General features: G+C 69.3%; 327 protein-coding genes and 4 tRNA genes (1 of these 331 running past the window's edge). 193 read left to right on the forward strand and 138 right to left on the reverse strand.

From position 1 onward, the window contains the following. Positions 1 to 551 carry the start of a bifunctional NAD(P)/FAD-dependent oxidoreductase/class I SAM-dependent methyltransferase gene (locus WBG06_RS15065; RefSeq protein WP_336737657.1) on the reverse strand. 1,018 nt of this gene lie to the left of the window's left edge, so 551 of the gene's 1,569 nt are visible here — the first part of the coding sequence; the start codon lies at positions 549 to 551; its stop codon lies beyond the left edge, outside the window. A 73-nt stretch (positions 552 to 624) separates the two neighbouring features. Between WBG06_RS15065 and WBG06_RS15070 the strand changes: the two genes are divergently transcribed. From WBG06_RS15070 to ykgO, 6 genes are all read left to right on the forward strand, one after another. Next, positions 625 to 1,182, forward strand: a complete 558-nt coding sequence (locus tag WBG06_RS15070) for a helix-turn-helix domain-containing protein (protein ID WP_336737658.1) — start codon at positions 625 to 627, stop codon at positions 1,180 to 1,182. Between the two features lie 78 nt (positions 1,183 to 1,260). Next, complete coding sequence (locus WBG06_RS15075) at positions 1,261 to 1,524, forward strand: type B 50S ribosomal protein L31 (RefSeq protein WP_336737659.1); 264 nt, start codon at positions 1,261 to 1,263, stop codon at positions 1,522 to 1,524. Continuing rightward, a complete protein-coding gene (locus WBG06_RS15080; RefSeq protein ID WP_336737660.1) occupies positions 1,521 to 2,618 on the forward strand; it encodes a GTP-binding protein in 1,098 nt (365 codons plus the stop codon). Before WBG06_RS15075 ends, WBG06_RS15080 begins: the two co-directional genes overlap by 4 nt. Positions 2,619 to 2,651: 33 nt before the next feature. Beyond that, a complete protein-coding gene (gene rpmF / locus WBG06_RS15085; RefSeq protein ID WP_336737661.1) occupies positions 2,652 to 2,828 on the forward strand; it encodes a 50S ribosomal protein L32 in 177 nt (58 codons plus the stop codon). A gap of 28 nt (positions 2,829 to 2,856) precedes the next feature. Beyond that, positions 2,857 to 3,093, forward strand: coding sequence for a 30S ribosomal protein S18 (gene rpsR / locus WBG06_RS15090; protein WP_336737662.1), 237 nt, complete (start codon positions 2,857 to 2,859; stop codon positions 3,091 to 3,093). Positions 3,094 to 3,099: 6 nt separating this feature from the next. After that, positions 3,100 to 3,222 carry a type B 50S ribosomal protein L36 gene (ykgO, locus tag WBG06_RS15095; protein ID WP_045547214.1) on the forward strand — a complete coding sequence of 41 codons (123 nt, stop codon included), beginning with the start codon at positions 3,100 to 3,102 and terminating at the stop codon, positions 3,220 to 3,222. A 96-nt stretch (positions 3,223 to 3,318) separates the two neighbouring features. Here ykgO and rpmG read toward each other — a convergent pair whose 3' ends face one another. From rpmG to WBG06_RS15115, 4 genes are all read right to left on the reverse strand, one after another. Next, positions 3,319 to 3,489, reverse strand: coding sequence for a 50S ribosomal protein L33 (gene rpmG, locus WBG06_RS15100; RefSeq protein WP_141793232.1), 171 nt, complete (start codon positions 3,487 to 3,489; stop codon positions 3,319 to 3,321). A gap of 123 nt (positions 3,490 to 3,612) precedes the next feature. Beyond that, positions 3,613 to 3,924, reverse strand: a complete 312-nt coding sequence (locus tag WBG06_RS15105; protein WP_442945473.1) for an HU family DNA-binding protein — start codon at positions 3,922 to 3,924, stop codon at positions 3,613 to 3,615. Between the two features lie 50 nt (positions 3,925 to 3,974). Beyond that, positions 3,975 to 5,669, reverse strand: a complete 1,695-nt coding sequence (locus WBG06_RS15110; protein ID WP_336737663.1) for an ABC transporter ATP-binding protein — start codon at positions 5,667 to 5,669, stop codon at positions 3,975 to 3,977. Further along, positions 5,666 to 7,354 (reverse strand): ABC transporter ATP-binding protein/permease, encoded by a 1,689-nt coding sequence (locus WBG06_RS15115; RefSeq protein ID WP_336737664.1) that lies wholly within the window; start codon positions 7,352 to 7,354, stop codon positions 5,666 to 5,668. Before WBG06_RS15115 ends, WBG06_RS15110 begins: the two co-directional genes overlap by 4 nt. A 102-nt stretch (positions 7,355 to 7,456) precedes the next feature. On the opposite strand from WBG06_RS15115, the gene WBG06_RS15120 reads away from it, so the two are divergent. Genes WBG06_RS15120 through WBG06_RS15130 form a run of 3 tightly spaced genes read left to right on the forward strand, consistent with a single transcriptional unit; the run spans position 7,457 to position 10,388 of the window. Then, positions 7,457 to 8,590: a FecCD family ABC transporter permease gene (locus tag WBG06_RS15120; protein WP_336737665.1), complete on the forward strand. Its 1,134-nt coding sequence runs from the start codon at positions 7,457 to 7,459 to the stop codon at positions 8,588 to 8,590. Continuing rightward, positions 8,587 to 9,378, forward strand: a complete 792-nt coding sequence (locus WBG06_RS15125; RefSeq protein WP_336737666.1) for an ABC transporter ATP-binding protein — start codon at positions 8,587 to 8,589, stop codon at positions 9,376 to 9,378. Before WBG06_RS15120 ends, WBG06_RS15125 begins: the two co-directional genes overlap by 4 nt. Next, entirely contained in the window at positions 9,375 to 10,388 is a 1,014-nt protein-coding gene (locus WBG06_RS15130) for an ABC transporter substrate-binding protein (RefSeq protein ID WP_336737667.1), read from the forward strand. The genes WBG06_RS15125 and WBG06_RS15130 overlap by 4 nt, the downstream gene beginning before the upstream one ends. Before the next feature lie 51 nt (positions 10,389 to 10,439). Here the strand turns inward: WBG06_RS15130 and WBG06_RS15135 are convergent, their stop codons facing one another. The 4 genes from WBG06_RS15135 to WBG06_RS15150 form a co-directional block, all read right to left on the reverse strand. Next, the gene (locus tag WBG06_RS15135; protein WP_336737668.1) at positions 10,440 to 12,182 is read right to left on the reverse strand and encodes an ABC transporter ATP-binding protein; all 1,743 of its coding nucleotides are present in this window, start codon (positions 12,180 to 12,182) and stop codon (positions 10,440 to 10,442) included. Positions 12,183 to 12,258: 76 nt separating this feature from the next. Beyond that, positions 12,259 to 14,028 carry an ABC transporter ATP-binding protein gene (locus WBG06_RS15140; protein ID WP_336737669.1) on the reverse strand — a complete coding sequence of 590 codons (1,770 nt, stop codon included), beginning with the start codon at positions 14,026 to 14,028 and terminating at the stop codon, positions 12,259 to 12,261. A 48-nt stretch (positions 14,029 to 14,076) separates the two neighbouring features. After that, entirely contained in the window at positions 14,077 to 14,748 is a 672-nt protein-coding gene (locus WBG06_RS15145) for a potassium channel family protein (RefSeq protein WP_336737670.1), read from the reverse strand. A 2-nt stretch (positions 14,749 to 14,750) separates the two neighbouring features. After that, entirely contained in the window at positions 14,751 to 15,413 is a 663-nt protein-coding gene (locus WBG06_RS15150; protein WP_336737671.1) for a potassium channel family protein, read from the reverse strand. Positions 15,414 to 15,439: 26 nt separating this feature from the next. On the opposite strand from WBG06_RS15150, the gene WBG06_RS15155 reads away from it, so the two are divergent. Both WBG06_RS15155 and WBG06_RS15160 read left to right on the forward strand, forming a co-directional pair. Continuing rightward, positions 15,440 to 17,455, forward strand: a complete 2,016-nt coding sequence (locus tag WBG06_RS15155) for an APC family permease (protein WP_336737672.1) — start codon at positions 15,440 to 15,442, stop codon at positions 17,453 to 17,455. Then, entirely contained in the window at positions 17,452 to 18,687 is a 1,236-nt protein-coding gene (locus tag WBG06_RS15160) for a class I SAM-dependent RNA methyltransferase (protein WP_336737673.1), read from the forward strand. Before WBG06_RS15155 ends, WBG06_RS15160 begins: the two co-directional genes overlap by 4 nt. Here WBG06_RS15160 and WBG06_RS15165 read toward each other — a convergent pair. The 7 genes from WBG06_RS15165 to WBG06_RS15195 form a co-directional block, all read right to left on the reverse strand. Next, complete coding sequence (locus WBG06_RS15165) at positions 18,638 to 19,426, reverse strand: SDR family oxidoreductase (protein WP_336737674.1); 789 nt, start codon at positions 19,424 to 19,426, stop codon at positions 18,638 to 18,640. The genes WBG06_RS15160 and WBG06_RS15165 overlap by 50 nt on opposite strands. Positions 19,427 to 19,428: 2 nt before the next feature. Next, positions 19,429 to 20,355, reverse strand: coding sequence for a dihydrodipicolinate synthase family protein (locus WBG06_RS15170; RefSeq protein WP_336737675.1), 927 nt, complete (start codon positions 20,353 to 20,355; stop codon positions 19,429 to 19,431). After that, complete coding sequence (gene lhgO, locus WBG06_RS15175; RefSeq protein WP_336737676.1) at positions 20,352 to 21,566, reverse strand: L-2-hydroxyglutarate oxidase; 1,215 nt, start codon at positions 21,564 to 21,566, stop codon at positions 20,352 to 20,354. Before lhgO ends, WBG06_RS15170 begins: the two co-directional genes overlap by 4 nt. Continuing rightward, a complete protein-coding gene (locus tag WBG06_RS15180) occupies positions 21,563 to 22,735 on the reverse strand; it encodes a CaiB/BaiF CoA transferase family protein (RefSeq protein WP_336737677.1) in 1,173 nt (390 codons plus the stop codon). The genes lhgO and WBG06_RS15180 overlap by 4 nt, the downstream gene beginning before the upstream one ends. Continuing rightward, entirely contained in the window at positions 22,732 to 23,910 is a 1,179-nt protein-coding gene (locus tag WBG06_RS15185) for an acyl-CoA dehydrogenase family protein (protein ID WP_336737678.1), read from the reverse strand. The genes WBG06_RS15180 and WBG06_RS15185 overlap by 4 nt, the downstream gene beginning before the upstream one ends. Before the next feature lie 106 nt (positions 23,911 to 24,016). Beyond that, the gene (locus tag WBG06_RS15190) at positions 24,017 to 25,006 is read right to left on the reverse strand and encodes a TAXI family TRAP transporter solute-binding subunit (RefSeq protein WP_336737679.1); all 990 of its coding nucleotides are present in this window, start codon (positions 25,004 to 25,006) and stop codon (positions 24,017 to 24,019) included. 26 nt (positions 25,007 to 25,032) lie between these two features. Beyond that, positions 25,033 to 27,168: a TRAP transporter permease gene (locus WBG06_RS15195; RefSeq protein ID WP_336737680.1), complete on the reverse strand. Its 2,136-nt coding sequence runs from the start codon at positions 27,166 to 27,168 to the stop codon at positions 25,033 to 25,035. A gap of 117 nt (positions 27,169 to 27,285) precedes the next feature. On the opposite strand from WBG06_RS15195, the gene WBG06_RS15200 reads away from it, so the two are divergent. Together WBG06_RS15200 and WBG06_RS15205 are read left to right on the forward strand one after the other, a co-directional pair. Continuing rightward, entirely contained in the window at positions 27,286 to 27,945 is a 660-nt protein-coding gene (locus WBG06_RS15200) for a response regulator transcription factor (RefSeq protein WP_336737681.1), read from the forward strand. A 3-nt stretch (positions 27,946 to 27,948) separates the two neighbouring features. Beyond that, on the forward strand, positions 27,949 to 29,361 hold the full coding sequence (locus tag WBG06_RS15205) for a HAMP domain-containing sensor histidine kinase (protein WP_336737682.1): 1,413 nt from the start codon (positions 27,949 to 27,951) through the stop codon (positions 29,359 to 29,361). On the opposite strand, the gene WBG06_RS15210 is transcribed toward WBG06_RS15205, so the two are convergent. Then, on the reverse strand, positions 29,300 to 30,265 hold the full coding sequence (locus WBG06_RS15210) for a TAXI family TRAP transporter solute-binding subunit (protein ID WP_336737683.1): 966 nt from the start codon (positions 30,263 to 30,265) through the stop codon (positions 29,300 to 29,302). The genes WBG06_RS15205 and WBG06_RS15210 overlap by 62 nt on opposite strands. Positions 30,266 to 30,363: 98 nt before the next feature. Here WBG06_RS15210 and WBG06_RS15215 point away from each other — a divergent pair, with 98 nt between their 5' ends. After that, a complete protein-coding gene (locus tag WBG06_RS15215) occupies positions 30,364 to 31,182 on the forward strand; it encodes an arylamine N-acetyltransferase family protein (RefSeq protein ID WP_336737684.1) in 819 nt (272 codons plus the stop codon). Here WBG06_RS15215 and WBG06_RS15220 read toward each other — a convergent pair. Both WBG06_RS15220 and WBG06_RS15225 read right to left on the reverse strand, forming a co-directional pair. Beyond that, positions 31,179 to 31,592, reverse strand: a complete 414-nt coding sequence (locus WBG06_RS15220) for a hypothetical protein (protein ID WP_336737685.1) — start codon at positions 31,590 to 31,592, stop codon at positions 31,179 to 31,181. The genes WBG06_RS15215 and WBG06_RS15220 overlap by 4 nt on opposite strands. After that, positions 31,579 to 31,950, reverse strand: coding sequence for a hypothetical protein (locus WBG06_RS15225; protein WP_336737686.1), 372 nt, complete (start codon positions 31,948 to 31,950; stop codon positions 31,579 to 31,581). Before WBG06_RS15225 ends, WBG06_RS15220 begins: the two co-directional genes overlap by 14 nt. Positions 31,951 to 32,233: 283 nt before the next feature. On the opposite strand from WBG06_RS15225, the gene acnA reads away from it, so the two are divergent. Beyond that, positions 32,234 to 34,924: an aconitate hydratase AcnA gene (gene acnA, locus WBG06_RS15230; RefSeq protein WP_336737687.1), complete on the forward strand. Its 2,691-nt coding sequence runs from the start codon at positions 32,234 to 32,236 to the stop codon at positions 34,922 to 34,924. 74 nt (positions 34,925 to 34,998) lie between these two features. On the opposite strand, the gene WBG06_RS15235 is transcribed toward acnA, so the two are convergent. The 3 genes from WBG06_RS15235 to WBG06_RS15245 form a co-directional block, all read right to left on the reverse strand. Beyond that, positions 34,999 to 35,805, reverse strand: a complete 807-nt coding sequence (locus tag WBG06_RS15235) for an endonuclease/exonuclease/phosphatase family protein (RefSeq protein ID WP_336737688.1) — start codon at positions 35,803 to 35,805, stop codon at positions 34,999 to 35,001. 114 nt (positions 35,806 to 35,919) lie between these two features. Beyond that, on the reverse strand, positions 35,920 to 36,606 hold the full coding sequence (locus WBG06_RS15240; RefSeq protein WP_336737689.1) for a hypothetical protein: 687 nt from the start codon (positions 36,604 to 36,606) through the stop codon (positions 35,920 to 35,922). Further along, positions 36,603 to 36,830: a hypothetical protein gene (locus tag WBG06_RS15245; protein WP_336737690.1), complete on the reverse strand. Its 228-nt coding sequence runs from the start codon at positions 36,828 to 36,830 to the stop codon at positions 36,603 to 36,605. The genes WBG06_RS15240 and WBG06_RS15245 overlap by 4 nt, the downstream gene beginning before the upstream one ends. A 99-nt stretch (positions 36,831 to 36,929) precedes the next feature. Here WBG06_RS15245 and WBG06_RS15250 point away from each other — a divergent pair, with 99 nt between their 5' ends. Continuing rightward, entirely contained in the window at positions 36,930 to 37,235 is a 306-nt protein-coding gene (locus WBG06_RS15250) for a thiamine-binding protein (protein ID WP_336737691.1), read from the forward strand. 13 nt (positions 37,236 to 37,248) lie between these two features. On the opposite strand, the gene WBG06_RS15255 is transcribed toward WBG06_RS15250, so the two are convergent. The 5 genes from WBG06_RS15255 to WBG06_RS15275 form a co-directional block, all read right to left on the reverse strand. After that, complete coding sequence (locus WBG06_RS15255; protein WP_336737692.1) at positions 37,249 to 37,740, reverse strand: (2Fe-2S)-binding protein; 492 nt, start codon at positions 37,738 to 37,740, stop codon at positions 37,249 to 37,251. A 9-nt stretch (positions 37,741 to 37,749) separates the two neighbouring features. Then, a complete protein-coding gene (locus WBG06_RS15260; RefSeq protein WP_336737694.1) occupies positions 37,750 to 40,071 on the reverse strand; it encodes a molybdopterin cofactor-binding domain-containing protein in 2,322 nt (773 codons plus the stop codon). Positions 40,072 to 40,249: 178 nt separating this feature from the next. Then, positions 40,250 to 40,459: a hypothetical protein gene (locus WBG06_RS15265; RefSeq protein ID WP_336737695.1), complete on the reverse strand. Its 210-nt coding sequence runs from the start codon at positions 40,457 to 40,459 to the stop codon at positions 40,250 to 40,252. A gap of 47 nt (positions 40,460 to 40,506) precedes the next feature. After that, positions 40,507 to 41,193: a phosphonatase-like hydrolase gene (locus tag WBG06_RS15270; protein ID WP_336737696.1), complete on the reverse strand. Its 687-nt coding sequence runs from the start codon at positions 41,191 to 41,193 to the stop codon at positions 40,507 to 40,509. Continuing rightward, entirely contained in the window at positions 41,190 to 41,948 is a 759-nt protein-coding gene (locus WBG06_RS15275) for a GntR family transcriptional regulator (protein ID WP_336737698.1), read from the reverse strand. Before WBG06_RS15275 ends, WBG06_RS15270 begins: the two co-directional genes overlap by 4 nt. A 168-nt stretch (positions 41,949 to 42,116) precedes the next feature. On the opposite strand from WBG06_RS15275, the gene WBG06_RS15280 reads away from it, so the two are divergent. From WBG06_RS15280 to WBG06_RS15330, 11 genes are all read left to right on the forward strand, one after another. Next, on the forward strand, positions 42,117 to 43,274 hold the full coding sequence (locus WBG06_RS15280) for a TIGR03364 family FAD-dependent oxidoreductase (RefSeq protein ID WP_336737699.1): 1,158 nt from the start codon (positions 42,117 to 42,119) through the stop codon (positions 43,272 to 43,274). A 17-nt stretch (positions 43,275 to 43,291) separates the two neighbouring features. Further along, positions 43,292 to 44,233, forward strand: coding sequence for a phosphate/phosphite/phosphonate ABC transporter substrate-binding protein (locus WBG06_RS15285; protein ID WP_336737700.1), 942 nt, complete (start codon positions 43,292 to 43,294; stop codon positions 44,231 to 44,233). Beyond that, the gene (locus WBG06_RS15290) at positions 44,230 to 45,060 is read left to right on the forward strand and encodes a phosphonate ABC transporter ATP-binding protein (protein ID WP_336737701.1); all 831 of its coding nucleotides are present in this window, start codon (positions 44,230 to 44,232) and stop codon (positions 45,058 to 45,060) included. The genes WBG06_RS15285 and WBG06_RS15290 overlap by 4 nt, the downstream gene beginning before the upstream one ends. Further along, entirely contained in the window at positions 45,057 to 45,932 is an 876-nt protein-coding gene (phnE, locus tag WBG06_RS15295; RefSeq protein ID WP_336737702.1) for a phosphonate ABC transporter, permease protein PhnE, read from the forward strand. The genes WBG06_RS15290 and phnE overlap by 4 nt, the downstream gene beginning before the upstream one ends. Beyond that, positions 45,932 to 46,948 carry a zinc-binding dehydrogenase gene (locus tag WBG06_RS15300; protein ID WP_336737703.1) on the forward strand — a complete coding sequence of 339 codons (1,017 nt, stop codon included), beginning with the start codon at positions 45,932 to 45,934 and terminating at the stop codon, positions 46,946 to 46,948. Before phnE ends, WBG06_RS15300 begins: the two co-directional genes overlap by 1 nt. Positions 46,949 to 46,959: 11 nt before the next feature. Continuing rightward, positions 46,960 to 47,412, forward strand: coding sequence for an NUDIX hydrolase (locus WBG06_RS15305; RefSeq protein ID WP_336737704.1), 453 nt, complete (start codon positions 46,960 to 46,962; stop codon positions 47,410 to 47,412). An 11-nt stretch (positions 47,413 to 47,423) separates the two neighbouring features. Next, positions 47,424 to 49,349, forward strand: coding sequence for a 1-deoxy-D-xylulose-5-phosphate synthase (dxs, locus tag WBG06_RS15310; protein ID WP_336737705.1), 1,926 nt, complete (start codon positions 47,424 to 47,426; stop codon positions 49,347 to 49,349). Positions 49,350 to 49,384: 35 nt separating this feature from the next. Continuing rightward, a complete protein-coding gene (locus WBG06_RS15315) occupies positions 49,385 to 50,473 on the forward strand; it encodes a sugar diacid recognition domain-containing protein (protein WP_336738070.1) in 1,089 nt (362 codons plus the stop codon). A gap of 122 nt (positions 50,474 to 50,595) precedes the next feature. Continuing rightward, the gene (locus WBG06_RS15320; protein ID WP_336737706.1) at positions 50,596 to 51,969 is read left to right on the forward strand and encodes a GntP family permease; all 1,374 of its coding nucleotides are present in this window, start codon (positions 50,596 to 50,598) and stop codon (positions 51,967 to 51,969) included. A 3-nt stretch (positions 51,970 to 51,972) separates the two neighbouring features. Continuing rightward, on the forward strand, positions 51,973 to 53,136 hold the full coding sequence (locus WBG06_RS15325; RefSeq protein ID WP_336737707.1) for a glycerate kinase family protein: 1,164 nt from the start codon (positions 51,973 to 51,975) through the stop codon (positions 53,134 to 53,136). A 167-nt stretch (positions 53,137 to 53,303) separates the two neighbouring features. Next, complete coding sequence (locus WBG06_RS15330) at positions 53,304 to 53,552, forward strand: hypothetical protein (RefSeq protein WP_336737708.1); 249 nt, start codon at positions 53,304 to 53,306, stop codon at positions 53,550 to 53,552. Between the two features lie 83 nt (positions 53,553 to 53,635). Here the strand turns inward: WBG06_RS15330 and WBG06_RS15335 are convergent, their stop codons facing one another. After that, positions 53,636 to 55,729, reverse strand: coding sequence for a 3-hydroxyacyl-CoA dehydrogenase NAD-binding domain-containing protein (locus tag WBG06_RS15335; protein ID WP_336737709.1), 2,094 nt, complete (start codon positions 55,727 to 55,729; stop codon positions 53,636 to 53,638). Next, entirely contained in the window at positions 55,726 to 56,925 is a 1,200-nt protein-coding gene (locus WBG06_RS15340; RefSeq protein ID WP_336737710.1) for a thiolase family protein, read from the reverse strand. The genes WBG06_RS15335 and WBG06_RS15340 overlap by 4 nt, the downstream gene beginning before the upstream one ends. Positions 56,926 to 57,248: 323 nt before the next feature. On the opposite strand from WBG06_RS15340, the gene WBG06_RS15345 reads away from it, so the two are divergent. The 3 genes from WBG06_RS15345 to WBG06_RS15355 all read left to right on the forward strand — a co-directional run bounded on the left by WBG06_RS15345 (position 57,249) and on the right by WBG06_RS15355 (position 59,592). Then, on the forward strand, positions 57,249 to 58,208 hold the full coding sequence (locus WBG06_RS15345; protein ID WP_336737711.1) for a proteasome assembly chaperone family protein: 960 nt from the start codon (positions 57,249 to 57,251) through the stop codon (positions 58,206 to 58,208). Between the two features lie 15 nt (positions 58,209 to 58,223). Continuing rightward, positions 58,224 to 59,102, forward strand: a complete 879-nt coding sequence (locus WBG06_RS15350) for an acyl-CoA thioesterase (protein WP_336737712.1) — start codon at positions 58,224 to 58,226, stop codon at positions 59,100 to 59,102. A 139-nt stretch (positions 59,103 to 59,241) separates the two neighbouring features. Beyond that, complete coding sequence (locus WBG06_RS15355; protein ID WP_336737713.1) at positions 59,242 to 59,592, forward strand: arsenate reductase family protein; 351 nt, start codon at positions 59,242 to 59,244, stop codon at positions 59,590 to 59,592. Here WBG06_RS15355 and WBG06_RS15360 read toward each other — a convergent pair. The 6 genes from WBG06_RS15360 to WBG06_RS15385 form a co-directional block, all read right to left on the reverse strand. Then, positions 59,534 to 60,928: a hypothetical protein gene (locus WBG06_RS15360; RefSeq protein WP_336737714.1), complete on the reverse strand. Its 1,395-nt coding sequence runs from the start codon at positions 60,926 to 60,928 to the stop codon at positions 59,534 to 59,536. The genes WBG06_RS15355 and WBG06_RS15360 overlap by 59 nt on opposite strands. Further along, entirely contained in the window at positions 60,921 to 61,334 is a 414-nt protein-coding gene (locus tag WBG06_RS15365; RefSeq protein ID WP_336737715.1) for a PIN domain-containing protein, read from the reverse strand. The genes WBG06_RS15360 and WBG06_RS15365 overlap by 8 nt, the downstream gene beginning before the upstream one ends. Beyond that, the gene (vapB, locus tag WBG06_RS15370; protein ID WP_336737717.1) at positions 61,325 to 61,543 is read right to left on the reverse strand and encodes a type II toxin-antitoxin system VapB family antitoxin; all 219 of its coding nucleotides are present in this window, start codon (positions 61,541 to 61,543) and stop codon (positions 61,325 to 61,327) included. Before vapB ends, WBG06_RS15365 begins: the two co-directional genes overlap by 10 nt. Positions 61,544 to 61,599: 56 nt before the next feature. Beyond that, a complete protein-coding gene (locus tag WBG06_RS15375; RefSeq protein ID WP_336737718.1) occupies positions 61,600 to 62,514 on the reverse strand; it encodes a GNAT family N-acetyltransferase in 915 nt (304 codons plus the stop codon). 65 nt (positions 62,515 to 62,579) lie between these two features. Then, complete coding sequence (locus tag WBG06_RS15380; protein ID WP_336737719.1) at positions 62,580 to 63,461, reverse strand: MaoC/PaaZ C-terminal domain-containing protein; 882 nt, start codon at positions 63,459 to 63,461, stop codon at positions 62,580 to 62,582. Beyond that, positions 63,461 to 64,783 carry a 3-oxoacyl-ACP reductase gene (locus WBG06_RS15385; RefSeq protein ID WP_336737720.1) on the reverse strand — a complete coding sequence of 441 codons (1,323 nt, stop codon included), beginning with the start codon at positions 64,781 to 64,783 and terminating at the stop codon, positions 63,461 to 63,463. Before WBG06_RS15385 ends, WBG06_RS15380 begins: the two co-directional genes overlap by 1 nt. A 151-nt stretch (positions 64,784 to 64,934) precedes the next feature. On the opposite strand from WBG06_RS15385, the gene WBG06_RS15390 reads away from it, so the two are divergent. Beyond that, a complete protein-coding gene (locus tag WBG06_RS15390) occupies positions 64,935 to 66,215 on the forward strand; it encodes an acetyl-CoA C-acetyltransferase (RefSeq protein ID WP_336737721.1) in 1,281 nt (426 codons plus the stop codon). Between the two features lie 548 nt (positions 66,216 to 66,763). Here the strand turns inward: WBG06_RS15390 and WBG06_RS15395 are convergent. The 4 genes from WBG06_RS15395 to WBG06_RS15410 are packed head-to-tail and all read right to left on the reverse strand — an operon-like array spanning position 66,764 to position 71,164. Next, on the reverse strand, positions 66,764 to 67,453 hold the full coding sequence (locus tag WBG06_RS15395; protein WP_336737722.1) for a TetR/AcrR family transcriptional regulator: 690 nt from the start codon (positions 67,451 to 67,453) through the stop codon (positions 66,764 to 66,766). 58 nt (positions 67,454 to 67,511) lie between these two features. Then, positions 67,512 to 68,972 carry a glycerophosphodiester phosphodiesterase gene (locus WBG06_RS15400; RefSeq protein ID WP_336737724.1) on the reverse strand — a complete coding sequence of 487 codons (1,461 nt, stop codon included), beginning with the start codon at positions 68,970 to 68,972 and terminating at the stop codon, positions 67,512 to 67,514. Positions 68,973 to 69,028: 56 nt separating this feature from the next. Continuing rightward, on the reverse strand, positions 69,029 to 70,552 hold the full coding sequence (locus WBG06_RS15405) for an ATP-dependent DNA ligase (protein WP_442945464.1): 1,524 nt from the start codon (positions 70,550 to 70,552) through the stop codon (positions 69,029 to 69,031). A 27-nt stretch (positions 70,553 to 70,579) separates the two neighbouring features. Further along, positions 70,580 to 71,164, reverse strand: coding sequence for a TIGR03086 family metal-binding protein (locus WBG06_RS15410; protein ID WP_336737725.1), 585 nt, complete (start codon positions 71,162 to 71,164; stop codon positions 70,580 to 70,582). 53 nt (positions 71,165 to 71,217) lie between these two features. On the opposite strand from WBG06_RS15410, the gene WBG06_RS15415 reads away from it, so the two are divergent. Genes WBG06_RS15415 through WBG06_RS15425 form a run of 3 tightly spaced genes read left to right on the forward strand, consistent with a single transcriptional unit; the run spans position 71,218 to position 73,936 of the window. Then, entirely contained in the window at positions 71,218 to 71,631 is a 414-nt protein-coding gene (locus tag WBG06_RS15415; RefSeq protein WP_336737726.1) for a MarR family winged helix-turn-helix transcriptional regulator, read from the forward strand. Further along, positions 71,628 to 73,034, forward strand: coding sequence for a serine hydrolase domain-containing protein (locus WBG06_RS15420; protein ID WP_336737727.1), 1,407 nt, complete (start codon positions 71,628 to 71,630; stop codon positions 73,032 to 73,034). The genes WBG06_RS15415 and WBG06_RS15420 overlap by 4 nt, the downstream gene beginning before the upstream one ends. Beyond that, entirely contained in the window at positions 73,031 to 73,936 is a 906-nt protein-coding gene (locus WBG06_RS15425; protein ID WP_336737729.1) for a DNA-3-methyladenine glycosylase family protein, read from the forward strand. The genes WBG06_RS15420 and WBG06_RS15425 overlap by 4 nt, the downstream gene beginning before the upstream one ends. A gap of 30 nt (positions 73,937 to 73,966) precedes the next feature. On the opposite strand, the gene WBG06_RS15430 is transcribed toward WBG06_RS15425, so the two are convergent. After that, positions 73,967 to 75,217 (reverse strand): phospholipase D-like domain-containing protein, encoded by a 1,251-nt coding sequence (locus tag WBG06_RS15430; protein ID WP_336737730.1) that lies wholly within the window; start codon positions 75,215 to 75,217, stop codon positions 73,967 to 73,969. A 331-nt stretch (positions 75,218 to 75,548) separates the two neighbouring features. Between WBG06_RS15430 and WBG06_RS15435 the strand changes: the two genes are divergently transcribed. The 16 genes from WBG06_RS15435 (at position 75,549) to WBG06_RS15510 (ending at position 90,528) form a co-directional block, all read left to right on the forward strand. Then, positions 75,549 to 76,322, forward strand: a complete 774-nt coding sequence (locus tag WBG06_RS15435) for an MlaE family ABC transporter permease (RefSeq protein ID WP_442945465.1) — start codon at positions 75,549 to 75,551, stop codon at positions 76,320 to 76,322. 40 nt (positions 76,323 to 76,362) lie between these two features. Continuing rightward, positions 76,363 to 77,172, forward strand: coding sequence for an MlaE family ABC transporter permease (locus WBG06_RS15440; RefSeq protein WP_336738073.1), 810 nt, complete (start codon positions 76,363 to 76,365; stop codon positions 77,170 to 77,172). 16 nt (positions 77,173 to 77,188) lie between these two features. Beyond that, positions 77,189 to 78,331, forward strand: coding sequence for an MCE family protein (locus WBG06_RS15445; protein ID WP_336737731.1), 1,143 nt, complete (start codon positions 77,189 to 77,191; stop codon positions 78,329 to 78,331). Then, positions 78,328 to 79,428: an MlaD family protein gene (locus WBG06_RS15450; protein WP_336737733.1), complete on the forward strand. Its 1,101-nt coding sequence runs from the start codon at positions 78,328 to 78,330 to the stop codon at positions 79,426 to 79,428. Before WBG06_RS15445 ends, WBG06_RS15450 begins: the two co-directional genes overlap by 4 nt. A gap of 40 nt (positions 79,429 to 79,468) precedes the next feature. Then, positions 79,469 to 80,458 carry an MCE family protein gene (locus WBG06_RS15455; RefSeq protein WP_336737734.1) on the forward strand — a complete coding sequence of 330 codons (990 nt, stop codon included), beginning with the start codon at positions 79,469 to 79,471 and terminating at the stop codon, positions 80,456 to 80,458. Beyond that, the gene (locus tag WBG06_RS15460) at positions 80,455 to 81,813 is read left to right on the forward strand and encodes an MCE family protein (protein WP_336737735.1); all 1,359 of its coding nucleotides are present in this window, start codon (positions 80,455 to 80,457) and stop codon (positions 81,811 to 81,813) included. Before WBG06_RS15455 ends, WBG06_RS15460 begins: the two co-directional genes overlap by 4 nt. Then, positions 81,810 to 83,168, forward strand: a complete 1,359-nt coding sequence (locus WBG06_RS15465) for an MCE family protein (RefSeq protein ID WP_336737736.1) — start codon at positions 81,810 to 81,812, stop codon at positions 83,166 to 83,168. Before WBG06_RS15460 ends, WBG06_RS15465 begins: the two co-directional genes overlap by 4 nt. Beyond that, positions 83,165 to 84,442 (forward strand): MlaD family protein, encoded by a 1,278-nt coding sequence (locus WBG06_RS15470; protein ID WP_336737737.1) that lies wholly within the window; start codon positions 83,165 to 83,167, stop codon positions 84,440 to 84,442. The genes WBG06_RS15465 and WBG06_RS15470 overlap by 4 nt, the downstream gene beginning before the upstream one ends. Before the next feature lie 5 nt (positions 84,443 to 84,447). After that, positions 84,448 to 85,035 carry a hypothetical protein gene (locus WBG06_RS15475; protein ID WP_336737738.1) on the forward strand — a complete coding sequence of 196 codons (588 nt, stop codon included), beginning with the start codon at positions 84,448 to 84,450 and terminating at the stop codon, positions 85,033 to 85,035. Next, positions 85,035 to 85,889, forward strand: coding sequence for a hypothetical protein (locus WBG06_RS15480; protein ID WP_336737739.1), 855 nt, complete (start codon positions 85,035 to 85,037; stop codon positions 85,887 to 85,889). The genes WBG06_RS15475 and WBG06_RS15480 overlap by 1 nt, the downstream gene beginning before the upstream one ends. 80 nt (positions 85,890 to 85,969) lie before the next feature. Continuing rightward, the gene (locus WBG06_RS15485) at positions 85,970 to 86,446 is read left to right on the forward strand and encodes a pyridoxamine 5'-phosphate oxidase family protein (protein ID WP_336737740.1); all 477 of its coding nucleotides are present in this window, start codon (positions 85,970 to 85,972) and stop codon (positions 86,444 to 86,446) included. Positions 86,447 to 86,463: 17 nt separating this feature from the next. Further along, positions 86,464 to 86,658 (forward strand): ferredoxin, encoded by a 195-nt coding sequence (locus WBG06_RS15490; protein ID WP_336737741.1) that lies wholly within the window; start codon positions 86,464 to 86,466, stop codon positions 86,656 to 86,658. 89 nt (positions 86,659 to 86,747) lie between these two features. Beyond that, the gene (locus WBG06_RS15495) at positions 86,748 to 87,623 is read left to right on the forward strand and encodes an SDR family NAD(P)-dependent oxidoreductase (protein WP_336737742.1); all 876 of its coding nucleotides are present in this window, start codon (positions 86,748 to 86,750) and stop codon (positions 87,621 to 87,623) included. Positions 87,624 to 87,633: 10 nt separating this feature from the next. Beyond that, on the forward strand, positions 87,634 to 88,392 hold the full coding sequence (locus tag WBG06_RS15500) for a glucose 1-dehydrogenase (RefSeq protein ID WP_336737743.1): 759 nt from the start codon (positions 87,634 to 87,636) through the stop codon (positions 88,390 to 88,392). Between the two features lie 167 nt (positions 88,393 to 88,559). Further along, a complete protein-coding gene (locus WBG06_RS15505; RefSeq protein WP_336737744.1) occupies positions 88,560 to 89,708 on the forward strand; it encodes a hypothetical protein in 1,149 nt (382 codons plus the stop codon). A 1-nt stretch (position 89,709) separates the two neighbouring features. Next, on the forward strand, positions 89,710 to 90,528 hold the full coding sequence (locus WBG06_RS15510; protein ID WP_336737745.1) for a hypothetical protein: 819 nt from the start codon (positions 89,710 to 89,712) through the stop codon (positions 90,526 to 90,528). A gap of 12 nt (positions 90,529 to 90,540) precedes the next feature. Here WBG06_RS15510 and WBG06_RS15515 read toward each other — a convergent pair whose 3' ends face one another. After that, positions 90,541 to 91,176: a TetR family transcriptional regulator gene (locus WBG06_RS15515; RefSeq protein WP_336737746.1), complete on the reverse strand. Its 636-nt coding sequence runs from the start codon at positions 91,174 to 91,176 to the stop codon at positions 90,541 to 90,543. 165 nt (positions 91,177 to 91,341) lie between these two features. Between WBG06_RS15515 and WBG06_RS15520 the strand changes: the two genes are divergently transcribed. After that, positions 91,342 to 93,495, forward strand: coding sequence for an acyl-CoA dehydrogenase (locus WBG06_RS15520; protein WP_336737747.1), 2,154 nt, complete (start codon positions 91,342 to 91,344; stop codon positions 93,493 to 93,495). 23 nt (positions 93,496 to 93,518) lie between these two features. Here WBG06_RS15520 and WBG06_RS15525 read toward each other — a convergent pair whose 3' ends face one another. Beyond that, on the reverse strand, positions 93,519 to 94,742 hold the full coding sequence (locus tag WBG06_RS15525; RefSeq protein ID WP_336737748.1) for an alpha/beta hydrolase: 1,224 nt from the start codon (positions 94,740 to 94,742) through the stop codon (positions 93,519 to 93,521). Between the two features lie 232 nt (positions 94,743 to 94,974). On the opposite strand from WBG06_RS15525, the gene WBG06_RS15530 reads away from it, so the two are divergent. From WBG06_RS15530 to pulA, 7 genes are all read left to right on the forward strand, one after another. Next, complete coding sequence (locus WBG06_RS15530; protein WP_336737749.1) at positions 94,975 to 97,149, forward strand: acyl-CoA dehydrogenase; 2,175 nt, start codon at positions 94,975 to 94,977, stop codon at positions 97,147 to 97,149. Then, a complete protein-coding gene (locus WBG06_RS15535; RefSeq protein ID WP_336737751.1) occupies positions 97,146 to 97,667 on the forward strand; it encodes an FAS1-like dehydratase domain-containing protein in 522 nt (173 codons plus the stop codon). Before WBG06_RS15530 ends, WBG06_RS15535 begins: the two co-directional genes overlap by 4 nt. Next, positions 97,664 to 98,068, forward strand: a complete 405-nt coding sequence (locus tag WBG06_RS15540; RefSeq protein WP_336737753.1) for a Zn-ribbon domain-containing OB-fold protein — start codon at positions 97,664 to 97,666, stop codon at positions 98,066 to 98,068. The genes WBG06_RS15535 and WBG06_RS15540 overlap by 4 nt, the downstream gene beginning before the upstream one ends. Then, positions 98,065 to 98,448 (forward strand): MaoC family dehydratase, encoded by a 384-nt coding sequence (locus WBG06_RS15545; protein ID WP_336737755.1) that lies wholly within the window; start codon positions 98,065 to 98,067, stop codon positions 98,446 to 98,448. Before WBG06_RS15540 ends, WBG06_RS15545 begins: the two co-directional genes overlap by 4 nt. A gap of 100 nt (positions 98,449 to 98,548) precedes the next feature. Beyond that, positions 98,549 to 99,718: a lipid-transfer protein gene (locus WBG06_RS15550; RefSeq protein WP_336737757.1), complete on the forward strand. Its 1,170-nt coding sequence runs from the start codon at positions 98,549 to 98,551 to the stop codon at positions 99,716 to 99,718. Positions 99,719 to 99,887: 169 nt separating this feature from the next. Next, entirely contained in the window at positions 99,888 to 101,258 is a 1,371-nt protein-coding gene (locus tag WBG06_RS15555) for an alpha-amylase (protein WP_336737759.1), read from the forward strand. Between the two features lie 75 nt (positions 101,259 to 101,333). Then, the gene (gene pulA, locus WBG06_RS15560; protein ID WP_336737761.1) at positions 101,334 to 106,613 is read left to right on the forward strand and encodes a pullulanase-type alpha-1,6-glucosidase; all 5,280 of its coding nucleotides are present in this window, start codon (positions 101,334 to 101,336) and stop codon (positions 106,611 to 106,613) included. Positions 106,614 to 107,015: 402 nt separating this feature from the next. Here pulA and WBG06_RS15565 read toward each other — a convergent pair whose 3' ends face one another. From WBG06_RS15565 to kstD, 3 genes are all read right to left on the reverse strand, one after another. Beyond that, on the reverse strand, positions 107,016 to 108,572 hold the full coding sequence (locus WBG06_RS15565) for an FAD-binding protein (protein WP_336737762.1): 1,557 nt from the start codon (positions 108,570 to 108,572) through the stop codon (positions 107,016 to 107,018). Between the two features lie 124 nt (positions 108,573 to 108,696). Next, positions 108,697 to 109,602, reverse strand: coding sequence for a MaoC/PaaZ C-terminal domain-containing protein (locus WBG06_RS15570; RefSeq protein WP_336737763.1), 906 nt, complete (start codon positions 109,600 to 109,602; stop codon positions 108,697 to 108,699). Beyond that, entirely contained in the window at positions 109,602 to 111,314 is a 1,713-nt protein-coding gene (gene kstD, locus WBG06_RS15575; protein WP_336737764.1) for a 3-oxosteroid 1-dehydrogenase, read from the reverse strand. The genes WBG06_RS15570 and kstD overlap by 1 nt, the downstream gene beginning before the upstream one ends. Positions 111,315 to 111,491: 177 nt before the next feature. Here kstD and hsaA point away from each other — a divergent pair, with 177 nt between their 5' ends. Genes hsaA through WBG06_RS15610 form a run of 7 tightly spaced genes read left to right on the forward strand, consistent with a single transcriptional unit; the run spans position 111,492 to position 117,151 of the window. Then, positions 111,492 to 112,685: a 3-hydroxy-9,10-secoandrosta-1,3,5(10)-triene-9,17-dione monooxygenase oxygenase subunit gene (gene hsaA, locus WBG06_RS15580; protein ID WP_336737765.1), complete on the forward strand. Its 1,194-nt coding sequence runs from the start codon at positions 111,492 to 111,494 to the stop codon at positions 112,683 to 112,685. Then, a complete protein-coding gene (gene hsaD / locus WBG06_RS15585; protein WP_336737766.1) occupies positions 112,685 to 113,617 on the forward strand; it encodes a 4,5:9,10-diseco-3-hydroxy-5,9,17-trioxoandrosta-1(10),2-diene-4-oate hydrolase in 933 nt (310 codons plus the stop codon). The genes hsaA and hsaD overlap by 1 nt, the downstream gene beginning before the upstream one ends. Then, positions 113,614 to 114,513: an iron-dependent extradiol dioxygenase HsaC gene (gene hsaC / locus WBG06_RS15590; RefSeq protein ID WP_336737767.1), complete on the forward strand. Its 900-nt coding sequence runs from the start codon at positions 113,614 to 113,616 to the stop codon at positions 114,511 to 114,513. The genes hsaD and hsaC overlap by 4 nt, the downstream gene beginning before the upstream one ends. A gap of 30 nt (positions 114,514 to 114,543) precedes the next feature. Further along, entirely contained in the window at positions 114,544 to 115,125 is a 582-nt protein-coding gene (locus WBG06_RS15595; RefSeq protein ID WP_336737768.1) for a flavin reductase family protein, read from the forward strand. Between the two features lie 57 nt (positions 115,126 to 115,182). After that, the gene (locus WBG06_RS15600; protein ID WP_336737769.1) at positions 115,183 to 115,518 is read left to right on the forward strand and encodes an ArsR/SmtB family transcription factor; all 336 of its coding nucleotides are present in this window, start codon (positions 115,183 to 115,185) and stop codon (positions 115,516 to 115,518) included. After that, complete coding sequence (locus WBG06_RS15605) at positions 115,518 to 116,435, forward strand: cation diffusion facilitator family transporter (protein WP_336737770.1); 918 nt, start codon at positions 115,518 to 115,520, stop codon at positions 116,433 to 116,435. The genes WBG06_RS15600 and WBG06_RS15605 overlap by 1 nt, the downstream gene beginning before the upstream one ends. After that, positions 116,432 to 117,151 (forward strand): cation transporter, encoded by a 720-nt coding sequence (locus WBG06_RS15610; protein WP_336737771.1) that lies wholly within the window; start codon positions 116,432 to 116,434, stop codon positions 117,149 to 117,151. The genes WBG06_RS15605 and WBG06_RS15610 overlap by 4 nt, the downstream gene beginning before the upstream one ends. Positions 117,152 to 117,184: 33 nt before the next feature. Here WBG06_RS15610 and WBG06_RS15615 read toward each other — a convergent pair whose 3' ends face one another. Together WBG06_RS15615 and WBG06_RS15620 are read right to left on the reverse strand one after the other, a co-directional pair. Next, the gene (locus WBG06_RS15615) at positions 117,185 to 117,595 is read right to left on the reverse strand and encodes an RpiB/LacA/LacB family sugar-phosphate isomerase (RefSeq protein WP_336737772.1); all 411 of its coding nucleotides are present in this window, start codon (positions 117,593 to 117,595) and stop codon (positions 117,185 to 117,187) included. Positions 117,596 to 117,617: 22 nt separating this feature from the next. After that, positions 117,618 to 118,070: a nuclear transport factor 2 family protein gene (locus tag WBG06_RS15620; RefSeq protein WP_336737773.1), complete on the reverse strand. Its 453-nt coding sequence runs from the start codon at positions 118,068 to 118,070 to the stop codon at positions 117,618 to 117,620. A 77-nt stretch (positions 118,071 to 118,147) separates the two neighbouring features. Between WBG06_RS15620 and WBG06_RS15625 the strand changes: the two genes are divergently transcribed. After that, positions 118,148 to 119,032 (forward strand): alpha/beta hydrolase, encoded by an 885-nt coding sequence (locus tag WBG06_RS15625; RefSeq protein ID WP_336737774.1) that lies wholly within the window; start codon positions 118,148 to 118,150, stop codon positions 119,030 to 119,032. Positions 119,033 to 119,219: 187 nt separating this feature from the next. Here the strand turns inward: WBG06_RS15625 and WBG06_RS15630 are convergent, their stop codons facing one another. Next, the gene (locus WBG06_RS15630) at positions 119,220 to 120,059 is read right to left on the reverse strand and encodes an LLM class F420-dependent oxidoreductase (RefSeq protein ID WP_336737775.1); all 840 of its coding nucleotides are present in this window, start codon (positions 120,057 to 120,059) and stop codon (positions 119,220 to 119,222) included. A 62-nt stretch (positions 120,060 to 120,121) separates the two neighbouring features. Here WBG06_RS15630 and WBG06_RS15635 point away from each other — a divergent pair, with 62 nt between their 5' ends. Both WBG06_RS15635 and WBG06_RS15640 read left to right on the forward strand, forming a co-directional pair. Continuing rightward, on the forward strand, positions 120,122 to 121,729 hold the full coding sequence (locus WBG06_RS15635; RefSeq protein WP_336737776.1) for a GMC family oxidoreductase: 1,608 nt from the start codon (positions 120,122 to 120,124) through the stop codon (positions 121,727 to 121,729). Continuing rightward, entirely contained in the window at positions 121,729 to 122,517 is a 789-nt protein-coding gene (locus WBG06_RS15640) for an enoyl-CoA hydratase-related protein (RefSeq protein ID WP_336737777.1), read from the forward strand. The genes WBG06_RS15635 and WBG06_RS15640 overlap by 1 nt, the downstream gene beginning before the upstream one ends. 6 nt (positions 122,518 to 122,523) lie before the next feature. Here the strand turns inward: WBG06_RS15640 and WBG06_RS15645 are convergent, their stop codons facing one another. Genes WBG06_RS15645 through WBG06_RS15655 form a run of 3 tightly spaced genes read right to left on the reverse strand, consistent with a single transcriptional unit; the run spans position 122,524 to position 124,122 of the window. Next, positions 122,524 to 122,787 (reverse strand): BON domain-containing protein, encoded by a 264-nt coding sequence (locus WBG06_RS15645; protein WP_336737778.1) that lies wholly within the window; start codon positions 122,785 to 122,787, stop codon positions 122,524 to 122,526. Next, positions 122,784 to 123,536, reverse strand: a complete 753-nt coding sequence (locus tag WBG06_RS15650; RefSeq protein ID WP_336737779.1) for a metallophosphoesterase family protein — start codon at positions 123,534 to 123,536, stop codon at positions 122,784 to 122,786. The genes WBG06_RS15645 and WBG06_RS15650 overlap by 4 nt, the downstream gene beginning before the upstream one ends. Beyond that, positions 123,529 to 124,122: a nucleotidyltransferase family protein gene (locus WBG06_RS15655; RefSeq protein ID WP_336737780.1), complete on the reverse strand. Its 594-nt coding sequence runs from the start codon at positions 124,120 to 124,122 to the stop codon at positions 123,529 to 123,531. Before WBG06_RS15655 ends, WBG06_RS15650 begins: the two co-directional genes overlap by 8 nt. Positions 124,123 to 124,192: 70 nt before the next feature. On the opposite strand from WBG06_RS15655, the gene WBG06_RS15660 reads away from it, so the two are divergent. The 11 genes from WBG06_RS15660 (at position 124,193) to WBG06_RS15710 (ending at position 134,806) form a co-directional block, all read left to right on the forward strand. Next, a complete protein-coding gene (locus WBG06_RS15660; protein WP_336737781.1) occupies positions 124,193 to 124,789 on the forward strand; it encodes a TetR/AcrR family transcriptional regulator in 597 nt (198 codons plus the stop codon). Between the two features lies 1 nt (position 124,790). Beyond that, complete coding sequence (locus tag WBG06_RS15665; RefSeq protein ID WP_336737782.1) at positions 124,791 to 126,014, forward strand: cytochrome P450; 1,224 nt, start codon at positions 124,791 to 124,793, stop codon at positions 126,012 to 126,014. Between the two features lie 112 nt (positions 126,015 to 126,126). Continuing rightward, a complete protein-coding gene (locus tag WBG06_RS15670) occupies positions 126,127 to 126,903 on the forward strand; it encodes an SDR family oxidoreductase (RefSeq protein ID WP_336737783.1) in 777 nt (258 codons plus the stop codon). Beyond that, positions 126,900 to 128,342, forward strand: coding sequence for a cytochrome P450 (locus WBG06_RS15675; RefSeq protein ID WP_336737784.1), 1,443 nt, complete (start codon positions 126,900 to 126,902; stop codon positions 128,340 to 128,342). Before WBG06_RS15670 ends, WBG06_RS15675 begins: the two co-directional genes overlap by 4 nt. After that, complete coding sequence (locus WBG06_RS15680; RefSeq protein WP_336737785.1) at positions 128,339 to 128,533, forward strand: ferredoxin; 195 nt, start codon at positions 128,339 to 128,341, stop codon at positions 128,531 to 128,533. The genes WBG06_RS15675 and WBG06_RS15680 overlap by 4 nt, the downstream gene beginning before the upstream one ends. A 1-nt stretch (position 128,534) precedes the next feature. After that, positions 128,535 to 129,134: a hypothetical protein gene (locus WBG06_RS15685; RefSeq protein ID WP_336737786.1), complete on the forward strand. Its 600-nt coding sequence runs from the start codon at positions 128,535 to 128,537 to the stop codon at positions 129,132 to 129,134. Then, positions 129,131 to 130,615: an aldehyde dehydrogenase gene (locus tag WBG06_RS15690; RefSeq protein ID WP_336737788.1), complete on the forward strand. Its 1,485-nt coding sequence runs from the start codon at positions 129,131 to 129,133 to the stop codon at positions 130,613 to 130,615. The genes WBG06_RS15685 and WBG06_RS15690 overlap by 4 nt, the downstream gene beginning before the upstream one ends. Further along, positions 130,612 to 131,382: an SDR family oxidoreductase gene (locus tag WBG06_RS15695; protein ID WP_336737789.1), complete on the forward strand. Its 771-nt coding sequence runs from the start codon at positions 130,612 to 130,614 to the stop codon at positions 131,380 to 131,382. Before WBG06_RS15690 ends, WBG06_RS15695 begins: the two co-directional genes overlap by 4 nt. After that, a complete protein-coding gene (locus tag WBG06_RS15700; RefSeq protein ID WP_336737790.1) occupies positions 131,379 to 132,671 on the forward strand; it encodes an NAD(P)-binding domain-containing protein in 1,293 nt (430 codons plus the stop codon). The genes WBG06_RS15695 and WBG06_RS15700 overlap by 4 nt, the downstream gene beginning before the upstream one ends. Then, positions 132,668 to 134,281, forward strand: a complete 1,614-nt coding sequence (locus WBG06_RS15705; RefSeq protein ID WP_336737791.1) for an FAD-dependent oxidoreductase — start codon at positions 132,668 to 132,670, stop codon at positions 134,279 to 134,281. The genes WBG06_RS15700 and WBG06_RS15705 overlap by 4 nt, the downstream gene beginning before the upstream one ends. A gap of 99 nt (positions 134,282 to 134,380) precedes the next feature. Then, on the forward strand, positions 134,381 to 134,806 hold the full coding sequence (locus tag WBG06_RS15710) for a nitroreductase/quinone reductase family protein (RefSeq protein ID WP_336737792.1): 426 nt from the start codon (positions 134,381 to 134,383) through the stop codon (positions 134,804 to 134,806). Between the two features lie 13 nt (positions 134,807 to 134,819). Here the strand turns inward: WBG06_RS15710 and WBG06_RS15715 are convergent, their stop codons facing one another. From WBG06_RS15715 to WBG06_RS15730, 4 genes are read right to left on the reverse strand one after another with little or no spacing between them, the layout of a single operon-like run. After that, positions 134,820 to 136,064: a hypothetical protein gene (locus tag WBG06_RS15715; protein WP_336737793.1), complete on the reverse strand. Its 1,245-nt coding sequence runs from the start codon at positions 136,062 to 136,064 to the stop codon at positions 134,820 to 134,822. Beyond that, positions 136,061 to 137,644 (reverse strand): succinic semialdehyde dehydrogenase, encoded by a 1,584-nt coding sequence (locus WBG06_RS15720; protein ID WP_336737794.1) that lies wholly within the window; start codon positions 137,642 to 137,644, stop codon positions 136,061 to 136,063. The genes WBG06_RS15715 and WBG06_RS15720 overlap by 4 nt, the downstream gene beginning before the upstream one ends. A gap of 34 nt (positions 137,645 to 137,678) precedes the next feature. Next, positions 137,679 to 139,301 (reverse strand): GMC family oxidoreductase, encoded by a 1,623-nt coding sequence (locus WBG06_RS15725; RefSeq protein WP_336737795.1) that lies wholly within the window; start codon positions 139,299 to 139,301, stop codon positions 137,679 to 137,681. A 1-nt stretch (position 139,302) separates the two neighbouring features. Then, positions 139,303 to 140,466 carry a steroid 3-ketoacyl-CoA thiolase gene (locus WBG06_RS15730; RefSeq protein WP_336737796.1) on the reverse strand — a complete coding sequence of 388 codons (1,164 nt, stop codon included), beginning with the start codon at positions 140,464 to 140,466 and terminating at the stop codon, positions 139,303 to 139,305. Positions 140,467 to 140,619: 153 nt separating this feature from the next. Between WBG06_RS15730 and WBG06_RS15735 the strand changes: the two genes are divergently transcribed. Continuing rightward, positions 140,620 to 141,843, forward strand: a complete 1,224-nt coding sequence (locus tag WBG06_RS15735; RefSeq protein WP_336737798.1) for a cytochrome P450 — start codon at positions 140,620 to 140,622, stop codon at positions 141,841 to 141,843. Here WBG06_RS15735 and WBG06_RS15740 read toward each other — a convergent pair. The 6 genes from WBG06_RS15740 to WBG06_RS15765 all read right to left on the reverse strand — a co-directional run bounded on the left by WBG06_RS15740 (position 141,834) and on the right by WBG06_RS15765 (position 147,546). Next, positions 141,834 to 142,340, reverse strand: coding sequence for a GNAT family N-acetyltransferase (locus WBG06_RS15740; RefSeq protein WP_336737799.1), 507 nt, complete (start codon positions 142,338 to 142,340; stop codon positions 141,834 to 141,836). The two genes, WBG06_RS15735 and WBG06_RS15740, sit on opposite strands and share 10 nt — an antisense overlap. Before the next feature lie 102 nt (positions 142,341 to 142,442). After that, entirely contained in the window at positions 142,443 to 143,411 is a 969-nt protein-coding gene (locus WBG06_RS15745) for an NAD(P)-dependent alcohol dehydrogenase (protein ID WP_336737800.1), read from the reverse strand. 65 nt (positions 143,412 to 143,476) lie between these two features. Then, complete coding sequence (locus WBG06_RS15750; RefSeq protein WP_336737801.1) at positions 143,477 to 144,283, reverse strand: enoyl-CoA hydratase; 807 nt, start codon at positions 144,281 to 144,283, stop codon at positions 143,477 to 143,479. A gap of 59 nt (positions 144,284 to 144,342) precedes the next feature. Next, on the reverse strand, positions 144,343 to 145,506 hold the full coding sequence (locus WBG06_RS15755) for a thiolase domain-containing protein (protein WP_336737802.1): 1,164 nt from the start codon (positions 145,504 to 145,506) through the stop codon (positions 144,343 to 144,345). Then, entirely contained in the window at positions 145,503 to 146,573 is a 1,071-nt protein-coding gene (locus tag WBG06_RS15760; protein ID WP_336737804.1) for a thiolase domain-containing protein, read from the reverse strand. The genes WBG06_RS15755 and WBG06_RS15760 overlap by 4 nt, the downstream gene beginning before the upstream one ends. Positions 146,574 to 146,583: 10 nt before the next feature. Continuing rightward, positions 146,584 to 147,546: a Zn-ribbon domain-containing OB-fold protein gene (locus WBG06_RS15765; protein ID WP_336737805.1), complete on the reverse strand. Its 963-nt coding sequence runs from the start codon at positions 147,544 to 147,546 to the stop codon at positions 146,584 to 146,586. A gap of 150 nt (positions 147,547 to 147,696) precedes the next feature. Between WBG06_RS15765 and WBG06_RS15770 the strand changes: the two genes are divergently transcribed. From WBG06_RS15770 to fadD8, 5 genes are all read left to right on the forward strand, one after another. After that, positions 147,697 to 148,740, forward strand: coding sequence for an LLM class F420-dependent oxidoreductase (locus WBG06_RS15770; protein ID WP_336737806.1), 1,044 nt, complete (start codon positions 147,697 to 147,699; stop codon positions 148,738 to 148,740). A gap of 31 nt (positions 148,741 to 148,771) precedes the next feature. After that, a complete protein-coding gene (locus WBG06_RS15775) occupies positions 148,772 to 149,629 on the forward strand; it encodes an SDR family oxidoreductase (protein ID WP_336737807.1) in 858 nt (285 codons plus the stop codon). After that, entirely contained in the window at positions 149,626 to 150,852 is a 1,227-nt protein-coding gene (locus tag WBG06_RS15780; protein ID WP_336737808.1) for an NADH:flavin oxidoreductase, read from the forward strand. The genes WBG06_RS15775 and WBG06_RS15780 overlap by 4 nt, the downstream gene beginning before the upstream one ends. Positions 150,853 to 150,879: 27 nt before the next feature. Further along, a complete protein-coding gene (locus tag WBG06_RS15785) occupies positions 150,880 to 151,596 on the forward strand; it encodes a PaaI family thioesterase (protein ID WP_336737809.1) in 717 nt (238 codons plus the stop codon). Positions 151,597 to 151,663: 67 nt separating this feature from the next. Then, entirely contained in the window at positions 151,664 to 153,247 is a 1,584-nt protein-coding gene (gene fadD8 / locus WBG06_RS15790) for a fatty-acid--CoA ligase FadD8 (protein ID WP_336737810.1), read from the forward strand. Here fadD8 and WBG06_RS15795 read toward each other — a convergent pair. After that, positions 153,238 to 153,825, reverse strand: a complete 588-nt coding sequence (locus WBG06_RS15795) for a dihydrofolate reductase family protein (RefSeq protein ID WP_336737811.1) — start codon at positions 153,823 to 153,825, stop codon at positions 153,238 to 153,240. The genes fadD8 and WBG06_RS15795 overlap by 10 nt on opposite strands. A 138-nt stretch (positions 153,826 to 153,963) precedes the next feature. On the opposite strand from WBG06_RS15795, the gene WBG06_RS15800 reads away from it, so the two are divergent. Next, on the forward strand, positions 153,964 to 154,581 hold the full coding sequence (locus WBG06_RS15800) for a cytochrome b (protein WP_336737812.1): 618 nt from the start codon (positions 153,964 to 153,966) through the stop codon (positions 154,579 to 154,581). Here WBG06_RS15800 and WBG06_RS15805 read toward each other — a convergent pair. After that, entirely contained in the window at positions 154,568 to 155,383 is an 816-nt protein-coding gene (locus WBG06_RS15805) for a crotonase/enoyl-CoA hydratase family protein (RefSeq protein WP_336737813.1), read from the reverse strand. The two genes, WBG06_RS15800 and WBG06_RS15805, sit on opposite strands and share 14 nt — an antisense overlap. A gap of 48 nt (positions 155,384 to 155,431) precedes the next feature. Here WBG06_RS15805 and WBG06_RS15810 point away from each other — a divergent pair, with 48 nt between their 5' ends. The 3 genes from WBG06_RS15810 (at position 155,432) to WBG06_RS15820 (ending at position 159,202) form a co-directional block, all read left to right on the forward strand. Then, complete coding sequence (locus WBG06_RS15810) at positions 155,432 to 157,081, forward strand: acyl-CoA synthetase (RefSeq protein ID WP_336737814.1); 1,650 nt, start codon at positions 155,432 to 155,434, stop codon at positions 157,079 to 157,081. Continuing rightward, entirely contained in the window at positions 157,078 to 158,202 is a 1,125-nt protein-coding gene (locus WBG06_RS15815) for an NAD(P)H-dependent flavin oxidoreductase (protein ID WP_336737815.1), read from the forward strand. The genes WBG06_RS15810 and WBG06_RS15815 overlap by 4 nt, the downstream gene beginning before the upstream one ends. Before the next feature lie 172 nt (positions 158,203 to 158,374). Further along, on the forward strand, positions 158,375 to 159,202 hold the full coding sequence (locus WBG06_RS15820) for an alpha/beta fold hydrolase (protein WP_336737817.1): 828 nt from the start codon (positions 158,375 to 158,377) through the stop codon (positions 159,200 to 159,202). Between the two features lie 69 nt (positions 159,203 to 159,271). On the opposite strand, the gene WBG06_RS15825 is transcribed toward WBG06_RS15820, so the two are convergent. Together WBG06_RS15825 and WBG06_RS15830 are read right to left on the reverse strand one after the other, a co-directional pair. Next, positions 159,272 to 159,772: a hypothetical protein gene (locus WBG06_RS15825; RefSeq protein ID WP_336737819.1), complete on the reverse strand. Its 501-nt coding sequence runs from the start codon at positions 159,770 to 159,772 to the stop codon at positions 159,272 to 159,274. A gap of 33 nt (positions 159,773 to 159,805) precedes the next feature. Continuing rightward, positions 159,806 to 160,528: a hypothetical protein gene (locus tag WBG06_RS15830; protein ID WP_336737820.1), complete on the reverse strand. Its 723-nt coding sequence runs from the start codon at positions 160,526 to 160,528 to the stop codon at positions 159,806 to 159,808. Between the two features lie 1,615 nt (positions 160,529 to 162,143). On the opposite strand from WBG06_RS15830, the gene WBG06_RS15835 reads away from it, so the two are divergent. Then, positions 162,144 to 162,551 carry a hypothetical protein gene (locus WBG06_RS15835; RefSeq protein ID WP_336737822.1) on the forward strand — a complete coding sequence of 136 codons (408 nt, stop codon included), beginning with the start codon at positions 162,144 to 162,146 and terminating at the stop codon, positions 162,549 to 162,551. A 649-nt stretch (positions 162,552 to 163,200) separates the two neighbouring features. Here WBG06_RS15835 and WBG06_RS15840 read toward each other — a convergent pair. Further along, positions 163,201 to 164,277 carry an acyl-CoA dehydrogenase family protein gene (locus tag WBG06_RS15840; RefSeq protein ID WP_336737824.1) on the reverse strand — a complete coding sequence of 359 codons (1,077 nt, stop codon included), beginning with the start codon at positions 164,275 to 164,277 and terminating at the stop codon, positions 163,201 to 163,203. 23 nt (positions 164,278 to 164,300) lie between these two features. After that, positions 164,301 to 165,503: an acyl-CoA dehydrogenase family protein gene (locus WBG06_RS15845; protein WP_336737825.1), complete on the reverse strand. Its 1,203-nt coding sequence runs from the start codon at positions 165,501 to 165,503 to the stop codon at positions 164,301 to 164,303. 87 nt (positions 165,504 to 165,590) lie between these two features. Here WBG06_RS15845 and WBG06_RS15850 point away from each other — a divergent pair, with 87 nt between their 5' ends. From WBG06_RS15850 to WBG06_RS15875, 6 genes are all read left to right on the forward strand, one after another. Beyond that, a complete protein-coding gene (locus WBG06_RS15850) occupies positions 165,591 to 166,775 on the forward strand; it encodes a Rieske 2Fe-2S domain-containing protein (RefSeq protein ID WP_336737826.1) in 1,185 nt (394 codons plus the stop codon). After that, a complete protein-coding gene (locus tag WBG06_RS15855) occupies positions 166,775 to 167,080 on the forward strand; it encodes a hypothetical protein (RefSeq protein WP_336737827.1) in 306 nt (101 codons plus the stop codon). Before WBG06_RS15850 ends, WBG06_RS15855 begins: the two co-directional genes overlap by 1 nt. Next, positions 167,070 to 168,119: a ferredoxin--NADP reductase gene (locus WBG06_RS15860; protein ID WP_336737828.1), complete on the forward strand. Its 1,050-nt coding sequence runs from the start codon at positions 167,070 to 167,072 to the stop codon at positions 168,117 to 168,119. The genes WBG06_RS15855 and WBG06_RS15860 overlap by 11 nt, the downstream gene beginning before the upstream one ends. A 150-nt stretch (positions 168,120 to 168,269) precedes the next feature. Beyond that, complete coding sequence (locus tag WBG06_RS15865) at positions 168,270 to 168,851, forward strand: hypothetical protein (protein ID WP_336737829.1); 582 nt, start codon at positions 168,270 to 168,272, stop codon at positions 168,849 to 168,851. An 89-nt stretch (positions 168,852 to 168,940) separates the two neighbouring features. Continuing rightward, entirely contained in the window at positions 168,941 to 169,669 is a 729-nt protein-coding gene (locus WBG06_RS15870; protein WP_336737830.1) for a class I SAM-dependent methyltransferase, read from the forward strand. A 55-nt stretch (positions 169,670 to 169,724) separates the two neighbouring features. Continuing rightward, complete coding sequence (locus WBG06_RS15875) at positions 169,725 to 170,240, forward strand: hypothetical protein (protein ID WP_336737831.1); 516 nt, start codon at positions 169,725 to 169,727, stop codon at positions 170,238 to 170,240. A 24-nt stretch (positions 170,241 to 170,264) separates the two neighbouring features. On the opposite strand, the gene WBG06_RS15880 is transcribed toward WBG06_RS15875, so the two are convergent. Continuing rightward, a complete protein-coding gene (locus WBG06_RS15880) occupies positions 170,265 to 170,690 on the reverse strand; it encodes a nuclear transport factor 2 family protein (protein ID WP_336737832.1) in 426 nt (141 codons plus the stop codon). Between the two features lie 11 nt (positions 170,691 to 170,701). After that, a complete protein-coding gene (locus WBG06_RS15885; protein ID WP_336737833.1) occupies positions 170,702 to 171,190 on the reverse strand; it encodes a nitroreductase/quinone reductase family protein in 489 nt (162 codons plus the stop codon). A gap of 46 nt (positions 171,191 to 171,236) precedes the next feature. On the opposite strand from WBG06_RS15885, the gene WBG06_RS15890 reads away from it, so the two are divergent. From WBG06_RS15890 to uvrB, 6 genes are all read left to right on the forward strand, one after another. Next, positions 171,237 to 172,121 carry a TIGR03619 family F420-dependent LLM class oxidoreductase gene (locus tag WBG06_RS15890; protein ID WP_336737834.1) on the forward strand — a complete coding sequence of 295 codons (885 nt, stop codon included), beginning with the start codon at positions 171,237 to 171,239 and terminating at the stop codon, positions 172,119 to 172,121. Next, a complete protein-coding gene (locus tag WBG06_RS15895; protein ID WP_336737835.1) occupies positions 172,118 to 173,275 on the forward strand; it encodes a hypothetical protein in 1,158 nt (385 codons plus the stop codon). The genes WBG06_RS15890 and WBG06_RS15895 overlap by 4 nt, the downstream gene beginning before the upstream one ends. A gap of 78 nt (positions 173,276 to 173,353) precedes the next feature. After that, positions 173,354 to 175,726, forward strand: a complete 2,373-nt coding sequence (locus WBG06_RS15900) for a serine/threonine protein kinase (protein WP_336737836.1) — start codon at positions 173,354 to 173,356, stop codon at positions 175,724 to 175,726. An 81-nt stretch (positions 175,727 to 175,807) separates the two neighbouring features. Continuing rightward, entirely contained in the window at positions 175,808 to 176,602 is a 795-nt protein-coding gene (locus WBG06_RS15905; RefSeq protein ID WP_336737837.1) for an SDR family oxidoreductase, read from the forward strand. Then, positions 176,595 to 177,764, forward strand: coding sequence for a sulfotransferase family protein (locus tag WBG06_RS15910; protein ID WP_336737838.1), 1,170 nt, complete (start codon positions 176,595 to 176,597; stop codon positions 177,762 to 177,764). The genes WBG06_RS15905 and WBG06_RS15910 overlap by 8 nt, the downstream gene beginning before the upstream one ends. Before the next feature lie 119 nt (positions 177,765 to 177,883). Next, positions 177,884 to 180,010: an excinuclease ABC subunit UvrB gene (gene uvrB / locus WBG06_RS15915; RefSeq protein ID WP_336737839.1), complete on the forward strand. Its 2,127-nt coding sequence runs from the start codon at positions 177,884 to 177,886 to the stop codon at positions 180,008 to 180,010. Positions 180,011 to 180,186: 176 nt separating this feature from the next. Here uvrB and WBG06_RS15920 read toward each other — a convergent pair whose 3' ends face one another. Further along, complete coding sequence (locus tag WBG06_RS15920) at positions 180,187 to 181,377, reverse strand: macrolide family glycosyltransferase (RefSeq protein ID WP_336737840.1); 1,191 nt, start codon at positions 181,375 to 181,377, stop codon at positions 180,187 to 180,189. A gap of 144 nt (positions 181,378 to 181,521) precedes the next feature. Between WBG06_RS15920 and WBG06_RS15925 the strand changes: the two genes are divergently transcribed. The 3 genes from WBG06_RS15925 to WBG06_RS15935 all read left to right on the forward strand — a co-directional run bounded on the left by WBG06_RS15925 (position 181,522) and on the right by WBG06_RS15935 (position 186,218). Beyond that, positions 181,522 to 183,186 (forward strand): ArnT family glycosyltransferase, encoded by a 1,665-nt coding sequence (locus WBG06_RS15925; RefSeq protein ID WP_336737841.1) that lies wholly within the window; start codon positions 181,522 to 181,524, stop codon positions 183,184 to 183,186. A 9-nt stretch (positions 183,187 to 183,195) separates the two neighbouring features. After that, positions 183,196 to 184,494 (forward strand): MFS transporter, encoded by a 1,299-nt coding sequence (locus WBG06_RS15930; protein WP_336737842.1) that lies wholly within the window; start codon positions 183,196 to 183,198, stop codon positions 184,492 to 184,494. A gap of 98 nt (positions 184,495 to 184,592) precedes the next feature. Further along, on the forward strand, positions 184,593 to 186,218 hold the full coding sequence (locus WBG06_RS15935; protein WP_336737843.1) for an ArnT family glycosyltransferase: 1,626 nt from the start codon (positions 184,593 to 184,595) through the stop codon (positions 186,216 to 186,218). Here WBG06_RS15935 and WBG06_RS15940 read toward each other — a convergent pair. Then, positions 186,182 to 186,745: a DUF1707 SHOCT-like domain-containing protein gene (locus WBG06_RS15940; protein WP_336737844.1), complete on the reverse strand. Its 564-nt coding sequence runs from the start codon at positions 186,743 to 186,745 to the stop codon at positions 186,182 to 186,184. The genes WBG06_RS15935 and WBG06_RS15940 overlap by 37 nt on opposite strands. Positions 186,746 to 186,931: 186 nt before the next feature. Here WBG06_RS15940 and WBG06_RS15945 point away from each other — a divergent pair, with 186 nt between their 5' ends. From WBG06_RS15945 to WBG06_RS15955, 3 genes are read left to right on the forward strand one after another with little or no spacing between them, the layout of a single operon-like run. Continuing rightward, positions 186,932 to 188,188, forward strand: a complete 1,257-nt coding sequence (locus WBG06_RS15945) for a glycosyltransferase family 4 protein (RefSeq protein ID WP_336737845.1) — start codon at positions 186,932 to 186,934, stop codon at positions 188,186 to 188,188. A 3-nt stretch (positions 188,189 to 188,191) separates the two neighbouring features. After that, positions 188,192 to 188,959 carry a class I SAM-dependent methyltransferase gene (locus WBG06_RS15950; protein ID WP_336737846.1) on the forward strand — a complete coding sequence of 256 codons (768 nt, stop codon included), beginning with the start codon at positions 188,192 to 188,194 and terminating at the stop codon, positions 188,957 to 188,959. A 7-nt stretch (positions 188,960 to 188,966) separates the two neighbouring features. Continuing rightward, the gene (locus WBG06_RS15955) at positions 188,967 to 190,073 is read left to right on the forward strand and encodes a prenyltransferase (protein WP_336737847.1); all 1,107 of its coding nucleotides are present in this window, start codon (positions 188,967 to 188,969) and stop codon (positions 190,071 to 190,073) included. On the opposite strand, the gene WBG06_RS15960 is transcribed toward WBG06_RS15955, so the two are convergent. Continuing rightward, on the reverse strand, positions 190,050 to 190,685 hold the full coding sequence (locus WBG06_RS15960) for a class I SAM-dependent methyltransferase (RefSeq protein ID WP_336737848.1): 636 nt from the start codon (positions 190,683 to 190,685) through the stop codon (positions 190,050 to 190,052). The two genes, WBG06_RS15955 and WBG06_RS15960, sit on opposite strands and share 24 nt — an antisense overlap. Before the next feature lie 134 nt (positions 190,686 to 190,819). On the opposite strand from WBG06_RS15960, the gene WBG06_RS15965 reads away from it, so the two are divergent. After that, a complete protein-coding gene (locus tag WBG06_RS15965; RefSeq protein WP_336737849.1) occupies positions 190,820 to 191,368 on the forward strand; it encodes a 2'-5' RNA ligase family protein in 549 nt (182 codons plus the stop codon). Between the two features lie 7 nt (positions 191,369 to 191,375). Here WBG06_RS15965 and WBG06_RS15970 read toward each other — a convergent pair whose 3' ends face one another. The 3 genes from WBG06_RS15970 to WBG06_RS15980 all read right to left on the reverse strand — a co-directional run bounded on the left by WBG06_RS15970 (position 191,376) and on the right by WBG06_RS15980 (position 193,662). Next, on the reverse strand, positions 191,376 to 192,266 hold the full coding sequence (locus tag WBG06_RS15970; RefSeq protein WP_336737850.1) for a DnaJ domain-containing protein: 891 nt from the start codon (positions 192,264 to 192,266) through the stop codon (positions 191,376 to 191,378). A gap of 168 nt (positions 192,267 to 192,434) precedes the next feature. Beyond that, a tRNA-Gly gene (locus tag WBG06_RS15975) sits at positions 192,435 to 192,510 on the reverse strand. Between the two features lie 57 nt (positions 192,511 to 192,567). Beyond that, positions 192,568 to 193,662 carry a hypothetical protein gene (locus WBG06_RS15980; RefSeq protein WP_336737851.1) on the reverse strand — a complete coding sequence of 365 codons (1,095 nt, stop codon included), beginning with the start codon at positions 193,660 to 193,662 and terminating at the stop codon, positions 192,568 to 192,570. Between the two features lie 102 nt (positions 193,663 to 193,764). Here WBG06_RS15980 and WBG06_RS15985 point away from each other — a divergent pair, with 102 nt between their 5' ends. After that, positions 193,765 to 194,727: a tyrosine-type recombinase/integrase gene (locus tag WBG06_RS15985; RefSeq protein ID WP_336737852.1), complete on the forward strand. Its 963-nt coding sequence runs from the start codon at positions 193,765 to 193,767 to the stop codon at positions 194,725 to 194,727. A 181-nt stretch (positions 194,728 to 194,908) separates the two neighbouring features. After that, positions 194,909 to 196,492: a GMC family oxidoreductase gene (locus WBG06_RS15990; RefSeq protein ID WP_336737854.1), complete on the forward strand. Its 1,584-nt coding sequence runs from the start codon at positions 194,909 to 194,911 to the stop codon at positions 196,490 to 196,492. An 11-nt stretch (positions 196,493 to 196,503) separates the two neighbouring features. On the opposite strand, the gene WBG06_RS15995 is transcribed toward WBG06_RS15990, so the two are convergent. Genes WBG06_RS15995 through WBG06_RS16005 form a run of 3 tightly spaced genes read right to left on the reverse strand, consistent with a single transcriptional unit; the run spans position 196,504 to position 198,483 of the window. Further along, positions 196,504 to 197,271 (reverse strand): anti-sigma factor family protein, encoded by a 768-nt coding sequence (locus WBG06_RS15995; RefSeq protein WP_336737855.1) that lies wholly within the window; start codon positions 197,269 to 197,271, stop codon positions 196,504 to 196,506. Beyond that, positions 197,268 to 197,846, reverse strand: a complete 579-nt coding sequence (locus WBG06_RS16000; RefSeq protein ID WP_336737856.1) for a sigma-70 family RNA polymerase sigma factor — start codon at positions 197,844 to 197,846, stop codon at positions 197,268 to 197,270. The genes WBG06_RS15995 and WBG06_RS16000 overlap by 4 nt, the downstream gene beginning before the upstream one ends. Beyond that, entirely contained in the window at positions 197,812 to 198,483 is a 672-nt protein-coding gene (locus WBG06_RS16005) for a YceI family protein (RefSeq protein ID WP_336737857.1), read from the reverse strand. Before WBG06_RS16005 ends, WBG06_RS16000 begins: the two co-directional genes overlap by 35 nt. Positions 198,484 to 198,777: 294 nt before the next feature. Here WBG06_RS16005 and WBG06_RS16010 point away from each other — a divergent pair, with 294 nt between their 5' ends. The 4 genes from WBG06_RS16010 (at position 198,778) to WBG06_RS16025 (ending at position 203,393) form a co-directional block, all read left to right on the forward strand. Next, positions 198,778 to 200,436: a glycosyl hydrolase family 28-related protein gene (locus WBG06_RS16010; RefSeq protein ID WP_336737858.1), complete on the forward strand. Its 1,659-nt coding sequence runs from the start codon at positions 198,778 to 198,780 to the stop codon at positions 200,434 to 200,436. An 84-nt stretch (positions 200,437 to 200,520) separates the two neighbouring features. Further along, positions 200,521 to 201,705 (forward strand): acyl-CoA dehydrogenase family protein, encoded by a 1,185-nt coding sequence (locus tag WBG06_RS16015; protein ID WP_336737859.1) that lies wholly within the window; start codon positions 200,521 to 200,523, stop codon positions 201,703 to 201,705. Positions 201,706 to 201,778: 73 nt separating this feature from the next. Next, a complete protein-coding gene (locus WBG06_RS16020) occupies positions 201,779 to 202,771 on the forward strand; it encodes a DUF389 domain-containing protein (protein WP_336737860.1) in 993 nt (330 codons plus the stop codon). A gap of 43 nt (positions 202,772 to 202,814) precedes the next feature. Beyond that, positions 202,815 to 203,393: a TetR/AcrR family transcriptional regulator gene (locus WBG06_RS16025; protein WP_336737861.1), complete on the forward strand. Its 579-nt coding sequence runs from the start codon at positions 202,815 to 202,817 to the stop codon at positions 203,391 to 203,393. A 3-nt stretch (positions 203,394 to 203,396) separates the two neighbouring features. Here WBG06_RS16025 and WBG06_RS16030 read toward each other — a convergent pair whose 3' ends face one another. Next, complete coding sequence (locus WBG06_RS16030) at positions 203,397 to 204,284, reverse strand: AurF N-oxygenase family protein (RefSeq protein WP_336737862.1); 888 nt, start codon at positions 204,282 to 204,284, stop codon at positions 203,397 to 203,399. 83 nt (positions 204,285 to 204,367) lie between these two features. Between WBG06_RS16030 and WBG06_RS16035 the strand changes: the two genes are divergently transcribed. Both WBG06_RS16035 and WBG06_RS16040 read left to right on the forward strand, forming a co-directional pair. Further along, the gene (locus tag WBG06_RS16035) at positions 204,368 to 205,045 is read left to right on the forward strand and encodes a TetR/AcrR family transcriptional regulator (RefSeq protein WP_336737863.1); all 678 of its coding nucleotides are present in this window, start codon (positions 204,368 to 204,370) and stop codon (positions 205,043 to 205,045) included. Next, positions 205,045 to 205,320: a DUF4873 domain-containing protein gene (locus tag WBG06_RS16040; RefSeq protein ID WP_336737864.1), complete on the forward strand. Its 276-nt coding sequence runs from the start codon at positions 205,045 to 205,047 to the stop codon at positions 205,318 to 205,320. Before WBG06_RS16035 ends, WBG06_RS16040 begins: the two co-directional genes overlap by 1 nt. 17 nt (positions 205,321 to 205,337) lie before the next feature. Here the strand turns inward: WBG06_RS16040 and WBG06_RS16045 are convergent, their stop codons facing one another. Together WBG06_RS16045 and WBG06_RS16050 are read right to left on the reverse strand one after the other, a co-directional pair. Then, complete coding sequence (locus WBG06_RS16045; protein WP_336737865.1) at positions 205,338 to 206,099, reverse strand: sulfite exporter TauE/SafE family protein; 762 nt, start codon at positions 206,097 to 206,099, stop codon at positions 205,338 to 205,340. Further along, a complete protein-coding gene (locus WBG06_RS16050; RefSeq protein ID WP_336737866.1) occupies positions 206,096 to 206,797 on the reverse strand; it encodes a FadR/GntR family transcriptional regulator in 702 nt (233 codons plus the stop codon). The genes WBG06_RS16045 and WBG06_RS16050 overlap by 4 nt, the downstream gene beginning before the upstream one ends. 116 nt (positions 206,798 to 206,913) lie before the next feature. Between WBG06_RS16050 and WBG06_RS16055 the strand changes: the two genes are divergently transcribed. From WBG06_RS16055 to WBG06_RS16070, 4 genes are read left to right on the forward strand one after another with little or no spacing between them, the layout of a single operon-like run. After that, positions 206,914 to 208,242, forward strand: coding sequence for an SLC13 family permease (locus tag WBG06_RS16055; protein WP_336737867.1), 1,329 nt, complete (start codon positions 206,914 to 206,916; stop codon positions 208,240 to 208,242). A gap of 5 nt (positions 208,243 to 208,247) precedes the next feature. Further along, positions 208,248 to 209,414 carry a CaiB/BaiF CoA transferase family protein gene (locus WBG06_RS16060; RefSeq protein WP_336737868.1) on the forward strand — a complete coding sequence of 389 codons (1,167 nt, stop codon included), beginning with the start codon at positions 208,248 to 208,250 and terminating at the stop codon, positions 209,412 to 209,414. 59 nt (positions 209,415 to 209,473) lie between these two features. Beyond that, on the forward strand, positions 209,474 to 210,976 hold the full coding sequence (locus WBG06_RS16065) for an MFS transporter (protein ID WP_336737869.1): 1,503 nt from the start codon (positions 209,474 to 209,476) through the stop codon (positions 210,974 to 210,976). 20 nt (positions 210,977 to 210,996) lie between these two features. After that, on the forward strand, positions 210,997 to 212,595 hold the full coding sequence (locus WBG06_RS16070) for a glycoside hydrolase family 13 protein (RefSeq protein WP_442945466.1): 1,599 nt from the start codon (positions 210,997 to 210,999) through the stop codon (positions 212,593 to 212,595). Positions 212,596 to 212,602: 7 nt separating this feature from the next. Here WBG06_RS16070 and WBG06_RS16075 read toward each other — a convergent pair whose 3' ends face one another. Continuing rightward, positions 212,603 to 214,264: an alpha-glucosidase gene (locus tag WBG06_RS16075; protein ID WP_336737871.1), complete on the reverse strand. Its 1,662-nt coding sequence runs from the start codon at positions 214,262 to 214,264 to the stop codon at positions 212,603 to 212,605. Between the two features lie 60 nt (positions 214,265 to 214,324). Between WBG06_RS16075 and WBG06_RS16080 the strand changes: the two genes are divergently transcribed. Together WBG06_RS16080 and WBG06_RS16085 are read left to right on the forward strand one after the other, a co-directional pair. After that, entirely contained in the window at positions 214,325 to 214,804 is a 480-nt protein-coding gene (locus WBG06_RS16080) for an OsmC family protein (RefSeq protein ID WP_336737872.1), read from the forward strand. 52 nt (positions 214,805 to 214,856) lie between these two features. Next, positions 214,857 to 216,560: an AMP-binding protein gene (locus WBG06_RS16085; protein ID WP_336737873.1), complete on the forward strand. Its 1,704-nt coding sequence runs from the start codon at positions 214,857 to 214,859 to the stop codon at positions 216,558 to 216,560. On the opposite strand, the gene WBG06_RS16090 is transcribed toward WBG06_RS16085, so the two are convergent. Beyond that, positions 216,557 to 217,129: a TetR/AcrR family transcriptional regulator gene (locus tag WBG06_RS16090; protein ID WP_336737874.1), complete on the reverse strand. Its 573-nt coding sequence runs from the start codon at positions 217,127 to 217,129 to the stop codon at positions 216,557 to 216,559. The two genes, WBG06_RS16085 and WBG06_RS16090, sit on opposite strands and share 4 nt — an antisense overlap. 99 nt (positions 217,130 to 217,228) lie before the next feature. On the opposite strand from WBG06_RS16090, the gene WBG06_RS16095 reads away from it, so the two are divergent. After that, positions 217,229 to 218,668 (forward strand): MFS transporter, encoded by a 1,440-nt coding sequence (locus WBG06_RS16095; RefSeq protein ID WP_336737875.1) that lies wholly within the window; start codon positions 217,229 to 217,231, stop codon positions 218,666 to 218,668. A 7-nt stretch (positions 218,669 to 218,675) separates the two neighbouring features. On the opposite strand, the gene WBG06_RS16100 is transcribed toward WBG06_RS16095, so the two are convergent. The 3 genes from WBG06_RS16100 to WBG06_RS16110 all read right to left on the reverse strand — a co-directional run bounded on the left by WBG06_RS16100 (position 218,676) and on the right by WBG06_RS16110 (position 222,452). After that, the gene (locus WBG06_RS16100; RefSeq protein WP_336737876.1) at positions 218,676 to 219,443 is read right to left on the reverse strand and encodes a thioesterase family protein; all 768 of its coding nucleotides are present in this window, start codon (positions 219,441 to 219,443) and stop codon (positions 218,676 to 218,678) included. Continuing rightward, positions 219,443 to 221,071: an AMP-binding protein gene (locus WBG06_RS16105; RefSeq protein ID WP_336737877.1), complete on the reverse strand. Its 1,629-nt coding sequence runs from the start codon at positions 221,069 to 221,071 to the stop codon at positions 219,443 to 219,445. Before WBG06_RS16105 ends, WBG06_RS16100 begins: the two co-directional genes overlap by 1 nt. A gap of 64 nt (positions 221,072 to 221,135) precedes the next feature. Beyond that, positions 221,136 to 222,452: an MFS transporter gene (locus tag WBG06_RS16110; RefSeq protein WP_336737878.1), complete on the reverse strand. Its 1,317-nt coding sequence runs from the start codon at positions 222,450 to 222,452 to the stop codon at positions 221,136 to 221,138. A gap of 135 nt (positions 222,453 to 222,587) precedes the next feature. On the opposite strand from WBG06_RS16110, the gene WBG06_RS16115 reads away from it, so the two are divergent. Continuing rightward, positions 222,588 to 223,475 carry a helix-turn-helix transcriptional regulator gene (locus tag WBG06_RS16115; RefSeq protein WP_336737879.1) on the forward strand — a complete coding sequence of 296 codons (888 nt, stop codon included), beginning with the start codon at positions 222,588 to 222,590 and terminating at the stop codon, positions 223,473 to 223,475. A gap of 10 nt (positions 223,476 to 223,485) precedes the next feature. On the opposite strand, the gene WBG06_RS16120 is transcribed toward WBG06_RS16115, so the two are convergent. The 4 genes from WBG06_RS16120 to WBG06_RS16135 form a co-directional block, all read right to left on the reverse strand. Beyond that, a complete protein-coding gene (locus WBG06_RS16120) occupies positions 223,486 to 224,385 on the reverse strand; it encodes a haloacid dehalogenase-like hydrolase (protein ID WP_336737880.1) in 900 nt (299 codons plus the stop codon). Next, complete coding sequence (locus tag WBG06_RS16125; protein WP_336737881.1) at positions 224,382 to 225,326, reverse strand: formylglycine-generating enzyme family protein; 945 nt, start codon at positions 225,324 to 225,326, stop codon at positions 224,382 to 224,384. Before WBG06_RS16125 ends, WBG06_RS16120 begins: the two co-directional genes overlap by 4 nt. Before the next feature lies 1 nt (position 225,327). Beyond that, complete coding sequence (locus tag WBG06_RS16130) at positions 225,328 to 226,827, reverse strand: arylsulfatase (protein ID WP_336737882.1); 1,500 nt, start codon at positions 226,825 to 226,827, stop codon at positions 225,328 to 225,330. An 82-nt stretch (positions 226,828 to 226,909) separates the two neighbouring features. Beyond that, positions 226,910 to 227,110: a hypothetical protein gene (locus WBG06_RS16135; protein WP_336737883.1), complete on the reverse strand. Its 201-nt coding sequence runs from the start codon at positions 227,108 to 227,110 to the stop codon at positions 226,910 to 226,912. A 138-nt stretch (positions 227,111 to 227,248) separates the two neighbouring features. Here WBG06_RS16135 and WBG06_RS16140 point away from each other — a divergent pair, with 138 nt between their 5' ends. The 4 genes from WBG06_RS16140 to WBG06_RS16155 all read left to right on the forward strand — a co-directional run bounded on the left by WBG06_RS16140 (position 227,249) and on the right by WBG06_RS16155 (position 230,002). Further along, a complete protein-coding gene (locus tag WBG06_RS16140; protein ID WP_336737885.1) occupies positions 227,249 to 227,734 on the forward strand; it encodes a DUF1269 domain-containing protein in 486 nt (161 codons plus the stop codon). Positions 227,735 to 227,738: 4 nt separating this feature from the next. Beyond that, positions 227,739 to 228,254: a DUF1269 domain-containing protein gene (locus WBG06_RS16145; protein ID WP_336737886.1), complete on the forward strand. Its 516-nt coding sequence runs from the start codon at positions 227,739 to 227,741 to the stop codon at positions 228,252 to 228,254. Between the two features lie 2 nt (positions 228,255 to 228,256). Next, on the forward strand, positions 228,257 to 228,757 hold the full coding sequence (locus WBG06_RS16150) for a DUF6069 family protein (protein WP_336737887.1): 501 nt from the start codon (positions 228,257 to 228,259) through the stop codon (positions 228,755 to 228,757). 120 nt (positions 228,758 to 228,877) lie between these two features. Continuing rightward, entirely contained in the window at positions 228,878 to 230,002 is a 1,125-nt protein-coding gene (locus WBG06_RS16155) for an AI-2E family transporter (RefSeq protein ID WP_336737889.1), read from the forward strand. On the opposite strand, the gene WBG06_RS16160 is transcribed toward WBG06_RS16155, so the two are convergent. Then, a complete protein-coding gene (locus WBG06_RS16160; RefSeq protein WP_336737890.1) occupies positions 229,949 to 230,146 on the reverse strand; it encodes a hypothetical protein in 198 nt (65 codons plus the stop codon). The two genes, WBG06_RS16155 and WBG06_RS16160, sit on opposite strands and share 54 nt — an antisense overlap. A gap of 149 nt (positions 230,147 to 230,295) precedes the next feature. Between WBG06_RS16160 and WBG06_RS16165 the strand changes: the two genes are divergently transcribed. Genes WBG06_RS16165 through cls form a run of 3 tightly spaced genes read left to right on the forward strand, consistent with a single transcriptional unit; the run spans position 230,296 to position 233,316 of the window. Continuing rightward, positions 230,296 to 231,135: a YhjD/YihY/BrkB family envelope integrity protein gene (locus WBG06_RS16165; RefSeq protein WP_336737891.1), complete on the forward strand. Its 840-nt coding sequence runs from the start codon at positions 230,296 to 230,298 to the stop codon at positions 231,133 to 231,135. Between the two features lie 34 nt (positions 231,136 to 231,169). After that, a complete protein-coding gene (locus WBG06_RS16170; protein ID WP_336737892.1) occupies positions 231,170 to 231,838 on the forward strand; it encodes a GAP family protein in 669 nt (222 codons plus the stop codon). Further along, positions 231,838 to 233,316: a cardiolipin synthase gene (gene cls, locus WBG06_RS16175; protein ID WP_336737893.1), complete on the forward strand. Its 1,479-nt coding sequence runs from the start codon at positions 231,838 to 231,840 to the stop codon at positions 233,314 to 233,316. Before WBG06_RS16170 ends, cls begins: the two co-directional genes overlap by 1 nt. Here the strand turns inward: cls and WBG06_RS16180 are convergent. Continuing rightward, positions 233,288 to 235,024, reverse strand: a complete 1,737-nt coding sequence (locus WBG06_RS16180) for a SulP family inorganic anion transporter (RefSeq protein WP_336737894.1) — start codon at positions 235,022 to 235,024, stop codon at positions 233,288 to 233,290. The two genes, cls and WBG06_RS16180, sit on opposite strands and share 29 nt — an antisense overlap. 165 nt (positions 235,025 to 235,189) lie before the next feature. Between WBG06_RS16180 and WBG06_RS16185 the strand changes: the two genes are divergently transcribed. The 5 genes from WBG06_RS16185 (at position 235,190) to WBG06_RS16205 (ending at position 239,163) form a co-directional block, all read left to right on the forward strand. Next, complete coding sequence (locus tag WBG06_RS16185; RefSeq protein ID WP_336737895.1) at positions 235,190 to 236,986, forward strand: SulP family inorganic anion transporter; 1,797 nt, start codon at positions 235,190 to 235,192, stop codon at positions 236,984 to 236,986. 123 nt (positions 236,987 to 237,109) lie between these two features. Continuing rightward, positions 237,110 to 237,529: a DUF6325 family protein gene (locus WBG06_RS16190; RefSeq protein WP_336737896.1), complete on the forward strand. Its 420-nt coding sequence runs from the start codon at positions 237,110 to 237,112 to the stop codon at positions 237,527 to 237,529. A 13-nt stretch (positions 237,530 to 237,542) separates the two neighbouring features. Next, positions 237,543 to 237,950 carry an SHOCT domain-containing protein gene (locus WBG06_RS16195; RefSeq protein ID WP_336737897.1) on the forward strand — a complete coding sequence of 136 codons (408 nt, stop codon included), beginning with the start codon at positions 237,543 to 237,545 and terminating at the stop codon, positions 237,948 to 237,950. A gap of 156 nt (positions 237,951 to 238,106) precedes the next feature. Further along, a complete protein-coding gene (locus tag WBG06_RS16200) occupies positions 238,107 to 238,532 on the forward strand; it encodes a DUF7144 family membrane protein (protein WP_336737898.1) in 426 nt (141 codons plus the stop codon). Beyond that, positions 238,519 to 239,163, forward strand: a complete 645-nt coding sequence (locus WBG06_RS16205) for an HdeD family acid-resistance protein (protein ID WP_336737899.1) — start codon at positions 238,519 to 238,521, stop codon at positions 239,161 to 239,163. The genes WBG06_RS16200 and WBG06_RS16205 overlap by 14 nt, the downstream gene beginning before the upstream one ends. A 61-nt stretch (positions 239,164 to 239,224) precedes the next feature. Here the strand turns inward: WBG06_RS16205 and WBG06_RS16210 are convergent, their stop codons facing one another. From WBG06_RS16210 to WBG06_RS16220, 3 genes are all read right to left on the reverse strand, one after another. Further along, entirely contained in the window at positions 239,225 to 241,867 is a 2,643-nt protein-coding gene (locus tag WBG06_RS16210; RefSeq protein WP_336737900.1) for a LuxR C-terminal-related transcriptional regulator, read from the reverse strand. A gap of 179 nt (positions 241,868 to 242,046) precedes the next feature. Then, positions 242,047 to 242,688: a hypothetical protein gene (locus WBG06_RS16215; protein ID WP_336737901.1), complete on the reverse strand. Its 642-nt coding sequence runs from the start codon at positions 242,686 to 242,688 to the stop codon at positions 242,047 to 242,049. 61 nt (positions 242,689 to 242,749) lie between these two features. Next, positions 242,750 to 244,522 carry a SulP family inorganic anion transporter gene (locus WBG06_RS16220; RefSeq protein ID WP_336737902.1) on the reverse strand — a complete coding sequence of 591 codons (1,773 nt, stop codon included), beginning with the start codon at positions 244,520 to 244,522 and terminating at the stop codon, positions 242,750 to 242,752. 256 nt (positions 244,523 to 244,778) lie between these two features. Here WBG06_RS16220 and WBG06_RS16225 point away from each other — a divergent pair, with 256 nt between their 5' ends. Further along, complete coding sequence (locus WBG06_RS16225; protein WP_336737903.1) at positions 244,779 to 246,068, forward strand: hypothetical protein; 1,290 nt, start codon at positions 244,779 to 244,781, stop codon at positions 246,066 to 246,068. A 44-nt stretch (positions 246,069 to 246,112) separates the two neighbouring features. Here the strand turns inward: WBG06_RS16225 and WBG06_RS16230 are convergent, their stop codons facing one another. Further along, entirely contained in the window at positions 246,113 to 246,691 is a 579-nt protein-coding gene (locus tag WBG06_RS16230; RefSeq protein ID WP_336737904.1) for an RNA 2'-phosphotransferase, read from the reverse strand. A gap of 206 nt (positions 246,692 to 246,897) precedes the next feature. On the opposite strand from WBG06_RS16230, the gene WBG06_RS16235 reads away from it, so the two are divergent. Together WBG06_RS16235 and WBG06_RS16240 are read left to right on the forward strand one after the other, a co-directional pair. Further along, complete coding sequence (locus WBG06_RS16235; protein ID WP_336737906.1) at positions 246,898 to 247,455, forward strand: NADAR family protein; 558 nt, start codon at positions 246,898 to 246,900, stop codon at positions 247,453 to 247,455. Positions 247,456 to 248,167: 712 nt separating this feature from the next. Continuing rightward, entirely contained in the window at positions 248,168 to 248,671 is a 504-nt protein-coding gene (locus tag WBG06_RS16240) for a hypothetical protein (protein WP_336737907.1), read from the forward strand. Between the two features lie 119 nt (positions 248,672 to 248,790). Here the strand turns inward: WBG06_RS16240 and WBG06_RS16245 are convergent, their stop codons facing one another. The 4 genes from WBG06_RS16245 to WBG06_RS16260 form a co-directional block, all read right to left on the reverse strand. Further along, complete coding sequence (locus tag WBG06_RS16245; RefSeq protein WP_336737908.1) at positions 248,791 to 249,252, reverse strand: hypothetical protein; 462 nt, start codon at positions 249,250 to 249,252, stop codon at positions 248,791 to 248,793. Between the two features lie 318 nt (positions 249,253 to 249,570). Then, a tRNA-Val gene (locus WBG06_RS16250) sits at positions 249,571 to 249,645 on the reverse strand. Positions 249,646 to 249,693: 48 nt separating this feature from the next. Beyond that, a tRNA-Cys gene (locus WBG06_RS16255) sits at positions 249,694 to 249,764 on the reverse strand. A 34-nt stretch (positions 249,765 to 249,798) separates the two neighbouring features. Beyond that, a tRNA-Gly gene (locus tag WBG06_RS16260) sits at positions 249,799 to 249,871 on the reverse strand. 168 nt (positions 249,872 to 250,039) lie between these two features. On the opposite strand from WBG06_RS16260, the gene WBG06_RS16265 reads away from it, so the two are divergent. Further along, positions 250,040 to 250,861: an aminotransferase class IV gene (locus tag WBG06_RS16265; RefSeq protein ID WP_336737909.1), complete on the forward strand. Its 822-nt coding sequence runs from the start codon at positions 250,040 to 250,042 to the stop codon at positions 250,859 to 250,861. A 2-nt stretch (positions 250,862 to 250,863) separates the two neighbouring features. Here the strand turns inward: WBG06_RS16265 and WBG06_RS26525 are convergent, their stop codons facing one another. The 8 genes from WBG06_RS26525 to WBG06_RS16300 form a co-directional block, all read right to left on the reverse strand. Beyond that, complete coding sequence (locus WBG06_RS26525; protein WP_442945467.1) at positions 250,864 to 250,965, reverse strand: MFS transporter small subunit; 102 nt, start codon at positions 250,963 to 250,965, stop codon at positions 250,864 to 250,866. After that, positions 250,962 to 252,359 (reverse strand): OFA family MFS transporter, encoded by a 1,398-nt coding sequence (locus WBG06_RS16270; RefSeq protein WP_336737910.1) that lies wholly within the window; start codon positions 252,357 to 252,359, stop codon positions 250,962 to 250,964. Before WBG06_RS16270 ends, WBG06_RS26525 begins: the two co-directional genes overlap by 4 nt. A gap of 156 nt (positions 252,360 to 252,515) precedes the next feature. Continuing rightward, a complete protein-coding gene (locus tag WBG06_RS16275; RefSeq protein ID WP_336737911.1) occupies positions 252,516 to 252,953 on the reverse strand; it encodes an SsgA family sporulation/cell division regulator in 438 nt (145 codons plus the stop codon). Positions 252,954 to 253,054: 101 nt separating this feature from the next. Then, complete coding sequence (locus WBG06_RS16280) at positions 253,055 to 253,963, reverse strand: 5'-3' exonuclease (RefSeq protein WP_336738074.1); 909 nt, start codon at positions 253,961 to 253,963, stop codon at positions 253,055 to 253,057. A gap of 50 nt (positions 253,964 to 254,013) precedes the next feature. Continuing rightward, positions 254,014 to 254,826, reverse strand: coding sequence for an ABC transporter permease (locus WBG06_RS16285; protein ID WP_336737912.1), 813 nt, complete (start codon positions 254,824 to 254,826; stop codon positions 254,014 to 254,016). Further along, positions 254,823 to 255,683: an ABC transporter permease gene (locus WBG06_RS16290; protein ID WP_336737913.1), complete on the reverse strand. Its 861-nt coding sequence runs from the start codon at positions 255,681 to 255,683 to the stop codon at positions 254,823 to 254,825. Before WBG06_RS16290 ends, WBG06_RS16285 begins: the two co-directional genes overlap by 4 nt. Beyond that, a complete protein-coding gene (locus tag WBG06_RS16295; RefSeq protein ID WP_336737914.1) occupies positions 255,680 to 256,867 on the reverse strand; it encodes an ABC transporter substrate-binding protein in 1,188 nt (395 codons plus the stop codon). Before WBG06_RS16295 ends, WBG06_RS16290 begins: the two co-directional genes overlap by 4 nt. A 27-nt stretch (positions 256,868 to 256,894) precedes the next feature. Further along, positions 256,895 to 257,965, reverse strand: coding sequence for an ABC transporter ATP-binding protein (locus tag WBG06_RS16300; RefSeq protein WP_336737915.1), 1,071 nt, complete (start codon positions 257,963 to 257,965; stop codon positions 256,895 to 256,897). A gap of 88 nt (positions 257,966 to 258,053) precedes the next feature. Here WBG06_RS16300 and WBG06_RS16305 point away from each other — a divergent pair, with 88 nt between their 5' ends. From WBG06_RS16305 to WBG06_RS16315, 3 genes are all read left to right on the forward strand, one after another. Beyond that, entirely contained in the window at positions 258,054 to 258,794 is a 741-nt protein-coding gene (locus tag WBG06_RS16305; RefSeq protein WP_336737916.1) for a FadR/GntR family transcriptional regulator, read from the forward strand. Then, positions 258,791 to 259,492 carry a cache domain-containing protein gene (locus tag WBG06_RS16310; RefSeq protein ID WP_336737917.1) on the forward strand — a complete coding sequence of 234 codons (702 nt, stop codon included), beginning with the start codon at positions 258,791 to 258,793 and terminating at the stop codon, positions 259,490 to 259,492. The genes WBG06_RS16305 and WBG06_RS16310 overlap by 4 nt, the downstream gene beginning before the upstream one ends. Before the next feature lie 98 nt (positions 259,493 to 259,590). After that, the gene (locus WBG06_RS16315; RefSeq protein ID WP_442945468.1) at positions 259,591 to 260,049 is read left to right on the forward strand and encodes an Lrp/AsnC family transcriptional regulator; all 459 of its coding nucleotides are present in this window, start codon (positions 259,591 to 259,593) and stop codon (positions 260,047 to 260,049) included. 55 nt (positions 260,050 to 260,104) lie between these two features. Here the strand turns inward: WBG06_RS16315 and WBG06_RS16320 are convergent, their stop codons facing one another. Continuing rightward, positions 260,105 to 261,484, reverse strand: a complete 1,380-nt coding sequence (locus WBG06_RS16320; RefSeq protein ID WP_336737918.1) for a KamA family radical SAM protein — start codon at positions 261,482 to 261,484, stop codon at positions 260,105 to 260,107. 109 nt (positions 261,485 to 261,593) lie between these two features. On the opposite strand from WBG06_RS16320, the gene WBG06_RS16325 reads away from it, so the two are divergent. The 7 genes from WBG06_RS16325 to WBG06_RS16355 all read left to right on the forward strand — a co-directional run bounded on the left by WBG06_RS16325 (position 261,594) and on the right by WBG06_RS16355 (position 268,842). Then, positions 261,594 to 262,682, forward strand: coding sequence for an L-erythro-3,5-diaminohexanoate dehydrogenase (locus WBG06_RS16325; RefSeq protein WP_336737919.1), 1,089 nt, complete (start codon positions 261,594 to 261,596; stop codon positions 262,680 to 262,682). Then, a complete protein-coding gene (locus WBG06_RS16330; RefSeq protein ID WP_336737920.1) occupies positions 262,679 to 264,217 on the forward strand; it encodes an amidohydrolase in 1,539 nt (512 codons plus the stop codon). The genes WBG06_RS16325 and WBG06_RS16330 overlap by 4 nt, the downstream gene beginning before the upstream one ends. Continuing rightward, positions 264,214 to 265,770 carry a lysine 5,6-aminomutase subunit alpha gene (locus tag WBG06_RS16335; RefSeq protein WP_336737921.1) on the forward strand — a complete coding sequence of 519 codons (1,557 nt, stop codon included), beginning with the start codon at positions 264,214 to 264,216 and terminating at the stop codon, positions 265,768 to 265,770. The genes WBG06_RS16330 and WBG06_RS16335 overlap by 4 nt, the downstream gene beginning before the upstream one ends. Beyond that, a complete protein-coding gene (locus tag WBG06_RS16340; RefSeq protein WP_336737922.1) occupies positions 265,767 to 266,507 on the forward strand; it encodes an OAM dimerization domain-containing protein in 741 nt (246 codons plus the stop codon). Before WBG06_RS16335 ends, WBG06_RS16340 begins: the two co-directional genes overlap by 4 nt. Further along, complete coding sequence (locus tag WBG06_RS16345; RefSeq protein ID WP_336737924.1) at positions 266,504 to 266,902, forward strand: hotdog domain-containing protein; 399 nt, start codon at positions 266,504 to 266,506, stop codon at positions 266,900 to 266,902. The genes WBG06_RS16340 and WBG06_RS16345 overlap by 4 nt, the downstream gene beginning before the upstream one ends. 708 nt (positions 266,903 to 267,610) lie before the next feature. Further along, a complete protein-coding gene (locus WBG06_RS16350) occupies positions 267,611 to 268,363 on the forward strand; it encodes a polyprenol monophosphomannose synthase (protein WP_442945474.1) in 753 nt (250 codons plus the stop codon). Further along, the gene (locus tag WBG06_RS16355) at positions 268,360 to 268,842 is read left to right on the forward strand and encodes an FxsA family protein (RefSeq protein ID WP_336737926.1); all 483 of its coding nucleotides are present in this window, start codon (positions 268,360 to 268,362) and stop codon (positions 268,840 to 268,842) included. Before WBG06_RS16350 ends, WBG06_RS16355 begins: the two co-directional genes overlap by 4 nt. Positions 268,843 to 268,906: 64 nt before the next feature. Here the strand turns inward: WBG06_RS16355 and WBG06_RS16360 are convergent, their stop codons facing one another. The 4 genes from WBG06_RS16360 to WBG06_RS16375 all read right to left on the reverse strand — a co-directional run bounded on the left by WBG06_RS16360 (position 268,907) and on the right by WBG06_RS16375 (position 273,349). Beyond that, entirely contained in the window at positions 268,907 to 269,296 is a 390-nt protein-coding gene (locus WBG06_RS16360) for an RNA polymerase-binding protein RbpA (RefSeq protein WP_336737928.1), read from the reverse strand. Positions 269,297 to 269,573: 277 nt separating this feature from the next. After that, positions 269,574 to 270,926 (reverse strand): MFS transporter, encoded by a 1,353-nt coding sequence (locus tag WBG06_RS16365; protein ID WP_336737929.1) that lies wholly within the window; start codon positions 270,924 to 270,926, stop codon positions 269,574 to 269,576. After that, complete coding sequence (locus WBG06_RS16370; RefSeq protein WP_336737930.1) at positions 270,923 to 271,762, reverse strand: glycerophosphodiester phosphodiesterase; 840 nt, start codon at positions 271,760 to 271,762, stop codon at positions 270,923 to 270,925. The genes WBG06_RS16365 and WBG06_RS16370 overlap by 4 nt, the downstream gene beginning before the upstream one ends. A 60-nt stretch (positions 271,763 to 271,822) precedes the next feature. Next, the gene (locus tag WBG06_RS16375) at positions 271,823 to 273,349 is read right to left on the reverse strand and encodes a UDP-N-acetylglucosamine 1-carboxyvinyltransferase (RefSeq protein ID WP_336737931.1); all 1,527 of its coding nucleotides are present in this window, start codon (positions 273,347 to 273,349) and stop codon (positions 271,823 to 271,825) included. A gap of 136 nt (positions 273,350 to 273,485) precedes the next feature. Between WBG06_RS16375 and WBG06_RS16380 the strand changes: the two genes are divergently transcribed. The 3 genes from WBG06_RS16380 to WBG06_RS16390 all read left to right on the forward strand — a co-directional run bounded on the left by WBG06_RS16380 (position 273,486) and on the right by WBG06_RS16390 (position 277,285). Further along, positions 273,486 to 274,514 (forward strand): zinc-dependent alcohol dehydrogenase family protein, encoded by a 1,029-nt coding sequence (locus WBG06_RS16380; RefSeq protein WP_336737933.1) that lies wholly within the window; start codon positions 273,486 to 273,488, stop codon positions 274,512 to 274,514. A 47-nt stretch (positions 274,515 to 274,561) separates the two neighbouring features. Beyond that, a complete protein-coding gene (locus WBG06_RS16385; RefSeq protein ID WP_336737934.1) occupies positions 274,562 to 275,065 on the forward strand; it encodes a GNAT family N-acetyltransferase in 504 nt (167 codons plus the stop codon). A 102-nt stretch (positions 275,066 to 275,167) separates the two neighbouring features. Then, positions 275,168 to 277,285 (forward strand): phosphocholine-specific phospholipase C, encoded by a 2,118-nt coding sequence (locus tag WBG06_RS16390; RefSeq protein ID WP_336737935.1) that lies wholly within the window; start codon positions 275,168 to 275,170, stop codon positions 277,283 to 277,285. A 12-nt stretch (positions 277,286 to 277,297) separates the two neighbouring features. Here the strand turns inward: WBG06_RS16390 and WBG06_RS16395 are convergent, their stop codons facing one another. Together WBG06_RS16395 and WBG06_RS16400 are read right to left on the reverse strand one after the other, a co-directional pair. Beyond that, on the reverse strand, positions 277,298 to 278,206 hold the full coding sequence (locus WBG06_RS16395; RefSeq protein WP_336737936.1) for a lytic transglycosylase domain-containing protein: 909 nt from the start codon (positions 278,204 to 278,206) through the stop codon (positions 277,298 to 277,300). Positions 278,207 to 278,216: 10 nt separating this feature from the next. Further along, a complete protein-coding gene (locus tag WBG06_RS16400) occupies positions 278,217 to 278,915 on the reverse strand; it encodes an alpha/beta fold hydrolase (RefSeq protein ID WP_336737937.1) in 699 nt (232 codons plus the stop codon). A 758-nt stretch (positions 278,916 to 279,673) separates the two neighbouring features. Between WBG06_RS16400 and WBG06_RS16405 the strand changes: the two genes are divergently transcribed. From WBG06_RS16405 to WBG06_RS16420, 4 genes are all read left to right on the forward strand, one after another. Next, positions 279,674 to 280,678, forward strand: coding sequence for an LLM class flavin-dependent oxidoreductase (locus WBG06_RS16405; protein WP_336737938.1), 1,005 nt, complete (start codon positions 279,674 to 279,676; stop codon positions 280,676 to 280,678). 119 nt (positions 280,679 to 280,797) lie between these two features. Next, positions 280,798 to 281,295 (forward strand): DUF4919 domain-containing protein, encoded by a 498-nt coding sequence (locus tag WBG06_RS16410; protein ID WP_336737940.1) that lies wholly within the window; start codon positions 280,798 to 280,800, stop codon positions 281,293 to 281,295. Positions 281,296 to 281,395: 100 nt separating this feature from the next. After that, positions 281,396 to 281,695 carry a hypothetical protein gene (locus WBG06_RS16415; RefSeq protein ID WP_336737941.1) on the forward strand — a complete coding sequence of 100 codons (300 nt, stop codon included), beginning with the start codon at positions 281,396 to 281,398 and terminating at the stop codon, positions 281,693 to 281,695. An 86-nt stretch (positions 281,696 to 281,781) separates the two neighbouring features. Further along, a complete protein-coding gene (locus WBG06_RS16420) occupies positions 281,782 to 282,573 on the forward strand; it encodes a class I SAM-dependent methyltransferase (protein WP_336737942.1) in 792 nt (263 codons plus the stop codon). A 21-nt stretch (positions 282,574 to 282,594) separates the two neighbouring features. Here WBG06_RS16420 and WBG06_RS16425 read toward each other — a convergent pair whose 3' ends face one another. The 5 genes from WBG06_RS16425 to WBG06_RS16445 all read right to left on the reverse strand — a co-directional run bounded on the left by WBG06_RS16425 (position 282,595) and on the right by WBG06_RS16445 (position 287,198). Next, complete coding sequence (locus tag WBG06_RS16425) at positions 282,595 to 283,269, reverse strand: methionine ABC transporter permease (RefSeq protein WP_336737943.1); 675 nt, start codon at positions 283,267 to 283,269, stop codon at positions 282,595 to 282,597. After that, a complete protein-coding gene (locus tag WBG06_RS16430; protein ID WP_336737944.1) occupies positions 283,269 to 284,315 on the reverse strand; it encodes a methionine ABC transporter ATP-binding protein in 1,047 nt (348 codons plus the stop codon). Before WBG06_RS16430 ends, WBG06_RS16425 begins: the two co-directional genes overlap by 1 nt. Beyond that, positions 284,312 to 285,250: a MetQ/NlpA family ABC transporter substrate-binding protein gene (locus tag WBG06_RS16435; RefSeq protein ID WP_336737946.1), complete on the reverse strand. Its 939-nt coding sequence runs from the start codon at positions 285,248 to 285,250 to the stop codon at positions 284,312 to 284,314. The genes WBG06_RS16430 and WBG06_RS16435 overlap by 4 nt, the downstream gene beginning before the upstream one ends. A gap of 173 nt (positions 285,251 to 285,423) precedes the next feature. Further along, positions 285,424 to 286,284 carry an ABC transporter permease gene (locus tag WBG06_RS16440; protein ID WP_336737947.1) on the reverse strand — a complete coding sequence of 287 codons (861 nt, stop codon included), beginning with the start codon at positions 286,282 to 286,284 and terminating at the stop codon, positions 285,424 to 285,426. Next, on the reverse strand, positions 286,281 to 287,198 hold the full coding sequence (locus WBG06_RS16445; protein WP_336737948.1) for an ABC transporter ATP-binding protein: 918 nt from the start codon (positions 287,196 to 287,198) through the stop codon (positions 286,281 to 286,283). Before WBG06_RS16445 ends, WBG06_RS16440 begins: the two co-directional genes overlap by 4 nt. A 131-nt stretch (positions 287,199 to 287,329) precedes the next feature. Between WBG06_RS16445 and WBG06_RS16450 the strand changes: the two genes are divergently transcribed. After that, positions 287,330 to 288,562 (forward strand): sensor histidine kinase, encoded by a 1,233-nt coding sequence (locus WBG06_RS16450; protein WP_336737949.1) that lies wholly within the window; start codon positions 287,330 to 287,332, stop codon positions 288,560 to 288,562. Beyond that, entirely contained in the window at positions 288,559 to 289,230 is a 672-nt protein-coding gene (locus tag WBG06_RS16455) for a response regulator transcription factor (RefSeq protein ID WP_336737950.1), read from the forward strand. The genes WBG06_RS16450 and WBG06_RS16455 overlap by 4 nt, the downstream gene beginning before the upstream one ends. Positions 289,231 to 289,252: 22 nt before the next feature. Here WBG06_RS16455 and WBG06_RS16460 read toward each other — a convergent pair whose 3' ends face one another. Beyond that, the gene (locus WBG06_RS16460; RefSeq protein ID WP_336737951.1) at positions 289,253 to 289,423 is read right to left on the reverse strand and encodes a hypothetical protein; all 171 of its coding nucleotides are present in this window, start codon (positions 289,421 to 289,423) and stop codon (positions 289,253 to 289,255) included. A 129-nt stretch (positions 289,424 to 289,552) separates the two neighbouring features. Here WBG06_RS16460 and WBG06_RS16465 point away from each other — a divergent pair, with 129 nt between their 5' ends. The 6 genes from WBG06_RS16465 (at position 289,553) to WBG06_RS16490 (ending at position 294,204) form a co-directional block, all read left to right on the forward strand. Next, positions 289,553 to 290,002, forward strand: a complete 450-nt coding sequence (locus tag WBG06_RS16465) for a helix-turn-helix transcriptional regulator (protein ID WP_336737952.1) — start codon at positions 289,553 to 289,555, stop codon at positions 290,000 to 290,002. 5 nt (positions 290,003 to 290,007) lie between these two features. Continuing rightward, positions 290,008 to 290,430 (forward strand): VOC family protein, encoded by a 423-nt coding sequence (locus tag WBG06_RS16470; RefSeq protein WP_336737953.1) that lies wholly within the window; start codon positions 290,008 to 290,010, stop codon positions 290,428 to 290,430. A gap of 52 nt (positions 290,431 to 290,482) precedes the next feature. Further along, entirely contained in the window at positions 290,483 to 292,843 is a 2,361-nt protein-coding gene (locus WBG06_RS16475; RefSeq protein WP_336737954.1) for an excinuclease ABC subunit UvrA, read from the forward strand. 115 nt (positions 292,844 to 292,958) lie between these two features. Further along, positions 292,959 to 293,441, forward strand: a complete 483-nt coding sequence (locus WBG06_RS16480; RefSeq protein WP_336737955.1) for a DUF6069 family protein — start codon at positions 292,959 to 292,961, stop codon at positions 293,439 to 293,441. Between the two features lie 39 nt (positions 293,442 to 293,480). Further along, positions 293,481 to 293,966 carry a VOC family protein gene (locus WBG06_RS16485; RefSeq protein ID WP_336737956.1) on the forward strand — a complete coding sequence of 162 codons (486 nt, stop codon included), beginning with the start codon at positions 293,481 to 293,483 and terminating at the stop codon, positions 293,964 to 293,966. Positions 293,967 to 293,988: 22 nt separating this feature from the next. Next, positions 293,989 to 294,204, forward strand: a complete 216-nt coding sequence (locus tag WBG06_RS16490; RefSeq protein ID WP_336738076.1) for a GNAT family N-acetyltransferase — start codon at positions 293,989 to 293,991, stop codon at positions 294,202 to 294,204. On the opposite strand, the gene WBG06_RS16495 is transcribed toward WBG06_RS16490, so the two are convergent. Next, complete coding sequence (locus WBG06_RS16495) at positions 294,201 to 294,833, reverse strand: class I SAM-dependent methyltransferase (RefSeq protein ID WP_336737957.1); 633 nt, start codon at positions 294,831 to 294,833, stop codon at positions 294,201 to 294,203. The genes WBG06_RS16490 and WBG06_RS16495 overlap by 4 nt on opposite strands. Positions 294,834 to 294,893: 60 nt before the next feature. On the opposite strand from WBG06_RS16495, the gene WBG06_RS16500 reads away from it, so the two are divergent. From WBG06_RS16500 to ddaH, 3 genes are read left to right on the forward strand one after another with little or no spacing between them, the layout of a single operon-like run. Beyond that, a complete protein-coding gene (locus WBG06_RS16500) occupies positions 294,894 to 295,124 on the forward strand; it encodes a DUF433 domain-containing protein (RefSeq protein ID WP_336737958.1) in 231 nt (76 codons plus the stop codon). Further along, positions 295,121 to 295,489 carry a DUF5615 family PIN-like protein gene (locus WBG06_RS16505; protein ID WP_336737959.1) on the forward strand — a complete coding sequence of 123 codons (369 nt, stop codon included), beginning with the start codon at positions 295,121 to 295,123 and terminating at the stop codon, positions 295,487 to 295,489. The genes WBG06_RS16500 and WBG06_RS16505 overlap by 4 nt, the downstream gene beginning before the upstream one ends. 25 nt (positions 295,490 to 295,514) lie before the next feature. Beyond that, positions 295,515 to 296,285 (forward strand): dimethylargininase, encoded by a 771-nt coding sequence (gene ddaH, locus WBG06_RS16510; RefSeq protein WP_336737960.1) that lies wholly within the window; start codon positions 295,515 to 295,517, stop codon positions 296,283 to 296,285. On the opposite strand, the gene WBG06_RS16515 is transcribed toward ddaH, so the two are convergent. Beyond that, positions 296,276 to 297,625 (reverse strand): lipase family protein, encoded by a 1,350-nt coding sequence (locus WBG06_RS16515; protein WP_336737961.1) that lies wholly within the window; start codon positions 297,623 to 297,625, stop codon positions 296,276 to 296,278. The genes ddaH and WBG06_RS16515 overlap by 10 nt on opposite strands. A 109-nt stretch (positions 297,626 to 297,734) precedes the next feature. Further along, entirely contained in the window at positions 297,735 to 298,352 is a 618-nt protein-coding gene (locus WBG06_RS16520) for a GyrI-like domain-containing protein (RefSeq protein ID WP_336737962.1), read from the reverse strand. A gap of 24 nt (positions 298,353 to 298,376) precedes the next feature. Between WBG06_RS16520 and WBG06_RS16525 the strand changes: the two genes are divergently transcribed. Genes WBG06_RS16525 through WBG06_RS16540 form a run of 4 tightly spaced genes read left to right on the forward strand, consistent with a single transcriptional unit; the run spans position 298,377 to position 299,821 of the window. After that, the gene (locus tag WBG06_RS16525; protein ID WP_336737963.1) at positions 298,377 to 298,757 is read left to right on the forward strand and encodes an MmcQ/YjbR family DNA-binding protein; all 381 of its coding nucleotides are present in this window, start codon (positions 298,377 to 298,379) and stop codon (positions 298,755 to 298,757) included. Further along, on the forward strand, positions 298,754 to 299,098 hold the full coding sequence (locus WBG06_RS16530) for a TraR/DksA family transcriptional regulator (protein WP_336737964.1): 345 nt from the start codon (positions 298,754 to 298,756) through the stop codon (positions 299,096 to 299,098). Before WBG06_RS16525 ends, WBG06_RS16530 begins: the two co-directional genes overlap by 4 nt. Before the next feature lie 18 nt (positions 299,099 to 299,116). Next, the gene (locus tag WBG06_RS16535; protein WP_336737965.1) at positions 299,117 to 299,413 is read left to right on the forward strand and encodes a hypothetical protein; all 297 of its coding nucleotides are present in this window, start codon (positions 299,117 to 299,119) and stop codon (positions 299,411 to 299,413) included. An 18-nt stretch (positions 299,414 to 299,431) separates the two neighbouring features. Continuing rightward, a complete protein-coding gene (locus WBG06_RS16540) occupies positions 299,432 to 299,821 on the forward strand; it encodes a DUF1304 domain-containing protein (RefSeq protein WP_336737967.1) in 390 nt (129 codons plus the stop codon). A 12-nt stretch (positions 299,822 to 299,833) separates the two neighbouring features. Here the strand turns inward: WBG06_RS16540 and WBG06_RS16545 are convergent, their stop codons facing one another. The 3 genes from WBG06_RS16545 to WBG06_RS16555 all read right to left on the reverse strand — a co-directional run bounded on the left by WBG06_RS16545 (position 299,834) and on the right by WBG06_RS16555 (position 301,653). Further along, complete coding sequence (locus WBG06_RS16545) at positions 299,834 to 300,343, reverse strand: anthrone oxygenase family protein (RefSeq protein ID WP_336737968.1); 510 nt, start codon at positions 300,341 to 300,343, stop codon at positions 299,834 to 299,836. A gap of 41 nt (positions 300,344 to 300,384) precedes the next feature. Further along, positions 300,385 to 300,567: a hypothetical protein gene (locus WBG06_RS16550; protein ID WP_336737969.1), complete on the reverse strand. Its 183-nt coding sequence runs from the start codon at positions 300,565 to 300,567 to the stop codon at positions 300,385 to 300,387. 78 nt (positions 300,568 to 300,645) lie between these two features. Beyond that, positions 300,646 to 301,653 carry an alpha/beta fold hydrolase gene (locus tag WBG06_RS16555; protein WP_336737970.1) on the reverse strand — a complete coding sequence of 336 codons (1,008 nt, stop codon included), beginning with the start codon at positions 301,651 to 301,653 and terminating at the stop codon, positions 300,646 to 300,648. Between the two features lie 84 nt (positions 301,654 to 301,737). On the opposite strand from WBG06_RS16555, the gene WBG06_RS16560 reads away from it, so the two are divergent. Beyond that, complete coding sequence (locus WBG06_RS16560) at positions 301,738 to 302,766, forward strand: tyrosine-type recombinase/integrase (RefSeq protein ID WP_336737971.1); 1,029 nt, start codon at positions 301,738 to 301,740, stop codon at positions 302,764 to 302,766. Here the strand turns inward: WBG06_RS16560 and WBG06_RS16565 are convergent. Next, positions 302,763 to 303,539 carry a class I SAM-dependent methyltransferase gene (locus WBG06_RS16565; RefSeq protein WP_336737973.1) on the reverse strand — a complete coding sequence of 259 codons (777 nt, stop codon included), beginning with the start codon at positions 303,537 to 303,539 and terminating at the stop codon, positions 302,763 to 302,765. The genes WBG06_RS16560 and WBG06_RS16565 overlap by 4 nt on opposite strands. 40 nt (positions 303,540 to 303,579) lie before the next feature. Here WBG06_RS16565 and WBG06_RS16570 point away from each other — a divergent pair, with 40 nt between their 5' ends. Both WBG06_RS16570 and WBG06_RS16575 read left to right on the forward strand, forming a co-directional pair. Further along, a complete protein-coding gene (locus tag WBG06_RS16570) occupies positions 303,580 to 303,954 on the forward strand; it encodes a hypothetical protein (RefSeq protein WP_336737974.1) in 375 nt (124 codons plus the stop codon). A 264-nt stretch (positions 303,955 to 304,218) separates the two neighbouring features. Further along, complete coding sequence (locus WBG06_RS16575) at positions 304,219 to 304,578, forward strand: hypothetical protein (protein WP_336737975.1); 360 nt, start codon at positions 304,219 to 304,221, stop codon at positions 304,576 to 304,578. Positions 304,579 to 304,693: 115 nt separating this feature from the next. On the opposite strand, the gene WBG06_RS16580 is transcribed toward WBG06_RS16575, so the two are convergent. Beyond that, positions 304,694 to 305,380, reverse strand: a complete 687-nt coding sequence (locus WBG06_RS16580; RefSeq protein WP_336737976.1) for a winged helix-turn-helix transcriptional regulator — start codon at positions 305,378 to 305,380, stop codon at positions 304,694 to 304,696. 108 nt (positions 305,381 to 305,488) lie between these two features. Here WBG06_RS16580 and WBG06_RS16585 point away from each other — a divergent pair, with 108 nt between their 5' ends. Further along, positions 305,489 to 306,850, forward strand: coding sequence for an FAD-binding oxidoreductase (locus WBG06_RS16585; protein WP_336737977.1), 1,362 nt, complete (start codon positions 305,489 to 305,491; stop codon positions 306,848 to 306,850). On the opposite strand, the gene WBG06_RS16590 is transcribed toward WBG06_RS16585, so the two are convergent. After that, positions 306,847 to 307,227, reverse strand: a complete 381-nt coding sequence (locus WBG06_RS16590) for a hypothetical protein (protein WP_336737978.1) — start codon at positions 307,225 to 307,227, stop codon at positions 306,847 to 306,849. The two genes, WBG06_RS16585 and WBG06_RS16590, sit on opposite strands and share 4 nt — an antisense overlap. Before the next feature lie 60 nt (positions 307,228 to 307,287). Between WBG06_RS16590 and WBG06_RS16595 the strand changes: the two genes are divergently transcribed. Next, positions 307,288 to 308,493 (forward strand): M20 metallopeptidase family protein, encoded by a 1,206-nt coding sequence (locus WBG06_RS16595; protein WP_336737979.1) that lies wholly within the window; start codon positions 307,288 to 307,290, stop codon positions 308,491 to 308,493. A gap of 64 nt (positions 308,494 to 308,557) precedes the next feature. On the opposite strand, the gene WBG06_RS16600 is transcribed toward WBG06_RS16595, so the two are convergent. Next, positions 308,558 to 309,877 carry an MFS transporter gene (locus WBG06_RS16600; RefSeq protein WP_336737980.1) on the reverse strand — a complete coding sequence of 440 codons (1,320 nt, stop codon included), beginning with the start codon at positions 309,875 to 309,877 and terminating at the stop codon, positions 308,558 to 308,560. A gap of 101 nt (positions 309,878 to 309,978) precedes the next feature. Continuing rightward, a complete protein-coding gene (locus WBG06_RS16605; RefSeq protein WP_336737981.1) occupies positions 309,979 to 310,584 on the reverse strand; it encodes a TetR/AcrR family transcriptional regulator in 606 nt (201 codons plus the stop codon). 110 nt (positions 310,585 to 310,694) lie between these two features. Between WBG06_RS16605 and WBG06_RS16610 the strand changes: the two genes are divergently transcribed. From WBG06_RS16610 to WBG06_RS16625, 4 genes are read left to right on the forward strand one after another with little or no spacing between them, the layout of a single operon-like run. Continuing rightward, positions 310,695 to 312,260: a class I adenylate-forming enzyme family protein gene (locus WBG06_RS16610; RefSeq protein ID WP_336737982.1), complete on the forward strand. Its 1,566-nt coding sequence runs from the start codon at positions 310,695 to 310,697 to the stop codon at positions 312,258 to 312,260. A 1-nt stretch (position 312,261) separates the two neighbouring features. After that, positions 312,262 to 313,446: an acyl-CoA dehydrogenase family protein gene (locus WBG06_RS16615; protein ID WP_336737983.1), complete on the forward strand. Its 1,185-nt coding sequence runs from the start codon at positions 312,262 to 312,264 to the stop codon at positions 313,444 to 313,446. Next, positions 313,443 to 315,293 (forward strand): alkyl/aryl-sulfatase, encoded by a 1,851-nt coding sequence (locus WBG06_RS16620; RefSeq protein ID WP_336737984.1) that lies wholly within the window; start codon positions 313,443 to 313,445, stop codon positions 315,291 to 315,293. The genes WBG06_RS16615 and WBG06_RS16620 overlap by 4 nt, the downstream gene beginning before the upstream one ends. 31 nt (positions 315,294 to 315,324) lie before the next feature. Further along, positions 315,325 to 316,821 (forward strand): acyl-CoA carboxylase subunit beta, encoded by a 1,497-nt coding sequence (locus tag WBG06_RS16625; RefSeq protein WP_336737985.1) that lies wholly within the window; start codon positions 315,325 to 315,327, stop codon positions 316,819 to 316,821. Here the strand turns inward: WBG06_RS16625 and WBG06_RS16630 are convergent. The 3 genes from WBG06_RS16630 to WBG06_RS16640 all read right to left on the reverse strand — a co-directional run bounded on the left by WBG06_RS16630 (position 316,818) and on the right by WBG06_RS16640 (position 318,684). Further along, positions 316,818 to 317,321, reverse strand: coding sequence for a DUF5994 family protein (locus WBG06_RS16630; protein WP_336737986.1), 504 nt, complete (start codon positions 317,319 to 317,321; stop codon positions 316,818 to 316,820). The genes WBG06_RS16625 and WBG06_RS16630 overlap by 4 nt on opposite strands. Positions 317,322 to 317,417: 96 nt before the next feature. Next, positions 317,418 to 318,296, reverse strand: coding sequence for an LLM class F420-dependent oxidoreductase (locus tag WBG06_RS16635; protein WP_336737987.1), 879 nt, complete (start codon positions 318,294 to 318,296; stop codon positions 317,418 to 317,420). Between the two features lie 43 nt (positions 318,297 to 318,339). Next, positions 318,340 to 318,684: a winged helix-turn-helix transcriptional regulator gene (locus tag WBG06_RS16640; protein WP_336737988.1), complete on the reverse strand. Its 345-nt coding sequence runs from the start codon at positions 318,682 to 318,684 to the stop codon at positions 318,340 to 318,342. A 128-nt stretch (positions 318,685 to 318,812) separates the two neighbouring features. On the opposite strand from WBG06_RS16640, the gene WBG06_RS16645 reads away from it, so the two are divergent. Further along, a complete protein-coding gene (locus WBG06_RS16645) occupies positions 318,813 to 319,163 on the forward strand; it encodes a DoxX family protein (RefSeq protein ID WP_336737989.1) in 351 nt (116 codons plus the stop codon). A gap of 69 nt (positions 319,164 to 319,232) precedes the next feature. Here the strand turns inward: WBG06_RS16645 and WBG06_RS16650 are convergent, their stop codons facing one another. Then, complete coding sequence (locus WBG06_RS16650; RefSeq protein WP_336737990.1) at positions 319,233 to 320,651, reverse strand: S28 family serine protease; 1,419 nt, start codon at positions 320,649 to 320,651, stop codon at positions 319,233 to 319,235. A 152-nt stretch (positions 320,652 to 320,803) separates the two neighbouring features. Here WBG06_RS16650 and WBG06_RS16655 point away from each other — a divergent pair, with 152 nt between their 5' ends. From WBG06_RS16655 to WBG06_RS16685, 7 genes are all read left to right on the forward strand, one after another. Next, positions 320,804 to 321,226: a PPOX class F420-dependent oxidoreductase gene (locus WBG06_RS16655; protein WP_336737991.1), complete on the forward strand. Its 423-nt coding sequence runs from the start codon at positions 320,804 to 320,806 to the stop codon at positions 321,224 to 321,226. Positions 321,227 to 321,286: 60 nt separating this feature from the next. After that, complete coding sequence (locus WBG06_RS16660) at positions 321,287 to 321,652, forward strand: MmcQ/YjbR family DNA-binding protein (protein WP_336737992.1); 366 nt, start codon at positions 321,287 to 321,289, stop codon at positions 321,650 to 321,652. Between the two features lie 95 nt (positions 321,653 to 321,747). Next, a complete protein-coding gene (locus WBG06_RS16665; RefSeq protein ID WP_336737993.1) occupies positions 321,748 to 322,023 on the forward strand; it encodes a Fe-S cluster assembly protein HesB in 276 nt (91 codons plus the stop codon). 96 nt (positions 322,024 to 322,119) lie between these two features. Further along, positions 322,120 to 322,869, forward strand: a complete 750-nt coding sequence (locus WBG06_RS16670; RefSeq protein WP_336737994.1) for a VOC family protein — start codon at positions 322,120 to 322,122, stop codon at positions 322,867 to 322,869. A 139-nt stretch (positions 322,870 to 323,008) separates the two neighbouring features. After that, positions 323,009 to 324,295 carry a CehA/McbA family metallohydrolase gene (locus tag WBG06_RS16675; RefSeq protein WP_336737995.1) on the forward strand — a complete coding sequence of 429 codons (1,287 nt, stop codon included), beginning with the start codon at positions 323,009 to 323,011 and terminating at the stop codon, positions 324,293 to 324,295. A 97-nt stretch (positions 324,296 to 324,392) separates the two neighbouring features. Beyond that, positions 324,393 to 324,584 carry a hypothetical protein gene (locus tag WBG06_RS16680; protein ID WP_336737996.1) on the forward strand — a complete coding sequence of 64 codons (192 nt, stop codon included), beginning with the start codon at positions 324,393 to 324,395 and terminating at the stop codon, positions 324,582 to 324,584. Further along, positions 324,581 to 325,123, forward strand: a complete 543-nt coding sequence (locus tag WBG06_RS16685) for a MauE/DoxX family redox-associated membrane protein (protein WP_336737997.1) — start codon at positions 324,581 to 324,583, stop codon at positions 325,121 to 325,123. The genes WBG06_RS16680 and WBG06_RS16685 overlap by 4 nt, the downstream gene beginning before the upstream one ends. On the opposite strand, the gene WBG06_RS16690 is transcribed toward WBG06_RS16685, so the two are convergent. Further along, a complete protein-coding gene (locus WBG06_RS16690) occupies positions 325,078 to 325,548 on the reverse strand; it encodes a GNAT family N-acetyltransferase (RefSeq protein WP_336737998.1) in 471 nt (156 codons plus the stop codon). The two genes, WBG06_RS16685 and WBG06_RS16690, sit on opposite strands and share 46 nt — an antisense overlap. A gap of 186 nt (positions 325,549 to 325,734) precedes the next feature. Between WBG06_RS16690 and WBG06_RS16695 the strand changes: the two genes are divergently transcribed. Further along, positions 325,735 to 326,472 carry a peptidylprolyl isomerase gene (locus WBG06_RS16695; protein WP_336737999.1) on the forward strand — a complete coding sequence of 246 codons (738 nt, stop codon included), beginning with the start codon at positions 325,735 to 325,737 and terminating at the stop codon, positions 326,470 to 326,472. 58 nt (positions 326,473 to 326,530) lie between these two features. Here the strand turns inward: WBG06_RS16695 and soxR are convergent, their stop codons facing one another. Then, positions 326,531 to 327,004, reverse strand: coding sequence for a redox-sensitive transcriptional activator SoxR (soxR, locus tag WBG06_RS16700; RefSeq protein WP_336738000.1), 474 nt, complete (start codon positions 327,002 to 327,004; stop codon positions 326,531 to 326,533). A 70-nt stretch (positions 327,005 to 327,074) separates the two neighbouring features. Here soxR and WBG06_RS16705 point away from each other — a divergent pair, with 70 nt between their 5' ends. Continuing rightward, complete coding sequence (locus WBG06_RS16705) at positions 327,075 to 327,773, forward strand: SDR family NAD(P)-dependent oxidoreductase (protein ID WP_336738002.1); 699 nt, start codon at positions 327,075 to 327,077, stop codon at positions 327,771 to 327,773. Further along, positions 327,770 to 328,831, forward strand: a complete 1,062-nt coding sequence (locus WBG06_RS16710; RefSeq protein WP_336738003.1) for an S-adenosylmethionine:tRNA ribosyltransferase-isomerase — start codon at positions 327,770 to 327,772, stop codon at positions 328,829 to 328,831. Before WBG06_RS16705 ends, WBG06_RS16710 begins: the two co-directional genes overlap by 4 nt. Positions 328,832 to 328,923: the final 92 nt, after the last annotated feature.

The following is a 328,923-nucleotide window of genomic DNA, read 5'->3' on the forward strand; positions in this document are numbered from 1 at the left end:
GCTTCCTGCATCGGGCCGAGCCCGGCGGTGAAGACGACGACGTCGTCGCTCCACTGGCGGATCAGCTGTGCCTGGTGCATCGAGAGCGGTGAGGTGGTCAGCACCCCGATCCGGCGGTCGCGCACCTCCCAGCCGTGGCAGTAGGGGCAGTGCAGGACGGTGGCGCCCCAGCGCTCGGCCAGGCCGGGGATGTCGGGGAGCTCGTCGGTGACGCCGGTCGCGACGATCGCGATCCGCGCGGTGAGCCGCTCGCCGTCCTCGAGAAGGACGCTCACGCCGTGGTCGGTCTCGTCGAGGCGGGCGACACGACCGGGGCGGATCCCGACGTCGTACGTCGCCAGCTCGTCGCGCCCCTTGCGGAGCAGGTCGGCCGGGTCCAGGCCCTCGTGGCCGAGGACGCCGTGCATGTGCGCTGCGAAGCGGTTGCGCGGGAGGCCGGAGTCGATCACGAGGGTCCGGCGGCGGGAGCGGCCCAGCATGAGGGCGGCGGAGAGTCCGGCGGCACCGCCGCCGATGACGATCACGTCAAGGTGTTCTGTGTGTGTGTTCATGTCATCCAGTTCAGTGGCACAATGTAAGAACGGCAAGGGTTCTTGCTGAAATGGCAAATGGGAGATGGAGCACATGATCGACGAGCTCAAGCAGGTCGGTCCGAGGATCCGGGCGATCCGGCACAGCAAGGGGTGGACCCTGGAGCAGCTGGCCGCGATGGCGGAGATGTCGCCGAGCACGCTGTCCCGGCTCGAGTCGGGCAAGCGGCAGGCGAGCCTGGAGCTGCTGATCCCGCTGACCCGTCACCTCGGCGTGGGTCTCGACAGCCTGGTGACTCCGTCGGTGCCGGACCCGCGGGTTCGGCGACCGGTGGTCCGCCGCGACGGCATGGAGATCGCGCCGCTGACTCCCGAGGGCTCACCGGTGAGCACCTACAAGATCACCTACCAGCCGACGACCGAGGTGCCGGAGCCGCGGGTGCACGACGGCTACGAGTGGCTCTACGTCATCTCCGGAAAGCTCCGGCTGCTGCTGGGGGATCGCGACCTGATCCTGACCCGGGGCGAGGCGGCTGAGTTCGACACCCGGGTGCCGCACGCGATCTTCGCGACCGGTTCGCGTCCTGCGCAGGTGCTGAGCATCTTCAACAGCGAGGGCGTACGCATGCACACCCACACCACGGACGGGTGATCATCGGCTCGATGTGAACGGCGACCACCCCTTGTGTAAGATGAGAATCGTTATCATTAGTCACAGCGGGAGGTCCCCATGAAGCAAGGCATCCACCCCGTCTCCGGACAGGTCGTCTTCCGCGACCGCTCGGCGGACAAGCTCTTCCTGATGCAGTCGACGATCTTCGAGCGGCTGGCGGACGACCACGAGCGGGTCACCTGGGAGAACGGTGAGACCTACCCGGTCGTCGACGTCGACGTCTCGAGCGCCAGCCACCCGTTCTGGACCGGCCGCGGCCGCGTCGTCGACACCGAGGGACGGGTCGAACGGTTCAAGCGCCGCTACGGGCGAGACCGATGAGCAAGGACCTGTCCCGTCCCAAGGTGCCCGTGATCCTGGTGAGCGGGGTCGAGGAGGGCGCGATGCTCTCGGCGACCATCTCGCTGCAGTTCGGCCTTCCCGACGCGGTCACGGTCCGCCATGTCATCGATCCCGAGCGCCAGCTCCTCACTCGCGTCGTCAGCGACGTCACCGGTGTGATCGAGCACGAGGAGATCAACCTCGCCCACGCCTGTGTCGCCTGTGCGATCCGCGAGGACATCGTGCCGACGCTCGAGCGCCTCGCGGCCCAGGGCCGCTGGGGCAGCATCGTGGCCTGCCTCCCGGTCGCCGCCGAGGCGGTCCAGGTGTGCCGGGTGCTGGCCTGGTCGCCGAGGATGGCGCCGCACATCGGCATCTCAGCCGTCGTCGCGGCGCTCGAGGGCACGACGGTGGCCGAGGACCTGCTCGGGCCCGACCTCCTCGACGAGCGCGGGCTGGCGACCTCCGAGGACGACCGCCGCGGCGTCGCCGAGGTCGCCAGCGCGATCGTCGAGTACGCCGACGTCGTCTGCATCACCGAGACCCCCGAGCCCGAGGAGGAGTCGTTGGTGGCGACCCTCGCCCGGCCGCGTACGCCGGTGGTGACCGACCCCTCCCTCCTCGATGCCGCCGGCCTGGTCGCCGGTGTGCACCGCCACCACGCCGTGGAGGCCTGGGTCGCCGAGGTGCGCCGCAACCCGCTGCCGCCGCTGCCCGAGGGCGGTGCGTGGCGGCTCGACCTGCGCTCGGAGCGCCCGATCCACCCGGTCCGGTTCCAGGAGGAGCTGGAGATCCTCGGTGGCGGCCCGCGCCGGTCGCGGGGCTGCTTCTGGGTGCCGACCCGCCCCGACGACATCTGTGTCTGGGACGGGGCCGGGGGCCAGGCGAGCGTGGGGTCGACCCAGAAGTGGGGACGCACCGAACGGCTCACCCGGATCGTCGTGGTCGGCCTCGACGACGACTCCGCGCAGATCCCGCGGGCGTTCCAGCGCGCGCTGCTCACCGACCAGGAGATCGCCCAGCGCGGCCAGATCTGGGAGGAGACCTGGGACGGGCTCGAGGACTGGCTCGGCCCGATCGGCCGCGCCGCCTGACCCGGACCGTCAACCACCACGAAGGAGGCCGACATGGCCGTACCCAAGCGCAAGATGTCGCGCAGCAACACCCGCCACCGACGCTCGAGCTGGAAGGCGACCCCGGTCGCGCTCGTGCCCGTCACCGTCGACGGCCGGACCTATGAGGTTCCCCGCCGCCTGGTCCGCGCGGTCGAGCGCGGCTACGTCGACCCCGCCCGCCTCCGCTGAAAGGCTCTACCGAAAGGAATCCGGCCCCATGCCCAAACGCCCACCGTCCACCGTCCGCAAGCGGCGAAAGCCGCTGCTGGCACCGGACGTGACCTATGTCGACTACAAGGACGTGCAGCTGCTGCGTACGTTCATCTCCGACCGCGGCAAGATCCGCTCCCGGCGCGTCACCGGGCTCACCCCGCAGCAGCAGCGGGCCGTGACCAAGGCGATCAAGAACGCCCGCGAGGTCGCGCTGCTGCCCTACACGAGCACGAAGGGATAGATCCTCGTGAAGGTCGTCAACTCCATCCGGTCGCTGAAGAACCAGCCCGGATCCCAGGTCGTACGCCGCCGCGGCCGGGTCTACGTCATCAACAAGCTGAACCCACGGCTGAAGGCCCGGCAGGGCTGATCAAACGCGCCGACGGCGCCGAGCCCCTTGTCGGGACTCGGCGCCGTCGTGCGTCGGACCATGATCACCGGCCGGCATCAGGGAGTGCCGCTGGTGTCAGCGTTCCTCGCGGAACTCGACGTGGCGCCGCACCACCGGGTCGTACTTGCGGAGCACGATCCGGTCGGGAGTGTTTCGGCGGTTCTTCATGCTGATGTAGGTGTAGCCCGTGCCTGCGGTGGAACGGAGCTTGATCTTGGGGCGTACGTCCGATGACCTGCTTGCCATGCTCAACCTCTAGCTCTAATGAGAACGGTTATCATTCATATGATAGCGCCGGAGGCAAGAGCAGAGATCGCGAGAAGGGCCTGATCGAAGATCGATCAGGCCCTTCTCGGTTGGTCCAGGGACTCAGCCCTTGGCGACCCGCTCCTTGAACGCGGAGCCGGCCTTGAACGCCGGGCCCTTCGAGGCCGGAATCTTGATCTCGGCGCCGGTCTGCGGGTTGCGGCCGGTGCGAGCCGAGCGCTCGCGCGACTCGAACGTACCGAAACCGGGCAGCGTGACCTTGTCGCCGCCAGCAACGGCCGCGCTGATCGCCTCGATGGCGGCACCCAGGGCGGCCGAGGCCTGCGTCTGGGTGATCTCGGCCTGCTTGGCGATTTCGCTCACCAGGTCGGTGCGGTTCATGCGATCTCCTTTAATCGTTGATCCGAGCCGCACAGGTTGACGAGATGCGGCTCGTCGCCAGCGTAGGCCAGAGGCGCGGATCTTCAACGTTCTCGCACCGCGTGTCCCGCGTGGTTGCGCGCTCTGGCGGCGTTTTCGGGGCCTTCGGAGCCTGTGCTCGACGTGACATCGACGACCCGGTCCAGCGCGGCGAGTGTCCGCTGGCGATGGGAGACCACCAGCATCGTGGACGGAAGGGTGGCGAGCAGGTCGGTGACCTGACGGGCGGTGGTCTCGTCGAGGTCGGCGGTCGGTTCGTCCAGGATGAGGATCCGTGGTCGTTGCAGGACCGCCCGGGCCAGTCGCAGTCGGGCGCGCTGTCCACCACTGAGGCGAAGGCCGCCCTCGCCGATGTGGCTGGCCGGGGTGATCACCTCTGCGAGGCCGAGCCGGGCGAGCAGGTCCTCGATCTCTGCGTCAGTGGTAGAGGTGTGTGCGACCGCTTCCCGCACGGTGCCGGAGAAGAGAGCGCCGTCCTGCTCGACGGTGGCCAGCGCGGCCCGCAGTGCGCCGTCGTCGACCGCTGAGATCGGTACGCTGCCGGCTCCCGGGCCGACCAGCTCGACCGTGCCGGTGTCGGGGTCCCAGAGCCGGCTGGCGAGCGCGACCACGGTGGACTTGCCCGCACCCGAGGGTCCGCGGAGGCCGACGTGCTCGCCGGGTGCGACGGTCAGGTCGAAGCCGTCGAGCACGCGGCGCTCGTCGTATCCGAAGCCGACTGCGCGCATCCTCAGGCCCAGCGGTCCCTCGGGCAGGGGCGCCAGCGGGGTGTCGCGGGTGAGCGCGGGTGGTCGGGTGAGCTCTTCGCCGACGCGGGCGGCGGCTGCGCGGAGGACGGGCAGTCGGGCGCAGGTGGCGGCGGCGTCGGCGGCCGGTGCGACGGTCGCGAGCGCGAGGACGACCAGAGCAGCGACGTGCTCGGCGGCGACGCCGCGGCCGATGACGCCGACCAGCACGCCCGCGCCGACGAGCGTCACCGCCGCCTCGCGCGCGCCGGCGAGGAGGCGATGGGTGGTCTCGAGCCTTCCCGCTGCCCTGGCGGCCTCGGCGCCGGTCTCCCTGAGCTGACGGCGGATCGGTTCGTGGAGGCCGTAGCCCAGCACCTCGCGAAGGCCACCGAGCACGTCGACGACGCGGTCGGAGAGGGCACTGGTCGCGCCGACCAGCTCGCCTCCGAGGGCCTCGAGACGGCGCCGGCCGAGCGGAACGGTCGTCAGCACGAGCGCGAGCCCGGTGAGGGTGACCAGTGCGAGCAGCGGCTCCACGACCGCGAGGAGGATCAGGCCGAGGAGCGCGTTGACCGCCGCTGCGACGAGCTGAGCCACCGTGTGGGCGTAGAAGAACTCCAGGCGCTCGGTGTCGGTCATCGCGGTCGACGCGGCCCGGCCGACATTCTCGCGATGCCTGCTCGGCAGTGCGACCGCGTAGCGGTCGAAGAGCGTCATCCGGAGCCGGGCGAGCACCCGGAACGCGAGCGCGTGCGACGCGTCCATCTCGCCCCATGTCAACAGTGCTCGCAGCACCACGAGGCTTCCCAGCACGGCCCAGAACCAGCCCGGGGGCGCGTTGCGGAGCACGACGGCGTTCCCGACGGCGGCGGCCAGCAGCACCGAGATGGCCCCCAGGCACACCTGGCTGACGGTCACGAGCACGATGGTCGCGGCGATGGCACGGCGCTCGCCGCCCAGGTGGCCGAGCAGGCCGGTGAGAGGGCGCGCGGAGGCGGTCGTGTCGGTCATACCTGGCTCCTGTCGAGCAGCGGGGCCAGCCTGCCGTCGGCGAGCTCGAGGATGCGCTCGACCCCGTCGAGCGACTCCTCGCGGTGGGCGACCACGACCACGATGCGGTCCGCGGAGAGTCGCCCGAGCGTGGCCGTGACCGTGCGTGCTGCAGCGGGGTCGAGGGCGCTGGTCGGCTCGTCGGCGAGCAGGACCGGCCGGTCGGAGAGGACGGCCCGGGCCAGCGCGATGCGCTGGCGCTGGCCGCCGGACAGGCTCGCTCCGGCGGTGGCGATCACGGTGTCGAGGCCGGCGGGGAGGCGACGTACCTCCTCCTCGATGCCGGCCGCGGCGCACGCCGACCACAGATCCGCCTCGCCCGCGTCGGGGCGGGAGACGCGGAGGTTCTCGCGGACGGTTCCCTCGAAGAGCACCGGGCGCTGGGAGACCACCGCGATGTCGGACGTACGCACCGGCCGGCCGTCGAGGAGTACTCGGCCGCCAGTGGGGGAGAGGTGGGTGAGGACCACGTCCAGGAGGGTGGTCTTCCCGGCCCCGCTCGGGCCGACGACGGCGGTGACGGCGCCAGGCTCGAACGTCGCCCGGACACCGTCGAGGACGGCCGGCCCGTCGCGGTAGGCGAACGAGACGTCGTCGAGGACGAGCGCGGCCCCAGGCGACGTCTCGCGGTCGTCGGCAGTGGTGCCGTCGATCGTGGTGCCGTCGATCGTGGTGCCGTCGATCGTGGTGCCGTGGTCGCTGCCGACGCCGAGTCGTCGCAGTGCCGGGACGGCGGAGGTGCCGAGATAGCCCGCGTGCCAGGCGCCGGCGAGGTCGCGGATGGGCCGGAACACCTCGCTGACCAGCATGAGCGCCAGATAGAGCTCGGCAGGCGGTACCCCGCTGCCGTGGACGCTCGCGACCAGCGCGATCCCGGTGGCTGCGACCGTGCCGCCCTGGACGGCGAGGTCGATGAGCGCGGTGTCGAGCAGCGACGTACGCATCACCCGCACCGTCGCGCGGTGCAGGTCCTCGCTTCTCCGGGCGAGCCGAGCGCGGGCCGAGCCGACCCGGCCCAGCAGGCGCAGTGTCGCCATCCCGCGCAGGGCCTCGAGCAGGTCTGAGCCGAGTCCCTCGTAGGTGTCCCAGTGATGGTCCGAGCGCCGGCGCATGAGCCGCTTCCACAGCAGCGGAGCCAGCAGTGCGGCGGCTGCGGCCAGCCCGGCGGCGAGGCCGGTGAGCGGGTGCACGAGGACCAGCAGGACGGTCACGAGCGGGATCAGCAGGAGCGCCTGGGCGAGCGCAGGAAGGTAGCGGGTGACGTACGCATCGACCCCGTCGACCCCGTCGACGAGCGCCGTCCGCAGAGCGCCGTCACGGCGTCCGGGGTCGTGCAGTGCCTCCGGCACGAGCACGCCGCTCAACGCCTCGTCCCGCACCCCGAGGCGTACGTCCTCTCCCAGCCTCGCCGCGGCGCGCGCCTGCCCCCAGGACAGCAACCAGCGAGCCACCACGATCCCGGCGATCCACAGTGCCGCGGTCGCCACCAGGGCCTCGTCGCCGTCGACCACGGCGAAGAGGCCCTGGGCCAGCACGTAGGCCTGCGGGAGGTAGGTGGCGCTCGTCAGGACCTGCAACCCGACCGTGGCCGCGGCCGGACCGGGATGTCCCAGTGCGGTGCGCAGCAGCAAGGTGTCGATCATCATCCGACGGCTCCGTTCTCGAGGAAAGCCAGCCGCGGAAACATACATGATAATCATTCCCGATACTAGTAAGGTGCTTTCAGCTCACGACCCCACAGGAGTGTGATGACCCCCACCGACATCTCCGTACCGACGGACGAGGCGGCGACGCCCCGGCGCGACCGTGGGACGCTGGTGCCCAGCGCCATCGCTCGGCGCAGATGGCGAGCCCGGTTGCTGAGCCTCGGCCTCGTGGCCGCCCTGATCGTCGTCATCGCGCTGTCTGCGTCGTCGGGCACCGTCGACCTCACCGCGCTCGATACCGCCAAGCTCGTCACCGGCCACCTGCTGCCCGGGATGCCCTGGATGAGCGACGGCACCTACACCGCGCTCCAGGACCAGGTGGTGTGGCAGTTCCGGCTGCCGCGCGCCCTGCTCGCCGCGCTGGCCGGGGCGGCGCTGAGCCTGGCCGGGGTCTTCATCCAGGCGGTCGTACGCAACCCGCTGGCCGAGCCGGCGATCATCGGCGTCTCCTCCGGTGCGGGCGTGGGTGCGGTCTCCGTGGTGGTGCTCGGCGCCGCGGCCGTCGGGGCCTGGATCGGCACGGCGGCGTTCCTGGGTGCCGCGGTCGCGACGGCGGCGGTGTTCGCGGTGGCCTACAAGAACGGCAGCATCGCCCCGCAGCGGCTGGTGCTGACCGGGGTGGCGCTGGGCACCTTCTTCAGCGCGATCACGAGCTATCTCACCCTCACCACCGAGGCGCAGAACGTGTTCAGCGTGATGTTCTTCCTGCTCGGCTCGGTCTCCGCCGCCACGATGACCGACCTGATCGGGCCGCTGGTGGCGCTGGCGGTCGCGATCGGGGTCTCGCTCAGCGCCGGACGCGCGGTCAACGCGCTGCAGGTCGGCGACGAGACCGCCACCGCGCTGGGCGTCCGGGTCAACCGGCTGCGGTCGGTGCTGCTGCTCGCCGCCGCCTTGCTCACCGGCACCGTGGTCTCGGTCGCCGGTGGGATCGGCTTCGTCGGTCTGGTGGTTCCGCACATCGCTCGGGTGCTGGTCGGCTCCGACCATCGGCGCATCGTCCCGGTGGCGGTCTTCGGTGGCGCCCTGTTCCTGTGCGGAGCGGATCTGATCGCCCGCACGGTCTCGGCTCCCGCCGAGGTGCCGCTGGGCATCGTCACCGCGCTGATCGGGGTGCCGTTCTTCCTCTGGCTGATGCGCGGCCGGGCCGCCGATGAGCAGGGGATGGCGCGATGAGGCTCGAGACGCTGGACCTCACCCTGAACCGGGGGAGCCGGGAGGTCGTGACGGCGGCCTCGGTCGTGGTCGAACCGGGCGAGGTCCTCGGCCTGCTGGGCGCGAACGGCAGCGGCAAGTCGACGCTCCTGAGGGCGTGCTTCGGCGCGCTGCGGCCGGTTGCGGGCCACGTCCACCTCGACGGCACAGACGTGGCCACGATGAGCCGCCGCGACATCGCGCGCCAGGTCGCGGTGATGGCCCAGGAGCCGCCGGACGAGTTCGGGCTCACCGTCGCGGAGAGCGTGCTGTTGGGACGTACGCCGCACCGCGGACCGCTGGGGCGCGACAGCGCCGCGGACTGGCTGGTGGTCGACCGGGCGATGGCACTGGCGGGCGTGTCCGCGCTCGCCGACCGGCCGGTTCACCGGCTCTCGGGCGGCGAGCGGCAGCGTACGTTGCTCGCCCGGGCGATCGCGCAGGAGGCCGAGCTCCTGCTGCTCGACGAACCCACCAACCATCTCGACGTCTCCTACCGGTTCGAGCTGATGCACACGGTCGCGGAGCTCGGGATCACCACCGTGGTCGCGCTGCACGAGCTCGATCTCGCGCTGGCCTACTGCGACCGCGTCGCGGTGCTCGATCGCGGGCGCGTCGTCGCGCTGGGCGAGCCAGCCGACATCCTCACGCCGGATCTGGTGCGTGAGGTCTTCGGTGTCGAGGCCAGCCGGATCACCGATCCGGAGGCCGGCACGCCCCACCTGCTCCTGCGCGGAACGTCCGCGCGGACCCGAGAGAGGAACACATGAACACCACCCCACTGCTGCGTGCCGTCCCGGTGGCAGCGCTCACGCTGCTGGCCGCGACCGGATGCGGTGGCACCGGCGTCACGAACGAGGCCGCGGCGAAAGGTGAGGCCGCCGAGGGCTACCCGGTGACCGTGGAGAACTGCGGTCGCCAGGTCACGGTCGAGTCCGCGCCGGAGCGCATCGTCGGGCTCAGCCCGGCCCAGACCGAGCTGCTCGTCCGCCTCGGCCTCGCCGACCGGCTCGTCGGCCAGGCGCAGACCGCCATGCACGAGCTGCCCGAGGACGTCGCCGAGAAGGCGAGCGAGGTGCCCGAGCTGAGCACCGACGCGCCGCCGGCCCGGGAGCAGCTCCTCGACGTACAGCCCGACGCGGTCGTCGCGCCGACCGAATACGAGTTCACTGCCGAGCAGGGTTTCGCCACCATCGACCAGCTCACCGACGCCGGCGTGACGACGTACGTCGCCGCGGGCGGCTGCCCCGAGCGACGCGCCACCGGCGAGGTCACCGACCTGTTCACCGACCTGGAGGCGCTCGGGAGCATCTTCGGGGTCCCGGCTGCGGCCGACGAGCTGGTCACCGAGACCCGGGGTGACCTCGAGGCGGTCGAGAAGGCGGTGGCGGACCGGCCACGACCCACCGTCGCGCAGCTCTTCGTCGAGGGCAAGACGCTCTCCGCGATCGGTGCCGGGGTGGAGTACGACATGATCGAGCGCGCGGGCGGCGAGAACGTCTTCAACCCGGACGAGAAGCTCTTCGAGCAGTTCTTCTCCGCGGTCGTCTCGCCGGAGGAGATCGCCGCGCGCAACCCGGACGCCATCGTCTTCGCCGTGCGCGAGCAGGCCGAGGCCGAGCGGGTCGAGACGTACCTGCGCCAGACCTTCCCCGACGTCACCGCCGTCAAGGAGGACCGCTTCATCGCACTGCGCACCCCGGACACGTTCCCGGGCACCCTCGGCAACGTCGCCGCGGTGCGGACGATCGCGGAAGGCCTGCACCCCGACGCCTTCTGAGCCCGATCCGTGCCGGTCGGGCGGTCCAGGGACTGCTCGACCGGCTCGCGTCTACTCTCCGGCGAGGAGCCGCCAGCCTTCGGCCTGCGTACGCTCGCGCCAGAAGTCGAGGTAGCGGCCGCCGTGTGCGAGGAGCTCGGCGTGAGAACCGCGCTCGACGATCCGGCCGCCGTCGAGGACGACGATCTGGTCGGCGGCGACGACGGTCTGCAGGCGGTGGGCGATGACGATCACCGTACGGTCGGCGGAGAGCGCGGTGAGCGCCTCCTGGACAGCTGCCTCGTTCTCGGCGTCGAGAGCGGCGGTCGCCTCGTCCAGGAGCACGACGGGGGCGTCCTTCAGCAACGCCCGGGCGATCGAGACCCGCTGCTTCTCCCCACCGGAGAGTGTGGAGCCGGCCTCGCCGATCCGGGTCTGCCAGCCGTGGGGGAGCCGCTCGACGATGTCGTCGACGCGCGCCAGCCGGGCGGCCTCGCGCAGCTCATCCTCGGTGGCGTCGGGCCGCGACATCATCACGTTGTCGCGCAGCGTGCCCTCGAAGAGGTAGACGTCCTGGAAGACGATCGAGACGCGTTGCATCAGCGCCTCGGTCCCGAGATCACGTACGTCGACCCCGCCCAGCCTCACCGAGCCCGCCGACACGTCGTGGAAGCGGGCGACGAGGCGCAGCAGGGTGCTCTTCCCGGAGCCGGACGGCCCGACCACGGCCGTCAGCGAGCGTGGCGGAGCGGTGAGCGAGACGCCGTCGAGCACCCGGGAGGTGCCGTCGTAGGAGAAGGCCACCTCGCGCAGCTCGATGCCGCTGTCGGCCGGCTCGCCGGGCACGGCCGGTTCGGGGAGCGGCTCGATCCGGAGGACGTCGAGGACACGTCGCAACGACCCTTCGGCGATCCGCAGCGCGCTGGAGAGCTCGCCGTAGTCGATCAGCGACTCCACGAACCGCACGGTGAGGACGAGGAGCCCGATCGCCGTGGCCGGGGCGAGGGTGCCGCCCAGGCTGAGGTGGACGGCGAGGGCGATCACCAGGGTGAGCAGCGCCTGGATGGAGAGCAGCTGGATCCCGAGACCGCCGAACCCGGTGACCAGCAGCCGTCGCGACGCCCGCTTCTGCTCCCGCAGCGCGGTCTCGACCAGCTCGTTGCCGTGGACGGTGCGCCCGAAGACGCGCAGTGCGGGCTGGTTGAGCGCGAACTCGACCACCCGTGCGGAACCCTCCGCCATGGCGGCGTCGTAGGCACCCTCGCCGCGACCGACGATCGCCGCCAGCAGCCGGGTGGTGGCCAGCACCGCGGCGACGCCCACGAGGAGCGCGAGCGCCAGGCGCCACTCCCAGAACGCCATCGCGACGACCACGGTGATGGGGCTGACGACGGCGGCGATCAGCGGCCGCAGCAGATGCCCCGGCACCGAGGCGATGTCGGTCGCGCCCTTGGAGGCCATCCGGGAGAGCTGCCCGGTGCGGTCCTGGTCATACCAGCCCAGCGGCAACCGCACGGTGTGGTCGCCGAGCCGGGCCAGAGTGATGTCGAGCAGGTCGCAGGCCAGGTCGTAGCCGTCCAGGTTGCCCACTGTCAGCGCGACGTGATGGGCCACGAAGAGGCCGGCGAGCACGGTCAGCCAGGTGGTCGCCGCGTCCCAGTCCTGGCGCAGCGCGGCGTCCAGGACCGCCACGACACAGGCGAAGGCGAGACCCTGGAGCACCCCGGTGGCGACGAACATCGCGACAACCCGGGCGAGCTGGCGCCGATGAGCGGGATCGAGGAGGTCGGAGAGCAGACGGATGATGGTGATCATGCCACCGCCTCCGTAGCGCAAGCGCGAGAGTACGGAAGCGGCGGCCTGATGCCTACTGTCGCTCGCTGACGCTCGCTCATGCCGACTCCTCCCGGGCCCAGCCGTCGGCCGGGTGGGCGCGCTGGTCCGCGGCCCAGAGCCGGGCGTAGCGCCCGCCGCGGGCGAGCAGCTCCTCATGGGTGCCGCGCTCGGCGATCCGGCCGCCGTCGAGGACGACGATCTGGTCGGCCGCGGTGATCGTGGAGAGACGATGGGCGATCACCAGCAGCGTACGTCCGGCGACGAGGCGCGACAGCGCCCGCTGGACGAGCGCCTCCGACTCGGGGTCCGCGGCGGCGGTGGCCTCGTCGAGCACCAGGATCGGGGTGTCGGAGAGGAGGGCTCGGGCGATCGCGACCCGCTGCCGCTCGCCGCCGGAGAGCTGGCCGTCCTCACCGACCACCGAGTCGTAGCCCCGCGGGAGCTCGTCGATGCGGCCGGCGATCTGAGCGGCCTCGGCGGCGCGGCGTACGTCCTCGTCGGGGGCGTCGGGGTGGGCGAGCCGGATGTTGTCCCGGATCGAGGTACGCAGCAGCCCGGTGTCCTGGAAGACGAAGGAGACCTGCTCGTAGAGCTGAGCGCTCGTCATCTCCCGCAGGTCCACGCCGTCGATGGTGATCCGTCCCGAGGCGGGGTCGGCGAAGCGGGGCAGGAGCTTGGCCAGCGTCGACTTGCCGGAGCCGGAGTGGCCGACGAGCGCGGTCACGGTGCCGGGTTCGAGGACCAGGTCGATGTCGTGGAGCACCGGTGACGCACCGGGGGAGTAGGCGAACGACACGGCGTCGAGCTCGACCCGGGCGGACGTCGGTGCGGCGGCAGGGGCGGCCGGCTCGGGGAGCTCCGGCTCGGCCAGCAGCCGCTGGATGCGCCGGGCGGCCTCGGTGGCCTCGCGCAGCTCGCGGGCGGCGTAGCCGGCGACGGTGACCGGTGCGGTCATCGCCAGCCCGAGGACGAGGAACGGCACCAGGTCGGGACCGGTGATCCACGACGCGCGCAGCATCCAGACCCCGGCTCCGAGCACGAGCACCAGGGTCAGCGCCGGCGTCAGGGCGAGCTCCATCAGCAGCATCCCGAGAGCCGAGTGCCGCATCCAGGCCCGGTTGAACCCACCGAACCGGGTCGCCACCTCGGCCAGGCGCCGGTGAGCCTGCCCGGTGGCCCCGAACGTCTTGATCTCCGCGATCCCGCCGGTGTTCTCGACCGTCGCCGCGGCGAGCTCGGCCAGCCCGGCGTCGTAGTCGCGGTAGAGGGCGCCCGCGCCCCGCATCGAGATCCGGAACCCGACCAGCCCGAGCAGGAGCGGGACGAGTGTCACCAGCGCGAGCGGCGGGGAGACCACGACGAGGTAGACGGCGACCACCGTCGGCAGCGTGATGGCCGCGGTCAGCTCCATGACCGAGTGGGCCACCAGATGGTGCAGCGCGGCGACGTCGTCCTGCACCGCCTTCTTGACCGTGCCGGAGCTGCGCTCGGTGAACCACGCCAGCGGCACCCGGCCGAGGCGCGCGACCAGCAGCCGGCGCAGATGGATGGAGAGGTCGAGGTCGGCGACGTGGGAGAGCCAGGACGAGCCGAGCACCGTCGCCAGCCGCGCCAGCAGCGCCGCCACGCTCACCCAGACCACGAACCAGGCACGGTCGCCATCGACATCGGCGCCGGACGCCGCGGGCAGCAGGATCCGGGCCAGCTCGACGATCCCGACCAGCGGCACCAGCCCGGCGACGGTCGAGACGACCATCAGCAGCAGGCTGGCGGCCAGCCTTCCCCGGACAGGACGAAGCGTCTGGAGGAGGGGAGAACGAGGCAACTGTTGTCCTGCCGAGATCGAGGGATTGCTGCGTACGGGATCCGGAGATCAGCCGCCGTGACCGGTCGGGGCGAGGAGCCGCTCGAGCTCGTCCTCCTTCTCGGTCGGCACGACGAAGAGGAGCTCGTCGCCCTGCTCGAGAGGCTGCTCCGGAGTGGGCACGTAGACCTGACCGTCACGCAGCAGCGTGACCAGCGCGCAGTTCTCCGGGAACGGCACCAGGCCGGTGGGCTTGCCGACGTAGGGCGAGTCGGCGGGCAGGGTGATCTCGACCAGGTTGGCCTGCCCCTGCCGGAAGGTGAACAGGCGCACCAGGTCGCCGACGGTGACAGCCTCCTCGACCAGCGCCGACATGATCCGTGGCGTCGAGACGTTGACATCGACGCCCCAGGCCTCGGTGAAGAGCCACTCGTTGTTGGGGTGGTTGACCCGGCCGACGGTGCGCGGCACGCCGAACTCGGTCTTGGCCAGCAGCGAGCAGACCAGGTTGGCCTTGTCGTCGCCGGTGGCGGCGATGACCACGTCGCAGCTGTCGAGCCTGGCCTCCTCGAGGGAGGAGAGCTCACAGGCGTCGGCGAGCAGCCACTCCGCGTCGGCCACCCGCTCGGGCTTGATCGAGCCCGGGTTCTTGTCGATGAGGAGGACCTCGTGGCCGTTGGTGATCAGCTCGCGGGCGATGGACCTGCCCACGGCTCCGGCTCCGGCGATAGCAACTCTCATCGTCAGTCTTCCTCGGGGCCGTTCTTGATGGTCTTGTACGCCTGCGCGGTGTTTTCCTCGCGCATCACGATGTGGAGCACATCGCCCTCCTGGATCACGCTCTCGCGGACCGGGATGATCCCCTCGCCGAGCCGGTCGATCCACGCGATCCGCGCACCGGACTGGCGCTGGAACTTGATGGTCCGCTCGCCGACCCAGGACTCGGGCATGACCACCTGGTCGATGCGGATGTTGCCGGACATGTCGCGGAAGTCGGGCTCGGCGCCGGCCGGGAGCAGCCGGCGGAGCACCTGGTCGGCGGTCCACTTCACGGTCGCGACGGTGCTGATCCCGAGGCGCTGGTAGACCTCGGCGCGGCCCGGGTCGTAGATGCGTGCCACGACCTGCTGGATGCCGAACTCCTCGCGCGCGACCCGCGCGGAGATGATGTTGGAGTTGTCACCGCTGGAGACCGCTGCGAACGCCTCGGCCCGCTTGATGCCGGCCTTGAGCAGGACCTCGCGGTCGAAGCCCATCCCGGCGACCTTGTCGCCGTTGAAACCCGGCCCCAGCCGCCGGAAAGCGTCCGAGTTCTGGTCGATGACCGAGACCGTGTGGTTGCGGTCCTCGAGGCTTCTGGCCAGGGTCGAGCCGACGCGGCCACAGCCCATGATCACTACATGCACTCCGCCACCGTATAGCCTCACCACCTGTGGGTGTAGGCGACGTCTCCAAGAGGATCCTGATCGGCCGCAAGCTCCGTAGCTCGCAGCTGGGCGAGACGTTGCTGCCGAAGCGCATCGCGCTGCCGGTCTTCGCCAGCGACGCGCTCTCCTCGGTGGCCTATGCGCCCGACGAGATCTTCATCATGCTGGCGGTGGCAGGCGCCTCCGCGTACGCCTGGTCCTGGAAGATCGGCCTGGTCGTCGCGCTGGTGATGCTGACCGTGGTCGCCTCCTACCGGCAGACGGTCCACGCCTACCCCAGCGGCGGCGGCGACTACGAGGTGGCGACCGTCAACCTCGGGCGCAACGCGGGTGTGACGGTCGCGAGCGCGCTGCTGGTCGACTACGTGCTGACCGTGGCGGTCTCGATCTCGAACGCCGCTCAGTACGCCGCCAGCGCGATCCCCAGCCTGATCGGCAACGAGGTGCTGGTCGCCACGATCGCGGTGGTGCTGCTCACCGCGATGAACCTGCGTGGCGTACGCGAGTCCGGCACCTTCTTCGCGGTGCCGACCTATCTGTTCATGTTCGCCATCCTCGGGATGGGTCTCTACGGGCTGCTGCTGCTGGTGAACGGCAATCTGCCCGAAGCCGAGAGCGCCCAGCTCCAGATCGTTCCGGAGCCGGGCTGGGAGGGCACGCTCAACCAGATCGCGTTGGTCTTCCTGCTCGCTCGCGCGTTCTCGTCCGGCTGTGCGGCGCTGACCGGTGTGGAGGCGATCTCCAACGGCGTACCCGCCTTCCAACGGCCGAAGAGCAAGAACGCCGCCACGACCCTGCTGCTGCTCGGCCTGATCGCGGTCTCGATGATGATGAGCATCATCGTGCTGGCCAAGCAGATGAGCATCCGCTACGTCGACCCGCACAAGCTGGACCAGCTGCGCACCGCCGCCGGCAACGCCGTACCGGACGGCTACGAGCAGCATCCGGTGATCTCCCAGCTCGCGGCCGGGATCTTCAACGACTTCCCGCCGGGCTTCTACTTCGTCATCACCGTCACCGGCGTCATCCTGGTGCTGGCCGCCAACACCGCCTTCAACGGCTTCCCGGTGCTCGGCTCGATCCTGGCCAAGGACGGCTATGCGCCGCGGTCCCTGGGGGCGCGCGGTGACCGGCTCGCCTACAGCAACGGCATCATCTTCCTGGCCGTGCTGGCGATCGCGCTGATCGTCATCTTCGAGGCGCAGACCACCAAGCTGATCCAGCTCTACATCGTCGGTGTCTTCGTCTCCTTCAACCTGAGCCAACTGGGCATGATCCGCCACTGGACCCGCCATCTGGCCACCGAGCGCGACCCGAGCGAGCGGCGAAGGATGCAGCGCTCGCGGGCGATCAACGCCTTCGGTCTCGGCATGACCGCGGTCGTGCTGGTGATCGTGCTGATCACCAAGTTCCTCGCCGGTGCCTGGATCACGATCCTGGCGATGGGCTTCTTCTACATGGTCATGCTGGGCATCCGGCGCCACTACGACAACGTGGCCCGCGAGCTGGCCGCCGACGAGCAGGACAAGGTCATGCCGACGCGGGTCCATGCGATCGTCCTGGTCTCCAAGCTCCACAAGCCGACCCTGCGCGCGCTGGCCTTCGCCCAGGCGACCCGGCCCAACGCGCTCGAGGCCGTGACCGTCTCGACCAGCGACTCCGACACCGCCGAGCTGCTGCGGCAGTGGGACGAGCGCAACCTGCCGATGCCGCTCAAGGTGCTCCACTCGCCCTACCGCGAGCTGATCCGCCCGGTCGTCGAGTACGCCTCGGCGATCCGCAACGCCAACCCGCGCGGCGTCGTGGCGGTCTACATCCCCGAATACGTCGTCGGCCGGTGGTGGGAGCAGTTCCTCCACAACCAGACCGCGCTGCGGCTCAAGGGCCGGCTGCTGTTCACGCCTGGTGTCATGGTCATCTCGGTGCCCTACCAGCTGGCCTCCGGCAAGGAGCGCGCCGAGGAGATGCGCGAGGAATACTGGCTCGCACCCGGCCTGCGCCGCGGAAGCGGCCGGCGATGAGCCGCCCACGGCGGTCCGCGCCGTCCCGTGGTCGTCGGCCCCGCCCGAAGGCGTCGAAGGGCGAGTCGTACGTCGGTCGGCGGTTCGAGGTCGAGGTCGGCCCGGTCGCGCACGGCGGACACTTCGTCGCCCGGGTGCCGGTAGGTGAGGACTCCCGCGTCGTCTTCGTACGCCACGCCCTGCCCGGCGAGCAGGTGGTCGTCGAGATCACCGACGGATCCGCCGGTGACCGGTTCTGGCGCGGCGACGCCGTCTCCGTGCTCTCGGCTGCACCGGAACGGGTCGTTCCGCCGTGCCCCTACGCCGGGCCCGGCCTCTGCGGCGGCTGCGACTTCCAGCACGTCTCCCTGCCCGCCCAGCGTGAGCTGAAGGCGACGGTGCTGCGCGAGCAGCTGGTCCGGCTGGGCGGCCTGTCCGCCGCCGACCCGCTCGTCGCCGACCTGGTCGTCGAGGCCGTCCCCGGCGACGTCGACGGGCTTCGGTGGCGCACCCGTCAGCGCTACGCCACCGCCCCCGGGGGTGGCCGCGGCATGCGCCGCTTCCGCTCGCACGACGTGATCCCCGTCGACGACTGCCTGATCGCCACGGACGACGCCCGCGAGCCTGGCGCCGGGACCGTCGCCGAGACCGTCGAGGTCGACGGTGTCGAGCATTCCTTCGAGGTCGCCGCCGACGGCTTCTGGCAGGTCCACCCAGGGGCACCTGCGGCACTGGTGTCCGCAGTGATGTCGGCGCTCGCGCCGGCACCGGGCGAGTCCGTCCTGGACCTCTACGCCGGTGTCGGCCTCTTCTCCGCGTTCCTCGGCGACGCCGTCGGCCCGTCCGGACGTGTCGTCGCGGTCGAGGGCGACCCGACCGCCTCCGCGCTCTCGGTCGGCAACGTTCCCTCGGCCGAGGTCATCGCGGGCGACGTGGGCACCGTGCTGGGTCGCCTCGAGGACGGCCCTTTCGACCTCGTCGTCCTCGACCCGCCCCGCGAGGGAGCGCGCCGGGCCGTCGTCGAAGCCGTCGTCGCGCGCTCGCCGCACAAGGTCGCCTATGTCGCCTGCGACCCCGCCGCCCTCGCCCGCGACGTCGCGATCTTCGCCGAGCACGGCTACCGGCTGCGTACGCTGCGCGCCTTCGACCTGTTCCCGATGACCCACCACGTCGAGGCCGTCGCCCTGCTCGCGAAGACCGACGTCAGAACGACCGCACCAGACCGCCGTCGACCCGAAGCTGCTCCCCGGTGATGTAGGACGCGGCCGTCGAGGCGAGGAACACCACGGCGGCGGCGAACTCCTCGGGCGTGCCGTACCGGCCCGCCGGGATGCTGGCCTGGGCCTTGCGCCGCACCTCGCTCGTGCTCGCCCCCATCTTGTCGGCGCGAGCCTGGTCGAGCCGGTCGGCCCGGTCCGTGGCGATCCGGCCAGGCAGGACCATGTTGACCGTGACGCCGCTGCTCGCCACTTCACCGGCCAGCGTCTTCAGGTAGGCCGCCAACGCGGCGCGACCGGTGTTGGACAGCGCCAGGTTGTCGATGGGCTGCTGGATGCCGCTCGACCCGATCGCCACGATCCGGCCCCAGGCCCGCTGCCGCATCCCGGGCAGCACGGCACGTACGAGCCGGATCTGTTGCTGGACGAGCGTCAGCATCGCCGACTCCACCGCTTCCGGAGTGGTGTCGAGCGCCGAGCCGGCCGGCGGGCCGCCACCGTTGAGCACGAGCACCTCGATCGGCCCGAAGGCGTCGATGGTCTGCTCGACCAGCTGCTCCGCAGAACCGGTGACGGTGAGGTCGCACTCGATGCCGACTGCCGACCCGGGCGACACGGACGTGAGTGCGTGGGCCTCCTCCGCCGCCAGCTCTGCCCGGCGCCCGGAGATGACGACGTTGGCGCCCTCGGCCGCGAAGGCACGGGCGCTGGCGAGACCCAGACCTGAGGTGGATCCCGGCACCAGCACGGTGCGTCCGGTGAGTCCGGTGTCCATGGTCAGCTCCGCTCTCGTGTCGTGCTTGTCCCGGCGAGCAGGTCTCGCGCAGCCGCCAGGTGGTCGGCCGCCAGGCGTAGGAGCTCGTCGGGTGCGGTGGGACTCGGCGGCCGGACCATGGCCTCGGAGATGATCCCACGCCTGGCCAGGATCTCCTTTCGCAAGGAGAGCCCGATGCCCGGCTGCGCTTCGTAGTTGACCAGCGGCAGCCAGGGCGCGAAGGCGGCCCGGGCGGCGTCGTACCCACCCTCCTGCCAGGCGTCGAGGGCTGCTCGCAGTCCCTCCGGATGCGAGAACCCCGTCATCACGCCGGCGGCCCCGGCAGCGAGCTCGTCGATCAGCCCCACGCCGCCGAGACCGCCGAAGACCGGGATGTCGGTGTGGGCGCTCAGCCGCGCGATCGCGAGTGCCGTGGGCGGTGCCTCGGACTTGACCGCCACCACGAACGGGCACGCCCTCACGGTCTCGAGGACCTGCGCATCGCTCATCCGGACCCCGGATGCCACCGGGTAGTCCTGCAGGACGATGCCGACGCCGACCTCGTCGTGGATCGTCCTCAGGTGACGGGCCAGCGTCGCCGGGTCGGGCGTGTTCGCCTGCACCATCACCGCGGCCAGTGCAGGCCCCGCGGCGGCTGCGGCAGTGCGCGCCTGCTCCACTGCCACGGCAGTCGTCCGCGCGGACAGTCCGACCGTCAGTGGGAGGCCGGGCGCCTGCTCGGCAACGGCGGAGACGACCGCGGCCTGCTCGGCGGAGTCGAGGGAGTTCCCCTCGCCGAAGACGCCGAGGGCGACCAGGCCCTCGGCAGGGATGCGGAGGTAGAGGTCCACCTCGGCGCGCAGCGAGGCGAGGTCGACCATGAGCCGATCGCCGTGGAACGGCGTGGCCAGGATGCCCCAGAGGCCAGGGGAGAGGGCTGGGGGAGTCATCGGGATGTCCTTCCGTTACGGCGTTGCAGCGCCTCGGCGGCCACGTGCTCAGCGACGGCGAGGGCGGAGGTTGCTCCGGGAGATGGTGCGTTGCGGACCAGCACCACCCGGTTGGTGCCGGTGATCACGAAGTCGTCGACGAGGTGCCCGGCGTCGTCCATCGCCTGGGCACGGACCCCACGACCACCGCGCCGCACACCGGCGAGGTCGAGGTCGGGCACGTACCTGCGGGCCTCCTCGATGAACCTGCGGGAGCTCAGCGCGGTGCGGGACTCGCGGATCGCCGCCGCCACGTTCTGTGAGGCGAAGCGCCAGAAACCGGGGAAGCCGAGGGCCTCCCGTACGTCACGCGGGACGATCTTGCCCCGGTCGTAGGACTCTCGCCCGAGCGACAGGAACGCGTTGGGGCCGAGCGTCAGCGTCCCGTCGATCTTCGGAGTGACGTGGACGCCGAGGAACGGGTAGCGCGGATCCGGCACCGGATAGATCATCCCGTGCACCAGCGAGCGCTGAGTGGCGTCGGTGACGAAGTAGTCGCCGTAGAACGGGACGATCCGAGGCTCACGACGCTCGCCGACCAGGGCAGCGAGCCGGTCGCTCTGCAACCCGCCGCAGACGACGACCAGGTCGTAGTCGCCGTCCTCCTTCGTCGTCTGGACGCGTACGCCGTCGGTGCGCTCCGTCATCGCGGTCACCTCGTGACCGAGAAGCACCGATCCGCCGGCGTCGAGGAGGTCGGCGGCGAGCGCCTCGGTCACCGCGGGGAAGTCGATGATCGCGGTCTGCGGCGAGTGGATCGCGCGCACCCCGGCGGCGTTCGGCTCGATGGCTCGCAGCTCATCGGCCTCGACGACACGGACGCCCGGCACCCCGTTCGCGACCGCGCGCCGGTGGAGTGCGTCGAGCCGTCCGGCCTCGTTCTCCGACAGCGCCACCACGACCTTGCCGCACTCGTCATAGGCGATCGCGTGCTCGGTGACGAACTCCTGGAGCAGCCCGACACCTCGGCGGCACAGCATCGCCTTGAGGCTTCCCGGTTCGTAGTAGAGACCCGCGTGGACGACACCGCTGTTGTGGCCGGTCTGATGCGTGGCCAGGCGAGTCTCCTTCTCGAGCAGGGTGACGGCCGCGTCGTGGCGACGGGCCAGGTGCCGCGCGACCGCCGTGCCGATGATGCCGCCGCCGACCACGGCGACCCGGAGGGTCGTCATGAGGCTTCCTCAGCAGCGACCGAGCCGCTCGTCAGGTCTCCCACGGGCGGCGTACGAGCGGGGAGGCGTGGGGGTGTGCTCCGATAGGTCGCCGGTGTGGCCGACAGCGTGATCGGGTGCGCGACGGTCGGGACCGGGTCCCGATCCTCCCCAGGGACCTCGGCGACCGGTGCCAGGCCGAGCCGATCTGCGAGGGCGAACGCCTGGCCCAGGTCGTTGATCGGGCCGCACGGCACCCCCAGTGCCGACAGCTTGGTGAACCAGTGGTCGGCAGGCTGCTCCTTCAAGACATCTTCGAGCTCGGCCACCAGCACTGCACGGTGGGCCACCCGATCGGCGTTGGTCGCGAAGCGCGGGTCGTCGGCCAGGCCCGGCCGGCCTAGGCCTCCGGCAAGCAGGGCGAAGAGCTTGTCGTTCGCCGCGGCGACAGCCAGCGGCCGGTCCGCGGTGGCGAGCAGCTCGTACGGCGCGATGCTCGGGTGTACGTTGCCGAGCGCCTGAGGCACCTCGCCGGTCGTGACGTAGGTGGATGCCTGGTTCGACAGCGCGGAGAGGAGCGAGGACAGCAGGTTGACCTCGACCCGCTGCCCTTGCCCGGTGCGCTCCTTGTGGCGCAGGGCGGCGAGGATCCCGACGGTTGCGTGCAGTCCGGTGATCACGTCGACCAGCGCGACGCCGGCCTTCACCGGCCCGGACTCCGGGGTGCCGGTCACCGACATCAGCCCCCCGACGGCCTGGGCCACCAGGTCGTAACCGGGGAGGGATGCGCCATCGCGCGAGCCGAAGCCGGTGATCGAGCAGTAGACCAGCCCCGGATGCTTCTCGGACAGGGCGGCGTACCCCAGGCCGAGTCGTTCCATCGTGCCGTGGCGGAAGTTCTCGACGAGGACGTCGCATCCAGCGACGAGGTCCTGGGCCTCGCGCCGACCTTCGTCTGAGCGCAGGTCGATCGCGCGCGACTCCTTGTTGCGGTTCACCGAGAGGAAGTACGTCGACTCGCCGTCGTCGGACCATGGCGGACCCCACGAGCGGGTCTCGTCCCCGGTGTCCGGTCGCTCGACCTTGACCACCTCGGCACCGAGATCGGCCAGCAGCATCGTGGCGTACGGAGCTGCCAGCACCCGGCTGAAGTCGGCGATGCGTACGCCGGCGAGTGCTCCTGGGGTCACCGGAACGCCGCCTCTCCGGTCAGAGCGCGGCCGATGACGAGCTGGTGGACCTCGCTCGTGCCCTCGTAGGTGAGCACGGACTCCAGGTTGTTGGCGTGGCGCAGGACAGGATGCTCGAGCGTGATACCGGCAGCACCGAGGATGGTGCGGCACTCGCGGGCGATGGCGATCGACTCGCGGACGTTGTTGAGCTTGCCGAGCGAGACCTGCTCGGGACGTAGCGAGCCGGCGTCTTTGAGGCGGCCCAGGTGCAGCGCGAGCAGCATGCCCTTGCCGAGCTCCAGCGACATGTCGGCGAGCTTCGCCTGGGTCAGCTGGTAGGCCGCCAGCGGCTTGTCGAAGATGTCGCGGTCCTTGGCGTAGGCGATCGCCGTCTCGAGGCTGTCGCGGGCGGCGCCGAGCGCGCCGAAGACGATCCCGTAGCGGGCCTCGTTGAGGCACGAGAGAGGCCCCGACAGGCCGGTTGCCCCGGGGAGCACCGCGTCGGCGGGGAGCCGGACGTCGTCGAGCACGAGCTCGGAGGTGACCGAGGCGCGCAGCGACATCTTCTTCTTGATCTCGGGTGCCATGAAACCCGGCGTATCTGTAGGCACGACGAAACCGCGGATCCCATCGTCCGTCTGCGCCCACACCACCGCCACATCGGCCACCGAGCCGTTGGTGATCCACATCTTGTTGCCGGTCAGCCGCCAGTCCGACCCGTCCCGGACCGCACGTGTCCGCATGCCGGCGGGGTTGGAGCCGAAGTCGGGTTCGGTCAGGCCGAAGCAGCCGATCGCCTCGCCGGCGGCCATCGGGGGCAACCACTCCTGCTTCTGCTCGTCGCTGCCGTGCCTCCAGATCGCGAACATCGCCAGCGAGCCCTGGACGCTGACGAGCGAGCGGAGCCCCGAATCGCCGGCCTCCAGCTCCAGGCAGGCCAGGCCGTATGCCGTGGCGCTGGTGCCGGCGCAGCCGTAGCCGTCCAGGTGCATGCCGAGCACGCCGAGCGCGCCGAGCTCCTTGGCCAGGTCCCGGGCCGGGATCGAGCCCGACTCGTACCAGTCGGCGATCTCCGGCTTGATCCGGTCCTCGACGAATCTCCGTACGGTGTCGCGGATCGCCCGCTCCTCCTCGCCGATCAGCGAGTCGGTGTCGAACAGCTGGAATGGGGTCTGGGTGGTGCGGGCGGTCACGGGGCGGTCTCTCCTCGAGATGTGGTGGGGCAGGTTTCGGTGAGGTGGGTCGGGAGGAAGGGTGGGGCGCCACAGTGCGTGCTGTGCCGCCCCACCCAGCGAGCGGTCAGCCGAGGTCTTCCAGTGCGCGCTCGGAACCCGGGTGCAGCGGGATCGGCCCCGTCTCGGCCATGGTGGCGGGGTCGATCTCATTGGCAGCCGGGTGGACCTGGACGAGCTTGTCCTTCTGCTCGACCAGCATCGTGGTGAGAGCACAGGCCACGTTGTCGGGCATGTCGTTCTTCACGACGAGGACGTTGGGCACGACGATGGTCGGGATGTCCTCGGCCAGCTCGTAGGTGTCGCCCGGGATGGAGGTCTCCTCGTAGACCTCGTTGACCTCCTGCATCTTCGGCAGCAGCGGGGTGATGTCGATGAACTCGACCTTGTCGCCCATCGTGGTGAAGAGGTCGGTGATCGCGGGGGTGGGCAGGCCGCCGGACCACACGAGCGCGTCGATGGAGCCGTCCTTCATGCCGTCGACGGTCTTGGTCAGGTCGAGGCGCTGGCGCTTCACGTCCGACAGCTCGAGGCCCGCGGACTCGATCAGCCGGTTGGCGATGACCTCGGTGCCCGACTCGGGGGACCCGGTCGAGACGGCCTTGCCGGCGAAATCCTCGACCGAGTCGATGCCGGCGTCCTTGCGGACCACCACGTGGGTGTAGTTGGAGTAGATGCGGCCCAGGGTCGAGACATCCTGCGACTTCTCGAAGTCGGCCTCACCGTTGACCGCGTCGGCGGCGGAGTCTGCGAGCGAGAAGCCGATGTCGTAGTTTCCGGCCACGACCTGCTCGATGTTCTGCACCGAGGCACCGGTCTCCGCGGCGGTGGCCTTCAGGTCCGTCTCGTCGTTGATCACCTTGGCCATGCCGCCACCGACGACGTAGTAGACGCCGGTGGAGTTTCCGGTCGCGATCGCGATACGGCCGGTGCCGGCGTCGCAGCTGCTCTCGTCTGCGCCGGCACCCGCCTCCTGCCGGCTCTGCTGGCCGCCGCAGGAGGTCAGTACGAGGGCCGCGGCGACCGCGATCCCGGCGAGCGGGGTGATGCGTTTCATGGTGGTGCCTTTCTTGACGGTTGGGATCATGCGTGCGTCGGGTCGGGGGTCGGGTGGTCTGGCTCGCCCGTCGTTCCGGTCGCCTTGCGACGTACGACATGGAGCACCAGCGCGACGGCGAGCAGGGCGAAGCCCAGCGCGATGGAGGTCGGGACCAGGTAGAGGAGCAGCAGCGCCGCGGGCAGGCACAGGACGCGCTCGAGAAGGTTGGTCGGGCCGAGGATCCATCCGGTCGTGCAGATGGCGAGAGCGCCGACCGCGCATCCGGCGACCAGGAAGGTCCAGACGATGTCGATGAAGTCACCGCGGGCGAGGAGGTGCGCGCCGTTGTCGGTGACAACGAAGGCGATCGGGGCCAGGAAGGCGGGCAGGGTGTACTTGCAGGCCTGCATCATCGTCGGGATGATCTTGCCGCCGGTGATGGCGGCCGACGCCACCGCGGCGAGCGCGGTCGGCGGGGAGACCTCCGAGAGCACCGCGTAGTAGAAGATGAACATCGCCACCTGCGGGGCGTCCACGCCGAGCGAGATCAGTGCCGGGCCGATGATGACCCAGCTGAGGATGAACGAGGCCGTCACGGGCACCGCAAGGCCCAACAGCAGGATCGCGAGCGCGGAGAACAGCGCCGTGAGCACCAGCAGCGACGCCTCGTTGAAGGACAGTAGCGAGGCCAGGTCGACCAGGACGTCGGAGAGGACCTGACCCAGGCCGGTCTTGGCGATGACCGAGGTGATCACGCCCGCGGCGGCGCACACCGCGATGACGGGCAGGGCAGAGCGGATACCGGAGCTCAGGGCGCCGTACATCCGGCGGGCATAGTCCTTGAGCGACTCCCCGAGCTCCATCCGCTCCTGCTCGACGCCATGGTCGTCGAAGCCGCTGACCACGGGGCGCCGCGACAGCACCGCCTCGAGGAGTCCGAACAGCGCGGCGACGCCGGTGGCGTAGACGACGGCGCGGAACGGCGGGATGTCGATGGCGAGGAAGAACACGATCACGCCGAGGCTGATGAAGTGGTATCCGGAGCGGGCCAGCAGCCGCAGCGCGTTGCCGATGGCGAGGTCGACGCGGTGCGCCCCGAACCGGCGGGCATCGATCTCGACGGCGAGGAAGATGCCCAGGTAGTAGAGGAGCGTCGGGACGATCGCCCAGACCAGCACCGACACGTAGGAGACCCCGAGGTACTCGGCGATGATGAACGCCGCTGCTCCCATGGTCGGCGGCGACAGGATGGCGCCGATGCCGGACGCCGCCAGCATGCCTCCTGCCGCCTCCTTCGGGTAGCCGGCCCGGTTGAGGATCGGCCAGGCGAACGAGCCGAGGGTGACCGCGGTCGCCGTGCCCGAGCCGGAGACGGTGCCGAGCAGAAATCCGGAGGTCGCCACGGTGCGACCAGGGGCTGACCCGGACTTGCGGAACAGAGAGAAGCTGAACTCCACGAAGAACCGGCCGGCCCCCATGCGGTCGAGCACCGCACCGTAGATCGTGAACAGCACGATGTAGGTCGCCGCGACGTCGAGGGGCACCCCGAAGAAGCCGGAGGCCTCGTTGTAGAGGGCGTTGATGATCTGGTCGAGGTTGAGCCCGATGTGGCTGATGCTCCAGCCGATGGGCAGGTAGCCGCCGAAGTAGGCGTAGACGAAGAAGACGGCGCAGACTGCCGGCAGGACCAGTCCGGTCGTCCGACGGGTGGCCTCGAGCACCAGCACCAACAGCACGGTCCCCGCCACCACGTCGAGCGGGAGCAGCGAGCCCTGGCGGTCGAGGAACTCGCCGAACCCGCCGAGCCCGATGTCGGTCAGCGGCAACGGGAGGACCGGGTAGAGGCTCACGACCAGGGCGGTGGCGGCGAGCAGCCAGTCGACCACCCCGGGGTTGTCGGCCCGACCTACCGCATCGCGACGTCCCCGCATCCGGTAGGTCAGGAAGACCATCGGCAGCGTCATGCCGAGGAAGAGGATCAGGTAGTACTGGCTGCCCTGATCGAGCGGGTCGAAGACCTGACGGAGCACGAAGAGGGAGACCAGGAAGCACCACAGCCCGACGACGAGCTCCAGGCGCGGCGACAGGTTCCGGGACGGCTTCTCCTCGTCGTAGTCCGCGACGAGGCTGTCGACGTCGACCTGGGAGCCCGGTTGGGGAGTGGAGGTGTGGACTGGCATGCTGCGTAACCTAGAAGTGTCGTGCGTCACACCTTTCGGTTCGGCCGCGAGACTTTACAGACTTCTAACGTTGGCCGATCGAGCTCCCCGGCGCGTGCGTCGGGCAAGTGAGGTGAAATGCGAGTCCTTCTCGTCGAGGACGACGACCGTGTGGTGGCGGCGCTGATGCCTGCCCTGCAACGCATCCACCTCCACGTGCGCCGGGCCGGCACCGCAGCCGAAGCTCTGCAGCTCGTCGGGGGTGTGGACCTGATCCTGCTCGACATGGGGCTGCCCGATCAGGACGGCCTGGCCCTGTGCCGCCAGCTCCGGACCCGGGTGGACGTGCCGATCATCGCGGTGACGGCACGGAGGGACGAGCACACCGTCGTCTCCGCGCTTCGCTCGGGCGTGGACGACTACGTCACCAAGCCCTACCGGCTCGCCGAGCTCCTCGCCCGGATCGATGCCGTCATGCGACGTGTGGGGCAGCGGTCGACAGAGCTCGTCGAGCACGTGGGCGACGTTCACCTGGACCATGGGTCCCGGCGGGTCACGGTGGCGGGCGAAGAGGTCGCGTTGACCCGCAAGGAGTTCGATCTGCTCTCCATGCTCGTGCAGGCCGCCGGAGACACGGTCTCCCGGGAGACTCTGATGGAGGGGATCTGGGAAACGGCCTGGGTCGGTGCCTCGCGAACCCTCGACGTCCACGTGTCGGCGCTGCGCTCCAAGCTCGGTCGGCCGGGGTTGGTGGCAACGGTCCGTGGCGTGGGCTACCGGGTCACCATGCAGGAGTGACACGTGCGCCGACGTCTGCTCCTCGTGTCCCTGTCGCTGGTCGGGTTGTTGCTTCTCGCGCTCATGGTGCCGCTGGTCGCGACGTACGCCTCCGACCGCACCCAGGCCATGTTCGTGAGCCGGCTCGGCGACGTCACCCGGTTCGCGGTGGTGGCCGAGGATGCCCTCGAGTCGGGGCTCGCCGAGGAGCTGAGCGTCGACCTGGAGCGTTACGTGGACGTCTACGGCGGGTCGGTGCTGGTCACCGACGCGGATCGTCGAGTTGTCGCGCAAGCGGGTGCGGAGGCGACTGGAGACGATCCCGAGGTGCAGGAGACCATCGAGAGGGCGCTCTCGGGTGCTGGCTCCCAACCACCCGCCACGGTCTGGCCGTGGAGCGGCGACGACGTTGTGATCGGGTCGCCGGTCGGTAGGGACGCCCAGGTGCTCGGAGCGGTCGTCGTCGTCGCACCGACGAGTGCCGTCAAGGACAGCATCGCGCGCGGGCTCGCCTGGCTGGTGGCGGCCGGGCTCGTGGTCGTGCTGGTGATGGTCTTCGGTGCCGTGGTGCCGTTCGTGGGCTGGATCCTCCGACCGGTGGACGATCTCGAGCATGCGGCGAAGGACCTTGCCGACGGGGACCTGTCGTCCCGTGCCCACGAGCTCGGACCACCCGAGCTGCGACATCTCGCCCGGTCCTTCAATGCGATGGTCGACAACGTCGAGATGTCCCAGCGCCAGCAGCGGGAGCTGGTCGCCGACGCTGCCCACCAGCTCGGCAACCCGCTGACCGCGTTGCGGCTGCGGGTCGAGAACCTGGCGGCGACGGGGTCGCCCGTCGCCGCGGTCGAACCCGTCCTGGAGGAGACGGACCGGCTCAGCAGCATCGTCGATTCGCTGTTGAGGCTGAGCCAGGTCGGTGCGCATCGTGTCGCGCCGGTGGAGGTCGACGTGGCCGAGATAGTGCGCGAACGGTGTGAGATGTGGGAACCCGTCTTCACCCGGCTCCGTGTCGACCTACCCGAGAAGGCCCTCGCGCTGACCTTGCCGGACGTCGTCGAGGTCGTCCTGGACTCGCTCCTGGACAACGCCGCCAAGTTCGCCCCGGACTCGCCGGTCGAGGTCACGGTGACGGGCGGTGATGTCCCGGCGGAGAAGATCGAGGTGCGGGTCCGAGATCACGGGCAGGGCCTCCATCCCGACGACGTCGCCAAGGTCGGTGCGCGATTCTTCCGGGGCAGGCAGCACCAGAACGTCCCCGGCACCGGTCTCGGTCTGGCGATCGTACGTGCCCGCGTCGACGACCTGGGTGGGTCGATGGTCGTCTCGACGCCGAGCGACGGTGGCCTCGAGGTGGCGGTGGTGCTGCCGGCCGCTACAGCCGACGCTCTCGGTAATAGCGCTCTGCCCCCGGATGAAGGGGCAGGGGCGAGGTGAAGATCGCGGCTCCCAGGTTGGGTTGTCGCACCTCGGGCGATATCCGGTCGACCCGGTCCTGCGACTCGAACATCACCCGCGTCACGGCGTAGGCGACGTCCTCGTCGAGATCAGGGTGGACCACGAGGTGGTTCTTCACACTCACGGTGTCGACCGCACGGGGGAGGCCGTAGCTCGAGGTCGGGACCGGGCCCACGGTGTATTCGGGGCCGTAAGCCTTCGTCAGCTCGGGGACCGACGCTCCCAGGTCGACCAGCCGGATGGGCACGCTCTCGGAGAGCTTGGCCACTGCGCTATTGGGAATTCCGCTCACGAAGAAGAACGCATCCAGTCGTCCGTGACGGAGCCCGTCTGCCGACTGCTCCAGATTGTCATCGGTGCCGGTGACCTCGTCCGGCGCGATACCGGCGGTGGTGAGGATGCGACCGACGATCTGCCTCGTCCCCGATCCCTGGCTGCCCAGCCCGACGCGACGCCCGCGGAGATCGGCCACGTCCTCGACGGGCGAGTCGGCCGCCACCACGAGGTGCACGAAGCTGTCGTAGGTCCGGGTCAAGGCGGCCAGGTCGACCGGAGCGGCGAACGGCCCGGTGCCCCGGATCGCGTCCGCCGCCGCGTCGCCGAGGGCGAAGCCGATGTCGCTTCTGCCGTGGGCCACCTCGCGCAGGTTGATCAGGGAGGCGTTGGTGTTGTGAGCGGTGACGGTGACGCCCTCGAGGCGCTCCTCCAGGACAGCGGCCAGCGCTTTGCCGTAGCGGTCGAAGACACCACCTCGGTTGCCGGTGGCGATCGACAGACTCGTCTCGGGCAGCTCGCTCCACGTCCGCCCGACGCACCCCCCGAGCGCCATGGCGAGCGGACCACCGACGGCACCGACGAGCAGTGTCCGGCGCGAGGTGATCACGCCCTCAGCATTTCACATCGAGCTCTACCGGCGCCCGTGGCGAGCCAGGTCGGCCGATATCGGTTGCATGCCTCGCCGATCGGCGTTGTGATGCTGCTGTGAGCGATGACCTGTGGGGCACCGACCGACTCGACCTGACGGCTTACCTGGAGCGGATCGGGGTGAGCGAGCCGCCGGGTCCGTCACGGGCGGCGCTGGAGGAGATCTACGACGCGCACGTGCGCACCTTCACCTTCGACAACATCGATGTGCTGCTGGAGCAGCATCCGGGCGTCGACCTGGCGGACGTGCAGGAGAAGTTCGTCGGCCGGGGGAGAGGTGGCTACTGCTTCGAGCACGGGACCCTGCTCGCGGCGGCGCTGGACCGACTGGGCTTCGCCGTCGAGCGGCGACTGGCTCGGGTGGGCGCCGACCCGACCGCTGCGGGACGTACGCATCTGGTGGTTGTCGTCGAGATGGACGGAGAGCGGCTGCTGGCTGATCCCGGGTTCGGGCTGAGCGTGTGGCGGCCGATCCCGCTGGCCGACGGTGCGGTGGACGAGTTCCATGGCATCACCCACCGGGTCCGGTGGGGTGAGCACGGCTGGACGCTGGAGCGGGCGAAGGATGGCGGCTGGGAGCCGATGCACACCCATGACGAGGCGCTGGTCGTGCCCAGCGACGTCGCGATCGGCCACCACTTCACCAGCACCCACCCGTCGGTGCACTTCCGCCACCGGCTCATCGTGACCAAGCTTCTCGAGGACAGGCACATCAGTCTCACCAACACCACCGTCACCATCCGCCGCGAGGGTGAGGAGACCGAGCACCGGGAGATCGGGCTCGACGAGGTGATGGGGTACGTCGAGGAGATGGACGTGCCGCTCACCGATGACGAGAGGACCCGTCTCCGCGCGCGGGTCGCGACTGGCGGCTAGCTGTCATCGGCGACGATCCGCATCGCCATGGTGGGCTCGTCGGAGAGGTCGGTGATCAGCTGCCGGCGCTCCAGGACGGCCTCGTCCAGCTGCGGGCCCAGGGTGCCCAGCAGCTCGCGGGTCGTCGCGGCCGGTAGCGTGCTGAGGACGTGAGTCCGACGCCGGCCCGAATAGGGGACCACCCGGGCCAGCGCTCCGGCTACCGAGCGAGTCGTCTCGGCGAAGTGGTCCGTGATCGGACCGAGCCAGTCCGCGGCGCGCTCCGCCTCGGCGCGTGAGGTGCGGGTTCTCAGGTCCCCGAGGCGTACGTCGTCCAGGGCCTGTTCCAGGCGACGCTGTTCTGCGAAGGCCAGGCCGACGACGGCGGCCGAGCCGAGCGCGCCGAGCAGCGCGAGGCTAGCGACCAGCATGGACCTTGACCTCCGCCACGACGCCCTCCTCGGCGAGCCGCTCGCGCAGCGACTCGGCGGCCTGGTCGTAGACCATCTTGGAGAGCAGCGCGGGACGCACCTTGTGCAGCATGGTGGCGGCCTTCGTCTGGGCCGAGGCCAGCTCGAGCGGGTTGAGGATGCGGATGCTCAGCAGGCGGTCCTCGGGCGGAAGGTCGGCGTAGGCGGCGCGCGGCGCCGTGAGGTCGGCCTGCTCGAGTCGCCACAGCAGGCCGATGGTCTCGGCTCGCAGCGCCTTGTTGGCCTGACGCAATCGCCAGGCGACGGCTGCGGCGGCCACGGCGATCACCAGCGCCACGACGGCGATCAGGGTGCTCAAGGCTCTCCTCGCATCACGTTGTGCCCGTCGAGCGGCGGTCCGACGGGTGGCCCGGTCGGGCCCATCATGGAGCATCCGAGGATGGCTGTCAGCGGCGGTCGTCACAACACGGCACGCCGGGTGATTCGAATTGTGGTTCGACATCATGTATCTTGATATCAAGAGATCGACGGCACGTCCGTCGCAAAAGGTTAGGTGAGCCTTTGTTTTCCCGGCGTAGGTGGCCGGGGCAGGATGGGCCTCAAAGACTTGAATTCGTACGTCTGTGGACGCGAGCAAGGAGATGAACGCGTTGGCCAGCAAGGACAGCTTCGGTGCCAAGAGCACCCTGGACGTGGACGGTAAGTCCTACGAGATCTTCCGCCTGGATGCGGTCAAGGGTGAGGGCCTCGACGTTGCGTCGCTGCCCTTCTCGCTGAAGGTGCTGCTGGAGAACCTCCTGCGCACCGAGGACGGCGCGAACATCACCGCCGATGACATCAAGGCCCTCGCGGGCTGGGACGAGACCGCGGAGCCCGACAAGGAGATCCAGTACACGCCGGCGCGCGTGATCATGCAGGACTTCACCGGCGTGCCGTGCATCGTCGACCTGGCGACCCTGCGCGAGGCCGCGGCCGAGCTCGGTGGCGACCCGACGAAGATCAACCCGCTCTCGCCTGCCGAGATGGTCATCGACCACTCCGTGATCGCCGAGGTCTTCGGCACTCCGGAGGCCTTCGAGCGCAACGTCGAGATCGAATACGAGCGCAACCGCGAGCGCTACCAGTTCCTGCGCTGGGGCCAGACCGCCTTCGAGGACTTCAAGGTCGTCCCGCCGGGCACCGGCATCGTCCACCAGGTCAACATCGAGCACCTGGCCCGCACCGTCTTCACCCGTGAGGTGGATGGCGAGCTGCAGGCCTACCCCGACACCTGCGTCGGCACCGACTCCCACACCACCATGGTCAACGGCCTGGGCGTCCTCGGCTTCGGCGTCGGCGGCATCGAGGCCGAGGCGGCGCTGCTCGGCCAGCCGGTCTCCATGCTGATCCCGCGCGTGGTCGGCTTCAAGCTCAACGGCGACCTGCCCGAGGGCTCGACCGCCACCGACCTGGTGCTCACCATCACCGAGATGCTGCGCAAGCACGGCGTTGTCGGCAAGTTCGTCGAGTTCTACGGCGACGGCGTCACCGCGCTGCCGCTGGCCAACCGCGCCACCATCGGCAACATGAGCCCCGAGTTCGGCTCCACCATCGCGATCTTCCCGGTCGACGAGGAGACCATCAACTACCTCAAGCTCACCGGTCGCTCCGAGGAGCAGCTGGCGCTGGTGGAGAAGTACGCCAAGGAGCAGGGCCTCTGGCACGACCCGGCCGCCGAGCCGCGCTTCTCGGAGAAGCTCGAGCTCGACCTCGCCACGGTCGTCCCCTCGATCGCCGGCCCGAAGCGCCCGCAGGACCGCGTCTCGCTCACCGACGCCAAGACCTCCTTCGAGGGTCACCTGCCGACGTACACCTCCAAGGCGACCGACGCGAAGATCCCGGTCACCCTGGCCGACGGTCAGCAGTTCGAGCTGGAGAACGGTGCGGTCACGATCGCCTCGATCACCTCCTGCACCAACACCTCCAACCCGTCGGTCATGATCGGCGCGGCGCTGCTGGCCAAGAAGGCCGTCGAGAAGGGCCTGACCCGCAAGCCGTGGGTCAAGACCACCCTCGCGCCGGGCTCGAAGGTCGTCACCGACTACTACGACAAGTCGGGCCTCACGCCCTACCTGGAGAAGGTCGGCTTCAACCTGGTCGGCTACGGCTGCGTGACCTGCATCGGCAACTCGGGCCCGATCATCCCCGAGGTCTCCGCCGCGGTGAACGAGCACGACCTCGCCGTCGTCTCGGTGCTCTCCGGCAACCGCAACTTCGAGGGTCGGATCAACCCCGACGTGAAGATGAACTACCTCGCGTCGCCGCCGCTGGTCATCGCCTACGCCCTGGCCGGCAACATGAACGTGAACCTGTTCGAGGACCCGCTGGGCCAGGACCAGGACGGCAACGACGTCTTCCTCAAGGACATCTGGCCGACCCCCGCCGAGGTCGAGGAGACCATCGCCACCGCGATCTCCTCCGACATGTTCACCAAGGACTACGCCGACGTCTTCGCGGGCGACGAGCGCTGGCAGAACCTGCCGACCCCGACCGGTGACACCTTCACCTGGGACGAGGAGTCGACCTACGTCCGCAAGGCTCCCTACTTCGAGGGCATGGCCAAGACCCCGGCGCCGGTGACCGACATCGAGGGCGCCCGGGTGCTGCTGAAGCTGGGCGACTCGGTCACCACCGACCACATCAGCCCCGCGGGCAACATCAAGAAGGACTCGCCCGCCGGCAAGTACCTCATCGAGCACGGTGTCGAGCAGCGTGACTTCAACTCCTACGGCTCGCGCCGAGGCAACCACGAGATCATGATCCGCGGCACCTTCGCCAACATCCGGATCAAGAACCAGGTCGCCCCGGGCACCGAGGGTGGTTACACCCGCGACTTCACCCAGCCCGACGCTCCGGTCAGCTTCATCTACGACGCCGCGCAGAACTACGCGAAGGCCGGCACCCCGCTGGTCGTCCTCGGCGGCAAGGAGTACGGCTCCGGCTCCTCGCGCGACTGGGCCGCCAAGGGCACCTCGCTGCTGGGCGTCAAGGCGGTCATCACCGAGTCGTTCGAGCGCATCCACCGCTCCAACCTCATCGGCATGGGCGTCATCCCGCTGCAGTTCCCCAAGGGCGAGAACGCCGACAGCCTCGGCCTGACCGGTGAGGAGACCTTCTCGATCTCCGGCATCACCGCGCTCAACGAGGGTGTCACCCCGAAGACGGTCAAGGTCACCACCGACACGGGCGTCGAGTTCGACGCGGTCGTCCGCATCGACACCCCCGGTGAGGCCAACTACTACCGCAACGGCGGCATCCTGCAGTACGTCCTGCGTAGCCTGGTCAACGCCTGAGTCTGACCTGACGAACGGCCCGTCACCCCGACTGGGGTGGCGGGCCGTTTCGCGTCGAGCGCTCCGGACGGATCTCAGGGCTTGGGGATGACGGTGCGAGCGATCATGACGTCGTGGTCGGTGTAGGTCGCGCCCTCGATCTCGAGGGTCGGCTCGCCGATGTTCCCGTAGATGTGCTGGATACCGGGCAGCTGGGCGGCATCGTCGTCCGTCAGCGTCCAGAAGCCCTCGGGGGCGCAAGAGGCCTGCCGGTTCATGTCACCGCCGAAGAGGGTCGGGTTGGTGCGCGACTCGAGGACCGCGCGGAGCTCGCCGCACTGGAGGTTGTTGGCGGAGGCCGGGTCCGCCTCGCCGTCGGTGGACAGGTGGGTGGTGCACACGTCCACTCCGCGAGCCGTGGTCACACAGAGCCAGCGGCGCTGCTCGGAGCCGTTCCAGCGGGAGTACGCCGCGTCCTGGGAGGTCATGATGGCCTCCTTGGTCAGCACGGCGTTGCCGAAGACGCCGCGTCCGCCGGGAGTCTTGCACTGGTAGGGATCCGTCGGATAGAGGACGGTCGCGAACCGCATGTGGTAGCCCGTGCGTCCGGCGATCTTCTCCACGTCGCCGCTGCACGCCTCGTTGAAGGTCACCGCGTTGACGTCGTTCTCCTGGATCCGCTCGACGGCCTCGTCGAGGATCTTCGGGTATTCGGTGTCGGGATAGCAGCGGGCACCGCCGCTGAGGCAGAGGTTCATCTGCATGAGGGAGTACGGCGCGCCGACCTGAGCCGGCCTCTCGGGCGTCGCAGCCCATGCGGGGGCGGCCGTCGAGAACGCGGACAGCACGATGAGGCCCAGCGCGGTGAGGGCGCGGACGGCAACCAGGCGTGGAGTGTTCACGGGGCGACGAAACCAGCCCTCCGCCTGCGCGTAAAGGCTACCCGAGAGTCGTTCAGCCAACGCTCACGTGTGCGAACCCCGGCATCCGCCGTGAGGTCACCGAACGCCGGTGTCTCAGGTCAAGGAGGCGATCCTGGCGCGGCTGTCCTCGTGGAGCGCGGCGAGGAGGGCATCGGCGGCCTCGCCGTGCTCGGCCGTGGCCGCAGCGATCTCCGCAACGGTCTCGTCGGAGAGTCCGGCGAGGATCGGGTCGACCACGGAAGGCTCGTCGATGAAGAGCGCGAGCTCGAGGATCTCGGCGCCCGACGCGCCGTCGACGACCTCGAGCGACGTCTCGGGGCGTACGACACCGGTGAACCTGGCCAGGGTGAGCAGGTGTCCATCGGTGAGCAGGCGGCGGCCGACCTCGACGACGAGCGCGCCGTCGAGCTTGGCGATGATGCCCTCGACCCGGGTCGGGTCGAGGTGGACGGAGAGGTCGGCGAGGAACTCCGGCTTCAGGTGGCCGGCGAGCTTCGCGGCATCGGCAGGATCCATGACCGCCGCGACCCGGGCGCTGAGCATCGGTCCCATCGCGATCTCGGCGATCTTCGCGGTGATCGCCGCCGGCAGCTTCTTGCTGACCGCGGCCAGGCCCTTCACCCGGGACTCGTGACGGCTGAACATCGCGTGCGAGACGATCCCGCGAAGATCGCGGAGGTCACCGGGCGAGGTGGTGGCGAGGAAGGCCAGCTCGCTCGGGTCCACCTGCATCTCGTGGGCGAGCTTGGTGATCTCCAGGTCGCTGGTCAGGGCGGTCATCGGGCACCTCCGAGCATCTTCTGGACGACCCCGCGCAGCATCTTCGGGACCAGCTTCAGCGCCTCGTCGAGCGAGGCCTCGAAGGCCTTGTCCTCTGCGGTCATCGCGTCCCGAACCAGGCCGTCGAACCGGTCCAGCTGCTGGTCGTCGTACGCCGCCAGCGGCGCGAGCCGTGTGGCCGGCACGCCCAGGGTGGCAGCGAGCCGGTCGAGTCCCTCACTCATCGGTACCTTCCCGCCGGTCGTGGCACGTTCGGCCCCCGGCGGCGCCACTATATGCAGTCGGCGGAGGCGGTCGGGGAGACCGTTGGATAGTGTCGCGTCATGCTCGTCGCCTTCTCGATCGCTCCGACGACCACCGACGACCCCGACGGGTCGGTGGCCGCGTCCGTCGCGGAGGCGATCCGCATCGTCCGCGAGTCCGGACTGCCCAACGAGACCAACGCCATGTTCACCAACCTGGAAGGCGAGTGGGACGAGGTGATGGGGGTCATCAAGCAGTGCGTCGACGCGGTCGCCGCCGTCTCCCCGAGGGTCGGGCTGGTGCTCAAGGCCGACATCCGACCCGGCTACACCGGCCAGCTCACCGCGAAGGTCGAGCGGATCGAGCAGGAGCTCTCCGGGGACTGACCCCGGAGAGCCCTCAGAGCCCGCGGGCCATCGCGTCCTGACCGGTCTTGATGGCCTCCCGGATGCGGGAGTAGGTGCCGCAGCGGCAGACGTTGCGGATGGAGTCGAGGTCGCCCTCGGTGATCGCTCGTCCCTCCTCGCGGACCTTGTTCACCAGAGCGACGGCCGCCATGATCTGGCCGGGCTGGCAGTAGCCGCACTGGGCGACGTCGTGCTCGAGCCAGGCCTCCTGCATCGGGTGCAGCCCGTCGCCGGGGGCGGTGTCGGCGAGGCCCTCGATGGTGGTGATCTCGTCGTCGGCCCCGATGTCGGCGACCCGGACCGAGCACGGGTTGAAGGCCTTGCCGTTGATGTGCGACGTGCAGGCCTTGCAGACGTTGATGCCGCAGCCGTACTTCGGGCCGGTGACGCCGAGGACGTCGCGCAGCACCCACAGGATGCGTACGTCGTCCTCGACGTCGACGGTGACGGTCTCGCCGTTGAGCTGGAAGGTGTGTTTAGGCATCGAGAGACCTCAGAACGTGTGGGCGAGGCCGTCGGTCGGCGACTCGGGGACGGACGGGATGAAGGGCTTGGGCTCGAAGTGGAGCGGATCGTGGAAGTTGATCGGGAACTCCGTCGGCATCTTGCCGGTGGCGCGGGCGTAGGCACAGGCGACGGCCGCCATCGAGGCGGCCACACCGGCCTCGCCGACACCGCCCGGCTGGCTGCCGTGCGACTCGATCACCTCGCACTCGAACTCGAACGGCGTGTTCCACTGCCGGGTGTAGGCCGAGTTGTCCCAGCTGGCCTCCAGGAACTGACCCTCGACCAGGTGGTTGCTGTAGGTCAGCGCCTGGCACATGCCGTCGGAGAAGCCACCCATCATCTGGGCCTTCACGCCGGCCGGGTTGATCACCAGGCCGACGTCGGCGACCACGACGGCCTTGGTGACCCGAGGGCCGGTGACCCCGTCGCGTACCTTCCGGTTGACGGTCTCCGGGCGGCAGTCGATCTCGACGAGGACGGCAGTGGCGCCCTTGTACTCCTTGTGGATGGCGATGCCCTGCGCCGTTCCTGCCGGCATCGAGCGCCCCCAGTCGCCGAGCTCGGCGGCACGGTTCAGGACCCGCTTGACGGTGGCACTCTTGAGGTAGCTGCGCCGGAAGGCCACCGGATCCTGCTTCAGCTTCTTGGCGAGCTGGTCGACCATGAGCTCGCTGGCGGTGGCGACGTCGGGGGAGTAGATGTTGCGCACGGAGCTGGTGTTGAACCGGTCGACCGCGGGCTTCGGCTCGTTGAGCAGCTGGGTGATGACACCGAAGTTGTAGGGCAGCTCCTGGCTGAGCAGGAAGATCGACTCCGAGAAGCTCAGGTTCGACAGACCGGTCGGCAACGCCGCGACCTCGGCGGTCAGTCGCTCCCCGAGACCGTGCGTGAAGTCGGTGGCCACGCTGGCATGGCGCTGCTCGAACGTGAGGACGCTGCCGGCCAGCACCGTCGCCCGGATCCGGGAGACGGCCATCGGGTGCACCCTGCCCTGACGCGGCTCGTCGGCGCGGTGCCACATCAGCTTGACGGGCGCCCCGAACGCCTTGGAGGCGTGCGCGGCCTCGACCGCGGCGTCGCTGAAGAGCTTGCGCCCGAAGGACCCGCCGCCCTGGACCACGTTGACCGTCACCTTGGTCTGCGGGAGACCGAGCGCCTTGGCGATCCTGCCCTGCGCGTCGATCGGTGACTTCAGACCGCCCCAGACGGTGGCCTCGCCGTCGCGTACGTCGGCGACCGCGCAGTTGGGCTCGAGCGCCGAGCCGCTGCGGAAGTGGAAGGTGAACTCGCCGTCGACCGAGGTCGCCCCGATCTTCGGCACCGCGAGCGGGATCTGACCGGCCTTGAGCTCGGCCTTGATGTCCTTGGCCGACTTCGTGGTCACGGTGCCGGAGTTCCAGGTGACGTCCAGTGCGCGGATGGCGTCGATGCACTGACCGAAGGTCTTCGCCCGCACCGCGACACCGGTCGGGATGATCGCCACGTGCGTGACGCCGGGCATCGTCTCGACATCGCTCTGGTTCCGGATCGCCTCCGGCGTGCCGTTGAGCTCGGGGGCCCGGCAGACCATCGTGGGCAGCGCGCCGGGGATGTCGAGGTCCATGGCGAACTGCTTCTTGCCGGTGACGGCGTCGCGCGCGTCGACGCGCCGATGGGGCTTGCCGACGATGGAGTGCTCCGACGTCTTCTTCAGCTCGACCTCGACCTTCTCGGTCGTCGGCTTCGCCGCCTTGGCGGCGGCCTCGCCGTAGGTCACCGACGATCCGCCCGGGAGGCTGATCACCCCACCCTTGGAGACCAGCTGAGTCACCGCGCCACCGAGCATGATCGCGGCCGCCTCGAGCAACGCCTTGCGGGCGATGGCAGCGGCGACGCGCACCGGGGTGTACATCGACACGATGGTGTTGGAGCCACCGGTCAGCTGGTTGAAGAGCAGCTCGGGGCGTGCCGGGGCCAGCGTGACGTGCACGTGGTCGACCGGAAGATCGAGCTCGTCGGCGATGAGCATCGCGACGGCCGTCGTGATCCCCTGGCCGACCTCCATCCGGGGCAGCGCGAAGTGGGCGTGCCCCTTCTCGTCGACCTCGATCGCGATCAGGTTCGAGGTCGGCATCGCGCAGTGGGTCAGGAAGTCGTTGAGGTCGTAGACCTCGGCGACCTGTGGCGCTGACGGCACCGGCAGGGCGTTGGCGGCCGGCGGTGCAAGCCCGAGCTCTGCGGCGGTGATGAGCGTCGCGCCGCCGACGACGTATCCGACGAACGAGCGTCGGGAGACCCGAGCAGGGCCGTCCGAGTTAAGCGTCCCCATGTGTGTTCACTCCTGGCGTGGGCAGGGTCCGAGAATTGTGACCCCTGACACATAGCACCCTTCACCGGCAAAGCCGCGTTTGAGAAGGGTGCGTCGGGAAATTTGTGCCCGGGCACGAACACCCTTGGCGCCGCTGCATGACGATGCAGCGTGAACCGCGGAGAGCGCAGAGAGTGAGCTAGACGGCCGTCGGCTTGCGACCGTAGAACCAGTAGACCGCTGCGCCGAGCAGGTTGGTGCTGCCCCACAGCCGCCACAGGGTCCGGGGTCCACGGATCTCGTCGTCGGATCGCTGCTGCAGGTCCCGCAGGATCACCGGGGCGACCGCTGCCTGGGCCACGAGCGCGCCGGTGGTCAACATCGCCTTCTGCTTCTTGGTCAGTGCCATACCGCCAGTCTTTGCCTTGGCTTGCGTCCAGTCAAGGTTCGTACGTCTCACAGGAGTGTCGGCAGGTCGGCGGTCGAGGCGAGGAGGTGGGTGTGGGGCTCGGTGGCGAGCTGGTCATGGGTGAAGGACCCGGTGGCGACGCCGACGACGAACCCGGCCCCGGCGTTGGCGCCGGCACCGAGGTCGTTGGGCGTGTCGCCGGCGACCAGCACGCGGCGTACGTCGCTGACGCCGGTGGCCTCCATGCAGCGGAAGACGAGGTAGGGAGCCGGGCGGCTGGCGGCGACGAGGTCGGAGGTGACGACGGCGTCGACGGTGTCCTCGGGAGCGGGCCCGACGGTCCAGTCGAGGCCGTCGAGGATGGCGGCGGCGATCTCGGCGGAGTAGCCGGTCTGCAATGCCACCTTCACGCCGCGCGAGCGCAGCGTCTGGAACATCTCCGGAACTCCGGGGAACGGCTGAGGCGGGGTCTCGCGGTAGGCGGTGATCAGGCGCTCGCCGAAGCCGTCGAAGATCTTGTCGACCTGGGCGGTGCTCGGGTCCTGGCCGAGCCCGCGCAGCAGTCCGTGGATCGCCTCCCACTTCGAGGTGCCCTTCCATCGCAGCAGCAGGTCGTGGGGGACCGGCTCGCCGGCGGCGTCGGCGACGGTCGACTCGAGCACGTCGTAGACCAGCCCGCCCTCGTCGACGGTGGTGCCGGCCATGTCGAGGGCGGCGAGCTGGAAGGCAGTCACGAGATCTCCTTGAGGATGCGTACGTCGGTGCGGATCCCGGCCGCGGACGGCCGGGCGTTGTCGATGGTGAAGGTGACCCGGTCGGGGCGGTAGCGGTCGTCGGCGTACTCCAGCGGCGTGCCGTCCGGCGAGGTCGCCCGGCGGCGTTCGCGCAGCAGCGGGCTGCCGACGGAGATGTCGAGCAGATCGGCGTCGGTCTCGTCGGCCGCGACCGCGTCCATGGTGTGACGCGCCGCGTGCAGGTCGACGCCGGCTGCGGTCAGGTAGCCGTAGAGCGAGCCGGAGTCGGGGTCGAAGTCGAACAGGAGCCGGCCGACCCTCTCGACGAACGTGCTGCGCTCGAGCATCGCCGGCTGCCCGTCGAGCAGACGCAGGCGCAGCACGTCCACGACCGGGTCGCCCTCGTCGATGGCGAGCGCCTCGGCGGCCGCGGCGGTGGCGCCGCGCCGCGCGACCTCGATGGTGCGCTGGCCCGGGGTGCGGCCGATCTGCTGCACCCAGGCGCTGAAGGAGATCAGCTGCTCGAAGGGCTGGCCGAGAGCGGTGTCGCGCACGGTCGGGGGGCGCCCCTGTCCGCCACTGAGCAGTCCTTCGCGTCGCAGGCTCGCCAGTGCCGTGCGGATCGTGCCGCGGGAGGCTCCGAACTGCTCGCACAGCTGTGCCTCCGACGGGATCGGCGCGCCGGTCGGCAGCTCGCCGGCGATGATCCGGGCACGGATGGCCTCGGCGACCTGGACATGCAGCGGGCTCCTCATGGGAAGCAGGCTACAACTTGATCAGACAAGATGGCGGAAGCACTTCGTGAACGGCTGGAAAACGCCCAGAGCTGCTGATAGGACGCAGGAGAACGGCCGGTTAACTTGTCTGTACATGTTGTTCGGAACTGTTGACCAGGCCCACCGGGAGACAGAAGTGTTCGGGCCGTGCCAACTCATACGACCACCCCCGCCGACGCCGCCGACCTCGTGGTCGTCGGCGCCGGGATCGTCGGCCTCGCGCATGCCGTCGATGGGCTCGAGCGCGGTCTGAAGGTCCATGTCATCGAGCGGGACGAGCGCGCCGTCGGCGCCTCGGTCCGCAACTTCGGGCACATCTGCACCACGGTGCAGTCGGGCCAGGCACTGGCCTACGCCCTCCCTGCCCGCGAGCGCTGGCTCGCTCTCGCCGCCAAGGCGAGCTTCGGGGTCCAGGAGACGGGCACCGTCGCCGTGGCTCGCAGCGAGGCCGAGATGGCCGTGCTCGAGGAGTTCGCCGCGTCCCGGGGCACCGAGCACGCCCGGCTGCTCGACGCCGAGGCCACCGGTGCGCTGTTCCCGCCGGCCACCTCCGAGGTCCTCGGCGGTGCCCATCTTCCGCTCGACCTCCGCGTCGATCCGCGGGAGGCACTGCCTGCGATCGCACGCTGGCTCGAGACCCAAGGCGTCCGGTTCAGCTGGGGGACCCACGTCGGCGCCGTGGAACCGGTCGCCGACGGGGTCGCCGTCCGCACCAGCCGCGGAACAATACGTTCCGCACGCGTCGTCCACGCCGCCGGTCACGACGTCGACCGGCTCTTCCCCCAGGTCGCCGAGGAGGCGGACGTACGCCGCTGTCGGCTGCAGATGCTCGAGGTCGCACCTCCGGGCGACGTCGAGATCGGCCCGGCGGTGCTGACCGGGCTCTCGATGCTGCGCTACGGCGGGTTCGCCGAGACCACGGCGGCCGCTGACGTACGCACGGAGCTCGAGGCCACCGCACCCGAGCTCCTCGACGTCGTCATGAACCTCATGCTCACCCAGCGACCCGGCGCCGGCGGCCGACCCGGCTCGATCGTCCTGGGCGACACCCACCACTACGACCGTACGCACCAGCCCTTCGACGACGAGCACGTCGCCGACCTGGTGCTGCGCGAAGGAGCGCGGCTGCTCGGGGCTCCGCTCACCGTCCGACGTCGCTGGCGAGGGGTCTACGCGGACTCCCCGCGCACCGACTTCCTCGTCGACGAGCCGTTCCCGGGCCTCCGGGTCGTCTCGGTGACGTCGGGCATCGGCATGACCACCGCACTGGGCCTCGCGCCCACCGTCCTCGACCAGCTGCTCTGATCACAGGAGAAACCGACATGTCCAAGCTGCGCTCCCTCACCGCGCTCGCGGGTGCTGCGACCCTGACCTTCGCCCTGGCCGCCTGCGGCGGCGGGGCCACGCCCGAGAAGGCCGCCGCGGGCGGCGAGGTCGGCCCCGACCAGATCTGCCCCGACGGCACGCTGACGATGGGCGTCGAGCCCTTCGAGGACCCCAAGAACCTGATCCCCGTCTACGAGACCCTGGGCAAGGCGCTCGGGGAAGAGCTCGGCTGCGAGGTCGACGTGCAGATCTCCGACACGTACGTCGCCGAGATCCTCGCCATGCAGAACGGCAAGCTCGACATCGGCCAGTTCGGACCGCTGGGCTACGTCTTCGCCCAGAAGCAGGCCGGCGCCACGCCGCTGGCGTCGTTCGCCGGCGAGGACGGCAAGGTCTCCTCCTACACCGGTGGCATCTGGGTCCCCGAGGACTCGCCCATCAAGACCGTCGAGGACCTGAAGGGCACCACCCTGGCGCTGTCCGAGTCCGGCTCCACCTCCGGCGACGCCGTGCCGCGCAAGGCGCTCATCGACGCCGGGATCGAGAAGGACGTCAAGACGGAGTACGCCGGTGGCCACACCGAGGCGCTGCTCGCCCTGGTCAACGGGAAGGTCGATGCCGCCGAGATCAACAGCCAGACCCTGGCCTCGGCGACGGCCGAGGGCCAGTTCGACGAGTCGGCCTTCCGGCAGGTCTGGGAGTCCGAGCCGATCCTCAACGACCCGATCGCCGCGGGTCCGAACATGACCCCCGAGGTGTCCCAGGCCGTCCAGGACGCGCTGCTGAACCTCCCGGCGGAGTCCGTCGCGGAGATCGGCGAGTACCTCGACTTCACCCCGCCCGCCGGCAAGCCGGCGCTGGTCGCGGTGACCGACGAGGACTACCAGCCCGTCACGGACCTGGCCGAGGCCCTCGACCTGACCACGGACGACCTGTGAGCGAGCGAGCCATCGGCGTGATGAGTGCCGAGCAGCGTTCTGGGACGGCGCTGCTGCGTATCGAAGGCCTCCGGAAGGCCTTCGGGCAGAAGACGGTCCTGGCCGGCCTCTCTCTCGAGGTCTCCTCCGGGGAGGTGGTGAGCCTCCTGGGGGCCAACGGGTCCGGCAAGTCCACCGCGCTGCGATGCGTCGTCGGGCTGGAGCGGCCGGACGGCGGCACGATCACCGTCGACGGAGTAACCGCCCGAAGGGCGGAGCCGATGCCGACGGTCGCGATGGTCTTCCAGAAGATCCACCTGGTGCCCCGCCGCAGCGTCCTCGACAACGTCTGTGCGGGGGCACTCGGGCGGCTGAGCCTGAGCAGGTCGTGGTCGGTGCTGGCCTTCCCGCGGGAGGTGCAGGCGGAGGCGATGGCCTGTCTGGACCGGGTCGGTCTCGCCGACCGGGCCCGGGAGAGGGCGGGGCGGCTCTCCGGCGGCCAGCAGCAGCGGGTCGCGGTGGCCCGTGCCCTGTGCCAGCGTGCCAGGGTGCTGCTCGCCGACGAGCCGGTCTCCGCGCTCGACCCGGCAGCCTCCGAGCAGGTGATGAACCTGCTCCGTTCGCTGGCCGACGACGACGGACTGGCCGTAGCTGCGGTGCTCCACCAGCCCGACCTGGCGCGCCGCTACTCCGACCGGATCCTGGGGCTGGCCGGTGGACGCCTCGCCTTCGACAGCAGCGCCAGCGAGGTGACGGACGAGACCGTGGCGAATCTCTATCGGCCGGCCGTCGAGGCGCTGGAGGCGGCGGAGCGCAGGCCGGCCGCTGAGATGAGGGAGCTCGTATGACCAGCCTGACCAAGATGGCAGGCCCCGCCCTGACCATCCCGCCTCGCTTCCGGCCCGCGGGTGTCGCCGCCGGGATCGCCATCACGATAGTCCTGGTGCTTCTGCACTGGTATGCCGCGGTGCAGACCAACACCTCGCCCCAGGATCTTCTCGAGGGCTGGCGCGGTCTGTGGAACTTCCTGTTCGGCGTCGACCGCACCTACCCGAACGGCAAGACGGTCCACCAGGACGGTGCCTTCCCGCTCGACCTGCGCTGGGCGGAGACGATCCGGCCCGGGCTGGAGTACTGCCTGCTGACGATCTGGATCGGTCTGCTCGGCACGACTCTCTCGATCCCGGTGGCGCTGTTCTTCGCGGTCATCTCCTCACGCACGACCAACCGGTTCGTGCCGCTGTGGCTGGTGGGCCGGGGAGTGATGTCGGTGCTGCGCGCCGTCCCCGAGACCGTGTACGCCCTGATGTTCATCGCCGCGGTCGGATTCGGTGCCTTCCCGGGCGTGATCGCCCTGGCGATCCACAACGTGGCGGTCATGGGCAAGCTCTGGTCCGAGTCGATGGACGAGGTGGACCAGGGGCCTGTCGAGGCGCTGCGCGTGGCCGGAGCCTCGCCCACGCAGTCGGCGGTGCACGCCGTGCTGCCCGCGGTGATGCCGTCGCTGCTCGGTCTGCTGCTCTACCGGTTCGACACCAACGTACGCAGCTCGGTGATCCTCGGCACCGTCGGCGCCGGCGGCATCGGGTTCTTCATCAAGACCGAGGTGGACAGCTTCCACTTCGACACGATGATGACCTACGTCTGCATGGTGGTCGTCCTGATCATCGTCATCGACCTGTTCAGCGCCTGGCTGCGACGGAAGGTCGGGACGGTCTGATGACGGCGACGGCGACGGCGACCTCGACGGCGCAGGTCGCGGTGTGGCGCGGGGGCGGCGAGGTGACCCTGGAGACCGTCGCCCTCCCGGACCCCGGCCCGGGGGAGCGGCTGGTCGAGATCGACCTCGCCACGGTGTGCGGCTCCGACCATCACACCGTCTCCGGCCGACGTCCCGGCGCCTGCCCGAGCGTGCTCGGCCACGAGGGCGTCGGCCGGGTCGTAGGCACGGGCGAGCGCGTGGTGTGGGGCGTCACCGTCTCCTGCGGGACCTGCGACCGCTGCGACCGCGGTCTCTCCGCGAAGTGTCGGTCGGTGCGCAAGCTCGGGCACGAGACGTACGAGCCGGCGTGGCCGCTGTCGGGCACCTACGCCACCCACGTGCTCCTCCCCGCCGGCACCGCGGTCGTGCCCGTCCCGGACGCGCTGGCCGACGAGGTCGCCGCGCCGGCCGGGTGTGCGACCGCCACGGTGATGGCTGCGCTGGAGCGCGCCGGCACGCTGCGCGACCGCCGGATGCTGGTGGTCGGCGCCGGGATGCTCGGGCTCACCGCGATCGCCGCTGCGGCCGACGCCGGTGCGGCCGAGGTGGTCGTGTGCGACGTCGACCCCGCCCGTCTGGAGCTCGCCGCCGCCTTCGGGGCCACCACGACGGTCCTGGCGGGCGAGGCGTTTCCGACGGTCGACGTCGCGATGGACTTCTCCGGCGCCGCGCCCGCGGTCGAGGCCGCTCTCGGTGCCCTCGACGTCGGCGGGTCGCTCGTCCTGGTGGGTTCGGTCTCGCCGGGCCCGGCGATCCGGGTCGACCCGGAGGCGGTCGTCCGGGGATGGCGCTCGGTCAGCGGCGTACACAACTACGAGCCGCGCCACCTCCAGCAGGCGGTCGACTTCCTGGCCGCCTCCGACCGCCCGTGGGGCGAGCTGGTCGCGGAGCCCGTCGGGCTGAACCGGCTGAGCAGCGTACTGACGAGCGCGCTGGCGAGGCCGCGCGCCTCGGTGTGCCCGACCGCCAACTAGGCTCGCTCTTCATGACCGAGTTCGCCGCAGTGATCCTTGTCGACCGTCGTGGCTGGGTGCTGCTCCAGGAACGAGACGAGCACCCGCGGATCGCGCCCGAGAAGTGGTCCTTCTGCGGCGGCCACCTGGAGCCGGGGGAGTCACCGCTCACCGGTGCGGTGCGCGAGCTCGAGGAGGAGACCGAGGTAAGCCTCGCTCCCGACGCCCTCCACCTGGTCGGTGCCTTCGACGTCCACCACCCCGAGACCGGCACCGACGACAAGATCCACCTCTACGCCGCCGGCGTGGATCTCACCGACGACGACATCGTGTGCCACGAGGGTCGCCAGATCGTCTTCGTCGACCCGGCGAGGACGGCTGACCTGGACCTCAGTGACTCGGCGCGAATCGGGCTGGGGCCGTTCCTCGGATCCCGCCAGCATGCGGCCCTATCCGAGTCGGCGGCCCTCAGGGCAGCGCCGTAGAATCCTCTCCCATGGGTCTCCTCGAACGCATCGCCGCGCCGCAGGATCTTCGTGATCTCTCCGACGACCAACTGGAGCTCCTCGCGAGCGAGATCCGGGACCTGATGATCCGGACCGTGGCCACCAACACCGGCCACCTCGGTCCCAACCTCGGCGTGGTCGAGCTGACCCTGGCCATGCACCGGGTCTTCGACAGCCCGCGCGACAAGATCGTCTTCGACACCGGCCACCAGTCCTACGTCCACAAGCTCGTCACCGGCAGGGCCGGCGATTTCGGCACGCTGCGCCGCGAGGGGGGGATGAGCGGCTACCCGAGCCAGGCCGAGTCCGACCACGACGTGGTCGAGAACTCCCACGCCTCCACCGCGCTCTCCTACGCCGACGGGCTGGCCAAGGCCTACACGATCCGAGGCGAGGACCGCCACGTGGTCGCTGTGATCGGCGACGGCGCGCTGACCGGCGGGATGGCCTGGGAGGCCCTCAACAACATCGCGATCCAGCACGACTCGAAGCTGGTCATCGTGGTCAACGACAACGGCCGCTCCTACACCCCGACGATCGGCGGCCTGGCCACGGCGCTGACCTCGCTGCGCACGAACCCTCGCTACGAGCTGCTCCTCGACATGGTCAAGCGCCGGCTCAACGCGGTGCCGGGGATCGGCGCGGTGGCCTATGACGCGCTGCACGCGGTGAAGAAGGGGCTCAAGGACGCGGTCGCCCCGCAGGGTCTCTTCGAGGACCTCGGGCTGAAGTACGTCGGACCCGTCGACGGCCACGACCGGCACGCGGTCGAGCAGGCGCTGACCAGCGCCAAGAAGTTCGGGGGCCCGGTGATCGTGCACGCGATCACCCGCAAGGGCTACGGCTACGACCCGGCCGAGCGCCACGAGGCCGACCAGTTCCACTCGCCCGGTCCGTTCGACGTGCAGACGGGGGCCGAGAAGCCCAAGGGCCGGATCTGGACCGACCACTTCTCCGACGCGATGGTGCGGCTGGGGGAGAGCCGCCAGGACATCGTCGCGATCACCGCGGCGATGATGCACCCGGTCGGGCTCGATGCGTTCCAGGCCCGGTTCCCCGAGCGCACCTTCGACGTCGGCATCGCCGAGCAGCACGCCGCCACCTCGGCAGCAGGGTTGGCGCTGGGTGGTCTGCACCCGGTGTTCGCGGTCTACGCGACCTTCCTCAACCGCGCCTTCGACCAGGTGCTGATGGACTGTGCGCTCCACCGCGCCGGCGTGACGTTCGTGCTCGACCGCTCCGGCGTGACCGGTGACGACGGCGCCTCCCACAACGGCATGTGGGACATGTCTCTGCTCCAGGTCGTCCCCGGCCTGCGCCTGGCCGCACCGCGCGACATCACCCGGCTCAACGAGCTGCTCGACGAGGCCGTCGAGGTCGACGACGCCCCCACCGTCGTACGTTTCCCGAAGGGCCCGCCGCCCGAGGACATCCCCACCGTCGCCAAGCTCGGCGATGCCGACGTCCTCGTCCGTAACGGCACCAAGGACGTCCTGGTCCTCGGCGTCGGCTCGATGGCCGAGGTCGCCGTCGGGGTCGCGGAGCGGCTCACCGCCCAGGGGATCGGTGTCACCGTCGTCGACCCGCGCTGGGTCAAGCCGATCGATCCGGCTCTCATCGAGGCGGCCGCTGAGCACCGGCTCGTCGTCACCATCGAGGACAACGGCGTCGCAGGTGGCGTCGGGGCCACCTTCCTGCAGGCGCTGACCGCCGCGGACGTACGCACCCCGGTGAAGATCCACGGCATCCCGCAGGAGTTCCTCGACCACGCCAAGCGCCCCAAGATCCTGGAGACGATCGGCCTGACCCCGCAGGCGATCGCCTTGGACACCATCTCGGCGCTCGAGGGATCCCTGCGCAGCGACAACACCCTGTCTGTCGACGACGAGCACCTCTCGCACCAGGAGCAGTTCTGACCGCTGCGGCGGGTGCCGCACATCTGACCCCGGAGCTGGCGCGACAGGTCGTCGAGCGGACCATGAGCGTGATCGGGCACAACGTCAACGTGATGGGCCCGGACGGCGTCATCCTGGCCTCGGGCCAGGACGACCGGATCGGCACCGTGCACGAAGGTGCTCTCCTGGCTGCCCAGCAGGACCGCGTGGTGGAGATCGCGCACTCCGACGCGCTGGCGCTGCGCGGCGTCCAGCCCGGGATCAACCTGCCGCTGCGCTGCCACGGTCAGCTGGTCGGGGTCGTCGGCATCACCGGCGACCCGGTGCAGGTGCGAGTGCTCGGAGACCTGATCCGGGTGACGGCCGAGCTGATGGTGGACCAGGCCCAGGCGGCGGAGTCCCGCCAGTGGCGATACCGGGAGCGTGAGGAGTTCGTCGGCCATGCCGCCGCCGGCCGGCTCGCCCCGCGCGAGCTCACCGAGTGGGCGGCCGGCCTGGGCATCGACCTCGAGGTTCCTCGCCGGGCGACCGTGGTCGCACCGGCGGCCCGCACCTCGGAGCATGCCGAGGCTCTCCGGGCGCTGCAGCGGGATCTGGTGCAGGTGCGCGGCGTGCTGGTCGGGCGGGTGGAGCCGCAGGAGCTCGTCGTCTTCACCCCCACGGGACGCTCTCGTGGAGCCCACGAGGATCTGACCGCGCTGCTGCGCGGCGCCGAAGGCCGGCTCCGCCATGCCACCGGTCGGGCGTTCTCCGGCCGCACGGCCTTCGAGCATGCGTACCTGACGGCTCGCGACACCCTGGCGGTCTCAGGCCTCGTCGGCGCCGACGGTGGCGCGTACGACTTCGACGACGTGCCCCTGCTCGCCCTGGCCAGGGGCATGGGCGAGGGATGGCGAGGTGACCTGCTCGCGGAGCCGTGGCGGCGGCTGGTCGCGGCAGACCGGTCCGGCGAGCTGGTGGCCACCTTCGGCGCCTACATCCAGCACCATGCCAGCGCGACCGCAGCGGCCGGCGCGCTGCACGTCCACCGCAACACCATCCGCTACCGCCTCGCTCGGATCGGCGAGATCACCGGACTGCGGATGGACCACCTGCCGGACGTGCTGATGCTCTACCTCGGCCCGGTGCTCGGCTCCGACCACTAGCTCACCGATCTTGTGCAGATGCACAAGATCTGGCTCGGCGGTCTTGGCCACCTGCCTGTGGACGTCGTCACATGCCGCCACGGATGCTGTGCTCCGTACTTCTTTGACGACTAAGGACTTCGATGACCGACCTGTTGATTCTGCTGGCACTGGTGGTCGGGCTGATCCTGCTCACCGCGTGGGCACGGATGCACCCGTTCCTGGCACTCCTGCTGACCGCGCTGGTGGGTGGCCTGGCCTTCGGACTGCCGCCCCTGACCGACGGGGACACCCCGGGCGTCGTCGCCATCGCGACCGGAGGATTCGGCAGCACGCTCGGCGGCATCGGGATCGTCATCATCCTCGGCACCATCATCGGGGTCTTCCTCGACCGCTCCGGCGCCGCGATCACCATGGCCGACGCGATCGTGAAGGTGCTCGGTCGCCGGTTCCCGACGCTCACCATGAGCATCATCGGGTACGTCGTGTCGATCCCGGTCTTCTGCGACTCGGGCTACGTCATCCTCAACTCGCTCAAGGAGTCGATGGCCGCCCGGACGCGGACGAGCCCGGTCGCGATGTCCGTCGCCCTGGCCACCGGTCTCTACGCCACTCACACCCTCGTCCCGCCGACTCCCGGCCCGATCGCCGCGGCCGGCAACCTCGGCCTCGACGCCAAGCTCGGTCTGGTGATGGCCATGGGGCTCGTGGTCGGGCTCGTCTCCGCCGGTGCGGGGACGCTGTGGGCGCTCCGCTTCCGCGACGTACAGCCCGACGGTGCCTCGGACGCCGAGGTCGACCGTCGCATCGCCGAGTTCGAGAAGCTCGCCAACACCGTCCAGCGCCCGGGCGCCGCCATGGCGTTCGCCCCGATCGTGGTCCCGATCGTGCTGATCATGCTCGGCTCGGCGATGTCCCTCCCGTTCCTGCCCGGCACCGAGACGACGTTCGCCGACGTGCTCCGCTTCCTCGGCCAGCCGGTCATCGCACTGCTGATCGGTCTGGGCATCGCGGTCGCCGGCCTCCGCCCGACCAACCACGAGAAGACCGTGACCGACCGCATCGCCGAAGGCATCGTCGACTCTGCGCCGATCCTGCTGATCACCGGGGCCGGCGGCGCGTTCGGTGCCGTCATCCAGGCCACCGACATCGGCACCTTCCTCGGCACCGAGCTGTCCGCGCTCGGTATCGGGATCATGGTGCCGTTCCTGATCGCGGCCGCGCTGAAGACCGCCCAGGGCTCCTCGACGGTGTCCATGGTGACCACGTCCGCCCTGGTCGCGCCCCTGGTCGCCGACCTGGGGCTCGGCAGCGACATGGGACGTACGCTGGTCGTGCTCGCGATCGGCCTGGGTGCGATGACGGTCTCGCACGCCAACGACAGCTACTTCTGGGTGGTCAGCCAGTTCAGCCGGATGAGCGTGTCGCAGGCCTACCGTGCCCAGACGATGGCCACCCTGGTCCAGGGGATCGCGGGCATGCTCGTGGTCCTGCCGCTCTCCTTGCTGATCGCCTGAGCCGTGCGCGTCGTCATCGCTCCGGACTCGTTCAAGGGCAGCTGCGAGAGCCCCGCGGCAGCGGCCGCCATCGCCGCCGGGTGGCAGCGCGGCGCCCCCGGGTGGGAGACCGTCTGCCTGCCCGTCGCCGACGGGGGAGAAGGGACGCTGCACGCACTGGTCGGCGCCCTCGGCGGCCGGATCGTACGCCACACCGTCACCGGCCCGCTCGGGCAGCCGGTCGGCGCCGAGCTCGGACTGATCCCCGCCGTGGAACCGGGTGGCCGGGTGACCGGCGTGGTCGAGATGGCCTCTGCCTCGGGGCTGCACCTGGTCGACCCCACGCCCGCGAGCGCCGCGGCCGCCACCTCCTACGGCACCGGTGAGCTCATCAGGGCAGCACTGGACGCCGGGGCCGAGCGGATCCTGCTGACCCTGGGCGGCAGCGCGACCACCGACGGCGGCGTCGGGATGGCCCAGGCGCTGGGCGTACGCTTCAGCTCCTCCTCGGGCGCGCTGATCGCGCCTGGCGGGGCAGGTCTGCACGACGTCGCGGCGGTCGATCTCAGCGCGGCGCACCCCGGTCTGGCGCGCTGTGAGGTGATCGCCGCCTGCGACGTCGACAACCCGCTGCACGGGCCGCGAGGTGCCGCACACGTCTTCGGGCCGCAGAAGGGAGCCGACGAGGCGACCGTCCGGACGCTCGACGACGGTCTGCGCCGGCTCGCCGAGGCCTGCGGCTCGCTCGCGGACCCGGCGACCCCCGGGGCCGGTGCGGCGGGCGGACTCGGGTACGCGGCGCTCGCGTTCCTGGGTGCTGACCTGCGCTCCGGCTTCGACCTCGTCGCGGACGCGGTCGGTCTCGCCTCGGCGATCGCCGGCGCCGACCTCGTCATCACCGGCGAGGGCAGGCTCGACACCCAGTCCCTCGGCGGCAAGACGCCGGTCGGTGTGATGAGGCTGGCCCGGGCACAGAACGTCCCGGTCGTCGTGATCGCCGGTGACGTGTCGCAGGGCGCGGACGACGCGATCGCGGCCGGGATGACGGCGGTCTTCTCGACCGCCCCCGGCCCCGGCTCGCTGCAGGAGGCCCTGGGCCGCGTGGAGGAGGATCTCGCGCGCACAGCGGAGTCGATCGCGCGCCTCTGGAGTGCAGCAACCCCGACCCCCCGAGACGTCAGTTCCTGACGCCGAGAGGTCGAAATCTGGCGTCGAGGAGTCGGAATTCGACGCCGAGAGGTCGATCTCTCTGGTCGAGCCCCTGGCCAAGTCCGGCTGGTCTGGGCTTAGAGTGGGGTCGGTCGGGGGCGACGAGGGCCCTCGGCATCGTCACCCACACAGCACTCGGGGGTTCAATGCTCTATGACGAAATCGTGGCCGAGTTCCGCTGGTCACCTGAGCAGATGTCCGCGCCGTTCGACCTCAGGGCGGCGGATGAGATGATCCGCAAGAGGATCGAAGCCCGGCGAGGATCGCCGCAGGCCTCCGGTCGTCAGCAGGCATCCCGAGCACGGCAGACCGCCGGCGCCGCTGAAACGGTCGCCCCAACGCGGTCGCCACGGACCAGTCCCGGCGCGTCCGCGGACGTGCCCGTCAAGAACTGACTACTCGCCGTCGATCTTCGACGTCTCGGCGGGATGGACGAACGCCCCCGACCACTGTCGTGGTCGGGGGCGTTGGTCGACGGTCAGTGGAACTTCTTGCCGGTGACCGTCTGTGAGATGCCCTCGCGGTCGAGGAGCTGGGTGATGCCGCCGTTCCAGAACTGGAAGCCGGCACCGGTGATCATCCCGAGGTCGATGTCCTCGGCGGCCTGGGCGACACCCTCGTCGAGCATCCGGCGGATCTCGTCGGCGATCGCCTCGAGGGTCTGCTGGCGCACCTGCTCGGCGGTCTTGACGACGTCACCGACGGTGAGGAGCGCCTCGATCTCCGGGTCCAGCGTACGGCCGTCGGGGCCGAAGAACGATGCCTTCTTGGCCTCGACCACCTTGTGGAGGTTCTCGGAGAGGTAGAACCGCTCCGGGAAGGCCTTCGCCAGGGTCTCGTTGTTGTGATAGGCGATCGCCGGACCGACCAGCCCGATGAGCTGGTAGGGCGACATCGGCGTGACGCCCGCGAAGGCGGACTCGACGACGTCGATGGGGGTGCCCTCGTCGGCGATCTTCGCGATCTCGCCCATGAAGCGGCCCAGGAGCCGGTTCACGATGAAGGACGGGCTGTCCTTGACCAGGATCGAGGTCTTCTTGAGTGCCTTGGAGGTCGCGAAGGCGGTGGCCAGCGCCTCGTCGGAGGTCTTCTCGCCCTTGATGATCTCGAGGAGCGGCATGACCGCGACCGGGTTGAAGAAGTGGAAGCCCACGACCCGCTCGGGGTTCTTCAGGTCGGCCGCCATCTCCGTGATGGAGAGCGAGGACGTGTTCGTGGCGAAGACCGCGGTCTCCGGCGCGACCGCCTCGGCGTTGGCGAAGACGGTCTTCTTGACGCCCATCTCCTCGAAGACGGCCTCGATGATGAAGTCGGCGTCGGAGAAGGCCTCCGTGTAGTCGACCGAGGAGGTGACCAGCGCCTTGAGGCGGTTGGTCGCGTCCTGGCTGGCCTTGCCCTTGGCCAGGCGCTTGTCGAGCTCGGCGTGGACGTACGCCACACCCTTGTCGGCGCGCTCCTGGTCGAGGTCGACCATGACGACCGGCACCTTGAGGCGCTGGACGAAGAGCAGCGCGAACTGGCTGGCCATGAGCCCGGCGCCGATGATGCCGACCTTGGTGACCTTCTGTGCGAGCGCCTTGTCGGGCGCCCCGGCGGGACGCTTGGCGCGCTTCTGCACCAGGTCGAAGGAGTAGAGCGAGGCGAGCAGCTGCGGTGTCTCGGACATCGCCACGAGGGCGTCGTCCTCGGCCGCGAAGCCCTCGTCGCGGGTTGCGGTCTTGGCCAGCGTGAGCAGCTCGACGGCCTTCTTGGCGGCCGGGGAGGCGTCGCCGGTCTTGGCCCAGGCGAAGAAGCCGGCGTTCTTGACGGCCTCGTCCCACGCCTCGCCCCGGTCGACCTCCGCACGCGTCACCTCGAGGTCGCCGGCGAGGACCTTGTCGGCCCACAGCAGCGACTGCTCGAGGTAGTCGGCGCCGCCGAACATCGCGTCCGCGATGCCGAGGTCGAAGGCCTCGGTGCCCTTGAGCACCTTGCCGTTGTTGAGCGGGTTCTCGATGAAGACCTTCGCGGCCTTGGCCGGACCGATCAGGTTCGGCAGCAGGTAGCCGCCGCCCCAGCCCGGGATCAGGCCGAGCATGACCTCGGGCAGGCCGACGGCCGGCACCGAGTCCTGGATGGTGCGGTAGTCGGCGTGCAGAGCCACCTCGAGGCCGCCGCCGAGGGCGAGCCCGTTGATGAAACCGAACGACGGCTTCTTGGTGCCGTCGTGACCGTCGCCCAGCTTGCGGAAGACCGCGTGACCGAGCTCGGCGATCGTACGGATCCCGTCGGCGCCCCCGGCCTGCAGCGAGGTCAGGTCGGCACCGGCCGCCAGGATGAACGGCTTGCCGGTCACCGCGACGGCGTCGATCTCCGCGTCGGCCAGGGCTGCGTCGTAGGCGGTGTTGAGCTCGACCAGCGACTTCGGCCCGAACGTGTTCGGGCGGGTGTGGTCGTGGCCGTTGTCGAGGGTGACCAGGCCGAGGACCTTGCCGGAAGGCAGGGTGACCTTCTGCAGCAGCGCCTTGGTGACGACCTCGTCGTCGGAGAAGAGCTTCTCGACGTCCGCGAGAAGAGTGTTGATGTCGGTCACTTCGACTCTCCAGTCCAGTTCGGGTTCTCCCAGATGACCGTGCCGCCCATACCCAGGCCGATGCACATGGTGGTGAGGCCGTAACGGACCTCGGGGCGCTCCTCGAACTGACGGGCCAGCTGGATCATCAGCCGCACGCCGGAGGAGGCCAGCGGGTGACCGAACGCGATCGCGCCACCGTAGGGGTTCACGCGGTCGTCGTTCTGGTCGATGCCGAAGTGGTCCAGGAACGCGAGCACCTGGATCGCGAAGGCCTCGTTGATCTCGAAGGCTTCGATGTCGTCGATCGTGAGCCCGGCCTTGGCCAGCGCCTTCTCGGTCGACGGGATCGGGCCGACGGCCATGACCTCGGGGGCGACGCCGGCGAAGGCGTACGACACCAGCCGCATCTTGATCGGCAGGCCGAGCTCCTTGGCGACCTCCTCGGAGGCCAGCAGCGAGGCGGTCGCACCGTCGTTGATGCCCGCCGCGTTGCCCGCGGTCACCCGACCGTGGGGGCGGAACGGGGTCTTCAGCTTGGCCAGGTCCTCGGTGGTGGTGCCGGGACGCATCGGCTCATCGGTGGTGGCCAGGCCCCAGCCGTTCTCCGCGCTCCGCGTGGCGACGGGGACCAGGTCGGGCTGGATCTTGCCGTCGGCGTACGCCTTGGCCGCCAGCTCCTGGGAGCGGACCGCGAACGCGTCGGTGCGCTCCTTGGTGATCGCCGGGTAGCGGTCGTGCACGTTCTCGGCGGTGTTGCCCATGACGAGCGCGCTCGGGTCGACCAGCTTCTCGGAGATGATCCGCGGGTTCGGGTCGACGCCCTCGCCCATCGGGTGGCGGCCCATGTGCTCGACGCCACCGGCGATGGCGACGTCGTAGGCGCCGAAGGCGATGCCGCCGGCGGTCGTGGTGACCGCGGTCATCGCGCCGGCACACATCCGGTCGATGGCGTAGCCCGGCACGGACTGCGGGAGCCCGGCGAGCAGGCCCGCGGTGCGGCCGATGGTGAGACCCTGGTCACCGATCTGCGTGGTCGCGGCGATGGCGACCTCGTCGATCCGCTCCGGGGGAAGGTCGGGGTTGCGGCGCGTGAGCTCACGGATGAGCTTGACGACCAGGTCGTCCGCGCGGGTCTCGGCGTACTGGCCCTTGGCCTTGCCGAAAGGTGTGCGTACGCCGTCGACGAAGACGACTTCTCGCAGCTGTCGGGTCACCGTGTCACTCCATGTGGGTTGCCGGGTGGTTGCCCGGTCGGTTGCCGCTGAACGGCGCTGTTGATGCGGGCACGAGGTGGTGCCCGGCGCCTACATTACCCGCAAGTAACAACGCGTGCATCGAGGGGGAGGTCACACCGGAGATCGCGAGGAGGTCTCGCGACCTGCGCGCGTCGGCTTGGGAATATCGTGGGCGTCCAGGATGCTCCCCTGTCGTCATGTGGAAGCGTGTATCGAGAAGGTTGAGTCCCAGGGCCGAGACCCCGGGCCAGGCAGACGACGGCGAGGCCCGCGCGGGCCGTACGCAACGGGAGGAGGGACCGATGACCGGATCACGACTGGTGCACGTCGTGGACGACCTGCCCGAGGAGATCCTCCTCGCCGGTGGTGACCGACTGCCGCTGGTGGTCGTCCTGGACGGATTCCTCGATGCGGGCAAGGCCGCCGAGCGGGCCGCGGCCCACCTGATCCAGACCTCGAAGCGCGCGCCCGTGGTGGCGACCTTCGACGTCGACGAGCTCCACGACTACCGGGCACGCCGTCCGGCGATCTCGTTCGTCAGCGACCACTACGAATCCTTCGACGCGCCGCGGCTGGTCGTCCGGCTGCTCAAGGACACCGGCGACACGCCCTATCTGCTGATGCACGGCCCGGAGCCGGACAACCGGTGGGAGGCGTTCGCCGGCGCCGTACGCGACGTGGTCGAGCGTCTCGGTGTCACCGAGGTGATCTCGCTCAGCTCGGTGCCCATGGCTGTTCCGCACACTCGGCCGCTGACCACGACCAGGCATGCCAACGACCCCGCGCAGGAGCTCACCGCCCAGGTCTGGGAGAGCCAGTGGAAGGGCGAGATCCGGATCCCGTCCTCGGCTCAAGCCCTGGTGGAGGTGCGTCTGGGGGAGTGGGGCCACCCGGCGGGCGGCTTCGTGGTGCACATGCCGCACTACCTGGCGCAGAGCGACTTCCCCGCCGCGGCCGTCGTGCTCGTCGAGGAGCTCGAGCGTGCCGCCCGGCTGACGATCCCCGTCTCCGACCTGGAGGCCGAGGCGCAGCGCCGCGAGGAGGAGATCGCCTCCTACATCGAGGACAATGCCGAGGTGCGGGAGGTCGTGGCCGCTCTCGAGCAGCAGTACGACACCTTCCAGCGTGGGGAGGAGTCCGGGCGCTCGCTGCTGGCACCCGACGAGCCGCTGCCGACCGGTGACGAGCTCGGCGAGCAGTTCGAGCAGTTCCTCGCCGGGCTGAACGGCCCGGACCCCGATGACGACTCTGAGAAGGATTGAGAGACACTCACTCCCATGACGACCGACGCCGTTGCGGCGGACCAGGCAGTGGCCGAGCTGGTAGGCGTGCTCGATCTGGTCGAGATCGACAAGGACCTGTTCCACGGCGCCACCACGACGCGTAACTCGCGCGGACGTGCCTACGGCGGCCAGGTGGCCGCCCAGGCGCTGATGGCCGCGATACGTTCGGCCGATCCGGCGTTCACGGTGCACTCGATGCACTCCTACTTCCTGCTGCCGGGCGACCCGTCCTATCCGATCGTCTACGACGTGGAGCGGATCCGCGACGGGCGCTCCTTCGAGACCAGGCGGGTCCGGGCGCGGCAGAAGGGCCGCGACATCTACTACCTCACCGCCAACTTCCAGCGTGAGGAGACCGGGTTCGAGCACCAGGACGCGATGCCGTCGGTCCCGCCGCCGGAGAAGTGCATCGACTTCCTGAAGATGATGGCCGACTCGGGGTCGCCCGAGGCCGTGTCGCTGGCCCGCGAGTGGGAGGCGGTCGAGGTGCGCGCGGTCGGCAACTCGCTGCTCGGCATCGAGCCCGACCCGGCACGACCGGCGCAGCAGCGCCTGTGGATCCGGCTGGGTGCCGCGCTGCCCGATGACCCCGACATCCAGCGTGGTGCCTTCACCTGGGCCTCCGACATCTCTCTGCTCGGCGCCTCTCTGGCCGCTCACTCACTGGACCACAAGGGCATCCAGATGGCCTCCCTGGACCACACCATCTGGTTCCACCGCCCCTTCCGCGCCGACGAGTGGTGGCTCTACGACCAGGAGAGTCCCTCGGCCTACGGCGGTCGGGGCCTCTCCATCGGCCGGGTCTTCACCGCCGACGGCACGCTGGCCGCCACCGTCGCCCAAGAGGGCCTCATCCGACCGCCTCGCAGCTGAGGCTCGCTGCCTCGGCAAGGTCTCTCCTGTCGCTGCTTCTGGGGATACTTCGGCGCACTATCGCACATCCAGGTCGCCTGTCGCGCTACTGCACAGGCCCGGAGCGCCAGGGGAGCCGCGCGGTCTCTACAGTGGCCACGTGGACCAGATCACCGTGTACGAGAAGCCGACCTGCACGACGTGTCGGAACCTGTTCGTCCTCCTGAAGGAGGAGGGCATCGACTTCGAGAAGGTCGACTACCACGTGCTCGGCCTGCGGGCCGAGGAGGTCAAGGACATCCTCGCCAAGACCGGGCTGAGTGCTCGCGAGGTGCTGCGCAAGCGCGAGCCGGTCTACAAGGAGCTGGACCTTGCCAACCGCGACCTCTCCGAGGACGAGCTGGTCGCGCTGATGGTCGAGCACCCTGCCCTGCTGCAGCGCCCGATCGTGCTCAAGGGCGACCGCGGCGTGCTCGCCCGGCCGATCGAGAAGGTGCGCGAGCTGTTCTGAGCCGACTCGCGACGGCGTTCGCGAAGCTCGCGATCCCGGCGCGGTGGTCCCAGGCCATCGTGCCGAGCGACCAGAGACTGAAGGCGAGCACGGCCGCACCGGCGACGCTGAGCACGCCCGGGCCGGCCGCGGCCCAGCGCAGCTGAGTCACCAGGAGCACCGCCGCTCCTACGGCGCCGGCGAGGCCGAGCAGCCGGTTGACCAAGCCGCGTACGCCGCGCTCGCCGCTGCCCGTGACCACATCGACGACTCCGGTGACGATGGTGAGTGGGAGGAAGATCCAGCCGACGCCCCGAGCGAGCCGGGTGCCGAGCAGGAACCGCAGCGCCCCGCCGTTGGCGCTGCCTCGGGCGAACTGGCGCAGCGCCCGGTTGGTGGTGCCGACGCTGCGAAAGACCGTCTGCGACCGGGTGAGCCCCACCAGCGACGTACGCAGGAAGCGGAGGTAGGCGCTACCCTTCCCGACCACGCTGCCGGCGCTCTTGGCGACCTTTCCCGCCGAGAGCGCGCCAGCGCCCTCCTCGCCCAGCGAGGCGACCACCTGCCGGGTCACGACGACCCGTTCCACGTAGGCGGCTATCCGGGAGCCCAGGCTCTCGGGGAAGCTGATGGCCGTCAACGCGTCGGCGGTCGAGGCGTCGGTGCGGACGACGCGGTCGAGAGCAGCGGCGATCCTGGCCGTGTGTGATTCCGCTCCCTCGGGCAGTCGTGGTGCCGGGATCCTGACACCGTCCGGCTCGGTGACGGTTGCGTCCTCCAGGATGGCGAATCCGGCAGTCGCCGCTCGGGCAGTCGCGTCGGTGAGCTCGGCGAGGGCAGCGTCCAGGTCGACCGAGCCCTCGTGCATCGCCCACCGCGCGTGTCGCAACGCGGTGAGGAGCAGTCGGCCGCTGCGTACCTCCTCGTCGATCTGTGCCGGCGCCGCTTCGCGCAGGGCGGCGGGAACCTCACGCAGATGTGCGTCGACGATCTCGGCGGCCTCGTGGACGCGCCGGGCCGCCTCCCGAAGGGCCGAGGTCGACCAACCGCCGACCAGAGCGAGGCCGGGTGGGTCTGCAGGCGGGACGTAGTCCTCCCCCCTCGCCGAGAGCCGGAGGTCGAAGGCGCCGGCAGGCAGGTCCTCGCTCAGCGTCCCGAGGGCAGCGAGACCGTCGGCGTACGAGCGCACCGCAGCGGCCAGCCGGGTCGAGAGCCACAGCGTCGCCTGTGCGGTCCGGGAACCCGCCAGGCCACCGAGGACCGGCTCCATCGGACCGGTGATGTCGATCGCGCCTAGGGCGGTGACGACGGTTGCCAGGTCGATTCCCCGCAACCGCGTCGCAGGAGAGTCAGGCACGAAGCCGTTCGACCGGCTGCCCGGTGGTGCGGGTGATGAGATCGACGTCGTTGTCGGCGTGGAGCACGGTGAGGTCGGCCTCCTCCGCGACCGCTGCCACGAGCAGGTCGGGCACGGACGGTGCGCGGTGACGGCCGTCGCGCAGCACGATCCGCTGGATCTCCAGCGCCCGTGCCTCGGTGCGCGGCGTGAGGGTCGCGAGCGGCATGTGAATGATCGGCACGTCCTCGACGAGGTCGGACCATTCGCGTTCGGACCGGGCCAGGTGGCCGATCTCCAGCAGTGTGGTGGTGGTGATGCGTACTTGTCCCAGCTCGATGAGGCGGGACCACTTCTCAGCGTCGGGGCTGGTGGACATCCGGGCGAGCGCCGACCGGTGCATCAGCCAGGGTCGCCTCACGACCATGCGTCACGCAGCAGACCCCGGTCGGCGAGCGGGGCGAACTTCGCGAAGTCGCCGCCGGCCACCGGGCGAGCCGGTGGCAGTGGGCGCAGCGCGTCGGGTGTGAACCACCGGCGGAGATATTCGTTGCGGGTGAGCCCGAGCCGCGTCGCCTCGGTGTCGATGCGCGCGAGCTCGTCATCCGAGAGACCTCGGATCAGTACGTCGGACATGTCTGTCCACCTCCTGGACGCAAGATGCTAGCGGAGCGCAGGCGGAGACGGTGGGATCAGGGGCGGACCGCGCGGTGGATCCAGGTGGCTTCGACCTGCATACCCACGTGGAGATAGAGGTCGAGCGCGCCTGTGCGCGAGTCCGTCGACAGCGTCGCGCGCGGGGCACCATGGGCACGGGCGACGCCGAACGCGTCGGCCAGGAGCGCCTGCGCCAAGCCGCGGTTGCGCTGGTCCTTGCGGGTGGCCAGCTTGCTGACGTACCCCTCCCTGCCGTCCTCGGTCATCACCAGCACCGCGGCGGCGACCACGACGCCCTCCGGGTCGGTGACCACACGGATGTTCCACGGCTCCGCGCCCGGACGCTCGACGACCGTGGCGAGCCAGTCGGCGTAGGGCTCCCGCTCGCGCTCGGACCACTCCAGGAAGGCATCCTCGACCACGTTCCACACCTGCTCGTGGTCGTGCGGGGTGGCAGCCCTGATGGCGTACGCCGCGGGCAGCTCACGCCTGGGGATCGCCGCGTCCTCCGGCAGCACCAGCACCCATGACTCCCAGCGGGTGAACCAGCCCAGCGACTCCAGCAGGCGGTCGCCCGGCGAGCCCTGGGGGACCGGCATGCCGATGACCGGCTCGCCGAGCTCGGCCGCACGGGCGCCGATCCAGCCGGCCAGCGCGGTGCCGATCCCGCGACCCCAGTGATCGGGATGGACGGCGGCGTCGGCGCGCGCGCCGCCGGAGCACTCCGCATAACCCACCAGCTCACCGGTGGGCGCGAGCACGCCGACCGTTGCCGGGCCGACCTCGAAGGAGGGCCGCTGCCATTCGGCGACGATGTCTGCCTCCTCGATGTGGACCTCACCCAGGGTGGCGAGCTCGTTCGCTGCCATCACGCGGGTCACGGCGCCGGCATCGGCGAGGGTCAAAGGGCGCTCGGCATAACCCGAAGGGAGCTGGAGTGCGGCAGGCATGCGAGCACGCTCTCACCTGGGCGAGGTCGGCCGCCACGGGTTAAATCGTGGCGGCCTCCCGTCGATCACAGAGCGGTGGTGCGTCCCACCAGGTGCAGCGTGTCGGAGCCGCTCTTGTGCGCTGCCGACTTCCGGAGAGAGAAGTCGTAGCCGTCCAGGTGCTTGAGCGCCCCGAAGGCGACCGAGGAGGGCAGGAAGACCGGCTTCTTGAACGCCACGTCCACGCGCACCGCGCCCGGGAGCCGGTTCTCGAGTGCTGCGATGCAGCGTGCCTTGGTCCACATCCCGTGCGCGATCTGCCGCTGGAAGCCGAGCGCCTTGGCGGTCAGCGGGTAGAGGTGGATCGGGTTGTAGTCCCCGGCGACCTTGGCGTAGCGCCGCCCGAGGTCGGCCTTGAGCGGGAAGACCGGGCCCGATGCCTCCACCTCGGCGAGATCGGAGGGCCAGGAGACGTCGGGGTTGCGCTTCCCCCGGACCAGGTAGGTCGAGGTGGACTCCCACACGACCTCACCCTCGACGGTGGCGACCGTCAGGAACCTGTAGGCCTTCCCGACCGGGTGCGGCTCGGGCTGTCCCACGGTCGCGGTGACCGCGACCGCCTCGCCGACCGCGATCGGGCGGTAGCCGCTGATCGAGTTCTCGATGTGGACCATGCCCATCGCGGGCGAGGGGAAGTCGGGGGAGGACATCAGCGCCATGTGCAGCGGGAAGGCCAGCATGTGCGGGTAGGGGAGAGGAGCGGTGTCCTTGAGCGGGAAGCCGCAGAGCTCGGCGTAGGCGTCGACGGCTCCGCGCTCGAGGACCACGGGCTCACGCGCGAGGCTCAGCTCCTCGTAGGACACCCCGGTCTTCTTGATCCCCGGGAGCGCGTTGATGCCCGGGATGGCCGGCAGCGCGGCCCGCACGAGCAGGCCGGGACCGGACCTGCCGGTGAACGTGTCGCTCATCAGGCCCCCAGCATCATCTGGCCGCACACCCGGACGACGTTGCCGTTGACCGCGGTCGACGCCGGCGAGGCGTACCAGGCGATGGTCTCGGCGACGTCGACCGGCAGACCGCCCTGTGCCATCGCGTTGAGACGCTGGCCGACCTCACGCGTCGCGAACGGGACCGCGGCGGTCATCTGGGTGATGATGAAGCCCGGGGCGACGGCGTTGATCGTGATGCCGTCCGAGAGCTCCTCGGCCAGTGAGTCGACGAAGCCGATGACGGCGGCCTTCGAGGCACCGTAGGACGTCTGGCCGACGTTGCCCGCGATGCCGGCGATCGAGGACACGCCGATGATGCGGCCGTTGGGGCGGATGAGCTTCTGCTCGAGCAGCTCGGCGGTGATCCGCTCGGGGGCGCTGATGTTGATCTCCAGCACCGTGCCGAAGCGATCGGCCTTCTGGTTGGCGAGCTTCTTGTCCAGGGTGACGCCGGCGTTGTGGACGACGATGTCGACGCCGCCGAACTTCTCCTGGAGGTAGGAGGCGATCGTGGTGGGGGCGTCCTCGGTGGTGATGTCGGCGGTGATGTAGTCGGGGGTGACCTTCTTCAGGTCGCCCTCGGACGGCGGGATGTCGAGGCCGACCACGGTCGCACCGTCGCGCTGCAGGACCTTGGCGATCTCCTCGCCGATGCCGCGGGCGGCGCCGGTGACGAGGGCGACCTTGCCGGTCAGAGGCTTCTTCGGGTCGACCTGCTCGGCGGCGGGGGAGGCGTTCTTGGTGCCGATCCGCACCACCTGGCCGGAGACGTAGGCGCTCTTCGGGGAGAGCAGGAAGGCCAACGTCGAGAGCAGCGAGCCCTCGAATCCCTCGGCGACGTAGACGAGCTGCACGGTGCCGCCCTTGCCGATCTCCTTGCCGAGGCTCCGGGTGAAGCCCTCCAGGGCGCGCTGGGCGATGCGCTCGCCGCCTTCGAGCTGCTCGGGCGGGGTGCCGATCACGACGACGCGCGGGTTGTTCTCCAGGCTGCGCAGCACCGGGGTGAAGAACTCCTGCAGCGCGACCAGGTCGGTCGTCGAGGTGAGACCGGTGGCGTCGAAGACCAGGCCCTTGAAGCGGGCGCCGGGGGCAGCGGTGTCGGTCGAGGCGACGTCCAGCTCACCGAGGAGCCCGCTCAGCGACTCGGCCAGACGACCACGGCCGCCGGTCAGGATCGTGCCCTTCACGAGCGGGGCGCCGGCTGCGTACCGCTCGAGCTTGGCGGGGCTCGGCAGCCCGAGGTTCTTGACGAGGACCTTGCCGATCGCCGACTGGGTGAAGCTCTGGTACTTGTCGCTCATGGTCTGCTCTGATCCTTCTGGACGTGGTCTCTGAGGCGTACGTTGGTATGTTACTGGCCAGTTGTAACTAGAGGTGTAACTCGGTGTCCACTTTTCGTGATCTCCCTGACATACCCTTCTCCAAAGCGTGTCATCAGACAAGGATGAACCCATGACCACCACTCGCCGTGTCGCCATTCTGGGCGGCAACCGCATTCCTTTCGCCCGTTCCAACGGCGCGTACGCGACTGCGTCGAACCAGGACATGTTCACCGCCGTGCTCGACGGCCTCGCCGCTCGCTTCGGTCTCGAGGGCGAGCGCATCGGGGAGGTCGCCTCCGGTGCGGTGCTCAAGCACTCGCGCGACTTCAACCTGACCCGCGAGTCGGTGCTCGGCTCGAAGCTGGCCCCTGAGACGGCCGCCGTCGACCTGCAGCAGGCCTGTGGCACCGGTCTCCAGGCCGCCACCTACATCGCCAACAAGATCGCGCTCGGCCAGATCGACTCCGGCATCGCCGGTGGCACCGACACGACCTCCGACGCGCCGATCGCGCTGGGCGAGAAGCTCCGCAAGATCCTGCTCGAGGCCAACCGTGCCAAGACCAACGTCGACCGCGTCAAGGCCTTCGCCAAGCTGCGTCCCGCCGACGTCATCCCCAACATCCCGGCCAACGTCGAGCCGCGCACCAAGCTCTCCATGGGAGAGCACGCCGCGCTCACCGCGCAGGAGTGGGGCATCACCCGCGAGGCCCAGGACGAGCTCGCCGCCGCGTCTCACCAGAACCTGGCAGCTGCCTACGACGCCGGCTGGTTCGCGGACCAGATCACCCCCTTCCGGGGCCTGGAGAAGGACAACAACCTTCGTCCGGGGTCGACCGTCGAGAAGCTCGCGACCCTCAAGCCCGTCTTCGGGGTCAAGGGCGAGAACCCGACCATGACGGCCGGCAACTCGACGCCACTGACCGATGGTGCCTCGGCCGTGCTCTTCGCGAGCGAGGAGTGGGCGCTGGCCAAGAACCTGCGGGTCCTGGCCTACTTCGTCGACGCCGAGGTCGCCGCCGTCGACTACGTCGCCGGCGGCGAGGGTCTCCTGATGGCCCCCGCCTACGCCGTTCCGCGTCTGTTGGCGCGCAACGGCCTGACCTTCGATGACTTCGACTTCTTCGAGATCCACGAGGCCTTCGCCTCCCAGGTCCTCTCCACCCTCGCCGCCTGGGAGTCGCCGGACTTCTGCAAGGACAAGCTCGGCCTGGACGCGCCCCTGGGCTCGATCCCGCGCGAGAAGCTCAACGTCAAGGGCTCGAGCCTCGCCGCCGGTCACCCCTTCGCCGCCACCGGCGGCCGGATCATCAACAACCTGGCCAAGCTGCTCGACGAGAAGGGGTCGGGCCGAGGCCTGATCTCCATCTGCGCCGCCGGTGGCCAGGGCGTCGTCGCCATCCTGGAGAAGTAGGCCCCGCGCCGAGGCGTCGCTCCCGTCGGTCGAGTCGGCACTTGGTTGCCGACTCGGCCGACGTACGTGACGCTTCGCCGGAGTGGTCCCTTTGTTGTGTCGAGGCGTCACTCCGGTCGGCCGAGGCGTCACTCCCGTCGGTCGAGTTGGCACCTGGTTGCCGACCCAGCCGACGTACGTGGACGCTTCGGTCGGCGTGTGACGCTTCGACCGGTGTAAGTGGCGCTTCGCCGGAGTGGTCTCTTTGGTATGTCGAGGCGTCACTCCGGTCGGTCGAGGCGTCACTCCCGTTGGTCGAGTTGGCACTTGGTTGCCGCTTCGGCCGACGCACGTGACGCTTCGGCCGACGCACGTGACGCTTCGGCCGGTGTACGTGACGCTTCGACCGGTGTACGTGACGCTTCGCCCGAGTGGTCTCTTTGGTGTGTCGAGATGTCACTCCGGTCGGTCGAGGCGTCACTCCCGTCGGTCGACTTGGCACCTGGTTGCCAACTCGACCGACGTACGTGACGCTTCGGCCGACCTGCCTGACGCTTCGGCGGTGGGGGCTACTTGGCGGTGAGGGCCAGGGCGGAGGTGACCAGGAAGTCGCGGACCTGGTCGGGGGAGACGGAGCCGACGGTGGGTACGCCGGGGGCTGACTCGGAGACCAGGATGCCGACGCGGGCGAGCTGGAGTGCGCCCAGACCGGAGGCGTAGAGCGTGTTGGCGAGCAGGTTGGCGTCCTCGACGTGGAGTTCGCCGGTGGCGGCGCCGTCCTCGAAGACCTTGGTGAGGATGGTGAGGCAGCCGTTCATGGCGCGGCCGAGGCGGAACAGGGCGCTCTCGGAGAGCTCGTCGAGCAGGTCCGAGCCGCTGCGGCGCATCAGGGTCTGGGCGCAGTCGACGAAGGCGGGGTATTCGATCCCGTAGTCGACGAAGGTGCCGACGACGTCACGTACGACCTCGGTCGGGGAGCTGTCGCCCTCGGTCGCGGTCAGCATCCGCTCGCGGAGCTCGTCGAGGTAGCCGACCAGGGTCAGGGCGAAGATCTCGTCCTTCCCGGTGAAGTGCCGGTAGACGATCGCCCGGTTGATGCCGACAGCCCTGGCGATGTCTTCGATCTGGGCGTCGCTCACGCCGCGCTCGTCGAAGAGCGTGCGGGTGGCCGCGACGATGTCTGCCTCACGGGCGCGGCGCCGAGCCGCGGCGGCCGAGCGGCGGCCGTCGGCCTCGGATCCGGATGGTCGGGTGCTCACAGACACACTGTACGCGGTGTGCAACTCGGAGTTGCATCCACGTGGGCGGCCTCACATGTCACTCCTGGAGCAGCGCCCTTCGCGCTCCCGCGACGTCATCGGTGGTGACGTAGTCGACCCCGGCGACCGCCGCGCGGAGAACGGCGGCGGTGTTGACGGCCGGCCAGGTGCCGACCGCGGCTCCCTGGCGGTGGTAACGGTCGACGAGGCCGGCGTCGAGCAGCCGGGTGTGGAGGTGCACCTGCGCGAAGGGCCCACTGTGGACGTCCGCCGGATCGGGCTCGTCCTTGACGGCGACCCTCTCCATCCCGGTCCGCTCGGCGCCGGGGAAGTCGAAGTGGCTCGCCTCGAAGCTCATGAAGATCGCCTTGTCGTCATGGCGTGTCCGGGAGACCCAGCCGGGCCGCAGCGAGACGACCTTGCGGTAGAGCGCGCGCATCTCGCTCGGGCTCTCGCCCTTGAGCTCGACCACGAGGCGCACCCGGTGCCCATGGAGCCGCTCGGCCACGTCGATGGCGTCGAAAGCCTCCTCGATGGTCGGCACCCGGACGCCCCGGAACCGGGGCGCCATCCACGAGCCTGCGTCGAGCGACTGCACCTCGGCGAGGGTGAACTCGCGTGGGCTCGCGGTCCGGCGCTCGGGGAAGCGGGCCTCGACGTCGGTCGTACGCCGGAAGTCGTCGTCGTGCAACAGCACCCACTCACCGTCGGCCGTCGGCTGGAAGTCCATCTCGATGAAGTCGGCCCGCTGCCGCACCGCGCTGCGAAACGCGTCCAGGGTGTTCTCCGGATAGCCGAGCGAGTCACCACGCCAAGCCATCACCCCGACCGGCCTGCTCCCGATGGCGTAGACGGCGGCCGCCGGCCCAGCGAATGCAGGCGCTCCGTGGTGGTCTCGGGCGACCGTCCGGAACCGGGTCTTCGCGACCTCCCGGGTCCGGAAGACGTACGTGGCATGGCCGGTCTCGTCGGCGCGCAGGGAGGCGACGGTCGTCCATCCTCGGCCGCTGTCGCGCTGGAGGGTGAGCACCCGGCCGGGCCGAGGAGGAGCTGCGAAGAGGGTGAGGCGCACCGCGTGTCCGGCGCGCACCGACCGCGCCACACTGGTCGTGACCGCCTGCGGCCGCCCGAAGAGCGTGCGCGGCGCCGTGACCCGCTCCTCCCAGTTCCGGCCGTCCCGTTCGATGCGGTCGGCGAGGACCCGCCACCGCGTACGCACCGAGGCGGGCTGGGTCACGGTGAAGGAGTAGTCGCCCGAGCTCGCGACGGCCTGCCGCTGCACGACCTCCCAGGCGCCGCCGTGGTAGGTCTGCAGCTGCACGACCCGCCGTACGCTGGCGCCCAGCGACCCGCTCAGCGTGAACCGCTCGTTCGGGATCGGCCGCGCGACGCTCGGGGTCGGAGCGGCCACGGTGGAGGCCGGATCGTCGTCGGTCGCGGCAGCCGGGCTCGATGCGGCGGGCCAGAGGATCATCGTCAGCGTCACGAAGAGCGCGGCGACTCGGGCGTGTGGGGGCACGCGCAGTGAGGCTAGGTGATCGGTCGGAGTCACCTCGAACCGGTATCCCGATCAGGTCAATGTAGATACATCCTCACCGTATCGATCGTGTCTGCCTCTGCGGCCGTCTTGTCGTCGCGGTAGCGGACGACCCTGGCGAACCGCAGCGCGACCCCGCCCGGGTAGCGGGTCGAGCGCTGCACCCCGTCGAAAGCGATCTCGACCACCTGCTCGGGCCTGACCTCGACCGCCCAGTCGCTGTGCGGGTCGGCGACGGCGAGCTCGGTGAACCGTTCGGTCTGCCAGGCCAGCATCTGATCGGTCATGCCCTTGAAGGTCTTGCCGATCATCACGAACCCCTCTGGTCCGCGCGCACCGAGATGGATGTTGGAGAGCCAGCCCTTGCGGCGCCCCGAGCCCCATTCGACGCCGAGCACGACGAGATCGAGGGTGTGGACCGGCTTGACCTTGATCCAGCCCGATCCCCGCCGTCCGGCCTCCCAGGGCAGGCCGACCCCTTTGACGACGACCCCTTCCTGGCCGGCGGCGACCGCCTCGGTGGCGAACCGTTCGGCTTCCTCGGCGTCGACGGTGACCAGACGCGGAGCGCGGTGCTGCTCGGGGACGATCCGGTCGAGCTCGGTGAGGCGTTGATCGAGCGCGTGGTCGAGGAGATCGCGACCGTCGACGTGGAGGATGTCGAAGAAGTAGGGAGCCACGGCCGTCCCCGGCGACGATCGGGTGGCGGTGCGTGAGGCGGTCTCCTGGAACGGCCGCGGCCGGCCGTCCGGGCCGAGGGTCATGGCCTCGCCGTCCAGGACCAGGGTGTGGGCCGGGAGGGAGGCCACGATCTCGGCCACCTCGGGGAGCCGCGAGGTGATGTCCTCCAGGGTGCGGGTCGCGATGCGCACCTCCGAACCCGACTTGTGGGCCTGGATCCGGATGCCGTCGAGCTTGGTGTCGACCACGACCGGCTCGCCCAGCTTGGCCATGGCCTCGGTCACCGATCCGGCGGACGAGGCGAGCATCGGCAGCACCGGCCGCCCGACGACCAGGCCGACCTCGGCCAGTGCGTCCTCGCCGTCGAAGGCGAGCCCTGCGACGATCACCGTCGACCCGGCGAGCATCGCGGCCCGGCGTACGGCCGGCAACGGCACCTCGGCGGCCACCGCGAGCGCCTCCTGCACCAGGGAGTCGAGAGCGCCCTGGCGGACCTCGCCGGTCACCACGCCCCGCAACCACGCCTGCTCGCTCTCGGTCGCCGCACCGAACAGCGCGTCGGACTCGCGAGCCCGCTCGCCTTGCGAGCCTGCCCCCGCCACACGTGAGATCCGCTCGAACGCCTCGTGCACGTCCTCGACCGTCAACGACGGCTCGGCGGCCGGGGAGGGGAGCGAGGTGAGCGAGCGCCAGCCCAGACCCGTACGCCGCTGCAGCAGCGTGCCGGAGAGGTAGGCCGTCACCACAGGGAGCTCGTTGCGAGAGGAGGCGGCGAGGCACTCCGCCAGCGCAGCGACCTTCGCCTTCCGTGACCGGGTCGCGGCGACGGCGTTCGAGGTGGACACGATGTCGGCGAGCAGCATGACTCCAGTGAACCTCACACCACCGACATTCGGCCCAGACATGCCCTACGCCCTGACGGGCCGCTCCGGGTCGCGACCGAGGAGCCGCAGCGCATCGCTCCACGGTGCGATCCCGACCTCGTCGAGCGGCGCGGCAAAGACCGGCGTTCCGCCGGGCGTCGCGGCGATCTGCCGAGCCAGATCGAGGACGAACGCGACGGTGGCGTCCGACGGCTGATAGGTGCGACCGAGGGACGTCGCGACGTCCCAGGCGTGGACGGCGGCGTCGAGCAGCTGCATGCTCAGTGCGACCGCGACGGTCGGCGTGAAGCCGAACTCGGCGAGGTGGACGGTCGCCTCGGGGTCGGCGGCGCCGAACGCGTCACGAGCCCGGCGGGCCGATTCGTCCCACCGGTCGGCGACATCGTCCGCGGTGACGGGCACGCGCTCGTACGCAGCGACCGGCGCGTCGCCGTCGGTGACCGCGGCGGCGAAGCCGAGGTTCTGTCCGACCATGTGGCCGAACAGGTCTGCGAGGTCCCAGCCGGCGCACGGGGTGGGAACCTTCAGATCGTCGGCCTCGGACGCAAGTGCGGTGGTGTCATGGAGGACGCGGCCGTAGGCTGCGAGCATCTGAGCGAAAGTAAGCATGAGTAGATCGTAATCGGCGGTAGATGAATGTGTCGAACGGTTAGGATCCTCCGGTGGATCGACCCGAGCTCGGCTTCCTGCTGTCCCGTCTGACGCGTGAGGTGATGGCTCGCGAGAAGCCGATCCTCGACGCTGCCGGTCTGGAGATGTGGGACTACGCGGTGCTGACCGCGCTGGCCGAGTCGGCCGTGCCGACCCAGGCCCAGCTCGCCGTCGCGACGGGCCGCGACAAGACCCGGCTGATCGGCAACCTGGACCGGCTCGAGGCCGCCGGCATGGTCGCCCGCGAGCCCGATCCGGCCGACCGGCGCAACCGGATCGTGTCGTTGACCGACACGGGCTCGCAGGTTCTGCAGAGCTGTCGCGCGGCCATCGCTGCCATGGAAGCGGAGCTGCTGGAAGATCTCGACCCGGCCGACCGGACCGCGTTCGAGCGCGCGCTGACCATGCTCGCTGGAGCACGATGAGCGCGGCCGATCCTCTGTCCCTCGCCGACGCCCATGCCTGGCTCCAGGACGAGCTGCCGGGCCTGCTGACGAGTCATCGGGTGCCCGCTGCGGCCGTCGGAGTCCTCCGGGACGGCCAGGTGATCGACCACGCGAGTGGAATCCTCAACCTCGACACCGGCGTCGAGGCGACCACCGACTCGCTGTTCCAGGTCGGCTCGATCACCAAGCTGTGGACCACCGACCTGGTGATGCAGCTCGTCGACGAGGGCAGGATCGGCCTCGATGACGAGATCTGCCGCCACCTGCCGACCTTCCGGGTCGCCGACGAGGAGGCGACCCGGACGATCACCGTCCGTCAGCTGCTCTCCCACACTGCCGGCTTCGAGGGCGACATCTTCACCGACCACGGACCGGGCGACGACGCCGTCGAACGGTTCGTCGACTCGATGGGCGACCTGCCACAGATCTTCGCCCCGGGGCAGCGCTTCTCCTACAACAACGCCGGGTTCGCCGTGCTGGGACGGCTCGTCGAGGTCGTACGCGGCACCACCTGGGACCGAGCGCTCCAGGAGCGGCTCGCGGCGCCGCTGGGTCTGACTCACGTCGCCACCACTGCCTACGACGCGATCCGGTTCCGCACCGCGATGGGGCACATCGACCCCGCTCCCGACCATGTCCTGCGCCCGGGCCCGTCCTGGGGGATGGCGCGCGCCAGCGGACCGGTCGGCGCGATGCTCTCGATGCGCGTACGCGACCTGCTCGGCTTCGCCGCCATGCATCTCGCCGACGGGACGGCGCCCGACGGTGCCCAGGTCGTCTCGGCCGCCTCCTGCGCCGAGATGCTCACGAGACAGGTCGATCACCCGGCCTCCACCCGGACCGAGGCGCGCGGCCTGGGCTGGTCGCTCGACGACACCAGCCAGGGGATCGTCGGCCACGACGGCCAGACGATCGGGCAGTCGGCGTTCTTCCGGATGGTTCCCGACCACGGGCTGGCGGTCGCGCTGCTCACCAACGGTGGCGACACCTACGGGCTCTACCACGACGTCGTCGGCCGGCTCCTCGACGACCTCGCCGGCGTCCGGATCGCACCCGACCCGGTGGCACCGCCGCAACCTCCCGACGGGTTCGATGCCGCCCGCCTGCTCGGCACCTACAGCGCCCGGATCGTCGACTGGACGCTGCGTCAGGACGCGGCCGGACGGCTCTGGGTCGAGGAGCTGCCTGGCCCCGAGGCCGCCGCGGCCGGCGATGAGCCGGAGACGTACGAGGTCCTTCCGTACGCCGTCGACCAGGTCGTCACCGCCACCGCCCTGCACGGCGCGCACCATGTGTTCGGGTTCACCGGCCGCGATACCGCCGGCCGGGCGACCCATCTGACCACCAGCCGGGTCCTCCCGCGGGCTAGCCTCGAAGGATGAGCGCGCAGCGTACGGTCCGCCCGGGCTATGCCGTCGGCCTCGCCTCGATGCTGCGGCCGCTGCGCCGCGGCCCCGGTGACCCGACCTACAAGATCCTCGGTGACGACCACTGGCGAGCGATCCGTACGCCGCAGGGTCCCGCCACGCTCAGGCTGCGTCAGCGCGGCGCGGAGGTGGAGTCCGAGGCGTGGGGCGAGGGTGCCGAGTGGGCGCTGGAGAGCCTTCCCGGGCTCCTCGGCGCCGATGACGAGCCGGGGGAGTTCCACACCGACGACCCGCTGATCAGCACGCTGCTCGAGCGTTTCGAGGTGCCGCGCTTCGGCCGGACCGGGCTGGTGATGGAGGCGTTGGTGCCCGCGATCATCGAGCAGAAGGTGACCAGCACGGAGGCGTTCCGCGGCTTCGGCAACCTGGTCCGACGCTTCGGCGAGGTCGCTCCCGGCCCTGGTGCCGACCACGGTCTGCGCCTGCAACCGTCTCCGCAGACGCTGCGCACCGTCCCCAGCTGGGACTGGCTGCGTCTGCCGGTGGACCCGGCCCGTTCCAAGGCCGTCCTGCAGGCGGCCCGGGTCGCTGCCGCCGTCGAACGCACTGCCGGGCTTCCCGGCGAGGAGGTCGAGCGGCGGCTCACCACCATCCCGGGCATCGGCGAGTGGACCGTCGCCGAGGTGCGCCAGCGCGCCCTCGGCGATCCGGACGCGGTCAGCTTCGGTGACTACCACATCGCCAAGGACATGGGCTGGGCGCTGGCCGACCAGGCCTGGACCGACGATCAGCTGCGGGAATACCTGGAGCAGTTCCGGCCGCATCGGGCGCGAGTGGTCGCGCTGGTCTACCGGGTGGCTGGGAAACGGCCTCGGCGCGGACCACGGATGTCGCCGCGTATGCATCTGCCCACTTGACCAGCGATTTCACTGCCGCGGGCCCGTGGGTCAGAGCAGCGGGCGAAGGGGGGTCAGGACTAGCTCGGTGAACTTGCGGTGGATGTCGCGGGCGGCCCACTCGTCGGCGGTCAGCTCGAGCGCGTTGGACTCGTCGCGGGAGAAGATCTCCTCCATCTGCTTGGCGACGTCGCGGTCGAAGATCTCCAGGTTGATCTCGTAGTTGCCGGTCAGGGAGAGCCGGTCGATGTTGGCGGTGCCGACGGTCGACCAGAAGCCGTCGACGGTGGCCGTCTTGGCGTGGATCATCGCGTCCTTGAACCGCAGGATCCGCACGCCCGAGCCGAGCAGCTGGGAGAAGTAGCCGCGGGAGATCCAGTCGACGACGATGTGGTTCGACTTCAACGGCAGCAGGATGCGTACGTCGACCCCGCGCCGTGCCGCGGCCTTGAGCGCGTCCACGAAGTCCTCGTCGGGGACGAAGTAGGCGGTGGTCAGGTAGATGTTGCGAGAGGCCCGGTTGATCGCCTCCAGATACATGGAGCGGATCGGGAACATCCACAGCCGGGGCACGTTGCGGTGGAACCGAAGGTCGGGGTCCCATGACGGAGCGGTCTCGATGAGCAGCGGGCCCTCGCCGCCGGTCCGGTGGGTCAGCGGGTGCGGCCGCCGCCGGTTGAGGTTCCAGAAGTCGGCGAACGCACGCCGCAGGTCCCACACGCCGGGGCCGGTGATCCGGACGTGCGTGTCGCGCCACTCGGTGGCGTAGGCCGCCCCGATGTTGTAGCCGCCCACGAACCCGACCGTGTCGTCGACGACCAGGATCTTGCGGTGATCACGGCCGTAGCGGGAGAGGTCGAAGAACCGCCAGCCCGCGGCGTAGGTCGGGTAGCGCAGCACGTGCATCCCCGCCGGGAAGCGCTTGAAGCGGGCCGGGACGACGAGGTTGGCCAGCTCGTCGTAGATGCAGTAGACCTCGACACCTCGTGCGGTGGCGGCGGCGAGCGCCTGCTTGAACCGCTGGCCGACGTCGTCGCCCTTCCAGATGTAGGTCTCCAGGAAGATCTGCTTCTTCGCGCCGTCGATGGCCGCGATCATGTCCTCATAGAGGTCGTTGCCGAAGGTGTAGGTGGTCACGGTGCCGTCGCCGACGCTGTTGGTGCGCGGTGGGGTCACCGGGAACGGCTTGGCCCGGCGGCCGTGCTTGCCCCGGCTGCGATAGGCGTCGATGAGGCTCATCGCGACGGCGAGCGCGATCGGTACGCCGAAGACGACCAGGAGCAGCCGGCGTAGGAACCTCATGACGCCCCCCGGCGACAGTCTCATCACAGTCCCCAATCTAACCGGCTCCCCGCACCGTGCCACACCGGCGCGGACTTCTAACCTATGCCGATGGTCCCAGCCGGTCCGAGCGCCCGGGACCAACATGCGAGAACGACCTTCACGGATCCCGCCGCCCGGGTGGAGGATCCTGTGACTCCCGTCACCTACCGGCGGGTAAGTCGTTGAGAACAGATACCTCCCACCCTGTTCCCGGACATCCCAGGGCCGGGTCGTTGCCCTCAGAACTGAAACGTGTTCTACTACAGGCTCGAACGTGAGCCGAGTCACAAGACCTCGCGGAAGGTAAAGGATGGCAGTGCAGTTCGCCTCGCTGGTCCGAGGCGTCGGCGGGATGGGACTGATGACCGGAGAGGTCGTCAAGGGAACTTTCACGACCAAGTTCCAGGTCCGGGAGTTCCTCGAGCAGGCCTGGTTCATCACCAGCGTGACGATGTTGCCGGCGGTGCTGGTCTCGATCCCGTTCGGAGCCGTCATCTCGCTGCAGGTCGGCAACCTCGCCGGACAGCTCGGAGCCCAGTCGTTCGCGGGCGCGACCGCAGTGCTCGCGGTGGTCAGGGAGGCGGCGCCGATGGCGGCCGCGCTGATCATCGCCGGTGCTGCCGGGTCGGCGATCTGCTCCGACATGGGATCGCGCAAGATCCGTGAGGAGATCGATGCCATGGAGGTGCTGGGCATCGACCCGGTGGTCCGGCTGGTGATCCCGCGCGTGCTCGCGTGCCTGTTCGTCTCGGTGATGATCAACGGGATCGTCATCGCGACCGGGATCGGCGGCGGCTACTTCTTCACCGTGATCATCCAGGGCGGCTCGGCGGGAGCGTTCCTGTCGAGCTTCACCGCACTGGCGAGCCTCCCTGACCTCTACATCTCGATGGTCAAGGCAGCGCTGTTCGGCTTCCTGGCCGCGATCATCGGCGCCTACAACGGCCTCAACGCCCAGGGTGGTCCCAGCGGCGTCGGTCGAGCGGTCAACGAGGCCGTGATCATCGCGTTCATGATGCTGTTCGTCCTGAACTCCATCATGACCGCGGTCTACTTCCAGATCGTTCCTCAGGACGGGTTGTGATCCCCCGGTGTCCAACACGCTCGCCCAAGTGGGCAACCAGATGGTCAAGGAGCAGCGCCAGGCCGTGGAGGGCTATGGCGACCAGCTGCTCTTCTATGTCAAGGCGCTCGCGTGGGCGCCGCGCACCGTGCGCCGCTACAAGCGGGAGGTGCTCAACATCCTCGCCGAGGTCGCCTTCGGCGCAGGTGGCCTGACGATGATCGCCGGCACCGTCGGCGTGATCGCGTTCATGGCCTTCTTCGCCGGCTCCGAGGTCGGCATCCAGGGCTACGCCAGCCTGAGCCAGATCGGTGTCGCGAAGTTCTCCGCGTTCATCTCGGCGTTCTTCAACACCCGCGAGGTCGCCCCGCTGATCTCCTCGATCGCGCTGGCCGCGACCGTCGGCTGCGGCTACACGGCGCGACTGGGCGCGATGCGGATCTCGGAGGAGATCGACGCCCTCGAGGCGATGGGCGTTCCGAGCCTTCCCTACCTGGTCACGACCCGGATGATCGCCGGGTTCCTGGCTGTCATCCCGCTCTACGTCGTCGCGCTGTGCGCCTCCTACCTCAGCCCCCGGCTGATCACGACGCTGATGTACGGGCAGTCCGGCGGCACCTACGACCACTACTTCCTGGCGTTCCTGCCGCCGATCGACATCCTCTACAGCTTCCTCAAGCTGATCATCCTCGCGGTCGCGATCATCCTGATCCACTGCTACTACGGCTACACCGCCTCCGGCGGCCCGGCCGGGGTCGGCATCGCGGTCGGCAAGGCGATCCGCACCTCGATCGTCACCGTCGTCGTCGCGGACTTCTTCCTGAGCTTCGCGATCTGGGGTTCGACCACCACCGTGCGGATCACAGGATGAGGGCGGTGGCGACCAGATGTTGATGGGAATCCAGCGTGACACCCGCGCCGAGCACAGCAAGCTCTTCGTCTCCGGGATCGCCTTCGCGGTGGCCCTCGCCCTGCTGATCACGCTGTGCATCGCGATCTACCAGAAGGCGTTCGTGCAGTTCACCACGGTCAGCGTCGAAGCCGACCGGGCCGGGCTGCAGCTGCCGCGCTACGGCGACGTACGCATGCACGGGGTCATCGTCGGGCAGGTGCGCGAGATCCACCAGGACGGCAAGAAGGCCGTCATCGAGCTCGGTCTGGAGCCGGAGCAGGCCGAGCAGATCCCCGCCAACGTCAGCGTCGCGATCAAGCCGACGACGCTGTTCGGGCAGAAGTACGTCGAGTTCATCGACCCCGAGGGAGAGCGGACCGGCGCGCTGAGCGACGGCACCGTGATCCCCGCCGACCGGGTCCGCACCAGCGTCGAGCTCGACGTGATCCTGGCCCGGCTCTTCCCGCTGCTGAAGTCCATCCGGCCCCAGGACCTCAACAGCACCCTGCACGCCCTCGCCACCGCGCTCTCCGGCAACGGGGAGAAGCTCGGCGAGACGATGGTCCAGCTCAACGACTACCTCGAGAAGATGAACGTTCACCTCCCCACACTCGAACGTGACCTCGAGGACATGGCCGACGTCGCGGAGACCTACTCCATGGCTGCTCCCGATCTGGTCAAGGTCCTCGAGAACACCACGACCACCGCCAACACCGTGACCGAGCAGCGAGCCCGCCTCGGCGGACTGCTCACCTCGGTCACCGGGGTCGCCGACACCTCCAAGAACCTGCTCGCCGAGAACGAGAAGGCGATCCGCTACGAGACCGAGCTGGCGGTCCCGCTCCTCAAGCTGCTCGCCGACTACTCCCCGGAATACACCTGCCTGCTGCGCGGACTCGACGACTACACCGAGCTGCTGGCGACCGTCTTCCAGCAGAACCGCGTACGTCAGACGATGGTCCTCGACGGCACCCAGAAGCCGGCCTACGGCCGGGCCGACCGGCCCGAGTGGGGCGAGATCGGTCACGGACCCTGGTGTGCCGGGCTGCCGACCCCGAAGGTGCCTGCCGAGCCCAACGAGCTCGAGAACGGCACCGAGGACGTGCCGTGGGCGCCGGGGAACGGGGGCCTGCAGTGAACAAGCGCGATCTGAAGACCGCGGTGGCCGGCACCAAGCTGGTCATCTTCACCGTCCTCTCCATCCTCGTCACCGGCACGCTGGCCTCGATCATGGGAAACGTCGGCTTCGGCGACCGCGTGCCCTACCGCGCCGAGTTCACCACCGCCTCGGGCCTGAGCGAAGGTGACGACGTACGCGTCGCCGGCATCACCGTGGGAGAGGTGCTCGCCGTCGAGATCGAGGACGGTGACCACGCCATGGTGACCTTCCGGGTCGACGAGACGGTGCCGCTGACGACGGCCAGCGGCGCCCAGGTCCGCTACCTGAACCTCGTCGGCGACCGCTACCTCGCCCTGACCCAGGACGCCGGCGCACAGGATTCCGGGGGAGAGGCGACGCCGTTGCGCGAAGGCCAGGCGATCGCGATGGCCAACACCACGCCGGCCCTCGACCTGACCGAGCTCTTCAACGGTTTCCAGCCGCTCTTCCAGGCGCTGCAGCCGAAGGACGTCAACAAGCTCTCGCTCAACCTGATCCGAGTGCTGCAGGGGGAGGGTGGCACGGTCGCGAGCCTGCTCTCGGAGACGGCGGAGCTGACCAGCGCCCTGGCTGAGCGCGACCAGCTGATCGGCGACGTGATCACCAACCTGTCCAAGACCCTCAACACCGTCAACGAGCACCACACCGAGCTGGCCGAGCTGATCCAGCAGCTCAGCGGCTGGATGAAGGACCTGGCCCGCGACAAGGAGGCGATCGGCGACTCGATCTCCTCGATCGGCGATCTGACCGACGAGCTGGCCGGGTTGCTCACCGACGTACGCCCGTTCCTCAAGGAGGACATCAAGCAGCTCAAGCGCGTGGTGGACATCCTCAACAAGCCGGGCAACCAGAAGCTTCTCGACAAGACCCTCGAACGGCTCCCGGAGACGCTGGAGTCGCAGGCGCGGATCGGCAGCTACGGCTCCTGGTACAACTACTACCTCTGCGACCTCGACTTCTCGATCAAGCTGCCCTCGCTCGGTGAGCTGCTCGACAACTCACCAGCCGTCAAGGCGATCCAGAAACAGCTCGACAACGTGGCGTTCTACAGCCGGGCGGAGAGGTGCAAGCTATGAGTGAGCGCCAGCGAACGACCTCGACGGAGGTGCCGGCCTGATGGCACATCATTCCGACACCCAGCTCAAGCGCACCGGCGTGATCACGATCGTGGCGATCGCGCTGATGCTGACCGCAGCGTTCAACCTGCGCAAGCTGCCGTGGTTCGCCGGCACCACCTACCAGGCCGAGTTCTCCGACACCAGCGGGCTGCACGTCGGCAACCGGGTGGAGATCGCCGGGATCCGGGTCGGCCGGGTCAGCGACATCGAGATCGACGGGGCGAAGGTGGTGGTCTCGTTCTCCGTCGAGGGCACCGAGATCGGCCACCGCAGCGAGGCGAAGATCGGGGTGCTCAACCTGCTGGGCGAGAAATACCTCGACATCACCCCGCAGGGCGGCCGGACGCTCGACGCCGGCTCGACGATCCCGTTGGCCCGCACCAGCGCCGGCAGCGACATCGTGGGCACCTTCGGTGACCTCGCCGAGACCACGGAGGCGATCGACACCCAGCAGCTGGCCAAGGCGCTGACCACGATGTCGGGCACGCTCGACAAGGCCGGCCCCGAGGTGCAGGGCGCCTTCCAGGGCATCGCCGCGCTCTCCCAGACCATCGCCGCGCGCGGCGACGAGCTGGAGTCGCTGCTGCAGGACGCGGAGAAGGTCGTCCAGCTCGTCAACCAGCGCAAGCAGGACATCGTCAGCGTGATGGAGAACGGCGACCAGGTCTTCGCCGAGCTCATCTCGCGCCGCCAGGCCATCCACCAGCTGCTGGTCAACGCCACCGCCCTGGCCGAGCAGCTGCAGGCACTGGTGAAGGAGAACCAGAAGCAGATCGGTCCCGCGCTGGACGCGCTAAACCAGGCGCTGAAGTTCCTCAACGCCCGCGACGAGGACCTGACCAAGACCATCCAGAACTACGGGCCGTACGCGTCGATCCTAATCAACATCATCGGCACCGGCCCGTGGTTCGACGCCTATCTCGCCAACCTGACAGGCATCGTGAGCGGCGAGTTCGTGCCCGGACGACGACCAGGGATCGTGGAATGACGAACATGATCGGACGACTCATCGAGGTGCCGCGCGGCAAGGGCCGCAGACGTACGCCGGCCCCGGCCGCCGTGGCCGGCACGGAGCGGCCGTCGAGTCCCAGCCTGAGGTCCAAGTGGGCCGCGCTCCCGGTCGCGCTCGTGGTGATGTGCGGGCTGCTGCTGGTCTCCGAGGTGGCTGCGCCCGACACCAAGATGGTGACCGCCAGCTTCCCGCAGGCGGTGAGCATCTACGAGGGCTCCGACGTGGTCATCATGGGCGTCAAGGTCGGCAGGGTCGCCTCGCTCGAGACGAAGGGCGACCACGTGGACGCGGTGATCGAGTACGAGAGCGACTACAAGCTGCCCCAGGACGTGAAGGCCGCCATCGTCACCCCGACCCTGGTCGCGGACAGGTTCATCCAGCTGACGCCGGCCTACACCGGCGGGCCGACCCTGGCCGACGGCGGCGAGATCCCGATCGAGCGCACCGCGGTCCCGGTCGAGCTCGACCGGATCTATGCCAGCCTCTCCGAGCTGACCACGGCACTGGGCCCGAACGGCGCCAACAAGAACGGCGCGCTCAGCGACGTCCTGCGCGAAGGCGCGGACGCGCTGGAGGGCAACGGCAAGATCGGCAACCAGGCGATCGCCGACATGTCCGAGGCAGCCCAGGTGCTCGGCGGCAACTCCGAGCAGCTCTTCAGCACCCTCTCTCAGCTCTCCGAGGTCACCAGGACGCTGGCGAAGAACGACGAGACGACCGAGAAGTTCTTGACCGACCTCTCCGACGTCTCCACCCAGCTGGCCGGGGAGAGCGACGAGCTCGACCAGGCGCTCGTCGCGATCGCGCAGGCGGTCAAGGTGACGAAGTCCTTCGTGGAGAACAACTCCGACGCCCTGGTCGGTGACGTCAAGGAGCTCAACAAGACGCTCAACATCCTGGCCAAGGAGAAGGAGACCCTCGGGACGGTCATCGACCTGGCGCCGCTCGGGATCGGCAACCTGGCCGAGGCCTTCGACCCGGCTTCCGGCTCGGTCGGATTCCGGCTCCAGGTCGGGCCGATCGGGTCGGACCTGTCCAACATCCTCTGCATGGTCGTCGAGAACGACAAGATCCCCGGGGCCAAGGAGATCTGCGCGCTGTTCAAGGCCCTGTTGCCCACCGGCGCGACCGCTCCGGTGGGGAAGGCGCTGACGGACGCCGCCGCGCCCACCGACCGCGACACGCCCACCGGGCTGCCGATCGGGACCCCGGGTGGCACCGGTGGCACCAAGGCCAAGCAGCCGGAGGTGGAGCCCGAGGTCGTGACCCAGGGCGGCATCACCGAGCTCAGCACCTCGCTCCAGGATCTGATGGCAGGAGGCAGGAAATGAAGCTGAGAGCCTTCCTGGCGATGCTCGGCATCGCCGCCATGACGAGCGGGTGCGGCGTACAGGCCTATGACCTGCCGCTTCCCGGCAACGAGGTCGCAGAGGGCGACGGCTACGTCGTCACTGCCGAGTTCAACGACGTGGTCGACGTGGTCCCGCGCACCAAGGTGATGGCCAACGACGTCCCGGTCGGCCAGGTCGACAAGATCGAGCGGGAGGGCTGGCACGCGAAGGTCACCATGACCATCCGCAAGAACATCGAGCTGCCGGCCGACGCGCTGGCCAACGTACGCCAGACCAGCCTGCTCGGCGAGAAGTACATCGCTCTGGTGGCCCCCGAGGGGTCCACCGTCGCCAGCGCGGGCAAGCTGGGCGACGGCGCCACCATCGGCCTCGACCGCACCAACCGCAACCCCGAGGTCGAGGAGGTGCTCGGCGCGCTCTCCTTCCTGCTGGCGGGCGGTGGCGTCGGCCAGCTGAAGACGATCAGCGACGAGCTCAACACCATGATGGACGGGCGCACCGGAGACATGCGGTCGTTGCTGGGCAACCTGGAGACCACGGTGGCCTCGCTCAACCAGCAGAAGGGCTCCATCATCAAGGCGATGGAGCAGGTCGACAGGCTGACCCGCACCCTCAACAAGGAGTCGAAGTCGATCGAGGCGGCCATCGACTCCTTCGGGCCGGCGCTCGAGGTGCTGCGACAGCAGCACGCCGACCTGATGAAGATGATGAAGGCGCTCGACCGGCTCGGTGTGGTCGCGACCCGGGTGATCAACCAGAGCGGCGACAACCTCACCACGGCGCTGGACGAGCTGGCCCCGACGCTGCGCGAGCTCGCCGACGCCGGTGACTCGCTTCCGCGAGGGTTGATGATGGCGGCGAGCTTCCCGTTCCCGGAGAACGCGGCCGGGCTGGCGATGGGCGACTACTCCAACGCGCTGTTCCACATGGATCTCGACCTCGGCAAGCTGGTCGGCAGCCTCACCAACGGCAAGTCGCCGGGCCTGCTGCCGCAGGTCTTCCAGATCTGCCTGTCCTACTCCAAGGGCTGCGAGGCCATCCAGCCGCTGGCGAAGTCACTGTGCGACCTGACCAACATGCAGATCGTGTGCTCGGTGGTCGGCAAGGAGGACACGGCGGCCAAACCGGGGGAGAAGATCCCGAAGCTGCCTGACATGTCCGACCTGCTGCCCAAGAGCTCCACATCGACCAAGACGCCGGGACTCAGCGGTCTGGTCCCGGAGATCACCGAAGGTCTCTCCGCGCCCTCGTCGGCCGAGTCACCCACGGCCGAGCCGACGACCGGTGGTCTGACCGGGCTCCTCGAGGGCCTCCTGGGAGGGGGAACCAAATGACGCGCAGCGTACGCAACAAGCTGGTCATCTTCCTGATCCTTGCCGCCGTCGGGATCTTCTACGTCTCGGCGGCCTACCTCGGCATCGTCGACCGCGTCCTGGGGCGCCACGTCAACGTGTCGGTCGACCTTCCGGCCTCCGGTGGTCTCTACGAGGGCAGCGAGGTCAACTACCGCGGCATCGGCATCGGCCGGGTGGCCTCGATGACCGTCACCGACGAGGGCGTACGCGCCGGGCTGGAGCTCGACCCCGGCACCGAGGTGCCCAAGGACGCCAAGATCGAGGTCCACAACCTCTCGGCGGTGGGGGAGCAATACATCAACTTCATCCCGGACTCGGCCGCCGGGCCCTATCTCGCCGAGGATGACGTCGTGACCGCCGGGCCCGAGTCGATGCCCGGTTCCACCGACGAGCTGCTGACCCAGCTGAACAGCTTCACCACGTCGATCAACGGCGAGGACCTGAGCACCGTCGTCGCCGAGCTCGGCACGCTGTTCCGTGGCAACGCCGAGAACCTGCGTACGCTGCTGGACTCGGGTTCCACGCTGGTCGACCAGGCCTCCGCTCACCGATCAGAGACCGTGCGGCTGCTCAACACCAGCCAGACCGTGCTGCAGACGCAGAAGGAGCACAGCGGCGACATCCGCGAGTTCGCCGACGGGCTCGAGCAGGTCACCGCGACCCTGGACAAGCGTGACCCCGAGCTGCGGGAGATCCTCCAGGGTGGCGAGGCGACCGCGGTCCAGGTGCAGTCGCTGCTCGACGGGTTGCAGCCGCTGCTGCCGGTCTTCCTGGCCAACCTCAGCACCGTGAACGAGGTGCTGACCGCTCGCCTGCCCGCGATCGAGCAGACCCTGGTGACCTTCCCGCAGGTCGTGGCGACCGGGTGGACCGGCTCACCGGGCGACGGCTACGGTCACCTCTCGATGGGCTTCGTCTACACCACACCGCCGTGCCAGGAGGGCTACAAGCCCGCCGACCAGTGGATCCCCGGCACCGTGATGGAGGACCAACCGCTCTATCCGGCCAAGTGCACCGACAAGCGTGCTCAGCCCGGCTACGAGGGCAACAACCCGATCATGCAGCGCGGTGTCAACATGGTGCCGAAGCCCGAGGGAGTCGGAAAGTACGTGACCAGCTACGACCCGAAGACCGGGCGCACCAAGCTGCCCGATGGAAAGACGGTCACGATGTCGACCCCGAACGATGACGGAGGCCTCGTCTCCGCCCTGTCCGACGACTCCTGGCGATCGATGATCCTGGGAGAGGAGTGAGTTCCGTGCCTGAATCTGGCGAAGCCGCCCACAACCCCCTCGAGGTCAAGCTCGCGGTGGCGAGACTCGGGCGGGTCAACACCGTGCTCGCGGCGGTGGTGGTGATCCTGGTCGTGCTCGCGGCGGCCGTCTTCATCGGTGGCGCCCGGGTGCTGCCGTGGACCACGCCCGCCGAGGCCGCGGCCGCCGACTACGACGAGGTGAAGTCCGTCGCCGAGGACGGCGTGATCGCCTTCCTCGATGTCGACTACCGGGACATGGATCCGCGGATCCAGGCGGTCAAGGAGATCTCCACCGGCACCTTCGGCAAGGAATACACGGCCATCGCCGAGCAGATTCGGCAGGCCGCGATCCCCGCCCAGACCGTCTCCAAGGGCAAGGTCAAGCAGGTCGGGATCCGGACGATCGGTTCGAAGAAGGCGGTCGTGATGGTCGCGGTGGACTCGGTCGTGACCAGCAGCCAGACAGCCGAGCTGAAGAAGAGCGACACCTGTCCCTACGACGGTGCGCGGTGCTCGAAGTACCGCTTCAAGGTCTCGCTCGACAAGACGAAGGACGGATGGCGTATGTCCGACCTGGCAGGAGTCAACTGATGACAGGCGTAGGAGCGAACCGGACCGTCACGACCGGTCAGAAGGAGTGCCCCTTCTGCGCGGAGACGATCAAGGCCGCCGCGATCAAGTGCCGCTACTGCGGATCCGACCTCCTGCCCCCGACGGACGAGCCCGAGAGCCAGGACGTACGTGACGGGGCGGCCGCTGCGGAGGACGCGGAGGCCGGCACCGACCCTCAGGCTGAGGATGAGGGTGAGGCTGGGGACGCGGCTGGGGACGCGACTCGCGAGGAGCGCGCCGGCTTCGCCGAGCGGTGGCTGGGCGACGGCAGCCGGGTGCTGACGGCCGTTCTCGGCGTACTCGTCCTGGTGGCCGGCGGCCTGCTCTGGTTGGCCGTCGACATGGCGTCGAAGGACGAGGTGGCCCCAGACGGCGAGCTGACCGCGGCAGGATCCCGGGCGGCGATCATGGAGCATTCGGTCGGGCTGGCCCAGACGGTGATGTCGTACAAGGCGGCCAGTGCCGAGAAGGACATCGCGGCGGCGAAGAAGCTGATGACGCCGCAGATGCAGAAGGACTACGAGAAGACGCTTCCCGGCGAGGACAAGCGCAAGGAGCAGGCCGACCTCGGCATCGAGGTCAAGGCCGAGGTGGCGCCGCTCTCCGAGGAGGGCGCGAAGGCGGCCCAGGAGGGCAAGGCCTGTGTCGACGAGGACTGTGCCGCCTCCATCATCTCCGCGACCGAGGACTCCGCCGAGGTGCTGCTCTTCGTCAACCAGAGCGCGACCGCGCCGAAGACGAAGAACACCGTGGTCAGCCCGACCTGGGAGGTGCTGACGCTGGTCAAGGACGACGGCGGCTGGCTGATCTCCGAGATGAAGGCCGCCTCCTAGATCAGCAGGTGTCCCTTCGCGGGCGCTTTCCGTCTTGCTATGGTAGAACGTGTTCTAGTTTAGGCGCTCGAGGAGGGCACATGGCCGGCACCCGCCAGTCCGTACAGCTGACCGAGGACGAGATCGAGGACTTCCTCGGCTCGCAGATGAAGGTGCAGGTCGCGACCGTCGGTGTCGACGGTGCCCCCCACCTGACCACGCTGTTCTACGTGCTCGACGAGGGCCGGATCGTGTTCTGGACCTACGGGTCCTCGCAGAAGGTCCGCAACCTGCGGCGCGACCCGCGGGTCACCTGCTTGGTGGAGGACGGCGAGGACTACTTCGAGCTGCGCGGGGTGAGCATCACCGGCAAGGCACGGCTCGTCGAGGACTACGCGGAGATCAAGGCCATCGGCCTGCGCGTCATGACCCGCATGGCCGCGGGAGCCGATCTGGGCGAGCTCGGTGAGGACCTCGTCTCGAAGCAGGCCCACAAGCGGGTCGGCATCGTCATCGAGCCCGACAAGGTCGCAAGCTGGGACCACCGCAAGCTGGGTGCCCTGCCCGGCCAAGGATGAGAGTGAAGGAGACGGACATGGCAAAGGTGATCGCGGACTTCGACCTGTGCGAGTCGAACGGGCTGTGCGAGTCGTTCGCTCCCGACGTGTTCGAGATCGATGACGACGACTACCTGCAGATCGGCGACCCGACGGTGACTGCCGAGAACCGGGATCGCATCGAGCAGGCGGTGGCCGGCTGCCCCAAGGCGGCCCTGAGGATCGAGGAGTAGCAGCGCGTGAGCGAGCGTCAGCGAGTGAACCGAAGAATCATCACGCCGCCGCGTCCGTATTCCGGCGCTTGCGCAACGGGGGTGGCGGTGTGAGTGTCGATCTGAACGGCAAGGTGGCGATCGTCACCGGATCCGGAGCGGGTCTGGGGCGCGCGGAGGCGGTGGCGCTGGCGCGGGCGGGTGCCCGGGTCGTGCTCAACGATCTGCCGGGCGCTGCTGAGGAAGCGGCCGAGGAGATCCGCGGCTTCGGCGGTGAGGCGGTGATCGCGGCCGGCGACGTGAGCGAGCGGACCACCGCCGACGCGATGATGGCCGCGGCCGTCGATGGGCTCGGTGGCCTCGACATCGTGGTCAACAACGCGGGCATCACCCGCGACAAGATGCTCTTCAACATGTCTGACGAGGAGTTCGACCTCGTCGTACGCGTCCATCTGCGCGGCCACTTCCTGCTGACCCGCAACGCCTCGGCCCATTGGCGCTCGATGGCCAAGTCGACCGGCGCGCCGGTCGACGCCGCGGTGGTCAACACCTCCTCGGAGGCGTTCCTCTCGGGCCCGCCGGGACAGGCCAACTACGGCGCTGCCAAGGCCGGGATCACCGCGCTGACGATGTCGACGGCGCGCTCGATGGGACGCTCCGGCGTACGCGCCAACGCGATCTGCCCCCGGGCCGCGACCGCGATGACCGAGGGCGTGCTCTCGGGTGACTCCTACGGCGCTGAGCACGTGGCGCCGCTGGTGACCTACCTGGCCTCCCCGGCCGCTGCCGCCATCACCGGACAGGTCTTCGTCGTCTACGGCGGGATGATCGCCGTCCTGGCGCCGCCGACGGTGGCCGAGCGGTTCGACAACGCCGCCTGGGACCTGGACTCGATCGACAAGCAGGTCGGCGGCTGGTTCGCCGACCGTGACCCCGAGGCCGGCTTCTCTGCCGACTCGATCATGCAGCTCAAGCTGAAGAACTGAAGGAGCAGTGATGGCACGTCTCGAGGGCAAGACTGCGATCGTCACCGGTGGTGCGCAGGGACAGGGAGCCGCCATCGCGCGCGCCTTCGTCTCCGAGGGCGCGAAGGTGGTGATCGCCGACGTGGCCGACGAGCCCGGCAAGCTGCTCGCCGACTCGCTGGGGGAGTCCGCGCTCTTCGTCCACCATGACGTCAACTCGGAGGAGTCCTGGACCGCGCTGGTGGCGCAGACCGCTGAGACGTACGGACCGGTCAACGTGCTCGCCAACAACGCCGGCATCCTGCGGTTCGGCGAGATCCTGACCCAGCCGGTGGAGGAGTTCGAGCTGCTGTGGCGGGTCAACACCCTCGGCTGCTTCCTCGGGATGCGCTCGGTGATCTCCACGATGAAGGAGAACGGCGGCGGCTCGATCATCAACGCCTCCTCGATCGAGGGACTGGCCGGGATGGCGTTCGTCGCCGGCTACACCTCCACCAAGTTCGCCATCCGTGGCATGACCAAGGCCGCCGCCCTCGAGCTCGGCCCCAGCGGCATCCGGGTCAACTCCGTACACCCCGGCATGATCGACACCTCCATGACCCGCGGCGTCGGCGCCGATGACGCCGCCATGGAGTTCGGTGCCTCCAAGGTCGCCCTCAAGCGCGTCGGCCACCCGGCGGACATCGCGCCCCTCTACGTTTACCTGGCCTCGGACGAGTCCGGCTTCGTCACCGGCGCCGAGATCGCGATCGACGGCGGCGCCACCGCCACCCACGCCTTCGGCGGCTGAGCCCCCAGGCCGAGGCGTCAGCTACGTCGGCCGAGAGGTCACGCTGGTGACCTCTCGGCCGACGGGGGTGACGCCTCGACGTGGTTGTGCCGCACGGCGGGGCAGACTGCGGCATACTTCGGCCGGAAGGTTTCAGTCAGCGGGGACGAACCGAAGGCCAACAGAACATGTCTCGACGGCGCAGTGCATTCATCGCTGCTGTGGCGCTCGGGGTCTTCGCGTTCCTCTACAGCCTCGTCCTCGCGATCCCGGTGTACATCGGCGACATCCGGGAGCTGTGGACCTCGCGTGGCCACGCCGGGTTCGGGGAGCTGCTGGGCAGGCTGGTCGACGGGTTCTCGTTCCTGTGGGGGTCGGCGGTCACGAGCGAGGGCTACCCTGTCGCGCCGGCGTCGGGGTGGCCGACGGTCGTGTTCGTCGTCCTGCTCGTGGGACTCGTCTACGCGAGTGCGCGCACTGCTTCGGAGAGTCCGTACTTCGTAGCCGGCCGCGTGCTGTGCGTGGGCCTTCTCGTCGGTGGTCTGACGAACCTCTTCGTCGTCGTCCAGACGGTCCTGGGAATCCGCGGCGGGTTGGCGTCGATGCCGACGATTATCTGGGCGGTTCCTGACGACGGGATCTGGCTCGGCCTGGTCGTGGGCGTGCTCGGTGGCTATGTTGCGCTCGCGGCCGCGGCATTCGCGCAGTTCGCAGCCGCCGCGCTGCGGGGTGGCGGAACGGTTGCTTCCGCCGGACCGGAAGCACCGGTGGATCGCGGATGGGCTCGGGCCGCGCGCATCGCTACCTGGGGTGCGCTGCCGATGCTCGTCCTGGCGCTGGTCGGAGGCTTCGTCTGGGACTACGATCCCGAAGCCGATCCCTACGGCGCGGACATCGAGCCACGCGAGGCATGGGTCCGCCTGATCTGGTTCGCTCATGCCCGCCTGTCCGGACCGCACAACCCGCACTCGCTCAGCGGCGAGTTCGCCACGACCGACTGGCTGCCGCGTACGTTGAGCTCGGCCGTTCTGGTTGTGCTGGTGTGGCTGGCGATGCTGCTGATCGTGGCCCGTTGGCAGCGGGTGGGTGCGCCGGGCGCCGTCTCCGCCGTCCTGCAGCTCTGGGCCGTGACGACGGTGGCCGCTGCGGTCGTCGGGCTGGCCGAGGGTGCGCTCGTGCCCGAGGAGGAATTCGCGATGAGCGCCCGCCTGTGGGCGCTCGAGGTCGCCGGCCAGGCGGTCCGGTTCGCGGCCTGCTTCGGCTGGCTGAGCGGTGTCGCAGCGGTCCTCGCTCATCGACTCTCGAGAGGAGCCCAGACGGATGTCGGAGAAGCCTGAGGTGACGGATGAGCAACCGCGGGCGAAGCAGGGGCACGTCGCGTCGCTCGTGAAGAAGCCGGCCACCTGGGTGATCGGCGTGGTCCTGGTCGCATTGACCGCCACCTTCAGCTCGGGCCTGCAGGACCTGTTCACCGGTCTGCTACCGGACGGCTGGAACGAGCCGGGCAGCGGCATCGAGCTGGTGGACGTACGTCGCCAGCCGATGAGCGGACGGGTGCTCGTCCCACAGCCCGAGTCGGCGCGTTTCGACGACCTGTCCGACGCGCTGACGAAGGTCAACGATCCGGAGTGGGAGGCAGCGAACGAGTCGTACGCGGTCAACCGCGTGACCTGGGAGGTGACCCTCGTCGGCCGTCATCGCGACCCGGTGGTGATCACCGACCTGCGCCCGGTGCGCACCGGTCCCTGCACCGAGACGCTGCAGCACGGCGTACTGGTGGAGGACATCCCCCAGGGCGAGGGGACGAAGACGGAGCTGAAGACGGAGATCGACGCGAAGGTGCCGCGGCTGACCGTGGCCGAGGACGGGTCGGCGTACTTCGACGGCGGGACCATCACCCTCGCCAAGGGCGAGACCGTGATCCTCTCGATCGAGGCGACCAGTGCGGGCCCGACCTGCCGGTGGACGCTCGAGGCGGACTACGTCGACAACGGCAAGCGCGAGGCGATGACGATCACGGCGCCGGGCGGTCGACCGTTCGCGATCACCGGCGACACCGAGAAGCCCTATGACCTCACCTGGAGCGTGCTGTGCCCGCGGCGCGGGTTGAAGCCCACGGAGGTCTCGATGCTGAGCGCGCCGCCCGACTGTCTCTAGACCATCCCGGGCTCAGCGCAGCAGGAGGCGCACGGCAACGTCGATCGACTTCTCCACGTCCTGCTCGTCCATTCGACCGGTGACCCAGGAGATGAGGGCGGAGAGCCAGACGTCGGAGATGATCCGGATGATGGCGGCCTCCTCCTCGGTGACCTCGCCGAGGGTGGGGGTGCCGTGCATCGCGCGGGCGATGACGGTGGTCAGGCTGGTGCCGACCTCGTGGATCTCACCTGTCACCGACTGGTCGGCGAACATGAAGGCGCGCACCAGGGCTTCGGTCAGCTTGGGCTGCTTCTGCAGGGCGCGGGTGCGGCGGTTGAGGACGTACATGATCCGCTCGTGGGCCGTGTCGCCAGGTGTCGCCCGGACGGCGGAGCGGTCGACGTCCTTGGTGAACTCGCGCGCGAGCGCGGAGACCAGCAGGTGGATCTTCGAGGGGAAGTAGCGGTAGAGGGTGCCGAGCGCCACCTCGGCCTGCTCGGCGACCGCACGCATCTGCACGGCGTCGAAGCCACCCTCGGCAGCGAGCGTGATCGTGGCGTCGAGGATGCGCCGGCGGCGCTCTCGCTGGGCGGCCGACCCACCGGTGGGCGGGGTGGCCGGGCTGGGACCGTCGGTGTTGCGCGGCTCCGTGCTGACGGACGTCACTGGTTGTCCCCCCTAGGACTATGACCGGATCTCGGTCGATTGATCTCAGGCTAACCGCATCGGCGCCTGGGAATGAAACACGTTCTTCCGTGAGTCTAGACTTGTAACACGTTCTACATCAGTCTCTATTCCGGACGAAGGCTCTGGAAATAGTAGGAGGTCCCTGTGCCGATCGGCATCACCGAGGAACATCGCGCCCTCAGCGAGAGTCTGCGCGACTGGGCGAAGGGGCTCGGCGGCATCGCGCTCGCCCGTGCCGCCGAGGGCACGGCTGCCGCGGACTTCAGCGAGGTGTGGCGAGGCGTCGACGAGTACGGAGTCGCCGGCATCGCAGCGCCCGAGCCGCACGGTGGCGGCGGCACGCTGCTGGATGCGGCCGTCGCTCTCGAGTCCTGCGCCCATGAGCTGCTTCCGGGCCCGCTTCTCGGGAGCGCGGTGGCTGCCCACCTCGCGGGTGCCGCCGGGCTCGACGACATCGTCGGTGCCGTCAGCGCCGGAGGCTGCGGGATCGCGCTCGAACCCGCCCTCGAGCTCGGAGCGCGTCTGGAGGGCACCGTGCTCGCCTACGACGGTGGCGGAGCGGCGTGGCTCCTGCTCGGTGCCCGCGGCGCCACCGGGGAGGAACGTTGGTTCTTCCTGACCGCGGAACAGGTCGAGGTACGTCCCCAGGTCGGGCCCGACCTGACGCGACGGGTCGCCGAGGTGCGGGTGGACATCGAGGCCGCCGAGGCGGTCGAGGTCCCCGAACTGCGGGGCGAGTCGGTGCGGCGTACGGCCCTCACGCTCGCGGCCGCGGAGGCCTCCGGGATCGCGCAGTGGTGCCTGTCGACAGCAGTGGAGTACGCGAAGGTGCGCGAGCAGTTCGGCGCGCCGATCGGGTCGTTCCAGGCGATCAAGCACCTGTGCGCGCAGATGCTCGAGACGACCGAGGCGGTGGCCGCGACTGCCTGGGATGCGGCCGCCTCGGCCGAGACCGCGCTGTCCGGGGGAGAGGCCGGTCAGTGGGCCTTCGCGGCCGAGGTCGCAGGTGTCACCGCGCTCGACGGAGCGGTCCGGGTGGCCCAGGACTGCATCCAGGTCCTCGGCGGGATCGGATTCACCTTCGAGCACGATGCCCACCTCTACCTGCGCCGAGCGGTCGCCCTGCGCAGCCTCCTCGGTGGCGGCGACGCCCACGCGGTCACCCTGGCCGGGTACGCCGCAGCCGGGGTCCGCCGCGCGGTGCGGGTCGACCTCGAGGGCAAGGACGACGCGATCCGTCCGCGGGTGCGCGAGACGGTCGCGGCGATCGCCGCACGCCCAGAGGCTGAGCGCCGGGATGCGCTCGTCGACGCGGCCTATCTCGCGCCGCACTGGCCCGCCCCGTACGGCCTCGGATCCGGACCGGTCGAACAGCTCGTGATCGACGAGGAGCTCGCCGCAGCGGGGGTGCAGCGCCCGGACATCAAGATCGCCGGGTGGGCGGTGCCGACGATCCTGAAGCACGGCACCGACGCTCAGCGGGAGCGGTTCGTCGACGCCTCGCTGCGCGGCGAGATCGTCTGGTGCCAGCTCTTCAGCGAGCCCGGCGCCGGCTCCGACCTGGCCTCGCTGGCCACCCGTGCCGAGCGGGTCGAGGGCGGCTGGAGGCTGACCGGCCAGAAGGTGTGGACCTCCCTCGCCGCCGACGCCGACTGGGGGATCTGCCTGGCGCGCACCACCGCCCTGGAGGAGGCCAAGCGCCAGGGCGCCAAACAGCACGGCATCACCTACTTCCTGGTGGACATGCGCAGTGCGGGGATCGACGTCCGGCCGCTGCGCGAGCTGACCGGGGACGCGCTGTTCAACGAGGTCTTCCTCGACGGCGTCTTCGTGCCCGACGAGCTCGTCGTCGGCGATGTCGACGGCGGCTGGCGCCTGGCTCGTACGACGCTCGCCAACGAGCGGGTGGCGATGGCCTCGACCAACCTCGGTGGCAGCGTCGAGCGCGCGGTGGCGCTGGCGGCGGGACGGGGCGAAGCCGATCTGGCCCGGGTCGGGCACGCGGTCGCGCTCTCCACGGTCTGTGCGCTGCTCGGTGTCCGCTCCACGCTCAAGGCGCTCGCCGGCCAAGGGCCGGGCGCGGAGTCATCGGTGGCCAAGCTGCTGACGGTGCGCAACCGGCAGGATGCCTCCGAGCTCGTCGTCGACCTCCTCGGCCCGCTCGCCCTCACCGACGACCCGCAGGTGCGCGAGGATCTGCACCAGTCCCAGCTGACCCGGTGCCTCTCCATCGCCGGCGGCACGACCCAGGTGCTCCGCAACGTGGCGGCCGAGCATCTGCTCGGCCTCCCGCGCTGAGCCGCTGAGCCGCTGAACCGCGGTCAGCCGAGTCGGGCGCTGGAACGTTCGCGGTGCCACAGCAGCCAGCGCTCGACGGCCGCCACGGCGTGGTGGGCGCGGATGCCGCCGAAGACGTCGAAGGCGTGCTGGGCGCCCGGCATCTCGACGTACGTCACCGTCGACCGGGACACCTCGCGCAGCCGCGCGACGAAGGAGAGGGCCTGGCGCTTGGAGACCAGCGTGTCCAGCGCTCCGTGGAGCACGAAGAAGTCGGGGGCGTCCGCGGTGACGTGGTTGATCGGTGAGGCCTGGCGGAAGTCCTCGATGGTGGCGCCCTCGGGCATGATCTTGTGGGTCCACAGACCGTCGCGCACCCGGGCGGTGTAGCGGTCCCCGTCCTCGCCGGCCACGTCGTAGACGCCGTAGAACGGTACGCAGGCGGCGACGCGTGTGTCCGCGTCCTCGAATCCGGGCTGGAACGGCGCGAAACCGGGCGTGAGGGCGGCGAGCGCGGCGAGGTGACCGCCCGCCGAGCCGCCGGTGGCGACTACGTAGTCAGGGTCGCCGCCATAGTCGGCGATGTGCTCGTGCACCCACGCCAGGGCGCGTTTCACGTCGACGATCTGCGCCGGCCAGCGGTGCTTGGGCGCGAGCCGGTAGTTGATCGTCACGCAGACCCAGCCGTTGGCGGCGGCCATCCGGTTCATCAGCAGCTGTCCCTGCTGCTCCTTGGAGCCCAGGGTCCAGGCGCCCCCGTGCACGTGGAAGAGCACCGGCGCCGTGCTGACCTCGACGCCGGCCGGGCGGTAGATGTCGAGCCTGGCCCGGCTGCTGTCGCTGTCGGCGTAGGCGATGTCACGGATCACCTCGACGGCCGGGTTCTTCATCCGGAACGGCCGGGCGAGCTGGGCCAGGTCGAGGGGCGTCCGTTCGCCCGGGGGCGCTCCCAGGGTCTCGGTGAGCGCCTCCTCGAGGATGCCGCGAGCGGAGCCCGCACGGTAGGCATTGAGTGCGAACCCGGCCGCGGCAGCGCCCGCGAGCGTCAGACCCAGCGGCGAGACCTTGCGCCTGGCGGCCGAGACGGCGGTGTCTGCGACGCCGAGCGCCAGCAGCTGCGGAGCCAGGTCGCCGGCGAGCCAGCCGGCGGCGAAGGACCCGATCGCGCCGCGCGGCCCGGTCCGGTCGACGGGTGGCCACAGGGCGTTGGCGGCGAGCGCGGCGAGGGCGGCCTGGCGGAGTGTGTGAGCACGGGGGAGTCGGGCCATGAGGCGAGGCTAGTGGCGCGTCCCAGAATTTCCTGGGCGCTTCGCGCCGCCATGGCACGCACCTGGCTGCGTTGGCGCCGCTCGGAAGACGCCGGTATGACTTCGCGACGCCGCCTTGCCATGCACACACCCTGACGACGCCAAACGTTCAGGAACTTCCGCGACACACCACTAGCCGGTCGCCGAGGGCACGTTGCTGACACAGAAACTAGAACACGTTACAGTTCTGTCCATGGGAGACGAGACACTCGATGCGGTACGCAGTGTGGTGGCCGAGGTGCTCGCCCGCGACTCCGACCGCGGCGACTGGTCGGCATGGGCGAACGCCGGGCTGACCGCGCTGCCGGTGCCGGAGACGCACGGCGGTGAGGGCTTCGGGCTCGGCGAGATCGCGGTGCTGCTGCGCGAGAGCGGGCGTCAGGCGGTGCGCGTGCCGGTGTGGGAGACCCTGGCGGTCGGCGCGCTGACCCTGGCCGGCCACGGCACCGCCGAGCAGCAGCGCACGATCCTCCCCGGCGTCGCCTCCGGTCAGACGGTGCTCACCCCGGCCTGGCTCGAGCGTGGCCGGCCCGGCACCCCGACGACCAGCTTCCGGGACGGCGTGGTCTCCGGGCGCAAGACCGCGGTGACCTATGCCGAGGAAGCCTCGTTCCTCCTCGTCACCGCGACAGCCGGTGACCGCCCGGTCGTGGTGCTCGTCGACGCGTCCGCCGACGGGGTGACCCTGCTCCCGGCGAGCACGTCCGGCTCCGTCCCGCAGCACACCCTCGTCCTCGAGAACGTCCCGGCCGAGGTGCTCGACGAGGGCGCCTACGAGGCTCTGACCGGGCTCGCCACTGCCGGCCTGGCGGTGACCTGCGCCGGGGTGCTGGCCGGAGCGCGCGACCTGACCGCGGCGTACGTCTCCGGGCGGCGGCAGTTCGGACGCGCGCTGGCCGAGTTCCAGGCGGTAGCGCTGCAGATGGCCGACGTCTACGTCGCCTCCCGCACGCTCGACCTCGCCGCCGACAACGTCGTGGATGCGATCGCGCACCGGCGCCCGGCCGCCGACGATCTGGCGGTGGCCGCCTACTGGGCCAGCCAGGTCGCACCGTCCGCCTTCCGCACCTGCCACCACCTCCACGGCGGCATGGGCGTGGACGTCACCTACCCGCTGCTCGGGTTCACCACCTGGGGCACCGACATCGCCCACCTGCTCGACACCCCGGCCGAGCGGGTCCCGGTCGAGACCGCCGAGGCCAAGAACCACGAGCTCACCGAGGCACAGCGCTCGTTGAAGGTCGAGGTGAGACGCTACTTCGCAGGTCTCTCCCATGACGGCGAACCGGGCGACCCGGGCCCCGAGGGCTCCTGGGACCGACACGGCCCGACCTACCAGAAGCTCATCAAGCAGCTCGGCGACGACGGCTGGATGGGCGTCGGCTGGCCGAAGGAGTACGGGGGCCACGGCCTCGGCGAGGTCGAGCAGACGATCTTCGCGAACGAGGCTCAGTACGCCGACGTGCACCTGCCGGCGGTGACCCTGCAGACGGTCGGCCCGACCCTGATCCGCTACGGCACGGACAAGCAGAAGGAGATGTTCCTCAACCGGATCCTGGCCGGCGAGGTGCACTTCGCGATCGGCTACTCCGAGCCCGAGGCCGGCACCGACCTGGCCTCGCTCCGTACGACGGCACGGCGCGATGGCGACCACTACGTCGTCAACGGCCAGAAGCTGTGGACCACCGGCGGTCACGCCGCCGACTACATCTGGCTCGCCGTGCGCACCGATCCGGACGCTCCCAAGCACAAGGGCATCTCGATCCTGATCGTCGACACCACCGACCCGGGCTTCTCCTGGACCCCGATCATCACCGCCGACGGCTCCCACCACGTCAACGCGACGTACTTCAACGACGTCCGGGTCCCCGCCGACATGCTGGTGGGGGAGGAGAACCAGGGCTGGAAGCTGATCACGACCCAGCTCAACCACGAGCGCGTCATGCTCGGGCCCGCCGGGCGGATCGAGGGTCTGCGCGACCGGGTGCTGCGCTGGGCCACCGCCCAGGGCGTCGCCGACAGTCCCGACGTACGCGCGCTGATGGGTCAGACCACGGCGGTCTTCCGGGTCAACGAGCTGCTCAACTGGTCGGTCGCCCAGGCCGCCGAAGCCGGCGAGATCGAGGTCGCCGACGCGTCCTCGTCCAAGGTCTTCGCCGCCGACCAGGTCCAGCACCTGCTCGCCGACCTGATCACACTGGTCCACCGCCACGGCGATCCCGGAGACCCGGCGACGAAGAGCCTGATCGACTATCTCGACGCCCAGGCGAAGCGGAACCTGGTCCTCACCTTCGGTGGCGGCGTCCAGGAGGTCCAGCGCGAGCTGATCGCGATGTTCGGGCTGGGAATGCCGAGGGTGCCGCGATGAGCGGGCAGGAGAAGCAGACGCTGGTGGACGAGGCCGTCCACGAGAAGATCATGGCCGCCGCCGAGGAGATCAAGGCCTGGGGCGAGGCAGCCGAGCGCGACGCCCGCGACCTGGTCAACCAGCCCACGATCAACAACTGGCTCGAGGCGATGGGGCTGGAGTCCGAGCGCTTCCATCAGGGCGAGGCGCCGCCGTCGATGGCCCAGGTGTGGACGATGTACGGCCAGGGCGGCCGTCATCCCGACCGCGACCCGCTGCACGCGATGATGAACGTGCTCACCGATGCCGGCTTCCACGGCGTCCTCGGCACCAACTCCGAGCAGAGCTACGACCGCTACCTCCGGGTCGGCGAGCAGGTCCGCGTCACCACCGCGCTCGACTCCGTCGTCGGGCCGAAGAGCACCGGCATGGGTGTCGGCTACTTCGTGACGTCGAGAAGCACCTGGTATGTCGGCGAGGAGCGGGTCGCGACCATGCTGTTCCGCGTCCTCAAGTTCATCCCCAAGGGGCAGGCATGAGCGGCCCCGTCCGCCCGGTGATCGGCCGGGACAACGCGTACTTCTTCGAAGGCACCGCCAAGCAGGAGCTGCGGATCCAGAGCTGCAACGCCTGCGGTGCCCTGCGGCACCCGCCGGGTCCGGCATGCCTGAGCTGCGACGCGTACGACCGCGGTCATGCCGTCGCCCGGGGTGAGGGCACGGTCTACTCGTTCACCGTGATCCACGCGCCGAAGCTGCCCGGCAAGGAGCTCCCGCTGGTCGTGGCGCTGCTGGACCTGCCCGAGGGCGTACGCATGGTGGCCGAGGTGACCGGCGTGCCACCCGAGGGCGAGGACGCCCTGCAGATCGGCGAACGACTGGTCGTCGACTGGAACCCGATTGACGAGGAGCTGACGCTCCCGATCTGGAGGCGGCCATGAAGTTTCAGACCGGGGAGAAGATCCCGACGTGGGAGCTCCCGATCACCCCGACGCTGGTGGTCTCGACCGCGCTCGCGACGCGGGACTTCCAGGACGTGCACCACGACCGCGACCGGGCCCAGGCGGCCGGCTCGAAGGACATCTTCATGAACATCCTGACCTCGACGGCGCTGTGCGAGCGCTACGTCACCGACTGGGCGGGCACGGACGTGCAGATCACAGGCATCTCGATCCGGCTGGGCGCTCCGGCCTACCCCTACGACACGCTGTCGTTCTCCGGCGAGGTCACCGAGGTGGCGGGCGGCGTCGCCACCATCCAGGTCATCGGCGCGGTGTCCCTGGGAGCGCACGTGACCGGAACCGTGAGGGTCGCCGCATGATGGCCGACGGCGGGGTAGTCCGGGAGCGAACTGCCCAAATACTCGCCGGTAATAGGCGGTTCGCTCCCGGACTACCTCGACCGCGACCTCTGGAGCACGCATGACGACCCTCAGCAACAGTGCCTCGATCGTCGGGATCGGTGCCACCGAGTTCTCCAAGGAGTCCGGGCGCTCCGAGCTCCAGCTGAGCGTGGAGGCGACCAGGGCCGCGCTCGCGGACGCCGGCCTGACGCCGGCAGACGTCGACGGGCTGACCACTTTCACCATGGACACCAGCTCCGAGATCGCCCTGGCCCGCGAGCTCGGCCTCGGTGATCTGAGGTTCTTCTCCCGGATCAACTACGGCGGCGGCGCGGCCTGCGCGACGATCCAGCAGGCCGCGATGGCGGTGGCCACCGGTGTCGCGGACGTCGTGGTCGCCTACCGCGGCTTCAACGAGCGCTCGGGTCAGCGCTTCGGGCAGGTGCAGCCCTGGGCCGCCCAGCAGGTCAACACCAACGGCATCGACAACTCCTGGACCTACCCGCTCGGGCTATCCACCCCCGCGGCCACCGTGGCGATGCAGGCGCGCCGCTACATGCACGACTACGGGGTGACCAGCGAAGACTTCGGTGCCGTCGCCGTCGCCGACCGTCGCCACGCGGCGACCAATCCGGCCGCGTTCTTCTACGGCAAGCCGATCACGCTGGAGGACCATCAGGCCTCCCGGATGATCGCCGACCCGCTCCACCTGCTCGACTGCTGTCAGGAGTCCGACGGCGCCGTCGCGATCGTGGTCACCAGCCCGGAGCGAGCCCGCGACCTGGCCCAGCAGCCGGTCCACATCGCCGCGGCCGCCCAGGGCAGCGCCGCCGACCAGTACGTGATGACCTCCTACTACCGTGACGAGATCGGCATCCCCGAGATGGGCGTGGTCGCCAAGGACCTGTGGCGCCAGTCCGGTCTCACCCCGGCCGACATCGACACCGCCGTCCTCTACGACCACTTCACCCCTTACGTGCTCATGCAGCTCGAGGAGCTCGGCTTCTGTGGCAGGGGAGAGGCGAAGGACTTCGTACGCGACGGGGCCATCGAGCTCGGCGGGCGGTTGCCGATCAACACCCATGGCGGTCAGGTCGGCGAGGCCTACCTGCACGGCATGAACGGCATCGCCGAAGGCGTACGCCAGGTGCGCGGCACCTCGGTGAACCAGGTCGCCGGCGCGGCGAACGTCCTCGTCACCGCCGGCACCGGCGTGCCGACCAGCGGATTGGTCCTCACCTCCGGCTGACCGCGCTGAAATTTTGCGCAAGCATTTGCAGCACAGCCTGTCGACTGTGCTGCTTGTTTGCTGTGCCTGCACGTGAGCCTTGACGTGTGATCGGGATCACCCTACGGTCTGTCTGCAAGATCTTGCAGCAAGATTCACTCTCGGCGTAGGAGGATCCATGATCAGGTCCATGGCTGTCGTGCTTGCCCTAGCGGCGGGAGCGGCTCTCACGCTCTCGGTCCCGGCCACCCCGGCACAGGCAGCGCCGCCAGGGGACAAGGACGTCACCGCCGTGATGTTCGAGTGGAGCTTCGCCTCGGTGGCCAAGGAGTGCACCAGCACCCTGGGTCCCGCCGGCTACGGCTACGTCCAGGTGTCTCCGCCGCAGGAGCACGTCCAGGGCCCACAATGGTGGACGTCCTACCAGCCCGTCAGCTATAAGATCGCGGGCCGCCTCGGCGACCGCACCGCCTTCAAGAACATGGTCGACACCTGTCATGCCGCCGGCGTGAAGGTCGTCGCCGACGCCGTCATCAACCACCTGTCAGCGGGCTCCGGGACCGGCACCGGCGGGTCGTCCTACAGCAAGTACGCCTACCCCGGCCTCTACTCGAGCTACGACCTGGACAACTGCACGGCCACGATCAGCAACTACCAGGACCGCACGAACGTCCAGGAGTGCGAGCTGGTCGGTCTCGCCGACCTCGACACCGGCGAGGACTACGTACGCGGCAGGATCGCCGGCTACCTCAACGACCTGCTCTCGCTCGGCGTCGACGGGTTCCGGATCGACGCCGCCAAGCACATGGCCGCCGCCGACCTGGCCAACATCAAGTCGCGCCTGAGCAACCCCGACGTCTACTGGAAGCAGGAGGCGATCTTCGGCGCGGGGGAGGCCGTCTCGCCGAGTGAGTACCTCGGCAACGGCGACGTCCAGGAGTTCCGCTACGCCCGTGACCTGAAGCGGGTCTTCAACAACGAGAACCTCGCCTACCTGAAGAATTACGGGGAGGGCTGGGGCTACATGTCCTCGGGCAGCTCGGGCGTCTTCGTCGACAACCACGACACCGAGCGCGGCGGCGACACCCTCAACTACAAGGACGGCGCCAGCTACACCTTGGCCAACGTGTTCATGCTGGCGTGGCCCTACGGCTCGCCCGACATCAACTCCGGCTACGAGTGGAGCGACAAGGATGCCGGCCCGCCCAACGGCGGCGCGGTGACTGCCTGCTGGCAGGACGGCTGGAAGTGTCAGCACGCCTGGCCGGAGATCAAGAAGATGGTCGCTTTCCGCAACACCGCCCGCGGCCAGGCCGTCACCGACTGGTGGGACAACGGCTATGACGCCATCGCCTTCGGACGAGGCAGCAAGGCGTACGTCGCGATCAACCACGAGTCCTTCACGCTGACCCGCACCTTCCAGACGTCGCTGGCGGCCGGCACCTACTGCGACGTACAGAGCGGCAGGAGCGTCACCGTCAACGGCTCCGGCCAGTTCACCGCCACCCTCGGCGCCGACACGGCCCTCGCGCTCCATGTCGGCGCGATGACCTGCAGCTGATCCCGCACATCCAGAGAGGCCCTCACAGTGAATCGAAGAAGCCGCGCACACGGCGCGCCCAGGATCGCAGCGACAGTGCTCGCGACCGTGCTGCTCGCCACGGCGCTGCCGGCCATGGCGGGGTCGGCGACCGCCGCCTCCCCGAAGCCGCCCTCGGACGCCAAGCTGGCCGCCGAGCCGGCCCGTCACGACGCGACGAAGGAGCAGTTCTACTTCGTGCTGCCCGACCGGTTCGCCAACGGCGACGCCTCCAACGACAAGGGCGGCCTGACCGGCTCGCGGATGTCGACCGGGTTCGACCCGTCCGACAAGGGCTTCTACCAAGGCGGTGACCTCCAGGGTCTGACCGACCGGCTGGACTACATCAAGGGCCTCGGCACCACCGCGATCTGGATGGCGCCGATCTTCAAGAACAAGCCGGTCCAGGGTGAGGGCGCGAACGCCTCGGCCGGCTACCACGGGTACTGGATCACCGACTTCACCCAGGTCGACCCGCACTTCGGGACCAACGAGGACCTCGAGGTCCTCATCGACAAGGCCCATGCCAAGGGCATGAAGGTCTTCTTCGACGTCATCACCAACCACACCGCCGACACCGTGGACTACGCGGAGAAGAAGTACGGCTACCGCCCCAAGGGCGCCTTCCCCTACCTGGATGCCGCGGGCCGTCCCTTCGACGACGCCGAGCCGGAGTCCGACAGCAGGAAGGTCGACGAGGACTCGTTCCCCTACACGCCGAAGAACACCGGCGAGATGGTGCCGTCCTGGCTCAACGACCCGACGCTCTATCACAACCGTGGCGACTCCACCTGGGAGGGCGAATCGACCACGTACGGGGACTTCAGTGGCCTGGACGACCTGTGGACCGAGCGTCCCGAGGTCGTCGAGGGGATGACGAAGATCTACCAGCGGTGGGTCCGCGACTTCGACATCGACGGCTTCCGGATCGACACCGTCAAGCACGTCGACCTGGACTTCTGGACCGAGTGGGCGACAGCCCTGGACGCCTACGCGGCCAAGCAAGGTCGCGAGGACTTCTTCATGTTCGGCGAGGTCTTCTCCGCCGACACCGACGTGACCTCGCCGTACGTCACCCGAGGCCGCCTCGACTCGACCCTGGACTTCCCGTTCCAGGACGCCGCCCGTGCCTTCGCTTCGCTCGGAGCGCCGGCGGACCGGCTCGCCGGAGTCTTCGCCGACGACTACAAGTACGCCTCCGACAAGGCCAACGCCTATGGCCAGGTCACCTTCCTCGGCAACCACGACATGGGCCGGATCGGCAGCTTCATCAAGGGCGACCATCCCGGGGCGAGCGACGCCGAGCTCGTCCAGCGGGCCCGGCTCGCCAACGAGCTGATGTTCCTCTCCCGCGGCAACCCGGTCGTCTACTACGGCGACGAGCAGGGCTTCACCGGCGCCGGCGGCGACAAGGATGCCCGCCAGACGCTCTTCGCGTCCACCACGGCCGACTACCTCGACGACGACCAGCTCGGCACCGACCGCACCCATGCTGCCGACGCGTACGACACGAGCCACCCGCTCTACACCGCGATCGCCGCGCTGGCCGAGCTCCGCATGGAGCACCCCGCGCTGACCGACGGGATCCAACAGGAGCTCTACGCGGCCGACTCCGTCTACGCCTTCTCCCGCACCGGCGACAACCGCGAGTACGTCGTCGCGGTCAACAACGCCAACGAGCCGAAGACCGTCAGCCTGCCCGTGGAGTCGGCAGGCTTCGAGACGATCTACGGCGGCGACGCCCGCGCGACGGCTGCCGACGGCAAGGTCACCGTGACCGTCCCGGCGCTGTCCTCGATCGTGCTGCGCGCCGAGGCCGAGCTCCCGAAGGCCGGCGGGAAGCCCACGCTGACGCTGACCGCTCCCGAGGCCGGTGCCACCGGCACCGTCACGCTCTCCGCGGACCCGGGGGAGACCGACGGCGCCCGCGTCGTCTTCGCGGCTCAGGTCGGCAACGGGAAGTGGCGCACCCTCGGCTCCGTCGACCACGCCCCCTACAAGATCACCCAGTACGTCCCCGCGACCGTCGCGGAAGGCACCGTTCTGCGCTACAAGGCCGTGGTCGTCGACCGCGACGGACGCACCGCGAGCGATCTCGCCGAGACCACGGCCGGCCGGGCCCCTGCGGCGGAGACGCCCAGCGCCGTCGACCGGGACTACGCGGTCGTGCACTACCGGCGCACCGACGGCGACTACACCGGCTGGAGGCTGCGGACCGGCGACCAGAGCGGCGAGTTCAGCGGCCGCGACGCCTACGGCGCCTTCGCCTGGATCAAGCTCCCCGACGGCGCGTCCTCGATGACGTACACGATCGAGAAAGACGGCTCCACGGACGGCGCCGAGCGGACGATCGAGCTCGCCGAGACCGGCGAGGTCTGGGTCGAGGCCGGCCGCGACGGCCAGCAGACCACCAGGCCGGAGGGCGTCTACCCGGCGCCCGACACCTCGAAGGCCGTGATCCACTTCCACCGCCCCGACGGCGACTACGACGGCTGGGGGCTGCACACCTGGACCGGCGCCGCGAACCCGACCGAGTGGTCCAAGCCGCTGCAGCCCACCGGCAAGGACGCCTACGGCGTCACCTTCGAGGTGCCGCTCGTCGACGGCGCCACCTCGCTCAACTACATCGTCCACAAGGGCGACGAGAAGGACATCCCGAACGACCGCTCGCTCGACCTGACCACGTACGGTCACGAGGTGTGGCTCAGCTCCGGCGACACCGGCTACCTGCTGCCGTCGGTCGGCTCGGCCCCCGAGCTCGACCTGACCAAGGCGCACGCGCAGTGGATCGACGAGACGACCGTCGTGCTGCCGAAGGAGAAGGCGAGCGGCTCGGCGCTGTCCACGCAGCTGGTCTACGACCGCGACGGCGGCATCACCGTCAAGGACGGTGCGCTCAGCAGCGAGGGCCGCTGGCTGCGGCTGCAGCCCGCGTCGCTGAGCGACGAGCAGAAGACGCGGTTCCCGCACCTGAATGAGTACGCCGCCTTCACCGTCGACGCCCGCGACCGCGACCGGATCCGTGAGGCACTGACCGGCCAGGTCGTGCTCACCCAGCGTCTCGGCAACGGCGCCCTGGTCACCGGCACCGGCGTCCAGATGCAGGGGATCCTCGACGACCTCTACGCCGGGAAGGCGACGAAGGCGTCGCTCGGCCCGGTGTTCCGGGGCAACAAGGTCACGCTGTCGGTGTGGGCGCCGACCGCTCAGGAGGTGCGGCTCGAGCTCGGCACGAAGAAGTCGGTGCCGATGCGCCGCGACGACGCCAGCGGTGTCTGGTCGGTGACCGGTCCGGCAGGGGCGTGGCGGGGCAAGGAGTACCGCTTCGCCGTGAAGGTGTGGGCGCCGAGCGTGCAGAAGCTCGTCACCAACCAGGTCACCGACCCCTATGCGGTCGCGCTCACGACCGACTCCGAGCGCAGTCTCGTCGTCGACCTCGGCGACAGGTCCCTCGCCCCGAAGGGCTGGTCGACGCTGAAGAAGCCCGAGGCCGTCGCCCTGAAGGACGCCCAGATCCAGGAGCTTCACATCCGCGACTTCTCCGTCGAGGACGAGACCAGCGACCACCCCGGCCGTTACCTCGCCTTCGCCGACAAGGACAGCGACGGGTCGAAGCATCTGCGCGACCTGGCCGAGTCCGGCACGTCGTACGTCCACCTGCTGCCGGCCTTCGACATCGCCACCATCCCGGAGAGGACGTCCGATCAGACCGCCCCCGACTGCGACCTCGAGTCGTATGCGGCCGACAGCGAGAAGCAGCAGGAGTGCGTCGCCGCGGCGGCAGCGAAGGACGCGTACAACTGGGGCTACGACCCCTACCACTACACGGTCCCGGAGGGCTCCTACGCCAGCGATCCGGACGGCACCGACCGGACCGTCGAGTTCCGGCAGATGGTGAAGGCGCTCAACGAGGACGGCCTGCGGGTCGTGATGGACGTGGTCTACAACCACACCACCAGCAGCGGCCAGGCGAAGACGTCCGTGCTGGACCGGATCGTGCCCGGCTACTACCAGCGGCTGCTGGCCGACGGCTCGGTCGCCACGTCCACCTGCTGCGCCAACACCGCGCCGGAGAACGCGATGATGGGCAAGCTGGTCGTCGACTCGATCGTGACCTGGGCCAAGGACTACAAGGTCGACGGGTTCCGCTTCGACCTCATGGGCCACCACCCCAAGGCCAACATGCTCGAGGTCCGCAAGGCGCTCGACGCCCTCACGCTGGCGAAGGACGGCGTCGACGGGAAGAGCATCATCCTCTACGGCGAGGGCTGGAACTTCGGTGAGATCGCCGACGACGCCCGCTTCGTGCAGGCCACCCAGAAGAACATGGCCGGCACCGGCATCGCGACCTTCAGCGACCGGGCCCGAGACGCCGTACGCGGCGGTGGACCGTTCGACGCCGACCCGGGTGTCCAGGGCTTCGCCAGCGGCCTCTACACCGACCCGAACTCCTCGAAGGCCAACGGCACCGAGGTCGAGCAGCGGGCGCGGCTGCTGCACTACCAGGACCTGATCAAGGTCGGGCTCTCCGGCAACCTCGCCGACTACTCCTTCACCGACACCGACGGGCGCCGGGTCACGGGGGCCGAGGTCGACTACAACGGCTCACCGGCCGGCTATGCGGCCGCGCCCGGGGACGCCCTGGCCTACGCCGACGCCCACGACAACGAGTCCCTCTTCGACGCGCTCGCGTTCAAGCTGCCCGCCTCGACGAGCAGTGCGGACCGTGCCCGGATGCAGGTGCTCGCGATGGCGACGGCCACGCTCTCCCAGGGGCCGGCGCTCTCCCAGGCCGGAACCGACCTGCTGCGCTCGAAGTCGCTGGACCGCAACTCCTACGACTCCGGTGACTGGTTCAACGCCATCCAGTGGGACTGCGAGGACGGCAACGGGTTCGGGCGAGGGCTGCCCCCGGCCGCCGACAACCAGGACAAGTGGCCCTACGCCAAGCCGCTGCTGGCCTCGGGGACGGTCCCCGGCTGCGCCGACATCGAGGGCGCCTCAGCCGCCTACCGGGACCTGCTGAGGATCCGTACGGACGAGCCGGCGTTCCGGCTGGCCACGGCGGCACAGGTCCAGGAGAAGCTGTCGTTCCCGCTCTCGGGGAAGGAGGAGACGCCGGGCGTCATCACCATGCGCCTCGGTGACCTCGTGGTCGTCTTCAACGCGACCACGACGATGCAGCGGCAGACGGTGAAGGACGCCGCGGGGGCGGGCTACCGCCTGCACCCGACCCAGGCCGGCGGCTCCGACGAGGTCGTGAAGTCGTCGTCGTTCGAGGCGGGCTCCGGCACCTTCGCGGTCCCTGCCCGGACGGTGGCGGTCTTCACCCGCTGAGGGCCGGAAATGGACGCGGCCCCGGCTCATCGAGCCGGGGCCGGCGGCCTCCTCGGTGGGAAGCGCGGCGTCAGATCAGGAGGGGCTGTTGCCGGCGACAGCGCCGATCACCACGAGCGCGATGACGACCAAGGCGGCGACGACCATCAGGCCGGCCGGGCTCCGGAAGTCGAACATGGGGATTCCTTTCGGCTAGTTCGGCGACAGGCGTCGAGTGGGGACCGAGGGCCTGCGGACGCGCCGGGCGAGCCAAGCAGTGGCGATGCCCGCGGCGTCGCGTATACATAACCAGCCGAGCTCGAGACGCGCGTAGGGCACAAGGTCCCGATTTTTACCGAAGCCATTCACCTTCCGGGAAATATGTGATATGGCAACAGTTCGCTCGAGGAGCGTCTTCACACACTAGCTGGCCGCGGGCGATGTCCGGCCACCGGTCTCGCCGAGGTCGGCGAGGTTGTGATCCCCGTCACCGGGACCCCTCGGTGCAGCCCTGTCGGCGGCGCCCGCGGCGTGCCGGCCGGCACGCCGCCCGAAGTACGAGCCGTCGCCGAGCTGCATCCCGGAGGCATAGCCCTTGGCGTCCTGGGCGAGGTTGGCTGCACAGGCGCCGGCCGCGTAGAGACCTCCGATCGCGGAGCCGTCCTCCCGGCGTACCTCTCCTTCGACCGTCGTGGCGAGACCGCCCATGGTGAAGCCGGCGTACATCGCCTTGCCGAGCGAGAGGTCGTAGGCGCCCCAGGGGCCGGCGTCCTGCGGCTCGGTCCACTCGGCCGCCTTGTGGAGCTCCGGGTCCTTGCCGTCGGCCGCATGGGCGTTGTAGGCGGTCAGCGTCTCGTTCAGGGCGTCGAAGGGAACCCCGAGGCCGGCCGCCATCTCCTCGACCGTCTCCCAGCCGTCGATGAACGGGCACAGCGGCATCGTCGGGTGCTCGATGTGCGCGGAGTCGACGATCAGGAAGGCCGCCGAGTCCGGCTGCTCCATGACGAAGGCGGCCGTACGCGCGTGGTAGGAGTCCTCGGCCACGAACCGCTTGCCGTGCTTGTTGACGATGATCCCCGTCAGCAGGATCGAGGGCGGGTAGAACGGTGCGGTCTGGAAAGCCTCGTCCATGAACCGCCAGCGGCCGCCGGCAGAGGCGCCCAGCCGCAGCCCGAGCCCGTCGTCGTAGGTGGAGGCCAGCGGGAAGAGCTTCTCGCCGAGCCGGGGCGTGTGCTCGGCGACCATGTCCGCGTTCCCGACGAACCCGCCGGCAGCGAGCACGACGGCCTTGGCGCGGATCGCGCCGCGCTCCTCGAACCGGCGCCAGGCGAGGCCGACGACCCGGTCGCCCTCCATCACCAGGTTGGTCGCACCGGTCTCGTAGCGGATCACCGCGGACGTCTCGGCGAGCCGGTCGGCCATCCGGTCGACGACCAGCTTCGCGCCGCCGGTGTCGCCCGGAACCGGCACCTTGTGGCCGCGTGGCGCGGGGACGGCGAGGTCGCGGAAGGGGTGGACCTTCTCGTTGCCGGTGTACATCAGCCCCTCGGTGCCCGGCTGGATCACCGCTTTGCCTGGCCATAGCGAGCGCTCGAACTCGAAGCCCAGCCCCTCGAGCCAGTCGAAGTGCTCGACCGAGTCGTCGCAGTAGGCCCGGATCTTGTCGTCCTCGGGCTCCTTCGACACGGCGTGGATGTAGGCGAACATCTCCTCGGCCGAGTCCTCGACCCCGGTCGCCTTCTGTACCGCGGTGCCGCCGCCGAGATAGAAGTGGCCGCCTGCCATCGCCGAGGTGCCGCCAGGCTCGGCGGCACGCTCCAGGAGGATCGTGCGGGCTCCCGCCCGGGCCGCCTCCAGCGCCGCCGCCCCGCCGGCCACGCCGAAGCCGACCACGACCACGTCGGTCTCCTCCGACCAACCGCCGAAGCGCTCCTCGACGTCAGCAGGGGAGAGTACGTCGGGAAGTGCCGTGCCGCTCATGCCTGCCTCCCGTGTGACCCGCGCCGCGCGTGTAACACGTCGTTCGTAGCACTATCCGGTCGTTCTGATAGGGCGAGTAGTACTACGAACAGCGTGTTACACATCGAGTTGCACCCCGCGCGGCTCATCTCGCCTCCTCGCTTCGCTCGGTCGTCTCCAGGTAGCAGTCGGCGAGCACGGGCGCGCCGTCGCGAGCGGGGTCGTCGGATGAGATCGTCGCTCTGACCAGGATCTTCGGCGCTTGGTTCCACGCCTCGATCGAGATCGTCTCGCCGGGGAAGACGATCCCGGCGAACCTGGCGCCGAAGCCGGCGACCCGGGTCGCGTCCCCGTCCAGCAGGAGCCCGGTCGCCTCGCGTAGCACGATCCCGTAGGAGCACAGCCCGTGCAGGATCGGCTTGGGGAAACCGGCTTTCGCGGCGAAGGCGGGATCGGCGTGCAGCGGGTTGCGGTCGCCGCACAGCCGGTAGAGCAGCGCCTGCTGCTCGGTCACGTCGTAGGCAGTCACCGCATCCGGCGCGCGCTCGGGAACCGGCAGCGCGGTGGACGGGCCCCGCTCGCCCCCGAAGCCGCCCTCGCCGCGTACGAAGATCGAGCTCCGGACCGTCCAGAGCGGATCGCCGTCCGGGGTCGTGGCGACGCCCTCCTGCACGATGACGGCGGCCTTCCCCTTGTCCCAGACCTCGGCGATCCGGGTGGAGACGACGGCTTCACCGGACGTCGGGATCGGGCCGTCCACACGGATCTCCTGCGATCCGTGGAGGACCGAGGCCAGGTCGATGTCGCAGCCCGGCAGGTCGAGCGCGGGTGGCTCGGTCACGTGGAAGGTCGGTGCCACGACCCCGAAGGACGGCAGCACGGTCAGCGTGTCGGAGTCCAGCGTGTAGCGCAGCGCGGCCGGGTCGGTCGCGTCGCCGGGACGCGACCCGGCACCGATGCCGAGGTGGTAGAGCAGCACGTCGGACGAGGTCCACGAGAACGACCGGGACGGCAGCGAGGCACCGATGGCCTTGGTCGGGTCGATGGGCATCAGTAGATCTCCTTCAGGGCGCAGTCCTCGGCGGCCAGGTAGCCGAAGACCAGGGCGGGTCCGATGGTGGCGCCGGGGCCGGCGTAGGTGCGGCCCATGACGGCGGAGGACACGTTGCCGGCGGCGTACAGGCCCTCGATGACCGAACCGTCGGGCCGCAGGACGCGGGCACGCTTGTCGGTGACCAGACCGCCCTTGGTGCCCAGGTCGCCGGGGGCCATCTTGACCGCGTAGAAGGGCGCCTGGTCGATGACGTTGAGCGAGCAGTTCGGCTTGACGGTGGGGTCGGAGTAGTACTTGTCGTAGGTCGACTCGCCGCGGTGGAAGTCCTCGTCGACGCCGGACTCGGCGAAGCCGTTGAAGCGAGTCAGCGTCTCGCGCAGACTGTCGGCCGGAACTTCGATCCTGTCGGCGAGCTCCTCGACGGTGGAGGCCTTCACGACGACACCGCTCTTCAGCCACCGGCCCGGGAAGGGCTGTCCCGGTCCGAGTCCGGCGAAGATGTAGCGGTTGCGGTAGCGCTGGTCGAAGACCAGCCAGGAGGGAACGTGCGAGACCCCCGTCTCTTGGCCCTTGTAGATCTCGTGGACGGCCTCGACGTAGGGCAGCGCCTCGTTCATGAACCGCTTGCCGGCGCCGTTGACGATGATCGATCCGGGCAGGTTGCGCTCGGCGAGCGCGAACCACGGGCGGCCCGGGAACGGAATCGTCGGGCCCCACCAGGACTCGTCCATCAGGTCGGTGTCCGCGCCGGCCGCGATCCCGGCCAGGATGCCGCCGCCGGTGTTGGAGAAGGCGCCGGTGGTCCATTCGACCGAGGTCGGCGCCGGCAGGTACTTCTCCCGCATCTCCAGGTTCCGTTCGAAGCCGCCCGACCCCAGGATCACGCCGCGCCGGGCCCGGATCACGCGGGTCGGGCCGTCCTCGCCGGTGCGCACCTCGACGCCCACCACGCGGCCGTCCTCGGTGACCAGGCCGACCAGCTCGGTCTCGTACCGGATCGGGACGCCGGCATCGATGAGCCCCTTGCGCAGGCCGATCGCGAGCGCCGCGCCCATGGCGTACATCTTCTTGCCGCGCAGGCCGGCGAGGATCCGTGCGACTGCGATCTTGACCATGGTGATCGGGCCCTTGATCGTGCGCATGCCGAGGCTGATCTTGCGGAAGTCGGCCTGGGTGACGACCATGTTGGCCGGCGACTTGGTGTAGGGCGGGTGCAGGCGGTCCAGCTCCTCGCCGATCACCCGCGCGTCGAGCGGGACCGGCTCGACGGAGCGGCCCGCGCCGCGGCCGCCGGGAGCCTCGGGGTGGTAGTCGGCGTAGTCGGGCACCCAGGCGAACCGCACGGGCGTCTTCTCGCACACGAACGAGAGCACCTCGGGACCGCGACCGAGGAAGGTCTCGCGGCGCTCAGCCGGAACGACGTCGCCGACGATCGACTCGAGGTAGAGGCTCGCGGCCTCGGGGGAGTCCTTCTGGTGGGCCGCCTCGAGGGCGTGGTTGCGGGGGATCCAGACGCCGCCGCCCGAGCGGGAGGTCGACCCGCCGAAGTACGCGCTCTTCTCGATGACGACGGTCTCGAGCCCGTGGCGGCGTGCCGCTGCCAGCGCGGCGGTCATCCCGGCGCCACCGGCACCTACGACCACGACGTCGTACGTCTCGTCGTCGGCCGCCCCGGTCATCGGCTGCCCCGCATCGTCCGGCTGTTCCATGGTGCTCCCTCAACCTCGACTGTCCCAGAACTGAAACACGTTCTACCATAGACGACAGTCCGGGAAACACGCCCAGGGACTCGACAAAACTGAAACGTGTTCTAGTATTGACTCATCGGCAGCGCGCGGATCGCGCCGTCCGACGACATCTGGGACACCATGCAGGAAGGCAGAGCGGTGAGCGAACCGACACAGCGCCCCGACAAGGACGCGCAGACCGTCAAGGACGGGGTGCAGGACCTGCTGCCCACGATCAGGGAGCGAGCGGAGGAGACCGAGCGCCTGCGGGTCGTGCCCGAGTCGAGCGTGAAGGAGCTCGAGGAGGTCGGCTTCTTCAGGCTGCTGCAGCCGACCCGGTTCGGCGGGCTCGAGGCCGACCCGGTCGACTTCTACACCTGCGTACGCGACATCGCCTCCGCGTGCGGCTCGACGGGCTGGGTCTCCAGCGTCCTGGGTGTGCACCCCTGGCAGATCGCGCTCTTCGACGACGAGGCGCAGCAGGCGGTCTGGGGCGAGGATCCCGACACCCGGGTCTCCTCCTCCTACGCGCCGATGGGCAAGGCCGCGCTCACCGAGGGCGGCTTCATGCTCTCCGGGCGCTGGTCCTTCTCGTCCGGCTGCGCGCACGCCACCTGGGTGCTGCTCGGCGGTCTGGTCTTCAACGATGAGGGACAGGTGGTCGACTTCCGTACGTTCCTGGTGCCGCGCGCGAGCTATGAGATCGTCGATGTGTGGAACGTCGTCGGCCTGGCCGGCACCGGCTCCAACGACATCGTGGTCGAGGACGTCTTCATCCCGGAGACCTTCACCCTCTCCATGGCCGAGACCGGGCGGTGCAAGGGCCCCGGCCAGGCGGTCAACACCGGCGACCTCTACAAGCTGCAGTTCCACTCGCTGTTCACCACCACGATCACCACCCCGATCATCGGGATGGCCCGTGGGGCGTACGACGAGCACGTCACCATGCAGCAGAACCGGGTCCGTGCCTCCTACGGCGAGAAGGCGTCCTTGGACCCCTTCGCCGCCGTGCGTGTCGCGACAGCCTCCTCCGACATCGACGCCGCCTGGGCCCTGCTGATGAGCAACATCCGCGAGCAGCAGGCCCATGTCGCCCGCGGTGAGAAGATCCCGATCGCCCAGCGGCTGCGGGTCCGCCGTGACCAGGTCCTCGGTACGCAGCGGGCGATCGACGCGATCGACCTGCTCTTCGAGGCCTCCGGCGGCCGGGCCCTGGCCAACGGCACCCCGCTCCAGCGCGCCTGGCGCGACGCCCACGCCGGCCGTGTCCACGCCGCCAACGACCCCGAGCGGGCGCTGCAGATGTACGGCGCCTCGGAGTTCGGGCACAAGGTCGACCCGGGGATGTACTGATGACGCTCTCCAAGGACGACGTCGCGCACGACGTACGCATCAAGACCGAGGCGGCGGGGGAGATCTCGCTGCGCTACTACGACCTCGATACCCGGGACTCTTCGGTGGTCGAGCCTGTCGAGACCCCCCTCGTCATGCTGCACGGCGGCGGCCCCGGGGCCTCGTCGTGGTCCAACTTCGGCTCCGCGCTGGAGGGCTTCGCGGCCGACTTCCGCACGATCCTGGTCGACCAGCCGGGGTTCGGTGCGTCCGACAAGCCGCCGGTGGTGGGCAACTACTACCGTTTCGCCGGCGACGCGGTGATCGCGCTCCTCGACGAGCTCGGCCTGGAGAAGGTGCACCTGCTGGGCAACTCGCTCGGCGGCGGGACCGCGATGCGGATCGCGCTGACCTACCCGGACCGGGTCGGTCGGCTGGTGCTGATGGGGCCGGGAGGGCTCTCGCTCAACCTCTTCCATGCGGACCCGACCGAGGGCGTGCAGCGCCTGATGGACTTCTCCGGAAACCCCACCCGGGAGGCGCTCAGGGCGTTCATCTCGACCATGGTCGTCAACCAGAAGCTGGTCACCGACGAGCTGGTCGAGGAGCGGTTCGCCGACGCGACCGCGCCCGGCGCGCGCGAGGCGATGGCGTCGATGGGGTGGTCGTTCTACAACCCCGAGACCGCCGAGGACGGCATGCTCTGGCGCGAGGCACACCAGCTCAAGCACCACACCCTGCTCACCTGGGGGCGCGAGGACCGGGTCAACCCGCTCGATGGCGCCTTCCCGGCGCTGAAGCTCATTCCCAAGGCGCAGCTGCATGTCTTCCCGCGCTGTGGGCACTGGGCACAGATCGAGGCCGCCGACGAGTTCCGCGAGATCGCGGTCGCGTTTCTGAAACGGCACAGCGTGAAGCGTCACCGCGAACGTACTCCGGAGGAGAAGCCATGACGATCGACATCAAGTCCATGGGCTACGTACGCGTCGCCAGCACCGATCTGGAGGCGTGGCGTACGTTCGCGGAGAAGGTGCTCGGGCTGATCACGGCCAAGGGTCCGAACCCGGAACACCTCTACTACCGCATCGACGAGGTCTCGGCCCGGCTCGTGATCGAGCCGGGCACTCGGGACCAGCTCAGCTGCGTCGGCTGGGAGGTCGCCGACCACACCGCGCTGGCGCAGGCCCGCGAGCACCTGGAGAAGTCCGGTGTCGAGGTCGAGGAGGGCACGCCCGAGGAGCTCGCCGAGCGCCGGGTGCAGGAGATGCTGCGCTTCCGCGACCCCTTCGACAACGTCTTCGAGCTCTTCCACGGCATCACCTACGAGCGCCGGCCCGCGGTCTCGCCCTACGGGCACACGTTCGTGACCGGCGAGCAGGGGATGGGTCATGTGGTGATCCCGGTCTCCGACGACGTACAGGCGCTGGAGTTCTACCGCGACACGCTCGGGTTCCGGCTGCGCGACTCGATGAGCATGCCCGGCGAGTTCGCCGGCAAGGAGCCCGGCACCAAGATCTGGCTGCGCTTCCTCGGGATCAACCCGCGTCACCACTCGCTGGCGTTCCTGCCGTTCCCCAACGACTCCAAGTGCGTCCACATCATGCTCGAGGTCGACAAGCTCGACGACGTCGGCCGGGCGCTGGAGCGGGTGTCGAAGCACGGGGCCAAGCTGTCGGCGACGCTGGGCCGTCACATGAACGACGAGATGGTCTCGTTCTACGTGAAGTCGCCGGGCGGGTTCGACATCGAGTTCGGCACCGAGGGCCTGCAGGTCGACGACCAGAAGTGGGTCGCCCGGGAGTCCACGGCCGTCTCGTACTGGGGTCACGACTTCGGCGTAGGCCAGTGATCGGGTATGCGTATAGAGGTGCCTGACGGGATGTCTCCCGATGCCGCCGAGAGCTGGCCGCATCCGGAGCTGATCGAGTCCTTCCATGGTCGCTTCGACTTCGAGGCGCCACCGTCTCCTCCGGAGACCCCTGCGGACGCGGAGGCTGACGCCCGGTTCCGTACGGTGCTGGGCCGGTTCGCCTCCGGGGTCACCGTGATCACCGCACAGACCGCGGAGGGGCCGGTCGGGATGACCTGTCAGTCGTTCTCCTCGGTCTCGTTGCGGCCGCCGCTGATCCTGTTCGCGCCGACCAAGTCCTCGCGCGCCTGGGCCAGGATCCGCCGGGCCGGCCACTTCTCGGTCAACATCCTCGCCGCCGGCCAGGAGGCGGTCTCGAACCAGTTCGCCTCGCGAGCCGCCGACAAGTACGCCGACATCTCCTGGACTCCGTCGGCCCATCACGGCGACCCGCACCTGGCCGGTGCCGTCGGCTACCTCGACTGCGCCGTCCACTCGGTCCACGAGGAGGGGGACCACTACCTGGTCGTCGGCCGTGTCCTCGACCTCGAGGAGGGCGCCGCCACCGAGCCTCTGCTGTTCTTCCGCAGCAACTACCGGGAGCTCGACTGACCGGGGGCGCCTCGGTTCAGCTTTCGCTGAATACAGGTTTCGCTGTACTGTGGCGGCATGGTCACCGCCACCACCTCCTCGCTGGACGCTCTCGCCCGGTTCGGGCACGCCCTCTCCGATGCCACTCGGGCCCGGGTCCTGATGCAGCTGCGTGAGGGGCCAGCCTACCCGGCCGAGCTGTCCGAGTCGCTGGGCGTGACGCGTCAGTCCATGTCGAACCACCTGGCCTGCCTGCGCGGCTGCGGGCTGGTGGTCGCAGTCCCCGAGGGCAGGCGGACGCGCTACGAGCTCGCCGACGGCCGCATCGCGCATGCGCTGGCTGACCTGCACGACCTGATCCTGGTCACCGATCCGGAAGCGTGCCGCGACTCCGTCGAGCAGGGCTGCTGCTGATGGGTCACGGACACGGTCACGGACACGGTGCCGCTGTGGGCCACGCCGGCGGCAGGCATCGGTGGCGACTGGCCGTCACCTTCGCCATGGTGGCGGCGTTCCTCGTCGTCGAGCTCGTCGCGGGACTGTGGTCAGGGTCGTTGGCGCTGATCTCCGACGCCGGGCACATGACCGCGGACGTCGTCGCGCTGGGTGCGGCGCTGGTCGCGACCCGGATCGCCACCCGCGCCGACACCACCGGTCGCCGCACCTACGGCTCCTACCGGGTCGAGGTGTTCGCCTCCGGGCTGACCGTCCTGGTGATGCTCGGGGTCGCGGTCTACGTCGTGCTCGAGGCGATCGGCCGCATCGGGGAGGGATCCGAGGTCCAGACCGGGGCGATGCTCGTGGTCGGTGCGATCGGTCTGGCCATCAACCTGGTCTCGATGCTGCTCCTGCGCGCGGGGGCGAGCGAGTCGCTCAACCTCAAGGGCGCCTACTTCGAGGTGGTTGCCGATGCCGCCGGCAGCGTCGGTGTGATCGCGGCCGGGCTGCTCGTCGCCGCCACCGGGCAGCCGTTGTGGGACACCGTGGTCGCGGTTGCGATCGGGGTCTTCGTCGCCGTGCGCGCCATCGCCCTGGGGCGGCAGGTCCTGGCGGTCCTCGGCCAGCACGTCCCCGAAGGCATGGAGGTCGAGCAGGTCGTCGCCGACCTCGAAGCGGTCTCGGGCGTGGCCGGTGTCCATGACCTCCACCTGTGGACGTTGACCTCCGGGATGCACGTCGCGACCGCGCATCTCGTCCTGGATGCCGGCTCAGATGCCCAAGCCGTGCTGGCGGAGGCGCAGGCCGCACTCGCCACGCGGCACCGCATCGAGCACGCGACCCTCCAGACGGAGATCGCCCCGACTCGGCAGTGCCATGAGGTGACCTGGTGAGCTCCGGTCTTCCGATCCATGTCATCGGCCGAGGCGACGGTGTGGCGCCGCAGCCAGGACCCGATCCGTCCCGGAGGGCCGTGCTGGTGCGACGGGTCCGACTCCTGGTCACCTTCACCATCGCCTACAACCTGATCGAGGCGGCGGTGGCGATCGCGGCCGGAGCGGTCGCCGGCTCGGCGGCGCTGCTCGGCTTCGGCCTCGACTCGCTCATCGAGGTCACCTCCGCGATCGTCGTGGCCTGGCAGTTCGCGGGCCGCGAGCCCGAGGCCCGCGAGAAGGTCGCGCTGCGGATCATCGCGCTCTCCTTCTTCGGGCTCGCGGCCGTCGTCTCCTATGACGCCGTGACCAGCCTGATCACGGGGCACATGGCCGACCACTCCGGTCTCGGCATCGGCATCGCCGCGCTCAGCCTGCTCGTCATGCCTGCCGTCTCCTGGATCCAGCGCCGCAGCGGCAACGAGCTCGGCTCCCACTCCGCCGTGGCCGACTCGAAGCAGACGCTGCTGTGCACCTACATGTCGGCGGCGCTGCTTGTCGGGCTGCTCGCCAACAGTGCCTGGGGCTGGTGGTGGGCCGACTCGGTGGCTGCGCTCGTCATTGCCGCGCTGGCCGTGGGGGAGGGGATCAACGCCTGGTGCGGTGAGGTCTGCTGCACTCCGGCCAGTGCCCTCAGTGGCCATGATGGCTGCGACGAGGGCTGCGCCTGCTGCTGATCGTCTGCTGCTGATCTACGACTTGAGCAGCACTCACAGCTCGTCGAGGCGCTTGATCGCGGCCGCTTCCTCGGGGTCGGGATCGGCCTCGTCAAGAAAAGCCCGGGTGACCTCGACCGCGACGTCGGGAGCGAGGCGCTTGAGGCTCATCGCCAGGACGTTGGCGTCGTTCCACAGGCGTGCGCCGCGGGCGATCCAGGGCTCCCAGGCGAGCGCGGCGCGCACGCCGGGGACCTTGTTGGCGGCGATCGCCGTGCCGGTGCCGGTCCAGCACATCACCACGCCGACCTCGGCGCGCCCCTCGACCACCGCGCGGCCGACGCCGGCGCCGAGGTCGGGCCAGGAGTCGGTCTCGACGATCTCGACGTCGCCACGCTCTCGCAGCTCGGCGAGCACGGCCCGGGTCGTCTCGTTCTCGTCGTCGCTTCCGAAGGCGATCCGCATGTGCTCGAACTTACCCGCGCTCTCAGGCGTGCGTGGCCGGTCCCCCTGGTCCGGTGAACTTCGCACGGGGCTGGTCCTCGAGGCTGGTGGTGAGCTCCCAGGTGCGCTGGTAGCCGGTGTGGACGATGCGCCAGCCCTGCGGCGTACGGACGTAGCGGTCCTCGTAGAAGGCGGCGCCCTCGAGGACGAAATCGAAGGCGGGTGCGAAGACCTTGTCGTAGAGGTACCAGCGGCCGGTGGCTGCATCGCCGTCGACCGCGATCTCGGGGTGGTGGAGGTGGTGCATCGTGATGATCTCGGCGGGCAGGTTGGTGCGCATGTAGTCGACGAGCTCGCCCGGGGAGCCGAAGGAGAGGCCGGCGTAGTCGGCGGTGGCGTCGTCGCTGAAGCAGGTGGCGAACTCGTCCCACTGCTTGGTGTCGAGGAGGCGTACGTAGCGGAACTTGAGCTGCTCGATCTCCCTGATGTCACTCATGGACCGAGCATAGTAGAACGTGTTCTATAGATGGGCTGGTCGTGGGCTGATGTTCCGCCACCGGTCGGCCGGATGTCATGACGTTGACCGCGGTCGAGATGCAGGATCGCAGTGTGGACGGCATGGTCGAGCTGCGCGAGCGGCGCGCGGCTCTGTTGGCGAACCGCTGCCTGACCTGGGTCTTCGGTGCCGACGATCCGGAGGCGGTGGTGCGAGAGGTTCGGGCCGGTGAGCTCCGGCTGCGCGTGCATGCCCCGCGGGCTCCCGCGACCTCGGCTCTCGGGCGGCCCATCGTGCTGGCCTTCCATGGCGGCGGCTGGTGCTGGGGCTCGCCCGAGCAGTCCCGCTGGATGGCCGGGCGGATCGCGGCCCGCACGGGAGCCGTCGTGGTCGCCCCGGCCTACCGGCTGGCTCCGGAGCATCCCTATCCCGCGGCGGTCGAGGACTGCTGGGCGGCGCTGACGTGGGTGGCGGCACACGCCGCCGACCTGGGTGCCGACGCCGACCGGATAGCGGTGCTGGGTGACAGTGCCGGCGGCACCCTCGCGGCCGTGGTGGCCCTGCGGGCCCGTGACGAGGGCGAGCCCCGGATCCGCGGCCAGGTGCTCGTCTACCCGCTCGTGGACCTCGTCGGCCTGCGTGGGCCCGGGCTCGGTGGGATCGTGGAGCACTACCTCGGCGGTGACGAGTCGCGCGCCGAGGAGTGGGCGGTTTCGCCGCTGCGGGCGGCGTCCCACAAGAGTCTTCCGCCGGCCCTCGTCCTCACCGCGCGGTTCGACCCGCTGCGCCGACATGCCGAGCGCTACGCTGCGGCGCTGCGTACGGCCGGGGTGGAGGTCGCTGTCCATCGCCCGGCCCTGGCGACCCATGCATACCTCACCCTGCCCGGGATCTCGCCCGCGTCGCGCGCCGGCCTGGCCCGCGTGCTGACCTTCCTCAGCGACGTGCTCGCGAGCCCATGACGCTGACCCGGCGCATCTGTCCCGCGTGAGGGTGCCGAGTCGGCGCGTCTGTCTCGTGCGAGACGCCCGAGTCGGCGCAACTGCTCCATAGGTTTGGGACATTCGCGCCGAGTGGGCGCCGAAATCTGGGACATTCGCGCCGACTCGGCGATGGCTGATGGGACAGTTGCGCCGGGTCGGGCGTCGGTCAGGTCAGATCCAGGCGTCCGGCGAGCTTGTCGAGGTAGGTGAGGACGGCGGCCGGCTCGGCGTCCGGGACGCCCCAGATCAGCTCGTCGGCGACCGACCACTCGGTGAGGTCCTCCGGGGTCGGCTTCTTGGCGACGAGCACCCGCACCTCGGGCTTGCCCTCGCGTCCGGCGGACTCCCACTCGTCCTGCAGCGTCTTGACCTTGTCGCCGATCCCGGCCTCGGTGGGCGTGGACATCCAGCCCTCGGCGTTGCGAGCGATCCAGCGCAGCGTCTTGGGTCCGCCGCCGGCGCCCACGATCGTCGGGATCCGGCCCTGCGGAGGCTTCGGGTAGGCCCAGGAGGGGCCGAAGGAGACGAACTCGCCGTCGTAGGCGGCCTCCTCCTCGGTCCACAGGGCGCGCATCGCCTCGAGATACTCCTTCAGCGCGGTGCGCCGACGGTCGCCCGGGATGCCGTGGTCGGCCAGCTCGTCGGTGTTCCAGCCGAACCCGACACCCAGCGAGACTCGGCCCCCGGAGAGGTGGTCGAGGGTGGCGATCGTCTTGGCGAGCGTGATCGGGTCGGACTCGACCGGCAGTGCGACCGCGGTCGAGAGCCCTATCCGTGAGGTCACCGCGGCGCAGGTGCCGAGCGTCACCCAGGGGTCGAGGGTACGCAGGTAGCGGTCGTCGGGGAGCTCGGTGCCGCCCGTGGGGTGCAGGGCGTCGCGCCGAACCGGGATGTGGGTGTGCTCGGGCACGTAGAACGTGTCGAAACCGCGCTCCTCGGCGGCGGAGGCGAGCTCGGCGGGCGCGATGCCGCGGTCCGAGGTGAACAGGACGATGCCGTGGCGCATGACACAACAGTAGAACGTGTTCTAGTCTTTGCGGAAGGGATCACCGGGAGAGAGAAGTGAACATGGAAGCCGACTACATCGTCGTAGGAGCCGGGAGCGCGGGCTGCGCCACCGCCCGCAGGCTGGCCGAGAGCGGTGCCAGCGTGATCGTCATCGAGGCGGGCACGAAGGACACCGCCTTCGGGATCAAGAACCTCCTCGAGCTCCCCGGTGCCGTCGCCGCGATGCTCTCCACCCCGCAGTTGAAGAAGCTGGTCGACTGGGGCTACAAGTCGGTCCCGCAGAGCGCCGCCCTCGACCGGGTCATCCCGATGACCCGAGGCAAGGTGCTGGGTGGATCGTCCTCGATCAACGGCATGCTCTGGGTGCGCGGCAACCGCCAGAACTTCGACGACTGGGCGGCCGACGGCGCGACCGGCTGGTCCTACGACGACGTGCTTCCCGCGTTCAAGCGGATGGAGGACTTCGAGGGCGGCGGCGACGAGTTCCGGGGCGTGGGTGGTCCGGTGAAGGTGCGCTATCAGAAGGACCTCACCCCGGCTGCCCGGACCTGGCTCGACGAGGCGCCGAAGCGGCTCGGTGTCAGCGCGCTCGAGGACTACAACGGCAAGGTGCAGGAGGGCGTCGGTGTCGTCCAGCTGTCTGCGTCCGAGGGACGCAGATACTCCGCGTCCAAGGCCTACCTGCGCGAGAACCCCCTGGACAACCTGCTGATCCTGACCAAGGCGCAGGTCACCCGGGTGCGCATCGAGGGCTCGCGTGCGACGGGTGTCGACGTGGTCGGCGCCGACGGGGAGAAGCAGACGATCAAGGCGTCGCGCGAGGTCATCGTCGCGGCCGGCGTCTACGGCTCGCCGCACCTGCTCATGCTCTCCGGGATCGGCCATGCCGACCATCTGCGCGAGCACGGCATCGATGTCCACGCCGACCTCCCGGTGGGCGACAACTTCCACGACCACCTCTTCGTGCCGGTCTCCTTCCGGATGGACTCGGCGCTGCGGCGGCCGACGCCGGCGTACTTCGCCGCCGGTTTCGCGAAGTCGCGGCTCACCCGCAGGGGCTGGGCGGCCGGCTCGCAGTTCGAGGCCTTCGGGTTCGTACGCAGCGCCCTGGCCGGTCAGGTCCCCGACCTGCAGCTGCACGTCCTCTACTGGGTCTACCCGTTCCCGAACCAGGACGGCGAGAAGGCGATCCGGCCGCTGACGAACAAGCCCGGCCTGTGCATCCTGCCGACGCTGATCTACCCCGAGAGCCGTGGCACCGTACGCCTGGCCAGTGCCGACCCGCTCGCGCACCCGTTGCTCGACCCGGCCTATCTGCAGTCGGGCAAGGACACCGAGGTGCTCCTCGACGGGATCGCGAAGGTGCGCGAGATGATGGTCGGCCTCGGCGACAACCAGGGCGAGATCACGCCCGGCCCGGACTATGCCGGCGCCGAGGCCACCCGCGAGCTGCTGCCCAACATCGTGCACAGCGTCTACCACGGCGTCGGCACCTGCCGGATGGGCTCGGACGAGCGTGCGGTGGTCGACCCGTCCCTGCGGGTGCGGGGCATCGACGGCCTGCGGGTCGCCGACGCGAGCGTGATGCCGTCCATCACCGGCGGCAACACCAACGCGCCCTCGATCATGATCGGGGAGCGCGCCGCCGACCTGATCTTGGGGGCGTGATGTCGGACCTGTTGCTGTGCGAGGACCGCGACCGCGTCCGTACGCTGACCCTCAATCGCCCCGACCAGCTCAACGCCTTCAACCAGGCCCTCTACGTCGCCCTCGCCGAAGCACTGCGCGAGGCCGACGCGGATCCTGAGGTGGCCGTCGTGCTGCTGACCGGGACCGGGCGGGCCTTCTCGGCGGGCACCGACCTCGTCGAGATGAAGCAGACCGCGTCGGGCGCCGACGACGGTGCCTCGCACGGCTTCATCGACCTGCTCGACGCGCTGGTCGCGTTCTCGAAGCCGCTGGTGGTCGCGGTCAACGGGCTCGGGCTCGGCATCGGGGTCACCCTGCTCGGCTACGCGGACCTGGTCTTCGCCTCGACGCAAGCACGGTTCAAGACGCCGTTCACCACCCTCGGGGTTGCTCCGGAGGCGGCCTCCAGCTTCCTGTTCCCGCGCCTGATCGGGCATCAGAATGCTGCCTGGATGCTGATGTCGGGGGAGTGGTTCAGTGCCGAGGAAGCCCACGAGATGGGGTTCGTCTGGCGGGTCACCTCGCCCGACGAACTGCTCTCCACCGCCTGGGACCACGCGGCAACCCTCGCCGCGCGACCGATCAGCAGCCTGATCGCGGTCAAGGAGACGATGACGGCGTCGCTGCGTCCCGGCATCGAGGCCGCCCGCGAACTCGAGAACGCGAAGTTCGCCGAGCTCCTCGGCGGCCCCGCCAACATCGAGGCGCTCGTCGCGTTCGCCGAGGGACGCAAGCCCGACTTCACCCGGCTTCCGCCTGGGTCCTGAGTGGGCCTAGCGCCGCTGCGACGGGTCGATCTGCTCGTGGCCGGTGCCGCCCGGTCCGGGCTCGGCGCTGAGCATGATGTGGTCGACGATCTCGAGCCCGGTGTCGTGCTCGCGGACGACCTCGATGACCGTGGCCCGGCGCTCCTCGGAGGCCACTTCGCCGGAGATGACGAGGTGGTCGCCGCGCACCTGGACCCGGATGCCCAGCTCGTTGGTGCGTGGGTCGGTCGCGATGTCGCGCTCGAGATCTCGTGCCAGCTGCTCGTTCATGCCGGCCTCCTGGGGACGACGTCGTAGACCCGGAACGCTGCCTGGATCACGGGCTGGGCGACGTTGCGTACGGGCACCCCGGCCGGGGTGAGGCCCTTCTCGCGTCCTGCGTGGGCGTGGCCGTGGAGCGCCAGGTCGACGCCGGTCTCGTCGATCGCCTCGCCGAGCCGGTAGTTGCCGAGGAAGGGCCAGATCTCCTTCGGCTCCCCGACCAGCGTCTCGTCGACGGGAGCGAAGTGGGACAGGGCGACGGTCACGTCGGGCTCGTCGCCGAGATCGTCGAGGGCCTTGCGCAGCACGTCGGCGGTCTCGATGCCGTGGCTGGTGAAGGCCTTCATCTGGGGCTCTCCGAAGTCGGCCGCGGAGCGGCCGAGGAAGCCGAGGCAGAAGCCCTTGACCCCGGCGACGCCGAGCCGGCCGGCGTCGGTGTCGATGGTGGTCGAGGTGCCTTCGAGCACGGTCATCCCGCGGTCCTCCAGCAGCCGGGTGATGTCACTTTCGGCCCCGGAGTGGTAGTCGTGGTTGCCGAGCACGACGAGGACGGGCACGTCGGCGACGCCGAACTCGTCGGCGAACGCCTCGGCCTCCTCGAGCGTCCCGTGCTGGGTGAGGTCGCCGGCGACCAGCAGCGCGTCGGCCTCCGCGGAGATGCCCGCGAGCAGCGGTGCGTAGCGTCCTCGCAGGTCGTCTGCCAGGTGTACGTCGCCCACGGCTGCCACGCGGATCGGGTCGGGCCTCGAGTCAGTCATCGCCACCTCCGATACTGCTTCCTTCGATGATGTCGAGCGCATCCAGCAGGCCGAGCGCGGCCTGCGCGAACGGGCTGCGCTTCGCCTCCTGGCGCACCAGGCGCCAGTCGATCTGCTCGCGCAGCGCGCGAGCGCTGCCGAGGATGGGCGAGAGGTCGCAGGCGTGCTCGCTGAGGGCGAGCATGCGTGAGATGACCAGGTCCGTCGCGGACATCACGGGCATGGTGACTGAGTCGACCGGAAGCTCGGTGCACCGCACCAGCAGCCCCTCGTCCACCGGACCGGTCGGGAGCCGGTGGATCAGGTCGACGACCACGGTGTCGCGTCCGACCTTCACCAGCCAGTCCTCCGGGGCGGCGACGCGATCCATCCCGTTCTCGAGGAGCGCCTGCACGGCCTCCTCGACGCAGTCCTCAGGGAGCACGAAGTCGACGTCGTGGGTGCTCTCGGGCCCTCCTCGGGTCCAGACCGCGTAGCCGCCGGCCAGCGCGAACGGGATCTCGGAGGCCTTCAAGGTCGCGCCGACCCGCTTGAGCACCTCGCGTTGTCGCTGGAGCTCTGCACCCAGCACGTCTGTTCTCGCCATATCCGTGCGGTACCCGATTCCGGCACGTTCACCCCTTGCCCGAAATGAGAACGTGTTCTAGTCTGGACAGGTGTCCAGCGAAACGAGCGCCCGCCAGGCAGGGACGGCAGAGCGACTGTTCGCCGCGGGGCTGGAGGAGCTGCGCGAGGTCGGGCACGAGACGCTGACCATCCGCTCGGTCGCCGGCCGTGCGGGGGTCTCCCCAGCTACGGCCTACACCTACCTCGCCTCCAGGAACCACCTCTTCGTCGATCTCTTCTGGCGTCATCTCACCTCGGCGCCGGCGGTCGAGGAGACCGGGTCCCGCGAGGAGCGGGTGCAGGCCGCCGTACGCAGCCTGACGACCCGGATCGCGGAGGAGCCGGCACTCGCGGCAGCCGTGACGCCGGCGCTGCTCGGCAGCGACGCCGACGTCGAGGAGCTGCGGCTGCGGATCGGCGCCGAGTTCGCTGCCCGGTTCGACGCTGCGCTCGGCGACGGCGCCGAGGACGCGGTCGGTGAGGCACTGCTGCTCGCCTTCTCGGGCGCGCTGCTGCAAGCGGGCATGGGCCTGATGACCTACGACGAGATGGCCGACCGGCTCGCCCCGGTTGTCACCGTGATCGTCGGTGAGGCCCGCACCGAGCCTGTCGAGATGCGACGTACCGAGCCTGTCGAGATGGAGTGAGATGACGAGCACCGCCACCGAGATCTTCGATCCCTACGACTACGCCTTCCACGAGGACCCCTACCCGGTCTATGCCCGGCTGCGGAGCGAGGCGCCGCTCTACTACAACGCCTCCGACGGCTTCTGGGCGCTCTCTCGGCACGCCGACGTGCACGCCGCCCTCAGGAACGATGCCGCCTTCTCCAACCGGATGGGCGTCTCCCTCGACGCGAGCGCCTGGAGCAAGGACGCGCACCGGGTGATGTCGTTCCTGGCGCTGGACGGCAAGGAGCAGACCCGGCTGCGCAAGCTGGTGTCGGCTGGCTTCACCCCGCGGAGGGTGCGGGAGCTCGCCCCCGGTGTGCAGGCGCTCGCCGACCACTATCTCGACCGGCTGCGCGCCGTGGACGACGGCGACGGTGAGGCCGACTGGATCGCCGAGCTCGCCGGCAGGCTCCCGATGGACGTCATCTCCGAGATGATCGGGGTGGCCGAGGCCGATCGCGACGAGGTGCGGCGGCTGGCGGACCTGACGGTGCACCGCGAAGCCGGTGTCCGCGACGTCCCCGAGGCCGGCATGGCCGCGGCCCTGGAGCTGATCGGCTATTACGCGACGATGGTCGCCGAGCGACGGAGCCGTCCGGGCGACGACCTGACCTCGGCGCTGGTCCATGCCGAGGTCGACGGCGACCGGCTCCGGGACCACGAGATCATCGCGTTCCTGATGCTGATGGTCGTCGCCGGGAACGAGACCACGACCAAGCTGCTCGGCAACGCGCTTCTCCATCTCGGCGCCGACCCTGCGCAGGTCGAGGACGTGTTCACCCGACCCGAGCTCGTCGGCTCGTGGATCGAGGAGACGCTGCGCCACGACACCTCGACCCAGATGCTGGCCCGCTACGTCGCCGAGGACGTCGAGCTGCACGGCCAGGTCGTCCCTGCGGGCTCCAAGCTGCTCGTGCTGATCGGCTCGGCCAACCGGGACGAGCAGGTCTTCACGACGCCCACGGTCTTCGACGTCCACCGCTCGTCCGACGAGCTCGCCAAGAGCCTGAGCTTCGGCGTCGGTCGCCACTTCTGCCTCGGTGCCAACCTGGCCCGGTTGGAGGCCCGCATCGTGCTGGAAGAGCTGGTGCGGCGTACGTCCGGGTTCGAGGTCCACGCCGACCGCGCGGTCCGGGTGCACTCCACGAGCGTGCGTGGGTTCGCCCGGCTGCCCGTCTCGTTCACCTGGAGGGCGCGGTGAGCGGCGCGGATGTTCGCCGAGGCACCTCGGTGAGCGATCAGTTCCTTCGTGGAGCTCCGCGAAGGCAGTGCGCATTCGCCGAGTCATCTCGGTCGGCATCCAGGGAGGACGGATGAGCAAGTACGCACAGCCCGAGCGCCGTCCGGCGGTGATCACCGGCGCGTCGTCCGGGATCGGCGCGGAGACCGCGAAGGCGCTGGCCACGGCCGGGTTCCCGGTCGCGCTGGGTGCCCGGCGCCTCGATCGGATCGAGGAGATCGCCACCGCGATCCGCGCCGACGGGGGAGAGGCGGTCGCGCACCCGCTGGACGTGACCTCGGACGAGTCGGTGACCGAGTTCGCCGCCAAGGTGGTCGCCGACCTGGGTGATGTCGAGGTCGTGGTCAGCAACGCCGGGGTCACCCACCCGGGTGCGACCGTCGACGTCCCCACGGAGACCTTCGCGGGCCAGGTCGACATCAACCTGCTCGGTGCCCATCGTGTCCTGCGGGCCTTCGGGCCCGGGATGATCGAGCGGCAGCGCGGAGACCTGGTCTTCCTCTCCTCCGACGTGGCGCTGCGGCCGAGGCCGTTCATGGGCGCGTACGCAGCATCGAAGTGGGGCCTGGAAGGCATGGTCAACGCGCTCCAGATGGAGCTGGAGGGCACCGGTGTCCGGGCCTCCATCGTGCGCCCCGGCCCCACGCACTCCGACATCGGCAACGAGTGGCCCGCCGAGCTCGGTGGGTTCGTGCTGGAGCAGTGGGTGAAGTGGGGTCTGGCCCGGCATCCACACTTCCTCAAGGCCCGCGCGCAGGCCGACGCGATCACGACGGTCGTGACCGCGCCTCGCGGCGTCCACATCAGCACCATCGACGTCAACCCCGAAGCCCCCGTGGAGGAACGATGACGATCCCCACCGTCTCCACGGTCCTGGACGACCAGGACCCGAGCGTGCCCGAGATCATCCGCGGCACCGGGCACCTGCCCGAGATGCGGGTCGACCCGATCTCGCTGTTCACCCGCGTACGCGAGGAGTGCGGCGACCTCGGCCGCTTCCGCCTCGCCGACAAGGACGTCGTCCTGGTCACCGGGGCCGAGGCCAACGAGGCGTTCTTCCGAGCGCCCGACGAGGTGCTCGACCAGGCGGCGGCGTACCCGTTCATGACGCCGATCTTCGGCAAGGGCGTCGTCTTCGACGCCTCGCCCGAGGAGCGGCAGCAGATGCTGAAGAACCAGGCGCTGCGCGGCGACATGATGCGCGGGCACGCGCAGACGATCGAGGCCGAGATCCGCCGGATGATCGCCGGCTGGGGCGAGGAGGGCGAGATCGACCTGCTCGACTTCTTCGCCGAGCTGACCATCTACACCACCTCGGCCTGCCTGGTCGGCAAGCCGTTCCGCGAGGAGCTCGACTCGTCCTTCGCCCAGCACTACCACGAGCTGGAGCACGGCACCGACGCGATCGCGTACGTCGACGCCTACGCCGACATCGAGAGCTTCCGGATGCGCGATGCCGCCCGGGAGCGGCTGGTGGCGCTGGTCCAGGCGATCATCGACAAGCGGCTCGCCCGAGGCAAGGTCCCGCGTGAGGAACGCGACCTGCTCGACGTGCTGATCTCGATCGACATGGACACCGACACCATCACCGGGATCTTCATCTCGATGATGTTCGCCGGCCACCACACCTCCTCGGGCACGGCGTCCTGGGCGATGATCGAGCTGCTGCGGAACCCCGAGGTCATGGGCGATGTCGTCCAAGAGCTCGACGAGCTGTACGCCGACGGCAGCGAGGTATCCTTCCAGGCGCTGCGCTCGATCCCGGTGCTGGAGGCCGCGCTCAAGGAGACCCTGCGGCTGCACCCGCCGCTGATCATCCTGATGCGGCTGGTGCGCGAGGACTTCGAGCTGCTCGGTGAGACCATCCCGGCCGGCACCCTGCTCGCCGCCTCGCCGCGGGTCTCCAACCGGATCGAGGACGACTTCCCCAAGGCCGACCTGTTCGATCCGAGCCGCTACCTCGACCCGCGCCAGGAGGACATGCAGAACCGCTGGACCTGGATCCCGTTCGGTGCCGGCAAGCACCGCTGTGTCGGGAACGCGTTCGCGATGATGCAGATGAAGGCGATCTTCTCGGTCATCCTGCGCGACTACTCGTTCGAGGCCGCGCAGCCGCTGGACTCCTACGCCGACGACTTCACCAAGATGGTGATCCAGCTCCAGCAGCCCTGCCGTGTCCGCTACCGGAAGAGACGACGAAGTGAGGAGGGAACGCCGGCCGAGGAACGAGGACAAGGTGTTCCCGACGAGCGAGGAGTGCCCGAGCGTAGCGAGGGCAGGTCGTCGTGAAGCTGACTGCTGACCTGGGCCTCTGCCAAGGACATCAGGAGTGTCTCGCCGAGGCACCCGAGCTCTTCGGCTTCGACGAGGACAGCTACCAGGTCGTCGTACGCGTCCCCGAACCGTCCGCCGACCAGGTCCCCGCCGCTCGGGCCGCCGTCAAGTACTGCCCTGCTTTCGCTCTCACCCTGGAGGACTGAGATGGACCGCACCGAGATCGAGAGGTTCTGGGCCGACTGGCTCAGCCTTAACCGTCAAGCAGAGGCCGAGGGTGATTGGGCGCCGCTGGCCGACGCCTATGCCGAGGATGCGACGTACGGCTGGATGTACACCCCCGACGAGCACTTCATGGCGGTGGGCCGCGAGCAGATCCGGGAGTGGGCGCTCGGCACCGAGATGGCCGGGCTCGAGGGCTGGCACTACGACTACCAGGCCACCGTCATCGACGACGTCAACGCGATGGTGATCGGCTTCTGGCGACAGCGAGCCGGGATCGTCGACGACACGACCGGCGAGGAGTACGAGATCCTCGGCATCGGCGGCTCCTGGTTCGGGGTCGCGCCACGGCCCGACGGTGAGGGCCTGGAGTTCGCCTGGCAGCGGGACTGGTTCGATCTCGGGTCCACCGCGACCACCTTCCTCGACATCGTCAAGGCCAAGAAGGCGACCGCCGGGCTGCTGGAACGGATGTCGCTCAACGGCATCGAGCAGCCCGGTCACTACCGCCTCGCCGACCTGCCCTCGACCGTCTGGCCGCCGCCCGTGGCGGCGGGGAACTTCGTGACCCAGGAGCCCGTGTGACCACCAGAATCCCCACCAACCCGCCCGCCCAGCAGCTCGTCGACGGCAAGCTCGGCGCGGCCGCATCCGGCGAGACGTACGCGATCCTCAACCCGGCCACCGGGCAGGAGATCGGCCGCGCTCCCGACTCGACGGCCCAGGACATGGACGCCGCCATCGCCGCCGCGCGCCGGGCGTTCGACGAGACCGACTGGTCCACCGACGTGGCCTTCCGGATCCGGTGCCTGCGCCAGCTGCACCAAGCCATCCTCGACGACGCCGAGGCGCTGCGTGAGCTGACGACCGCCGAGGTCGGTGCGCCCGCCTTCCTGGTCGCCGGGCCGCAGTTCGACACCCCGGTCGACACGCTGCGGTGGACCATCGACCTGGCCGAGTCCTACGAGTGGGAGCGGGACCTCGGCGTCGGGGTGACGATGGGTATCTCCTCACGCCGCACGGTGCGCAAGGAGGCCGTCGGGGTCGTCGCGGCGATCACACCGTGGAACTTCCCCAACCAGATCAACCTGGCCAAGGTCGGTCCCGCGCTGGCCGCCGGCAACACGGTGATCCTCAAGCCCGCACCGGACACCCCGTGGCTGGCCGCGGAGCTGGGACGCCTCGTCGCCGAGCACACCGACATCCCGCCCGGCGTCTTCAACGTCGTCACCCCGCGCGACAACCGGGTCGCGGCGATGCTGGCCGAGGACCCGCGAGTCGATCTGGTCTCCTTCACCGGATCGACGGCCACCGGCCGGGCCATCATGGCGGCCGCCGCGCCGACCCTGAAGAAGGTCTTCCTCGAGCTCGGCGGCAAGTCCGCTGCGATCGTGCTGGACGACGCCGACGTCGCCTCCGCCGCGTCGATGGCGGCCTTCTCGGTGGCCGTGCACGCCGGTCAGGGCTGCGCCCTGACCACTCGGCTGCTGGTGCCTCGCGCCTCCTACGACGCCGCCGTCGAGGCAGCCGCCTCGACCATGGCCTCGCTCGGCGCGGGCGACCCGGCCGATCCCGGCACGATCTGCGGCCCGGTGATCTCGGCGGTCCAGCGTGACCGGATCCTCGGCTACCTGGCGCTCGCCGAGGAGGAGGGCGGCCGCTTCGCGACCGGCGGCACGGTGGCGGTCCAGGACGGCGACCTCGCGGGCGGCTTCTGGGTCCAGCCCACGGTCGTCGCCGGCCTCGACAACACCGCCCGCGTCGCCCGGGAGGAGATCTTCGGCCCCGTGCTCACGGTCATCCCGCACGACGGCGACGACGATGCCGTACGCATCGCCAACGACTCGCCCTACGGCCTCTCCGGGTCGGTCGAGTCCGGGTCGCTGGAGCGTGCCACGTCGGTGGCCGCCCGGATCCGCACCGGCACCATCGGCGTCAACGGCGGGCAGTGGTTCGGCCCCGACGCGCCGTTCGGCGGCTACAAGCAGTCCGGCCTCGGCCGGGAGATGGGCGTCGAGGGCTTCGAGGAGTACCTCGAGACCAAGCTGATCGCGGAGCCGGCATGAGGTCGGGAGAGGGAGAGATGGTGCGTTTCAAGGACAAGGTCGTCGTCGTCACCGGGGCGGCGCAGGGGATCGGCGAGGCGTACGCCAAGGGGCTGGCCGCCGAGGGGGCCGCCGTCGTGGTCGCCGACCTGAACGAGGAGAAGGGTGAGCGGGTCGCCAAGGAGATCGAGGCAGCCGGCGGCGCCGCCCGGTTCGTACGCTGCGACGTCGCCGACCACGCCTCGGCGACCGCGCTGGTCGCGGAGACGACCGAGGCGTACGGCGGGATCGATGGGCTGATCAACAATGCCGCGATCTACGGCGACATGGCCTTCGACCTGCTCATCACCGTCGACTGGGACTACTACGAGAAGTTCATGAGCGTGAACCTCAACGGTGCCCTGGTCATGACCCGTGCGGTCTACCCGGCGATGCAGAAGCGCGGCGGCGGCGCGATCGTGAACCAGTCCTCGACCGCCGCCTATCTCTACTCCGGCTTCTACGGCCTTGCCAAGGTCGGCGTCAACGGTCTCACCCAGCAGCTCGCCCATGAGCTCGGCGGGATGAACATCCGGGTCAACGCGATCGCGCCCGGGCCGACCGACACCGAGGCGACCCGGGTCCAGGCCGGTGACGCGGCACGAGAGATGACGAAGGGCATGGCGATCAAGCGCCTCGGCACCACCGAGGACATGGTCGGAGTCGCGAAGTTCCTCCTCTCGGAGGAATCCTCGTGGATCTCCGGCCAGATCATCGCCGTCGACGGTGGAGGGACGTTCCGGCTGTGAGCACGGTGCAGGGAACACGCGCAGGGTTCGTGGGGCTCGGCAACATCGGCAAGCCGATGGCGCTCCGGCTGGCCGGCACCGACGGGATCGAGCTGTGGGTCCACGACATCGCCGAGGAACCCGTCGCCGAGCTCGGCGCTGCCGGTGCGCAGACCGCGGCCTCGGTCGGCGAGCTGGCCGCGGCCGTGGACGTGCTCAGCGTGATGGTGCGTGATGACGACCAGGTCCGCCAGGTCCTCTCCGAGGCGATCACGGCGGACCGCTCGACCCAGACCCCGTTGACGGTCCTGGTGCACTCCACGGTCGCTCCCGATACGCCTGCGGAGCTGGCCGCCACCGCCGGGCCGCACGGTGTGCATGTGCTCGACGCCCCGGTCTCCGGCGGCCCGATGGGCGCCGCCGAGGGCACCCTGGCGATCCTCGTCGGCGGTGACCCCGAGGCGTACGCAGCCGCCGCGCCGGTCCTGGAGGCGATGGGGTCGAAGGTGGTCCATGCCGGCCCGGTCGGCGCCGGTACCCAGCTCAAGCTGGCCCGGAACCTGTTGCACTTCGCGTCCTTCACCGCTGCCACCGAGGCCGCCCGGCTGGCCGAGGGGGCGGGGCTGGACCTGAAGACGCTCGGCGAGGTCGTACGCCACACCGACGCGATCACCGGTGGCCCGGGCGCGATCATGCACCGCGAGACCACGGCGCCGATCGAGGAGACCGACTTCTGGCACGGCGTCTTCGGACATGTGGTCGCACTGGGGGAGAAGGACCTCGGCTTCGCCGTCGGGCTCGCCGACGAGCTCGGCGTCGACGTGCCGCTCGCCCGGCTTGCGCTCGAGCGGCTGGCCCTCGGCCTCGGGATGTCCTCCGGGACGTCGGGGTCGGTCGAGGAGGACAAGTTCGCCGACCTCCCCGAACAGCGGGCCGCCGGGCTGCGGAAGATGGAGGAGGTCTACGGCTTCGACATGGCCGACGGTGAGGGCGACTTCTTCCGCTACACCGCTGACCACCTCTTCGGCGACATCTGGCAGCGCCCGGGCCTGACCACGCGCGACCGCCGGCTCCTGCTCATCGGCCTGCTCGCCGGCCAGGGTGCCGCGGACGTCCTCGGGATCCAGATCCCCGCGGCGTACGCCAACGGCGAGCTCTCCGAGGACGAGCTGCGCGAGATCGTGGTTTTCCTGTGCCACTACGCCGGCTGGCCGAACGGTGCCAGGATCAACACGGTCGTAGAGGAGACCATCGGTAAGACCCAGAGGAAGGCCCAGAGGAGGGCTCAGAGGAAGGCTCAGCGCTCATGACGTACGTCATCACCCAGTCCTGCTGCAACGACGCCTCCTGCGTGGAGGTCTGCCCGGTCGACTGCATCCACCCCGCACCGGACGAGGCCGGGTTCGGTGCCGCCGAGATGCTCTACATCCACCCCGACGAGTGCATCGACTGTGGTGCCTGCGAAGACGCCTGCCCGGTCAACGCGATCTTCCCGGACTACGAGGTCCCGGACGCGTTCGCGCCCTACACCGACATCAACGCGGCGTTCTTCGAGTTCGCCGGCGACCGCTACGAGCCCGCCCCGCTGCCGCCGCCGGGGCCCAAGATCGCAGGCAACGGCCCGCTCAAGGTCGCGGTCGTCGGGGCCGGCCCGGCTGGTTGGTACGTCGCCGACGAGCTCGCCACCACCCGACGCTGCGACGTCGAGATCACGGTCATCGACCGGCTCGTCACGCCCTACGGCCTGGTCCGCTACGGCGTCGCGCCGGATCACCTGGACACCAAGGAGATCGTCTCCGGCTTTGCGAAGACGGCCCGCCACCGTCGGGTGCGGACCCGCTACAACGTCGAGATCGGACGCGACGTCACCCATGAGGAGCTTCGTGCCGCCCACCACGCGGTCGTCTACACGACCGGTGCGGGGGAGGGCCGCACCCTCGGCCTGCCCGGGGAGGAGCTGCCCGGTTCGACGTCGGCGGCCGAGTTCGTCGGCTGGTACAACGGACATCCCGACCGCGCCGCGCTGACCTTCCCGCTGAGCCACGAGCGTGCCGTCATCATCGGCAACGGCAACGTCGCCCTCGACCTGGCCCGTCTGCTGCTGGCCGACGAGGAGGCGCTGCGCGCCTCCGACCTGGCTCCCGGCGCGCTGGCGGCACTGGCTGCCAGCGGCATCCGCGAGGTCGTGGTCACCGCCCGGCGCGGTGCCGAGCACGCCGCGTTCACCAGCCCCGAGCTGCGCGCGCTGGCCGAGGACCCCCACATCGATGTCGTGGTCGACGAGGCGGACCTGGGCTCGCTGCCGACCGAGGCGGACCTGACCGAACGCGACGTGGCCAGCTTCGCGGCGCTCCAGAAGGCCGACCTGCTCCGCGACCTGGCCGGCCGGCCACGTACGGACGCCGCGAAGCGACTGGTTCTCCGCTTCGACCTGACTCCTGCCGAGGTCCTCGGTGCCGAGACCGTCACCGGGGTGCGGTTCACGGACGGTGAGGAGATCGAGACCGGACTGCTGGTGCGGGCCACCGGCTATCGTTCCGCGGGCGTCGCCGGCGTCCCGCTCGAGGACCGCACCGGCCGCTTCCCGCACGAGGCGGGCCGAGTCGTCGGTGCCGACGCGACCTACACCGCCGGATGGGCCAAGCGCGGCCCCAGCGGCGTGATCGGCACCAACCGCGCCTGCGCCGCCGAGACCGTACGCACCCTGCTCGATGACTTCGCGGCTGGCAGGCTTCCCGACCCGACCGGCGAACCACTCGACGATCTGTTGGCCGAGAGGGGCGTGACCGTGGTCGACCAGACCGGCTGGAACACCCTGGACGCCCACGAGTGTGCCTCGGGTGAGGAGACCGGTCGTCCGCGAGTGAAGGTGACCGACAAGGAGGAGCAGGTCCGCATCGCGGCTCTCGCTCGCGTCTGACTGACCCTCACCCCTCGCCGACTCGGCGGTCGGTTCGACCGGTGCGCGTTGGGATCGTCTGCAAGAGTGGGTGAAAACCGATCCTCGGGAAGGCACTCCATGTCAGGCAGCGATTACAAGGACTGGAACCAGTCGATCATCGACGAGTTCCGTGCCAACGGCGGCAACGTCACCTCGGTGCCGTTCGGGCGCGGGCTCGTGCTCGTGCATCACACCGGCGCCAAGACAGGCAAGGAACGCGTCTCCCCGGTGGCCAACCTCCACCCCGACGCCGACACCTGGCTGATCGCCGCCTCCAAGGCCGGCGCACCGGAGAACCCGGCCTGGTATCACAACCTGCTGGCCCACCCGGAGACCAAGATCGAGACCCCCGACGAGGGCGTCGTCGAGGTCGAGGTCACCGAGCTGAAGGGCGCCGAGCGCGACGCGGCCTGGGAGCAGTTCAAGGCGATGAGCCCGGGCTTCGGCGAGTACGAGGCGAAGACCGACCGGGTCATCCCGGTCCTCGCGCTCCGGCGGCGCTGATCGCTCAGACCGCTCAGACCGGGGTGATCGGCAGCGACCGGCGCGGCTCGAAGGCGAAGTCCGCGCCGGTGCTGAACCTCACCACCGCGACCTCGGAGGCCTCCGGAGCGGGCTCCGGGCGACGTACGACCTCGGCTCGCCAGCCGTCGCCGGCTGCTGTCACCACCACGTCGAGGTGAGGGTCGAGAGCCTGCACCGCCACCTGCAGCGGAACGAACCATTCCGGGCCGATCAGGGACACCCACGCGCCGTCCTCGTCGGCGGCCGAAGGCCGGACGACCAGCGCGTCTGCCTCGACCTCCATCGAGACGTACGCCGCAGGGTTGAGCATCGGGTGAAGCGCGAGCAGCCGCAGCCCGCCCATGGTGTCCGACGGCAGCGAGAGTGCCCGGGCGAGCCGGGCCCCGGCGATGCCGGCGACGCCGACGAGCTGCTTGCGGCGGATGTCGAGGAGCTGCTCGGGCGAGGTCGCCCGCGGCTCCAGGGCGAGCACGAAGCCTCGGTCGAGCAGCGCCATCTGCAGGCAGACCTCGTCGGCGATGCGCGCCAGCGCCGAACGCGAGAACGCGGCGAGGTCGAGGTCGGATACGAGCGGCCCGGCGTAGTCGGCCGCGCCGGCGTCGGCAGGGTCGATCGGCGCCAGCTCGAGCCCGGCTGCGCGGGAGCCCTCGTTGACGGCGAGCTCCGGGATGGCCTCGGCCTCCGGGTGCGCGTCGTCGATGGTCACGGTCCAGCGGCAGTGCGGCGTCCGGTCGGCCGGTGTCCGCGGCGGACGGTGGACAGGGCGGACCTGCGCGCGCGGATGGGTAGCGATCGCGGTGGCGTCGAAGGTGGGGTCCTCGATGTCGTGGCACATCCCACGGACGAACTCCTCGCCCATCGGCTCGACGTCCATCAGCGCGCCGCAGTGGTCGAGGTGGAACTCGCCGTGGCGGGCGTCGTGGACGGTGTAGCGGAAGTCCATGAACTGCGGCGGCGCGCCGATGTCGAGCTGGAGACCCTTGAAGATGGTCGGCACGTCACCCTGCCCCGGCACGGCGGGTGCATAGCCGAGGGCGGCCTGCATCCGCCGGGTGTAGATCGGCGAGGCGGCGGCCCACTCGACGATCGCGATCCGCAGCATCTCGTCACGCCCGAAGGCGGAGATGCACCACGCCATCCCGGCCCGGTCGATCAGCTGGCCGACCAGGAGGAGCTCGCGGACGACCTCGGCGAGCTCCTCCCGGGTCAGATCGGCATAGCGGGAAGACGGGCTCAACGAATGCCGAGCTTCCGCATCCACCGCAGCGACGCCTGCATCTGCTTGGCGTAGTCGTCGAAGGTCTGCTTGCCCTGCGGCCCCATGACCTGCTTCTTCAGGGTGGCGACGTTCTGGGTCTCGGTGTACTTCAGCAGCCCCTGGTCGCCGTGACGGGCGCCGACGCCGGACTGCTTCATGCCGCCCGACGGGGTCGACTTCGAGGCGTACGCGGTGGCCAGGCCGTCGTTGATGTTGACGTTGCCCGACTCGATCCGAGCCGCGACCGCCTGCGCTCGTTTGAAGTTCGTCGTCCACACCGAGGCGTTGAGCCCGTAGTCGGTGTCGTTGGCCAGCTCGATGGCCTCATCCAAGGTGGAGTAGCGGTGCAGCGAGACGACCGGACCGAACGTCTCGACGACCCCGTGGAGCATGTCCTTGGTGGTGCCCTCGAGGATCGTCGGCTCGAAGAAGGTCGGCCCGACGTCGGGGCGCGCCTTCCCGCCGGTGAGCACCGTGGCCCCCTTGGCGACCGCATCCTCGACGTGCGACTGCACCCGCGCCAGATGGTCGGGGGAGACGAGCGCGCCGAGGTCCGGCCCGAAGGCGTACGCGGCCTCGATCCGCATCCCCTCGACAGCGGCGACGAACTTGTCCCGGAACTCCTCGTACATCGCCTCCGGGATGTAGATCCGCTCGATGTGCATGCAGATCTGACCGGTGTTGCCGAACACCGCGAACATCGAGCCGGCGACGGTCTCGTCGATGTCGGCGTCGTCGAGGACGATCATCGGGTTCTTGCCGCCGAGCTCCAGGCAGGCACCGATCAGGTTCCGTCCGGCCTGCTCGCCGATGACCCGCCCGGTCGCCGTCGAGCCGGTGAACATCGCATAGTCGACGTTGTCCATCAGCGTCGGGCCGACGTCCGGGCCCTCGCCGCAGACGACCTGGAACAGCCCCTTCGGGAGTCCGGCCTCCTCGAGCAGAGAGATGCCGAACAACGGCGAGAGCGCGGTCTTGTTGTCGGGCTTGAGGAGCACCGCGTTGCCGGCCATCAGCGCCGGGATCGCGTCGGAGAGACCGGTCGCGAACGGGAAGTTCCACGGCGCGATGATCCCGATGAGGCCCCGCGGCGGGTGGCGCTCGATCGAGCTCGACAGCAGCGGCATCATGCCCGGGCGCTTCTTGTCCTTGAGCAGCTTGGGCGCTCGCTTGAGGTAGTGCGAGATCACCATCGGCGGGTCGCAGACCTCCTCGAAGGCGATCCGCCGCGCCTTGCCCGACTCGGCCTGGATCAGGTCGGCGATCTTGTGCTGGTTGCGCAGGATCAGCTCGTGGGCGCGCTTGAACACGGCGAGCCGCTCGGTGAGCGGCGTCGCCGCCCACTCCCGCTGCGCCGCGCGTCCCGCCGCGGCCGCCCGCTCCACGTCCTCCGGCGAGGACTGCGGCAGCCCCACCAGCACTTCGCCCGTGTAGACCTCGGTGAGCTTCCAGGACGCGCCCGTCGAGGACGGGACCCGGGAGACCAGCTCGCCGAGCAGCTCCTCGGTGATCCAGTCGGGGCGGCGGAGGCCTGCCGTCTTCACTGTGTCAGTGCTCATGTCTGCTTCCGATCAGCTCTCGTCGAGGATGGCTCTATACATTTTCGTCAAGGACAAAGGATGCACAGCGGTCACCGATCATGACCGCCGGAGCGTTGGTGTTGCCGCCGATGATCGACGGCATGATCGAGGCGTCGGCGACGCGGAGGCCGTCGATGCCACGTACGCGCAGCTGAGGGTCGACGACGGCGCGCTCGTCGACGCCCATCCGGCAGGAGCCGACGCCGTGGTAGATCGAGGTCGCCCGGTTGGTGACCTCGTCCTTCATCGCTTCGGCGTCGATCGCCTTGCCGGGGTGGATCTCCGACTTCACCTGGCCACCGAAAGCCGGCGAGGCCATGATCTCGCGGATCATCTCGACGCCCTCGAGCAGGACGCGCTTGTCGTCGGGCTCGGCGAGGTAGTTGAAGTCGATCAGCGGCTCGGCGGTCGGGTCGGCGTTGCGCAGCCGCAGCGTCCCGCGCGAGCGCGGGTAGATCAGGGACGACATCACGGTGAGCGCGGCCCTCGGGTCCACCTCGTGGCGGATCGGCGCGTCCTGGTTGGGAGACGGGTAGGCCCAGGGGAGGACGTGCAGCTGCAGGTCGGGTACGTCGGTGGCCAGGGAGGTGCGTACGAACCCGACGGTCTCGAAGACCGTGTGGCCGAGGATCGACTTGCCGACCGTCTGCTCCTTGAGGACCGCCTTGCCGAAGTAGGCCGCGGTGCCGTGGTGCAGCGCGGTCGGCATCTCCCAGGTGGTCGGCACGAACATGTGATCGTGCAGGTTGTCGCCGACGGGCAGCTCGTGAACGGTCTCGATGCCGTGCTCCGCCAGGTGGGCGGAATGACCGATTCCGGAGAGCATCAGCAGCTGCGCCGAGCCGAAGACACCCGCGGAGACGATGACCTCACGGGTTGCCGTGATGGTCTGCGGTCCCTGCTTGGAGAGGATCTCGACGCCCGTCGCGCGGCCGTTCTCGATGACGATCCGGGAGACGTGCACCCGGGTCAGCGTGGTCAGGCTCGGCAGCTCCTGGTCGTGGAGGTAACCACGCGAGGCCGAGTAGCGGAGCCCGTCGATCGCGCTTTGCTGGAAGGTCGAGACGCCCTCCTGCTCGGCGCCGTTGTAGTCGTCGAGCACCTTCACGTCGAGGGTCTCCGAGGCGGCCCGCTGGAAGGAGAGCGACGCCTCGGTCGGCCGCGGGTGCTTCATGACCTTGATCGGCCCACCCGTTCCGCGGTAGTCGGAGGCGCCGCCCTCGTAGTCCTCGATGCCTCGGTACGCCTCGTTGACCGCGTCCGCGTCCCAGCCGGTGTTTCCCTCGGCCGCCCAGGCGTCGTAGTTGGCCCGGTTGCCCCGGACCCACAGCAGGCCGTTGATCGAGGAGGAGCCGCCGAGCACCTTGCCGCGCGGCTGGGGAAGCTGGCGGTTACGGGCATGCTTCTGGGGGACGGTGTGATAGCCCCAGTCGACCAGCTTCTTCAGCCGTGGCTCGGCGTGAAGAGGGCCGATCATCCCCGGCTTGGTGACCAGGTAGTTGCGCTTGTCCACCTTCCCGGCCTCGAGGAGGATGACCGACTTCCCGGCCGCTGCCAGGCGGCCAGCGACCGCACAGCCGGCCGAGCCGGCACCGACGACGACGTATTCGGCCTCGGTGACCTTCTCGCGCGCCATCTCAGATCCTCTCGATGATCGTCGCGGTGGCCTGCGCGCCGCCGGCGCACATGGAGACCAGGGCGGTGCTGGCGTCGCGGCGCTCGAGCTCGTGGAGCGCGGCGGTGAGCAGGCGGGTGCCGGTGGAGCCGACCGGATGGCCGAGCGCGATCGCGCCGCCGTTGACGTTGATCTTCTCCTCCGGGACCTGGTGCACCTTGGCCCAGGACATGACGACACCGGCGAAGGCCTCGTTGACCTCGGCGATGTCGATGTCGCCGATCGTCATCCCGGTGTCCTTCAGGGCCTTCTCGGTCGCCTGGACCGGTCCGTCGAGGTGGTAGTAGGGGTCGGATCCGACGAGGTTGGACGTGACGATCCGGGCCCGGGGCTTCAGTCCCAGGGACGAGGCGACCGAGGAGTCCATCAGCAGCAGCGCGGAGGCTCCGTCGGAGATCTGCGAGGAGGTGCCGGCGGTGTGGGTGCCGCCCTCGAGCACCGGGCTGAGCCCGGCCAGCTTCTCCAGGGAGGTGTCGCGGATGCCCTGGTCCTCGGTGACCGTTCGGAGCTCCCCGGTGGGATTGCCCTCGTCGTCCAGCACGGGGGCCTCGACGGCGAAGATCTGGCTCTCGAAGCGGCCGGCGTCGCGGGCCTGGCGTGCCTTGACCTGCGACCACAGCCCGAACTCGTCGACCTCGTTGCGGGAGAAGCCGCGGTTCTTGACGATCCGGTCGGCACCCTCGAACTGGTTGGGCAGATCGATGTCCCAGTCGGCGGGTCGCGGGTCACCGGCTCCCTTGGGCACGTTGGCGCCGAGCGGGATGCGCGACATCGACTCGATGCCGCAGGCGATGCCGATCTTGATCTGGTCGGAGGCGATCATCGCGTTGATCAGGTGGGTGGCCTGCTGGGCCGAGGAGCACTGTGCGTCGATGACCGTGGAGCCGGTGTGGATCGGGAGCCCGGCGTGGAGCCAGGCACGGCGGACCATGTTGTTGGACTGCTCGCCGGCCTGGGAGACGCAGCCGCCGATGACCTGGTCCACCAGGTCAGGGTCGACTCCGGCGCGCTTGAGCACCTCCACCTGGGCGGCGCCGAGCAGCACGCCCGGGTGCAGGCCGGCGAGCCAGCCCTTGCGCTTGCCGATGGGGGTGCGGACGGCTTCGACGATGACGGGCGTGCCCATGGAACCTCGCTCTTCGGGGGTTTCGACGGCGCTGGTGCGCGATTGTCCCAAATTAGAACGTGTTCTCGTTTGATGCAACCCTTGTGTGATCCTGGGCACTGTGTGACGATAAACTAGAACGTGTTACAGAAAAGACCTCGAAGGAGCACACCCGTGACCGCTCTCCCCGTGGATTTCGATCCGACTGATCCCGTGCTCAACGAGGAGCGCGTCCCCCTCCAGGAGTTCCTCGAGCTGCGCAAGACCGCTCCGGTGTGGTGGGTCGAGCAGTCGCCGGCCGCTCGTGCGGGCTTCCTTGACACCGGTTTCTGGGCGGTGACCAAGCACGAGGACATCCTGGCAGTGTCCAAGGACAGCGAGAACTTCGGGACGAACGAGAACGGCGTGATCATCCGGTTCGCGCCCGACATGACGCGTGAGCAGGTGGAGCTCCAGCGCGCGATGCTCATCCACCACGACGCGCCCGACCACACCAAGCTGCGCCAGATCATCAGCCGTGGGTTCACCCCGCGCGCGATCAACGCCCTCAAGGAGCGTCTGGTCGAGCGGGCCAACAACATCGTCGACGACGCGCTGGCCAAGGGCGAGGGAGACTTCGTCTCGGAGGTCGCCGCCGAGCTCCCGCTCCAGGCGATCGCCGAGCTGCTCGGTGTCCCCCAGGAGGACCGCCGCAAGCTCTTCGACTGGTCCAACCAGATGCTCGCCTACGACGACCCGGACTACGACGCGGACCCCGAGGCGGCCTCGATCGAGATCCTCTCGTACGCGATGGCGTTGGCCGCCGAGCGCAAGGCCGACCCCAAGGACGACATCATCTCCAAGCTCGTCAACGCCGAGCTGGAGGGAGGCGCACTGGGCGACGACGAGTTCGGCTTCTTCGTGATCCTCCTCGCGGTCGCCGGGAACGAGACCACCCGCAACGCGATCACCCACGGCATGCAGGCCTTCTTCGACAACCCCGACCAGTGGGAGCTGTGGAAGCGCGAGCGCCCCGACACCATGGTCGACGAGGTGATCCGCTGGGCCACCCCGGTCACCGTCTTCCAGCGTACGGCCCTCAACGATGTCGAGGTCGGCGGTCAGCTGGTCAAGAAGGGCCAGCGCGTCGGCATCTTCTACGCCTCGGGCAACCACGACGAGGACGTCTTCGACGACCCCGACACCTTCGACATCACCCGCGAGCACAACCCTCACCTCGCCTTCGGCGGTCACGGCGCCCACTACTGCATCGGCGCCAACCTGGCCCGGATGGAGGTGCGGATCATGTTCGACGTGATCGCCGACCGGATGCCCGACCTGAAGCCCAACGGCACCCCGCGCCGGTTGCGCCACGCCTGGATCAACGGCATCAAGGAGATGCCGGTCACCTACGCCTGACCAGGGAGCTTCACATTGGAGAAGTGGGGCCGGCGAAATGGATAGCTCGCCGGCACCCATTTCTTCAGCGCTTCATGGACCACCTCGTAGAGGCCCTGCTCGTAGGCCTCGGTGGTCACCCACCAGCTGACGTCGACGTCGTAGGCCGCCAGCTCCTCGCTCAGCACCTGACGGACGCCCAGCGGGTAGAGATAGGCGCAGCCGACGTACCCCAGCCCGGCCGTCTCCAGGACGTAGGAGAACGACTTGTTCTCCTTCCACTCGCCCTCGTGCCAGACCAGGTCGATGTAGTCGTCCTCCTCCGACGTCGGGCCGTCCGGCCAGCCGCCACCCCGTGTCGCGTTGATCAGGTCGCGGTCGGCGTTGATGGCTCGTACGTCGTCGGCCAGGCACTCGCGCGACAGGGGTCGTGCGGTCAGGTCACCGTAGGTCAGCACCCGCGGCGCCTCGAACCCGTCCGGCACGACGAGCAGCTTGCTGAGCCCGGCAAAGGTCATCGCCCTCACCCCAGCTCGTCGACGATGGCGTAGGTCTGGCACTCCATGGCACGGCACGCTATCGGAGGCCGCGGTTCAGATCGATGGAACGGGAGTGGCGCGTCAGCGCATGATCACGACGATCTTGCCCTGGTTGTCGCCTCTCGCGAGATGTGAGTACGCCGCCACCGCCTCGCTCAGCGGGAACGTGCTGTCGATGACGGGCGTGACGACGCCGCCCGTCACCAGCTCGGTGATCGCCTCGAGGTGTGCGCGAGACTGGGGCACGACGAGTACGCCGACGTCCTTGCCGGTCCGTGCCTTGAGGAGCGGGCGGGTAGGCAGCGCGGCGAGGAGGATTCGGGTCGAGCCGCCGACCATCCGGTAGGTGCCGCCTGGGCGCAGGGCGCGGTGGACGCGGAGAGGGGAACGGTGGGCGACCAGGTCGACGATCAGGTCGTAGCGTTCGCGGTGGTCGGCGTGATCGGCCCAGTCCTCGGCCTCGAAGTCGACGGTGGTGCTCGCGCCGATCCGGCGCATGAAGTCGGCCTTGTCGGCCCGGTCGACGGCGGTGACCTCGGCGCCGCGGGCCTTGGCCAGCCCGACGACGAGCGGTCCGCCTGCACCGCCTGCGCCGTTGACCAGAACACTGTCGCCTGGATGCACCCGTCCTTCGATGGCGCTCCAGGCGATGCAACCGGCCTGCGGGATGGCGGCGGCCTCGGCGTACGTCATTCCGGCCGGCTTGCGCGCGAGCAGCCGCGGCGTCGTGGCGACATACTCGGCCAGTCCGCCGCGGTAACCGGCCAGTTCCCCGAAGACCTCGTCCCCGACGGAGAACTCGCTCACCTCCCGCCCTACCGCTGTGACCACACCCGCGATGTCGGATCCCGGCACCGGGTGTCGGGGGCTGCGCAGACCGCCGACGCGCGAGTAGAACGGTGATCCGGCGAGGTTCTCCCGGTCGGACCCGTTCAGCGAGCAGGCATGGACCTCGACCAGCACCTCGTCCGCGGTCGGCTCGGGCACCGGGAGATCAGCCATCTCGACCGCGTCGAGCCCACCGTACGCTCTCTGGGTCAGCGCCAGCATCGCTGCCTCCTGTCTCGCGGAGCAACGCTAGCGCCTGCCGTAGGCCGGCATCCGGTTTCGCCGGGTCAGTCGCGGAAGTGTGGTGAGCGCTTCTCTTTACGCGCGGCGACTGCCTCCTCGAAGTTGCCGGTGAGGAGACGGACCAGGAGCTGGCCGAGGCCCTCGCCGTGCATGTGCTGCTCGAAGCCCGCAGCGCTCTGCGCGTCGATGAGCGTACGCTTCGTGAGCTCGACGCCCGGACGGCTCCAGCGGGTGATGGCGCTCGCGGTCTCCAGGCAGCTCTCGATCAGCTCGTCGTCGGGTACGACGCGGGAGACCAGGCCGGCGAGCGCGGCCTCGTCGGCGTCGATGTCGCGTCCCGTCAGCATCCACTCCGCGGCACGGGAGGAGCCGACAGCACGGGGGAGCAGGTAGGAGAGCCCCAGCTCGCTGGCGGTGAGGCCGTTGTTGATCCCGGCCGCGCGGAAGTACGCCGACGAGGCGGCCACCCGGATGTCGCACGCCAGCGCCAGGCACAGCCCACCGCCGATCGCGGCGCCGTTGACCGCCGCGATGACCGGCTGATGCATGGTGCGGAGCGTGACGATCAGGTCCTCCAGGATCTCCATCGCCCGCAGCGCCACCGACACCGGGGTGAGCCCCTCGATCCCCGGCATCCGGCCCTTCTCGCCGCTCTGGTCCGCGCCGGAGCAGAATCCGTGGCCGGCCCCGGTGAGGATCACCGCACGCACCGAGTTGGCCGCCGAGATCTCCTTGAGCTGGGCGACCAGCGGCACGATCAGGTCGAACGCCATCGAGTTCATCCGCTCCGGGCGGTTGAGCCGCACCACCGCGACGTCCTCAGTCGGGTGCTCCATCTCGACATACGCCATCTCAGAACTCCTTCAGCACACGTCGAGCCGGCTCGTCTGGACGAGCCGGCTCGACGAGGTCAGTTGGTCGGGGGCTGTGAACCCACGACCCACATCGAGAAGAACTGCGACCCGCCGCCGTAGGCGTGCCCGAGCGCACGGCGGGCACCATCGACCTGGTGCTCGCCGGCCCGGCCCCGGACCTGCAGGGCGGCCTCGGCGAAGCGGAGCATGCCGGAGGCGCCGATGGGGTTGGAGGAGAGCACGCCGCCGCTCATGTTGATCGGCAGGCTCCCATCGAGAGCGGTCTCACCGGCCTCGGTGAGCTTCCAGCCCTCGCCCTCTGCGGCGAAGCCGAGGTTCTCGAGCCACATCGGCTCGAACCAGGCGAACGGCACGTAGATCTCGGCGCAGTCGATCTCGCGGGCCGGGTCGGTGATGCCGGTCGCCTTCCACAGCGCTGCCGCGGCGTCCCGCCCCGCCTGCGGGTTGACCTGGTCTCGCTCGGCGGCCGAGGTGGGCTCCGAGCGCATCGCCGTGCCGTGGATCCAGGCCGGGGCCTCGTACGACGTGGCGACGTCCTCGGCGGCGATCACCATCGCGCAGGCGCCGTCGGAGGAGGGGCAGGTCTCGTCGTAGTGGATCGGGTCCCAGAGCATCTGCGACGCGAGCACGGACTCGACCGTGGTGCCCTCGTTGTGGAGGTGGGCGTAGGGGTTCTTGAGCGCGTTGTTGCGGTCCTTGGCCGCGACGATCGCGCCGATGTGCGAGGGCGCCTCGGAGCGGCGGATGTAGGAGCGTACGTGGGGGGCGAAGTAGCCGCCCGCGCCGGCGTGCACCGGCATCACGAACGGGATGGGCACCGAGAGTGCCCACATCGCGTTGGACTCCGACTGCTTCTCGAAGGCGACCGTGAGCACCTTCTTGTGCACGCCCGCCTGCACCAGCGACGAGGCCACGATCGCGGTCGAGCCGCCCACCGAACCGGCGGTGTGCACCCGGAGCAGCGGCTTGCCGGCCGCTCCCAGCGCCTCGGCGAGGTAGAGCTCGGGCATCATCACGCCCTCGAACAGGTCGGGCGCCTTGCCGATGACGATCGCGTCGACCTCGTCGAGGGTCAGCCCGGCGTCCTCGAGGGCCCGGTCCATCGCCTCACGGCACAGCCCGGCCATCGAGACGTCCTCGCGCTTGGCGCGGTGGTGGGTCTGGCCGATCCCGATCACGGCCGCGGGGATCTTGCTCACTTGGCTCTCCCGTTCTGCTGGGCTTCCATCACACACACGAGGTTCTGCTGCAGCGCGGGGCCGCTGGTCGCGTGGCCGAGCACCTTCTCGGCGCTGCCGTCCCAGATCCGCTTGGCGGCCTCGCCGATCCGGATCGCTCCGGCGCTGAACATCGGGTTGGCGGCCAGCGCTCCACCCGAAGGACTGATCCGTACGTCGTCACCCAGCCCGAGCGCGGAGCGCAGGACGAGCTCCTGGTGGCTGAACGGCGCGTGCAGCTCGGCGACCTGGACGCCGGCGGTTCCGCCCACCGCGGCGGCCGCGCGCTCGGCGGACCCGGAGATGGTCAGGTCGCGGGTGCCGAGGTGGAGACCGTCGGAGCTGTGTGCGAGACCGGTGATCCAGGCCGGACGTTCCCGGGCCTCGCGGGCCCGGTCGCCGGCGGCGAGCACGATGGCGGCCGCGCCGTCGGTCACCGGCGCGCAGTCGTGCTTGCGCAGCGGGTCGGCGAACATCGGCCGGGCGAGCAGCTCATCGACCGAGGAGCCCCCGGCGCGAACGGCGTACTCGTTCTTCTCGGCATCGGTCAGCGACCGGTTGACGACCTCGGCCAGTGCGGCCTCGTCCCAGAGGCCGGCGTCGAGACCGAGGCGGGCCTGGAGCGCGGCCAGCGACACGGTGTCGGGCCACAGCGGCGTCATCGTGTAGGGGTCGAGCTGCAAGGTCAGCGTCCGGCGCAGCACGCCGGCCGACGCCTTGCCGAAGCCGAAGACCAGGGCGGTGTCGACCTCGCCGGTCTGGATCTTGACCCAGGCTTCGTAGAGCGCCCAGGCGGCGTCCATCTCGACGTGCGACTCGTTGACCGGGGGTAGCACCCCGATCGCGTCGATCGCGCTCACGAACGAGAACGACCGGCCGGCCAGGTAGTCGGAGGAGCCGGAGCACCAGAACCCGACGTCCTTCTTGGTCCAGCCGGTCTGCTCGTAGCACTCGGCCAGGATCGGCACCAGCAGCTCCGCCATGCTGGGCGATCCGTCGAAGTCCTTCATCTGTCGCTGGGCGAACCCGACGACGGCAACGTCTCTCACTGAGCGCTCCTCACAAGTGGTGCTTGTAGCTGTCGAAGTCCGCGTCCGGCTCACCGGTCGGCGCGAAGTGGCTGATGTTCTCGATGCTGGTGCCCCACTCGTCGCGTGGCTTCCACACCGCCTTGACCCGCATGCCCATCCGGACCTCCTCGGCCGGGATCTCCAGGATCAGGTGCTGCAGCGCGATGTCGGCACCGTCGAGGAGGACGTACGCGGAGACGTACGGCGGCTTGATCCGCTGGCCCAGGAACGGGACGTTGACGATGCAGAAGGTGGTCACCGTGCCGACCTGGGAGAGCTCGACCTCCTCCGCGGTCGGCACACCGTCGGTCGGGCAGGCACCGCGCGGCGGGACGTACACCTTCTGGCACTTCGGACAGCGCTGGCCGAGGATCCGGCCCTCGGCCAGGCCGCGGAAGAACGAGGACTCCTCGGGCGAGGCGGCGTAGTGGTAGTCGAGACTGACCGGGGTGACGATCCGGCCGACCTGCTCTGCGTCGCCGGCGGCCGGCGCGCTGGCGTCGCGAGTCTCCGCAACGGTGTCGTCGGGCACGAAGACCAGATCGGTGACCGACCCGGTCCGCTCCTCGGCCCACTTCGCGCGGACCTTCATGCCGGTCTCGATGTCTCCGGGGGAGTCGGCCTCGATCGCGTGCAGCCAGGGCGTGTCAGCGCCGTCGATCGTGATCAGCGCGAACGCGAAGGGGCTCTGGGACGGCTGGCCGGCGACGGGCTCGCTGACCCAGGTCCAGGAGGTGACCGTGCCGGTGTCGGGGAGCTCGACGAACTCGGTCACGGCCTGATGCCCGACCGGGTCGAACTCGGGTGGTGGGACGGCCACTCGACCGTCACTGAGGCGTCCGCCGACGATGGTGGCGTCCCTCAGTCCGGTGAGGAAGCGGCCGATGACCGGGCCTGTGGATCTGGTGTAGTCGAAGGCGACCGTCACGGGTGCCTGCAGGGTGCGACTCATGCCGCCACCTCCGTAGCGCAGGCGCCAGGATACGGAGATGGCGGCAAGAGGGCTGTGACGGTCACTCGCTGGCGCTCGTTCATGACAGAAAGTGAAACACGTTCTAGTATTGCCCACAACCCGTTCGCCGGATGAAGGAGTCGATCGCACGTGAAGCTGGGACTACAGCTGGGCTACTGGGGAGCGCAGCCGCCGACCGGAGTCGATGAGCTCGTCGCCGCTGCCGAGGAGGCCGGTTTCGACGCGATCTTCACCGCCGAAGCCTGGGGGAGCGATGCGCTCACGCCGCTGGCGTGGTGGGGCCGGGAGACGTCCCGGGTCCGCCTCGGCACCTCGATCGTGCAGATGTCGGGACGCACGCCGACCTCGATCGCCATGCACGCGCTGACCCTCGACCATCTCTCCGGTGGCCGGTTCGTCCTCGGTCTCGGGGTGAGCGGCCCGCAGGTGGTGGAGGGGTGGTACGGCCAGCCGTTCGGCAAGCCGCTGGCCCGCACCCGCGAGGTCGTCTCGATCATTCGTAAGGTGCTCGCCCGCGAGGCGCCCGTGACCAACGACGGGCCGCACTACCCGCTGCCCTTCACCGGCGAGGGCTCGGTCGGCCTCGGCAAGCCGCTCAAGCCGATCGTGCACCCGTTGCGCGCAGACATCCCGATCTGGCTCGGCGCGGAAGGCCCCAAGAACGTCGCCCAGACCGCCGAGATCGCCGATGGCTGGATCCCGATCTTCTACACGCCCCGATCCGCCCCGATGTACGCCGACTGGCTGGCGGAAGGCTTCGCCCGCCCGGGCGCGCGGCGCACCGCCGACGACTTCGAGATCGCTGCGACCTGCCACCTCCAGGTCGTCGCCGATGCGGAGGCGAAGAAGGCGGCGCTCGACGCGATGAAGCCGTTCGCGGCGCTCTACATGGGCGGGATGGGGGCCAAGGAGCAGAACTTCCACAACCAGGTCTTCGAGCGGATGGGCTACGCCGAGCTCGCCGGCCAGGTCCAGGCCCTCTACCTCACCGGTGAGAAGGAGAAGGCCACCGCACTCATCCCTGACGAGCTCGTCGACGACCTGCACATCATCGGCACCGAGGACGAGGTGCGCGACAAGGTGGCCCAGTGGGAGGAGACCGGTGTGACCACCCTGCTGCTGAGCCTCGGCTCGGCCGCCGAGGTCCGCCACATCGCCGAGGTGCTCGGATGATGGCGGCGGGCGTCTCCGGGGCGGTCTGCTGATGGCGGTCTACGCCGTCACCGGATCCGCCTCGGGGATGGGCGCTGCTGTGGTCGAACGGCTCCTCGCCGCCGGGCACCGGGTCGTGACCGTCGATCTGCGTGACGCCGATGTCGTCGCGGACCTGTCCACACCGGAGGGCCGTCGCGATGCTGTCGAGAAGGTGCTGGCAGCGGTCGGCGGCCGGCTCGACGGCGCCGTCCTGGCGGCGGGGCTCGGCCCGGCACCGGGACGCGAACGTCCGGCCCTGATCACCCGGGTGAACTACCTCGGCGTCGTCGAGCTGCTCGAGGGATGGCGCGAAGCGCTCGCCGCCACCGGAGACGCGAAGGTCGTGGTCTTCTCCAGCAACTCGACCAGCACGATGCCGCTGATCCCGGCGCGGGCGGTCAGAGCCCTGCTCGACGGCGACGTGGAGCGGGCGGTGAAGGCGTACCGGATCTTCGGGAAGGGCGCGCCGGCGATGGCCTACGGGGCCTCGAAGGTCGCGGTGACCCGGTGGGTGCGGCGCCGCGCGGTCGAGCCGGAATGGGTGCAGGCCGGGATCCGGCTCAACGCGATCGCACCCGGCGCGGTGCTCACGCCGCTCCTGGAGAAGCAGCTGGCGACGCCGGGGGAGGCGAAGGCGATCCGGTCGTTCCCGGTCCCGGCCGGGGGCTACGGTGACCCCGGGCTCCTCGCCGACTGGGTGATCCACATGCTCGGCCCGGCAGCGGACTTCATGGTCGGCAGCGTCGTCGTGGTCGACGGCGGCACCGACGCCTGGTTCCGCGCCGACGACTGGCCGCGTCCGGTGCCCGGCCGGCGGCTGCGGGGCTATCTGCGCAGGATGCGCGAGTTCAGGAGGACGCGCCGATGACCGACAGCTCGACTGACCCGCTCGCCCCGGCGAGGCTGGGCCCGGTGACGCTGCGCAACCGGGTGATCAAGGCGGCCACCTTCGAGGGCGCCTCGCCCGGGGCGCTGGTCTCCGACCGGCTGATCGACTACCACCTCGCGGTCGCCGAGGGCGGCGTCGGGATGACCACGGTCGCCTATCTCGCGGTGGCCCCGGAGGGACGTACGCATGCCGACTGCATCTATTGGCGCCCCGAAGCCCTGCCCGGCCTGACCAGGCTGACCGAGGAGATCCACCAGACCGGCGCCAAGGTCTCGGCCCAGATCGGTCATGCCGGCCCGGTGGCCAACGCGAAGTCCAACGGCGCCCCCTCGCTGGCGCCCGCGCGGTCGTTCAACGCGCTCGGGATGGCCTTCAACCGCGCTGCGACCGCCACCGACCTCGCCCGGGTGGTCGAGCAGCACGGTGCCGCGGCACGGATGGCCGTGGAGACCGGTTTCGATGCGATCGAGGTCCACCTCGGCCACAACTACCTGCCCAGCGCCTTCCTCAGCCCGCGGCTGAACTCGCGCACCGATGAGTTCGGAGGATCGCTGGCCAACCGAGCATCGTTCCCGCGCCGCATCCTCGCCGCCGTCCGAGAGGCGGTCGGCGGCCAGGTCGCCGTGCTCGCCAAGATGAACATGCGCGACGGCTACCGCGGCGGGTTCGACCTGCCCGAGTCGGTCGAGTTCGCGCGCCTGCTCGAGTCCGACGGCCACCTCGACGCGCTCGAGCTCACCGGCGGCTCCTCGTTCATGAACCCGATGTACCTCTTCCGCGGCGACGCGCCCTACCGCGAGATGGCCGCCAACATGCCGCTGCACCCGGTGATCCGGATGGGCATGCGGATGGTGGGCAAGGGCTTCTTCAAGGAGTACCCCTACAAGCCCCTCTACTTCCTCGACAACGCCCGCGAGTTCCGCCGTGCGCTGAGCATGCCGCTGGTGCTCCTCGGTGGTGTCACCGACCTGACCGGGATGCGCACCGCGATGGACGAAGGCTTCGAGTACGTCGCCATGGCCCGCGCGCTGCTCCGGGAGCCCGATCTGATCAGCCGGCTCCGGGCCGACCCGTCGACCGTGTCGGGATGCACCCACTGCAACCTGTGCATGTCGACCATCTACCCGGGGACCCACTGCCACCTCGATACCGAGCACGTCTACGGTGAAGCTCACCCCATCCTGCTTCCCCCGGCCCACTGAGCCGACCCTGAACACGAGGACCATCAGATGTCGATGCACTACGGACGCGCCCACCACCCGCAGGCTCCGGCCGGATACGTCCATGACGACATGACCGAGGCGGAGATCAAGGAGCGGGAGGCCAGCCTGGTCCCGCTGACCGACTCGGTGCGCAGGCTCGTCGACGCCGTCGTTCGCACCCAGGTCGCGGACTCGGCCCTCGACGACGTACGCAGCCGGGTCGAGGCGCTGACCGACGAGCTGCTCGCCGAGGCGTTGCCGGGCCCGCACGGTGTCCGGTTCGGGTCCGACGGCGGCTTCCGCAACTACGGCAACCCGGTGGTCGGGAAGGGCAACGCGTTCGCCCCGCCGCTGGAGGTCCAGCGCGACGGCGAGGACGTCTGGGCCGAGTTCGAGCTCGGGCCGGCCTACGAGGGCCCTCCGGGGCTCGTCCACGGCGGCGTCTCGGCACTGATCCTGGACCAGCTGCTCGGCGAGGCCGCCTCGGCGGGCGGCCGGCCCGGCATGACCGGCACCCTGACGATCGTCTACAAGCACGGTACGCCACTGGGTCCGCTGCGCGGTGAGGCGAGGATCGCGTCGACCGAGGGAGTGAAGGCGATCGTCCGCGGTCGGCTGCTCACCCGGCCGACGGACGGGTCGGAGCCGGTGCTGTGCGTCGAGGCCGAGGGGATCTTCATCCTGCCGCGATGGGCACGCGAGGCGATGGCTGCTGCTGACCGGGAGCACGTCGGAGACGCCTGATGCGGCATCGGCGACGCGGGCCGGCAGAGGGCTAGAACACGTTCTAGTTTCACGGTAGGGTGCGGACATGGATACCAGCCGCATCGGTCCCCACAACGGTCATCTGATGGTCTCGGCGCTGGAGCGCCACAAGGACCGCCCGATCATTCATCTCGGAGACGTGAGCCTGACCGGGGCGGAGGTGTCCGCGCGGATCAGTCAGTACGTCCAGGCGTTCGAGGCGCTCGGTGCCGGCACCGGCACGGCGACCGCGCTGCTCGCGCTCAACCGTCCCGAGGTGCTCTTCATCCTCGGCGCCGGCCAGACCCAGGGATTCCAGCGCACGGCGCTGCACCCGCTGGGGAGCGCCGAGGACCAGGCGTACGTCATCAACGACGCGGGGATCACCGGCATCGTCATCGATCCCTACTTCGCCGACCGTGCCGTCGAGCTCCTCGAGCTGTGCCCGGAGCTGAAGCAGGTGCTCACCATCGGGCCGGTGCCGCCTCAGCTGGCCGAGGTGGGGGTCGACCTCGTCGCGGCCGCGGCGACATACCCGGTCGAGCCGCTGACGGCGCGCCTGCTCCCGCCGGACCACGTCACCTCGATCACCTACACCGGTGGCACCACCGGGAAGCCGAAGGGCGTGATCGGGCTCGCCGGGTCGTTCGCGACGATGACGCAGGTGCAGCTCTCCGAGTGGGAGTGGCCCGAGGCGCCGCGGTTCCTGATGTGCACGCCGCTCTCGCACGCCGGCGCCGCGTTCTTCGTCCCGGTCGTGATCAAGGGCGGGACGCTGTTCGTGCTGCCGAAGTTCGACCCGGCCGAGGTGCTGGAGACCATCGAGCGGGAGCGGATCTCGTCGCTCATGGTGGTCCCGACGATGCTCTACGCGCTCCTCGACCATCCGGACTCCCGCACCCGCGACCTGTCCTCGCTGGAGACCGTCTACTACGGCGCCTCCGCGATCAACCCGGTGCGCCTGGCCGAGGCGATCGAGCGGTTCGGGCCGATCTTCGCGCAGTACTACGGCCAGTCCGAGGCGCCGATGGCGATCACCTACTTCGCCAAGGGCGACCATGTCGACGCCGACGGCAAGCCGCTCACCCACCGGCTGACCTCCTGCGGCCGCCCGTCCGCCTTGGTGCGTACCGCGCTGATCGGTCCCGACGGCGCTCCGGTCGCTCCAGGTGAGCCGGGCGAGATCTGCGTCGCCGGCCCGCTGCTCTCCGGCGGCTACTGGCAGCTGCCGGACGTCACCGCAGAGACGTTCCGGGACGGCTGGATGCACACCGGCGACGTCGCCCGCGAGGACGAGGACGGCTTCTGGTACATCGTCGACCGCACCAAGGACATGATCGTCACCGGCGGGTTCAACGTCTTCCCCCGCGAGGTCGAGGACGTCATCGCGACCCACCCCGCTGTCGCCCAGGTGGCTGTGATCGGCACCCCGCACGAGAAGTTCGGCGAGGCCGTCACCGCAGTCGTGGTCCCGCGCCCCGGGGCGGCTCTCTCCGACGAGGTCGTCGCCGAGATCCAGGCCCTGGTCAAGGAGCGAAAGGGCTCGGTCCAGGCCCCGAAGTCGGTCATCGAGATCGACGCGATCCCGATGACCGCACTCGGGAAGCCCGACAAGAAGGCACTACGAGCCCGCTACGCGGCTCAGGAGTAGCGCACCGCGTAGCGGAGGTGGGTCACCCCGCGTCCGTCGAGGCGCCGGATCAGCTCGAGCTCGATGGGCCCGACGCCCCCGTCGGGGAAGAGCCGCCGGCCCGCGCCGAGGAGCACCGGCACGAGATGGATCTCGATCTCGTCGAGCTGGGCGGCGCCGAGAAGCGCCTGAGCGAGACCGGCACCGTGAGCCATGACGACCTTGTCTCCGGCCGCCGCACGGGCCTCCTCGGCGCACCGGTCGACGTCGGTGAAGTAGCGGGCGCTTCCCGGCGGGTCGTCGTCGGGATGGTGGGTGAGCACGTGGATCGGCACGCCGTCGTGATGGTCGCCGCCCCAGCGATCGGCGAGCTCATAGGTACGCCGTCCTGAGATGAGCGCGCCCGTGGCGAGGTACTCGCGGTAGACGTCACCGTTCACCCCGGCATCGTTCCGGTCGTCGAGCCAGTCGAATATCCGGCCGCCGCCGCGCCCGAGCCCCTGGCCGTGGCGGTCGTCGGGTCCGGTGACGAACCCGTCCAGCGTCATGGACATCGAGAGCCGGATGGGCGTGCGTTGCGTGCGTGTGGGATCGGACATGGGGTCCTCCTGGTGGTGGTCGTGCGCCGGGCGGCGCTCACCAACGCCACGATCGGAGTCCCGGCGATCCGACACCAGGGGCGGGAGTTTCCCGTGATCGGCCGTCGGCCACCCGGCTGGCTCGCTACCCTGGCTGCGATGTCAGACGCGGCGGCAACGGGCTACGGGTTCGTCACCAAGACCCTGCACTGGTTGACCGTTGCCGCGTTCGTGCTGCAGTTCGTGGTCGGCTACGCGATGTCGACCGACGCCGACTGCGACCCGCCGGGGGAGGACCGTAGCGGTGGCGACACGTCCGACGCCGAGGAGGAGCGTCTGGATCGGCTCGAGGACGCCTGCGAGGCCCGGGATGCCGACCCGCTCGACGCCGCCTGGTCCGACGTGTGGGGAGGCGGTATCGGCGTCGACGGCATCAGCCTTCCTGAGCTGCACGTCCTGCTCGGTCTGGCGATCCTGCTGCTCGGCGGCCTCCGAGTCGGCTGGCGCATGATCGCCCCGCTGCCCCCGTGGTCGCCCCGCCTGTCCGGGACGGACCGCCGTGTCGCCCACGTCACCGAGCGGGCGCTGCTGACGCTGATGTTCGTCGTCCCGCTCACCGGCCTGGCGCTGGTCGCTGTCTCCGACGACCTGGTCGCGCTGCACGTGGCGGCCCACATCGCGTTCTTCGTCGCGCTCGGCGCGCACCTGCTGCTCGTGCTGGGCCGTGGGCTGCTTCCCCGGATGTTGCCGGGCTGGAGCAGCGTCAGCGCCCCTTGAACTCCGGCTTCCGCTTCTCCAGGAAGGCCTTCGGGCCCTCCTTGGCGTCCTCGGAGGCGAAGACGGCAGCGCCGACCTTGGCGTCGTCGGCCCAGCACTCGTCCTCGTGCTTGCCCTCGGACTCCCGCATCGTACGCAGGATCGCCTGGACCGCGAGCGGCCCGTTGGCCGCGATCATGTCGGCGAGCTCGTGGGCCTTCTCGAGCGCCGTGCCGTCGGGGACGACGTGGCCGATCAGGCCGAGCTCCTTGGCCTCGGGAGCCTTCAGCGTACGTCCGGTGAGCAGCAGCTCGGCGGCGACGGTGTAGGGGATCTGCCGGGGGAGGCGGACCGCGGAGCCGCCCATCGGGTAGAGCGACCACCGGGCCTCGGCGACGCCGAACTTGGCCGACTCGCCGGCGACCCGGATGTCGGTGCCCTGCAGGATCTCGGTGCCGCCGGCGATGGCGGGACCCTCGACCGCGGCGATCAGCGGCTTGGTGAGCCGGAAGCCCTTCAGGAGCCCCTTGAGCACGGTCGGGTCGAATCCCTCGTCGAAGGACTCCGAGGGCGGCTTCTCGTCGGCCGTCTTCAGGTCCATGCCGGCGCAGAAGTAGCCGCCGGCACCGGTCAGGATGCAGACCCGGATCTCCGGATCGGCGTTCACCCGGTCCCAGGCGTCCTCCATGATCCGCAGCATCTCGGAAGAGAGCGCGTTGCGGCGCTCGGGGCGGTTCATCGTGACGACGAGCTTGTGGCCGTCCTGCTCGACGATCGCGTGCGGCGCGGCGGCGGTGTCAGCAGAAGATTCTGTGATCGGCATAACACCAGACCCTAGCGGAAAACTGAAACGTGTTCTAGTCTCGCAGTCATGGCGCTGAACCTTGCTGACCTCTTCGAACACGCCGTCGACGCCGCGCCTGAGAAGGTGTCCGTCCAAGTCGGCGACCGCAAAGTGACCTACGCAGAGCTCGAGCGTGAGTCCAACAAGCTGGCCCACTATCTGGCCGGCCAAGGGATCGGGAAGGGCGATCACGTCGGTCTCTACTCCAAGAACTCCGTGGAGCACGTCGTCGCCCTGCTCGCGATCCTGAAGATCCGGGCCGTGGCGATCAACGTGAACTTCCGCTACGTCGCCGGCGAGCTGGAATACCTTTTCGGCAACGCCGACCTCAAAGCCCTGGTGCACGACCGCGTCTATGCACCCCTGGTTGCCGAGGTCGCCCCGAAGGTCGAGAGCCTGACGACGTTCGTCGCGGTCCCCAACCCGCTCGAGCCCGACGACGAATCCGACCTGAGCGCGTTCGGCGGCGTCACCCTGGAGGAGGCCCAGGCCGGGCAGTCCGACGCCCGCGACTTCGGCGAGCGCAGCCCCGACGACATCCACGTGATCTACACCGGCGGCACCACCGGTTTCCCCAAGGGCGTGATGTGGCGCCACGAGGACTTCTGGCGCGTGCTCGGCGGCGGCATCGACTTCATGACCGGTGTGCCGCTCGAGGAGTACGACCAGTCCAAGCAGGCCGCGGGCGACGGGCTCATCACGCTGCCGCTCAGCCCGCTGATGCACGGCGGTGCCCAGGCCTCGCTGCTCATGCACCTCTTCGCCGGCCAGGTGACGATCCTGGAGCCCAAGTTCGACCCGGTACGCACCTGGGAGATCGTCGACCGCGAGAAGGTCCAGATGATGTTCATGACCGGCGACGCCATGGCGGTGCCGCTCATCGACGCCTACGAGGCCGGCGGCTTCGACGGGCAGTCGCTGTTCGCCATCGCCTCCAGCGCCGCCATCTTCTCCAAGTCGGTCAAGGAGCGCTGGATGAAGGCGTTCCCGAACGCGGTCTTCACCGACTCCGTGGGGTCGACGGAGACCGGGTTCCAGGGCACGGGTCTGCAGGACGCCTCGGCGCTCTCGACCGACGGTCCGGTGGTGACCGCAGGCCCGCACACCGCCGTGATCGGTGACGACGGGCACCCCCTCGACCTCGCCAAGGACGTCGGCAAGATCGGCCGCACCGCTCGCAAGGGCCACGTGCCGGTCGGCTACTACAAGGACCCGGAGAAGTCCGCGAAGACCTTCGTCGAGATCGACGGCGAGCGCTACGCGATCCCGGGCGACAACGCTCGGATCGAGGAGGGCAACCGCCTCACGCTCCTCGGCCGGGGCTCGAACTGCATCAACACCGGTGGCGAGAAGGTCTACCCCGAGGAGGTCGAAGCCGCCATCAAGGCGCACCCCGACGTCTACGACACGCTGGTCGTCGGCATCCCGGACGAGCGCTACGGCCAGGCGGTGGCCGCCGTCGTGGAGCCGCGGCCGGGTGCGACCATCGAGCTCGAGGGGCTGCGTACGTTCCTGCGGGCGCACCTGTCCGGCTACAAGCTGCCCCGAGCGCTGACCATCGTCGACGAGGTGCCCCGCAACGCCACCGGCAAGGCCCAGTACCCGAAGGCCAAGGAGATCGCCTTGGCCAGCCAAGCGACCGCGACCGAGCAGGACTCCGAAGGAGCAACAGCATGATCCGGCGGAGCTCGATCCATACGGCACTGTGCGAGGCATTCGGAATCGATTATCCGATCTTCGCCTTCACCCCCTCCGAGCACGTGGCCGCGGAGGTCTCCAAGGCCGGCGGGCTGGGCGTGCTGGGTTGCGTACGCTTCAACGACGCCGAGGAGCTCGACCGCACCCTCACCTGGATGGACGAGAACACCGACGGCAAGCCCTACGGCGTCGACGTCGTGATGCCGATGAAGGTGCCGACCGAGGGCACCTCGACCGACCTGTCCGCCTACATCCCGGCGGAGCACACCGAGTGGGTCGACAAGACGCTGCTCTCCCTGGGCGTGCCGCCGCTGCCCGAGGGCGAGGGGCGCGAGGGCGTGCTCGGCTGGCTGCACTCGACCGCGCGCTCGCACGTCGACGTCGCGCTGCAGCACCGGCCGGTGCTGATCGCCAACGCGCTCGGCACGCCGCCCAACGACGTGATCGAGAAGGCGCACGAGCACGGGATCAAGGTGGCCGCGCTCGCGGGCGCTCCGAAGCACGCGGTCTCGCATGTCTCCAACGGTGTCGACATCATCGTCGCCCAGGGCTACGAGGCCGGTGGGCACACCGGCGAGATCGCTTCGATGGTGCTCCAGCCCGACATCGTCGACGCGGTCGGGCCGGACGTGCCGGTCCTGGGTGCGGGCGGGATCGGCTCGGGTCGCCAGATCGCCGCATCCCTCGCCCTCGGCGCGCAGGGGGTGTGGACCGGGTCCATCTGGCTCGGGACGTCGGAATACCGCAACCTCAACACCCACGCCGGCTGGGAGACCGCCTTCACTCGCGCCACCTCCGCCGACACCCGCCGGATGCGGATCTACACCGGCAAGCCCGCCCGACTGCTGAAGTCGAAGTGGACCGACGCCTGGGAGGCCGACGGGTCGCCCGCGCCGCTGCCGATGCCGTTGCAGAACCTGCTCGTCTCCGACGCCCACAACCGCATCAACGCCGCCGGCGACCCCGACGTCGTCGCGATGCCGGTCGGACAGATCGTCGGACGCATGAACGAGGTGCGTTCCGTCGCCGAGGTCATGGCGGATCTGATCGCCGAGTTCGAGGCCACGGTCAAGCGACTGGACGCCATCTCCGAGGGCTAGGCCGTAGAACCACCAGAGGCGCCGGCTCGGTCATCCGAGCCGGCGCCTCGTCGCATGTCCGCATGTGCGCCAGTCATACGTCTGCGCACTATCGCACACGCTGGTCGCCGGCGCCTCTACCGCACACCGCAACCCGGCCTCGAAGAGGAGTGCGTCCTGACAGGATGGGCGGGTGACGATCTCGAGCTACGTACGTGACGGGCTGACCTTCGACGTGATCGACTCAGGCCCCGCCGATGGCGACCCGGTCGTGCTCCTGCATGGCTTCCCGGAGCGGGCCAGCTGCTGGCGTGAGGTGTCGCCGATCCTGCACGAGGCGGGCTTCCGGACCATCGCCCCGGACCAGCGCGGGTATTCGCCGGGTGCCCGGCCGCGTACCCGTCTCGGCTACGGTGCCGGTCAGCTGGTCGAGGACGTGGTCGCGCTGATCGACGAGATCGGTCGTCCCGTCCATCTCGCCGGGCACGACTGGGGGAGCGCGGTCGGCTGGGGAGTGGCCGCCACGCGGCCCGACCTGATCCGCAGCTGGACCGCGATGTCGGTGCCGCACCCGGTCCCGTTCGCGCGGTCGATGAAAGGGCCGCAGCGTCGGAAGTCCGCCTACATGCTCTACTTCAACATCCCGCTCCTTCCTGAGCTGGTCTCGGGCCGAGACGGCCGGATGGAGCGGATGATGCGGGGGAGCGGTTGGAACGACGAAGACGTCCAGCGCTTCCGCGAGGAGATCGTCGACTACGGTGCGCTGCCGGGCGGACTGGGCTGGTATCGCGCCCTGCCCCTGGCGCCGCGCGTCGGCCCGGTCCCGGTCCCGACGACGATGCTGTGGAGCGATGGTGACGTCGCGATCGGCCGGACGGCCCTGGAGGGCAACGAGGACTTCGTCACCGGTTCCTATGAGCTCATCGAGCTGGCCGGGGTCAGCCACTGGATCCCCACCACAGCGCCGCAGGCGGCGGCCGACGCGATCCTCTCGACCATCGCCAGGTCGAGTCGGTCGTGATCCGTCGGCCGCCGCGGCGGCCGGGTCCGGCCGGCAGCGACCGTCCCCGGACTGGTGCTCAGTCCGGCGTCACGGCGCTGGGGAGGTCGATCGGGGCGTGGTGTCGCGAGCCGTGATCGCGTCGCGAACACCACGGATCGCGGTGCGGATCATGTCGCCGTACGGGCCTTCCGGCAACGCGGCCACCCGCTCTTCCGCCCTACCGATCTGCTCGGCGGCAGTCTCGAAGGAGCCCAGGCGACGCAGGTTGTCGGCGATGTTGAGGTGCAGGCTCGGATAGAACCCGGCGACGTCGAGGCCCGCATGGTGCTCGCCGGCGCGCTCGTCGGTGAGGGCGCCTGCGGCGTCGAGGGCGCGTACGTCCCAGATGAGTGCCTCCGCCGGATCGGGACACAGGTCGGCCAGGTAGTGGGCGAGCGTGCACCGGTGAAGCGGATCGCCCAGCACCCCGAGACCGTCCCAGACGGCGAGCAGGTCCTGTCGTGCTCGGGAGGTCTCGCCCTGGTGGCCAAGGGCCACGGCGGATGTGATGGCGTCCATCGTCGGGTCAGCTGCAGGTGTCACGGTCATGCGCCGATGCTGGGGCTTCGAGCGACCTGAAGGTCAAGAGTCGAGCACGCGGGTCTGCTGGCGCAGCCGGCCATCGACCCGGCGAACACCGCCGCGTGCCGAGCGAACCCTCGAAGCACGCCAGAGCGCTACGGCAAGCCACAGGGCCGCGACGGCGACGAGTACGCCCCAGACGACTCGCGCCGGCTGCGGGAGGAAGTACTGGGGGAGCATCGTGGCCAGGAGAGCGGCCAGCGGGACGGCACTCCAGCGGGGCAAGGAGCCCGAGCGCCAGACGGCGATCGAGGCGAGCACCGCGGCGACGGCGATGAGCAGTAGTCCGACAGCGAAGACGGTCATCGCGGTCGGCTCGAGGCGGAAATCGTTGCCCACGTCGGTCAGACTCGGGTCGCCGTCGGCCAGGGCGCGCTCGCCGATTGCCTTGAGACCGTAGACCTCGGCACCGTAGTAGGAGATGGTCAGACCGGAGCCGATGTAGCCGATGACGGCCGCGAGATATGCGGTCCTCTCCGGTGGCGTGCCGTCGAGGAAGCCACGGATCGCGCCGTAGCCGAGCGGGATGAGAATGAGGCCGACGATGGCGCTGAGATGGGCGATGGTCCAGCCGGCGGAGGCCCACGCCGTAGCTCCGTCGAGAGTGGTCTCGTCAGCGCGTGGGGCAACGATCTCGTAGACGGCGAAGAGGACGCCGGCGATCGCAAACGCGACGGCGCCCATCTGGGTGCGGCGGTCGGGGGAGTTGTGGGGGATGGTCACTGCGGAACTCCTCGGTAAGGGCGAGAGAGCAGTGCTCTCAATTGCGAGCGATGATGACATGCATTCACGCGTGCCGCACGTGATTTTGGTCAGCACTCGTCCAAGGCCGATCCGAACGGACCGCGTGCTCAGCGAATAGGCCGCAGCGCTATCGCACACCCTCGTTGCTTGCCGCGATACAGCACAGACGGCCGCCACAAAAAGTGGAATCGCGTTCCTGCGCGAGATCGTGCGGGACTCGATGGGCAGCATCGCCGCGCTTCATGACAGGAGCGACAGTCTTGCACCCGAGAAACTGACCAGTGAGGTTCGTGGCCAGCGCTTCATCTCCTTCCCGCGCGAGGTGCGATGCGGGGACGGCGGCGATTCGTCGCGGCTATGACAGCCTTCCGTTGCCATTCTTCGGTGACATCGAGACCCGCGGCATCAACACGAGGGACGAGGCCACGGTCTCTGCGCAACGCTTGAGTGCGTCTGGGACGACGACCACACAGCCGAGCTCGGGTAGCGCCCGCGCGATCGTCGCGCCAATTCCGCAACCGCCACAAGCACGACGGTCGCGCAATCGGCGCGATCACTTTCGCGGTCGTCGCGCGCCGCTTAATCGTGCCCTTTCGCGGCTAGCGATGTCTCGCATGCCGTGGCTTGCGTCGATGTTCGATCGGAGTTCGCCGAGCTGAGAGAAGCATTGATGGGTTGTCCGCCGGCGCGAGAATCAGGAACGTTGTGGACTGATCATCGGCCTGCTCGTGTTCAGTTCACACTGAGGTATTCTTCGCCCAGTTTGCGGACCTTGACGGGGAGGTCGAGGAACGGGGTGAACTGCTCCCAAGTCTCGCGCCAGGACCGGATCAGGGAGGGGTAGGTGTTCTCCCCTCACTCGGTGAACTCAGTGAACTCGAGCTCGGTCCAGGGACCGGGTGCGCGACCACGCCTTCGGTAGTCATCTTGTTCGCCTACGGCGAGACGACCGCGTCGTCGAACCAGGTCAGCCGGCGCTGGTGCTTGGGCACGATCTGCGGATAGCAGGTCCCTCTCGAACGTGCGCGACCTGCAGATTTACCTCGCCGACCTTCGTCCGCACCCGCTTCGGGCTTGACCCGTTCCGTCAGTTGCCGCTGTTACGCCCCGGTTGGCTCGTGCTTGGCGCAGCTGAGATGATGCGACCCCTCAGCCTCGAGCGCGGCTGGAGGACGGGCTGCGTCACCTGCGTCAGCAGAAACCGTTCCCGGTCAGGCCAGCCTCTTGTCCGACCATTCGACCAGCCAGCGTGGCCCACCCTTCGATAACTCCGCCGGGACCTCCTCATTGGCCGGGACAGGCACCAACGGGGCCTTGTCCTGCTCGGTGCGTCGACGGCCGCGACGCCGCAACGAGACTCCCCACTGTCTCGCTCCACGAGGTGGTTCTCCTTCCGATACGGACAAGATCCGTGGCATCACGCCGAGCCAGCTACACGACGTCTTCCGACAGGACCGAGAGAATGAGTATGTACCGGCTCTACCAGATGCTCATTTCCCTTCTGCCAGTGCAACGGAGGGCATCTAGTAGGGTTTCCTTCGAAGGACTCTTTGACCTCTATTTTGTAGATGTCCCAAACGGTATAGGAGTAGTGATGGAGAGGCTGTACATCTCGGTGCGGCGCTGGATTCTGGCGCTGGCAGCCGTTTTTGGGGGAATGTCACTGGTGATGATGAGCACTAGTTCGGCGAACGCAGCGGTATACAACACCTCGTCGTACCACAAGATCACTGTCGTCGGCGCAGTTGGTTACGCGTGGGAGGCTGGTGACAAGTTCAAGTTGTGCGACACGAAGGCGAACGGTCGCGCTGCAAAGATTCAGATTGAAGCGGCGGGCTCAACAACCGGCTATGTTCGTTCGGTCAGCGGTTCGGGAAACTGCATCACCTTCTACCACAACCTGCCGGAAAACCGTAGGATCCACTGGCATGTGTTCGGTTGTACCGGTACTGGCTGCCCTTCCGGTAGCGTCATCAATACCTCCTACTACAACGACCACTGAGTTCAGTTGTAGGCAAAACTAATGATCTGGCCGTCCGGTGCTTTTCTTGCCGGATGGCCAGATCTTTGCCCCTTCGAAATGATGCTACGACGGTGCGCCTCAGGCGATCCGCGACCCGTGCGGCAGGAAGTACTGCGCGAGCATGGTGACCAAGATGGCGGCAAGCGGACAGCGATCCAGCGGGGGAGGGAGCCGGAGTGCCAGACGGCGACCGCGATCAGCAGCATTCCGATGGCGAAGACGGTCATTGCAGTCGGGTCGAGGCGAACCTCGTTGCCCGCGTCGGTCAGGCTGGCGTCCCCGTCGTCGATCGCCCGTTGGCCAATGGCATGAGGACGCCGGCGATCGCTGGCGCAATGGCACCCCGGTGTTTCGGTGCTCAGGAGATGTGTGGGGCCGGTCGCTGCGGAACTCCTCGGCAGGCGCGATGAGACCTGTGGTCACGGTTGCGGCCGATGACGGCAGCCGCCCGCCTCCGCACCCGATGTTCGCTGACGTTCAACCACGACTATTCGATCGCTGCGAAGAAACTCTCCACAGATCAAAGCGCTATCGCACATCCTCGTTGTTTGCCGCGATACAGCACCAACAACGGCCACGAGAAGAGGGGCCCCAGCCTGCACCGGAGCCCCTCGAAGTCGCGCTGAGGTCAGGACGCTGCGTACGCGCGCCCGATCTTCAGCGCCTGCTCGGACGCGCCTCCGAAGACGAACTCGAAGCGCTTGGCAGTGGTGAAGTAGCGATGGGCCTCACCGTCGAGGTCGATGCCGACACCACCATGGACATGGACGGTGGTGTGGGCGAGGCGGTGGGCGGCGTCCGCGGCCCAGAGCTTGGCGACGGCGACCTGGTCGGCGGCAGGGAGCCCGGAGGAGACCCGCCAGGCGGCCTGCCAGAGGGTGAGCCTCTGGGCGAGTACGTCGATGAACCCGTCGGCCAGGCGCTGCGAGACAGCCTGGAAGGTGCCGATGGCGCGGCCGAACTGCTCGCGGGTCTTGGCGTAGGACGAGGTGAGCTCGAGGGCGCCCTCGGTGATCCCCAGCAGCTCGGCGGACGCGGCGACGGTGAGCAGGTCCCCGAGACGGGCTGCGGCAGCGGCGTCGCCGATCCGCCGGGCCGGGGCGGATGCGAACGAGACGAGGGCGGTGACGTCGCCGTCACTGGTGTGCTGGGCGTGACGGTCGACGCCCGTCGCCGAGGCATCGACCAGGTAGACCCCAGCGGTGCCGTCGGCTGACGATGCCGTGACCAGGAAGGCGTCGGCGATCATTCCGGCTCTGACCAGTGTCTTGACACCAGAGATCGCCTCGTCGGCGGCGATGACGGTGGGGGAGTCGGGCAGGTGCGAGTGTTCCTCCGCGACCGCGGCCGCAAGCACCCGGGAGCCGTCGGCGACGCCCGCCAAGGCATCAGGAGCGGCTTCGGCGAGCAGCAGCCCGCACGGTCCGTGCACCGCGAGCGGCACCGGCGCGACCCGCCGTCCGGCCTCGACCAGCACCCGGCACAGCTCGACGAGCCCGAGCCCGGCCCCGTCGTACGCCTCGGGCAGGTGAAGTCCCAGCAGCCCGGCCTCGCCGAGGGCGGACCAGAGGGCGGCATCGAACCGGCCGCGGTCGCCGGCCTCCGCCTCGACCGTACGCAGCTGATCGAGCGAGGTGGCGTCGCCGATGATCTTGGCCGCGAGCTCAGCGGCTTCGTCGGATTCAGTGGTGAAAGAGAAGTCCATGAGGTGTCCTCGGTGTCGGATGGTCAGCGCTTGGCGGCGGGGAGGCCGAGGCCCACGTAGCCGATGATGTCTCGTTGGATCTCGTTGGTGCCGCCGCCGAACGTCATCACCAGAGACGAGCGATGGAAGCGCTCGAGGCGGCCGGCCAGCACGGCGCCGGGCGAGTCGGCGGTGAGGCCCGCGTGCGGACCGACGATCTCCATGAGTGTCCGGTAGACCTCGGTGGCCAGCTCCGAGCCGTAGACCTTCGTGGCCGACGCCTCGGCGGGCGAGAGGGCGACCCCGTGGTCGGCGTCGGAGGCGAGCTTCCAGTTGACCAGCGAGAGTGCCTCGATGCGGGCGTGCGCGCGACCCAGTGCGAGCTGGACCCACTCGGCGTCGATCACCCGGCTGCCGTCGGGGACCGTGGTGGTCTGCGCCCACTCCGTCACGAGCCCGAGCGAGTGCACGAGCGGAGCCGCCGAGGTGAGCGCGACCCGCTCGTGGTTCAGCTGGTTGGTCATCAGCGCCCAGCCCCCGCCGCGCTCCGAGACGAGATTCGACGCGGGCACGCGTACGTCGGAGTAGTAGGTCGCCGAGGTGCCGACGCCGGCCACGGTCTGGACCGGGGTGTAGGAGAACCCCTCGGCAGACGTCGGCACCAGGATCATCGAGAGCCCCTTGTGCCGTGACGCTTCTGGCTCGGTCCGGCACGCGAGCCAGATCCAGTCCGCATACTGGATCAGCGAGGTCCACATCTTCTGGCCGTTGATCACCCACTCGCCGGTGCCTTCGTCGAGAACTGCACGAGTCTGCAGCGAGGCGAGGTCGGTCCCCGATCCCGGCTCGGAGTACCCGATCGAGAAGTGCAGCTCCCCGGCGAGGATCTTCGGCAGGAAGTAGTCCTTCTGCTCCGGCGTACCGAACCGCATGATCGTCGGTCCCACCGTGTTGAGCGTGAGATAGGGGATCGGCACCCCCGCTACGGCGGCGGCATCGGTGAAGATCAGCTGCTCCACCATCGAGCGGTCCTGGCCGCCGTACTCCTTCGGCCAGCCGATCCCGAGCCAGCCGTCGGCGCCGATCTGCCGGATTGTCGAGAGATAGACCTCCTTGTCGGCCTCGTCCCCGAACTCGCCCGAGGCCCGGGCGAGCGCGGCGCGGCGCTCCGGCGTGACCAACTGGGCGAAATACGAGTTGAGCTCTGAGCGAAGTTGCTCCTGGGCGGGTGTCAAGGCCACATGCATGTGATAAAACTAGAACAGGTTCTACGTTTTGAACAGGTGCAGCTCGTAGAGGCACAGCTCGGAAAGACCACAGCGGAAGGTACAACCATGGCCGACCCCACCACCCAGACCCGCACGCTCGATCACGGCTCCCAGCCGGAGCGCTTCGCGCGCGGTTGGCACTGTCTGGGCATGGCCAGCCAGTTCAAGGACGGCAAGCCCCACGCCGTCGAGGCGTTCGGCGGCAAGCTGGTCGTCTGGGAGAATTCCAAGGGCGAGCTGGGCGTGCTCGACGGTTACTGCCGCCACATGGGTGGCGACCTCACCCAGGGCACCGTGAAGGGCGACGAGGTCGGCTGCCCGTTCCACGACTGGCGCTGGGGCGCCGACGGCCGATGCAAGCAGATCCCCTACGCCCGCCGCGTCCCGCTGCGCGCCCGCACCAAGGCGTACGAGACCGTGATCCGCAACGACGCGCTGCTGATCTGGCACGACCCCGAGGGGTCGAAGCCCGACTACGACATCCTGCCGCCGGAGCTGCCCGACATCAGCAACCGTGACGTCTACACCGACTGGATCTGGAACACCGTCCCGATCAAGGGCAGTCACTGCCGCGAGCTGATCGACAACGTGGTCGACATGGCGCACTTCTACTACGTGCACTTCGCCTTCCCGACCGACTTCCGCAACGTCTTCGAGGACCACACCGCGACGCAGTACATGGCCTCCAAGGGGCGCCCCGACGTCGCCGGCGGTTATGGCGACGCCGACATGTTCCTCAAGTCCGAGGCGACCTACTACGGCCCGGCGTACATGATCAACTGGCTCGAGGTCGACTACAAGGGCTTCGTGACCGAGGTGATCCTGATCAACTCGCACATCCCGACCGGGCCTGACTCCTTCCTGCTGCAGTACGGCATCGTCGTCAAGAAGCCCGAGGGTCTCGACGACAAGACCGCCAACTTCATCGGCAAGAAGTACGCCGACATGTTCGGCGACGGCTTCCTCCAGGACGTGGCGATCTGGGAGAACAAGGCGCCGGTGCAGAACCCGCTGCTGTGCGAGGAGGACGGCCCGGTCTACCAGCTGCGCCGCTGGTACGAGCAGTTCTACGTCGACGTCGCCGACATCGAGCCCGAGATGCGGGCCCGCTTCGAGTTCGAGGTCGACACCACCAAGGCCAACGAGTTCTGGCACGAGGAGGTCGCTGAGAACCTTCGCCGGATCGAGGCCGAGAAGGCCGACGCCGAGAAGGCCGACAGCACCGAGTCGAGCGACGCAGGGGTCAGTTGATGGCCTCGTTCGTCCCGACGTCACCGGAGACCATCGAGGACCAGCGGCTCTACACCCAGGCTCGTCTGGTCGAGGTGGAGTGTCTCGACTGCCTCGCCCACGTCGGGGTGAAGAAGAACAGCGAGCACCAGACCTCGGTCCAGTGGACGGCCGAGGCGCAGGCCCAGTGCCCGGATCTCGTACGCCGCAAGGCCGCCGCCAACGGTGAGCGGCTCGCCCATGCCCGCTGCCCTCGTCTGGCCGCGTCCATCGACGCGGCCGTCGCCGACGGCCGGATCCAGATCGGAGCCGAGGATGGCTACTGACTCGTTTCTGCTTCCTGTCCTCGACGTGGTCGAGGAGACCTCGGAGGCACGCTCGATCGTCTTCGAGCTCCCCGAGGACGTGGGGCACGCGTTCCAGCCGAAGCCCGGACAGTTCCTCACCGTCGCGGTGCCGAGCGAGCGGGACGGACTCGCTGCCCGCTGCTACTCGCTCTCCAGCGCTCCGGGTGACCCGCTCACGGTGACCGTGAAGCGCACCGTGGACGGCTACGCGTCGAACTGGATCTGTGACAACCTCCGCCCCGGTGACACGCTGCGGGTGCTCCCGCCGAGCGGGATCTTCACGCCGGCCGACATCGACGCCGACTTCCTGCTCTTCGCCGGCGGTTCGGGCGTCACCCCGATCATCTCGATCGCCCGTACGGCGCTCCGCGAGGGCACCGGCCGGATCGTGGTCTTCTACGCCAACCGCGACGAGCGCTCGGTGATCTTCGCCGAGGAATGGGCGCGGCTCGCCGCGGAGCATCCCGACCGGCTCCAGGTCGTCCACTGGCTCGAGTCCGTCCAGGGCCTTCCCACGCAGGAACAGCTCAAGGCGTTCGCGGCCGACCGGCTGACGTACGACGCGTTCGTCTGTGGCCCTGCTCCGTTCATGAAGGCGACGATCTCGGCGCTCAAGGAGCTGGAGTTCCCGCGGGCACGGCGGCACCAGGAGAAGTTCGCCTCGTTGGGCGGCAACCCGTTCGGCGAGTCCGTCCCGATCAAGGATGCGCAGGCCGAGGTCGTGGAGGACGGACCCAAGCAGCCCGCCACGCTGGAGATCGAGCTCGACGGGGCCACGACGACGTACGACGACTGGGACCCGGGCACCCCGATGCTCGACTTCCTCGAGGCCAAGGGGGTCAAGGCGCCCTACTCGTGCCGGGAGGGCGAGTGCTCCGCGTGCGCGTTCCGGCTGCTCGAGGGTGAGGTGAAGATGGTGCGCAACGACGTGCTCGAGCAGGAGGACCTCGACGACGGGATCCGGTTGGGCTGCCAGTCCCTGCCCACCACCGACGTCGTCCGCGGCACCTACTCCTGAGGGACTCGCGAGAGACACAGATCACCAACCGGTTGTCAGGTCGAGGCATCTGGCGCGATAGTGTCGCGCTGCCCGAATCACATCCCACCGAGTCATCCGTAGTGAACGAGATCGGCTGATCGGTGGGCTCAAGCGAGGTTTCCCCCCACCGTGTTCAATCGCAACTTCTACGCCGCTCAGGACGACCGTCGCTTCGTCGTCGGCTATGCCCTCGACCTCGGTTTCCGGGTCTTCGACGCCTATTCGGCGCCCGGCCAGCCGTTGAGCGAGATCACCACGACGGCGTCGGCCTCGCTGCTCGCCGCGCGGCCCGCGTTCAAGCTCTACGCCCCCAACACCGGCCCCGAGCCGGTGATCACCCGGGTCGAGCTGGACGAGGCCGAGTTCGGTCCGTCGGCCTACGAGTACCAGTGCAACGGCTGGGGTCTGATCGGCCTCAACTTCGGTGGGGTCGTCGGTCTCGGCGGCCTCGGGTGGAGCACGCTGACCACGATGGCAGAGGCTCGCGCGGCCCGATGGCATGCCGTCGAGCCGATCGGCGCCGCTCCGTCGGAGTGGAACTGGCCTGCCGTCGACGATGCAGCGGTCAAGATGTTCGAGGCGATCGTCTCGATGGCCGGCTCCGCCGTCGGTGACAGCCCGATCCTGGCCGCCGCCGGTCAGCTCATCAAGGACAAGGGTCTGCTCTACGAGTCCGGTGGCGCGCTCCACGCCCGCCCGGGCCTCGGCTGAGCGACCACATGAGCGTCCTGCTCGGAGCCGTGCGTCCCAGGAGATAACGAGGTGCACGAGCTCCGGTGCCCTCGCTAGGTTCATCTGCGATGCGAGAACCCGATGCCGCGTTCGCGGACCCCAGGCAGGCGGTGCTCTACGACGTCTTCGACGACGATCGCTCCGACCTGGACGCCTATGTCGCGATCGTCCGCGAGGTCGGTGCCCGGCATGTCATCGATCTCGGCTGCGGCACCGGCTCGCTCGCCGTTCGGTTGGCCGGTGAAGGGTTGGTTGTCGTCGGTGTCGACCCGGCGGCGGCATCGCTGGACGTCGCTCGCAGCAAGCCGCACGCCGACCGTGTCACGTGGATCAACGGCGACGCGACGGCGGTTGTCGGCGGCGCGAGCGGCGCCGACCTGGTCGTGATGACGGGCAACGTCGCGCAGGTCTTCGTCGAGGACGAAGACTGGTCGGACACGCTGACCGCTGTTCATTCTGCGCTCCGCCCCGGCGGCTGGTTCGTCTTCGAGACCCGCAGGCCGGAGGTACGCGCCTGGGAGAGCTGGGATCTTCGGCCGACGACGGTCGATCTCCCCGACGGCCGCACCGCAGTCGTCACCCGCACCGTCACGACTGTCGACCTCCCGCTCGTCACCTTCGAAGGCTCGACGACGCTCGATGGCGACATCTTGACCTCGACCTCCACCCTTCGTTTCCGAGCGCGCGAAGAGATCGAGCGCGACCTGCTCGCCCACGGCTTCACCGTGCGCGACGTACGTGATGCGCCCGACCGCCCCGGCAAGGAGCATGTCTTCCTTGCTCGTGCGGACGGCTGAGGACTCGCCGTCGTCGCACCCGGCCGGGTCTCGTTCGGCGGGCTAACTTTGCCGGGTGACCAACACGAACGACCCGGCCCTCCAGCACGTGGTGGCGACGCAGGATCATCGTCTGCGTGCGACGCAGGCTGTCGGGGCGTTGATCCTGCTGGTCGTATCCCTGACGGCTCCGGTGCTGATCAGCATCGACGACTCGACGGGGCACGACCATCGGTCGGTCAAAGCGATCTGGTCCGGGCTGGCCTACGGGAAGCTGCTGGTCAGCAACCCGGACGCCGACTTCGGGAGCCACACGTCTCACGTCGTGGTGTTCGCCGGACTGATGCTCACGCTGGCCCTCTGCCTGGTGATGGTGCTGGGTGTGCTGTCGGTGCTGATCCCGCTGTCCGCGAAACCGCGACGATTCTGGACGGCGGTCTCGACGGTGACCGCGCTCGCGCCGGTGGTGACGCTGGTCGGGCTCGGCCTGTCCTCGGGAGAGTCCGAGCTGGCAGCGACCTGGACGACATTGGCGCCGACCGCGCTCGGTCTCTGGGTCCTCGCCGCGACGGTGGACCACTCGGCCTCCTGAGGACGGCTCTCGGGCCGGCGCTGGTCAGAAGCCGCGGGTCCAGAAGACCTCCTCGTGCAGGTGCCGGGAGCGCCAGCCGTCCGACGTACGGACGAAGGTGTGGCGGTAGCGGCCGCCGACCTCGACCACGCGCTCGCCGCCGGCACCGTCGGAGATGACCATCGGGTTGTCGAAGTACGCCACGACGTCGGCGCCGTCGTCGGTGAAGGTGATCCCGACCTGGCCGACGGTGTGCAGGCGCTTGCTGGAGAAGGCCGGGAGCATCTCGGCGAGCCACGCCTTGACCTCGGGAAATGCGCCGACGGTGCCGCCGGACTCCGAGTAGTCGATCGTGGCGTCGGCCGTGAAGACCGTGTCCAGGGCGTCCCAATCGCCGTCGTCGACGGCCAGGGTGTAGCGGGTCAGGGCGTCCGTGATCTCGGCGCGGTCGCTCAGCATCTGCAGGTCCACGAAGCTTCTCCTCAGGATCGGGGCGAGAGGACGATGACCGGGATCTCCCGGTCGGTCCAGGTCTGGTAGGTCTCGAAGTCCGCGTACGTCTCCAGGAGCTGCGGCCACAGCGCAGCCCGCTCTGCAGGGTCGGCGATGCGCGCCCGGACGAGACGCCGACCACGGCGGGGAAGGCGGACGGCGACGTCTGGCTGGGCACGCAGGTTGGCGACCCATTGCGGGTCCTTGGGCAGTCCGCCCTGGGAGCCGACGACCACGAGATCGTCGCCCGAGGTCATGAACAGCAGGGGAGTGGTGAAGGTGCGGCCCGACTTCCGGCCGACGTGCTCCAGGAGGAGGACGGGGGCCGGCTTGCGCCATCCGGCCATCACCCGCCAGGTGCCTCCCCGGCGGCCGTTGGTCAGCTTGAACAGAGCGGCGTTGGCGCGGGCACCGTACTTGATGATCCTCGCCGTCAGCGGCGAGTCCAGGCCCGGAGGACGGTCAGGCGAAGACGACATGGTGAACACTCTGGCAGAAACTTAGAACACGTTCTAGTGTGGGCACATGCGCTTCACCTATGCCGAGGCAATGACGCAGGCCGACTACTACGCACCGCTGGCTCAGGCGGCGGAGGCCGCCGGCTACACCAGCATGACGGTGGCCGACAGCCTGATATATCCCGAGGAGTCCGACTCCACCTATCCCTACACCGACACCGGCGACCGGGAGTTCCTGCAGGGCAAGGAGTTCATCGAGGCGTTCATCCTGTGCGCCCACCTCTTCGCGGTGACCACGACGCTGCGCCTGACGCCGTTCGTGGTGAAGCTGCCGGTTCGCCCGCCGGTGCTGGCAGCCAAGCAGGCCTCGAGCCTCGCCTTTCTCTCCGGCAACCGGCTCGGGCTCGGCGTCGGCCTGTCCCCGTGGCCAGAAGACTTCGCCGCCCTCGGTGTCGACTGGAAGCGCCGCGGCAAGCGGATGGACGAGTGCATGGACATCCTGCGCGGCCTGACCGATCCGTCCGGCGACTTCTTCGGCTACGAGGGTGAGTTCTACGAGTTCGCGCCCCTCCAGCAGCGCCCCGCGCCGACCGAGAGGATCCCGCTCCTCGTCGGTGGGCACGCCGACGCCGCCCTGCGCCGCGCGGTGCTCAAGGGCGACGGCTGGATGCACGCCGGTGGCGACGGTGAGGAGCTCGACCGTCTGCTGGTGCGCCTCGCCGAGATCCGGCGCGAGGAGGGCGACACCCGTGACGACTTCGAGGTCCACGTGATCAGCTACGACGCGTACGACCTCGACGGGATCAAGCGGCTCGAGGACAAGGGCGTCACCGACTGCATCGTCGGGTTCCGCGACCCCTACGTGAAGGGTGCCGACCCGGAGCCGCTGGAGAAGAAGATCAAGCATCTGGAGTGGTACGCGGAGAACATCATCGCCAAGGCCGACGGATGAGTGCTGCGTACGGCCTCACCGCGCCGCTCCAGCAGGCGATCGCAGAGGCGGAGGAGCTGATCGCGAACGCGCCGTTCATCCGGACCGAGCAGGACCGGCTCGAGGGCTATGAATACCTCTCCGGCCGGATCCGGATGGCGATGCAGACGGCGTTCGACTATGACCTCGAGCAGCCGCTCTTCGTGAACCCGACCCACCAGTTCTCCAAGCAGGGCCTGGACAATCCCGACGCCGTCTACCTCAACGCCTACCTCCGCGAAGGCGTCGAGTACGTCATCCGCGGTCGTCGTGGGACCAGTGCCGACCTCTCCTTCCAGGTGATGGGCGGCGCCTACACCGCGGACTCCGCGGCGACCAGCCTGATGGCCTTCGACGACCGGAAGCTGCAGCTCGACTTCGACGGTTCGTTCGAGTTCACCTATACGGCCGAACCGGGCGCGAAGACCCTGATCGTGCGTGAGGTCTTCAACGACTGGGACACCGAGACCCGGGGCACGATCACCATCGAGCGCCCCGACACCCTCGGCCGCCCGCGCCGCCCGCTGACCCAGGATCTGCTCCGGAAGAAGTACGAGGTCGCCGCCCGGTCGCTGACCGGCTCGATCCAGACCTGGTTCGCCTTCCCCCAGTTCTTCCAGTACAAGGAGCCCGTCAACACGCTCACCGTGCCGGCGCGCACACCCGGCGGTCTGGAGTCGCAGTTCTCCTCGATCGGTCACTACGAGCTGGCCGAGGACGAGGCGCTCGTGGTCGAGGTGCCACGGTGTGACGACTGCTCCTACCAGGGTTTCCAGATCGGGTCGGACTGGTATGCCTCCACCGACTACGAGACCCACCAGACCAGCCTGACGAAGGCGCAGGCGGTCACCGATCCGGACGGCATGATGCGGTTCGTGATCAGCGAGCACCCGCCGCTGGAGGGGCAGCCGATCGCCAACTGGCTCGAGTGCACCGGTCACCGCACGGGTGCGTTGATGCTGCGCTGGCAACGGCTCGAACGTGATCTCACCGCCGCCGACGGGCCGGTGGTCCACAAGGTGGCGCTGGCGGACGTACGAGACCTGCTTCCGCATACCGAGGCGTTGAGCCCGGAGGGGTACGCGGAGCGGATCACCGCACGTCAGCGCGCGGTTGCGCGCAGGATGCTCAGCTGACGCGTCGGGCCGACGCAGACCAGCGCAGCCGAAGGACGGCCGCGACGCGATGACGTCGGGCCCCTATGATTGCCGCCCATGGCCAGCCCCCACCACGAGCCGCCGTCGATCCCGGGATTCCGGCATCGCCGGTTGATCGGCGCGGGCGCATCCTCCGCGGTCTTTCTCTATCAGTGGCAGCAGGAGCAGGTCGACGTCGCCGTGAAGGTCTGGAACGACCGGCTCGACGCCGAGGCCAACGATGCGCTCGCCACGGAGACCAAAGAGGTCGCCGAGCTCGCCGCCCACCCCCACGTCCTGCCCGTGCACGCCTCTGGTGTCACCGACGACGACCGCAGCTTCGTGGTGATGGATCACCGTCCGGGCGATCTCGAGTCGCGCCGGAGGAACGAGCGCCTCGCGGTCGCGGAGGCGTTGAGCCTCACGATCAAGGTCGCCGGCGCGCTCGACGTCGCGGCTCGGCACGGCATCCTGCACGGGGATGTGAAGCCGGCGAACATCCTGCTGACGAACGGGGGAGAGCCGCAGCTGGCCGGTTTCGGCCGGCTCTCCTCGGCCGGACGTCCCAGCGGCGGCGCGACCTCGCTGCCGTGGATGGCGCCGGAGATGCTCGCGGAGCCGCCCGAGCCGAGCGCCTGGGCGGACATCTGGAGCCTGGCCGCGACCTGCTACACGGTGCTGGCGGGGCGTACGCCGTTTGCGGACGTCGGCGCGTCCGGCGGACCCGAGGCGCTGGTGGATCGGATCCGGGAGTGCGACCCGCCGGCCATCGGCCGGGCAGACGTCCCGGCGTCGTTCGAGGAGGCCCTGCGCAAGGCGATGTCCAAGCGCCGGGCCGGCCGGCACTGGAGCGCGGCCGACTTCGCCACGTCGCTCCAAGGGGTCGAGGAGGAGCTCGGACTACCCGTGACGCCGCTCGCCGGGATGGCCGAGCCCGGGGACAAACCCACGGACGCGGTGGTGGCGACTCCTGAGGTCGCCGTTCTCGCTCCGGACCCTGTCCCCGATCCGCCGCAGGTCGAGTCGCTGGAGGCGGCCGACACGGCCGAGGTGCCGATCGTCACGGGGCCGGTGCTCGAGCCTGCGGTCCAGTCCGCGGTCGCGCCCGTGAGCGAGCCGACCGCCGCACCTGGATCCAGCGACGACGTCCTCGGCCACGGGACCGATGTCGACCGGGTGGCCCGCCTGCTCGCGTCGCCGCACACCCAGCTCCCGCTCTCGGTGGCCGTGCAGGGGCTGCCGGGCAGCGGCCGGTCGAGGTTCCTGCGGAAGATCCAGGAGCGGATCGACCAGCTCACCGAGCACGAGGAGGCCTACGCCGCCGCCCGCACCAGGCACGTACGCATCGATGCACGCCGGCACTCCGAGGGGGATGTCGCCAACGGCGTGCTCGCGAGCGTGCGGGACGCGGGCAGGAGCGAGCCTCCGCCGCTGGTGGCGAAGCACCAGGCCGCGCAGCGGCGGGCCGCCGAGATGCGGGCCGCGCTGGCGGGGCTCGCCGAGGAGGACGGCCCTCGCGGCAAGCGCCGCACCCAGCAGCCGATGACGACCACCATGGCGCTCGCTGCGATGGACCGGGAGGTCGCGGCCTACGAGGCGGCGCTGCGGGCAGCCCCGCCGGGGCCGCCGCCGGCCCCGCCTGCTGGTGTGCCGGTCGCGCTGGGGAGGGTGCGGACCATCGTCTACGTCGACGATCTGGATCGATGCGACCCGGCGACGGTGTCCGGGGTGCTGCAGGCCGTCGACGAGCTCAGCTGCCAGGACGGCGTCGCGGTGGTCGTGGCAGTGGACGCGCGGACGCTGTGTCGGTCCCTCCAGGGCCGGGTGGCCGATCCGGCGGCGTACCTCGCCAGGGTCTTCGACGTGCCCTTCGCGCTGCGCGCGTTCGCGGGCGACCCGGCGGTGCGGTTCATGCGGTCGCTGATGCGGCAGGCGGTGCCGTCATGGCCTTCCGCGCTGGCCACGGGGAACGGCGATCAGGCGGGCCGCAAGGGTCACGTCACGAGCTTCGAGATGAGCCCCGGCGAGGCGCTGTTCACGAGCGAGCTGGCCAGGTTCTGCGCCACGCCCGGGGCGGCCAGGAAGCTGCTGGCCGGCTACCGGCTGGCGCGTACGGCACCGGGGGTGGACGCCGACCCGGCCGGTCATCAGGCTCTCGGGATTCTGATGGCGATCCTGGTCGGCGCCCCGACGCAGGCGTCCGAGGTGCTCGGGGCGGTGGTCGAGGCGCTGGCGGCCGGCGAGGACGGTGTGACATTCCGCGATCTGCTCGAGAAGGTCGCGCGCGAGCACACCGCGGGGTGCGGGCGAGCGACCTGCGGCCCGTGTGCCGACTGGTCCCGGGTGATCCGTGCCCACGCCGATCTGGTCCGAACCCAGACGGTGCCGCAGGAGGTCGGCGCGTACGCCGCCTGGGTCGACGAGGTCGCCAGGTTCAGCTTCCCGACCTGACCCGGAACGCCACCCTTCCAGCGGTTCTCTTCCGCAGCCGTACCCTTTCAAAAAAATGAAACACGTTCTAGTCTAGGCGCCATGACTGGACTCCTGGATGGCAAGGTCGTCGTGCTCTCGGGGGTCGGCCCCGGCCTCGGCCGCTCGCTGGGCGAGCAGGCTGCGCTGATGGGCGCCGACCTGGTGCTCGCCAGCCGCACCGAGAAGCGACTGCAGAAGATGGCCGGCGTCATCGAGGAGCACGGACGACGTGCGCTGGTGGTGCCGACCGACATCACCGACGAGGACGCGCGGCGACACCTGGTCGACGCCGCGCTGGAGGAGTTCGGGCGCGTCGACGTACTCCTCAACAACGCCTTCGGCATCCCGCCGATGGACCCGCTGACCCAGATCCCGCTCGACGCGCTCCGGCTGGCCCAGGAGTCCAACGTGTACGCGCCGTTGCGGCTCTCGGCGCTCTTCGCTGACGCGCTCGCGGCGACCCCGGACAAGCCCGGCGGCGCCATCGTGATGATCAACTCCGCGGTGCTCTACCAGAGCCAGCCGGAGTTCGCCGGTTACAAGCTCTCCAAGGGCGCCCTCGCCCACCTCGCCTCCTCGCTGGCCACCGAGCTCGGCCCGCGGGGCATCCGGGTCAACTCCGTGGCGCCGTCCTACATCTACGAGGACGTCAACAAGGCCTACTTCGACTGGATCGCCTCCGAGTCCGGCCGGACCCGTCAGGAGGTCTACGACGAGAAGGCGGCCCCGACCGACCTCAAGCGGCTCGCGACCCCCGAGGAGGTCGCCCGGGCGGCGCTGTTCCTGGGCAGCGACCTGGCCTCCGCGGTCACGGGGACCGTGCTCAACGTGGACTGCGGGGAGTTCCATGACTGAGGCGCGGCCAGCGGAGACCGCACCGCGCGAGCGGGCGGACGTGGGGACGTACGAGGACATCTGCGCCGCCGCCATCCGCACGACCGGGCTGAGCGACTTCGGTGGGACCGAGCACGAGGAGGGGCTGCGGCTCCTCGTCGAGGATCTCGCCTCGCCCGAGGCCGGGCTGACCCCGGTCGGCAACTACTTCCACCGCTCCCAGGTGAAGTCCGCCCTCGTCGGCCGGCTGATGACGCAGGCTCGGCTCGCCGAGTTCCCTCAGTACCAGGACGTACGCATCGAGCGGCCGATCTTCGTCACCGGCCTCGTCCGCACCGGCACCACCGCGCTGCACCGCCTGCTGGCCGCCGACCCGGCCCACCAGGGGCTCGAGACGTGGCTGACCGAGTTCCCCCAGCCGCGGCCACCGCGGGACACCTGGGAGGACGACCCGATCTTCAACGCGATCCAGGGCGCCTATCAGCAGCACCATGTCGCCAACCCCGAGTTCATGGGGATCCACTACATGGACGCCACCAGCGTCGAGGAGTGCTGGCGCGTGCTCCGGCAGAGCGGCAAGTCGATCTCGTTCGAGTCGCTCGCTCACGTCCCCCGCTACTCGGCCTGGCTCGCGAAGCAGGACTGGCGCGATGCGTACGAGGTCCATCGCCGTACGCTGCAGCTCATCGGGCTCAACGACGCCGACAAACGCTGGGTGCTCAAGAACCCCTCGCACCTGGTCGCGCTCGACGCGCTGATGGAGGTCTACCCGGACGCGCTCGTGGTGGTCACCCACCGTGACCCTGTCGTCTCGGTCGCGTCGGGCTGCTCGCTGTCGGCCGAGGCGACCGCCGGGATGTCGACCACCTTCGTCGGAGAGACCATCGGGGCGACGCAGCTGGAGATGCTGTCTCGTTCGTGGCGCTCCTTCGGTGAGACCCGGGCGAGGTACGACCAGGCCCAGTTCTTCGACGTCGACTACCGCGCCTTCGTCCAGGACCCCGTCGGCACGGTCGAGGGCATCTACGCCCACTTCGACATCCCGTGGAGCGACGCGGCCCGTGCCGAGGTCGAGCGGATCGATGCGGAGTCCCGGTCGGGGAGCGCTCGGCCCAAGCACGACTACCACCTAGCCGACTACGGCCTGACGGAGGACGGGGTTCGCCAGGCCTTCACCTCCTGACCCAGCGCCAGCGCTGCGCGAATTGCGAAGCAACCGCCACAGGGTGAAGCGGAGGCGCTGCGCGAATTGCGAAGCAATCGCAAACAGAACTGTCGGTGGTCCCGAGTAGCCTGGACATCATGCGTCCTGTCACCGATCTCGAGCGTCGTGTCGCCCCGTTCAAGGTGGTCTCCGACTACCAGCCCTCGGGCGACCAACCGGCGGCGATCGCGGAGATCACCAAGCGAATCCAGGACGGCGTCGAGGACGTCGTCCTGCTCGGCGCGACCGGCACCGGTAAGACGGCGACGGTCGCGTGGACGGCCGAGCAGTTGCAGCGCCCGATGCTGGTGCTCCAGCCCAACAAGACCCTCGCCGCCCAGTTCGCCAACGAGCTGCGCCAGCTCTTCCCGGACAACGCGGTCGAATACTTCGTCTCCTACTACGACTACTACCAGCCTGAGGCCTATGTCCCTCAGACCGACACCTACATCGAGAAGGACTCCTCGATCAACGAGGAGGTCGAGCGGCTGCGTCACTCGGCCACCAACTCGCTGCTGACCCGACGCGACGTGATCGTGGTGAGCACCGTGTCGTGCATCTATGGTCTCGGCACCCCGCAGGAGTACGTCGACCGGATGATCCGTCTGCGGGTGGGGGAGGAGCACGACCGTGACTCGATCCTGCGCCGGCTGGTGGAGATCCAATACACCCGCAACGACCTCTCCTTCACGCGCGGCACCTTCCGCGTGCGTGGCGACACCCTGGAGATCTTCCCGGTCTACGAGGAGCACGCGGTCCGGATCGAGTTCTTCGGCGACGAGATCGAGCGGCTGATGACGCTGCACGCGGTCACCGGCGAGGTGCTCACCGAGGACCAGGAGCTCTACGTCTTCCCGGCGACCCACTACGTCGCCGGCCCTGAGCGCATGGAGCGCGCGATCAACGGCATCGAGGCCGAGCTCGACCAGCAGCTGAGCACTTTCGAGAAGCAGGGCAAGATGCTCGAGGCGCAGCGGTTGCGGATGCGCACGACCTACGACATCGAGATGATGCGCCAGGTCGGTTCCTGCTCCGGGATCGAGAACTACTCGATGCACATCGACGGCCGTGAGCGAGGCTCGGCACCCAACTGTCTGCTCGACTATTTCCCCGAGGACTTCGTCCTCGTCGTCGACGAGTCGCACGTCGCGGTCCCGCAGATCGGCGGGATGTACGAAGGCGACATGTCCCGCAAGCGCAACCTCGTCGAGCACGGCTTCCGGCTGCCCAGCGCCCAGGACAACCGCCCGCTGAAGTGGGAGGAGTTCCTGGAGCGCATCGGACAGACGATCTACCTCTCCGCGACACCGGGCGACTACGAGCTCGACAAGGTCGGGGGCGACACGGTCGAGCAGATCATCCGCCCGACCGGCCTGATCGACCCCGAGGTGATCATCAAGCCGACCAAGGGCCAGATCGACGACCTGATCGGTGAGATCAACGACCGGGTGGCCAAGAACGAGCGCGTCCTGGTCACCACGCTGACCAAGAAGATGTCCGAGGACCTCACCGACTACCTGCTCGATGCCGGGATCCGGACCCGCTACCTCCACTCCGAGGTCGACACCCTCAAGCGGATCGAGCTGCTCCGCGACCTGCGGCTGGGAGAATACGACGTCCTCGTCGGCATCAACCTGCTCCGTGAGGGTCTCGACCTGCCCGAGGTCTCGCTGGTCTCGATCCTCGACGCCGACAAGGAGGGCTTCCTGCGCTCCGACAAGTCGCTGATCCAGACGATCGGCCGTGCGGCCCGAAATGTCTCCGGTCAGGTGCACATGTACGCGGACAAGATCACCCCGTCCATGGAGTCGGCGATCGAGGAGACCAACCGTCGTCGTGCGATCCAGGTGGCCTACAACGAGGCCAACGGCATCGACCCGCAGCCGTTGCGCAAGAAGATCGCCGACATCACCGACATGCTCGCCCGCGAGGACGAGTCCACCCAAGAGCTGCTCAACACCTGGGCCGGCACCGAGGCCAAGGGCCGTGCGGGCAAGACAGCCGCGAAGTCCCCGACCCCGATGCTCGGCGACGCCGCCCGCGAGGCCCGCGAGCGCGGCCTCGTCGGCCTCCCGTCCTCCGACCTGGCCCAGCTCATCGGTGACCTCACCGAGCAGATGAAGGGCGCCGCCGCCGAGCTCCAGTTCGAGGTCGCCGCCCGGCTCCGTGACGAGATCTCTGACCTCAAGAAGGAGCTCCGCCAGATGATGGAAGCGACGAAGTGAGGAGGGAGCGGGCGTAAGCCCTTATCGCGCCGAAGGCGCCTCCAGGGTTTACGCCCGCTCCCGACGAACGAGGAGCGGCGCGCGAGCGAAGCGAGCGCGCTGGCGACGAAGCAGTAGTCAGGCGACACAGCACGCCGCAGGGGTTCCCTCGCCACGGACCGCAACACTCACACGCGCTACAGCCCAAGCATCCCCTCGATCAGATCAGCAGCCCGCCGAGTGCCACCCTCAGCGAGCGCATCCGCCCGCAGCTGAGCCGACCGCGCGACCCGCTCAGGATCGTCGAGCAGCTCGAGCAGTGCCGTACGCAGCGCAGAGGCGGTGACGTCCTCGGCATCGATGCGCCGGGCGACACCGAGCTCGACGAGACGGTCGGCGTTCATGAACTGGTCGACCGCCTGCGGGATCGCGATCATCGGGACGCCCGCCATCAGTCCTTCGCTGCTGCCGCCCATCCCGGCGTGGGTGACGAACGCGTCCGCCTCGGCGAGGACGGCGCGCTGCGGCAGCCACCGGTGGATCTCGACGTTGCCCGGCAGGTCGCCGAGGTCGGCGGGGTCGAGGCGGGTGCCGATCGAGATCACGACATGCCAGCCGGGGAGGGCTGCGTACGCCTCGATGCAGGCGCGGAAGAAGGCCGCATCGCCGGTGTAGGCCGAACCGAGCGAGACGAGCAGGACGCGCTCGGCACCGGCGGGACGGGCCCAGGTCTCGACGGAGTCGAGCGCGAAGCACGGCCCGACGAAGGTGACGACGTCCTCGGCGACCTTGTCCGCATGCGGCTGCATCGCCCGCGGGATCAGGGCGAGCGCACGCTTCGGGGCTCCGGCGAAGCCGTCGAGGTCGCGAGTAGTGGCCCCCGACTCCTCCAACCACGCCGAGAACCGGGCGAGGTAGGCGTCGTAACCCGGGAGCTGCCGCACCTGAGCGCCGACCTCCTCCGCGTAGCCCTCCCAGGCGACGAAGGTGGGCGAGAGCTGGACGAACGGGCGCTGCTGCTTCTCGGCGAGCGCTCGAGCGGCGTACCCTCCGATGTCGTAGAGATAGAGATCGGCGGGCTCGGCGTCGTAGAACTCGTGCAGGTGCGGCAGCACCAGCATCGCATCGTCGAGGAAGATGCTCATTCCGGCGACCGGGTCCTCGGGCCACTGGCGGTCCTCGACGGGCAGCACCGTCGGCACCGGTACCAGCTCCGCCCCGGTCGGCTTGATGGCGTCGGCCATCGACTCGTGGGTGGCGTAGGTGACCCGGTGGCCGCGCGCGACCAGCTCCTTGATCAGCTCGACGCTGGGCAGGACGTGGCTGATCGCGGGAGAGGCCACCATGGCGATGTGGCGTGGCAGTGGTCGTGGCAGTGATGTAGTCATGACCCACCGGACGCTAACGGGCCTACCGGGGTCGGTGCGACCGAGTTTGCATCGGCGTTCGCTCACCCACCTGTCGCGCTCTGTTCACCGGCCGTGAGCCGAGGCCCGGGTGATCCGTCAGTTTCGCGGGCTACGGTCGCCGGCGTGTCTGTCCCTCGGACCTCGCTGTCCCAGTCCACGATCTGCGTCCTCCTGCTGGGCGTGCTCGGCTTTGCGATGAGCGCCCAGGTGGCGATCGCGATGCCGGCGCTGTTCAAGGCCGACGAGCGGGCACATGCGGCGTACGCGGTGGCGCTCTCGCAGGGCACGCTGCCGACGATCGACACCGACATCCCGGACGACCCGGCGCGTTACCCGCAGCTGGCCGAGAGCCTCTTCGGGGCCGACGAGGCCCACCGTGACATCTGGGTCGCCAACCACCCGCCGCTCTTCTACATGATGAGTCTTCCGCTGGTCTGGCTCGGCGACGCGGTCGGGTCCCCGGGTCTGACACTGCTCGGGATGCGGCTGCTCAACGCCCTTGGGTTCGCCCTGACCACCATCATGGTCGGCCTGCTGGCACGCGAGCTGGTGCCACGGCGTCCGGTGGTGCCGGTGATCGCCTCGGCGATGTGCCTCGGTTGCGGCGCGATGACCTTCGTGGGCGGCGGGATCTACAACGACGGCTGGTCCTCGGCAGCGGCGTTCCTGACGCTCCTCCTCGGGTTCCGGATGATCCGTCGGGGAGTGACCCGCGAGCGCGTGATCGCCGCGGCCGCGGTCGGTGTCGCCGCCGCCGGATTCCGTTCGACCGGCCTGGTCGCGGTCCTCTTCCTCGGCGCCTGCGTCCTGGTGGCGATGTGGCTGCGCGAGCCCTCGCTGCGTACGTTCCTGCGCAGCACCGTCTGGCGCGCTGTCGGGATCGCTGCGTGCATCGGGATGGCGCCGGTCGTGGCGTTCGGATGGTTCTACGTGCGCAACATCCAGATCTACGGCAATCCGACCGCGTCGAGCTCGCTCTTCGAGAAGTTCGGGCGCGAGCCCAACGGCACCACGCTGTTCCAGCTGGTCAACCCGGAGTTCTACGGACATCTCCTCGGCAGCCTGTGGACCGACGGCAACATCGCGAACCACTGGAGCCAGGCGGCCGCCGTCGTGCTCACGCTCACCCTGGTGGGCCTTGTGCTCGACACCGCCGCGAAGGCCAACCCGCGCAGCACGGGGGTCCTGCGGCGCATCCGGCTCGCCCCGCAGAGCACGATGCAGCATCGCCAGGACCTCGCGATCTGGGCGCTCCTGGGCGGTTACTGCCTGCTGATCCTGGTCAATGTCGCCGGGTTCATCGCAGGAGGCGGCTGGATCCACGCTCGCTACGCGGTGCCGTTCCTGCCGTTCCTCGCCGCGGGAGCCGGGATCGCCGCACTGCGCCTGGGGCGCATCGTCCCGTTCCAGAACATCCCGACGGGCCCCGGCTCGAGGGAGACCGCGCTCGACGAGGCCCGCGACCTGCGCATCGGCCTGGGTGTCTCCCTCGCGTTCATGGTCGTCGGCCTGATCTGCCACCTCGACACCGAGCAGTACGTCGACGGGCCGGTCACCAGCACCTTCGCCCTGGTCGCCCTGGTGGCCGCCGACCTGGTGATGTTCGCGTACGCGGCGTACGTCGCCACCGAGCTCCGCCGGCGGATGCAGCCGGGCACGTTCGACACCGTCCCGACTCTCACCGACCCTTCGAACGAGCCGGTGACCGGAGCTGTGACCGGACCTGTGACCGACGTCGCGCGTCCACGGGAGACCTCCGGGGCCTCGTCGGCCCGGGAGACAAAGTAGCCTCTCTATGTGAACCAGCAGGATCCCGAGGCATCAGCACGAGCATGGGTCGTCTGGGGCATCGCCCTCGCTGTCTACGGCTTGGCCGTCTTCCACCGGAGCAGCCTCGCGGTCGCTGGTCTGGTGGCCACGGAGCGGTTCGGGATCGGCGCCAGCCAGCTGGCGACCTTCGTCATGCTCCAGCTGCTCGTCTACGCGCTCATGCAGGTGCCGGTCGGGCTGCTGGTGGACCGCTTCGGGTCACGTACGATCCTCTCCGCTGGTGCGCTCATCCTGGCGTTGGCACAGATCGGGTTCGCGTTCGCGGACTCCTACGGCCTCGCCCTGCTGGCGCGTACGTTCGTGGGGATGGGCGACGCGATGACGTTCATCTGCGTCCTGCGGCTGGTGCCGTCGTGGTTCCCGCTCCGCCGCGTACCTCTGGTCAGCCAGCTGACCGGCACGGTCGGGCAGCTGGGTGCGATCGCGGCGGCCGTCCCGATGACCTGGGCGCTCGTCCAGCTGGGCTGGACCCGGGCATACCTGACCGCGGCGCTGATCGGGCCGGTGCTCCTCGTGCTGCTGCGGCTCTTCGTCCATGACGGTCCCGGCGACCGCCACCGCCGAGGCTCGGCCCTGAAGCCGCGCGACCTCAGCCGCAGCCTGCGGGCCTCGTGGTATCAGCCGGGCACCCGGCTGGGCTTCTGGATCCACTTCTCCACCCCGTTCAGCTCCCATCTGATGGGTCTGCTGTGGGGCTTCCCGTTCCTGGTCGCCTCGGAGGGCCTCTCCGACACCCTCGCCGGCACGCTGCTCTCGGTCACCGTCGTGGCGGCCCTCGCCGCGGGGCCGGTGATGGGCATCCTCGCCGGCCGATATCCCTGGCACCGGTCGACGGTCGCCCTGACGATGATCGCGGCGATGGCGTCGGTCTGGGCTCTTGTGCTCGCCTGGCCGGGCGAGGCCCCGCTGCCGATCCTGCTGCTCCTGATGTGCGTGGTCGGTGTCGGTGGCCCGACCTCGATGATCGGCTTCGACGTGGGTCGCACCAGCAACCCGCCGTCCCGGATGGCCAGCGCCAGCGGCATCATCAACCAAGGTGGCTTCGTGGCGGCACTGCTCGTGATCGTGCTGGTCGGCTGGATCCTCGACTGGCGTACGCCGGGGGCGTCGACCTCCTACACGCCGGAGGCGTTCCGCTGGGCGATGTCGGTCCAATACCTGTTCTGGGGTCTCGGCGTGGTGCAGATCTGGCGTCACCGCCGCGACGTGCGGCGCCGTACGACCCGGGAGCAGGTCGCCGCCGGATCGTCGATGGTCGCCGACTGAGCCGAGCCGCCGGCGGGTGCGCACAGTTCGCCGACTCGTCACCTGACCGCAAACCGTTGCGCCCGTCGAACGGCACCCGGGCGCTCTAGGTTGCCGAGGTGCCTACGCCCCCGCGCTCGCTGTCCCAGGTGACCGTGTGTCTGCTCCTGCTGGGGGTGCTCGGCTTCGCCATGAGCGCGCAGTACGCGATCGGGATGCCGCCGCTGCTGAAGGCCGACGAGAAGCAGCACGCGGCGTACGCCATCGTCCTGTCCCAGGGTGTCCTGCCGACGATCGACACGAACACCCCGGCCGACCCGGTGCGCTATCCGCAGTTCGCCGAGGCGCTCTTCGGGCTCGACGAGCCGCGTCGCGACATCTGGGTGGCCAACCATCCGCCGCTCTTCTACGTGATGAGCCTGCCGCTGGTCTGGCTCGGTGACGCCGTCGGCAACGTCGGCGTCACGCTCCTCGGGATGCGGCTGCTCAACGCCCTCGGCTATGCCCTGAGCATCATCCTGGTCGGGCTGCTCGCCCGTGAGCTGGTGCCCAGGCGCCGGGTGGTCGCGGTGCTCGGCGCGGCGATGGTGCTCGGCTGCGGCGCGGTGACCTACGACGGCGGCGCGATCTACAACGACGGCTGGGGCACGGTCGCGGCTTCGACGACCCTGCTGCTCGGGTTCCGCATGGTGCGCGAGGGCGTCACGCGCGACCGGCTCGTCTGGGCGACGGTCGCCGGCGTCGCCGCGGCCGGCTTCCGCTCGACCGGTCTGGTGGCGGTGCTCGTGCTCGGTGGCTGTGTGCTGGCCGCGCTGTGGCTGCGCGACCCGACCATGCGTACGTTCCGCCGGGGTGTGTTCCTGGCGATCCGGATCGGACTGGCGCCGGTGATCGTGATCGGCTGGTTCTACGTACGCAACATCGTGCTCTACGGCGACCCGACCGCCTCCGCGGCGCTCTTCGAGAAGTTCTCCCGGCAGACCCACGGCGACACGCTCTTCCAACTCGTCAACCCACAGCTCTACCTGCACCTCTACGGCTCGCTGTGGGCCGATGACGTGATCCCGAAGATCTGGATCCTGGCCGCCGTGGCGACCCTGGCCGTCACCGTGACCGGCTTGGTGCTCGACGCCAACGCGAAGGCCCGGCCACGGCCGGCCGGGGTGATGCGCCGCGTCGTGATCCCCGGTCCGGAGCCGACGCTGCTGGAACGGCGCCTGGAGCTGGCGGTGCGCGCGCTGATGGGGATCTACTGCGTGATCATCATCGTCAACCTGGCCTCGTTCCACGCCGGTGGCGGCTGGATCCACGCCCGCTACGCGGTGCCGTTCCTGCCGGCGATCGCCGCGCTGACCTCGCTCGCGATCCTGCGCGTCGGGCGACGCTGGGTGACTTGCCCCGACACAGTGCCCGACGCTGTGCCTGACGCTGTGCCCGATGAGGAGCGGGTCGACCTGGTGATCGCCTTCTATGCCTGTGCCGGGTTCATCGTCTCGGCGCTGGTCGCCCATCTCCACATCCAGCAGCGGATCGACGGGCCGGCCGACGCTGCCTGGCTCGTCGCCCTGATCGCGGCCGACGTGGTGATGCTCGCCGTCGCCGCGTACGTCACCGCGCAGCTGCGCCGCCGGCTGCGACCGGAGACGTTCGACCCGGCCCCGTGTCCGGCGGAAGCCGCAGCGCCGGTCGGCACTCTGCTGACCAGTGGTCAGAAGAGGTCGTCGCGACGGTCCTTCTCGGGCTGAGTGGTCGGCGGGCCGAGGATCGGACCGCCGACCTCGGGGGTCGATTCGATCTCGGCCTGCGCAGCCTTCTTCGCCGCCTTCTTGGCGGCCTTCTTCTCGAGCCGGTTCACCTCGCGCTGCACGATCGCCTCGCGGCGTACGCCGGTGCCGACCAGGTTCACGACCAGGAAAAGCATCGGATAGATCGGCCACGGGTGCCCGTCGGGCGCGCTGGTGAACAGCCAGATGCCCCAGGTGATGAGGCTGACCATCAGGAAGGTGGCGATCGCCTCCTGGAGCTCTTTCCGGTAGGCAGCCGCGCCCTGCTCCCGGAAGCTGAGCGTCTGGTCCGGGTTGCTCTCCGTGCCGGCCGCAGCGGGATCGACGACCACGAGGTCGTCGACCAGCCCGGGCAGCTCGCCGAGCGTACGAGCCGCGAGCAGGGTGCTGACTCGCTCCTCGTGCTCCTCACGGGTCAGCCGGCCGTCGGCGAAGGCATCGGTGAGAACGGAGCGTACGACCTCGCGATCAGCATCGGAGGCGCGCATGCGTGCGTTGTCGGACCGTCTCGGGTCGAGACGGAATCGCGTCCAGAAACCCTCCACACCACCAGCCTAGACGCCAAGCCCGACGCCGTCTGTCGAAGGGACTGCATTAGAGTGACTGGCGCTGGCTACCTGCTAGTATAGAACACGTTCTAGTTTTGCTCAGCCTGGTTTCGAGGGAGGTGGCGGATGCGGATCGCTCTGCTGTCGTATCGCAGCAAGCCGCATGTCGGCGGTCAAGGCGTCTATATCCGCCATCTGAGTCGGGAGCTGGCCAAGCTCGGGCACACGGTCGAGGTCTTCTCCGGGCAGCCCTATCCCGATCTCGACCTCGAGGGGGAGGGGGTCACCCTCACCAAGGTGCCCAGCCTGGGCCTCTTCGAGGAGCCCAACCCGTTCGGCAACCCGAAGCTCTCCGAGATCCGCGACCGGATCGATCTCGAGGAGTGGGCGCGGATGCGCACCGGCGCGTTCCCCGAGCCGCTGACGTACGCCAAGCGCGTGCTCCGAGTGCTCAGGGAGCGCACGGACGACTTCGACATCGTCCACGACAACCAGACGCTGGCCACACCGCTGCTGCGGATCGAGCCCGAGCTCGGCCTGCCCGTGGTGACCACGATCCACCACCCCATCTCGTTCGACCGTCGCATCGAGCTGAAGAGCGCCCAGGGCTGGCGGAAGAAGTTCGGCGTGTGGCGCTGGTACTCGTTCGTCGCGATGCAGGCCAAGGTCGCCTCCCAGCTCCGGCGGGTGATCACGCCCTCGGACAACTCCAAGCGCGACATCCTCACCGACTTCGGCGTCCCCTCCGAGCGGGTGCAGACGGTGCATCTCGGTGTCCCCGAGGAGTTCGTGCCGCCGACCGAGCCGCGCATCCCCGGCCGGATCCTGGCCATGGCCAGCGCCGACGCCCCGCTGAAGGGCATCGCCTTCCTGCTCGAGGCCTTCGCCAAGCTACGCACCGAACGGGACCTGGAGCTCGTCCTCGTCTCCAAGCCCAAGAAGGACGGTCCCACCGAGCAGCTCATCGAGAAGCTCGCGATCAAGGACCACGTACGTTTCGTCAACGGCATCTCCGATGCCGAGCTCGTCGAGCTGATGGGCTCCGCGGAGATCGCCTGCGTGCCCTCGCTCTACGAGGGGTTCTCGCTGCCCACGGCCGAGCTGATGGCGTGCGGCACCCCGCTCGTCGTCTCCCGCGCCGGCGCGATCCCCGAGGTCGTCGGCCCCGACGATCTGTGCGCCGCCCAGGTCACCCCCGGGGACACCGAGGAGCTCGAGCAGGCCATCGCGGCGCTGCTCGACGATCCGGAGCGTCAGGCCCGCTACTCGACCGCCGGGCGTGCCCGGGTCGAGGAGCACTTCTCCTGGCACGCCGTCGCCGAGCGGATGGCGGCGATCTATCAGCAGTCCATCGACGAGTTTTGCTCAGACGAGAGGAAGTGAGCCGTGCTCACCGTTGACTTCGACCGCCTTGGCCTGAAGGCCGGAGAGCGTGTGCTCGACATGGGTGCCGGCGGTGGCCGGCACGCCTTCGAGATGTATCGCCGCGGCGCCGACGTGATCGCGTTCGACCAGGATGCCGAAGAGCTGGCCAAGGTCAGCGAATGGTTCTTCGCGATGCGCGACGAGGTCCCCGAGGGCGCGAACGCAGAGATCAAGGAGGGCGACGCGCTCTCGCTGCCGTTCGCCGACGGCGAGTTCGACCGGATCGTCGCGGCCGAGGTGCTCGAGCACATCCACCGCGACGTCGATGCGATCAAGGAGCTCGTCCGGGTGCTGCGCCCCGGTGGCACGCTCGCCATCTCGGTCCCGCGCTGGCTTCCCGAGGTCGTCAACTGGAAGCTCTCGGCGGACTACCACAACACCCCCGGCGGCCACATCCGCATCTACACCGACCACGAGCTCATCGACAAGGTCACCAAGGCCGGCCGTCCCAACGACGGCACCCCGGGCGACGCGATGATCTTCGAGGGCAAGTCCTACGCCCACGGCCTGCACGCCCCCTACTGGTGGCTGAAGTCGGCTGTCGGCGTCGACAACGACAAGAACCCGCTGGTCAAGGCCTACCACCAGATCCTGGTCTGGGAGATCATGAAGAACCCGCTGCCGCTGCGCCTCGCGGGCAAGGTCCTCGACCCGGTGATCGGCAAGAGCATGGTCCTCTACTTCCGCAAGCCGGGCCCCGTCGCCTCCGACCCCACCACGGCCGACTGATCGCCGGATGAGAGTCGAGATCCCGTACGTCGACGGGGTGCTGACCCCTGCCCAGGTCGTCGCCACGGCCGGGTCGATCGCCCGTGCCCAGGAGCCGTCGGGTGCGATCCCGTGGGTTCTCGGCCAGCACACCGACATCTGGAACCACGTCGAGGCGGCGATGGGCCTCTTGGTCGGCGGTCTGGTGGAGGAGGCAGAGGCTGCGTACGACTGGATCCCGTCGCTGCAGAACGCCGACGGCTCCTGGCCGATGAAGATCGTCGCCGGGGTCCCGGTGGAGACGGTCGGCGAGTCCAACATGTCGGCCTACTTCGCGGTCGGGCTCTGGCACCACTGGCTGATCCGGCGGGACCGGGCGTACGTGGAGCGGCTGTGGCCGTCGGTGCGTGCCGGGCTCGACTTCGTCGTCGGCCTGCAGCTGCCGTTCGGTGGGATCGCGTGGACGCCGCGGGACCCGTTCGCGCTGCTCACCGGCTCGTCCTCGATCTACCAGGCGCTGCGCGCCGGCGTCGCGCTGGCAGATCTGATGGACGACCCGCAGCCGGAGTGGGAGATCGTCGGTGGCCGCCTCGGCCATGCGCTGCGCCACCACCGTGACTCGTTCGAGGACAAGTCGCACCACTCGATGGACTGGTACTACCCGGTCCTCGGTGGCGCCGTCGTCGGCGACGCCGGCCTCGACCTGATCGAGTCCCGCTGGGACCACTTCGTACGTCCTGGGCTCGGCGCCCTGTGCGTCGACACCAACCCGTGGGTGACCGGTGCGGAGACGTGCGAGCTGGCGATGGCGCTCGACAACCTCGGCGACCACGACCGAGCCCTGGGACTGCTGCGGGAGATGCAGCACATGCGTGCCGACGACGGCGGCTACTGGACCGGCTGGGTCTACGAGTCGCCCGACTACCCCAACCCGAACCCCAACGCCTACTGGCCCGAGGAGCACTCCACCTTCACCGCGGCCGCCGTCATCCTGGCCGCGGACGCGCTGGGGGAGCGTTACGGCGGCTCCACCCCGGGCTCCGGGATCATGCGCGGCACGTCCCTCGCCGCTCCGTTCGAGGAGCTGGCGCTGGAGTGCGGGTGCGAGATGTCAGAGGCGTCGCAGCACGCGTAGCGACCCGACCGCGTCGATCTCCTCGAACTGCTTCGAGGCGAGCGCGGGGAGGTAGATCTCCTCGTAGGGTGGCCGGCCGCCGTCCTTCGGGTCGGGGAAGACGTCGTGGACCAGCAGCAGGCCGCCAGGCATCACCTTCGGGGCCCAGCCGCGGTAGTCCAGCTGCGCGGGCTCGACACCGTGGCCGCCGTCGATGAAGAGGAACGAGACCGGCGTGGTCCACCACCGGCTCACGGTCGAGGAGGCGCCGATCACCGCGACGACCTCGTCCTCGAGGCCGGCCTGCTCGATGGTGCGCCGGAAGGTCGGCAGCGTGTCCAGGCGCCCGGTGCGCTCGTCGACCAGGGTCGTGTCGTGGTGCTCCCACCCCGCCTGGTTCTCCTCGCTGCCGTGGTGGTGGTCGACGGTGAACACCGTGCCACCGGTCAGCTTGGCGGCGGCGCCCAGGTAGACCGACGACTTCCCGCAGTAGGTCCCGATCTCGACCGCCGGTCCGTGCGGCAGCTGCTCCACGGCGTACGCGAACAGCGCCAGGCCCTCCTCGGGCGGCATGAAACCGGTGGCATCGAGAGCGTGCTCGAGCAGATCCGCGGGCATCTCAGGCGTAGACACCCCGGAACCCTAGCCGAGAGGTCAGTTTCTGGCGCCGAGAGGTCAGTTTCTGGAGGCGAAGCGTCGATTTCTGGCGCCGAGACGTCGACAGGCCGGTTGGGATCCGAGGACGTACGTGGTCGAGAATCCGACAGGTGACGACCACCACCGACGCCAGACCGAGCTCGCGCGGGCACTCGGTGCTCGTGGTCCCGGTGCCTGAGCTGGAGGCGTACGTCGTCGATCGCACGCGCCACTACGACGACTCGTTCGTCTCGGCGGATCCGGGCTTCGTGCATGCCCACATCACCGTGCTGGCGCCCTTTCTGCCTCGTCCGACGAGCAGCGACCTGGAGCGGGTCGCCAAGATCGCGCAGGCAGCGGCGCCCTGGACCTATGGTCTCGCCGACGTCGAGATGTCGGCCGGCGGCAACCTCCACCTGGCCCCCGAACCGGCCGCACCGTTCGCCGCGCTCACGGCCGAGCTGTACGCCGCGTTCCCGCAGTGCCCTCCCTACGAGGGGCGTTTCGAACCGGTGCCGCATCTGACCGTCGACCACGTCGCCGGGGGAGCGGACCTCGAGTCGACGCGTACGTCGCTCGCCCCGTTCCTGCCCGCGCGATGTCGTGCCGACCGGATCAGCCTGCAGTGGTACGCCAACCACGACTGTCACGTGATCGCCGAGTGGCCTCTGGGCGGATGAGCCGGCGTCAAGGGGTCGGAGCGGACATCGCCTGCATCACGTAGCCGATGGCGACCAGCATCGTCAGGGTGCTGATGGCGATGCCGGCGACCGCGGCCCAGCGGCCGCGACGCTTGTCGTCGGCGGTGCGGGCCAGACCGATGATGCCGAGGACGAAACCGAGCGGGCTGCACATCAGCACGCTGGCGAGCAGCGACGCGACGGAGACGCCGTCGAGCGGCACGGAGTAGAGCGACCAGGCGTTGGTCGGCTTCTCCGCTCCCGGTGCGGCCTGCTGAGAGGTCGCCGACGGCGGGTGGGGAGCCTGGGGGTTGACGGCCTGAGGGTTGCTGGCATGCGCCCGAGGTGTCTCCGCCGCAGGAGAAGGCGCCGGTGCGACTGGCGGCTGCTGACGGGAGGAGAGCGCCGGGTTCGCGGCGCGGGCCTGCCGCGCGGCCTGCCGGTTGGCCTGTCGGGTGGCTTGACGTGTGGCCTGACGCAGCCGGTTCGCCGAGGGCCGCACGCGAGCGGGCGGCGGAGGCACCGAGCCCGGGGAGCTGCTGCCCGGCGGCGGCGTGGTCCAGGGGGAGGCGGTGCCCCACTCTGCCCGCCAGCGCCGGTCACGGCTGAGCGGAGGGGAACCCGGGGCCGAAGCGCCCGGGGCGTTTCTGGTCTCCGGCGGAGTGGCTTCGCGGCGGCGACGGGCGAGCTCCTCGTCGAGCGTCGCCCGCGCGACCGGGTCGAGCAGGACGTCGCGCGCCCGGTTGATGCGCATCATCAGCTCGCCGTCGGCGGCCCGGCCACCGCGGTCGGGGTGGAACTGCTTCGCGAGCTCACGATGGCGGGCGCGCACGGCCGCATCATCCGCGTCCGGACCGATCTCGAGCACGGCGTAGGCGTCGATGAACTTCCCGCTCATTCAACGCCCCCCCACGCACAGTCCTTCGGTTGTCGGCCTTGCTCGCGGGTCACCCACACCCGGTGCCCAAGAATCCCAGAGCAGTGAAATCCTAGAGCAGTCCCGGCGAGATGCTGGTTTCGCCACGAGAAATTGATCGAGGGCCGCCCGGTGGGCGGCCCTCGATGGTGGAGCGGACGACGAGGCTCGAACTCGCGACCTCAACCTTGGCAAGGTTGCGCTCTACCAACTGAGCTACGTCCGCTTGCGAGAAGAAACAGTAGCGGATGTGCCCCGCGCACCTCCAACTGGGGTCTGCGTGTCACGCACCTTCCTCAGCGACATCCGCCGAGGAGGTGTGTCGTTCGAGCTGTTCGACCAGCTGCTCGACCTGGGCCCGATGCGCAGCCTTCAGATCCTCGAGCCGTTCGCCGGCGTGGGCACGTTCGCGCTCGAGCTCGGCGCGGGTCGCGTCGCGATCCGCCTTCGCTGCGGCCTCGCTCCCGCGGAGGTCGGCCAGCTGGTCTCGCAGGGCGTCGATCTGCCGGCTGGCGGTGTCGAGCTGCGTACGCAGCCCGGCGTGCGTCGCCTCCGCGCCGGCTGCCGCCTTCTCGGCGGCCTTCTTCTCGGCGATCAGCTGCTCCTGCAGCCGGGCCATCGCCTTCTCGGCGTGGTCGGCGCGTGCGGTCTCGCTCCGCCGGCGCTGCACGGCGGCGGCGTGCTCCGTCCTCAGCCTCTCGAGGCTCTCAGCCTGGACGGCCTGGGCGGACGTCATCTCGGCGAGCCGCTTCTCGAGCGCGGCGATCGTCTCGGTGGCGGTCTGGGCAGAGGCCGCGGCGTCTGCCTCCGCCTTCTCCAACGCCGCCTGGGCGGTCTGACGCGACTCCTCGGCCGCGGCGGTGGCCGACAGCGCCTCCCTCAGGATCTCGGCTGAACGCTCGGCCTCCTCCGACGCCTCCGCCGCTGCGGCGTCTGCCTCGTCCCGCTCGGCCTCGGCCGCACGCTGAGCCTGCTCGGCCCGGACGGCGCGAGCGCCGGCGGCGGCGATCTGCTCCTGCGCTTCGCTCTGCACGGTGGCGATCTGGGCCTCGGCCGCGGTCAGGTCGCCGAGCGTACGCAGCTCCTCCAGCGCTTTCGGGAGCTGGTCGAGAAACCTGTCGGCGAGCTGGGTCAGCTGGGTGGTGATCTCCGCGGCCCGCTGCTGGGCGGCCTGGACCGGTCGCGCGGTCTCCTCAGGCGCCCGTGTCTCGACGAGCCGCTGCAGACGTTTCCGTTCGCGCCAGGCGGCGGCTCGGTTGTGGGCGGGGTCGTCGCAGTACTCCGGCGGCCGTCCGCTGCCGCTCTCCGATGCCGCCGCGGGCAGCGGACAGCCGGGGAATCGGCAGGGCTTCTCGTCGACAGCCTGTGTTTCGATCATAACGTCAGCCTAGCGTGACGAAAGACGTAACGAATACTTAATCAGTTCCGGAATGAGATGCGAAGCAGACACACAACATAACCGGCATTATGATGTGGGATCGTGAGCGCCATCGAGTACCGCCCGCCGACCCCCACCACCGACCTCTCGGTGACGGAATCCGTCCGGGAGCTGTTCCTCGAGAACCTGCGGGACCTGCCCCAGGAGAAGAGGGCCGAAGCGCTCGCCCGGAGGTTCCTGCTCTCGTACGCAGGACACACCCGCGCCGCCTACGGGCGCGATCTCGCCGACTGGTTCGCCTGGTGCCAGGCCCTGGAGACCGATCCGCTCGCGGCCAACCGGGCGATGGTCGACGGCTATGCCCGCCACCTGGAGACACGGCGCAGCCCGGCGACGGTCGCCCGCCGGCTCTCCGCGATCGCCGGCTTCTACCGCTACGGTGTGGCGGAGGACGTCCTGAGCGCCTCGCCGGCCGAGCACATCAAACGCCCGAAGACCAGCAACGACTCCCAGACGCTGGGCATGGACAGGGGAGAGGCGCGCGCCTTCCTCGCTGCCGCGCGAGAGCACTCCAGCCGCGCGGCCGCGCTGGTGGCGCTCCTGCTCCACGACGGCCTCCGTATCTCCGAGGCGCTGGGTGCCGACGTGACCGACCTCGGCCACTCCCGAGGCCACCGCATCCTGACGATCACCCGCAAGGGCGGCGCCCGGCGAGATGTCGTGCTCAACCCGGCGACCGCGCAAGCCCTCGACAGGTATCTCGACGCCCGAGCCGACGGCCCGGTCTTCGTCACCAGCACCGGCAACCGCTGGCACCGCTCCGAGGCCTTCCGCCTGATCCGGAAACTCGGCGCCTCGGCAGGCATCGAGCACGGCGACAAGCTGTCCCCGCACAGCCTGCGCCACACCTTCGTGACCCTGGCCCGCGAGGCCGGCGTACCTCTCGAGGACGTCCAGGACGCCGCCGGCCACGCCGACCCACGCACCACCCGCCGCTACGACCGGGGCCGTCACAACCTCGACCGCCACCCCGCCTACGCCCTCGGCGCCTTCCTCGCCGACTGACCCCTCGCCGAGAGGTCAGTTATTGACCGCGAGACGTCAGAAGTACTGACCTCTCGAGGTCGAGAATCGACTCCTCGGCGTCGATAAGTGACGCCTCGGCGGGGTTGGTCAACCTCTCTCCAACCTCGGTTCTGGGACGGTAGGGTCTTGCCGCGCGTCACGTGACGAAGGAGATCCGGTTATGAGCCAGGAACTGACCAGCGACTACGTGGTGGTGGGGGCCGGATCCGCGGGGGCCGTGCTTGCGGCGCGACTCAGCGAGGACCCGACGGTCCAGGTGACCCTGCTCGAGGCCGGGCCGCGCGACAAGAGCATGAACATCCACATCCCGGCGGCGTTCTCCAAGCTCTTCCAGACCGAGCACGACTGGGACTACACGACCGAGCCCCAACCGGAGCTCGGCGGTCGGCGGATCTACTGGCCACGCGGCCGGATGCTCGGCGGCAGCTCCTCGATGAACGCGATGATGTGGGTCAAGGGACTGCCGGCCGACTACGACGAGTGGGGCGCGGCCGCCGGACCCGAGTGGGGCTGGGACACGGTCAAGAAGACCTATGCACAGCTCGAGGACGTCGAGGACGCCACCGCCCTGGACGGCACCGGTGGCCCGATTCGCGTCGAGCGGCAGCGCAGCCCGCGCCCCTGCACCGAAGCCTTCCTGCAGGCCGCCGAGCAGGCCGGATATCCGCGCGGGCGGGCCAACGGCCCCAACCCCGAGGCGTACGTCGAGACCATGGTCACGCAACGTCGCGGCGCCCGGTGGAGCACGGCCGCGGCCTACCTCAAGCCTGCCGCCAAGCGCGCCAACCTGACCGTGGTCACCGGTGCCCAGGTGTCCCGGGTGACCTTCGACGGCCGGCGTGCGACCGGGGTCGAAGCGGTCGTCGACGACCAGCGTACGAGGATCACCGCCCGACGCGAGGTGATCCTCTCCGGCGGCGCGATCAACACCCCGCAGCTGCTGATGCTCTCCGGGATCGGGCCGGGTGCCCACCTGAGAGACCTCGGCATCGAGGTCCTCCAGGATGCGAAGGAGGTGGGGGAGAACCTCAGCGACCACCTCGTCGCCGGCATCGGCTGGGAGGTCGAGCAGGGCTCGCTCGCGACCGCTGAGTCGATCCGTTCCCTGATCGACTACCTGCTGCGCAAGCGCGGGATGCTCACCTCCAACATCGGCGAGGCGTACGGCTTCCTGCGCTCTCGCCCCGACCTCGACGCGCCGGACATCGAGATGATCTTCGCGCCGGTCGGCTTCTTCGACGAGGGCCTGGTGCCGTTCGCGGGCGAGGCCGTCGTCGCCGGTCCGATCCTGGTCGACCCGGCCAGCCGCGGCCGGATCACGCTCGCCTCCGCAGACCCGGCGGCGAAGGCGATCATCGACCCGCGCTACCTCACCGACCCCGACGGCAAGGACCGGGCGGCGATGGTCGAGGGGGTCCGGGTCGCGCTGGAGATCGCCTCACAGCCCGCGCTCAAGCCCGTTCTCGGCAGGTTCCTGCGCCCCGACGTCCCGGCGGACGCCCCCGCCGCCGAGGTTGCCGATGCGCTCCTGGAACGTCACGCGCACACCCTCTACCACCCCACCGGCACCTGCCGGATGGGCACGGACGAGTCCAGCGTGGTCGACCCGGAGCTGCGCGTACGCGGCGTCGAAGGCCTCCGCGTCGCCGACGCCTCGGTGATGCCCAGGATCGTGCGCGGCCACACCAACGCACCCTCGATCCTGATCGGTGAGCGCGCCGCCGACCTCATCCGTGGCGCCTGACTCAGCCGGGCTCAGGTCAGCGTGGCCGCCGCGACCGCGGTGTCGTCGCCGTCGAGGGTGATCTCGACCCGATCGACATCGGCGATCGGCACCGCGGAGGAGGCGTCCAGCCCGAGCGTCTGACCACCCGACCAGGTCCACGACCCGGCGACGGTGCGAGACCCGTCGCGGCCGACCAGCACCAGGTCGTACGTCACCGGCTCGACCGGATAGCCGGACCGTCCTGGCGGGCTCTGCCCGGGCTCGGGCGGGTAGTGGCAGCTCCAGGTGAGCTTGGTGCCCCACGACGTCGGGGTGACGACGAGCTGGGCCCACATGTCCACGCTGCCCACGGGTCGCAGGTCGACGGTGCGTACGTCCGCCTCCGCAGATCCGGACGGTGACCCGGACGCCGAGGGCGCTGCGGCCGGCCCCTGGGACCCGTCGCGACCCAGCAGCAGGCCACCGGCCGCGGTTCCCCCGACCAGCAGCGCGACCGCGGCCGCCGCGGTGAGAGCCCGGCGACGCCGACGCGACCTGCGTACGGCTCCGGCGAGCTCGGCGAGACCGGGCGGGGTGGCCTCGGCGTCGGAGCCTGCGAGGAGCTCCTCGGCCTCCTCGCCCGAGAGCGCACCCAACAGCCCGGGCATCCCGGCGAGCTCGGCGACGGCCTCGTGGCACACGGCGCAGCCGGTCAGGTGACGCTCGTAGGCCCTCCGATCGCTCGGGCTCAGCGCACCGAGCACGTAAGAGGCGTCCCAGTCGGCGTACATCTCGTGCGCGGAACGGCGCTCACTCATGAGGTGACCCCCTTCTCTTGCAGGGCGAGGCGTAGGGCTCGCAGACCGTAGTGCAGCCGAGATTTGACCGTGCCGGGCGGGATGTCGAGCTCGCGGGCGAGCTCGGCGACCGACCGGCCGCCGTAGTAGGCCCCGACCACCACCGCACGGTGGTCGGGAGAGAGCGCGAGGAGAGCGTCGGCGACGACCCAGGAGTCGAGCACGGCCTGGGTCTCGTCGGCCCGCGTCGTCTCGGGCGGGGTCTCCGACGGATGCTCCCGCTTCCGGCGTGCGCTGCGCAGGTCGTCGATGACGAGGTTGCGGGCGGTGGTGAAGAGCCAGGCGCGTACGCCCTCGTCGGAGCGCTGCAGCACTGCCGGGTTGCGCCATGCGCGCAGCAGCGTCTCCTGCACCACGTCGCGAGCCTCCTCGGCGTCGCCGGTGCGGCGTACGACGTAGCGGTAGAGCGCATCGGAGTGGGCGTCGTGCACCGCTACCAGCAGCTCGTCCTCTGCGCCCATGTCACCTCCCCGCACCCGGCCAGCATCCCAGAGCTCCGGATCAGCCCTTGGCCAGCTCGAGCGAGAACTCGACACTGCCGGTGTCCTCGACCTTCACGAAGCCGAGGTTCGGGGCGTCGATCCCGAAGTCCGCGAAGGTGACCGGCACGCTCCCGACGACCTGGAGGGCGCCGGCACCGTCGCCGCCGACCTCGGCGTCCACGGTCACCGGCCGGGTCTCGCCGCGCACGGTCAGGTCACCGACCAGCTCGACCTCGGTCGCGCCCTCCTCGAGGGTTGCCGGCTCGGTGAGCTCGAAGGTGGCGGTGGGGAACTGCTCGGCCTGGATCGCGGTGCCGCGGAAGTAGTCGTCGCGGCGGTCGGAGTCGGTGGCGATCGTGGCGACCTTCACCTCGACGCTCGCGTCGGTGACCTGACCCTCCGCGATGGTGACCTGGCCGCTCACGTCATCGGTGCGGCCGGTGACGGTGACGTCCTCGCCCTGCAGCACCTCGTCCACGCGGTAGCCGGCGAAGGACCCGTCGGAGACGGTCCAGGTCCCGTCGCTCTCCGCGTCCTGTGCGGGAGCCGCCGACGCGCTCAGGCTGGGCTCGTCCTCGGCCGCTTCCTCGGCCCGGTCCGCGTACCAGCCGGGTCCGAAGACCGCCGCGACCCCTCCGACCACGACCAGTGCCGCGCCGACTCCGACCACTGCTTTCGTACGTGTCCGCACGCCGTCTCCTCAGGTCTGGAGGCCGACCCGATGCCGGCCTTCACCCGCTACTACGGAGTGCCACCGCGAACGGTTCAAACGAGTCACGGATTCCGAGGGGGAGCGAGCTGCACCACGGATTCTCGGGCCGGGTATCGATCCATGCCGAAGTGGAACCGATCCTCGTCAGAGCCGTGTTGAGCCCCCGCCCGCCACTCAGCGCCGTTGCGTGAGGTACGTCACACCTCTAGCCTCCGAGCGTCCGATCCCACCGCACCGGATGACCGGTGTCGATCTCCCTGAGAGGCGCCCACGATGCCCCACCTCGACCGACGCAACCTGCTCGCCCTCAGCGGACTCACCGCCGGCGCCGCACTTCTTCCGGCGACGGCAGCTGAAGCGGCGGCACGGGGTGCGACGGCGACGCCGTCGTCCGGTGCCGCCGCCCTGTGGCAGGAGTACGTCGCCGCCCCCGACACCCACCCGCAGATCCCCAACGTCTCCTACGCCGGCTACGGCCGGGGGGACCGACGGATCCCGCGACCTCGGGTGGTCGCCAACGTCCTGCGGTTCGGCGCGCGCGGCGACGGCGTGGCTGACGACACCGGTGCCCTCCGGCGGGCGATCACGGCCGCAGGTGCTGCAGGTGGGGGAGTCGTGCTGCTTCCGGCGGGGACGTATCGAACCACCGGGATGATCCCGGTGCACGATTCCGGGGTGGTCATCCGAGGGGAGAGTCCCGAGGAGACCGTCATCTACTGCGAGAACTCGCTCGACGACGGCTACATGCTGAACCGTCGCGGCTCGATCAGCCAGTGGAGCTGGATGGGCGGTCAGATCTGGTTCGTGCCACGCCGCCGGCTGGAGTCGTTGCGCGACGCGGGTTTCGTCGGCAACGAGGGCTGGATGGACAACGAGATGCTGACCGCGCTCGCGCCGGCCTCCCGCGGTGACCGCGTCCTCCAGGTCGCCGACACCACTGGGCTGCGTGCGGGCGACACCGTGCTGCTGACGCTGCGCAACCTGCCTGACAACAGCCTCCTGAAGCACCTGTGCGGTGACATCGCCGGGGCCGACGACTATCTGTGGGAGACCAAGGGTCGACGGATGCGGCCCGAGATCAGCGACTGGACCGGGGCTCCCAACTTCGAGCACTACCGCTGGCCTGTCGAGGTGGCCGCAGTCCAGGACGGCCACATCACCCTGGCGCAGCCGCTGCGTGTGGACCTGCGTCCCGAGTGGGAGCCGGCGCTGACCACGCTGGGCCCGGTGATCCGCAACGCCGGCATCGAGAACCTGACCATGCGGATGCGGGAGATCGCTACGCCCCAGCACAACGTCGAGCCCGGCTTCAACGGGCCCTGCTTCCAGGCGGCCATCGACTGCTGGGCGCGCGACGTGCACGTCGAGAACAGCGACAACGCTTTCGGTCTCGTCGCCACGAAGAACGTCTCCATCATCGGCGCCCGCGTCTCGGGGCGCCGCGGCCACCACCCCTTCGTGTGCCGCGTGCAGTCCCACGACAACCTCGTCGCCGACTTCGAGATCGCCGGACCGACCCAGCACGGGCTCAACGTCGAGGGATGGTCCTCCGGCAACGTGTGGGCCGGCGGCACGATGGCCCACGGCACCCTCGACTCGCACAAGCTCATCCCCACCGATGCGGTACGCACCGCGATCACCATCAACAACGACGGGAGCACCGGCGGTGCCGGCGACGCCGGCCCCAACTGGGGAGCCCGCTTCACCCACTGGAACATCGAGGTGACCAACGGGCGCTCGCACGGCATCCGGATCGAGGAGAACTCGCCGCACAGCGCCGTCGTCGGCGTCACCGGCACCACGGGACCGACCAACCACGCGCGCGACTTCTCCGGGCCGCTCGGCTCGGTCACCGAGTCCCTCGACGCTGCGGTGCTGCCGAAGAACCTGTATCTGGCGCAGCTCGGACACCGGCGGCGTACCGAGCGCTGACCCTGGGCGGCGAACGGGCTCGGTCGCGTTCCGGTGACGGGTGACACAATCGGCAGCGCCCGATCGAACCCAAGGAGACTCCCCATGCCCCAGACCCCGCTCGAGCTCTTCGGCACCGAGGCCCTCATCGGCGAGGAGGACCGCGCGATCCGCGACACGGTGCGATCCTTCGCTGAGAAGGAGATCAAGCCCCACCTCGCCGGGTGGTTCGAGGCCGGGGAGGTCCCGGTCCGCGAGCTGGCAACGGAGCTCGGCAGGCTGGGCGTCCTCGGGATGCACCTGGAGGGCTACGGCTGCGCAGGCACCAGCGCCACCGCCTACGGCCTGGCCTGCATGGAGCTCGAGGCGGCCGACTCGGGGATCCGGTCGCTGGTCTCGGTGCAGGGGTCGCTGGCGATGTTCGCGATCTGGAAGTGGGGGAGCGAGGAGCAGAAGCAGGAGTGGTTGCCGCGGATGGCCGCCGGTGAGGCGATCGGCTGCTTCGGCCTCACCGAGCCCGACTTCGGCTCGAACCCGGCAGGGATGCGTACGCGGGCGCGCCAGGATGCGTCGGGCGACTGGATCCTGTCCGGCACGAAGATGTGGATCACCAACGCCCCGGTCGCCGACGTCGCGGTCGTGTGGGCCCAGACCGACGAGGGTGAGAACGGCAAGGGGATCCGCGGCTTCGTGGTGCCCACCGACACCCCGGGTCTCGAGACGCCGGTGATCAAACAGAAGCTGTCGTTGCGCGCCTCGGTCACCGGAGAGATCGTCCTGGACGAGGTCCGTCTCCCGGCATCCGCGGCGTTCCCCGAGGTCAGAGGCTTGAAGGGGCCGCTGTCCTGCCTCAACGAGGCGCGCTTCGGGATCGTCTTCGGCGCCGTCGGGGCGGGCCGCGACTGCCTCGAGTCCGCCATCGCGTACGCCGCCTCCCGCGAGATCTACGACAAGCCGCTCTCCGGCTACCAGATCACCCAGACCAAGCTCGCCGACATGACCCTCGAGCTCGGCAAGGCGATGCTTCTCGCGATCCAGCTGGGACGCCTGAAGGACGAGGGCACCCTCCGCCCTGAGCAGATCTCGCTGGGCAAGCTCAACAACGTCCGCGAGGCCATCGCCATCGCCCGCGAGTGCCGCACGATCCTCGCTGCCGCCGGCGTGACCCTCGAATACCCGATCCTGCGCCACGCCAACAACCTGGAGTCGGTCCTGACCTACGAAGGCACCAGCGAGGTCCACCAGCTCATCATCGGCCAGGCGCTGACGGGGGAGTCCGCCTTCCGCTGACAGCGAGTCCTCCGGACGAAGGTCACCTGCTCCGGGGGAGCCGCGGGGGTCGTACGCACCCGATCCTTCGTGCATGACACGAGCGCTGACTGTGACCCCGGCTGACGTCACGCGGATCACCGAGCGCCTGTTCCTGACGGTGGGCGATCGAGGACGCAACCTGACCGCGTTCTGGGTGCTGCTCGTGCTCGCGGCGATCATCGCGGCCGCCGGCGTGGTCGCCGACTCCACGGCGACCGTGATCGGGGCCATGATCGTGGCTCCCCTGATGACCCCGATCCTCGGCACGGCGTTGGCGCTGGTGCTCGCGGACCGTCGCCAGCTGGCGACGAACATCGCGCTCGTGCTGGGGGCCGCGACCGCGGTCATCGTCATCGGGTACGCCATCGGGCTGACCGTGCAGATCGACGTCGTCGCGGCCACCAACAGCCAGGTCTCGGGCCGGGTCAGCCCGCGGCTGATCGACCTGCTCGCCGCCGTCGCCACGGGGATGGTCGGCGCGTTCGCGCTGGTGCGACCTGATGTCTCCGACACCCTCCCTGGCGTGGCGATCGCCATCTCGCTCGTCCCGCCGCTGGCCGTCGTCGGGCTCACTCTCGAGTCGGGCGAGGCCGGGGAGGCTGCCGGCGCGCTGCTCCTGTTCGGCACCAACGTGGCCGCGATCATCGCCACCGGCACCGCCGTGATGCTTGCGGCGCGCGTCCGGCAGGTGGCCCCGGACGCCGACATCGCCGTCGGCCGGCTCCGCGGGCGTTCCCTGGTCACCGTCGCGGCCGCTCTGGTCCTGGTCGCTGTGCCGTTGGCGGCGGGCAGCGTCCGAGTGCTCCAGGAGCAGGTGCTGGTCAGCAAAGCGGAGCCCGTCGCGAACTCCTGGGCCGCCGAGAAGGGGTGGCGAGTGACCGATGTCTTCCTCCAAGGAGGCTCCCTCCACGTGGTGGTGATCGGCACCCCGCCACAGCCCGACGGCGACGCACTGCTCGAGGCGCTCGACGCCGAGGGCCTCGCAGACGTCGATGTCGAGCTGACCACGGTCGTCGGAGGAGCCGAGACGCTCGACGGCCCCTGACCGAGCACGATGCTCGAATGCCTAGCAATGCTAGGATCCCGGCATGTCGGTACAGGAGCGCAAGCAGCGCGAGCGCGCCGAGCGCGAGCGCCTCATCGTGGCAACGGCCCGCGAGCTGGCCGAGCAGCACGGCTGGGATGCGGTCACCACGCGCCGGCTCGCCGAGCGGATCGAATACAGCCAGCCCGTCCTCTACAGCCACTTTCGTGGCAAGCGCGAGATCATCGGCGCGGTGGCACTCCAGGGCGCCTCCGAGCTGGCCGCGGCGATGCGCGCAGCCACCGCGGCCGCCGATACTCCCCGCGGGCGCGTTGCCGCTCTCGCTCACGCCTACCTCGACTTCGCCGACCGCAACCCGGCTGTCTACGACGCCTTGGTCCAGCTCGACGGCGGCCTGGCGTACGCACAGGAGGACACCCCGGAGCAGCTGAAGGACGCGTTCGCGGCGCTGATGGAGACGCTGGGCGAGGTCGCCGGGGACGGCGTCGCTCCGGGGCTGTTCACCGAGGTGTTCTGGGCGTCCCTGCACGGCGTGGTGACCCTGACGCGGTCGGAACGTCTGCTTCCGGGGGACGCCGAGCTGCGGATCGACCTGCTGGTGGACCGCCTCGCCGTGCTCTGAAGGTCAGTCGCGCGGCACCAGGAACGAGGCTCGCCAGATCTTGCGGTCCTTCTCCGAGACCATCCCGTGCTCGGTGAGGTAGGGCATCATCTTCTCGCCCATCCAGGCCAGGGTCGCGCGGTAGTGCTCGTTGCCGAGCGCCTCGCGACGGGCCGCCATCGGGTCGAGACCGACAGCCGCGTAGCAGTCCGGGTGGACCAGCGAGCGGGCCATCACGTAGGCCGAGCGGGCGGTGAGGTTCTGGTGCATCCGGAGCTGCGTACGCCCCATCTTCTGCGACATCGCCGCGGCGAGCTCCTCGCGGGCGAAGGTGACATGGCGAGCCTCCTCGGTGACATGGATGCGGGAGGCCATCCGGGTCAGCGGCTGGCAGCGCTCGTCCTTCATCAGCTCGCGCTGCCAGCGGTCCAGCGGTTCCTCGCCGACCAGGGTCGCGGAGAAGACGCTGGCGCCACGCAGCAACGGAGCGAGCTTCCCGATGCGCAGGACGGCGGGCCGGGGGCCGTACGCGGGAGCTCCCATCGCCGCGATCGCGCGGCCGAACATCACCGAGTGCCGGGTCTCGTCGCCGATCTCGGTCAGCGCGTACTGGGTCCGTGCCGTGCGCGGGTCGGCACCGTAGACCTCGCGGAGCAGGAGCTGCATCAGCAGCACCTCGAACCACAGCCCGACGCTCATGATGCTGGCCACCTCGTGCCGGGAGAGCTCGATCTGCTGCTCCTGGCTGAGCCGGTCCCACGTCGGCGTGCCGTAGAGGGAGACCCGCTCCGGCTGCATCCACCACAGACCTTCTACGGGTGCGGCGTCCCAGTCGAGGTCGACCTCCGGGTCGTAGGACTGACGCGCGGTGGAGCGCAGGAGCCGGTCGGAGGTCGGGTCGGCGATGGTCATTCTTCTCCTCTGGCTGAGCGGCTGGCTGAGCCGGCCAAACTAGGTGTTACCGAGGGTTACGGATAGTTGCTAGAGTGCAGGACATGACACCGAAGGTCAAGGACGACGGCCGGTCCTCGCGCTGGGACTCCCATCGCGAGAAGAGGCGTGCCGAGCTGGTCGGCGCCGCCGTGCGTGCCGTCGACGCGGCCGGCACCGAGGTCTCGGTCGCGGACATCGCCGCAGAGGCCGGGGTCAGCAAGCCGGTGCTCTACCGCTACTTCGCGGACAAGGCCGAGCTGCACGGCGCCGTGGGGATGTGGGCTGCCCAGCAGATCCTCGACGCGGTGGTCGAGGCGGTGCTCGCGCCCGCGCCCACCCGTCAGCGGGTCGAGGCCGGGGTCGCTGCGTACGTCGAGACCATCGCCGAGCACCCCAACGTCTACCTGCTGCTGGTGCGCCAGCACACCGGCGGCACCGACCCGCTCGCCGACGGCAAACGACTCATCGCCGCGACCTTCGCGCGCCTGCTCGGGGACACCTTCGGCCGGCTGGGTGTCGATGCCGCCGGCGCCGAGCCGTGGGCCCACAGCCTGGTCGGGATCGGAGAGTCCGCGGGCCAGTGGTGGCTCGACCGCCGCACCATGTCGAGGGCGGCCTTCAGCCGCTATCTGAGCGAGTTCGTCTGGCACGCGCTGGCCGGCACCACCGCCGCGTACGGAGTCGACCTGAGCGTCCTTGATCACCCCGAGATCGTCACCCCGCTGCGAAAGAGCCACTGATGAGCGAGCACGAGCCCCAGCACCTCTACGACGGCCCCGCCCGGCTCGAGTCCGAGCACGGCACCTGGGACGTCGACGTCGCGCTGCGCGGCGCCTTCCAGCCGATCGACGGTCGGTTCCACTGGTACGGCCGGGTCGGTTCGGCCCTCGACGACGTACGCAACGGCCAGACCGTCACCGTCCGCACCGTCCACGGGGAGGCCGAGGGCCGGCTCTCCGACCTCGATCCGTGGGGACGCTTCCGGATCTCCGGGACCGGACGGCCTCCGTTCTGACTCCGGTCTGCCCGACCTCAGCGCACCAGCATCAGTGTCGCGGCGCCGATCCCGACCACGACGATCAGCGAACGTAGGACCGTGGCCGGCAGCCGCCGCCCGATGTGGGACCCGACGTACCCACCCACGACCGAGCCTCCGGCGAGCAGGCCGATGGCCAGCCAGTCGAGGTCGGCGATCGCCAGGAAGATCACCGTGGCGACCACGTTCGAGGCCATCACCGCGAAGGTCTTGAGAGCGTTGACGGTGCGGAACTCCAGGTCCGTCCCGAGCCCGAGCACCGCCATCATCATCACCCCGGAGCCGGCGCCGAAGTAGCCGCCGTAGACCCCGGTGAGCGTCGCGAAGACTCCGGTGGCCGGCGAGACCCGCAGCCGCGCCTCGGCGTTGCCGGTGTGCTGGCGGACGAATCGGCTCAGCCGCGGCTGGACCCCTACGAGCAGGCAGGTGCCGAGGATCAGCCACGGCACGATCGCTTCGAAGACCGATCCGGGCAGCCACAGCAGGAGCAGGGAACCGGCGACGCTGCCTCCGGCTGCGGTGAACAGCACGGCGGCGGTCACGCCGGGGTGCTCGGCCAGCTCACGGCGGTAGCCGAAGGAGCCGCTGAGCCCGGCAGGCGTCATCCCGACCGTGTTGGAGGTGTTGGCCACCACCGGCGGCAGGCCGACGGCGACCAGGACCGGGAAGCTGAGCAGCGAGGCGACGCCGACGGTGGAGGTCAGGATCCCCGCACCCAGGCCCGCGAGCAGGACGGCGAGCTGGTCTGCCCAGCTCATCCTTCGCGGAGCAGCGCGACGTCGCTGACCATCATGACGTGGCCGTGCATCGCGGCAGCGGCCGCCTCGGCGTCACCCGCGGCGATCGCATCGGCGATCTTCCGGTGGCCGGCGAGGGAGGTCTTGGGGCGGTCGGGCTGGGAGAGCGACTCGATGCGGGTCTCGCGGATCAGCTCGCTGATCTCCGTCATCATCTGCTCGAGCAGAGGGGAGTGGGCGGCCTCGGTGACCGCCCGGTGGAAGAGCTCGTCGCCCTGGACGCCGCGGCCACCACCGTCGATGTCGCGCTCCATCGCGGTCAGCGCCGCCTGGATGTGGTCCAGATCCTCCCGCGTACGTCGCTGGGCAGCCAGCGCGGCGATCTTGGTCTCCAGTGCGTCGCGCGCCTCGATGACGTCGGGGATCCGTTCGGCGTGGGCGCGGATCGCATCGGTGATGCGCTCGGCCCGTGGTTTGTCGGTCAGCACCGTCCCGTCGCCGTGGCGTACCGCCACGACACCGATGACCTCGAGCGCGACCAGAGCCTGGCTGAGGGTCGCGCGGCTGACTCCCAGGCTGGTGGCGAGCTGCCGCTCCGGGGGCAGCCGGTCACCGGGTTTCAGATCGTTCTGCGAGATCCAGGCGGTGATCTGCTCGGCGACCTGCTCGTAGAGACGGGTTCGCTGCAGCGGACGAGGAAAGCGCGCTGACTCACTCATGGCTACAGGGTATTGACGTTTCCGCCATTGTCCTATTGGCTAGGCCACTGAGCCGCGGGTGATCCGGGTCACACTGCCGCGGCAGACGCTGGGGGCCGAGATGGAGGGAAAGTCCGATGGGACCGGAATGGGTGGCGATCATCGCGTTGATCGCCTTGTTCGTGGCCGGCACGTTGCTGCCGATCAACATGGGGGCGCTGGCATATGTCGCGGCCTGGTTGGTCGGGATGTTCGCGCTGAATCTCGATGAGAAGGAGATCCTGGCCGGCGTCAGCGCCGACCTGATCCTCACGCTGATAGGTGTCACCTATCTGTTTGCGATCGCGAGGAACAACGGCACGGTCGACCTGATCGTCAGCAGCGCCGTGCGAGCGGTGGGTGGCCGGGTCGCCCTCATCCCGTGGGTGATGTTCGGCGTGACCGCGCTGCTGACCGCCATGGGAGCCGCAAGCCCGGCAGCCTGCGCGATCATCGGGCCGGTGGCGCTCGGGTTCGCGGGCCGCTACAAGATCAACCCGCTGATGATGGGCATGTTCGTCGTCCACGGCGCCCAGGGCGGCGGGTTCTCCCCGATCAGCATCTACGGCACGATCACCAACTCGGTCATGGTCGACAACGGCCTGCCGGCCAGCGAGATGACGGTCTTCCTGACCAGCCTCGTGGTCAACCTGATCATGGCGACGATCCTGTTCTTCGCCCTCGGTGGACGGGCGCTGATGAGCATGCGGCTCGACCCCGACGAGGCGGCCAACGCTGCCGCCGGCATCCCGGGCGAGCTGAACGAGGGCGGCGTCACCGTCCCCGCCCGCGGCCTGGGCACCGTCGCCCCGACCGGGACGAAGCCCGGCATCCGCACCGAGCAGATCCTGACCCTGATCGCCTTCGTGATCGTCGCCGCCATCGCACTGTTCTTCGACAAGAACATCGGCTTCGCCTCGATCACCGCCGCGACCGTCCTCGCGGCGCTCTCGCCGAACCAGCACAAGGACGCGATCCGTCAGATCGCCTGGCCGACCGTCCTGCTGGTCGCCGGCGTCTCGACGTACGCCACGATCCTGAACACCGCCGGCTCGCCGGAGTTCGTGGGGAACTGGGCAGCGGGTCTGGGCGCAGCCGCCCTCGGCGCGCTCGTGCTGTGCTACGTCGGCGGCGTGGTCTCCGCGTTCGCGTCCTCGACAGCGCTGCTGCCGATCATCATCCCGATCTCGGTGCCGCTGATCGCCGAGGGCGGCATCTCGGCGGCCCTGTTCGTGTCCGCGCTGGCGATCTCCTCGACCATCGTCGACGTGAGCCCGTTCTCCACCAACGGCGCGCTGATGCTGGCCAACCGGCCCGACAGCATCACCGAGGAGCGCTACTACAAGCAGATCCTCACCTACAGCGTCATCGTGGTGCTCGTGGGTCCCCTCCTGGTCTGGGCCACCCTGGTCCTCCCGGGGTGGTGACGACCATGCGTGGACCACTCGACGACATCGTCGTCCTCGACCTCTCCCGCGCGCTGGCGGGGCCGCACGCCGCGATGATGATGGGCGACCTCGGTGCCCGCGTGATCAAGGTCGAAGCGCCCGGGCACGGCGACGACACCCGCGGCTGGGGCCCGCCGTTCGTCGGCGAGGAGGGGCAGAAAGAGGCGACGTACTTCCTCTCCGCCAACCGCAACAAGGAGTCGATCACCCTCGACCTCAAGGATCCCGACGACAAGGACGTGCTGCTGCGCTTGGTCGACCGGTCCGACGTGCTCGTCGAGAACTTCCGCACCGGCGTCCTGGACCGACTGGGGCTCGGCATCGACGAGCTCCAGGCCCGCAACCCCCGCCTGGTCGTGCTCTCGATCACCGGGTTCGGCCACGACGGCCCCGAGGGCGGACGGTCGGGTTACGACCAGATCGCCCAGGGCGAGGCCGGCCTGATGTCGATCACCGGCTCGGGCCCGAACGACCCGCAGCGGGTCGGCACGCCGATCGCCGACCTCCTGGCAGGCATGTACGGCGCCTACGGCGTGGTCGCTGCGCTCCACGAGCGGGAGCGCACCGGCCGCGGCACCGTCGTACGCACCTCGCTGCTCTCCGCCGTCGTCGGCGTGCACGGGTTCCAAGGCACCCGCTGGACCGTGGCCGGCGAGGTCGGGCGCGCTCAGGGCAATCATCACCCGAGCATCTCGCCGTACGGGCTGTTCCGCTGCGCCGACGGGAGCGTGCAGATCGCGGTCGGGAGCGAGGGACTGTGGCGGAGGTTCTGCACGGCCTTCGACATCTCGCCCGCTCTGGAGGGGATGGCGACCAACCCCGAGCGTGCCGCCAACCGCGAGAAGGTCATCGAGCTGGTCGAGGCGCTCTTCGAGCCGTGGCCGGCCGAGGACCTGCTCGCCAAGCTCGCCGAGGCCGGCGTCCCCGCCGGCAAGGTGCGCTCGCTCGACGAGGTCTACGCCTGGGAGCAGACTGCCAGCCAGGGCCTGCTGATCGACGTCGACCACTCCACCCTCGGCCACCTGACCCTTCCCGGACCGCCGCTGCGGTTCTTCACCGACGGCACCGAGGTGACCCCCACCGACCACGCCGCTCCACCGACCCTCGACCAGCACGGCCCGGGGCTGCGTACGTGGGTGGCGGACGAGTAGGCACCTGACTGGGATACTGCTCGGACCGCGTCACTGCCGCCGAGAGAAGGAGCCTGATCATGCCGGACTCTCCGAGCGATCAGGCTCCTCTCCGGCTGGGCACGGCCAGCGGCCGCTGGGTGCTGGCGACGACGGTGCTGGGGTCCGGCCTGGCCTTGCTCGACTCGACCGTCGTCAACGTCGCCCTCGGCCGGATCGGCGAGGATCTCGACGCGAGCTTCTCCGGGCTGCAGTGGACGGTCAACGCCTACACGTTGAGCCTCGCGGCGCTGATCCTCCTCGGCGGCTCCCTCGGCGACCGCTTCGGTCGTCGCCGCGTGTTTCTCATCGGCGTGGTGTGGTTCGCTCTCGCGTCGCTGCTGTGCGGGCTGGCTCCCAACATCGAGCTGCTGATCGCCGCGCGTGGGCTCCAGGGGGTCGGCGGCGCCCTGCTGACTCCGGGGAGCCTGGCGATCATCGCTGCGTCCTTCCATGTCGACGACCGGCCCGCGGCCGTGGGGGCCTGGTCGGGCTTCAGCGGCGTCGCAGCCGCGGTCGGACCGCTCGTCGGCGGTTGGCTGGTCGAGATCGACTGGCGACTGGTCTTCCTCATCAACGTCCCCGTCGCGGTGCTCATCGTCATCGTCGCCGTGCGCCACGTCCCGGAGAGCCGAGACCCGGATGCCGCCCGCGGGCTCGACCTGACCGGCACGCTGCTGGCCGCGACCGGCCTCGGCGCCCTCACCTTCGGGCTCACCCGAGCGGGCGAGGTGGGCCTCGTCGGCTCCGCGGCGGCGACCGCCGCAGTCGGAGTCGCCTGCCTGGTCGCCTTCGTGGTCGTCGAGGCCCGCTCGACCCACCCGCTCGTCCCGCTCGAGCTGTTCCGCAACCCTCAGTTCAGCGCTGCCAACGCCGTCACCCTGCTCGTGTACGCCGCGCTCGGCGTGATCTTCGTCCTGCTCGTCCTCCAGCTCCAGATCGTCAGCGGCTGGTCGCCTCTCGCCGCGGGAACGGCGCTGCTCCCGGTGACCATCGTGATGCTGCTCTTCTCGTCCCGTGCGGGCGCATTGGCACAGCGCATCGGTCCGCGCCTGCCGATGACCCTCGGGCCACTGATCGCGGCCGGTGGCGCACTCTGGATGGGGCGGATCGGCCCGGACGCGTCGTACGTTCTCGACGTCCTCGCGCCCGTCCTGCTCTTCGCCATCGGTCTCACCCTGCTGGTCTCGCCCCTGACCGCCACCGTGCTCGACGCCGCCGACGACAGGCATGCCGGCATCGCCTCGGGCGTCAACAACGCGGTGGCGCGGACCTCCGGGCTGCTGGCCGTCGCCGTCGTCCCGGCGGCGGTCGGGATCGCCGGCGCCGACTACACCGACCCGCAGACCTTCGACGAGGGCTACGGCACGGCGATGATCATCAACGCCGGCCTGCTGATCCTCGGCGCGGCGCTCGCCGCGGCATTCGTTCGGCGTCCGCTGGCCGCCGAACCCGGGCCCGACGACCACCGGGTGCACATCGAGACGTGCGCGCACTGCGGCGTGACCGGACCGCAGCTGCACCCGGCCGACCACGACCACTGAGGCGACGCGACCTGGGTGGCATGACCTCGGCGGCATCCGGTAACCGGGCTCTCGTGGATGCTCCGTGGTGGCGTGAGGCCGTGACCTACCAGATCTACCCGCGATCGTTCGCCGACGCGGACGGGGACGGAACCGGTGATCTCGCGGGCATCACCTCACGGCTGGACTACCTGGCCGATCTCGGTGTCGACGCGATCTGGCTCTCGCCGTTCTACCCGTCGCCGCAGATCGACTACGGGTACGACGTGGTCGACGCCCGCGGCGTGGACCCGGCCCTCGGAACGCTCGCCGACGCCGAGGACCTGCTCGCCAAGGCGCACGGGCTCGGGCTGAAGGTGATCATCGACCTGATCCCCAACCACACCTCCTCGGCCCACCCGTGGTTCACCGAGGCGCTCGAGGCCGGCCCCGGCTCGCCGGAGCGCGATCGCTACCTCTTCCGCGACGGTCGAGGGGTCGATGGTGACGAGCCGCCGACCAACTGGCGCTCGGTCTTCGGCGAGCCGGCCTGGACCCGGGTGGAGGACGGGCAGTGGTACCTGCACATGTTCGACAAAGAGGAGCCCGACCTGAACTGGCGTCATCCCGAGGTTGCCGAGGAGTTCCGTTCGGTGCTGAGGTGGTGGTTGGGCCTGGGAGTCGACGGATTCCGCGTCGACGTGGCCCACGGCCTGGTCAAGGCGCTGCGCGACCAGCACGTCCCGGCAGGGGAGTCGCCCAACTCCGACCCTGCGGTGATGTACGACGTCGGGGTGGAGGACGACCCGATGTGGGACCACCCCGACGTCCACGAGATCTACCGCGACTGGCACGACCTGATCTCGTCCTACCCAGGTGAACGGATGATGGTGGCCGAGGCGTGGACCCAGGGACCCGCCGACCTGCGCGGCTACCTGCGTAGCGACGAGTTCGAGCAGGCGTTCAACTTCCAGTGGCTGCAGTCGCCCTGGTCGGCGCAGCAGTTCACCGAGGCGATCATGTCCACCCTCGACGCGCTGCGGCCTTCCCGGGCCTGGCCGACGTGGGTCCTCTCCAACCACGACGCGGTACGCCACCGGACCCGTTACGGCGACGGAGCGCAGGCGCTCGCCCGCGCCCGTGCGGCGACCCTGGCGATGCTGGCGCTGCCCGGGGCGGCCTACCTCTACCAGGGGGAGGAGCTCGGGTTGCCGCACGTCCAGCTACCGCCGGAGTATCAGGAGGACCCCTGGGCCGAGGGTGGCAACGGGCGCGACGGCTGCCGGGTGCCGCTGCCGTGGAGCGGCGACGCTCCGCCCTTCGGCTTCGGGCCGGGCGACGGGCAGCCCTGGCTGCCGCAGCCGGTCCAGTGGACGGATCTGACCGTGGCCGCACAGACTGGCCGGACCGGCTCGACCCTGGAGTTCTACCGGTCGGCGCTGGCCGCCCGCCGTCGTCACGTGCGTGGCGACGAGGAGGTGAAGTTCCTGGATGCGCCCGACGACGTGATCGCGTTCCGACGCGGTCGGCTGAAGGTGTTCCTCAACTGCGGGGCGACGCCCACGCCGTTGCCTCCTGGCGAGGTCGTGATCTGCAGCGGTGAGCCGGTCGTCGCCGAGCTGCCGCCGGACACCGCGGTCTGGCTGCTCGGCGACGACTGAGCCCGGCTCATCGGCGGTAGACCCGCGCCTCCCACGGCGCCATCACCGGGCCGCTGCCGCTCCCGAGCACGAGCTCACCTCGGCACTCCTCGACGAGCGTGCCCAGATCGGCCTCCGCGCTGCTGAAGTTCGCGAGCACCACCAGCTGCCCGCTCTCGTGACGACGGCGGAAGGCGAAGAGCTGCGGATGACTGTCGGTCAGCAGGCTGAAGTCACCGTCGACGACGACAGGATCGTCGTGGCGCAGACGGATCAGCCGGCGATAGTGCGAGAGCACGGAGTCCGGATCGTCCCGCTGCGCGGCGACGTTGATCTCCGCGTGGTCGGGATTGACCGCAAGCCAGGGCGTCCCGGTCGTGAAGCCGGCACCGGGAGTGGCGTCCCACTGCATCGGCGTACGCCCGTTGTCACGACACATCGCCCGCAGCGACGCCATCACGTCCTCGGGGTCCGAGCCCGCGGCGACCGCCTCGTGGTAGTAGTTCACCGCCTCGACGTCGTCGACCTCGTCGATGCTGGCGAACGGATAGTTCGCCATCCCGATCTCGTCGCCCTGATAGACGAACGGGGTGCCCCGCTGCAGGTGCAGGACGGTCGCGAGCAGCTTGGCCGACTCGGTGCGCCAGCGGCCGTCGTCGCCGTACCTCGAGACGATCCTCGGCTGGTCGTGGTTGTCCCAGTAGAGGCTGTTCCAGCCGACGTCCGCGAGCCCGGTCTGCCAGGCGGCGAGCCGTTCGCGGAGCCGACCGAGATCGAAGGGGCGTACGTCCCACTTGAAGGTGCCGTGGTCGATCTCGACGTGCTCGTAGTGCAGGACCATGTCGAGCTCGCGGCGTGCCGGATCGGTGTACTTCCGGCCCTCCTCGACCGTCGTCTCGCCGGTCTCTCCGACCAGCAGCAGGTCGCGGTCGTAGCGGTCGAAGACCTCTCGGTGCATCTCGGCGAGGAACTCGTGCACGCGCGGCCCGTCGAGCACCGAGGCGCGCATGTTGCCGTAGCGCTGCCCCGGCATCACCGGTGCTTCCGGCAGCTCCGGGTCCTTGGAGATGAGGTTCACGACGTCCATGCGGAACCCGTCCACACCGCGGTCCAGCCACCAGCGCATGACGTCGTACACCGCATGCCTGACCTCGGGGTTCTCCCAGTTCAGGTCCGGCTGCTTCCGGGTGAACAGGTGCAGGTAGTACGCGGCCCTGCCCTCGCTGTAGGTCCAGGCCGGCCCGGAGAAGAACGACCCCCAGTTGTTGGGTTCCTCGCGCCACCAGTACCAGTCGCGCTTCGGGCTCTCCGGGCTCGAGCTCGACTCCTCGAACCAGGGATGCTCGTCGGAGGTGTGGTTGGCGACGAGGTCCATCACCAGCTTCATCCCTCGTCGGTGGACCTCGGCGATCAGCGCGTCGAGCTCGGCCAGCGTCCCGTACGTCGGGTCGACATCGTGATAGTCGCTGACGTCGTAGCCGTTGTCGGCCATCGGCGAGGGGTAGACGGGGGAGATCCACAGCACGTCGACCCCGAGCCACTCGAGATGGTCGAGACGCTCCCTGATCCCGCGCAGGTCGCCCACGCCGTCGCCGTTCCCGTCGGCGAAGCTGCGGGGATAGATCTGGTACACGACGGCGGAGCGCCACCAGCCCGGGCCGGTGCGTCCCGCGGGTTCGATGAAAGTCATGAGGTCAGCGGTAACCGGGCATCGCGCCGTGCATACACGCCCCGGCGCTACCGTGTGCGCATGGCACTGACCCACGACTACACGGTCTCGGTGGAGTGGACGGGCAACCGGGGCACCGGGACCAGCGGTCACCGCGACTACGCCCGCGACCATGTCGTACGCATCGAGGGGCTGCCCGACATCCTCGGCTCCGCCGACCCGACCTTCCGCGGCGACGCGAGCCGCCACAACCCCGAGCAGCTGCTGCTGACCTCCCTGGCGCAGTGCCACATGCTCTCCTACCTGCACCAGGCGGTGAAGGTGGGCATCGTCGTCATCGACTACCACGACGCCGCGACCGCCACCATGCAGACGCAGGGGACCGGTGGCCGGTTCACCCGCGCAGTCCTGCACCCGGTCGTCACCGTCACCGACGAGTCCATGATCGAGGCCGCCACCTCCGCCCACCACCAGGCCCACCTGGACTGCTTCATCGCCAACAGCGTGAACTTCCCGGTCGACGTCGAGCCGACCGTCATCGTCGGTGGGCTGACGCGGTAGACCCCTCTTCCGGGGGTAGGGCGGGAGTCGTCGCCGCCACGAAGATGCGGTCATGACGAGTACGACTTCGACCGATGCCCTGCTTGCTGCCCGGGACGCGCTGATCGCCCTGCGCCTCGACTACGCCGAAGCGGTCGAGACGTTCACCTGGCCCGACGTGGGGGAGACCTTCAACTTCGCTCACGACTGGTTCGACCCGATGGCCCGGGGCAACGAGGCTCCGGGGCTCGTCATCGCGGAGCCGGACGGGTCGCGCGCTGCGTACTCCTTCGACGAGCTGGCGCGGCGCTCGGACGCGACGGCGCGCTACCTCCAACGCCTCGGCGTCGGCCGGGGCGACAGCGTGATCGTGATGCTCGGCAACCAGGTCGAGCTGTGGGAGACGATGCTGGCGGCGATGAAGGTCGGTGCCGTCCTGATGCCGACGACGACGGCGGTGGGCACCGCCGAGCTGGTGGACCGGCTCGCGCGGGGTCGGGCGAAGGCGGTGGTCTGCAACGCCGAGGACACGGCGAAGTTCGACGGCGTTCCGGGCGACTACGTCCGGATCTGTGTGGGCCATCAGGAGGGCTGGCACGACTACGCCGGCGCCGCCGCGGAGAGCCAGGAGCCGCTCGACCATCCCGGCAACGCCACCGGCGACGCGCTCCTGCTCTACTTCACCAGCGGCACGACGAGCCGGCCGAAGCTGGTCGAGCACACCCACTACACCTACCCGGTCGGGCACCTGTCGACGATGTACTGGCTCGGGCTCCGCCCCGGCGACGTCCACATGAACATCTCCAGTCCCGGCTGGGCCAAGCACGCCTGGTCGAACTTCTTCGCTCCCTGGCTCGCCGGGGCGACCGTCTTCGTCCTCAACTACACGCGCTTCGAGGCCGCGTCCCTGCTGCAGCGGATCCGTGAGGAGCACGTCACCAGCCTGTGCGCCCCGCCGACCGTGTGGCGCATGCTCATCCAGGCCGACCTCAGCGGTGGTTGCGGCTCGCTGCGCGAGGCGATCAGCGCGGGGGAGCCTCTCAACCCCGAGGTGATCAGCCAGGTCCACCAGGCCTGGGGTCTGACCATCCGAGACGGTTTCGGGCAGACCGAGATGACCGCGACGATCGCCAACAGTCCGGGCCAGCCGGTGCGGCCGGGCTCGATGGGGCGGCCGCTCCCGGGGATCCCCGTCGCGCTCGTCGACCCGGTCGAGGGCACCGTGATCGAGGGGCCGGGGGAGGGCGAGCTCTGTCTCGACCTCTCCGCGCGACCGGCCACGCTGATGACCGAGTACCGCGACGACGAGAGGCGCACCGCCGACGCGATGCGCGGCGGCTTCTTCCACACCGGTGATGTCGCCAGCCGCGACGCGGACGGCTACATCACCTACGTCGGCCGCGCCGACGACGTCTTCAAGGCCTCCGACTACAAGGTCTCGCCCTTCGAGCTGGAGTCGGTCCTGATCGAGCACCCCGCCGTGGCCGAGGCGGCGGTCGTCCCCGCGCCGGACCCGGTGCGGCTCGCCGTCCCCAAGGCGTACGTCTCGCTCACTGCCGGCCACGAGCCGACCGCCGAGACCGCCCGGGCCATCCTCGAGTTCGCCCGCGACCACCTGCCGCCCTACCTGCGGGTGCGCCGCCTGGAGTTCTTCGACCTGCCCAAGACGATCTCCGGGAAGATCCGACGGGTCGAGCTCCGGGTGCGTGAGCAGGACGTCGTCGACCAGCGCCCGCCGGGCGAGCACCGCTACGACGACTTCTTCTCCCGCAGCTAGGCGACGCCCTGGTCCTGGTCCACCAGCCGCCGGACGCTCTCCACGACGATCTCCCGGCAGCGGGCATGGCTCGGCCGGCGTACGAGCGCCAGCTCCGGGGTGTGCAGGTGCCAGCTCATCGCGAGCGCGCGGACCTCGGTGAGCAGCTCGAGCGGGGTGTAGGCCGTCGTGAGCTTCCCGGCGCGTTGCGCCTCCTCGATCTTGGCGAGCTTCGCGTCGTTGGAGGCCACGATCGCCGGGAGCTTCCCGTCGGGTCGCTCGAGCTGATACCAGGTGGTCAGCCGAAGCGTCGTGGGGAAGCGCTCGTAGAGGTCGAAGGACCGTCCGGCGTAGCCGGGGAGGTCGGTGGCGTCGAACTCGACCTCGTCGACGAACGCGAGCACCCGGTGGGCGAAGACGGCGTCGAAGAGCTCGTCCTTGGTGCCGAAGTATTTGTAGATCAGCGCCTTGTTCGCCTGGGCCGCATCGGCGATCCGGTCGACGCGTGAGCCGGCGATGCCGTACGCCGCGAACTCGGCCTCGGCGGCGTCGAGGATGCGTGCGCGGGTTGCCTCGGAGTCTCTGGCCATGGAACCACCTTAAAGCAAGTAACTAGTTAGTTGTCTTTTTCGGCGATCGGTGTTTCACTGAAGAAACCAACTCGTTAGTTACTTTGGAGTGATGCATCCATGTCCCCGATATCCTCGAGCAGCGGCCGACACCGGGCGGTCGTGCTCACCGTGATCCTCGGCTGCCAGCTGATGATGACCCTCGACGCCTCGATCGTGACGACGGCGCTCACCCACATCAAGGCAGAGCTCGGGTTCACCGACTCCTCGCTGTCGTGGATCCAGAACGCGTACGTTCTCGCCTTCGGCGGCCTCCTGCTGCTCGGCGCCCGAGCCGGCGACCTGCTCGGCCGGCGTCGCGTGTTCATCGCCGGCGCGGCGGTGTTCACCGCGGCCTCGCTGCTGGCGGGGATCGCGCCCTCGGCCGGAGTCCTCATCACGGCACGTGCGCTGCAGGGCCTGGCGTCGGCCTTCGCGATCCCGTCCACGTTGGCCCTCCTGATCACCAGCTTCCCCGAGCCCGAGGAGCGCACCCGGGCGATCGCGATCTACAGCGCGGTCATCGGGGCCGGGGCGAGCGTCGGGATCATCGTCGGAGGGGTCTTCACCGAATACCTCTCCTGGCGCTGGGGCCTCCTGGTCAACGTCCCGATCGGGATCCTGATCCTCGCTCTCTCACCGCGCTACCTGCCGGAGACCGAGCGTCGGCCCGGCCGCGTCGACATGCTCGGCGCCCTGACCGTCACGGTCGGCATGTCGGCGCTGGTCTACGGGCTCGTCGAGGCCGCCGAGATCGGCTGGGCCAGCCCTCGCACCCAGCTCCCTCTGGCCGCGGCGGTGGTCCTGCTCGTCACCTTCGTGCTCGTCGAGCAGCGGGCCGCCCAGCCGATCGTCCCGATCCGGCTCTTCCGCAGCGTGCAGCGCTCGGGGGCGTACGTCGGCCGGATCCTGATCGTCGGCGCGATGTTCTCCACGTTCTACTTCCTCTCGCAGTACCTGCAGAACGTCCTCGGTCTCAGCCCGCTCGCCACCGGGTTCGTCTACATCCCGATGACCGGCATGTTCTTCGCCATGGTGTACGTCGTGCGCTGGGCAGGCCCGAGGGTCAGCAAGCCCGCGCTGCTGCTCACGTCCTTGGTCACCGCGGCGATCGGCATGGTCTGGCTCAGCCGGATCGACAGCACGACCACCGTGGCCTGGATCCTGCCGCCGCTGCTGGTGCTGGGGATCGGCCAAGGGATCGCGATCATCCTCCTCACCGACTTCGGCATGGCCGAGGTCGACCCGGGTGACGCCGGTGCGGCCTCCGGTCTGGTCAACACCGCACATCAGATCGGCGGGTCCATCGGGCTCGCGCTCCTCACCGTCGTGTACGGCGCTGCGGTCCACCACGACCCGGTCCCGGACGCGGTGACCCAGGCCGACGGCTACGCGGTGGTCTTCGATGTCGCGACCGGGTTCTACGCGCTGGCCGTGGTCGTCGCCCTGGTCATCCTCGCCGCCGACCGACGGCGGGCGAGCCGGCCGGACCCTTCGGTGCCGGTGGCGGCCGCCCGCTGAGCGGCCGTCACGGACGCACGGTCAGGCACTGCGTACTGATGCCGAAGGCGCCCCGCTCGTCGTGGAGCACGGTCGTGGTCACGCCCGCGCCCTCCGGGCCGAACGAGACCGTCGTGTCGAGCCCCAGCCAGCCGTCGAGCGGGGCACGGAACAGGTGTGCGGTCAGGTCGAGGTTCGGGAAGCTGACGTCCTTCGGGTCCACGCGGACAGCGACACCGTTGGTGATGTCGAGCAGCCCGGCGACCTGAGCGAGCCGGCTCACCTCCTCGTCGGCGACGAGGGGGTGAGGCGTACGCACCCAGGTCTGTGCCCTGCCCGGGCCGAGGTCATGGCGACGGACCTCGACCGAGGCGATGAAGCCGCCGTCCCACAGCGTGGTCATGTCCCATGCGGGCACCTCGTCAGGCGCGGGAAGCGGCGCGTGAAGGGTGCCCGAGAGCTCTGCGGTCGGGTAGCCCGCGGTGAGCCAGGCCCGCAGCAGCACGACGGGCCGGCCGCCGTGACAGGCGCGTGCCTCGACGAGCTCGATCGTCCGACCGGCCCGGAGGACGGTGACCTCGACGTCCACCGGCTCGAGCGGGATCGTGCCGAGGATGTCGTAGCTCATCCGGGTGATCTGGAGCCCGTCGTCGCGACGGGCGTCACGGTCTTGCTCGACCTCGTGCGCCAGCACGCCGAGCAGGGTGGCGATGTGCTGCGTGTCCAGGTCCCAGGCGCCACCGACGTGCTCGGTCGGTGTGAAGCTGCGGTTCCCGGTGCGGTGCCAATACGTCATCAGAGGCCGAGCCGGGCGACGCTCTGCTCGCGCATGTCGATCTTGCGGACCTTGCCGGTGACCGTCATCGGGAACTCGTCGACGATCAGCACGTAGCGCGGTGTCTTGTAGTGCGCGAGCTTGCCGCTGGCGAAAGCGCGGACGGCGTCGGCGTCCAGCGGCTCCGCACCCGGACGCATCCTGATCCACGCACAGAGCTCCTCGCCGTACCGCTCGTCGGGGACACCGACCACCTGGGCCTCGGCGATGTCGGGGTGGGTGAAGAGGAACTCCTCGATCTCGCGAGGGTAGATGTTCTCCCCGCCGCGGATCACCATGTCCTTGATCCGGCCCACGACCACGCAGTAGCCGTCCTCGCGCATGACCGCCAGATCTCCGGTGTGCATCCAGCCCTCGGCGTCGATCGCCTCGGCGGTCTTCGCGTCGTCGTCCCAGTAGCCGAGCATCACCGAATAACCACGGGTGCAGAACTCGCCGGCGGTGCCGCGGGGGACCACCTCGCCGGTGACGGGGTCGACGATCTTGATCTCGACGTGCGGGGCTGCTCGTCCGATCGTCTCGGTGCGCCGCTCGAGATCGTCGTCGGTGCGGGTCTGGCACGAGACCGGCGAGGTCTCGGTCATGCCGTACGCGATCGCGACCTCGCTCATGTGCATCTCGCTGACACACCGCTTCATGACCTCGATCGGGCACAGGGCACCGGCCATGATCCCGGTGCGCAGCGTCGAGAGGTCGTACGACGCGAACCCCGGGTCGTCCTGCATCGCGATGAACATCGTCGGCACCCCATAGAGCGCCGTGCACCTCTCGTCCTGGACCGTCTGCAGCGTCGTGGCCGGGTCGAACCCGGGACCCGGAATGATCATGGTCGCGCCATGGGTCGTGCAGCCGAGGTTCGCCATCACCATCCCGAAGCAGTGGTAGAACGGCACCGGGATGCACAGCCGGTCCTGCTCGGTGAAGTGGATCGCCTCGGTGACGAAGAAGCCGTTGTTGAGGATGTTGCGGTGCGACAGCGTCGCACCCTTCGGGAATCCGGTGGTTCCGGAGGTGTATTGGATGTTGATCGCGTCGTTCGGGTCGAGCGGGTAGTCGACGTGGTCGGCCAGCCGCTCGCCGCGGCCTGCGGCCAGCAGGGCCTCCCACTCCGGCGTACCCAGGAAGACCGTCTGCTCCAGCGCACCGCAGTCCTTCTCCACCTCGGCGACGAGGGAGACGTAGTCGCTGGTCTTGAAGCTCGTTGCGCTGATCAGCAGGCGCACCCCCGACTGGTTGAGCGCGTAGGCGAGCTCGTGGGTGCGGTAGGCCGGGTTGATGTTGACCAGGATCGCGCCGATCTTCGCGGTGGCGAACTGGACCATCGTCCACTCGGCACAGTTCGGAGCCCAGATGCCGACCCGGTCACCCTTGCCGATACCCGCCTGACGGAGACCGACCGCGAGGGCGTCGACGTCGGCGTTCAGCTCGGTGTAGGTCCAGCGACGCCCGGTGGCGATCTCGACGAGCGCCTCCCGGTCTCCGTGGCGGGCGACCGTGCGCTCGAAGTTCGCTCCGATCGTCTCCTCGAGCAGCGGAACGTCGATGTCGCCACGGGCCGACGAGGCGTTGAGGGAAGAGGTCTCGGTCATGCCGCGAGCATGACCGAGACCGTGGTGGTGGCCACACCCCCCAAAGAGGGTGAGCCGGGGCGGATCAGGCGAGCGCCGGCTCCGCGTCGAGCTCCACGCGGCTGGTCTCCTTGGCGACCAGCAGACAGACGACGCTCAGCAGGGCGAGCGCGGTGAGGAAGTACGCGATCCCGTCGGTGCCCCACCGGGCGATCAGGTCTTCGGCGATGACGAGCGGGACGGCGCCGCCGAGGATGCCCGCGATGTTGTAGCCCAGGCCGGCACCGGTGTAGCGGTACCTCGCCTGGAACATCTCGGGCAGGAAGGCCGCGATCGGACCGTAGTTGAGGCCGAGCACGCACAGGAGCAGGCTGTTGCCGAGGGCGAAGCTCGCGAAGCTGCCCGGCTCCATGACGCCGAAGGCCAGGGGACCGGCGACCACACCGAAGGCGGCCCCCAGCAGCAGGACTGTCCGGCGGCCGAGCACGTCGGAGAGCCAGGCGGAGGCGATCACCGTCGCGCTCATCGCGAACGCGGCCACGATGACCCCGAGCAGGGCCTGGGTCATGCTCAGCCCGAGCGAGCCGACCGCGTAGGCGACCATGAAGCTGGCGCCGGTGTAGAAGGCGCCGAAGACGATCGCCATGATGCCGCCGCCCAGCAGCACCTGCCGCCACTGGTCCCGGAGACAGCCGAGGAACGGCAGCGCGCTGCGGGTGCCGGCCGACTGCACCTTCTTGAACGACGGTGTCTCGGCGATGCTCAGCCGGACCCAGAGACCGACACCGATGAGGACGGCGCTGGCGAGGAACGGGATCCGCCAGCCCCACGCCGCGAACGCGGCCGGCTCCATCAGGCGGAACGTGGTCAGCATCGCGCCGGCGGCGATGATCAGGCCGAGGCTCGGTCCGAGCTGCGGGAACATGCTGTAGCGCCCACGCTTGCCGTGGGCGGCGTACTCGGTGGTGAGGAGCGCGGCACCGGCCCACTCCCCACCGAGCGCGACACCCTGGAGTGCGCGCAGCACCACCAGGATCACCACGGCGCCCCCGCCGATCGACTCCGCGCTCGGGATCAGGCCGATCGCGAACGTCGAGGTGCCCATGATCAGCAGCGTCGTGATCAGCGTGGCCTTGCGGCCGATCCGGTCGCCGTAGTGACCGAAGAGGATCGCGCCGAGCGGTCGGAAGACGAACGCGACCCCGAAGGTCGCGATCGACGCCATGGTGCCCTCGGGACCGCCCATGGACGGGAAGAAGATGGCGTTGAACACCAGGGCCGCTGCGAGGCCGTAGATGAGGAAGTCGTAGAACTCGATGGTGGTGCCGGTCAGTGACGCCGTCGCGACTCGGCGCATGGTGCGCCCGTCGACCTCGGCTCGGCTAGCCGTGATGTCGGCCATGATCGTGCCTCCTACTCGGGGTGGTGAACCGAGTGTGGGGCGGCCGCAACCTGGCCGATACCCCCAGAGGAGTGCCCTCGAAAGAGGGGGTGTGCCACTTGTTGCCTGTGATCGCCGTCACTTACTCTCAACGTCATGAGCACCACCGCGATAGCCGCTGAGGCGCCCTACGACGGGTCCCGGATCGCCCAGACGCTGGCCTCCTTCCGGACCGCGTCGGGACTGGATCTCGCCTTCGGCGGCCCGGTCCGCGGCGACGGCACGGCCATCGACATCACCGCGACCTGCGGCGCGAGGGGCGGTGCGTTGCGCGGGCTACGGGTCGTCAACGGAGAGGGCCTGGGCGGGAAGACCCTGCAGACCCGCCAGCCCGGTTCCGTCGACCACTACTACACAGCTCGCGGGATCACCCACCTCTACGACACCGCCGTCGCCCAGGAGCAGATCCAGACCGTCGCCGCCCTGCCGATCCTGGTGGACCGGACCCCACGGATGCTGATCTACCTGGCCTCCCGGTCGCGCCTGGGTCTCGGTGGCGTCTGGTTCGACGCGCTGCGACCGCTGATCCGCACCCTCGAGCGCGAGATCCTGATCGACGACGAGGTCCGCAACCGGCTCTCCCGGCTGGCCCCGGCGCCGTCACCGGCTCAGAACCCGGTCGAGAGCTCGGCACGACGCGATCTCGCCCAGCGCCGGGAGATGGCCGCCGAGCTCACCGATCTGGCCGGGCAGGTGATCGACCCGGAGGTCCGCGGTCGGCTCGAGGCCATGGTCCGACGTCTCTCCGCCGTGCCGGGGGAGAAGCCGGCCGCCCCGCTGGCCCCGGCCGTGCGCCTGGCCGCCCGTGAGCTCGACGTGCTTCGCCAGGTCGCGCTCGGGAGCAGCAACCGGGAGGCCGCCGAGGCCCTCGGGATCGTGGAGAGCACGGTGAAGTCCTACCTGAAGAGCGCCACCAGGAAGCTCAACGCCAACAACCGGGTCCATGCGGTCCGCGTCGCGCGCGAGGCCGGCCTGATCGACTGACATAGCGGGATCAGGCGAAGATCGTCTCCCAGTCCCGGGCCATGCTGATCACGGTCCACCCCAGCCGGGCACCGACATCGGTGATCGGCTCGGGCTCGGTGAAGGTCTGTGCGGTGCTGACGTAGGAGAACTCCCGCTCGGCATCGTCGTGGTTCACGAGCAGCGCGAGCGTGGGCCCCTCGCCGCCCGCGGCCCACTCGAGCATCTCCCGGTCACCGCCAGAGTTGCCGACAGCGAGGATCGGTCGACGTCCCAGCTGGGTCTGGATGTTCGACACCTTGGCCGCGCCCTCGTTGGCGGCACCGAGCACCCGGGTCGAGCGGCGTAGCTGCGGAGGGTCGGCGACGTAGTCGTACTCGATCAACGTGCCGACCACAGCCTCCGGCGGCACGCCATACAGATCCTGGCTGACCGCTCGGACGAACTCGGTCCCGCCGCCGGTCACGACGGTCACGGTGAAGTCCCGGCGCCTCAGCTCGGCGACGAGCTCGAGCATCGGGACGTAGGTGCAGCTGCGATGCGGCCTCTTGAGCGTCGCATGCTCGCGGCGCGCCATGAACTCACGGACGTGGGCGGTGAACTCCTGGGGGCTCACGCCGTCGAAGAGGCCGGTGAGAGCCATCGCGACCCGCTCCAGCCCGATGTCGCCGATCGCCCGCATGTCGCCCGAGAGCACCGCTGCGAACTCAGCCTGCTCGCCCATGGTCGGGTCGGCCTCTGCCCGGGAACGCAGCGCGTCGACGAAGAAGTCGAACTGCACGTAGGTCGGACGTTCGCACCACAGCGTGCCGTCGTTGTCGAAGCACGCCACTCGGTCGGCCGTCGGCACGGCGTCGGCGGCGTCGAGGAAGGCCAGGACGGCGTCTCGGGTCGCGCCTGGCCGCCAGGATGGCAGCAGCTGCTCGGTCACGGTGTCTCCTCCTGTTGGTCGGGTTCTGGGCGTCGTACGCAACGGAAGCCCATGTGGCTGGTGCCGGTGTCGACCATCTGCGGGCGACGTGCGGCGGGCCGGTAGCGCAGGCAGTAGGTGTCCGCGCACAGGTGCGAGCCGCCCTTGACGACCTTCCGGCCGATCCGGAACTGGGGCTGCGCCGGGTCGAGGCTCTGCTCGAGGTCACCACCGCGGGGGTTGTCGGGGACGCAGCACGGCTTGTCGACCTCGTCGGGGTGTCGATCGGTCCACCAGTCGCTGGTCCACTCCCACACGTTGCCGGCCATGTCGAAGAGCCCGAAGCCGTTGGCCGGGAAGCTGCCGACCGGCGCGGTGCGGGAGAAGCCGCTCTCGCGGGTGTGATGCCAGGGGAAGTCGGGACCGTCCCAGGTGTTGGCCATGATCCGGCCGCCGGGACGAGGCTCGTCGCCCCAGGTGAAGGCCGCGCCCTCCAGCCCGCCGCGGGCGGCGTACTCCCATTCCGCCTCGGTGGGCAGCTCGGCGCCGGCCCACGTGGCGTACGCGACCGCGTCCTCGTAGGCCACATGGACGACCGGGTGGTCGGGCCGGCGCTTGACCGAGCTTCCCGGCCCTTCCGGTGCCGACCAGCACGCCCCCGGCGTCCAGGTCCACCACTGGCTGACGTGCCGGAGGTCGACCGGGCCGGGGGTGGGGGTGAAGACGAGCGAACCTGGTTGGAGGTTCTCCGGGGGAGCGTCGGGGAAGGCGGCCGGGTCGACCGGCCGCTCCGCGACGGTGACGTAGCGCGTCTTGCGTACGAACTTCGCGAACTGTGCGTTCGTCACCTGGTGGGTGTCGATGGAGAACGCCCCGACCCGCACGCGGTGGGTCGGGGCCTCCTCCGGATAGTGGTCGTCGGAACCCATGGTGAAGACGCCACCCGGCAGGCTGATCTGCATCTCAGCTGCTCGGCATGCCGGCCTCGAGCTTCGCGAGCACCTTGTCGACGCTGAAGCTCGGCGGTTCCTGCCGTGGCGGGAACTCAGCCAAGGAGGCCGCCATCTTCGCCACGTACATCTGCGCCGGAACCGCGAGCCAGGCGTGGTCGAGGACCCAGTCGTAGTAGGTGTTGGAGGTGATGTCGGCGCGCTCGTACGGGTCCGTGCGCAGGTTGAAGAACTTCGGCACCCGCAGCTGGACATACGGTTCTGCCCACACCCGCAGCGTGCCGGTAGCGCGCTGCTCGAGGAACACCAGCTTCCAGTTGTCGAAACGCAACCCGGTCAGGTCACCGTCGTCGGACACGTAGAAGAAGTGCTGGCGCGGGCTCGTGTCGCTGGCGCCGGTGATGTAGTCGAGCTGGTTGTGCCCGTCGAGGTGCACCTTGTAGGTCGTGCCGTCGAGGTCCGTCCCCGCCTTCAGCCGGTCGGCGATGTCTGGGTCACCCGCTGCCGCCAGCAGCGTCACGAACCAGTCGTTGTGGCTGACGATGCCGTTCAGGACCGTCCCGGCCGGGATGTGCCCGGGCCAGCGGACCATCGCCGGCACGCGATAGGCACCTTCCCAGTTCGAGTTCTTCTCGTTCCGGAACGGGGTCATGCCCGCGTCCGGCCAGCTGTTCATGTGCGGCCCGTTGTCGGTGGAGTACATCACGATGGTGTTCTCGGCCAGACCGTTCTCGTCGAGGTAGTCGAGCACCGATCCGACCAGCTCGTCGTGATCGACCATCGTGTCGTGATACTCCGACTGCCAGCGGCCGGCCTTACCACGGCTGCCGTCCTTGATATGTGTGCGGAAGTGCATGTGGGTGGTGTTGAGCCACACGAAGAACGGGGTGTCGCTCGCCTGGGCATCACTCATGAACCGCAGCGCCTCGGGGAGGATCTCGTCGTCGATGGTCTTCATCCGCTCCTTGGTGAGCGGCCCGGTGTCCTCGATGCGCTGTCCGCCCTGACCGTCGGCCCAGGTGTGGATCACGCCACGAGGACCGAAGCGCTTCCGGAAGTCCGGAAACTCCTCGTCGGTCGGATAGTCCGGGAGCTCCGGCTCCTCCTCGGCGTTGAGGTGGTAGAGGTTCCCGAAGAACTCGTCGAATCCGTGCATGGTGGGCAGGAACTCGTCGCGGTCGCCGAAGTGGTTCTTGCCGAACTGCCCGGTGGCATACCCCAGCGTCTTCAGCGCGGTGGCGATGGTCGGGTCCTCCGCGCGCAGGCCGATGTCCGCACCCGGAAAGCCGACCTTGGTCAGCCCCGTGCGGTAGGGGTTCTGACCGGTGATGAACGCAGCGCGACCCGCAGTGCAGCTCTGCTCACCGTAATAGTCGGTGAAGCGGACGCCCTCAGCCGCGATCCGGTCGATGTTGGGCGTGCGGTAGCCCATCAGACCATCGCTGTAACAGCTCAGGTTGCTGATGCCGATGTCGTCACCCCAGATGATCAGGATGTTGGGCTTGTCGGTCATGAAACCTCCTCGGATTGTCCTCGAAGGCTAGGCAGGCCGTGAGGCTGACGGCCTCACCCGACAAGGGTGACCCGGTCACCCGTCAGTCGGGGATCGTGACGACCTCGACGACGTTGATGTCGAGAGCGCCCAGGGCGTGCAGGATGCCCTGCAGCGCCTCTTGGTCGGGCACCTCTCCGGTGAGGGTCGACTGCTCACGGTGTGCCTGGGCCGCCAGCTGAGGGAACGCCTTCTGAAGCTCCTTGGAGAGCTCACCGTTCACCCGGATCAGCACCCTTGTCATGGTTTGCCTCGACTGCTCACGGTTTGCACGGTACGTACCGTCCGCGACGCCTGGTTCACCGAATTCGGGTGAGGCCGCTGCCCACCTCCGCCGGAAGGGTCGACGGTGAAAGGTAGTCAACGACAGCAAGGACTCATGATGGCGACCCTGACGGTATGGAAGTACGACACGACCGACGGTGCGGACGAGGCTGTGAAGAACCTGGAGGAGCTCGTCCAGCAGGACCTCATCGTTCTCGAGGACGCGGCTACCGTGCGCTGGGAGGTCGGCAAGAAGAAGCCGAAGACCCGCCAGCTGGCCAGCACCAAGGCCCTCGGCGCGATGAGCGGCACGTTCTGGGGCATGCTCTTCGGACTCATCTTCTTCGTCCCGCTGCTGGGAGCTGCGGTCGGCGCCGCAGCAGGTGCCCTGTCCGGATCGCTGACCGACGTGGGCATCGACGACGCCTTCATCAACAAGGTCCGTGACCAGGTCACCCCGGGCACGTCGGCGCTGTTCCTGATGACCTCTGACGCGGTGATCGACAAGGTCCGCGAGGCCATGCGCGGCAACGAGGGTGAGCTGATCTTCACCAACCTCAGCAGTGAGCAGGAGGCGGCGCTGCGCGAGGTCTTCGCCGAGTGACGTCATGGCGACTCTGACTGCATGGCTCTATGACCGGATCATGGGCGCCTCGGACGCCGAGGTCTGGCTCAGAGACCTGCAGGAGCGTGATGCGCTCACCGTGCACGATGCGATCACGCTCACCTGGTTCCCGGGAGCGGAGGAGCCGCAGATCGGCCATCTCCGCCACCGCACGGCGGGCGCGGCAGCCAAGGGCTCGCTGCTCGGTGGTCTCCTCGGGATCCTCGTGCTCAACCCGGTCGCGGGCGCTGCCGTGGGGGCGGCGTCCGCGGCCGCGGTCGCACGGCTCAGGCAGACCGGCATCGGGGACGACCTGCTCCAACCGATCGTCGAGCACCTCGAGCCCGGAAAGTCCGCGCTCGTGGTCCTGAGCAGCGACGGAGACCCGGCCGCGGTAGCCGCGGCCCTGAAGCACGGAGACCCCACACTCCTGTACGCACAGCTGGATGACGACGTCGCGGACGAGCTCCGTGAGCTCCTCCGCGACGAGACCACTGAACCGACTGACGACGGAGACTGATCATGGCGATGAACCAACCACCCGCCCGACGACAGCAGCCGACGGTCAACGCCGGCAGGCTCTGGGCAGGAGGCGCCGCGGCAGCGGTCGTGGCCGCCCTGATCGCGATCACCGGGATCGTGATCGCACGCGGCATCTTCGACATACCTGTCCTCGCACCCAAGGGTGACGGGGTGTGGGGAGGCGCCTCGACGCTGTGGTACGCCATCTGGGCCGCTGTCGCCGGGCTGCTGGCCACGGCGGTCGCCCATGTGCTCCTCCTGACCACCCCGCAGCCGCGGACCTTCTTCGGCTGGATCATCGGCCTGGCCACGGTGATCGCGGCGCTGTGGCCGTTCACGTCCGACGCGGACCTCGACGCCAAGATCGTCACGATGCTGCTCAACCTGATCATCGGCGTCGCCATCGGCTCCCTGGTGTCGGCCGTCGCGCAGAGCGCCATCCGGCCCGAGCCGCTCCAGGCGCCGCACCCGCCGCAGGGACCACAGCCCCCACGGGTGTAGCCCAAGCGTGTCCACGGACCGTCCTCGAGCACATGTCGCGTGCTCGAGGACGGTCCGTATCCACGCGCTCACCCGTATCGGGCGATACACCCTTCGTCGGCTGGGATCGACCATGGATCCGTGAATCCCACGGCGCAAGGTCCGGAAGCGACGGTCACGAGCTGGCCACCACCGTTCAGAGTCCTGGCGGTCCTGCTGGGATCGGCATCGGTGGTGATCCTGGTGGCCGGGCTGCAGGCGGCCCACAACATCCTCGGCCCGATATTCCTCGCGATGGTGCTCACCATCGTGGTCCATCCGGCGCGGACCTGGCTGGCGCGACGCGTACCCGCCGGCCTCGCCACCGCCCTCTCCATCATCGTCGTCGTCGTCGGTGTCGTCGGACTCGGCGTGTGCACGGTGCTTGCGGTGGCTCGCTTCGCCACGTTGCTGGGCACCTACGCCCCCGTCGCCAAGGAGAAGGTCGATGACCTGACGGCCTGGCTCGCGAAGGTCGGCATCGGCTCGGACGAGGTCGAAGCTGTCGCCAGATCCTTCGACCTCTCGAACCTGCTGACCCTGGTCTCGGGGGCGCTCAACGGGATGTTCGGACTGCTCTCCACGCTGGTCTTCATCCTGGCGATGTGCCTGTTCATGGCCATCGACGCGACCGCCCTCCCGCGCCAGCTGACCTCGATCGGCCGCCGCCGGCCCGCCCTCGTACGAGCCCTGGCCTCGTTCGCGGTGGGGACCCGCCGCTATCTGTTGGTCTCGACCGTGTTCGGACTGATCGTGGCCGTGCTCGACACGGCAGCTCTCTACTTCCTCGGCGTGCCTGCACCGCTGGTCTGGGGGCTGCTCGCGTTCCTGACCAACTACATCCCGAACATCGGCTTCATCATCGGGCTGGTGCCGCCGGCGATCCTCGCCCTGCTCGACGGGGACTTCAAGCTGATGCTCGCGGTCATCGTCGTCTACTCCCTGCTCAACGTGATCATCCAGTCGGTGATCCAGCCGAAGGTCGTCGGGGAAGCGGTCGGTCTCTCGGTGACACTGACGTTCCTGTCCCTGATCTTCTGGTCATGGATCATGGGGCCGATCGGTGCCGTCATGGCGGTCCCGTTCACCCTGTTCGTCCGCGCGATCTTCGTCGAGGCCGACCCCGCGAAGCGCTGGCTGATGCCGCTCATCGCGGGAAGCGCTCCGGTGGAGCTACTCGGGGATGGTGACGATCTCGATGACGTCGACCCCCAGCGCGCTGAGTAGGTCCAGCACGCGCTGAAGCTCGTCGTCGGCGAGGTCGCCGACCAGGGTCGTCGTCGCCCGCTGAGTGGCGAGGTTCAGGTGGGGGAGCGTCGCGAGGTCGTCGTCGGACACCGCCGAGTCCACTCGAATGAGGATCCGCGTCATGAGGGCATCACTCCGATGAGGTGTCTGTTCATGATGGCTCCAGCGACTGACCTGGACGATGTTGTTACCAAGGTAAATCGCCCGACGCCCGCTGTGGTCACCGGAAACGGGCGAGGGTGACTGGTCGGGACAGGAGGAACACTGCTCACGTGAACGTGGCAGCTCTGCGGAGCCGGGTCGAGGAGTGGGCAAGTCACGTCCCGCTGTTGCAGCGGCTCGCCACCGAGTTCTTCCGCATCGAGTTCCTCGACCGGTGCATGCTGATCGCAGCCCAGGCCTTGCTGGCCATGGTGCCCATGCTGGTCGTCATCGCGGCGTTCCTGCCTGAGCTCACCGCGAGCGCGTTGCAGCAGATGGCCTCGGTCACCGGCGTCGGGGACGACGCGGTCCGCCAGGTGACGGGCGAGCTCGATCTGAGCCGGGTGCGCTCCGAGACCGGAGCGCTCGGTCTGGTGATCACGATCGTGTCGGCGACCTCTTTCGGTCGCGCCGTGCAGCGGGTGTTCGAGCGGGTCTGGGAGCAGAAGCACGTCGGAGGCCTGCGTGGGGGCGCACGCTGTCTCATCTGGGTGGTCGTCTTCCTGGGTTGCCTCGGGGCGGTCAACGGCGTGATCAACCTGCTCACCGATCCCGGGAACCCACTCCGGCCGGCACTCCAGATGCTGGGCTCGTGTGCCGCCTGGTGGGGGAGCGCCTGGGTGCTGCTGTTCGGACGGGTGAACCGATGGGTCCTGCTGCCGGGTGCCGTGCTGACCGGCGTCGTGCAGGTCATCTACGGCCGTGGCTCGGCGTGGGTCATGCCGACGTACGTCGAGTCGAACGCCGAGCAGTTCGGCACGCTGGGGGTGATCCTGTCGCTCTCGACGTGGCTCATCGGGTTCGCCGGCATCGTCGTCGGAGGCGCGCTGCTCGGGCGGCTGCTCGTCGAGGACCCGATCATCGCGCGGACCGTTCGACACGGGCGTGACTTTCTCACCCGGAGCAGGTGAGGACGGGGGAGCGTGGCTGCGCTGAGGTCAGGCCATGCAAGAAGCCATCGGCCAGTCCCTGCCGATCGCGGTGGGTGTGCTCGTCAGTCCCATGCCGATCGTCGCGCTCGTCCTGATGCTGGTCAGCCGGCACGCCGCCTCGAACGGGACGGCCTTCGTCCTCGGCTGGCTGGCAGGCATCTTCACCCTCGGCACGCTGGTCGCGCTGCTGGCCGGTGGCGCGACCTCGGGCAGCGAGGAGCCTCCGACCTGGGTGGCCCTGCTGAAGATCGCCCTCGGAGCCCTGCTCCTCCTGCTGGCCGTACGCAGCTGGCGGGGCCGGCCGGGTGCAGGAGAGACCGCTCCGGTCCCGAAGTGGATGGAGGCGCTCGACGAGTTCACCGCGGTCAAGGCGTTCGGCACAGGCGTGCTGCTGGGATCGGTGAACCCCAAGAACCTGCTGCTCGTGGTCTCGGCGGCCACCACGATCGCGTCCGCGACCTCGGAGACGAACGACCAGATCATCGCGATGGTCGTCTTCACCGTGGTGGCGAGCCTGGGGTTGCTCGTGCCGTTCGGTATCTACCTGGTCACCGGTGAACGGGCGGCCGAGCTGCTGGAGAGCATCAAGGGCTGGATGATCGCGAACAACGCGGCGATCATGACCGTCCTGCTGCTCGTCCTCGGAGTCAAGATGGTCGGCGACGGAATGGGGTCTTTCTGATGGACACGTCAACATGGATCGCGACGCTGGTCAGCGGTGCTCTCGTCGTCGCACACATCGCCATCTGCGTGGTGGCGCTCGGTGTGATCCCCGGCCGGCGCCGGCCGTCGACGGGGCTGGCCTGGCTGTTCCTCATCCTCGCGCTGCCGGCGTTCGGCCTGCTCGCGTTCGTGCTCTTCGGAAGCACCAACGTCGGCCGCAAGCGCCGCACCTGGCAGCGAGAGGTCAACGAGCTGATCAGCGCAGACATCAAGAACGACCCGGCGACCCTCGCCGCGCCCGAGGGCCAGTCCCGGGGAGCCGTCCGCCTGAACGAGCGCCTGGGATCGTTGCCGCTGACGGGTGACAACCGGGTCGAGGTGCACCCCGAGTACGCGAAGACCGTCGCGGCGATGGCCGACGACGTACGCCGGGCGCGCTCGTTCGTCCACGTCGAGTTCTACATCTCGGCCTGGGACGAGCTCACCGGTGACGTCTTCGACGCGCTCGTGGAGGCCGCTGGTCGCGGCGTGGAGGTCCGGTTCCTCTTCGACCACCTGGGCTCGCGAGGCATCCCGGGCTACCAGGACCTGCTCGCGAAGCTGGAGGGCACCGGCATCACGTGGGCCCCGATGCTGCCGATCCGGCCGCTGCGGGGCGAGCTCCGCCGACCGGACCTGCGCAACCACCGCAAGATCCTCGTCGTCGACGGCGCGGTCGCCTATGCGGGATCGCAGAACCTCATCGAGCCCGGCTACAACAAACCCAAGAACCACAAGGTCGGGCGCAAGTGGGTCGACCTAATGGTCCGGGTCGAGGGACCGGTGGTCCGAGACCTGGCCATCGTCTTCGCGACGGACTGGTATGCCGAGACCGGTGAGAACATCCGCGGCAAGCTCACCCAGGCCGCACCCCTCGAGGGGGAGCGGACCGGCCAAGCCGCCGAGAGCGTGGCCTGCCAGGTCGTCCCCAGTGGCCCGGGTTTCGTGACCGAGAACAACCTGCGCCTGTTCAACACCCTGATCTACGCCGCGAAGTCACGCGTCTGTCTGGTCAGCCCCTACTTCGTCCCCGACGACTCGCTGCTCTATGCCGTCACCACCGCTGCCCAGCGGGGCGTCGAGGTCGAGCTGTTCGTGAACGAGGGCGCCGACCAGTTCATGGTCTTCCACGCGCAGCGTTCCTACTACGCCGACCTCCTCGACGCCGGTGTCCGGATCCGGCTGTACCCGGCGCCGTACGTCCTGCACACCAAGTTCTTCACCGTCGACGACTCGATCGCCGTCGTCGGCTCCTCGAACATGGACTACCGGTCGTTCGCGCTCAACTACGAGGTGATCGTGCTGCTCGAGAGCGAGCAGGTCGTCGACGACCTGCAGAGCGTGCTCGACGACTACCGGGAGAAGTCGAGCGAGCTCAGCGCCGAGGAGTGGTCACGGCGTGGGCTCGGCGCCCGCTACGTCGACAACGTCATGCGCCTGACGGCGGCTCTTCAGTAGCCGCCGCCAGCGCGGCCTCGACGGTCGGGTAGACCCGCGGGCCGTCGCCCTCGGCGGCCTTCTCCAGCACGTCGCGTACCTGACCGACGTCGCCGGCGAGGGCCAGGTCGGCGCCGTCACGCTGCAGATCGCCTCGCAGCTGGGTCAGCATGGCGGTCGCGGTGACGTCGATCGACGGCGTGGCTCGGCCGTCCAGGACCACCAGCCGGAGATCGGGCACGTCGGCGGCGAGCTCGCGCACACGCTCACGGACGTAGTCGGCGTTCGCGAACAGCAACGAGGCCTCGACCCTGACCACGAGGACGCCGGGGACTCCCGCGTAGTCGGGGTTGCGCACCTGGTCGACCCAGAGCCCGGGGTGCGTGCCCGATCCGTCCACAGGGCCGCCGTCCACAGGGCTGCCGTCGACGGGAGCCAGCGGTGCGATGTGCGGCCGCGACGTGCGGGCGATGAGCAGGACGACCGAGACGCAGATGCCGATCACGAGACCGGGCAGCGTGTCGAAGAGGAGCACGCCGATCAAGGCGGCGAGGGCACCGACGAAGTCGGCACGGGCGCTGAGCTGGTAGACCTTGGTGACCTGCCCGGTGCGGACGCGCCACAGCCGGCGCAGCGCGGAGATGTCGACGAGCTCGATGACCGCCGCGATGACGATCGCGGCCAGCGTGGCCTCCGGGAGGTCGGAGAAGAGCCGGGTCATGAACAGCAGCGTCAGCAGCGTGAGCACGGCCGCGGTCACCGCCGAGAGCTGCGACTTGGCCCCGGCCGAGCCGTTGACCGCTGTCTTCGACAGGGAGCCGTTGACCACCATGCCGCTGGCCAGGCCGGATCCGAGGTTCGAGATGCCCAGGCCGAGGAGCTCACGGTTCGGGTCGATGTCGTAACCGCTCTTGGCGGCGTACGTCTTCGCGGCTCCCAGCCCCTCGGCGAACCCGACGAGCATGACGCCGACAGCAGCGGCGATCAGGTCGCGGAACTCCGGAGCCGTGACGTCCGGGAAGCCGATGGTCGGCAGGCCGGCGTCGATGTGGCCCACGATGTCGAGCCCGTGGTCGTCGAGGTTCAGCAGCGCGGTGAGCGCGATACAGACCAGCGCGACCACCAGCGACCCGGGCAGGAGGGGCATCAACCGTCGCAGCACCAGCAGCACGACGAGGCTGCTGACCCCGACGGCGATGGTCAGAGCGTCGACGTCGCCGAGGTGGAGCAGCAGGTCCCAGGCCTTCTCGAAGAAGTTGCCCGAGCCCTTCTCCACCCCCACCAGGGACGGCAGCTGTCCGATGATGATCGTCAGCGCGAGCCCGATGATGAAGCCGCGGAGCACCGGTTCGCTGATGAACGCCGCCAAGAAGCCGAGGCGCAACAGCCCGGCGATCAACGCCACGATGCCGGTCGCGACCGCCAGCCCGGCGGTCAGCGTGACGACATCCGCGCCACCGGCGGCGAAGGACGCGACGACTCCCGCCGAGAGCGCCGCGGTCGCCGACATCGGTGCGACGACAAGGTGGCGCGAGGAGCCGAACACGCTGTAGAGCACCAGCGCGGGCACGGCGGCGTAGAGACCTACCACGGGCGGTACGCCGGCGATGGTCGCATAAGCGAGCGACTCGGGCACCAGCACGGCCCACACGGTGAGCCCGGCGAGGATGTCCGGCCTGATCCACGAGGGTGAGTAGTCGCTGAACGACGGAGCGATGAGTCTGGCCACGATCGGTCAGACTGCTACGCCGCTCGCGGCCGCGTATCGCCCGGAAGGGGTGAGCATCGGGTCACCCGTCCCGGGGGAGGCGTACCGATCTCGGCCGACGACACGATGTCGTGACCGCGTGGGCCCGACGTGCGAGGCCTTCCTCGTACCCGGATTGGAGCGCTGGTGGCCAAGGGCAACACCGAACCCGACCCGGACGGTCGTACGTCGCTGCGTCGGCTGTACGCGGGGACGCTGCGCCGCACCCAGACCCGCGCCCAGCGCATCCTCCGGCGCGAGGTGGACGAGCTCACGCCGAAGAAGCGCGACTGGCGCCGCGACCTGGTCGCCGGGCTGCCCGGCGCGATCGCCAGCGTTCCCGACGGAATGGCGTCGAGCGTGCTCGCCGGGGTGAACCCCTCCCACGGCCTCTACGCCTCCTTCGCCGGCCCGATCGCCGGCGGGATGACCTCGTCGACCAAGATGATGGTCGTCGCCACGACCGGTGCCTCTGCGCTGGCAGCAGGCTCGGTCATCGCCGGTCACGACGCCGCCGACCGCTCGGACGCGATGATCCTGCTGACCCTGGTCTCCGGCGCGTTGATGCTCCTGGCCGCGCTGCTCAGGCTGAGCCGCTACATCCGGTTCGTCTCCTACTCGGTGATGCTCGGCTTCCTCACAGGCGTGTCCGTCAACATCGTGCTCGGCCAGCTCCCGGACATCGCCGGGGTGGACGCCGAGGGGCCCTTCGCGGCGGCCAAGGCCTGGGACCTGCTCACGCGGCTCGGGGAGAGCAGCCTGCCCACGGTCGCGACCGGTCTGGGAGCGTTGCTCCTGCTGCTCCTCCTGGCCCCGACCAGGCTGGCGGTGGCCTCGTCGTTGCTCGCGCTGGTGCTGCCGACCGCCGTGGTCCTGCTGACCGACGCCGACGTCCTCCGGGTCAAGGACACCGGCAAGATCCCGCAGGGGCTGCCTGCCCCGCAGCTGCCGGACCTGAGTCTGCTGGACCTGGACATGATCACCGGCGGGTTCGCGATCGCCGCGCTCGTGCTCATCCAGGGTGCCGGGGTGGCCGAGGCCGTCCCGAACCCTGACGGCAGCAGATCCTCGACGCGCCGGGACTTCACCTCTCAAGGCCTCGCCAACATCGCCTCGGGGTTCTTCGGCGGTCAGCCGGTGGGCGGGTCCGTCGGACAGACGGCCCTCAACGCCACCGCCGGCGCAGCCTCCCGGTGGGGTGCGATCTGGGCGGGCATCTGGATGGCGGTGATCCTCGTCCTGCTCTCGGGCGTCGTCGGCGAGGTCGCGATGCCGACGCTTGCGGCGGTGCTGATCTTCGCGGGCGCCGCCTCGATCCGGCCCCGCGAGGTGGTCTCCGTCGCTCGGACCGGGGTCATCCCCGCCGTCGCCATGACAGCGACCTTCGCCGCCGTGATCGTGCTGCCGGTGGCGCAGGCGGTCGGCATCGGCGTCGTCGCCTCGCTGCTGCTGCAGCTGCGGCAGGAGTCGCTGGACCTGAGGCTCATCCGCATCGAGCGGGACGAGAAGGGACGCCTCCGCGAGGCGCCGGTGCCGCGGGTGCTCACGCGCGGCGACCTGCTCGTGCTCGAGGCGTACGGCTCGCTCTTCTACGCCGGCGTGCGCACGCTGCAGCGCCGACTGCCCCTGCCCCCGGAGCAGGCCGAGCCGGACACGTCGCCGACGGCGCTCACCACCGCGGTGGTGCTGCGGCTGCGCGGCAGGACGACGCTGGGGGCCACCTTCGTCAAGGTGATGGGGGACTATGCCCGGGATCTGCACGACGCGGGCGCTCGGTTGTACCTGTCCGGGGTCGACCCCGATCTGGTCGAGAGGTGGACGGCGGACGGTACGCTCGAGAGACTCAGCGGCGTCCACATCGAGCCGGCGACGGCGATCCTGGGGGAGTCCACCCATGCGGCCGTGGTCGCAGCGGCGAGACCGCCCACCGACGAACCGGGGTGAGCCGAGATGAGCCGGGGGAGCCGGGCGAAGCTCACCCGATGCGGGTGAGCGAGACAGCTGCGAGGCGTCCTAGCGTCCGAAGTGCCCTGCCGCCCGGCAGGCTCGTGATACTTCGGAGGCATCATGGAACGCGGCCCGGTCGAGATCCTCTTCCTGTCCATGTCAGATGAGGTCGGTCTCGGCGACCTCGCGGCGGTGCTGCGCCCACCCGTCGAGAGCGGAGTCATCCGGATCATCGACTGCGTGCTGTTGTCCAGAGACGCCGACGGCAGTCTCCGCGCCCTCGACATCGAGGAAGCGGAAGGTCTGCCGGCGGAGCTCACCGGGCTCCAGATCGACGCCAACGACCTGCTGAGCGACGCTGATATCGAGTTGTTCGGCGAGTCGCTCGACCCGGGCCAGGGCGGCCTTGCGGTCGTCTACGAGCAGGTCTGGGCGCGCGAAGCCGTCAGCCGCATCCGGAGCATCGGTGCCGAGGTCGAGCTGTTCCTGCGCGTACCGCCCGAGGACGTCGACCTCGCCTTCGCGTCCGCCACCCGTTAGAGAGGAGACACCCATGCTTGCACGACGTATCGGCCGACCTGGTCTCATCGGTGCCGCCGCACGCACGGCGGTGATCGCCGGCACCGCCACCGCCACCTCGAACGCCATCAACCGACGCCAGACGGCCCGCGCCCAACAGCAGGCCGAGGCACAGGCGTACGAACAGCAGCAGTACCAGCAACAGCAGTACGAGCAGCAGCAATACGCTCAGCAGCAGTACCCAGCGGCCCCGCCGCCCGCGCCGGCCCCGCCGCCCGCGCCGGCCCCGCCGCCCGCGCCGGCCCCGGCAGCACCCGCCGCGCCGGCAGAGCCCGCAGAGGACGACCTGATCGCGCAGCTGGCCAAGCTGGGGGAGCTGCACAACCAAGGAATCCTCAGCGACTCGGAGTTCGCTGCCGCGAAGCAGCGACTGCTCGGCTGAGCGGTTGGTCGCAGGGGCCCGGCGGATCGTCCCCGGGACATCCTCGGCCCCAGGAATCGCCCGTAGCGGGTGAGTGCACCGAGGTCGAGGCCATCTAACTTCAGGCCGACATGGAAGCGGTCGATGGAACCGCTCACGACCACAGGAGCACTCATCATGAGCAGCAGCACATCAGGTCGAGGCTACGACTCTCCGGTCAAGACCGCGTTCGCGTTCTCCGGCGCGATCTTCGCCGCCACCCTTCTCACGATGGTAGGCATCTTCCAGGTTCTCGCCGGCATCGCTGCCATCGCCGAGGACAAGGTCTACGTCAGCGGAATCGAGTACGTCTACCAGTTCGACATCACCACCTGGGGCTGGATCCACCTGATCCTGGGTGTGATCGCGTTCGTCGTCGGCATCTGCATGGTGCTCGGGCAGACCTGGGCCCGGGTCGCCGGCATCGTGATCTCGATCATCGGCTCGGTCGCCGCGTTCGCCTTCATGCCCTACTACCCCTTCTGGGCCCTCGCGGTCCTGGCGCTCTACATCTTCGTCATCTGGTCGCTCTCGCAGCTGATCTCGAGCCGTGCCGAGCTCTGAGATGTCCGACGCCGACACCCCGAGCGCCGAGGCGCCTGACCTGGGTGCGAGCACGCCGTCTCGGCACCGGTCCGCCGGTTCCGGAGACGGGCTGCTCGACGGCCTCGCCGACTACTGGGGTCTGGTCCTGGCCTACGGACTGATCAGCGCAGGGCTCGGCGTCATCCTGGCGGTGTGGCCGAAGCAGACGCTCGTCGTCTGTGCGGTCATCGTCGCGATCCAGATCATCATCTCGGGCCTGCTCCGCCTGATCATGGCGATCGCCGGCAGGTCGATGGACGGCGGGCTACGAGCGGTCGTCGGCTTCTCGGGCGCGCTGGCGATCATCGTCGGCCTGCTCTTCCTGCGCGACCCGGTGCAGACCGTGCTCGTGGTCACGATCCTCCTCGGCGTCTGGTGGGTCGTGGGAGGCATCGTGGACGTTCTCGGCGCGATCCTTCGTCAGTCCTCGGGGCGACGGGGATGGGACATCTTCGCCGGCGTGATCACGGTCCTGGCCGGTCTGGTGCTTCTGATCAACCCGAAGGCGTCGTTGGGCGTGCTCGTCGTGGTGTGCTGCGTCTGGCTGATCGTGGTCGGCCTCGCCGCGATCGTGACGGCCTTCCGGCTGCGTGCCGAGTCCAAGAAGTGACGTGACCGATCTCCCTGGGGCCTCTGGCTGACGCCGGGCCGCAGGGAGATCGGTCGCGCGGTCAGATGAGGCTCAGGGAGCGTGCCACCGCCAGCGCCTGACTGCGTCGGGAGGCCCCGAGCTTCGCATACAGGCTGCTGACGTGGGTCTTCACCGTGTTCTCGGAGACGAAGAGCGCTGCGCTGATGTCGGCGTACGTGGACCCGCGGGCCAGCTCACGAAGCACATCGCGCTCGCGTGCGCTCAGGCCCGGGATCGGGCCGGCGGCCTCGTCGACCGTCTCAGACGGTCGGGGAGTCCCCTGGTCGAAGTAGGTCGCCAGGCTGGGCATCCCCTCGAAGCCGGAGGCGATCCGGCCGCCCCAGGGTTGCGAGGTGAGCGACGGGAAGCGTCCCAGCATGGTCTGGACCGGAGTGCCCTGCCGTGTCCAGCCGAAGAACGGGATCGCGTTCTGACGGACCTCGGTCTCGATCGCGGCCTGCTGGAGGTGGTCGAAGGCCGCGTCGACGTCCCCCATCTCATGGAGCAGCTCGGCACGGGCCACGAGCGCGACCGCGCGGACCATGGGCTGGCCCCAGCGCGCCTGCTGGGCGGCCGTCTCGAAGTGGTCGGCGGCGAGGCGCCGGTTTCCGTCGAGGTCCGCGTGCAGTGCCTTGGCCAGGGCCGCCTCGCCGGTCATCCCACGCTCGGTGAGCGCGGACTCGGCGGCCTTCAGGGAACGCCGGTCGGTGGCCAGCGCGGCCAGCTCGGCCTGATTGACCAGCAGAGCGACCTGGAGGTGGTCCGGCAGCGGGAAAGCCCCGGGCAGATCCAGCGGTTCGTCGAGCATCTGGCGCGCCCGCACAACCGAGTGCCCCGACATGGTGATGTGCGCCTCGCGCAGTCTCATCCAGAACCGGCTGCACAGGTCAGCGGGATGGAGCGTCGCCTCCGCGATGCACTCGATCTCGCGCCACGGGTGCCGCGCGGTGCTCGCCAGCGACGATGCCAGGGCCGTACGGGTCCGGGTGAACTCCTGACGAGGGCACCGCGATCGAGCCCGAGCGGCCCGGTCGAGCAGCGCACCGGCCTCGTCCGCGATCTCTCCGCAGGCCGCCTCCCGGCCGAGCATGTATTCGGTCATCGCCAGGTGGCTCGACGCTTCCGCGCCGACCGCCGGCATGCCCCAGCTGCGGGCGAGACCGATGGCCGCGGTGAGGCTCTGCTCCGCCGCCGACAGCTCACCGAGCCAGCCCTGGGTGATGCCGAGCTCGATCAAGAGCTGGGGCAGGATCGAGGACTCGCGGCCGGCGTGGTGGCTGCGGCGAGCCACCTCGGCCGCTGTGTCCGCCGCCGCACGCATCGACTCGAGGCCGAGCCGCGCCCGCATCAGCCCGATGCAGGCGAGCTCCTCCGCCGACATCGCGGCCGGCTCCGCCAGGCACTTGTCGAGCCAGTGCTCGGACTCCGGCACCTCGCCGTCCAGCCAGTGCTCGATCGCGAGGGCGAACCAGGTCCTCGGCGTGGTCTCGACGTGCTCGAGGAGGTTGCGCGCGAACGGGTTGAGGCGTTCACCGTCTCCGCGCATCACCATCCGGACACCGTCCTCGGCGAGAACGACCGTCATCTCCTCGTACGCACCGACCGCCTCGAGCCTGCGCAGCGCGCTCAGCGTCTCGCCCCGGGTCCGGTCGATCCGGACAGCCCGTACGACCGTCGACCGGGCTCGGACCACGTCGACGCCGCCGGCGACCAGCCGACGACGTACGACCTCGGCGAGCAGCGGGTGGATCCGGTAGGCATCCTCGGCCTCGGCGTGAGTGACGAGCGGGACAGCCCGGGTCACCAGCAGCCCGGTGCTCTCCAGATCGGCGAGCGTCTCGCCGGCGCTGGGGTCCTGGGTGAGATGGGCCGCCGTCCTGGCGGTCACAATACTCTCCGCGGAGGTGCACAGGAGCAGGTGTCTCGCCCGGGAGGACAGCGATGCGAACACCTCGCTCGCCACCCGGTCACCGAGGCCGATGGTTCCTTCTTCGAAGGCGGCCTCGTCGGCCCATCCCGGAGGACTCGCATGGACGGACCGGGCAGCGAGGACCACCGCAGCGCACCAGCCGCGCGCCTGACGGGTGATGCCGTCGATGACCTGTCGGGAACGCGTGCGGGAGTGCTCGATGATGAGCGTCTCGGCCTCGGTGTCGCTGAGGTGCAGCACATTGCCTCGCACGATCGAGAAGTTGCCGAGCAGCTCCGGGACCAGCCGGGTGAAGGGCAGGTCCCAGCGACTGATCAGCACCAGGCGCATGGAGTCGGGATCGTCGTTGAGCCGGTCGTTGAGCATCCGGTGGGTGGCGGCGGGCAGCAGGTGCGCGTCGTCGATGACGATCCGCGGGGGCACTCCGTGAGCTGTCTCGTCGAGCAGGCTGGAGAGCTGGTCGGGTCCCAGGTTGTCGTCAGCATCCACCCAGCGCTGGGGCCGTGGCGGGCCGTCGTCGTTCTGCTGTCGCAGCCACCCGGCGACCCCCAGGGTCTTGCCGGCACCGGCCGGCGCGATCAGCAGCGTGATCGCGGCATCGGCGGACCGGTCGAGGTCGGCCCACAGCGAGTGGCGTGGTAGGTAGACCTTCGGCAGTCGCGGCCAAGGCGCTGGCGCCGACGCCTCCTGGGTCCGATCGGGTGCACGTTCTACTGTCGAGTCTGTGTCGGGCGCCGACTTGCTGCGCTGCACAACCCCTCCCCTCAGTCAGGCAGTGATGCCACGGCGATGCTGTGCGCTCGTGTCGGGGGGAGTGTGCTGAGCGCACCAACCGTAGGTGAGCCAGACGAATTCGTCTGACACTCCTGCGAGGATACTCAAGGTAAACGGAGAAAAACCGAGAACGAATCACCTATTTCAGGTGACCAGCATCAGAACATCTTCGGGAAGGACATCAGCACGACCGCCAGGATCACGAATCCGACGCCTCCGATACCGAGCAGCGCCCACTGAGCACGGCGCCGGCGCATCCGCTCGGACAGGGCTGCGAAGAAGAGCACGGCGGCGAAGCCGATGGTCAGAACGGTGTAGTTGTCACCGCGCTGGTTGTTGCGGAGCGCCTGGCGGAACTTACGGTCGGCGGTCGCGTCGGCCGCGCGCGCGTCGAGGGACTCCGGGATGACGTACTGCTCCATCTCGAACGGTGTGGCCGGTGCGTCGGGATTCTTCAGCGGCCGGGATTCGAGCCAGGTCGGGAACACCGTGGCCAGCGGCTCCGGAAAGCGCGACTGGAGGAACTCGGCGAGCTCGGTGTCGTCGGCCTGGTACGCCTGGAGCCACTGGGTGAACAGGGACACCTGGACCGACAGCTTGCGGTTGGCCGTGGCTTCCATCCGTGCGGCCTCGATCCGGTTCGTCGAGGCCTGCGAGAAGGAGATCGACATCGCGCCGCTCCACTTGCTGGCCTGGAAGCCGGTCCAGGCCGTCAGGATCGCTGTCACGGACAGCAGCAGAATCGCGATCAGCTCGCGCCAGTCCGTGGGGGAGTTCTCAGAGGTCACCGAGCTCGTCACCGGCCGATCATGCGTACGCCCGGGGGTGTCCGTGATCGCCGGAAAGGGGTGAATCGAGCGGCTAGAGCGCCATCTGGTCGGGAGGCCAGTCGCCCTCGTGCGGGTCCCGGCGGGTTCGACCGGCGGAGACAGGTTCGGCACCCATGGTCTCGTCATCGTCCTGCGCAACCCACGCGACGGCGTCGTCATAGGCCTCACGGGTCGCCTCCCAGATCACGGCGCTGCCCTGGTAGACGGAGCCTGCCGCCCCGAGCGTGCCGCCGATCTGCAGCTGGCGCACGAGCCGCTCGTTGTCGGTGACGATCACCAGCTTGTTCCCGCGTTCTCCGAGTGCGGTGGCGTACGTCGCCAGCACCTCGAGCAGCGTGGCACCGGCCTCGTCGGCGCCACGGAGCCGCAGGATCACCACCGACCGTCGCGATGCGCCGGTGACGTCCGGCATCTGCGAGCTCAGCGCGGAGGCGGTGGCGAAGAAGATCGGCCCGTACGGCTGGAGCACCACCACCTCGCGCTCGCCGAGACGTCCTGGCGGGTTGGTCTCGATGACCCGATGATCGTCGCCGAACACGATCCGGCGGGTCACCAGCCGGGAGGACTGGCCGATCACGAACAGCAGCACCGACAGCCCGACACCGACCAGCACGGCGTACTGCAACGGCATCAGCAGCGTGAGCACGAAGGTCGTCAGCATCACCGTCAACGGCACCGGCCCGGTCCGGGCGACCGCGAGCAGCTTGGCCGGCTTGATCGTCCCCACGCCGACCACGATCAGCAGTCCGGCGAGCGCGGGCATCGCGACGAGCTCGACCACGCTTCCCAGGAGCACGATGACGACAGCCATCACCCCGGCCGCGACCAGGAGCGCGAACCTGTTCTGCGCGCCGGCGCTGACGACCAGCGAGGTCGCCGACATCGATCCGCCGACGGGTACGCCGCGGAACAGGCCCGAGGCGATGTTCCCGGCACCCTGGCCGATGAAGTCGCGCGAGGGGCGCGCGGGGCCGTCCGGGTTCGGGAACCCCGCCGACACCCCGGCGCCCTGGACCAGCCCGACGAAGGCGAGCGAGGCAGCCGGCAGGAGGAGGTCGAAGGTGGCCGACAGGTCGGGGAACACGGGGAGCGGCAGCGAGTTCGGTACGTCGGCGACATCGGCGACCAGCGCCACGGTGTCGTTGCCCATGGCGTTGAGCAGGGCAGCCAGCGCTGACCCGATGGCGACAGCCGCCACCAGTCCGGTCGCGCCCAGGCGGGTGCGCTGGAGGAGGAGGATTCCGGCGACGGTGGTCAGTCCGACCACCAGCGACGCGAGATCGACGCCCCGAAGGTGCACGAGCAGGTCCAGGGCCGCGGCGACGCGGTTGCTTCCCTGGGAGTCGTAGCCGGTGAAGTTGTCGAGCTGGCCGAGCACGATGCTGATCCCGACCGCCGAGATGAACCCTGTCATCACCGACTTGGACACGAACCGCAGCAGCCGCCCCAGCCTCAGCACCCCCGCGACGATCATCACCACACCGGTGAGGATCGAGAGGGTCGCGAGGGCACGCACCGGGTTCTCGTAGGCGTCGAGGTCGACGTCGGCGACGATGATCGCCATCGCCCCTGTGCCCTGGATCGCCATCGCGGCGCTCCCCGTGAACAGTGCACCGCCGGCGAGCCCGAAGAGATAGCCGTAGAGCCCGGCCACCGGGTTCACCCCCGCGAGGAGCCCGCTGGCCAGCCCGTCGGGGACCGACTCGATGCCCAGCACGACACCCGCTGCCGCGTCCCGCCGAGCCGTACGCCGGTCGAACAGTTGACGAGGCAGCGTGATCCGCTCACGAAGCCAGGTCAGCATCAGCCGCTGGGTCGACGGTCGGAGGCGTACGTGGGGCTGCTCACCCGACCATCGCAGCGCCGATCCCAGGCGGTTGCCTCACCTGAGTCGGGTGAGGTCGGCGCGTGGCACCGGCGCCCCGGCTTCACGTGTCCGCATCCCCGGGCCGTGAGCAGGTCCAGTTCACCTGCTCCGGGTGACGACCCCGGACCCACCGCCCATCGATGCTGAAGTGCCGAAGAATCGGCAGATCGGCAGGATCGGAACGAGGAGCCGCATGTCTCACACAGAAGGCGCGTCGGAATCGCCGTCGTCAGACATCCCGGAAAGCAACGCGGCGCCGCCGCGGCGGTCCTCCGTCGGCCGCTCGGTGGCGGCAGTCGTCTGCCTGGTGCTGGCCGCGTTGCTGGTGACGCCGGCCGCGGTCGCCTACTGGGGTCAGCGCACACTCAACGACGAGGTGCGCTACATCGAGACCGTGGGACCGCTGGTGGAATCACCCGAGGTCCAGGACGCCATCGCGACCAAGGTCACCGAAGCGATCCAGCAGCAGGTCGACGTCGAGGCGTTGCTCACCACGGCCTTCGCCGAGCTCGAGACCGAGGCCCCGCGCGTGGAGCTTCTGATCGGCCCGATGTCGGGTGCCGTCAACGGTCTCATCGAGCGGGAGGTGCGCAGGTTCATCGCCTCCGACGAGTTCGCAGACCTCTGGATCAGGATCAACTCCCGCGCCCAGCAAGCGCTGCACCGGATCCTGACCGGCGACAACTCCGGTGCGGTCTCGCTCCAGGGTGACCAGGTCGTGCTCGACCTGGATGACGTCATCACGCTGGTGAAGGAGCGGCTGGTCGAGCGCGGGCTCACTGTCGTCGAGAAGGTGCCGATCCCGGAGACCGAACGGCAGATCGTGCTGATGGACGCGCCGCAGCTGCGGCAGGCCCGCACGATCTACGCGTTCAGCAACCCGGTGGCCAAGTGGATGCTGCCCGTCGTGGGTGTGCTCTTCCTGGGAGCCGTACTGCTGGCTCGCCGCCGCGCGCGGATGACCGTGTGGGTCGGGGCAGTCATCGCCGCGAACGCTCTCCTGCTGGGCTGGACGCTGTCGGTAGGGCAGCAGCTGTTCGTCAATCAACTCGCAGGCACCACCTTCGGGCCGGCGAGCAAGGTGTTCTACCAGACTCTGCTCGCCTATCTGGAGCGTGCTCAGGACGCCGTGCTGCTGCTCGGCCTCATCATCGTCGTTGCGGGCCTGTTCGCCGGCGCGAACCGGTATGGCTCCGCCGTACGCAACGCGGTCTCGAGCACGCTGGTCAACGCCGGAACCAACATCCCGACGAGTCAGGTGAGCGCCGTCGGACGCTGGATCGAAGCCAACGCCGGCTGGCTGAGGGTCGCCGTGGTGGCGCTTGGTGTCGTGGTGCTGGTCTGGGGCAACCAGGTCACCACCGGCCGCGTCTGGTGGTCGCTGGCGTTGGTCCTCGTCCTGCTTGCCTGCCTCCAGGTCCTGATCGGCGCCGGCCGAGCAGACAAGCAGGCCCACTCCGAGCCTCACCCGGCCGTGGAGTAGACCGATGCTCGGCGCCCTCCCACGGGTGGGGCGCCGAGCGGAGTTCACGGTTGGGACTGCCGGTGCGGGACGGGGCGCTGCTCGGGCGCGTCCAGGTTCAGATAGCGCGGATCGACGCGATCGGTGAGCCACACGCCGTTCTCGGTGCGCCAGAATGTCTGGCCAGTGCTCGTCATCGCGGCTGAGTCGACGCCGAAAAGGACGTACGCACCTCGGCGGGCGCCGACGCGAGCAGCGGTGTCGCGGTCGGGGGAGAGATGGACGTGGTGTCTGCCTCCCTTGTTCAGGCCCGTGGCCAGGATCGAGCTGACGTTGCGATGCGCGGTCCCGTGGAACAGCACCGGTGGTGGCACTGTTGGCTCGAGAGCGAGATCGACCTCCACAGAGTGTCCTTGGCGGGCGCGGATCCGGTCGGTGGTCTCGTCGACCTCGTAGCGCTTCTTGTCGTTGTTCGCGACAACTCTTCGCAGGTCAGCACGTGTGCAGCTGATCCCGTGCTCGTCGAGCGCGGCGAGCAGCGTATGGATCGGGACCCAACCGTTGGCGTCGAGGTCGATGCCGATCGAGTCCGGGCGGTGCCTGAGCACGAGCGCGAGGCGTTTGGAGAGCTTGACATCATTCATGGTCATTTCTGGGCGTCAGCGTGACAGCCGGCGGCTCTTGACCGCATCAGGTTTTTCGGGCTGACCCGAAAAGTCCGGTTCATCTGCCGGGTTGACGCGGTACTGTCCGGCCCCGTGACGGGCGAGGCGATGATGACGGTGACGCTCTGCAGACCGACGGAGCTTGAAGAACTGGCAATGTCCGAGGTCACGGCTGAGGCGAAGGCATGAAACCCGAAGAGAGCCGATCGCGAGACGAGCTCGTGGCGGCAGTCGATGCGGGGGCGCGACCGAAGTATGTGCATTTCTGGGGACACACGCCGCGTCGCCCTGGAAAGCTGGACAAGTCGTGCTTCAGCCAGTGGTTCCCTGCACCGTTCGACGCCGATGGTGAGCGCTTCGCTACGGCCGAGCACTACATGATGTGGAGCAAGGCTGTCCTTTTCGGCGACCACAAGGTGGCCGCAGAAATTCTCGCTGCCCCGACGCCGGGCGCTGCGAAGGCGCTGGGTCGCATGGTGGCCGGATTCAGCGAGACGGCCTGGGTGTCCCGTCGCTCTGCGATCGTCATCAGCGCGTCGATCGCCAAGTTCGGATCGAACCCGATGCTGAGAGATTTCCTTCTCGCCACTGGAGACCGGGTGCTGGTCGAAGCGTCGCCTCACGATCCGATCTGGGGCATAGGGATGGCGGAATCCAACCCCGCAGCAGCTACTCCGTCCGAATGGCGCGGACTGAATCTGCTCGGCTTTGCCCTGATTGAGGCACGCACACAGCTGGCATAGCTCGTCGCCGTCAGGCACGTTGTCGGGCAACGTCACCGCGACCCCCTCAGCGACCATCGATGGCGGCTCGGTGGCCACGGCCTACACCACCGGCTCCGGCACCGGCCAGCCAAGGGCTGCATCACGGCCGCTGTCGCCGCCGCCTCGACGGTTGCACCGACCACCGCGGAGACCTTCGCCGCGGCGGACATCTACAATGTGCAGAACGCCCTGGCGCCGCGCTTCCAGGACAAGGCGAGCTGGCAGGCCCACCTGTCCATGGCCAACACCATGGGCAGCTCGAGACCGCCGGCCGTGCGCTGAAGTTCCCCGAGCTCGCCAACGACCAGTCGCTCCGCCGGCCGTTCAGCGAGAACAGCCACATGGGCGGAGTCATCAACCCCGCCGCGACCGAGACGAACTACAGCCTGGCCTACGGCGACTTCTCCAAGTTCGTCATCGTCGACCGGATCGGCACCCAGCTCGAGCTGGTCCCGAACCTCTTGGCGCCAACGGGCGACCGACCGGCCAGCGCGGTGCCTTCCTGTGGTTCCGCACCGGTCCGACCTGGTCGTGCCCGATGCGGTCAAGGTACTCAGCATCCCGACCACGGCATGGCCCGCAGAGTGGAGCCGCCCGCCCCTTCTCGGGAGCGGGCGGCTCCCGTGTTTTGGGTAGTGAGGCTCTGGCTTCAGCACGCATTGGTGCCCACGGGCGGCAAGCATGCACTGCCATGGACATCGATACGCTGCAGCGCTTGGCCCGCCTGCTTAAGTACTCCGGTTACACGCCACCCCGCGACGTCCTTTGGGCAGTCGCAAGCCTTCTCGACGTAGAGAACGCCGAGGTCGACCCGGCACTGCTGAGTTGGAAGGTCGAGAAGGACGGCACTACAACGTGGCACGTCTTCGGACTCACCCCAGATCTCATCATGACCGTGACGGCGGACGCAGACCGAGTGCCCTGGAGTTACGACTCCGAGGCGCGAAACGGCGGACACGCTCCGGCCAACTCGATGACCGCCGCTGTGCGTCGACGGGCAAGCGTGTCCCGCATCGATGTTGATGGCCTCGAAGGCATCAACAACTGGCCAGACCGAGCACCTACAGAGTGGCGCACCGCGTGGCGCATCCACTTCGACGACGGCGGAGACTTCCAATTGCCTGTGGCTGAGCAGTGGGCATTGAAGACCGACGAAGCGGCGCGCTCGCTTCTGGCGGACCTCCGCGGCAGATAGACCCCGGGGCGGGGGGCGACACATGCGCGTAATGCCTAGCCACCCCAGCCGCATCTGGTTTCTCTCTCCGGCACTTTTTCGCAAATGCCCCCCCGGGGGCGGCTCGTTTCGTTGCTCTGTCAGCGCCCGAGCGCGTGATTGTCCCTCGGTCGTGCCGCCGCTTCCTCCCGCTCTCGCTCGGCGAGCTCACGGCCGGTGTCCAGGCCCCGGTAGAACTCGGCGTCCTCGCTATCCGCGATCGCGTGGGTCGTGGTGATCGCGAACCGGCCGAGCTCGAGGAACTTGCTCGGCTTCCACGTGAGCAGCGCGTGGTCGTTTAACTCGATGAAGAGGTGACCGTTCTGGAACGCCGCGGTGAACTCGAACCGGCGACGCCTGGGCGGCTTGGGCTTCGGCGCGGGCTTGATGGTGATGGACACAGCGCACTCGTCGCACGCGTACTTGGTGCTGTCGTCCTCGGTGATGCACGGGTGCCACGCCTCGGTGCTCTTGCACGCGAAGCAGTGGTCGCCGATGAGCTCGGCTCCGGTGGGGGTGCCGGTGTTGTTGTCGGACTCTGCCGGCGTAATGGTCTTGGTCATGACTCTCGCCTCTCTGGGTTATTGCTGGTCGGGCTGCATGGCGTTGTTGTCGCCGTAGAAGACCGCGCTGGTCCTCATGATGAATCCGCCCTGACTGGCACCGCAGGAGCAGCACCAGCGGAAGCTTCGGAAGAACCGCCCGTACGGCTCGGTATGGAATACGTGAGGATTCACCGGGTCGTTGCGTTCGGGGGAGTCGCTCACTTCGTCCCTTCCTGGATAGGAGGGCCGAAGGGTGATAGCACTCAGGTAGCACTACGAGCGGGAAATGACTTCAGCCCCTGTCCTGTTTTCCCAGGTCAGGGGCTGAATCTCTTGTGGTGGACGATACTGGGTTTGAACCAGTGACCTCTTCCGTGTCAAGGAAGCGCGCTACCGCTGCGCCAATCGTCCGTGGTTATTCAGTTTGTGTCCTGCAGTTTACATCAGGGTGGTGCTTCGAGGTGGGTACGGGATTTGAACCCGTGTACACGGATTTGCAGTCCGTTGCCTCGCCTCTCGGCCAACCCACCCTGGAGGCAATGCCTCCGGTGGAGACCTACTCCGAGCGGACGACGAGGCTCGAACTCGCGACCTCAACCTTGGCAAGGTTGCGCTCTACCAACTGAGCTACGTCCGCTTGCTGCTTCGGGCCCGGTTTCCCGTGCCCTTGGCGACGAGAAGAACATTAACGGAGCCACGTGCCGGCGACAAATCGGGGGTCACCTCCGTGTCATTCGCAGGTCGTCTCGAGGGCCGCTCCGGCGCGCATTCCGGCCTCTGAGCAGGGACGACTTAAAGTGGAGGCATGCGCGCGTGGATCGATGGTCATCTTCTCGACAACCCGGCCGCCCCGGCGGTCCCCGTCCACGACCATGGGTTGGTGGTCGGTGACGGCGTCTTCGAGACGCTCAAGGTGGTCGAGGACAGACCGTTCGCGTTCGCGCTTCATCTCGACCGCCTCGAGCGCTCGGCAGCGGGTCTGGGGCTGCCTACGCCCGACCGCACGCTCATCACCAAGGGCGTCGAGGCCGTGCTCGGCGCGGGCGCGACGGCGTACGGCCGTCTGCGGATCACCGTCACGGGCGGGCCGGCGCCGTTCGGCTCCGGGCGCGCGGAGGTGCCGCCGACGATCGTCATCGGCCTCGAGGACGCGGCGCCGTTGCCGTCCGAGACGAAGATCGTGAGCGTGCCGTGGCGACGCAACGAGCACGGGGCGACAACGGGTCTGAAGACGACGTCGTACGCGGAGAACGTGATCGCGCTCGCCGAGGCCCACAAGCACGGCGCCAGCGAGGCGATCTTCGCCAACACCGTGGGCGACCTGTGCGAGGGCACGGGGAGCAACATCTTCTATGTGCTCGACGGCGTGCTCAAGACGCCGAAGCTCTCCAGCGGACCGTTGGCCGGGATCACCCGCGCCCTGGTGCTGGAGTGGTTCGGCGCCGAGGAGACCGACGAGCCGCTGGCCGAGGTCGAGGAGTACGCCACGGAGGTCTTCCTCACCTCCAGCCTGCGCGACGTGCAGGCCGTCACCGAGTGGGGCACGCGCACCCTCCCGCACGGCCCGGTGACCCAGGCGGCGCAGGAGGCGTGGCGTACGAACGAGCCGAGCCTGCTCGGCCTCTGAGATCAGCCGGTGAACAGCTGCGCCGCACGGCGCAGCGTCTCGATGATCCCGTAGGCCAGGGGGATCCCGACCAGGGCCCATGCTCCTGCGATCTTGAGCTTCATGCCGCGCTCCTCTCGCTCTCGGTGAGGTCTGCCGACGCCGGCTCGTGGAACCGCTCCGGGACCTGGCGGACCAGCAGGTTGGCGATGAAGCCCACCGCCAGTACGCCCACCATGGTCAGCAGAGCGGGGCGGTAGGCGGCCGCGGTCAGGGTGCCCGGCTCACCCTGCGCGTCGAGGAACGCGTTGATGATGAGCGGGCCGGCGATGCCGGCAGCCGACCACGCGGTCAGCAGGCGGCCGTGGATGGCGCCGACCTGGAACGTACCGAACAGGTCACGCAGATAGGCGGGTACGGTCGCGAAGCCGCCGCCGTAGAAGGACAGGATCACCACGGCGAGCAGTACGAACAGCGCCATCGAGGTGTCTCCCACGGTGGCCAGCAGGAGGTAGAGGACGAGTCCGACTCCGAGGTACATCATGTAGATCGGCTTCCTGCCGATCACGTCGGAGGTCGAGGACCAGATGAACCGGCCGCTCATGTTGGCGATGGAGAGCAGTCCGACGAACCCGCCGGCCGCGGCGGCGCTGACCGAGGAGACTCCGTCGACGCGGAAGAAGTCCTGGATCATCGGGGCGGCCTGCTCGAGGATCCCGATGCCGGCGGTGACGTTGCAGAAGAGCACGATCCACACCAGCCAGAACGCTCGGGTCCTGATCGCGCTGTTCGCGGAGACGCTTGCCGTGGTGACGAGCTTCTTCTCCTTGACGCTGGCCGGGTCCCAGCCGTCGGGAGTCCAGCCCGGGGGTGGCACTCGGACGGTGGCCGCGCCGAAGGACATGAAGATCAGGTAGACGACCCCGAGGGTGAGGAAGAGCATCATCACCGCGTGGCCGTCGGGGACGGTGGTGCCGTCTCCGGTGTAGGACGGGTCGTAGAGCGTCAGCAGCCGACCACTGAGCGGGCTGGCGATCATCGCGCCACCGCCGAAGCCCATGATCGCCATGCCGGTCGCCAGGCCCGGCCGGTCCGGGAACCACTTGATCAGCGTGGAGACGGGCGAGATGTAGCCGATCCCCAGCCCGATGCCGCCGACGACGCCGTACCCGAGGTAGAGCAGCCACAGCTGGCCGGTGCCGATGCCGAGGGCGCCGATGAAGAATCCCGAGGCCCAGAAGATCGCGGCCGCGGTCATCGCCGCCCGGGGACCGTTGCGGTCGACCCAGGTGCCCATCAGAGCGGCCGAGAGGCCGAGCATCACGATCGCGATCGAGAAGATCAGGCCGATCGCTGTCTGGCTCGAGTCGAAGTGCTCGACGAGCGCGGTCTTGTAGACGCTGGTGGCGTACACCTGGCCGATGCACAGATGAACGGCGAGAGCGGCGGGTGGGATGAGCCAACGGCTGTAGCCGGGACCGGCCACCGTTCGCTCGCGGGACAGGAAAGCTGGCAGCACAGGAACCTCCGAGGGGGACTGGTGACGCACATCACTATCACAGTTGATGTGGCAACGGCGACCACCGGCTTCCGGCCAGCAAGAACGACGCACCCTCCCGTCCCGGGCTTCCGGGAGGGGAGGGTGCGTGGACGAATGAGCAGGCGGGCGGAGTGCCTACTCGGCGTCGGAGGAGCTGCCCAGCAGGTCCGCGATCAGCGCGTCGAGGTCCAGGTGCTGGCTCTCGGCACCGACCGGGACGGCCGAGAAGGACTTGCCGAGGAACATCTGCAGCTCGCGCGAGTCGGCGGTCGCGATGAGACGGCCGTCGGGGGAGCTGAAGTCGAAGACGGCGACCGCCTTGGCGTCCTCGTCGATGCTCGGGTAGATCTTGACGTCGCCCTCACCGGCGGGCGCGGCCAGGCCCTGCAGCATCAGGGTGCGGGAGACGACCCACTCGACGTCGCCCGAACCGGAGTGGAAGGTCAGGCTCACGGCGTACGGGTCGCTCTCGCGGTAACCGAGGGTGGTGGGCACCTCCACGGTGCGGCCCCAGGGGTCGAGGCACGAGATCTTGATGTCCTGCTGCACTGCCGGGTGCTTGATGTCGCTCATTCGTCCGCTCCTTCTTGATGGTCTTGCCAAGGAGACGGAGCGGTACGCGGCTGATGATGCCGTTTCTACAAAATTTCTGAACCGAGTTGTGGAGACCCTGATCACACCCGCGCGAGCGCGGCTTCCAGACGGGCGACGGGGGAGGAGAGGTTGTAGGTCTCGGCCAGCTCGTGCAGGCGTTCCGGGTCGGCCGGAGCGCCGGGCAGCGCGGTGTGGCTGCGATCGAGCGGGAGGTCCCTGGCCACCGCCACGACCTTCGGCGCGACCGTCAGGTAGGGGACCGCGTCGATGAATTTCTGGCGCTGGGCCTTGGTGAGCGAGGTGGTCGGGTCGGCGACGGCGGCGACGATGCCTTCCAGGTCTCCGTACTGCTCGAGCAGCTTGGCGGCGGTCTTCTCGCCCACCCCCTTGACCCCGGGCAGGCCGTCGGAGGTGTCGCCGCGCATGGTGGCGAAGTCGGCGTACTGCGCGGCGGTGATGCCGTACTTGGCGAGCACCCACTTCTCGTCGACCAGGTCTGGGTCGCCCACACCCCGGGTCGGGTAGAGGATGCGTACGCCGGCAGCGTCGTCGACCAGCTGGAAGAGGTCACGGTCGCCGGTGACGACGTCGACCGGCATCCCGGCGTCGGTCGCGAGGGTGCCGATCACGTCGTCGGCCTCGTAGCCGTCGGCGCCGATGACGCAGATCCCCGCCGCCGCGAGCACCTCGCGGATGATCGGCACCTGGACCTGCAGCGGGTCGGGGACCTCCTCCACGTCGGGGGCGGTCTCGAGCTCCTCGACCACGCGGTGCGCCTTGTAGGAGGGGATCAGGTCGACCCGCCACTGCGGGCGCCAGTCGTTGTCCCAGCAGCACACCAGGTCGGTCGGGGAGTAGTCGTTGACCAGCCGAGAGATGAACTCCAGCAGGCCGCGGACGGCGTTGACCGGGGTGCCGTCCGCGGCGCGGATGTCGGGCACGCCGAAGTAGGCCCGGAAGTAGAGCGAGGCGGTGTCCAGCAGGAGCATTCGAGGTTCAGGCACGCTGTGCACAGTAACCGCTGACGACGACAGCCGTCCTAGTGAATCGCTCTTGTGGTGTCGGTCGGGTCGGAGGAGAGCCGCTGGGCGAGCCAGATCGGCGCGACCGAGACGACGATCATGACCACCGCCACCACGTTGACGATGGGCGCCTGGCCGGGGCGGAACAGGTTGGTCAGGATCCAGACCGGCAGCGTGGTCACGCCGGGGCCGGCCGCGAACGTCGTCACGATGATCTCGTCGAAGCTGAGCGCGAAGGCCAGCAGGCCACCGGCCAGCAGCGCCGAGCGCAGCTGCGGCAGGGTGACCAGCCGGAACGTCGTCCACATCCCTGCACCGAGATCGGCGGAGGCTTCCTCGAGGTTGCCACCCATCCGCCGCAGCCGGGCCTGCACGTTGTTGAAGACGGTCACGATGCAGAAGGTCGCGTGCGCCACCACCAGGGTGAAGTACCCCAGCCGGATCCCGAGGATCGACGAGAACGCGTTGGACAGCGCGATGCCGGTGACGATGCCGGGAAGGGCGATCGGGAGCACCACCAGCAGGTTGACGGTGTCCTTCCCGAAGAAGGAGTAGCGCTGCATCGCCAGGCCGAGCAGGGTGCCGAGCACGAGCGCCAGCACGGTGGCGCACGCCGCGACCGTCAGCGAGGTGAGGATCGCGTCGTGGGCTCCCGGGTTGACCGCCGCGCGCTGCCACCACTGGGTGGTGAAGCCGCTGGGCGGCCAGGTCAGCGCCTGGGAGGTGTTGAACGAGTTCACCACGACCAGCGCCAGCGGCGCGTAGAGCACCGCGAGCACCAGGCCGGTCACCACAGCGAGCAGGCGCCGGGTCGTTCTCGAGATGGTCATAGGTTCTCCAGAGCTCCGGTGCGGCGTACCAACGCCAGATAGATCATGATCACGACGATCGGGATCAGCGCGATCGCGGCGGCCAGCGGCAGGTTCGATCCCGAGTTGATGAAGACGAGGTTGCCGAGCATCTGGTTGGCGCCGCCGACGATGTTGACCGTGATGTAGTCGCCCATGGTCAGCGAGAACGAGAAGATCGACCCGGCGACCAGGCCCGGGACCACCAGCGGCAGCACCACGGTGCGGAACGTCAGCGCCGGCCGGGCGCCGAGGTCGCCGGCAGCGTCGAGCAGCGAGTCGGGGACACGTTCATAGGCTGCGTACACGGGGATGATGACGTACGGGAGCCAGATGTACGCCTGGGTGAGCACGATCGCGGTGAAGCCGAAGCCCGGCGAGCCCAGCCCGACGAGGCCGCCGGCCCAGTCCAGCAGGCCGCCGTTGGACAGCAGCGAGCGCCAGGCGAGCGCCTTGACGAGGTAGGACGCCCACAGCGGCATCAGGAACGCGATCACCAGCAGGTGGCGGGATCGCCGGGAGGCGACCTTGGCCATGTAGAAGCCGACCGGGAGCGCGATGAGGCAGTCGATCAGCGTCACCAGCAGCGCCACCCCGAGGGTGCGCAGCGTGACGGTGCGGTAGAGCGCCTCCCCCGTGATCTCGCGGACGTTGTCGAGGGTGAAGGTGCGCTCGAGCTCGTTGGTGAACGAGTCGATCGTCCAGAAGGCCGTCACCAGCAGCGCGGCGAGGGCGACGACGTACACGAGCACGAGCCAGGTCAGGGGAGCGGCCAGCAGGAGGCCGAGGCGGATCCCCGGCCTCCTGCTGAGCGTGCTGCTGATGGAGCTCAAGGTCACCCCTTGATCTCCGCCCAGGCCTTGGTCCAGTCCTGGTAGTCGGTGCACTTCACGTCGGTCCGGCCGTCCAGGCACTTCTCGATCGGCGTGTTCCAGAACCAGATCTGCTCGGCGTACTTCTCGTCGCCGGCGTGGAACGTCTCGCAGTGGCCCTCGGAGGCGAACTCGCACGCCTTGTCCGAGTTGGGGGCCTCACCGAAGTACTCCGTCGCCTGGGCGTTGGTCTCCGGGTCGGAGATGTGGTTGAGCCAGGCGTAGGCGCAGTTGGGCGACTTCGCCTTCGAGGAGATCATCCAGGTGTCGTTCCAGCCGGTCGCGCCCTCGGAGGGGAGGATCGCCTCGACCGAGGCCTTCTTCGGGTCGATCAGGTTGGCGATCACCTGCCAGGTGGTCCCGACCACGGTGTCGCCGGTCTCGAACGACGCCTGCGTCTTGGTGTAGTCGGACCAGTACTCACCGACGGAGGCCCGCTGGGTCTTGAGCAGCTCGACGGCCGCGTCCAGCTGCTTCTCGTCGAGCGAGTAGGGGTTCTCGATACCGAGGTCGGGCTGGTGTGCCATCAGGTAGACCGCGGCGTCGGCGATGTAGATCGGCGAGTCGTACGCGGTGACCTGACCCTTGTGCTTGGGCGCGTCCTCGAAGACCGCCTTCCACGAGGTCGGGGCGGGGGTGACGTCCTTGGTGTTGTACATCAGCAGGTTGGCGCCGTAGCCGTGCGGGATGCCGTAGTTCTTGCCGTCCACGGTGTTCCACTCGCGGTCCTTGAGGAAGTCGTAGATCCCCTCGTAGTTGGGGATCAGGTCGGTGTTGACCTCGGCCGCCTCACCTGCCGCGATCATCCGCAGGGTGAGGTCGCCGGAGGCGGCCACGACGTCGTACTCGCCGGTCTTGGCGAGGTTGAAGGCCTCGTCGGAGGTGCCGTAGACCTTCGCGGTGACCTGACATCCGGTCTCCTCCTCGAACCCGGAGACCCAGTCGACCTCCGGGTCGGTCGAGCCGTCCTCGACGTAGCCCGGCCAGGCGAGGATCGAGACCTCGCCCTCGTTCTCGCCGAGCTTCTCGACGGCGCCGGTCGATTCGCTCCCGCTGTCACCGCCACAGGCGGTGAGCGTGATCAGCGACAGCGCCGCGAGCGCTCCGCCGATGGTGCGGCTGGTGGCGTACCTGGTTGGGATGTTGCGCATGGTCAAACCTCTCTGGTGGGTTCTGGCTCATCGGTGTTGCACGGCACGGGACGAATCGGTGCCCAAGGGGACCAGGTCGCCCGGAGACCAGGAGGCGACCACGCGGTCGCCCCGAGACTCTGGTTCGGCGGCATCGGGGTGCAGGGCGCCGCGGCTCTGCTCGAGGGCGACCAGCCGGGTGCCGTCCTCGAGCTCGATGTGGACGCGGTGACCGGTGCCGATGTAGATCGACTCGGTGATCACCCCGGCGGCGGTCATCGCGCCGGCCGGGGCGCTCGCGCTCTCCGGGGAGAGGAGGATCTTCTCGGGTCGCAGCGCGAAGGCGCCCTCCATCTTCAGCACCCGCTTGGACACCTCCTCGTCGAAGACGTTGGAGGTGCCGACGAAGTCGGCGACATACGGGGAGGTCGGCCGCTCGTAGATCTCCTTCGGCGTGCCCAGCTGCACGATGTGGCCGCTGTCGAAGACCGCGATCCGGTCGCTGAGGGTGAGCGCCTCCTCCTGGTCGTGGGTGACGAAGACGAAGGTGATCCCCAGCTCACGCTGGATCTGCTTGAGCTCGACCTGCATCCGCTCGCGCAGCTTGAGGTCGAGCGCGCCGAGCGGCTCGTCGAGGAGCAGCACCTTGGGGCGTACGACGATCGAGCGGGCCAGCGCGACTCGCTGCCGCTGCCCGCCGGAGAGCTCGGTCGGCTTCCGGGCCGCGACGTGGTCGAGGCGGACCATCGCCAGTGCCTCTCGGGCCCGAGAGCTGCGCTCCGCCTTCGAGACGCCACGGACACGCAGGCCGTACGCGACGTTGTCGAGCACGTTGAGGTGCGGGAAGAGTGCGTAGTCCTGGAAGACGGTGGTGACGTCGCGGTCGAACGGAGCCAGGGCGGTGACGTCCTCGCCGCCGAGCCGGATCGTGCCGGAGTCGGCCCGCTCGAAGCCCGCGATCAGGCGCAGCACCGTCGTCTTGCCCGAGCCGGAGGGCCCGAGCATCGAGAAGAACTCGCCGTCGCCGATCGTCAGGTCGAGAGCGTCGACGGCCTTGACGTCGCCGTACGCCTTGGTGACGGCGTCGAGCTGGATCTGCGGAGATTCGGTCGGTCCCATTGCTGAATCATATGGAACCAGATCTTAGATTTTAAAGGGTCTCTGCGTAAGTTTCTTGGTGAACCCATTTCGAAGGAGGAGCCCGATCGTGGCCAACCCCCGCGCGACGACCTCGCGCGCCCGGTCGGCGATCTTCGCGCCGATCGGCGACGAAGGCAGAGCCGTACGTGTCGAGAACCGGCTGGCAGAGGCGATCCGCTCCGGCGTGCTCGCCGACGGCGACCGTCTCCCGAGCGAGCTCGAGCTCGCCCAGATGCTGGGGGTGGCGACGGTGACTGCCCGGGAGGCACTGGTGTCGCTGCGGGCGCAGGGCCTGGTCGTGACCACACGAGGACGGGGTGGCGGGTCCTTCGTGCGGGCCCCCGACCCCGGCGACGTCGTGAAGGGACGCCTCGCCACCATGTCCCGGGTGGAGCTGCGCGACCGCGCGAGCCTCTATCTGGTGGTGCTGACCGGCTGCGCCGAGCTCGCCGCCGAGCGGGCCGCCCCGGACGAGGTCGAGGACCTCCGCGACCTGCTGCTCCCGGCCGACGAGCAGGACGTCGGACGATGGCGCGACACGGAGAGCGAGCTCTACCTCTCCGTGGCCGCACTGACCCAGTCGGCGCGTCTGACCCGAGAGGTGGTGCGCCAGGAGGCCGACTTCGGTACGTTGCTGCGAGTGCCGCTGAGCGACTCGGACTTCCGCCAGGCGTCCGGCGAGCGGCATCGGGCGCTGGTCGCCGCGCTGGGGACCGGCGATGCGGCCGCGGCCCGGGCGAGCGTACGCGACCACGTGACCCACGCCGTTGAACGTCTGACCGAGATCCATGAGGTGGTACGACAGTGAACATCGATGTGACCGCCGACTGCGCCGTCCGGATCGAGCACCACTTCGGGTCCATCCTCGCCGAGCTGGAGCGGCTGCGCGCCGAGGTGGCGGAGCTCTTCGGCGCCGGGCCGGTCACCTCGGACCAGCTGAGCGCGCAGGTCGAGGCCGGGATGCTGGCATTCCTCCAGGACCCCAACCTGCTGGGTGGTGGCTTCGTCGCCGCCCCGGAAGCCCTCAGCGACCGGCGTCTCTACCTGGCCTGGTGGCAGGGGCCGGGACGGGACTTCCTCGGTGAGGCCGAGGTGCCCGGCACGGGGGAGACCATCGACTACACCCGTCAGCCCTGGTTCCGCATGCCGGAGCGGACCGGACAGCTGTATGTCGCCGGCCCCTACGTCGACATCGTCTGCGCCGACGAATACGTCATGACCACGACGCTGCCGGTCTACGCGGGTGGCCGGCTCGTCGGTGTCGCAGGTGCCGACACCTCGGTCGAGACCCTGGAGACGATGCTGCTCCCCGGCCTGCGGGAGGTCGGTGCGACCCTGGTCAACTCCCACGGCAGGGTGGTCGTCTCCGCCGACCCGCACCTGGCGACCGGACAGGCGACGAGGCCCAGCCCGGGTCCGGCACCCAGTGGCCGACTGCTGTCGGTGGTCCAGCTCCCTGCCGGCACGCAGGGAGTCTCGACGACGCTCGGCGGCTGGCCCGCCTGAGGCGCGATCACCCCGCCCTCACGCCGGAGATCTTTCGGCCTCAACCGCGTTTTCGGACGTTTCGGCGGAGATATTGCTGTTGTCGGTACGCTGTCGCCGTGACTGCACCTGAGATCGAGGCGACCGACCGTAAGATCCTCCAGCTTCTCGCGGAGGACGGTCGGATGTCCTACACCGACCTGGGCAGGGCCACCGGCCTGTCGACCTCGGCGGTGCACCAGCGCGTCAAGCGGCTCGAGCAGCGCGACCTCATCACCGGCTACGGCGCCACCGTCAACTACGCCGCGATCGGCGTCCCGCTGACCGCGTTCGTCGCGGTCACGCCCCTCGACCCCTCGCAGCCCGACGACTGCCCCGAGCGGGTCTCGGACCTCCACGAGGTCGAGGCCTGCTGGTCGATCGCGGGTGTGGAGTCCTACATGCTCAAGGTGCGGGTCGCCACCCCTGAAGCCCTCGAAGAGCTCCTCGGGCGGATCCGCTCGGTCGCCAACGTGTCGACCCGGACCACGATCGCGATGTACACCTACTACGAGAACCGCCCGACCCTGACCCGTTGATCCTGGGTTGACCTTGAGTCACAGGACCTGATGCACCGGGCCGGGCGGATCTGCGTCACTCGGCGTGCGTACGCCACCACTCCTGGCCCGACTCGGGCAGGGTGTGGATCGGGTCGTAGTACTCGTACGTCCGGGTGAGCGCCTCGGGGTCGGCGGCCTCGATCGAGGTGCGGTAGTTCTTCGTCCAGTAGGAGATGCCGCGCTCGGTGTCATAGTCGGCGAGCTGGTGGACCCAGCGCTTCCCGACGAACGGGACGTCGCACACGATGCGCGGGGTCGCGAACCCGGGCAGATAGCCCATGATGTCGTGCTGCAGCCGCTGCGCATCGGCGACCGAGACCCGCCAGTGCTCGCTGAACGGGATCATGTCGCACATGTAGAAGTAGTAGGGCATGATCTGCGCGCCGTCGAGCAGGCGGAAGCTCAGGTCGAGCAGGCTGTGGCTGTCGGCGTTCACGCCGGCGAGCAGCACACCCTGGTTGCGTACGTCGCGCACGCCCGCGGCCAGCAGCGCCTTCGACGCCTCGGCGACCAGCGGGGTGACCGAGTTGGCGTGGTTGGCGTGGGTGTGGATCGCCAGCGAGACGCCGCGCTCGCGGGCGATCGTGGTCACCCGGTTCATGCCCTCCAGGAGCGGCTCCTGGAGCCAGTGCTGGGGGAGGCCGACCAGACCCTTCGTGGCCAGCCGGATGTCGCGGATGTTGTCGATCGCCATCAGCTTGGTGAGGAAGTCCTCCAGCCGCGGCCAGGGCAGGTTGGCGACGTCGCCACCGGAGACGACCACGTCCCGCACCTGCGGGGTGTTGCGGAGGTAGTCGAGCATCGCCTCGTGGCGGTCGACCGGCTTGCCGGTGAGCTTGAGCTTGTCGATGACCGGGGTCGAGTTGCCGACCAGGTCCATCCGGGTGCAGTGCCCGCAGTACTGCGGGCAGGTGGAGAGCAGCTCGGCGAGCACCTTGGTCGGGTAGCGGTGGGTCAACCCCTCGGCCACCCACATGTCGTGCTCGTGCAGCGAGTCGCGGCTCGCCTGCGGGTGCGAGGGCCAGTCGGTGCGGCGGTCGGAGAAGACCGGGATCATGTAGTGCCGGATCGGGTCGGCATAGAAGGCCGCGGTGAACTCGTCACCGGCCGACGCGCCCGCGGGGACCATCGTGTTCATCATCTGCGGCGGCACCAGCATCGACATCGTCGCGCGCTCGGCCATGTCCTTCTCGAGGTCGGCGTAGAAGCGCTCCTCGAGAAGGTCGCCCATCAGGGCGCGGAGCTGGCGGACGTTCTTGATGCAGTTGACACGCTGCCACTGCACGTCGCGCCACTGCTCCTCGGTGATGTCGGCCCACCCCGGGAACCGGGTCCAGTCGGGTTCGACCAGCTCTACGCGCTGGTAGGCGTAGGGCTGTCCGTCACGGGTCTTGGGCTCGATGGTTGCCGTCATGTCCTCCACCATAGCGGGAGATCCTGCGGCGTCAGCAACCATTGGCCGCAATTTTTCCCGCACACGCTGATAGGGTCCGCGGTGTGATGGACGCAAGGAGGCGTACGCGATGACCACTTCCGACCCCACAGGCCTGCACCGGGTGCTCGACGAGCCGGTGGCCGGCTCGTTGCCGCTGCCTCAGGCGGCACGCAGACTCGACACTCGGCCGACCCTGTGGCCCGACGAGGTGCGGATCCGGGTGGAGCGACTGAACCTCGACGCCGCCTCGTTCCGACAACTGGAGTCCGCACATGACGGCGACGGAGATGCCGTACGCCGCGAGGTGCTCGACATCGTCGCCGAGCGCGGCAAGATGCAGAACCCGGTGACCGGGTCGGGCGGGATGCTCGTCGGCGTCGTCGAGGAGGTCGGCCCCGAGTCGCCGCTGGGACTCGCCGTCGGTGACCGCGTCGCCACCCTGGTCTCCCTCACGCTGACCCCGCTCGTCATCGAAGACGCCCTCGAAGGCTGGACCGGCGAGGACGAGCAGGTGCCGTGCGACGGCTACGCCATTCTGTTCGGCCGTTCGATCGCCGCCGTCCTTCCCGACGACGAGGCCCCCGAACTGGCCCTCTCGGTGATGGACGTCTGCGGCGCCCCCGCCCTGACCCGCCGCATCGTCACCACCTACGCCGAGGAGTCGAAAATTGACGGCGAGGCGTCGAAAACTGACGCCTCGGGGGTGACCGTGGCGGTCATCGGAGGCGGGGGGAAGTCGGGGTCGCTGTCGCTGGCGGCGGCCCGGGAGGCGGGTGCGGGCCACCTCATCGGTGTCGTTCCCACCGATTCCGAGGCCGAGCGTCTGCGCGCCGCCGGGCTGGCCGACGAGGTCGTGGTCGCCGACGCTCGCAACCCGGTGGCACTGCGCGACGCCATCACCAAGGCCGGCGGCCCCGCCGACGTCACCGTGGTGTGCGTGGACGTGCCCGGCTGTGAAGGAGGCGCGATCCTGGCCACCGCTGACGGCGGCACCGTCATCTTCTTCTCCATGGCGACGTCCTTCTCCGCCGCCGCGCTCGGCGCCGAAGGCCTCGCCGCGGACGTGACGATGCTCGTGGGGAACGGCTACGTGCCCGGCCACGCGGCGTACGCGCTCGATCTTCTCCGCGCGAACCCGGGCGTCCGGTCTCTCTTCGAGGGCAGACTGGCGCCGTGACCCGCATCCTTCTACGCAACGGTGTGATCCATACCGGCCGCGGCCGGGACGAGACGGTCTCGGCGATGGTCGTCGAGGACGGACGCATCGCCTGGATCGGCCACGACCCCGACGACATCGCGAGTCCCGACGAGGTGATCGACCTCGGCGGACGCCTGGTCACACCGGCCTTCGTGGACAGTCATGTCCACGTCGTCGAGACCGGCGAGCAGATCCTCGGGCTCGATCTCGTCGGCGCACCGAGCCGGGAGGTGGTGCTCGAGAAGATCGCCGCGTACGTCGTCGACCTCGGTCCCGACGACCTGGTTCTCGCCCAGGGCTGGGACGAGACGCTCTGGCCCGACCCGACGCTGCCGGTCGCGGCCGAGCTCGACCGCGCCTCGGGTGGGCGCAAGGTCTACCTCAACCGCATCGACGGGCACTCGGCCGTGGTCTCGACCGCGCTCATGGCCCAGCTGCCCGAGATCGCCGGGCTACCGGGATGGTCGGCTGACGGACGAGTCGAACGCGAGGCGATGAACGCGTTGCTCCCGCTGCTGGCCGACCTCACCCCGGCCGGCCACGCGGAACGTTGCGCGCAGGCGGCGCTGCAGCACATGGCCGCGCTGGGCATCGGCGCGTTCCACGACAACTCCGGGCCTGCGATCGGTCCTGAGTCGGATCTTCGCGCGCTGCAGACGGAGACCGCCGCCGCCGGACTGCACGGCACCTACTATTGGGGCGCCCATCTCGGCTTCGACGATCTGGACCGCTTCGAGGACATCTCCGGGCTTGCCGGCGACCTCAGCGCGGACGGCTCGATCGGGTCCCGGAGCGCCGCACTGACCCGCGACTATGCCGATCTTTCTGGCCACCGTGGCCATGCCTACCTCGACCCCGAGCAGATGGCCGAGCACATCGTCGGCTGCACGCGGCGCGGCGTTCAGGCAGGCTTCCACTGCATCGGGGACCAGGCGATCGACAACATCGCGGAGGCGTTCCGTCGAGCTGCTGACGTGCTCGGCACCGAGGCGGTGAGAGCTCGTCGCCACCGGCTCGAGCACTGCGAACTGCCCTCGCCGACCGCGATCGAGACCTTCGCCGAGCTGGGCGTGATCGCCAGCATGCAGCCGATGTTCGACGGTCTCTGGGGAGGCCCGGACCGGATGTACGCCGCGAGGCTGGGGGAGCGCTGGCAGCAGATGAACCCCTTCCGGACCCTGCTCGACGCCGGCGTACGCCTCGCCTTCGGCTCTGACTCACCGGTGACGCCGCTGGACCCGTGGGCAGCCGTCCACGCGGCCGTGCACCACCGCACCCCGGGACAGGGCATCACGCCGGCGGAGGCGTTCGCGGCCTACACCTCCGGGGGCTGGTACGCCGCCGGCGTCGACGACGCCGGCACGCTCGCGGTCGGCCAGCGCGCGACCTACGCAGTCTGGGACCGCACCGCGTTCCCCGACCTGACCTCAGCCGACGTCGCCGACGTCAGCACTCCCTGCCTGCAGACCGTCGTCGACGGCAGGACCGTATTCGAGAAGGAGGGTGTCCGGTGAGACTCGATCTGGACCCACGCACGATCGCCCGGGCCCGCGCGCTGGCAGCCAAGGTCGGCGACCCGATCGTCGAGATGGCCACGAAGCACACCACGGTCGCCGTGGAGCGCGCCACGCTGCGCCTGGCCGGGCTCGCCGGTGCCGACCCGGACGGCACACCCTGGGTGAACCACCTCGTCGACGCCGTACGTGCCGACGTCGGCCTGGAGCACGGGATCGCGCTCCCGGTGTGGCACGCCCTGGCCGCCCACGGCAACGATCTGTCCCGCCTCGCCGAGGAGGCCGCTGCCGGGCAGGTGACGTTCCACCTGCCCGAGGGCGCCGAGGCGGACCTCGCGGCGAAGCACGCCCGCGAGGCGGTCGGCGTCGGCATCGCCCGCCTCGACGCGAGCCGGGTGGCCCGGGAGCGGATGATCGCCGAGATCGGCGACGCGCCCCGCAAGCCGTGGATCTACCTCATCGTCGCGACCGGCGACATCTACGAGGACATCCCGCAGGCGCAGGCGGCCGCCCGCGAGGGCGCCGACATCATCGCGGTGATCCGCTCGACCGGCCAGTCGCTGCTCGACTACGTGCCCGAGGGCGCGACCCGGGAAGGGTTCGCCGGGACGTACGCGACGCAGGAGAACTTCCGGCTGATGCGCGCGGCCCTCGACGAGACCAGCCGCGAGCTCGGCCGCTACGTCCGGCTCACCAACTACGCGAGCGGGCTGTGCATGCCCGAGATCGCGGCGCTGGCGGGCATGGAGCGTCTCGACATGATGCTCAACGACTCGATGTACGGGATCCTGTTCCGCGACATCAACCCGGTGCGTACGTTCGTCGACCAGCGGCTCTCCCGCCAGATCCACGCACGTGCGGGGATCATCATCAACACCGGCGAGGACAACTACCTCACCACCGCCGACGCGGTCGAGGCGGCGCACACGGTCACCACGAGCCAGCTGCTCAACGAGTACTTCGCCAAGGAGGCCGGCCTCGAGGACTGGCAGCTGGGCCTGGGCCATGCGTTCGAGATCAACCCCGACGTACCGGACTCGTTCCGTCTCGAGCTCGCGCACGCGCTGCTCGCGAAGACGATCTTCCCGGACGCGCCGCTGAAGTGGATGCCGCCGACGCGGCACATGACCGGCGACATCTTCAAGGGATACCTGCTCGACGGGTTCTTCAACCTCGCCGGCGCGATGACCGACCAGGGCATCCTGCTCGTCGGGATGATGACCGAGGCGGTCGTGACGCCCTGGCTCTCCGACCGCGACCTGGCCCTGCAGAACGTCCGGTACGTCATGGACGCCGCCGGGCGGCTCGGCGAGGACTTCCACCCCGCTCCCGACGGGTTCATCGCCAACCGCGCGCGCGAGGTGCTGGGGGAGTCGATCGACCTGCTCGAGAAGATCATCGACGAGCCCAACGGGCTCCTGGACGCCATCGCCGACGGCACCTTCGGCCTGATGAAGCGCCCGGCCGACGCCGGCAAGGGCCTCGAGGGCGTCGCCCAGAAGTCTGACGTGTACTACAACCCGGCCAGCGCCATCTTGGAGGGAGACGCATGAGCATCATCAGGCCGTACGGCGACACCACCGGCGACGGGATGGTCCAGGTCTCCTTCACGTTGCCGATCAAGCACAGCAAGGTCGCCGACGGCGCCGCGCTGCAGCTGGCCAACAAGATGGGCATGGAGCCGGCGATGGTCGTCCACTCCAAGCCGATGGGCGACGACTTCACCTTCTTCGTCGTCTACGGGCAGGTCAACCACCTCGTCGACACCGACAAGGTGCAGGTCGTCGAGCGCGACTTCCCGCTGCTGAGCCCTAAGGAGGCCAACGCGGTGATCAAGGAGACGCTGCGGCGTCCCATGGTCGTTGTCGGTGCATGCATCGGCACCGACGCCCACACCGTCGGCATCGACGCGATCCTCAACATCAAGGGGTTTGCGGGGGAGAAGGGCCTGGAGTACTACAAGGAGATCGAGGTCGTGAACCTCGGCGCCCAGGTCTCCGTACCCGCCCTGGTCGATGCGGCCGTCACCCGGCGCGCCGATGCCGTGCTCGTCTCGCAGGTCGTGACCCAGCGTGACGCCCACCTGCTCAACACCCGGGAGATGTCCGCGGCGTTCCGCGAGGCCTACCCGGCCGGCGAGCGTCCTCTCCTGGTCGCCGGCGGTCCCCGTTTCGACGAGTCCGCGACCGCGGACCTGGGCGTCGACCGGATCTTCGGCCGCGGCACCACCCCGGCCGAGGTCGCCTCCTACCTCGTCCACCGGATCACCTCGAAGGAGCCCGCAGCATGACGACACCGCAGACCGGACCCGCCGTCGGCACGACGGTCGTCCACCGCCGCTACGTCCCCTACTCCCACGCCCACTACGCCGGCAACCTGGTCGACGGCGCCTACAGCCTGGGACTCTTCGGTGACGTCGCGACCGAGATGTGCATCCGCACCGACGGCGACGAGGGCCTCTTCGCCTCCTACGACGACGTGCAGTTCAAGGCGCCCGTCCGGGCCGGAGACGTCCTGGAGGTCACCTGCGAGCTGACCAAGGCCGGGCGGCGCTCCCGAACCATGGAGTTCGCCGTGTACGTGGTGGCCCGAGGAGCCGCCACCGAGGATCGTCCGGGCGCTGCTGAGATGCTCGCCGAGCCGATCCTCGCAACCTCTGCGCGGGGGACTGTCGTCGTTCCCTGAGTGCCGTAACGGGTACGCGAAGGCGACACGCCGAGGATCCTCGAGAATTCTTCACTTTTTCGCCGCCCACAGGCTGTCGCTGACCTGCGAAAACATATGTTTCCGCAGGTCAGCGTCGTGTTGACTTCCGCGGAGCCATCGGGTGATGGTGGCAACGTTCGCCCATGCAGAGTCGCGGCAGGTGGACCGGCGTTCGACGAATCGGGTCGGGGGGTGTCGAGCCAGGCATGCCTTCGATACGTTTTCGCGGGCGCGGTCTTTGACCGCGAGGGCAACGCGGGAGGGCCGAGACGCCCTTAGACAACGATCGTCCCCCTGCACCCAGCAGGGATCGGAACGGCCCGAAGAACGTCTTGATCCTCCCGCGCTCTGTGCTGTTTGCGATTGCTTCGCAATTCGCGAGCGCCTTCGCTTGATCCTCGTCTTCCTCCGCTGCGTTCGTCGCTGCGCTCCTCACTACGCTGCGTCCAGACGAGGAGCGCTACAGCGCTGTGCCTGTGGCGATTGCTTCGCAATTCGTGAGCGCCTTCGCTTGATCCTCGTCTTCCTCCGCATCGCTGCGTCCAGACGAGGAGCGCTCAGGCGCTGGGGATCTTGGGTTCGAGCGGGGGGCGGATATCCTGTGACTTCCACCCCATTCCTTTGACAAGGCCGGCGTACGTGACAAACGAGCAGCTTCCACCCTGGACCGAGATCGGTCGGGCGGTGATGGTCATCCCGACCTACAACGAGGCGGACAACCTCGTCTGGATCGTCGGACGGCTGCGCAAGGCGCAGCCGCGCGTCGACGTGCTGATCGTGGACGACGGCTCACCCGACGGCACCGGCACGATCGCCAACGAGCTGGCCGACAACGACGACCAGATCCACGTGCTGCACCGCACCGAGAAGGCCGGGCTGGGCGCTGCCTACCTGCACGGGTTCGGGTGGGCCCTCGAGCAGGGCTACGACGTGGTGGGGGAGATGGACGCCGACGGCTCCCACCAGCCCGAGGAGCTCCACCTGCTGCTCGAGGCGGTCAGCTCCGCCGATCTGGTGATCGGCGCCCGCTGGGTCCGCGGCGGCTCGGTGGTCAACTGGCCACTGTCGCGGCGGCTGCTGTCCGTGGGTGGCAACTTCTACGTCCGGCTGCTGCTCGGCATCGGCGTCCACGACGCCACCGCGGGCTACCGCCTCTTCCGGCGTACGACGCTCGAGAAGCTGCAGCTCAACAGCGTCGAGTCGACCGGCTACGTCTTCCAGACCGAGATGGTGACGCGCACGCTGCGGGCCGGCCTCACCGTCAAGGAGGTCCCGATCCAGTTCATCGAGCGGGTCCGAGGCGAGTCGAAGATGAGCCCCGCGGTCGCCGCCGAGTCGATGCGCCGGGTGACCCGCTGGGGCCTGGCCGAGCGCCGTGATCAGCTGCTCCGGGTGCTGCGCCGCTTCGGGCTCGACCGTCTTGTCGGAGGCCGCCGATGACCACGACACGCCGCCGCAGGTACTCCTGGGTGCTGGTGCTGCTCTTCCTGGTGATGCCGCTGGCCGAGCTGTTCGTGCTCATCCAGGTCGGCCAGGTCATCGGCGTGTGGTGGACGATCCTGCTGCTGATCGCCGACTCGATCTTCGGTGCCTGGCTGATGCGCCGCGAGGGCTCCCGAGCCTGGAACGCGCTGACCACGGCACTCTCCTCGGGCAAGCTGCCGTCCAACGAGATCGCCGACGGCGCGCTGATCCTGCTCGGCGGAGCGATGATGCTCAGCCCAGGGTTCGTGACCGACATCTTCGGCATCGTCCTGATCCTGCCGTTCACCCGCCCGTTCTTCCGGCGGATGCTGGCCACTCTCGTCCAGAAGCGCCTGGTGACCGCCGCGATGCCCTCGACCTTCGGCCCGGGGGCTCGCCCTCGCAACGACGACATCGTCACCGGCGAGGTCATCGACAAGGACAACATCGCCTGAGATACGCCGACGGCGGCCTTCCGAGATGGAAGGCCGCCGTCGGCGTATCTGGCTGTGTCAGAAGTCAGGCGTTGGCCTTCTTCTTGTTGCCCGGTCCCTTGCGGTGCAGGTGAGCCGGGCCGATCTCGCCGCCGCGAAGCAGGTCGAGACGCTCCTTGAGGATGTCCTCGAGCTCCTTCTCCGAGCGCCGCTCCAGGAGCATGTCCCAGTGCGTACGAGCGGGCTTCTCGGCCTTCTCCTCCGGCTTGGCACCGGAGAGGTTGAGAGCTTCCATGCCGCAGCGCGGGCACTCCCAGATGGCCGGGACCTCGGCCTCGTCCGACATCGTGATCTCGAAGTCGTGGCCCTGCGGGCAGCGGTAGGCCACCTGCTGGCGGCCCGCGAACTCGATCCCGCGTTCGTCCTCAAAACTTTGTCCGCCCAGTCGGGCGCCGCGCAACGTGCGCTCGGCCATGAAGCACCTCCTGAGTCGATCGTCCCCCGTTGAATGAGCGAAGAGCGAGCGGTCTGCGGACTCATGACGCAGGCCGGTCAGGCCTCTTCACACCGTCAACGGTACAGAGGAGGTGATGATTCCGTGAATTGTCGAGATTCTCGCCGTGTTGTTCGACACAGGACCCGCCTGACCTGCAGATCTCCCTGAGAAAGTCCTGAGCGCCGGATGTCTCGAACCCGCCAGCCGACGGTTCCTGCGTGCTCTCCGGGCGCCTTGCTCCCTCGCCCGGACAACCTCAGACCCGCGCCGGCGCCCGGTTGCCTGCCTGCTCGATGCCCTTCGTCGTGTTCACCAGCGCAAGCAGTGCGCCACCGAGGACGAAGAAGGCGATCAGTGCCAGGATCGCCGGCCGGTAGGAGTCGGTGAGCTGGTAGACGAGCCCGAAGACCAGGGTGCCGAGCCAGGAGGTGCCGCGGTCCATGGCGTGGTAGAGGCTGAAGTACTCCGCCTCCTTGCCGGCCGGGATGAACAGCGAGAAGTAGGACCGTGCCAACGCCTGGGTGCCGCCCATGACCATGCCGATCCCGACGGCCACCACGAGCAGCGGCACCAGGCTTCGTTCCGGCACGAAGTAGGCCACGATCACGATGAGCATCCAGCCGCCCAGCCCGCCGAGGATGACCCGCTTGGCACCGAAGCTCTTCGCGAGCCGGCCGAAGAACACCGCTCCGCCGACGGCGACGAACTGCACCAACAGGTAGATGCCGAGCATCGTGCCGGTCTCGAAGCCCAGCTCCTCGATGCCGTAGGTCGACGCCGAGCTGATCACCGTCTGGATGCCGTCGTTGAAGAAGAGGTACGCCAGCAGGAAGGTCAGCGCGACCGGGTACTGCGGCAGCTCCTTGAGCGTCACGAACAGCTGTCCGAAGGAGCGCGCGACCACACCGCCGGAGACGTCCTCCACGTCGGCAGGCTCGTGGCGGCGGATCCGGCGCCACGGGATGATGATGAACCCGGCCCACCACAGCCCGGCCGAGAGCATCGAGATCCGCACCGCCAGGGCGGTGCCGAGACCCAGCGGGTCGGCGAAGGTGACCAGGAGGAAGTTGACGGCGAGCAGCAGCCCACCACCTGCGTACCCATAGGCCCAGCCGATCGATGAGACCCGGTCGCGCTCCTCCTCGGTCGAGATCAGCGGCAGGATCGAGTCGCTGACCACCACTGCCGCGCCCGCGCACAGGTTCGCGATGATGAACATGATCGACCCGAACCACCAGTTGTCGCCGGTCATGAAGAACAGCAACGCCGCACAGAGCGCACCGGCCCAGGCGAAACCGGCCATCAAGTCCGGCTTGCGCGAGGTGCGGTCGGCGATCGCACCGACCAGCGGGTAGATCAGCGCGGACAGGATCGTCGAGAACGTGATCACGTACGACGGCAGCGCGCCGGGCGCGATCGAGAGCCCGAGCACGTCGATGCGGTTGTCGACGGCGGCGGCCTTCGCGATCTCGATCAGGTAGGGCGCGAACAGCACCCCGGCGACGGTCGTCTGGAAGGCGGAGACGGCCCAGTCCGCGAAGAACCAGCCCTTCTGCTCCCGCGCCCGCTCAACCGGTCTGAAGTCGCCGATGCCGGCCGGTGTGGTCACTTCTGCGGCTCCTCGCCTTGGTCGTCGTCGAACCCAGCCTCGGGCTGAGCCGGCCCAGCCTCCCACAGCCCGCGTTCCTCGAGGAACGCTTTCAGCACGTCGGTCCGGTCGGTCATCAGCCCGTCGACGTCGCGCTTGATCAGACGCTCCATCTCGGCCGGGTCGTCGATGGTCCAGACGTGGACCTCCTTGCCGGCCTTGTGGGCGCGGCGGACGAGCCCACGGGAGGCCACCCGGATCGACAGCGGCCCGCGGATGCGCTGGTGGTGCGGGATCTGGAAGGCGTCGAAATGCGCCCCGACGAGCCGCTTGGCGATCCCGGTGGTGGGCGCCAGCAGGTAGGCGAGCACCTCGCGCGGGTGCGCGGAGGTCCGCACGCGCCCCTCGGTCAACCGTCGGAACGCCTTCAGCCGGCGCACCGAGAAGGAGCCGACGATGACCTTGTCCTCGTGGTCGGTCGCGGCGAGGAGCTCGGCCACCGCGCCGACCGACCCGTCCGACTTGAGGTCGATGTTGAAGGTGACCTCGGGGAAGGCCGCGAAGAGCTCGGCCAGGGTCGGCACGCCGTGCTGGCCGCCGATCCGGGCGGCCTGCACCTCGGCGTACGTCATCTCCGCGATCAACCCGCTGACATCCGTCACCCGGTCGAGCGCCTCATCGTGGAAGGCGAGCAGGACACCGTCACGGGTGACGTGCACGTCGGTCTCGAGATGGGTGTAGCCGAGCTCCACCGCATGCCGGAACGCCTCCATGGTGTTCTCCATCCCGACCAGGTCGGGATGGAGCGCTCCACCACGGTGCGCATAGGCGCGTACGCGTCGTTGCTGCTCCCTCACGGGAAGCATCTAACCACCCGTGAGGATCCGTCCGCGTGAGCCCGGAGACTCAGTGGTGACTCAGATGTCGCGGAAGGCGGTGATGTTCGCACCGAGCTGGTTGAGCCGCTCGGCGAGGTCCTCGTAGCCGCGGGCGATGACATAGGTCGAGCGGAGCACCGAGGTGCCCTTCGAGGCGAGCATCGCGAGCAGCACGACGACCGCGGGACGCAGTGCGGGCGGGCAGACGATCTCGGTGCCGGAGAAGTGCGTCGGGCCCTCGATCATCACCCGGTGCGGGTCCATGAGCGTGACGTTGCCGCCCAGCTTGTTGAGCTCGGTCAGGTAGATCGCCCGGTTCTCGTAGACCCAGTCGTGCAGCAGCGTCTGACCCTGCGCCACCGCGGCGATCGCGGCGAAGAACGGCAGGTTGTCGATGTTGAGACCGGGGAAGGGGAGCGGGTGGATCTTGTCCAGCGGCGCGTGCAGGATCGAGTGCTTGGTGTTGATGTCGACCAGGCGGGTCTTGCCGTTGAGCGCGAGGTATTCCTCGGAGAGGGTGTAGTTGAAACCCATCTCCTCCAGGGTCGCGAGCTCGATCTCCATGAACTCGATCGGGACCCGCTTGATGGTGATCTCGGAGTCGGTCACGATCGCAGCGGTCAGCAGCGACATCGCCTCGATCGGGTCCTCGCTCGGCGCATAGTCGACGTCGACATCGATGATCTCGCGACCGGTGACACGCAGCGTCGTGGTGCCGATGCCCTCGACCTCGACGCCCAGCTTCTGCAGGTAGAAGCAGAGGTCCTGGACCATGTAGTTCGAGGAGGCGTTGCGGATCACCGTGGTGCCGGGGTGCAGCGCGGCAGCCATCAGGGCGTTCTCGGTGACGGTGTCGCCACGCTCGGTCAGCACGATCGGGCGGCCCGGCTGGATCTCCCGGTTGACGCTCGCGTGGTAGGCGCCGTCGGTCGCCTTGACCTCGAGGCCGAAGGGACGCAGCGCGGACATGTGCGGCTCGACGGTGCGGGTGCCGAGGTTGCAGCCACCGGCGTAGGGGAGCTCGAAGGTGTCGAGACGGTGCAGCAGCGGACCGAGGAACATGATCACCGAGCGCGTACGGCGCGCGGCTGCCTCGTCCACGGCGTCCAGGCGCAGCTCCTTGGGCGGCACGATCTCGAGGTCGTTGTCGTCGTTGAGCCAGCGGGTCTGCACACCGATCGAGTTGAGCACCTCGATGATCCGGTTGACCTCTTCGATGCGTGCGACCTTGCGCAGCGTCGTACGGCCTCGGTTGAGGAGCGAGCCGACCAGGAGCGCCACGCCGGCGTTCTTGGAGGTCTTGACCGTGATCTCACCGGACAGGGTCGTCGGACCGGTGACCCGCAGGTGCGTCGGCCCGGCGCCGATGTCGACGAGCGAGGAGTCGAGCGCGGCACCGACCCGGGCGATCATCTCCAGGGACAGGTTCTGTTGCCCCTGTTCGATGCGGTTGATCGCACTCTGGCTGGTGTTGAGGAGGTCAGCCAGCTGTGCCTGGGTGAGGCCCTTGTGCTTGCGCGCATCGCGAATCAGGTTCCCGATACGACCTTTGTATCCGTCGGTCATGGTGCACCACCGTAACTCATATATGAGATAAGCCTGGATTCCCCGCGAAGTGTCGGCGTTTCGTTCCAGCGCTGTTGCCCGGCTCGCTCGCGGCCACGTGCGCAACATCGTCCACGCCGGGTGACAGGATGCCACCATGCATGCGACGACGATCCACGGGGTGCGCGACATCCGCTTCACCCAGGTACCCGATCCGACCCTGGCAAAGCCCACCGACGCCATCGTCAAGGTGGTGGGCTCCTGCATCTGCGGCTCCGATCTGTGGAACTACCGCGGTGCCAACGGCGAGATCGAGGAGCCGCGCACCATCGGTCACGAGTGCATCGGCATCGTCGAGGAGATCGGCGCCGACGTACGCGACGTCAAGCCCGGCGACTTCGTCATCGTCCCCTTCGACCACTGCGACAACACCTGCCCGCACTGCTTGGCCGGGGTCCAGTCGGTCTGCGAGAACCTCGGCTTCACGGTCAGCGGCCAGAGCGAGTACGCCCTGGTCAATCAGGCCGACGGCTCACTGGTCAAGCTCGACGAGACGCCGGACCCGTCGATGTACCCCGACCTGCTCGCGCTCACCGACGTCATGGCCACCGGCTGGCACGCCGCGGTGATGTCGGGCCTCGGCTCCGGCGCCCAGGGCGGCACCGCGGTCGTCGTCGGTGACGGAGCGGTTGGCCTGTGCGGCGTCCTCGCGGCCGCCCAGCTCGGCGCCGAGCGGGTCGTCGCGATGTCGCGCCACGAGGCCCGCCAGGACATCGCCACGAGGTTCGGCGCCACCGACATCGTCGCCGCCCGCGGCAAGGAGGGCGAGGCAGCCGTACGCGAACTCACCGGCGGCATCGGCGCCGACTACGTCCTCGAGTGCGTCGGCACCGATCAGTCCTTCAAGACGGCCTCCAAGGTCGCCCGCCCGGGCGCGACCGTCGGGTTCGTGGGGGTGCCGCACGACGTCAACCTCCCGGTCAACGCGCTCTTCCGCACCAACGTCGGCCTCAAGGGCGGAATGGCACCCGTACGCCGCTACCTCCCCGACCTGCTGCGCCTCACCCTGGACGGCACGATCAACCCCGGCCTGGTCTTCGACAAGGCACTGCCCTTCGCCGAGGCCGCCGAGGGTTACCGGCTGATGGACGAGCGGCTCGCCACCAAGGTCCAGCTGACCTACTGATCCCGGGCGGGGCATCGGCCGGGCTGCTGATCTGCGAGACTCGGTCGATGCCCCGTACCGACACCATGCGCCTACGCCCGCTGTCACCGGGTGACGAACACGTCTTCGCCGGCTGGGCACACGACGAGGAGTTCCGGGTGGCCAACGGCTGGCCGGAGCGGGACCGCGACGGTCACCTCCGCCATTGGCGCCGTCTGATCGAGGCCCCGCCGCCCGAGCTGATCCGACTGGCCGTGGAGGTCGACGAAGAGGTCGTCGGCTACGCCGATCTCCACGGGCTCGCCCCCGACACCCGCGAGCTGGGCATCGCCATCGGCCCCAGCTCCCGCTGGGGCCAGGGTCTCGGCCAGCGGGCCATCAAGACCGCGCTCACCTACGGGTTCTCCGTGCTCGACCTGACCCGGATCTGGGCCGAGACCCACGAGACCAACGCCCGCGCCAAGAAGCTCTTCGACGCCACCGGCTTCATCGAGACCGGCCGCCACGGCACCGACACCTACCGCGGCGAGGAAGTCAGCCTCGTCCAGTACGCCGTCGAGCGCCCTTACTGAGCCGGCCGGTCGGACCTGACCGTCGGACCTGACAAGGGGTATCCGCGGGCTGTTCATACACGTGCGTCGTGGCGTTCAGGCGGTGATGATGGCATCTGCGGCATGACTGACTCACCCCACATGAACGACGCACCGCGTACGCCGGCCACCGCCTCTCGTCGCCAGGTGCTGCGCGGCGCCGGCATCGCCGCAGGTGCCGCGGTCGCAGGCTCGCTGCTGCCGCCGTCCGTGCACCGCGCGCTCGCGGCCGCACCCCGTCGCGGCGGCCTGGAAGCGATCGAGCACGTCATCCTGCTGATGCAGGAGAACCGCTCCTTCGACCACTACTTCGGCACCATGAAGGGTGTACGCGGCTACGGCGACCCCAACCCGCTGCGTCGCCGTGCCGGTGAGACCGTGCTCCACCAGGCCGGCGCCGAGGGCGACGTGCTTCCCTTCTCGCTCCGCGAGGCCGCAGCCGCGGCAGGCAGGGCCGCCGGTGACATCCAGTATCTGAGTGACCTCCCGCACGGGTTCGGCGACGCCACCGCTGCCTGGTCCGACGGCTGGTGCGACCGATGGGTCCCGGCGAAGGGCCGCGGCTCGATGACGTACTACGACCGCGCAGACATCCCGCTGCAGTACGAGCTCGCCGACACGTTCACGATCATGGACGCCTACCACTGCTCGGTGAACGGGAGCACCAACCCGAACCGCAACTACTTCTGGACGGGCACCACCGGGTTCGAGGCCGACGGCAGGCGTGCGGTCACGAACGCGGCCTACAGCTACGCGCACCCCGGCTATGACTGGACGACCTATCCCGAGCGGCTCGAGGCGGCCGGAGTCTCCTGGCAGATCTACCAGGAGTGGGACAACTTCACCGACAACGCGGTCGAGTACTTCAAACCGTTCAAGGCGATCGGCACGAAGATGCTCGCTCACGTGGAGGGCACCTACCGCACCACGGAGGAGTTCTACGACTCGCTGCACGGCAAGACCCCGGCCGAGCAGGACCGACTGCTCGAGCAGCTCGAGAAGGGGCGCGCATCCCTGAGCGCCGCCGAGCGGTCGCTCTTCGACAAGGCGATGTACCGGAGTCGCCCGGGCACGTTGATCGAGCGGGTCAAGGCGGACATCGCCGCTGGCACGCTGCCCCAGGTGGTCTGGCTGGTGCCGACGGCGGCGCTCTCGGAGCACCCCGGTTCCTCGACACCGGTGGGCAGCGCCAACCTCATCTACGACCTCCTCGACGTGGTCGCCTCCGATCTCGACACCTGGTCGAAGACCGCGACCTTGATCAACTTCGACGAGAACGACGGCTACTTCGACCACGTGCCACCGCCGGTCGCACCGCGCCCGCCCAGCGGCTCCGGCGACGACTGGTACAACGGCCAGCCGATCGGGTTCGGCCCGCGCGTGCCGATGACGATCGTCTCGCCGTGGACCGTCGGAGGTGTCGTCGACTCGTCCGTCGCCGACCACACCTCGACCCTCCGCCTGCTGGAGAGGATCACCGGCGTGCGGGAGCCGAACATCTCCGAGTGGCGGCGCAGCGTCGCGTCCGACCTCACCTCGGTCTTCGACTTCGACCGCAGCCGACGGCCCGAGCCGCTGACCCAGCCCGGCCCGGTGCCGGCGCCCATCCAGCGCTGGCAGCCGGTCCCGCCGGCCGTGCAGAAGCTGCCGGAGCAGGAGCCCGGTCGCAAGCCGGCCCGGCCGACCGCGTACGACTCCCAGGTGACCGTCGCCCTGCGGAAGGCGGGCCTCACGGTGTCGGTGAGCAACGAAGGATCTCGAGGGGCGGCCTACCAGGTCTATCCCTTCGGTGGCGAGCTCACCCGACCCGAGCTGCTCTGGGTCCGGTCGCAGGCCTCGGGCGAGGCGCGGTTGCCGGTCGTCGATGCGTACGACGTGACGGTGCAGGGGCCGGACCGCTACTGGCACGAGGCCACCGGCAGCCGCCTCGGTGCCGCCGCCGGCATCTCCGTCGGTCACCGCGCCGCCAGGCAAGGCCTCGAGCTGCGGTTCGCGAACTCCGGTGACCGCGCGGTTCTCCTCGCGGTCGAGGGGCCGGACGGCAAGCCGCGTACGGTCCGCGTCTCTGCCGGTGGCTCGGCGACGCTGGGCTGGCCGACCGACCGGGGCTGGTACGACGTCCAGGTCACTGCTCCCGACGACACCACCTTCCGTCGCCACATCACCGGGCGGATCCCTACCGGGTCACCGGTCACCGCCTGAGGACCCGTCGCCTCAGTCCGCGATGCGTACGGCCTCTTCGCCCGGGTATCCCTCGGGCAGGAGCATGGTGCCGTCCTGGTGACGGTAGAGGACCTGCCAGTGCCAGTAGAGGTCGTACGCAGCAGGGGATCGCCGCATCTGCTCGGCGTAGTCGCTGACGGCCGCCACGTAGCGGTCGGAGTGGTTGTAGGACCACAGGGCACCGGCCATGTCGTCGGGGGCGCCGTTGTTGGCGAGCATGCGTCCGGCGGCCATGATCGCGTCGCCGGGATCGTTGATGTCGCCGCCGGCGCCGTACTGGGCGAAGGTCGAGGGCAGGAACTGCATCGGGCCCTGGGCACCCGCCGTGCTGGTGCCTCGGATCCGGCCCATCCGGGTCTCGACCAGGTGGATGGCTGCGAGGTATTCCCACGGTGTCCCGGTCTCGCGCTGCGCCGCGCGATAGAGCGGGATCAGCTCGTCCGGCGCCGGTGGGGTCAGAATCCGCCAGTCCGGGAGCTTCGGCTGCGGATCGGTCATCACCATGAGCTCGCGCGCCGCGGCGATGTCGGCCTCGAGCTGGGCGCGCTCGGGTCTACCGAGCGCGCCCAGCACCTTCTCGGTCTGCGCCTTCGAACCACGGGCGAGGTTGCGAGCGGTCGTCTGCTCGAACAGCGCGGCCTCGCGTACGTCCTCGGCCCCCGGAGTGCCGGAGGAGACCGTCGCCAGAGCCTGGGTGAGGCGCTCAGCCAGCGGTACCGAGGCGTCGTCGAGCCGGAGCGACGTCGGCGACGAGGCCGGGGATGAAGCCGGGGATGAAGCCGGGGATGAAGCCGGGGCCGAGGCGCTCCGGGTCGGAGCCGAGGACGGCTCGCTCCCACAACCGGCGGCCAGCGCCGACAGGGCAGTGACGGCGGTCAGGGCAGCGAGCCGAGTGCGCACGCACCCGACGCTACCCGACGCCGGGAGCGATGCTCTGCCCGATGATGGCGGCGAGCTCGGCAGGCTTGGTCAGCTGCGGCCAGTGTCCGGTGGGCAGGTCGACGTAGGTGGCGTCCCGATGCTTCGGGATGGCTGCGACCGACTCGGTGCCTTCACCGACCCATTCCTTCAGGTCGGCGGCGGTGTATTCCGGGCAGACGAACACCGCCGGGACGGAGTAGCGACGCTCGTCGCCGAGCTCGAACGGCTCGGTGGTCAGGTTGGCGGGGGACGGCCGCAGCAGCGCCTCGAAGGAGGCGCGGTCCAGATCACGCACGTCGGCCTCGTCGAACTCCTCCCACGGCACCGGCGGTAGGTCGGCGCCGTCGGTCGGGAAGTTCTTGGCCGGGATCATCCCGGGCTCAGCGGGCCAGCCGCCGACGTAGACCACTGCCGCCACCTTGTCGACGCGCGCATCCAGAGCGGCGCCGGCCACCGCGCATCCCATCGAGTGTCCGACGAGGACCACGGGCCCGGCCGACTCGTCGATGGCAGCCACCACCGCGGCGACCTGGTCGGCGACGTGCACGCCGGAACGGTCCGTCTCGGCCGACTCGAGGCCGGGCAGGGTGAGCGGGCGAGGTGTGTGGCCGGCCTCGATCAGGTGGGGGACCACGAGGTCCCATGACGATGCGTCCAGCCAGAGGCCGGGTACGAGAACGATGTCCATGACGCGATCCTCGTCCCGGTTGCGGACGATCCGCTTCCGCCGCTGAGATCCGTTTGAACCTACCGGCGTCCGAACACAAGAACGGTGACCACCGCGGCTGCGGTGGTCACCGTTCTGGACGCCCGAGACAGCTGACGTCAGGTCGTTCAGCGAGCGCCGGCGACCTCCAGAAGCTCTGCGACCTCGTGGGCACGGCAGTCGCAGTCGGAGTCGCACGGCAAGAAGCGGTGACGAGCGTGGCCGCAGTCGCGGCACGGCATGTCGTGAGAAAGCGTGAAGCTCTGCACCTCAACGGTGTCCCACATAATTAATTCATCCCCCAGAGAATGTTGGTTGGTCTATTTCGGTGAAACTGCATCGGTGAAGCTGCCTGATATGTAACACGATAATCCGCGACTTCGGAAGGGCTTGGACAACACGCCGAGACATTGTTTTCCCTGGTCAGTCGACCGATATGATTATTCGGTCGACCGATAGATAAACTCATAAGGGGCAGTTGTTGATGCCGCGTAGACATCCGCTTTACATGGCATCCGAAGGCGCTCTGGCGTGTTGGCGGAATGAGAACAGAACGCAGACCTGCAGGTCACCTCCGACAAGCTGGTATCAGTCCGACCCCCGATTCCGGAGTGCAGAACAGCCAGAGGCGAAGGTCCCAGCCCGCCCTGGCCGACCCGGATGGTCGACGTCCGCGGCCGCTCCGAGGGAATCTCGCCGGTCTGTTGAGCGTTCTACTACCCGTGAAGAACATCGGATTCTTGTCTTTCGGACACTGGACGCCGTCGCCCTACTCGCAGACACGGTCGGCCCGGGACGCGCTGATCCAGGGGATCGACCTCGCGGTCGCCGCCGAGGAGCTCGGCGTCGACGGTGCCTACTTCCGGGTCCATCACTTCGCTCGCCAGTACGCCTCGCCCTTCCCGCTGCTCTCCGCGATCGGTGCCCGCACCTCGAAGATCGAGATCGGCACCGGTGTCATCGACATGCGCTACGAGAACCCGCTCTACATGGCCGAGGACTCCGCGGCCGCCGACCTGATCGCCGGTGAGCGCCTGCAGCTGGGGATCAGCCGCGGCTCACCCGAGCAGGTCATCGACGGATGGCGCTACTTCGGCTACGAGCCCGGCGAGAACGCCTCCGAGGCCGACATGGCCCGTGCGCACACCGAGACCTACCTCAAGATCATCGAGGGGACGCAGTTCGCCGAGCCCAACCCCCGGCCGATGTTCCCCAACCCGCCGGGAAAGCTCCGGGTCGAGCCCTACTCCGAGACCTTGCGCGACCGGATCTGGTGGGGTTCGAGCTCCTTGGCGACCGCACGCTGGGCCGCTGGCCTCGGCCTGAACCTGCAGAGCTCCACGCTGAAGAACGACGAGAACGGCAAGCCGTTCCACATCCAGCAGCGCGAGCAGATCGAGGCCTACCGCGACGCCTGGAAGGAGGCCGGGCACGAGCGCGAGCCCCGCGTCTCCGTGTCCCGCTCCATCTTCGCGCTCGTCAGCGACGAGGACCGCCGCTACTTCGGTCTCGATCGCCAGACCACGGACCAGATCGGCAACATCGACGACCAGACCCGCGCCATCTTCGGGCGTTCGTACGCCGCCGAGCCCGACGTGCTGGTCGAGGAGCTCGCCGCGGACGAGGCGATCCAGGCTGCCGACACGCTGCTGCTGACCGTCCCCAACCAGCTCGGCGTCGACTACAACGTGCATGCCCTGGAGAGTATTCTGACTCATGTCGCCCCCGGTCTCGGTTGGCGATAGGAAGCCACGGACCGCTCGGCGTCCGGGTCACAATAGGGCGCATAATCGTTGTCAACCGCCCCACGTAGCCGGACTATTGGCTACCGTGCAGGGCGACCGTTATTCAAAGGGGACCCCTGTTGGCTACGTACGCTGAGCTGCTCGATGTCTATCTTCGCGACCCCGGCCCGGAGTCACTGCGGGCCTTGCGGGAGGCGATCCTCGAGGCTCCGAACTTCCGGCCGGATCTCGAGATCACCGAGATGATCGCGCCGATGATGTCGGTCGGGGACTACGCCGGCGCGGTTGCGGCCGTCCATGGGTTGATGCCCGGTGCGATCTTCAGCCCCTCGGCCCACGCTGCCCTCGCCGACGCCCAGCGCGGCCTCGGCAACCCCGAGCAGGCCCAGCGCGAGTCGATCCTGGCTCAGGCGGCCCTCGACAGCATCATCAGCACCGGCGAAGGCACCGAGTCCGAGCCGTGGTCGGTGATGCGGACCAGCGACGCCTACGACGTGGTGCTGGCTTCGGGCAAGACACCGCGCTCGCAGGTCGCGGTCGGCAAGCTCGATCGGATCGTCTGCACCGACTCCACGGTCTGGTTCTTCGAGATCGCCACCGAGTTCGCCAGGACCTGACCCCCGCACGACCCGGCGGTTCTGATTGTTCACCGGCTTGTTGCCGGTAGGGACGGTGTGCGTCGAGTTCCTGAAGGGACCGGCACTCACGCTCGGAAGCATGATGAGTCGCACCTTGCGGATTCTGCTTGCCGGGATCGTCGCCGTCGTCGTCGCATCCGCGGCGCTGAGCGCGGCGAGGGCCGACGAGCCGCGGGCGTCCGATCACGGGCAGGTCGTGTTCGACCGTCGCGAGGTCGCACCCGAGGACGCGCGGCCGGGCGGAGGCGCGGCGCCGATCGAGACCGGCGTGGTGATCGTGGTCAACACGCTGCTCCTCGGTGGCCTCGTGGGCGGCGTCCTGTGGGCACGTCGCCGGCTCGGGTGTGCAGACGCCCGCCTTCCGCATCTGCCGGTCTAGCTCCCGCTCCTTGTCGCCACGCCAGTTCTGCTCAAAGCATGAGATGCTGGTCTCATATTTCGGGATTCCCTGTGTAGGTTGGGGGCATGCAGACCTACACCCATGGACATCACGAGTCGGTGCTGCGCTCACACAGGTGGCGTACGGCGGAGAACTCCGCTGCCTACCTGCTGCCGCACCTGAACGCTGAGCAGCGCCTGCTCGACGTGGGTGCCGGGCCCGGGACGATCACGCTCGACCTCGCCGGTCGAGTCGCCCAGGTGACCGCGACCGAGATCGGCGAGGCCGAGCTCGACCTTTCCCGGAAGACCGCCGAGGACGGGGGAGCGACCAATATCGACTTCCGGGTCGAGGACGTGCATGCGCTGGGCATCGAGGACGCAACGTACGACGTGGTGCATGCTCACCAGGTGGCGCAGCATGTAGCCGACCCGGTGCAGGCGCTGCGAGAGATGCGGCGGGTGACGAAGCCGGGCGGAGTCGTGGCCGTGCGGGACAGCGACTACGCGGGCTTCGTCTGGTGGCCGGAGTCGACCGAGCTGACCGACTGGCTGCGGCTCTACCGAAACGCGGCGAGAGCCAACGGCGGCGAGCCCGACGCGGGTCGACGGCTGGTCTCCTGGGCGCGTGCGGCCGGGTTCACCGACATCACCGCATCCTCGAGCACGTGGTGCTTCGCCGACCCCGAGAGCCGGGCGTGGTGGGGCGAGATGTGGGCGAATCGGTTCACCGATTCGGCGGTCGCTCGTCAGCTCGTCGACTCCGGAGACGCCACGACCGCCGACCTCGCCCGGATCTCGGACGGGTGGCGGTCGTGGGCGGCTGCCGAGGACGGTTGGTTCTCCGTCCTCCACGGCGAGATCCTGGCTCGCGCCTGAGCCTGGATCGGCATCGACGGCTCAGCGCCGCAGGATCCGTGCCGAGAGCGTGTTGCCGAGCAGCTGGACCAGCTGCACCAGCGCCACCAGGATGAGCACGCACACCCAGGTCACGGTCGGGTCGTACTGCCGGTAGCCGAAGGTCTGGGCGAAGCTGCCCAGTCCACCCCCAGCGATGAGGCCCGCGACCGCAGACATGTCGACGACCGCGACGAACGCGAAGGTGTAGCCGAGGATCACCGGTGCCATCGCCTCGGGAATGACTACCGTCGCGGCGATCCGGGCACGGGTGGCACCCATCGCCCGAGCGGCCTCGATGACGCCTGGCGGGACGGTCACGAGGTTCTGCTCGACGATCCGGGCGATGCCGAACATCGCGGCGAGGATCAGCGAGAACACCACCGCCGGCATCCCGATCCCGGTGCCGACGATCAGCCGTGCAGCCGGCTGGACGGCGGCGATGAAGATGATGAACGGGATCGGCCGGAAGAAGTTGACCAGCACGTTGAGCACGACCGAGACGGCGGCGTTCTGGTAGAGACCTCCCTTGCGGGTCAGGTAGAGACCGAGGCCGAGCAGGAGACCCAAGGTGCCGCCGATCAGCATCGTCGCCGCGACCATCAGCAGGGTCTCGCCGGTGGCCTGCCAGATGTCGGGCCACAGCTCGCCGAGACGGGTGTCGGTGGGGAGAAGCATCACAGCTCCTTGGCAGGGACGAGGGTGGCCAGCTCGCGTACGGCCTCGTCGACCGCGGTCGCAGGACCGTCGAGAGCGAGGGTCAGGTTGCCGAAGGTGGCGCCCTGGATGTCCTCGATGCCGCCGAAGACGAGCTCGAAGGCGATGCCGCGTTCGAGGAGCACAGCGAAGATGTCGGTCTGGCGAGGGCCGCCCTCGCGCAGCTCGAGCTTGACGAACCGGCCGGGATGGCGTGAGCGCAGCGCCGCCAACGCGTCCGGAGCCGGCTCGTCGTCGATGACGGTGCCGACGAAGCGCCGGGTCACCGGCTGCCGCGGGGCGGAGAAGACGTCGTAGACGGGCCCGGACTCGACGATCCGGCCGCTCTCCATGACCGCCACGTGGTCGGCGAGCTCGCGCACGACGTCCATCTCGTGGGTGATGGCCACGATCGTGGTGCCGAACTCCTCGTTGACCTGCTTCAGGAGCCGCAGCACCTCGTGGGTGGTCTCCGGGTCGAGCGCGCTGGTGGCCTCGTCGGCGAGCAGGAGGGCTGGGTTGGTGGTGAGCGCGCGGGCGATCCCGACCCGCTGCTTCTGTCCGCCCGAGAGGTTGCGCGGGTAGGTGTGGGCCTTGTCGGGGAGACCGACGAAGTGGAGCAGCTCGGAGATCCGGCGCTGCTGCTCGGCCTTGCCGACGCCGGCGATCTGCAGCGGGTAGGCCAGGTTGCCCCAGACCGTACGTGAGTCGAAGAGATTGAACTGCTGGAAGATCATCCCGATGCCCAGCCGGATCGGTCGCAGCTGGCGCTCGTGCAGGCCGACGAGCTCGGTGCCGCCGACCTTGATCGAGCCCGAGGTGGCCGGCTCGAGGCCGTTGAGGAGACGAACCAGGGTCGACTTGCCGGCGCCGGAGTAGCCGACGATCGCCTGGACGTCACCGGCGGCGATGTCCAGGTCGACGTCGGCCACGGCGTGGACCTCGGCGCGTCCCTTCGCTGCCGGGTAGGTCTTGGTGACGCCGCGGAGCCGCACCAGCGGCTCCGCGGGGGTGGCCGAGCGTGTCACTGACGCTCCCGGACCTGCTTCTCGGTGTCTTCGAGCGACTTCTGCAGGTCCTCGACCGGGATCTTGACCAGCTCGGCGGTGTTGCCGGAGGTCTCGTAGACCCCCTTCTGCACGTCCTCGTTGCTCTGGAAGATCTCGACGAGCTTCTGGTAGGTCGGGTTGTCCTTGTCCTCGGCGCGGACGGCGAAGATGTTGACGTAGGGGAGGGCCTTCGGGTCGGCGGGGTCATCGGTGGCGAGGGCGTCCTCGAACTTCAGGCCGGCGTCCTCGACGTAGTCGTTGTTGATGATCGCCGCGGCCACGTCGGGCAGCGAGGACGGGGTGATCGAAGCCTGGACGGCCTGGATCTTCACCTTGGAGGCGGCCGTGTCAACGTCCTTGATCGTGCTGAACGGGGTGCCGCCGTCGGTCAGCTCGATCAGACCCTTGGATTGGAGCAGTACCAGGCCGCGGGCCTGGTTGGTCTCGTCGTCGGGGACGATCACGGTCTCGCCGGCCTTGATGTCCTCGAGGCTGTCGTACTTGGTGGAGTAGAGGCCCAGGGGATAGGTGGCGGTCGAGCCGAGCGCGACCAGGTCGTCGTCGTTCTGGACGTTGTAGTCGGCCAGGAAGATGATGTGCTGGAACTGGTTGAGGTCCAGCTCGCCCTCGGACAGCGCCGGGTTGGGCTGGTTGTAGTCGCCGAAGTTCTTGACCTCGAGGTCGATGCCCTCCTCGCGGGCGGCGTCCTTGAAGGTCTCCCAGTAGGGGTCGTCGGCACCCACGACGCCGATGGTGACCTTCTTCAGACCGTCGGCGGAGCTGTCGTCGCGCGTCAGGAAGAACGCGAGGCCGCCGATCACGACGGCGACCGCGACGACGATGCCGATGATCAGCGGGAGCTTGGACTTGGGAGCCTCGATGAGCGGGGTGGGCTCAGGCGTGTTGGAGGACACGGGTGGGAACCTCTTCTAGACGGGTGAGTCTCGACGTTGAGTGCGTGGGGACAGCGGGTTGTTGTCCACCAAGACAGTAGACTTAACGTGGGTCACACTCGCATGGTGTGCCACACGCCGAGACGTGTCACGGACTCGTCCCGGCGTGTGTTAAATGGGTGTGTTTCGCGAGGTCAGGTGAGGTCGCGCCGCCTCATCACCACCATCGCAGCGATCGCGGCGATCACCACGTACGCAGCGACGGTGATCAGCGCCCGCTCGCCCGAGACCGCGTCGAGAACTCCCGGTGTCCCGTTGGGCCCGCCGACGATCGCCCCGGCCAACGAACCTCCGGCGGTGCCTGGGAGTGCGGCGGTGACAGCCTCGACTCCCGAGAGCAGACCGCCGACGCCCCGCAGAAGATTCTCGACCACCAGCGACCAGACCAGCCCCAGCCCGACGGCGAGAGCGGGACCCTTGGCGAGCACACCGACCAGGAAACCGAGCAGTGCCCACATCTCCAGCACCAGGAACCCGGCTCCGAAGGAGCTCGCGAGATCAGCCAGGGCAGGCATGGTGATCGTCTGTCCCTCGCTCGCGGCGATCGCGACCGAGACACCGGTGCACAGCACCAGGGTCGCCGCCATCATCGCGACGACGAAGACCGTCACCGCGGCCAGCGACCCACCGACGGCAGCGCCCCGGCTCGGACCCTGGGTGAAGACGGTCTTCCAGGTGCCCCAGCCGAACCCGTTGCCGGCGACCAGTGCGCCGATCACCATCGCCAGGGCGCCCCCGAACATCGGCAGCCCGCTGATGATGACCTCCGGGATCGCGCTCGGCATCAGCTCGGCGAGCAGCTGGGCGCTGGTCGCGCCGTCCTCGGCGAAGTTCTCGTCACCCGTCTTGTACGCGACGTAGTTGAACACGTATCCGAAGGAGAGCGTCAGCGCCTGGCCGGTGCCGATGATCACCCAGATCGCCGGCCATCTGCGCAGGCGCAGCAGCTCGGCCCGGGTGCTGTTGGTCAGTGCTCTCAAGCTCAGTGTGTTCATGACACGAGCTCCTTTCCGGTGTCGGTGCCGGTCATCTCGAAGAAGACGTCCTCGAGAGAACGTTCTGCGGCGGTGATCTCGTGGACGTCGACGGACCGAGACACCAGACGACGTACGACCTCGGGTGCTGCCGAGGACGGAAGGTCGATCTCGAGCGTCTCGTTGCCGACCCGGCGTACGCCTTCGTCACCGGCCATCTGCATGACGACCGCCAGAGCGGTGTCCTCGGGGGTCGCCCGGACCTGGAGAGTGGCCCGGCCACGCAGCTCGGCCACCGTCGACTCCCGCAGGAGCCGACCATGGTTGATGACGCCGACGCGGTCACAGATCTCCTGCACCTCGGCCAGGATGTGGCTGGAGAGGATCACGGTCTGGCCGGCCGCGGCGAGCGAGACGACCAGCGCCCGCATGTCGGCCATCCCGGCCGGGTCGAGCCCGTTGGTCGGCTCGTCGAGCACCAGCAGGTCGGGGGAGCCGAGCATCGCAGCGGCGACCCCGAGACGCTGCTTCATCCCGAGCGAGTAGCCCTTGAAGGCATCTTTCGCCCGGTCGGCGAGGTCGACCATCTCGAGGACCCGGTCGACCTCGGTGCCCGGCAGTCCCTGGTAGCGCGCCATCGTGCGCAGGTTGTCGCGACCGCTCAGGTAGGGGTAGAAACCCGGACCCTCGATCAGGGCGCCGATCCGGGCGATGACGTCGGGTCGTCCAGCAGGCCGGCCCAGGACGCTGGCCGATCCGGCGGTGGGCCGGATCAGGCCGAGCATCATGCGCAAGGTGGTGGTCTTGCCGGCCCCGTTGGGGCCGAGGAAGCCGTACACCTCGCCGCGCTTGACGGTCATGCTGACCCGGTCGACGGCAAGCCTGTCGCCGTACCGCTTGGTCAGCCCGTCGGTCTCAACCACGAGTTCTTTCATGTCTCCCACGCTCCCGTGACCACGCTGGGTTGGCGTCGGCGTAGCGGAGGCTCCGGATTACGCGGATCTGCGTAGGTGATCGAACGCTGATGTCGTACGCCTCGGGCGCTCGCGCGAACTACGGTGTGTCCATGTCCTGGTTGCGCCGCCACCCGCTGCCGTGGCTGGTCGCGGTGTTCGTGGTGGTCGGCTCGCTGGCCACCGCCTCCCGATCCGACGCCGACGGCCCGACGTTCCTGGTCGCCGTGCTCGCCCTGGCAGGGATCTTCCCCGTCCTGCTGCAGAGGCCCCCGGGATGGGCCGTCACGGTCAGCGGCCTGTGCGTCGGGGCCTACTTCATGGCGGGGTACGCTGCCGGGCCCATCTTCTTCGTGCTTCCCGCCGTCACCTTCGCGCTCGCGTTGTCACTGCCGTTGCGTCGTTGGGTCGGCTGGGCGATCGGGGGCGCGGTGCTCGGTGTCACCGGGATGATGCTGAACCCCGACCGTCCGGGACTCGGGTCCCAGGTCGGTCAGGGTCCGCCCTGGGGATCAGGAGGCCACGGGCCGAGCCTCGAGGGCAACCTGTCGGTGTGGCAGGCCATCGGCCAGGTGGCGATCATCGCGGCCTGTGGTGCCATCGCGACCGCGCTGCGCTCCCGCAACGAGGCCCGCGCCCAGCGCCAGCGCCGCGTCGTCAGCGAGGAGCGGGTGCGGATGGCCGCGGACCTGCACGACGGTGTCGGCCACGGCCTGGCGGTGATCGCGATGCAGGCCGGCGCCGCCCTGCACGTGCTCGACCGCGACCCGGAAGCAGCCCGGCGCAACCTGGAGGCGATCCGGGCAGAGAGCAAGGAGTCCCTCGACCTGCTGCGCCGCCAGCTGGCCAGGCTGACCGAGACCGAGCCGCATGCCGCGGCGCCGCGGGCTCCCGAGCACGGTCTCGCCGACCTGCCGGCCCTGGTCGAACGGGTGCGCACCGGCGGTCTGGACGTCTCGCTCCGTGTCGAGGCGGACGCGGTGCCGGCGCAGGCGGAACGGGCGGCGTACGCGGTGGTTCAGGAAGGGCTCACCAACGTGCTGCGGCATGCCGAGGCCTCCCGGGCCGACGTGGTGGTCATCTCGACAAGCTCGATACAACGCTCGACAGACTCGACCCACGAGGGAAACGCCGACGAGCTGGTGGTGACGGTGACCGACGACGGGCGGGGATCGGACATGTCGAGCGCGAAGAGAGGTCCAGGGATGGGAATTGTGGGAATGCGGTCGCGCGTCGAGGCGCTTGGGGGCACCCTGGAGGCGGGGCCGGAGGTGCGGGGCTTCCGGCTGCGGGCTTCCATCCCGCTTGCTGGGTCCTCGGCGGGTGGCGCGGAGGGGCTGGCATGAGTCACCGTGATCGCACGCCGATCAGGGTTGCTCTGGTCGATGACCAGCCCCTGGTCCGGATGGGCCTGGCGACGATGATCGGTGCCGAGCCCGATCTCGAGGTCGTCGGTGAGGCCTCGGACGGCAGTGCCGCGCTGCCGATGCTGCGTCGCACCCGTCCCGACGTCGTGCTCTGCGACATCCGGATGCCGGTGCTCGACGGTCTCGGCATGCTCGAGCAGGTGACCCTTGACGCCTCGCTGGAGGACGTGCGCGTGGTGATGCTGACGACCTTCGAGCTCGATGAGTACGTCTTCGAGGCGCTGCGTCTGGGGGCGAGCGGATTCCTGCTCAAGGACGCGGAGCCGGTGGCGCTGCTGGACGCGATCCGGGTCGTCGCCGACGGTGGCTCGTTGCTCGCCCCGACGGTGACGAAGCGGGTGATCGAGGAGTTCGGCTCCTCTCGACGGGCCGCCAATCCGCATCCACGGCTGGGGGACCTCACCGAGCGCGAAAGGGAGATGGTCGCCTGGGTGGCCACCGGCCGATCCAACGCGGAGATCGCCGCCGAGCTCGTGGTCAGCCCGGACACGGTCCGCACGCACGTCTCGCGTGCGATGGTGAAGCTGCATGCCCGCGACCGCGCCCAGCTGGTCGTCTTCGCGATCGAGTCGGGCCTGAAGATCTAGCCAGAGGATCTGGCTCGAGTATCTAGGCGGCCAGCGGGACGCTGCCCGGCATCACGACCGGCGCGCACGAGCAGGTGTCGCTGCAGGCCAGGTAGGTGTGCACTTCGTGGCCGCATCGCGGGCACGGCAGGAAGTGCGACATCGGGAAGCTGCGTACGTTGGTGTTCTCGGGGTTCTGAGCCGTGTCCCACATGACTTTCTCCTATCCTGCCGATGTTTGTCAGGCACAGCGTGCCTTCACCTACTCCACGAGTGTGCGCGCCCGAATTCGACACTTTTTCGTCGACACGCGGCAGATTCATCAAAATGGGAGGATCGGACGGTGACGACGAAGGCCGACCAGACGCAGCGACTGCGAGACCTCAAGCTGCTGCGCAAGGTCAAGGACCGCATCGACCGGGAGTACGCCCAGCCGCTCGACGTGGAGGCTCTGGCCGCCGGCGTGCACATGTCGGCAGGTCACCTGAGCAGGGAGTTCAAGAAGGCCTACGGTGAGCCGCCCTACTCCTACCTGATGACCCGCCGCGTGGAGCGGGCGATGACCCTGCTGCGGCGCGGTGACCGCAGTGTCACGGACATCTGCTTCGAGGTCGGCTTCTCGTCGCTGGGCACGTTCTCGACCCGGTTCAGCGAGCTCGTCGGGATGTCGCCGAGCGTCTACCGCGACAAGGCGACGATCGATGGGGCCGGCATCCCGCCATGCGTCTCGAAACAGGTCACCAGACCGGTCAGAAATCGAGAAGCGAAAGTGCCGGACCCCTACATAGGTTGAGGTCCATGGACATCACCATCTGCCACAGCTACCTGCCGCACACCGACCCGGAGGCCTCGTTGAGGTTCTACCGCGACCTGCTGGGATTCGAGGTGAGGAAGGACGTCGGCTACGAGGCGATGCGCTGGCTCACGGTCGGACCGCCGTCACAGCCCGAGATCAGCATCGTGCTCTACCCGCCCAACGCCGACCCGAACGTCACCGAGGAGGAGAGCAACGTCGTCCTCGAGATGATGGCCAAGGGCACGTTCGGCAGCATCATGCTCTCCTCGCCGGACATCGACGCCGCCTTCGAGGAGATCCAGGCCGGCATCGACGCCGCCGGCGGCGAGATCATGTCGGAGCCGACCGACCAGGACTGGGGTATGCGGGACTGCTCCTTCCGTGACCCCGCCGGCAACACCGTCCGCCTCCAGCAGATCAAGTGAGCCGGAGAAAATGTGCGCGCCCGGGTTCAACCCTCCGGCTAGCCTGACCGCCATGAACGATGCCAGCACGGCCGAGCACGATGCCGACACCCACGACCTGATCCGCGTCCAGGGCGCCAGGCAGAACAACCTCAAGGACATCTCGGTCGAGATCCCGAAGCGCCGCCTGTCGGTGTTCACCGGCGTTTCCGGATCCGGGAAGTCGTCGCTGGTCTTCGGCACGATCGCAGCGGAGTCGCGGCGACTGATCGACGAGACCTACTCGACGTTCATCCAGGGCTTCATGCCGAGCCTGCCGCGGCCCGAGGTCGACGCGATGGAGGGTCTGACCACCGCCATCCTGGTCGACCAGGAGCGGCTCGGCGCCAACCCGCGCTCGACGCTGGGCACGGTCACCGACGCCCACGCGATGCTGCGCTCCCTGTTCAGTCGCCTGGGCGACCCGTACATCGGCGGACCGACCGCCTTCTCCTTCAACATCCCCACCACCCGCGCGAGCGGAGTGATGACCGGCCCGAAGGGCGAGAAGACGATCGTCAAGGACGCGGTCTACCTCGGCGGCATGTGCGCCGAGTGCGAGGGCCGCGGCACGATCTCCGACCTCGACCTCTCGGTCATCATCGACGAGTCGAAGTCACTGGTCGACGGGGCGATCCTGGTGCCGGGCTACACCGCCGACGGCTGGATGGTGGCCGCGTTCAAGGTCGTCGTGCCCGAGGACGTGCCGGTCAAGGACCTCACCGAGGAACAGCGCCACGACCTGCTCTACGCCGAGCCCCGCAAGATCAAGCTCGAGGGCATCAACGCGACCTTCGAAGGCCTCATCCCGAAGATCCGCAAGTCGATGTTCAGCAAGGACGTCGAGGCGCTGCAGCCCCACATCAAGAAGTTCGTCCAGGCGGCGGCGGTCTTCAAGCCGTGCCCGGCCTGCGGCGGCACCCGCCTCAACGAGTCGGCGCTCTCCTCCAAGATCCGTGGCAAGTCGATCGCCGACGTGTGCGCGATGCAGGTCACCGACGCCGCCGAGTGGCTGCGGAGCATCGACGAGCCGGGGGTCGCACCCCTGGTGGCCGGGCTGCTGCACCTGTTCGACTCGTTCGTCGAGATCGGCCTCGGCTACCTCTCCCTCGACCGGCCCTCGGGAACCCTGAGCGGCGGAGAGGCGCAGCGTACGAAGATGGTCCGCCACCTGGGCTCTGCGCTGACCGACGTCACCTATGTCTTCGATGAGCCGACCGTCGGTCTGCACCCGCACGACATCCAGCGGATGAACAAGCTGCTGCTCGACCTGCGCGACAAGGGCAACACCGTCCTCGTCGTCGAGCACAAGCCGGAGACGATCGCTATCGCCGACCACGTGGTCGATCTCGGTCCGGGGGCGGGCAGTGACGGCGGCACGATCTGCTTCGAGGGCACCTACGAGGGACTCGCCGCGGCCGACACGCTCACCGGGCGCCACCTCGGCCACCGCGCCTCGGTGAAGGAGACGGTCCGCGAGCCGAAGGGCTATCTGGAGATCCGCGGGGCGACCTCGCACAACCTCCGCAACGTCGACGTCGACATCCCGCTCGGCGTGCTGACGGTGGTCACCGGTGTCGCCGGCTCGGGGAAGTCCTCGCTGATCCATGGCTCCATCCCCGCCAGCGCCGACGTCGAGTTCGTCGACCAGAGCGCGATCAAGGGGTCCCGGCGGAGCAACCCGGCCACCTACACGGGCCTCCTCGAGCCCATCCGCAAGGCGTTCGCGAAGGCCAACGACGTCAAGCCGGCGCTCTTCTCGGCCAACTCCGAGGGCGCATGCCCGACCTGCAAGGGCAACGGGATGATCTACACCGAGCTCGGTTTCATGGAGACCGTCGCCTCGCCCTGCGAGGACTGCGGCGGCAAGCGGTTCCAGCCGCTGGTGCTCGAGTATCGCCTCGGCGGGCTCAACATCGCCGAGGTGCTCGACCTGTCGGTCTCGAAGGCGCACGCGTTCTTCTCCGAGGACGAGTCGAAGGTGCCGGCGGCCGCCAAGATCCTGGGGCGGATGAGCGACGTCGGCCTCGGCTACCTCAAGCTCGGCCAGCCGCTCAACACCCTCTCCGGGGGCGAGCGGCAGCGGATCAAGCTGGCCATGCACCTGGGAGAGAAGGGCGGGACGTACGTTCTGGACGAGCCGACCACCGGCCTCCACCTCGCCGACGTCGACAACCTGCTCGCGCTGCTCGACCAGCTGGTCGACGCCGGCAAGTCGGTCATCGTCATCGAGCACCACCAGGCCGTCATGGCTCACGCCGACTGGATCATCGACCTCGGCCCGGGCGCGGGTCACGACGGCGGGCTGGTCGTCTTCGAAGGTACGCCCGCCGAGCTCGTCGCGAAGAGGTCGACGTTGACCGGTGAGCACCTGGCTGCGTACGTCGGGGCGTGACCCCGAGGTAGCGGGTGGCGCGAATCACGCCTGTTTGCGGGTATCTGGATGCGGTCGAGGTAGAGGGTCACGCTTAGTGTGAATTGGTTGCAGCATCAATCAAGGAGCACCCGAGTTGACCCTCTACCTTCCCGAGCACAGGCAGAGCACGGCAGTGGAGATCACGCCGGTGCGGGAACGTCCGGCGCCGGTCTGGCCGCGCGGGCTGGTCGCCACCGCCGTCGCCGCGATCGCGACGACACTGATCGCCGTGATCGCCAAGGTGGCCGGCGTCGACTTCGGCAGCAGCCTCGGTGACGTACCGATCTCCGCGTTCCCGATGCTGACCGTCTACTGCTCACTGATCGGCATCATCATCGCCGAGGTGACGATCCGGGTCGCCAAGCTGCCGCGCTCGACGTTCCAGATCACGGCCATCGTGCTCACCGGGCTCTCCCTGATTCCCGACGTGCTGCCGTTCTTCGAGTTCGACCTGGCCTTCGTCGGCGTGCTGTGCTTGACGCATGTCGTCGCCGCAGCGATCGTGGTTCCGATGATCGCCATGCGGATGGAGGAGCGGCGCGGTCTCGGACTGCGCACACCTGCCCACCGCCGATAAAGGACGGAAACTGTCCTGAATCGGTGTCAGGGTGGTGCCATGCCAACCGAAGCAAGCACCAGTCAGACCCGAACCTTCCAGGTCACCTTCGACGCGCACGACCCGCGCGCACTGTCCACCTTCTGGCGCGACATCCTCGGATACGTCCACCCCGGCCCGCCGGGAGTCGAGGTGCCCGAGGGCACCGATCCGCTGGACGCCTGGGACGCGTTCCTCGAGCAGGTCGGAGTGCCGCCGGAGGAGCGCAACAACGCCTCCGCGATCGAGGATCCCGCCGGCACCGGCCCGCGGGTCTTCTTCCAACGCGTGCCGGAGTCGAAGACGGCGAAGAACCGCGTCCATCTCGACGTCCGGGCAGCGCCCAGGTTGGTGGGGGAGGAGCGGATGGCCGCGCTGGAGGCCGCGTGCGAACGTGCCGTCGCGCTCGGCGCCACCCGCGTACGCCGCTTCGAGCCCGAACCGCCGATGAGCAACGGCTTCATCGTCATGCAGGACCCCGAAGGAAACGAGTGGTGCCTCGACTGAGGTTCTTTCCGGGCTGCCGTCGCTGGAGCTCTCCGCCCTCTTTGCCCGGGCGGAGAGCTACGGCACCGGCCTCGGTCACCGGCTGTTCGAGGCCGTGATCGGGGCGTCGGCGGCGTACCTCTGGGTTCTCGACGGCAACCAGCGCGCCACGGCGTTCTACGAACGTCAGGGCTTCCGGTTCGACGGCATGACCACGACCGAACCGGTCGGCGTCGAGCGCCGCATGGTCCGAACCTAGGGGTTCGAGGCCCGGCGGGCGAGCAGCGTCGAGTCGTCGATCTCGACCGGGATCCCGTCGCGGATCGTCAGGCGGGGGCGCTGCTCGACCACGACCGGCTCGAACCCGTCCGGCAGCCCGGGGACCAGGTCCGCGGCGAGGAACATCGCGTCGTGATGACTGTGGCGCGCAAAGACCTCCGAGGGCGCATGCCCGACGATCAGCAGATGGCCTCCGGGCGCGACCGCGGTGGCCAGGCGTCCGGCGACCTCGACCATGCTCCCGTCGGGCGTGTGCAGGAAGTGGCACGTGACCAGGTCGAACTCTCGACCACCGGCGTCGAACGTGCGGGCGTCGACCTGCCACCAGGACGTACGCTCCGCCACCCCGGCCTCCTCGGCGTGACGCTTCGCCCGGGACAGCCCGTTCGCCGAGAAGTCTGCGCCGGTGACCGTCCAGCCCTGCTGCGCCAGCCAGATGACGTCACCGCCCTCCCCGCAGCCGACGTCGAGCGCCGTCCCCGGCGCCAGCGCGGAGACCTCGGCGACGAGCTGCGGGTTCGGGTTGCCGCTCCAGACCTTCTCCTCCCCGGCGTAGCGCTCCTCCCACGACTCGGGCTCGAACATCTCGCGTCCCTCGTGCTCGCTCATGGGACCAACCTACGCACATACGTCGCGCCGAACTGGCAACTCGAGAGGTAACCTCGGACCGTGACGTTCGAACGAATTACTGTGCATCCTGATCGGATGGGTGGGGTCCCGACCATCAGGGGGATGCGCATCCCCGTAGCGACCGTCGTCGCGATGGTCGCGGACGGAATGACGATCGACGAGATCGTCGATGACCTACCTGACCTCGTCGCCGAAGATGTGTCTGAGGCCCTCCGCTATGCAGCCGAGGCTGTGCGTGAGCGCGAACTGCCGTTGCGCCCAAGCGCATGAGACTGCTTCTCGACGAGAACCTCTCCGAGAAGTTGGTTCCCCTGCTCGTAGCGGGAGGGAATGACGTCATTCATGTTCGACAACTCGGACTCGCTGGGACGTTGGATCCAGACGTACTCGAACTTGCGAAGCGCGACGAGCGCATCCTGGTCTCCGCCGACACCGATTTCGGCACGCTGCTGGCGAGGACGCATGCAACGTCCCCGTCTTTCGTCCTGATCCGGCGTTTGGTTGGCCGACGAGTCCACGAGATCGCGCGCGTGGTCATCGATAATCTTGACGATGTCGAGGAAGACCTGCTCGCCGGTGCGGTCGTCGTCATCGGCGAGGAGACGATGAGGATCAGGCGACTGCCGATCGGATGATCGCTCGTCAGCGATACTCTCACCCATGCACGCTCTCGTACGCCGCCCCTCGCCCCGCCTCGCCGACGGCCTCGTCACCCACATCGAACGGACCCCGGTCGACGTCGATCTCGCCGTCGCCCAGTGGGAGGCGTACGTCACCGCGATGCGCTCCGCGGGCTGGACCACCCACGAGGTCGATCCCGCCGACGACTGCCCGGACTCGGTCTTCGTGGAGGACACCATGGTCGTCTTCGGTGACCTGGCGGTGATCAGCCGGCCGGGCGCGCTGAAGCGGCGTCCGGAGATCGTCGCCGCCGAGGAGGCGGTCCGGGCGCGGGGTTACCGGATCGCCCACATCGAAGAGCCCGGCACGCTCGACGGCGGTGACGTGCTCAAGCACGGTGACACCGTGTGGGTGGGGGAGGGCGGGCGTACGAACGCCGAGGGGATCGCCCAGCTCCGGGCGCTGCTCGGCCCGCTGGGTGCCGAGGTCGTGGCCGTGCCGGTCTCGAAGGTCCTCCATCTGAAGTCTGCCGTCACGGCGCTGCCCGACGGCACCGTGATCGGCCATGAGCCCCTTGTCGACGACACGGACGTGTGGGGAGCCCGGTTCCTGCCGGTCCCGGAGGAATCGGGCTCCCACGTGGTCGTCCTGGACGACGACACGCTGCTGATGGCCGCCTCGGCACCGCTGAGCAGGGCGATGTTCGAGGAGCGCGGCTACACCGTCGTCGCGGTCGACATCTCCGAGTTCGAGAAGCTCGAGGGCTGCGTCACCTGCCTGTCCGTGCGGCTCCGGGAAGCTCAGGGCTGAATCGGCATCGTCGCGCAGTTCGAGATGGCGGGGAGACCGCTGACGCGGTCGGTGACCCAGTTGACGGCCGCCGTCTGGTCCACGAGGAGCGGGGAGATGTGGTTGGTGATCAGCCCGTCGCCGAGGTTGGGCATGACGACCGCCTGATAGGTCACCTTGGCTCCCCGACCGCACCAGTCGACGGCCAGCTGACGGGACTGCTCGTGCGGGACGATGTCGTCCTCGGTGCCCGTGGCCACCCGCACCGGGACCCGGGGAGCCTGGTTCCCGATCTTCTGCTCGTCGATGATCGCCCGCACCGTCGGCTCGCGCTCGATGATGTCCTCGAGGCTCTCTCCGGTCCTGGTCCAGCTGGTGCTCCGCTGGAAGGGGTAGCTGATGATGCCGTCACCGACACAGGCCGTCGACAGGTCCTCGAGCGCTGCCTGACCCTTCTCGTTGAGGTTCTCGTCCAGGATCGGCCGCAGGTCCGGGTGGGACTGGGCGAGACCGTTGATGGTCCAGCCGAGCGCAGCGACGAGCGCCGACCCGTCGATGCCTTCTGCGGTCGCCCGCAGGTCGGCCGGCGGCGCGCCGACGTAGGCACCGACCAGCCGGACGTCGGGAGCGTACGCCGGCGCAAGCTCAGCCGCCGACCCGGTGGCACCACCGCCCTGGCTGTAGCCGTAGAGCGCCACCCGTGAGGTTGCGGTCACCGACGAGTCCGGCACCGAGCGCGCTGCTCGCGCCGCGTCGAGGACGGCGTGGCCGCCGTCGACCCGGTCGACGTAGGTGTGGAGCCGGTCGGTCGCACCCAGGCCGACGTAGTCGGTCACCATCACCGCCATGCCGCGCGCCAGCATGCGGTAGATCCCGATGTCCTCATAGCCCACCGAGACGGTCTTGCCGTTGAACAGGATCGGTCGCTCGAGGCCGAGCGAGGCCGAGCACTGGTCGCCTTGACCCATCGTGCCGGGCGCGACGACCACCAGCGGCCGGTCGCCGGCGCCGAACCAGGGGGCGAACGGCTCGATATAGGCGCCGGTCACAGCTGCTGGGGCGCCGTTGTTGTCGGTCGTCTTGTACATGACCCGGGTCGCGGTGCCGGGCAGCGACCCGATGCCCGGGATCGACAGCCCGGCGCCGAGCCGCAGCGGCTCGGTGCGCACCAGCTCACCGTTCGCCTCGGGGAGGGTCGACGGCGGGTCGTAGAACGCCGGGATCTCCACGCCGCGCGAGACCGCGGTGGGGATGGTTCCGCCGGCTGCGGTGGCGGGGGAGGCCGGAGCGAGGGCGGTGACCGTCAGGGCAGTGGCCAGCACGCCGAGGGCGCAGACCGTTCTCGATGCGGGCAGAGACATGGGGGAACTCTCCTCACGTGAGCGGGACGACTCCGTCCCGGGTTACTGAAGAGTAATGTGAGGCCGCTCACGTCGACAAGAGTTTGAGTCAACATTCGTACACCGAAAATCAGGTCGGGAGGACCGGCTGGCGCAGGATCGTCTTCAGCGTGGCGGGATCGGCACGTCGCGGGTCGCTCAGATAGATCTCGTGGTGCTTCCCGGTCAGCCGCAGCCCCTGGTCGGGGACGAACCGCTGGTGCATCTCCTCGAGCACCGGGCCCTCGGCGTCGTACGGCCCGATGTGCAGCGTCTGCACGCAGGTGCCCTCATCAAGCGTCTCCCAGCGGACCTTGTCCAGGCTCGCCGGACGATCCTTCGCCGCCACGGTCGCGATCGCCTCCTCGAACAGCCGCTCGGTGATCCAGTCAGGGGTCATGATCATCGCGGTCCAGTCCCATCGGGACTTGTCGCGCGCCCGGGTGAACGCGTCCATGTCCTCGGCCCACCACAGCGCTTCCAGCGGCGGCACCACGTAGTCGCGACCGTCCTTCTTGCTGGCGAACTTGAGCGTGTACGCCACCGGGTAGAGGGCCGCGAGCGCGTCCGCGTACTCCTGAGCCGTGTTGGGATCGCCATGTCCGTCGACCATCAGGTAGGGGAGTGGCGGCATCTGCAGGACACGGAACTCACCCCGGCGCGCCCGATAGCCGTCGAGCGTCTTCTTCAGATCGGTCTTCGTCGCCATGGAGACATGATTACGCTCCAGAGCATGGCAACCGTGGAGGACGTGCGCTGGCTCGGCTCGAGCCTCGAACGCTCCTATGAGGTGTTCGTACGCGGTCGGCTGAAGTTCCGGGTCGGCTCGATCGTCTACGTCGCCTTCTCCCTGGACGAGACCGAGATGGGCTTCGGCTTCCCGAAGGAGGAGCGAGCCGGCCTGGTCGCCGGAGCGCCCGAGAAGTTCCACCTGCCCCGGGAGTCGGAGATGCGGTTCAACTGGGTGGAGTCGTCCCTGGCCGCCCTCGACCCGATCGAGGCGTGCGAGTTCGTCGTCGACGCCTGGCGGCTCTGCGTACCGAAGAAGGTCGCGGCCGCCTACGACCTCACCCATCCCGACGGCCCCGGGCCGGACCACCCGATGAACCGATGACGGACCGAGCCCGCGAACGCCTCGCGACCGAGCGCCGACAGACCCTCACCCGGCTCGCCGACCTGACCGACGACTTCGATGCCGTCGTCGCGGCCTCACGGGATACCAATGCCGACGACGAGCACGACCCCGAGGGCGCGACGATCGCCTTCGAGAGGTCCCAGGTCCAGTCGGTCGTACGCCAGGTGCGCCGGCATCTCGATGAGGTCGACGCGGCGCTGGAACGGCTGGATCAGGGAACGTATGGGACGTGCGAGAGCTGCGGCAGGCCGATCGGCGAGGGTCGCCTCGAAGCACGCCCGGCGGCACGCACCTGCATCACCTGCGCCGCCAGGCCCTGACCTCGACAAGGAGAAGATGTGTCGCATCCCGAAGAGCCGGTCCTGCTGTGCTGCCTGCTGTGGGCACACACCGGAGAGGCCGAATCACTGCACGCCTACGAGGACCGAGTCCTTCAGCTGATCCAGGAGCACGGGGGAGAGGTGGTCCAGCGAGCGCTCGCCGACACCGCTGGGCAGCCGGACGAGGTCCAGCTGTTCCGGTTCCCCGGCCAGTCCTCGCTCGACGCCTACCTGAACGACGAGCGGCGTACGTCGCTGTCCGCCGAGCGCGACGCGGCCGTCGCCCGCACGGAGCTGTTCCCGGTGCGCTTCTGAGCCGGTTACTCTCAGCCCATGATGGTTGCTGTGGCGTTGGTGTTCGCCGGCTTGGCTGCGTTGGTGCACGTCTACATCTTCGTGATGGAGTCGCTCACCTGGACGAGCGCGAAGACGCGCGCCGTCTTCGGAACGACCCTCCAGGAGGCCGAGGCAACCAAGGAGATGGCGTTCAACCAGGGCTTCTACAACCTGTTCCTGGCGATCGTCACCGCTGTGGGCATCGCGCTCCTCGCCGGCTCCGCTGATGCTGCCGGCACCGCCCTGGTGCTCGCCGGCACGGGGTCGATGGCCGCCGCCGCGATCCTCCTGTTCGTCACCTCGCCCGACAAGCGCGGCGCTGCGCTCAAGCAGGGAGTCGTTCCGCTGCTCGCGGCCGCTGCGCTCGTCATCGGCTCGCTCGCTTGATCCATGCGAGGCTCAGGCTGACAGCCGACCCTGGAGCACCAGGCTCCAGGCGAGACAGCCGAAGGCCGCAGTGGTGGCGAGGGTGCGTACGAGGTTCCAGCGGGCCCACCTCGCCTCGTCGAACGCCTCTCGGACAGCGGCGAGATCGGAGATCCGGTCCGGTGCCCCGGCGGCCTTGAGGGCGTCGTTGAGCGGGAGATGGACGGCGATGGTGAGGACGAAGGCGAGCAGGTAGAGAGCGAGCGCCACCACCACCCACACCAGCAGTCGGCGCTGACCGGCCCCGAAGGACAGTGCAGCCGCCAGGGCGGTCAACACGAGCGCGCCGAGGAATCCACTCACCATGAACCAGGGGTTGATGATCGCGCGGTCGAGTGCTTGGAACGAGCCGACGAACGTGCGGTCGTCCGTGGTGGCCAACCCCGGCATGATCGTGTGCGCGTAGAGCGCGAAGTAACCTGCCATCAGACCCATCGTCATGGTCGCGGCGAGCAGTGCCAGGGTGCGGAGATCCTCGATCACGGAAGCCAGACAATCGGGTTTCCACGGGGGAGGCCATCGAATTACGGTCGGCCGCGCCGGTGCCGGCCGCGCTGGTCACGCATCTCGACGAGATCGTCGTGGATCCTGCGTGCGCGGCGCCGTTCCAGCCTCGCCAGCAGGAACCCGGCCGCGGCTGCGAGCACCATCAGCACGAAGAGCACCACGACCGTGGCACCCACCATGTCCAGTGCAGAGCTCGCCATGGAGGGCTGGTACCCGATCCCGACTGCGCCCATGCGCAGCCGGTGCCCCGATGGTCTGCTGGTCAGCCAGTGAGCCGGTCAGCCGGTCTGGCGTGACTCGGCACGGTCGAGGAACTCCAGGAGCAGCTGGTTGGTCTCCTCGGGGCGCTCCTGCTGGACCCAGTGTCCGCACCGGGGGAGGACCACCGATCGAGTGAGCCCGGGCAGGGTCTGATCGAAGCGCTCGATCTGGCGGCGTCCGGTGATGGCGGGGCCGTCGAACTCGCCGGCGACGAAGAGCGACGGCACGCTGATCGGAACGTCGCTGAAGACCGCCAGATCCTCCCAGTCGCGATCGATGTTGCGGTAGCGCGCGAGTGGGCCGAAGAAGTCGGAGTCGGCGAACTCGCCGGCGTAGACGTCGAGGTCTTCCTCGTTCATCCATGCAGGCATCTGAGCGGGATAGCGGAACTGGTCCGAGAGCCGGTCGCCGCGCGGAACCAGCCCGAGCGCCCCGCGCGGGTCGCCGCCGGCCTCGAGCACGCCTTCGCCCGAGATCGAGTAGTAGATGCCGAGAAGCCAACGGCGTACGTCGGGAAGGATCTCCGCCTCGACGACGCCCGGAGCCTGGAAGTAGGAGATGTAGAAGTCCTCGTCGTCACCGCCCGCCTGGGCCATCGCCTCGGTCGGACGGCGGCGTCCGGAAGGACTGAACGGCACCGACAGACCGGCCACCGCGGTGAAGACGTCCGGCCGCAGCTGTGCCGAGGTCCACGCGATCGGAGCACCCCAGTCATGACCCACGATGGCGGCGGTCTCCGCGCCCAGCGTGCGCACGAGAGCGACGTTGTCACCGACGTGGCGCAGCATCCGGTAGTCCTCGATGGCCGTGGGCCGCGAGGACCCGCCGTAGCCACGTACGTCGATCGCGACCGCCCGGTAGCCGGCCTCGGCGAGCGCGGCGAGCTGATGGCGCCAGGAGTACCAGGACTCTGGGAACCCGTGCACCAGGACCACGAGCCGGCCATCGGCCGGGCCCGTCTCCGCCCAGTGCAGGTCGATTCCGTTGACGTGCTCGGTGCGGTGAGTTACAGCGGTGTCGGCCACGGCGCGAGTCTGCCACCTCGCTTGATTTCCGCGATAGTACCCCCTATCGCAGAAATGTTCGAAAAGACTGTAATATCGGGGGATGTGAGCGTACCTGACGATGCAGTGATGTTCGGTGATGTCGTCGAGGACTTCCTGACCGACCGGGCCACGCTGACCCGGCGAGGTCTCAACGACAAGTCACGCAGCGCCTACCGGCAGGACATCGCCGCCTGGGCCCGTCAGCTGCACGTCGACGCCGGTGGTGATCCCGACGCCGACGTCCTGGCATCGGTCCCGATCTCGGCGCTGACCGATCAGAACGTACGCATCGCCTACAGGTCGCTGCGCGAGAGCTCGGCTGCGGCGACCTGTCAGCGCCGGGTCGGCACGCTGCGGCTCTTCACTCACTGGCTGCAGCTCGAGGGACACCTGCTGGTGGATCCCACGTTGCGCATCGAGGCGCCCGAGCGGCCCAGCCGCCTGCCGGCCGGCTGGAGCGTCGACGAGCTCCGGCGCCTGGCGCGGGTCGCCTCGACGCCACGCGAGGGCACCGACCGGCGGCGATGGCCGGCGCGTGACCGGGCGATCTTCGCGGTGCTGGTCACCACCGGCGTACGAGCAGCGGAGCTGTGCGGGCTCACCGTCGGCTCCATCCGCCGCGAGCCCGACGGAGAGACGCTGGTGCGGGTCATCGGCAAGGGCGACAAGCAGCGCAACCTGCCGCTGCCTCCCGAGGCCGTGGACGCCGTCGACCTCTATCTGACCGAGCTCGAGTCCCGTTTCGGTGCTCGCGACGTGGCGGACCACCTGTTCGTGCTGACCTCCGGCAAGCAGCTGCGTCCCGGTGCACTCAACCATCTGGTCGAGACCTGGATCCGGCTCGCGGGCGTCCCGAAGCAGCCTGGCGAAGCCGCACACGCCTTCCGGCACAGCGCCGCCAAGGGACTGATCCGTTCCGGCGTACCGGTGCCGGCGGTCCAAGGGCTGCTCGGCCACGAGGACCTCAAGACAACAGGGATCTACGTCAAGGCGACCGCCTCGGACACCCGTGACGCCGTCCTGCTCTCGCCTGCGCGCGAGGTGCTGCGGGACACGGCGGAGGCGTTCGAGCCGCCCGGCTCAGACCACTAGGGCTTGACCGCGCGGGTTGCGATGTAACCGGGCAGATGCTGCGCCGTGACGTCGGCGTGGTGCGGAGCCTCGGTGAGATGAGTCAGGATGAAACCGGCAGCGAGCTGCCCGCCGATCTGCTCGGTCAGCGAGTGGCTGTACTCGATCGGCCCGTCACCGTAGGCGCGCAACCGGTCGTCCTCGGAGAGATCGAGCGAGCTGAAGGGCAGCCGGTGGCGCACCACCAGCTCCCGTCGGTCGAGCGCCACCTCGTCGAAGATGTAGACGTCCGGGTTCATGAACCCGGTCAGGAGCGTCCCGCCTGGACGCAGCACCCGGCGCGCTTCCGCCCAGACCGGCTTCAGGTCAGGACAGAACAGGGTCGACACCGGATTGACGATGACGTCGAAGGCAGCGTCCTCGAAGGCGCTGAGATCGCGCATGTCGCCGAGGACGGTACGCAGCACCAGACCCTCGCGAGCGGCCACCTCGTCGTCGCGCGCCAGCTGTTTGGGCGAGTTGTCGAACACGGTCACCGTGGCGCCCGCTGCGGCGAGGACCGGGCCCTGCTGACCACCGCCCGACGCCAGGCAGAGCACTCTGATGCCGGCCAGGTCGTCAGGAAACCAGGTTCGCGGCGTCGGCTCGTGGCCGATGAGAACGACAGACCAGTCGCCTTCACGTGCCCGAGCGATGATCTCCGGACCCACCGGCCGAGACCATTCGTTGTCGTTGTCGACCAGGTCGTCCCAGGCGACGCGGTTGTGTGCGACCGGGTCGAAGTCATCCGTCACAGCAGCGCACTCTAACCGCCTCTCTCGACAGCCGCTCACGATGACGGATGTCGCCGATAATGCGCATTATGTCAATCTGAACAGGAATGCCTCGGAGAATCCCTCCCCTCGACGGCTCGACCCTGCCCAGAATGAACAGGTGACGGAGCCCCATCCGGCCGCAGCTGCATTCTTCGCAGCCGTCGGCCCGCTGCGCGAAGCCGCGCCCAGACAAGCCGAGATCATCGAGTCGGTCGACTGCGGCAGCTACACACGCGACAAGATCACCTACACCGCTGGCTCCGGGGTCGACATCCCTGCGTACCTGTGTCGCCCGAAGAATCTGATCAGCCCTGCACCTGCGGTCTTCTGCCACCATCAACACGCCGGCAACTTCGCGCTGGGCAAGAGCGAGTGCGTCGGCCTCGCGGGGTGATCCGAACCTGGCCTACGCCTCAGAACTTGCCGAAGAAGGATTCGTGACGATCGCCCCGACGCGATCGGCTTCGAAGAACGGAACTGGAGCGCCGATGGCGCCCGAGACGTCTCCTGGTTCGAGCTGTCTCGCCGCCTGCTCCACGGCCGGACACTGATGGCAGACTGCCTCGACGAGATCTCAGTCGGACTCGACCTCCTCACCACGCTCGATGAAGTCGATCCGAGCCGACTCGGGTTCATCGGACATTCCTACGGTGGCCGGATGGCCCTGTTCGCGCCCGGATACGACCATCGAGTTCGCGCGACCGTGTCGAACTGTCAGTGCATCCCCTACCGTCTCACCTTCACGGAGGACACCGGATGCCAACCCGAGTTCGTCCTGCCGGGGTTCGCCGAGCAGTTCGACATCGATGACCTCTTCGCGGCGTACCCTTCGGAGACCCAGCTGCTGCTGTCTGTGGGCACCGAGGACAGATGGTCTCGGGGCTATCTCGAGGTCTTCGAACGCGCCCGTGAAGCGCTGTCCGAGCGGGCACGTCTCCGCGCGTATGACACGGGTCATGGCTTCTCCCCCTCGATGCGCCGCGCCGCGTACGACTTCCTCCACCGCGCACTGGCATGACTACGAGAGAGGGTCCGAGCTTGTGAATCTTTCACAAGCTCGGACCCTCCCTCGTAGTCAGCGTGGCGGAGCCAGCCCGAGGAACTCGCACACTCCCCCGAACGCCCCCAGCGAGCTAGCGCGTCGCGCGCTCGTGGATCGCGTCGGCGAACGGGCTCCACCGGAACCACGACGGCAGGGACCGGACGAGCCGCGGGGCGCCGGCGACGGTGATCAACCCGTCCGCCACGGACTTGTCCCAGTGACAGAAACCGTTGAACACGTCGGATAACGCGCCTGTCGTCGCCGTGACGAGCAGATCGGGCTCGAACCCCGGGTGCTGCGTACACACCGACGCCTCACCGCGGTCCAGGACGATCCAGATGGTCTCCGGCTTCGGAGCGGTGTGGTGCAACTCGATGACGGTCCGAATGGGCGGGAACCGCTCGGGCCGGATGCGCCGATGCATCCACCAGGTCAGCGTCACCGGGTCGATGTCGTGCGGACGGATGTCGTCGAACAACCATTCGATCGCCCACTTCCCCAGCGCATCCACCACCCGTTCCATGTCCTTCCCCGCCGGCGTCAGGTGGTACTCACTCCCCTTGCCCGTGGGTGACGGCCACGTCTCGACGACGCCCATACGCTCGAGGTGGCGCAGACGTTGGACCAGGAGTGATCGCGAGATGCCGGGCATCCCCCGGGCGATGTCGTTGAAACGTACGTTGCCCAGGACCAGCTCACGGATGATCAGCGGCGTCCAGCGGTCCGCGATGACTTCGCTGGCCATCGCGACCGGGCAGTAGTGGCCGTAGTCGGGCATGTTCGCATCGTCCCACCGCTGTCGGATGGCCGGAAGTACGAAATCTGTACCGGCGAGGTGGCATCTCTGGACTGGTGGCCGGCGACCGCTGCGGCTGACGCTGGCGGCATGACAACCATCAACGAGCTTCGCAAGAACGTCACCAGGGTCATCGCGCCCGAGGACCCCGACTACGACGCTGCCCGAGGCGTCTGGAACGGGATGATCGACCGTCGTCCGGCGGCCGTCGTGCAGGCCGATGACGTCGCAGACGTCATCGCCGCGGTGAACTTCGCCCGCGACACCGGCCTGCCGCTGGCCGTTCGCGGAGGCGGGCACAGTGCACCCGGCTTCGGGACGATCGACGGCGGCCTGGTCATCGACCTCTCCCCCATGAACTCCGTCCAGGTCGACGCCGACGCACGGATCGCTCGCGTCGGCGGCGGTGCCACCCTGGCCGATCTCAACGACGCCACGCATACGCACGGCCTGGCCGCGCCTGGCGGGATCGTCTCGACGACCGGTGTCGGCGGACTCACGCTCGGCGGCGGCATCGGCTACCTCACCCGCGGTTTCGGCCTCTCGATCGACAACCTCCGCTCCGCCGACGTCGTCACCGCTGACGGGCAGCTCCGGCACGCCAGTGCGTCCGAGAACCCCGATCTGTTCTGGGCGCTTCGAGGGGGTAGCGGCAACTTCGGGGTCGTCACCACGTTCGAGTTCGACCTGCACCCCGTGGACCAGGTGGTCGTCGGCCTCTTCTTCTACGAGCTGGAGCACGCCGGCGACCTGCTGCGTCTCTTCCGCGCCTGGGTCACCGAGGCGGACGAACGCTGCGGCGGCTTCCCGGCGTTCCAGGTCGCCCCTCCCCTGCCCTTCCTCCCGGAGGAGCGCCACGGCGACACGTTCTGCGCAGCCATCGTCCACTGGAGCGGCCCGGTCGAGGCGGGCGAGGCGGCGATGCGGCCGTTCCGTGACCTCGCGCCGCGGGTCGGGGAGATGGTCTCACCGATGCCGTACCCCTGGCTCAACAGCGCGTTCGACGAGCTCTTCCCTCGCGGCGTACGCAGCTACTGGAAGGGCAACTACGTCACCGAGCTGACCGACGAGGCCATCGAGGTGCACCTCGCGCACGGCCCGAAGGCGCCGAACGCGAGCTCGACGATGCACCTGTACCCCATCAACGGTGCCGCCTCCCGCGTCGGCGCGACAGACACCGCGTTCTCCTACCGTCACGCGACGTTCTCGACCGTCATCGTCTCGGCCTGGCCGGACGCTGCCGACGACGCCGCCCACATCGCCTGGGTGCGCGACTACGCCGCCGCGCTCACGCCGCACTCCGAGGCCGGCGGATACGTGAACTTCATGTCCGAGGACGACCAGGGCCGCGTCACCGACACCTACGGCAGCAACTACGCGCGGCTCAGGGAGATCAAGCGCACCTACGATCCGGGAAACCTGTTCGGCCACAACCAGAACATCGCGCCCTAGGAGTCAGCGCCGGGACGATCCTCACCCTCACGCAGCGCGAGGATCGTGCGCGCATCGGCGGCGGTCGCGACGACGAGCGCCGACGCGGCGACCTTGGGCCCGATGGAGCCCTCCTGGCGTGCGAGGTGTGCACAGTACGCCGCGATCGCCACGTTGAGCCCGGCTCGGGCCACCATCCAGGGCAGCCGGCGCCTGCCTGCCAACAATCCGGGCACCAGCGCCAGGTCTGCTGCCCCGATCACCCGCAGCGCTGTGGGATGGTCGCCGAGCTTCAGCGTCCGGCCCACCCACTCCGGCTTGAGGAGGATCGCCGCCCCGATCGGCAGCGTGGCCATTCCGACGACGGCGGCCGAGCGCCGCGCACTCTCAGAGTCCATGGATCCATCTTGTCCGACGGACGGGTGAGCAGGCCCAGCATCACCTGATATTTTCCAGACATGATGTCCAGAAACGCGGATCTCAACGCAGGAATCGTCGCCTCTGCCGACGCGCTCGCTCCCGACCTCGTCGAGCTCAGGCGGCGCATCCACGCCGAGCCCGAGCTCGGACTCCACCTGCCCGCGACGCAACGCCGGGTGATCGACGCGCTGGCCGGCCTGGACCTGGAGATCACCGTGGGGCGGTCGCTCTCGTCGGTGACCGCGGTGCTGCGCGGTGCGCGGCCGGGCCCGACCGTGCTGCTCCGTGCCGACATGGACGCTCTGCCGATCACCGAGGCGGTCGATGTCCCCTACCGCTCGACCAACGGCGCGATGCATGCCTGCGGTCATGATCTCCATGTCGCCGGTCTGGTCGGCGCCGCCAGGCTGCTCGCCGAGCACCGTGCTGAGCTTCCCGGCAGCGCGATCCTGATGTTCCAGCCCGGCGAGGAGGGGCACGGCGGAGCGAAGCTGATGCTCGAGGAGGGCGTGCTCGATGCAGCAGGGAGCCGGCCGGTGGCGGCGTACGCGATCCATGTGGGCAACGCGCCTCGTGGGATCTTTCTGACCCGTCCCGGCACCGTGACCGCGAGCTCGACACACCTGAAGATCGACCTCACCGGACGTGGCGGACACGGCTCCCGGCCCCACGAGGCGCTCGACCCGGTCCCGGTCGCGGCCGAGATCGTGCTGGCCCTGCAGACCTATACCGCGCGCCGCTTCGACTCCTTCGACCCGGTCGTCATCTCCGTGACGAACCTGACCGCCGGCAGCGGCGCCGACAACGTGATCCCGGCGTCGGTCGAGCTGACCGGCACCGTGCGGACCGTCGAACCGAACACACTGTCCAGGATCGAGCACGAACTCCCCCGACTCGTCGAAGGCATCGCCTCCGCGCACGGCCTGCAGGCGACAGTCGCGCTCGACACCGGCTACCCGAGCGTCGTCAGCGCCGAGACGGTCACCACGCGCGCGATGGAGACGCTGCGGAGCGCCTTCGGGCCGCGGGTGGTCGAGGTGCCACGGCCGACGATGGGCGCGGAGGACTTCTCCTTCATCAGCCAGCAGGTGCCGACCACGATGGTCCTGCTGGGTGCCGCTCCCCACGACGAGGCCGCCCCCAACCACTCCCCTGACGCCGTCTTCGACGACAGCGTCCTGGGTGATCAGGCGGCAGCCCTCGCATTGCTGGCGGTCGATACCTTGACGGCCGAGCAGTCGTGACGCGGTCCGGCTAGGAGGCATTCAGCGCCGGGGCACGTCCGTCGACGGCCCCGGCGCCTCCCGATCACGAAGCCGGCTGGGTGACCGCCTCCGCACCCGCGTCGATGCGAGGACGACGACCGGTCATGCCGGGGACGAGTGCGGCCGTGACGGTGAACAGGATCGTGGCGACCCAGACGACGCTCATCCAGCGCTCCCAGCCGCCGGTCGCGTCGACCACGCGCGGGGCGAAGAGGACCGTGGCCAGGATGAGGGTGCGGTTGAGCAGATGATTGAGGCCGAAGGCGCGACCCTGGATGTCGGGGTGCACCTCTTCGACGTGCTCGGAGAAGCTCGCCATCCACGGCCCGAAGATCGCCGCGAGGGCCACGCCGATGCCGATGAACAGGACGACCACCACGGCCGAGGAGGCATCGCTCCCCCGGCCCATGAGCGCCAGGAAGGCGCCGACGAAGACGGACGCGGCGAGGCCGCCGCCGACCAAGAACACCTTGCGCTTCTGCGTACGGTCCGAGAAGCGGGCGAAGACCAGGCTCAGCGCGAGGTTGCTCAACCAGAAGACCATCGTCATCGCCGAAGCAGCGCGCACCGAGACGCCGAACTGCTGGACGAGCATGGTCTGGGCGTAGGCGTTCATCGTGGCGAGCAGGACGTAGAGGAACGACATCGCCAGGACGTGGGTCCAGAAGGCGCGGCGCACGAGGAGGAAGAGCAGGCCGGTGCGGCCCTGGGGTATCTCGACGGTGTGGGACTCGTGCTCCGTGAGACGTACGGCTCGACGGACCTCGGGCGACAGGTCGCGCAGGGTGAGGGCGATGACGATGGCGCCGACCAGGGCGGCGCCGGCCATGATGAACAGCTGCGAGCGCCACTGGTTGTCGAAGACACCCAGGGTCGCCGAGGCGACGGCGGCGGCGAGGAAGTTGGCGCCCACCGATCCCCAGCTCCAGAACGCGAAGGCCTGGGCTCGTCCCATCCGCGGGGTGAAGTCACGGATCAGCGGCTGCGTCCCGGCGACGGCGACGCCTTCGACGAAGGCGAGCAGGATCCGGGCGAGCGCGAAGTGTCCGACGGAGTCGGAGGTGGCCATGAACAGGCAGGCGGCCGCGGACAGGAACATGAACGGGACCAGGATCCGCACCCGGCCGACACGGTCGGCGAGCTCGCCGCCGATGTAGCCGGCGAAGGCACCGAAGATCAGCGATGCGGCCGTGATGAGGCCGTAGGTCTTGAGTGACATCCCGAGGTCGTCGAGCAACAGCGGGAGCACAGGGGCCAGCTGGCCCTCGAAGGCCGAGATGAACAGGGCGAGCACGACGACGGCGAGCAGCACACGACGGCGCGCTCCGACTGGGTACTCGGTGAGCAGGGTGCGGTAGGACACGGGGATCCGCCCTTCAGGTGTTAGACAGAGCGTCTAGTAACAGTCATCACGTCCGACTGTAGGGTGAGTGACCCGCGCCACACAAGACACCGTGTCCATGTTCAGCGCTCGTCCGGGTCGAATCCGGTCGCCCAGAAGCGCCCGCGACGGGAGAGCTCGACGAGCGTGTCGACGACCTGGTCGGTGGCCGGCCGCGGCTCGGGCGCATCGAGCCACCACAGCAGCACCGCCATCTGCTCGCCGACCCAGGCGCGCGCCAGGACCTGGAGATCGACCCGCGGGCGCACTGCGTTGGCCTTCACGCGCGCCGAGAAGGTCTCATGGGCCGTGGTGCTCCACGCGTCCTCGAAGGCTCGCAGGCCGCGGCCGTCGCCTTCGCCCCGCAGGATCATCCGGTACGCGTCGGGCTGCTCGGTCGCATGCCGGAAGACCTCGGCCACGGGTTGTCCGGTGAACCCGGCATCCTCCGGGGCGAGCACCTCGGCCAGCCGCTCCTTCAGATCGTGGAGAACTGAGGAGACCACGTGGTCGTAGAGCGCCTCCTTGTCCTTGAAGTGCGTGTAGAACGTCGCCCGCCCGACGTCGGCGGCGGCGACGATGTCCTCCACCGTCACCGCGGCGTAGCCACGTTCGAGCACCAGGGAGACGAGCGCGTCACGGAGCGCTCCTCGCGTTCGCCGGCTGCGCCGGTCCTCAACCACCGTCATGGGCACTGTTCTAGCATTTTGCCGGACGGGTGGACTGTTTCTGGACACGCTGTCTATGATCTCGGGTGACCGCGCTCACAGCAGCGACCCCGACCACCAGGAGGGCATCCGTGAATCTCGGTAGCTATCTCACCCGCACCGCGAGCTTCACCCCCGACGCCACCGCCCTGGTCTCCGGCACCGACCGATGGACCTACCGCCAGCTCGAGGACGACACCAACCGTCTCGCCGCTGCCCTCATCGCCCGAGGTTGCGCTCCGGGCACTCCGATCGCCACGCTGGCCACGAACCGAGGCGAGCTGGTCGTCGCGGAGATGGCGATCTGCAAGGCCGGGGCGCTCCGGGTGCCGATCAGCGCCAGGCTGGCAGCTGCCGAGGTCGAGCACGTGCTGCTCGACGCGGACGTGAAGGTGATCTTCGCCGGCGGCGCGCACCTCGACCTGGTCCGCAAGATCGTCGACGCCCACCGCCTCGACTGCCTGATCGTCGATCTGGACAACAGCGCGGCCACCGGACCCGGCGTGACGGCGTACGACGCCCTCCTCGGCGAAGGCGCTCTCGACCCGGTCGCGGTCGATGTCGACGAGGACGCCCCGGCCGTCCTCAACTTCACCTCCGGCTCCACGGGCACGCTGAAGGCGGCGGTCCAGACCGTCGGCAACCGGCTGGCCAACATGCGCAAGCTCGCCATGAACCCCTATGGCTCACTCTCCGCCGAGGCTGTCTATCTCGCGCCGGGGCCGATCACCCACGCCAGCGGCATGGTGATCCTCGGTTGCTTCTTCCGCGGCGCGGCCGGGGTCGTTCTGCCTGCGTTCGATGTCGAGGCCTATCTGGACACCCTCGAGCGCGAACGGGTGACCCACACCTTCGTCGTGCCGGTCATGCTCAACCTGGTCCTCGCCTCCCCCACCCTGCGCGACCGTGATCTGTCCGCCCTGCAGAGCATCACCGTCGGCGGCGCCCCGATCAGTCCGGCGCGGCTGCGTGAGGCCGTCGAGGCGTTCGGCCCGGTCGTCAACCAGGGCTACGGGCAGGGTGAGACGACCAGTGCGATCACCTTCCTCAGCTCCGAGGACGTCGTCCGCGGCATCGAGTCCGACCCCGAGCTGCTGCTCTCCTGCGGGCGTCCGGTCTACGACACCGAGGTGATCGTGGTCGACGACGACCACAACCCGCTGCCCGCCGGCGAGATCGGTGAGATCGTCGCACGCGGCCCGGACTGCGTTCGCGAGTACTTCCACGCGCCGGAGGCGACTGCCGAGACCTTCCGCGACGGCTGGGTGCACACCGGGGACCTGGGCCGGATCCGCGAGGACGGGTTCGTCTTCATCGTGGACCGGAAGAAGGACATGATCATCTCCGGCGGTTACAACGTCTACTGCTCCGAGGTCGAGGCCGCGCTCTACGAGCACCCGGCGGTCAGCGAGGCCTGCGTCGTCGGTGTCCCGAGCGAGAAGTGGGGCGAGACCGTCAAGGCGTACGTCTGTCTGGTCGCCGGGGCAGCCGCGACCGAGGACGAGCTGCGCGACTTCTGCCGCACCCGGCTCTCCGGGGTGAAGGTGCCCCGGATCATCGAGTTCGCCGACGCGCTCCCGGTCAACCGCAACGGCAAGGTCGACCGACGCGCGCTGCGCGAACGCGACTGGGCCGGCACCGAGCGGAAGGTCGGCTGAGATGACGTTCTCCCTCACCCCGTCCTACCCCGACAACCCGCGTCTCGACGAGCTGGTCACCCGACTGCGCGACTACCTCGACGGCGAGCTCGCCGACTACGAGCGCGGCCTCGGCCTGGGCCCGGAGACTCCCCTGGACCGCTCGATGCTGGAGCCGGTCTGGCAGCGCAGCCGCGAGCTCGGCTTCTATGGCATCCATCTGCCCGAGTCGCTCGGCGGGCAGGGTCTCAGCTTCACCGAGCTGGCCGCGCTCAAGGAGGAGATCGGGGCCTCCGGGCGCCAGCTCGCCACCAGCGTGCTCGGCGACATGGGCGGCCCTCTCCGCGTCGGCGCGATCTTCGAGCACGCGACGGAGCACCAGATCGAGAAGTACCTGATGCCCGTCGTGCGCGGCGAGCGCGCCTGCTGCTTCTCGATGACCGAGGACGACGCCGGCTCCGATGTCCGCCGGATGAGGACCACCGCCACCCCGACGTCGGGCGGCTTCCTGGTCAGCGGGCACAAGGTGTTCAGCACCGGCGGCACCTTCGCCGACTTCGCGATCCTGGTGGCCCGGATGGCCGGTGAGGAGGAGTCGTACGCCGCGTTCTTCGTCGACCTCGATTCCCCCGGCTGTCGCGTGCTGCCCGGCGACCTGCCGCTGTCGGGGCAGAACATCGAGAGCGACGTCGTGCTCGAGGACTGCTTCGTGCCGCAGGAGAACCTGCTCGGCGAGGTCGGTCAGGGCCTGCGGATCGCGCTGGGCCGGGTCACCGCGAACCGGCTGCTGCACTGCCCGACGGCGCTCGGCGCGGCCCGACGGGCGCTCGCCCTGGCCCTCGACTACGCCGCCCATCGCACCGTCTTCGACGGGCTGCTGCTGGAGAAGCAGGCGATCCAGCACCGGCTCGCCGACATGGCGACCGACTACTACGCCGCCCGGTCGATGACCTACGACGCCCTGGCCGACCTGGACGCCGGCAGGCGCCCACGGATCGAGTCGTTCATGTGCAAGCTGTTCGTGGCCGAGCGGTCCTTCGAGATCGCCGACGCGGCGATGCAGTTGCACGGCAAGGCAGGCATGGTCCGGGGCGCGGAGATCGAGGTGATCTGGCGGCGGCTGCGGATGTTCCGGGTGCTGACCGGTTCCTCGGAGATCCAGCGCAACGGCGTCATCCGCGATCTCGTGAAGTCGCTGGGGGCATGATGACCGACACCCGCACCACCGACCCTGTCGGCACCGCTTCCCAGGAGGAGTTGGACGCCCGCCGCGGGTTCATCGCCGCGCTGAAGCCCGCCGTCGTGCACAAGGCCGACGGCACGGTTGCGTTCGACACCGACGCGTACGCCTTCCTCGACGCCGACGCACCGGGCACCGCCCATGCCGGGCTGTGGCACCACAGCCGGCTCACCGCACTGCCGGGCCTGTTCGAGGTCACCGAGGGCATCTACCAGGTCCGCGGCCTCGACCTGGCCAACCTCACCGTCGTCGAGGGCGAGCGCGGGATCGTCGTCATCGACACCCTCACCACCGCAGAGACGGCGGCGGCCGCCCTCGGGCTCTACCGGCAGCACCGTGGTGACCGTCCGGTCACCGGGGTGGTGCTCACCCACCCGCATGCCGACCACTTCGGTGGGATCGCTGCCGTGCTGGCGGCGGCCGCCGGCGACGTACCGGTGCTGGCTCCTGAGGGGTTCCTCGAGCACGCGGTCTCGGAGAACGTCTACGTCGGCCCGGCGATGAACCGGCGCTCGACCTACATGTACGGCAGCATGCTGCCCGTCGCACCCGACGGACACCTCGGCTGCGGCCTGGGCCCTCGGCTGGCATCAGGGTCGATCGGGCTGGCCGCGCCCACCGACTCGATCACGCACACCGGCGAGACACGCGTCATCGACGGCATCGAGATGGAGTTCCAGCTGACCCCGGGCAGCGAGGCGCCGGCGGAGATGAACCTCTACCTCCCCGGCCGGCGCGCGCTGCTCCTGGCGGAGAACGCGGTGCACTCCCTGCACAACATCATCACCCTGCGCGGAGCCGAGGTGCGCGACGCCCGGCTGTGGGCGCGCTACCTCACCGAGGCGATCGACCTGTACGCCGGGCGCTCCGACGTGGCGTTCGCTACCCATCACTGGCCGACGTGGGGTGCGGATCGGATCGGATCCTTCCTCGCCGGACAGCGTGACGTCTACGCCTACCTGCACGACCAGACCGTACGTCTCATCAACCGTGGCCTGACCCCGAAGGAGATCGCCGAAGAGCTGGTGCTGCCGCCGGTGCTCGACGCTCAGCCCTCCACCCGCGGCTACTACGGTTCGCTGAGCCACAACGTGAAGGGGATCTACCAGCGCTACCTGGGCTGGTACGACGCCAACCCGGCCCACCTGTGGGAGCTGCCGCCCACCGAAGAGGCTGTCCGGTGGGTGCGCCTGCTCGGCGGCGCCGGGGCCGCGGTGGCACGGGCTCGCGAGATCATCGCGACCGGCGAGACCGACGATCTGCGGTTCGCGGTGACGTTGCTCAACCATGTCGTCTTCGCCTATCCCGGCGAGCAGTCGGCGCGCGAGCTCCTGGCCGCGGCATACACCCGGCTCGGACACGGTGCGGAGAACTCCACCTGGCGCAACGTCTATCTCACCGGTGCCCGCGAGCTGCTCGACGGCCCGAAGGTGCCGCCACGCGGCGGCGGTCGGGGCCTGCTCGCCGCGCTCTCGGTCTCGCATCTGCTCGACTCGCTCGCCATCCGGGTTGACGGCCCACGCGCCTGGGACCTCGATCTGCGGATCGACTGGCACCTGCGCGATCACGACGAGACACCCGAGGGCGGCTGGTGGCACGCCCGGCTGCACAACGGGGTGCTCGTGTACCGGCGGGATGGTGCTCCCGACCCGGAGGCGGGCCTCACCCTGACGCTGACCCGACCCCAGCTCGCCGGCCTGCTCGGATCGCGCAGTCTGGACGGGATCGAGCATGCCGGTGACATCGGTGTGCTGCAGCGGCTGCTGGCGGTTCTGGAGGCGCCCGATCCCAGCTTCGCGATCGTTACCCCCTGATGTGCCCGAGGACCGTGGCACCATGTGGCCCGTGACCGACGACGCACCCGCCACCGGGCTCACCGAGCTGCACGCCCGCCGCTTCCTGACCACGGATGCGGCGCGACCTGACAAGGTGGCCCGTTGGCACGGCAAGGGGCGGCGCACGGCTCGGGAGAACATCGCCGATCTGGTCGACCCGGGCTCGTTCGTGGAGTACGGGAGGTTCATCACCGCGGCCCAGGAGCAGCGTCGCGACCTGGCCGATCTCGTCGTCGAGACGCCCGCCGACGGGATCATCGGCGGGACGGCGACCGTGGCCGGGAAGCCGTGTGCGGTGCTGTCCTACGACTATCTGGTGATGGCCGGCACCCAGGGCATGCGCGGACACCGGAAGTCGGACCGGCTGATCGAGATCATCGGCCGGATGCGGCTGCCGACCGTCTTCTTCACCGAGGGCGGCGGCGGTCGCCCCGGCGACACGGACATCCCGCTGGTCTCCGCGCTCGACGTCGGCTCGTTCGCACTCTGGGGTGAGCTCGAGGGCGTCGTGCCGCGGATCGCGGTCGTCTCCGGGCGTTGCTTCGCGGGCAACGCGGTCCTGGCCGGCTGTGCCGATCTCCGCATCGCCACGCCTGACGCCAACCTCGGCATGGCCGGGCCGGCGATGATCGCCGGCGGCGGGCTCGGGACCTTCGCGCCTGAGGAGATCGGGCCGGTGAAGGACCAGACGGCCAACGGCGTCATCGATCTGCTCGTCGACGACGAAGCCGCAGCCGTCGAAGCCGTACGCACCATCCTCTCCTGCCTCGACCCGAACGAGGCGAGCGGCGAGGCCGGCGACCAGGCCGACCTACGAACGCTCCTCCCCCACAACGACCGTGAGGCCTTCGACGTACGCCCTGTCGTCGAGACGCTCGCGGACCTCGACTCGGTCGTCTGGCTCCGTGAGGCGTTCGCTCCGGAGCTGGTCACCGCACTGGCCCGGATCGACGGGATCGCGGTCGGCGTCATCGCCAACCAGTCCACGCATCTGGCCGGGGCGATCACCAGCGACGCATCGGTCAAGGCCGCCGACTTCCTGGCTCTCTGCGACCGCTGGGGCCTCCCGGTGGTGTCGCTGGTCGACACCCCGGGGTTCATGGTCGGCCCCGAGGCCGAGCGCGGCGGCCTGGTCCGGCACGCCTCCCGGATGGTCGTCGCCGGCGCCCAGCTGTCCACCCCGCTGGTCGGGGTCATCCTGCGCCGCGGCTACGGCCTCGGCGCGCAGGCGATGCTCGGCGGCAGCACCCACCGCCCCCTGCTCACCGTCGCCTGGCCCGACGCCCACCTCGGCCCGATGGGGCTGGAGGGCGCCGTACGCCTCTCCCTGGCCACCGAGCTCGCATCGATGCCCGAGGCAGAGCGCGAGGAGCGGGTGGCTGCGCTGACCGAGGAGCACCGCAAGCAGGCCAGCGCCCTCAACGCCGCACGGATGTTCGAGATCGACGACGTCATCGACCCCGCCGAGACCCGCGCGGTCGTCGCCGCCACGCTGCGCCGAACCTAGGAGACTCCGCCGTCGTCGTCCCAGACCTGCTGGCCGATCCGGCTCTGGTCGGGACCGTCGAGACCGAGCAGCTGTGCTGGGCTGTCGGTGTTCCGGTCGTCGGCCGCCTGCGCCATGATCCTCTCCGCGTGCTCGGGGGCGGTGTCGTGAGGCACCACCAGCAGGCGCAACCGGTCGCCGGTGGCCATCGACAGCACGATGAGATGGGTGTCGTCGGACGGGAACGAGCCGACCTTCACGATCCCGCGGGCGGCACGGACCTTGCGGACGCTCGGCGCTCCCGCGACCGAGTCCCAGTCAGGGCGGGAGAACAGCAACCGCGAGATCCGGCCGACAGGGTGGGGAAAGTGGTCGATCAGGTCGGCGGCCTCGTCCTGGAGGTCGCGTGACTGCGGCCACCAGGCGCCATCGAGCGGTCCAGAGCTGAAGCTGTTGTCGAGGCGGAGCCGGAGCCCGACGCGATCGGCGGTCGGGAGCTCTTCTGTCGGTGACGTCGTCATGACGCCCACCTTTCGTGCTGCCCTGCGGACTCGACGAGTCCGGCCGGCAGTGTGGTTAGAACAAGTGTACGGTGCCGGCCCGCGAGACCATGCTTCCTAGATCTCCTTCAGCCGCGGCACCAGGTCGACGGCGGCGGTGGCCCAGGGAACCGGGTCGACATACGGCGTCGGCATCAGCCCGATGAGCGTGATGCCGAGGGCGGCGTACTCCTCCATCGACTTCAGGAACGCGTCGGGGTCCTCGACCGAGGGACCCTGGAAGAGCATGGTCTTCTCGATCGCGTCGTAGTCGGTGCCGAGGTCGTCGCAGTGGCCACGGAGCACGTCGAGCTTGTGCTTGACGGTCGCGACCGCCTCCGCACCGGGGCCGCCGAACAGGTTGGTGCCCTGGCCGTGCTTGGCGACCAGTCGAAGGGTCTTCTTCTCGCCTCCCCCGCCGATCAGGACCGGAACGGTGCCGTTGACGGGCTGCGGCAGCGAGATCGTCTCGGCGAGCTGGTAGTGCTTGCCCTGGTAGGCACCGTCGTTCTCCGACCACATCTGGCGGCAGATCTCGAGGGTCTCCTCCAGCCGCTCGAACCGCTCCGCGGTCGGCGGGTAGGGCACGCCGAGGCCCTGGTGCTCGCGCTCGTACCAGGCGGCGCCGATACCCAGCAGCGCGCGGCCACCGGAGAGCCGGTCGAGGGTGGTGACCGTCTTCGCGAGCAGTCCCGGGTGGCGGTAGGTCACGCCGGTGACGAGCAGGCTGAGGCGTACGTTGTCGGTGATCCCGGCCAGGTAGCCCAGCGTGGTGTAGCCCTCGAGCATCGGCTCGAAGGGGCCGCCGGCCTGCTCCATCTGGAACCAGTGGTCCATGACGGTGAGCAGGTCGACGCCACCCTGGTCGGCGATCCGGGCCGTCTCGGTCAGCTTGTCGGCGAGCGTCGTCTCCCACTCGGGGTGGGTGAAGGTGAAATAGTGGAGTCCAAGATCCATACCTCAGACGCTAGGTCTTCGAGCGCGCTCGAAGACAAGAGCTTCACGCGTTCTCGGGCGGCTCGGCGAGGTGTTTGTGTCCCCATTCGGCCAATGGCTGGAGGGCTGCGATCAGTTCGACCCCGGCAGGGGTCGGGCGGTAGAGAACCTGCACCGGCGTCGACGGGATGACCTCGCGCACGATGAACCCGTCGCGCTCGAGCTCCTTGAGGCGCAGGGCGAGCATCCGGTCGGAGATGCCCTCGACCGTGCGCCGGTATTCGCTGAAGCGACGCGCACCACCCACCGCGGCGAAGAGGACTGCCCCGGACCAGCGTTGTCCGACCCGCTCGAGCGTGCGGCGGAAGACGGCGCAGGAGCTTCCGGCGACCTGGATGTCCTGACTCACTTACTCAGAGTAAGTTGCTAATGAGCCAGTTGCAAGGCCGTCGTCCGTCCCCCCAGAATCTGCGGCTGGCGGCCGATCGGCCGCCGTGAGATCGCCCGCTGAGGCGGGCCGCCCGAAGGAGTACACGCGTGTTCATCGCGTACGTCGTCGTCTCGTCCCTGCTCGCACTCACCTGCCTGGCGTCCGGTGTGCTCAAGGTGACCAGGCAACCGGCCATGGTCGAACAGCTGGGCGGCCTCGGCGTTGCCGCGAAGTACGTGCCCGTGCTCGGGAGCCTGCTCGTTCTCGGCGCCGTCGGCCTCGTCGTGGGCAACTGGATCGCCGGCCTCGGCATTGCGACGGCCGGTGCGCTCGCGCTCTACTTCCTCGGTGCCATCCTCACCCACCTGCGTGCCGGCGACGGCAAGGGCGCGGTGCCCACGATCGTTCTCACCCTTGTCTCTGTCGCCGTGCTCGTGCTGCGGGTGCTCTCGCTCTGAGCTCCGAAGACACCGACGGCGCCATGCCCTGAGGTGATCAGGACACAGCGCCGTCGGTGTCGGAGCGGATCAGCGCAGGGTCGGCTCGCGTCGGAGGTCGCGCTTGTCGAGCTTCGCGTCGTAGGCAGCCAGCGGCTTCGCCTTCGCCGCGTCGGCCTCGACCGCGGCACTCGCGACACCGGCCCACTCCAGGATGCGGGCGGTGGCGAGCTCGCGCTCGTCGGGAACCAGACCGGCCACGTTGGCACCGTGGTTCATCCCCGGCGCGGTGAAGACGTAGGAGTCGGTGACCTTCTTGCCCAGGCGGAAAGGTTCGGCACCCCACGGGTCGGCCTCGCCGTAGACGAAGAGCATCTGGTCGGCGTGCTTGCGCACCCACGAGTCGACATCACGCATCGCCGAGGGGTCGAACCGCATGTCGATGTCGCGGGGGACGAAGCTGCGCGGCGGCTGGTAGCCGTAGCGGATCAGCTCGTCCTCGATGTGCGGGAAGCCGATCGTCGGGGCGCCCATCTCGGTGCCGGCCTGGTAGTAGTACGGCGTGTAGGGGGCCAGGCCCTGGTCGGTGTAGAAGCTGAAGCCCGAGTAGTTGTCGATCGAGTCCCAGATCGCCTGGTCGGTGGCGGTCGCCGCGTCGGCGGGGATGTTCGCGCACTGCCCGGTGCCGGCGTACTGCCAGAAGGCCCAGACGTAGTCGAGCACGACCATCTCGTAGGCGGAGTCGAGGCTGCCCACCGTGTCGAAGGTGTAGCCCTCGGCCGCGGCCAGGTCGGCGTACTTCGCCTTCAGCGCCTCACGACGCACGAGCGCCTCACGCTGCACGCCGTTGAGACGGTCGCGGCAGTCCTCGGTGCCGACGGTGGCGAAGAAGTCGTCGTAGGCGGAGTCCTCGCGGTTCACCACGTCGTTCGGCGCGACGTAGGCGACGATGCCGTCCATGTCCTGCGGGTAGAAGCGCTCGAAGTAGGTCGCGGTCATGCCGCCCTTGGAGCCGCCGGTGGCGAGCCAGTTGGCGGAGTAGATCGGCTTCAGCGCATCGAAGATGGCGTGCTGGTCGCTGGCCGCCTGCCAGATGTCGAGGTCGTCCCAGTCGGCCGGTGCGGGACGCGACGGGGTGAAGAACCGGTATTCCATCGAGACCTGGTTGCCGTCCACGATCCTGGTCGGCTCGCTGCGGCCGGGGTTGGTCGAGACGTTGTAGCCGCTGGTGTGGAACACGGTCGGGCGGGCGGTGTCCTTGTGGAGCACCGTGAACCGCTGCTGGAAGGTGTCACCATCGGGCTGCCGGTGGTCGACCGGCTGGGTGAAGTTCAGGACGAAGTAGCGGTAGCCCTGGACGGGCTTCTCCTGGATCAGGCTGACGCCGTCGATGGCGAGCAGCCGATCGAGGATGTCGTCCTCGGCGGCAGCCACGGGGCTGGCAGGGGTGACGAGGAGCAGGGATGCCAGCCCCATCGTCACCAGGATCCGGCCGATCAATGCACGCATGCTGGGGTCTCCTTCGGTGCGGGTTCTCGGCAACCTAGCCCACGCACGCCGCATACACCTCCGAATTAGGCATCCGGGAAGCAAGTCGTGTCCGGATGCCTTCTCACGGACAACGACCAGATGGGCAACGCCCGATGAGGAGGCGCTCCACCATGACGTACGACCCGCACGAACTGCTCGCCACGACCCGCCATGCGATCCTGGCCACGATCAAGGCGAACGGGCTTCCGCAGCTCTCGCCGGTGTGGCAGTTCTACGACCGTGAGCGAGGCGAGATCCTGATCTCGACCCGCGACGGGCTGGTGAAGACGAAGAACATCCGCCGCGACCCACGGGCGGCGATCGAGGTCGACGGTCCGGGCGGGCGGTCCTGGGCGACCGCCGAGGGCACCGTCACGCTCACCGGTCCCGCCACCGACCCGCACGGGCCGGAGGTCGACGCGCTCGTCGACTACTACCGTCGCGGCGCCGGCGAGCATCCCGACTGGGACGAGTACCGCGAGGTGATGGTCACCGACCGCCGTGTGCTCATCACCATCGCCGTCACGAAGGTGTACGGCGCGGACATCGGCTGATCCGCGCCTTCCATCCGATGACGGCCGTCGGTCGTGCGCCACGGTGACAGGATGGTCGCCATGGACGTCACCTCCCTGCAGGCGTACTGCCTCGCCAAGCCCGGAGCCTGGCCCGACAACCCGTGGGAGCACGAGCACCCGGTGATCAAGGTCGGGCCGGGTGAGCGCGGGAAGATCTTCGCGTTCCTCGGAGCAGCCAAGGTGGGGTTGAAGTGCGGACCGTCGCGCGAGGTGGCCGACGAGTGGCTGCTGCGTTATCCCGCCGACGCGACGGTCACCGGCTACATCGGGCGCTCGGGGTGGAACGACCTCGCATGGGGCGGGGCGATCCCGGACGAGGAGATCCTGGAGGCGGTCGACGAGTCGTACGCAGCGGTGGTCACGAAGCTGCCCAAGAGGCTCCGTCCGGAGGGCTGGGACGCGTGATCGCGGGGTGACCGCCGACTGTCGGGCTTGAACGAGGCCCATCTGTGAGGAATGGTGGAGCGGGTACTCCGTACCCAACCATGGAAGATCTCGACATGCTTCAGCTGACCGAGAACGCCACCACGATCGTCCGCTCGATCTCCGAGCAGTCCCAGGGCGCCGGCCTCCGGCTCGCCTCCAACGCAGAACCGGACGGTGCGTTGAGCGCCGCACTGGTCCCCGCCGCCGAGGCCGAGGACCAGGTCATCGAGCAGGAGGGCGCACGGGTCTTCCTCGACCAGGGCGCCGCCGCCGAGCTCGACGACAAGGTCCTCGACGCCGGGATGGATGCCTCCGGCAACGTCCAGTTCGGGATCTCCCAGCAGGGCTGATCCTGAGCTACGCCGGGGTGCGCCGCAGCTGCGGTGCGCCCCGGCGTACGTCGTTTTCGGCCCCGTCCGGCTTGCCGCCCGCGTAGGGTCACGGACATGAGCACTCCCGGCGTACCTGCCTGGTTCCATCTCTTCCTCGACGTCCCGCGGGAGCAGTGGGACGAGGCCGTCGGATTCTGGTCGGCGGCGACGGGATGGGCGCTCTCGCCGCCGCGGGGCGAAGACGGGCAGTTCGTCACGCTGGTGCCGCAGACGGGTGACGCCTGGCTGAAGATGCAGGCCGTCGACGACCGCGAGCCGCGGATCCATGTCGATCTCGACGCACCGGACCGCGAGGCTGCCGTCCAGCGGTCGACGTCTCTCGGGGCACAGGCGGCATGGACCTACGACGGGGTGCCGGTGATGCGCTCCCCCGGCGGGCTGCTCTTCTGTCACACCCTCGGCGAAGGTTCCACGCCGCGCTTCGCGCGCTCGGAGCCCGAGCGGGTCGTCGACCAGATCTGCATCGACATCCCTCGCTCCCGCTGGGACGAGGAGGTGGCCTTCTGGGCTGCGATCACCGGGCGAGCGCTCGAGCCGGCCACGACCCCCGAGTTCGTACGCCTCGCCGACCCCGACCCGCACGGCGGCCTCCGGATCCTCCTGCAACGGCTCGATGAGGACGGCGGCGAGGTCCGGGCACACCCCGACCTCGCGGTCGCCCACCGGGCCTCGGAGACCTGTCGCCACGAGGCGATCGGCGCCGAGACGGTCGGCGTCTTCGAATGGTGGACGGTGATGCGCGCTCCGTACGGGCAGGTCTACTGCCTCACCGACCGCGACCCGGTGACCGGCCGGGTGGCCTAACCGAAGCATCCGGTCGGCCGGACGTTTCGTCGACTTCACCCACCTGTGGCCCGAAAACCCTCCCGCAAGGTCCCTGGATCTGCGTCAAATAGGGGCCATGTGCCTCGGACACGGACATCAGCACGGACCGATCCGCTCGATGAGCAGGCCGCTGACGCGGCGTACGGCCCTGGGAGCGGCGGGCGCCGGGCTCCTGATGGCGTCGCTGCCGTCGTTGTCTCCGTTCACGGGTGCGGCGGCCTCGGCGGCCACCCGCTCCGGGGTCGGGGCGAGCCGGCAGTCGCGGCTGACCGCCGGCACGACGCTGGTCCACGCCGACCTCCACAACCACACGCTGATGTCCGACGGCGACGGTGACCCGGACCTCGCCTTCGACTCGATGCGGAGCGCCGGGCTGGACGTGGCGGCTCTCACCGACCATGCCACCGTCTCCGACAACATCCTCGGGAACGCTCTGGCCGGGCTGCTGCCGCCGGCCTACAAGCAGATCGGTGGCATCACCCGCTCGGACTGGGCACGGACGCGCGAGCTGGCCGATGCCGCCAACGCCGACGGCACCTTCACCGCGATCCGCGGGTTCGAGTGGTCGGAGCCGTTGTTGGGTCATATCAACGTGTGGGGAAGCGAGCACTTCACCGACATCGTCGACATCGGCGTGATGCGGCCGTTCTTCGACTGGTTGATGCGCTCCCCGGACACGCCGCTGATCGACGGCGGCTCGGACGGGATCGCCGGGTTCAACCATCCTGGGCGTGAGCCGTTCCGGTTCCAGGAGTTCCGTTTCGACGCGCGGGCGCGCGAGCGGATGGTGTCGCTGGAGATGTTCAACCGGGGAGACGACTACCTCTTCGAAGGCTTTGCCGACGGCAAGAGCTCTCCCCTGTGCCAGTGCCTCAACGCGGGCTGGCGCACCGGCATCAGCGGCGTCACCGACGAGCACGGCACCGACTGGGGCCACCCGGAGGGCAAGGGGCGCACCGGGCTGTGGGTCTCCTCGCACGACCGCGCCGGTGTCTTCGAGGCGATGCGGGCGCGACGCTTCTTCGCCACCCGGACCTCGGGGCTCCGGGTCGATGCGGTCGTCCTGCTGGACGGCGTCGAGCACCGGATGGGCGCGGTGATCCCCGGACGCGGGGGCGACATGCGCTTCACCCTCGATCTGGCTCGGGATGCCGAGTGGATCGGCCGGGAGCTCCACCTGCAGGTGCTGCGACCGGGTCCGTCGGTGCCCGTGGTCGCCGACGTCGTGTCGTTCCGCGTCGGCGACCCGGTCTCGGTCACGGTGCCGGTCTCCTACGACGACGGTGACTGGGTCCTGCTGCGGGTCAGCGACCCGGCGCAGCCCAACGCGACCCCGGGGCCGGAGGGCCATCCGTGCAACGACCTGGGCATCGCCTACACGAGCCCGTGGTGGCTGCGGCCCTGAGGTGGGTTTCCTGAGAAGGTCGCCCGCAGTCTGAAGATGCGCTGAGGGTGGGCGTCCGGGCGATGGTCGCGGGCCGTGACTGTGGCACCCTGGCGAGGTGAACGAGGTGTGGTACGTCATCGGGCTGGTCGCGGTGTCCGTGGCTGTGCTGGTGCTCGGGGTGTGGTTCGTCAGGCGTGAGATCCGGGACCAGATCTCCCCGGCGCCGCTGCTGTGGACCGGGTACGCGATCGTGGCGGCATTCGTCGTCTTCGGCGTGCTGCGCACGTCCTGGGTGGTGCTCTCATGACGACCCGTGCAGCCATCCTCAACGAATCCACCCTCGGCTGGGTCGGCCTCGCCGGCCGTCTCTACCTCGGCTTCGTGTTCCTCACCGCCGGTCTGGCCAAGCTGCCCGAGCCGGCGATCACCGAGCAGGCGGTGCGCGGCTATCAGCTGCTGCCGTGGCAGCTGGCCCCGGCGTACGCCATCGCCATGCCGATCACCGAGATCATCCTCGGGATCCTGCTCATCCTCGGCCTGTTCACGCGAACGGCGGCGGTGGCCACGGCGCTCGGCCTGTGCTCGTTCATCCTCGGGATCACCTCGGCCTGGGTCCGCGGGCTCAACATCGACTGCGGGTGCTTCGGCGGTGGCGGCGCCTCCGCCGATCCCGCCTACTTCGCGGACACCCTGCGCGACCTGGGCTGGCTCGCGATCGCGGTCTACCTGATCGTCGTACGCCGCACCAAGCTCGCTCTCGGTGACCTGCTCTTCCGGCGTGGCACTCCCCCGGTCGAGGACTACAGCGAGAGCTCGAAGAACACCGAGTTGGGATCGAGCACGTAGCTGCCGAACGGCGGGCGCTCGGTGAAGCCGTTGCCCGTGTAAAGGCGCCGGGCCGGGGCATGGAAGTCCTCGCTGCCGGTCTCGAGGAGGATCCGTCGCTCGCCCGCGTCCCGGGCCTGATCGATCAGGTGCCGGAGCAGTGCGGTCGCGACACCGCGGCCGCGGGCGTGCGTCGCGGTGCGCATCGACTTCAGCTCGACGTCACCCGCCCCCAGTGACTTCAGCGCTCCGCAGCCGACGAGCTCAGCTCCCTCCCACGCCGACCAGAATGCGATCTCGGGCGCTCTGAGAGCGTCGAGGTCGAGTGCGTGTACCGATTCGGCCGGGCTCACCGCGTACATGTCCTCCAGGTGCTCCTCGAGGAGCCGGATCACCTCGGGCCGGGTCAGGTCGTCGAGCTCGAAACGCAGCGGGAGCAGTGGCACGAGTGGAGGTTAGCGAACGCTCTCCTCGTCGTGGCGTATAGGTGAGGTGGGGCTCGTGCAGTATCGCGGCTCGCAACCAGGGTGTGCGATAGTGCATCGCATCGATGCTGTCGGACGATGCCACCTGGGCCGGCACCCGCAGGGTCGGTCGCGGGCGATTTCGGGCGGGTCCCCTAGCATCTGGGCATGCTGACTCGTACGCTCCCGGCCGCTGCCGCCGCCGCTGCCCTGCTCCTGACGCTCTCCGCCTGCGGTTCGGACTCCTCTGGCGACTCCGCCGGCTCGGGTGACGCGCAGGAGAGCAACGGCCCGAAGTCGAGCGAGTCGAGCGACTGGAAGGCGATCGTGAAGCCCGGCACGACCAGCTGCGACTACCCCGAGGACCCGATGGGCGCCTCCAAGGAGGTCGACGCACCCAACAAGACGGCGCAGTACACCGGCAAGGTCGCCGCCACCATCAACACCTCCGTCGGCCCGCTCGCGGTCACCCTCGATGCCGACAAGGCGCCCTGCACCGTCAACTCGTTCCTCTCGCTGGCCTCGCAGGACTACTACGACGGCACCAGCTGCCACCGTCTCGGCGCCAACCCGGGCTTCGAGCTGCTGCAGTGCGGCGACCCGACCGGCCAGGGCACGGGCGGCCCCGGCTACACCATCCCCGACGAGTTCAAGGACACCGACACCTTCCCCGCCGGCACCCTCGCGATGGCCAACACCGGTCAGCCCAACTCCGGCGGCAGCCAGTTCTTCATGGTCTTCGGCGACACCCAGCTCCCGCCGGCCTACACCACCTTCGGCACCCTCGACGAGGCCTCGATCAAGAAGCTCCAGGAGGTCGGCAAGGCCGGCGTCGCCGAGGCCGGCCCCGACGGCACCGGTGCTCCCAAGAAGCCTGTCGAGTTCGAGAACATCACCGTCGGCTGAACCCCTCATCTGCTGAGGCGTCACCCCCGTCGGTCGACGGGGGTGACGCCTCAGCTTGTCAGGGGCGCCGGCGGGGCGGGTCGCGGCGCAGGACCTTGGGGAGGTACGCGGCGCCGGCGCTCTGAGACGCCGCGGCGTCGTCGGGGTTGGAGATGCGGCAGCGCTGCAGGGAGAGGCAGCCGCAGCCGATGCAGGAGTCGAGGTTGTCGCGGAGCCGCTCGAGGGCGTGGATCTGCTCCTCGAGACGGCGCCGCCAGTGCTTCGACATCCGCGCCCAGTCGGCCTTCGTGGGCGTCCGGTCCCCCGGCAGGCACTCGAGCTCGGCCTTGATCTCGTCCAGCGACAGGCCCACGTTGGCGGCCGCGCGGATGAAGGCGAGGCGGCGCAGGACGCTGCGCTCGAACGTGCGCTGTCCCCCGGCCGATCGCTGGGCCTGGATCAGGCCCTGGCTCTCGTAGTAGCGCACCGCGGAGGCCGCGTAGCCGCTGCGCCGGGTCACCTCGCCCATCGTGAGCAGGTCGTGGGTGTTCATGTCGCTCCTCGCAAGATTTCTCGCCGGATCCCTTGATCTCAAGTTCACTTTAGGTTGAATCCTAGACGGCATGGACAGAACAGACAACGAAGTAGCCGTCATCACCGGCGGTTCCGCCGGGCTGGGGCAGGCCCTCGCCACGGCGCTCATCGACCGCGGCTGGACCATCGTCACCGACGCCCGCGACCCCGACCGCCTCCACTCCGCCCTGCCGAACGGCTCCCGGGTCACGACCCTGGCCGGCGACGTACGCGACCAGGACCATCTGGACGCCATCGCCGCCGCCGTGGCACGGCACGGCCGGCTCGACCTGCTCGTGCACAACGCCAGCGACCTCGGCCCGATGCTTCCCCTGGCCGAGGTCACGCACAGCGACTTCTCGCGGGTGCTCGAGACCAACCTGCTCGGCCCGCTCGCGCTCACCCAGCGGCTCCTCCCCTACCTGATCGCCTCGCGCGGCACCCTCGTGGGCATCTCCAGCGACGCCGCCGTCGAGCACTACCCGACCTGGGGAACGTACGCGGCCAGCAAGGTCGCCCTCGACCACCTCGTCCTCACTCTCGGCGAGGAGAACGGCATCCGCGCCTACGCCGTCGACCCCGGCGACATGCGCACCGCCATGCACCAGGCCGCGTTCCCCGGTGAGGACATCTCCGACCGCCCGCTCCCGGAATCAGTGGTTCCGCACCTGCTCGCCCTCCTCGCGGGCGCGGAACCGTCAGGGCGCTATCGCGCCGCCGAACTCACCCCGATCGGAGCAGCCCGATGACCATGCTCGCCGAACGACCGACCACCACGTTCCCTCTCCCCGCCGACACCACCGCTCCCGCGCCCGCCGAGTGGCGCGGGCTCGAGCGCGACGGGGTGCGCCTGCTCGTGGCCTCCCCTGGAGGCGTACGTCATGCACGGTTCCACCACCTTGCCGACCACCTCTCCCCTGGTGACCTGCTCGTCGTCAACGACTCGAGGACGGAGGCGCGGCAGCTCGATGCCGACATGGTCGGCGGCGGCCGGGTGGTGCTCCACCTCGCCCAGCGTCTCGACACCGGCTGGGCGGTGGAGCTCCGCTCGGCGCCGGACGCCTCGCGGTCCGTGCTCGATGCGGAGGCGGGCGACGTGGTCGTCACCGCAGGGCTTCGGGTCACCCTGCTCGAGCCCTACCCGGACGGCCGGCCCTCCTCTCCCACCGGCAAGGGCAACCGGCTGTGGCGCGCGAAGGTCACCGGCGACGTAGTAGCCGAGCTCGCGCACGCCGGCCGCCCGATCGCCTACGGCTATCTCGACCGGCGCTACCCGCTCGACGCCTATCAGACCGTCTTCGGGCATCGCCCCGGGAGCGCCGAGATGCCCTCGGCGGCGCGTCCGTTCACGCATCCGCTGGTCACCGACCTGGTCACCCGCGGCATCCAGATCGCACCGGTCACCCTCCACACCGGCGTCTCCTCCCAGGAGGCCGGCGAGGCGCCGGGCGCGGAGTGGTTCGAGGTCTCCGAGACCACCGCGCGGCTGGTCGAGCAGACCAGGTACGCCGGCGGCCGCATCATCGCAGCCGGCACCACCGTCACCAGAGCCCTCGAGTCCGCCGTCGTCGCGGCGACCGGAGCGGTCAGGGCGGCGAGCGGGTGGACCGACCGGGTCATCACCCCCGCCAACCCGCCGTACGTCGTCAACGGGCTCATCACCGGCTGGCACGACCCACAAGCCAGCCATCTGCTCCTCGTCGAGGCCGTCGCCGGTCCCGAGCTCACCCAGGCGGCCTACGACGCCGCTGTCGCCGAGGGTTACCTGTGGCACGAGTTCGGCGACTCGGGGTTGTTGCTGCCGTGACGGTCTGTCGGGGTAGTCCGGGGGGGACCGTCCGGGGGCGGGGCCCGGCAGGGGCAGGGGGCACGGGGGGGAGACCGGGACCGAGACGGCGA

The sequence above is a fragment of the Nocardioides sp. CCNWLW239 genome, assembly GCF_037137035.1.
Classification (GTDB): domain Bacteria; phylum Actinomycetota; class Actinomycetes; order Propionibacteriales; family Nocardioidaceae; genus Nocardioides.

Bases quoted from the DNA above. Each gene is read 5' to 3' on its own strand.
- WBG06_RS15570 (WP_336737763.1), bottom strand. From the start codon at position 109,602: ATGCCCATCGACCCGACCAAGGCCATCGGTGCCTCGCTGCCGTCCCGG.
- WBG06_RS16705 (WP_336738002.1), top strand. From the start codon at position 327,075: ATGGACAGAACAGACAACGAAGTAGCCGTCATCACCGGCGGTTCCGCC.
- dxs (WP_336737705.1), top strand. From the start codon at position 47,424: ATGGGTCTCCTCGAACGCATCGCCGCGCCGCAGGATCTTCGTGATCTC.
- WBG06_RS16505 (WP_336737959.1), top strand. From the start codon at position 295,121: ATGAGACTGCTTCTCGACGAGAACCTCTCCGAGAAGTTGGTTCCCCTG.
- WBG06_RS15750 (WP_336737801.1), bottom strand. From the start codon at position 144,283: ATGGCGTATGTCGAGATGGAGCACCCGACTGAGGACGTCGCGGTGGTG.
- WBG06_RS15465 (WP_336737736.1), top strand. From the start codon at position 81,810: ATGAAGCTGAGAGCCTTCCTGGCGATGCTCGGCATCGCCGCCATGACG.
- WBG06_RS16045 (WP_336737865.1), bottom strand. From the start codon at position 206,099: ATGAGCTGGGCAGACCAGCTCGCCGTCCTGCTCGCGGGCCTGGGTGCG.
- kstD (WP_336737764.1), bottom strand. From the start codon at position 111,314: ATGGAACAGCCGGACGATGCGGGGCAGCCGATGACCGGGGCGGCCGAC.
- WBG06_RS15530 (WP_336737749.1), top strand. From the start codon at position 94,975: ATGGGAGACGAGACACTCGATGCGGTACGCAGTGTGGTGGCCGAGGTG.
- WBG06_RS15120 (WP_336737665.1), top strand. From the start codon at position 7,457: ATGACCCCCACCGACATCTCCGTACCGACGGACGAGGCGGCGACGCCC.
- WBG06_RS16425 (WP_336737943.1), bottom strand. From the start codon at position 283,269: ATGCTTCTCCCCACCGACACCCGTCTCGGCGAGCTGTGGCCCGACATC.
- WBG06_RS15815 (WP_336737815.1), top strand. From the start codon at position 157,078: ATGATCCGGCGGAGCTCGATCCATACGGCACTGTGCGAGGCATTCGGA.
- WBG06_RS15895 (WP_336737835.1), top strand. From the start codon at position 172,118: ATGAGTGCTGCGTACGGCCTCACCGCGCCGCTCCAGCAGGCGATCGCA.
- WBG06_RS16280 (WP_336738074.1), bottom strand. From the start codon at position 253,963: ATGCTCCTGCTGGACACCGCCTCGCTCTACTTCCGGGCCTACTTCGGC.
- WBG06_RS15780 (WP_336737808.1), top strand. From the start codon at position 149,626: ATGACCGACAGCTCGACTGACCCGCTCGCCCCGGCGAGGCTGGGCCCG.
- WBG06_RS26525 (WP_442945467.1), bottom strand. From the start codon at position 250,965: ATGAAGCTCAAGATCGCAGGAGCATGGGCCCTGGTCGGGATCCCCCTG.
- WBG06_RS15200 (WP_336737681.1), top strand. From the start codon at position 27,286: ATGCGAGTCCTTCTCGTCGAGGACGACGACCGTGTGGTGGCGGCGCTG.
- WBG06_RS16620 (WP_336737984.1), top strand. From the start codon at position 313,443: ATGATGACCGACACCCGCACCACCGACCCTGTCGGCACCGCTTCCCAG.
- WBG06_RS16230 (WP_336737904.1), bottom strand. From the start codon at position 246,691: ATGAATGATGTCAAGCTCTCCAAACGCCTCGCGCTCGTGCTCAGGCAC.
- WBG06_RS16495 (WP_336737957.1), bottom strand. From the start codon at position 294,833: ATGAGCGAGCACGAGGGACGCGAGATGTTCGAGCCCGAGTCGTGGGAG.
- WBG06_RS15920 (WP_336737840.1), bottom strand. From the start codon at position 181,377: ATGACTACATCACTGCCACGACCACTGCCACGCCACATCGCCATGGTG.
- WBG06_RS16440 (WP_336737947.1), bottom strand. From the start codon at position 286,284: ATGAACACACTGAGCTTGAGAGCACTGACCAACAGCACCCGGGCCGAG.
- ddaH (WP_336737960.1), top strand. From the start codon at position 295,515: ATGCACGCTCTCGTACGCCGCCCCTCGCCCCGCCTCGCCGACGGCCTC.
- WBG06_RS15285 (WP_336737700.1), top strand. From the start codon at position 43,292: ATGTCCAAGCTGCGCTCCCTCACCGCGCTCGCGGGTGCTGCGACCCTG.
- WBG06_RS15165 (WP_336737674.1), bottom strand. From the start codon at position 19,426: ATGGACACCGGACTCACCGGACGCACCGTGCTGGTGCCGGGATCCACC.
- WBG06_RS15525 (WP_336737748.1), bottom strand. From the start codon at position 94,742: ATGGCCCGACTCCCCCGTGCTCACACACTCCGCCAGGCCGCCCTCGCC.
- rpmF (WP_336737661.1), top strand. From the start codon at position 2,652: ATGGCCGTACCCAAGCGCAAGATGTCGCGCAGCAACACCCGCCACCGA.
- WBG06_RS15160 (WP_336737673.1), top strand. From the start codon at position 17,452: ATGAGCCGCCCACGGCGGTCCGCGCCGTCCCGTGGTCGTCGGCCCCGC.
- WBG06_RS15595 (WP_336737768.1), top strand. From the start codon at position 114,544: ATGTCTCCCGATGCCGCCGAGAGCTGGCCGCATCCGGAGCTGATCGAG.
- WBG06_RS16300 (WP_336737915.1), bottom strand. From the start codon at position 257,965: ATGGGACCGACCGAATCTCCGCAGATCCAGCTCGACGCCGTCACCAAG.
- WBG06_RS16090 (WP_336737874.1), bottom strand. From the start codon at position 217,129: ATGGCCAGAGACTCCGAGGCAACCCGCGCACGCATCCTCGACGCCGCC.
- WBG06_RS16665 (WP_336737993.1), top strand. From the start codon at position 321,748: ATGCTTCAGCTGACCGAGAACGCCACCACGATCGTCCGCTCGATCTCC.
- WBG06_RS15630 (WP_336737775.1), bottom strand. From the start codon at position 120,059: ATGCGCCACGGCATCGTCCTGTTCACCTCGGACCGCGGCATCGCGCCC.
- WBG06_RS16225 (WP_336737903.1), top strand. From the start codon at position 244,779: ATGTCTCACACAGAAGGCGCGTCGGAATCGCCGTCGTCAGACATCCCG.
- WBG06_RS15605 (WP_336737770.1), top strand. From the start codon at position 115,518: ATGGGTCACGGACACGGTCACGGACACGGTGCCGCTGTGGGCCACGCC.
- WBG06_RS15945 (WP_336737845.1), top strand. From the start codon at position 186,932: ATGCGGATCGCTCTGCTGTCGTATCGCAGCAAGCCGCATGTCGGCGGT.
- WBG06_RS16540 (WP_336737967.1), top strand. From the start codon at position 299,432: ATGATGGTTGCTGTGGCGTTGGTGTTCGCCGGCTTGGCTGCGTTGGTG.
- WBG06_RS16520 (WP_336737962.1), bottom strand. From the start codon at position 298,352: ATGGCGACGAAGACCGATCTGAAGAAGACGCTCGACGGCTATCGGGCG.
- WBG06_RS15345 (WP_336737711.1), top strand. From the start codon at position 57,249: ATGACCGGATCACGACTGGTGCACGTCGTGGACGACCTGCCCGAGGAG.
- WBG06_RS15870 (WP_336737830.1), top strand. From the start codon at position 168,941: ATGCGAGAACCCGATGCCGCGTTCGCGGACCCCAGGCAGGCGGTGCTC.
- WBG06_RS15675 (WP_336737784.1), top strand. From the start codon at position 126,900: ATGACGATCCCCACCGTCTCCACGGTCCTGGACGACCAGGACCCGAGC.
- WBG06_RS16115 (WP_336737879.1), top strand. From the start codon at position 222,588: ATGAGCACCACCGCGATAGCCGCTGAGGCGCCCTACGACGGGTCCCGG.
- WBG06_RS15645 (WP_336737778.1), bottom strand. From the start codon at position 122,787: ATGAACGAGCAGCTGGCACGAGATCTCGAGCGCGACATCGCGACCGAC.
- hsaD (WP_336737766.1), top strand. From the start codon at position 112,685: ATGACGCTCTCCAAGGACGACGTCGCGCACGACGTACGCATCAAGACC.
- WBG06_RS15145 (WP_336737670.1), bottom strand. From the start codon at position 14,748: ATGAGAGTTGCTATCGCCGGAGCCGGAGCCGTGGGCAGGTCCATCGCC.
- WBG06_RS15565 (WP_336737762.1), bottom strand. From the start codon at position 108,572: ATGAGCGGCACGGCACTTCCCGACGTACTCTCCCCTGCTGACGTCGAG.
- WBG06_RS16350 (WP_442945474.1), top strand. From the start codon at position 267,611: ATGGTCATCCCGACCTACAACGAGGCGGACAACCTCGTCTGGATCGTC.
- WBG06_RS15190 (WP_336737679.1), bottom strand. From the start codon at position 25,006: ATGAAACGCATCACCCCGCTCGCCGGGATCGCGGTCGCCGCGGCCCTC.
- WBG06_RS16150 (WP_336737887.1), top strand. From the start codon at position 228,257: ATGGCGATGAACCAACCACCCGCCCGACGACAGCAGCCGACGGTCAAC.
- WBG06_RS15970 (WP_336737850.1), bottom strand. From the start codon at position 192,266: ATGAGCGGGAAGTTCATCGACGCCTACGCCGTGCTCGAGATCGGTCCG.
- WBG06_RS16455 (WP_336737950.1), top strand. From the start codon at position 288,559: ATGAGTCACCGTGATCGCACGCCGATCAGGGTTGCTCTGGTCGATGAC.
- WBG06_RS15430 (WP_336737730.1), bottom strand. From the start codon at position 75,217: ATGAGGTTCCTACGCCGGCTGCTCCTGGTCGTCTTCGGCGTACCGATC.
- WBG06_RS16220 (WP_336737902.1), bottom strand. From the start codon at position 244,522: ATGCTGACCTGGCTTCGTGAGCGGATCACGCTGCCTCGTCAACTGTTC.
- WBG06_RS16025 (WP_336737861.1), top strand. From the start codon at position 202,815: ATGTCGGTACAGGAGCGCAAGCAGCGCGAGCGCGCCGAGCGCGAGCGC.
- WBG06_RS16240 (WP_336737907.1), top strand. From the start codon at position 248,168: ATGGACATCGATACGCTGCAGCGCTTGGCCCGCCTGCTTAAGTACTCC.
- WBG06_RS16655 (WP_336737991.1), top strand. From the start codon at position 320,804: ATGACGTACGACCCGCACGAACTGCTCGCCACGACCCGCCATGCGATC.
- WBG06_RS15305 (WP_336737704.1), top strand. From the start codon at position 46,960: ATGACCGAGTTCGCCGCAGTGATCCTTGTCGACCGTCGTGGCTGGGTG.
- WBG06_RS15685 (WP_336737786.1), top strand. From the start codon at position 128,535: ATGGACCGCACCGAGATCGAGAGGTTCTGGGCCGACTGGCTCAGCCTT.
- WBG06_RS15125 (WP_336737666.1), top strand. From the start codon at position 8,587: ATGAGGCTCGAGACGCTGGACCTCACCCTGAACCGGGGGAGCCGGGAG.
- WBG06_RS15135 (WP_336737668.1), bottom strand. From the start codon at position 12,182: ATGATCACCATCATCCGTCTGCTCTCCGACCTCCTCGATCCCGCTCAT.
- WBG06_RS15240 (WP_336737689.1), bottom strand. From the start codon at position 36,606: ATGACCGCCCTGACCAGCGACCTGGAGATCACCAAGCTCGCCCACGAG.
- WBG06_RS15990 (WP_336737854.1), top strand. From the start codon at position 194,909: ATGAGCCAGGAACTGACCAGCGACTACGTGGTGGTGGGGGCCGGATCC.
- WBG06_RS15300 (WP_336737703.1), top strand. From the start codon at position 45,932: ATGACGGCGACGGCGACGGCGACCTCGACGGCGCAGGTCGCGGTGTGG.
- WBG06_RS15250 (WP_336737691.1), top strand. From the start codon at position 36,930: ATGCTCGTCGCCTTCTCGATCGCTCCGACGACCACCGACGACCCCGAC.
- WBG06_RS15900 (WP_336737836.1), top strand. From the start codon at position 173,354: ATGGCCAGCCCCCACCACGAGCCGCCGTCGATCCCGGGATTCCGGCAT.
- WBG06_RS16695 (WP_336737999.1), top strand. From the start codon at position 325,735: ATGCTGACTCGTACGCTCCCGGCCGCTGCCGCCGCCGCTGCCCTGCTC.
- WBG06_RS16095 (WP_336737875.1), top strand. From the start codon at position 217,229: ATGTCCCCGATATCCTCGAGCAGCGGCCGACACCGGGCGGTCGTGCTC.
- WBG06_RS16590 (WP_336737978.1), bottom strand. From the start codon at position 307,227: ATGGACTCTGAGAGTGCGCGGCGCTCGGCCGCCGTCGTCGGAATGGCC.
- WBG06_RS16390 (WP_336737935.1), top strand. From the start codon at position 275,168: ATGACTGACTCACCCCACATGAACGACGCACCGCGTACGCCGGCCACC.
- WBG06_RS15785 (WP_336737809.1), top strand. From the start codon at position 150,880: ATGTCGATGCACTACGGACGCGCCCACCACCCGCAGGCTCCGGCCGGA.
- WBG06_RS16375 (WP_336737931.1), bottom strand. From the start codon at position 273,349: ATGACCGACGGATACAAAGGTCGTATCGGGAACCTGATTCGCGATGCG.
- WBG06_RS15670 (WP_336737783.1), top strand. From the start codon at position 126,127: ATGAGCAAGTACGCACAGCCCGAGCGCCGTCCGGCGGTGATCACCGGC.
- WBG06_RS15625 (WP_336737774.1), top strand. From the start codon at position 118,148: ATGACGTTGACCGCGGTCGAGATGCAGGATCGCAGTGTGGACGGCATG.
- WBG06_RS16360 (WP_336737928.1), bottom strand. From the start codon at position 269,296: ATGGCCGAGCGCACGTTGCGCGGCGCCCGACTGGGCGGACAAAGTTTT.
- WBG06_RS15375 (WP_336737718.1), bottom strand. From the start codon at position 62,514: ATGCCTGCCGCACTCCAGCTCCCTTCGGGTTATGCCGAGCGCCCTTTG.
- WBG06_RS16200 (WP_336737898.1), top strand. From the start codon at position 238,107: ATGAGCAGCAGCACATCAGGTCGAGGCTACGACTCTCCGGTCAAGACC.
- WBG06_RS16065 (WP_336737869.1), top strand. From the start codon at position 209,474: ATGCCGGACTCTCCGAGCGATCAGGCTCCTCTCCGGCTGGGCACGGCC.
- WBG06_RS15955 (WP_336737847.1), top strand. From the start codon at position 188,967: ATGAGAGTCGAGATCCCGTACGTCGACGGGGTGCTGACCCCTGCCCAG.
- WBG06_RS16060 (WP_336737868.1), top strand. From the start codon at position 208,248: ATGCGTGGACCACTCGACGACATCGTCGTCCTCGACCTCTCCCGCGCG.
- WBG06_RS16070 (WP_442945466.1), top strand. From the start codon at position 210,997: ATGACCTCGGCGGCATCCGGTAACCGGGCTCTCGTGGATGCTCCGTGG.
- WBG06_RS15840 (WP_336737824.1), bottom strand. From the start codon at position 164,277: ATGGACTTCTCTTTCACCACTGAATCCGACGAAGCCGCTGAGCTCGCG.
- WBG06_RS15115 (WP_336737664.1), bottom strand. From the start codon at position 7,354: ATGATGATCGACACCTTGCTGCTGCGCACCGCACTGGGACATCCCGGT.
- WBG06_RS16615 (WP_336737983.1), top strand. From the start codon at position 312,262: ATGACGTTCTCCCTCACCCCGTCCTACCCCGACAACCCGCGTCTCGAC.
- WBG06_RS16580 (WP_336737976.1), bottom strand. From the start codon at position 305,380: ATGCCCGACTACGGCCACTACTGCCCGGTCGCGATGGCCAGCGAAGTC.
- WBG06_RS15275 (WP_336737698.1), bottom strand. From the start codon at position 41,948: ATGAGGAGCCCGCTGCATGTCCAGGTCGCCGAGGCCATCCGTGCCCGG.
- WBG06_RS15070 (WP_336737658.1), top strand. From the start codon at position 625: ATGATCGACGAGCTCAAGCAGGTCGGTCCGAGGATCCGGGCGATCCGG.
- WBG06_RS16190 (WP_336737896.1), top strand. From the start codon at position 237,110: ATGGAACGCGGCCCGGTCGAGATCCTCTTCCTGTCCATGTCAGATGAG.
- WBG06_RS15260 (WP_336737694.1), bottom strand. From the start codon at position 40,071: ATGGGGACGCTTAACTCGGACGGCCCTGCTCGGGTCTCCCGACGCTCG.
- WBG06_RS16125 (WP_336737881.1), bottom strand. From the start codon at position 225,326: ATGCAGATCAGCCTGCCGGGTGGCGTCTTCACCATGGGTTCCGACGAC.
- WBG06_RS16475 (WP_336737954.1), top strand. From the start codon at position 290,483: ATGAACGATGCCAGCACGGCCGAGCACGATGCCGACACCCACGACCTG.
- WBG06_RS16685 (WP_336737997.1), top strand. From the start codon at position 324,581: ATGACGACCCGTGCAGCCATCCTCAACGAATCCACCCTCGGCTGGGTC.
- WBG06_RS16235 (WP_336737906.1), top strand. From the start codon at position 246,898: ATGAAACCCGAAGAGAGCCGATCGCGAGACGAGCTCGTGGCGGCAGTC.
- WBG06_RS16340 (WP_336737922.1), top strand. From the start codon at position 265,767: ATGAGCATCATCAGGCCGTACGGCGACACCACCGGCGACGGGATGGTC.
- WBG06_RS15845 (WP_336737825.1), bottom strand. From the start codon at position 165,503: ATGCATGTGGCCTTGACACCCGCCCAGGAGCAACTTCGCTCAGAGCTC.
- WBG06_RS15075 (WP_336737659.1), top strand. From the start codon at position 1,261: ATGAAGCAAGGCATCCACCCCGTCTCCGGACAGGTCGTCTTCCGCGAC.
- WBG06_RS15720 (WP_336737794.1), bottom strand. From the start codon at position 137,644: ATGAGCACTGACACAGTGAAGACGGCAGGCCTCCGCCGCCCCGACTGG.
- WBG06_RS15705 (WP_336737791.1), top strand. From the start codon at position 132,668: ATGACGTACGTCATCACCCAGTCCTGCTGCAACGACGCCTCCTGCGTG.
- WBG06_RS15170 (WP_336737675.1), bottom strand. From the start codon at position 20,355: ATGACTCCCCCAGCCCTCTCCCCTGGCCTCTGGGGCATCCTGGCCACG.
- WBG06_RS15440 (WP_336738073.1), top strand. From the start codon at position 76,363: ATGGTCAAGGAGCAGCGCCAGGCCGTGGAGGGCTATGGCGACCAGCTG.
- WBG06_RS15825 (WP_336737819.1), bottom strand. From the start codon at position 159,772: ATGACCGTGACACCTGCAGCTGACCCGACGATGGACGCCATCACATCC.
- WBG06_RS15350 (WP_336737712.1), top strand. From the start codon at position 58,224: ATGACGACCGACGCCGTTGCGGCGGACCAGGCAGTGGCCGAGCTGGTA.
- WBG06_RS16050 (WP_336737866.1), bottom strand. From the start codon at position 206,797: ATGAGTGAGTCAGCGCGCTTTCCTCGTCCGCTGCAGCGAACCCGTCTC.
- WBG06_RS15940 (WP_336737844.1), bottom strand. From the start codon at position 186,745: ATGCGCGCCTCCGATGCTGATCGCGAGGTCGTACGCTCCGTTCTCACC.
- WBG06_RS16575 (WP_336737975.1), top strand. From the start codon at position 304,219: ATGGCCCTGTTCGCGCCCGGATACGACCATCGAGTTCGCGCGACCGTG.
- WBG06_RS15615 (WP_336737772.1), bottom strand. From the start codon at position 117,595: ATGCGGATCGCCTTCGGAAGCGACGACGAGAACGAGACGACCCGGGCC.
- WBG06_RS15505 (WP_336737744.1), top strand. From the start codon at position 88,560: ATGTCTCGACGGCGCAGTGCATTCATCGCTGCTGTGGCGCTCGGGGTC.
- WBG06_RS16135 (WP_336737883.1), bottom strand. From the start codon at position 227,110: ATGACAAGGGTGCTGATCCGGGTGAACGGTGAGCTCTCCAAGGAGCTT.
- WBG06_RS15665 (WP_336737782.1), top strand. From the start codon at position 124,791: ATGACGAGCACCGCCACCGAGATCTTCGATCCCTACGACTACGCCTTC.
- WBG06_RS15800 (WP_336737812.1), top strand. From the start codon at position 153,964: ATGTCAGACGCGGCGGCAACGGGCTACGGGTTCGTCACCAAGACCCTG.
- WBG06_RS15995 (WP_336737855.1), bottom strand. From the start codon at position 197,271: ATGAGTGAGCGCCGTTCCGCGCACGAGATGTACGCCGACTGGGACGCC.
- WBG06_RS16110 (WP_336737878.1), bottom strand. From the start codon at position 222,452: ATGGCCGACATCACGGCTAGCCGAGCCGAGGTCGACGGGCGCACCATG.
- WBG06_RS15425 (WP_336737729.1), top strand. From the start codon at position 73,031: ATGAGCGCGCAGCGTACGGTCCGCCCGGGCTATGCCGTCGGCCTCGCC.
- WBG06_RS15130 (WP_336737667.1), top strand. From the start codon at position 9,375: ATGAACACCACCCCACTGCTGCGTGCCGTCCCGGTGGCAGCGCTCACG.
- WBG06_RS16345 (WP_336737924.1), top strand. From the start codon at position 266,504: ATGACGACACCGCAGACCGGACCCGCCGTCGGCACGACGGTCGTCCAC.
- WBG06_RS16420 (WP_336737942.1), top strand. From the start codon at position 281,782: ATGCAGACCTACACCCATGGACATCACGAGTCGGTGCTGCGCTCACAC.
- WBG06_RS15805 (WP_336737813.1), bottom strand. From the start codon at position 155,383: ATGCCGATCACAGAATCTTCTGCTGACACCGCCGCCGCGCCGCACGCG.
- WBG06_RS16460 (WP_336737951.1), bottom strand. From the start codon at position 289,423: ATGTGGGACACGGCTCAGAACCCCGAGAACACCAACGTACGCAGCTTC.
- WBG06_RS16275 (WP_336737911.1), bottom strand. From the start codon at position 252,953: ATGAGCGACATCAAGCACCCGGCAGTGCAGCAGGACATCAAGATCTCG.
- WBG06_RS15110 (WP_336737663.1), bottom strand. From the start codon at position 5,669: ATGACCGACACGACCGCCTCCGCGCGCCCTCTCACCGGCCTGCTCGGC.
- WBG06_RS15640 (WP_336737777.1), top strand. From the start codon at position 121,729: ATGTCGGACCTGTTGCTGTGCGAGGACCGCGACCGCGTCCGTACGCTG.
- WBG06_RS16355 (WP_336737926.1), top strand. From the start codon at position 268,360: ATGACCACGACACGCCGCCGCAGGTACTCCTGGGTGCTGGTGCTGCTC.
- WBG06_RS16105 (WP_336737877.1), bottom strand. From the start codon at position 221,071: ATGACCGAGACCTCTTCCCTCAACGCCTCGTCGGCCCGTGGCGACATC.
- WBG06_RS15855 (WP_336737827.1), top strand. From the start codon at position 166,775: ATGGCCTCGTTCGTCCCGACGTCACCGGAGACCATCGAGGACCAGCGG.
- WBG06_RS16140 (WP_336737885.1), top strand. From the start codon at position 227,249: ATGGCGACCCTGACGGTATGGAAGTACGACACGACCGACGGTGCGGAC.
- WBG06_RS16285 (WP_336737912.1), bottom strand. From the start codon at position 254,826: ATGACCATCTCGAGAACGACCCGGCGCCTGCTCGCTGTGGTGACCGGC.
- WBG06_RS15080 (WP_336737660.1), top strand. From the start codon at position 1,521: ATGAGCAAGGACCTGTCCCGTCCCAAGGTGCCCGTGATCCTGGTGAGC.
- WBG06_RS16130 (WP_336737882.1), bottom strand. From the start codon at position 226,827: ATGACCGACAAGCCCAACATCCTGATCATCTGGGGTGACGACATCGGC.
- WBG06_RS15545 (WP_336737755.1), top strand. From the start codon at position 98,065: ATGAAGTTTCAGACCGGGGAGAAGATCCCGACGTGGGAGCTCCCGATC.
- WBG06_RS16245 (WP_336737908.1), bottom strand. From the start codon at position 249,252: ATGACCAAGACCATTACGCCGGCAGAGTCCGACAACAACACCGGCACC.
- WBG06_RS16585 (WP_336737977.1), top strand. From the start codon at position 305,489: ATGACAACCATCAACGAGCTTCGCAAGAACGTCACCAGGGTCATCGCG.
- WBG06_RS16485 (WP_336737956.1), top strand. From the start codon at position 293,481: ATGCCAACCGAAGCAAGCACCAGTCAGACCCGAACCTTCCAGGTCACC.
- WBG06_RS15980 (WP_336737851.1), bottom strand. From the start codon at position 193,662: ATGATCGAAACACAGGCTGTCGACGAGAAGCCCTGCCGATTCCCCGGC.
- WBG06_RS15410 (WP_336737725.1), bottom strand. From the start codon at position 71,164: ATGCTTACTTTCGCTCAGATGCTCGCAGCCTACGGCCGCGTCCTCCAT.
- soxR (WP_336738000.1), bottom strand. From the start codon at position 327,004: ATGAACACCCACGACCTGCTCACGATGGGCGAGGTGACCCGGCGCAGC.
- WBG06_RS16385 (WP_336737934.1), top strand. From the start codon at position 274,562: ATGCCCCGTACCGACACCATGCGCCTACGCCCGCTGTCACCGGGTGAC.
- lhgO (WP_336737676.1), bottom strand. From the start codon at position 21,566: ATGACGACCCTCCGGGTCGCCGTGGTCGGCGGCGGCATCATCGGCACG.
- WBG06_RS16445 (WP_336737948.1), bottom strand. From the start codon at position 287,198: ATGAAAGAACTCGTGGTTGAGACCGACGGGCTGACCAAGCGGTACGGC.
- WBG06_RS16010 (WP_336737858.1), top strand. From the start codon at position 198,778: ATGCCCCACCTCGACCGACGCAACCTGCTCGCCCTCAGCGGACTCACC.
- WBG06_RS15470 (WP_336737737.1), top strand. From the start codon at position 83,165: ATGACGCGCAGCGTACGCAACAAGCTGGTCATCTTCCTGATCCTTGCC.
- WBG06_RS15435 (WP_442945465.1), top strand. From the start codon at position 75,549: ATGGCAGTGCAGTTCGCCTCGCTGGTCCGAGGCGTCGGCGGGATGGGA.
- acnA (WP_336737687.1), top strand. From the start codon at position 32,234: ATGAACGCGTTGGCCAGCAAGGACAGCTTCGGTGCCAAGAGCACCCTG.
- uvrB (WP_336737839.1), top strand. From the start codon at position 177,884: ATGCGTCCTGTCACCGATCTCGAGCGTCGTGTCGCCCCGTTCAAGGTG.
- WBG06_RS15455 (WP_336737734.1), top strand. From the start codon at position 79,469: ATGGCACATCATTCCGACACCCAGCTCAAGCGCACCGGCGTGATCACG.
- WBG06_RS16030 (WP_336737862.1), bottom strand. From the start codon at position 204,284: ATGACCATCGCCGACCCGACCTCCGACCGGCTCCTGCGCTCCACCGCG.
- WBG06_RS15220 (WP_336737685.1), bottom strand. From the start codon at position 31,592: ATGCTGGTCGCTAGCCTCGCGCTGCTCGGCGCGCTCGGCTCGGCCGCC.
- WBG06_RS16170 (WP_336737892.1), top strand. From the start codon at position 231,170: ATGCAAGAAGCCATCGGCCAGTCCCTGCCGATCGCGGTGGGTGTGCTC.
- WBG06_RS15635 (WP_336737776.1), top strand. From the start codon at position 120,122: ATGGAAGCCGACTACATCGTCGTAGGAGCCGGGAGCGCGGGCTGCGCC.
- WBG06_RS16145 (WP_336737886.1), top strand. From the start codon at position 227,739: ATGGCGACTCTGACTGCATGGCTCTATGACCGGATCATGGGCGCCTCG.
- rpsR (WP_336737662.1), top strand. From the start codon at position 2,857: ATGCCCAAACGCCCACCGTCCACCGTCCGCAAGCGGCGAAAGCCGCTG.
- WBG06_RS16055 (WP_336737867.1), top strand. From the start codon at position 206,914: ATGGGACCGGAATGGGTGGCGATCATCGCGTTGATCGCCTTGTTCGTG.
- WBG06_RS16670 (WP_336737994.1), top strand. From the start codon at position 322,120: ATGAGCACTCCCGGCGTACCTGCCTGGTTCCATCTCTTCCTCGACGTC.
- WBG06_RS15490 (WP_336737741.1), top strand. From the start codon at position 86,464: ATGGCAAAGGTGATCGCGGACTTCGACCTGTGCGAGTCGAACGGGCTG.
- WBG06_RS15725 (WP_336737795.1), bottom strand. From the start codon at position 139,301: ATGGCGCGCGAGAAGGTCACCGAGGCCGAATACGTCGTCGTCGGTGCC.
- WBG06_RS15420 (WP_336737727.1), top strand. From the start codon at position 71,628: ATGAGCGCGGCCGATCCTCTGTCCCTCGCCGACGCCCATGCCTGGCTC.
- WBG06_RS16325 (WP_336737919.1), top strand. From the start codon at position 261,594: ATGACCACTTCCGACCCCACAGGCCTGCACCGGGTGCTCGACGAGCCG.
- WBG06_RS15620 (WP_336737773.1), bottom strand. From the start codon at position 118,070: ATGAGTGACATCAGGGAGATCGAGCAGCTCAAGTTCCGCTACGTACGC.
- WBG06_RS15365 (WP_336737715.1), bottom strand. From the start codon at position 61,334: ATGGTCGTGAGGCGACCCTGGCTGATGCACCGGTCGGCGCTCGCCCGG.
- WBG06_RS15540 (WP_336737753.1), top strand. From the start codon at position 97,664: ATGAGCGGCCCCGTCCGCCCGGTGATCGGCCGGGACAACGCGTACTTC.
- WBG06_RS15835 (WP_336737822.1), top strand. From the start codon at position 162,144: ATGGAGAGGCTGTACATCTCGGTGCGGCGCTGGATTCTGGCGCTGGCA.
- WBG06_RS16085 (WP_336737873.1), top strand. From the start codon at position 214,857: ATGACGAGTACGACTTCGACCGATGCCCTGCTTGCTGCCCGGGACGCG.
- WBG06_RS16515 (WP_336737961.1), bottom strand. From the start codon at position 297,625: ATGTCTCTGCCCGCATCGAGAACGGTCTGCGCCCTCGGCGTGCTGGCC.
- WBG06_RS15730 (WP_336737796.1), bottom strand. From the start codon at position 140,466: ATGGGCACGCCCGTCATCGTCGAAGCCGTCCGCACCCCCATCGGCAAG.
- WBG06_RS16650 (WP_336737990.1), bottom strand. From the start codon at position 320,651: ATGCGTGCATTGATCGGCCGGATCCTGGTGACGATGGGGCTGGCATCC.
- WBG06_RS16035 (WP_336737863.1), top strand. From the start codon at position 204,368: ATGACACCGAAGGTCAAGGACGACGGCCGGTCCTCGCGCTGGGACTCC.
- WBG06_RS16100 (WP_336737876.1), bottom strand. From the start codon at position 219,443: ATGACGTATTGGCACCGCACCGGGAACCGCAGCTTCACACCGACCGAG.
- vapB (WP_336737717.1), bottom strand. From the start codon at position 61,543: ATGTCCGACGTACTGATCCGAGGTCTCTCGGATGACGAGCTCGCGCGC.
- WBG06_RS15265 (WP_336737695.1), bottom strand. From the start codon at position 40,459: ATGGCACTGACCAAGAAGCAGAAGGCGATGTTGACCACCGGCGCGCTC.
- WBG06_RS16710 (WP_336738003.1), top strand. From the start codon at position 327,770: ATGACCATGCTCGCCGAACGACCGACCACCACGTTCCCTCTCCCCGCC.
- WBG06_RS16660 (WP_336737992.1), top strand. From the start codon at position 321,287: ATGGACGTCACCTCCCTGCAGGCGTACTGCCTCGCCAAGCCCGGAGCC.
- WBG06_RS15860 (WP_336737828.1), top strand. From the start codon at position 167,070: ATGGCTACTGACTCGTTTCTGCTTCCTGTCCTCGACGTGGTCGAGGAG.
- hsaC (WP_336737767.1), top strand. From the start codon at position 113,614: ATGACGATCGACATCAAGTCCATGGGCTACGTACGCGTCGCCAGCACC.
- WBG06_RS16630 (WP_336737986.1), bottom strand. From the start codon at position 317,321: ATGACGACGTCACCGACAGAAGAGCTCCCGACCGCCGATCGCGTCGGG.
- WBG06_RS15740 (WP_336737799.1), bottom strand. From the start codon at position 142,340: ATGACCTTTGCCGGGCTCAGCAAGCTGCTCGTCGTGCCGGACGGGTTC.
- WBG06_RS15460 (WP_336737735.1), top strand. From the start codon at position 80,455: ATGACGAACATGATCGGACGACTCATCGAGGTGCCGCGCGGCAAGGGC.
- WBG06_RS16040 (WP_336737864.1), top strand. From the start codon at position 205,045: ATGAGCGAGCACGAGCCCCAGCACCTCTACGACGGCCCCGCCCGGCTC.
- WBG06_RS15385 (WP_336737720.1), bottom strand. From the start codon at position 64,783: ATGAGCGACAAGTACCAGAGCTTCACCCAGTCGGCGATCGGCAAGGTC.
- WBG06_RS15555 (WP_336737759.1), top strand. From the start codon at position 99,888: ATGGCTGTCGTGCTTGCCCTAGCGGCGGGAGCGGCTCTCACGCTCTCG.
- WBG06_RS16470 (WP_336737953.1), top strand. From the start codon at position 290,008: ATGGACATCACCATCTGCCACAGCTACCTGCCGCACACCGACCCGGAG.
- WBG06_RS15905 (WP_336737837.1), top strand. From the start codon at position 175,808: ATGACTGGACTCCTGGATGGCAAGGTCGTCGTGCTCTCGGGGGTCGGC.
- WBG06_RS15650 (WP_336737779.1), bottom strand. From the start codon at position 123,536: ATGACTGACTCGAGGCCCGACCCGATCCGCGTGGCAGCCGTGGGCGAC.
- WBG06_RS16320 (WP_336737918.1), bottom strand. From the start codon at position 261,484: ATGACGGCAACCATCGAGCCCAAGACCCGTGACGGACAGCCCTACGCC.
- WBG06_RS15245 (WP_336737690.1), bottom strand. From the start codon at position 36,830: ATGAGTGAGGGACTCGACCGGCTCGCTGCCACCCTGGGCGTGCCGGCC.
- WBG06_RS15255 (WP_336737692.1), bottom strand. From the start codon at position 37,740: ATGCCTAAACACACCTTCCAGCTCAACGGCGAGACCGTCACCGTCGAC.
- WBG06_RS15910 (WP_336737838.1), top strand. From the start codon at position 176,595: ATGACTGAGGCGCGGCCAGCGGAGACCGCACCGCGCGAGCGGGCGGAC.
- WBG06_RS15320 (WP_336737706.1), top strand. From the start codon at position 50,596: ATGACCGACCTGTTGATTCTGCTGGCACTGGTGGTCGGGCTGATCCTG.
- WBG06_RS16675 (WP_336737995.1), top strand. From the start codon at position 323,009: ATGAGCAGGCCGCTGACGCGGCGTACGGCCCTGGGAGCGGCGGGCGCC.
- WBG06_RS16160 (WP_336737890.1), bottom strand. From the start codon at position 230,146: ATGACGCGGATCCTCATTCGAGTGGACTCGGCGGTGTCCGACGACGAC.
- WBG06_RS15195 (WP_336737680.1), bottom strand. From the start codon at position 27,168: ATGCCAGTCCACACCTCCACTCCCCAACCGGGCTCCCAGGTCGACGTC.
- WBG06_RS15535 (WP_336737751.1), top strand. From the start codon at position 97,146: ATGAGCGGGCAGGAGAAGCAGACGCTGGTGGACGAGGCCGTCCACGAG.
- WBG06_RS16080 (WP_336737872.1), top strand. From the start codon at position 214,325: ATGGCACTGACCCACGACTACACGGTCTCGGTGGAGTGGACGGGCAAC.
- WBG06_RS15890 (WP_336737834.1), top strand. From the start codon at position 171,237: ATGCGCTTCACCTATGCCGAGGCAATGACGCAGGCCGACTACTACGCA.
- WBG06_RS16075 (WP_336737871.1), bottom strand. From the start codon at position 214,264: ATGACTTTCATCGAACCCGCGGGACGCACCGGCCCGGGCTGGTGGCGC.
- WBG06_RS15795 (WP_336737811.1), bottom strand. From the start codon at position 153,825: ATGTCCGATCCCACACGCACGCAACGCACGCCCATCCGGCTCTCGATG.
- phnE (WP_336737702.1), top strand. From the start codon at position 45,057: ATGACCAGCCTGACCAAGATGGCAGGCCCCGCCCTGACCATCCCGCCT.
- WBG06_RS15550 (WP_336737757.1), top strand. From the start codon at position 98,549: ATGACGACCCTCAGCAACAGTGCCTCGATCGTCGGGATCGGTGCCACC.
- WBG06_RS15485 (WP_336737740.1), top strand. From the start codon at position 85,970: ATGGCCGGCACCCGCCAGTCCGTACAGCTGACCGAGGACGAGATCGAG.
- WBG06_RS15775 (WP_336737807.1), top strand. From the start codon at position 148,772: ATGGCGGTCTACGCCGTCACCGGATCCGCCTCGGGGATGGGCGCTGCT.
- WBG06_RS15480 (WP_336737739.1), top strand. From the start codon at position 85,035: ATGACAGGCGTAGGAGCGAACCGGACCGTCACGACCGGTCAGAAGGAG.
- WBG06_RS15445 (WP_336737731.1), top strand. From the start codon at position 77,189: ATGTTGATGGGAATCCAGCGTGACACCCGCGCCGAGCACAGCAAGCTC.
- WBG06_RS16635 (WP_336737987.1), bottom strand. From the start codon at position 318,296: ATGGATCTTGGACTCCACTATTTCACCTTCACCCACCCCGAGTGGGAG.
- WBG06_RS16570 (WP_336737974.1), top strand. From the start codon at position 303,580: ATGACGGATGTCGCCGATAATGCGCATTATGTCAATCTGAACAGGAAT.
- WBG06_RS15500 (WP_336737743.1), top strand. From the start codon at position 87,634: ATGGCACGTCTCGAGGGCAAGACTGCGATCGTCACCGGTGGTGCGCAG.
- WBG06_RS16525 (WP_336737963.1), top strand. From the start codon at position 298,377: ATGGCAACCGTGGAGGACGTGCGCTGGCTCGGCTCGAGCCTCGAACGC.
- fadD8 (WP_336737810.1), top strand. From the start codon at position 151,664: ATGGATACCAGCCGCATCGGTCCCCACAACGGTCATCTGATGGTCTCG.
- WBG06_RS15390 (WP_336737721.1), top strand. From the start codon at position 64,935: ATGACCACCACTCGCCGTGTCGCCATTCTGGGCGGCAACCGCATTCCT.
- WBG06_RS15885 (WP_336737833.1), bottom strand. From the start codon at position 171,190: ATGTCGTCTTCGCCTGACCGTCCTCCGGGCCTGGACTCGCCGCTGACG.
- rpmG (WP_141793232.1), bottom strand. From the start codon at position 3,489: ATGGCAAGCAGGTCATCGGACGTACGCCCCAAGATCAAGCTCCGTTCC.
- WBG06_RS15710 (WP_336737792.1), top strand. From the start codon at position 134,381: ATGTCAGGCAGCGATTACAAGGACTGGAACCAGTCGATCATCGACGAG.
- WBG06_RS15745 (WP_336737800.1), bottom strand. From the start codon at position 143,411: ATGCTGGCGCTGACCCAGAGAGCGTACGGTGGGCTCGACGCGGTCGAG.
- WBG06_RS15380 (WP_336737719.1), bottom strand. From the start codon at position 63,461: ATGAGCGACACGTTCACCGGCAGGTCCGGTCCCGGCCTGCTCGTGCGG.
- WBG06_RS16450 (WP_336737949.1), top strand. From the start codon at position 287,330: ATGTCCTGGTTGCGCCGCCACCCGCTGCCGTGGCTGGTCGCGGTGTTC.
- WBG06_RS15655 (WP_336737780.1), bottom strand. From the start codon at position 124,122: ATGGCGAGAACAGACGTGCTGGGTGCAGAGCTCCAGCGACAACGCGAG.
- WBG06_RS16550 (WP_336737969.1), bottom strand. From the start codon at position 300,567: ATGGCGAGCTCTGCACTGGACATGGTGGGTGCCACGGTCGTGGTGCTC.
- WBG06_RS15330 (WP_336737708.1), top strand. From the start codon at position 53,304: ATGCTCTATGACGAAATCGTGGCCGAGTTCCGCTGGTCACCTGAGCAG.
- WBG06_RS16295 (WP_336737914.1), bottom strand. From the start codon at position 256,867: ATGCGCAACATCCCAACCAGGTACGCCACCAGCCGCACCATCGGCGGA.
- WBG06_RS16400 (WP_336737937.1), bottom strand. From the start codon at position 278,915: ATGGACATCGTTCTCGTACCCGGCCTCTGGCTGGACGCATCGTCATGG.
- WBG06_RS15765 (WP_336737805.1), bottom strand. From the start codon at position 147,546: ATGAGTCGCACCCTGCAGGCACCCGTGACGGTCGCCTTCGACTACACC.
- WBG06_RS16015 (WP_336737859.1), top strand. From the start codon at position 200,521: ATGCCCCAGACCCCGCTCGAGCTCTTCGGCACCGAGGCCCTCATCGGC.
- WBG06_RS16530 (WP_336737964.1), top strand. From the start codon at position 298,754: ATGACGGACCGAGCCCGCGAACGCCTCGCGACCGAGCGCCGACAGACC.
- WBG06_RS16020 (WP_336737860.1), top strand. From the start codon at position 201,779: ATGACACGAGCGCTGACTGTGACCCCGGCTGACGTCACGCGGATCACC.
- WBG06_RS16415 (WP_336737941.1), top strand. From the start codon at position 281,396: ATGATGAGTCGCACCTTGCGGATTCTGCTTGCCGGGATCGTCGCCGTC.
- WBG06_RS16380 (WP_336737933.1), top strand. From the start codon at position 273,486: ATGCATGCGACGACGATCCACGGGGTGCGCGACATCCGCTTCACCCAG.
- WBG06_RS15810 (WP_336737814.1), top strand. From the start codon at position 155,432: ATGGCGCTGAACCTTGCTGACCTCTTCGAACACGCCGTCGACGCCGCG.
- WBG06_RS15600 (WP_336737769.1), top strand. From the start codon at position 115,183: ATGGTCACCGCCACCACCTCCTCGCTGGACGCTCTCGCCCGGTTCGGG.
- WBG06_RS16595 (WP_336737979.1), top strand. From the start codon at position 307,288: ATGATGTCCAGAAACGCGGATCTCAACGCAGGAATCGTCGCCTCTGCC.
- WBG06_RS15695 (WP_336737789.1), top strand. From the start codon at position 130,612: ATGAGGTCGGGAGAGGGAGAGATGGTGCGTTTCAAGGACAAGGTCGTC.
- WBG06_RS16605 (WP_336737981.1), bottom strand. From the start codon at position 310,584: ATGACGGTGGTTGAGGACCGGCGCAGCCGGCGAACGCGAGGAGCGCTC.
- WBG06_RS15850 (WP_336737826.1), top strand. From the start codon at position 165,591: ATGGCCGACCCCACCACCCAGACCCGCACGCTCGATCACGGCTCCCAG.
- WBG06_RS16195 (WP_336737897.1), top strand. From the start codon at position 237,543: ATGCTTGCACGACGTATCGGCCGACCTGGTCTCATCGGTGCCGCCGCA.
- WBG06_RS16265 (WP_336737909.1), top strand. From the start codon at position 250,040: ATGCGCGCGTGGATCGATGGTCATCTTCTCGACAACCCGGCCGCCCCG.
- cls (WP_336737893.1), top strand. From the start codon at position 231,838: ATGGACACGTCAACATGGATCGCGACGCTGGTCAGCGGTGCTCTCGTC.